This window comes from Kineococcus mangrovi (assembly GCF_041320705.1).
GTDB lineage: Bacteria > Actinomycetota > Actinomycetes > Actinomycetales > Kineococcaceae > Kineococcus > Kineococcus mangrovi.
In genome coordinates, this window is record NZ_JBGGTQ010000001.1 from 172,430 (window position 1) to 633,802 (window position 461,373).

The following is a 461,373-nucleotide window of genomic DNA, read 5'->3' on the forward strand; positions in this document are numbered from 1 at the left end:
CGAGCCGGACCCGAGCTCGGCACCCCCCGACACGAGCTGGTCGGACGGCACCTCCCCCCTGCCGGGAGAGGTGCCGTCCGCGCGTTCGGGGTCAGGTCCCACGCCCACCCCGTCGCGGCGGACGCACCGCGGCGCCCCCCTCGCGCTCCGCCGGAGGCGTGGTGAGAGGATCGCGACGGAGCAGTCACCAGCACAAGCCGACCTCAGGAGCATTTCGTGGCAGGTGCCGCCGGGCAGGAGTACGACGTCGTCATCCTCGGGGGAGGCAGTGGGGGCTACGCCGCCGCCCTGCGCGCCGCCGAGCTCGGGCTCTCCGTGGCCCTCGTGGAGAAGGACCTGCTGGGAGGGACCTGCCTGCACCGCGGCTGCATCCCCACCAAGGCCCTCCTGCACGCGGCCGAGGTCGCGGACACCGCTCGCGAGTCCGAGACGTTCGGCGTGCGCGCCAGCCTCGACTCCATCGACATGGCGGGCGTCAACAAGTACAAGGACGGGATCGTCTCCCGCCTCCACAAGGGCCTCCAGGGTCTGGTGAAGTCCCGCAAGGTCGAGCTCGTGGCCGGCACCGGCGAGCTGGTCGCCAAGAACACCGTCGAGGTCGACGGCACCCGTTACGTCGGCAAGCACGTCGTCCTGGCCTCCGGGTCGTACTCCCGCAGCCTGCCGGGCCTCGAGATCGGCGGCCGGGTCATGACGAGCGAGCAGGCGCTCGCCCTCGACACCGTGCCCGAGCGCGTCGTGGTCCTCGGCGGCGGCGTCATCGGCGTGGAGTTCGCCAGCGTGTGGCGCTCCTTCGGCGCCGAAGTCACCATCGTCGAGGCCCTGCCCCACCTCGTGCCCCTGGAGGACGAGGCCGCGAGCAAGGCGCTCGAACGGGCCTTCCGCAAGCGCGGCATCGCGTTCTCGCTGGGCGTCCGCTTCGCCGGTGTCGAGCAGTCCGACAGCGGTGTCGTCGTGAAGCTCGAGGACGGCAAGACCTTCGAGGCCGACCTCATGCTCGTCGCCGTCGGCCGCGGCCCGAACACCGCCGGCCTCGGCTACGAGGAGCAGGGCATCACGATGGACCGCGGGTTCGTCCTCACCGACGAACGGCTGCGGACCAACGTCGAGGGCGTCTACGCCGTCGGCGACATCGTCCCCGGCCTGCAGCTGGCGCACCGCGGCTTCGCCCAGGGCATCTTCGTCGCCGAGGACATCGCCGGGCTCGACCCGCAGCCGATCGACGAGCTGGGCATCCCCAAGGTCACCTACTGCGAACCGGAGGTGGCCTCGGTCGGCCTCACCGAGGCCAAGGCGCGGGAGAAGTACGGCGACGTCGACGTCCTGGAGTACAACCTCGGCGGCAACGGCAAGAGCCAGATCCTCGGCACCACGGGTTTCGTGAAGCTGGTGCGCCAGAAGGACGGTCCGGTCGTCGGCGTCCACATGGTGGGGTCGCGCATGAGCGAGCAGGTCGGCGAGGCCCAGCTCATCGTCAACTGGGAGGCCTACCCGCAGGACGTGGCGAACCTCGTCCACACGCACCCGACGCAGAACGAGGCCGTCGGCGAGGCCTTCCTCGCGCTGGCCGGCAAGCCCCTGCACTCGCACGCGTAGCCGACCGACCCCCTGAACCCGCGGCGTCCCCCAGGCGCCGGAGACCGTCCGTGAGGAGAACCGAACAGATGTCGAACTCGGTGCAGATGCCCGCTCTCGGTGAGAGCGTGACCGAGGGCACCGTCACGCGGTGGCTGAAGCAGGTCGGCGACACCGTCGCCGTGGACGAACCGCTGCTGGAGGTGTCCACCGACAAGGTCGACACCGAGATCCCCTCCCCCGTCGCCGGCACGCTGCTGGAGATCCTCGTCCCCGAGGACGAGACCGCCGAGGTGGGTGCCGACCTCGCCCGCATCGGTGAGGAGTCCGAGCAGGGCGGCGGTTCCGACGACGCGGCCCCGGCCCCCCAGCAGGAGGAGGAGCCGACCCCGCCCTCGACGCAGGACGCGCAGTCCGCGCCGGAGTCGGCGCAGGAGCCCGACCCCGAGCAGCCGCCCGCCGCGGCGACCGCACCGAGCTCGGGCGGGTCCGGGTCCGGTCAGGCCGTGCAGATGCCGGCGCTGGGCGAGTCCGTCACCGAGGGCACCGTCACGCGCTGGCTCAAGGCCGTCGGCGACAGCGTCGAGGTCGACGAGCCGCTGCTGGAGGTGTCCACCGACAAGGTCGACACCGAGATCCCCTCCCCCGTCGCCGGCACGCTGCTGGAGATCCTCGTGGGCGAGGACGAGACCGCCGACGTGGGTGCCGACCTGGCCCGCGTCGGTGACGCCTCGGCGCAGAGCGCGCCCGCCCCCCAGGACAGCCCCGCCCAGGACGCTCCCGCGCAGGACACCTCGGCCCAGGAGGGGACGCTGGCCGACGAGGTCCAGGAGCGCGCCTCCGCCGAGCAGCAGGCCGAGTCCTCCACCCAGCCGTCGTCCGGGTCCTCCGCCGAGCCCGCCGCAGCGCCGTCCCAGCCCTCGCAGCCCGCGCAGCAGTCCCCGTCGACCCCCGCCCCGCAGGCCTCGGCCGCGGCGGAGTCGACCGGCGGCAGCACCTACGTCACGCCGCTCGTGCGCAAGCTCGCCAAGGACCTCGGGGTCGACCTGTCCTCCCTGAAGGGGACCGGTGTCGGTGGCCGCATCCGCAAGCAGGACGTGCAGGAGGCCGCCGACCAGGCGGCCGAGGCCGCCAAGGCCTCGCAGCAGCAGGCCCCGGCACCCGCGCAGGAGCCGGCCGCGTCGTCCGGGTCCACCGCGAAGGCCCCGGCCGCGGAGGTCTCGCCCAAGCGCGGGACCACCGAGAAGATGTCGCGCCTGCGCAAGGTCATCGCCCAGCGCATGAAGGAGTCGCTGCAGAACTCCGCGCAGCTGACGACCGTCATCGAGGTCGACGTCACGAAGGTGGCGCGGCTGCGGGCACGGGCGAAGGACGGCTTCGCCGCGACCGAGGGCGCGAAGCTCACGTTCCTGCCGTTCTTCGTCAAGGCCGCGGTCGAGGCGCTCAAGCAGCACCCCTCGCTCAACGCCAGCATCGACGGCGAGAACATCGTCTACCACGGCAGCGAGAACATCTCGATGGCCGTGGACACCCCCAAGGGCCTCATCACCCCCGTCATCAAGGACGCGGGCGACCTGAACCTCGGTGGGCTGGCGCGCAAGATCTCGGACCTGGCCGCCCGCACGCGGGCCAGCAAGATCACCCCGGACGACCTGTCCGGCGGCACGTTCACCATCACCAACACCGGCAGCATCGGGGCCCTGTTCGACACCCCGATCCTCAACGCCCCGCAGGTCGCCATCCTCGGCACCGGCGCGATCGTCAAGCGTCCCGTCGTCCTCACCGACGCCGACGGCCAGGACACGATCGCGGTGCGCTCGATGATGTACCTCGCCCTGTCCTACGACCACCAGATCGTCGACGGGGCCGACGCGGCGCGCTTCCTGCAGACCGTCAAGAAGCGCATCGAGGCCGGCGAGTTCGAGGGTGAGCTCGGGCTCTGACCCGCTCGTCCTGACCCGCCCACCGACAGCCCCGTCCCCGCAGCAGGGGCGGGGCTGTCCCCGTTCCCGTCCCCACCACCTTGGAGTGTTCACGTGCGCATCGTCGTCAGCGGGGCCAGCGGTCTCATCGGTCAACACCTGGTGGCGCACCTGCGGGGGGCGGGCCACGAGGTCCTGACCCTCGTGCGCCGGCCGGCGCGCGAACCGCAGGAGGTGACGTGGGACCCGTCCCGCGGGGAGCTCGACCCCCGCGCGCTGGGCCGCGTCGACGGGGCCGTGAACCTCTCGGGGGCCGGTGTCGGGGACGAGCGCTGGACCGACGACTACAAGCGGACGATCCTGTCCTCGCGCCTGGACTCGACCTCCACGCTGGTCGGCGCCCTGCTCCGGCTCGACGAGGCGCCGCAGGTGCTCGTCAACGCCTCGGCGATCGGTGCGTACGGCGACGGCGGCTCGGCTGTGCTCACCGAGGACTCCCCGCGCGGGGAGGACTTCCTCGCCGACGTCGTGGCGCAGTGGGAGGGCGCCACGGAACCGGCCTCGGCGGCGGGGGTCCGGGTCGCGCTGGCCCGGACCGGGTTGCTCGCCAACCCCGTCGGCGGCGCCTTCGGCCAGCTCCTGACGCTCTTCCGGCTGGGGCTCGGCGGTCCGCTCGGCAACGGCCGGCAGTGGTGGAGCCCCATCACGATGCCGGACGAGCTCGCGGCGTTCGAGTTCCTCCTCACCCAGCCGGTCTCGGGCCCGGCCAACCTCACCTGCCCCGAACCGGCGACGAACACGGCCCTGACGACGGCGCTCGGGGCGGCGCTGCACCGCCCCTCGCTCGTGCCCGCCCCGGCGTTCGCGCTCAGGCTCGCCCTCGGCGAGTTCGCCGGGCAGGTCCTGGCCAGCCAGCGGGTCGTGCCGTCGGTCCTGCTGGAGCACGGTTTCACGTTCCGCCACCCCGACGTCACCGCCGTCACCGGCTGGCTCGCCCGGGCCTGACCCGGCGGCGGGTCACCCGACGGCGCTGACCCGCCACTCCCCCTCGACGCGCTCGAGGGTCAGGCGGGACGTGCGCGGGTCCCCGGCCGGGACGGTCGTGCGCGCTCCCGTGGAGGAGACGACGACGTGCTCGGCGGTCGTGACGTCGGCCTCCAGGACCCACCGGTCCGGGGTCCGCGCCGTCTCGCGGACCTGCCGGACGTCGAAGGCCAGCGCCTCGAAGGTCGTGCCGCTCGCGGTCAGGTCGGTGAGGACGGCCTCGTCGGCCGCCCGCGCCGCGGACCCGGGGACGTCGACGGCCTCCAGCGCCCCGGCCTCCCCCGAGGACAGGGCGACAGCGCGCCGGTCGGCGAGCGCCGTCACCACCGCGAGGGGATCGTCCCCCCGCAGCACCTCGTCCTCGCCCAGCCCCTCGCGCCCCACCGGCGCCCCCGGCTCGGACGGTGCCGCGGGGTCGGTGACCAGTGCCGGGGCCTGCGCCGAGCCGGCCGGTGGCGCGGCGGTGCCGGCCGGTGCGGCGGTGGTGGCCGGCGTCCGGGTCGTGGGGTCGTGCAGCGCCAGGACCAGGGCGGCGCCGGCGACCACGGGCAGCGCGCCGGCGACCAGCAGCGACCGCCGGCTCCGGACCCCGCGGACCCGGGTGGCGCCCCGTCCGGGCGCCGCACGGCGCCGCGCAGGTGCCGGGCCCCCACCCGGTGCCGCCGGGGAGCCCGGACCGGCCTGCCGCCGGCGACCGGTGCCGCCGTCCTCGGGGTCCTGCGCCGCACCGGCGACGTCCCCGGCCAACCGGTGGGTGACGCCCGGCGGCGGCGGCGGGGGGCCCTGCGGTGCGCGCGCCGCCGTCCCGGGGACGCCGAGACCGCGCACGGGTCGCGGCCGCGCGGCCGCGGTGACGACGGTGGCGAGCTCACCCGGAGTCGGTCGACGGGACGGCTTGCGGTGCAACCCCTCCCGCAGGGCCGACAGGACGGCGGCACCACCGGCCGGCAGCCCCGCCACGGCGCGCCGGTGCGCCTGCCGCGCCCCCAGGGCCCCGGCGGCCGGGGGCACCTCACCGGTCAGGGCCCACCACGCCAGCGCGGCCAGGCCGTAGACGTCGGAGGCCGCACCGACCCCCTCACCGGCCAGGGCTGCCGGATCGGCGAAACCGGGCGTGCCCAGGACGCTGCCGTGCCGGCGGCCCAGCGCGCGGGACACGCCGAGGTCGGCCAGCAGCGGTTCCCCGCGCGCGTCGAGCAGCACGTTGCCGGGGGCCACGTCACCGTGGACGACCCCGGCGGCGTGCAGGTCCTCCAGGGCCGGTCCGAGGACGTGCAGCAGCCCGCTGACCTCCCCCGCCGACAACCGCCGCCGCTGGGCCAGGACACCCGCGAGCGAGCCGCCCGCCGCGAGGTCCAGCACGAGCACCGGCCGCCCCTGCCCGTCGGTCGAGATGTCGTGCACCGCGACGACCCGCGGGTGCCGAACGCGGCGCAGGAGGGACAGCTCGGCGAGCAGGCCGGCCTCACCACCGCCCCCGTCCCCCGCCTCCCCCGCCGGCGTGGAGACCACCTTCAGCGCACGTTCGACCCCGTCGGTCCCGGTCCCGGCCCACACGACGCTGGACCCGCCGGCCCCCAGGAGCCGGCCGACGGCGTACCCGTCGACCACGGGCGGTCGGCGGCGCGGGTCGTCGCCGAGCGCGGACAACGCCTCCCGGCGCCACTGCCGCCCCGGCCCGGACGCGGGCGTGCGCGGCCCGAGGGGCCCGGTGAGGGGTTCGGAGAGGGTCACCCGGACAGGGTGGCGCACGCGCGGGGACTGCCGCGCTGGTTGTCCACAGGGTCGATACGCTCTGGTTCGTGACCGCTGGCACCTCCCTCGAGACCACCCACCCGCCCACCCCCGTGCGCACGTCCGCGGAGGTGGTCGTCGTGGGCGCGGGCCTGGCCGGCCTCGTCTGCGCGCGGCACCTGCACGCGGCCGGCGTCGACGTCCTGGTCGTGGAGGCGGCCGAGACGGTCGGGGGCCGCGTGCGGTCGGAGACGATCGGGAGCTTCCGCGTCGACCGCGGCTTCCAGCTGCTCAACCCGGCGTACCCGGAGGTCGGCAAGGTCCTCGACCTCGACGCCCTGGACCTGCAGCCGTTCGACGCGGGCGTGGCCGTGCACCGCGGCGGCCGGGTCGCCACCCTGCGCGACCCGCGCCGGCACCCCACGGCCGTCCTGCAGGCGCTGCGCTTCCCGCTCGGGTCGGCCCGGGAGAAGGCGGCCGTCGCCCGCTGGCTGCTGGCGGTGACCTCCGCGGGTGACCTCAAGGACCCGGACTCGGGCTGGTCGGACGGGCTGGACGCCGCCGAGGTCCACGGGGAGCTGCGCTGGGCGGTGCTCGAGCCGTTCCTGGCCGGGGTGCTCGGCGAGGTCGACGGGACCACCTCGCGCCGGTTCGTCGACCTGCTCGTGCGCACCTTCCTGCGCGGGACGCCGGGGCTGCCGGCGGCCGGCATGCAGGCCGTGCCCGACCAGCTCGCCGCCGGGCTGCCCGCGGGGTCGGTCGCCACGGGGGTCACGGTGCGGCACATCGGGTTGGCCCCCCGCTCCCTCGTCGTCGAGACGGCGGGCGGCGGCATCAACTGCGACGCCATCGTCGTGGCGACGGACGCCCACAGCGCCGGTCACCTCGTGCCCGCGCTGGACGTGCCGGGCAGCCGCGCGCTGTCGACGTTCTGGTTCGGTGCCCCGTCCTCGCCGGCGCCGCAGTCGCGGGCCAAGCTGCTGCACCTCGACGGCGACCGCCGCGGGCCGGTCGTCAACACCGCGGTCGTCTCCGCCGTCGCCCCGGGCTACCTGCAGCCGGGGTCGGAGCACCGCGCGCTCGTCAGCGCCCAGGTCCTGGGCGCCGACACCGGCTCCGACATGGAGCAGCGCGTGCGCGAGCAGCTGGCCCGCGTGTACGGCGCGCACACCGCCGAGTGGACGCGGGTCGCCGCGCACTCCATCCCGCACGCCCTGCCCGTCGTGGCGCCGCCGTTCGAGGGGTCGCGACCGGTCGACGTCGGTGACGGCGTGTTCGTGGCCGGCGACCACCGCGAGAACGCCTCGCTGCAGGGGGCGCTGGTCTCCGGACGGCGCGCGGCCGACGCCGTGCTGACGAAGACGTTCGCGCGCAGCAGGTCCGCCCGTGCCGGCTGAACGCCCGACGATCGTCGCCACGTCCGGCGGCTGGACCCGGCGGGAGCTCGGCGGGGTCGACTGGGCGGGCACGGCGCACCTGGCCGTGCAGCTGGCCCGGGTCCCGGCCGGGCGGGCGCCGCGGCTGACCTACCTCGGCACGGCCGGGGGCGACCAGCGCACGTGGGCCGCGGAGGTCCACGCGGCGGGCAGCCGGGCGGGGTTCCGGACCACCGTCCTGGACCTGTTCCCCCTGCCCAGCGTCGCCGACCCCGCGGCGCAGCTCCTCGCCTCCGACGTCGTCTGGGTCGGCGGTGGCTCGGTCGTGAACCTGCTGGCCGTGTGGCGGGTGCACGGCCTCGACGAGGCGTTCCGGGCGGCCTGGGAGGCCGGTGTCGTGCTCGGCGGCGTCAGCGCCGGCTCGATCTGCTGGTTCCGGGGCGGGACGACGGACTCCTTCGGGCCGGACCTGCGACCGGTGACGGACGGGCTGGGCCTGCTGCCGTACGGCAACGGCGTCCACCACGACTCCGAGGCCGCCCGCCGGCCGTTCGTCCACCACCTCGTCGGCCGCGGCGTGCTCGGGGAGACGCACTGCACCGACGACGGCGTCGGCCTCGTCTACGCGGGCACCGACCTCGTCGAGGCCGTCACCGAGGTGGCCGGCAAGGGTGCGTACGTCGTGCGCCGCGACGGGGACGGGGTCACCGAGACCCGGCTCGAGCCGCGCCTGCTCCCCCGCTAGGTCCCCCGTCCGGCACGGACCGCGCAGGTCCCCCGGGGGCGGCACGCGAGCAGGAGGCCCTCCCGGGGACGCACCGCACCCGTCGGGTCCACGGGCTCGCCCGGGGGTCGTGCGCGCGACGTAGGCTGCCGGGGTGACGCAGGCTCCCGCGCACCCGCACCGCCCGAGCGGTCCCGCAGGTCCCGCGCCCGGCGGCGGGGAGCTGCACGTCGAGCGGTACGGGCTCGGGCAGCGCCGGGTGCCGTACGCCGAGGCGTGGGAGGCCCAGCGCCGGCTGCACGCCGCGGTCGTCGCCGGTGAGGCGCCGGACACGGTGCTGCTCCTGGAGCACGAACCCGTCTACACGGCCGGGCGGCGCACGAACTCCTGGGAGCGTCCCGACGACGGGACCCCGGTCGTCGACGTCGACCGCGGGGGGCGGATCACCTGGCACGGACCGGGTCAGCTCGTGGGGTACCCCGTCGTCCGGCTGCGCGGTCCCCTCGACGTCGTCGGCTACGTCCGCCGGCTCGAGGAGCTGCTCATCGCGGTCGCGGCCCGGTTCGGGGTGCAGGGGTACCGGGTGCAGGACCGCACGGGCGTGTGGGCGGCCGACACCCCGCTCGCGCCGGGCTGGCGGGCCGAGAACAAGCTGGCCGCGATCGGCGTCCGCGTCGCCCGGGGCGTGACCACGCACGGGTTCGCGCTGAACTGCGACACCGACCTGCTGGGCTTCTCCCGCATCGTGCCGTGCGGGTTGCCCGACGCGGGCGCGACGTCGCTGAGCGCCCGCGCGGGGCGCCGGGTGGACGTCCTCGCGGCCGCCGACGTCGTCACCGAGCTGCTGCCGGCGGCCGACCTGCCCGGCTGACCGGCCCCCCGGGGGCAGGAGCTCCGGCGCGGACGCGTGGGCGGGGTCGCCCCCGGCGCGCGGCGACGAGCTCCAGGTGGTCCAGGTCGGACAGGTCCATGACCTGCAGGTACAGCCGCTCCACGCCGGCCTGCGCGTACCGGCCGATGGTCTCGACGACCTCGGGGACCGTCCCGGCGATGCCGTTCTCCCGCACCTCCGCCGGTTCCCGGCCGATGGCCCGCGCGCGCCGGGTGAACTCGGCCTCGTCGCGCCCGCAGACGAGCAGCAGCGCCGCCGAGAACGTCATCGTGCCCGGGTCCCGGCCGATCGCCGAGCACGCGGCCCGGACCCTCTCGAACCGCTGCGCGGTCTCGTCCGCCGAGGAGAAGGGGACGTTGAACTCGTGCGCGTACCGCGCCGCGATCGCCGCCCCCCGACGCTTCGCCGACCCGCCGACGACCACCGGCACCGGGTCCTGCGCGGGTTTGGGCAGCGCCGGGGAGTCGCTGAGCGCGTAGTGCCGCCCCTGGTGCGAGAACGTCTCGCCGGGCGGTGTGCCCCACAGGCCGGTGATCACGGCGAGCTGCTCCTCGAACCGGTCGAACCGCTCGGCCAGCGACGGGAAGGGGATGCCGTAGGCGCGGTGCTCCTCCTCGTACCAGCCCGAGCCCAGACCGAGTTCGACGCGGCCGCCGGACATCTCGTCGACCTGGGCGACCTGGATCGCGAGCACCCCGGGGGGACGGAAGGTGGCGGAGGAGACGAGCGTGCCCAGGCGGATGGTGCTCGTGTCGCGGGCCAGCCCGGCCAGCGTCGTCCAGGCGTCGGTCGGGCCGGGCAGCCCGTCGCCGCCCATCGTCAGGTAGTGGTCGGACCGGAAGAAGGCGGAGAAACCCGTCTCCTCGGCGGTGACGGCGACCCGGCGCAGGGTCTCGTAGGAAGCCCCCTGCTGGGGCTCGGTGAAGATGCGGAGGTCCACACCGCCATCCTGTCCCCCCGGGCCGGTCCGGCCTCTGGCAGGGTCGGGGCATGACCACGGCGCCCAGCTCCCCCGCCCCGCACCGCGTCTCGGGCGGGAACCCGCAGTCGCTGCTGCCGAGCACCCACCGCCGCCTCGACCACCTGCTCGCCGCCGAGCAGGTCGCGTCCCGGTTGCCCTCGGTCGCGGCCGGGCTCGTGCGCGACGGGGCGCTCGTGTGGAGCGGTGGGGCGGGGACGACGGGGCTGGACGGCGGGGCGGGCGGGGCGGGCCGGCCGGGCCCGGACACGCAGTACCGCATCGGGTCGATCACCAAGACGTTCGTGGCGGCCGCCGTCCTGCGCGCGGTCGAGGACGAGCTGGTCGGCCTCGAGGACCCCGTGCGGGCGCACCTGCCCGAGCTGGCCGACGGGGTGGGGCGCGTCACGGTCGGTCAGCTGCTGGGCCAGGCCGGCGGGGTGCAGGCCGAGACGGACGGGCCGTGGTGGGAGCGCACGAGCGGCGGGGACTGGGACGCCCTGGTGCCGCTGCTCGGCGAGAGCGCCGTGCGGCACCGCCCCGGGACGCGCTTCCACTACTCCAACGTCGGCTTCGGCGTGCTCGGCGAGCTGGTGGGCCGCGTGCGGCGGTCGACGTGGCGCGACGTCCTGCGCGCCCAGTTCCTCGAACCGCTGGGCATGGACCGCACGACGATGCGCCCCGTCTCCCCCGCCGCCCGCGGCCTGGCGGTGCACCCGTGGGCCGACGTCGTGCTGCCCGAGCCGGAGCACGACGCGGGCGCGATGGCCCCGGCGGGTCAGGTCTGGTCGACGGTCCTGGACCTGGCGCGCTGGGCCGGGGTCATCGGCGGGCGCTCGCAGGTGCTGCGCCGCAGCACGGTGGAGGAGATGTGGCGACCGCAGAGCGTCGACGACGCGCGGGCCGCGGGGTGGGCGGCCGGTTACGGCCTGGGTCTGCAGCTGTGGAACGTCGCCGGCCGCCGCTACGCGGGGCACTCGGGGTCCATGCCCGGGTTCGTCGCGATGCTGCGGGTCGACGTCGAGACGGGCGACGCCGTCGTGGCCCTGACGAACTCCACGACCGGGTTCGGCGACCTGGCCGGGCGGCTGCTGCAGACCCTCGCCGAGGCCGAACCGCACGCCCCGCAGGCGTGGGTGCCGCGCGACGTGCCCGCCGACGTCCTCGCGCTCGTGGGGCCCTGGTACTGGGGTCCGGCGCCGCTGACGCTGCGCGCCGCGCGGGTCGGTGCCCAGGACGGCCTGGAGCTGGCCGGCCTCGGCGGGCGCGGGCGCGGCTCCCGGTTCGTCCGCGCCGAGGGCGTGCCGGGCGCCTGGCGGGGGCTGGACGAGTACTACGCCGGGGAGCTCCTGCGCCCGGTCCCGGCGGCCGACGGGTCGGTCTCGCACCTGGACCTGGCGAGCTTCCGGCTGACCCGCACCCCCTACGACCCGACTGCCGACGTGCCCGGCGGGGTCGACGCGGCCGGCTGGACGGCGACCCCGTGACGTGCCCCCGCGGGGAGGTGGCGACCGCCCCGTCCCCCCCGCCCGCGGACCGCGACGTAGGCTGGCCCGGTGACGATCGCACCGGAAGGACGCCGGATGCTGCGCCTCGAGGCGCGCAACGCCGAGACGCCGATCGAGCGGAAGCCGTCGTGGATCCGCACGACGGCCCGCACCGGTCCGGAGTACAAGGACCTCAAGGGGCTGGTGAGGTCCGGTGGCCTGCACACGGTGTGCGAGGAGGCCGGCTGCCCCAACATCTACGAGTGCTGGGAGGACCGGGAGGCCACCTTCCTCATCGGTGGCTCCGAGTGCACCCGGCGCTGCGACTTCTGCCAGATCGACACGGGCAAGCCGTCCCCGCTGGACCGCGACGAGCCCCGCCGGGTCGCCGAGAGCATCCGCACGATGGGCCTGCGCTACGCCACGATCACCGGCGTCGCCCGCGACGACCTGGCCGACGGCGGGGCGTGGCTGTACGCCGAGACGATCCGGCAGACCCACGCGCTGAACTCCGACGGGGAGTTCCACACGGGGGTGGAGATCCTCGTCCCGGACTTCAACGCCCGCCCCGAGCTCCTGCAGCAGGTCTTCGACGCGGCGCCGGAGGTGTTCGCGCACAACGTCGAGACCGTCCCGCGCATCTTCAAGAGCATCCGCCCGGCGTTCCGCTACCAGCGCTCCCTCGACGTCATCACCGCCGGCCGCGAGGCGGGTCTGGTGACGAAGTCGAACCTCATCCTCGGCATGGGCGAGACCGACGAGGAGGTCCTGGCCGCGCTGCAGGACCTGCACGACGCCGGCTGCGACATCATCACGATCACCCAGTACCTGCGCCCGACGCCGCGGCACCACCCGGTCGAGCGCTGGGTGAAGCCGGAGGCGTTCGTGGAGTTCTCCCGCGCGGCCGAGGAGATGGGGTTCAGCGGGGTCATGGCCGGTCCGCTCGTGCGGTCCTCCTACCGCGCGGGACGGCTGTGGGCCGGGGCGATGCGCAAGCGCGGGGTTGCGATCCCCGAGCAGCTCGCACACCTGGACCGGGAGATCCCCGCCGCCCAGGAGGCCTCCAGCCTGCTCGCCCGGGGCTGACGGGAGGCCGGCCCGGGGTCCGTCGCGGGCACGTATCCTTGCCGCCATGGCACGACGAGGATCCAGCGACGGCGGTGCGGCCGCACCCGGGCCGAAGAAGAAGCGGTGGGCGCGGACCCGTCAGCTGAAGCAGGTCTACGACATGACCGTCCGGGTCGACCCGCCGACCCGGTGGTGGTTGCTGCTGGCCTTCGCGGGGCCGATCGTGCTCGGCCTGCTCGTCGGGCTGCTGGCCGGGCACCCGATCTACTTCACGATCCTCGGTCTGCTGCTGGGCGTGCTGGCCGCCACGTTCGTGCTCGGCCGCCGCGCCGAGCGCGCGGCGTACGTGAACCTCGAGGGCCAGAAGGGCGCGGCCGGGGCGGCGCTGTCGTCCATCCGCCGCGGCTGGACGATCGAGCAGGAGCCGGTGGCCGCCGAGGCCCGCACGCAGGACATGGTCTTCCGGGCCCTGGGCCGCGGTGGCGTCGTCCTCGTCGGCGACGGCCCGCCCTCGCGCGTGCGCAAGCTGCTCGAGGCCGAGCGCCGCAAGGTCGCCCGCGTCGTGCCGAACGTCCCCGTCCACCTCTTCACCGTCGGTGACGGCGGCGCGGAGGGCGAGGTCCCGCTGCGCAAGCTGGCCTCGCGCGTGCAGCGCCTCAAGCCCCAGCTGACCAAGCAGGAGGTCGCCGCCGTGCAGAAGCGCCTCAAGGCCCTCGGCGGCATCCGCCCGCCGGTCCCCCAGGGCATCGACCCCCTGCGCGCCCGGCCCGACCGCCGCGCGATGCGCGGGCGCTGACGGCGCACCGCAGGACGACGAGGGCCCGGTCCCGCCACCCGGCGGGCCGGGCCCTTCCTCGCGTCCCCGGGTCCCCCGGCGCCCCGCACCGGCTCGACTCGCCACGGGTTCGGGCACGAGGTCACCCCGCGCCGTCGACCGGGCCGCGCGGGCCGGGACGGGCGTCAGCGCCGGACGACGACCACGCCGGTCACCTTGTCGTGCAGGCCCCGCCGGTCGGCGTCGAACACGACGGCGGGGATCACGAGCGTCAGCAGCAGCGCCCGCAGCGCCCCCATCGCCGGGCCCACGGGCCGGCCGTCGAGGCGCCGCACCGCGATCCCGGTGACGGCGTGCCCGATGCTCATCCCGATCGTGGACACGAGCAGCAGGTGCATGACGAAGAAGACGAGCAGCGGCCCGAGGTCGCGACCGAGCCCGTCCAGGACGGTGCGGGCGACGAGGGTCGCGACGATCCAGTCCACGACGAGGCCGAGGACGCGCCGACCCCAGCCGGCGACCGAGCCAGAGCCGGTGGCGGGCAGCCCGAGCCGCACCCCCGGTGGCTGGACGGGCGGGTCCGCCGGGTCCGGGTCGGGACTCCTGCGCGTCGTCCGGTCGGCCACCACGCCAGCCTACGGGGCGCGTCGCAGGGCAGCCGGAGCCGGCTCCCCGGGGGCCCTGTCGTCGACTTCCGGACGTCGGTAAGGTTGCGGAAACGCCGACGTAACAGGTGCGAAACATCGCGCCTCTACGGTCGGCGCGTCCGCGGCGGCTCGACACCCGGGCCGGTTCCGTTCCTGGAGGTTGGATGTTCAGCAACGCCCAAGAGGTCATCGACTTCATCGCGCGCGAAGACGTGAAGTTCGTCGACATCCGGTTCTGCGACCTGCCCGGTGTCATGCAGCACTTCACCGTCCCCGCCGGCACGGTGGACGTCGAAGCGCTGTCCGAGGGCCAGATGTTCGACGGATCCTCGATCCGCGGCTTCCAGGCCATCCACGAATCGGACATGAAGCTCATCGCGGACCCGACGTCGGCCTTCCTCGACCCGTTCCGCAAGGAGAAGACGCTCGTCATCAACCACTCGATCGTGGACCCGTTCACGAACGAGGCGTACAGCCGCGACCCGCGCAACATCGCGGCCAAGGCCGAGGCGTACCTGAAGACGACCGGCATCGCCGACACCGTGTTCTTCGGTCCCGAGGCCGAGTTCTACATCTTCGACGACGTGCGGTTCGAGACGAACCAGCGCGAGTCCTATTACCACATCGACTCCATCGAGGCCGCGTGGAACACGGGCCGCAAGGAGGAGGGCGGGAACCTCGGGTACAAGACCCGCTACAAGGGCGGGTACTTCCCGGTCGCCCCGATCGACCACTTCTCCGACCTGCGCGACGAGATGGTCGTGGAGCTGGAGAAGGCCGGGCTGTCCGTCGAGCGGGCGCACCACGAGGTGGGTACCGCCGGCCAGGCCGAGATCAACTACAAGTTCGACACCCTGAAGAACGCCGGCGACCAGCTGCTGCTCTTCAAGTACATCATCAAGAACGTGGCGCTGCGCAACGGTCACACCGTGACCTTCATGCCCAAGCCGCTGTTCGGCGACAACGGTTCCGGCATGCACTGCCACCAGTCGCTGTGGAAGGACGGCGAGCCGCTCTTCTACGACGAGAAGGGCTACGGCGGCCTGTCCGACCTGGCCCGCTGGTACATCGGCGGCCTGCTGCACCACGCGCCGTCGCTGCTGGCGTTCACGAACCCGACGGTGAACTCCTTCCACCGCCTGGTCCCCGGGTTCGAGGCGCCGGTCAACCTGGTCTACTCGGCCCGCAACCGCTCGGCCTGCATCCGCATCCCGATCACCGGGAACTCCCCGAAGGCCAAGCGCATCGAGTTCCGCGTGCCGGACCCGTCGGCGAACCCGTACCTGGCGTTCGCGGCCCAGCTCATGGCCGGCCTGGACGGCATCAAGAACCGCATCGAGCCGGCCGACCCGGTCGACAAGGACCTCTACGAGCTCCCGCCCGAGGAGCACGCGAACATCAAGACGGTCCCGTACTCGCTGCCCGCCGTCCTGGACGCGCTCGAGGCCGACCACGAGTACCTCCTCGAGGGCGGCGTGTTCACGTCCGACCTCATCGAGACGTGGATCGACTACAAGCGCACCAACGAGGTCGACCCGATCCGGCTGCGCCCGCACCCGCACGAGTTCGAGCTCTACTACGACATCTGAGGTCCGCTAGGCCTCTGACCTGCGTAGACGCCCTGGGCCGTCGTCGCCAGTCCGCAACCAGTCCGCACGAGCGGACAACGCGGACGCGACGGCGGCCCTTGTCGTGTCATCGGAGTCCGGCCACAGGTGCGCGTAGGTGTCCAGCGTCGTCTTCGCTGAGGCGTGCCGGACCCGCCGCTGCACCACCTTCACGTCCAGGCCCTGCGAGATGAGCAGCGACGCGAAGTAGTGCCGCAGGTCGTGGAAGCGGAACTCCTCGGGCAGGCCGTCGACCCGGCCGCGCGCCCGGCGGACGAGACGGTCCAGCGTCCACGTCGGCAGCGGCTCCCCGCGGTCGTTCGTCAGCAGCGTCTGCCCCGGCCACCGCTCGACGTGCGGCGCCAGGAAGTCCTCGACGAGCTCGCGCGGGATCGGCACCGGCCACCTCGAGGACTCCGTCTTCAGCGGCAGCCCGCCGGCCTGCACCGCCGGCGTGACGACGCCGCGCAGGAAGTCGACATCCGAGACCCGCAGCCCCACCGCCTCCGCGGTGCGCAGCCCCACCATCCCCCCGAGCAGGACCGCGACGCGCTGACGCTCGGGGAACGCCTCGTACAGGGCCCAGACCTGCTCCGTGGTGGCGACGTAGGCCCGCTGCTCCCCCGCCTTCGGTGACGTCCGCCTCGAGCACGGCGACCGCGGCACGATCCCGTCGTGCACCGCGTCGGAGAAGACCTGCGCCAGCCGCCCGTGCAGCGCGTAGACGTAGCTGGCCGACAGCCCCTCGGCCTGCAGACGAGCCAGCCATGACCTGACGTGCGACGGCCGGACGTCCGCCAGGCGCATGGGTCCGAACTCGGCGACGATCCGGGCCAGGTGCACCTCGGCCTGACGGACGGTGCTGGCCCGGTTGCCGGCGTACCCGTTGCGCCACGTCGTGCACCACTCGGCCACGCTCACCCGTGCCGTCTTCGGGTCGACGTAGGTGCCGGTGACCACCGCGGCCGACACCTCATCGAGCCAGCGCTGCGCATCGACCTTCCGCTCGAAGTGCCGCGCGTGCTCCTTGCCTGCGACGTCCCGGTAGCGGGCACGCCAGACGCCGTCCGGCCGCCGCCTGACGCTGCTCATGCTCGCTCGCGGCGCCGCGCTCGGTTGTCCGCTGACTCCTGCTCAGCCCCGGGCCGCATGAGCTGGACCAGCGCCTCCCAGGTCTGCACCAGGTGTTCGAGGTGGTCCGTAGTTGTCGCGTCCGCCAGGCGGGGTCGAGCTTGTTCGTGGTCCAGGCAGCTCGCCAGCGCGTTCCGCCAGTTGTTCCCCTCGGGAACCGCTGCGCCACTGTCGGCCTGGTCGAGGACCCCCCGGTTCGCCTCGTACGCCTCGTCTACCGCTCGGCGTGCTTCGGCGATCGCGCCGGCTGCAGCGCGATTTGCCGACCGCGCTGCGAGCAGCCGTGTCTCGGGTCCCGCGAACAACTCCCCCACCGACACATCGAAGACCTCAGCAAGAGCAGCTACCTCCTCCGCGTCGATGCGGCGCCGAGGGGAACCGTTCTCGATCTTGTAGATCGCGGACTGGTTGATGGGGCACCCCACCGCGGTCATGTGCTGGGCCAGCGTTTCGTAGGACCACCCCCGCTGCTCTCGCTCCGCCTTCATCCAGGCGACGAGCCTGTCGTGCACACCAGCGGTTCGGGGTGCGTTCTGTCGCGGCATCTCAACTCCTTCCTAAGTAGAACAGTGACGCTAGTCGCGTTGGCTTGACGCAGCAAGCCACATCGGCCACTCTTCCAACCAGCACGTCGAGGACTTCACCGGAAGGAAGAGCCCATGCCGGCACCCGAACTCCCCCCGCCCACCCTTCACACTCTGCTGACCACTGCTGACGTCGCGCGCATCGCCCGGACCGGCGAGTCCACCGTTCGCTACTGGCGGCACCTCGGGACCGGCCCCCGCGGGTTCAAGGTGGGCCGCCGCGTGCTGTACCGCCCGGCCGACGTCGAGGCGTGGCTGCAGGCTCAAGAGGCCGCAGACGCGGGGGGTGCCGCCTGATGACCCACAACACGACGGCGGCGGCCCCCGCCACAGGGACCGCCGCCGAGAAGTCGAACCGCCACCAAGCCGCCGACGGGACCAGCATCGCACCGGGCACCGACTGCGTCGACCTGCTCGGCATCGTGTCCGGCGCCCTGGTCGTCGTCGTCAAGCTCGACGGCGACCACTACCGCCGCAGGACCTTCCTGACCCTCAAGGCCGCCGAACGCGCCGTCGAGCGCGCCCAGGCCCGCGGCCACCAGGCCGAGGTGGTCCTGTGCTCACTGCAGCCGGTCGAGGGAGGTTCCCTGTGAACCGCCGCGACCTGGACAAGCTCGCCCGCCGGCTCGACGTCGACGTGCACCTGCTCGAAGTCCACGAACCCTCCGGCGTCGTCCTCGTCCTGGACGACGGCACCGACCCTCACCGGGCCTACCGACTGCAGGTCGCTGCGGCGCAGCAGATCACGCTGCCCCGACACGTCGAGGCCGGATCGAAGAACCCGACGCGACAGGGAGGCGCGGCATGATCCCCGGCGACTGGATCAGGCCCACCTGCGGACGGCTGCCCCTGGGTCGGACCCCCGACGGTGACTGGATCGAAACCCTCGACATGGCCACTGCCACCCCGGCCGCTCAGGCGACCGTCGACCTGTACGCCTCCCTGGCCTACGAACTCGGGTTCCACGCCGGACGTCGCGCCCAGGTCGATGAGTTCTACGGCCCGATGGCACAGGCCGCGGCAGACACCATGCGGCGCACCGCATCCCAACCCAGCTACGCGGAACTGTGGGACCGGCGCGGACGTCCTGACGTCGCCGACCGCGTCCGCCGAGACCAGGCCCAGCGATACCGGGAGGCCAGCTGATGAACACCGAGGCCTACGACGGCCCCGTCCCCGACCCCTGGGGCAACCCCCCGGTCCACGACGCCGGCGGCCCCCTGATCCCGCTGAGCCAACCGCGCGCGACCAGGGAGTTCCCGGCGCACACGCTGCCGGACTGGGCCGCCCCCTTCGTTCAGTCCCTCACCGTCGCCACCCAGGTCCCGTCGGCCCTCGTCGGCGGCCTGGTCCTGGGCGCCCTGGCCGTCGTCGCCGGCGGCCGGGCCGAGCTGCAGATTCGCCCCGGCTGGCGCGAACCCCTCAACGTCTTCGTCGCCCCCGTCCTGCCCCCGGCCACCCGCAAGAGCCCCGTCTTCAAGGCCGTGCTCGCCCCGTTGTACGAGGTCGAGCGCGAGCTGGTCGCCCAGGCGCTGCCGGTCATCCTGGAGGCCCGCACCGCCAAGGAGGTCGCCGACGGGCAGGCCGAGGCCGCGCGCCGCAAGGCGTCCAAGGCCCACCCGGGCGACGCCGACGCCCTGGCCGACGCCCTGGCTGCTGCCGAGACGGCTGCCGGGCTCACCGTTCCGCCCGAGCCGCGGTACTTCGCCGACGACGCGACCCCCGAGGCCGTGGCCGCCCTGCTCGCCCGTCACGGCGGGCGGCTGAGCATCGCTTCGGCCGAGGGCGGGTTCTTCGAGCTGATCGGCGGCCGGTACTCCAACGGGGTCGCCAACCTCGACACCGTCCTGAAGGCCTACTCCGGTGACCCCATCCGCGTCGACCGCCGCGGCCGGGATCCCGAGTACGTCAACGACCCCGCACTCAACCTCGTCCTGACCGTCCAGCCCGACGTCCTGCGGGCCGTCGGGTCCAACCCCACCATGGGCGGCCGGGGCCTGCTGGCCCGGTTCTGGTTCCTCCTGCCCCCCTCCACCGTCGGACGCCGTCGCATCGCAGCCGACCCCGTCCCTGCCCAGGTGAGCACCGGCTACGCCGCCCAGCTGCGCCACCTCGCGCTGGACCTGGCCCGCTGGGAGTCCGACCGCTGCCTCCTGCAGCTGTCCGCTGACGCCGAGGCCGTCTTCCGGGCCGAGGAGGCTCGCGTCGAGCCGCAGCTGGCCCCCGGGGAAGCCCTGGCCACGTCCGCGAACCTGCAGGCCTGGGGCGGCAAGCTCATGGGCTCCACCGCCCGGCTCGTCGGTCTGCTGCACGTCGCCGAGCACGGCAGCGATCAGACCCTCGTGCAGGCCGAGACCGTCCAGCGGGCCATCGTCCTGGCGCGCTGGCTGACCGAGCACGCCCTGGAGGCCTATCGGGCGATGCGCGCCAACCCCGCCGACGCCAACGCCGAGCGCGTCCTGGTCAACCTCCGCCGGCGCCAGCTGCGGCAGTTCTCCGTGCGCGACCTGAAGGTGTCGGTGGCTGATGACCTGCGAGACGACGAGGTACTTCGTCCGGCCCTGGCCGTCCTGGTCGAGCACGGCCACATCTGGCGCCTGGAGGAGGACCAGCAGCGCACCGGCCGGCCCCGCTCCCCGCGGTACGCCGTCCATCCCGATGCGCTGTCCGACCCTGCCGAATCGCCCACAGAACACACCAAACCCCCGGCCGGGGCGCCTTCTGTGTGTTCTGTGGGCGATTCGCAGCCCTACGACAACGCCGCCGAGACGTGGGAGCCGGGGGAACCGCCCCCGCTGGAGGAGTGGCGCCCCGTCCTGGACCGAGACCGCAGGACGCCCACACAACCCACAGACCAGGGTGACGCCGCGTGAGCCGGGCCGTCCGCCTCAGCCAGCAGTACGCCGCGGCGTGGATCACCTACCCCGACGGCCGGCACCACCCCTGGCTCCTGGAGCTCGGGCCCAGCTTCGACGGCCTGCTCGTCGGCACGTCGTTCGAGGTCCCCGACGGCCCACCACCACCTACACCCCCGCGCCCTCCAGGAGACCGCCCGTGATCCCTGACCCCACCACCTGGACCCCCGACGACTGGGCCGTCTTCGACGACTGGGCCGGCGGCTGGTCCCGCTGCATCGGCCGCACCAGCGGCGGGCGCCGCTGCCTCACCCGCGTCGCCACCCCCGGCAGCTACTGCCACCGCCACGCCCACCAGGCCTACCAGTGACCGGAGACCCCGTGCTCGAGACCGATCCCCGTCCCGACCCCGCCGTCGTGCGCGAACTCGACGGCGACGAAGACCTCCACGAGCCCCACGACGACGTCCACGACGCACACCACCTCCCCGGGAGGACCGCGTGACCACCGACCTGCTCACCACCTGGCCTTGGCCGGCCACCCTCACCGTCACCGCCCTGCACGCCAGCGCCACCTGGCCCACCGACACCACCTACGGCACCCCCGATCACCACCACTGGCCCACCGACCACCCCCTGCTGCTCGTCCTGGACGTCGAGCACCGCGGCACCACCATCGACGTTCACCTCGGCCCCGGCCTCGACGACGGCCAGCCCGGCGGCCCCGTCCGTCTCGGCGGACACCGCCTGCCCACCATCGAGGCGGCCCTGCCCGCCGACCCCACCTGCGCCCCCGAGCGCGAACTGCTGCACCGCCTGCACGGGTTCATCGTCGGCGTCACCACCACCCCTGTCCGCGGCCGGCTGGCCCAGCTCACCGCCACGCTGCACGCCGGCGCCGCCGACCGCCTCGCCCACGAGCTGCAGCAGTGGGGACGGTGACCGGCAGGGGGAGGGCCATCGGATCTCTGCCGGGCAGGGCCGGCCACGACCCGCGCCGGGCGTTTGCACGCAAGCTCAACCCATCGAACCGATTCGGCGATCATGGTTTCGCCACCTGGAGGTGATCACGTGCCCGGACGACTGCCCCTGGAGCAGAAGCGGGCCCGGGGCCGGCGGCCCGGGACGGACTCGGGGGGCCGCCGGCTGCCCGCTCAGGGCGACCTGGTGGCCCTGCCGGGCGCTGAGGGCGTCCCTGCGGTGCCTCAGCAGCTCCTGGACGCCGGCAGGGCCCGCTGGAGGCAGGTGTGGGGCCACGCGTCGTGGCTGTCCCCGGCCGCGGACGTGCCGACGGTGACCCGGCTGTGCGAGCTGGAGGACCTGGTCGAGGCGCTGCGCTCCCAACTCGCCGGGGACGGGGCGATGGTCACCGGCTCAACCGGGCAGCTGCGGATGCACCCGGCGTGGGCGGAGATCCGCGCTGTGCTGGACCGGCTGCTGAAGCTGGAGTCGGCGTTGGGCCTGACGCCGGCGGCGCGCTCGGCGCTGGGGGTCGCGGAGGTGCAGCGTGCCCAGGAGGTTTCCCCGTTGGAGGCGATCTTGACCGAGCACCGGGCGCGTCAGGACGGCGGCGGAGCGCCCGGCGCGTAGAGTTCTGCGTGCCGAGTTCGTTCCGGCCGTCGCAGTGACCACTGCCGGTCGACCCCGCCGCCTCCGGGCCGCCGGGTCGTCCCGCCGCCGTCGTGACGCCCCGTTCGAGCAGCAGGCAGTAGTGGCACCGACGCCGCGTCGAGGGTTCGCAGGCCAGAACCCGGTTCCGCGGCCCGTCGTGCCCGTTCCCCTGTCCCGCAACGTCCCCGGAGGCTCCCATGCCCACCTACGAGCAGTTGATGACCAAGGCACGCAACCTCTCGCGCCAGATGGAGGACATGACCTCCAGCGCCACGGCCAAGTCGTGGACGCCGGCCCGCCAGGAGGAGTTCGCCCGCCTGGACGCCGACTTCAAGAGCACGATGGCTGACGCCGGCGCGGCTCAGGCCGCGAACCGGATCCAGGCCCTGATGGACCCCGACGACCGCGGCGGGCGGGGTAACTCCGCCTCGCGCATCGCCGGCAAGGGGCTCGGTTCGAGCTGGGGCCGCGACGTGGCCGACCAGCTGCGTCAGACCGCCGACGGAGTGGGCACCAAGGCCCTGACCAACGGCTCCATCGGCGTGCCGTCCCCGATCGTGCCCGACATCGTCCGGCAGGCCGAGGAGCCGCTGAGCCTGCTGAACCTGCTGGTGAACCGCACCGCCACCACGGCCAACGAGTTCTCCTACGTCCAGCAGAACGCCCGGACCAACAACGCCGCGATGGTCCCCGACGGGGCGGTCAAGCCCACCTCGGTGTTCACCGTGGAGGAGGTCACCGACCGGGTCCGGGTGCTGGCGCACCTGTCCGAGCCGATCACCGAGCGGCTGTTCGCCGACCACGTCGAGCTGGAGCGGTTCTTGACCGTGGAGCTGCAGGCCGGGCTGCTGGAGGCTCTGGAGGGGCAGATCGTCGCCGGCGACGGGACGGGGGAGAACCTGACCGGCCTGCTCGCGCTGCCCGGCACGACCCCCGTCACCGCCAGCGCGGACGTGTTCACCACGACCCGCAAGGCGCTGACGACGCTGCGCCGGGCCGGGGAACGTCCCACCGCGTGGGTGTTCAGCCCCGAGGACGACGAGGAGCTGGACCTGGCCCGCGAGGACGGCACCACGGGTCAGTTCATCCTCGGCGGCAACGCCCTGGAGGCCACGCAGCCCACCCTGTGGGGGCTGCCGCGGATCGTGAGCCCGAAGATGCCTGCCGGCACCGCGTTGCTGGCGGACTGGTCGCAGGTGCGGCTGGTCATCCGCGAGGACGCCCGCCTGGACGCGGACCGCTCCGGGGAGCTGTTCACCCACAACCAGGTCGTGCTGCGTGTGGAGGGCCGCTACGGGCTCGCCGCGTTGCGGCCCTCGGCGGTCGCGGTCGTGGACCTGGCGGCCTGATGAACTCCCCGGTGAGGGGTCCACGGGGCTCCTCACCGGGGCAGGGCCCAGCTGGTCACGGCCGAGACCGCTGAGGCTCCAGTCGAGGGGCCCGGGCGTGGAACCCCGGAGCTGCCCCCTCGACGCCCGCAGGACCCGCAGAGGCACCCTGTGTCTCTGCGGGTCCTGCCCACGTCCTACGAGCGCAGGAGAAGCCCATGTCCACGAGGAGAACCGCCACCGCGGAGAGCACGCCGGCCGGGCACGCGCAGGTCGTCGAGGTTGTCGGCGTGGACCTGGCCGCCGTCCCGGACCGCCCCGAGCGCGCCACCTCGGTGCTCGGCGGGTGGGTCGAGGACCTGCGCCGGCCGTCCTCGCTGGTCGCGGTCGTGGTGCGTCTGTCCCGGGCCCTGAGCCAGGACGAGGCCCGGGCCCTGCCCGCGGCGTGGCAGCAGACGCCGGTGGTCGAGCTGTTCGCCGGCGACCCGACCGGGCTGACGCGGGCGCTGACCCGCGGCCCGGTCCGGTGCGATCCGGCCCGGCGGGATCACGTCGTGGTGTGGGTGCCCACGACGCTGCCGGCGCGGGCGCTGGAGGCCGTCGAGCAGGTGCACCGCCGCACGCTCGACGTCGCCCTACGTGAACCCTGACATGCGTCGCGACTACGCCCGACGTGCCCACTCCTGGTACTGACGCAGCAGAGCGCGTGTGTACCCGGCCATGTCGAGTGCCTTGCCGCCTGATCCCCAGCCGTCGTCCAAGCGGAGAACCAGAACGACCTGATTGCCGTGACTGCTCACCTCTGCGGAGACAGCAGTTTCCGGGTCTGCCTCCAGGAGGGCTGGCAGGATGTGATCTTCGACGAAGCGGCTGCCGTCCGTAGGCAGGTCATCGGCATAGATGTCACTCATGGCAACCATGCTGTCACTCATCGACCCGCGGGGCACCGCGCGCTGCCGCAGCCCGCCGCGGGAACGCCGCAGCCTCGATCAGGGCTGTGCCGGAGGTGGCGGGCAGATCCGCGACGACGAACCGGGCGCCTCACCCCGCGGTCCTCGTGGTCACCTGCGCGGAAGGTTCCGCCAAGTTGGCGGAACCTTCCGCGTCGATCCGGTCCTCCAGGTCCTCCACGACCCGCTGCACCTCGGCGACGTAGTGCTCCAGGTCGGCGGCCACCCCGGCGTCGAGGCGGTCTTGTGCGGCCCATCGGACGACGTCGGACCGCAGGCGCTCCAGGACCCGCTCCGCCGCCCCGTAGGGCGCCTCCGTGGTCGTCGTGACCATCGGCTCGACCTGCATGACGGAGGTCGAAGGTGCCGGCGTGGTGGAGGCACCTCCGCAGGCGCCGGCAGCCGCGAGCAGACCCTGCAGTTGAGCCACCAGGTGCTCTGCCTCCTCCAGGCGCAGGAAAGCCTCGCCGGCCGTGCCGCTGCAGGCCAGGACCAGCACGACGGGACGGCCGGCCTTCTCTCGGTACAGCGAGGAAGAGACGGTGGGGAAGCGAGCCCCGTCGGGCTCGAGGTCCAGGGGCTCGGTGCCGGTGGCGGCCACGATCGCGGGCCGGGAGCTGAACTCCCCGATGCACGACGAGCCGTGCTCGTCGGCGTGCCAGGCCGGGACGACCTCGGCGGGGACGGGGTGCGCCACCCGGGTGGCGGTGGCTTCAGCCGTGGGCAGGGTGGGACGATCCATGACGGGTCACGCTCCTGTTGCTTCAGGGGTGGGATCAAGGGCCTCGTCGGTGTTCCACCACCGGCGGGGCCCGCTCGTCGTCTGCGACGAGTTCGTGTCTGGACCTTGACCCCTGGGCTGACGTCCGGTCAAGAGGTCACCACCCGGGCGGCGTAGCCGGTCCAGTCCGCAGAAAGTCCGCAGGACGACCGCAAACCACCAACCCGACCCAACGCCGACCAACGACGTTTCCGCAGGTCAAGGCGTCAGGTCGAGAGTTGTTGCAGCTCAGCGGATCCCGTGTTGAGTTCGAGCTCTACTACGACATCTGAGCCGACCGCTCAGCACGTCGTTCCGTGGAACCCCCGTCCCCGCTGGGACGGGGGTTCCGTCGTTCCGGGGCTCGGTGCGGTTCGACCCGGTCGCGGAGTAGGTTGTGCCCCTCCGGTGACAGGACGTCGCCGTTCCGCGACACGACCCGAGGACGGGGGCCCACGTGCCGACGACCACCACCTGCTCCACCTGCCGCGCCGCGATGCGCGAGGCGGACCGGTTCTGCTGGACGTGCGGCACCCCGCGAGAGGGCGCCGACCGCCTGGAGGTGACCGCACCGGTGAGCGCACCGGGACGACGGCGAGGGGTGGGCGGCCGGCTCGTCGCCGGTGCCGCAGCGCTCGTCGTGGTCGCCGCGGGGGTCGCGATCTGGTACCTCACCCGGTCCGACGAGGACTCGGTGCGGACGTCGGCCCCCGCGGCGGCGTCCCCCTCCCCCAGCACCGCGCCCAGCGCCACCGCGACACCGGCGGCCCCCACCTCCACCCCGACTCCGACGTTCCCCACGGGTCCCGTGGTCCCCGCCCGGGCGAGCGCACCGAGCACGGCGCCGGACAGCGCCGACGCGGGTGGCCGCAGGACGAGCTACGAGGTCTCCCACGTGCTCGACGGCAGGCCCTCCACGGCGTGGCGGACCGAGGGCGACGCGAGCGGCGACACCCTCGTCTTCACCTTCGACGGCACCGTCCGCATCACCGAGGTGGGCCTGGTCAACGGGTTCGCGAAGATCGACCCGCACGACGGGGCGGACCGCTACGAGCAGGGCAGGCGCATCACGGCCGTCACGTGGACGTTCCGCACCCAGGGCGGACCGGTGGCCGTCCAGCAGACCCTGCGCGACGGCGACCGCGAGGTGCAGACCACCGCCGTCGCGCCCGTCGAGGTCAGCGAGGTGGCCCTGACGGTCGACCGGACGACGCGGCCGGGGGCCGGTTGGCGGTTCGACCGCACGGCCATCAGCGACGTGCGGTTCGCGAACTCCTAGAGCTGGACGCCGCGGGTCAGCGCGCCGTCGACGACGAGGTTCGTCCCGGTGACGAAGCTCGCCGCGGGGCTGGCGAGGAACACCACGGGACGGGCGACCTCCTCGGGCGTGGCCATCCGGCCCGTCGGGTTCAGCGCGAGGGCCTCGGCGAAGAACTCGGGGTCGTTGCGCTCGGTGAGCTGCCAGACGCCGCCCTCGAAGTACGTGTTCCCCGGCGAGACGGTGTTGGCGCGGATCCCCTCGCCCGCGAGCTGGTGCGCGAGCCCCTGCGTGTAGGCGACGAGGGCGGCCTTGACGGTGCCGTAGGGGCCGGCGAACGCGTCGACCTCACGGCCCGAGACGCTGCCGATCGTCACGATCGAGCCCGCGCCGGCGCGCCGCAGGTGCGGCAGGGACGCGTCGACGAGGGCGACTGTGCCCATGAGGTCCACGTCGAGCGAGAGCCGCCAGGACTCCAGGTCGTCGGCGGCGGCGATGGCGCTGACGTTCGCGACGACGACGTCGATCCCGCCGAGTTCGGCGGCCACCTCCTCGACCCAGGCGGTCACGTCCTCGCGCCGGGCGACGTCGACGACGCTGCCCCGCAGCGTTCCCGGTCCCGTCGCACCGGCCACCAGGGCGTCGACGTCGGCGGCCGTCCGCGCGCAGGTGGCGACGTCGGCCCCCTCGCCGAGGAACTCCGCGACGATCGCGCGGCCGATGCCGCGGGTCCCCCCGGTCACGAGGACGCGCGCGCCGTCCAGCTGCAGGTCCACGGGGGTTCCTCTCGTCGGGGTTCTCGGGGCGGGGTTCAGCGCACGAGGGCGCGCAAGCGGCCGTGGACCCCGCCGTAGGCGGGACGGGCGGCGGGCACGAGGCGTTTGGGGACCTTCGTCGCCACGCTGTAGTTCACGTCGACGGCGTTGGCCAGCGGCACCTCGCTGACCTGCGAGAGCACCTGGTAGGCGTCCAGGGTGTCCAGGCCGGTGAGCCCGGCGAGCCAGCCCACGGCGTCGACCTGCCCGGCGCGCCAGGCGTCCTCGAGGGGACGGGCGGACCCGACGACCGTCCAGTGGGTGTCGCTCTCCAACCGCGGCCAGGCCGGACCGGGGGTCTTCAACAGGTCGACGAGGACCAGGGAGTTCATCGCCCCCTCGACGGCCGTGCCGCAGGACTCCCCCTCCCCCTGCCGGAAGTGCCCGTCCCCGAGGGAGAACAGCGCGCCCTCGACGTTGACGCGCAGGTACACCGTCGTCCCCGCGCGCAGTTCCGGGGTGTCCATGTTGCCGCCGAACACGTCCGGCACGAGCGCCGAGCGCACCTCGCCGGCCGCCGGTGCCACGCCGACGGTCCCCAGCATGGGTTCCAGCGGCAGGTCGAGGTGTACGTCGCCGAGGTCCAGCCCGACGGTGCCGCGCTCGGAGTCGAGGTGGTAGATCCACGTGCGCTCCGGCAACGGGGGTTGCAGCGTCGCCGTGCGGTCGGTGGAGGTCAGCCCGCCGAAGAACGGGATGAGCGCCGAGGCGCCCCAGTCGCGCGCCGGTTCGAAGTCGACGACGTGTAGGACGAGGGTGTCGCCGGGTTCGGCGCCCTCGACGAGGAACGGGCCCGTCTGCGGGTTGACGAACGGCATCTGCAACGCCGTGCCCGGCAGGTCGGTCACCGACCGCAGGCGGCCGCAGAACGCGTCGTCGCTCCACAGCCGCAGCGCCGTGCCGGGGCGGACCCGCGCGACGGGCGCCGCACCGCCGAACGTCCACGCGTACTGCTCCGGCGTCGGGGTGAACTCGACGACCTCGACGGCGGGGTCCAGGGATCGCACGGTGCTCCTCGGGGGCGGTGATCACGGCGTGTCCCGTCCTTCTACCCCAGGAACCGTCGGGCTGGGAAGCCCTCAGGCGCCCGGAGCACCGGTGGGCGGTTCGGGGTTCCGCGCCCGGGCCCGGCGCACGGCGGCGTCGAAGTCGGCGTCGACGCGGGCCTGCTCCTGCGCGACCCGCTCGTCGACCCGGCCCCGCTCGGCCCCGGCCCACCCGGTGGGGCGCTCGTGCTCGGGGAACCCCGGCGTGGCGGAGTACCAGACCTCCGGCCGCTGCGGGACGCGCGCGGGCCGGCCCGCGACGAGCCAGGCGACGCCCCCGACGACGGGCAGCACGACGATGAGCAGGATCCACGCGAGCTTGGGCAGGTTCCGGACCCGGTCGGCGGGGGTCTGCACGCAGTCGAGGAGGCAGAAGACGAGCAGGACCAGCTCGAGGACGACGGGCAGGTAGCGGATCACGTGGGTCCCCGGTGGCTCGGCGGTGCTCGGACGGTGAGCGCGTGGTGGGCGCGCGCCGGACGCTAGTCCGGCCCCGGCCGCGGCGGACCGTTTCGCCGGATCCGGTACCCGGTCCGGCCCGGGCGGGCCGGGACGGCCGGGCGCGGGGTGTGGACGTAGGTTGGGCGCTGAGCCCGTCGTGGGTCCCTCGAGGAAGGTGGAGTCGTGAGCGTCGACACGCACGGTCAGCCGCTGAAGCTGGGTTACAAGGCGTCCGCGGAGCAGTTCGCGCCGGCGCAGCTGGCCGACTTCGCCGTGCAGGCCGAGGAGCAGGGCCTGGACTCGGTGTGGATCTCCGACCACTTCCAGCCGTGGCGCCACGTCGACGGGCACGCCCCCTCGGCCCTCACCTGGCTGCCGTGGGTCGCGGCCAAGACGTCACGGGTCCAGCTCGGCACGTCGGTCCTGACGCCGACCCTGCGCTACAACCCTGCCGTCGTCGCCCAGGCCTTCGCCACCCTCGGGGTCCTGGCCCCGGGCCGGGCCATCCTGGGCGTGGGCACCGGTGAGGCGCTCAACGAGACCGCCGTCGGCGTCGACTTCCCCGAGACCCGCGAGCGGTTCGCCCGTCTGCGCGAGGCGGTGCGGCTCATCAAGCAGCTGTGGTCGCAGGAGCGCGTGACGTTCGAGGGCGACTACTACCGCCTGCACGACGCGACCGTCTACGACCGTCCCGAGCAGCCCGTCCCGATCTACGTCGCCGCGGGCGGGCCGGGGGTGACCAAGTACGCCGGTCGTGCCGGGGACGGGTACATCTGCACGTCGGGCAAGGGCATGGAGCTGTACTCCGAGACGCTGCTGCCGGCGCTGCGGGAGGGTCTGGAGGCCTCCGGGCGCACCGAGCAGCAGATCGACCGGACCATCGAGATCAAGCTGTCCTTCGACGAGGACCACGCGAAGGCGCTGGAGAACACCCGGTTCTGGGCGCCGCTGTCGCTGTCGGCCGAGCAGAAGTCGCAGGTCCACGACCCGGTCGAGATGGCGCGGCTGGCCGACGAGCTGCCGATCGAGCAGGTCGCCAAGCGGTGGATCGTCTCCTCCGACCCCGAGCAGGTCGCGAGAGCGGTGCAGGAGTACGTCGACGCGGGGTTCACCCACCTCGTCTTCCACGCGCCGGGCCACGACCAGTCGCGGTTCCTCACGCAGTTCACCGCCGACGTCGTGCCGCTGCTGCGAACCTGACCGGCGGACGGTCCTACTCCTCGGTGCGGCCGTAGAAGACGCGTTCGACGACGGCCCGGCAGCGTCGGGTGGTGCGCAGGTACAGCTCCTCGAACTCGCGCGAGCTGCCGGGGTCGAAGCCGAACATGCGCGCCACCCCGTCGAGGTCGCGCGCCTGGGTGGGCAGGGAGTCCCCGGACTTGCCCCGCCACAGCGCGACGGCGTTGCGGGCGCGGGAGGCGAGGTCCCACGCCGCGAGCAGCGTCTGGACGTCGTCGTCGCCGAGCAGCCCCGCCGCGCCCGCGGCGTGCAGCACCCCCGGGGTGGACAGCGACCGCAGGCCCTCGTGCTCGGCGGCGTGCTGCAGCTGCAGCAGCTGCGCCGTCCACTCCACGTCCGAGATCGCCCCGCGGCCCAGCTTGAGGTGGCGGGCGGGGTCGGCCCCGCGCGGCAGCCGCTCGGCCTCCACGCGGGCCTTGATGCGCCGCACCTCGCGCAGGTCGGTCTCGGCCAGCCCGCCCACGGGCCAGCGCAACGGGTCGACCAGGGCGAGGAACCGCTCACCGAGGACGCTGTCCCCCGCGACGGGGCGGGCCCGCAGCAGGGCCTGCGCCTCCCACGACAGCGACCACCGCTCGTAGTACGCGCGGTAGCTCGCGAGCGAGCGCACCAGCGGCCCGTTGCGACCCTCCGGGCGCAGGTCCGCGTCGACCTCCAGCGCCGGCTCCGACCCCGCCGCGCTCAGCTGGCGGCGCAGTTCGGACACGACCTCCGTCGCGGCCCTCTGGGCCTGCGTCTCGTCGGCGCCGGGCAGCGGGTCGTGCACGAACAGGACGTCGGCGTCGCTGCCGTAACCGGTCTCCCCCGCCCCCAGACGGCCCATGCCCACGACGAGCACCCGCGTCGGCAGGGGCGCACCGCTGCGGCGCTCGGCGTCGGCGACGACGCGGCGCAGCGTGACGTGCAGGACGGCCTGGTCGGCGTCGGCGAGCGCCCGGCCCACCCCCGCCAGGTCCCGCACGCCGACGAGGTCGGCCACGACGGTGCGAAACTGCTCGCGCCGGCGCACCCCGCGCGCGGCCAGGACCGCGGCGGCGAGGTCGTCGCGGCGGGCGGCGGCGGCCTCGGCGTCGGCGACGACCTCGGCGACGTCCTCCGGCGCCAGGCGCTCGTCGTCGGCGAAGACCGACACGGCCTCGGGCGAGCGCATCAGCAGTTCCGTCGGCATCCGCGCCGCGGACAGGACCGAGGCGAGCCGTTCGGCGGCGGCCCCCGCGTCGCGCAGCATCGTCAGGTACCACTGGGTGCCGGCCAGCGCCTCGGACACCCGGCGGAAGGCCAGCAGGCCCGCGTCGGGGTCGGCGCCGTCGGCGAACCAGCCGAGCATGACCGGCAGCAGGGTGCGCTGGATGCTCGCGCGCCGGCTGACCCCGCTCGTGAGGGCTTCGAGGTGGCGCAGGGCGCCGGCGGGGTCGCGGTAGCCGAGGGCGGCGAGCCGTTCGGCGGCGGCCTCGGCCGACAGCTGGGCGTCGATGCGCGCGTCGGCCGCGGGCAGCTTGGCCACGGCCGTCAGCAGCGGCCGGTAGAACAGCTTCTCGTGCAGGCGCCGCACGTCGCGCCGGGTGCCCCGCCACACCTCGTCGAGCGCGACCACGGGGTCCTGCCGCAGGCCGAGGGAGCGGCCGAGGCGGCGCAGGTCGTTCTCCGACGTCGGGACGACGTGGGTGCGGCGCATGCGGTGGACCTGGATGCGGTGCTCCAGGGACCGCAGCAACCGGTAGTCGCGGTCGAGCTCGCCGGCGTCGTGGCGGCCGACGTACCCGTACGCCGCGAGCGACTCCAGCGCCTCGAGGGTGTTCGCGCTGCGCCGCAGCCGCTCGTCGCTGCGGCCGTGGACCATCTGCAGCAGCTGGATGCTGAACTCGACGTCGCGCAGGCCGCCGACGCCGAGCTTGAGCTGGCGGTCGGCCTCCTTGGACGGGATGAGGGACTCCACGCGCCGGCGCATGGCCTGGACCTCGCCGACGAACCCCTCCCGGGCGCTGGCCTCCCACACCATCGGGGCGATCGAGGTGAGGTAGTCCCAGCCCAGCCGCGGGTCGCCCGCGACGGGCCGGGCCTTGAGCAGCGCCTGGAACTCCCACGTCCTGGCCCAGCGGCGGTAGTACTCCAGGTGGCTGTCGAGGGTCCGCACCAGCGGGCCCGCCTTGCCCTCCGGGCGCAGCGCCGCGTCGACCTCCCACAGGGCGCCCTCGCCCGTCGGGGTCGAGCAGATGCGTTGCAGCGCACCGGCCAGCTTCGCACCGACGGCCAGGGCGTCGTCCTCGGCCGCCCGGTCGGCGGGTTCGGCGACGTAGACGACGTCGACGTCGGACAGGTAGTTCAGCTCCCGCCCGCCCGTCTTGCCCATCCCGATGACCGCGAGCCGGCACGCGCGCCAGGACCCCGGACCGGTCCCGGGGTCGTGGTCGGGCAGCTCGGAGCGGGCGATCGCCAGCGCGGCCTCGAGCGCGGCGGCGGCGAGGTCGGCGAGCTCGGCGGAGGTCAGGTGCAGCACCGCGAGCGGGTCGGCGGCGGCGAGGTCGCGGCCGGCCAGACCCACCAGGCGGCGGCGGTAGGCGACGCGCAGCGCGTCGACCGGGGTGCGACCGGAGCGGCCCGCCGTGGCGACGGGGTCGGTGGCGCCGGGCTCGGCGCCGACGGCGCTCAGCAGCTCGGCACGCAGCTGGTCCGGGTCCGGCGGGACGGCCGAGACCAGGACGGTCCAGTGCCGCGGGTGGCGCACGAGGTGGTCGGCCAGCGCCATCGACCCGCCGAGGACGCCGAGCAGCCGGGCCAGGGTCCCGGCGGTCTCCGGGACGTCCTGACCGCGCAGCAGGTTCAACGCGGCGGCGACGCCCTCGACCTCACCCGGTGCGGACTCGCGGTCCACGCCGGCGGTGAGCGACTCGGCCCAGCGGACGAGACCGAGCAGGGCCTGGTCGGGGTCGCCGGTGCGTCCCAGGGCCCGGACGAGGTCGGCGGTGCCGTCGGCGAACGCGCCGTCCCCCTCGGCCCGGACCACCCCGTGCAGGGCGGGGTCGCGCAGCAGCTTCAGCGACCGGTCCGGGTCGGCGAACCCGGCGCGGACGAGCTGGGCGTTCGCGCTGGCCCGCCGCCCCTGCGTGCTCGCAGCCACCGCGACCCCGCGTCCCCGCCCGTCCGTGCCCGTCACAGCAGCGGCAGGTACCGCTGGAGCTCGAACGGCGTCACCTGGGAGCGGTAGTCCGCCCACTCCTGGCGCTTGTTGCGCAGGAAGTAGTCGAACACGCCCTCGCCGAGGGTCTCGGCGACGAGTTCGGACTTCTCCATGACGGCCGTGGCGTGCTCCAGGCTCTGCGGCAGCGGTTCGATGCCCATCGAGCGGCGTTCGGCGTCGGTGAGCGACCAGACGTCGTCCTCGGCGCCGTCGGGCAGGTCGTAGCCCTCCTCGATGCCCTTGAGCCCGGCGGACAGCAGCAGCGCGAACGCGAGGTACGGGTTGGCCGCGGAGTCCAGCGCGCGGTACTCGATGCGCACCGACTGGCCCTTGGACGGCTTGTACATCGGCACGCGGACGAGCGCGGAGCGGTTGTTGTGGCCCCAGCAGATGTAGCTGGGTGCCTCGCCGCCGGCCCACAGCCGCTTGTAGGAGTTCACGAACTGGTTGGTCACGGCGGTGATCTCCGCGGCGTGCCGCAGGATCCCGGCGATGAACTGCCGTCCGGTGCGGGACAGCTGGTACTCCGCGCCCGCCTCGTAGAACGCGTTCGCGTCCCCGTCGAAGAGCGAGAGGTGGGTGTGCATGCCCGACCCCGGCTCCCCCGCCAGGGGTTTGGGCATGAAGCTGGCGTAGACGCCCTGGTCGCGCGCGACCTCCTTGAGCACCGTGCGGAACGTCATGACGTTGTCCGCGGTCGTCAGCGCGTCGGCGTAGCGCAGGTCGATCTCGTTCTGCCCCGGCCCGCCCTCGTGGTGGCTGAACTCCACCGAGATGCCCATGCTCTCCAGCGTGGAGATGGCCGTGCGGCGGAAGTCCGTCGTGGTGCTGCCCGGGTGGTTGTCGAAGTAGCCGACGTAGTCGACCGGCTCGGGTGTCGCGCCCCGTTCCAGCGGGCCCTTGAACAGGTAGAACTCGATCTCGGGGTGCGTGTAGAACGTGTAGCCCGCCTGCGCGGCCTTGTCGAGGGCGCGCTTGAGGACGAACCGCGGGTCCGACCGCGCGGGCTGCCCGTCCGGGGTGAGGATGTCGCAGAAGATGCGCGCGGTGCCCTGGTGCTCGTCGGTGGTGCGCCACGGCAGCACCTGGAACGTCGACGGCTCGGGCTTGAGCAGCATGTCCGACTCCGACACGCGGGACAGGCCCTCGATGGCGGACCCGTCGAACCCGATGCCCTCCCCGAAGGCCCCCTCGAGCTCGGCCGGGGCGATCGCCACCGACTTCAACGTCCCGATGACGTCGGTGAACCAGAGCCGGACGAAGCGGATGTCCCGCTCCTCCAGCGTCCGCAGCACGAACTCCTGCTGGCGGTCCATGTCCACCCTTCCCGTCGATCCGTCCGCCGGGCCCGGCGGCCATCCCGGTCATCATCGCGCATCTCCGCCCCGGCCCGCCCCCACCCCCGCCCGGCTCCACGCGCGGACGGGACACCCACGGGGGCACCCATCGGTGTCACCACGGCTGGTAGCTGTGGGAGGAGGTGTGGGTGTTCCGGCGACGTCGCCGGGACGACCGGCAGCGGACACCCACACCTCACTCCACGCCCTCTCACACGAGCTGTCGCGCCCGGGCGACGACAGGCGGTCGCGGTCGCCCGCGCAGGCCCAGGTACGCACGCTCGACGGCAGCCAGGACCCGCGCCGAGCGGGTGCGCAGCGTCCGCGGGGAGAAGGCCATGAGCGGCACGCCCACGGCGCCCAGCGCGGTGTCCGTCCGAAGCGTGGACTCCCAGTCGTCCTCCAGCAGGTGGTGCCGGCGCGAGTGCACCTGCAAGGCGAGGCCGACCTCCTCGACGTAGCCGTCGGGACTGGGAAGCACCAGGCCGTCGAGGGTCGTCAGGACGGGGTTGAGCAGCACCTCGGGCAGGACTCGACTGCGGGCGAGGCAGTCGGCGAACTCGCTCTCGGGCAGCGACCACGCACCGCCGGACACCTCCAGGACCGCGGCCCGCACGGCCGCGCTGCCGCGGATGGCGCCCGCCTCGACCTCGGCGGCCAGCTGCTCCACCGTCACCATCCGTCGCTGCACCGCCTCGAAGACCACCGCGCGCACCGCGTCCCCGCGCAGCTGCCGGGCCGCGTCCACCACGGTGCGGGCGGGCGGGGTGAAGGAGAGCGGTCCCCGCGACCAGGGCCGCGGGTCGGGACGTCGCGTGCGGCGCACCGAGACGCCCGGGCGTTCGCGCGACTTCGCACCCCACGGCACGAACAAGCGCGCCACCCCGTCGTCCGGCACGGACGTGAGGCCGAAGTACCGAGCCGCGGTGGTCGACCCGATCTGCGCGCCGTCGCCCGCGAAGAGGGCTGCGGCCACGAGACGTTGCGCCGGGTCGATCCGGCCGGTTGCCAGGAGGAACACGTCCGGGTGCACGCCGCGCCAGTCCCGGCCGAGCGCCCAGCGGATCTGCGCGCTGCTCACCCCCGCGCCGTACAGCTGCGCCCGGGTCAGCAGGTTCTGCTGCTCACGGGCGGTCGCGAGGAGGTGCTCGGGCAGGTTCGGCATGGAGCGAGCCTCGACGCAGACCCGCAGGCGGCGCCACGCCCACGGCGGACCTGTGGACGACGCCGGCCGACCGGTCCAAGGATGTGGACAGCGAGCCCCCGCGGCCGCGGCGTGAGAGACCCGGTGGGTGTCCCCTGGCGGTCGTCCTGGCGACGTCGACGGGACACCCACAGCTCACTCCACGCCTCGCGGGCGTGGTGACACCGATGGGTGTCCCAATGGGTGTCCCCCCGGACGGCCGGCGGGACCCGCACCGCCCCGCCCACCCCCACCACCGCTCACTACGCTGACCCCATGCCCCAGCTGCGCGTGGCCATGGCCCAGATCGACACGACCGTCGGCGACCTCGACGGGAACGTCGCGGCGATCCGGGAGTGGACGGCGAGGGCGGCGGCCGACGGGGCGCACCTGGTGCTGTTCCCCGAGACCGCGGTGACGGGGTACCCGGTGGAGGACCTGGCGCTGCGCCGGTCGTTCGTGGCGGCCTCGCGGCAGGCGGTGGGGCGGCTCGCGGCGGAGGTCGCGGACGACGGCAACGGCGACGTCACGGTCGTCGTGGGGTACGTCGACCAGCACGAGGGCGTGGGGCGCCCGCAGAACTGCGCGGCGGTGCTGCACGGGGGCCGGGTCGTGGGGCGGTACGCCAAGCACCACCTGCCGAACTACGGCGTCTTCGACGAGTACCGCATCTTCACCCCGGGCGAGGACCTGCTCGTGGCGCGGGTTCGCGGGGTCGACGTGGCCGTCGCGATCTGCGAGGACCTGTGGCAGGACGGTGGGCCGGTCCAGACGGCCGACGAGGCCGGGGCCGGGCTGCTCGCGGTCATCAACGGTTCCCCCTACGAGCGCAACAAGGACGACGTCCGCCTCGAGCTCGTCGCCCGCCGCGCCGCGGAGGCCGGCTGCCCGATCGCCTACGTCAACGCCGTCGGCGGGCAGGACGAACTCGTCTTCGACGGTGACTCCCTCGTCGTCGGCCAGGACGGGACGGTCCTGTCCCGCGGGCCGCAGTTCCGCGAGGCCCTCGTCGTCACCGACCTCGACCTGCCCGCCGCGCGAACTCCCGGCTGGGAGGAGGGCGTGCAGCGGATCACCCTCGGCGAGGCACCCGTGCCGGCGTTCACCCCCCGCGTCAGCGAGGTCCACGACCCCCTGCCCGACGTGGCCGACGTCCACGCCGCCATCGTGCTGGGTCTGCGGGACTACGTGCGCAAGAACGGGTTCCGCTCCGTGGTCGTCGCCGTCTCCGGCGGCATCGACTCCGCGCTGGTCGCGAGCCTGGCCTGCGACGCGATCGGCGCCGAGAACGTCGTCGGCATCTCCCTGCCCTCGGGGTACTCCAGCCAGCACTCCCGGGACGACGCCGAGGACCTGGCGAACCGCTGCGGTTTCGAGTACCGGCAGTACGCCATCGCCCCGGTGGTCGACGCCTTCCTCGCCACCGTCCCGCTGCACGGCGTCGCGGAGGAGAACCTGCAGGCCCGGGTGCGCGGGACGACGATCATGGGCCTGGCCAACCAGGAGGGGCACCTCACCCTCGCGACGAGCAACAAGAGCGAGCTCGCGGTCGGGTACTCGACGTTGTACGGCGACTCGGTCGGCGGGTACGCGCCGCTGAAGGACGTGCCGAAGACGCTCGTGTGGGAGCTGTCCCGCTGGCGCAACGCCGAGGCCGTGCGGCGCGGGGAGCAGCCGCCGATCCCGGAGAACACCATCAGCAAACCCCCCTCGGCCGAGCTGCGCCCGGACCAGACCGACCAGGACTCCCTGCCGCCGTACGAGGTGCTCGACGCGATCCTGGAGGACTACGTCGAGGGCGACCGCGGCCGCGCGGACATGCTGGCGGCCGGTTTCGACGGCACCCTCGTCGACTCCGTCCTGACCCTCGTCGACCGCGCGGAGTGGAAGCGCCGGCAGTTCGCGCCGGGGCCGAAGATCTCCTTCAAGGCGTTCGGCCGGGACCGCCGCCTGCCCATCACGAACCGCTGGCGCGAACCGCAGGCCTCGGACTCCCTCACGCCGCCGGTCGACGTGAAGACCGACGCGCCGGTGACGGAGGGCTGAGGTGGCGTACGCGACCGAAGAGCCCACGCCCAGGCGGCGCACCCGCGTCCACCACCTGCAGCAGTGGAAGGACGCGGGCGAGCGGTGGGCGATGCTCACCAGCTACGACGCGATGACGGCGGCCGTGTTCGACGAGGCGGGCATCCCCGCGCTGCTCGTCGGGGACTCGGCCGCGAACACCGTCTACGGGATGCCGACGACGGTCCCGGTCACCCTCGAGGACATGGTGCCGCTGGTCCGGGCCGTCGTCGCCGGGGCGCCGCACGCGCTCGTCGTCGCCGACCTGGTGTTCGGGTCCTACGAGGCCTCCGACGAGCAGGCCGTGCACTCCGCGGTGCGGCTCATGAAGGAGGGGGGCGCGCACGCCGTGAAGCTCGAGGGCGGCCTCGTGCGGGCCTCCCGGATCCGGGCCGTCGTGGCGGCCGGGATCCCCGTCATGGGCCACGTCGGGTTCACCCCGCAGGCCGAGCACGCCCTGGGCGGTTACCGCGTCCAGGGGCGCGGGGACGCTGCGGCGCAGGTGCTCGCGGACGCGCAGGCCGTCGCCGAGGCGGGCGCGTTCGCCGTCGTGCTGGAGATGGTGCCCGCCGACGTCGCGCAGCGGGTGACGTCGACGCTGGCGATCCCCACCGTGGGCATCGGTGCGGGCGCCGGGTGCGACGCGCAGGTCCTCGTGTGGCAGGACTTCGCGGGCCTGTCCGAGCGCACGGGCCGGTTCGTGAAGAAGTTCGCCGACGTCCGCGCCACCTTGTCGGACGCCGCCCGCACGTACGCCGCCGAGGTCCGCGACGGCTCGTTCCCGGCGGACGAGCACTCGTTCTGAGGACCTCACCCGCGCCCGGGTGACAGGGCCAGCGCGTCGGCCCGCACCTCCTCCAGCGCCCGCCGCAGCGCGCCGAGCACGACGACGTCCCGGCCCAGCGTCGAGGCGACGACGGGCGGGTGCGGCGGGTCCAGGAACCGGGGCAACCCCGCGTCGACGCGGTCGACGAGCCCGGCGGCCCCGGCCACCCCACCGGCGACGACGACCCGGTCGGGGTCGAACACGCTGACGAGCGTCACGACGACGCGGGTGAGGCGGTCGGCGGCGGTCTCCAGCAACGTCCCGGCGAGCTCCTGCCCCGCGTCGGCCGCGGCGACCACGTCCTCGGCCGCGCCGCTCCCGCCGGCGGCGCGCACGAGGTCTCGCAGCACCTTCCCGAGGCCGTCCGGGGACCCGACCCCCTCGACGAGGTCGAGGTAACGCATCTCCCCGACCCCGCCGCGGGCCCCGCGCAGCAGCCGGCCGTCCTCGACGACACCGGCACCGATGCGCTCCCCGGCCAGCAGCGTCACCTGGTGGCGCACCCCGCGCCCGCTGCCGCGCCAGCCCTCGGCCAGCGCCGCGAGGTTGGCGTCGTTGTCGGCCAGCACCCGCCAGCCCCGGCGGCGGGCGAGGGCGCCGGCGAGGTCGGGGTTCACGAACTCCCAGTAGGGGTTCCCGCTGAACTCGGTGGTCCCGGACGGGCCGACCGGCGCGGGCACCCCCACGGTGACCCCGAGCACCCGCGGGCTCCCGGCGCGTTCCCACACCGCCTCCACGGTCCGCACGACGTCGGCGACGCGGTCGGCCACGGGTGTGCGGACGGGGTCGTGGTCGACCACCGCGGAGACGTCGGCGAGGGTCCGTCCACGCAGGTCCGCGACGCGCGCGGCGATGCGGTGCTGCCCGGCGTCCACGCCGACGACGGTCCCGGCGAGGGCGTCGAAGCCGTAGCGGCGCGCGGGGCGGCCCTTGACGTGGCCCTGTGCGCCGCGGCCGTTCGCCAGCTCCCGCAACCAGCCGCGGTCGATGAGCTCACCGCAGACGTCGTGCACCGTCGCCCGCGACAGGCCCGTCGCGGCCATGAGGTCGGTGCCCGTGACGCCCTCGTCCCGTGGGTCGCCGGACAGGTCCCAGACGTGGTGCAGCACGGCGAGGGCGTTGTCGTCCCGCAACCGGCGGGTCACGGAGGGGGTCGCCGAAGATCCCTGCGTCACCCCTTGACCCTCCCACGACCGCTCGACACACTTCCTTCAGGGCTCGAATCAAAGCCCGGCACACCCACGATCACCGGAGACCCCGTTGACCCAGCCCCAGGACTGGTGGCGCCAGGCCGTCGTCTACCAGGTCTACCCGCGCAGCTTCGCCGACTCGAACGGCGACGGGATCGGGGACCTGCCCGGGATCACGTCCCGCGTCCCGCACCTCGCGGCCCTCGGCGTCGACGCCGTCTGGCTCAGCCCCTTCTACCCCTCGGCCCTGGCCGACGGCGGCTACGACGTCGACGACCACCGCGACGTCGACCCGAGGATCGGCACCCTGGAGCAGTTCGACGAGATGGTCGCCGTGCTGCACGCCGCCGGCATCAAGCTCGTCGTCGACATCGTCCCCAACCACTCCTCGAACCGGCACGCGTGGTTCCAGCAGGCCCTGGCCGCCGGACCCGGCTCACCCGAGCGCGAGCGGTACGTGTTCCGCCGCGGCGCGGGAGCGGACGGCGAACTGCCCCCGAGCGACTGGACCGCGATGTTCGGCGGGTCGGCGTGGGAACCCGTCGGGGACGGCGAGTGGTACCTGCACCTGTTCGCCCCCGAGCAGCCGGACTGGAACTGGAACCACCCCGACGTGCGCGAGGACCACCTGCGCACGCTGCGGTTCTGGGCCGACCGCGGGGTCGACGGGTTCCGCATCGACGTCGCGAACTCCCTGGCCAAGGACCTGACCGAACCCCTGCCCACCGAGGCCGAGCTCGCCGACCTCGTCGACGGGGCGCACCGCTTCTTCGACCGCGATGAGGTGCACGACGTGTACGTCGAGTGGCGCAAGCTGTTCGACGAGTACGACCCGCCGCGCACCGCGGTCGCCGAGGCCTGGGTGCCCGCCCACCGCCGCGCCCGGTACGCCTCCCCCGAGGGGCTGGGCCAGGCGTTCAACTTCGACCTGCTGCAGGCCGACTTCGACGCCACCGCGTTCCGGCGGATCGTGACGGAGAACCTCGCCTTCGCCCGGGAGGCGGGCAGTTCCTCGACGTGGGTCCTGTCGAACCACGACGTCGTCCGGCACACCAGCCGCTACGCGCTGCCCGCCGGCGCCGACCAGAACGCCTGGCTGCTCTCGAACGGCGAGGACCCCGAACCGGACACGCCCGGTGGTCTGCGCCGGGCCCGCGCGGCGACGGCCTTCACCCTCGCGCTGCCCGGCAGCACCTACCTGTACCAGGGTGAGGAACTCGGGCTGGCCGAGGTCGCCGACATCCCCGCGGCCGACCTGCAGGACCCCACGTGGCTGCGTTCCGGCGGGGCCGAGAAGGGGCGCGACGGGTGCCGCGTCCCGTTGCCCTGGACCGCGGCCGGACCCTCCTTCGGGTTCGGCCCGGGCGGGGCGCACCTGCCGCAGCCGTCGTGGTTCGCCGACGTCGCGGCCGACCAGCAGGACGGCGTCGAGGGGTCCACGCTCGAGCTGTACCGGCAGGCCCTCGCCACCCGGCGCCGCCTGCAGGGCGCCGAGGAGCTGCAGTGGCTCCAGACACCCGCGGGCGTCGTGGCGTTCACCCGGCCCGGCGGTTGGACCTGCCTGACGAACTTCGGCGACGAGCCGGTGGACCTGCCCGCGGGTCGTCTGGTGCTGACCAGCGGTGACCTGGCCGACGGGCGGGTGCCGCGGGACACGACGGTGTGGGTCGTGGCTCCGCAGTGAGCTGAACCGTCACGAGGCCGGAGCTGTCAGGCCTCGCGGCGGGACAGCACCCACGCGGCCGCGGCGCAGATCCCCGCGGGGACGAGCGCGGCGGCCGCGGCGGCGTACGGGGTGGCGGGGGTGCCCGAGACCCAGGACGGGAACGGTCCGTCCGACCACGACGACACGGTCACCGGCGTGGCGCGCGCGTACGGGGTGGTCGGCGCCGCGGCCACCACGACGCCCGCGAGCGCCGCGGCCACGCCGACGAGGGCGCTCGCCAGCGCCAGCACCGCAGCGGTCCGGCGCACGCGACCGTCGACCCGCCAGTCCCGCGGAGCCCACCGGCAGGCGGCGAGCGCCGCGGACCCGAGCGCGGCGCAGGTCAGGGCGAGCGGCGCCCCGAGCCCGGTGCTCGCCCACGAGAGCCGGTCGAGGACGCCGGGCAGCGGGGACAGGCCCACCACGGCGACCTCCGGCGGGACGTAGGGGCCGCCCAGCCCGTGCCCGGTCCAGCCCCGCACGGCCGCGACCGCGAGGGCCAGGACCGGGACGGCGGTCCCGGCGGTGAGGGCCCAGGGGCGCCAGGGGCGCCAGGGGACCTCCGACCTCACGCCCGCTCCCGGCGGCGCACGAGGGCCAGTCCGGCGAGGGCGGCGAACACCGTCTCCGCCACGAGGGAACCCGTGGCCGGCGCGTCCCGGACCGCGACGGCCGGGGTGAGGACGAGCGTGCCCCCGGTGCCGTGGAGGGCACCGGACGCGACGACCACGGCCGTGACCGCGGCCAGGGCCACGACGAGGGCAGCCGTGACGACACCGGCGACCCGGACACCGCGCGGCACCGCGGTCCCGGCGACGGTCAGCGCCGCGAGGACCGCCAGGCCGAGGCAGGACGTCACCAGGGCGGGCGAGGTCGCCACCGCCGAGAGCACCTGGCCCCAGTCCGTCCCGGTCTGCGGCCAGTCGCCCCCGTCGCCGAGGTAGACGATCGTGGCAGTGGCAGTGGCCGCGGTCGCCTCACCCGGACCGGGCGAGAACACCGCCTCGTCGTCCGGGGCGGCGAAGGCCAGTGCGAGGGCGGCGCCGGCGAGGAGGAACGCGACGGGCAGCGCCGCGACGACCAGGGCCCCGCCGGCCAGGCGCGCCGAGGGCACGGGGAGGGCAGGCACTCCTCGACGGTAGGGCCGCGGGGGCCGGGGACCGGGCGACTCGCCGGTACGGTCACCCGATGAGCTCCCCCGAGGACCGCGACTGGGTGCACACCGCCGTGCGGGTCGTCGAGGCGGACGCCAACCGCAGCGCCGACACCCACCTGCGGGTCCTCGACCTCCCGACCGAGTGGGGCGTGCGGCTCTACCTCAAGGACGAGTCGACGCACCCCACCGGTTCGCTCAAGCACCGCCTCGCCCGCTCGCTGTTCCTCTTCGGGCTCAGCAACGGCGACATCGGCCCCGGCACGACGCTCGTGGAGGCCTCCAGCGGCTCGACGGCGGTCTCGGAGGCGTACTTCGCCCGGTTGCTCGGGCTGGACTTCGTCGCCGTCGTCCCGGCCGCGACGTCGACCGCGAAGCTGGACCTCATCCGCCGTCAGGACGGTCGCCTGCACCTCGTGGACGACCCCGGGCACGTCTACGCGGCCGCGGAGGAGCTCGGGGCGCGGCCGGGGTTCTTCTACCTCGACCAGTTCGCGATGGCCTCGACCGTCACCGACTGGCGCGGCAACAACAACATCGCCTGCTCGATCTTCGAGCAGCTCGCCCTGGAGCCCCACCCCGAGCCGGAGTGGATCGTCGTCGGCGCCGGCACCGGTGGCACGAGCGCGACGATCGGCCGCTACTGCCGGTACGCCCAGCACGGGACGAAGCTGGCCGTGGCCGACCCGGAGGGGTCGGCGTTCGCGCGGGCGTGGCGCACCGGGTCCCGCGACGTCACGGCACGCGGTTCGCGCATCGAGGGCATCGGCCGGCCCCGCGTCGAACCCTCGTTCGTGCCCTCGGTCATCGACGAGGTCGTCACCGTCCCCGACGACGAGTCGGTCGCGGCGATGCGGGTGCTGTTCGAGCGCACCGGCATCCGCGCCGGTGCCTCGACGGGGACGAACCTGTGCGTCGCGCTGCGGCTCGTGCACCGGATGCGTGGCGAGGACCGCGCGGGGTCGGTCGTGACGCTCGTCTGCGACGACGGGAACCGCTACCTCGACACGTACTGGTCGGACGAGTGGCTGGCCGCGAAGGGGTTCGACCTCGACGCGGGGCGCCGGGCGGTGGAACCCTTGTTCCCGTGACCTCCACGGGCGGCGTGCGGCGCACCGAGCTGGAACTCCCGGACGGGCGCGCCCTGGGGATCCACGACACCGGCCCGGACGCGGGCGCGTCGGTCGTCCTGTGGCACGGCGGCAGCCCGAACACGGGTGAACCGCCCGCCCCGTGGCGGGACGACGGCGAACGCTGGATCGGCGTGGACCGCCCCGGCTACGGGCGCTCCACCCGTCTGCCGGGGCGCCGCGTGGCGGACGTCACCACCGACGTGGGCGCCGTGCTGGACCACCTCGGGATCGCCACCTGCCGCACGGTCGGGCACTCCGGCGGCGCCTCGCACGCGCTGGCCTGCGCCGCCCTGCTGCCGGACCGGGTGACAGCGGCCCTGTGCCTGTCCGGCCTCAGCCCCGGGGACCCGCTGGAGGCGCCCGACACCGGGGACGAGATCCCGTTCACGCCCGAGGACCGGGCCGTGCTCGCCGGCCCGTGGGCGTGGTTCGAGACGGTCGTCGCCGAGGCGTCCGGGTCGCCCGGTTTCGACGACGACGAGCTCGCCCACGCCGGGGACTGGGGTTTCGACCCGGCGGTCACGACGGTGCCGGTGCGGATCGTCCACGGTGAGGCGGACCTCGTGGTGCCGATCGGGCACGCCTACCGCCTGGCCCGGCTCCTGCCCGCCGCGGAGCTCGTCGTCGTGCCCGGCGCGGGCCACCTGTCCGTCCTGGAGCACCTCGACGCCCGTGGAGGTCTGACGCGCGGCGCAGGGTGATCCGGCGTCGGGACGGCCGCCTCCCGCTCGCACCGGTCACGGTTCAGGGCCCGGTGGCCCGGGCCCGGCGCCGGAGGGCCGCCGGTTCCGCCCCCAGCCCCACGGCGGCGAGGGTGGGTTCTCGGCCGGCTTCGATGTGGGCGTAGGCGACCGAGCTCGCCAGCCGCTCCTTGCCAGAGGCGATGGCCTCGACGAGCTCGTGGTGCTCCTCGCACGCCTTGTCCGTGTCGCGCTGGCTGGTCAGGAAGAACAGCCACGTCATCCACTGGGTGATGGGACGCATCAGCGACACCATGAGCCGGTTGCCGGTGAACTCCACGACCTCCTCGTGGAACCGGGTGCTCGCCTCGGCCGTGCCCAGCGGGTCGCCGGTGTGCGCGACGTCGTCGGCGGCGGCGAGCGCGCGCAGGAGCCCGTCGGTGGGTCTGCCGTCCGCGGCGAGCCGGGCGGCCCCGGCGGCCGCCTCGACCTCCAGGCCGAGCCGGACGTCGAACAGCTCGACGACCCGCTGCCGGGTCCAGGTGCTGACGACCGCGCTGCGCCGCGGCTCGGTCTCGATGTACCCGTCGCGCTCGAGCAGCGGGAAGCACTCCCGCAGCGGGACCCGGGAGATCTGGAGCTGCTCGGTCAGCAGCTTCTCGTGCAACCGCATGCCCTGCGGGTAGTCCCCGAGGATGATGGACCGGCTGATGCGCCGGTAGGCCTGCAGGGACAGCGGTTCACCGTCGGTGGGCCACAGCGGGGCGCTCTCGCAGCTGCTCGGCACCGGTCCCCCTCGTCGTCGCACGTGAGTGCTCAGCATGCCGGTCGCCCGCCCCGGCCGGGACGGGCTGGTCGGGGTGCCGCCCGGACCCGGGCCGCCACCCCGTCCAGCCCTTGGCGGGGTCGGGGCCGGCGAAGGGACCCTTCTTGCTCGTCCGCTTGCCGAGGTGGACCAGGTCCTCGGCCAGCGCGACGCCGGAGGCGACCGAGTCGAAGACCGGCACCCCCAGGGCGGCTTCCATCCGGCGGTCCAGACCGGCGAAGCCGGCGCACCCCAGCACGAGGGAGTCGGCACCGGCGGCCAGGAGGTCGCGCCCCTGCTCGACGAGGAGCTCCACCGACGCCTCGGCGTCGTCGTGGATGGTCACCACCGGCACGGCGGTGGCGCGCACACCGGCGCACCGTTCCCACAGGCCGGCGCTCCGCAGGCTGTCCTCGATGCCCGCCAGGGTCGACGCCACGGTGGTGACGACGCCGAAACGGTGCGAGACCAGCACGGCCAGCAGGGCGGACGCCTCGGTGATGTCGACGACCGGCACGTCGAGGACCTGCCGCACGCCCTCGCGGCCGTGCTCGCCGTACCCGGCCATCACGACGGCGTCGAAGGTCTCGGAGGTCCCGAGCACGGTGTCCAGGACGGCCGTCGCCGTCACCAGGCTCTCGTAGTACCCCTCGGCCGAGGCCGGGCCCCAGCCGGGTTGGACCGCGATGATCTCGGTGCCCGGGGTCGCGGCGGCGCGGGCACCGGCCGCGATGACCTCGGTGATGACCGTCGAGGTGTTGCAGTTGACGACGAGGATGCGCATGGGACCTTCCTACCGGCCCCTGGGCCGGAGACGACCGCCGAGGGCCGGGTGGAACGGGTGGGCCGGCCGCCGTTCAGCGAGCGGTGGGCAGCAGGTTCGTCGGGCGGGAGTCGACGAACTCCTCGTAGGCGATCGGTTCGGTGACCAGGTGGCCCGCGGCGATCCCGGTCTGCCAGCGGTCGTAGCCGGCGCGGTCGATGACCGGGGTGGTCCACATGGAGTTCGTGCGGTACTCGTCGGCCACCCGCACGAGCAGGTCGGGGTCGAAGGCCGGGAACGTCCGGGCCAGGAAGTCCCGGTACTCCGCGGCGGGGTGCTCGTCGATCCAGTCCATCGCCCGCCCCAGACCCCGGACGAAGCGACCCTGCAGTTCGACGCGCGCCGCGTCCGAGGCGCCCTGCGCGTAGTAGACGCTCCACGGGACGTCGGGGGTCACGACGGCCAGCGGCGCCACGACGTGCAGGTCGGTGCGCGCGCACAGCGTGAGTGCGGAGGGGTGGTCGACGACGAGGTAGTCACCCATGCCGCCGGCCATCAGCGTGGACAGCATGGCGCCGTCGAGGTCCTGGACGTAGTTCACCGACCTCGGGTCGACACCCTGCTCGGCCAGGACGAGTTTGAGGTACAGACCGACGCTGGCGCCGTTGCTGCCCTTCATCGACACCGTCCGCCCGGACATCGCCGCCCAGGAGAAGTCCTCAGCGCGCTCCCGGCCGACCAGGGCCAGCGGGGCGCGGTTGGCGATCTGGGCGAAGGGGGTGTACTCCGTCGCCCGGCCGCGGTACATCGAGGGCACCCAGATCCCGCCCAGCGCGGCGTCGGCCGAACCGTCGGCGAGTTCGTCGAGCACGAGGTCCCAGGGTCTGGGCACGGTCGCGGTGACCGTGAGGTCCTCCTCGGCGAAGAACCCCCGCCAGGTGGCGACGTACTCGGGGAGGTAGTTCAGGCTGTGGCCGGTGGCGGTGACGTGGAACCGCGTCATGGTCGGGTAGCTCCTGGGGTTCTGGTGAGGGATCAGGCGAGGATGCGCTGGCGGGTGTCGCGGTCGAACCAGACGGCCGCGGACTCGTCGTAGTCGACGCCGCAGGCCTCGCCCACGCGGACGGCGGGCCGCCCCGGGACGCGGACGAAGCACAGGTCGTGGTCCACGAGAGCCGGGGGCTCCCCCGCCCTGGACAGCCGCACCCCGACCAGGGTCTCGCCGCCGAGCCGTTCGACCACCGCGACGTCACCCTCCAGGCGTCCCCGCCCCGCAGCGGTCAGCCGCAGCGACTCCGGCCGGAGCCCGAGCACGAGGGGGCCGGCGCCGGGCACCGCACCCTGGTGGGACCAGGCGTCACCGGAGGGCGACGTGAGCGTGCTCCCGGTCCGGACGACGTCCAGCAGGTTCATCGGCGGGGCACCGACGAAACGGGCGACGAACGTGTTCGCCGGTGTCGCGTAGACCTCCTCCGGGGTGCCGATCTGCTGCACCACGCCGCCGTCGAGCACGATGATGCGACTGGCCATCGTCATGGCCTCGACCTGGTCGTGGGTGACGTAGACGAACGTCTTCCCGACGGCCGCGTGCAGCTCGGAGATCTCCGCGCGCATCTGCGTCCGCAGCTTCGCGTCGAGGTTGGACAGCGGCTCGTCCAGCAGGTACAGCGCCGGGTCGCGCACCAACGAGCGCGCCAGGGCGACGCGCTGGCGCTGACCACCGGAGAGCTGTGCGGGTTTGCGGTCCAGCAGCGGCTCCAGTTCGAGCTGGCGGGCGATCTGCTCGGTCTTGCGCTGGATCGCCGGCGACCTGACCATCCGGCGCCGCACGATCGAGTTCACCAACGGCAGGTGGTGCCAGCCCTTGAACTCGTCCATGACCAGCGGGAAGGCGATGTTGCCGCGCACGGTCATGTGCGGGTAGAGGGCGTAGGACTGGAACACGAAGGCGACCTGCCGTTCGCGCACGCTCCAGCTGTTGGCGACCTCACCGTCGAAGGCCAGTTCCCCACTGGTGATGTCGGCGAGGCCCGCGATCATCCGCAGCAACGTCGACTTCCCGCAGCCGGACGGACCGAGCAGGACGAGGAACTCACCGTCCTCGACGTGGGCGTCGAGGGACGTGATGACCGAGGTGTCGCCGTAGCTCTTGGTGATCCCGGAGAAGGTCAGGGAAGGCACGTGACATCAACCCTTCACGGCACCGGCGGTCAGGCCGGAGACGATCTTGCGCTGGACGAGGAGGAAGAAGACGACCGCCGGCACGCTGAACACGAGCGCCGAACCCATGACCGAGGCGAGCGGGGTGTCGTACTGACCGATGAACGAGGCGAGGCCGACGCTGATCGGCCACTTCGACTGGTCGGACAGGAACGTGCTGGCGAAGAGGAACTCGTTCCAGCCGGCGAAGAAGGCGATGACGGCCGCGGCGGCGATGCTGGGGGCGATGAGCGGCAGCACGATCATCGTCAGGGACCCGAACCGGGGGCAGCCGTCGACCGTCGCCGACTCCTCGAGCTCCTTCGGGACGGAGTCCATGGCGCTCTTGAGGATGAACGTGGAGACCGGCAGCGCGAAACCCACGTTGGCCAGGACGATGCCCCACATGCTGTTGAGCAGACCGAGGGAGATGAACATCGCGTACAGCGGGACGACGAGCAGCGCCTCGGGCAGGACCTGCGTCATGAAGAGCAGGAAGTTGACCAGCCCCTTGCCGCGGAACCGGTAGCGGCTCAGCGCGTACCCGCCGATGGCGCCGAGCAGGAGGCTCAGCACGGTGGTGCCGACGGCGATGAACACGCTGTTGCCGATCCAGCGCAGGATCGGGATGTCGCCGATGGAGCCGATCAGACCACCGGTGTTCTGCACCTGCGGCCACAACGACTGGGTGCCGGAGAACAGGTCGGCGCTGGGCGACAGGGCCGTCGTGGCCATCCAGTAGACCGGGAAGCCGGCGGCGACGACCAGGACGGCGACCAGCACCAGCCACGGGACCTTGGTGAGCTTCACGCGTCGCTCCCCTTCTGCGCTCGACGTTCCAGGACCAGTTGGACGGCGGCGATCACCAGGGCCAGCACGAGACCGACGACGCCGTAGGCACCCGCACCACCCAGGTCACGGTCCTCGAAAGCGGTCTGCCGCAGGGACACCACCAGGGTGCTGGTGCTGTCGAGCGGACCACCGCCGGTCAGCAGGTAGATGATCTCGAACCTGCGGATCGTCCAGACCGCCATGAGGACCGAGACCAGCCGCAACGTCGGCATGATGTGCGGCAGCGTCACCACCCGGTAGACGCTCAGGGCGTCGGCGCCGTCGACCCGGGCGGCCTCCCGCACCTCCTCGGGCACCGACTGCAGCGCCGCGAGGAGGACGAGCATGACGAACGGTGCGACCTGCCAGACGGTGACGAGCAGGATCGAGACCGGCGCCCACGTCGTCGAGGTGAGCCACGGGACCGCGTCGACGCCGAACCAGGACAGGACGCGGTTCAGGATGCCGGAGTTCTCGTTGAACATCCACAGCCAGATCAACGAGGCCGCGACGTTCGGCACGGCCCAGCCGAAGAGCAGGACGCCCCGGACGACGGCTCGCCCGCGGAACGGGCGGGTGATCGCGAGGGCGGCCACCAGGCCGATGCCGACCCCGAAGACGACGGTGCCCGCCGTGTAGGAGACGGTGACCCACAGGGAGTGGATCAGCGCGTCCCCGGTGAAGAGCCGGACGTAGTTCTCCAGCCCGACGAACCGCCCACCGGTCGGGTTCAGCAGCCTGGTGTTCGTGAAGCTGATCCACACCTGCTGGACCAGCGGCCCGAACATGAAGACCGTGAGGAAGGCCAGTGGCGGGAAGATGAACAGGTACGGGACCGCCCCGCCCCCGCGGTGCCGGCGCCTGGGTGGGCGCCGGGTCGCGGGAGCCTGCGGGGGCGCCACGGTGGTGGTCATGCGAACCTCTCGAGGGCGAGCGGGTCAGGACAGGTTGAGGGCGTCCACCTCGGACTGCGCCACCGCGAGCTCGGTGGCCGGATCGGCTCCGGACACCAGCACCCGCTCCAGCGCCTCCATGACGGGGCGCATGATCTGGTCGGTGCTGGCCTCGTAGCCCGGGATGAGCGTGCTGCGCGAGTTCGCGGCGAGGTCGGCGAAGGTCGGCGCCCACGGGTTGGCGGCGGCGAAGTCGGGATCGACCGGCACGTCCGTGGCCAGCGCGTCGGGACCGGAGGCCAGCCGCAACGACTGCTGGCCCTCCTCCGACAGCAGCCAGGTGAGGAACGTGTTGGCCGCGGCGGCGTGCTCGCTGTGGGTGCTGATGCCCAGGTAGATCTGCTGGTGCGCTCCGGGGTTCTGGAACGGCAGTGGCGCCGAGTACAGCTCCGCGGCCTGCAGGGCACCGCCGTTGCCGATGTTGAGGGTCCCGCCGCTGTTGTCGATGCTGAAACCGACCTGCCCCTCCTTGAACCTGTTCCGCTGGGTCGGCATGTCGTCACCGATGGGCATGACGGCGGCGTCGTAGACGCTCTTGAACGCCGCGAACGCGGCGGCGGCCTCGGGGGTGTCGATGGTCAGCTCGCCGTCGGCGTCGACCCACTCCACCCCGTGGCCGTAGGCCCAGTTCTGGAAGTCCATCATCCAGCCGCTGAAGTCGGCGATGAGGTGGCGGCCGGTGAACCCCACCGCACCGGTCGCCGCCTGGACGCCCTGCGCGGAGGCGATGAGCTCCTCGACCGTGGTGGGCACCGCGGCACCGGCCCGGTCCACGAGCGTCTTGTCGTAGATCATCGCGTAGACGGCGCGCTGCCACGCGATGCCGTACCGCACGTCGTCCAGGACGCCGTTGTCGGCGGTCGTGTTGAGCTCGACCCCGTCGGTCACCTCGTCGTCCACCTCGACGAGGAGCCCGGCGTCGGCGAGCTGGTAGAACAGGGCCTCCTGGGCGATGACGATGTCGGGCCCCTGGCCTGCACCCATCTCCGTGGTGATCTTGCTGGTGTAGTCGGCCGACGCGATGGCCTCCTGCTCCAGGGTGATGTCGGGGTGGGAGTCCTCGAACTTCTTGACCGCGGCCCACAGCTTCTCCCCGCGCAGCGCGTCCAGCCACTGCGAGTTCGAGAGCACGAGGGTGACCGGTCCGTCCGCCGTCCCGCCGGAGGCGTCGGAGCCCGAACCGCAGGCACCGACGGTGCCGAGGACACCGGTTCCGAGGGCGACGGCACCGAAGGTCCGCAGGGCGTGGCGACGCGTGGTCATCAGTGGTTCCGTTCCTGTCGTGGGAGAGGGGGTCGTCAACGGCTCAACCGGCCTGCGGCCAGTTCCAGGCGTTCTCCGGGGCGAACCGGGAGGCGAAGTCGGTGGCGATGTCGTTGCGCTGGGCGATCCACACCCCGTCGTGACCGCGCACGTGCTCCAGGAAGCGTTGCAGGGAGCGGACCCGACCGGGGCGCATGATGCGGGCGTGCAGACCGATCGACATCATCCGGCCGGTCTCGGTGGACTCGGCGTAGAGCACGTCGAACGCGTCGCGCAGGTAGTCGAAGAAGTCGGTCGACCCGGTGAAACCGGGCCCGGACTGCCCGCCCCAGAAGCGGGCGTCGTTCGTGTCCACCGCGTACGGCAGGACGAGCATCGGACGACCCGAGACGTCCGCGTAGTAGGGCAGGTCGTCGTTCGCCGTGGCCGAGTCGTAGAGGAAACCCTCCTCGGCCAGGATCCGCCGGGTGCGTTCGGTGATCGGCGGGCGGGGGAACGCGCCGAAGATCTTCTTGCCGGTGAGTTCCAGCGTCTGGTCCACGGAGTGGCGCAGGTCGGCCCGCTCCGCTTCCTCGGTGCGGTCGAGCACCGAGATGGACCGGCTGCCGTGGGAGACGAAGTCGCAGTCCTCGTCGGCCAGGGCCTTGGCCAGGGCCGGGTGCACGTCCAGCGCCTCCGAGGACGCGAACACGGAGAAGGGCGCGTCGAACTCGCGGAAGATGCGCAGGAGCCGCCAGATGCCGGCACGGGCGCCGTACTCGTACTCCCCCTCCTGCATCAGGTCCCGCTCGGAGTCCGGCAGGGCGCTGCGGACCCAGGTCCGCGAGTCCCGGCCCCCGTCCCCCAGGAGCGGGCTGCGCTCGGTGCCCTCCTCGTAGTTGACGGCGAGGTTGACGGCGACCCGCGCCTGGTCCCGCCACTGGAAGCGGGGCAGGTCCTGGCCGTAGCCGAGGAAGTCGCGAGGGCGTTCGCCGGCGCGGGCGTTCCAGTCGAGTGTCACGGTGTCGGCCCCTCCGTGTGACGTTCTGTATGACGAGGCGGTCCAGATCGGTGCGCACGTGATTCTCAGCGCTTTCGTGTAATACAAGACTGCACCCGCCATGTTTCTGCGGGTCACATCGCGCGTAACGTCGGTGTTACGACAGCCGGCGCACCCCAGCAGGCCCGGACGGCTCACGCCCCGGCGCGGTGGCGGTGCGCGAGGTGGCAGGTCGACGGGCAGGGGTGCGCCCCGCGCACGAACCTCTGGCGCGCGGCTCCGGTCACCACCTCGACGTGGTCGCCCTGCCGGCGGTCCTCAGGCGGTGGTGTCGTCGCGGCCGTGGACGCGCCCACCCGCGTCGTGCCCGACGGCACCGGGACGGGGCCCACGAGGAGCGACGGCGTGGTCCAGCAGCCAGCGGGCGATCTCCTCCCCCGCCGCCGCCCCGACCGCCGTCGTCAGCTCGACCCCCGGGTGCTCCCACCCGGTCCGCAGGAGTTCCCCGTGGCGGGGACGACGGGCCGCGCGGGCCGCGACGAGCAGGTCCACGTCCAGCAGGGAGTCCCCGGCGGCGACGAAACCGTCCGCACCGCAGCGGGAGACGACCTCGGCGACGGCGGCGGACTTCGTCAGCGGGCGCGGGACGGCGTAGAGCTTGCGCCCCTGGAGGGACACGGTGAAACCCCAGCCGTCGAGCACCGCGGTGAGTTCGCCCAGGCGGGGACCTTCCAGTTCCACGCGCTGGCCCTCGCGCAGGACGACGTACCCGAACAACCCGGGCACCTCGCGCACCGCCGGTTCCTCCGACCCCGGGACGGCCGCGACGAGGTCACCGGCCAGGCGGCGCAGTTCCGCGACGACGTCGGCGACGGGCGCGCAGCCCGCGAGCCGTCCGCGGACCGCGGCGTCCCACCCGGCGTCGGGGGAACCGTCGACGAGGACGACTCCCCCGTTGGCGCACACCGCGTACCGCGGTGACCGGCCCGGCCAGCGGATCCGCTGGTACTGCTCGACGGTCCGCGTCGTCACGGGGACGAGACGTCCCGACGCGACGAGGTCGCCCAGGACCGCCCACGCCCCGGGCGTGACCCAGGAGATCGTGCCGCCGCGGTACTCCTCGACGGGGACGAGACCGGCGACGTCGGCCTGGGCCGACCGGGCGGAGAACACCAGGGTCTGGTCCAGGTCGCTCGCCGCCAGCAGTCCGGTCACGACACCGCCCGCCCGTCCGCGCCCGTGGCCCCGCGGGTGAACCGCGGGTGGATGAGCCCGATGGCCGAGTAGGACAACCCGGGCACCTCCTCCACGACGACACCGCGCTGGTCGGCGAGCAGCCGGACGTGGGCGAGGTCGTCGGGGTGGGCCAGTTCCGCCTCGGGCCGCACGAGGACGCGCCACGGCACGCGGCGCAGCAGGACGCGGGTCGTCTCCCCCACCCCGGGTTTGACGAGGTTCACGTCCCCGATGCCGTAGTGCTCGCTGACGCGTTCCACCTCGGCCCAGCCGGTGAACGACGCCTGCCGGTCCCCGGACCGGACGGCCGCGACCGCCCCGGGCACCTCGGGCGCCACGTCGTCGAAGCAGGCGGTGACCTCGTCGAGGAACCGCTGCGACAGGTCGGCCGGTGCGAGCTCGGCGTAGAACTTCGCACCGTGGAACTGCCCGGGCCCGATGAGGCGGTCGTTGAGGACGGTGCGCGAGACGAGGCCGGAGACGGTGGAGTTCAGGCACGCCGAGGGCACGAGGTAGTCCTCGCGGGTGCCGAAGGTCCGCACGCAGCGGCCCGGGTCCGCCAGCACGGCGAGGTCGTCGCTGAACCCCGCGTCCAGGGCGGCCAGGGCGGCCGACAGCTCGCGGACGATCGCCCCCTTCCCGGTCCACCCGTCGACGAAGACGATCTGCGCGGGGTCGTGCTGCCCGGCGGCCCAGCGCAGGGCCAGCTCGTCGATCCCCCTGCCGCGCACGATGGAGACGGCCACGTGCGGCCAGTGCAGCCCCTGCCGGGCCGCCCAGCGCCGCAGCAGGATCCCGACGGGCGTGCCGGCCCGCGCCAGGGAGGCGAGCATGAGGTCCGGCCCCCGCTCGGCGCGCAGCACCTCGGCCACGACCGCCACGCCGAGCGCGACGCGACGGGCGCCGCGGGCCAGGGCGTCCAGGAACAGCCGCTGGTACTCCTGGCTCGGCTGGTACTCCACGGGCAAGGACTCGGCGTAGTGCGCGCCACCGCTCTGGACGGCCTCCTCGCGCTCCTCGGCGGGGGCCTCGAGGTCGGCGCCGGACAGGTCGGTGAGCAACCAGCTCACCTCGTCCGGCCGGTAGCTGCCGAACCGGGGTCCGGACAGCGGGGTCGGGAGGTTCACGCGGGGTCTCTCCAGGTGTCGGCGGGCAGGGTGAGCAGCAGCAGGCGGCCGGTGTGCGGGGCGAGCGCGGCGAGCACGCCGTCGGGGGCGTGCAGCGCGGCCGGGTCGGAAGCGCCGTCCACGACGAGCAGCACCGCGTCCCAGCCGCCGGGCCGGGCCACGTTGTGCGCGTACCGGACACCCGGCCCGTCCTGCGCCGGGTCGTGGGAGCAGAACGCGACGGAGCTGCGGACCGCGTACCCGGGGTCGTCGACCGCCAGGACGGGCGAGCGGGTCGTGGAGGAGAACCGCACCCCGCCCGCACCGGCGGACCGGTCCGCGAGCGCCGCCGCGACGGCCAGGGGGGCGTGCAGCAGTTCCTCGGTCCCCAGGACGAGGACGTCTCCCCCTCGCGGCAACGCCTCCAGCAGCGCGTCGAGGGCACCGGGCCGGACGAGGGCCGCGTCGAGGGCGGCCTCGTGGCCCGGTGGTGTGCCGAAGCGGGCCGTCGTGGCCAGGCCGCCGGGCCACTCGAGCGCGACGGGGGTCACGTCCGGGACGGGCCGCGGGCGGGGGGTGACGGGCTCGACGCGGGCGGCCAGTCCCGCGCCGCGTTCCAGGACCCCGGCGGGCAGCGCGACGCTCCCGGTGGCGAGGGCGACGACGTCGACGCGGGCGCCGAGCTCGGCGACCAGGGCGGCCGCGCGGTCGCGGTCGGCGGCCGAGCGCAGGTCGACGAGACCGGCGACGACGTAGTGCGCGTGCGGGGCGAGGGCGTGGACGGCGCGCAGGGTGTTCGCGACGGTCCGGCCCGTGGACAGCTCGTCGTCGACGAGGACGACGGGTGCGGCGGGGTCGGCGAGCCGGGCGCGGACGACGGGGTCGGTCGGCAGCAGCCGGTGCCCGGTGGCGTGGGAGTGCTCCTCCTGGAAACCGGCCCAGTCGCGCGCACCGGGGACGTCGCGCCGGGTGGAGTGCAGTCCCGCCGCGCCGAGGGCCTGGGCGACGGCGTGCCCGAGGCCGGTGGCGGTCTCGGCGTACCCGAGGACGACGACGTCGGGCCGGGCGGGCGGGCGGTGCGCGGCGCTCAGGACGGCGTGCGCGGCGGCGCCGTCCCCGGCCAGCGCGGCGCGCCACGTCCCGGTCGGGGCACCGGGCGCGTCGGGCGCGCCGAGGGCGGCCGCGACCTGCGCCCCGAGCCGCAGCCCCGCGGCGCGCACGAGGCGCGGGTCGGTGGGTACGTGCTTGCCGAGGACGGTGCTGACGAGCAGGTGGGCGCGGCGGGGGTTGCGGCGCAGGGCCAGCCCGAGCAGGTCGTGGACGTCGAGGCCGTCGACGCCGGGGGGCCCCTCGACGCTCACGCCGAGCCGCCCACCCACCCAGTCGCGCGGGGTGACCGTCACGGGCGCCCGCCCGCCCGGACCCGTCGCCACGCCTCGTCCTGCTCCTGCAGCAGGTTCGCGTAGGAGACGTCCTCGCGGGCCACGCCGAAGGCGCGGGCGCGGGCCAGGACGCGCTCGGCCCACGCCCGGTGCGGGCCGGCCTCGTTCATCTTGTTCCGGTACGCCGAGGCCATCGCCCCGCCGCCGGACTGCGCGACCACGTCGGTGGCGTCGCAGAAGTCCTCGTGCGTGACGACGGACATCGCGTGCACGACGGCGACGTGCGAGGGGTGGATGACGGTCTTGCCCTGCAGCCCGTTCACCTGGTCCAGCACGAGCTCGCGGACGAGGCCGTCGAGGTCGTCGGCGATGAGCTGCTCGCGCAGCTCCTCCGCGCCCTCGGCGAAGGGGCTGGCCGCCAGCGAGGTGCGGAACACCCGCTCCCCGGAGCTGAAGTGCTCCCACACGGGCGCGGTGATGGGGTAGCCGCTGCCGTCGGCCCGGCCGAGGACGTTGATGACGTCCCCGAGGACGTCCGCGACGACCCGCACGTCCCAGACCGTCGACCCGCGCGGGCGGCGGAGCCCGTAGGCCGAGGACAGGTCGGTCGCGCCCGTGCGGACGGCGAGGACGACGTCGCGGTGGGCGTCGAGGACGTCGCGGACGGCGAACAGCGCCTCGTGGCGGGTGTCGAGGTGCGCGACGTCCCGGCTCTCCAGGACGGGCATCGCCCACAGCCGGCGGCCCGCGCGCTCGGAGGCCGTCGCGACGGCCTCGAGCCACTCCCGGGGGTCCGGTTGCCCGGCGCCGCCGAACTTGGGCACGACGAACCCGAGCAGGCAGTCCAGCCCGACCCCGGCCCGGTCGACGACGTCGAGGAGCTGGCGGGGCGTGCGGGCGCGCAGGAAGAGCATGAGCGGCTGCCCGTGGGACCACTCCGGGGTCCGGGCCAGCCCGGCGAGCTCGCGGACGAGGATCTCCTCGGCCTGCGCGACCCGGTCGTCCGGCACGGAGTCCTCCAGGCACGCCACCGCCGACAGCACGCCGCGGCGGGCGAGCCGCAGGAGGTCACCGGCGAGGCGCTCGCGGGTGGCCGGGCTGTACAGCGTCGCCCCGAGGGCCACGGCCAGCTCGTCCCGCCCGGCCGTGACGTCCACCGGCTGCGGCGGGTGCAGGAAGAGCCGTCGCTCCTGCTCCTCGTCGAAGGTGGCGAAGTGCCGCACCGCCGTGGCTCAGAGGTGGGCCGCGACGGCGTCGCGCAGGTCCCGGATGTGCCGGCCCTGCGCCGGGGCACCGATGGCGGTCATCGCCCACCCCGAGCCCTCGCGGGTCAGCTTGGCCATGACGAGCGCGGTGTGCGGGCCCGCCTCGGACAGCTCGTAGCGCGCGAGCTCCACCTGCTGGGCCCCGGCGGCGTCGACGAGGCGGCACACCGCGTTCTGCACCTGGCCGAAGTTCTGGCCGGTGAAGCTGGAGACGGTGAAGACGAGCGTCTGCACCGCGGCGGGCACGGCGGGCAGGTCCAGGTGGACCACCTCGTCGTCGCCGTCACCCTCACCGGTGAGGTTGTCGCCGCTGTGGGTGACGGACCCGTCCTTGCTGCGCAGCTGCTGGAACCACACCTCGTCGAGGAGCTTCCCGCCGCCGTCGAAGAGCAGGACGCTGGCGTCCAGGTCGATGTCCACGGCCTTCTTGCGGAACAGGCCCTTGGCGACGGCGTCCCAGCCCAGCCCCATGAAGACGCGGGTGAGCTCCCCGCCGCCGGACTTGCTCAGCGACAGCTTCTGGCCCTTGGTGAGGCTGACGGCCATGGTGTTCCTCCGGTGGGTCGGGTGCTCGGGTGGTCGGGTGGGGACGGGCGGGGCTCAGGACGGGCGGGGCACGGTGCCCTCGGCGTTCCAGTCGAGGTCGAAACCGTAGGCCAGCGCGACCTCGCGCGTCGTCCCCTCGAAGAACTCGTTCTCGCGGCGAACGACCAGGTCCCCCGCCACGTCGTGGATCGAGGCGAGGGCGCACGTCCGCGCGCCCGCCGGCGGGTCCTGGGCCCACATCTGCACGGTGCCGGCGCCGCGACGGGCGATCGTCAGGTGCGGCGCCAGCGCCGCGTAGTCCGGCGCCACCGGTCCGGTGGCGTAGACGTAGAAGACCATCCGCCGCAGCAGGTCCAGGTGGGCGGCGTCGGCGAGGACCTCCTCACCCGCCTGCTCGTGGCGCGCCCCCAGGCGCAGGACCTGCCGGGCGCCGAAGCCGGGGGCGGCGAGCAGCTCACCCAGGGACTGCAGCGCACCGCAGTGGCGGTCGCGCGTCTCCCAGAAGCACCCCAGGTGGACGTCGGAGGACCGGTGCAGCCCCGTGGAGGTCACCTGCTGCTCCCACTGCAGGGTGAAGCGCAGGCTGCCGGAGCCGCGCCCGGCCGCGGGGACCGTGAGGCTGGGACGCTCCGCGTCCAGGACGGTGCGCCGCTCGCTGGCCCGTGCCTGCCCCACGACCGCGGCCGGCGGCGGGCTCACGGGCCGGGACGGCGGGCGGGCCTCGGCGCGCGCGGCCGGGGCGGGGGCAGGACGGGGCGCGGGGGCCGATCGCCGGTCCGGTCGCCGGGCCGGTGGCGGGGCCGTCGCCGGGGTCGCCGCCGGGGCGGGCCGCGGGGACGGGTTCAGGTGGTCGGCGAGGGTGCGGGTGCTGCGCCGCGGCACGGGGTGCCCGAGGAAGTTGTGCACCGCCGCGTCCGGCCGCCTGTCCACCGCTCTCCTCCGTCCTGTCCGCCTCCGTCCCCGTCGAACCCCCGGCCCGGGTCAGCCGGCGTGCTGCGGCGTCCGGTCCAGGTGGGCGTCCTCGGGGTGCGCACGGTTGTGCGCGATCGAGGAGATGAGGGCCGCGACGATGAACGCCACCCCGATGAGGCCGGTGACGACCTCGGGCACCTCGACCTCGATGCTGATGAGCAGGATCGTGGCCAGCGCGCCGATGGCCCACAGGGCCCCGTTCTCCAGGAACACGTACTGCGAGAGCGTTCCCTCGCGGACCAGGTGCACGGTCATCGACCGGATGTACATGGCGCCCACGCCCAGCCCGATCGCGATGATGATCGCGTCGTTGGTGATCGCGAAGGCCCCGATGACACCGTCGAAGGAGAAGGACGCGTCCAGCACCTCGAGATAGAGGAACAGGAAGAACGCCGCCTTGCCGCCGACCTTGGCGGCCTCGGAGGGCCCGCGACGGCCCGCGGCGGGGGCGGCACCGGCGTCCTCGTCCGCGTTCTCCTCGACGGTCTCGACGTCGTCCTCGACGTTGAAGAGCTCACCGAGGCCGTTGACGAGCAGGTAGACGACCATGCCGAGGACCCCGGAGGCCAGGACCGTCTGCGCGTGGTCGGCCGCGAAGGTCTCGGCCACGACGAAGAGGATCGCCCCGCCGACGATGGTGGACATCGCCTCGACGCTGCCGACCTTCTCCAGGAGGCGCTCGACCGGCCCGAGCCAGTGGTGCTCCTTCTCGCCGAAGACGAAGTTGAGGAACAGCATCATGAGGAACATGCCGCCGAACGCCGCGATCGTGGGGTGCGCGGCGTTCAGCAGGTACCCGTAGGTGCCGGGTTCTTCCGGGTCGCCCTTCTCCAGCGCCAGCCGGACCGCCTCGACGGGGCTGAGCGAGGCGGTGATGCCGACCAGCAGCAGCGGGAAGACCAGGCGCATGCCGAAGACGGCGATGATGATGCCGACCGAGAGGAAGATCTTCTGCCAGAACTCGTTCATCCGCCGCAGCACCGTCGCGTTCACGACCGCGTTGTCGAAGGAGAGGCTGATCTCCAGGACGGCGAGGATCGCGACGAGACCGATGCCGGCCCAGCCGTCGTAGAGGACGGCCAGCACGAGGCCGAGGGCGGTCACACCGAAGGACCACCCGTAGGTCTTGAGGATCACCGGTCAGCTTCCTGTTCGGACGGGGCCCGTGCGGGCCGGACGGGTGAGCCTCTCACGAGGACCTCACCTCACGCGCAGCAGACGCACGGACGGTGCCGCCCGGCCGGGTGGCCGGGCGGCACCGTCAGGGGCGGCTCAGACGCTGACGCCGAAGTCCGTGGCGATCCCGCGCAGACCGTTGGCGTAGCCCTGCCCGACGGCGCGGAACTTCCAGTCGCTGCCGTTGCGGTACAGCTCACCGAAGACCATGGCGGTCTCGGTCGAGGCGTCCTCGGAGAGGTCGTAGCGGGCGACCTCGGTCGCGCCCTGGGCGTTCACGACGCGCACGTACGCGTTGCGGACCTGGCCGAAGGACTGCTTGCGGGTGTCGGCGTCGTAGATCGCGACCGTGAAGACGATCTTGTCGATCTCGGCCGGGACGGCCGCGAGGTCGACGTTGATGGCCTCGTCGTCGCCCTCACCCTCACCGGTGCGGTTGTCACCGGTGTGCTCGACCGAGCCCTCGGGGGACTTCAGCTGGTTGAAGAAGACGAAGAAGCCGTCGTTGGGGACCTTGCCGTTCGCGCCGACCATGATGGCCTGCGCGTCGAGGTCGAACTCCGAGCCCGTGAAGGAGTTCGCGTCCCAGCCGAGGCCGACGACCGCCTTGGTCATGCCCGGCGCTTCCTTGGACAGGGAGACGTTCCCGCCCTTGCTGAGGCTGACGCCCATGGTGTGTCGCTCCTTCTGCGAGTAGTGCTGACGGTGGGCCAACGATCACCGGCCCCGGGGAGTGCCCGTTCTAGTCGCGCGATCCGCCGAACAGGCCGCCGATCGCGCCGAGGCCCTGCTGGTCGGGCTTGGCGCTGGTCTTGACGAGGGCCTTGGCGAAGGCCTCGATGGTCACGGACTGCAGGATGACGCGCCCGTTGCCGCGCAGGGTGGCGAGGGTCAGGCCCTCACCGCCGAAGACGGCGCTCATGATGCCCTGCCGGTTGAGCCGGCCGACGGTCTCGACGCCGTAGGTGATCCGGTCGTCCCACGCGACGATGCAGCCGGTGTCGACCCGGAGGGTGCCGCCGTAGTCGGCGGGGTTGATGTCGATGAAGTCGCCGGCCCCGGCGATGAGCAGGGACCCGCGGCCGGTGAACTTCTCCAGGATGAAGCCCTCCCCGCCCATCAGTCCCTGGCCGAGGCCGGAGAAGGCGACGTCGAAGTGGACACCGGCCTCGGCGGCCACGAAGGCGTCCTTCTCGGCGAACCACGTCGTGGACCCGTCCAGCTCGAGGTGGCGCATCTCCCCGGGCAGGACGCCGGCGAGGCCGAGCAGGCCGTCCCCACCGGGGGTGTGGAAGTGCTGGAAGGCGAAGGACTCCCCCGCCAGCACCCGCTTGCCGGCGTTGGCGGCGCCGCGCAGCAGGCCGCCGAAACCGCCGCCCCCACCGGAGTCCCCGCCGCCGGGTCCGTGCGGGTCGGTCGGTGCCGACAGCTTCGTCTCCACGACGACGTCGCCGGAGGAGAAGAGGAACTTGCCGGCCTCGCAGTACACCGTCTGGCCGGGGCGCAGGGTCACCACGGCCATCTGGGTGGTGGTGCCGACGAGCTGGACGTCGAGCGTCATGGTGCCTTCCTACCGCACGCCGGGGTCCGCGGGGCGGGCGCGGTCACGGCAGGTCCAGGTCGCTGCCGCGGAACTTCGCCTCCAGGAAGCGGCTCTGCTGGCGCTGCCGGTCGACGTCGGCGGCCAGGACCGCCTCGCGCAGCCGGCGGCACCCCTCGACGAGCAGGTGCAGCTGGCTGCGCAGCTCGTCCGTCGGGGTCAGCCCGCCGCCGTCGCGGTGCCCGCGAGCGACGTCCTCGGGCAGCGCCAGGAAGTCCTCGACCGTGCGCGGCAGGTGCTCGGAGGCGAGCGTGTGCAGGTCGTGCCGCACCTGCGGGTCCGCACCGCGCTCCTGGACCCGGCGCAGCAACGGGCCCAGCAGGTCCGCGACCTCGTGGACCTGGGCCCGCTCGGACGTCGTGAGGCCGCCGGCGGCGTCGGCGCGGGCGACGGTGGCCGCGAGCGCCGCCTCCGCCGACCCGCTCCGGAGGGCCGGCTGCGGGGTGGGGGCGGCCGGGGCGCGGACCGCGGCGGGCACCGCGAGCACGACCTGCCCCGTCCGCAGCGCGCGACGGTGGTGCCGCCGCAGCCGACGCCGTCGCCGGGTCTCGTTCTCGTACGCCACGTTGAGGGCGATCCACGCCCACATGGCGAGGAACCCCGCGGGCCAGGCGACGGTGTAGAGGAGGATCCACCCGCCGAGGCCGACGTACCGCAGGAGCTGGAAGACCGGGTCGGGGACGAAGCCGAGGACCGGCAGGTCGGCACCGAGGCGGGGTTCGAGCTGGTCCGGGGTGACGGTGGCCGGCACCGGCGGCCGGACGTCGGGCGAGGGGCGCTCCCCGCTCCCGCCGGGCCCGACCGGTTCGACGCCCACCGCGCAGCTCACAGGTCCAGGTCGCTGCGCCGGAACTTGGCTTCGAGGAACCGGCTCTGCTGCTGCTGGCGGTCCACGTCGCGGGCCAGGACGGCGTCGCGCAGCTGCTCGCAGCCCGCGAGGAGGAGCAGCAGCTGGCTGCGGAGCTCGTCGGCGGGGGTCGTGCCCGCCGAGGTCCGGTGCTCGTGGGCGTAGTCGTCGGGCAGGACGAGGTAGTCGTCCACCGTGCGGGGCAGGTGCTCCCCCGCCAGGGTCTCCAGGTCGTGCCGGACCTGCGGGTCGGCCTCGCGGGTGCGCAGCTGCGCGAGCAGCGGGCGCAGCAGCCGGTCCACCTCGCGCACGAGCCCCACGGACTCGGCGTCCATCCGGCCACCGGCGGTCTCGGCCCGCACGACCGCCCCCGCCAGGGCGCGCTCGGCGGCCGAGACGGGGTCGGGCAGCGCGGGCACCGCGGGGGTCTCGACGGCGGGCGGGCGCCGCCGCGCGCGCAGCCGGTGCCGTTCCAGGCGGCGGGCGCGCCGGGCCTCGCGGTCGGCCCAGGGCAGTCCCTCCTTCTTCACGTAGCCGAAGACGGCGCCCTGCACGAGCAGCATGACCAGGCCGATGTACCAGAACGTGCCGGTGGAGAAGGCGACGATCCAGCCCGCCGTCCACACCGCCGTGAACAGCTTCATGGCGTGCGGGCTGAGGGCCCCGGAGTCCTCGCGCGGCTGCTCGGGCACCGACGGTTCGCGATCCTCGTGCAGGACGGGCGCTGACGCCTGCTCCGTGGCGGGCGAGCGCTCCGCACCCCCCTTGCCGAGTTCCACTCCCACCGTCTGCCTCCGATCCCTACAGGTCCAGGTCGCTGCGGCGGAACTTGGCGTCCAGGAAGCGTCCCTGCACGGCCAGCTTGCGGGCGTCCTGGTCGTGGACCGCGCGCTGCAGGTCCTTCGCGCCGTCCACCAGCAACCGCAGCTGCGTGACGAGCTCCTCGGCCGGCGTCGTCCCCGCGGGCCCGCGGTTGGTGAGGGCGTACTCCTCCGGCAGGTCCAGGTAGTGCTCCAGGGCACCGGGCAGGTACTCGGTGACGATGGCCTCGAGGTTGTGCATCTCCTCGACGTCCGCGCCGCGCTTGGCGACGTGGGCGAGCAGCGGCGTGAGCACGTCCTCGACCTCCCGCACGGCCGGGACGGCGCCGTCGGGCAGCCGGCCCCCGTTGCGGTTCGCCGTGCGGACGACGTCGCGCAGCCGTTCCTGCAGCGCGACCACCGGGTCGGCGGGCGGCGCCGGTTCGACCGGCGCCGGTGCCGGTGCGGGGGAGACCTCCTCCCCCGTGAAGGCCGCCTTGATCCGCAACCACGTCGAGTTCGCCATGACCGAGTGCACCAACCCCAGACCCCAGGTGCCGACGAGCAGCAGCGCGCCGAGCACGTTCAGCAGCAACGCGTCCCGCGACACGAGGGTGAGGGCCACCCCGTTCGAGAGGAAGTAGCCGAGCGCGGACAGGACCCAGACCGGCCGGCGGGCGCGCAGCCCCATGTAGAGGAACGCCAGCCACGGCAGGCCCACGGCCGGGATCGCCAGCCACCACGAGTGCGCCGCTCGCCAGGTGCGGCTGCGCAGGCGGCGAGAGACGACCTCGGGCGGGGCGGCGGCCCGCGACCGCGCACCGCGGCGCACGACCCGTCCTTCGACGACCGCGCGGCGCAGCGCACGGGACGGGCGCGCGTCCGCACCACCGCGCGGTGGGGCCACCGACCTCACCGGGGACCTTCCAGGGCCGGGCCGGCCCCCTCCTCGCCGTTGCGGGCCCGTTCCAGGTAGGACCGGGAACGGTGCACCTGGCCCTCGAGGGCGTCGACGGTGCTGGCCATGCTGACGACGGCCTGCTGCTTGAAGGTGTCGATGGCGTCCATCGTCGCGAAGACGTTGTCGAACGCCTTCTGCAGCGTCCCGACGTCGACCATCGCCGTCGAGGCCTGCTCGTGGATCTGCCCGGTCTGCTGCTGGAGCATCTCCGAGGTCGACAGGATCATCTGGTTCGTCGTCGTGTTGAGGGCGTTGATCTGGTCGAGGACGAGCTTCTGGTTCGCCAGCGCCTGGGCCACGATGACGGCGGTCCGCAGCGCGGCGACCGTCGTGGTCTGCGCCCGGTCGACGCCCTTGATGAGCTCGATGTTGTTCTTGCGCACCAGGTCCAGCGCCAGGTACCCCTGCACGCTGACGGCGAGCTGGGTCAGCAGGTCCTGGTGGCGCTGGCGGATCGGGAACAGCGCGTCGGAGGTGAGGGCGTCGGCGGCCTGCGGGTTGCCGGCGCGCACCTCGTCGATCTTGGCGACCGTGGCGGCGTCGAGCGCCTTGGCCAGCGTCGCGTACTCCGTCAGCTTGCCCATCGTCGTCCACAGGTTCTGCTTCTCGGACTCGATGGAGGCGTTGTCCTTGCGCAGCTCGTCCTGCCCGCTCGCCAGCGCCTTGATGATCGCGTCGAGCTGGGACTGGGCGTCCTGGTAGCGCTCGAAGTAGCGCTGGACCTTGCTCCCGAACGGGAGGATCCCCAGGAGCTTCTTGGTGCCCTTGAGGTCGGCGCGCGCGGGATCGAGGTCGGTGACCGTCTGCCGCAGCTCCAGCAGGGTGTTCGCGACCTTGACCTGCGCGTCGGCCCCCGGGCCGGAGGCCTTCTGCCCCTTCGCGCCGGCCAGGCTCGACTGCGGCCGTTCCAGCATCCGGTTCGACACCTGCGCGGAGGAGCGGACCTCCTGCTCGCCCATGCGCGTGATGTCGTCGACCTTCTTCTGGAAGGCCGGGCTGCGGGGGTCCTGGGCGGCCAGGTCGGCGACGAACGCCTGCGCCTTGCGGTTCAGCTCCACCTTCGTCGACTCGTCGAGCGGGATCATCCCCTCGGCGGTGTCGTCGGCGACCACGGGCACGGGCGTGGGAGGGGTGAGCTGCAGGTCCGAGGTCGCGGCGGGCGCGCTCGCCCCGGCCGGCGGGTTCAGCGACTTGCTCAGGTCCAGCGACTCCGACATCCGGCGGTTCCCCTCGTCATCGATCTGCGTCCCACCCGCGCCTACCCCGGGCGTGCACCGATCCTAGGTCGGTCCACTCCGGCGGCGCCGTGGGCGGTGGTCCGATCCTCGCCGACCGGGGGCTGGTGGGCATCCACCCCTCGGTGGACGGGGCGTGGCGCCCCGTACACCGGTCGTCGCGGTCCTCGGGGGAACGTGCGGGAAGCCCCCGAGGTGCCCTCGGGGGGTTCCCGGACCCGCGGCGCCCGAGCGCGGCTCACCAGTCGTCCTCCTCGCGGTCGCGCCGGTCGTTCTCCGCCGTGCGGGCCCGGGCCCGCTCGAGGGCGTGCTCGGCCTCCTCGCGCGTGGCGTAGGGACCCAGCAGGTCCTTCTGCTGCCCCTTGCGCTCCAGCTCCTGCACCCGACCGGTGCTCGTGTCGTAGAACCACTGCGTGCTCATGGACGCATCCTGACCCGTCCCCCGGCCGGTCGCGCCCCGGCCCGGGCCCGACCGGGGCGCCGCCGCGGGACCTAGACTCGCCCCCCATGAGCACCGGGACCTCCACCGCACCGCTGGGCACCCTGGAGCCCGGCACGATCTCCCCGCGCCGGCCGGTCCCGGCGAGCATCGCCCGCCCCGAGTACGTCGACCGCCCCGCGCCCGCGCCGTACACCGGCTCGAACGTCATCGACCCCGAGGGCGTCGAGCGGATCCGCCGGGCCTCCCGGCTGGCGGCGCAGGCCCTGGCCCTCGTCGGCGAGCACGTCGCGCCCGGCACGACCACCGACGAGCTGGACCGCATCGGGCACGAGTTCCTCTGCGACCACGGCGCCTACCCCTCGACGCTGGGCTACCGCGGGTTCCCGAAGGCCCTGTGCAGCAGCCTCAACGAGGTCATCTGCCACGGGATCCCCGACTCGACCGTGCTGGCCGACGGCGACATCGTCAACATCGACGTCACGGCCTACCTCGACGGCATGCACGGGGACAACAACGCGACGTTCCTGTGCGGCGACGTCGACGAGGAGTCGCGCCTGCTCGTCGAGCGCACCCGCGAGGCGACGCTGCGCGCCATCAAGGCCGTGGCCCCCGGGCGCGCGATCAACGTCGTGGGCCGGGTCATCGAGAAGTACGCGGCGCGCTTCGGCTACGGCGTCGTGCGCGACTTCACCGGGCACGGGGTCGGGCCGGCCTTCCACTCCGGCCTCGTCGTCCCGCACTACGACGCGGCGCCCCAGCACGCCACGGTCATGGAACCCGGCATGGTCTTCACGATCGAGCCGATGCTGACGCTCGGCACCCACGAGTGGGACATGTGGGAGGACGGCTGGACGGTCCTCACCCGGGACCGCCGACGGACGGCGCAGTTCGAGCACACCCTCGTCGTGACCGAGACGGGCGCGGAGATCCTGACGCTCCCGTAACGCCCGGGGGTGCGGGACACGGCGGGCTCCTCCAGCGTTGACCCCTCGTGCGGCACCCCGCCGCCACCCGACCCACGAGGAGGACCCGTGAGCACCCCCGTCCTGTCCCGCCCGGCCCGCGGCAAGCTCATCGCCGGCGTCTGCGCCGGTCTCGGCCGCCGCTTCGGCGTGTCCGCCAACGTGGTGCGGCTGCTGTTCGTCCTCTCGTGCCTGCTGCCGGGGCCGCAGTTCATCGTGTACGTCGTGCTGTGGATCGTGCTGCCGAAGGACACCGGGGGCTCCGCGGGCGGCTACGGCCGGTGAGCCGCGTGGCCGCGGAGTGCTGCTCCCCCTAGGCTCCGGGCTCGTGAGCCAGACCGAGCAGAGCAGCACCCCGCAGGCCCGTCCCGGCGCGGCCGTGGCCCGGGACTCCGGACGGACGACGGGGTTGGGCGTCGACATCGGGGGGTCCGGCATCAAGGCCGCCCCCGTCGACCTCGCCGGGGGCGCCTTCGCCGCCGACCGGGTCCGGCAGGAGACGCCCCAGCCGTCCACCCCGGCCGCCGTCGCCCCCGTGGTGGCCGACGTCATCGCCGGTTTCGACGTCCCGGCCGACACCCCGGTCGGCATCACGTTCCCCGCCGTCATCCAGCACGGGATCGCGCGCACGGCGGCCAACGTCGACAAGTCCTGGATCGGGACCGACGCCGGGACGCTGTTCGCCGAGACGCTGGGCCGCAAGGTCCTGGTCGTCAACGACGCCGACGCCGCCGGGTACGCCGAGATCGCGTTCGGGGCCGGGAAGGGGGTGCGCGGCGTCGTCCTGGTGACGACGCTGGGCACCGGGATCGGCAGCGCCCTGTTCGTGGACGGCAAGCTGGTGCCCAACACCGAGCTCGGTCACCTCGAGATCGACGGGCACGACGCCGAGAAGAAGGCCGCGGACTCGGCCCGCGAACGCCACGACCTGTCCTGGTCGCACTGGGCGAAGCGCTTGCAGCGCTACTACTCCCACGTCGAGGACCTGCTGTGGCCGGACCTCATCGTCGTCGGCGGGGGCGTGAGCAAGAAGCACGAGAAGTTCCTGCCGCACCTGGACCTGCGGACCCCGATCGTGCCGGCGCAGCTGCGCAACGACGCCGGCATCATCGGCGCGGCGATGCTGGCGGCCCAGCTCGAGGACTGACCGCGGCGGGTCCGTCCCCCGCCGGGGCGGGCGCTTCCGGTGGGGGCGGCTCCACCCGCGGGGACGGTCACGGCATGCTGGCCCCGTGGGTGGTCCGGAGGTCTGCGCGTTCTGCGGGGCGAGCGGTGAGGAGGCGCAGGTCGTCGTGAGCGAGCGCCTCGGCGTCGAGGTCGCCGTCTGCGCCGCCTGCCGCGAGAAGTTCGCCCCCCGCCCCGCCGTCCGTCCCGTGGCCGTCCCCGTCGAGGGCGGGGACCTCCCACCGACGTTGGGCCAGCAGACGTCGGCGGTCCTGGAGCACGTCCGGCGTCTGCAGCGGCGCGCGGAGCAGCGGCCGTACACCGAGGAGGACTGCCCCCGCTGCGGGCACCTCGTGCACCGCTACCCCGGAACCGGGGGTGACCCGGTCCGCCTGGCCCGCGAGCCCGTGCTCGCCGAGAGCGTGCCGGCCGCCGACCGCTGGCACGTGCGCGACGGTCGTGCCGTGCCCGCCGGGGACGGGGCGCAGGACGACGAGGACGCCCTGGGTGCCCGCGTCCTGCACGACGTCGTGTGCCCCGCGCACCCCGTGCCGGAGAACCCCCGGCTGGCCCGGCTCTGGCACGCCCACGCACGACCGCCCGCCGGCGACGGCTGACCCGCGCCGCCCGGTCCGGCGCGACCTCGCTCACGGGTGGGGACGAGCCGGCCTGTAAGCCGGATCCTGTACCGCCGTCGCCGGCGGTGGCGACCATCCCTCTAGGACGTGCGTCGCCGCACGCCTCCAGCGACCTACCCGGCAGCTCGGGCGGGCCGCCCTCGAACGCTGCCTGTCTGGTCTTGCTCCGGGTGGGGTTTGCCGAGCCGCGCTGGTCACCCAGCGCGCTGGTGGTCTCTTGCACCACCGTTTCACCCTTACCGCCCCGGTCTCCCGGGGAGGCGGTTTCCTTTCTGTGGCACTGTCCCGCGGCTCACGCCGGGTGGCTGTTAGCCACCACCCTGCCCTGTGGAGTCCGGACTTTCCTCGGCGACCGGGCGAACCCGGCCGACGCGGCCGCCCGGCCGACTCGTCCGGCGCCAGCCTAGGCCATCCGGAGGGGGCGGGACGCCGCGCAGGCCCTAGGCTCCCCCCTCGTGCTCGTGCTGCTCCCCCCGTCGGAGACCAAGTGGGCGGGGCCGCGACGCGGTGCCCCGGTCCGCCTCGACGCCCTGTCCCACCCCGAGCTGACGGCGGCGCGCGAGCAGGTGCTCGACGCGCTGGTGGAGGTCTCGGCGCGCCCCGACGCGACGGAGCTGCTGGGGGCCGGGGCGAGCCTGGCCGACGTCGTCGCCGCGAACACGACGCTGCGCACGCGCCCGGCGGCGCGGGCCGCGCAGGTCTACACCGGGGTCCTGCACGACGCGCTCGACCTGCCGTCGCTGCCCGCGAGCGCCGCGCGGCGCGTCCTGGTCGTCTCGGCGCTGTGGGGGGTCCTGCAGCCGCGCGACCGCGTCCCGGGGTACCGGTTGTCGATGGGCACCTCGCTGCCGGGGGTCGGCCCGCTGGCGGCGTTCTGGCGCCGGCACCTCACCGGGGTGCTGCACCCGGCGGGGGTCGTCGTGGACTGCCGGTCCGCGGCGTACGCGGCGGCGTGGGTCCCGGACGCGGCGACGGCGGGGCGCACGGTGACCGTCCGCGTCCTGGCCGGTGGGAAGGTGGTCTCGCACCACGCCAAGCACACCCGCGGTCTGGTCGCCCGCGCGCTCCTCGAACGCGGCGGCCGGCCGCCGAGGGACCCCGGCGCGCTGCTGGACGCGGTGTCGGGACGCTTCGAGGCGAAGCTGCTGGAACCCGCGCGGGTCGGTGCGTCGTGGACGCTCGAGGTCGAGGCGCCCTGAGGTGTGGTGGGCGTGCGGGGTCGCGGGCGCCCTCGTCGTCGTCACGGGCCTGCTGGGCCGCGACGACCTCGCCGAGGTCGCCGGGCGGGCGGGGCCGGTCCTGGCCTTCCTCCTGGCGGTGACGGTCGTCGCCGAGCTGGCCGACGCGGCCGGGGTGTTCGACGCGGCCGCGCGGCTGGCGGCGCGGGTCGGGCGGGGGCGGACGTGGCGGCTGTGGCTGCTCGTCGTCGTGCTCGGCACCCTGTCGACCGTCGTCCTGTCCCTGGACACGACGGCGGTCCTGCTGACCCCGGTCGTGCTGGCGCTGGCCGCGCAGCTGCGGCTGGACCCGTTGCCGTTCGCGGTGACGACGGTGTGGCTGGCGAACACCGCCTCCCTGCTGCTGCCGGTCTCGAACCTGACCAACCTCATCGCGCTGAACACCCTGGGCGACCTCGGGGTGCGCGGGACGGTGGGCTTCACGTCGCTGTCGTGGGCGCCGTTCCTGGCGGGTCTGCTGGGGGCCGTCCTCGTCCTGGGCCTGACCTACCGGCGGCGGCTGCGCGGGAGCTACGCGGCGCCCCCGGCCGCACCGGAACGGGACCCCGTGCTGTTCCGGACGTCGGCCGTCGTGTGCCTCCTGCTGGCGCCGGCCTTCGTCAGCGGCATCACGCCGGCGGTCCCGGCGGCCGTGGCCGCGCTCGTCCTGGTCGTGCTCTGCGCCGTCCGCCGGCGCGAGGCGCTGTCGCTCGCGCTCCTGCCGTGGCGGACGGTGGTCCTCGTCAGCGGGCTGTTCCTCGTCGTCGAGGCGGCCCGGGTCCACGGCCTGGAGGACCTGCTGCGCCCCGTGGCGGGGACCGGTGAGGGCTTCGCCGACCACCTGCAGCTGGCCGGGACGGCCGCGCTCACGGCGAACGTGGCGGACAACCTGCCCGCCTACCTGGCGGTGGAACCCCTGGCCGGCAGCGCGCACCGGCTGCTGGCCGTCCTCATCGGGGTCAACCTCGGGCCGCTCGTCACGCCGTGGGCCTCGCTGGCGACGCTGCTGTGGCTGGACCGGTGCCGGGCGCGCGGGGTGGCGATCTCGCTGCCGCGGTTCGCCCTCCTCGGGCTCGTCGGGGCGGGCGTCTGCGTCACGGGCGCGACCGCGGCCCTGCAGCTGACCCGCTGAGGAGCGCACCGCTCACAGCTCGCGGTGGTGCTCTTCGAAGGCCGTCCGCATCCCGGCGAGGAAGCGGCGGACGACGCCGAGCTCGGCGTCGTCGAAGTCGCCCATCACGACCCCGCTGCGACGGCCCAGGGGCCCGAAGAACGCCGTCGCCAGCTCCTGGCCGGGTTCGCCGTAGCGCAGGAACACCTTGCGGCGGTCGGTCTCGCCACGGTCCCGGCGCAGGTGCCCCTTCTTCTCCAGCCGGTCAACGACACCGGTGGCGGCCCCGGTCGTGACGTCCAGCAGACCGGCCAGCTCCCCGGCCGTCAGCGGGTCGTCGGCGACCTCGCGGCGCATGACGTGGATGAGCGCCTGCAGGTCGGTGGGGTGCAGGCCGTGCCGGTGGGCGAAGGCGTCGGCGATGCGCTGGGACGTGGCGGTCAGGTCCCGCAGCTCGTCGACGACGTCCTGCTCGAGACGGGCCCGGGGGGTGTCGCGCGGTCGGTACATGCTCATCGGTGTGCCATCCTACCTCTCGCCCGTCAGACTTCTCAGTGACTGAGAGATCAACCGAAAGAGGTTTTCGTGCGCTTCCTCACCGGCCGCACCACCGCCTGGCTCGTGCTGCTGGCCGCCGTCGCGTTCGCCGGCCTCGTCAACGGGGTGGCCGGTTCGGCCCCCGAAGGCACCTCGGCCGCGACCGGCAGACCCCCGGCCTCCGCCGAGTCCGTGCGGGCCGCCGAGCTCGCGGGCCGGCTGCCCGACGACGGGCAGGGCACCCTGCTCGTCGTCCACTCCCGCGACGGCGGGCTCACCGACGCCGACCTCGCCGCCGCCTCCCGCCTGGGCCGGCCGATCCCCAGCCGGGACGGCGAGGCCGCCCTCGTCACCGTGACCGTCCCCGTCGACGTCCCCCGCGAGGAGCTCGCCCGGACCGTCGCCGACGTGCGCGACCGGGCCCGCCAGGACCTGCCGCCCGGGCTCACGGTCGAGGTCACCGGCGGTCCCGCCTTCAGCGTCGACATCGCCGACTCCTTCTCCGGCGCCAACACCCGACTGCTGCTCGTCACGGCCGGTGTCGTCGCGCTGCTGCTGCTCGTCACCTACCGCTCCCCCGTCCTGTGGCTGGTCCCGCTGGCCGTCGTCGGCGCGGCCGACCAGGTGACGACCCGGTTGCTGGAACTGCTCGGGCGCCTCACCGACACCCCCGTCGACCCCTCGGCCACCGGCATCACCAGCGTCCTCGTCTTCGGCGCCGGCACCGACTACGCCCTGCTGCTCATCGCCCGCTACCGCGAGGAGCTGCGCCGCGAACCGGACCGGCGCGCCGCCATGCGCGCCGCCCTGCGCGGGGCCGGACCGGCCATCACCGCCAGCGCCACCACCGTCGTCCTCGCCCTGCTGACCCTGCAGGCCGCCGTGCTCCCCAGCGACCGGACGATCGGGCGGGACGCGGCCATCGGCATCGTCGTCGCCTTCGCGTTCGGCCTGGGCGTGCTGCCCAGCGCGCTCGTCGTCTGCGGCCGGAAGCTGTTCTGGCCGTTCGTGCCGACCGTCGGGTCCACCGACACCACGCGCACGGGCGTGTGGTTGCGCATCGCGAGCGCCGTCCTGGCCCGCCCGGTCCGGGTCGTCGTCGGCTCGGTCGTGCTGCTGGGGATCATGGGGGCCGGGCTGAGCGGGGCCTCGCTCGGGCTGTCGCAGACCGAGCAGTTCCGCGTCAGCGCCGAGTCGGTCGACGGCTCCCGCACGCTGTCCGAGCACTTCCCCGGCGCCGCCGCCGAACCCGCCCGGGTCCTCGTGCGCGGCGGGGACGCCGCGACCGTCCAGCGGGTCCGCACCGCCGCCGAGGGCGTACCGGGCGTCGAGGGGGTCACCGCGGGCCGCAGCGCCGGCGGGACGACCGAACTGCTCGCGCGCCTCACCGCCGACCCGGGCACGGCCGCCGGCCGGGAGACGGTGCGCGCCCTGCGCGAGGCCGTGCGCGCCGCCGACCCGGGCGCGCTCGTCGGCGGGACGGAGGCCGAGGCGCTCGACGTCCGGACGGCGAGCGTCCGCGACCTGCAGGTCGTGGCGCCGCTCGTCGTCCTCGTCGTGCTCGTCGTCCTCATCGTGCTGCTGCGCTCGCTCGTGGCGCCGCTGCTCCTCGTGGCGACGGTGCTCGCCACCTACGTCGCCGCGCTCGGCGCGGCCTACCTGGTGTTCACGCGGTTGGCCGGCATCCCGGCGCTGGACACCCAGGTCCCGCTGCTGTCGCTGCTGTTCCTCGTCGCGCTCGGGGTGGACTACAACATCTTCCTCGTCACCCGCGTCCGGGAGGAGACCCCGGCCCTGGGCACCCGCGAAGCCGTCCGGGTCGGCGTCGCCGTCACCGGCGGGGTCATCACGAGCGCCGGGATCCTGCTGGCGGCCGTCTTCGCCGTCCTCGGCGTGCTGCCGCTCATCGTGCTCACCCAGATCGGGGTCGTCGTCGGCATCGGCGTCCTGCTGGACACGTTGCTGGTGCGGACGGTGCTCGTCCCGGCGCTGTTCGCGCTGCTGGGCCACCGCGCGTGGTGGCCCAGCGAGCTGGACTCCCCCGGTGCGGGGGGCCGGCACCGCGCTCAGACGCGGTTGACGGCCAGCACCTCGCAGGACCCGTCGGCGCCGTAGCGCAGGATCGTCCGGGAGCCGGGGTCGACGTGGATGCGGCGCTGCACCTGCGGCCCGGCCCCGAGCACCGAGCGCAGCAGCACGCGCAACGGGTCGCCGTGCGTGACGAGGACGACCCGCTGCCCGGGCCACCGGCGCAGCACCTCCTCGCGCGCGGCGAGCACCCGCCGCTCCACCGCCCGCAGCGACTCCCCGCCGGGCGGGGCCGCGTCGCCGGAGTCGTTCCAGGCCGCGAACTCGCGCGGCCACCGCCGGACGACCTCCGCGGACGTCAGGCCGTCCCAGTCCCCGAAGTCCGTCTCGTCCCACTGCGGGTCGACGACGACGCGCACGCCGAGGCGCTCGGCGATCGCGTCGGCGGTCTGGCGCGAGCGGCGCATCGTCGAGGACACGACGACGTCGGCGCCGGCCACCTCCGGGCACGCCGCGGCCGCGGCCGCCTCGGCCAGGCCGCGCTCGGACAGCTCCGGGTCCGGCCCGTACCGGCCCGAGACGCGGCGCTGCTCGGTGAGCGGCGTCGAGCCGTGCCGGACGAGGACGATGGTCGTCGGCGGGCCGTCGGGCTCGACGGCCCGGGACGCCGCGGACGCAGCGGCGGGCTCGGGGGCCGTCGTCGTGCGCTGCCACTGCTTCCCGGCGGCGGCCGCGTCCATCGCCTCGTTCGCCAACCGGTCGGCGTGGGAGTTCTGGGCGCGCGGGATCCACCCGTAGTCCACGTGCGAGCCCGCGAGCGAACGCGCCTCCTGCGCCAGCACCCGCATGTCGGCGTGCTTGACCTGCCAGCGGCCCGACATCTGCTCGACGACGAGCTTGGAGTCCATCCGCACCTCGACCCGGGCGTCGGGGTCGATCGCCTGCGCCGCACGGAGCCCGGCGATGAGCCCGCGGTACTCCGCGACGTTGTTGGTCGCCTTCCCGATGGACTCGGCGACCTCGGCGAGGACCTCACCGCTCGCCGCGTCCTTGACGACCGCGCCGAACCCGGCGGGGCCGGGGTTGCCGCGCGACCCGCCGTCGGCCTCGATCCGCAGGACGCGGCTCACAGGCCGGATTCCTCCGTGCGCACCAGGACGCGCCCGCACTCCTCGCAGAACACGACGTCGTCGGAGGCCGCCCGGCGGATCTCGGAGAGGTCGGAGGCGTTGAGCTCGAGCTGGCAACCCCCGCAGCGCCGCGAGCGCAGCAGGGCGGCGCCGACACCGCCGCGAGGGGCCCGGACCTTCTCGTACAGGGCGACGAGCGCGTCGTCGATCCCCATGACGACGGCCTGCCGGCGGGCCAGCACGGCCGTCTCCTCCTGGGCGACCTCGGCCAGCGAGGCGTCGCGGCGGGCGGTGACGTCGGCGATCTGCTCGGTGAGCTCGGTGTCGGTCGTCGTCAGCTCAGCGGCCGCGAACTGCACCTGCTCCAGCCGCTCCATGACGACCAGCTCCTCGTCCTCCAGCACGCCCTGCCGGCGGGCGAGGGACTCCAGCTCGTGCTGCAGGCCCTGCAGGTCCTTGGCCGACCCCGTCCCGGACTCCAGGCGCCGGGTGTTGCGGGCCGCGCGGTCCCGGACCTGGGCGACGTCGGCCTCGGCCTTGGCCACCTGGCGCTCGACGTCGCCGACGAGGGTGCGCGCCGCCACGAGCATGTCCGCCGAGCGGCGGCGTTCCTTCTCCAGCCCGTCGAGCTCGGTCTGCTCGGGCAGCGTCGCGCGCCGGTGCGCGAGCTGCGCCAGACGCGTGTCGACGGCTTGCAGGTCCAGCAGACGCTGCTGGTCGATCGCGGGAGCCTTGGGCATCGCCCCGCTCACTCTCCTCGGCTGGGGACGCGCAACGTCCAGGGGTCGGTGCGCGTGGTGGACACGTGGGCCTCAACGGTACGGCCGCCGTCGGCCAGGGCGACGACCAGGCGGTCGGCGCAGCCGGCCAGCCAGGGCCACTCGCTGGCCCAGTGCGCGACGTCGACGAGGTGGGGGCGGCCGTCCTCGAAGGCGGCGCGCTCGCGGGCCTCCGAGGCCGGGTGGTGGCGCAGGTCGGCCGTGACGTAGACGTCGGCCCCGCTGGCGCGGACCTGCTCGAAGAGGCTGTCGCCGGACCCGCCGCAGACGGCGACGCGGCGGACGAGGGCGTCGGGGTCGCCCGCGACGCGGACCCCCTGCTCGGTCCCGGGCAGCGCGGCCGCGACGCGGTCGGCGAAGTCGCCGAGGCGCTCGGGGGCGGCCAGGGTGCCGACGCGCCCGATGCCGAGGTCGGGGTGCCCGGGCAGCGGGTCCAGCGGGACGAGGTCGTCGAGGTCCAGCACCCGGGCCAGGGCGTCGGACACGCCCGGGGCACCCGCGTCGGCGTTGGTGTGGGCGACGTAGAGCGCCAACCCCGCCGTGATCGCCCGGTGCACGACACCACCCTTGAACGTCGTCGCCGCGACCGAGTGCACCGGCCGCAGCAGCAGCGGGTGGTGGGTCACGAGCAGGTCGGCCCCGGCGGCGATCGCCTCCTCGACGACCGCGGCGACGGGGTCGACGGCGAAGTGGACGCGCCGCACCGGTGCGGCCGGGTCCCCGCAGACCAGCCCGACGGCGTCCCAGGACTGCGCCCGGTCGAGGGGGTGCATGACCTCCAGCGCGTCGGTCACCTGCTGGAGGGTGGGCGCGTCCGCGCCGGGCGAGGGGGCCGCAGGGATCACGGACGCGAACACTAACGCCTCACGGGCGGCTACCGTGGTGCCGCCGGACCCCGCGGGGGACGGCGTGGGGCCCGTAGCTCAGTTGGTAGAGCACCGCGTTTACACCGCGGCTGTCGTCGGTTCGAGCCCGGCCGGGCCCACCCCCTCACCCCTCGATCGCCGCCAGGTGCTCGCGCAGCGGCCGCGGCGCGCCGTGCTCCCCGCGCAGCAGCCACCGCACCCGGCCGTCCTCGACGAGCAGGGACGAGCGCCGGGCCACCCCGAGGTCCTCGTCGAAGGCCCCCAGGGCCCGGGCGACCTCCCCGTGCGGCCAGAAGTCGCTCAGCAGCGGGAAGGGGAGGACGCGGTCGTCCGCCCACGCCCGCAGCGCCGGCACGGGGTCGCACGACAAGGCGCACAGCTGCACCCCCGCCGCGTCGAAGCGCTCGACCTCGAAGGCCAGCGCCCCGAGCTCGGCGGTGCAGTGCGTGGAGAAGGCCGCGGGGACGCACACCAGCAGCGCGGGCCCGTTCTCCCACAGCTCGCGCAGTGCGAGCCGCTCGCCGTGCTGGTCGGGCAGGACCGCGTCGGGCACCGGGAAGGCGTCCCCGACCCGCAGGTTCAGCGGCGCCCGCTCTTCGGCGTCGTCATCCGCGTCCCCGCCCAGTTCGCGCACGCGCTCACGCTGGAGGTCGCGTGCAGACCGGCGGTGGGGGCCGCTTCGTCGATCTCGGCGGCGGGCACGTGCCCGGTCCGCCCGTTCTTCGGCGTCAGGAGCCAGACGATCCCGCCGTCGGCGAGGTTGGTGATGGCGTCCACCAAGGCGTCGACGAGGTCGCCGTCCCCCTCGCGGTACCAGCAGATCACCACGTCCGCGACGTCGTCGGCGTCCTCGTCGAGGAGCTCGGAGCCGACGATCTCCTCGACGGCCCCCCGGAAGTCCTCGTCGACCTGCTCGTCCCAGCCGAACTCCTGGACCAGTTGCCCGGACTTGAAGCCCAGCTTGGCCGCTGCAGCCACATCCGCCGCAGGGTCCGCGGTCGCACCCACTGATGACCTACCTTCCTCGAGGCCCCTGGAGGTGGGGCTCTTCGACAGTCCTGACCTCCTAGTGGAGCGGAGGAACGGTGTCCTGCGCAAGACGAACCGCGCCACGGTCCGGTCACGACCTCTCCACGGGGCGGCGCCGGACGTCCGCGGAGCCCTCACCGGTGAAGGGTGAGACGCTGGTGCCGTGGCCACCGCGTCGACCAGAACGCGCACGACCCGGCTCCACCTGGACGCCGGGACGGCGACGGAGCGCGCCGACACCCTGGCCGTCGAGGAACCCCTCCAGCTGGAGGTGGACGGCGAGCAGCTGACGGTCACCATGCGGACCCCCGGTCACGACGTGGAGCTCGCGCTGGGCTTCCTGCACGCCGAGGGCCTGCTGCGCGGGGCCGACGACGTCGTGGCGATGCGGCACTGCACCGACGTGGGGCCGGACGGGCAGCCCACCCACAACCTCCTGCAGATCGGTGCCCGCCCGGGCAGCCGCCTCGCCGGCGACCGCGTCGCACGCCCCTTCACGACGACGTCGGCCTGCGGCGTCTGCGGGTCGGTCAGCGTCGAGGAGGTCGTGGCGCGGGTGCCGGACCCGGTGCACGGGGACGACGTGCGGGTGCGGGCCGAGGTCCTCGCGGGCCTGCCCGACGCCCTGCGGGCCGCCCAGCCGACGTTCGACCGCACGGGGGGCCTGCACGCGGCGGGCCTCTTCTCCGCCGACGGCGAGCTGCTGTGCGTGCGCGAGGACGTCGGGCGGCACAACGCCGTGGACAAGGTGGTCGGCTGGGGCCTGCGGGAGGGGCGGCTGCCGCTGCGCGGCACCGTGCTCGTCGTCTCCGGCCGCGCCTCCTTCGAGCTCGTGCAGAAGGCGGCGGTGGCGGGGGTGCCGGTGCTCGTCGCCGTCTCCGCGCCGTCCTCCCTCGCGGTCTCCCTGGCCCGCGAGGCGGGCATGACGCTGCTCGGCTTCGTCCGGCCGCCGCGGGCGAACGTCTACGCGGGCGGGCACCGCGTCGACCTCGCGGCCGCGACGGGTCGCACCGGGACGGCGGGGACCGGGGTGGGTCCGTGTCCGACGTCCGTCCTAACCTGATCCCACCAGCTGGGTCCCCGCAGCCCACCGGTCCGACACCACGGACCGGGCGAGGGGACCCTCGACGAATGCGGGAGGACCACCACCGTGGCCAGACGCGATGAAGCGGGCGCGCCCGCCGGCAAGGGCCCCATCCTGAACGGCCTGCCGTCGCAGTTGCCGGACATCGACCCCGAGGAGACGGCCGAGTGGCTGGCCTCCCTGGACGGGATCGTCGACGAACGCGGGCAGAACCGCGCGCGCTACCTCATGCTGCAGCTGCTGCAGCGGGCCCGCGAGCGCCAGGTGGGCGTCCCCAGCCTCACCGCGACCGACTACATCAACACCATCGGCCCCGAGCAGGAACCGTGGTTCCCCGGGGACGAGGAGGTCGAGCGCCGCTACCGCGCGTGGATCCGCTGGAACGCCGCGGTCATGGTGCACCGCGCCCAGCAGCCGGGCATCGGGGTCGGGGGCCACATCTCCACGTACGCCTCCTCCGCGACGCTGTACGAGGTCGGCTTCAACCACTTCTTCCGCGGCAAGGACCACGCCGGCGGCGGGGACCAGGTCTTCATCCAGGGGCACGCCTCCCCCGGGGTGTACGCGCGCGCCTTCCTCGAGGGCCGGCTGAGCGCCGAGCAGCTCGACGGGTTCCGCCAGGAGGTCTCCAAGGCCCCGGACGGCCTGTCGTCCTACCCCCACCCCCGGCTCATGCCGGACTTCTGGGAGTTCCCGACGGTCTCGATGGGTCTGGGCCCGGCGAACGCGATCTACCAGGCGCAGTTCAACAAGTACCTGCACCACCGCGGGTTCAAGGACACCTCGCAGCAGCACGTGTGGGCCTTCCTCGGCGACGGCGAGATGGACGAGCCGGAGTCGCGCGGGTTCGCCCAGCTCGCGGCGTACGAGGAGCTGGACAACCTCACCTTCGTCGTGAACTGCAACCTGCAGCGCCTCGACGGCCCGGTGCGCGGCAACGGCAAGATCGTCCAGGAGCTCGAGGCGTTCTTCCGCGGCGCCGGCTGGAACGTCGTGAAGGTCCTGTGGGGCCGCGAGTGGGACTCCCTGCTGGCCGCCGACCACCAGGGCGCGCTGGTGAACCTCATGAACGCGACCCCCGACGGGGACTACCAGACGTTCAAGGCCGAGAACGGCGGGTTCGTCCGCGACAACTTCTTCGGCCGGGACCCGCGCACGAAGAAGCTCGTCGACGACATGTCCGACGACCAGATCTGGAACCTCAAGCGCGGCGGCCACGACTACCGCAAGGTGTTCGCGGCGTACCAGGCGGCGATGAACCACACCGGTCAGCCGACGGTCATCCTCGCCAAGACCATCAAGGGCTACGGCCTGGGCCCGCACTTCGCCGGGCGCAACGCCACCCACCAGATGAAGAAGCTGACGCTGGAGGACCTCAAGCTCCTGCGCGACTCGCTGCGCATCCCGGTCAGCGACGAGCAGCTGGAGAAGGACCCGTACCGCCCGCCGTACTACCACCCCGGTGACGGCGACGAGTCGATCCAGTACCTGCGCAAGCGCCGCGCCGACCTCGGCGGGCCGGTGCCGCAGCGCCGCGTCCAGCACGCGCCGATGCACCTGCCGGCCGACGACGCCTACAAGATCGCGGCCAAGGGCTCGGGCAAGCAGGAGATCGCCACCACCATGGCGTTCGTCCGGCTGCTCAAGGACCTCATGCGGGACAAGGAGTTCGGTCAGCGCGTCGTGCCCGTCATCCCCGACGAGGCCCGCACGTTCGGGATGGACTCGCTCTTCCCGACGATCAAGATCTACAACCCCCACGGGCAGAACTACACGTCCGTGGACCGCGAGCTGATGCTGGCCTACAAGGAGTCCGAGCAGGGCCAGATCCTGCACGTCGGCATCAACGAGGGCGGCTCCATCGCCGCCTTCACTGCGGCCGGGTCGTCGTACGCGACGCACGGCGAGCCGATGGTGCCGATCTACGTCTTCTACTCGATGTTCGGGTTCCAGCGCACGGGCGACAACATCTGGGCCGCGGCCGACACCATGGCCCGCGGGTTCATGATCGGGGCCACGGCCGGGCGGACGACGCTGACGGGCGAGGGCCTGCAGCACGCCGACGGGCACTCGCTGCTGCTGGCGGCGACCAACCCGGCGGTCGTGTCCTACGACCCGGCGTACGCCTACGAGATCGGGCACATCGTCAAGGACGGTCTGCGCCGGATGTACGGCGAGGACCCCGAGAACGTCATGTACTACCTGACGGTCTACAACGAGCCGATGGTCCAGCCGGCCGAGCCGGCGGGTGTGGACGTGGAGGGCATCCTGCGCGGGATGCACCGCGTCAGCGCCGGCGAGGGCGAGGGCCCGCGGACCCAGCTCCTCGCCTCCGGGGTCGGGGTGCCGTGGGCGCTGGAGGCCCAGCAGCTCCTGAAGGACGACTTCGGGGTCGTCGCCGACGTGTGGTCGGTGACCAGCTGGAACGAGCTGCGCCGCGACGGGCTGGCCTGCGACGAGCACGCCTTCCTCCACCCCGGCGAGGACGCGCGCACGCCGTTCGTGGCCCAGAAGCTGAAGGACGCCCCCGGCCCGGTCGTGGCCGTGAGCGACTGGATGCGCCAGGTCCCCGACCAGATCGCGCAGTGGGTGCCGGGCGAGTTCGCCTCCCTGGGCGCCGACGGGTTCGGCCTGTCCGACACCCGCGCAGCGGCCCGCCGGTACTTCCACATCGACGGTCCGTCGGTGGCGGTCCGCGCCCTGGAGATGCTCGCCCGCCGCGGTGAGGTCGACTGGCGCGCGCCGGGTCAGGCCATCGAGAAGTACCAGCTGCACGACGTGCGCGCGGGCCGCAGCGGCAACGCGGGCGGCGAGAGCTGACGTGAGCTCGCGGCAGCTGCTGCCCGAGGAGGTCGGGGTCACCGTCCTCGGGCGGCTGCTGCTCGTGGGTCTGGGCGCCGGCGGCCTCGTCGGCGGCACCACCGGGGCGGTCCTGGGCTCGGGCGGCACGCTCGGGTCGTGGGACGCCGTGTTCGTCTACCTCGGGGTGCTCACCGGCTTCCTGGCGGGACTGCTGACGCAGGCCGTCACGGCGCTGGTGGTGCACGTCGTCCACCGCCGGGTGCCGTGGGACTCCGTCCTGCGCACGGCCCTGCTCCCCCCGGTCCTGGGTTCGGGGGCGGTGGCCCTGGCGGTCAGCGACCCCCTGCCGCCCGACCTCGCCTTCGCGGGTGCCGTGGCGGCGGTGTCGCTCGCCGCCGCGGCCGCCCGCGCGACGGTACGCTGGTGCCTCGCGCCGTACCTGCTGCCCCTCTGGTGAGGACGGGGGTCACCGCGAGGCGCGGGCGATCCGGTGCTCCAGCTCGGCGCGCAGCCGGTCGGCCCCCGCGGAGTCGGGGTGCATCCCCAGCGCCTTGAGGTGCCGGCGCGCCTCGGACAACCGGCCCGCGTCGATCGCGGCGGCGACCAGGTGGCGCCCGGCCTCCAGGTCGTGCTCGCGCGGACGCCAGTGCCCCACGCCCAGCGAGAGCGCCTCGTCGTTCATGCCCGCGTCGCGCAGGATCCCCAGCGCCGCGGCCAGGCCCGCGCCGGACCCGTCGCGCTCGGCGGCGATGCCCAGGCGGCGCAGCGCGGCTTCGCGGTCGTCCGCGAGGGAGAGCCGGCCCAGGACCAGCAGCGGCCGCCAGGCCTGCGGGCTCTGCGCCATCTCCTCGGCCAGGGCCCACTCGGCGTTGTCGGCGGCGCGGCGCACCTCGTCGGGTTCGGGCGTCCCGCCGGCGTCCTCCTCGCGGGCCAGGACGGCCCGGGTGCGCACGAGCTCGGCGAGGGCGCCGAAGGCGGTGGCGTCGTTGGGGTCCTCGCGCAGGGCCTCGCGTAGCTGGGCCTCGTTGACGGCCGGTTCGGCGCGGCGCGCGCGGCGGCGGGACCGACGGCCCGGCGGACGGGTCCCGGGCCGGGACGCACCACCCCCCGGGGTCGGCTTGCGCCACCGGTCGAGCAGTCCCATGCGTCCCCTCCCGTGCGTCCCTCCGAGGCGACTCCTCGGGATCTTCGGCGGGTCCCTCGTCCGCGACCCTAGTGCAGACGGGCGAGGTCGGCCCTCCCGCGCCCGGTGGCGCCCACCGGGACGGTCACCACCCCCTACGCTTCCGGGGTGCCGAAGGACCCGACGGAGCTCTCACCCGCGACGGTCCACCGGCTGGAGCAGGCGCAGGGCTCCTTCGCCTCGGCGATCGCGGCCCGGATGGACTCGGCGCACCCCTGGTACGCGCAGCTGCCGGCCGACGAGCGGTCCTGGGTGGGCCTGGTCGCGCAGGCCGGGTTCGGCGACTTCCTGCGCTGGCTGTCCGAACCGGACCCCGACGTCCTCGCCGGGACGGCGGTCTTCGGGACGGCCCCGCGCGAGCTCATGCGCTCGGTGACCCTGCAGCAGACGGTCGAACTGGTGCGCACCGCGATCACGGTCGTCGAGGAGGGGCTGGACGCCGTCGTCGGCGACGGCGAACCGGGTGAGCAGGTCGCCGCCCGCGAGGCGCTGCTGCGGTACTCCCGGGAGGTCGCGTTCGCCGCGGCCGCCGTCTACGCCCGGGCGGCGGAGTCGCGCGGCGCGTGGGACGCCCGGCTGGAGGCCCTCGTCGTGGACGCCGTGCTGCGCGGGGACGGGGAGGACACCGTCGCCTCGCGCGCCGCGGCCCTGGGGTGGGCGCTCGACACGCCCACGACCGTCGTCATCGGCCCCTCGGGGGAGCAGGCCTCGGCGGGGGCGGTCTCCCGCGTCCGCTCCCTGGCCCGCCAGGCCGGTGGCGAGGCGCTCGTCGGGGTGCAGGGCGACCGCCTGGTGGTCGTGCTGACCGGCGCCCTCGACGTGGGGGCGACGGCGGACCGGCTCGCGCGCACCGAGTTCGGCCCGGGCCCGGTCGTGGTGGGGCCGACCGTCACCAGCCTGCCCGTGGCCGCCCGTTCGGCGCGGGCGGCTCAGGCCGGGGTCGTGGCCGCCCGCGCGTGGCCGGAGGCGCCGCGACCGGTGCTGGCCGACGACCTGCTGCCCGAGCGGGCCCTGTCGGGGGACGCGACGGCCCGTCGGGCCCTGGTCGACCGCGCCTACTCCCCCCTCGTCGACGCCGGTGGGGCGCTCCTGGAGACGCTCACGGCCTACCTGGCGCACGGGGGGTCCCTGGAGGCGTGCGCCCGGTCGCTGTTCGTCCACGCCAACACCGTCCGGTACCGGTTGCGGCGGGTGGCGGAGGTGTCGGGGTGGACCCCGTCGGCCCCCCGGGAGCGGTTCGTGCTCCAGACGGCCCTCGCGCTGGGCCGGTTGTCGCAGGTGGGGCCGGGGTCGCGTCCCGACCCGCCGGCAGGGGCGCGCTGACCGAGATCTACTCGGCGTGCTCAGATCGTCACCCGACGTATATCGGCCGCCGGGGCGCCGGTTGGAGGATCCCTACAAGACACGGGCGTGAAGTCGGTGAGCGTCGTGACCGTGATCCGCCGGTCCCGACCGGCAGGCTGACCCGGTGCTCGTCTTCGTCTTCCCCGGTCAGGGCTCACAGTCGCCCGGCTTCCTCGCCCCGTGGCTCGAACTGCCCGGCGTCGAGGACCGCCTGCGCTGGGCCTCGGCCGTCGTCGGGGACGACCTCGTCGCGCACGGCACCGTCTCCGACGCCAACACCCTGCGCGACACCGCCGTCGCCCAGCCGCTCATCGTCGCGGCCGGGCTGCTGGGTCTGCGCGAGCTGCTCACCTCCCCCGCCGAGCTCGCCGCCGCGGCCGGAGCGGTCGCCGGGCACTCCGTCGGCGAGCTGACCGCCGCCGCCGCCACCGGGGCCCTCACCCCCGAGCAGGCGCTCGTCCTGGTCCGCGAGCGCGGCCGGGGCATGGCCGCGGCCGCCGCGGCCCGGCCCACCGGCATGAGCGCCGTCCTCGGCGGGGACCCCGACGACGTCGCCGCCAGGCTCGCCGCGCTCGAGCTGACCCCGGCCAACGCCAACGGCGGCGGGCAGACCGTCGCGGCCGGCACGACCGAGGCGCTCGCCGCCCTGGCCGCCGACCCGCCCGCCAGGGCGCGCGTCGTCCCCCTGCAGGTCGCCGGCGCCTTCCACACCGAGCACATGACCCCCGCGGTCGGCGCCCTGCAGCGGCTGGCCGCCGGGATCGACCCCGGCACCGCGAGCGTGCCGATCGCGGCGAACGCCGACGGCGAGCTGGTCACCGACGGCGCGCGCTTCCTGCAGCGCCTGGTCGCCCAGGTCAGCCGTCCGGTGCGCTGGGACCTCGTGACGGAGGCGTTCGCCCGGCTCGGGGTGACCGCTCTGATCGAGGTGCCGCCCGCGGGGACGTTGACCAACCTGGCCAAGCGCACACTGAAGGGTGTGGACGTCCTGGCCCTGAAGACGCCGGACGACCTCGACAAGGCCCGGGCCGTGATCACCGAGCACGGTGGCGTGGCCGCGACGCTGACCACCACGGAGGCCGCCCTGTGACCGCGATCAAGACCGCCCCGACCCGTGCGGCGCGCCTGCTCGGCGTGGGCGCCCACCGCCCGCCGCGCGTCATCGACAACGAGGAGGTGTGCACCTGGATCGACTCCTCCGACGAGTGGATCCAGCAGCGCACCGGCATCCGGACCCGCCGCTGGGCGGCCGGTGACGTCTCGGTCGTGGACATGAGCGAGGACGCCGCCGCCAAGGCGCTCGCGCAGGCCGGGCTCACGGGCTCCGACGTCGACGCCGTGATCCTGGCGACCGTCTCCTACCCGTACCAGACCCCGGCCGCCGCCGCGGTGGTCGCGCACCGACTCGGCGCCACCCCCGCCGCCGCGTTCGACGTGTCCGCGGGCTGCGCGGGCTTCTGCCACGGCATCGCCCTCGCCGCCGACCTCGTGCGCGGCGGGACCGCCCGCAACGTGCTCGTCATCGGCGCCGAGAAGCTGTCGGACTTCACCGACCAGCACGACCGCTCCACCGCCTTCCTCTTCGCCGACGGCGCGGGCGCCGCGGTCGTCGGGATCGGCGAGGAGGCCGGCGTCGGCCCCACCGTGTGGGGGTCCGACGGGGGGCAGGCCGAGCTCATCCGGTCCAAGTTCTCCTGGCTGGAGCTGCGCTCGGCCCAGCAGACCGACGCCGCGCTCGTCGCCGAGGACCCGGCCGAGGTCGGCGACGTGGAGCGCTGGCCCTACCTGGAGCAGCAGGGCCAGTCGGTGTTCCGCTGGGCCGTCTGGCAGATGGCTCCCGTCGCGCAGGCGGCGCTGGACGCCGCCGGCGTGCGCGCGCAGGACATCGACGTCTTCGTCCCGCACCAGGCGAACGCGCGGATCATCGACGCGATGGTCAAGCAGCTCAAGCTGCCCGAGAGCGTGCACGTCGCCCGGGACATCGTCGACATGGGCAACACCTCGGCGGCGTCGATCCCGCTGGCGCTGGAGCGCGCGATGGCCGACGGGGACGCCCCGTCCGGTGGCCTGGCGCTGCTCATCGGGTACGGCGCGGGTCTGTCCTACGCCGCCCAGGTCGTCCGGCTCCCGTAGCCGGTCGCGTTCTCCTGGCCGCGGAACCCCGCGGTCAGGCCGTTCCGGTGGTCCAGGGGGCCACCGTCCACATGGAGGAGCCACGCATGGCCAGTGAGCAGGAGATCCTCAGCGGTCTCGCCGAGATCGTCAACGAGGAGACGGGCCTGCCCACCGACAGCGTCCTCGCGGACAAGTCGTTCACCGACGACCTCGACATCGACTCGCTGTCGATGATGACGATCGTCGTCAACGCCGAGGAGAAGTTCGGCGTCCGGATCCCGGACGAGGACGTGAAGAACCTGCGGACCGTGGGCGACGCCGTCGCCTACATCTCGCAGGCCCAGGGCTGACCGGCCCGACCGGCTGGACCGGCCGGCCCGCCTCGGCGGGCCGGCCACCCGCAGGACCCTCGCACCGCCGTCTGAGTTCCAGGAGGAGCTGACCGACCATGACCACGACCCCGTCGACCCCGTCGACCGCGACGAGCCCGTCGCGCCGAGTCGTCGTCACCGGGCTGGGCGCCACGACACCGCTCGGCGGCGACGTCCGCGCCAGCTGGGAGGCCGCGCTCGCCGGTCGCTCCGGAGCGCGCCCCATCACCGACGACTGGATCAACGAGTTCGAGCTCCCGGTGACCTTCGCCGCCACGGCCGCCGTGCGCGCCGACAGCGTGCTGGAGCGCCGCGAGATCAAGCGCCTGGACCCCTCCCAGCAGTTCGCCGTGATCGCCGCGCGCGAGGCGTGGGCCGACGCCGGCTCCCCCGACGTCGACCCGCTGCGCCTCGGCTCGGTCGTGGCCACGGGCATCGGCGGCATCTGGACGCTGCTGACGGCCTACGACACGCTCAAGGACAAGGGCGCCCGCCGCGTCCTGCCCCTCACCGTGCCGATGCTCATGGCCAACGGCCCGACGGCCGCCATCAGCATCGAGTTCACCGCCCGCGCCGGGGCGCACACCCCCGTCAGCGCGTGCGCCTCGGGCGCCGAGGCCATCGCCTACGGCGCGGAGATGATCCGTTCCGGGCGCGCCGACATCGTCATCTGCGGTGGCACCGAGGCGGCGATCCACCCGCTGCCCATCGCCTCCTTCACCTCGATGCACGCCATGTCCAAGCGCAACGAGGACCCCGAGCGCGCCTCGCGGCCCTTCGACACCGCCCGCGACGGCTTCGTCCTCGGCGAGGGTGCCGGGATCCTCGTCCTGGAGTCCGAGGAGCACGCCCTGGCCCGCGGGGCCCGGGTCTACGCCGACGTCCTCGGCACCGGCCTGTCGGCCGACGCCTACCACGTCGCGGCCCCCGAGCCGGAGGGTGCGGGCGTCAGCCGCGCCATCCTCGACGGGCTGCGCCAGGCGGGCGTGAGCGCCTCGGACATCCACCACGTCAACGCCCACGCCACGTCCACACCCGTCGGCGACGTGGCCGAGGACAAGGGGCTGCGGCTGGCCCTCGGCGACGCCGTGGACGGGATCGCCGTGTCCGCGACCAAGTCGATGACCGGTCACCTGCTCGGCGCGGCCGGGGCCGTGGAGAGCATCTTCACGATCCTCGCCCTGCGCGAGCGGATGGCCCCGCCGACGATCAACGTCGACGACATCGACCCCGAGGTGACGCTGGACGTCGTGCGCAAGGACCCGCGCCCGTTGCCGGCCACCGGCACGCTCGTCGGCCTGAACAACGCCTTCGGCTTCGGCGGGCACAACGTCAGCGCGGTGTTCGCCTCCCGCTGACGGGCGCTCCGCCGGGGAGGGCTCGCCGTCCGGCGCCCGGGCTCCGGCGCCCGGGTCGCCGGCGGGTCCGCTCGCCGTGAGCTGCTGCGGGACCCTCAGCCGACCTGGTGCAGCCAGCGCACGGGCGTGTCGTCCCCGGCGTGGCGGAACGCCTCCAGCTCGCAGTCCCAGGCCTCCCCGACGGCGAGCGCGAGGGCGCGCCGGGCCCCGCCGGCGTCGCCGGAGCTGAGCAGGTCCATCGCGGCGCGCACGCGGTCCTCGGCCACCTGCACGTTGCCGTGCACGTCCGTGGCGGCGTGGTAGATGCCCAGGGCCGGGGTGTGGCTCCACCGGCCGCCGTCGCAGCCCTGCGACGGTTCCTCGGTGACCTCGAAGCGCAGGTGGGCCCAGCCGCGCAGGGCCGACGCCAGCAACGCCCCGGTGCCCTGCGGCGCCTGCCAGGAGTACTCCGCCCGCAGGCAGCCCGCAGCGACCGGCTGACCCGTCCACTCGAAGGACGCGCGCACGCCGAGGACACCGCCGACCGCCCACTCGATGTGCGGGAGGAGCGCTCGCGGTGCGGAGTGCACGAAGAGCACGCCGCGGGTCGTCGCACCGGACATGCCGTTGTCTCCTTCTGCGTCGGTGTGAGGAACGTCTTCCCCTACGACCTCACGTCACGCAGAACGACTGGCAGTGGTGTCCCAACTACACGTCGTGTTGCTTCGTTCCGGGGTCATCATGCCTCACGGATCACGCCGGGGACCACAACGCCACGACACCTCCACGCTCAAGTTCTGCGCACCGCTGCCGATGGACCTCTGGCACCGCACCACCCGCAGCCGACGGAGGGACCCCGCGTGGACGACCAGCTCACCCAGCCCGCGGCGCGCCCGGCCGCGGGCGAGATCTCCGAGGTCATCCGGCCCGCGGCGATCGTGCCCGAGGAGGCCGCCCGCTCCGTCCTCGTCGAGCTCGCCCTGCGCGACGTGCAGAACGGCGGTGTCTGGCAGGCCGGCCCGTCGCTGTGGAGCCGCTACGACCGCCCGTGGCACGGTCCCGACAACGCGGCCGGGGCCGAGCTCATCGGCCGCGTCCACGTCGCCTACGGCACCCCCACCAAGTACGAGATCACGATCTACCGCGTGACCGTGACCCTCTTCGGCAGCCAGCTCGGCTGGAGCGTGGAGTCGCTGTGCGACGAGGCGCTCGGGCACGGCGGCCTGCGCCTGCAGGACTGCCCGCGGGCGACCATGGCGACGCCCCCGCCGCCGTTCCGGGGCTGAGCGCAGCGCGGGGACCGGTGGCACGATCTCCCCGTGCCAGATCCCGTCCCCCCACCCCGCCGGCACCACCGTCCCGCCCTGCCCGGTGACGAGGCCATCGTCGCCCTGTCCGGCGGCGTGGACCCCTCCGCGGTCCAGGAGGCCGCGCACGCCGCGGCCAGCGCCCTCGTCCACGGCGCGCGCAGCGCCCAGGACGCCGAGGTCACCCGCCGCGTGGTCCGGCTGGCCCAGGACGAGGGCCTGGAGGTCATCGCCGACCTGTGGGCCGACGCCCCCGCCGACTCCCTCGCCGGGGCCCTGTGGCGGCTCTACGTGCTGCGCACGTGGGTGCACCGCCAGCCCGTCGCGGTGTCCCGCCAGTACGCCGAGGGTCGCCGGCACGCCCCCGTCCTGGAGGTCGTCGCCGGTGTCGCCGACCCGCCCGGCCCGCAGGAGGTGGCGACGGTCGTCGACCAGGTCCTGCGCGGGGTCGCCGAGGGCGACTTCGCCGTGACCCTCGAGCGCGCCGCCGCGTTCTGCCGCATCCTCGCGATCGGGCGCGCCCACCACGCCGACTCCGGTTGGACCGCGGCGGAGGACGAGGCCGGGGCGGCCCTGACGCGTTCGGCCGCGCGGCTGGTGCGCACCGCCGAGCAGCTCGAGCACGTCGCCGTCCGGTGGCGCGCCGGCGAGCTCGGCTGACCCGCGGGCTGCGCCCGGGCCGGACCGCTCGTTACAATGGGAGCGCGCCGGGCCGTGGTAGCCCCGGGTCCCAAATTGAAGCCGCTACGAGCGGCCGTGCGCCGTGAGGCGCTTCCCGGTCCGGCGCACCCTCAGCTGAACAACCCCGCACCCCACGCACCGCCGGGCCGCACGCCGGGCGGGCAGGCGAAGATCCCCGACCCGGTGTGCTTGAGGTACTCCGTCAGCGCATCCTGCGACCCGAGCTTGCGCTGCACCGGCACGAACTGCTGGTGCGGGTCGTTGCCGAAGACGATGAAGAACAGCCCGGCGTCGAGCTGACCCGTCGCGAGGTCCAGCCCGTCGGTGTAGGAGTAGCCGCGCCGCAGCATCTTCACCCCGCCGTTGGTCTCCGGCGCCGCGAGCCGCACGTGCGCGGCGACGTCGATGGCCGGCTTCCCGCCGACGGTCCTGTCCAGGTCCAGGGCGTCGAACTCCCCCGTCCCCGACAGCGGGGCCCCGGACTCCTTGGCGCGCCCGATGACCCGCTCCTGCTCCCCGAGCGGGGCGCGGTCCCAGGACTCGACGAGCATGCGGATGCGGCGCGCCACGAGGTACGTCCCGCCGCGCATCCACTCCTGGTCCACCGCGGGCGCACCCCGGCCACCGACCCAGACGAACTCCTCGAGGTCGGCGGTGTCCTCGGCGCGCACGTTGGCGGTGCCGTCCTTGAACCCCATGAGGTTGCGCGGGGTGGACTGCGCGGTCGAGGTCGTCGACGTGCGCCCGAAACCGAGCTGCATCCACCGCACGCGCACCGTTCCGCGCCCGATGCGGACGAGGTTGCGCACGGCGTGGAAGGCGACCTGCGGGTCGTCCGCGCAGGCCTGCAGGCACAGGTCGCCGCCCACCTTCGTCGGGTCCAGCTGTTCCCCCGGCAGCGCCGGCAGTTCCTCCAGCGCCGCGGGCCTGCGGTCGGCGAGGCCGAACCGCTCGTCGAACAGCGACGGTCCGTACCCGAGGGTCACGGTGAGGTTGGCGGCGGGCAGTTCGTGCGCCTCGCCGGTGTCCTGGGGCGGCTCCTCGGCCGCCCCGCCGACCCCGCCCGGGCCCCCGACCGGGACGCCCGTCGTCATCGTCGCGGCGGCGGCGCTCCAGCGCTGCAGCACGTCGGCGAGGTCGCCCACCCGCCGCGTCGTGACGTCGAGGGCGGCGAAGACGAGCGAGTCCTGCGCCGGGGTGGTGATCCCGGCCTGCCGGTCCCCGTGGAAGGCGACGGTGCGCGCGGGTGCGGGCGAACCGGCGGCCGGGCGGGAGGCGAGGGCGCCGGCACCGGCCCCGATCCCGCCGGCCCCGAGGACCGCGGCCCCGGTGAGGACACCGCGCCGGCTGGGCCGGGTCGAGCTCACGGCCGGGCCCTCAGCGGTCCGCCGCGCCGACGACCTTGCCCGAGACCTGCGAGAGCGGTTCGGCGAGGGCGTCGACGGCCGTGGCGAGGTCCCTGACCTGCTCGGGCGTCAGCTCGGTGTAGAGGGCGTAGCCCGAGCCGCGCCGGTACGGTGCGAGGGCGTCCTCGACGTCCTCGAACCGGGCCTGGATGGTGGCGACGAGGTCGGCGTCGGTGACCTGCAGCGCGGGGGTCAGCAGGTCGAACGCCTTCCGGGAACCCTCGACGTTGGCCGCGAAGTCGAGCAGGTCGAGGTGGGAGTAGGCCTCCTCCTCCCCCGTGACCTTGGAGTTGGCGACCTCGTCGAGGAGACCGGAGGCGCCGTTGGCGAGGTCGGCCGGCTGGTAGGTCGTCGTCTGCACGAGCGTGTTCAGCTGCGCCACGTCGGCGACCAGCTGCCGGGCCACCGGGGCCGTGCCCTCGGTGGTCCCCTCCTCGAAGAGCGCCTGCTCGATGCGGTGGAACCCGGTCCAGGTCGCGGGGTCGGCCACGTCGGCGATGCGGGCGTCGATCCTCGGGTCGAGGTCGCCGAAGCTCTCCGCGACCGGCTCGATGCGCTCGTAGGGCGCGCGGGCCGGCCCGTAGAGCTCCTTGGCCCTGGCGACGTCACCGGCCTCGACCGCGGCGGCGAAGGCGTCCGTCGCGGCGACGAGGTCGGCGACCTGCTCCTTGACGTAGTCCTGGTAACCGCTGGTGGCCGCGGCGAACAGCGGGTCCTCGGTGCTGCTCGGGGCCGATCCCGTGACGGTGAACGTCGAGGTCTCGGTGGCGGCGTTGGGGCACTGGATCGTGTACTCACCGGCTTCGAGCTGCAGGGAGAACGTGCCCGTCAGCCCGGGGGTGAGGTTCTCCCGCTCCCCGATGATCCGACCGCCGGAGTTCACCAGCTCGGCCTCGGTGACGGCGCCGGCCCCGGAGTTCACGACCTCGAACGACGCGGGCCCGGCGGGCACGGAGTTCGGCTCGGCCGTGCAGCCGTCGTCGGTGAGGGTGACCTTGACGGTCCCGTCCGCCGCACCGCCGCCGGAGGGGTCGTCGGCGGCGGTGGACCCGCCGCTGCAGGCGACGAGCAGGAGCAGCGGGGCCGTGGCGAGCGCGAGCAGGGGACGGGACGTGCGGATCACGGGGACCTCTCCGGGTGCAGGGGGTTTCAGGCGGTGACGCGCTGCGGGGCGGCGCTGCGCGTCCGGGGCCGCAGGACGACGACGAGCATGGGGACGAGGTAGACGGCCCAGCCGACGAGTTCGGCGGCCGTGGGCCGGGGCTGCCAGCCGAGGACCCCGGTGAACAGCGCCGAGCGGACGGTGCCGGGGGTGACGACGGCGGTGAGGTCGAGGACCCGCTGCTGACCGGCGAGCAACCAGCCGGCCTCGTGGGCGGTGTGCGCGGCCGACATCACGAGCCCCGCGGCGACGAGGACGAGCACGACACCCGTGACGCGGAAGAGCCGGCCGAGGTCGATCCGGACCCCACCGCGGTAGATCAGGTACCCGAGCACGACCGCCAGCACGATCCCGAGGCTCGCCCCGAGCGCGCCCTGGGCGTTGCTGCCCGAGGCCTGGTAGGTGGCGAGCAGGAAGACCGACGTCTCCAGCCCTTCGCGCAGGACGGCGAGGAAGGCCATGGCGACGAGGGCCCACGACGACCCCCGAGCCAGCGCCGAGGACGCCGAGGCCTCCAGGTCGGCGCGGACCGTGCGGGCGTTGCGGGTCGTCCAGACGATCATCCAGGTGACCATCGCCACCGCGACGAGAGCCAGCACCGTCTCCAGCTGCTCCTGCTGACGCTGGGGCAGGGACTGCGTCACGGCCTGCAGCGCGGCGGCCGCGCCGACGCACAGCAGCACGGCGGCCAGCACCCCGGCCCACACGAACCGCAGGGCCCGTCGCTCCCCGCGCTGGACGAGGAAGGCCGAGACGATGCCGACGATGAGCGAGGCCTCCAGCCCCTCCCGCAGTCCGATGACGAACGTGGGGAGCACGGCGCGCACCTCCAGAGGAGTCCCAGGCCCGTTCCCGGTGAGGCGAGCCTCGCCGAAGATAGCGCCGCCTCACCTCACCTGAGCGGGACTGCCCGCGTGATGTGTCTCACTTCACACACACTGGAGGAACTCGGGACCGAGCCCCACGTTGAGACCTCCCTGTGCGCGACCCCTGGTGGTCAGCCGCCGGGCCCGCGAGGCAGGATCGACCCCATGTCGATCGACGCCGTGCCGTCCCCCTCGCCCGCGCGAGCACCGGAGCGGGGACCGATCGCCCTGCCCACCGCCGCCGACGTCGAGGCCGCCGCCGCACGCCTGGCCGAGGTCGTCGTCCGCACCCCGCTCGCCACCAACAGCCGCTGGTCCGCCGAGCTCGACGCCCACGTGCGCGTCAAGCGCGAGGACCTGCAGGCCGTCCGCTCCTACAAGCTGCGCGGCGCCTACAACCTCGTCGCCCAGCTCGACGCCGAGCAGCGCGGCCGCGGCGTCGTCACCGCCAGCGCCGGCAACCACGCGCAGGGCCTGGCGTACGCGTGCGCCGCCCTGCGGGTGCACGGGCGCATCTACGTCCCCCGCACCACCCCCCGCCAGAAGCGCGACCGCATCGCCGCCCTCGGCCAGGAGTTCGTCGAGACGATCGTGCTGGGCGACACCTACGACGACGCGGCCGCCGCGGCCGCGCAGGACGCCGTGCGGACCGGCGCCACGATGGTCCCCGCCTTCGACGACGCCCGCACCCTCACCGGCCAGGGCACCGTGGCCGTCGAGGTCGTCGAGCAGCTCGCCGCCCTCGGTGAGAACCCCCCCGACGTCCTCGTCGTGCCCGTCGGCGGCGGCGGCCTGCTCGCCGGGGTCCTGACGTGGGTGCGCGAGCGGCACCCGCACGTGCGCGTCGTCGGGGTGGAACCGCAGGGCGCGCCCTCCATGGCCGCCGCCCTCGCCGCCGGGCACCCGGTGCGCCTGGAGGACCTGGACACCTTCGTCGACGGCGCCTCGGTCCGCCGCGTCGGGGACGTCACGCACGCCGTCGTCGCCCAGCACCCCGTCGAGCTGGTCACCGTCCCCGAGGGGGCGATCTGCGTGGAGATGCTGGCGATGTACCAGACCGACGGCATCATCGCCGAACCCGCCGGGGCGCTCGCCACGGCGGCGCTCGCCGGCTACGTGCGCGTGGAACCGGGCCAGGAGGTCGTCGCCGTCGTCTCCGGCGGCAACAACGACGTCTCCCGGTACGCCGAGATCATCGAGCGGGCGCTCGTGCACGAGGGGCGCAAGCACTACTTCCTCGTGGAGTTCCCCCAGGAGCCCGGGGCGCTGCGGCGGTTCCTCGACGAGGTGCTCGGCCCGGACGACGACATCACGCTGTTCGAGTACGTCAAGCGCAGCAACCGCGAGTTCGGCCCGGCCCTGGTCGGCATCGAGATCCCGTCCCAGGACGCGCTGCCGGGGTTGCTGGCGCGGATGGACGCCGCTCCCCCGACGTTCGAGAGGATCTCCGCCGACGACCCGCTGTACCGCTACCTGCTCTGAACCGGAAGCCCCGGCCCCGCCCGGGCGTTGACGTCGTCGTGGTGGTCGAACTGTGGACGTCGGCGTTCTGCGCGCCGTGCCGGAGCGCGCGGCGGGTCGTGCAGCGCGCGGCCGAGCTCGTCCCCGAACTGCGCCCGGTCGAGGTCGACGTGGCCGCCGACGTCGAACGCGCTGCCGCCGAGGGGATCACGGGGACGCCGACCGTCGTGCTGCGAGACGGGGACGGGCGCGAGGTGTTCCGCGCGGCCGGGGTCCCGACCCTGCCGCAGCTGCTGTCCGCGGTCGCCTCGACCCTGCCGACCCGCACCTGAGGGGCGGCTGCGCCCGAACGGTCCCGGGCCGCGACGACGGTCTGACGCTCAACGGCCGGGCCGGGCGTCCAGCGCCTCGGCGAGCCTGCGCGCGTCGGCCACCGGCATCCCCGGGAGTTCGACGTCCCGGCCGCCCACGACGAGCACCGGCGCCCTCGCCCACCTCGTCCCTGTCGAGACCCGCTGGACGTCCTGCCACGCGACGAGGCGCCCGGTCCGGTTCCAGCGGCCGGTCCGCACCCCGTCGGGGTGCAGCACGACCCCGGGACGCCAGACCACCTCCAGCGCGTACGTGGCGAGGAGCAACCCCGACCAGACGACCGCGAGCACGACGTCCACGACGGTGTGTCGGTCCCGCAGCAGCACGCTCGCGGTCCCGCAGGCGGCCGAGACGGTGAGGAGGACCACCGCCTTGCGCTGGACGGGCCGCCGGTAGCTCCCCGGCAGACCCGTCAGATCAGGGGTCCACCGCCGGTGCGAGTCCACGGTGGCAGGGTGGCACGGGCGTGGGGCGGGTGGGGCTCGAACCCACGACCGAGGAATTATGAGTTCCCTGCTCTGACCGACTGAGCTACCGCCCCCTGCACCCTCGTGCACCGCCCGAAGAACCCCGGAACGAACGGAGGGCGCACCGGAACCGGTGCGCCCTCCGCGGGAAGCTCCCGCAGTTGGACTCGAACCAACAACCTGCCGGTTAACAGCCGGCTGCTCTGCCAATTGAGCTATGCGGGACCACTCCACGTCAGACGAGTGGACCCGCCGTGACGACTCTCCCACCGTACCAGCCCCTCAGGCGTCCTCGCGCACGCCCGACGGCCGTGGATCACACCCCGCCCTGGGCCCGCTCCTGCCAGGTCCGGCGGGCCTGCTCGAGGCGGAACAGCTCCGCCGAGGCCGCCTGGTACTCCTCGGCCTGGCTCGCGGGGTCGAGCCGCATGAGGGTGCGCCGGGCGTCGGCGACGGCGCGAGTCGCGGCCTGACCGGCGAGGGCGGCCACGAGGGACCGGCCCCAGCTCTCCAGCTGCTCCTCGCTGGAGACGGGCAGGTCCACGGCCGCGAGCTCGTCGACCAGGGCGGCGACGGGCCCGTCGGCGTAGTCCAGGACCCGCGTCAGCCAGGCCGGGCCCTGCGGCGCCTCGGCGGGCCCCCCGGCGGCGACGACGGCGTCGTGCACGGCACGGTGCCCGGGGGCGCCGAAGGCGTCGGCCTCCAGGGCGTCGAAGACCTCCGCGACCGACCACGGCGCCTGCAGCGCGCAGGACAGGACGCGCCGCTCCAGCTGCGCCACGGGGTCGTGGAGGTCGACCGCGGGGCGCGGGGGCGGCGGTGCGGCCTGCGGGCGCGTCCCTCCCGGGCCGGACCCGCCGGAGTGCCGCCGCACGCGGTCCAGGACGAACCGCTCGTCGAGGAACCCCGTCCAGCGGTCGAGGTTGATGGCGTACCGCTGCTGCAACCCGCGGTCCCGGATGGCCCCGATGATCGGCGCGGCGGCGTCCAGCGCGGCGAGCCGTCCGCTCTCGGAGTCGAGGTCGTAGCGTTTGATCGTCGAGCGGATCGCGAACTCGAACAGCGGCACCCTGCCCTCGACGAGCTGGCGCACCGCCTCGTCCCCGGCCGACAGCCGCAGCTCGCACGGGTCCTGACCACCCGGGGCGACCGCCACGTAGGTCTGCGCGCTGAAGCGCTGGTCGAGCTCGTACGCCTTCATGGCGGCCTTCTGCCCGGCCGCGTCCCCGTCGAAGGTGAAGACGACCTCGGCGGCGACGTCGGCCCCGCCGAGCATCCGCTGCACGATCCGGGCGTGCTCCTCCCCGAACGCCGTCCCGCACGTCGCCACCGCCGCACCGACACCGGCCAGGTGGCAGGCCATGACGTCGGTGTACCCCTCCACCACGACGACGCGCCGGGTGCGGGAGATCTCCCGCTTGGCCAGGTCGAGCCCGTACAGGGCCTGCGACTTCTTGTAGACGGGGGTCTCCGGGGAGTTCAGGTACTTCGCCTCGATGCGGTCGTCGTCGAACAGGCGGCGTGCCCCGAAGGCGACGGTGTGCCCGCTGACGTCGCGGATCGGCCAGACCAGGCGCCCGCGGAACCGGTCGTACAGCCCGCGCTGGCTCTGCCCGGCCAGGCCGGAGGCCACGAGGTCCTCCTCGCCGAACCCCTTGGCGCGCAGCTGGCGCAGCAGCGCGTCACCCGTGCTCGGGGCGAACCCGACGCCGAAGCGGGCGGCGTCCTCGCGGCTGAAACCCCGCTCGGCCAGGAACTGCCGGGCGGTCTCGGCGGGGCCGGGCGCCTCGAGCTGACGGGCGTAGAAGTCCTCGGCCACCTCGTGCATCCGCAGCAGGCGCTGGCGCTGGCCGGCGTTGCCCGCCGGGCGCTGGGCGCTGCGGCCGCCGTCGTCGACGTAGCGCAGCTGCACGCCCGCCCGCTGGGCCAGGCGCTCGACGGCGTCGGCGAAACCCAGGCCGTCGATCTTCATGACGAACTCGATGGCGTCGCCGGACTCCCCGCAGCCGAAGCAGCGCCAGCGGCCCGTCGCCGGGCGGACGGTGAAGCTCGGGGTGCGCTCGTCGTGGAAGGGGCACAGCCCCTTGAAGGAGCCGACGCCCCCGGAGCGCAGGGTCACCTGCTCACCCACGACCTCGTCGAGGCGGACGCGCTCCTTGACGGCCAGCAGGTCGTCTGGATGGATGCGCCCGGCCACGGGTGGAGTGTAGGCGCCGCCGCCGACGCCCCCGGCGGGTGGCGGGTGGCAGGATCGTCCCGTGAGCAGCGAGCAGAGCAGCGGCGACGACCGCACCTGGGGCTTCCGCACCCGCGCCGTGCACGCGGGCGCCGTCCCCGAGCCCACGACCGGGGCCCGCGCCGTCCCGATCTTCCAGACGACGAGCTTCGTCTTCGAGGACGCCGCCGACGCCGCGAACCTCTTCGCGCTGCAGAAGTACGGCAACATCTACTCGCGCATCTCCAACCCCACCGTCGCCGCGTTCGAGGAGCGCATCGCCTCCCTGGAGGGCGGCCTGGGGGCGTTGGCCTGCGCCAGCGGGCAGTCGGCGGAGTTCCTCACGTTCGCGGCCCTGGCCGGTGCCGGCGACCACGTCGTCGCCTCCAACAACCTCTACGGCGGCACGGTCACCCAGCTCGACGTGACGCTGCGGCGCTTCGGCGTCGACACCGTGTTCGTCGACCCGACCCCGGAGGCGGTGCGCGCCGCGATCACCGACACGACGCGGTTCGTCTTCACCGAGCTCGTCGCGAACCCCTCCACGGTGGTCGCCGACGTCCGCGGCCTGGCCGACGTCGCGCACGAGGCGGGTGTCCCCCTCGTCGTGGACGCCACGACCGCCACGCCGTACCTGTGCCGGCCGATCGAGCACGGCGCGGACATCGTCATCCACTCCGCGACGAAGTTCCTCGGCGGTCACGGCACGACCCTGGGCGGGGTCGTCGTCGACGCCGGCACGTTCCCGTGGGACAACGGGAAGTTCCCCGCGATGACCGAACCGGTCGCCTCCTACGGCGGGCTGTCGTGGTGGGGGAACTTCGCCGAGTACGGGTTCCTCACCAAGCTGCGCAGCGAGCAGCTGCGCGACATCGGGGCGACCCTGTCGCCGCACTCGGCGTTCCTGCTCCTCATGGGGGTCGAGACGCTGCCCCAGCGCATGCGTGAGCACGTCGCGAACGCCCAGCGCGTCGCGGCCTGGCTCGAGGCGGACGAGCGGGTGTCGTGGGTCCGCTACTCCGGGCTGCCCTCGCACACCCACCACGACCTCGCCCGGCGCTACCTGCCCGAAGGTCCCGGGGCGGTGTTCTCCTTCGGCGTCGTCGGTGGACGCGCTGCGGGGGAACGGTTCATCGACAGCGTGCAGCTGTGCTCGCACCTGGCGAACATCGGTGACGCGCGCACGCTCGTCCTGCACCCGGCGTCCACGACCCACCAGCAGCTGTCCACCGAGCAGCTCCGGGCGGCGGGGGTGCCCGCCGACCTCATCCGCATCAGCGTGGGTCTGGAGGACGTCGAGGACGTCCTGTGGGACCTCGACCAGGCCCTCGCCGCGGCCGTGAAGGGGAACTCGTGACCGACCCGCAGACCACGTCCTCGACGCCGGTGGACGGCGCCTCCGACGTCGGCACCGTCGCCGCCCCGCAGAACCTGCGGGAGCAGCCCGCCGCCACCGGTTCCCAGGACGCCCCGACCACGACGTGGTCGTCCCCCGCGGCCGGGGAGCGGCTGCGCATCCTGCGCCGCACGCGGACCGTCGCGATCCTGGGCGCCTCGAACAAACCGTCGCGGGCCTCGTACTTCGTGCAGACCTACCTGCTGGCCGACTCCGACTTCGAGCTCTGGTTCGTCAACCCGAACGAGACGGAGATCCTCGGTCACCGCGCCTACCCCTCGCTCGCCGAACTGCCCGGTGTGCCCGACCTCGTCGACGTGTTCCGCCGCCCCAGCGAACTGGACGCGGTCCTGGACGACGTCATCGCCGTCGGGTCCCCCGTGATGTGGATGCAGCTCGGGCTGGCCGACGAGGCCGTGGCCCGGCGCGGCGCCGAGCACGGCGTCACGGTCGTCATGAACCGGTGCCTGAAGATCGAGCACGCCCGGTTCCACGGCGGTCTGCACCTGGCCGGGTTCGACACCGGGGTCATCTCCTCGCGGCGCCGCTCGCGCTGAGGGGGGCTCACCGGGGTCCCGTGCCGCCCCGGTCTCCACAGGACCCCGCTGTCCACCACCGGCTCGCGGCCGCGCCCGGGAACGGCCGGGCCCGCCTAGCGTCCCGGGCATGACCAGACGACTCCCCTGGGTGGCCCTCGGTGCCGGTGGCGCCGTCGCCGTGCAGGTCGCCGCCGGGCTCGGCCTCGTGGCGTACGCCTTCGCCACCGACGGCGACGACCACGAGACGATCGTGAACCCACCCGTCGCCCGGGAGCTGGACTCCCCGCCGCCGTGGCCCGTGGGCACCTGCCTGGGCGAGGACGACCGGCCGGTGCCGTGCGCCGTCGCGCACGCCGCCGAGGTCGTCGCCGTTCCCGACCCCGGCGGCGTCCCCACCGCGGACGTGCGGCGCTGGGCGGCCGACGCGGTGTGCGCGCGCACCGTGGCCTCGCTCACCGGTGGCCTGCGCCCGGCGGTGTTCACGTACGCCTCGCTCTACCCCTCACCGGAGGTGGCGCGGCGGGACGATCGGGTGACCTGCCTCCTCGTCGCGCACCGGCGGACCCCGCTCGTGGGGTCGCTGACGGCCGGGGACCTGCGTCCCCCGGAACCGCCCCTGCCGTTCGAGTGACGATCAGTGCGACCCGGTGAGCTTGCCGTGCCAGGCCAGCGCGGACGCGTCGGTGAGCGAGGCGACCTGGTCGACGACGACGCGCAGCCGCGCGGCGTCGTCGACGGCCAGGGCGTGGTCCTCGCGGAAGGGTGGTTCCAGCACGTCCGGTCCGCCCGCGACGAGGGCCGCGAGCAGTTCGTGCAGGAGTTCGCGCTGACGAGCGTAGAACGGCTGACGTTCCTGCGCGCTCATGACGAACGTGGCCGCCACGCCCTTGAGCACCGCGACCTCGAGCACCGTCTCCGGTGGCACCACGACGTCGGCCGCGTACCGGGTGAGGCGGCCGTCGCCGTGCCGTTCGCGCGTCGCCCGCTCGGCGGCGTTCGCGAACCGACCGATGAGCTGGGAGGTCATGTCCTTGAGCGCAGCGAGGTGCCGCCGCCCGCCGAACACCTCACCGGGCCGTTCGGCGGCCCAGAAGCCGGAGGAGGAGAGTCGTCGCAGCGCAGCGTCCACCGCGTCGTCGGAGGCGTCGGGCAGGTACCAGTCCCGCACCTGCGCGGCCACCCGGGCACGGATCTCGGCCTGCTCCAGCCAGTCCAGCCGGACGTGACCGGCCACGACGGCGTCCTCGACGTCGTGCACCGAGTAGGCGACGTCGTCGGCGAAGTCCATGACCTGCGCCTCCACGCACGGACGGTTCTCCGGCGCCCCCGGCTCCCCGCCGCGCAGCCACGCGAACACCGCGGCGTCGTCGGCGTAGGCGCCGAACTTCGACGTGATCCGTGGGGCCTTCCCGTGCAGCCACGGGTACTTCGTCGCGGCGTCCAGGCTGGCCCGGGTGAGGTTCAACCCGACCGGGGACCCGTCCGCGGCGACCGACTTCGGTTCCAGCCGGGTGAGGATGCGCAGCGTCTGGGCGTTGCCCTCGAACCCGCCGATCCCGGCGGCGGCCTCGGCCAGCGCGCGCTCGCCGTTGTGGCCGAACGGCGGGTGGCCGAGGTCGTGGGCCAGGCAGGCGGTGTCGACGACGTCGGGGTCGCAGCCGAGGGCGGCGCCCAGCTCGCGACCGACCTGGGCGACCTCCAGGGAGTGCGTCAGCCGGTTGCGCACGAAGTCGTCGGTGCCGGGACCGACGACCTGCGTCTTGGCGGCCAGCCGGCGCAGCGCCGAGGAGTGCAGGACGCGGGCCCGGTCGCGCATGAAGGCGCTGCGGCCGTGCGTCTTCGGGGGCTCGGTGGCCCACCGTTCGACGTCGGCCGGACCGTATCCGCTCATCCGCCGGACACCGACAGCTCGGCCTGGCGGATCATCTCCGCGGCCGCGCCGGTGAGCTCCCGGGACTCCAGCCAGCCCTCGGGCAGCGCGACGCGCGCCTGCGGCGAGCCGGCCCGCCCGCGCGACCCCTCGGCGGCCGCCCCGGGGTACGGCTGGTCGAGGTCGAGGTCGGCGATGAGCTCGTCGAGCGCCTCCAGGGTGTCGACGAGACCGAGCCGGGCGCGCATGTCGCCACCGACGGCGTACCCCTTGAAGTACCAGGAGATGTGCTTGCGAATGTCGCGGCAGCCGCGCAGCTCGTCCTCGTAGAACTCGCACAGCAGCTCGGCGTGCCGGCGCAGCACCTGCGTGACCTGGCGCAGCCCGGGACGGACCCGCTCGGGACGGCCCGCGAACCCGGCCTCGAGGTCGGCGAACAGCCACGGTCGCCCGAGGCAGCCGCGGCCGACGACGACCCCGTCGACCCCGGTGCGCTGCACCATGTCGAGGGCGTCCTCGGCGCTCCAGATGTCGCCGTTGCCCAGGACGGGGATGGAGGTGACGGTCTCGCGCAGGCGCGCGATGGCGTCCCAGTCGGCGTGCCCGGAGTAGTGCTGGGAGGCGGTGCGCCCGTGCAGGGCGACGGCCGCGACGCCCTCCTGCTCGGCCGTGCGACCGGCCTGCAGGTACGTCAGGTGGTCGTCGTCGATGCCCTTGCGCATCTTCACCGTCACCGGGACGCCGCCCCTGGACGCCTCGGTCACCGCCCCGCGCACGATCTGGCGGAACAGGTCCGCCTTCCACGGCAGGGCGGACCCGCCGCCCTTGCGGGTCACCTTCGGCACCGGGCAGCCGAAGTTCAGGTCGACGTGGTCGGCGAGGTCCTCGGCCACGATCATCTCGACGGCCTTGGCGACGGTGAGCGGGTCGACGCCGTACAGCTGCAGGCTGCGCGGGCGTTCGGCGGGGGTGAAGGAGATGAGCCGCATCGTCTCCGGCGTCCGTTCCACGAGCGCGCGGGAGGTGATCATCTCGCTGACGTAGAAGCCCTCGCCCTGCTCGCGGCACAGCTGGCGGTAGGCGGTGTTGGTGATGCCCGCCATCGGCGCCAGGACGACGGGGGTCGCCGAGACGAGGGGCCCGATCCTCAGCGGCCGGACGGCGGTCGTCGTGGGTGCGCTCACGCACCCATTGTGGACCCCGCCGGTCGCCGGACGCCCCGCCTCCCGCCTCAGCTCCGGGCGCTCCGGTGACGTCCCGGCAGCGCCGGCGCCCGCAGCACCGCGAAGACCGCGAGCCCGGCCAGCAGCCCCCAGAACGCGCTGCCGATCCCGGCGAACGTCAGCCCGGAGGCCACGACGGCGAACGTCGCACCGGCCGTCACCCGGTGAGCCGCGTCGGCCAGGGCCGAGACGAGCCCGCCGACGAAGGAGTCCAGCAGTGCGAGCCCGGCGACGGCCTCCACGAGCACGGGGTCGGTGCTGCCGACGAGCCCGGCGATGGGGGCGGCCAGCAGCCCCAGGACGAGGTACCCCGCTCCCCCGGCGACGGCCGCGATCCAGCGCCGGGCGGGGTCCCGGTCCGCACCCGGCCCGGCGATGATGCCCGCCGCGAGCGCCGAGAGGTTCACGGTGTGCCCGCCGAAGAGCGCGGCGGCCCCGCTGCCGAGGCCCGCACCGACGAGGACCCGGCCGGTGGGGACGTCCCGGTAGCCGAGCTGCTCCAGGATCGTGAACCCCGGGATGTTCTGCCCCGCCATCGTCACGACGTACAGGGGCACGCCGAGGGAGACGAGCACGAACGGGTCGAGCTCGGGCAGGACGGGGGTGAGCCGGGGCACCCAGTCCAGCGCGACGCCCCCGGGCAGGTCCGCGACGGTGGCCGCGAGCGCGACGACCATCGCGGCGGGCACGGCCAGCGGCGGCCGGGACCGCCGCAGCACGAGCCAGACGAGGACGACGAGCAACGCCGGGGCGGGCACCCGGCCCACGGCGGTGACCGGCGCCAGGCACAGCGGGAACAGGACCCCGGCCAGCAGGGCCCCGGCGACGGGTGTCGGGACGCGGCGGACCAGCCGGGCCAGCGCGGGCCAGGCGCCGGTGACGACGACGAGCAGCGCGCACAGGCCGAACGCGCCGACGGCCGCGTCGAGGGAGCCGGTGCGTCCCTGGGCGGCGACGAGCAGCGCGGCGCCGGGGGTGGACCAGACGAACGACAGCGGCAGCCGGGTGCGCCAGGACAGCAGCGCGGCCAGGGCGAACTGCGCCAGGCACAGCGCGAGGAGACCGGACGCGGCCTGCGCCGGGCTCGCCCCGACGGCGGTGAGGCCGGCGAGGACGAGCACGAACGAGGACGCGAACCCGGTGAGCGCGGCGACCGCCCCGGCCGCGAGCGGTTGGCTCAGCGGACCGGGGACGGAGGTCTCCACCGGGGGGTCAGGCGCCGAGGAGGCGGGCCCCCAGCCACTGCGACACCTGGGACAGGCCGACGCGTTCCTGCGCCATGGTGTCGCGTTCGCGGATCGTCACGGCCTGGTCCTCGAGGGTGTCGAAGTCGACCGTGATGCAGTACGGCGTCCCGACCTCGTCGTGGCGGCGGTACCGGCGGCCGATGGCGCCGGCGTCGTCGAACTCCACGTTCCAGTGCGTGCGCAGCTCCGCGGCGAGGTCCTTGGCCTTGGGCGAGAGCTGCTCGTTGCGCGAGAGCGGGAACACGGCCGCCTTGACCGGGGCGAGCCGGTGGTCCAGGCGCAGCACGGTGCGCTTGTCGACGCCGCCCTTGGTGTTCGGGGCCTCGTCCTCGGTGTAGGCGTCGACGAGGAACGCCATGAGCGAACGGGTCAGCCCGGCTGCGGGTTCGATGACGTACGGGACCCAGCGCTCGCCCTTGGTCTGGTCGAAGTACGACAGGTCGACGCCGGACTCCTCGGCGTGGGTCTTGAGGTCGTAGTCGGTGCGGTTGGCGACGCCTTCCAGCTCGCCCCACTCCGAGCCCTGGAACCCGAACCGGTACTCGATGTCCACGGTCCGCTTGGAGTAGTGCGACAGCTTCTCGGCGGGGTGCTCGAAGAACCGCAGGTTCCCGGCGTCGATGCCCAGGCCGGTGTACCAGGACATGCGCTCGTCGAGCCAGTACTGGTGCCACTGCTCGTCGGTGCCGGGCTCGACGAAGAACTCCATCTCCATCTGCTCGAACTCGCGCGTGCGGAAGATGAAGTTCCCGGGGGTGATCTCGTTGCGGAAGCTCTTGCCGATCTGGCCGATGCCGAACGGCGGCTTCTTGCGGGCCGAGCCCATGACGTTGGCGAAGTTCACGAAGATGCCCTGGGCCGTCTCGGGCCGCAGGTAGTGCAGGCCCTCCTCGTTGTCGACGGCGCCGAGGTAGGTCTTCATGAGGCCGGAGAAGTCGCGCGGCTCGGTCCACTGCCCGCGCACCCCGGTGTCGGGGTCGGGGACGTCGGCCAGGCCGTTCTCCGGCGGGTGGCCGTGCTTGGCCTCGTAGGCCTCGAGGAGGTGGTCGGCGCGGTAGCGCTTGTGGGTCTGCAGGGACTCCACGAGCGGGTCGGTGAAGACGGCGACGTGGCCCGAGGCCTCCCACACGCGCCGCGGGAGGATGACCGAGGAGTCCAGGCCCACGACGTCCTCGCGGGTCGTGACCGTCCGGCGCCACCACTGGCGCTTGATGTTCTCCTTCAGCTCCACGCCCAGGGGCCCGTAGTCCCAGGCCGAGCGGGTACCGCCGTAGATCTCCCCCGACGGGAACACGAACCCCCGCCGCTTGGCGAGGTTGATGACGGCGTCGAGGCGGGATGCGGCCACGCTGGGGTCTCCTGTCCGGCTGGGTGTCGGCGGCGCCCGCGCGCTCGCGGCGCGGACCCCCGTGAGGTTACGCGCTGAGCGAGCACCGCCGACGACGGGTCGCGACCGTTCGGCCCGGACGGCCCGGCGGTCGTAGGCTGACTCGACCCGCCCGGGCCGCACCGGGCCCGACCTGAGGAGTGCGAGGAAGCGTGTCGGTCCCGGCCCGTCGGTCCACGAAGCAGCGGTCGGCCGTCTCGGCGGTCCTGGACGAGGCGGACGCCTTCCTGTCGGCCCAGGACCTGCACGCCCGGCTGCGCGCACGCGGGGAGAACGTCGGCCTGGCGACGGTCTACCGCGCGCTGCAGGTGCTGGCCGAGGACGGCGACGTCGACGTGCTGCGCACCGACGACGGCGGCGAGGCCGTGTACCGCCGGTGCAGCACCGGGCACCACCACCACCTCGTGTGCCGCCGCTGCGGGGCGACCGTCGAGGTCGAGGGCCCGCAGGTCGAGGCGTGGGCGAAGCGGGTCGGCGCCGAGCACGGTTTCACCGCCGTCCAGCACGTCGTCGAGGTCTTCGGCGTCTGCGCCGCCTGCAGCGCCCAGGACTGACACCGCCGCACCGCGCCGGGGGTCAGCGGTCCCCGAGCCAGGGCTCCAGGCCGTCCTCGGGGGCGGTCCAGGCGGCGCTCTCGGCGGGCGTGGCCAGGATGCGCTCGAAGGCCGCGCTGACGCGTTCGGCGTCCCCCTCGTCGACGCCGGTGACCACCAGGCGCGTGCGGGGGCGCTCGCCGCGACGGGCGTCCCAGGTGCCGATGGTCCCGATGCTCAGCTGCCCGCCCGCGCCGTCCCACGCGCACACGACCTCCGGTCGCGACGGCACCCAGAAGAACCCCCGGGCCCGCAACCGGCCCGCACCGACGGCCTCGATCTCCTCCAGGAGCCGGCCCGGGTGCAGCGGCGCGGGCGTGCGCAGGTCGAGGGTGAAGACCCCCAGGCGGTCGTCGGCCCCGCTCGGCCGGGCGGCGCGCAGGTCGCTGCGGCGCAACGGCTCCGCCACGGGGTCGGCGGTGGCGAGGCGGCGCGGGGCCAGCAGGTCGGACGCGTCCGCGGCGAGGAGGTCGGCGACGACGCAGCCGGGCGCGGTGACGTGGTCGAGCAGGACGGCCGAGCGGGCGGGCAGCTCGCCGTCGACCAGGACGAGGTCGGCCTCGTCGAGCTGGTGGGCCAGCACCTCCCCCACCGCGCGGTCGGTCTCCTCCCCCGCGGCGCCGACGACGAGCTCGTCGCCGAGCAGGTCCTCGAGCAGGCCGGGGCCGTGCGCGACGGCGACGACACCGGTGACCGTGACGAGGTCGGCGAGGTCGTCGGCGCCGTCGGTGCCGTGGGTCAGGGCCTGCAGGACGGCCAGCGGTTCGGCGGTGACCGGCAGCGCCAGCACGAGGCGCTCGGCCCGGCCGGCGCGGGCGATCGCGGCGACGGCGGGCAGGACGTCCTCGCGCAGGGCGCACCCGAGGCAGGCGTGCTCGAGCGGCACGTCCACGTCCTCGAGCACCCGGTCGAACTCGGCGGCCAGGCGGTGCAGCCGGTCCGGGGCGAGGTCGTAGCGCAGCAGCACGGTCCCGGGCCCGCCCCACAGGGCGGCGGCGGTGGCGCTGTCGCGCAGCACCGGGTCCATGGAGGTCAGCAGGGTCACGGGCAGGGTCACGGGCGGTCGCACGGGCGCTCCTTGATGAGACTCGTTCTCAAGAAAACCGACGGTAGCAGACACCCCGACGCGCCCCACGCCCTCCCACGTGCCGGGCACGGGCGGTGACCCCCGGTAACGTCGCCCTGCAACCACCGTCGTCGATCCCCCGGGAGTACCCGTGAACCGCTCCGAGCTCGTCACCGCCGTCGCCGAACGCGCCGGCCTGACGCAGTCCGAGACCGACTCCGTCATCAACGCGCTCGGCGACGTCCTCGTCGAGGCCGTCGGCAAGGGAGAGCCCGTCAAGCTGCCGGGCCTGCTCACCGTCGAGCGCGTCGAGCGGGCCGCCCGCACCGGCCGCAACCCGCGCACGGGCGAGACCATGGAGATCGCCGCCTCCTACGGCGCCAAGCTCACCGCCGGGTCCAAGCTGAAGGCCGCCGCCAGCGGCAGCTGACCCACCACGGCCGCCCCGCCTCCCTGCCGCGGGCACCCCCCTGCTTCCGCACCCGGGGGACGACACGGAAGACTGCCCCGCGAGAAGCAGTCAGCACGTGCACACGGAGTCAGCGTCGACCCCCGGGCACCCGGCAAGGGAGGCGAGGCGTCGCATGAGCGCACCGACGGACGAAGAGCTGCAGGCGGACCTGCAGACCCCGCCCGAGCAGACCGCGCAGGGGTCCACCCGGACCTCCAGCGACGTGCTCACGGTGGACGGGGTCTCCTCCGACGAGGGCCACGCCGCCCTGCGCGCCTCGGTCCGCAAGCTCGGGGAACTCCTCGGGGAGTCCCTGACCCGGCACGAGGGCCGCGAGCTGCTGGACCTCGTCGAGCAGGTCCGCCAGCTGGCCCGCCGCCCCGACGACGGGGCCGAGCTGGCCCGGCTGCTCTCCGGCGTCGACGACGCCACCGCCATCAACCTGGCCCGGGCCTTCACCGCCTACTTCCAGCTCGCCAACGCCTCCGAGCAGCTGCACCGCGGCCTGGAGCTCTCCCGCGCCTCCGCGGGCGGCCTGGACGGCACGCTCGAACGGCTGGGCCAGGCCCTGAGCTCCGGCGACCTCGACCGCGGCACGGCCCAGGAGATCCTCGGCCGGCTGCAGCTGCGTCCGGTGTTCACGGCCCACCCCACCGAGTCCAGCCGGCGCTCCGTCCTGGACCTGCTCCTGCGCATCACGACGATCGTGGAGGCCTCCGAGGACGCCGCCCAGCGCCCCCTGGACGCCCACCGCGGACAGCGCCGCCTGGCCGAGCTCGTCGACGAGCTGTGGCAGACCGACGAGCTGCGGGTCCTGCGCCCGCGACCGGCCGACGAGGCGCGCTCGGCCCTGCACCACCTGCGCAACCTCACCTCCACCGTCCTGCCGGACCTGCTGGAGGACCTCGCCGTCGGGCTCGACGAGCTCGGGCTGGCCCTGCCCGCCGACGCCCAGCCCCTGCGCTTCGGCAACTGGGTCGGCGGGGACCGCGACGGGAACCCGAACGTCACCCCCGAGGTGACGGCGGAGGTCCTGGGCATGCAGCACGACGCCGCGCTCGACGTCCTGACCGCCGCCACGCGCGACCTCATGACCGAGCTGGCCGCCTCCACCCAGATCGTCGGGTTCTCCGAGGACCTGCTGGCCTCCCTGGAGGCGGACGCGCAGGCGATGCCGGAGGTGCGGGCCGCCCGCGCCCACCTCAACGGCGAGGAGCCCTACCGGTTCAAGCTGTCGTACGTCCTGGCCCGCCTGGAAGGCACCCGCGCACGGCTGCACAGCGGCGCCGAGCACGTCCCGGGCCGTGACTACGCCGGGGTGCAGGAGTACACCGCCGAGATCCGGATGCTGCAGGACTCGTTGCGCGCCAACGACGGCGACCTGGTCGCCGACGGCGCCGTCGCCCGCCTGCTGCGCGTGGCCCGCGCCGTCGGGTTCGGGCTGGCCACGCTCGACGTGCGCGAGGACGCCGGCAAGCACCACACCGCCCTGGCCACGATCTACGACCGGCTCGGCGAGCTCATCACGCCCTACGCCGACCTGGACCGCACGGCGCGCACCAAGCTGCTGTCCAAGGAGCTCACGGGGCACCGGCCGCTCATCGGGTCGGCCGCGCGGACGCTGACGGACACCCCGGCCCGGGTGCTGCAGCTGTTCTCGACGATCGGCACCGCGCTGGACCGCTACGGCGACGACGTCATCGAGACGTACATCGTGTCCATGACCAAGGGCATCGACGACATCTTCGCCGTCGTCGTCCTGGCCCGGGAGGTCGGCCTCGTCGACCTGGCCGAGACGCCGGGCGCGAACGACGTGGCGCGCATCGGGTTCGCCCCGCTGTTCGAGACGGTCACCGAGCTGGAGAACGCCGAGGAACTCCTCGAGGGGCTGCTGTCCGACCCCTCCTACCGCCGCGTCGTCGCCGCCCGCGGGGACGTGCAGGAGATCATGCTCGGCTACTCCGACTCCTCCAAGGACGCCGGGATCGCCGCCTCCCGCTGGCAGATCCACCGCGCCCAGCGCGCGCTGCGCGACGTCGCCCTGCGCCACGGGGTGACCCTGCGGCTCTTCCACGGCCGCGGCGGGTCCGTCGGCCGCGGCGGCGGGCCCACCGGCGAGGCGATCCTGGCCCAGCCCTACGGCACGCTCGACGGGCCGATCAAGGTGACCGAGCAGGGCGAGGTCATCTCCGACAAGTACGTCCAGCCCCGGCTGGCCCGGCACAACCTCGAGGTCGCCCTGTCGGCCGCGCTCGAGGCGTCCACGCTGCACCGCACCCCGTTGCAGCCGCGGGAGGTGCTGGACGGCTGGGACGAGACGATGTCGGTCGTGGCCGCCGCGGGCCAGAACGCCTACCGGACCCTCGTCCGCGACCCCGGCCTCGTGCCGTTCTTCCTCACGGCCACGCCCGTGGAGGAACTGGGCAACCTCAACATCGGCTCGCGCCCCTCGCGCCGCCCCGGCGGCACCGGGGGCCTGGAGGACCTGCGGGCGATCCCGTGGGTGTTCGGGTGGACGCAGAGCCGCATCAACGTCCCCGGCTGGTTCGGCGTCGGGTCGGGCCTGCGCGCCGCCCGCGAGGCCGGCCACGAGGACGACCTGCGGGCGATGGTCACCGACTGGGCGTTCTTCCGCAGCTTCGTCTCCAACGTCCAGATGACGCTGGCCAAGACCGACCTGGGGATCGCGGCGCACTACGTCGAGGAACTCGTCGACCCCGACGCCCGCAGCGCCTTCGAGACGATCCGCGCCGAGCACGCCACGACCCTGGAGCAGGTGCTGTGGCTGACGGGGCAGGAGGAACTGCTGGAGTCCGCCCCGGTCCTGCGCCGCACCCTGGAGCTGCGCGACGCCTACCTGGCGCCGCTGCACGCGCTGCAGGTGTCCCTGCTCGCCCGCTCCCGGGCCAGCGGGGAGGACGTCGACCCCGCGCTGCGCCGCGCGCTCCTGCTGACGATCAACGGGATCGCGGCGGGGATGCGCAACACCGGCTGAGCCGCCCCCGGGGGAGGGGATCGTCGTCCGGCGTCGCGCGCTGGACGACGATCACTCCCCCGCGGGCTCGTCGGGGGTGTCGAGCGCCCCGCCGTAGCGGCGGTTGCGCGTCGCGTACGTCTCGATCGCGGCCCACAGGGCCCGCCGGTCCACGTCGGGCCACAGCACGTCGGAGAACACCATCTCCGCGTACGTCGACTGCCACGGCAGGAAACCGGACGTCCGCTGCTCCCCCGAGGAGCGCCAGAACAGGTCCACGTCCGGCATGTCGGGTTCGTCGAGGTAGCGGGCGAACGTCCGCTCGTCGATCCGGTCGGGGTTCACCACCCCGGCTGCGACGTCGCGGGCCAGGGCGCGGGCGGCGTCGGCGATCTCGGCGCGGCCGCCGTAGTTCACGCACATCGTCAGCGTGCAGACGGTGTTGTCCCGCGTCATCTCCTCGGCCGACTCCAGTTCGCTGATGACGCTGCGCCAGAGGCGGGGACGACGCCCGGCCCAGCGCACGCGGACGCCCCAGGAGTCCATGACGTCCCGGCGCCGCCGGATGACGTCGCGGTTGAACCCCATGAGGAACTTGATCTCCTCGGGGCTGCGCCGCCAGTTCTCCGTCGAGAACGCGTACGCCGAGACGTGCGTGACACCGACCTCCACGGCCCCGGCGACGACGTCCAGCAGGGACGCCTCCCCCATCTTGTGCCCCTCGATGCGCGACAACCCGCGCTGGTTCGCCCAGCGCCCGTTGCCGTCCATGACGATCGCGACGTGCCGGGGGACGAGGTCGGCCGGCAGCTGCGGCGGCCGGGCACCGGACGGGTGCGGCGGCGGCGCGACGACCGGGCGCCCCTCGCGCGCGGTGGTCCGGTCTGAGCGGCGTCGTCGGGGTCCGGTCACGGGCACGGGCACCAGGGTGCCAGGTGGGACCATGGCTCACGTGCCCGACCACACGAGCTCCCCCCGTTCCCCCCGCACCGCCCTCGTCCGCCACGGCGAGACGGACTGGAACCGCGACGGGCGGTTGCAGGGCCGGACGGACGTCCCCCTCAACGACACCGGCCGGGACCAGGCGCGGGCCCTGGCCGACCAGCTCGCCGCACCCCTCGGGGACGTCCCGTGGGCGGCGATCACGTCCTCCCCGCTCTCGCGTGCCCGCGAGACGGCGCAGATCATCGCCGACCGCCTCGGCCTGGAGCTGCTGGCACCGCACGAGGACCTCGTGGAGCGGTGCTTCGGCGAGGCCGAGGGCGCCACCGTGGACGAACTGGCGGTCCGGTACCCGCACGGCGAGCGACCGGGTCAGGAACCCTGGGAGGACCTCCGCGCGCGGGGCTCGGCGGCCCTGCGGCGCCTGCGCGCCGAGCACGGCGACACCCCGCTCGTCGTCGTCGCGCACGGGACGTTCCTGCGGGCGACGGTCGAGGGCCTGGCCGGGGTCGAGCTGGCGCGCATGGCGAACGCCACGTCCGTGGTGGTCGAGGGCGCGGACCGCGAGTGGCGGCTGGCCCGCGCCCCTCAGCGCGCCTGAGCGGCCTCGGGCCGTTCCACGTGCCGCAGCGAGCGGATGCCGCGTTCGAGGTGCCACTGCAGGAACGCGGCGACGAGCCCGCTGCCCTCGCGGCGGCAGCGCTCCTCGGCGTCCTCCGCGACGACCCACTCCCCGCTGAGCAGCGCCGCGAGCAGTTCGAGCGTCCGCGGGTCCGGTGCCGCCGACCCCGGTGGCCGGCAGGCCCCGCACACCGCGCCCCCGGCGGCGACGTTGAACGCGGTGTGCGGGCCGGGGTCCCCGCAGCGGGCGCAGTCGGCGAAGCTGGCCGCGTACCCGGCCACGGCGAGCGAGCGCAGCAGGAAGGCGTCCAGGACGAGGGGGGCGGCGTGCTCGCGGCGCGACAGCGCCCGCAGCGCCCCCACGAGCAGCAGGTACTGCTGGGTCGCGTTCTCCCGCTCCACCTCGGTGAACCGCTCGGCCGTCTCCACGAGCGCGTGCCCGACGGTGTAGAGGCCGTAGTCGCCGGCGAGCTCGCGCCCGTAGGGCGCCAGCACGTCGACCTGGGTGACGGTGTCGAGCGCGCGGCCGCGGTGCAGCTGCACGTCCACGCAGGTGAACGGTTCCAGCCGCGCCCCGAACCGGGACGAGGTGCGCCGCACGCCCTTGGCCACGGCGCGCACGCGACCGTGGTGCCGGGTCAGCAGGGTGACGATCCGGTCGGCCTCGCCGAGCTTGGTGGTGCGCAGGACGACGGCCTCGTCGCGGTAGCTCTTCGCCCCGCCGATGCTGGATCCCCTGCCGCTGGACCCCCTGCTCCCCGCCACGGCCCCCACTGTAGGTGCCGCCCCCGACACGGCCCCGGACCCGCGCTCACCCGGCGACGAGGCGGTCCCGTCCCGAGCGCTTGGCCTCCAGCACCGCGCGGTCGGCCGCCGCGACGGCCTCGGCCGCGGGGGCCGGGCCGGCCAGCCCCGCCGAGACGGTGACGCGCAGCCCCAGGGAGATCTCCAGCCACGGTTCCTTGCGGACGACCTCGAGCAGCCGCTCGGCCGTCCGCTGCGCCCCGTGCCCGCCGGGGACGAGCACGACGAACTCGTCGGCCCCGTAGCGGACGAGGACGTCGTCGTCACCGGCGTTGCGCTGCAGCAGGTCCGCGACGCGGCGCAGCACGGCGTCCCCGGCGGCGTGGCCGTGCTCGTCGTTGACGGCGCGGAACCGGTCGACGTCGAGCAGGACGGCGCTGAAGCGCTGGTCGGGGCGTTCGAGGACCTGCTGCAGGCGGCGGCGGTTGCCCAGACCGGTCATGGGGTCCACGAGCGAGGCGCGGCCCAGGCGCTCGTTCTGCTCGGCCATCTCCCGCTGGCGGATGCGGTCCTGCAGCGCCTCGAACCGGCTCTCGCGGTCCTCCCACAGCCGGGCCAGCGACACCTGCGCGAGCAGCTCCAGCGCGTCGGCGGCCTCGCTGCGCCCGTCGTGCCGGACGGCGTTGCGGGCCCGGACGGCGAGCGCCGTGAGCCCCCACACGTCGAGCTGGGTGGCCGAGGAGACGCGCTGGACGGCGGCGAGGAGCTCGGCCGCGGTCTCCCGGTCCCCGGCGTCGGAGGTGACCATGGCCAGGGCGATGCGGGCGATCTGGGTCTCGGCCAGTTCCTCGCGCAGCCGGAACGCGTCCATCGCCGGCCGCAGCCGCGCCTGGGCGAGCCCGGTGTCCCCGGTGCGCTGCAGGACGAAGGCCTCGACGGCCTCGGCCCGGGCGAGCATCTCCGGGTAGTCGGCCTCGGCGGCGAGCTGGCGCATCCGGGCCGCGCGGGCCAGGGCCTCGGTGTAGTGCGGCCAGGCCTCGCCCGCGCGGCCGGCGACCTCGAGCATCGAGGCCCAGGCGACCTGCAGGACGGCGGCCTCCTGGGCCACGTTGAGGCGCACCCGGGGCGGGGGGAAGGTCAGGGCCAGCATCTGGACCATGAGCTCGTCGGCTGGCTCGAACAGGGCGAGGGAGTTCAGGGCCAGCGCCACCGACATGGTCGCCGAGAGGTGGTCGTAGGTGCGGATGGGCTGCGCCGAGACGATGAGCTGGCCCTCGGCGAGGTGGTCCATCGCCAGGGCTGTCATCCCGAGGTCGACGCGGGACTCGGCGAGCAGGGCGAGGGCCTTGGCCCGCCAGACGGGGTCCGCGCCGACGCCGAGGCGGCGCAGCAGGTGCCCGGCCTCCTCGCTGGCCTCGGCGGCGCGGCCGAGCTGGTGCAGGGCGACGCCGCAGATGAACTGCAGGTAGCGGGCGGTGCGCTCGTCCCCGGCGGCCTCGCAGAAGGCCAGGCCCTGGCGGCTGACGAGGATCGCGCGCTCGCCGTAGCCGTCGAGGTACAGCTTGTGGGCCCACTCGGCCAGGGTGTCGAACGGTCCGAACGGGCTGACGGGTTCGAGCTCGGTGCTCACGCCGCCCCCTCCCGATGTCGCCACCGGTGACCGCATGTCACAGGTGGTGACTGATCCTAACCGTCCGCGCCGTCCGGGGGGAGTCGAACCCCGGACGGCGCGGACGCCGGTCGCGCGGGTGGGCGGGCTCAGCGCAGGGCGCGGTTGACCGCCGAGACGATCGCCTTGAGCGAGGCCGTCGTGATGTTGTGGTCGACGCCCACGCCCCACAGGACGCGGCCGTCGACGGCGCACTCGACGTAGGCCGCGGCGCGGGCGTCACCGCCGGCCGACAGCGCGTGCTCGGCGTAGTCGAGGACCCGCACGTCCACGCCCTGCTCGCCCAGAGCCGCGCAGAAGGCGGCGATGGGACCGTTGCCCGTGCCCCGCGCCGTGCTGACGGTGCCGGCGTCCCAGAGGTCGACCTCCAGGGTGTCGGCCCCGTCGACGACGCTGACGGACCGGGTGCCGCGCAGGGCGAACCGGCCCCACTCGGGCGTGTCCGTCGGGGAGGGCAGGTACTCGTCGGTGAAGACCTCGAAGATCTGCCGCGAGGAGACCTCCCCGCCCTGGGCGTCGGTGCGCTCCTGGATGACGCGGGAGAACTCGATCTGCAGGCGGCGCGGCAGGTCCAGCTGGTGCTCGGCCTTCAGCAGGTAGGCGACCCCGCCCTTGCCGGACTGGGAGTTGACGCGGATGACGGCCTCGTAGGACCGGCCGACGTCCTTGGGGTCGATCGGCAGGTACGGCACGGCCCACGGGATCTCGTCCACGGACTTCCCGGCGGCGGCCGCGTCGCGCTCCATCGCCTCCAGGCCCTTCTTGATGGCGTCCTGGTGGGAGCCGGAGAAGGCCGTGAAGACGAGGTCGCCGCCGTAGGGCACGCGCTCGCCGACGGGCAGCTGGTTGCAGTGCTCGACGGTGCGCCGGACGTGGTCGATGTCGGAGAAGTCGACCTGCGGGTCGATGCCCTGGCTGAACAGGTTCATGCCCAGGGTGACGAGGTCGACGTTGCCGGTGCGCTCGCCGTTGCCGAACAGGCAGCCCTCGATGCGGTCCGCCCCGGCCAGGTACCCCAGCTCGGCCGCGGCCACGCCCGTCCCGCGGTCGTTGTGCGGGTGCAGCGACAGGATGACGTTCTCGCGGGGGTGCAGGTGCCGCGACATCCACTCGATGGAGTCGGCGTAGACGTTGGGCGTGGCCATCTCCACCGTCGCGGGCAGGTTGACGATGACCTTGCGCTCCGGGGTCGGCTCGAAGACCTCCAGGACCGCGTTGCAGATGCGCGCCGCGAACTCCAGCTCGGTGCCGGTGTAGGACTCCGGGGAGTACTCGTAGTAGACGGTGGTGCCCGGGACGGTCTCCTCGAACTTGCGGCACAGCCGGGCCCCCTGCAGGGCCAGGTCGACGATGCCGTCCTCGTCGGAGCCGAACACGACGCGCCGCTGCAGCACCGAGGTCGAGTTGTAGAGGTGGACGATGGCCTGCTTCGCGCCGCGCAGCGACTCGTACGTCCGCTCGATGAGGTGCTCGCGCGCCTGCGTCAGCACCTGGATGCGCACGTCGTCGGGGATGAGGTCGTTCTCGACCAGCGTCCGCACGAAGTCGAAGTCGGTCTGGGAGGCCGAGGGGAACCCGACCTCGATGTCCTTGTAGCCCATGTCGACGAGCAGCTGGAACATGCGCAGCTTGCGCTCGGAGTCCATCGGGTCGATGAGCGCCTGGTTGCCGTCGCGCAGGTCGACCGCGCACCAGCGCGGGGCCTGCGTGATGCGCCTGGTCGGCCAGGTGCGGTCGGGCAGGTCCACGGTGATCTGCTCGTGGAACGGCACGTACTTGCCGAACGGCATCGGGCTGGGCGTCTGGGTGTTCTGCATCTCGTCATCTCCTGCGGGGCGGGCGGGGTGGCGGCCGGCGCGCACGACGAGGTCCCGCGACGGGGGGACCGGCCTAGCTGGCCCCGCCGCGGCGACGAAGGAGGAGGTTCTCCAGACGGGCCACGGGGCCACCGTACCCCCTCCGATCCGGAGCGCGCCCGGCCCAGGGGTGTCACCGCGACGGGTGGTCGCGGCTACCCGGCGGCGTCGTGCACCGCGACCCCGTCGGGACGTGTGGCACAGTGCCGACACCCCCTGCCGACGGCGAAGGACGGTCATGACCAGCCCGATCACGGACGTGACCATCACCCCGGTCGCCTTCCACGACCCCGCCCTGCTCAACAACGTGGGCGTGCACGAGCCGTTCGCGCTGCGCAGCGTCGTGGAGGTCCGCACCGCCGACGGCGTCGTGGGCCTGGGCGAGAGCTACGGCGACGCGGCGCACCTGGAGCGGCTGCACCGCGCCGTCCCGCACCTGCTCGGGACCGACGTCTTCGACCTGCACGCCCTGGCCCGCGCCGTCGCCACCTCCCTCGGGCACACCCCCGCGCGTGCGGGGGACCTGCTGGGCCAGGTGGTCCAGGACGCCGCCGACCGCGTGCTCAGCCCCTTCGAGGTCGCCTGCCTGGACGCGCAGGGCCGGCTCACCGGACGCCCCGTGAGCGACCTGCTCGGCGGGGCCGTCCGCGACGAGGTCGCCTTCAGCGCCTACGCGTTCTACAAGTGGGCCGCGCACCCCGGCGGCGAGGAGGACGGCTGGGGCCCGGCCCTGGACCCGGCGGGGATCGTGACCCAGGTGCGGCGGGTGGTCGACGAGTTCGGGTTCACCGCGGTCAAGCTCAAGGGCGGGGTGTTCCCGCCGCAGGAGGAGGTCGAGGCGGTCCGGGCCCTGCGCGCGGAGTTCCCCGACCTGCCCCTGCGCCTGGACCCCAACGGCGCGTGGACACCGGACACGTCGGTCCGGGTGGCGCAGGAGCTCGACGGGGTCCTGGAGTACCTGGAGGACCCGACCCCGGGCGTCCCGGGCATGGCGGAGGTGTCCCGCCGCCTGGAGGGGGCGATGCCGCTGGCCACCAACATGTGCGTCGTCGCGTTCGAGGACCTGCCGCCGGCCGTGGCGCAGGACGCCGTCCAGGTCGTCCTGTCCGACCACCACTACTGGGGCGGGTTGCGGCGCACGCAGGGCCTGGGGCGGATCTGCGAGGTGTTCGGGCTGGGCCTGTCGATGCACTCCAACTCCCACCTCGGGATCAGCCTCGCCGCCATGACCCACCTCGCCGCCGCGACCCCGAACCTCGACTACGCGTGCGACACGCACTGGCCGTGGAAGCGCGCCGACGAGGACGTCGTGGTCCCCGGCGCCCTGGGGTTCGCCGGTGGCGCCGTGCGCGTCCCGACCGGCCCCGGCCTCGGGGTCGACCTCGACCGCGACGCCCTGGCCCGACTGCACGAGCAGTACGAGCGCTGCGGGCTGCGCGCCCGCGACGACACGACGTACATGCGCACCGTCGACCCGGGGTTCACCCCGCACCGGGGTTCGTGGTGATCGCCGGACCCGGTGCCCCGCGGCCCGCACGTCGCCGTGCGGGCCGCGCCGGGGTCGGGCGCGAGCTGGTGGGGCCCGCCCTACGGGTCCACTGCCCACCCATGTCTGCATCCGTGGACACTGTCCGCTGACGTGGAACACTGGTACCTTGGGGCGCCGCCGACCCGAGGAGCACCCGTGTCCCGTCCCAGCGACGTCTCCCCCGACGACCTGCGCCGCACGCTCGGCGCCGGCCTGCTGTCCTTCCCCGTGACGCACACGCACCCGGACCTGTCCCTCGACGAGGACGGGTACCGCGAGCACGTCGCCCACCTGTCGGGGTTCGGGGCCAGCGGGTTGTTCGCCGCGGGCGGGACCGGGGAGTTCCCGGCGCTGACCCAGGCCGAGGTGTTCACCGTCGTCCGCGCCACGGTCGAGGCCAACGCCGGGCGCAGCCCCGTCGTCGGCCCCGTCGGGTACGGGACGGCGACCGCCGCGGCGATGGCGCGGGAGGTCGAGGCCGCGGGCGCGGACGGCGTCTTCGTGCTGCCGCCGTACCTCAACGAGGTGACCCAGGAGGGGCTCTACCAGCACGTCGCCGCCGTCTGCCGGGCCACCCGGCTCGGGGTGGTCGTCTACCACCGCGCGAACGCCCGGTTCACCGCCCGCACGGTCGACCGCCTCGTCGCCGAGTTCGACAACCTCGTGGGGTTCAAGGACGGCATCTGCGACATCGACCTGCTCGCGACGCTGAACGCCCGCCACGGCGAGCGCCTGCTGCTCGTGGGCGGACTGCCGACGGCCGAGACGTACGCGCTGCCCTACCTCGACCTCGGTGCGACGACGTACTCCAGCGCCATCTTCAACTTCGCACCACGCTGGGCGCGCGAGTTCTACGACCGGGTGCGCGCGGGCGACCGCACAGGAGTGCAGGTGCGACTGAGCGAGTTCGTCCTGCCCTACCTGCAGATCCGCGACCGCAGCGCAGGCTACGCCGTCTCGATCGTCAAGGCCGGGATGACGGCCGCGGGCCGCAGCGCCGGCTCGGTCCGGCCCCCGCTGACCGACCTCACCGACACCGAGCTGGCCGAACTCACCCCGCTCGTCCAGAAGGTCCTCTGACCCGTGGCTCCCCGCGTCGCCGGTCTGCGCGTCGTGCCCGTGGCCGGCCACGACTCGATGCTCTTGAACCTCTCCGGCGCCCACGCACCGTTCTTCACCCGCAACGTCGTCGTGCTCACCGACACCGACGGCCGCACGGGGGTCGGCGAGGTCCCCGGCGGTGAACCCGTCCGGGTCACGCTCGAGGCGGCCGGTGACCTGGTGCGCGGCAGGTCGGTCGCCGACCACCGGAACGTGCTGCGCGCGGTCGGGCGGGAGTTCGCCGGCCGCGACGTCGCCGGCCGCGGTCTGCAGACGTTCGACCTGCGCACGACCGTCCACGTCGTCACCGCGCTGGAGTCGGCGCTGCTGGACCTGCTCGGGCAGTTCCTCGGGCTGCCCGTGGCCGACCTGCTCGGGGAGGGCCGGCAGCGCGACCGGGTGCAGGCGCTGGGCTACCTGTTCCTCGTCGGTGACCGGAACGCCACCGACCTGCCGTACCGCAGCACGGCTCGGCCCCAGGACGACTGGGAGCGGCTGCGGGACGAACCGGCCCTCGACGCCGGTGCCGTCGTGGCGCTGGCCGAGGCCGCCCGGGCTCGGTACGGGTTCGCGGACTTCAAGCTCAAGGGCGGGGTGCTGCCCGGGGAGCAGGAGGCGGGGATCGTCACCGCCCTGGCCCGGCGGTTCCCGGACGCGCGGATCACGCTGGACCCCAACGGCGCCTGGTCGTTCAGCGAGGCGGTCGCGATCGGCCGGGAACTGCGCGACGTGCTCGCCTACGCCGAGGACCCGTGCGGCGCCGAGGGCGGGTACTCCGGCCGGGAGACGATGGCCGAGTTCCGACGGGCGACGGGACTGCCGACGGCGACGAACATGGTCGCCACCGACTGGCGGCAGCTCGCGCACGCGGTGCAGGCGCACGCCGTGGACATCCCGCTGGCCGACCCGCACTTCTGGACGATGGCGGGGTCGGTGCGCGTCGCGCAGCTGTGCGAGGCGTGGGGGCTGACGTGGGGGTCGCACTCCAACAACCACTTCGACGTCTCCCTCGCGATGACGACCCACGTCGCCGCGGCGGCCCCCGGGGACGTGACGGCGATCGACACGCACTGGATCTGGCAGGACGGGCAGCGGCTCACGCGGGAACCACTGCGGATCCGTGACGGGTTCCTCGACGTGCCGACCACCCCGGGTCTGGGCGTCGAACTGGACGAGGACCGGCTCGCGGAGGCGCACGAGCTGTACCTGGCGCACGGTCTCGGCGCCCGCGACGACGCGGCGGCCATGCGGTTCCTCGTGCCGGGCTGGACGTTCGACCCGAAGCGGCCCGCGCTGGACCGGCCGGGGACTCACCGGGTCCCGTCGTAGGGTCGGCGGCGTGACCTCGCCCACCTGGGACCCGGCGCAGTACGCCCGGTTCTCCTCCCCCCGGTCTCGCCCCTTCCACGACCTCGTGGCGGCGATCGGGGCGACCGCCCCGCGCACCGTCGTCGACGTCGGCTGCGGGCCGGGGAACCTCACGGTGCAGCTGGCTCGGCGCTGGCCGGGTGCGAGCGTGCGCGGCCTCGACTCCTCCGCGGAGATGGTGGCGGCAGCCCCGGCCGACGCCGGGGTGGGTTTCACCGTGGCGAACGCCGAGGAGTTCGACGCCACCGGGGTCGACGTCGTCGTGTCCAACGCGGTGCTGCAGTGGATCCCGACCCACCGGGACCTGCTGCGGCGGTGGGCCTCCCAGCTCTCCCCCGGCGCCTGGATGGCGTTCGGGGTGCCCGCGAACTTCGACGCCCCCTCGCACGTCCTCATGCGGGAACTGGCGGCCTCCCCGCCGTGGCGGCACCGCCTCGCGGGCGTCCTGCGCGGGACGGAGTCGGTCGCCGACCCCGGTGAGTACCTCGACCTGCTCGCGGGCGCCGGACTGCTGGCCGACGTGTGGCAGACGGAATACCTGCACGTGCTGACCGGTGCGGACCCGGTGCTGGAGTGGGTGCGCGGCACGGGGTTGCGGCCGGTGCTGCAAGCCCTCGACCCGGCGAGCGCCGCGGAGTTCGAGCGCGAGTACGCGGCGCTGCTGCGACAGGCGTACCCGGCGCGGGACTACGGCACGCCGTTCCCGTTCCGGCGGACGTTCGCGGTCTCGACGCTGCCCGGCTGACCTGCGGGATCGAGTTCCAGCAGTTCCAGCAGGTGCGGGGCCGGGGAGCTGCCCGCCGACGTCACGACGGACACCACCCACTGCGGGGCGTCGGCCGGCATCGCGAGGACGCTCAGCCGGGCCGCCTCGGGTTTGGCGGCGACGTGCCGGGGGACGATCGCGGTCCCCAGCCCCCGGTTCACGAGGTCGAGGAGGGCGTGCACGTCCCCGACGGAGAACCGCACGCGCCGGTGCACCCCGCGGGCGGCGCACGCCGCGTCGGTCAGCGGCCGCACCCCCCAGGAGGCGACGAAGTCGATGAACGGCGAGGCCGGCAGGTCCGACCAGTCGACGGCGGCGCGGCCGGCGAGGGGGTGGTCCGGCGGCACGAGCAGGACGAGGGGTTCACGGCCCAGTTCCGTCGCCGCGAGCACGCCGAGGTGCTCGGTGGTGGCGACGAAGGCGAGGTCGAGCTCGCCGTCGCGGACGCGACCGACGAGGTCGTGCGAGCCGGCCTGCTCGAAGTGGACCTCGACCTGCGGGAACCGGCGGTGGAACCGCTCCAGCAGCGTCGAGACGTCCACGACGCCGAGGCACTGCTCGGACCCCACCCGCAACGTGCCGGACAACCGGTGGGTGGCCTGGACGACGGCGTCGCGGGCCGCCGTCGCCTGGGCGATCATGCTGCGCGCGAAGGGCAGCAGCGCCTGCCCCGCGTCGGTGGGCTGGACCGAGCGCGGGCTGCGCTCGAACAGCGCCGTGCCCAGCTCGTCCTCGAGGGTGCGGATCGCCGCGGACAGCCCCGACTGCGAGACACCGCTGAGGGCGGCGGCGCGGGTGAACTGCCGCTCGTCGGCCAGCGCCACGACGTACTGCATCTGCCGGAGGTCCATGCAGAAATGCTACTCATGGATCGGATGAGCCTCAGTTGTTGGACTTGTGGGACGGGCGTTCCTAGGCTCGCCGCGTGAAGCAGCGCAGCCTCGGGCGTCCCGGCGCCCCCACCACCCGACAGGTCTCCGCCATCGGCCTCGGCGCCATGCCGCTGAGCATCGAGGGCCGCCCCGACACCGACCGCGCGATCGCCACCGTGCACGCCGCCCTCGACGCCGGCGTCACCCTCATCGACACGGCCGACGCCTACCACCGCGACGCGAACGAGGTCGGCCACAACGAGGAGCTCATCGCCCGCGCCCTGCGCGAGCACGGCTCCTCGACCGACGACGTCGTCGTCGCCACCAAGGGCGGGCACCTGCGCCCCGGCGACGGGTCCTGGACGAAGAACGGCGACCCCGCCTACCTCAAGGACGCCGCGAAGGCGTCCGCACGCCGCCTCGGCGTGGAGGCCATCGGCCTCTACCAGTTCCACCGCCCCGATCCGGACGTCCCGTACGCCGACTCCGTCGGCGCACTGGCCGAGCTGCTCGACGAGGGCGTCATCGTCCGCGCCGGCATCTCCAACGCCGACGTCGACCAGATCGAGGAGGCCGACCGCGTCCTCGGCGGCCGCCTCGTCTCGGTGCAGAACCAGTTCTCCCCCGCGTTCCGCAGCAGCCTGGGCGAGCTCGAGCACTGCGCCTCGCGCGGCATCTCGTTCCTGCCCTGGTCTCCGCTGGGCGGCATCTCCAACGCGGCCGAGCTCGGCAGCCGGCACGCGGTGTTCGCCGAGGTCGCGCAGGCCCACGGCGTCAGCCCGCAGCAGGTGACGCTGGCCTGGGAACTCTCCCTCGCCGACGTCGTGCTGCCCATCCCGGGTTCCTCGCGGCCCGCGAGCACCACCGACTCCCTCGCCGCCGCGGACCTGGAACTGTCCGCCGACGAGATCGCCCGCCTGTCCGCCGCGACCACCGGAGACGCCGCGTGAAGACCTTCGCCCTCGGCACCTCCGACCTGCAGGTGCCCAACGTCGTCCTCGGCCTCATGCGCATCGCGGAGATGCCCGACGAGGACATCCGCTCCCTCGTGGCCGCCGGCCGCGAGGTGGGCATCACGATGCTCGACCACGCCGACGTCTACGGCGGCTCGATGCACCGCTGCGAGGAACGCTTCGCGCAGGCCGTGCAGCTCAGCTCCTCCGAGCGCGAGCAGACGATCATCCAGTCCAAGGCCGGGATCGTCCCCGACGGCCCGTACTTCGACTTCTCCCACGAGCACATCGTCGCCTCGGTGGCCGGCTCGCTGCGCGCGTTGGGCACGGACTACCTCGACGTGCTGCTCCTGCACCGGCCCGACGCCCTCGTCGAACCCGAGGAGGTCGCCCAGGCGTTCGACGAGCTCCACGCCGCGGGCAAGGTCCGGCACTTCGGGGTCTCCAACCAGACCCCGGGCCAGATCGAGCTGCTGCGCAAGCACGTCCGCCAGCCGCTCGTGGCCAACCAGCTGCAGCTGTCCATCACGCACGCCCCGCTCGTCGCGCAGGGCGTGGCGGCGAACATGCAGGGCCTGGACCAGTCGATCTCCCGGGACTACGGGACGCTGGACTACTGCCGCCTGAACGACATCACCGTGCAGGCGTGGTCGCCGTTCCAGGCCGGGTTCTTCGACGGGGTGTTCCTCGACGACGACCGCTACCCCGAGCTGAACGTCGTGCTGGACCGCCTCGCGGCGCAGTACGACGTCCCCAAGCTCGCGATCGCGACGGCGTGGATCACCCGGCACCCGGCGAACGTCCAGGTCGTGCTCGGCACCACGAACCCCGAGCGCGTCCGGGCCGCGGCCCAGGGGTCCGAGCTGCCCCTGACCCGCGCGGAGTGGTACGAGCTGTACCGCGCCGCGGGCTACACGGTCCCGTAACCACCTCAGCACCCGGCCCGCCGCCCCCGGGGGCGGCGGGCCCCCGACCACCCCGAGGAGACACCGTGCACCACACCCACCTGGGTTCGACCGGTCTGACCGTGAGCCGGATCGTCCTCGGCTGCATGAGCTTCGGCGACGGCAACGAGAAGCAGACCTGGACCCTGGACGCCGAGGCGGCCGAGCCGATCTTCCGCGAGGCCGTCGAGCTGGGCATCACGTTCTGGGACACCGCCAACGTCTACGGCCGCGGCAGTTCCGAACGCGTCACCGGCGAGGCGATCAGGAAGTACACCCGCCGCGAGGACGTCGTCCTGGCGACCAAGCTGTTCGGGGAGATGGGCCCCGGTCCCGGGCAGTCCGGCCTCTCCCGGCGCGCGGTCCTGGAGCAGGTCGACGCGTCCCTGCAGCGCCTGGGCACCGACTGGATCGACCTCTACCAGATCCACCGCTTCGACCCCGCCACGCCGGTCGAGGAGACGATGGAGGCCCTGCACGACGTGGTGAAGGCGGGCAAGGTCCGCTACCTCGGCGCCTCCAGCATGTGGGCCTGGCAGTTCGCGAAGCTGCAGAGCGCCGCCGACCTGGGGGGCTGGACCCGCTTCGTGTCGATGCAGAACCAGTACAGCCTCGCCCAGCGCGAGGAGGAGCGGGAGATGTTCCCGCTCCTGGCCGACCAGGGCGTCGGCTCGATCCCCTGGGGCCCGTTGCAGGCCGGGAAGATGGCCCGGCCGTGGAGCGAGCAGGGCACGGCGCGCGCCGGGGACGAGCCGGAGACCGACCCCAAGGGCAACCCCGTCCGCCTCGACAGCGACAAGGGCATCGTCGACGCCATCGAGCGGATCGCGGGTGAGCGGGGCGTGTCGATGGCGCAGGTCGCCCTGGCCTGGGTGCTGCGCAACCCCGTCGTCGACGCCCCCATCGTCGGGGCGACGAAGGTGCACCACCTGCGCGACGCCGTCGCGGCCCTCGACGTCGAGCTGACCGACGAGGAGGTCGCGGCGCTGGAGGAGCACTACGTGTCGCGGCAGCCCACGTTCTTCTGACGCCCGCACCGCCGGTCACAGGGTCAGCGAACCCCCGACCGGCAGCTGCACCGCGCCGACGACCCCCCGGCTCGCCGCCTCGGCGACGAAGCGGCGGCCGGGCTCGACGAACCGGTCGCCCATCGTCCGGCCCAGCGCGACCGGGTGCAGCGTCCCCCAGTGCACCGGCACCGACACCCCCGGCCGGACCCGGGCGACCAGCTCGGCGGCCTGCCGGGGGTCCAGGTGGTGCGGGCCCAGGGTGTGGCCCCAGCCCCCGACGGGCACGAGGGCGACGTCCGGGGCCCGGCCGCCCGCCACCAGCACCTCGTCGGACCGCTCGAACTCGCCGGTGTCGCCGACCGCCCACAGCAGCAAGTCACCGGGGTCGCGCTCGGGGAACGCGCCCGGGACCCGCACGAGGTGCTGGACGGCGACCGCGTCGAGGGGGGCCCGGCTCAGCCCGCTGCCCGTGCGGTGACCGGCGTGGTGGGCCGGCAGCGCGGTGACCGCGACCGCGCGCCCGCGCACCGGCAGCTCGCGGGTCTGCCCCACCGCGACCTCGACGACGTGGGTCCCGGGCCGGCCCAGGCGCCACCGGACCCAGTCCGAGGACCCCGGCGGGGTGACCAGGACGGCGGGGCGCAGGCGGCGCAGCGACGGCAGGTCGAGGTGGTCGTGGTGCAGGTGCGAGACGAGCGCGAGGTCGCAGCCCGCCCACGCCGACGCCGCCGGGGTCCGCGGCCGCCGGCGCAGGTGCCCCAGCCCCGCTCGCAGCACCGGGTCGGTCACCACCCGCAACCGCCCCTGCGGGCCCCGCACGTCGACCGTCACCGTCGAGTGCCCCAACCACGTCACGTCGACACCCACCGGCGCCTCCTCCCCGCTCTCACGCCCGGATCCCGACCTGCTGCATCCAGCGCACGAGCTGGTCGTGCACGGTCGCGGCCCCCACGAGCGGGGCCTGGCCGGGCACGCTGCGGTCGCGCAGGTCCTCGTCGACCTTCCACTCCACGGGGTGCACGAGGACGGCCTCGGTCTGCCAGCCGCCCAGGCCGCCGTGCGAGCCGACCTGCTCCTCGAAGGCGTGCACCTCCCCCGTCACGGGGTCGACCGCGGAGTGCACGAACAACGCCGGGGCGGTGCCGAAGCGCATGACCCGCAGCAGGTCCACGGCCGCCCGCGGCCCCAGCGCGGCCAGCGGGTCCGTCCCCTCGACCCGCCCGGAGACCAGCTCGCGCCGCCCCGCCGGTCCGAGGACGACCACCTCGTGCGCACCGCCGGCCCGCTCGTGCCCGGCGACGAAACCGACCCCCGGCGTCGCCAGCAGCCCCGGCACGAGCGCGGGCCACCTCGTGCGCAGCGCGCCGAGGTCGAGCCGGCCCTGCGGGGCGTCGGGCACGGACAGCAGGGCCGTGCAGCCGGACGTTGCCACGACCACGGCGTCGTGGACGGCGGCGGGTTCGGCCTCGTGCCGGGTGCTGGCGCGTTCGGAGCGCCCCGGGGTGGCGAACTCCCGGACGAGGACGTCCACGCGCCCGCGCATCTCCTCACCGGCCGCCGTCGTGACGACGGGGTGGGTCCCGTGCGCGGGGTCCGCCGCGTCGAGGAGGTCGGTGACGAGGTCTTGCAGGTGCCGGCCGCTGACCTGGGCGAACGTCGGTCCCTGCGCCTGGCCGTGGTCGGAGACGACGACGACGCGGTACTGCCGCGGGGCGACGTCGGCCACGTCGGCCAGGGTCTGCAGGACGCGGTCGATCCCGGCCAGGGCGTCCAGGGACTCCGGGCGCGCGACCCCGGCGTGGTGGGCGACCTCGTCGTAGTCGAGGAAGTCGACGAACACGACGGGTCGGCCGTCGGTGAGCGCCTGCGCCACGAGGGAGACGTTGAGGTCGCGCAGCAACGCGTTCGTCAGGGCGCGCAGCAGGACGTACCACCCGCGCCGGGGGATGCGCGGTTCGACGCGGCGGACCCGCTGCTGCCACCCCTGGTACAGCTCCTTGACGATCTCGCCCAGGGTCAGGATGAGGCTGCGCAGCAGGACGAACGGGCGCGCGACGTAGCGCAGGTAGGGCCGGCCGGACCCCCCGGCGCGGGAGGTGGAGACGACGAGGTGCGCGTGCGCGGCCTCACCGGAGAAGAGGTTGCCGATGCTCGCCCCGTCCCCGGCGAGCAGGCCGGTGCGGCCGCTCGCGCGCGCCGCGTCGCGGACCCGGCCCTCGATGACCGCGGCGTCCGCGGGACGGTTCGCGACGAGCACGCGGCGCAGCTCGGGGTCCCACCAGCGGAACGCGGGGATCCCCTCGGTGCTGCCGTGCAGCAGACCGGCCTGGCTGGCGGGGGTCGTGGAGGGCAGCTGCGCGCGCCACCCCTCGGCGAGGTGGCTGCCCTGCCGCAGCCAGCGCGCGATCGTCGTCAGGGTGCCGGAGTGCAGGCCGAACTGCAGCAACGGCATCGACAGGCCGTCGACCTGCACCACGAGCAGCCCGGGGGGACGCCCGTCGCCCACGTGCCGGGTCCGGTGCCGCAGCAGGCCGGAGACCACCCAGCGGCTGTCGTTGGACCCCACGAGCCAGCGGACGACGACGCCGACCAGACCGGTCCAGAGGTAGACCTGCCACAGCGCGCCCAGGGAGTCCAGCTCCAGGCCGGGGACGGCCGTCAGCGCCGTGTGCAGGAGCAGCAGCTGGACCGCGACGCCGAGGACGACGGTGACCAACGGGCCGAGCAACCTCACCAGCGGCCCGAGCAGCGGGCGCACCAGGAGGTCGCCGACGGCCAGGACGCCCGCCGAGGCGAGCAGCCAGAACGGTGAGGACACCTGCACCCCGGTCACCAGGTGCGCGCTGATCCACAGCGCGAACGCCGTGGGCAGCAGCGACAGCAGCAGGTCCCGCGTGTCGCGGGCGGTGAAGGCGAACCAGGAACGCACGGACGGCGGGGTCGTGGAGGGTGCGACCGGTCAGAACCCGAGCCGCTGCAGCTGCTTGGGGTCGCGCTGCCAGTCCTTGGCGACCTTGACGCGCAGGTCGAGGTGGACGCGCGTGCCGAGCAGGGCCTCGATCTGGCGGCGGGCGCGGGTCCCGACGTCCTTGAGGCGGGCACCGCCGCGGCCGATGACGATGCCCTTCTGCGACTCGCGCTCGACGTAGAGCCAGACGAAGACGGTCAGGACACCGTTGTCCCCCTCGGCCATCTCCTCCACCACCACGGCCAGGGAGTGCGGCAGCTCGTCGCGCACGCCCTCCAGCGCCGCCTCGCGGACGAGCTCGGCGACCATGACGGTCTCGGGTTCGTCGGTGAGCTCCCCGTCGGGGTACAGCCGCGGGCCCTCCGGCAGGTGCGAGAGCAGGACGTCGGCGACGACGTCGACCTGCTCGCCGGTGACGGCGGAGGCGGGCACGACGTCGGCGAACCCGCCGAGGACCTCCTCGCCGAGGGCGGCGACCGCCATCAGCTGCTCGGCGACCTGCTGCCTGGACGCCTTGTCCGTCTTGGTGACGAGGGCGACCTTCGTGGAACGGGGCACCGCGCCGAGGGCGTCCGCGATGAACCGGTCCCCGGGGCCGATCCGCTCGTCCGCGGGGACCGTCAGGGCGACGACGTCGACCTCGGCGAGGGTCTCGTGGACGAGGTCGTTGAGCCGCTGGCCGAGCAGGGTGCGCGGGCGGTGCAGCCCGGGGGTGTCGACGAGGACGAGCTGGGCGTCCCGGCGGTGCACGATGCCGCGCACGGTGTGCCGGGTCGTCTGCGGCCGGGAGCTGGTGATGGCGACCTTCTGCCCCACGAGCGCGTTCGTCAGCGTCGACTTGCCCGCGTTGGGCCGCCCGACGAGGCAGGCGAAACCGGACCGGTGCGGCCGGGCCTGGGGTGCGGACGCGTTCTGCTCAGTCATCTTCTCGCCCTCCGGCGCGGTCGTCGACCAGTTCTGGCTCGAGTTCGGGCAGGCGGTGGACGAGGACCGTCCGCACCTGGTTGCGTCGGCCCTCGCGCCCGTCGGCCTCCAGCCGCAGGCCGTGGACCTCGGCGACGGCGCCGGGGACGAGGACCTCCCCGAGGGTCTTGGCGAGCAGCCCGCCGACGGTGTCGACGTCGTCGTCGGCGATCTCGCGCTCGAACAGCTCCCCGAGGTCCTCCACGTGCAGGCGCGAGGAGACGCGGAACCCCCCGTCGGGCAACGTCTCCACCTCGGGGCGGGCGCGGTCGTACTCGTCGGAGATCTCCCCGACGATCTCCTCGATGATGTCCTCGATCGTCACCAGGCCGGCCGTCCCGCCGTACTCGTCGACGACGACGGCGACGTGGACGTTGTCGCGCTGCATCTGCCGCATGAGGTCGTCGACGGGCAGGCTGTCCGGGACGAACACCGCCGGCCGGGCCACGTCCTCGACGCGCACGGCGCGCGCGCCCGTCGGGTCGGCGTGGAAGCGGCGGGCGATGTCCTTGAGGTAGACGACGCCGAGGACCTCGTCGGCGTCGTCCCCGACGACCGGCATGCGGGAGAAGCCCGAGCGCAGGAACAGCGCCTCGGCCTCGTGCAACCCGGTGCCGCGGCGCGTGGTGACGACGTCGGTGCGCGGCACCATGACCTCGCGGGCCAGCGTCTCGCCCAGCTCGAACACCGAGTGGATCATGCGGTGCTCACCGGCCTCGATGACCGACGTCTCCCCCGCCAGCTCGACGATCTCGCGCAGCTCGGCCTCGGAGCCGAACGGTCCGTGCCGCAGCCCGCGGCCGGGGGTGACGGCGTTGCCGACGGCGACCAGGCCCCGCGCCACCGGCCCGAGGACCGTCGTCAGCGGGGCCAGGACCGGGGCGGCCAGCAGGCCCACGAACTCGGCGTGCAACCGGCCCAGGGTGCGCGGGCCGACGCCCACGAGGACGAAGTCGAGCGCGGACATGCCCAGGCCGGCCAGGAGCACCACGAGGAACCACGAGTCGACCCAGCTCGCGACGACCACCGTGACGCAGACGGCCGCGAGCGTCTCGAGCACGACGCGCAGGAGGGTGCACACGGCGATGACCGGCGCGGCGGTCTCGAGCACGCGGGCCAGCGCCGGGGCGCCCCGCCGGCCGTCCTCGACGAGGTCGCGGGCCCGGCGCCGCGACGTGCCCGCGATCGCGGACTCGGCGGCGGCGATGAGCCCGGCGGCCACCACGAGGACGAGGGCCAGCACGAGCAGGGGCCCGGCGGGGGCGCCCACGCTCAGTCCCCAGAGGGCAGCGCGCGGTGCCCGACCGTGGGGGTCGGGTCGCCCGGACGACCGATGCGGGCCAGGAAGCCCAGCACGAGCCGGCGCTGCAGGGTGAACATCTCGCGTTCCTCGTCGGGTTCGGCGTGGTCGTAGCCGAGCAGGTGCAGGATGCCGTGGGTCACCAGGAGCAGGACCTCGTCGGCCGTCGCGTGACCGGACGCCCTGGCCTGGGAGGCGGCGACCTCCGGGCACACGACGACGTCGCCGAGCAGCCCCGGCTCGCTGGTGCCGCCCTCCCGGCCCGGCCGCAGCTGGTCCATCGGGAAGGACATGACGTCGGTCGCGCCCTCCTCGTCCATCCACTGCACGTGCAGCCGGGACATCGCCTCGACGTCGACCATGAGGACGGACAGCTCGGCGAGCGGGTGGACCCGCATCTCCTCCAGCACGTACCGGGCCAGGTGCGACACCTCGACGGTGTCCACCCCCCGGCCGGCCGCGAAGGAGCTCTCGTCGACGACCTCGATGCTCACGCGCTCACCGCTTCCGGGGGCCGTGGCCCGTGGCGGAGACCCGCGGGCGGGCCTCCTCCCAGCGCCCGTAGGCGTCGACGATCTCACCCACGAGGCGGTGGCGGACCACGTCGCTGGAGGTCAGCCGCGAGAAGTGCACGTCCTCGATGCCCTCGAGGATGTCCTGCACGACGCGCAGCCCCGAGTCGGTGCCCGAGGGCAGGTCGACCTGGGTGACGTCACCGGTGACGACGATCTTGGAGCCGAACCCGAGGCGGGTCAGGAACATCTTCATCTGCTCGGGCGAGGTGTTCTGGGCCTCGTCGAGGATGATGAAGGCGTCGTTCAGCGTGCGCCCGCGCATGTAGGCCAGCGGCGCGACCTCGATCGTCCCCGCCGCCATGAGGCGCGGGATCGAGTCGGGGTCGAGCATGTCGTGCAGGGCGTCGTACAGCGGCCGCAGGTACGGGTCGATCTTGTCGGTGAGGGTGCCGGGCAGGAAGCCGAGCCGTTCGCCCGCCTCGACCGCGGGACGGGTCAGGACGATGCGGTTGACCTGCTTGGCCTGCAGCGCCTGGACGGCCTTGGCCATGGCCAGGTACGTCTTGCCCGTCCCGGCCGGACCGATGCCGAAGACGACGGTGTGCTCGTCGATGGCCTCGACGTAGTGCTTCTGGTTCACCGTCTTGGGACGGATCGTCCGGCCGCGGCTGGACAGGATGTTCATCGTCAGCACGTCGGCGGGGCGGTCGTCGGCCGTGCCGGCGGCCTGCGCGCGCAGCATGGCGACGGACCGTTCGACGGCGTCGGGCGAGAGGGCCTGACCGCCGCGCAGGACGGCGGTCATCTGGTCCACGAGCCGTTCGAGGAGGGCGACCTCGCCGGCCGCGCCCGTGACGGTGATCTCGTTGCCGCGCACGAGGACGTCGGTGCGGGTGAAGGCTCGCTCCAGGACGCGCAGCAGCTCGTCGCGAGCGCCCAGGAGGCCCACCATCGGCACCTCGGGCGGCACCACGATGACGTGCCGCGCCTGCGCCGGGGGTTCGGGAGTGGTGTCGGTGCTGGCCATGATCGCCCCGGGGGGCCGTTCGCCTCCGTGCTGAGAGGGTGCGGTGGGTCCGCGCTGTCGGGTCGATCCTAACGAGGGGTCGGCGCGAGGGCTCGCGCGTCCACCGCCGGCGGGACCGGCGCGGTCCACCCGGGGCGCCGCCGCTAGGGGCGCGCCCCCCAGGGCGTCCCGGCCTGCTCCCACCCGGCCTCGGCGGCCCGGACGAGCTCGGCCAGCACGCCGTACCCGCCCTCCCCCGTGACGAGCAGGGTCTGCCCGTCCTCGGTGCGCGCCAGGCTGTAGCGCTCGCGGTCCGGCTGCAGGTACCGCTGCCAGACCTCGCCGTCGATCGTCTGCTCGCCCCGGGCGTCACCGCTCTGGGTCTGGGCCCGCAGCCAGGTCGGGGTCGTGTCCCGCGCCGTCTCCAGCGCCAGGTGGTCGCCCTCGTCGGTGCGGTAGCCGATGTGCCACGTCACGACGCCGTCGGTGGAGCGGTTGACGTTGGCCGACGTGGGCGTCCACCCCTCGGGCCCGTCCGGGACGACGGGGGCGAAGGCGAGCCGCGAGGTCGCGCCCCGCGCGGCGTTGTCCACGTCGACGGCGGGCTGCTCGATCGCGTTGGGCCTCGGGATGATCGCGATGAGGACGAAGACCATGCCGAGGATCACGGCCAGGGAGATGACCATCGACCGGACGTTGCCCCCGGAGCGCCGCTGCCGCGGGACACCGCGGGGGTCCTCCCCCGACGCGACGGACGGGCTCTCGGAGGGGCGACCGGTCGTGCTCACACCCCCATGGTGACGGATAGAGTCGGCAGCCGACGACGAGCGTCGCCGGCCGCCCGCCCGGGGGCACCGGATCCCGCAGCGCCGACCCGCAGCACCACGTCGCCCAGGAGGTCCCGCCCCATGCCCCAGAACGTGCCCCAGAACCCGCCCCAGCACGCCGGGCTGCCGCCCGCCCTCGCCGTCGCCGACGAGGCCCCCGACCGCAACCTGGCCATGGAACTGGTCCGGGTCACCGAGGCCGCCGCCATGGCCGGTGGACGCTGGGTCGGCCGGGGCGAGAAGAACAAGGCCGACGGCGCCGCCGTCAACGCCATGCGCACCCTCATCGGCACCGTCTCCATGAAGGGCACCGTCGTCATCGGCGAGGGCGAGAAGGACGACGCGCCCATGCTGTTCAACGGCGAGCAGGTCGGCGACGGCAGCGGCGCCGAGTGCGACGTGGCCGTCGACCCCATCGACGGGACCACCCTCACCGCGCGCGGGATGCCGAACGCCGTGGCGGTCCTGGCCGTGGCCGAGCGCGGCACGATGTACGACCCGAGCGCCGTCTTCTACATGGACAAGCTCGCCGTGGGCCCCGAGGCCGCCGACGTCGTCGACATCCGCCTGCCCGTGCGCGAGAACGTCCGCCGCCTGGCCCGGGCGAAGAAGCGCTGGGTCGAGGACGTCACCGTCTGCATCCTGGACCGGCCGCGGCACGCCCAGCTGGCCCAGGAGGTCCGCGACGCCGGCGCCCGCATCAAGTTCATCTCCGACGGCGACGTGGCCGGGGCGGTCATGGCCGCCCGCGAGGGCACCGGCGTCGACCTGCTCCTCGGGGTCGGCGGGACGCCGGAGGGCATCATCACGGCCTGCGCCATGCACTGCCTCGGCGGCGCGATCCAGGGCCGGTTGTGGCCCCGCGACGACGACGAGAAGCAGAAGGCGATCGACGCCGGGCACGACCTCGACGCCGTCCTGGACACCTCCGCCCTCGTGGCCAGCGACAACGTCTACTTCGTCGTCACCGGCATCACCGACGGCGAGCTCGTGGACGGGGTGCGCTACCGCGGGGACACGATCTCCACGTCGAGCATCGTCATGCGCAGCAAGTCCGGCACGATCCGCAAGGTCGAGAGCGAGCACCGGCTGTCCAAGCTGCAGGCGTACTCCGCGGTCGACTTCACCGGTCCGCGCTGATGGCGGGGCAGCCCCCAGCCCCCCGCGGCACGGCCGTCGTCGTCGGGGAGGCGCTCGTCGACGTCGTGCACCGCGCCGGGCAGGACGCCGGCGCCGAGCACCCCGGCGGGTCGCCGATGAACGTCGCCCACGGCCTGGGCCGCCTCGGGCACGACGTCGCCCTGCTGACCCGGCTCGGCGACGACGCGCACGGCCGGCTCCTCACCGACCACCTCGCCGCGGCCGGGGTGCGGCTGCTGCCGGGGGCGGTGGACGCCGACCGCACGTCGGTCGCGCGCGCCGAGGTGGACGCCGAGGGCAGGGCCTCCTACGACTTCGACCTCGTCTGGCGGGTGCCGGACACCCCGTTGCCGCCGGACCTGGCGCTGCTGCACACCGGGTCCATCGGCGCGGCCGTGGACCCGGGCGCGAGGACGGCCCTGGACCTGCTGCGCTCGGTGCGCGGACGGGCGACGACGAGCTACGACCCGAACGTGCGGCCGGCGTTCTTCGAGTCCCCCGCCGCGGCGCTGGCCCGCGTCGAGGAGTTCGTCGCGGCCGCGGACGTCGTCAAGGCCTCCGACGAGGACCTGGCCTGGCTGCTGCCCGGCCACGACCCGGAGGAGGTCGCCCACCGCTGGCAGGGCCACGGCCCCGCGCTCGTCGTCGTGACCCGCGGCAGCGCGGGCGCCACCGCCGTCTCGGGGGCGGGCACGCTGCACGTGCCGGCCCCCCGCGTGGAGGTCGCCGACACGGTCGGGGCGGGGGACGCGTTCATGTCGGGGCTGCTGCACGCCCTCGCCGAGCACGACCTGCTCGGCGGGGACGCGCTGCCGCGGCTGCGGCACCTCGGGCTCGGGACGTTGCAGGCGCTGGTCGCCACGGCGATCGCCTCGGCGTCGATCACCTGCTCGCGGGCCGGGGCGAACCCGCCCACCCGGGCCGAGCTCGCCGCGTTCGGGTAGTCCCGCCGCGCGGGGGTGCCGGTCGCCGTCACCGGTCCGGCCACCCCCTGGACGGGGACGACCGTGGTGTGGCGCGCCGCACCCTGCGGCCCGGCGTCACCGGCGACGGCGGACCCGCGGCAGGCGTGGGGCCGGCAGCGCGGCGCGACCACGCTGCACCTGCCGGCCCACCTGGTCGCGGGCCCGCTCCAGCGCACCGGCCAGCACCGTCCAGGACCGGTCCAGCCGCTCGGAGCGGCGGACCTCGTCGCGGTAGGTGCGGCGCAGCAGGGCGACGCGGTCGGCCAGGGCGGGCAGCACCTCCCGCCCCGGGGGGGTGAGGACGAGCCGGACGGTGCGGTGCGGGACCGGCCGGAACCGCCGCTTGTAGGCCTCGTCCCCGCGCAGCAGGTCCAGCTCGCGGTACCCCGTGAGCACCGCGCGCCGGCACAGCCGCAGCAGCAGCAGCGTGCCCGGGCCCGTGGGCGCGTACCGGGCACGGTAGCTCTGGACGTACCCGTGCAGCGCGACCGGCCCGGCCAGGCAGAAGGCGTAGGCGACGAGCTCGCCGTCGACGCGCAGACCGGACAGCTGGACCGTGCCGGGCGGGGAGGTCCACAGCACCTCGGTCAGCGTGCGACCGGAGGCCCCCCGCCACGGCCGGCGCCGGCGGTCGGCGTTCGGGTGCGCGTCGTCGACCTCGGCGAGCTCGGTCACCAGTTCCTCGAGCCGGTCCGCCGCGGCCTCCGGGTCGTGCCCGCGCAGCGCGGTGACGGTCTCGAGGAGGTCGTCGGCGACGACGAGCTCACCGAGCTCGGCCAGCCGCCGCCACTGCCGGCGCTCCTCGTGCCGGGCGTGCCGGCCCAGCGCCGCGTCGTGCTCGGCGACGGTCGCGGGGAGCGGGACGGTGTGCACGGTGGACTGCGGCAGCGTCCGGACGGCGTACCCGCGCAGGCGGGCCCAGGCCCGCACCAGTTCGGCCTGCCCCCCGCCGGCCGGCACCTGCTCCAGGTCGAGGACGGCCCCGGGCGCCTCCCGCAGCGCCCCGTCCAGGACGGCCGCCACGAGGCGGACGGCGGGCACCTGCGCGTCGGGGTCGGTGAGCACGGCCGCGTAGTCGCTGCCCCCGGCACCCAGGAACGTCAGCAGCGGCCGAGGCCCCCCCAGGAGGGCGAACGCGCCGAGGGCCAGCAGCCGGCCGTCGCGCCGGACGCTGACGAGCAGCGGCTCACCGCGCCCGAGGTGCGTGTGCACCGCTCGCAGCCAGTCCGGTCCGGTGAACGGCGAGTGCCCCGACTGCTGGACCAGGACGCGCCACTCCGGCACCGGTGCGCTGTCGAGGTGGCGGCGGACCGTCACGGACAGGCCGTGGGCGGGGTCGAGGACGAGCGCCAGGCCGGGGTCGGACGAGGCGGTGACGGCTCCTCGGGGGACGTCGGAGGCACCGACGGCGGGCACGGCGAGGTCCGTCACCGTCCACCACCTCCCGCTGCCCGAGACCGATCCGGGCCGACCGTGTGGAGGACCCGTGCGGGTACGTTAACCGGGCCGTGCGACAGTCCCGCGGAACCTCCCCCACTCGTCGCCGCGTCATCGACGCAGGGTCACCAGCGCTCTACGCAGCGCCGCTACGAGGGTGTTGCAGGCTGCCGACGCACCCGGCCCGCAGGTCGAGCCGGGTGCGTCGAGAGGCGGACGAGCCGCGCCCGTCGAACGCGGCGGGGGCCTCAGGAACCGGCGTGGGCGGGCAGGCGCCCCTCGGACGCCTGCGCCCGCTCCAGCGACCGCTGACGCAGCGCCTCGGACTGCTCGCCGATCTTCTGCGCCTTCGCCTCGTCGCGGGTGAGGTTGACCCCCGTCGTCGGGTCGAACACGTGCATCCGCTTCGGGTCGAACCACAGCGTCGCGGTGTCGCCGTCCCGCACCCCGCTCATGGCGTCCAGCGTCACGACGAGCTGGGAGCGCAGGCTCTCCCCGTCCAGTTCCCGGTCGAGCTCGGCGAGCTGCTGCTTGGTCTCCTCGGCGGCCTCGAAGGGGACGTAGGCGTAGAGCTCGTTGCCCAGCCACTCGGTGACGTCGACGTCGGCGCGGAAGGTCGCGGCCCCCTCGGGCGGATCGGTGACGTCGGCGTCGTCGAAGTGCTCGGGGCGCACGCCGACGATGAGCAGCTTGCCCTCGTAGGACCCGTCGACCTCCTCGGGGCGCGGCACCTCGCAGAACGGCAGCTGCATCGTCGTCCCGCTGACGCGCGCGGGCAGGAAGTTCATGGGCGGTGCGCCGATGAAGCCGGCGACGAAGAGGTTGACGGGCTGCTCGTACAGCTCGCGCGGGCTCGCGACCTGCTGCAGGACGCCCTTGCGCAGCACGGCGACGCGGTCGCCGAGGGTCATGGCCTCGGTCTGGTCGTGGGTGACGTAGACCGTCGTCGTGGCCAGCGAGCGCTGCATGCGAGCGATCTCGGTGCGCATCTGCCCGCGCAGCTTGGCGTCGAGGTTCGACAGCGGCTCGTCGAACAGGAACGCCTTCGCGTCGCGGACGATCGCGCGCCCCATCGCGACGCGCTGGCGCTGCCCACCGGAGAGGTTGGCGGGTTTGCGGTCGAGGTGCTCGTTGAGCTCGAGCATGTCGGCGGCGCGCTGGACCCGGTCGCGGACCTCGCTCTCGGGGACCTTGGAGTGGTTCAGGCGCAGCGGGAAGGCGATGTTCTCCCCCACGCTCAGGTGCGGGTAGAGGGCGTAGTTCTGGAACACCATCGCCAGGTCCCGGTCGCGGGGGGCGAGGTCGTTGACCCGCTCGCCGTCGATGAGGAGGTCCCCCTCGGTGATGTCCTCCAGCCCCACGATCATCCGCAGCAGCGTCGACTTCCCGCAGCCCGAGGGGCCGACGAGGATGACGAACTCGCCGTCGGCGATGTCGAGGCTGACGTCGTTGACGGCGGGGAAGCCGTCGCCGTACTTCTTGACGATGTTCTTGAGTTCGATGCGAGCCATGTCCGGTGAACCCTTCCTGCGTCAGCCCTTGACCGCGCCGTTGGTGAGACCCGCGACGATGCGGCGCTGGAACACCAGCGCCAGGACGACGACGGGGATGGTGACGATGACGGCGGCGGCCGAGATGGCCCCCGTCGGCTGGACGAAGTAGCTGGACCCGGTGAAGCTCGACAGCGCCGCCGGCACCGGTTGCGCCGCCGACGTCGAGGTCAGCGAGATGCCGAAGACGAAGTCGTTCCAGGCGATGAAGAACGCGATGATCGCCGTGGTGAACACGCCCGGGGCGGCCAGCGGCACGATGACCTTCCGGAACGCCTGCCAGCTCGTGGCGCCGTCGACCTGCGCGGCCTGCTCCATGTCCCACGGGATGCCGCGGAAGAACGCCGACATCGTCCAGATCGAGATCGGCAGCGTCAGGGCCAGGTACGGGATGATGAGCCCGGGGATGGTGTCGTACAGGCCGATCCGGCGCCACAGGTTGAACAGCGGCGTCACCATCGTGATGACGGGGAACACCGCCACGGCCAGGGCGCTGGTGAGGACGAGCCGCTTGCCCGGGAAGTTCAGCCGGGCGATCGCGTAGGCGGCGAACATCGAGAGCACGACGGCGATGAGCGTCGCCGCCAGGCAGGTGATGATCGAGTTCCGCAGGGCCGGCAGGAACAGGTCCGAGCCGTTGCCGCGGAAGATGCCGTCGTAGTTCGCCCACGTCACCTGCGACGGGAAGAACTGCCGGTCCGACAGGGCCGCCTCGGACTTGAAGCTCATCGAGACGATGTAGGCCACCGGCACCACCGCGTACAGCACGATGAGCAGGGCCCCCACGTACCAGCCGATCCTCTCCTTGACCGACATCGCACCCATCAGCCTTCACCCCTCGCTCGGGCCAGGTCGACCTTGAACACCTTGATCGCGACGAAGCAGATCACCAGGACGCAGACGAAGAGCAGGACCGACACGGCCGATCCCAGCCCGATCTCCAGCCGGCTGATCGTCTGGTTGTAGGCCAGCGACGAGACGGTCTCGGTGCCCGCCGCGCCGTTGGTCATGATGTAGACGTTGTCGAAGATGCGGAAGGCGTCCAGCGCGCGGAACAGCAGCGCCACCATGATCGACGCCTTCATGTTCGGCAGCGTCACCCGCCACAGCCGTTCCCACGCCGTGGCCCCGTCCACCTTGGCGGCCTCGGTCATGTCGGCCGGCACCTGGGCCAGCCCGGCCAGCAGGAGCAGGGAGATGAACGGGGTCGTCTTCCAGATCTCCGAGAGGCAGATGACGAACAACGCCGACCACTTGTTGGCGAACCAGTCGAAGTCGCCCAGACCGAGCAGGTCGTTCATGAACCCCGTCGTCAGCGCGAACGCGTACTGCCACGCGTAGGCCGAGACGACGGTGATGATGGCGTAGGGCACGAGGATCGCGGTGCGGACGATGGGCCGCAGCCACCCCAGCACCTTGTGCATGACCATGGCCAGGGCGAAACCGATGACCAGCTCGACGGCCACGGTGACGACGGTGATGAGGGCGGTGTTGACCAGGGCCGACCACCACAGGCCGTCGGTCAGGATGACGCCGTAGTTCTTCAGGCCCACGAACTCGCGGTCGCCCGGTGCGGTCAGCCGGAAGCTGAACAGGGACTCGTACAGGGCCTGCAGGATCGGGTACCCCGTGACCGCGATGAGGATCACGAACGCCGGCCCGGCCAGGTACCAGCCCAGGCGGGCCTCGGACCGGGCCTTGTCCGAACCCCGCGGCTTCCTCGCCGCCGACCGGGAGACGGACACGTCCCCGGCCGAGCGGGTCTGCATCTGCGAGCTCACAGCAGCCTCTCCCCTCGCAGGACCTCCAGGATGTACTCCTGGGAGGTGACCGGTGTCTGCTGCGTCACCGACGAGACCGGCTGCCACCGGTCGGCGATGCCCTGGCTGACCTCGTTGTAGTAGGCCGTCTGCGGACGCGGGGCCGCGGCCTTCAGGGACTCCCGGATCGTGTCGTACATGGGGTAGGCCTCCTGCACCGTCGGGTCGTCGTAGACCGACTCCAACGCCGCCGGGTTCCCGTCGGAGACCATGTAGGCCGCCTGGTTCTGCTCCGAGACGATGCAGGAGACCGCCTGGAAGGCGGCGTCCTGGTGCTCGCTGAAGGCGCTGACGCCGACGTCGATCCCGCCGAGCGGCGGTTTGGCCTCCTGCCCCTGGCTCATCGCCGGGTAGGTCGTCCAGCCGTAGTCGTCGAAGACCGCCTGGTCCATCGTGCCCTCCTCGGCCGCCGCCTTGCCCTGGGCGTAGACGAACGGCCAGTTCACCATGAACGCCGCACCGCCCTGCTGGAACAGGTTGGCCGTGGCGGCCTCGTCGCGGTTGTCGATGCCCGGGCCGCCGACACCGGCCGCGGTGATGTCCTGCATGACCTTCGCGGCGGCCCGGCCGGCCTCGGAGTCGATGCCCAGCCGCAGGTCCTCGCCCTTGGCGTCGGGGTTCTCGATGATCGTCCCGCCGGCCGAGGTGATCATGGCGTTGACCCACACCGTCATGGACTCCGCGCGCTGGCCCTGCACGCCGATCGCGGTGCCCTGCGCCTGCGCCGCCGCGACGAGCTGGTCCCAGGTCACCGGCTGGGAGGTGTCCAGCCCGGCGGCCTGCGCCACGGACTCGCGGAACCACAGCAGCTGGGTGTTGGCCCAGAACGGGGCGGCCACCAGCTGGTCCTTCCAGGTGGCCCCCTGGACGGCCCCGTCCACGACCCCGTCGGACCACTGCTGCTGCAGGTCCGCCGGGATCTGCGCGAGGAACCCCGCCTCGGAGGTCTCCGGCACGAAGACCGGGTCCAGGCTCATGAGGTCGATCGAGGTGTCGTTGCCCGCCAGGCGCCGCATGAGCTGCTCGCGCTGCTGCGCCGCGTCGCTGGGCAGGATGGAGACGTCGATCGCGTAGGCACCGTTCGAGGCGGCGGTGCAGTCGGCGGCGATCCTCTGCTGACCGCCGTTGTCCGGGTTGATGTACCAGTTCAGCGTCGGGGTCCCCGACGCGGTGCTCGATCCCCCGCACGCCGTGAGACCACCGGCGAGCACCGTCGCGGCGCTCAGGATCCCCAGCCGGGTCCGCCATCGGCCAGCCACAGCCCCTCCTTCGACTCCGTCGTCTCTAGCTGATGACCATGGCTACACCTGTGGTCCTCACAGCGCACTCCGAGGCGGGCCCCCGCCGGGCGATCGTGAACCGACCGTGATCCGCGCCACCGGGTGACCCGTCCCGCGGGGTTGTTGGCAGGATGGAGCCATGGCCAGTGAAGCCCCCTCCCCCCAGACCGGTGCGCCCGAGCAGGCGCAGTTCCGCATCGAGCACGACACGATGGGGGAGGTCAGGGTCCCGGCCGCCGCGAAGTACCGCGCGCAGACGCAGCGGGCCGTGGAGAACTTCCCGATCTCGGGCACGCCGCTGGAGCGCGCGCACATCGAGGCCCTGGCCCGCATCAAGAAGGCGGCCGCCCTGGCGAACGCCGAGCTCGGCGTCCTGGACCACGACCTGGCCCAGGCCGTCGCCGACGCCGCCGAGGAGGTCGCCACCGGCCGCTGGGACGGGGAGTTCCCCGTCGACATCTTCCAGACGGGCTCGGGCACCAGCTCGAACATGAACGCCAACGAGGTCGTCGCGACGCTGGCCACGGAGCGCCTCGGCTCCCCGGTCCACCCCAACGACCACGTCAACGCCTCGCAGTCCTCCAACGACGTCTTCCCGACCTCGGTGCACGTGGCCGCGACGTCGGCCGTCGTCAACGACCTCGTCCCGGCGCTGACCCACCTGCGGGACTCCCTGCAGCGCAAAGCGAGCGAGTGGGCCGACGTCGTGAAGTCCGGTCGCACCCACCTCATGGACGCGACCCCCGTGACCCTCGGCCAGGAGTTCGCCGGGTACGCCGCCCAGCTGACCCGCGGCATCGAGCGGGTCGAGGCGACCGTCGTGCGCGTGGCCGAGGTGCCGCTGGGCGGGACGGCCGTCGGCACCGGCATCAACACCCCGCCCGGGTTCCCCCAGCGCGTCATCGAGCTGCTGGCCGCCGACACGGGGCTGCCGCTGACGGAGGCGGCCGACCACTTCGAGGCCCAGGGCGCCCGCGACGCCCTCGTCGAGCTCTCCGGCGCCCTCAAGGTCGTGGCCGTGAGCCTGACGAAGGTCTGCAACGACCTGCGCTGGATGGGGTCCGGCCCGCGCACCGGGCTGGGCGAGCTGCGGCTGCCGGACCTGCAGCCGGGGTCCTCGATCATGCCGGGCAAGGTCAACCCCGTCGTCCCGGAGGCGACGCTCATGGTGTGCGCGCAGGTCGTCGGCAACGACGCGACCGTCGCGTGGGCCGGGGCCAGCGGGTCCTTCGAGCTGAACGTGCAGATCCCGGTCATGGCCCGCAACGTCCTGGAGTCGGCCCGGCTGCTGGGCAACGCCTCCACGCTCCTGGCCGACCGCACGATCGACGGCCTCGAGGCCGACGTCGAGGCCTGCCGCCGCTTCGCGGAGTCCTCCCCGTCCATCGTCACCCCGCTCAACCGCGTCATCGGCTACGAGGCCGCGGCCAAGGTGGCCAAGCACGCCGTCGCCACGGGGTCGACCGTGCGCGAGGCCGTCGTCGACCTCGGGTTCGTCGAGCGCGGCGAGGTGAGCGAGGAGCAGCTCGACACCGCCCTGGACGTGATGTCCATGACCCACCCCTGACACGCGCGCGGGCGGTTCGCCGTCGAGGCTGCGCCGGGTGCTCGCCCGTCTCCGTCGGCCCTCCTCGCGCAGCGCGGGTCCGCCCGCCTCCGGGGAGCGCCGGGAACGCCGCAGGGCGCCGGCCCCCTCGCGGGGACCGGCGCCCTGTGGTGCGCTCCGGGTGGAGCCGGTGGTGCTGCGCCGTGCGGCGGGCTCAGCGCGAGTAGTACTCGACGACGAGCTGCTCGTCGCAGGTCACGGGGATCTGCTCGCGGACCGGCAGGGCGTTCACCGTGGCGGTGAGGTCCTGGCGCTCCACGGACAGCCAGCCCGGGATCTCGTTGTCGCTCCAGCCGCCCTCGGCCGCCACGATGAACGGCGTCTTCGACTTCGACCGCGGGGCGACCTCGACGGTCTGGCCCGGGACGACGCGGAAGGAGGGGCGGTCGACGCGACGGCCGTCGACGACGATGTGGCGGTGCACGACCATCTGGCGGGCCTGGTAGATGGTCCGGGCGAAGCCCGCGCGCCACACGACGGCGTCCAGGCGCGTCTCGAGCAGCTGCACCAGGTTCTGACCCGTCTTGCCCGGCTTGCGCTTGGCGAGGTCGTAGGCACGACGCAGCTGGGTCTCGCTGACGTCGTACTGGTAGCGCAGGCGCTGCTTCTCCCGCAGCTGCGTCGCGTAGTCCGACGCCTTCTTCTGCTTGCGGCCGTGCATGCCCGGGGGGTACGGGCGACGGTCCATGAAGCGGGCGGCCTTCGGCGTGAGGGCCACCCCGAGCGCGCGGCTGATGCGCACCTTGGGTCGGGCGTTGTTCATTCCACTCTCCTGATCGTAAGGTGAGCCTAGCCAAAGTCGAGGAGCTCGAAGCTCCCCGCACCAGCTAGGACGATCGCGCTCCGAGGAGGCACTGTGAACCACCGGATCCAGGGGATCGACCGGGCCACGGCACCCGACCCCCGACGTTCGGGGGCTGCGGAGCGCACCGAGCCCAAGACTACGGCCTCCGAGGCCGTGCCTCCGACCACGCCCCCGGCACCCCGGCGGCCCACGCCCGCGCAGTGGGGCCGGACGCTCGCCGTCGGCACCGTCGCCGGGACGCTGCACCTGCCGCGCCTCGTCCGGCCCTGCGGTCACCCCCGCGACCCCCTCGGCCCGTCCCGCGAGGCCCGACCGCGCACGCAGCCCCACCCCGTCCAGCACCTCACCGACGCGTGGGGCGGTCTGCTCCTGCTCGTCGACGACGACTCGGCCCTGCACGGGCACCTGGAGGCGCTGACGGCCGACGCCCGCTGGAACGGCGTCCCCGTGGTCCTCGACGTCCTCGACGTGCCCCCGGGGCAGGCGGCCCTGCCGCGCGCCCGGCTCAGCGTCACCGGCTGGGTCGAGTCGATCCTGCCCGCGGACCAGCGCCGGGTCGCCCAGACCGCGGCGGCCGTCCGACCGCTGGGGGCGCTGCTCGACGTGGGCACCAGCCGCTCGGTGTGGCGCCTGGAGGTCGCCGACGTGCGCGTCACGACGGCCGAGGGCGTGCACCTCGTCCCCGACGAGGAGTTCACCACCGCCGCCCCCGACCCCCTCTACGACGACGAGGACGCCCTGGTCACCCGGCTGGAGACCGCGCACCGCGACGCGCTGGTCGGGTGGGTCCTCGACACGCTGCCCCCGCACGAGGCGCAGCAGACGCGCGAGGTCGCCGTGGTCGGCGTCGACCGGTACGGGCTCGACGTGCTCGTGACCGCGGGGTCGGGCACGAAGACCCTGCGCGCCTCCTTCACCGAGCCGGTGCACACCCCCCACGACGTCGTCCGGGCGCTCTGCGGGATCTTCGGGTGCCCTTGCCGCGCAACGGGTCTCGGGGAGCACACGCACGAGGGCGCGTGACCCCGGCGGGGTCACGCGCCCTGGTGGGTCAGCGGGGCGGGCTCAGTACCAGTTGTTCGCCCTCGAGTGCGACCAGGCGCTGCAGGGACTGCCGTAGCGGCTCTCGACGTAGTTCAGCCCCCAGGTGATCTGGGTGACGGGGTTCGTCTCCCAGTCCGGCCCGGCCGAGCTCATCTTGCTGCCGGGCAGGGCCTGCGGGATGCCGTAGGCGCTGGAGGTGGGGTTGTCGGCCGAGTAGTCCCAGCCGCTCTCCTTGGTCCACAGCGAGTCCAGGCAGGAGAACTGCGCGTCGTTCCAGCCGCGGTCGGCGACCATGACCCGGGCGATGCCCCTCGGGTCGCGCTGGGCGTTGCGGGTGGCCTCGGCCGCGGCCTGCTGCCGGGCCTCCTCGGCCAGCCGGGCGGCCTCGGCGGCGGCGGCCGCCTCCGCGGCGGCCTTCTCGGCGGCCACGCGCTCGTCGGCGGCGGCACGCAGGCCGACCTGGTCGAACCAGGCGGCGGAGGTGGTGACCTGCCGGTCGGCCCGGGCGGCCTGCAGGAGCCGGTCGGGCGCGGCGGCCTCGGCCTCGGGGGCCGGGCCGGAGGTCAGGGCGGCGCCGGCCAGGACGGAGGCCGAGACGGCGACGGCGGCCGGTGCGGCCAGCCGGGCGGCGATCCGGCCGCGGGTCCGCCGGGGGCGGGTGCGCTGCCGAGAGGTCTCAGGGGTGCTGGTCAGCTCGTCCGTGAGCGCGCTGGTGCGGTGGGGCGGCAAGCCGGGCCTTCCGACGTTCTCCCGGCCCACGCCCGGTCGAGCTCGACCACCCGTCGGCGGGGCCGCGGCGCTCCGGGGAGCGCCGCCGTGGGACCCGGACGACCCGTCGGCCGCGTCGCGCGGCCGGTCGGTCGACGTCACCGGAGCACTGGTTCCCGGTGACGACCTCGAGGTGCTGTCGGGAGAGCACGCTGCCTCGCCGCGGCACGCCTGGGCAAACGCCCAGAGGGCCGTTCGTCACGATGAGGTCACAGATCGGCGACGTTCTGTCGACTTTTGTGGAACATCTCACACGGAGACAGAGCCCTGGGAGCAGTTGGACGCGACGATCGCCGGTTCGGTTCCGGGTCCGAGTCGGGACCTGCGCCGACCCGGACCCGGGACCCTCGCGCCCCTCCCGTCCCGCTCGTCCCGTCCGCCTCAGGCGCCGAAGTCCGCCAGCAGCTCCGTGACGAGCGCGGCGACGGGCGAGCGCTCGGACCGGGTGAGCGTGACGTGCGCGAACAGCGGGTGCCCCTTGAGCGCCTCGACGACCGCGGCGACGCCGTCGTGCCGGCCCACGCGCAGGTTGTCGCGCTGGGCGACGTCGTGCGTCAGGACGACCTTGGACCCCTGGCCGATGCGGGACAGGACCGTCAGCAGGACGTTGCGCTCCAGCGACTGCGCCTCGTCGACCACGACGTAGGAGTCGTGCAGCGACCGCCCGCGGATGTGCGTCAGCGGCAGGACCTCGAGCATGCCGCGGGCGAAGACCTCCTCGACGACCTTCGGGTCCACGACGGCCTCGAGGGTGTCGAAGACGGCCTGGCCCCAGGGCCCCATCTTCTCGGCCTCCGTGCCCGGCAGGTACCCGAGCTCCTGGCCGCCGACGGCGTACAGCGGGCGGAAGACGACGATCTTGCGGTGCTCACGGCGCTCCATGACCGCTTCCAGACCGGCGGCGAGCGCGAGCGCCGACTTGCCCGTCCCGGCCCGGCCCCCGAGGGAGACGATGCTGACCGTGGAGTCCAGCAGGGCGTCGAGCGCGATGCGCTGCTCCGCGGACCGGCCCCGGACCCCGAACGCCTCCCGGTCGCCCTTGACCACGCGCAGCGTCTTGTCGGGGGTGGTGCGACCGAGCGCGTGCCCGCGCGGGGACGAGAGCACCACCCCGGTGTTGACGGGCAGGTCGCGCAGCTCGGCCGTCTCCAGCGTCCCGGTGTCGTACAGGGCCGCGACGTCCTCGGCCGTCGCCGTGAGCTCCACGACCCCCGTCCAGCCGGAGTCGGGAGCCAGCTCGGCGCGGTACTCGTCGGCCGTCAGCCCGATGGCCGACGCCTTGACGCGCAGCGGCACGTCCTTGGACACGACGGTGACGCGGTGCCCCTCCTCGGCCAGGTTCTTCGCCACGGCCAGGATCCGGGTGTCCCCCGCCGTGGCCAGCGGCCCCGAGCGCAGCGAGGACGGCAGAGCCGTCGTGTCGGAGTGGTTCAGCTCCACGCGCAGGGTGCCGCCGGTGTCGCCGATGGTCATGGGCGCGTCGAGGCGGCCGTGCTCGACGCGCAGGTCGTCCAGGCGGCGCAGGGCCTCCCGGGCGAAGTAGCCCAGCTCGGGGTGGTGCCGCTTGCCCTGGAGCTCGCTGACGACGACCAGCGGGAGGACGACGTCGTGCTCGGCGAAGCGGAACAGCGCACCGGGGTCGGACAGCAGGACGGAGGTGTCCAGCACGAAGGTCTGGCGGTCGGGATCGGGCTGCAGCGCGCCCGCGCGGGCGGGGGTCGGGGTGTTCGGCACGGAGCCGGACCCGCGGCTGGTCTCGGAGCTGGCGTTGTCGACCACGAACGTCTCCCGTTCTCGGGAGCCCGGGCGCGCCCGCGCCCGGACCCCCCTCAGCGGTGGACCGGGACCTCAGGTCGCCCTGCACGGGCGACCCGGGACCGGGCCTCCCCGCTGCGCTGGACAGCTCGCACGGCGACCTCCCGAGCGGGGAGCGGACGCTCCCCGTCTGCGCACGACGCTATCCGCCGCGAGGCTCCGGGACGGGACGAACACGCGCGTGCGTCTGACGAACGGGTGACATCGCGGTGACGGGTTCCCTCCGCTCACCCGGCTCGTGCGCGGAGCGGGTCACACGCCGTAGCGGCGCTCGCGGGCGGCGTAGGACCGCAGGGCCCGCAGGAAGTCGACCTTGCGGAAGGCGGGCCACAGGACCTCGGTGAAGAAGAACTCCGAGTGCGCGGTCTGCCACAGCAGGAACCCCGACAACCGCTGCTCCCCCGACGTGCGGATGACGAGGTCGGGGTCCGGCTGCCCCTTGGTGTAGAGGTGCGCCGCGATGTGCTCGACGTCGAGCACCTCCGCGAGGTCGGTCAACGACGTCCCGCGCTCGGCGTGCTCGAGCAGCAGCGACCGCACGGCCGCGGCGATCTCCTGCCGGCCGCCGTAGCCGATGGCGACGTTGACCACACCCGTCGTGATACCCGCCGTCCGCTCGGCCAGTTCGCGCAGGCGCCCGGCCGTGGGCTCGGGCAGCAGGTCCAGGGCCCCGACGGGGTGCACCTTCCAGCGGCCCGTCGCAGCCACCCGGGCGACGGCGTCCTGGACGATCCCGATGAGCGGCTCCAGCTCGTCGGCGGGGCGGCTGAGGTTGTCGGTCGAGAGCAGGTAGAGGGTGACGACCTCGATGCCCTCGTCGGCGCACCAGCCCATGACCTCCAGGACCTTGTCGGCGCCGGCGCGGTGCCCGTGCGAGCTGGAGGCCCCGAAGGCCTTGGCCCACCGGCGGTTGCCGTCGAGGATGATCCCCACGTGGCGGGGCAGCACGTCCGGGTCCAGCGACCGTTCCAGCCGCCGCCCGTACGCGCCGTAGAGGAGATCGCGGAGGCCCATCGGCGCTCACGCTATACCCGGGCCGCGCCCGTCCAGCGGGTACGTCCGACACGCTCGGGCGCACCGCCGCCGCGCATCCTTGACCCGGTGCCGAGCACTGCTTACGGTCAGGAGCACCGACGACGTCGTCGGTGGTCCCGGCACCGTCCGGGGCCCGCGTCGCCGCGACGGAGCGGCTCGTCCAGGAGGTCCCCGTGCCCGCCACCGCTTCACCGACTCGCCGTTCGCTGCTCGCCCTGGCCCTGTCGGCCCCCCTCGCCGGCACCGTCCTCGCGGCCTGCGGGGACTCCGGCCCGGCCGGCAGCTCCGGGAGCGCGGCCAGCATCTGGATCCTCACCGGCCAGCCCGGCGAAGGCATCCGCACCGACTCGGTCGACACCTTCAACGAGGCGAACAGCGACTCCGAGCTGGCGCTGTCGAGCTACCAGAACGACGCCTTCAAGGCCAAGATCCGCACCGCCATCGGCGCCGACCAGGGCCCGACCATCATCTGGACGTGGGGCGGCGGGGGTCTGCGGGACTACGTGAAGAACGACCAGGTCGAGGACCTGACGTCCTTCTTCTCGGAGAACTCGGCGTTGAAGGACAAGCTCTTCTCCAGCGCGTTCGGCGCCGCCACGGTCGACGACAAGATCTACGCGGTCCCCTGCGAGAACGTCTCCCCGATCGTCATGTTCTACGACAAGCGCGCCTTCGAGAAGGTCGGCGCGCAGCTGCCGCAGACCTGGGACGACGTCATGGCACTGGTCCCGACGTTCAACGCGGCCGGCATCGCGCCGTTCTCCCTGGGCGGGCAGTCGCGGTGGACGAACATGATGTGGCTGGAGTTCCTGTACGACCGCATCGGCGGGGCGGAGCTGTTCGACTCCATCTACGCCGGGACCCCCGACGCGTGGTCGCAACCGGACTCGATCGCCGCGCTGACGGCCGTCCAGGACCTGGTGCGCGCGAACGGCTTCGTCACCGGCTTCGCCTCCATCACCGCCGACTCCAACGCCGACCAGGCCCTGCTCTACACGGGCAGGGCGGCGATGATGCTGCACGGTGCGTGGACCTACGGGTCGATGAAGACCGACGGCGGCGACTTCGTCACCGGCGGGCACCTGGCGTGGTCCTCCTTCCCGACCGTCACCGGCGGCAAGGGCGACCCCAGCAACACCGTGGGGAACCCCTCGTCGTACTACGCGCTGTCGGCCACGGCGACGGACGAGGCCAAGACGGCCGCGAAGAAGTACTTCGCCGAGGGCCTGAACACCGACGCCACGACCCAGGCGTGGGTCGAGGCGGGCTCGGTGCCGATCGTCAACGGCTCGGACAGCGCGTTCGCCGGGTCGCAGGACGAGGAGTGGCTGCAGTTCGTCTACGACACCGCCTCGGGGGCGAAGAACTTCCAGCAGTCCTGGGACCAGGCCCTGTCCCCCACCCAGGCCGAGACCCTGCTGGACAACATCGCCAAGCTGTTCGGCCTGGCGATCACCCCGGAGGAGTTCGCCACGGCCATGAACGCCACCATCGCCCCGGCCTGACCCGCGCACCGGGCCACCGGGGGACCACGCGAGGTGGTCCCCCGGTAGCTCCCGGTCGGCCCGTCCCGGCGGTTACCGTCGGGGCATGACGGCCGACCTCCCCCACGACGCGTCCCGGTCCCTGACGCCCTCCCTGGACCAGGTGAAGCCGAAGCTGCGGGGGTGGCTGCACGCCGGCACGTTCCCCGCGGCGCTCGCCGCAGGGGCCGTGCTCGTCGCGCTCGCCCCCACGACGGCCTCCCGCGTCGCCGCCGTCGTCTTCGCCGTCACCGCGGCCGCGCTCTTCGGCACCAGCGCGCTGTACCACCGCGGCTCGTGGACGCCCCGGCAGGCCGCCGTCCTGCGGCGCCTGGACCACAGCAACATCTTCCTCATCATCGCCGGGACCTACACCCCGCTGGCGGTGACGACGCTGCCGGGCGACCAGGCGCGGTTCCTGCTCACCCTCGTCTGGGCCGGCGCGGTCGCGGGGGTCGCCTTCCGCGTCTTCTGGATCGGCGCGCCCCGCTGGCTGTACACCCCCGTCTACGTCGCCCTCGGCTGGGTCGCGGTCGGGTACCTGCCGGACTTCGCCGCCGGCGGCGGGACGGCCGTGGCGGTCCTCGTCGCGGCCGGCGGCCTGGCCTACTCCCTCGGCGCGCTCGCCTACGCGGTGAAGCGCCCCGACCCGAGCCCCCGCTGGTTCGGGTTCCACGAGGTCTTCCACGCCTTCACCGTGCTGGGCTTCGCGGCGCACGTCACCGCGATCCTCCTCGCCACCCTCCACCTGCGCTGACGGGTCACGTCCGGGCGCCGACCTGCCGGGCCAGCTCGGCCGGGTCCGTCGTCGGGGCCCGGCAGACCTGCCCCCGGCAGACGTAGGCCGCGGCGCGGCCCTCGACGAGACCGCGGTGGGCCAGCAGCGCCGGCTCCGTCGCGCCCGGGGTGCCGCGGGTGACGACGAGCCCGGGAGCGGTGCCCGCGAGCGCCGTCCGGTGCAGCTCGGCGGTGCCCGCGTCCCCGGCGGCCCCGACCACGGCCACCTCCCGCGGCCCGTCGGCCAGGGCCTCGGCGACCGCCAGGCCCCACCCCGCGAACCGCGGGGCGGCCGCGGCCACGGCCCCGCAGACCGACAGCGCACGCTCGGCCGCTGCGCGGAGCGCCGCGTCCCCGGTCAACGCGGCGAGTGAGAGCAGCGCCCCGGCCGCCGCGGACGTCCCGGACGGTGTGGCCCCGTCGGAGGGGTCCGACGGGGAGCCGGCGCCGGCGCGGGCCGCGGACAGCGCCGGGTCGACGTCGGCGACGTCGACGAGGCCCTCGGTCGTCGTGAAGCGGTCGAGGACCTCGGTGCCCAGCTCGGCCGCCACCTCGTACCAGCGCTCCTCCCCCGTCGCGGCGTGCAGGGCGAGCAGCCCCTCGGCGAGGTCGGCGAGGTCCTCCAGGACGGCTGCGGGCGCCCCCACGGCGCCGTCGCGCGAGACCCGCCGCCACGCCCCGTCCACCCGGTGCACGTCGAGCAGGAACGTCGCCGCCTCGCGCGCCGCGAGCAGCAGGTCGGGCCGGGCCAGCAGCGCCCCGGCCTCGGCGAGGGCCGCGACGGCGAGCCCGTTCCAGGCCAGGACCACCTTGTCGTCGCGCGCCGGTTGCGGCCGGTCGGCGCGCGCGGCGGCCAGGCGCTCACGGACCCGCTCCCACCGCTCGCGCTCCGGGCCGGGGTCGCGCGTCAGGCGCGCCGTCGACGTGCCGTGCTCGAAGGTCCCCGCCTCGGTGACGCCGAGCAGGTCCACCGCCCACGGGCCGTCGTCCAGACCGAGCACCTCGACGAGGTCGCCCGGCGTCCAGACGTACGTCGCCCCCTCGACCGCGCGGGGGTTGCCGTCCGCGTCGGGGACGGGGGTGTCGGCGTCGAGGGAGGCGGCGAAGGCGCCGTGGGGGGTCCGCAGGTCCCGCAGCAGGAACTCGCACGTCTGCTCGGCGACCCGGCGGTGCTCGGCGTTCCCGGTGGCGCGGAAGGAGTGCAGGTAGGTGCGGGCCAGCAACGCGTTGTCGTACAGCATCTTCTCGAAGTGCGGCACGACCCAGCCGGCGTCGATGGCGTACCGGGCGAACCCGCCGCCGACCTGGTCGGCCGTGCCGCTGCGGGCCATCGCGGTCAAGGTCCGCTCCACTAGGCCCGCGGCCCGCTGCGAGCCCGTGCGCGCGGCGTGCCGCAGCAGGAACTCGCACACCATCGACGGCGGGAACTTCGGCGCGCCGCCGAACCCGCCGTGGACGGTGTCCTCCTCGGCGGCGAGCGCCGCGACCGCCGCGGCCAGCTCCGCCTCCCCGGGCACCTCCCCGGCCGGTGGGGCCATCGCGCCCAGGGCCGCGGCGATGCGGCCGGAGCTGGCCAGCACCTCCTCGCGCCGCTCCCGCCACGCCTCGCCGACGGCGGCCAGCACCTGCCGGAACGAGGGCAGCTGCGGGTGCGGGCGGTCGGGGAAGTAGGTGCCGGCGAAGAACACCGCGCCGTCGGGGGTGCAGAACGTCGTCATGGGCCAGCCGCCCTGGCCGGTCATGGCCGTCGTGGCGGCCATGTGGACGGCGTCGACGTCGGGACGCTCCTCGCGGTCGACCTTGACGCACACGAACCCGGCGTTCATCTCCGCGGCGGTCTGCGGGTCCTCGAACGACTCGTGGGCCATGACGTGGCACCAGTGGCAGGCGGCGTACCCCGTCGAGACGAGGACGGGCACGTCCCGGTGCCGGGCCTGCTCGAACGCCTCCGGGCCCCACTCGAACCAGTCGACGGGGTTGTCGGCGTGCTGCAGCAGGTACGGGCTGGTGGAGCTCGTCAGGCGGTTCGCCATCGCGTCCTCCTCGGAAGGTCTCGTCCGATGTCGGGACCCCCACCCTCCAACAGCCCGGCGGATCCCGCCACGAGCGGGTACGGACGGGCGTGGTGCCGGCCACCGGCAGCAGGTCCGGCCTCCCGGCGGTGACGTGGCGCTCGGCCAGGTCCGGGCGCGGGGCCGGAGAGCCGGGACCACGGTGCGCGACGGTTCGCCGTCGCGAGGCGATCGTGCACCCCGACGTTCCTCGACGTGCCGGGTCTCGACGTCGCGGCGGTGCCGGGCGGGACGTCCGCGGCCATCGCCTGCTGGACCCGCCACGGGCTCCCGTCCGCGAAGCGGGGACGACCCTGCACGTCGGGTCACCGGTGGGCACTCGGAGTTTCCCTCTGGCCCTGCGCCGGACCGGACCCGCCCTGCTCCACCGCGTCCTGAACTCAGCTCTGCCCAGACGCCCCCCGATCCCGGTCGTCTCGACTACAGTGCCCGCGACCCCTGTGCTCCCGGGACCACCTGACGTTCCTCTCCGAAAGTGGCGACGACATGCCGGAAGACCTCACCGGGTTGCGTCCGGTCGTTCCCGACACGTGCTCCCTCGTACCTCTCGGCGAGGAACTGGAACGCGAGTGGGACGACCTCGCAGCGACCTGCGCGGCGTCACCCTTCCAACGACCGGGCTGGTTCCGCGCGTGGCTGCAGGCTTTCGGGGCCGAGCGGACCCTCGATCTCCTCGCCGTCCGGCGCGACGGCGCGCTGGTCGCCGTCCTCCCACTCGTGAACGGTGCGCTCGGGGCCAAGGCTCCGGTCAACGACGAGACTCCGCTCCTCGCCCCCGTCGCCCTGGACACCGCTGCCGCGAGCAGCTTGGGGAGGCGGCTCGCTGGAGCAGCGCACGCTGTCGACCTCCGGTTCTTGCCGGTGGGGGAGCACGAACGGGCGCTGGTCACCGCCGCTCGCGCCTCCACCGGCACGGTCGTGCGTGAACTCGTGCGTTCCTCCCCCTACGTCGCGGTGGACGGTTCGTGGGACGAGCACCTGCATCAGGCCGTCTCCCCGTCCCGGCGCCGGAACCTGCGCAGGGCGGAGCGCCGGCTGCGCGAGCGGGCCGACCTCCGCCTCGAGGTGCACGACGGTTCCCGGGACCTCGACCGGTTGCTCCACGAAGGTTTCGGCCTCGAGGCCCAGGGGTGGAAGGGGCGGGAGGGCACGGCCGTGGTGTCTCGTCCCCGCACCGCGGCGTTCTACTGGGCGCTCGCCCGGTGGGCGGCACAGCAAGGGGTGCTGCGCCTGCAGTTCCTTCGGCTGGACGATCGACCGATCGCGTTCTCCTTCACCCTGGAACAGGGCGGTTCCGCCTACGGCGTGAAAACGACCTACGCCGAGGATCTGCGGTCCTTCGGTCCCGGGGTGCTCCTGACGCACTGGCTGCTGGCTGACGCGTTCGAACGACCAGGGCTGCGGTCCTTCGAGATGCTGGGTGAGCCCGACCCCTACAAGCTGGAGTTCGCGAGCGGGGTCCGTGAACAGGTCCGCGTGCGGGTGTACGACGGGAGCGTCCGCAGCGTGGTGCAACGACGAGCCGAGAGCACCTTCAGCGCGGGACGGGCCGAGTTGCGGCGCAGGGTGCCCGCCGAGACCCGGGCCCGCCTCGCCGCCCGGCTGAGCACCGCCCGGGCCCGGCTCGCGCCGTGGGCCCTCCAGGCCCTCCCGACCGGGGGTCAGGCGGGGTCGTCGAGCCGGTACAACGCGACCTCGCCGTAGCTGCGGCTCGGCACCGAGAGCACCAGTCGCCCCTGAGCGACGAGGTCCTCGACGGTGGGCAACGTGACGTAGGTGTAGCCCTGGTAGACCTCGCGCCAGGGGACGACCAGGTAGCGGACACCGTGCTGGACACGTTGCTCGTCTCCCGTGTAGGGGCCGGCGTCGAAGCGGTCACCGAAGACGAACTCGGACGTCCCCTGGGTGATGATCACGCCCGTGCCGGCCGGGGCGTTCTCCAGCAGGTAGTCGCGGACCCGCGTGAAGCCGTCGTCGGGGACGGCGTGCCACCGGACGTAGGTCGCGCCGTCGAGGCCGATCAGCAACACCGTCAGGACGAGCAGGGGCCCACCGCTCAGCGGGAGTCGGTGGACGAGGTCGGCCAGGCCACGCGACACCCGAGCACGCCGGTCCTCACGGCGGTGGCGCCCCGCGGCCCACCGTGGCGGGGGCAGCTCCGTCACGACCGCGGCGTAGGCGAAGAGCACCCCCACCGAGGGGACGAGCAGGTAGTACAGGAAGTGCTCCTCCAGGGTGCCCGCGGTGGCGGAGTACGCGAGCATCGCGAAAGCCCCCAAGTGGGTCAGGGACAGCAGCGCGAGGTCGTCCGATCTCGACCGCAGCAGCAGCAGCACCGAGCAGACGAGCCCCACCGCGAGCAGGACGTACGTGGCGCCGAAGTCGGCCAGCTGACGCAGCACCTGCTGCAGCAGCGAGGGTGCTCCCGGGGCGGTGAACCCCGTGGTGACGTCGGCACCCACCGCTCGCAGCAGGCCCCCGAACTTCGCGTCCGCCCACAGCTCGACGTCACCCGTCGCCGTCACCACCACCAGGTAGGTGGCGTAGGGCGCGAAGCAGGCCCCCAGGGCGGTCGGGACCCACCTCCGCTGCCGGGGCCTGAGCCACCACAGGAGCAGCAGCGGGAGCACGGTGAGCATGACGCTCTTGTCCTTGGTCAACACCGCGAGCCCCAGCGCCAGCCCCCCGACCACCGGCCGCCACCCCCGTCGCGGGTCCTGGGCCAGCGGACGGAGGACGAGCAGGCCGACGAGGACCCAGAAGACCACTGCGGTGTCGAGCAGGACCCGGCCGTTCTGGCGCAGCGCGAACGGCTCGACCGCGAGGAGGAGACCTGCGGCGAACCCCCAGCGGGCGCCGTACCGGGCGACCAGGAGGGTGACCAGCACCGCGGTGCCCGCCCCGAGCACCGCGTTGAGCCCCCGGGCGGCGACCACGGCCTGCACGGGGTCACCGGCGAGCGGGACCCCGAGCAGGTCCTCCCACCCGGCGAGGAGGTAGAAGAACCCCGGGGGGTGCAGGAAGAAGACCCCGTCGGAGAGGCTGGGGAGCCCGCCGCCGCGGACGCTCCGCCCGAGTTGCTCGTAGACGAACTCGTCGACGAAGACGTCGAAGGAGCTGCCCCGGCGCCACCAGCGGGCGACGAGGGCGACGACCGCGACGGCCACCAGGGCGGCGAGCAGTCGCCGGGACCAGCGGACGGTCGGCTGCCCGTCCTCGAGGACGGGCAGCCGGGTGAGGGTCCCGCTCACGAACGGAGCTCGGGCGAGAACGGCAAGGTTCCTCCGTGGAGTCGGGGGGCCACGTCGCGCGGGCGTCGAACCGCTGACGACGACTGGCGGTGCCGACTCTAACCGAGCCTCCTCCCGGACGACGGCGTCCCGGAAGACTCCCCCGACCGCCCGACGTCACGGCCCCCGAGACGTAGCGACCTCAGGGATCAGGAGCGCCCGGAAACTTCACGGCATTCATTTACCGAGAGTCTTACCCGGAAACTGAAAGTAAGCGTTGAAACCGTTGGCGATCCAACGAACACGCTGAGTGACAAGAATCCAGATGTTTCACTGCCATTCCTCGTCGGAAGCTTCACCAACTGCGCCCCATGCGGCAACATCCGTTCCACACCCGAGACGGCGACGCGAACCAGTCACCTGACCGGGCGGCGCGCTACGCCTGAAAAACACCGGCCGTCGTCGCCAGTCACATGTAGGGGGGCCACAGTGCAGAACCGGCAACAAACACGTCCGTCCACCGTCGACACCGCCGCGTCGCCTCGTTCCACGTCCGGCGGGACGGGGGTTCGAGCACCGTCGGCCGCGAGGGGGTGTCCCTCACCGTCGGAACGAGCCACCGTCGACGTCGAACTGGTGATCCCGGCGCTGAACGAGGAGTTCCGCCTCCCGCGCACCCTGGAGAGGACCCTGGCCCACCTGGCCGTGCAGCCCTACAGCAGCGCGGTCGTCGTCGTCGACAACGGCAGTGTCGACCGCACCGCCGAAGTGGTCCGTTCCTTCACCGGAGGTTCGATTCCCGTCCACCTGATCGGCTGCGCGAGACGAGGTAAGGGTTCCGCCGTCCGTCGGGGTTTCCTGACCAGCCGATCCCGGTTCGTGGGGTTCATGGACGCCGACCTGGCCACACCGGTGGAAACGCTCGACGCCGTCGTGCCACTGCTCGAGGGGGGCGCGACCGCCGTCATCGCCTCCCGTCACCTGCGCACCGCTGCCCGAGCTGTTCCACAGGGCACGGTCCGTCGTCTCGGCGGTGGAGCCTTCCGCCTCGCCGCACGCAGCGTGCTGCCGTCGGTCAGCGACAGCCAGTGCGGTTTCAAGTTCTTCCGCACCCCCGAGGTCCAGGCGGTGCTGCCCGACTCGCTGGTGGACGGGTTCTCCTTCGACCTGGAGATCCTCAGCCGGCTGCACCGTTCCGGTCACCGGATCCTCGAGGTGCCGGTGGTGTGGACCGACGTCGGGGGTTCGACGTTCAACCCGGTGCGACACGGGTTGCGGTCGTTCTCCGACACGATCCGCATCCACCGCAGCACGCCCGGGCGGGCAGCGTGCCAGTCACCCCGCGTGGTCATCGAGCCCACCGCGCTCACCGCCGTGGGTGAAGCGCCTCCGCCAGACCCGACGATCACGACCATCCTGCCGGCAGAGCCCCTGCCGGCGCCCCTGGACCCGATGACCTTGACGGAAGCTCGATGATCCCCACCTCACGAGACGAGACCGACCCTCCCGGCGAGGCGGTCGGACGCACGAACGCCCTCGCCGGTCGCCGTGTCCTGCTGGTGAACTGGCGCGATTCCAGCCACCCCCGGGCCGGCGGTGCCGAGGTGTACTGCGAGGAGATCGGCACCCGCTTCGCCGAGGCGGGAGCGCAGGTCGCCCTCTTCACGGCACGCCCACCCGGGACCCCGGCGACCGAGCACCGGCGCGGCATCACGATCGTCCGCGAAGGCGGGGACCTGGGCGTGTACGCCCGAGCAGCGCGCTTCCTGCGCCGAACGGCCGGCGCCTACGACGTCGTGGTCGACTTCCAGAACGGCATCCCCTTCTTCGCCCCGCTCTTCGCCGGGAGGGGCACCGCCGTGGTGTGCGTGATCCACCACGTGCACCAGGAGCAGTTCGCCCTGCACTACCCGTGGCCGGCCAGTCGGATCGGGCAGGTGCTGGAAGGTCCCGCCAGCCGCTACGTCTACGGCCGGCGCCCCCTCGTCGTCGTCTCACCCTCGACACGCCGCGACGTGCGCCGGCGCCTCGGGCTGCGCGGCCCGATCCACGTCGTGCCCAACGGGATGTCCGCCCCCCTCCCCGGCGGCACCCGCGCACGGTCCCCACGACCAAGCATCGCCGTGGTGAGCCGGCTGGTCAGCCACAAGCGGTTCGACCTGCTGCTCGACGTGGTTCCCGAACTCGTGCAGCGGTGGCCGGGATTGCGGGTCGACATCGCCGGCGACGGTCCGGAACGCCCCCGGCTCGAAGCGCGCTCCCGGGCGCTCGGGCTCGGCGACCACGTCCGGTTCCACGGGTTCGTGGACACGCGCACCCGGCAGGACCTCATGGCCTCGGCGTGGCTGACCGTCAACCCCTCCCAGGCCGAGGGCTGGGGCCTCACGGTCGTCGAGGCGAACGCCGCGGGCGTTCCCGCCGTGGCCCACGACGTGCCCGGCCTGCGCGACTCGGTGCTCGACGGCCGGACCGGGTGGCTCATCCGCGAGGGGTCCACCCTCGCGGAGGTGACGGCCGATGCCCTGCACCGGTTGGAGGACCCGGAGTTCGCCGGCAGCGTCTCGCAGCAGTGCCGGGCGTGGGCGGCGCAGTTCTCGTGGGACCTCAGCGCTGAACGGCTCGCCAACGTCCTCGCCGGCGAGATCGACCGCGTCCGGCGGGGCGCCGCCCCGGAGAGGCGGCTCGCCTCGGACCTGTCGGTCCGGGTCGAAGCGGCCCTCGGTGCCGCGGGCAGGGCGGCGAGCGGCTCGAGCGGTCCGCGGCTGCGGCGCAGCGATCAGCTGGCCTCCGGAGCCGGCTCGTTGCAACTGCTGCTGCACGGCTGTGACGAGGCGGGAGCCGGGTCGGTGCTGCGACGCCTCGGCGCGGGGGAACTGCGCTCATCGACACCGGCCACCGGTACGGACCTACTCATCGGTGCTCGGTGAACGCTGCGGACACCGTCACCGCCACGCGCGAGCACGAACCTCCCCGTGAGCAGTTCGACGGGGCCAAGCTCGTGCGCGGTGCCCGCTGGCTGACCGCCGCGACGCTCGTCATCGGCCTGGTCAACTACGTCTACTCCCTCGGCCTCACGCACCTCCTGCCCATGGCCGCGTTCGCGGTGTTCGGGGCGGGGCAGGCGCTGCTGCTGAACGCCGGCACGGTCGCCAGCACCTCGATCTCGTGGATCCTCGCGCAAGGTCTGCTCAAGGCCAGGTCCGAGCACGAGCGTCGGCAGGCCGTGTGGTTCTCGATCCTGACCAACACCGCGCTCGGGCTGCTCGCCGGCCTCGCCGTGCTCGTCGTGGCCCTGCAGTTCAGCGACCTCCTCACCGCGACCGTCCTCGCGCTGGTGACCCTCCTCATCTTCAGCGCCGCCACGACCGCCGGTTACCTGCAGGGTGATGCACGGCTGGGGACCCTCGGCGGTCTGCGCGTGGGCGACGCCCTGGCGAAGCTCGCCGTGGGCTTCGGCCTCGTGGCCGCCGGCGCCGGCGCTCTGGGGGGGCTCGCCGGCTTCGGTGCCGGTGCCGTGCTGGTGGTCGTGGTGGGGGTGCTGGTCGCCCGTCGCGACATCCGCCCCGTCCGCGGGGTGCTGCGGCTGCGGCGGCTGTGGGCGCCCGCCGTCGGCGTAGCGGCCCTGCAGGGGCTCATGTCGTTGATGACCTCCCTCGACCTGGTCCTGGCGACCGTCCTCAGCAGCGACGCCGCAGCGGCCTCGAGCTACCAGGCCGCCATGATCCTCGCCCGGGTGCCGCTCTTCCTGGCCGGCGCGGTCGCCGCGTCGGCTTACCCCCTCCTCGTGGGGGACGAGGCCGCGGCGAGGACGACGATGCTGCGCGCGCTGCGCATGTACGCCGTGCTCGTGGTCCCCTACGCGGCCGCGCTCGCGACCGCTCCCGCCGCGCTCCTGTCCCTGGTCTTCCCCTCCGAGTACTCCGAGGAGCTCGGAACCCTGCTGCCGGCCACCGCCGCAGCCGGGGTCGGGATCGGGGCGGTGAGCCTGGTCGTCGCGTGGTTCCAGGCGCGCAGCGCCTACGGGCGCGGGGTGCGGGCCCAGGTGGTCGGCATGGTCCTGCACGTCACCTCGATGCTCGTCGGGTTCAGCTGGGGCGGCGTCCGTGGACTCGCGATCGGGACGGCGCTCGGTGCCGCGCTGGTGCTCGTCGCGCTGACGGTGGCCGCCGGACCGCTGCGCCCCGCGCTGCGCGCACCGGTCGGCGTGCTCGCGGCCAGCCTCCTCTTCGCGGCGGTGCTGTCGACGTTGCGCGCCAACCCCGTGCTGTGGCTGGCCCTGGCGCTCCCGGTGGGCATCGCGAGCGCCGTGCTCGGCTTCCGCCGCGGCGGGGAACCGGCGGCGGATCGTGCGGGCAGGAGCGACTACCGGGCCAGGCACTCGATGATCGCGCCCCGCAGGAGCGTCGAGGGTGCCTTCCCGACCTACCGGGGCAGGCACTCCCCTCCCGGAGCAGACACCGCGGAGGACCACGAGGAGAACCGACGAATGCGAATCCTGCACCTGGCCTTCGAGGACTGGCGCAAGCCGGGCAGCGGCGGCGGCGCGGTGCGCACCCGTGAGGTGGACGAACGGCTCGCTCTCCGGCACGACGTCACCGTCCTCGTGAGCAACTACCGAGGCGCCTGCGAACGGTACGAGAACGGAGTGCGCTGGATCCCGGTCGGACTCCCCCTGGGGTACTGGGGGGGCATCGTGACCTACTTCCTGGCACTCCCCCGGGCGCTGCGCCGTCTGGAGGCGGACCTCGTCGTCGAGGACTTCGGTGCGCCCATCGGCAGCATCGTGCCGCAGCTGTGGACCCGCCGACCGATCGTGGCCGTCGTCCAGTGGCTGAACGCGGAGGAGAAGGCGAAGCAGTACCACCTGCCCTTCCACTGGCTGCAGCGGGCGGGCGTCCACCGCCACGAGACGCTCGTCGCGATGTCCCACGACCTGGGGGAACGGATCTGCCGGGGGAACCCTCGCGCGCAGGTGGTCGTCATCCCCAACGGAGTCCCCCGAGAAGCCTTCGAGGTGAGCGCACCGCGCGGCGACGACGTCGTCTTCCTGGGCAGGTTGGAGACGGAGCAGAAGGGCCTGGACCTCCTCCTCGACGCCTTCGTCACCGCGGCCGACCGGCTGCCGGGACGGCTCCTCATCGCCGGGGAGGGCCCGAACCGCCATGCCCTGGAGAAGCACATCGCGCGCCTGGGGCTGCGCGACCGCATGGAGCTCGTCGGCCGGGTGGAGGGGGACGAGAAGCTGCGTCTCCTGGCCGGGGCCCGGCTGGTGGCGATGCCCTCGCGGTTCGAGACCTTCGGTCTCGTGGCCGCGGAGGCACAGGCGTGCGGCACCCCGGTGGTGGCGTTCGAGATCCCCTCGTTGCGGGAGGTCGTGGTGCCCGGCACCGGCGTCCTCGTCCCCGCTTTCGACACGGCCGCCTTCGCCGAGGCGATGGTGACGGTGGCCCACGACCCTGCGCGGCTGGAGGAGATGGGACGCAAGGGTCGAGACCACGCCCGCCGTTACGACTGGGACGACGTGGCCGCACGCCAGGAACTGGTCTACCGCGGTGTCCTCGAGGCGGGGGGAACACGTGTGCGGTGAGGAGAACACCGGCGTGGGTGGGGTGGACCTGCTGTCGACGGGGTCGGCCCTGACCGTGCGGCGCGGCCCGGTCGCGGAGCAGCTGCGGCTGACGGGCGTCCCCGCCGGACGCTGGATCTTCCTCTCGCCGCACCTGGACGACGCGGCGCTCTCCTGCGGGAACCTCCTGCTCGCCCTGACGGGAGCCGCGGAGACGATCGTGGCCACGGCGTTCACCGGGTCCGGCCCGGCGAGCACGCTGTCGGCGCGAGCCTTCGTCCGCCAGTGCGGGGCCGGGTCGGCCGAGCAGCTGTACGTGGCGCGTCGGGAGGAGGACGCGCTCGCGCTGGAGAGCGCCGGTTCGCAGTGGGTCCACGGCGGACTGCCCGAGGCCCTGTTCCGCCGGCGCGCCCCACGGCGGGGCACGGGACTGCTGCGGCGGCTGGTGCCGGAGCTGGGTCACGTCTACCCGACCTACCGGCTGCACGTCGCCTCCGGACAGGTCTCGCGGCGTGACGAGGCGACGGTGCGGGCGGTGGAGGAGTTCGTCGAGCGCGTGCGCTCGTCAGGACCCGCCGTTCTGGTGGCCCCCCTGGGGATCGGGTCCCACGTCGACCACGTCCTCGTCCGCGACGTGGCGGCGGGAACCGGTGCGGCCGTCGTGTACTACGCCGACGTCCCGTACGCCTTGCGCGCGGCGCCCGACGCGGCGTTCCTGCGCCGCCACCACCTGGTGCGCGTCGTGGTACCGGCAGGGGCCTTCCCCAAGCGCGATCTCGTCGAGCGCTACGGGACCCAGGCGCGGGCCCTGTTCCCGCAGGGCGTGCCCGACCTGCCGGACGAGCTGTACGTCCCGAGCGCCAGCCTGGTTACGGAGCCGTGAGGAGCGTGGACCCGATGGGAACGACCCCTGAGGAGGTGGAGGACACCCTCCCCCGCGCCGGGGAGGAACCCTTGTGCCGCACAGGGTCCCGCGAGCGGCGCTCGGTCGTCACCGCTCCGGCGACGCGCAGCGCGTGGCTGCGGGTCCTCGAAGGCGTCCGGCAGCCGCTGCTGACCCAGACCCCCCGGTGGCTGGACGGGCTGACGGCGATGGGTCACCGGGACGCGAGCCGGCTGTACTCCCTCCCGGGGGGCCGGGAGCTCCTGCTGCCCCTGGTCGCTCGGGGCCGTGGCCCGGTCGCCGTCGCCGCTTCGTGGCCCCACGGCCTCGGCTACGGCGGGATCCTCGCCTCGGACGGGCGCGTCACCCCCGAGGACTCGGCCCTCGTGGCGGCGGACGCCGCACGCCACCGCGGGCTGCGGTTGTCGGTGGCCCCGTCGCCGTGGGCCCCCTGCTGGACGGCTCCACCCACCGGGGCGCGGGCGCAGGACCACCACCTGACGCAGGTGCTCCCGCTGCCCGGCCCTCGCGGTGGCGCCTGGGCGGGCTACTCCACCAACGTGCGACGCAGCGTCCGGCGAGCCGAGCGAGCCGGGTTGGAGGTGCGCCGCGACGTCGGCGGGACGGTGCTGGCGGACTTCGACCGGCTCTACCGCCTCTCCGTCGACCGGTGGGCGCTGGCCGGCGGCAAGCCGCTGGCCCTGGCCCGGGTGCACGCCCGTTTCGCCGAACCGCCCCGGCACCTCGCCGCTCTGGCCCAGGTCCTCGGGGACGCCTTCGTGACGTGGAGCGCCTGGCGCGAGGGCGAACCGGTGGCCTCGATCGTGGTGCTGCACGGGTCGGACCACGCTTTCTACTGGCGCGGTGCGATGGACCGCGCCCTCGCCGCGCGGACGCACGCGAACGCGTTGCTGCACCACCTGGCCATCGAGGAGTCGCAGGCCGCCGGACACCGGTTCTACTCCTTCGGGGAGTCCGACGAGGGCAGCCCGCTGGCCGAGTACAAGGCGAAGTTCGGGGCGGCGCCGCTCCGGTGGTCGACCTACCACTTCGAGCGGTTCCCCGTGAGTGCCACCACCGCCTCCGCGCGACGGGTCGTCCTCGCTGCGGCGTCCAGCGCGGCGGGGGTGACCGGGAGGCGGCCGGATCGGCCGGTCGAACCCGCCCAGCACGGGGGTGCACGCCGATCGTGAACGCTCCACGTGTCGTGATCTCCATCTACGACGACTTCGACAACCCCCACTACGCCGGCGGCGGTCCGGCGGTGGTCCGCGCTGTCGCGGCCCGGCTCGCCCGGGACTGCGACGTCCTCGTGGTCACCGGTGGCCGGCGCTGGCGCCGCTTGGACCGCGGCGGCATCCACCACCTGCAGCTGCCCGTGGTGTGGGCGGGGCCGCGTCTCGGCCAGGCGATCTGGGCCCTGATGCTGCCGTTCGTCGCGGTGCTGCTGCGCTACGACGCGTGGATCGAGAGCTTCACCCCGCCGTTGTCGAGCAACCTGCTGCCCCTGGTGACCCGGCGGCCCGTCATCGGCTTGGCCCAGGCGCTGTCCGGACGCGAGATGGCACGCCGCTACGGCACCCGCGTGCCGTTGTTGCTGGAACGACGGTTGCTGCGCCGCTACCGGGACATCGTGGTGCTCAACGCGCGCGACCGCGACGCCGTGCAGGAGTTCAGCTCCGCCGTCCGCGTCCACCTCATCCCCAACGTCGTGCCGGCACCTCCCCGGACCCCCCCGGACGTGACGGAGGGGACCTACGCCCTCTTCCTCGGGCGCATCGACATCACCCAGAAGGGTCTGGATCTCCTCCTCGAGGCCTACTCGGGGCCCGGTGCGGAGCGGCTGCTGCCGCTGGTCGTCGCGGGCGCCGGCCGTCCTCAGGAGGAGGAGAAGCTGCGCGAGCTGGTCGTGGCCGCGGGCCCGCGGGTGCAGTGGATCGGTTCCGTGCACGGGCAGGAGAAGGAGGACCTGCTGGCGGGGTGCGCCTTCCTGGTCGTGTCCTCCCGGGAGGAGAGCTTCAGCCTCGCCGCCCTGGAGGCGATGGCCCGCGGGCGGCCGGTGGTGCGCTTCGACCTCCCCCAGCTGGACTGGATCGCCCCGGAGTGCGGTGAGGTGGTCGCCTCGTTCGAGGTGGACAGCCTTCGGGAGGCGATGGTGTCGATGTCGACCGACGTGGGCGCACGGTCTCTGGCGGGGGCGGCAGCGGCGGAGCACGCGCAGGAGCACGTCGGTCTGCACCGCCTCGACAAGTACCGTCGACTCGTGCGCGACACCTTGGACGCCGACGGCTCCTGCCGGCAGCCTCGCCACCGCGCCGGAGAACTGACTCTCGCGAGGGCGACGGCCCACCGGGGACGGCGCCCCGGGCGGCGCTGATGGGAGCGGGGAGGACGCCGCGGAGGCGGCGGGGGGTGCTGCTGGGTCTGCTCACCCTGCCACTGGCGACGGGGGTTGCAGTGCGTGAACGCCGTTCGCAGGGTCAGCTCGAGCCGGCCAGCGGAGCCGTGGGCGGCCGGGTGCACGTCCCGGAAGCGAGGACGGGCGCAGCCGTGCAGGCCGCGATCGAGGTGGCGCACGCCGGCGGGGGCGGGGTGGTGCGGTTGTCGCGCGGCACGTACCTGACCGAGGCCCCGATCAGGCTGCGGTCCGGCGTCGCCCTGCGCGGGGACGGCTCGGGCACCGTGCTGAAAGCGGGCCCCGACTTCCTCAGCCGCACAGGTCCTCACGGGGGTCACCCGCTCCTCACCACCGAGGGCGCCGACGACGTGACGATCGCGGCGTTGACCGCCGACCACAGCGGCGACGCGCTGGACGCCGACGTGCCCGGGCGCCTCGTCGAGTACCTCGTCGACGGCCGCCACAGCGAGAACCTCCTCCTCGAGGAGGTCACGACGTGCAACCCCTTCACCTACTCGATCGCGATCGTGGGCTCGAGCCGCTTCAGCGTGCGTGGTTGCCGAACCTCCGTGTCGACGTCGGGTCGCTACACCCAGCTGGACGGCATCCACGTGCTGGGATCGCGCTACGGCGAGGTGATCGGGAACGACGTGGACCAAGGTGGCGGCGACGACGGCGACGACGGCCTGGTCGCGCACACGATCACTCAGCCGTGCCACGACGTCGTCTTCCGCGACAACCGGGTGCGCGGCGGCCGACACGGTTCGGCGATGCAACTCGCGGTGGGCGGTGCGACGCTGCACGACGTGGTCGTCCGCAACAACTTCTTCTACGACTCCCCCCGCGGCCTGCGCTCAGGGCAGTGGTCAGCCGGCGGGATGCTTCGGCGGGTCATCGTGGGTGGCGACGCGGCCGGTGGGAACGCCTTCTGGAACAACGGTGGTGCGGCGGTGGACTTCGCGGAGGTCCCCACCGAGGACGTCGTCGTGAGCCACAACACGTCCGTCGCGAGCGGGGAGTTCCTGGGTCGGACGGGGACACTGCTGAGAGCGAACTCCGTCGCCGGGGTGTAGCACCGACCCTGCTTCGAGCCCCGCTCGGCCGGGAGAGACGATTGACGGGTGCTGGAGCGCTGCAGTGATCGTTCTGATCACCACCAGTCGAATCTCTGTCCTGTTCGATCACTCTCCGTCGCCATGATCGACAGTCGGCAGCACTTTCGGCTCAAGCGGACCCCCCGATCGGCCGATCGGCAGTGTGCAAGCCCCCCATTGCACTCAACGATCGGGTCTTCCCTTGTTCAAGCGCACCCTGTCCCCCTCCCTCCACGTCCTGCTCGCCGGTGGCCTGCTGGTCGCGGCCGCGGTCGGTACGGCCGGCTCGGCGAACGCCGCCACGTCGACGACCGCGGACTGCCGGCTCAGCGGCGCCACGGGCGCCACGAAGACCACCCCCTTCACCCCCACGGGGATCACCGCCGACGACGGGCGTGACGACACGGCGGGCCTGCAGTCCGCCATCGACCGCGCCGGCGCCGCTGGCGGCGGGGTCGTGAAGATCCCCCGCGGGACGTTCACCCTCAACGGCCACCTGGTGCTGCGCACCGGCGTGAAGCTGCAGGGCAGAGGTTCTGCCACCGTCCTCAAGGCCGGTCCCGGTTTCCTCAGCCACACCGGACCCCGCGGTGGTTATCCCGTCATCACCACCAACGGCGCGCGCGACGTCACCGTCACCAACCTCGTCGCCGACCAGAGCGGTGACGTGCTCAACGGGAACGTCGACGGTCGCCTCAGCGAGTACCTCGTCGACGTCCGCGGTTCGGTCAACGCCGTCGTGGACGGGGTGCGGACCCGCAACCCGTTCACGTACTCGATCGTGGCCGCCGACAGCAAGAACTTCTGCATCACCCGCAGCACCACCCGCAGCGCGACGAACGGCAGGTACGACCAGCTCGACGGGATCCACGTGCTGAACTCCTCCTTCGGTGACGTCACCGGCAACGACGTCGACCAGCGCCGGGGAACCGACGGCGATGACGGCCTCGTCGCTCACACGATGAACGGGTCCGTGCACGACGTGCGTTACGTGGGCAACAGAGTTCGTGGTGGCAACCACGGCTCGGCCATGCAGCTCGCCTACACCAGCAGCAACGACCGCATCTACAACCTCACGATCCAGCGCAACGAGTTCTGGGGCTCCCCCCTCAGCCTTCGCACCGGGATCTACGGAACCAGCGGCAGCGCCAGCAACATCATCGTCGGTGGCGCCCCCGGCCAGGGCAACGACTTCCACGACAACGGCGGTAACGCCATCGACTTCGCGGGGAACCTCAGCAGCATCAAGGTCACGCACAACCGACTCTGCAGGAGCGGCTCGGTCCGTGTCGGGGCCGGCTCGGGGAACCAGACGTTCAGCAACACCGGCTGCTGACTCGCCCCGGTCGAGGCCCGGGGCTGAGGGAGGCTTCCGGGCAACGCTCCCGAGAGACTGGTGTTCCACCGCGGTCGCACCCGGGGAACACGGTTCCCGGGACGCACGTGTGAGCTCGGACCGGCTGTTGCGGCGCCCCTGAGCAGCTGAGGCGCTGGACCGGGGTGCGGTCGGTGCGTTCGTCCAGGCCGCTGCGCCGCCGGCAGCACGGGGGGGCGTCGCGGCGGCGCCGTGGGCCCGGCACGGCGCCGGGCCCACGTCCGCCGTCGATGAGCAGGTGGCGTGGTCGGCGGTGCCCACCTCGAGATCGGCGGCCGCGCAGCCGATGCGGATCGCCGGGCTGCGGCGGACCGTGTCGCGGGCGACGCCGACGCCTCAGCCGACCTCCTCGATCGAGACGCCCTCGACGCGGCGCAGGCGTCGGGTCTCGCCCCGGCCCTCCACGGTGACCACGCTCCTCAGGGGTGCCGGACGCCCGGGCCAGAGGCGCGGCAGGACCCACCCGTCGTCGGCAGGGACAGGTACGGGCTGGTGGACGGGGCGAGGCGGTCCGGCATCGCACCCCGTCGTCCCCGCACCGCCCGCCCGCCCGCCCGCGCCGGGGCCGGTAGCGTCCGGGCGTGCCCTCCGACGCGACGCCCCGCCCGACCTCCACCCCCACCCGCTTCGCCGTGCTCGGCACGGGCCACTGGGCCCGCACGACGCACGGCCGTGCCCTGGCGGGCCACCCCGACGTGGAGTTCGCGGGGTTCTGGGGCCGCGACGCCGACCGCGCGAGAGCGGCCGCGGCGGAGTTCAGGGCCGGCTCCTGGAGCGGGGAGGAGGGCCTGACCGACCTCCTCGGGCGGGTCGACGCCGTGACCCTGGCCCTGCCGCCGGACGTGCAGGCCGACCTCGCCGTCCGCGCCGCCGACGCAGGTGTCCACGTGCTGCTCGACAAACCCGTCGCGACCGACCTCGCCGCCGCCGACCGCCTCGCCGAGGCGGTGCAGCGGGGCGGGGTCTCCAGCGTGGAGTTCCTGACCTACCTGTTCATGCCGGAGATCACCGACTGGCTGGCGCAGATGGCGGCGCTGGCCGCCGAGCACGGCCCCTGGGAGGGCGGGGTGTTCCGCTGGGCCGGGTCGATCGACACCCCCGGCAACCCGTACGCGGGATCGCGCTGGCGGCGCGAGCGCGGCGGGCTGTGGGACACCGGCCCGCACGCGCTGTCGATCGTGCGGTCCCTGTTCGGCGAGGTCGTCGCCGTGGCCGCCGCCCGCGGACCGCGCGACGCGGTGGGTGTCGCCCTGGAGCACCGCGACGGTGCCGGGACGACGCTGTCGCTGACGCTGACCGCCCCCGAGGGCACGGGCGGGTCGTTCGCGACGGTGTGGGGCCCGGGCGGGCGGCACGACCTGCCCCGGTTCACCGGCACCCCGCCGGAGGGTTTCGCGCGGGCCGTGGACCGGCTGCGCGCCGCGGCGGCCACCGGTGTCCCGGACGCCCTCGACGTGCGCAACGGCCGCGACGCCGTGGCGGTGCTGGCCGCCGTCGAGGCGCACCTGCGGCGCCCCGACGGGACGACACCCGTGCGCCCCGTTCAGCGCTGAGCCGGCGGCTCCTGCTCCGGGCCGGCCCCCTGGGCCTGTGCCGCCGCGCGCTCCTCCTGCTCCAGCCGGGCGCGGTGGTTCACCCGCTGGATGCGCCGGGCCATGCTGCGGCCGAGGAAGTAGACCGCGACCGCGAGGACGAACAGGGCGACGAAACCCCACAGGCCCGGGGTGACGAGGTCGGCGTCCACCTTCGGCGTCCCGGTGCCGCTCGGCGTGGGCGTCGCGGCGAGCACGAGCGCCGTGGTCACCGGTCCTCCCGCAGCCCGGCGAACAGGTCGTCCTCGGGCACCGTCGTCGGGACGTGGCTGATCGCGAGGTGGTAGTCCTCGGTCGGCCACAGCTCCCGCTGCAGGTCCAGCGGGACCCCGAAGAACCAGCCGTCGGGGTCGATCTGCGTGGCGTGCGCCAGCAGGGCGCGATCGCGCGTCTCGAAGAACTCCCCGCACTGCACGCGCGTGGTGATCTCCAGCTCCCTGCGCTTGCCCGGTTCCTCCTCGGCGATGCGCTTCATCCACTCCGCGAACGGGGACTCCTCGCCCCGCGCGATGAGCGCCTCGTGGAAGGTGCGCATCCGGTCCCGCGAGAAGCTCGCGTGGTAGTAGAGCTTGGAGGTCCGCCACGCGGGCCCGGCCTGCGGGAACCGGTCGGCGTCGGCCGCGGCGTGGAAGGCCGCGAAGGACACCGTGTGGGTCATGATGTGGTCCGGGTGGGGGTACCCGCCGGACTCGTCGTACGTCGTCATGACGTGCGGGCGGAACTCGCGCACGACGTGCACGAGCGCGTCGACGGTGAACTCCTCCGGCGTCAGCGCGAAGCACCCCGCCGGCAGCGGCGGCAGCGGGTCGCCCTCGGGCAGCCCGGAGTCGACGTACCCGAGCCAGCGGTGCTGGACCCCGAGGATGCGGGCCGCCTCGGCCATCTCGTGGCGCCGGTACTCCCCCATGTCGCGCAGCAGCTGCGCGTTCTCCTTCAGCCGCGGGTTGAGCACGTCCCCGCGCTCGCCGCCCGTGCACGACACGACGAGCACCTCGACGCCCTCGGCCACGTACCTGGCCATGGACGCCGCACCCTTGCTGGACTCGTCGTCCGGGTGGGCATGCACGGCCATGAGCCGCAACGTCTCCGCCACCGTGGCTCCTCTCACACTCTCCGGCGTCGCGACCTCCCGGCGTGGGGTGCGACCATCGAGGTCCATCTTCGCCGATCCGCGGTGCCGCACGAGCACCGCCCTCCACCTCGGGAGCCACCCTGTGAGCCCGTCCCGGTCCGACGTCCCGGCGGACGTGCTGGCGCAGCGGTACGGACGGCGCCCCCGCCCCGAGCAGCCGTGGTACCGGCGCCCGGCCCGGCTCGCGGCGGCCGTCGTCGGCGGCCTGCTCGTGCTGGCCTACGGCGGGTGGCTCGCGGTCGCGCAGTCCCAGGGCCCCTCCTTCACCGAGATCAGCCACCAGGTCGTCGACGACCGCACCGCGCAGATCCGCTTCAGCGTGACCCGGCCCGCCGGGACGCAGGTGCGCTGCCAGGTGCACGCCCTCGACTCCTCCTCCGCGGAGGTGGGTCTCGTCCAGGTCGACTTGCCCGCCTCGCAGGACACCGACGTCCAGGAGTCCGTGCAGGTCAGGACCACCTCGCGGGCCGTCACGGTGGGGGTCGAGTCCTGTTCAGCGGTGGAGCGCTGAGCGTTCCGGAGCTAGTCTGGGCGTTTCGAGTCGCTCGCTCCCGCGGTCGCGGGGCCGGGCGACTCGGTTTTTTGCGCCGGGGTGCAGGAGGCACCCCGACAGGTACGTGACAGGGAGCAGACCGTGAGCGAGACGACCACCGGCAGCACCACGTGGCTGACCCAGGACGCCTACGACCGGCTCAAGGGCGAGTACGAGCACCTCTCCGGTGAGGGCCGCACGGAGCTCGCCAAGCGCATCGAGCAGGCGCGCGAGGAGGGCGACCTGAAGGAGAACGCGGGCTACCACGCGGCCAAGGAGGAGCAGGGCAAGCAGGAGCTGCGCATCCGCCAGCTGCGGCACCTGCTCGAGACCGCTCAGGTCGGCGAGGCGCCGGCGTCGGCCGCCGGCGAGGTCGGGCTCGGCCACGTCGTGACGGTGGAGCTGGCCGGGGACGAGATGACGTTCCTGCTGGGCAGCCGCGAGATGGGCGACGCCGCCGGTCTGGACGTGTACTCGGAGAAGTCCCCGCTGGGTTCGGCGATCCTCGGGAAGAAGGCGGGCGACGAGGTCGCCTACACCGCCCCCAGCGGCAAGGAGTTCCCGGTCAAGGTCGTGGACACCAAGCCCTACACCGGCTGAGCGACGGACCCCGCGTCCGGACGCCGTCCGGGCGCACCGCCGCCCGGGGGGCGTCCGGACACCCGGCCCCCTCTCAGCGCTCCACCGGGTCGGCCTGCGTCCCGCCCTCGACGTCCTCGTGCTCGGTCCCGTCGTTCGGGGCCGGTTCGTCGGGAGCCAGGGGTGCGTCCGAGGCGGTGATCTCCTCGACCTCCTCGTCCGGCCGGCCGCCGCGGGCCAGGGTCGAGATCCCGGACTTCAGCACCGCCACCGTCGGGACGGCGAACAGCGCGCCCACGATCCCGAAGACCGACGCCCCGCCGGCCACCGCGAGGATGACGGCGAGCGGGTGCACCGCGACGGCGCGGCCCATGAGGAACGGTTGCAGCAGGTGGCTCTCGATCTGCTGCACGAGCAGCACCACGCCGAGCATGATGAGCGCGGTCACGAAGTCGTGCGCGACCAGCGCGACGAGGACGGCCACCGTCCCGGACAGCAGCGCCCCCACGATGGGGATGAACGCGCCGAGGAAGACGAGCAGACCCAGCGAGGTCGCCAGCGGCACCTGCAGGATCGCCGCCCCGATCGCGACGCCCACCCCGTCGGTGAAGGCGACGACGATCGTGGCGCGCATGTAGTGCGTCAGCGTCACCCAGGACTGCCGGGACGCGTCGTCGAGCGGATCACGGGCGGGGACCGGCAGCAGGTGCAGCAGCCAGGACCAGATGCGCCGGCCCTCCAGCAGGAAGAAGAACGCCGTGAACAGGCAGATGAAGAAACCGGCGATGACGTGCCCGGCCGTCGCGACGACACCGGTGGCGCCCGCGATGAGGGTCTCGCGGTTCTGCGAGATCGCGTCCTGCGCCTGCTGGACGTAGTCGGAGATCGCCGTCGACGTCAGGTGCAGCGGGCCGTCGGACAGCCAGCGCTCCACCTCCGAGACGCCCTGGGCGGCCTGCTGCTGCAGCTGCGGGAACTGCTCGGAGGCCTGCGAGCCGACGATGGTGACCAGGCCCGCGACGACACCGGCCGTGACGAGCATCGTCACCAGGACCGACAGCCCCCGCGGCACCCGCAGGCGGTGGTGCAGCCGGTTGACCACCGGCGCCAGCAGCGCCGTGACGAGCAGGGCGATGAGGACCGGGATGACGATCTCGGAGACGAAGCTCAGGCCGTAGGCCAGCAGCACGACGCCGGCGACGACGACGAGGAACCGCCAGGACCACTCCGCCGCCAGCCGCACCGCGGGGCTGACGTAGGGGCGCTGATCGGGGGACGACGGTCGCACGGGGTCATCCTGCCCCTGCGGCTCCTGCGCGGGCGCGCGGTGCGGAGCACGCGCACGAGTCCGTCACACCCGAGCACGCACGAGCACGCGGCAGCACGCGCGAGCGCGCGGTGGCCCCGGACCGGTCCCGGATCCACCGGGGACCGGTACCCGTGGCCGTTCGGCGCGCACGGACGTAGGTTCGCCCGTGTGAGCACCCGCGAGACGTCCACGCTCCCCCTGCAACCCCCCGCCGACCTGCCCCGCACGCTCGGCGCCCTGCGCGCCTCCGGCCACGAGCACCGCTCCGTCAAGGAGGAGCTGCGCGCCAACCTCGTCGAACGCCTGCGCGCCGGGCAGGACCGATTCCCCGGTGTCGTCGGCTACGAGGACACCGTCGCGCCCGAGCTCGAGCGGGCCCTGCTGGCCGGGCACGACGTCGTCCTGCTCGGTGAACGCGGCCAGGGCAAGACGCGCCTGCTGCGCTCCCTCGTGGGCCTGCTCGACGAGTGGACCCCCGTCATCGAGGGCTCCGAGCTCAACGAGCACCCCTACGCCCCGCTGACGCCGGCGTCCCGGCGGCGCGTGGTGGCCGAGGGCGACGACCTGCCGGTGCAGTGGCTGCACCGCTCGCTGCGCTACGGCGAGAAGCTCGCCACGCCCGACACCTCCGTCGGCGACCTCATCGGCGACGTCGACCCCGTCAAGGTGGCCGAGGGACGCACCCTCGGGGACCCCGAGACGATCCACTTCGGCCTCGTCCCCCGTACCAACCGCGGGGTCTTCGCCATCAACGAGCTGCCCGACCTCGCCGAGCGCATCCAGGTCGCGCTGCTCAACGTGCTGGAGGAGCGCGACATCCAGGTCCGCGGCTACCAGCTGCGGCTGCCGCTGGACCTGCTGCTCGTCGCCAGCGCCAACCCGGAGGACTACACCAACCGCGGGCGGATCATCACCCCGCTCAAGGACCGCTTCGGCGCCGAGGTCCGCACCCACTACCCCCTCGAGCTGTCCCTGGAGGTGGACCTCGTCCGGCAGGAGGCCGCCACGGTGGCCGAGGTGCCCGAGCACCTGCTGGAGGTCATCGCCCGCTTCACCCGCGGGGTCCGCGAGTCCCCCTCGGTCGACCCCGCCTCGGGCGTCTCGGCCCGCTTCTCCATCGCCGCGGCCGAGACCGTCTCGGCGGCCGCGCTGCGCCGGCACGCCCTGTCCGGGGAGGCGACCGAGCCGGTGGCGCGCGTCGGGGACCTGCACACCGTCGTCAGCGTGCTCGGCGGCAAGGTCGAGTTCGAGCAGGGCGAGGAGGGCCGGGAGGTCGAGGTCCTGGAGCACCTGCTGCGCACGGCCATCGCGGAGACGTACCGGTCGCTGCTGGGCGGGGCGGAGCTGTCGGGCTTCTCCGAGCTCGTCACCGAGGGCAAGACCATCGAGACGGGCGACCTGGTGCCCGCCGAGCGGCTGCTCGAGCAGGTCGGGACGGTCCCCGGTCTCGCGCAGGTCCTGGACCGGCTGGGACTGGCCGACGCCACCCCCGGCCGGGCGGCGTCGGGGGTGGAGTTCGTCCTGGAGTCCCTGCACCTGACCCGTCGCCTGGACAAGCTCGTCCTCGACGACGGGCGGACGGTCTACGGCAGCTGAGCAGGCCGCGCGGCCCCGCGGTGCACGAGCACCGCGAGGCCGAGCCCGGTGAGCAGCGCGACGACGTGCCCCAGGGCGGTGAAGTCGGGGGCGAGCACCAGCACCGTGACGAGCGTGGCCAGGGGCAGGACGGCGCAAGGGACCCGGGCCCACCGCGGCACCCGGGCGGTGAGCACCCCGACGACGCAGGCCAGGCCGTAGCTCACCCCGACGTCGGGGGCGCGGGCGACGGCCGGGTCGAGGCGGCCGTGCGTCAGGCCGGCGGCCAGGACGGTGGCGACGACGAGGGTCGCCCCCACGTGGCCGAACCCGAAGGCGACGAGGGTCGCCAGGCGGCCCAGCCACCGCTGGACCGCGATCAGACCCACCACGAGCGGGACGAGGACCAGCAGCCCGACCCAGTGCGGGACGACCACCGAGGACAGCACGATGACCCGGAACGGTGAGCGCCGGAGGTTGTCCAGGTTCGTGCTGGACTCCTGCACGAACCGGGCGCGGTCGGCGAGGGACCGGGTGTGCAGGCCGGCGAAGACGACCAGCACGACGAGGGCGTAGAGGACGGCGAGGTCGATCCCCCGGGGAACCCCGTGGGACCGGTCGCGCCACCGCGGGAGGGTGCGCACGCGGACAGTGTCGATCCACCACCGCGCGCGCACCTCCGCAACGACCGGGTGCCCGTCGCGCCAGAGGTCACCAGGGGTCAGTCGTTCTGGGGGAACCCCAGGTTCAGGCCCCCGTGGGAGGGGTCCAGCCACCGCTCGGTCACGACCTTGCCGCGGGTGAAGAAGTGCACGCCCTCGGTCCCGTGGGCGTGGGTGTCACCGAACAACGACTGCTTCCAGCCCCCGAAGGAGAAGTACCCCACCGGCACCGGGACCGGCACGTTGATGCCGACCATCCCGACCTGCACCTCGTTGCGGAACCGGCGCGCCGCACCCCCGTCGTTGGTGAAGATCGCCACCCCGTTGCCGTACCGGTTGGCGTTGATCAGGTCCAGACCCTCCTGGTAGCCGCCGACCCGCACCACCGACAGGACCGGCCCGAAGATCTCCTCGGTGTAGATCGACATGTCCGCACCGACCTTGTCGAACAACGTCGGCCCCAGCCAGAACCCCTCGGCCGCAGCGTCGTCGTCGGCCGCGTCCGGGACGACCTCGCGCCCGTCCACGACCAGTTCAGCACCCTCGGCCACCCCGGCCTCGACGTAGCCGGCGACCTTGTCCCGGTGCGCCCCCGTCACCAGCGGGCCCATGTCGCACCCGCGGCGGCCGTCCCCGGTGCGCAACGTCGCCACCCGCTCGGTGATCTTCTCGACCAGCGCGTCGGCGATCGAGTCCACCGCCACCAGCGCCGAGACGGCCATGCACCGCTCCCCGGCCGAACCGAACCCGCCGTTGACCGCGGCGTCGGCGGCCAGGTCCAGGTCCGCGTCGGGCAGGACCAGCATGTGGTTCTTCGCCCCGCCCAGGGCCTGCACGCGCTTGCCGTGCCGGGTGGCGCTCTCGTACACGTACCGGGCGATGGGGGTCGAGCCCACGAAGGAGACCGACGCCACGTCCGGGTGCTCCAGCAGGCCGTCGACGGCGACCTTGTCCCCGTGCAGCACGTTGAACACCCCGTCGGGCAGCCCGGCGTCCTTCCACAACTGCGCGATGAAGTTCGCCGCCGAGGGGTCTTTCTCGCTGGGCTTGAGCACGACGGTGTTCCCCGCGGCGATGGCCAGGGGGAAGAACCACATCGGCACCATCGCCGGGAAGTTGAACGGGGAGATGATCGAGACCACCCCCAGCGGCTGACGCAGCGAGTACACGTCGACCTTCGTGGAGGCGTTCTCGGCGAACGCGCCCTTGAGCAGGTGGTTCACCCCGCACGCCAGCTCCACGATCTCCTGCCCGCGCGAGACCTCCCCCAGCGCGTCGGAGACGACCTTGCCGTGCTCGGCGGTGATGATCTGCGCCAGTTCGCCCTTGCGCTGGTTCAGCAGCTCCCGGAAGGCGAACAGGATCGTGGTGCGCCGGGCCAGGGAGGTGTCCCGCCAGCCCTCGAACGCCTCCTTCGCGGCGGCCACCGCCGCCTGCACGTCGGCCTCGGCGGCCAGGGCGAGGGTCTTGGTGCGCCGGCCCGTGGCCGGGTCGTACACGTCCCCCACCCGCTGCCCGGACCCCGGCGTGCTCGCCCCGGCGATCCAGTGCCCGACGTGCGGCAACCCCCCGGTCGAGCCGGTGGCACCGGCGGTGCTGCTGGGGGTCTGGCCGGTCGTGGTGGTCACGGGATGCCCTCCTCGGACGTCGTTGGCGCGAGCTGGCCGGCGGGTCGTCGCCCACCGGGGTGGTCGGGGGCCATCATGCCATCCGGGCGACCCTCTTTGTCCAGACAAACTGTCATGGTTGCGGCGCTGCGGCCGACGCTCCGGCGGTCCCGGGGCACCGGCCGCACCCCCCGACCCGTGGCGGGCGTCGGACCCGCGACGTAGCGTGCCGACGTGGCTCGAGACGCGTGGAGCAGGCGACGGGGTGGCCGGTACCGGTACGGGGAGTGGGCGGGTGGCCCCGACCCGCTGGCTCCGCCCCACGACGTGCGCTCGGCGCTGGACCGCGTCGGGCGGGAGGTCCTGTCCGGCGGGTCGCTGCGGGACGCGCTGCGGGACATGCTCCGCCGCGGCCCGGACGGCCGCTCCGGACTGGACGAGCTGCGTGCCCGCGCCGCCCGGCTGCGCCGGGAGGCCGCCCGCCGCGGGGACCTCGACGGCGCGCTCACCCAGGCCCGCGCCCAGCTCGACCAGGCCCTCGCCGCCGAGCGCGAGGAGCTGGCCGGCCGCGACGGTGACGACGCGCGGTTCGCCGAGACGCGCCTGGACGCCCTCCCCCGCTCCACCGCCCAGGCCGTGCGAGACCTCGAGGACTACCGCTGGGCCAGCGAACGGGCCCGGCAGCAGTACCAGCAGATCCTCGACCGCCTGCGCGACGACGTCGTCGGCCAGCAGTTCCGCGGCATGAAGGACGCGCTGCGCAACGGCAGCCCCGAGACGATGCAGGCGCTCAAGGAGATGATGAGCGACCTCAACGAACTGCTCGCCAAGAAGGCCCGCGGCCAGGACACCCCCGAGGACTTCGCGGAGTTCATGGCCAAGCACGGCGACACCCTCGGCGAGGAGGGGATCGAGAACCTCGACGACCTCGTCGACGCGCTCGCCCGCCGGGCCGCGGCGGCCTCCCGGCTCATGCGCTCCCTGTCCCCGCAGCAGCGCGAGGAGCTGTCCTCGCTCATGCAGCAGGCCATGGGCGACGACCCCGACCTGGAGGCCCAGATGGCGCAGCTGGGCGACAACCTGCGCGCCCTGCGCCCCGACCTGGACTCCACCCGCGGCGAACGCGTCCGCGGGCAGGGCGAACCCCTGGGGTACGGCGAGGCCGCCGACGCGCTGCAGGACATCTCCGAGCTCGACGACCTCCTGGACCAGCTCGGCCAGGAGCACCCCGGCGCCACCCTCGACGACGTCGACGTGGACGCCCTGGAACGCCAGCTCGGCCGCGGTGCGGCCGACGAGCTGCAGCGGTTGCGCGACCTCGAACGCGAACTGCAGCGGCAGGGGTGGTTGTCCCGCTCGGCCGACGGGCTCACCCTGTCCCCCAAGGCGTTGCGCCGGCTCGGGCAGACGGCGCTGCGGGAGGTCCTGGGCCGGCTGGACGCCGGCGGCCGCGGCGACCACGACAACACCGACGCCGGTGCCGGCGGGGAACCCACCGGGGCGACGCGGCGCTGGCAGTTCGGCGACGAGCAGCCCCTCGACGTCGTGCGCACCGTGTCCAACGCCCTCCAACGGGGGGCTGCGACCGGCGCGGCGGGGGCCGTCCGGCTGTCCTGGGAGGACTTCGAGGTCGTCGAGACCGAACGGCGCGCCGGGGCCGCCGTCGCCCTGTGCGTCGACCTGTCGTTCTCGATGGCCGCCGAGGGCCGGTGGGGCCCGATGAAGGAGACGGCCCTGGCGCTGTCGCACCTCATCTCGACGAAGTTCGCCCACGACGAGCTGCAGATCGTCGGGTTCGGCCTGCACGCCCTGCCCATGACGGTCGGCGAGCTCGCCGAGGTCGAACCGGACTTCGTGCAGGGCACGAACCTGCAGCACGCGCTGAGCATCGCCCGCCGCCACCTGCGCCGGCACCCCGACCTCGAACCCGTCGTCCTCGTCATCACCGACGGCGAACCCACCGCCCACCTCGTCGAGGGCCGCGACGCGACGGAGTCGTTCTTCCAGTGGCCCCCCACGGCCGAGACGATCCGCGCGACCGTCCGCGAGGTCGACCTGCTCACCCGCTCCGGCGCGACGATCAACCTGTTCATGCTCGGCGAGGACCCGGGCCTGCGCCGGTTCGTCGAGGCCGTCGCCCGCCGCAACGGCGGCCGCGTCCTGTCCCCGAGCCCGGACCGCCTCGGGCAGTACGTCGTCGACGACTACCTGCGCTCGCGCGCCGGCCGCACCGCCCGCCGCGCCTCCTGACCCGCCCTCCCGACCCGGGGCCGCGGAAACGGCGTGGCCGGGCCGGACGGGGCTGTGGCAGCGTGCCCGGGTGAGCACCACCGCCCGGGTCGTCGAGGTCGTCCTCCCCCGGCGGCTGGGCACCGGGTTCCGCTGGCTCGTCGCCTCCAGCTGGGCGAGCAACCTCGGTGACGGTCTGGCGCTGGCCGCGGGACCGCTCCTCGTGGCCTCCCTGTCCCGCGACCCCCTGCCGGTCGCGCTCGCAGCCCTGGCGGCGTGGCTGCCGCCGCTGCTGTTCGGCCTCAGCGCCGGTGTCCTGTCCGACCGCGTCGACCGGCGGCTCGTCGTCCTCGTCGTCGACGTGGTGCGGGCGGTGCTGCTCACGGGCCTCGCCACGGTCGTCCTGACGGGGGCGGCCACCGTCCCGGTCGTCCTCGGTGCGCTGTTCCTCATCGCCACGGCCGAGGTGTTCGCCGACAACACGGCCTCGACGCTGACGCCGGTGCTCGTCGCCCGCGCCGACCTCGCGATCGCGAACGCCCGCGTCCAGACGGGGTTCGTCACGGTGAACCAGCTCGCCGGGCCCCCGCTGGGCGCGGCCCTGTTCACCGCGGGCGCGGCGTCCCCGTTCGCGGCGCAGGCGGGGCTGTGCGCCCTGGCGGCCCTCTTCGTCGGACGGCTGCGGTTGCCACCCGTCGCGGGCGGACGGCCCCCGGCGACGCCGTGGCACGACGTGCTGGAGGGCATCCGGTGGACCGCGCACCACCCGGCCGTGCGCGTGCTCGTCGCGACGATCTTCATCTTCAACATCACGTTCGGCGCGGCCTGGTCGGTCCTCGTCCTGTACGCGACGCAGCGGTTGGGGCTGGGCTCGGTCGGGTTCGGCCTCGTGACGACGACGGGTGCCCTCGGCGGGATCGTCGGCGTCCTGGCCTACGGGTGGATCACCCGGCACGTCCCGCTGGGCGACCTCATGAGGATCGGGCTCGTCGTGGAGACCCTGACCCACCTCGCCCTGGCCCTGGTGCGCTCGCCGTGGCTCGCGCTGCCGGTGTTCTTCGTCTTCGGGGCCCACGCCTTCGTGTGGGGGTCGACCTCGATCACGGTGCGCCAGCGTGCCGTGCCGCACGCGCTGCAGGGCCGGGTGGGGGCCGTCAACACGGTCGGGACGTTCGGCGGGCTGGCCGTCGGCAGCGGGGTCGGCGGGGTGCTCGCCCAGCACCACGGCGTGACGGCCCCGTTCTGGTTCGCCTTCGTCGGCTCGGCGGTGTTCGTCGTCCTCCTCTGGCGCTCGCTGCGCCACGTCGCGCACGCCGACGAGGCGGACGAGGCGCCCGCGGTCACGCCCTGAGCCGCCACGGGGGCCCTCGTCGCCTCCCCGGGGCCGATCACCGACCGCGGGGAGGCGACGAGGCGCAGACCCGACGCGTCAGCCGAGCGCCTGCGCGAGGTCCGCGACGAGGTCGTCGGCGTCCTCGATGCCGACGGACAGGCGCACGAGGTCGTCCGGGACCTCCAGCAGCGACCCGGCCACCGAGGCGTGCGTCATCCTGCCCGGGTGCTCCACGAGGGACTCCACCCCGCCGAGGGACTCCCCGAGGGTGAACAGCTCGGTGGCCCCGCACACGGCGAGCGCGTCGTCGACCGACGCGGTGCGGAACGAGATCATCCCGCCGAAGCGCGTCATCTGCTTCGCCGCGACGTCGTGGTTGCGGTGCTCGGGCAGCCCCGGGTAGAGGATCCCCGTCACCCGCGGGTGCGACTGCAGGAACTCCACGACGCGCTCGGCGTTGTCGCAGTGCCGTTCCATGCGCACCGCGAGCGTCTTCAGGCCGCGCTGGACGAGCCAGGAGTCGAACGGGCCCGGGACCGCGCCCATCGAGTTCTGGTGGAACCCGATCCGCTCGCCCAGGGAGTTCCCGCGCCCGTCGTCGCCGTCGCGCACGACGACCGCCCCCCCGACCACGTCGGAGTGCCCGCCGGCGTACTTCGTCGTGGAGTGCACGACGAGGTCGGCGCCCAGGGTCAGCGGCGTCTGCAGGTACGGGGTGGCGAAGGTGTTGTCGACGACGAGCAGCGCGCCGACGGAGTGGGCCAGCTCGGCGAGCGCCGCGATGTCGGCCACGGTCAGCAACGGGTTGGTCGGCGTCTCGACCCACACCATCCGGGTGTTCGGCCGCAGGGCGGCGCGGACGGCGTCGACGGAGGCGAGGTCGGCGGGGGTGTGCTCCACGCCCCACGGCTCGGCGACGCGCTTGACCAGGCGGTACGTCCCGCCGTAGGCGTCGTTGGGGATGACGACGTGGTCGCCGGGCCGCAGCAGCGCGCGCAGGATCGCGTCCTCGGCGGCCAGGCCGGAGGCGAACGCGAAGCCGGCCGCCCCCTGCTCCAGGGAGGCGAGCTGGGTCTCCAGCGCCGTGCGGGTCGGGTTGCCCGAGCGGGAGTACTCGTAGCCCGTGCCGAGGCCGGTCCGCAGCGCGCCGACGCCGTCCTGCTTGTACGTGGACACCTGGTAGATCGGGGTCACGACGGCGCCGGTGGCGGGGTCCGCCTCCTGACCGGCGTGCAGCGCGCGGGTGGAGAAGCCGTGGGGCTGGTCGGAAGTCACACGGGAAGGCTAAGGGGCCGCTCGTGGTTGACCTGACCGACACCGATGGAGGGAGCGACGGATGCTGTTCGGCAACCCGTACAAGACCACGATGGTCCCGGCCGAGGAGGCCCTGCGCGGCTCGGAGACGCGCCGCTTCGAGGTCCCGGCGACCCACACCGTCCTCGGGACGCCGCTGGAGGGCCCGTGGCCCGAGGGCACCGAGGTGATGTCCTTCGCGATGGGCTGCTACTGGGGCGCCGAGCGCATCCTCTGGCAGCAGCCGGGGGTCGTGACGACGGCGGTCGGCTTTCAGGGCGGGTTCACGAAGAACCCGACGTACGAGGAGTCCACGACCGGCCGCACCGGACACGCCGAGACCGTCCTCGTCGCCTACGACCCGACGGTGACGGGTCCCGAGCAGCTGCTGAAGGTGTTCTGGGAGAACCACGACCCGACGCAGGGCTACCGGCAGGGCAACGACCGCGGCACGGAGTACCGCTCGGCGGTCTACACCACGACCGACGAGCAGTTCGCGGCGGCGCAGCGCACGAAGGAGACCTTCCAGCGCGAGCTGACCGAGCACGGCCACGGCCGCATCACGACGGAGATCCGTCCGGTGAGCGAGGCGGGGCGGTTCTGGTACGCCGAGGACCACCACCAGCAGTACCTGGACAAGATCCCCAACGGGTACTGCAACCACGGCCCCAACGGTCTGACCTGCCAGATCGGGCTGGTCACCACGGACGACTGACCCCGAGGGGCTGGGAACGCGGAGAGGGGACGGTGCCCGTGGGCGCCGTCCCCTCTGTCCTGCCCACGCCCCCCGACGCACGCCGGGCCACCCGTCCCCCCGGCGGGGTGCCCACAGCGATCCTGGCAGACGCCCGTGGCCCCGGACACCGGATCGGCACCCCCCTTTCGGGGGTGCGGGCACGGCGGCCCGAGCCGCCGCAGGTCGCGGACCTCGCTACCCTCACCTCGGGGAAGGGGGTCCCGTGGGACTGACTGAGGGTCGACACGACGGCCCGGACGGAACGGACGGCGCGCTGCGCCCGCGGCTGCGCATCGCCGCCGTGGACGACCACCCCGCCCTCCTCGCCGGGTTGCGGCTCGAGCTCGCCCGGCTGGACGACGCCCTCGTCCTCGTCGCCACGGCCCCCACCGTCCCCGACCTGATGGTCCAGCTCGCCGGCGCCCCCGCCCCCGACGTCGTGCTCCTCGACCTGCGCCTGGGCGACGACTCGACCCCGGCGGGCAACGTCGCCGCCCTCCTCGAGGCCGGCTCGCGCGTGCTCGTCTACACCGAGGGCCGCCAGCACGCGGAGGCGCTGGAGGCGTTGCAGGCCGGGGCGCAGGGGGTCCTGCTCAAGGACCGTCCCGTGGCCACCGTGGCCGAGGCGCTGCGCTCGGTCGCCGACGGGGACACCGTCTCCTCGGCCGAGACGGCTGCGGCCCTGCAGGTCGACGACACCCTGACCTCGCACCTGTCGCCGCAGGAGCGGCGCGTCCTGGAGCTGTACGCCGGCGGGATGCCGGCGCGGTCGGTGGCGTTGCGGCTGGGGGTGACGCAGGAGACGGCCAAGAGCTACCTCAAGCGCATCCGGGCCAAGTACGCGGCCCTCGACCGGCCCGCCTACACGCGCATGGAGCTGTACCGGCGCGCGGTGGAGGACGGCGTCCTCGCCCCCCTGCCCGCTCCCGGCGCCCCGGCGCCCCCCGTGCGCCCCCGGCCCCGTGCCGACGACTGACCCCGTGCCGACGACCGACCGCGTGCCGGCCACCGGCCCGGGTCCGCGGTGACGCGGCGCGGGGTCCAGCGGGTGCTGGCCCTCGTGCTCGCCCTGGCCGTCGTCTCCGCCGCACCGACGGTGGTCGCCAACGTCGCGGGCGGGCGCGCGCACGCGCCGGCCGGGTGGACCGCGCCGGTGCTGGGCGGGTACGTCGTGGTGCTGTTCCTCCTGTTCGCGCAGGCGCTGCGGACCGGCGGGTCCACCTCCGGTGACGGGGGGCTGGCCGCACCGGTGTGGGCCCTCGTGGTGCTCGGCGACCTCGCCCTGGCCACCTTCCCGCTCGTCACCTCCGGCCCCGAGGACGACGTCCCCTGGGTGCTGTCGCTGTCCCCCGTCACGGTCGGGGCGGGCGCGGTGGCGGTGTCCTCACTGGGCGGTGCGCTGGCCCTGACGACGGTCCACCTGGCGCTGCGGCTGGCGCTGCAGGTCTCCGGCGTCTGGACCGTCCCGGCCGACGTGGCGGTGCTGGAGGCGATCGGGCTGGTCGTCATCGCGATCACCGCCTCCGTCGCGGTGCTGGCGGTCCGCGGGTCGGCGCGGCAGCTGGAGACGGCGCGCTCGGCGGCGGAGCGCGCCGCGGCCGGGGCCGCTGCGGCCGAGGCCGCCGAGCGGGAGAACTCGCGCTGGGACGGCATCGTCCACGACGACGTGCTGGCCTCGCTGTCCCTGACGGCGCACGCCCGCGACGGGGACGACCTCGCCCGGGCCCGGCTCGCCGCCGGCCGCGCGCTGACGAGCGTGGCGCGCGAGGCGGACCGCGAGCCCGGCACGGCCCGGCCGGTGCCCGTCACCGAGGCGGTCCAGCGCCTGGGGGACGCCGTCCTGGTCCAGCACCCGGCGACGGTCCTGGAGCTGGTCCCGGGGCGGGCCGGGGGCCGGCTGCCCGCCGAGGCCCTCGAGGCGCTGCAGGCCGCGGCCGTCGAGGCGGTCCGCAACGCCCTGCGGCACGGACCGCGCCAGGGCGTCGTGCCCACCGTGCGGGTCCGGGTCCGGGCGGGCGGCCCCGAGGGGGGTGGGCGGCTCAGCGTCGAGGTCCGTGACGACGGGGCCGGTTTCGACACCCGCCGTGCGAGCCCGCGGCTCGGGCTGGCCGTGTCGGTGCGCCGGCGGGCGGTGGTCGTCGGCGGCCGGGCGCTGGTCCGCTCGGCGCCGGGGGTGGGCACGGTGGTCCTGCTGAGCGTCCCGCTGGACGGTCCCGGGAGCCGGTCGTGACGCGGGTGCAGCGCGCCTGCCTGCTCGGCGCCGTCATCTGGCTGTTCTCGCACGGTCCGCTGGTGGCGCTGCTGTCCCTGCACCAGCACCAGCACCGGCGGCCGTGGCTGGCGGTGGCGGCCCTCCTCGTGGTGCTGGCCGTCAGCGCCGCGGCGGTCCGGCCGCTGCTCGGCGGGCCGATCGAGCTGTCCCGGCGGGCCGCGCTCGCGATGGCGGCCGTCGTCCCGCTGAGCGGTCTGGCCGTCACCCCGTTCCTCGACGAGGGTCTGTGGCGGACCTACGGCAACTGGTGGCCCGGGCTCACGCAGATCGTGGTGGCCGCCCTGGTGCTGCGGCGCCGGCCCCTGGTCGCGCTGGCCGCCGAGCTGGCCGCCGCGGGCGTGCTCGCCGCGTGCGTCTCCTCCTCGGACCTGCCGAACCGGGCGGTGACGTTCGCGGCGCTGAACCAACCCGCCCTGGTCTGGTTCACGGCCGGCGTGGGGGTGCGCCTGCTGTTCGACCGGACGGCCCGGGACGTGGCCCGGTACGCGGCCGACGAGGGCGCGTCCGTGGCCGAACGGGCGGCCACCGTGGCCCGCAGCCGCAGCGCGCGGCAGCGCCGCGAGGACCTGGAGCACAGCGTCGTGCCGCTGTTGCGGCGGGTGGCTCTCACCGACCCCGGCGAGCCGTCGTGGCCCACGCTGTCGCGGGCCGCGCTCACGCTGGAACGACGCCTGCGCGACGACCTGCGCGCCCGGGACCTGCTGGACGAGGACGTCCGCGTCGCCCTGCGCCGGGCCCGCGAGCGCGGGTGCGAGGTCGACGTCGTGGACGACCGGCGCCGCCCGGCGGGTGGCGACGACGACGCCGCCGGAACGGACTTCACGGCCGGGCTGCGCCGGCTCCTGGCGCCCGCGCTGGACGCGTGCGGCACCGCGCGGGTGACGTTGCGCCTGCCCCCGCAGGGCCGGTGGGCGACCGTGTCGGTCGACGGGACCGCGCAGGAGGCGGACGCCGTGGCCGCCGCGCTGCGGACGGGGCACCTGCGCGGGGCGGGGCTGGTCGTGGAGACCGACCTGCGGACCGGGGACGGGATCGGCTCCCTGTGGGCGGAGGTGCGCCCCGCGCCCGCGCACCGGCCGGTGCCCTGACGCGAGGCCCCGTCCCCGCCGGCTGCTCAGACCAGCCCGTGGACCGCCAGGTACTGCCGCATCCGCCCGGCCGCCCCCACCGGGTCGGTGAGGACACCGGCCTCGTCGGCGAGCACGAACGTCCGGGCCTGGTGCACGGCGCTGCGGGCCGCGTGCAGCCCGCCGACCATGGCGTAGCCGGGCTGACGGCCGTCGAGCCAGTTCAGGAAGGCGATGCCCGCCTTGTAGTGGGGCGTCGGCGCCCCGAACACGTGCCGGGCCAGCGGGAGGGTCGGGTCCAGCGCGGCGCGGAACCCCGCGGCGTCCCCGGCGTCGAGCCGGGTGAGCGCGGCGGCGGCGATCTGCGGGATCCCCGCGAAGATCCCCAGCAGCGCGTCGCTGTGGAACTGCCCGTCGCCGGCGATGAGGTCGGGGTAGTTGAAGTCGTCGCCGGTGTAGAGCCGGACACCGGCCGGCAACCGCCGCCGCAGCGCGCGCTCGTGGTCGGCGTCCAGGAGGGAGACCTTGACCCCGTCGACGCGGGACGCGTTCGCCTGCACCAGCTCGCAGAACGCGTCCGTGGCGGCGGCGACGTCGCGCGAACCCCAGTACCCGGCCAGGGCGGGGTCGAACACCTCGCCCAGCCAGTGCAGGACGGCGGGTCGGCGCACCTGCGCGAGCAGCCCGGAGTACAGCTCGAGGTAGTCCTGCGGACCGGCCGCGGCGGCCGCGAGGTGGCGCGAGGCCATGAGGATCGGCTGGGCACCGGCGTCCTCGACGAGGGCCAGCTGCTCCTCGTAGGCGGCGCGCACCGCGGCGAGGGGGTGCAGACCGGGTTCGAGCTGGTCGGTGCCGACGCCCGCGGCGATCCGGCCCCCGACCGAGGTGGCCTCGGCCGCGCTGCGCCGCACCAGCTCCGCGGTCGCGGCGAAGTCCAGGCCCATCCCCCGCTGCGCGGTGTCCATCGCCTCGGCGACGCCGAGGCCGAGGGACCACAGCCGGTGCCGGAAGGCGAGGGTGGCGTCCCAGTCGAGGACGGCGGGGGCACCCGGGACGTTCTCGGCGTCGACGCGGGGCACGACGTGGGCGGCCGCGAACACCGCGCGGGAGGCCGCCGGGCCGACCGGGACCTCCCAGGCGAGGGGTTCGGAGACGGCGTGGTCGACGAGCTCGACCGCGCCCGAGGTCGTGCGCTGAGGCAACCGCACGACCTCGCCCGCGAGGGCCCGCCCGGCCGTCGCCGCGCCGGCGTTCACCACGGTCACAGCACGATCTCCTCGAGCTCGACCCGGCGTCCCTGGGCCGAGGAGGCCAGGCCGGCCTCGGCCAGCCGGACACCGCGTGCGCCGGAGAGGAAGTCGTAGGGGTGGGGGGTGTCGGCGACGACGTGCCGGACGAACTGCTCCCACTGCGCCTTGAACCCGTTGTCGAACGTCGTGTTGTCCGGGACGGGCAGCCAGTCGTCGCGGTAGCGGTGCGCCTCGGGCAGGTCGGGGTTCCAGACGGCCTTGGGCGTGGCCGACCGCGGCTGCACCTTGCAGCCGAACAACCCGGCGACGGCGCTGCCCAGGGTCCCGTCCACCTGGAACTGGACCAGTTCGTCGCGGTCCACGCGGACCGCCCAGGAGGAGTTCAGCTGGGCAACGATCCCGCCCTCGAGCTCGAAGATGGCGTACGCGGCGTCGTCGGCGGTCGCCTTGTACGCCTCGCCCCTCTCGTCGTGGCGGACGGGGAGGTGGGTCACGGCGCGCGCGGTGACGGCCTCCACGGGGGCGATCGTCTGCTCCAGGACGTAGTTCCAGTGGCAGAACATGTCGGCGACGATGCCGCCGCCGTCCTCGGCGCGGTAGTTCCAGCTCGGCCGCTGCGCCGGCTGCCAGTCCCCCTCGAACACCCAGTACCCGAACTCCCCGCGCACCGAGAGGATGTCGCCGAAGAACCCCGACTCCACCAGGCGGCGCAGCTTGATGAGGCCGGGCAGGAAGACCTTGTCGTGGACGACGCCGTTCTTGACGCCGGCGCTCGTCGCGGCGCGGGCCAGGGCGATCGCCCCCTGCAGGGTCTCGGCCGTCGGCTTCTCGGTGTAGACGTGGCGACCGGCCGCGACGGCCTTGAGGATGGACCGCTCGCGCGCCGACGTCAGCTGGGCGTCGAAGTAGAGCGGGTAGTCGTCGTCGGCGAGGGCGCCGTCGACGTCGGTGGTGAAGTTCTCCAGGTCGTGGCGCCGGGCGATGTCGCGCAGCTTCTCCTCCGACCGGCCGACCAGCAGCGGTTCGAGCTGCACGCGGGAACCGTCGGGAAGCTCCACCCCGCCCTGTTCGCGGATCGCCAGGACCGACCGCAGCAGGTGCTGCCGGTACCCCATGCGTCCCGTCACGCCGTTCATGACCACACCGAGGCGTTGCGTCATCGCGGCCTCCTCCTGACTCGTTGGGAATGCGCTTTCCGAAGGCTAGGCCAGCGGACCGCGTCCGTGCAAGGATCGACCGCGTGCTGACCACGGGACTGTGCTCGGTGACCTTCCGGCAGCTCGAACCGCCCGCCCTGCTCGACCTCGCCGCCCAGGCCGGCCTGGCCGCGGTCGAGTGGGGCGCCGACGTCCACGTGCCGGCCGGCGACCTCGCGGCCGCGCGTGACGTCGCCGCCCGCACCGCCGACGCGGGGCTGCTCGTCGCCTCCTACGGCTCCTACTGGCGGGCCCGGCCCGGGGACGACGTCGCGGAGGTGCTGGCGACGGCGCACGCCCTCGGCGCCCCGCGCGTGCGGGTCTGGGCCGGGGAGGCCGGCTCGGCCGCGGCGCGCGAGCCCGCCGACCGCCGTCCCGTCGTCCGCGCCCTGGCCGAGGCCGTCCGCCGCGCCGACGACCTCGGCCTGCGGATCGGCACCGAGTCGCACGGCGGGACGCTGACGGACACCACGGCGTCGACCCTGCAGCTCCTGGCGGAGGTCGACGACCTCGTGGGCCGCCCGGCCCTCACGACGTACTGGCAGCCGACGGTCGACGCCTCCGACGAGGAGGCTCTGGGCGAGCTGGGGGCGCTCGTCGACCGGGTGAGCACCGTCCACGCGTTCTCCTGGGGACCCGGCACGCGCCGGAACCCCCTGCGCGCCCGGGAGGCGCTGTGGACGCGCGTCCTCACCGTCCTGCGGGGCTCCGGCCGCGACCACGACGTGCTGCTCGAGTTCGTGCCCGACGACGACCCGGGCGCGCTGGAGCGCGAGGCGCGGGCTCTGCGGGAGTGGTTGAACGCCGCACCGGCGACGCGCTGAGTTCCGGGGCGCGGTTCCTCCCCCACTGCGCTCACCGCCGCTGCTACGTTCCGGCCAGCCGCTCGGGGGGAACGGCGGAGGCACCGTGCACCAGCGACCCCCGGCTCTCGAGAGAGGTGTCGCCGTGGGCGTCGTCCGGACCGTCGTCTTCCCCGCGCTCAGGCTCGTCGTCTGGGCGCTCATCGCCGTCGCGCTCCTGTGGATCGCGTTCGTGCGCACGGGGAACCGCGACACCGACGCGGCCGCGAGCCCGTCGGCCGTGGTCCAGCCCCCCGCCACGGAGATCTCGCGGGGCGACGTGGTCAACACGGTCGACCTGCAGGGCACGATCCAGGCCGACCCGGCCACGACCGTCAAGGCGACGGCCGCGGGGCAGGTGGGCCGGGTGCGCGCCGAGGCCGGCCAGGCCGTCGAGAAGGGCACCCCGCTGTTCACGGTCGTCGTCACCGTCGAACCCCCCGCCACGAGCACGACCGGGGACCCTGCGGCGACCGGCGGCGCCGCGCCCGCGGCCACGACGAAGACCGTCACCGTGACGTCGACCGTCGCGGGCACGCTGGCCACCCTCGACGTCCTCGCCGGCCAGGACGTGGCGGTCGGGCAGGACGTGGCCACCGTGAGCCCCGGCACCCTGACGATCTCGGCCCCGCTCACCCAGGCCGAGCAGTACCGCCTCCTGACGCCCCCGACGAGCGCGCAGGTCACCGTGCCCGGCGGCCCGGGGGCCTTCGAGTGCACCGGCCTGCGCACCGGGACCCCGCCGGTCACCGGCGACGGCGGCTCGACCGGGGGTGCACCGAGCGGGTTCGACCCCTACACCGGCATGCCCGCCGACCCCTCGACCGCCATGACCGGCGCGAACGTCACGTGCGCCGTCCCGGACGGGGTCCAGGTCTTCGCGGGCCTGTCCGCCGCGGTCGAGGTCACCGCCGGTCAGGCCACCGGGGTGCTGCTCGCCCCCGTCACCGCCGTCCAGGGGACCGTCGGCACCGGGAAGGTCTGGACGGTCGCCGAGGACGGCAGCACCACCGAGACCCCCGTGACGCTGGGCCTGACCGACGGCCAGAACGTCGAGGTCACCGGCGGCGTCACCGAGGGCCAGCAGGTCCTGCAGTTCGTCCCGGGCACCGACACGCCGACGGACCCGAACGGCATGTACGGGATGGGCTTCTGATGGGGCTGCCCCCGAGGTCCCCGGACGGACCGGTCGTCTCGCTGACGCAGGTCTCGCGCAGCGTCCGGCTGCCCGACGGCACCGACCTGCGCATCCTCACCGGCGTCGACCTCCACGTCGCCCGCGGCGAGCACGTCGCCGTCGTCGGCCGCTCCGGGTCGGGCAAGTCGACGTTGCTGAACATCATCGGCCTGCTCGACGCCCCGACGAGCGGGCAGTACCTGCTCGACGGGGCTCCCGTCACCGGCCGCTCGGCCCGGCGCACGGCGAAGCTGCGCGGGCAGACGTTCGGGTTCGTCTTCCAGCAGTTCAACCTGCTGCCCGGGCGCACCGCGACCGAGAACGTCGCGAACCCCCTCCTCTACGGGACGGGCCGGGAGTTCCTGCGGCGGCGGCGGACCGCGCGCGAGATGCTCGACCGCGTCGGGCTCGGCCACCGGCTCGACACCATGCCCGAGAAGCTCTCCGGCGGGGAGCAGCAGCGCGTCGCCCTGGCCCGCAGCCTGGTCCGCCGCCCCCGCGTCCTGCTGGCCGACGAACCGACCGGCGCCCTCGACGTCGACACCGGCTCGGCCGTCATGGACGTGCTGGAGGAGCTCGTGCGCGACGACGGGACGACCCTGGTCACCATCACGCACGACCTGTCCGTCGCCGCCCGGGCCGACCGGCAGTTCCGGCTCGACCACGGCGTCCTGTCCGAGATCACGGCCGACGCCGTCGCGACCTCCACCGCGCACCGGGAGACGCTCTGATGGGGGCTCTGACCGGTCTGGTCGCGGCCGTCACCGAGGCGTGGAGCGAGATCCGCGTGCACCGCGTGCGCGTCGTGCTGTCCCTCGTCGGGGTGTTCCTCGCCGTGTTCGCGATGACGACCATCACGGCGGCGGGGAACATGGCGCGGCAGATGGTCGGTGAGGGCAACGAGCGCGCCGCGGGCCGTCCGGCGACGTTGAACGTCAACGTCTACCCGAACGGGCCGGTGTCGGCGGAGACGAACCGGACGGCCCAGACGGCGCTGCGCGAAGCCGCGGCGCGGCACGAGACGGCGTGGTGGGGGCTGACCTCCCAGGGCGGCGGTCAGCTGACCGTGCGGTTCCCCGCCGGCACGCAGCTCGTGCAGGCCTCCAGCGTCGACCCCAGCTTCGGCACGATGCACCGCGTCATCACCGACCGGGGCCGCTGGTTCACCGGTGCCGACACGCAGTCGTTCTCCCCGCGCCTCGTCGTCAACCAGGCGTTCGCCGACCAGCTCGGCGGGTTCGACCCGTCCACCCCGCCGACGGTCGTGCTGGGTGGTCAGACCCCCGTGACGGCGACCGTCGTGGGGATCTCGGCGGGAGCGAGCTACGACCCGCAGATGCCGGGTGCGTACGTCCTGAACGCCGACGTCGCCCGGTGGAACCTCACCGGCGACCCGGAGAACACGTCCCCGCCCACCCTGGAGATGTGGGTGCCGGACGGGGACGCGGAGGCGCTCGTCGCGGCCCTGCAGACCGAGGTCCAGGCGAGCCTGCCGGGGTTCTCGGTCTCGGTGTGGCGCCAGGACGCCGGTGCCGAGCTCGGGATCATCGACACCGTGCTGGCCTACGGCGTCCGCGGCGTCGGGGTGTTCGCGCTGCTGCTGGGCGGCATCGGCGTCCTCAACGTCGGGCTCGTCACGGTGCGCCAGCGGATCCGCGAGATCGGGGTGCGCCGCAGCTTCGGCGCGACGGGGGCCCGGGTGTTCTTCGCCGTGCTGCTGGAGTCGGTGGCGGCCACGTTCGTCGCGGGGTTCGCCGCCGTGATGCTCTCGATCATCCTGGTGTCGAACTTCCCGCTGGAGGCCGTCCTGCCCGCCGGGGTCACCCTGCAGGACGTCCCGCCGTTCCCCGTCTCGGCGGCCGTCGAGGGCCTGCTGGCGGCCACCGCCGTCGGGGCCCTCGCGGGGCTGGTCCCGGCGACGATGGCCGTCCGGGCGAAGGTCATCGACGCGATCCGCTACTGACCGCGGGACCGCCCGCACCGGCGGCGGGGCTGGGCGTGAGAGATGTCCGCACGACGACCGCTCGGGTGGCTCGAACCCGGCCCTGCGGGTGGCCGCGTGCGGACATCCCGTACGTATCGACCACCACGGGGTGGGGCGGCCAGCGCTGCGTCCACCCACCCGACGGTGGACACACCCCCGCTGTCGTCCGTGGCATCGCGATGAGGTGAGGCACTGTTCTCACCCAGAGAACGTTCCCCAGAGGTAGCGTTCCTGTGAGGCGCCCGCGGTCTGGCGACCATCGGAGGAAGCAGTAGGAGCAGCGATGAGCGACGAGCTCGGACTGGTCACCGACGGCGGTGGCTTCGCAGTGATCGGCTCGGCGAGCGACGTGGAACGTTTCTTCCTGTCGTCGGGTCTCGACAAGCTCCCGTCGAAGAAGCTCGACCTCCACCGGGTCCGGGCAGCGGCCGACATCGTCGGCGGAGCGGCGGAGGCGGGTGAGAACGCCGCGACGAATGTCGGGCGGTGGGTGAAGCTGACCGAGGAGTCAGCCAGGATGCTGAAGACGTCGCCCCTGATGAAGGGCGCCACCGAGGGATCCTCGCGGGCCATCGCGATGGACGGCAAGGGCGGCACCAAGCACATCCTGCAGATCGTCACGAGACGTGGAGCGCCTCTGGCCAACCCCGCGGGGCTGGCCGCGGTCGGAGCAGTCATGTCGCAGTACGCGATGCAGGCGCAGATGGACGAGATCCACGACTACCTCGAGCTCCTGGACGAACGAGTTGCCGACATCCTCCGCAGGCAGACGGATGCCGTGCTGGCCGACATGATCGGCGTGGACCTGACGATCGAAGACGCGCTCATCATCCGCGAGGAAGTCGGTCACGTCTCGCAGATCACCTGGTCGAAGGTGCAAGCGACGTCACAGACCCTCGCCCGGACTCAGGCCTTCGCGTTGCGTGAGCTTGACGCTACCGCCGAGACCTTTCGAAGGAAAACTGACATCGGTGACATCGCGAAGGCGACGCTGGAGGCCGAACCGAAGGTCCGGGAGTGGCTCGCCGTTCTTGCGCGCACGTTCCAGCTCCAGGAGGGCGTGTCCGTCCTCGAGCTCGACCACGTCCTCGACGTGTCGCCGGCGGAGCTGGACAGGCACCGAGCTGGGCTGCTGACGGCGCGCGAGAACCGCCTCGAACGGATCGGGCGTAGCACAACTGCTCTGCTGAAGCAGATGGACGAGACCGTGCGCACCGCCAACGCCAGGGTGCTCACCAACCCGTTCGACTCCCCCAGGGCCGTCGCGTCCAGCAACCGGCTCGCCACCGACGTCCGCAGCATGCGTGCACGACTGGGCATCGAGGGGGACGCAGACTTCGGAGAGGCGAAGCGTTGGGGGCAGGCGGCGGGCGAGGTGCTGGAGAGGGTCCGCACCGAGACGGCAGGGGGGGCCGTCGCCGCCCGTCGGTTCGGCAGCCGGACCTACGACCGGGCGACGAGAGTCTTCCGGTCACCCGTACAGGACGGAGACCGCGGCCGACCGCGGCCCGGAGCAGCTGCGAAGCCGACCGAAACGGTCATCAAGGGCGCTACCACCAGCGCAGTGGACACCGTCGGCACCTTCCTGCGGCGTCGACGCGCAGCCGGGGGGCGGGTCGACGAACCCGCAGCGGAGCCGTCGGACCACATCGAACCCTGATCGAGTGCTGACGACTGGAGCCTTCGAGCCGTCGGCACTTCGATCGAGTGTCGTGCCTGCTCGGGCCGACCCCGGTGTCGTCCAGGTGCCGACCCGGTGTCCGTGGGCGAGTTGGTCGACCCCCGTCACCGGCGACCGGCCGCTCCCCGTGGGCGGTTCACCAGTCGTGCAGGGTGCCGTCCAGGCGCCGCGCGACGGGCAGGTACCGCGGTTCGTAGGGGAACCGGGCCGCGGCCCGCTCGTCGAACCCGACCCCGAGGCCGGGGGCCTCGCCGGGGTGCATGTACCCGTCGGCGAAGGAGTACGACGAGGTGAACACCTCCCCCGCCGGGTCGCGGTGGCCCATGTGCTCCTGGATCCCGAAGTTCGGGATCGCCAGGTCCAGGTGCAGGGCCGCCGCGTGCGCGACCGGGGACAGGTCCCCCGCGCCGTGGGCGCCCGAGCGCACCCCGTACAGCTCGGCGAGGGCGTAGAGCTTGCGCAGGTGCGAGATGCCGCCGGTGTGCGAGACGGACGTGCGGACGTAGTCGACGAGCCGTTCGGTGAGGAGGGTCTGCACGTCCCAGACGGAGTTCAGCACCTCGCCCACGGCGAGCGGGGTCGTGGTGTGGGCCCGGATCGTCCGGAACGCCGTCTGGTCCTCGGCCGGGGTGGCGTCCTCGATCCAGAACGGCCGGTACGGCTCGAGGGACTTGCCCAGCCGGGCGGCCTCGATGGGGGTCAGCCGGTGGTGCACGTCGTGCAGCAGGTGCACCCCGAAGCCGAACCGGTCGCGGACGGCCTCGAACACCCGCGGGGCGAAGTCGAGGTAGGACGTGGTCTCCCACGTCGTCTCCTCCGGCCGCGCCCCGCTGGCCGGTTCGTAGATCCGCCCGTCGTGCTTCGAGACGCCGTAGGTCCCCACCACCCCGGGGACCGCGGCCTGGATGCGCACCGCCCGGTACCCCTGCTCCAGGTGCGCCTCGACGCGGTCCAGCAGCTCGGGGACGTCCCGGCCGTCGGCGTGCCCGTAGACGAGCACGCCGTCGCGGGAGGCACCCCCGAGCAACTGGTACACCGGCAGACCGGCGACCTTGCCCTTGACGTCCCACAACGCGACGTCGACGGCCGCGACGGCCGTCATCGTGACCGGCCCCCGCCGCCAGTAGGCGCCCTTGTAGAGGTACTGCCAGGTGTCCTCGATGCGGGCGGGGTCGCGGCCGAGCAGCAGCGGGCAGACGTGGTCGCGCAGGTAGGACGCGACGGCCAGCTCCCGGCCGTTGAGCGTCGCGTCCCCCACGCCGACGACGCCGTCGCTCGTCTCGACGACGAGCGTCACGTAGTTGCGCCCGGGTGAGCTGACGACCACCCGGGCGTCGGTGATCCGCGCGCTCAGAGCATCCCCTGCGACGTGGTGAGCGCACGCTGCGCGGCGTCGGCCGGGGTCGAGCGGCCGAACAGCTGCTCGGTGCCGATCGTGGTGAACTCGGTGTTCCAGGCCGAGGCACCGGACGGGGTCACCTGCGGCGGGTCCACGACCTCGGAGGCGATGTCCTCGGAGAACTGCAGCGCGATCTTGGACTGCTCGTCCAGGACCGGTTCGATGTCCTGACGGACCTCCGGGATGGCCGGGATGCCCCGCTCGGTGGTGAGGATCTTGGTGGCCGTGGGGTTGGTCAGCATGAACTGGACGAACTTCGCGGCGTTCTCGCTCTGGGCGGTGCGGGAGGCGATCGACCAGTACATCGAGGCCTTGTTGACCATCCGGGGCGACTGCCCGGCCTGCTGGGCGGGCAGGCGCAGCAGCCCCAGCTGGGTGCCGCTGGCCGCCGCGTAGGCCGAGATCTGCGTGTGGAACTGCAGGTGGAAGGCGGACTTGTTCGTGGCGAACAGCGAGGCGTCCAGCGCGGAGGTGCTGTTCTCGCTCTGCACCGAGGCCTGGGGGCAGGCCCCGGAGGCGACCAGGGAGTTGGCGAAGTCGAAGTAGCTCTGGAAGTTCTCGACGCTGGCCGGTTCCTCGTCCTCGCGGGGGAAGACCTCCTGGCCGAACTGGCGGACCCACGCCCCGACCTCGGCGGCACCGAACCCGAACATGTCGAAGCCGACGACGCCCTGGCCGCCCAGGGCCGCCGAGACCTGCGCGGCGATGTCCCGGAACTGCTCCCAGGTCCACGTGGTGTCGTCGGGCATCGCGACCCCGGCCTGCTCCAGCAGGACGGGGTTGACGCCGACGGAGAGGTTGCCGACGCCGATGGGGGCCCCGACGAGCGTGCCGTCGACGTTGCCGGTGTCCAGGACCGTCGTGTTCATGGCCGACAGGTCCAGCCCGTCCGCCTCGCCCAGGTCCAGCAGCGCCCCGCGGGTGCCGTAGGCGGCGATGTACGCCTCGTCCATCTGGATGACGTCGGGCGAGTCGTTGGCCGCCGTGCTCGTGGCCAGCTTGTCCCAGTACGACGTCCACTCGGAGTTCTCCACGGCGACCGTGACGCCGGGGTTCGCCTCCTGGAACGCGGCCGCGGCCTGCTGGGTCAGTTGCAGGCGCGAGTCGTTGCCCCACGTCGACACCCGCAGGGTGCCGTCCCCGGAGGAGGAGCCGCCGGAGCTGCCGGGGGCGCAGGCGGTCAGGGCGGTGAGGGAGCCCGCGGCGGCCAGGGCCGTGACGGCCTGGCGGCGGGTGGGGGTGAGGGTGGTCTGGTGCACGTCGGTCATGTCAGCGAGGCCGTTCTCGTCGAGGGTGAGCGGTGCGGTGGGTCGTGCAGGACCGGTGGGACTACTTCCCGCCGGTGGTGGCGATCCCCTTGACCAGGAACCGCTGGCCGAAGAGGAACACGAGGAACAGCGGGACCAGCGTCACGATGGACATCGCGAACATGGCACCCCAGTTGCTGCCGCTCGTGGCGTCCAGGAACTGCTTGAGGGCGACCGGGACGGTGTAGGCGTTGGGGTCGGTCAGGTAGATGAGGGGGGTGAAGAAGTCCGACCAGGTCCAGATGAAGGTGAAGATCGCCGTGGTGGCCAGCGCCGGCCCCATGAGCGGGATCATGACCCGCAGGAAGATGCGGCCGTGCCCGCACCCGTCGATGCGTGCCGCCTCGTCCAGCTCGCGCGGGATCCCCCGGATGAACTGGACCATGAGGAAGATGAAGAACGAGTCCGTCGCCAGGAACTTGGGCAGGATCAGCGGGACGAACGTGTTCACCCACCCGAGGTTGTTGAACAGGATGTACTGCGGCACCAGGACGACGTGGATCGGCACCATCACCGTGATGAGCATGATCGCGAACCACAACGTCTTGAAGCGGAACCGGCAGCGCGCGAAGGCGTACGCCGCCAGCGAGCACGCGAAGAGGTTCCCGGCCACGGCCCCGACGACGACGATCGCCGAGTTCACGATGTAGTGGCCGAAGGGCTGGGCCAGGGCGGTCCAGCCTCCCGTGTAGTTCTGGATCACCAGGTCGTTGATCCACAGACCCGGTGTCCTGAAGATGACGTCGGTCGGGCGGAAGCTGGAGACCAGCAGCCACAGCAGCGGGTAGATCATGACCAGGCTGACCGCGATGAGGATGAGGTGCTTCACGGTCGAGCGGGTCAGCGACGTGCCGGGGCGACGTCGCGGACGAGCCGGCTGAGGCACCGCCGCGAGGGGGGCGGGGCTCTCCTGGAGATCAGTCATCGTAGAACACCCAGAACCTCGAGAGCAGGAAGTTGACGGCGGTCAGCACCCCGACGATGAGGACGAGCAGCCACGCCATCGCGGCCGCGTACCCCATCTGGAACTGACCGAAACCCTTCTGGTACAGGTACAGCGAGTAGAACATGGTGGAGTCCGCCGGTCCACCCGTCCCGCCCGAGACGACGAACGCCTGGGTGAAGGACTGGAAGGCGTTGATGAGCTGCAGGACCAGGTTGAAGAAGATGATCGGCGACAGCAGCGGCAGCGTGATCCGGCGGAACCGCGTCCACCGCGTCGCCCCGTCCACGGCCGCCGCCTCGTGGTACATGACGGGGATCTGCCGCAGCCCGGCGAGGAAGATGACCATCGGGGAACCGAAGGTCCACACGTGCAGCAGGATGATGGTCCACAGCGCGTAGCTGGGGTCCGAGACCCAGCCGGTCGTGGATTGGATGCCCACCCAGCCGAGCACCTGGTTCACCAGACCGTCGGTGCCGAACATCTGCCGCCACAGCAGCGCGATCGCGACCGACCCGCCGAGCATGGACGGCAGGTAGAACACCGACCGGTACAGGGGCAGCCCGCGCATCCCCCGGTCCAGGACGACCGCCACCGCCAGGGCGAACGCCAGCTGCAACGGGACGCCGACGACGACGTAGGTGAGCGTGACCTGCAGGGAGTGGTGCAACCGGCTGTCGCCGAGCATGTCCAGGTAGTTCTGGACGCCGATCCACTCCGGCGGCTGCAGGAGGCTGTACCGGGTGAAGGACAGGTACAGGCTGGCCAGCAGCGGCCCGATGGTGATGACGATCAGGCCGAGGAACCACGGAGCGAGGAACAGGTAGGCGGCCTTGTTGTCGCGGTTGTTCTCCCGGCGCAGGGCCGCCTTCTCCTCCGGCGTGCGCGGCCGTCCCCCGCCGGAGCGCAGGGCGGACAGTTCGGAGATGGCGCTCATCGCGGGTCCTCCCCGCGGCGCAGGGGGGCGGACGGTCGTGCGGGCCGTCGCTGGGACATGGGGCACACCTCTCCGGTCGTCGTCGAGTCCAGGGGTGGTACGGGAGTGCTGGGAGGGCTGGCGCGGGTCCCGGGTGCGGTGGGTCAGACCCGGGTCATGCGGTCGGAGACCTGCTCCGCGGACAGCCCGCCGTCGAGGCTGCGGTAGAAGGGCAGGTCGGGGGTCAGGTCGCCGCGGTCGACGACCCGCCCCTGGAGGGCGGAGGCGTACAGGGCCGTGACGAACTCCATCGTCGGTCGCGTACTGGCCAGCGTCGTGGGGTGGGGCCGGCCCGCGAGCAGGTCGCCGACGAGGTCGTGGATCTGCGCCGCGTGGTTGGACGGCACGTCCTCACCGGCCGAGGCCCGCCAGACGTCCTGCTCGGCCCCCTCGGGCGCCCCGGGGGCCCGGGCGAGGCCGGGGTCCGCGCCGTTGGACGCCGCGGTGCCCGCGTCCGGCAGCGGGAACCACGACCAGTCCGCGTCGGCGTACCCGTAGAGGTGCTCGACCTCCAGGGTCCCGCCGGTGGTGTCGATCCGGATGCGGCTGACCTCGCGCGGGGACAGCAGACTGGTCGTCACCGAGGCGACCGCCCCGCCGGCGAACGTCACCGAGGCCGTCGCGACGTCCTCGAACTCGACCGGGCGGGCCACCCGGGAGGCTCGCGCGTCGACGGTCGTCCACTCCCCCAGCAGGTGCAGGAGCAGGTCGATCTGGTGGATGCCGTGCCCGAGGGTCGGGCCGCCGCCCTCCCCGGCCCAGTTCCCGCGCCACTCCGGGTCGAAGTAGCTCTCGGGCCGGTACCAGAGCGTCTCGCAGACGGCGACCTGCGGCGCACCCAGCGCACCGTCGGCCAGGAGGCGGTGGGCGCGCTTGGCGCCGGAACCGTGGCGGTGCTGGAACACGACGAACACCGCGCCGGGGTTGGCCTCCTCGGCCCGGGCGATCCGGTCCATGTCGGCCAGGTTCACCGTCGGCGGTTTCTCCAGCAGCACCGAGACGCCCAGTTCGAGCAGGGCGATCGTGGTGTCGGTGTGCGTCCCGGGCGGGGTGCACACCGAGACGAGCTGGACGTCCTGCGCGGCCAGGTCGGCGAGGGAGTCGCAGGCGGTCGCGCCGACCTCGTCCGCGAAGGACTGCGCAGCAGCGGAGGACACGTCGTGGACGGCCACGAGCTCGACGCGCGGGTCGGCGGCGTAGGCGCGGCCGTGCGAGCGGGCGATGCCGCCGCAGCCGACGATCCCGACGCGGAGGTTCCCGTCCCCGCTCATCGCGCCGCCCCCGCCATCCGCGCGTCGCGCTGGGCGGTCAGCGCGAGCCGCATCACCTCGAACGTGTGGGCCTGCGGGCAGGCCGTCTCGGTGCGGTGGCGCACGTCGTGCACGAGCGCGGGGTAGTACGGCAGTTCCACGTCGGAGCAGTCGATCCGCTGGGTCGTCTCGCCGTCGACGAGGAACAGGTGGTCCCCGCCGTCGCGACCGGCGAGGTCGACGTACTTGCGCAGTTCGATGAACCCCTCGGTGCCCAGGATCGTCATGCGCCCGTCACCCCACGTGGGCAGGCCCTGGGGCGTGTACCAGTCGACGCGCACGTACCCGTGGGCGCGGTCGGAGGCCAGGGTCACCTCGCCGAAGTCCTGCATCCCCGGGGAGTCGGGGTGGGTGTAGTTCGCGACCGCGCTGGCCACGACCTCACCGGTGGTGGAGCCGGTGTAGAAGAGGAACTGGTCGACCTGGTGGCTGGCGATGTCGGTGAGGATCCCGCCCGTGCGCTGCCGGTCGTAGAACCACTCCGGCCGCCCCTGGCCACCGGCGAGGTGGGCGCGGTCGCCCTCGCGGTGCGGACCCAGGCCGATCGTCTGCACGACCCGGCCGATGCGACCGGCCTGGACGAGTTCACCGGCCTTCACCGCGGCGCGGACCTCGAACCGCTCGGAGAACGTGACCGACCAGAACCGCCCCGACTCCGCGACGGCCTTCTCGACCTCCTCGAGCTGGTCCAGGCTCACGCAGCCGGGTTTGTCGGCCACGACGTCCTTGCCGTTCCGCAGCGCCTGGACGGCGATCGGACCGCGGCGGTCGGGGACGGCGGCGGTGACGACGAGGTCGATCGTCGGGTCGGTCAGCAGTCGGTCGGGGTCGTCGGACCAGGGGACGTCGGGCCAGCGCTGGGCCACGGCCCGGGCCACCGAGGCGCCGGGCTCGTCGGAGGCGAACCCGACGAGTTCGCAGCCCTGCGCCAGCAGGCCGGCGATCTGACCGAAGGCGTGGGAGTGGTCCAGTCCGACGGCGGCGAACCGCACGGGTCGTCCGGGGTCTGGTGTGCTCACTGGGAATCCCTCTCCAGAGGCGGGGGGCGACCACAGAGTGATCGATAATCTTCATTGACTGCCGGTACTGTAGTTATCGATCACTCGGGGTGTCAACGAACTTCGGGAAGCGGTTTCCAAGGAGGTGAGCCGTGACGGGCGAGACGGTGCGGACGGCGGGGGCGGCGCAGGCCAAGCGGGCGACGATCTACGAGGTCGCCACCCTGGCGGGGGTGTCCCACCAGACGGTGTCCCGGTACCTGCGCGGCAACGGCGGGTTGCGGCCGGACACCTCCGAGCGCGTCGAGGCCGCCATCGAGCAGCTGAACTACCGGCCCAACCTGGTGGCGCGGTCGATGCGCACCCGCCGCACCGGGCGCATCGCCCTGCTGGTCCCCTCCACGACGGGCCTGCCGCTGCGGCTCATCGCCGCCGCGATGTCGGTGGCGCACGACGCCGGGTACGCCGTGGACCTCATCGGCCGGGAGGGGGCGCGGGGCGGGGCCGACCACTGGCAGGAGGTCGCCGACTCCGGTGAGTTCGAGGGGGTGCTGGCCCTGGGGTCCGCGCCGCACACCCCCCAGGCCACCGGCGCGACGGCCGTCGTGGCCGTGTCCAACTACGACGAGGACCTGCACACCCGCGGGGCCCTGGCCGACGGCGCGGCCTGCGGGCAGATCGTGCGGTTCCTGGCCGACCTCGGCCACCGGCACTTCCTGCACGTCAGCGGCCCGGCCGACTACGCCTCGGCGCGCAACCGGCAGCAGACGTTCCTCGACACCACCGCCGAGCTCGGCCTGTCGGGCACGGTCGTGGCGGGCAACTGGAAGGGGCAGTCCGGCCACGACGCCGTGATGGCGCTGCCGGCGGACACCCCGATCACGGCCGTCGTCGCGGGCAACGACCACACGGCCCTGGGTGCCATGCGCGCGGCCGTGGAACGGGGGTGGCGCATCCCCCGGGACCTCAGCGTCTTCGGCTGGGACAACCACGACTGCGGCCGCTACAGCACGCCCAGCCTGTCGACCGTGGTCAACGACGTCGAGCGGCAGGGCCGGGAGGCGGCCACCCGCCTCATCGCCCTCATCCGCGGCGAGGCGCCCCCACCGCCGGACCCGCGGTCCCTGCACACCTTCCTGCCACGCGAGTCCGTCGGTCCCCCGCCGGCCCGGCGGCGCCGGCTGCGGCCCCCGCACGCCTGAGCGGGCCGGGCCGCAGCCGGACGGGTCAGTGCGACAGCGCGAGGTAGGACAGCAGGTCGTGGCGGGTGACGACCCCCACGGGCTTGCCGTCCTCGACGACGACGGCGGCGTCGGCGCGGGAGAACAGCGCCCGGGCGTCCGCGACGGACTGCCCCGTCCCCAGGAGGGGCAGTGCCGGCCCCATGTGGGCGCTGACGGCGTCCGACATCGTCGCCTTCCCGGTGAACAGCGCGTCGAGCAGGACCCGCTCGTCGACGGCGCCGGCGATCTCCCCCGCCATGACGGGCGGCTCGGCCCCGACGACGGGCAGCTGCGAGACCCCGTACTCGCGCATGATCTCGATGACGTCGTGGACGGTCTCGGTCGGGTGCGTGTGGACCAGGGCGGGCAGCCCGGTGCCCTTCTGCCCCAGCACGTCGGCGACCGTGCCGCCCTCGTCGGCGTCGAGGAAGCCGTAGGACGCCATCCAGTCGTCGTTGAAGATCTTGCCGAGGTACCCGCGGCCGGAGTCCGGCAGCAGCACGACGACGACGTCGTCCGGGCCGAGGTCCTGCGCCGCCCGCAGCGCCGCGACGACGGCCATGCCGCAGGACCCGCCGACGAGCAGCCCCTCCTCGCGGGCCAGGCGCCGCGTCATCTGGAAGGAGTCCGCGTCGGAGACGGCGATGATCTCGTCGGGGACGGACGGGTCGTACGCCGTGGGCCAGAAGTCCTCCCCCACCCCCTCGACGAGGTACGGGCGACCCGTGCCGCCGGAGTAGACCGACCCCTCCGGGTCGGCGCCGACGACGCGGACGGGCCCCTGCTCCTTGAGGTAGCGACCCGTGCCCGTGATCGTCCCGCCGGTGCCCACGCCGGTGACGAAGTGCGTGACCTTCCCCCCGGTGTCGGCCCAGATCTCCGGCCCGGTCGTCTCGTAGTGGCTGCGGGGGCCGTGGACGTTGGAGTACTGGTCGGGCTTCCAGGCACCCTCGATCTCGCGCACGAGGCGGTCGGAGACCGAGTAGTAGGACTGCGGGTCCTCCGGCGGCACCGCCGTCGGGCAGACGACGACCTCGGCGCCGTAGGCCTTGAGGACGTTGCGCTTGTCGAGGCTGACCTTGTCCGGGCAGACGAACACGCACTTGTACCCGCGCTGCTGGGCGACGAGGGCGAGGCCGACACCGGTGTTGCCGCTGGTCGGTTCGACGATCGTCCCGCCGGGCTTGAGCGACCCCTCGGCCTCGGCGGCCTCGATCATGCGGGTGGCGATGCGGTCCTTCACGGACCCGCCCGGGTTGAGGTACTCGACCTTGGCCAGGACGGTGCAGGCCAGGCCCTCGGTCACCTTGTTGAGCTTGACCAGCGGGGTTCCGCCCACGAGGTCGACGACGGTCTCGGCGTAGCGCATGGGGCCATCATCCCGCACCGGCCGGGTGTGGCCGACGGGCTACCGCCAGAGGGCGGGCACGTCGATCTCGCCGAGCTGGTCCCAGCCCGGGCGTCGTCGCGCAGGTTGCGCACCCAGTCCTTCGACGCGTTCGCGGGGGAGGTGACCTCCACGACGAGAGCGGGGGCCACCTCGGTCCAGTTCACCCGCGGGTCGGCCGGCGGGCGGTCGAGGACCACCACGTCCGGCTGGTACTCACGCTGCGTGCCCGGCGGAGGCCAGGCCCACTCCGTCACGGCGACGAGGCCTGCCCCCTCGAGCACGGCCCGGAGGTTGTCGGCGGCGTTCTGGTGCTCGAAGGTGCCCTGCGGGGGTCACGAGCAGGTGGCCGTCGACGTACTCGCCGTGGACGTCGTCGTCGAGCGCGCAGAAGTCCTCCCAGCTCACGGGGACCGCCCGGGGGGACTCGCTCACCTCAGCGGACACGCTGTGACAGTAGTCGCGACCCCACTGCCAGGACAGGGGAAGCCACCCGGGCGGTGGGCCTCACAGCGCCCGACGCACCCTCGTCAGCACCTCGTGGGCGGCGGCGAGCGCGGCGTCGTCGCCGTGCCGCAGGACGTCGGTCCCCAGGACGGCGAGCTGGTCGCCGAGGCCGTGGGTCGCGAGCACGGGCAGCGTGCGACGCGGCTGCCCCTCGGCGTCGGCGGCGAGGTCGGCGAGGTCCTGGGCGGCCGCACGGACGACGTCGGCGGCCGACGACTCCTCCCCCGGCCGCACGCGGTCCAGGCGGGTCAGGGGCAGTCCGCGGATGCGGTCGGTCTGCAGGGCCAGCAGACGCGAGAACTCGGTGCGCCGAGGGTCCGGCGCACCGAGCTCGTCGGTGGTGCTCACGCGGCTGGACGTCAGTCGTTGCCCCGCAGGATGGCGATGAGGCGCAGGATCTCCAGGTACAGCCAGACCAGCGTCACCATGAGGCCGAAGCCGGCGCGCCAGGACTCCTTGACCGGCAGGCCGTTCTTGATGCCCTGCTCGATGTAGTCGAAGTCCAGGACGAGGAACAGCGAGGCCAGCACGACGCCGAAGGCGCTCACGAGGATCGCCAGCGGTCCGCCGCCGGAGTAGATGCTCGCACCGGTGAAGGCCCACAGGCCGAGGTTGACCAGACCGAACACGAGGTACCCGGCACCGGCGATGAGCAGGATCTTCGTGAAGCGGGGGCTGTTGCGGATGATCCCCGTCTTGTAGGCCAGCAGCATCCCGGCGAACGCGGCGAGGGTGCCGAGGACGGCCTGCCCGACGATCCCGTCGTAGAGGGAGGCGTAGAACGTCGAGATGGCGCCGACGAAGACGCCTTCGAGGGCCGCGTAGGCGAACATCACGCCCGGGCGGACCTTCTTGGACACCTGCGCCCAGATGCCCAGGACCATCGCGACGAGAGCCGGGACGATGACGAGCTCGAAGCCCATGCCGCTGCGGACACCGAGGTACCCGGCGCCGGCGCCCACGAGCAGGACGGCGAAGAGCCCCGCCGTGCGCAGCACGACGTCGTCGAGGGTCATGCGGCGCGACTGCGCCGCGGTGGCGGACGGCTTCTGGTACCAGTCCTCCAGCGTGCGGGCCGAGGCGTCGGACGTGTCGGCGGGACGACGCTGCGCTGAGCCGGGCGCGTCGAACGTGGCGTAGCCGTTGCGCTTCCACTCGTTGCTGCGCGCGAAGACCGGGTTCTTGCTCTCCATGGCTCCCCTCCGGAGCGGGTGCTGTTGAGGCCTCCAACGCCCTGGCCCGGGGAACGGTTCCACGGCGGGGTCACGAGATCGTCACGATGGGGTACCCGGGACGGGGATCGAACCCGCACGCCGCGAACGGCCCGGGGGTTTAAGCCCCGTGCGCCTACCAGTTACGCCACCCGGGCTCGCGCCCACCACCGCGCGGACATCCTGCCAGCCGCGCAGCAGGCTCGGCGCCGGGCGGCCCGCTCGGACGCGGCGGCCGGGTCCGGCGCTACGCGCCGACCGCCGCGGCCCGGGCGAGCACCGCGTCGAGCATGGCCTCGGTGAGCCGGCCGGTGGAGGTGTTCTGCTGGCTGACGTGGTAGCTGCCGAGCAGCAGCACCGGCCCGTGCGGGCCCGCCAGCTCGGCCTCGGCGCCGTGGCCGAAGCGCGGCTGCGGGCGCGGGACCTCCCACCCGGCCCGGCGGACCGCCGCCAGCGCGCTGGCCCAGGCGAACCCCCCGAGGGCCAGGACGACCCGCAGGTCGGTGCCCACGAGGGCGAGCTCGGCGTCCAGCCAGCCCGCGCACGTGTCGCGCTCGACGGTCGTCGGCGCGTTGTCCGGCGGGGCGCAGCGGACGGGGGCGACGATCCGGGTGCGCCGCAGCCGCAGACCGTCGGCCGCGTGCACCGACGTCGGCTGGTTCGCCAGACCCGCCCGGAACAGGGCCCGGACGATCCAGTCCCCGGACCGGTCACCGGTGAAGACGCGACCCGTGCGGTTCCCCCCGTGCGCCGCCGGGGCCAGGCCCCACACGAGGACGCGCGGGTCCTGGACCCCCAGGCTCGGGACGGGACGGCCCCAGTACGGCTCGGACCGGAACGCGCGGCGCTTCTCCTGGGCCACGTCCTCGCGCCACGCGACGAGCCGGGGACAGGCCCGGCAGACGCAGGCGCGGGCGGACAACCCGGCCAGGTCCGTGCCCGCGAGGTCGCGGACCTCCTGGGCCGAGCGGGCCACCGGGGTCGCGGCGGACGACGGGTCCCCCGGCCACCCGGTGCCCGGCGGGACGGGTGAGTCGAAGTGCTCCCCCGTCCCGGGGTGCTCGGCGGGCGAGGTCACCGGGTGCTCACCGCGCGACGGCGTCCGCGAGGTTGTCCAGGAGCTCGCCGTAGATGCGGTCCAGCCCGCGGGGGGCGAAGGTGCGCTCGAAGAAGCCGCCGACGCCCGACGCCCCGTCCCACTCGCTCGTCACGACGACCTCGGAGGCGTCGGGTCCGTCGTCCTCGACGCGCCACGTCGTGACCAGCGAGGAGTTCGCGTCGCTCTCGACCAGGGCGTGCCGGTCGGTCGCGGTGACGACGGCGAGCACGTCGCGCACCCGCTTCTTCGTGGCGTGCAGCTTCCACCGGACCTCCGTGCCCGGCCCCTGGCCACCCTCGAGCACCTCGTAGTCGGTGAACTGCTCGGGCAGCAGGTGCGGCCGCGTCCCGCGGTAGTCGGCCAGAGCGGCGAGGACGCGGTCAGCGGGCGCGTCGATGCGTCGAGTGGTCGTGGCGGTCACGGTGCTCATGCTTCCCACCCTGCCAGAACCGCGGTCGGCTGCCGGGCGTGGTGACGAGCGGCACGCTGCGCGCCTGGGCGCTGGAACTCCCCGGGACCCACGAGGAGGAGACGTGGGGCGCGGCGACGTTCCGGGTGGGGCCGACGATCTTCGCGATCCTGCGGGAAGGGGGCGGTGCCGACGGCGGGACCGCCCCGGTGGAGGCGTCGGAGGCCGACCGGGCCGAGCTCGTCGCCGGTGGTCCCCAGACCTGCGGGATCGCCTCGCACGTCGGCCGGTCCGGGTGGGTGGAGGTGCGGCCGGCCCGCGCCGACCCCGGGGCTCCGGGCGGGCCGTCAGGCGGTGCGGGCGAGGGCGACGGCGATGCCGTCGAGGATGTCGTGCTCGCTCGTGAGGACCTCGGTGACGCCGGCCCGCTCGGCGACGTGCTCCAGCACGCTCGCCCAGACGAGGGCGCCGGCGCCGATGACGTCGACGCGGCCGGGGTGGACGAAGGGCATCGCGGCGCGCTCGGCGCGCGTCGCGCGCAGGATCCGGTCGCAGGCCGCGAGCACCTGCTCCAGCGGCAGCCGCACGCCGTGCAGGCAGCCGGGCGCGTACTCCGCGAGGTCCACGGCGGCGGCGGTGATCGTCGTGACCGAACCGGCGACCCCGACGAGCGTGCGGGCCCGCTCCACCGGCACGTCGCTGCCCGCGAGGACGGACCGCACGTCGGCGCGGGCCGCGGCGACCTCGTCGGGGGTCGGCGGGTCACCGTGGAGGTGGCGCTCGGTCATGCGGACCGAGCCCATGTCCAGGGAGCGGGCGGCACGCACGACGTCGTCGCCGAGGACGAGCTCGGTGGACCCCCCGCCGAGGTCGACCACGAGGTACGGGGACCCGTCGTCGGCCAGGTCGGCGGTGGCGCCGGCGAAGCTCAACGCCGCCTCCTCCTGCCCCGTGACGACGTGCGGGTCGACGCCGAGCCGGGCGCGGACACCCGCGGCGAACTCGTCGCGGTTGGCCACGTCGCGGGAGGCCGACGTGGCGACGAACCGGACGGCGCCCGGGGCGTGCCGGGCGAGGAGGGCGGCGGCGCGGTCGAGCGCGGCGAAGGTGCGGGTGAGGGCCTCGGGGGCGAAGGCGCCCGTGCGGTCGACGCCCTGGCCGAGCCGGACGACCTCCATCGTCCGCTCCAGCTCGTGCGCCGCTCCCGTGGCGGGGTCGACGTCGGCGACGAGCAGCCGCAGCGAGTTCGTGCCGCAGTCGATCGCCGCGACCCGGCGGGTGCTCACGCGTCGGCCGCGGTGTGCGGGCAGGTGGCGGGCCAGCCGCCGTCGGCGGCGAGGCGTTCCAGCGTCTCGTCGCCGATCGGGTTGACGCCCGCACCGGCCGCGAGGGCGTGGCCGACGAGGGCGTGCAGGCACTTCACGCGGGTGGGCATGCCGCCGCAGGAGATGCCGGCGATCTCGGGGACGTCGGCGTCACCCAGCGCCGCGCGGCGGCGCAGCAGGTCCTCGTGGGCGTGCCGGTGGGCGGCCGCCAGGTCGGGGTCGGCCGCGATGCGGTCGGTCATCTCGCGCATGAGACCGGAGGCCTCGAGGGTGCTGATCGCGCCGGCGGCGATCGGGTCGACGAGGTAGTACGTCGTGGGGAACGGGGTGCCGTCGGGCAGCCGGGGCGCGGTCTCGACGACGTCGGGCCGGCCGCAGGAGCAGCGGTGGGCGATGGCCACCACACCGCGCGGGACCCGGCCCAGCCGGCCGGCGATGCTGTCCAGGTCGGCCTGGGTGGCGGGGGTCGAGCTCACGGCCTGCCTTCTCGGGGGGTCGGGGCTAGCGGGTGGTGGTGCTGGAGGACCCCAGCCCGGGGGTGCCGGGGGGCGGCGCGTCGGCGGGGTTGCCGGCCAGGCGCAACGACTCCCAGACGTTCTCGTACCAGGCCGCCGACGGTTCGGGCACGGTCGTCGCCGCCTGCTGCGGGGACACCCGGTCGGCGTCGCTGGGGCCGTCGACGACGTAGGGGACCTCGCCGGGCATGACGTAGCGCAGCCGTTCCCGGGCCTGGATGACGACGAACGTGTCGTCGTCCCAGCGGGCCTGCTCGCCCCGGGCGGCGGCGAGGTCCTGCTGCTGCTGGGTGATCCGGGCGTTGAGCCGCCCGATCTCCGAGCGCTGCTCCAGCCACTTCTGCAGGCTGGGGAGCAGGAAGACGGCCAGGAGCAGGACGACGGCCGACAGGACGAGGACGCGGGGGCCGCGGGTGCGCCGGCGGTCGGCCGGGCTCATCGTCGCGGCGCTGCGGCCACGGGTCGCGGGGGCCGGGCGCGACCCGCCGCGGGTCGCGCCCGGGCCGCGGCTCGCGCCCGGACGTGCGCTCTGCCGGGGGGCGCCACCGCGCCCCGCAGCCCCCGCCGACCGGGAGGAGCTGCGGGGCGCAGTCGGACGTCGCGTCGCCATGGGGTCCAGCTTCTCCCGGAGGCGTCGATCGAGCGGTCAGGCGCGCCCGGTGAAACCGGCCGAGCGCGGGAACGCCTTGGCGCCGGCGTAGCGGGCCGCGTCGTCCAGCTCCTCCTCGATGCGCAGGAGCTGGTTGTACTTCGCGACGCGCTCGGAGCGGGCCGGGGCGCCGGTCTTGATCTGGCCGGACCCGACGGCGACGGCGAGGTCGGCGATCGTGGTGTCCTCGGTCTCGCCCGAGCGGTGGCTCATCATCGTGGTGAAGCCGCTGCGGTGGGCCAGGTCGACCGCGTCGAGGGTCTCGGTGAGCGAACCGATCTGGTTGACCTTCACGAGCATGGAGTTGCCCGCGCCGAGGTCGATGCCCTTCTGCAGGCGCTCGGGGTTGGTGACGAACAGGTCGTCGCCGACCAGCTGCAGCTTGGCGCCGAGCGCGTTGGTGATGTGCACCCAGCCGTCCCAGTCGTCCTCGGACAGCGGGTCCTCGATGGAGACCAGGGGGTACTCGGCGACGAGGCCCTCGTAGTAGCCGGTCATCCACTCCGCCGAGCGCTTCGAGCCCTCGAAGTCGTAGCCGCCCTCGCCGAGGAACTCGGTCGCGGCGACGTCCAGCGCCAGCGCGATGTCGCGGCCGGGGGTGAAGCCGGCCTTGCCGATCGCCTCGAGGATGAGGTCGAGGGCGTCCTTGTTGCTCGGCAGGTCGGGCGCGAACCCGCCCTCGTCCCCCAGGCCGGTGGCCAGGCCGCGGGACTTCAGGACCGACTTCAGCGCGTGGTACGTCTCCGCGCCCCAGCGCAGCGCCTCGCGGAAGGAGGCCGCGCCGACGGGGGCGATCATGAACTCCTGGATGGCCACACCGGTGTCGGCGTGGGCGCCGCCGTTGACGATGTTCATCATCGGCACGGGCAGGACGTGCGCGTTGGGGCCGCCGAGGTAGCGGAACAGCGGCAGGTCGGCGGCCGAGGCGGCGGCCTTGGCCACCGCGAGGGAGACGCCGAGGATCGCGTTGGCGCCGAGGCGGTTCTTGTTCGGCGTGCCGTCCAGGTCGAGCATGACCTGGTCGATGAGGCGCTGCTCGTGGGCGTCGTGGCCGACGAGGGCCGGTCCGACCTCCTCGATGACGGCCTCGACGGCCTGCTCCACGCCCTTGCCCAGGTAGCGGCCCTTGTCGCCGTCGCGGCGCTCGTTGGCCTCGTAGGCGCCGGTGGAGGCGCCGGACGGCACGGCCGCCCGCGAGAAAGTCCCGTCGTCGAGGAGGACCTCGACCTCGACGGTGGGGTTGCCGCGCGAGTCAAGGATCTCGCGAGCTCCGACGGCCTCGATGGTGGCCACGCGCACTCCTCGTGCTTCTCGATGTCGTCTCGTGGTGGTGCTGCTGGTGGTGCGGCCCGAGCCTAGTCGTCCCGCCCGCGGCGGGAACCACCGCCCGAGCCCGGACGTCCCCGTGGACAGGGACCGCAGGAGACGGAGGGGGCCGGACGTGAGCGAAGCCGACAACGCGTGGCGCATCGAGGTCGACGGCGCCGACCACGAGGTGGACGTCGACGTGAGCGCGATGACGGGCAAGATCGTCGTCCGGCTGGACGGCGAGGTCCTCGAGGAGGACCGGATCTGGTTCTCCGACAAGCAGATCCGCTTCACCCTCGGCAGCTGCGAGGTGCAGGTGGACGTCGACCTCGCGAACGCGGGCTTCTCGACCCGGTCGTCCCTGCGCCTCGACGGCCGGCACGTGGAGCCCCTGCGGCGCTGACCCGGACGACGACCCGGCGGCCGCGGGTCAGCCCGCGAGCGCCGTCCAGCCGAGCCGGCCCGCGCCCACGAGGCCCGACCCGCGCGGCAGCGCCGAGGGCGTGATCCGGACGTCGGCCAGGTGCGGGTAGACGGCGAGCTCGGCGTAGGCGCGGCGCAGCGGGTCCAGGAGGACGTCGCCGGCCGAGGCGACCCCGCCGCCCACGACGACGTCGGTGAGGTCGAGGAGCGCGGCCGTCGACAGGAAGGCCGAGGCCAGCGCGCGGGTGCCGGCCGCGATGACGGCGGTGGCGATGACGTCGCCGTCCCGCGCGTCCGCGGTGAGCGCCTTGGCGTCGGCGTGCTCCCCCACCCGCCAGCCCTGCGCGTGGGCCGCGCGGACCATGGCGGGGCCGCTGGCGTACGCCTCGACGACGCCGAAGGCGCCGGAGCCGGGCAGCAGCTCACCGTCGAGGACCACTCCGACGTGGCTGATGAACCCCGCGTTGCCGGTCTTGCCGGCGAGGATCCGCCCGTCCAGGACGATGCCGCCGCCGATGCCGGTGGACACGACGACACCCATCATCGAGGGCGACCCCGCGGCGGCGCCGATCCACTGCTCGGCGGCGGCGAAGCACTGCCCGTCCTGGGCGAGGGCCCCCCGCACGGGCCGGCCCAGCACCTGCGTGGCGGTCGCGGCGACGTGCTCGAGGAGGGGGAACCCGCGCAGGGAGACGATGTTGACGGGGTGCACGGTGCCCGTGGTGGTGTCGACCGGGCCGGCCGAGCCGATGCCGACCACGTCGGCCACCTCCAGGTCAGCGGCGCGGGCGTCGGCCAGGACGTCGGTGACCAGACCGGACAGCGCGGCCCCCACGGCGCCGGCGTCGTGGGCGTCGGTGGGCACCTCGCGGTCGTGGCGCACGGTGCCGTCGTCGGCGACGAGTCCTGCGGCGATCTTGGTGCCACCGATGTCGATGGCCAGCACGTGGGTCACGACCGGCGACCCTACCGAGCGGCGCCCTCGGCCCGACGCGCCTCGACCTCCAGCGCCCGCACGGCCCGGCGCAGGGCCGCCTCGGGGTCGACGCCGGCGGCGCGGGCCCGCCGCACGAGGGCGAGCAGCTCGGCCCCCACCTGCTCCTCGGTGAGCTCCTCCCCCGGCTCGGCGGGGTCGTCCAGGCCGGCGCGCTGCAACCGCCCCAGGACCTTCTCGGCGCGGGCGAGGGCGGGCAGCTGCAGCGGGATGCCGTCCAGGACGGACTCGCGCCGCTTCTCCGTCGCCTTGATCGCGTCCCAGCCGGCCTGCAGGTCCTCCGCGACGGCCTCCCCGGCGAACACGTGCGGGTGGCGCCGTTCCAGCTTCGCGACCAGGGTCGCGGCCACGTCGTCGATGTCGAACGGCTGCTGCGGGTCCTCCTGCGCGAGGCGGGCGTGGAAGACGACCTGGAGCAGCACGTCCCCGAGCTCCTCGCGCAGTTCCTCCCGGGTGCCGTTCTCGACCGCGTCGACGACCTCGTAGCTCTCCTCCACGAGGTACGGCAACAGCGAGGCGTGGGTCTGCTGCGCGTCCCACGGGCAGCCGCCGGGCGAGCGGAGGCGGTCCATGACGGCGACGAGGTCGAGCAGAGCGCTGCCAGGCACGGGGCGGGTCATGGGCGCCACGGTACGAGTGCCCCGCGGTGGGCCGGCGCTCTACCATCGGCTCAGGACGCAGGAGGAGGCGAGTGCCGTGACGGTGACCACACCGCTGACCGCTGGCGAGCCCATGACCTGGGACGAGTACGAGGCTCTGCCGGAGGACCCCCACCGTGAGTACATCGACGGAGTCGTCGTCGTGACCCCTGCGCCCGGCCTGCAGCACCAGAGGATCTCCGTGGCGCTCGTGACCCGACTGCGGGAGGTGCTCCCCCCGACGCACGACGCCACGGTGGCCTGGGGCTGGAGACCCGGGAAGGACGAGTTCATCCCCGACGTCCTCGTCTGGGCCCGCGCGGACGAGACGGACGACCGGCGGTTCACCGGCACCCCCGCCCTGGTGGTCGAGGTGCTGTCCACCAACCGTCGCGACGACCTGCTCCTGAAGATGGCGAAGTACGCCGCTGCGGGGCTGCCGAACTACTGGATCGTCGACCCCCGCGAGCGCACGCTGTCGGTCCACGTCCTCGACGACAGCGGGGTGTTCCGCGCCGACCGCGTCCTGCGGGACGGCGAGCCCGCCGTCCCGCTGACGTTCGGCCCGGCGAGCCTGGTCGTCGACCTCGGCGCGCTGCTGCCGTAGCGGCTACCGGGCAGCGGCGACGGCGGCGGGCTGCTCCAGCAGCACCGCGTTCACGAACTCCGTCGCCCACGCCAGGATCTCCGCGTCCCGCAACGGCTTCCCACCGATGCGCGCCGTCATGGGCGCCGGCACGAGCGCGACGTCGAGGGCAGGTTTGAGGATCGTCCCCGGGTACAGCCGCTTGAGGCGCAGCTCCCGGGACTCGGGCAGGTTCACCGGCGCGAACCGGACCTGCTTGCCCAGGAGGGCGACCTCGCGCAACCCGCCCTGGCGGGCGGCGATGCGGAACTTCGCCACCTCCAGCAGGTTGAGCACCGGCTGCGGCGGGGTCCCGTAGCGGTCGACGAGCTCGCCGTGCAGGTCGACGAGGTCCTGCGCGGAGTCGGCCGCCGCGAGGCGGCGGTAGGCCTCCAGGCGCAGCCGCTCGGACGGCACGTAGTCGTGCGGCAGGTGCGCGTCGACGGGCAGCTCGATCTTGACCTCGGTGGGTTCGGGTTCGGCGTCGTCGTTGGCCGCGCCGGGCACCTTGTTGCGCACGTCGGCGACGGCGTCGGCGACCATCCGCATGTAGAGGTCGAAACCCACCCCGGCGATGTGGCCGGACTGCTCCCCGCCGAGCATGTTCCCGGCCCCGCGGATCTCCAGGTCCTTCATCGCCACGGCCATGCCCGAGCCGAGGTCGGTGTGCTGGGCGATGGTGGCGAGCCGGTCGTGGGCGGTCTCGGTGAGGGGTTTCTCCGGCGGGAACAGGAAGTAGGCGTACGCCCGCTCCCGGCCGCGGCCCACGCGCCCGCGCAGCTGGTGCAGCTGCGACAGGCCCATGGTGTCGGCGCGCTCGACGACGAGGGTGTTGGCGTTGGAGATGTCCAGGCCCGTCTCGACGATGGTCGTGCAGACGAGGACGTCGAAGCGCTTCTCCCAGAAGTCGACGACGACCTGTTCCAGGCGGTGCTCCCCCATCTGCCCGTGGGCGGTGGCGATGCGCGCCTCGGGGACGAGTTCCTTCAACCGGGCTGCGGTGCGCTCGATGGAGGACACCCGGTTGTGGACGTAGAACACCTGCCCCTCGCGGAGCAGTTCGCGCCGGATCGCGGCGGTGACCTGCTTCTCCTCCTGGCCGCCGACGTACGTCAGGACGGGGTGGCGCTCCTCCGGCGGCGTCGCCAGCGTCGACATCTCCCGGATCCCGGTGACGGCCATCTCCAGGGTGCGCGGGATGGGCGTGGCGCTCATGGCGAGCACGTCGACGTTGGTGCGCAACGTCTTCAGCGCCTCCTTGTGCTCGACGCCGAACCGCTGCTCCTCGTCGACGACGACCAGACCGAGGTCCTTGAACGTCACCTCCCCCGACAGCAGGCGGTGGGTCCCGATGACGATGTCCACGGACCCGTCGGCGAGGCCGCCGACGGTCTCCTTGGCCTCGGCGCCGGGGGTGAACCGCGACAGCGGTTTCACCGACACCGGGAACTGCGCGTACCGCTCGGCGAACGTCTTGTAGTGCTGCTGCACGAGCAGCGTCGTCGGCACGAGCACGGCGACCTGCTTGCCGTCCTGAACGGCCTTGAACGCCGCCCGCAGGGCGATCTCCGTCTTGCCGTACCCGACGTCGCCGCAGATGAGCCGGTCCATCGGGACCGGTTTCATCATGTCGGCCTTGACCTCGTCGATGCTGACGAGCTGGTCGGGCGTCTCGACGTAGGCGAACGCGTCCTCGAGCTCGCGCTGCCACGGCGTGTCGGGGCCGAACTGGTGCCCCTTGGTCGCCATCCGCGCCGAGTACAGCCGGATGAGGTCCCCGGCGATCTCCTTGACCGCCTTGCGCGCCTTGCTCTTGGTCTTGGCCCAGTCCGAGCCGCCCATCTTCGACAGCGTCGGGGCCTCACCACCGGTGTACCGGGTGACCTGGTCCAGGGTGTCGGTCGGGACGAACAACCGGTCCCCCGGCTGCCCGCGCTTGCTGGAGGCGTACTCCAGGACGAGGTACTCGCGGGTGGCGCCCTGGATGGTGCGCTGGACCATCTCGACGAACCGGCCGATGCCGTGCTGCTCGTGGACGACGAAGTCGCCCGGGCGCAGCGAGAGCGGGTCGACGGCGTTGCGGCGCCGGCGCGGGGCCATGCGCCGCATGTCCTTCGTCGACTGACCGCCGACCCCGGTGATGTCGGACTCGGTGACGAGCGCGGTCTTGAGGGACTCGGCGACGAAGCCGTGCTCGACGCCGGCGGTCGTCACGGTGACGACCGCCGGTGCCGGTTCCTCGACGAGGTCGTCGACGAGGCGGGCCGGGACGTCCTCGCCGGAGAGCATCTCGACGAGCCGCTTGGCCGGGCCGTGGCCCTCGGTGGTGACGACGATGCGCCACCCCGCCGAGGCCAGGTCGCGCAGCTCGCGCAGCGCCTTCTCCGTCTCCCCCCGGTACCCCGCGAGGTCCCGTGCCCCGACGCGCAGGATCCGCACGTCCTCCAGGTCGCGCAGCTCCTCGTCCTCCACGAGGGACGTGATGGACCACCACGGGCGGCCCGTCGCCTCGGCGTGGGCGCGGACCTCGGCCAGGGACGCGAACGACGAGGCACCCAGGTCCACGGGCGTGGCCCCACCGGCGGCGGCGTTCACCCACGCGGCGTCGAGGAACTCCGCGCCCGTGGCGACGAGGTCGTGGGCGCGGGCGCGGACCTTCTCCGGGTCGGCCAGCACGACGTGGGTGCCGGCGGGCAGCACGTCGAGCAGCGGCTCCATGCCGTCGACGAGGGCGGGAGCCAGGGACTCCATGCCCTCCACGGCGATGCCCTCGGCGAGCTTGGCCAGCACGTCGGCCGCACCGGGCAGCGCGTCCTGCAGGGCGCGGGCGCGCTCGCGCACCGCGTCGGTGAGCAGCAGCTCCCGGCACGGCGGGGCCCACACGCCGTCGGGTTCGTCCTCCAGCGAGCGCTGGTCGGCCACGGAGAAGGACCGGACCCCCTCGACCTCGTCGCCGAAGAACTCCACGCGCAGCGGGTGCGGGCGGGTGGGCGGGAAGACGTCGAGGATGCCGCCGCGGACGGCGAACTCACCGCGGCGCTCGACCATGTCCACGCGCGCGTAGGCCGCGGCGGCGAGCGCCTCGACGGTGGCGTCGAGCCCCACCTCGTCCCCGGGGCGAAGGCGCACGGGTTCGAGGTCGGCCAGGCCCTTGACCAGCGGCTGCAGCACGGCCCGCACGGGCGCCACGACGACGCGCACCTCCCCGGCCGTCGGGTCGTCGGGCGAGGGGTGGGCCAGGCGCCGCAGGACGGACAGCCGCTGGGCGACGGTGTCGCTGCGCGGGGAGAGGCGTTCGTGCGGCAGCGTCTCCCACGCGGGGAACTCCGCCACCTGGTCCGGCGGCAGGTAGCAGCGCAACCAGGTGGCCGTGTCCTCGGACTCGCGCCCGGTCGCGGTGACGACGAGGAGGGGGCGCTCGGCGGCGAAGGCCGCGACGAGCGCGGGCCGCACCCCCACCGGGGCGACGACGTCGAGGGCGCTGCTGCCGCCCTCGCGGGCGGTCTGGACGGCCGCGCGGACGGCGGGTTCGGTGCGCAGGACGTCGAGCAGGCCGGTGAGGCTCACGAACACTCCGGGGTGAGGGTCGAACGGGTGGAACGAGGGGTCGAGCGCGGGGACGCTGGCGGTGGGCCCAGCCTACGACCGCCCTCCGACACGGGCCCGGTCGCGGCGCGGGCACCGGGGACGGCGGCCGCGCTCGCTACTGTCGCGGCGTGTCCGGCACCGCAGAGCAGCACGTCCCCGAACCCGCCCCCCGTCGCCGGCGCCCGCCGGTCCTGCGGATCGTGCTGGGCGTGGTGCTCCTGGTCCTGCTGGCCTGGGCCGCCGCCGTGGCCGTGGCCGGTGTCCAGGCCGGCCGGGCCCTGCAGCGCGTCGCCGACGAGGTGCCCCGGCTGGAGGCCCGGGTGCGCGCCGAGGACTGGGCGGGGGCCCGGCGGGGGGCGGCCCGCGTCGCCGAGGACGCCGCCGCGGCCGACCGGGCGACGTCGCAGCTGCCCTACCGGCTCGCCACCGGGGTGCCGTGGGTCGGTGACCAGCTGCGGGCGGTGGCCGGCGGGGCGCGCGCGGCGGCGCTGCTCACCGAACCGCTGCCGGAGGCCGTCGGCGTCGTCGACGGGGTCCTGGGCCGGGGACTCGTCTCGGCCGACCGCACCGTCGACGTCGCCGGCTTGCAGGAGCTGACGCCGATCGTCCTGGACTACCGCACGCGCATCGAGCAGGCCCGCACGGCGCTGCACGCCGGGGAGAGCCCGCAGGTGCTGCCGGTCATCAGCTCCCGCCTGGACCCGGTGACGGCCCAGCTGGACCAGGTGTCCGCTCCGCTGGGGACGGCGGCGCAGGTGCTGCCGCAGCTGCCGGCGCTGCTGGGCGCCGAGGGCCCGCGGACCTACCTCGTCGCCTTCACCAACCCCGCCGAGATCCGTCCCGTCCAGGGCATCGTGGGGGCCTACGCCTACCTGTCGGTCGACGGCGGGAGGATCACGCTCACGCGGACCGGCACCGACAACGACCTGTACGCCGCGCGCGCCGACGTCTCCCTCGTGGGGCAGGAGTTCCTCGACCTGTACGGGCAGGACGCCGCGCGCGTGCAGAACGTCACCCTGGGGGGCAGCGCCGACGAGGCGGGGGTCCTCACCTCCTCCCTCGTCGCGGCGGCGGGGTTGCCGGCACCGGACGTCGTCGTCTTCGTCGACCCCGTCGGGCTCGGGCAGCTGCTCGGCGCCGAGCACCCGCCGCTGCAGCTCGGCCCGTTCGGCGACGTGGCGACCGCGGACCTGGCCCGGACCCTCATGTACGACGCGTACGTGCGCTTCGGGACGGACCAGGACGCCCGCAAGGCGTTCCTGGCGGCGACCTCGGCCGCGGCCTTCGAAGCCGTCCTGTCCGACGGTCTGTCCACGGCCGCGCTGGACGGGGCGCGCCAGGCCGTGGACAGCGGGCACCTGGCCGTGTGGTCCAGCCGGCCGCCCGAGCAGGCCGCGCTCGTGGCGGCCGGGGTGGCCGGGGTGCTCGGGGCACCGCGCGACGGCGTCGTCCACGTCGGGCTGACCGGGGTGGTGCCCTCGAAGCTGGACTACTGGGTGACCCCCGCGTTCACCGTCTCCCCGCCGTGCGCGGCGACGGGGTCGAGCTCGTTGTCCCTGTCCCTGACGAACTCCGTACCGGCCGACGTGCCCGCGTACGTGTCCAACGCCGCCGCCCCCCGCGCCGCCGACCGGCGGACGGCCGTGGAGACGGTGTCGCTGTGGGTGGCCCCCTGGGTCGGTCTGGACGGGGTGAGCGTCGACGGTGCGCCGGTCGCGGCCGCCGTCGACGAGGAGGAGGGCTGGCGTCTCGTGCGCGTCACGGTGCCGGTGCCCCCCGGCACGTCGGTCACGGTCGACTGGCGCTTCTCGGGGTCCGCGGACGCCCTCCCGCGCACGGTCCAGGGCCCCACGACGGCGAGCGCACCGACGGTGACGACGGGCGGCTGCACTCCGTAGGCGTTCACCCGAACGTGTCGATGTCGTCACTCTCGTCACAACACGCCACCTCGACTGGGCCGATCGGCTGGACTCCGGGGTGACGTTCCGTCATCCTGGGGACCGCCTGGCGATCACAGGGTTCACCGGGCACTCGACGTGGGGGGAAACCACCGTGCGCAAGACCACCGCCCGCCTGGCTGCTGCCGGGGCTCTGACCGTCGCCGCTCTCGGCGCCACCTCCGGTGCGGCCCTGGCGGGCACCGCCTACGTGCCGTCCACCCCGACACCGACCGTCTCCGACAGCGTCACCCCGTCGGCCAGCCCGACCACCGGTGGGTCCACCCCGGGCGTGTCGGTCTCCCGCACCACCACCCCGGCCGCCGTCGGCGGCTCGAACGACGAGCTGGCCTACACCGGTGCCGACGTGCTGCCCTGGGCCGCTGCCGGCACCGTGCTGGTCCTCGGTGGGGCGGCGATGGTCGTCGCCGGGCGCCGGAAGCCGGGTCGCTCGCACTGAGCTGAGACCGCACCGCGCACGACGAAGGGCCGCCGGGGAACCGGCGGCCCTTCGTCGTGCACCCGCTCGTGCGGGACTCCCTCAGGCCGGCGCGTGGAACTTCTGCTGCGCCGCCTCGAGCCCGTCGAGCACGAGCTTCTCGACGGCGTCGGCGCCGTCCATCAGCAGGAAGGGCAGGTCCTTCTTCTCCGTGCTCGAGAACTCCTTGAGCACGAAGTCGGCCGGGTCCTGCCGGCCCGGCGGACGGCCGATGCCGAGGCGGACGCGGAAGTAGTCCTTGTCCCCCAGCGACTTCGAGATCGAGCGCAGCCCGTTGTGGCCGCCCTCACCGCCGCCGCGCTTGAGGCGGACGGCACCGAAGTCGACGTCGAGCTCGTCGTGCAGCACGACGACGCGCTCGGGCGGGACGTCGAAGTAGTTCGCGAGACCGGCGACGGGGCCGCCGGAGACGTTCATGTACGACGTGGGGGCCGCGAGCACGGCGCGCGGCCCGGGGGCACCGCCGGGCAGGACGCCGAGGCGGACCTCGGCGACCCTGGCCCCGGAGCGGTGCCGCTTGAAGGACCCGCCCGTGCGCGAGGCCAGCTCGTCGAGCACCATCTGCCCGACGTTGTGCCGGGTGCGTTCGTACTCGGCGCCGGGGTTGCCCAGGCCGACGACGAGCCAGGCCTCGCTCACGGGGTGCGGTCCTCCGGGTGGATCGGGGTCAGGACTCGTCGGACTCGGCCGGGGCGGCCGCCTCGTCCTCGGACTCCTCGCGCACGATGCCGGCCTCGGCCTCGGCGGCCTCCAGCTCGGCCTCGGCCTGCGCGGCGGTGGCGGCGGCGCTGACGACGACGACGAGCTGCTCGGCGTCACCGGCCAGGGCGACACCGGAGGGCAGCTGCACCTCGGAGGCGGCGACGTGCGAACCGGCCTCCAGACCCTCGACCGACACGGTGACCAAGGCGGGGATGTGCGTGGCCTCGGCCTCGAGGGACAGCGTGGTCAGCTCCTGCTGCACGACGGTCTCCGGGCCGGCCTCGCCCTCGACGTGGACGGGGACGTCGACGACGACCTTCTCGCCGCGACGCACGACGAGCAGGTCGACGTGCTCGATGAAGCCCTTGATCGGGTCGCGCTGGACGTCCTTGGGGATCGTCAGGTGCGACTGGCCGTCGACGGTGATGTCGAGCAGCGCGTTGGAGGCGCGCAGCGCCAGCAGCGTCTCGTGACCAAGCAGGGTGACGTGCAGCGGCGCCTCGCCGTGGCCGTAGACGACGGCGGGGATCTTGTCGGCGCGGCGGACGGCGCGGGCGGCGCCCTTGCCGAAGCTGGTGCGCTTCTCGGCGGTGAGCTTGGTCTCGGCCATGGTGGTGGTCTCCTCGATCTCGGGACGGACGTGCGAAGGCCCCGGGAGAGAACAGCGACTCATCCACCGCGTCGATCACGGTGACCGCTCGATCGGGACCGAGCGCCACCCTCGCCGAGGCAACCGGCGGAGAGTCTACCCGCTCCGCCGGTCACCTCCTCCGGTCGGTCGGGCGGTCAGCTGTGGCCGTCGAACAGCGAGGTGACCGAGCCGTCGTCGAAGACCTCTCGGACGGCGCGCGCCAAGAGCGGGGCGATCGAGAGGACCGTCAGCTGCGGGAACTGCTGCGAGGGCGCGATGGGCAGGGTGTTCGTCACGACGAGCTCGGAGATGGGCGAGTTCTTCAGCCGGTCCACGGCCGGGCCGGACAGCACGGCGTGCGTGGCGGTGGCGATGACGTCGGCGGCACCGTTGGCCTTGAGCGCCTCGGCGGCCTGCACGATCGTGCCGGCGGTGTCGATGAGGTCGTCGACGAGGACGCAGGTGCGGCCCTCGACGTCACCGACGACCTCGTGCACCTTCACCTGGTTCGGCACGTTCGGGTCGCGGCGCTTGTGGATGATCGCCAGCGGGGCGCCGAGGCGGTCGGACCACAGGTCGGCCACGCGCACGCGCCCGGCGTCCGGGGAGACGATCGTGATGTTGGAGCGGTCGACGCGCTTGCCGACGTGGTCGGCCAGGATCGGCAGCGCCCACAGGTGGTCGACGGGGCCGTCGAAGAACCCCTGGATCTGCGCGGTGTGCAGGTCGACCGACATGAGGCGGTCGGCACCGGCGGTCTTGAACATGTCCGCGATGAGGCGGGCGGAGATGGGCTCGCGGCCGCGGCCCTTCTTGTCCTGGCGGGCGTAGCCGTAGAACGGGGCGACGACGGTGATGCGCTTGGCGGACGCCCGCTTCAGGGCGTCGACCATGATCAGGTGCTCCATGATCCACTGGTTGACGTTCGCCGTGTGGCTCTGGATGACGAACGCGTCCGAGCCGCGCACGCTCTCCTCGAACCGCACGTAGATCTCGGAGTTCGCGAAGTCGTAGGCGCTCGTGGGCACCAGCTCGGCCCCCAGCGCCGCGGAGACCTCCTCCGCCAGCTCCGGGTGCGCTCGCCCGGAGATGAGGACCATCCGCTTCTCGCCCGTGGTGGTGATGCCGGTCATCGGTCGGTCTCCTGCCCTTCGGCCTCGCCCGCGGTGGGGCCTTCGCTCACGGCCCGCTGCGCCGCCTCGGCCGCGGGGGTTCCTGCGCGCTTGTCCAGGGTCCAGCCCTCGAGGTTGCGCTGGGGCGCCACGTTGATCGCGAGCGCCCCGGGGGGCACGTCCTTGCGGATCACTGTGCCGGCCCCCGAGTAGGCGCCGTCGCCGACGGTGACCGGTGCGACGTACATGTTGTCCGAGCCCATCCGGACGTGGTCGCCGACGGTGGTGTGCGACTTGCTCACGCCGTCGTAGTTCACGAAGACGGAGGCGGCCCCGATGTTGGAGTGCTCCCCGATCGTCGCGTCCCCCACGTAGGACAGGTGCGGCACCTTCGACCCACGCCCGATGCGGGCGTTCTTCGTCTCGACGAACGTGCCGATCTTGCCGTCCTCGCCGAGCCGGGTGCCCGGCCGCAGGAAGGCGAACGGTCCGACGTGGGCACCGGCGCCGAGGACGGCCGAGCTGCCGTGGGTGCGCTCGACGACCGCGCCCGCACCGACCTCGACGTCGGTGAGCGTGGTGTCGGGCCCGACGACGGCCCCGGTCGCGACGCGGGTGGTGCCGTGCAGCTGCACGCCGGGCCGCAGCGTGACGTCGGGTTCCAGCTCGACGTCGGCGTCGACCCACGTGGTGGCGGGGTCCACGACGGTGACCCCGGCGAGCATCCAGCGGCGCAGCGTGCGGCGGTTGGCCTCGGCGGCGAGCTCGGCGAGCTGGGCGCGGTCGTTGACGCCGCGGATCTCCCACTCGTCGTCCAGGGCGAGGGCCTCGACGCGGCCGCCGTCGGCGCGCAGCAGGGCCAGGACGTCGGTGAGGTAGACCTCGCCGGCGGCGTTGTCGCGCCCGACGCGGGCGAGGGCGCCGCGCAGGGCGGCGGCCTCGAAGGCGTAGATGCCGGAGTTCACCTCCCGCACCGCGCGCTGGTCCTGCGTGGCGTCCTTCTGCTCGACGATCGCGCTCACCCCGGCCTCGTCGCGCAGCACGCGGCCGTAGCCGGTGGGGTCGTCGAGCTCGGCGGTCAGGACGGTCATGGCGTTGCCGCCGGCGGTGTGGGCGGCGACGAGGCGGGCGAGGGTGGCCCCCGACAGCAGGGGGACGTCGCCGTAGGTGACCAGGACGGTGCCGGCCAGGTCGGCGGGCAGGGCGTCGAGCCCGCACTGCACCGCGCGTCCGGTCCCGGGGACGTCGTCCTGCAAGGCCACGGTCACGGCGGGCTCGGCCGCGTGGACCGCCGCCCCCACGACCTCGGCCTGGTGGCGCAGGACGACGACGAGGTGCTCGGGGCCGACCTCGCGGGCCGCGCGCAGCGCGTGCGCGACGAGGGGCCGGCCCCCCAGGGGGTGCAGCACCTTCGGCGTCGCGGACTTCATCCGGGTGCCCTCACCGGCCGCGAGCACGATGACGGCGGCGGGCCCGGGGGTTCGGACGGTGGCTGACGGTGCGGTGGTCACGCGGGGCGCGCTCCTCGCGGCTCGTCCGGTCGGCTCGTCCGGCTCCCTCGCGGGATCCCGGGCGTTGCCGGCCGGTGGCGTCGACGGACAGGGGCGAGGATATCCGCCCGCGCACCCCCGGCGGGACCACCGCTCCCGGGAGAGGATTCGAACCCCTACTGGACGGGACCAAAACCCGCCGTGCTGCCGTTACACCACCCGGGACCGCGTCGTGCCGCCCCATCCTGCCAGCTCCCCGCCCCGGACCACGTGCTCCCCCGACAGGGCCCGGGCACCCGTCCGGCAGGATGGGCCCGTGACCCCCGCCCGCCCCCGTTCCCGCATGACGGGCGGCGAGCGCCGTGAGCAGCTCATCGGCGTGGGACGTTCGCTCTTCGCGTCCAAGGGCGTGGAGGGGACGACGGTGGAGGAGATCGCGGCCGCCGCGGGGGTGTCCAAGCCCGTCGTGTACGAGCACTTCGGCGGCAAGGAGGGGCTGTACGCGGTCGTCGTCGACCGGGAGATCGCCGCCCTCCTCGGGGCCATCACGCGCGCCCTGTCCGGCCGCGGGTCCCCGCGCACGCTGCTGGAGCGGGCCACGATCGCGCTGCTGGACTACATCGAGTTCTCCACCGAGGGCTTCCGGATCCTCGTGCGCGACTCCCCCGTGGCCCAGACCACGGGCACCTTCGCCAGCCTCATCTCCGACATCGCCCGCCAGGTCGAGCACCTGCTGGTCGACGCCTTCGCCGCCCGCGGGTACGCCCCGGAACGCTCGGGCATGTACGCGCAGATGCTCGTGGGCATGGTGGCGATGACGGGGCAGTGGTGGCTGGACACCCGGGAACCGGCCAAGGAGGAGGTCGCCGCGCACCTGGTGAACCTGGCCTGGAACGGGCTCACGGGCCTGGAGCCCGAACCCCGCCTGTCCTCCCGGGCCCGCCCCGGACCGCCGGTGGGTCCCGCGCTGTGACCCCTCCCCACGACCCGCACGACTCCCGCGGCCCGGCCGGGGAGGCCCCCACCGACGAGGTCGACCTGATCGTCGCGGCCTGGCGCCGGGAGGCGCCGCAGCTGGACGTCGAGCCGCTGGAGGTCCTCTCCCGCGTCGCCCGGCTCGCCCGGCACCTGGACCGGCTGCGCCGCGGCGCCTTCAGCGCCCACGACCTGGAGACGTGGGAGTTCGACGTCCTGGCCGCGCTGCGTCGCGCGGGCGCACCGCACGAGCTGTCCCCCGGTCAGTTGCTCGTGGAGACGCTCGTGACCAGCGGGACGATGACCAACCGCGTCGACCGGCTCGTGACGCGGGGCCTGGTGGAGCGGCGGCCGGACCCGGCCGACCGGCGCAGCGTGCGCGTGCGGCTGACGGCCGCGGGCTCTGACGTCGTCGACGCGGCCCTGGCCGACCTCGTGGAGGCCGAGCACCGGATGCTGGACGTCCTGGGACGCGAAGAGCGCCGAGCACTCGCGACGCTGCTGCGTCGGGTGTCGGCGCCCTTCGAGGGGTAGTGCGTGCGGAGCCCTCAGTACGCTCCGCGGCCGCGCAGCACGGCCCCGGCGGTCTTCCAGAGGATCATGAAGTCGAACGTGAAGGACCAGTTCTCGACGTAGCGGACGTCGAGACGGACCGACTCGTCCCAGTCGAGGTCGCTGCGGCCGTTGATCTGCCACAGCCCCGTCAGGCCGGGCTTGACCAGGAGGCGGCGGCGCATGTCGTAGCCGTACTCGTCGACCTCCTTCTGCAGGGGCGGCCGCGGACCGACCAGCGACATCTCGCCGCGGACGACGTTGATGAGCTGGGGCAGCTCGTCGATCGAGTAGCGGCGCAGGACGCGGCCGATCCGCGTGATGCGCGGGTCGACCTTCATCTTGAACAGCACGCCGTTGCCGTCGGTGGACTCGCGCAGGTCGATGAGCAGCTTCTCCGCGTCGGTGACCATCGAGCGGAACTTCATCATCGGGAAGGTCTTGCCGTCCTTGCCGACGCGCTGCTGCTGGAAGAAGACCGGGCCCCGGCTGTCCAGCTTGATGGCGAGCGCCAGGGCGAGGAGCAGCGGGCTGAGGACCACCAGGGCCAGGCCGGCGCTGACGCGGTCGACGGTGGTCTTGGCCAGCCGGCGGACGCCTTCGAGCTCGGGCCGCTCGACGTGCAGCAGCGGCAGGCCGCAGACGGGGCGGATCGCCACGCGCGGGCCGATGACCTCGGTCAGGGCCGGGGCGACGACGAGGTCGGCACGGGTGGCCTCCAGCTCCCAGCCGAGCCGGCGCAGGCCGGGTCCGTCCAGCTCGGGGCAGGCGGTGACGGCCACGACGTCGGCGTCGACGCTGGTCACGGCGTGCCGGACGTCGTCGAGGCTGCCGATGACCGGGATGCCGAGGGCGCGCAGCTCGGCGTCGTCCTCGGTGCTGCCGCGGCCGCCGGGGACGCAGGCCCCCACGATGCGCATGCCGTGGTAGCTGGCGCGGTGCAGCTGGCGGGCCATGCCCGCGACGGCGGCGCGGTGGCCGACGGCGACGACGCTCTGACCGGCCTCGCCGCGGGTGCGGCGGGCGTGCAGCTGCTGGCGCAGCGCGTAGCGCCCGATGAGGGTCAGGAGGATGGCGATCGGGAAGGCGACCACGACGTAGCCGCGGGCGATCTCCAGGCCGAAGGCCCAGGAGCTGGTCCCGACGAGGGCCACCACCGCGAGCCCGGCGGTCAGGACGCGGTGGAACTCCTCCGAACCGACCCCCAGGAAGCGCGGCTCGTAGGTCCGCAGGGCCCCCATGGCCACGACCCAGAAGACGGGCAGCAGGACGGCGCAGGCGACGACGGCGCGCCCGGAGGTCAGCGACAGGTCGGCGGGCGAGTCGTTGAAGCGGGCGAAGAAACCCACGAAGGCCGCGAGCGCGGCGGACAGGGCGTCGGTGGCGACGATCTTCTGGACGTAGGTGCGCTGCCACGCCGGGGTGCGCTCGGCGAAGCGGAGGCTGCCGCGCTGGCGCGGGACGAGCAGACGTTCGCGACGGACGGCGTCCGCGGTCTCGTCCGCGGGTGAGGTGCCGAGCAACTGGTCGTCGATCTCCCCCGGAGCCGTCCTGGCCCCGGGCACGTCGCTGATGCTCAAAGTCCCCCCTGGACTGGTGCGTCGCCCACCGGTCACCGGCGGCGACACCGCGGTGTCTCCGCCCCCACGGGACCAGCGGTGCGTGGCACACAGTAGGGGAAGGCCACCCGAACGACGCAAGGGGTGACAGCGTCCGTGATGGTCGTCCTGCAGGAATGCCCCGGATGGAGTCACCCGTTCGACGCAATGCTCACCGAAGATCACATAGAGTGATCGGACCGTTCAAGCACCTAGGCTGGACGAGTGGCACACCTGCTCGGCGGCGAAGCGCTCCGTCTCGAACACCCCACCCGCGTCGTCTTCGACTCCCTCACCCTCGGCGTCGACGAGGGCGACCGCATCGGCGTCGTGGGCCGCAACGGCGACGGCAAGTCCAGCCTCCTCGGCCTGCTGTCGGGTCGCCAGACCCCTGACGCCGGACGGGTGACCCGCCGCGGCGGGGTCCGCGTGGGCGTCCTGGACCAGGCCGACGGGCTGGACCCGCGGGCCACCGTGGGCCACAGCGTCGTCGGGGACGTCGAGGAGCACGTCTGGGCCGGCGACCCGAAGGTCCGCGACGTCATCGCCGGCCTCGTCGCCGACATCGCCTGGGACGCCCGCGTGGGTGACCTCTCGGGCGGGCAGCGCCGCCGGGTGGCCCTGGCCTCCGTCCTCGTCGGCGACTGGGACGTGCTGCTCCTGGACGAGCCCACCAACCACCTCGACGTCGAGGGCATCGCCTGGCTGGCCGGGCACCTGAGGACCCGGTGGGCCCCGAACGACGGCGCCCTGCTCGTCGTCACCCACGACCGCTGGTTCCTCGACGAGGTGTGCACGACGACGTGGGAGGTCCACGACCGTCTCGTCGAACCGTTCGAGGGCGGGTACGCGGCCTACGTCCTGCAGCGCGTCGAACGCGACCGGCAGGCCGCCTCGGCCGAGGCCAAGCGGCAGAACCTCATGAAGAAGGAGCTGGCCTGGCTGCGCCGCGGCGCCCCCGCCCGCACCTCGAAGCCGAAGTTCCGCATCGACGCGGCCAACGAGCTGATCGCCGACGTCCCCCCGCCGCGCGACCGCGTCGAGCTGTCGCGGCTGGCCACGGCCCGCCTCGGCAAGGACGTCGTCGACCTGCTCGACGTGTCGGTCTCGTTCGGGGACCGTCAGGTCCTGCAGGACGTGGAGTGGCGCATCGCCCCGGGCGAGCGGACCGGGATCCTCGGCGCCAACGGCTCGGGGAAGTCCACGCTGCTGTCCCTGGTCGCGGGCCTGCGCCGGCCGACGACGGGGCGGGTCAAGACCGGCTCGACCGTGCGCGTCGGCATCCTGGACCAGCAGTTCCGCGAGCTCGCCGAGATCGCCGGCGACCGGGTCCGCGAGGTCCTCGCCCGGACGCGGACGACGTTCCACGTCGACGGCAAGGACATGACCCCGGCCCAGCTGCTGGAGCGGCTGGGGTTCGCCCGCGAGCACCTGTCCGCGCGCGTCGGGGAGCTGTCCGGTGGTCAGGCCCGCCGGCTGCACCTGCTGCTGGTGCTGCTGTCCGAGCCGAACGTCCTCGTCCTCGACGAGCCGACCAACGACCTGGACGTCGACATGCTCGCCGCGATGGAGGACGTCCTCGACACCTGGCCCGGGACGCTGATCGTGGTCTCCCACGACCGGTACTTCGTCGACCGCGTCACCGACCAGCAGTACGCCGTCCTCGGCGGCCGGCTGCGGCACCTGCCGGGCGGGTTCGAGGAGTACCTGCGGCTGCGCGAGGACGGGGTGGGCGCCGCGACGGCCGGTTCGCGCCCGGCCCCGGCTCCCGAGCCGCAGACCGGCCTCAGCGGCGCCGAGCTGCGGGCGGCGCAGAAGGAGATGACCTCCGCCGAGCGGCGCCTGGAGAAGCTGAGCGGCCAGATCGCCACGCTGCACGAGCAGATGGCCACCGCCGACCCCTCCGACTACGCCGGGACGATGGAGCTGGACGGCAGGCTCAAGGAGATGGAGGCCGAGGTGGTCACCCTGGAGGAGCGCTGGCTGGAGCTGTCCGAGCTCGTCGCCTGAGCGCCGACCGTCTGGACGGGGTCCTGCTCCCCCGTCGGGTCGGCCGCCGTGGCCCCCGAAAGGGGGTCATCAGAGGTGGAACGTTCCGGGTCGCCGCAGCGATGTCCGATCGTCCAAGATCACAGCTCGACCGCCTCGGGAGGCCGTCATGTCCGCGCAGTACCCCGCTCAGCCGCACACCCAGGTCCAGCAGGGAGCCAGCGGCCTCGCCACCGCCAGCGTCGTCCTGGGGGCGGTGGGTTTCCTCGTCGGGATCTGCGCGGTCGTCGGCCTGGTCCTGGGGCTGGTGGCCCGTGGTCAGGCCAAGCGCGGTCAGATCAGCCCGGCCCGCACCACGGCGGGCATCACGGTCTCCGCGATCGCGCTGGCCCTGAACGTCCTGGGCGGCATCGCCCTGGTCGCCCTGCTCCCCGACGGCGGCTCCATGACGGGGGCTCTGCCCGCGCCGTTCTGAGGTGACCGTCCCGCCCCGCGCCCTGCCCGGTGCCGCAACGACCTGGACCGGCGGCACCGGGCCGTGGCGCGACCTGCGCGGCCACCGCGGTGGAGCGGCTCCTGCACGCTGGGGGACGTCGTGCTCAAGGGTCCTGCCCGAGGGGTCGATGGAGTACCGGTGAGCCACTCCACCGCCCCCGTCACCGCCCGACGCCGTTTCACCGATCGTCCGGTGGCGGTCCGGATCGCTTCCTCGGTGCTGGTGGGGTTGGTCGCCACGGGCACCGTCGCCGGCATCGCAGTGCACGAGCTGGCCGCCGAACGCGATCACGCCGTGGCCCTGCACGCGGCGGGTGAGGCGTTGCAGAGCGCGGGGAAGTTCCAGCAGCTCAGCTCGCAGGCCCGTTTCGACGCCACGCTGATCGCGTGGGTGCCGGGTCTGGACCAGGACCCCACGTTCACCAAGGCCTACACCGATGACGTCGCCGCCGTCGACGCCCTGCTCCAGGCCGTGCAGGCGCAGGCCCCCCGGGCGCAGCAGCCTGAGCTGGCGACCTTGAGCGGGCGGTGGACGGCGTGGAAGTCCGCTCAGGACCAGCTCGTGCGACTGGCCACCAGCGGTGACACCCCCGGTGCCGGCGCCTACTACGTCTCGGACGTGGTCCCGGCGTGGGAGGCCGTGCAGGAGAGCCTGGCCGCGCTGCAGGACGCCAGCGCCGGCGGTGCCGACGCCGCCTTGACCGCGACGCAGGACGCCTACGCCCAGGGCCGGCTCCTGGTGCTGCTCATCGCCCTGGCCGGCGCCCTGGGCTCCCTGGGGGTGGGGATCCTGGTCGCTCGCGGCATCACCGGGTCGGTGCGGGAGGTCGGGCGCGTCCTGGGCGCGCTGCGCGAGGGTGACCTGACCCAGGACCCGGCGGTGAGCAGCCGTGACGAGGTCGGGCAGATGGCCTCGGCGCTGCACGATGCGCTGGCTGCGCTGCGCCAGACGCTGCGGGGGGTCGGGCAGAGCTCGCACGAGCTGTCCCGCGCCGCCGGCGAGCTGTCCTCGACGTCGGTGGCCATCTCGCGCTCCGCCGACGAGACCGCCGCGCAGGCGGCGGTGGTGACCACCGCCGCCAGCGACGTCGCCACGAGCGTGCAGACCGCCGCGGCCGGTGGGGGGGAGATGGAGCTCAGCATCCGGGAGATCGCCTCCAACGCCGCCGAGGCCGCTGCCGTCGCCGCCCAGGCCGTCGCCGAGGCGGAGTCGACGACCGCGACGATGACCCGGCTGGGGACCTCCAGCCGCGAGATCAGCGACGTGGTCAAGGCGATCACCTCGATCGCCGAGCAGACGAACCTGCTGGCGTTGAACGCCACCATCGAGGCCGCGCGGGCGGGCGAGTCGGGCAAGGGCTTCGCGGTGGTCGCCGGGGAGGTCAAGGAGCTGGCGCAGGAGACCGCTCGGGCCACCGACGACATCGCCCGGCGGGTGGAGGCCATCCAGGCCGACACGGCCGGGGCCGTGGCGGCGATCGGCAGCATCTCGCAGACGATCGCCCGGATCAGCGACTTCCAGACCACCATCGCCTCGGCGGTGGAGGAGCAGACCGCGACGACGAACGAGATGTCGCGTTCGGTGACCGAGGCGGCCGGCGGCGTGGGGGAGATCGCGTCGACCATCAGCGGCGTCGCGACCTCGGTGCGCACGACCACCGACGGGGTGGCGCAGTCCCGGCAGAACGCCGAGGAGCTGGCCCGGATGTCCGGTGAGCTGAAGACGCTGGTGGACCGCTTCCGCTACTGACCGCCCGGCGCGAGCGCTTCCAGGACGCGAGCGCCCGGCACGGGCCCGGAGGCGGTGCGCAGCCGCCCCTGCCCCACCACGGGGACCAGCTCGGCGACCACGTCCTGCGCGGAGGCGGCCGAGGCGGTCAGCAGCGCCACGGTCGGCCCGGACCCCGAGACGACGGCGGCCAGCGCCCCCGCCGCCCGGCCCGCGGCGAGCGTGCGCGTCAGCTGCGGGGCCAGGGCGCACGCGGCCTCGGCGAGGTCGTTGGACAGCGCCGCGGCCAGGGCTTCGGCGTCACCGCCGCGCAGGGCGGCCTCCACGGCCTCCAGCCGCACGTCGGCGGGCGGCGGGCCCCACCCCGGGCCGCGCCGGCGGTCGCACTCGGCGAAGACGCGGGGCGTGGACAGCCCGGCGGGGTCCAGGACGAACACCCAGTGGAAGGACCCTCGGGTCAGGACGGGCACGAGCTGCTCCCCGCGCCCGGTGCCCACGGCGGTGCGCCCGTGCAGGCCGAAGGGGACGTCGGAACCGAGCTCGGCGCCGAGGGTGGCCAGTCCGTCCAGACCGGTCCGCAGCTGCCAGAGCGCGTCGCAGGCCACGAGGGCCGCCGCGGCGTCCGCGGACCCACCGGCCATGCCCCCGGCGACGGGGACCTCCTTGCGCACGTGCAGGTGGACGGGCTCGTCCACCCCGGCCCGCTCGGCGAGCAGCCGGGCCGCCCGCAGGGCGAGGTTCGAGCCGTCCAGGGGGACGCCGGACACGTCGGCGCCACCGGCCGCCTCCACGGTCAGGCCCCAGTCCGCCGCGGGGGTGGCCGTGACGTCCTCGTGCACGGACACCGCCTGGAACACGGTCACGAGGTCGTGGAACCCGTCGTCGCGGACGGGGCCCACCTGCAGCAGCAGGTTGACCTTGGCGGGGGCTCGCGCGGTGACGGCGGGGCGGTGGTCGGACACGAGGACCGACCCTAGGCCGTCGGGTCAGGCGACGGCGCCCGCCTCGGCGATCCGGGCGAAGTCGGCGACGGTGAGCTGCTCCCCCCGCGCCTGCGGGTCGACGCCCGCGGCGCGCAGCAGCTCCTCGGACCGGGCCGGGGACCCGGCCCACGTGGCCAGGGCCGCCCGCAACGTCTTGCGCCGCTGCGCGAAGGCGGCGTCGACGACCGCGAAGACCTGCTCCCGCGTGGCGTCCGTGGGGGGTGTGGGACGGCGGGTGAAGACGACGAGGCCGGAGTCCACGCGCGGGACGGGCCAGAAGACCGGCGGCGGGACGGAGCCCGCGCGGCGGGCGTCGGCGTACCAGGCCGTCTTGACGCTGGGCACGCCGTAGGTGCGGCTGCCCGGTCCGGCCACGAGCCGGTCGGCCACCTCGGACTGCACCATGACGACGCCGTGCCGGAGCGAGTCGAACCGCTGCAGCACGGTCAGCAGGACGGGGACGGCGACGTTGTACGGCAGGTTGGCGACGAGCGCCGTGGGGGCGGGACCGGGCAGCTCCTGCACCTGCACCGCGTCGGCGAGCACGACGTCGAACGAGGTGCCCGGTCGCGCCCGGTCGCGGACGGTCGCCGGCAGCTCGGCGGCGAGCACCGGGTCGATCTCGACCGCGACGACCCGGTCGGCCACCTCCAGCAGCGCCAGGGTCAGCGAGCCGAGCCCGGGGCCGACCTCGACCACCACGTCGGTGGCGCTGAGGTCGGCGACCCGGACGATGCGGCGCACCGTGTTGGCGTCGACGACGAAGTTCTGGCCGAGGGTCTTCGTCGGCCGGACGCCGAGCCTGTCGGCCAGCTCCCGGACGTCGCGGGCCGACAGGAGGGAACTGGTCAGAGGTTCTTGCCGCACACGGGCCATTGTCCGGCACCGGAGCGCTGGTACAGCAGCTTGGCGCGGTAGGTCTGCTCGGAGGCCGACGCCTGGCTCGGCAGGCCGCTGCCGCCGACCGCGCGCCACGTCTGCACGGAGAACTGGTACAGGCCGTGGTACTTGCCGCTGGCCGAGACGACCGAGGGGTTCCCGCCGGACTCGCAGCGGGCCAGGGCGGCCCAGTCCAGGGAGTCGACGCCACCGCCGACGGACCCGCCGCCACCACCGCTGGACGCACGCGCGGGCGCGGGCGCCGGCGCGGGCTTGGCCTTCGTCCCGACCTGGACGACCTCCTCGACGGGCGCGCGGTCGACGACCTCGCCGGTGGCGGTGTGCTCGTCGCGGACGCCGTCGCGGAAGAGGTCGGCGTACGTGACGGTCTTGGACCCGTCGACGCCGGCCGTGAGGACCTTCTTCTCACCCGCGAAGAGCTGGTCGGTCCGCTCGGTGCGGCTGCCGTGCGGGATGGCCACGGTCTCGGTGCTGGTGGAGCGGTCCACGCGCACGACGGTGACGGTCGTGCCGGCGGTGAGCCGGTCCGCACCCGCGGCGGACATCTCGTCGCCCGGGCGCATCGTGACGCCGGCCTCGGTGAGCAGGGCGTCGACGTCGGCCGCGGTGCTCGTGAGCTGGCGCGTCCGGCCGTCGGCCACGAGGGTCACGGCCTTGGGCGTGGTGACGTCGAGCGCGAGGCCCTGCCGGCCGAGCGGTTCGGAGCGGGAGGCGGACAGCTTGGCGCCGTCGGCACGGACGTCGAGGTCGGCCAGGGCCGCGTCGACGGTCTGCGCCGTCGTCCAGTACGTCTTGGTCTCGCCGTCGACGGTGAGGGTGAGCTGGCGGCCGTAGCGGACGACGATCGTCTGCCCGTCCTCCAGCGCGGTCCCCGCGGCGGGGGCCACGATGTCGTGCTCACCGACGGTGATGCCCTCCTCGGCGAGGACGTCGCCGACGGTGCCGCCGAAGGCGCTGGCCTGGGTGCGCTGCCCGTCGGCGTCGATGACGACGTCCTTGTCGAGCGCGGTGAAGGCGACCGTCCCGCCGACCACGGCCGCGAGGCAGGTGCCGCCCGCGACGAGCCGGACCGTGCGGGACGTGGAGCGGGCGGCGGAGACGAGGGGGAACGGCACGAGAGGTCCTTCGACGATGTGCCCGGGCACGAGGTCTGGACGCGAGCGCACTCGGAGGGACCCCCGTCCCCGGGTGCGGCGTGTGGTCCGGGCACCTCGATCCGGCCGACTGGAGCGGACCGTAACCGCTCCGAGACCCCTTCGACAAACCACCGTGATCCCTGAACACCTCCGGGCACGGTGGGCGACGTACCACCCGGGTGGATCTGCACCCGTTGCACCGATCGGGTGACGACGACCCGCACGGGCCGTGACGAAGGTCACCCAGGCATCACCACGGACCGTAGACGCGCTCCGTCGTCGCAGCGATCGTCGCGCACAGCTCGTCCAGGTCGGCCCCGAGCACGTCCGCCATCGCGCGCACGGTGAGCGGCACGAGGTACCCGGCGTTGGGCCGACCGCGGTGGGGCACGGGGGTCAGGTACGGCGCGTCGGTCTCGACCATGACCCGGTCCCGCGGGGTGAGGCGCAGCGCCTCGCGCAGGTCCCCGGCGTTCTTGAACGTCACGGTGCCGGCGAAGGACAGGTGGTAGCCCGCGTCCGCGCAGACGCGGGCCATGGCGGCGTCACCGGAGAAGCAGTGGAAGACGGTCCGCTCCGGGGCCCCCTCCTCGGCCAGCACGCGCAGGACGTCCTCGTGGGCGTCCCGGTCGTGGATCTGCAGCGCGAGGTCCAGCTCCTTGGCCAGGGCGATGTGCGCGCGGAAGGACTCCTCCTGCAGGTGCCACTGCTCCGGCGGGGTGCGGAAGTGGTCCAGCCCGCTCTCGCCCACCACCCGCACGCGCGGGTGCCGGGCGAGCTGCGCGATCTCGGCCAGGGCGCCCTCGTACTCCCCCGCCGCCACGAGGTCCGGCACCTCGTTGGGGTGCAGCGCGACGCCGCCGAGCAGCTGCGGGTACCGGTCCAGGGCCGCGACCGTCCACCGCGCGGCGGGCAGGTCGCAGCCGATCTGCACGCTGCGCGGGACGCCCGCCGCCGCGGCCGCCGCCAGCAGCGCCTCGACGTCCTCCTCGGTCTCGGAGTCGAGGTGCGTGTGGTTGTCGACGACCGGGACGGCGAGCGGCTCCGGTGCGGGCGGCCGCTCACCACGGCGCCCACCGACCTGTCCCTGGGTCACTGCCGCAGACGCCCCAGTTCCTCCTCGACGACAGCGGCGACGTCGAGCTTGGTGAAGATCGGCGTCGGCGCCGCGACGGGCGTCCCCGGCACGACCGGGCTCGACCCCCACGCCGACAGGGTGGCACCGTCACCCCCACCGCGCCGGTAGTCCCCGGTGAGGATCGGGTACGGCCTGCCGTCGTCGAGGTCGGTGACCTCCCGCAACTCCGGCAGCGGCGACACCGTCCCCGTCCCGCCGAACGCCTCGTGGACCTTCTGCGCCGAGTGCGGCAGGTAGGGCGACAGCAGCGTCCGGCAGTCCGAGACGGCCTGCGCCGTCACGTGCAGCACGGTCCTCATGCGGTCGGGGTCGGAGTTCTTGATCTTCCAGGGTTCCTGCTCGGTGAGGTACCTGTTGACCTCGCCGACCACCCGCATCGCCTCGCCGAGCCCGGCGCGCTGCCGGTGGTGCTCGATGAGGTCCCCGACCGCACCGAACCCCGCGCGGGTCGTGTCGAGCAGCGCCCGGTCGGCATCGGTCAGCTCCCCTGCGGCCGGGATCTCGCCGACGTTCTTGGCGATGAGCGAGGCCGTCCGGTTCACCAGGTTCCCCCAGCCCGCGACCAGTTCGCTCGTGGCGCGGGTGGCGAACTCCTGCCAGGTGAAGTCGGAGTCGTTGTTCTCCGGGCCGGCCGCGGAGATGAAGTAGCGCAGAGCGTCCGGCTGGTAGCGCGCGAGGACGTCGCGCACGTAGATGACGACCCCGCGGCTGGAGGAGAACTGCTTGCCCTCCATCGTGAGGAACTCGCTCGCCACGACCTCGGTGGGCAGGTTGAGGTTCCCGAAGGTCCCGGGCGCGCCACCCCTGGCGCCCCGACCGTCGTAGGCGAGCAGCTCGGCGGGCCAGATCTGGGAGTGGAACGTGATGTTGTCCTTGCCCATGAAGTAGTACGACTCCGCGGACGGGTCGGTCCACCACGCGCGCCAGGCGTCGTCGTCGCCGGAGCGGCGGGCCCACTCGACCGAGGCCGACAGGTACCCGATGACGGCGTCGAACCACACGTACAGCCGCTTGGCCGGGTTCTCCTCCCAGCCCGCGAGCGGGACGGGGATGCCCCAGTCGATGTCGCGCGTCATGGCGCGCGGCTTCATGTCCTCCAGCAGGTTCTTCGAGAAGTTCAGGACGTTCGGCCGCCACCGCCCCGTCTCGCCCCGCGCCTGCAGCCAGGACCCGAGCGCGTCGGCCACGGCGGGCAGGTCGAGGTAGAAGTGCTCGGTCTCCACGAACACCGGCGTCTCGCCGTTGATGCGGGACCGGGGGTTCTTCAGCTCGATGGGGTCGAGCTGGTTGCCGCAGTTGTCGCACTGGTCGCCGCGGGCGCCGTCGTAGCCGCAGATCGGGCAGGTGCCCTCGACGTAGCGGTCGGGCAGGGTGCGTCCGGTGGACGGGGAGATGGCGCCCATCCCCTTGCGCGCGACCATGTACCCGTTGCGGTGGACGGTGCGGAACATCTCCTGCACGACGGCGTGGTGGTTCGCCGTGGTGGTCCGGGTGAACAGGTCGTAGGACAACCCCAGGCCCTGCAGGTCCTCGGCGATGACGCGGTTGTACCGGTCGGCCAGCCCCTGCGGGCTCAGCCCCTCCTGCTCGGCCTGGACGAGGATCGGCGTCCCGTGCTCGTCGGTGCCGGAGACCATGAGGACGTCGTGACCCGCCATCCGCATGTACCGGCTGAACACGTCGGAGGGGACGCCGAAGCCGGCGACGTGGCCGATGTGGCGGGGGCCGTTGGCGTAGGGCCAGGCCACCGCGGACAGGACGTGGGTCATGCCGGCGAGTCTAGGGGGCCGCTCGCACCCGGGACCGGCCCCCGCCGGGCAGGGCGAACAGCCAGCCGGCGCCGATCCGGCCGGCCAGGGTCTGCGCGGCCAGGCACGACCAGACGGTGCCCGCGGTGACGAGCAGCGGGTAGAGGACGACGACGACCGCGAGCGCCGGGTGCGGCAACCGGCCGACCAGCGGACCGGTCACCGCGGCCAGCGGCCGCTGCACCAGGAGCAGGACGACGCCGTGGAGCACGTAGACCGGCAGCGTGCGCCGGCCCAGTCGCAGCAGCGGCGCGCTGAGGCGGGGCAGCCGCCGGGTCAGCAGGACCGCGAGGCAGACACCGACGACGACCGCCGCGGCGCGGGTGGGCAGTTCGAGGAGGGCCGCGAGCACGACGTCGGGGTGGGCGAGGCGGGCGGCGACCAGGACGGCGACCAGCACGGCCCCCAGGCCCACGACGAGCAGCGGGCGTTCCCGGGAGGCCAGGGCGCGCACCGCTCGCGGGAAGCGGGCACCGGCGAGGAACCAGACCAGGTTCTCCACGACCGAGTGGGTGTCCCCGGCGCCCGGCAGGACGCCGCAGAACGAGACGACCGCCGCGGCGGCGGCCAGGGCGACCGGCAGCCCCGCGGGCCAGGTGCGCGTCAGCCGGGCGAGCAGGAAGTAGACGGCGAGCGCGTAGAGGTACCACAGGCCGGTGGAGGCGGTGGCCGTCGCCGCCGGCACCTCGCGCAGGGCCCGGGGGGCCATGAAGGTGGGGACGGCGACGGCCGCCGAGACGACGAACCCGACGAGCAGCCACAGCACGTGCAGGTACAGGTTCTGCCCCACGCGTGGACGCAGCGTGACCCGCCAGGGGCGGTCGAGGGCGGCGGCGGCGAACAGGCCGGAGATGGCGAAGAACAGCGGCATCCGCAGCGGGCGCAGGAACACGTCGAGGTCGTTCCAGACCGGTGGGGCGCCGGCGGCCCAGGGCACCTGCCCGAGGTCGAGCAGGAGGTAGGCGACGTGCCCCAGGACGACCAGCAGGATGCAGGCCGCCTTGGCGGCGTCCGGCCAGGCGGCGCGGGTCCCGACCCGCGTGGGCACCGCTGCGGCACCCGCCGGCGCCACCCGCGCCGCGACGACGTCGTCCGCCACGAAGCCCCCTCCCGAAAGTTGCTGGGGCACACCGTAGCGGTGCCCCGGCGCGCGCGGAAGCTCTCGCGGGCCGCTGGTGGTCCCCGTCGCCGCGCGCTCCGTTCGAACGAGCCGTACGGTCACCGGATGAGCGAGCAGCCGTCCGGCGAGGACCAGCAGGACCAGAGCACCGACCCCACGCAGAACGCGGAGAAGGACCCCGAGACCTGGGTCACCGGCGACGAGCCGATGACCGGCCCGCAGCGCAGCTACCTGCAGACGCTGGCCCGGGAGGCCGGCCGCGAGCTGCCCGAGGACCTCGACAAGGCGCGGGCCTCGGAGATGATCGACGAGCTGCAGCAGGAGACCGGCCGCGGGAACTCCTGAGCGCCGGTAGCGTCCCGCCGTGGACAGCCGCCCGGTGGACAGCCGACTGGTGAACGTCGTCGTCGACGCCGTCGACCCGGTCCCGCTGGCGCACTGGTGGCGGCGGGCGCTGCAGTGGCGGCTGGGGTACGCCGACGCGCACGAGACCGACGTCGTCCCGCCCGAGGGGGAGCCGGGGGTCGAACTCGTCTTCGTCCCGGGTGGAGCGCCCAAGCCGCCCGGGTCACCGCCCAACCGGGTGCACCTGGACCTGGACTCCTCCTCCCCCGCCGACCAGCGCGAGACGGTGGAGTTCCTGCTCGACGCGGGCGCGCGACGGGTCGACGTCGGCCAGGGCGACGCGCCGTGGGTGGTGCTCGCCGACCCGGAGGGCAACGAGTTCTGCGTCCTGGACCCGCGGCCGGAGTACGACGGGGCGGGACGGGTCGCGGCCCTGGTCTGCCTCGCGGCCGACCCTGCGGCGCTGGCGGGCTTCTGGGCCCCGGTGGCCGGGATGTCCTTGGTGCGCAGCACGTCCCGCGTGGCGCAGCTGCGGGGGGCGACCGGTCCGTTCCTGGAGTTCGTCGCCTCCCCGACCCCGCGCACGGCGAAGAACCGCTGGCACCTCGACGTGCGGGCGACGCGCTCGGGCCCCGGGCGGGGGCGGGTCCTGGCCCGTGCGCTGGAGCGGGGCGCCCGGCCCGCCGACGTCGGTCAGGGGGCCGGGGTCGCGTGGACGGTGCTGGCGGACCCGGAGGGCAACGAGTTCTGCCTCCTGTCCGGCGTCGTCGACTGACCCCGCAGGTGCCGACCCCGGGGGTCCGGGGCAGCGGCAGGAGCCTGCCCGTCGCGCCCCCTCCAGGTCAGCCGGCGGTGCTCTCCCGCACGACGAGGCGCCCGGTCACCGTCAGCAGGCGGGCGGGACCGTCGAACCCGGCGAGGCGGTCGGAGAGCAACCGCAGCGACATCTCGGCCATCTCGAACCGGTCGAGGGCGATCGACGTCAGCGTCGGGGCGGCGTAGCGGGCCTGCTCGACGTCGTCGACCCCCAGGACGGCGACGTCCTGCGGCACCCGCAGGCCGAGCCGCCGCAGGGCGTGCAGGGCGCCGAGGGCGACGAGGTCGTTGGCGGCGAAGATCGCGTCGACGTCGGGACGCGCCGCCAGGAGGGCGGTGGTCCCCGCGAACCCGTCCTGGCGCGTCCACTCCCCCAGGGACCACAGCAGCCCGGGGTCGAACCGGACGCGGGCGCGGCGCAGGGCGCGGCGGTACCCCTCGATGCGCTGGGCGACCACGGGCGGGCGGGCCTGGGACTGCGTCTTGTCGCCGAGGAAGGCGATGGTCCGGCGTCCCTGCTCCAGCAGGTGCCGCACCGCGGTGTCCCCGAGGTCGACGGAGTCGATGGTGACGCGGTCGTACCCCGCCCCCTCGCCGTACTCCCCCACGAGCACGGCCGGGGTCGTGTCGCGCCGCTGCTGGAACTCCTCGACCGGCAGGCTCTGGGGGGCGAAGACGAGCCCGTCGACCAGGCGGACGGGGAAACCGGTCGCCACCTCGCGCTCGCGGTCGAGGTCACCGTCGGTCTGCTCGACCAGCAGCGTGAGACCGCGCTCGCGCGCCGCGTTCACCAGGGTCGAGGCCAGCTCGCCGTAGTAGGGGCTCGTGACGTCGGGCAGCGCGAGGGCCACCAGCCCCGTCCGGCCCTGCCGCAGCTGGCGGCCGATCCCGTTGGGGCGGTAGTCGAGCTGGTCGATGAACGACTTGACCTTCTCGCGCATCTCCGGCCGCACGTGGGGGTGGTCGTTGACGACGTTGGACACGGTCTTGATGGACACGCCCGCGGCCTCGGCGACGTCCCGCAGGGTCGTGGGGCGCGGGGTGGCGCGCGACGGCACGGCGGGGGTGGGCACCGACGCATTGTGCCATCGGCGCCTTGACGCCGCCGATGCTTTCGCGTTGACTGGCTTCCAACGTTGCAAGAACCGCGACGCCGCACCGCACCGCCCGCACACCGACGTGACGCGACCCCAGGAGAGCCATCCGTGCGCACCGCCCGCCTCGCCCTCGACCCCGCCTTCACCGTGGGCCCGGTCCCCCGCCGGCTGTTCGGCTCGTTCGTCGAGCACATGGGCCGCTGCGTCTACACCGGGATCTTCGAACCGGACCACCCCAGCGCCGACGAGGACGGCCTGCGCACCGACGTCCTCGAACTCACGAAGGAACTCGGCCCGACCGTCGTGCGCTACCCCGGCGGGAACTTCGTGTCCGGGTTCGAGTGGGAGGACTCCGTCGGCCCGCGCGAGGAGCGTCCCCGCCGGATCGACCGCGCGTGGCGCTCGGTGGAGACCAACCAGTTCGGGCTCGCCGAGTTCGACGCGTGGGCCCGCAAGGTCGGCACCGAGCCGATGATGGCGGTCAACCTCGGGACCCGCGGCCTCCAGGAGGCCTGCGACCTCCTGGAGTACAGCAACCACGCCTCCGGCACGAAGTTCTCCGACCTGCGCATCCAGCACGGTTCCAAGGACCCGTTCGGCATCAAGCTCTGGTGCCTCGGCAACGAGCTCGACGGCCCCTGGCAGACGGGCCACAAGACCGCCGCCGAGTACGGCCGCCTCGCCGCCGAGACCGGCATGGCGATGCGCACGGTCGACCCGGACATCGAACTCGTCGCGGTCGGTTCCTCCAGCCGCGCGATGCCGACGTTCGGCGAGTGGGAGCAGACGGTCCTGGAACTGTCGTACCACGCCGTCGACTACGTCTCCCTGCACGCCTACTACCAGGAGCACGACGGGGACGCCGCGAGCTTCCTGGCCTCCGCGGTCGACATGGACCTGTTCATCGACCAGGTCGTCGCGACGGCGGACGCGGTGCGCGCCAAGGGCAAGCACACCAAGAAGATCAACCTCAGCTTCGACGAGTGGAACGTCTGGTACCAGTCCAAGCCGCACCACGGCCCCGGCGTGCAGCCGTGGGACGTCGCGCCCCGCGTCATCGAGGACGAGTACTCCATCACCGACGCGGTCGTCGTCGGCACCCTGCTGAACTCGCTGCTGCGCCACGCCGACCGCGTGCACATCGGCGCCCAGGCCCAGCTCGTCAACGTCATCGGCCTGCTGCGCAGCGAGCCGGGCGGCGAGGCGTGGAAGCAGACCATCGCCCACCCCTTCGAGCAGGTCCGCCGCCTCGCGACCGGGAACGTCCTGCAGGTCGTCACCACGTCGGAGAAGTACGAGACCGCGAAGTTCGACGCGGTCGACGTGGTCGACGCCTCGGCGACCTACGACGAGGAGTTCCTCACCGTGTTCCTCGCCAACCGCGACCAGGACCAGCCGGCCTCGGTCGAGGTCCCGCTGCGCGCCTTCGACGTCGACCGCGTCGCCACCGCGAAGGTGCTCGCCGCCACCGCGGGACAGGATCGGCACACGACGAACCTCGAGGGCGACCACTCCGCGGTCGGCCTGCAGACCCTGCAGGACGTCACCGTGACCGACGGGCTGGCGACGGTCGTCCTGCCGCCGCTGTCCTGGGCCGTCGTGCAGTTCCGCAAGGGCTGACGCTCAGGGCTGCGACACCCGGCGCCGCACCAGTTCGGCGAGTTCGACCGACTCGCCGTCGCGCGCGCCGCGACCGACCTGCAGGGGCGGTTCCGAGGGGTCCAGGTGGACCCCCCGGAACCGCGCCCGCAGGCCCGGCGCCACGTCCAGCACGTAGTACTCGGCCCCCTCGCCGACCCCGAGGGACCCGTCGGCGCGCAGGTACCACCCCACGACGTCCGTGCGGTACCGGGCGGACCCGGCCCGCGCGCGCAACGGTCCCGGCTGCTCACCGCGGCGCCGCAGCTCCACCACCAGCGCGCGCAGCAGCTCCCGCGCGCGCTCCGTCTCGGCCGCCCGCGCCCGCTCCCACCACTGCGCCGTCACGACCCCATGACAGCAGCAGGCCCGCGCGGGGAGGTCGCCCGCCCCGCAGGTCGACGACGAGACCCCCTCCCCCTTGACCCGAGTGATCACTCTGAGTAAACAAGGTGGAACAACCTGTCGAGAGGGCGGTCCCACGTGCGCGTGACCCGGGCGGTCGCCCTGCTCCCCGTGCTGCCCGGCGACCTGCCGCACCTCGAAGACAGCCTCGAACACCTCATCGAGGCGGCCGACGAGGCCTCGGCCGCGGGCATCGCGACGACGCTGCTGGTGACCACGTCCGCACCGGCGACGGCGACGGCCCCGGTCCTGGCGAGCTGGGAACCGCTGGTGGACCTGCTCGACGACGTCGACCTCGAGGTCGAGCACCACCCCGGCGCGGGCGGGGACCCCGCCACGGAGGTCGCCCGCCTGCTGACCCTGGCCGCGGCCGGCCTGCACCGCCGCCTCGAGGAGACCGCGAGGACCGTCGTCCTCACGAGCACACCGGACGTCGCCGTCGGCCCGGACTGGATCACCGAGCACGTCCGGCACCACCGCGCGGGCGCGACCGCCAGCACGGGCCCGGTCCGCCGGGCTGGCGGGCCCGGGCAGGACCACCGGCACGACACCGTCGCCAACCTCGCCGTGCGGGCCGACCTGCTGCCCGGCGGCGTCCTGGCCGCGCTCAGCGCCGCCCCGGGCGGGGACGGGCGCGTCGCCCTGGTCCACGCGCTGACCCCCGTCGTGGCCAGCCCGTCGGTCACGATCCCGTCGTCCCCCTGAGGTCCCGGGGGCTCCCGCGGCGAGGACGGCGGGGTGTCGTCGGGCCCCTCCCGCGGCCGGACCACCGGTGGTAGGTTCTCGGCAAGCGCTTACCCACTCCGACGACGGAGGTCCGGATGACCAGTGGTCTCATCGCCGAGACGCGCGGAGCGCACGGGTTCGACGTCGAACCCTGGCGGTTCCGGCACGAGGCCACCGAGGCGGAGCGCGCGGCGCAGGAGCGGTTCACCGGTGCGCACGCCTGGCGGCTCGGGACCGACGCCTTCGTCAGCCCCCTGGCCGCGGTCGAGACCGAGGACCTCGCCCTCGGCGACCGCAGCTACGTGGCCGCGCACGCCTACCTCAGCGGGTCGGTCCGGCTCGGGGCCGACAGCACCGTGAACTACGGGGCCGTCGTCCGCGGGACCGTCCGCGGGGGCCGCGGGGTCCGCATCGGGGCGCACACCTCGCTCCTGGCGTTCAACCACGGCATGGAGCCGGGCACCGAGGTGTTCCGGCAGCCGCTCACCTCGCGCGGGATCACCGTCGGGGACGACGTGTGGATCGGCTCCCACGTCGTGGTCCTGGACGGGGTGCACGTGGGCGACCACGCCGTCCTGGCCGCCGGGGCGGTCGTCACGAAGGACGTCCCGGCCGGGGCCGTGGTCGGCGGGAACCCGGCCCGCCTGATCCGCTGGCGGGTTCCCCCGGCCGCTGCGGGTGCGGACCCGCACGACGAGCTGGTCGGCGCGCTGCAGGAGTTCGAGCGGCGCGCCCGGGACCAGGCCGGGGACCTCCTCGCCCGGTGCTGGGACCCCGGGTTGCCCGGCGGGCAGTTCGTCGACCGCCCGGGGGCCGGGCCCACCGTGCGCGCCCAGTGCGACGCCCTCGAGATCGCCGCCCTGCTCCTCGACGACGCCCCCGGGCCGCTGCCCGCGGGAGAACAACTCGACCGGCTGCAGGCGTTGCAGGACAGCGGGAACGGGTTGGTGCGCCGGTTCGACACGAACGGTTCGCCCGTCCCGGGGACTCCCGACCCGACCGACGGTGACGTCCTGTACCACGTGCTCTGCGTCGGGTACGCCCTCGACCTGCACGGCCGCCGGTTCCACCACCCGGTGCACCACGCCGCGCGCACGTCACCGGCGGAACTCGTCGCCGCGCTGGACGGTCTGCCGTGGGCGACGCGGGCCTGGGGGGCCGGGGCGTGGGTCGACGCGTTCGGGACGGCGCTGCGCTGGAACCTCGACCTCGGCGAACCCGGTGCGCCCGGGACCGCGCAAGCCCTGTTCGGCTGGCTGACCCTGCGCACCGACCCCCGCACCGGGGTGTGGGGCACCCCGCCGGCCGGTGAGGGCGCGCTGCAGGTGGTGAACGGATTCTACCGCGCCTCCCGCGGGACGTTCGCGCAGTTCGACGTGCCGCTCCCCCGCCCCGAACGCCTCGTCGACACCGTCCTGGCCCACCTGCGCGACCAGCGGTTCTTCGCCCCCGACCGGCGCAACGCCTGCAACGTCCTCGACGTCGCGCACCCGCTGTGGCTGGCGGGCCGGCAGACCGGGCACCGGCGCGAGGAGGTCGTCGCCGCCGCCCGCGGGCTGCTGACCGAGGCCCTGCGCACCTGGCGGGACGGCCGGGGTTTCGCCTTCGCGGTCGGCCGGGAACCCGGCCTGCAGGGCACCGAGATGTGGCTCGCGGTCGTGTGGCTGCTCGCCGACCTGTGCGGCGTCGCCGACGTCCTGGGGTTCCGGCCCCGCGGCGTCCACCGCCCCGAACCCGCCCTCGCGCTGCACCCCTGAGGACCGGGGACCGGCTACGGGGCGCCCGCCCGGTGCCGCAGGGCGCGACCGGGGACGGCGCCGGTCCGGACGCCGTCGGTGACGACGGGGACGCCCCCCACGAGGACGTGCGGGATCCCGACCGCCTGGCGCCGGGGGTCCTCGAAGGTCGCGCCGGCGTCGACGGTGGCGGGGTCGAACAGGACGAGGTCTGCGACGGCGCCGGGGCGCAGGACGCCGCGGTCGGTCAGGCCCAGCCGGCGGGCGGGCCGGGAGGTCAGGTGCGCCACGCACTCCTCCAGACCGAGGACCCCCTCGCGGCGCACGTAGTGGCCGAGGTAGCGGGGGAAGGTGCCCCACGCCCGCGGGTGCGGTCGCGCGCCCACCAGGAGGCCGTCGCTGCCGCCGCAGTGCTGCGGGTGCCGCATGATCGCGCGCACGTTCTCCTCGTGCCCCACGTGCTGCAGGATCGTCGTGCCCAGGCGGTCCCGGCGCAGCACGTCGACGAAGACGTCGAACGCGTCGGCGCCGCGCGCGGCGGCGACCTGCTCGATCGTCGCGCCGACGAGGCCGGACAGCCCGGGGTCGCGCACCCCGGAGACCTGCAGCGTCGACCACTGCACGACGACCCCGTGACACCCGTCCGAGCCCGCCACCTCGAGCGCGTACCGGATGCGCCGCAACGCCTCCGGGTCCTGCAGCCGGTCCAGCACCGCGGCCGGCCCGCCGGCCGAGGCCCAGCTCGGCAGCACCGCGGCCAGCGTCGTCGACCCGGGCAGGTAGGGGTAGGTGTCGAGGGTGACGTCCACGCCGTCGGCGAGCGCGGCGTCGACCAGGGCCAGGAACTCCCCCGCGCGGCCGGCGTTGACGGCGAAGTTCATCGTCGCGTGCGTCAGGTGCAGCGCCACCCCGGAACGGCGGGCGACCTCGACGACCTCCGCGTACGCCTCCAGCGCACCGCGGCCGTAGGAGCGCTGGTGCGGGGCGTAGAAACCCCCCGCTCGCGCCACGACCTCGCACAGGGCGACGAGTTCGGCGGTGTCGGCGAACGCGCCGGGGACGTACGTCAGCCCGCTCGACATGCCGAAGGCCCCGTCGGCCATCCCGGCCGCCACGAGGTCCTGCATGCGCACCAGTTCGGCGGCGGTGGCGGGGCGGTCCCCGGTCCCCACGACCACCGCGCGGACCGTCCCCTGCGGCACGAGGTAGGCGACGTTGACGGCGGCGCCGCGGTCCACCCGGTCCAGGTACTCCCCGACGGTCCGCCAGTCCCACGCGAGGTCGGGCACGCCGTTCCAGCCGGCGAGCTGCTCGCGCAGCACGGCCAGGGCGTCGTCGTCGACGGGGGCGTAGCCGAGCCCGTCCTGCCCGAGCACCTCCGTCGTGACGCCCTGGGTCGTCTTGGCCAGGTGCTCGGGGTCGGTGAGGACGGCGAGGTCGGAGTGCGCGTGCAGGTCGACGAACCCCGGCGCGAGGACGAGGCCGGCCGCGTCGAGGACCCGCGCGCCGGCGGTGGTCCCGACCTCGCCCAGCTCGGCGATCCGGCCGTCGACCACGAGCGCGTCGCCGCGGCGCGCCGGCGTCCCGGTGCCGTCGACGAGCGTGGCGCCGCGGACGAGGAGGTTCACCGGGACGTCACCCGAACACCGTCCGCACCCAGTCGACGAGGACGGGCTGCGGCGCGAGCGCGTCGTCGAGCACGGGCAGCAGGCCCCACTTGTCGAAGGCCGTGCAGGGGTGGGAGATCCCCAGCCGCAGCACGTCCCCGACCCGCAGGTCGACGTCGTCGCCGAACCGGACGAACGCGTGCTGGTCGTTCAGGGCGCTGACCGTGCACCCGGCCAGGTCCTCGGTGGCGCCGTCCCCGCCGCGGCGGACGGCCTGCACGACGGGCAGCCCCTCGTCGAAGGGCAGGTCGCGCTTGCCCGCGTCGGCCAGGGCCAGCCCGGGCTCGGGGCGGGAGACGACGCGCGCCCACCCGTGCAGCGCCGAGCGCAACCCACCGGACCGCACCCGGTTCACGGGGGTGACCTCGCGGTAGAACCCGTCGTCGTGCCCGACGTAGGCCCCCGAGCGCAGGACGACCCGGACCCCGTCGGCGGGGGCGTGCAGCCCGCCCAGGCCGTCGACGACGACGTCGTAGTAGGCGCTGCCCCCCGCGGACACGACGAGACCGCCGGGGACGTCCGCGGGGTAGACCCCCTCCCCGGCCAGCCTCCGGTGCAGCGCGGCGAGGTCGGCGACCCAGGACCGCACGGTCCCCAGGCTCTCACCGGAGGCGTCGTGGGCGAAGGCGCCCTCGTACCCGGCGACCCCGGCCAGGCGCAGCCCGGGCGTCGCGCGGACCGCCCGCGCGACGTCGGCGGCGGCGTCGAGGGACCGGGCACCGGTCCGGCCGCCGGCCCCGCCGAGCTCGACGAGCACGTCGAGGGGCTGGGCGGCCTCGCGCACGTGCGGGGCCATCTGCTCGACGACGTCGACGCCGTCGGCCCAGACGAGGACCCGCCCGGACCGGGGCGCGGACAGCCACCGCAGCACCGCGGGGTCGAGCACGGGGTAGGCCGCCTGCACCCAGTCCACGCCCTCGCGCAGGGCGACGGACAGCTGCCAGGGCGTCGCGACGGTGAGGCCGATCGCCCCGGCCGCCAGCTGCTCGCGCCACAGCGCGGGGGCCATGGTCGTCTTGCCGTGCGGGGCGAGGTCGACGCCGACCTCGCCCGTCCACCGCGCCAGCGTGGCCACGTTGTCGGCGAGCGCCCCGGCGTCCAGGGTCAGCAGCGGGGTGGGCAGCTCCGCCAGCCGGGGCCGGCGGGCGGTGAACTCCGCGGCGTCCTGGCCCCACGCCGTGACGGGCACGGCCTTGAACCGGGGGTCGAGGGGTCCGAGGTGGTGCGCGTCGTAGGCCACGAGCCCTCCCGCTTGCGTTGCACTGGACGCAACGGACGTTGCGCCCGATCGTCACGCCGTTCTAGCATCGGCTCGTGCCCCGGTCAAAGGTCCCCGCCGCGGGTGCGGTCGTCTGCGTCGGCGAGGCGCTCGTCGTGCTGACCCCCGCCGAGGACGTCCCCCTCGCCGACGCCGGGACCTTCACCCGCACCGTCGGGGGTGCGGAGCTCAACGTCGCCCTGACCCTGGGCCGGCTCGGCGTCGACGTGGCGTGGGTCTCCCGCCTCGGGGACGACGGGTTCGCCGACCACGTCCGCGACCTGGCGTCCGCCGCGGGCATCGACGTCAGCGCCGTCGCGACCGACCCCGTCCGGCCCACCGGGCTGTACGTCAAGGCCCCCGGGACCGCGGCCGACGGGTCGCGCCGCTCACGCATGCACTACTACCGCAGCGGGTCGGCCGCCTCGGCGCTGCGTCCCGCCGACCTCGAGGACCCGGCCGTGGCCAGGGTCCTGGACCGGGCCGGCGTCGTGCACGTCAGCGGCATCACCGCCGGGCTGTCCGACTCCGCGGCGGCGTTCTGCACGGCGCTGGCGGCCCGCGCCCACGCGGCGGGGACGACGCTGTCGGTCGACCTGAACCACCGGCCGGTGCTGTGGCGCGACTGCGACGACACCCCGCTGCGGGCCCTGGCCGCCGCGGCCGACGAACTCCTGCTGGGCGCCGACGAGGCCCGCGCGGTGTTCGGCACCGACGACCCCGCACGGCTGCGGGAGCGGTTCCCCCGCGCGCGGCGGATCCTGCTCAAGCAGGAGGAGCACGGGGTCCTCGTCCTCGAACCCGGCGCCCCCGACCGCCACGTCCCCGCGCTGCCCGTGGAGGTGGTCGAGCCCGTCGGCGCGGGCGACGCCTTCGCCGCCGGCTACCTCGCCGCACGGCAGCGCGACCTGCCCGTCGACGACGCCGTCGCCTTCGGGCACCGTTGCGCCGCGGCGGCTCTCGTCGTCCGCGCGGACCGCCCGCTGGATGTGCCGGCCCTGTGAGCCAGAGCCTCCTGCGGGCCCTGCACGTGCTCGACCTCCTCGCCGCCGGCACCGGCACCCTCGGCGGTCTGGCCGCGGCGACGGGCACCCACAAGAGCACCGTGCTGCGCCTGCTGCGCGACCTGGAGGAGACCGGGTTCGTCCACCGCGGCCCCGGGCACCGCTACGTCCTCGGAGCGCACCTGTACCGGCTGGCCGACGTCGCGCTGGAGCACCTCGACGTCCTGCGGGCCGCGGCGCCGCGGCTGCGGGCGCTGCGCGACGAGGTCGGGCAGACCGTCCACGTCGCCGTCCTGGACGGTCACGGCGGGCGCTCCCGGGCCACCTACGTCGACAAGCTGGAACCGCGGGACGCCCCGGTCCGGATGGCCTCGCGCATCGGTTCGGCCGCTCCCCTGCACTGCACCGCGGTGGGCAAGGTGCTGCTCGCGGGACTGTCGGCCCTCGACCGCGCCGAGGTCGTCGCCGCGCTGGACCTGGTGCGCCGCACGGACAACACGCTGGTCGACCCCGGGCGGTTCCTCGCCGAGCTGCAGGACGTGGCCGACCGCGGCTGGGCGCAGGACCACGCCGAGAACGAGACGTTCGTGAACTGCGTCGCGGCCCCGGTCACCGGACCGCGCGGCGAGGTGCTCGCCGCGGTGTCGTTGTCGGTGCCCGACGTCCTGCTGCCGCACGAGGCCGTCCTGGGCCTCGTGCCCCCGCTGCTGTCCGCGACCGCGGACATCGCCCGCGACTGCGGGTTCGGCACCACCCCAGCACCCCACGGAGGAGTTCCCCGGTGAACCAGCTCAAGACCGCCGTCAGCACGACCGACGCGCCCGCACCCGCGCACACGTTCTCCCAGGGCGTGCGCAAGGGCCCGCTCCTGCAGGTCTCCGGCCAGGGCCCGGTGGACCCCGCGACCGGGGAGTACCTGCACCCGGGCGACGTGGGGGCGCAGACCCTGCGGACCCTGCGCAACGTCGAGGCCGTCCTGCGCGCCGGCGGGGCGAGCCTGGAGGACGTCGTCGCGCTGCGCGTCCACCTGACGACCCGCGACGACTTCGCGGCGATGAACGAGGCCTACGGCGAGTTCGTGACCCGGAACTGCCCGTCCGGGGTGCTGCCGGCCCGCACCACCGTCGTGACGGGGCTGCCGCGCGAGGAGATGCTCGTCGAGATCGACGCCCTCGCCGTCCTGGGCTGAGGAACCGCCGGGGAACCGCCGGGAACCTCAGCCCAGTTCCACGACCGCCTCGGCCAGGCCCTCGGCACGGGCCCAGGCCACGGCCTGCTCCGCGGGCAGGGGCCGGGCGAAGAAGAACCCCTGCAGCTCGTCGCAGCCCAGCGCGCACAGGCGGTCCGCGGCCGCCACGGTCTCCACGCCCTCGGCGACGACGGCCAGGCCGAGCCGGTGCGCGAGCGCGATGACCGAGGAGACGATCACGTCGTCCTCGGGGTGGGCGACGAGCTCGCTGACGAACTGGCGGTCGATCTTCAGCTCGTGCACCGCGAGCCCGCGCAGGTGCACCAGGCTCGTCGAGCCGGCGCCGAAGTCGTCGACCGCGACGCGCACACCGCGCTCGCGCAGCCGGGCGACGGTGGCACGCGCCCCGGCCGGGTCGTGGATGATCGCCGTCTCGGTGATCTCCAGGACCAGGTCGGCGGGCTCCCAGCGGGTCAGGGCGAGCGCCTCCTCGACGATGCCGAGCAGACCGGTGTCCAGGCTCACCGCGGAGACGTTCACCGCCATCGAGGTCCGCACCCCCTGCGCCCGCCACGTGGCGGCCTGCCGCAGCGCGGTGATGAGCACCCAGCGGGTCAGGGCGTGGATCAGGTGCGTGCGTTCGACGTACGGCAGGAAGTCGGCGGGCAGCAGCAGCCCGCGCGTGGGGTGGTCCCACCGGACGAGGGCCTCGAAACCCAGCAGCCGGCTGCCGTCGCCGGACACCTTGGGCTGGTAGTGCAGGGTCAGCTGGTCGGAGTCCATGGCCCCGCGCAACTGGCCGAGCAGTTCCAGCGCGCCGGTGGAGCGGGGGTCGCTGGCGGCGTCGTAGCGCAGCACCCCGGCGCGGGCGCGCTTGGCCGCGTACATGGCGATGTCCGCGCGCTGCAGCAGTTCCCCCAGGGAGCGGCCGTCGGGTCCGGACTGCGCCAGGCCGATGCTGCCCTGCAGGTCGATCGGCACGACACCGGCGTGCAGGTCCCCCACCGCGAGCGCCGCGAGCAGCCGCTTGGCGAGGACCTCCAGCTCGCCGTCGCGCGGGTCCGGGACGAGGACGGCGAACTCGTCCCCGCCGAGCCGGGTGATCGTGCCGCGGTCGGCGAGCGTGGCCGACAGGACGCGGGCGACCTGGACGAGGACCTCGTCCCCGGCGGCGTGGCCGAGGGTGTCGTTGACGTCCTTGAACCCGTCGAGGTCCAGCAGCAGCAGGCCGAGGCTGCCCTCGCGGGCCAGGAGGGGGTCGGCGGTCTCGTGCAGGGCGCGGCGGTTGCCCAGCCCGGTGAGGGGGTCGGTGCGGGCGAGGTCGGCGCGGACGCGGTCGCGCTGGCGCACCAGGACGGTCAGCACCACCGCCGAGACCACCGAGACCAGGACGGCGACGACCCAGGCGGCGGAGGCGGCACTCACGCCCGCCCATCGGCAGGTCCGGCGCCCGACCTGAGCAGCTGAACCCGTTCGGGCCTCAGGCGGTCGGGGGGACGCTCCAGCGGTCCAGCACGGGGCGGCCGTGCTCGTGCCCCAGTTGGCCCCACGTCCCGGCCTCGAGCGCGAAGAGGGCACCGGCCGTGGGCGACAGGCCCAGCCAGGTGGCCAGGAGGATCCGCAGGAAGTGCCCGTGCGCCACCAGCACCACGTCCGGCCCGTCCCCGCCGTCGCTCCCGTCGCCGGTGAGGGCCTCGGCGCGGCGCAGGACGCTGCGGGCCCGGCCGGCGACCTGGTGGACGGTCTCGCCCGGGGTGTCCCCGGGGACGACGCCGTCGTGCCAGACGGAGAAGGAGCGGCCCAGCTCGGCGGAGATCTCGCTGGTCGTGCGCCCCTCGTAGGCGCCGTAGTCCCACTCGACGAGGTCCTCGTCGACCCGCAGGCCGCCGGGGGCCGCGGCCAGGCCGGCCAGCTCCGCGGTGCGCCGGGCCCGCTGGCGGGGGCTGACGAGGACGGCGGCGAGGTCGCGACCGGCGAACACGGGGGCCAGGCGGCGGGCCTGGTCCTCCCCCACCTCCGTCAGGGGCACGTCCGTGGTGCCGGTGTGCTGGCCGGACAGGCTCCAGGCGGTCTGACCGTGGCGGACGACGAGGATCGGCACGCCAGGAGGCTAGCGTTCGGCCGGTGACGCAGGCGACGGCAGGCCCGGTGGACGGCCCGGTGGCGCGGCGCGAGCGCATCGCGGCGCTCGTCGCCGCCCGCGGCACGGCCCGGGTGGCCGACCTGGCGGCCGAGCTGGGCGCGGCCCCGGTGACGGTGCGCCGGGACGTGGAGGCGCTCGCGGCGGCCGGGCGGCTGCACCGGCGGCACGGCGTGGTCAGCGCCGCGCGGCCGGACGCCCCGGCGCTGGGGCGCGTCGTGGCCGTCGGCGAACCGAACGGCTACCTCGGGGTCATCCTGCGCGGGGCCGACGCCGCCGTCGCCGCGCACGGCGGCCGGTACGTCCTGGAGGTCGCCCGCGACGGGGCGGCGGCCGCGGCGGCGGTGCGCCGGGCGCTGCGGGCCCCGGACCTGGCCGGGATCCTCTACGCCCCGCGCTGGCGCTCGGTCGAGGAGGTCGCGGCGGACCCGCTGGCCGGGGTGTGCCCGCCGGAGGTGCCGCTCGTGCTCGTCGAGCGGTTCGCCCCGCGCGGGTCGGCGCTGGCCGGCCGGGACGCGGTGCGCAGCGACCACGCCACGGGGGTGCACCTGGCGCTGTCGCACCTGCGGGCCCACGGGCACCGGCGGATCGTCGCCTTCTGCCGGGACGACTCCCCCTCCGCGCGCACCGTGCGGGGCTGCTTCCGCGACGCGCTGCGCTCCCTCGGGCTGCCCGTCCTGTCCGCCCCGCTGCTGAGCTGCGACGGCGCCGACGCGGCGCACGGCGCGCAGGCGCCGGACCCGGCCGAGGCCGTGCGGCGGCTGCGGGCGACGGCCGTCCTCGTGCACTCCGACGCCGACGCGCTGTCCCTGGTCCCCCGGCTCGCCGGGGCCGGGCTGCGGGTGCCCGACGACGTCAGCCTCGTCGCCTACGACGACGTGGTGGCCGGGCTCGGCGACGTGCGGCTGACGGCCGTGGCCCCGCCGAAGCGGGAGGTGGGCCGGGCGGCGGTGGACCTGCTGGCGTGGCGGCGGGCGTCCCCCGACGCGCCCTGCCGGCACCTGGAGATCGCCCCGCACCTGGTCGAGCGGCACAGCGTCTCCTCGATCGATCGATCGCGGACGAGCGATCGATCTTGACTGCTCCGGTGGCCCGCCGGGACAGTCCGCCCATGATGCGCGCCGCCCTGGCGATGAGCCCGCCCACCTACGACCGGATCGTCGACGGCCCGTTCCTGGACCGGTTGCACCGGTGCGTGGACCTGCGGCCGGGTGTGCTGACGGAGTTCTCCAGCCCCGCCGCGCTCGCCGCGCTGTCCGAGGTCGACGTCCTCGTCACCGGCTGGGGCTGCCCCGTCCTGGACCCCGCCGTGGTGAGCTCGGCCCCGCGGTTGCGGGCCGTGGTCCACGCCGCCGGGTCGGTGCGCGCGCACGTCACCCCGGCCGTCTGGGAACGCGGGATCGTCGTCTCCTCGGCGGCGGCGCAGAACGCGGTGCCGGTGGCGGAGTTCACGCTGGCCGTCGTGCTGCTGGCCGGCAAGGACGTCCTCGCCGCCGCGCACGGGTACCGCGCGCGGCGGTCGCGCCCGGCGACGCTGCCCGAGGGGCGCGGGAACTTCGGGTCCACCGTCGGGGTGCTGTCCGCCTCCCTGGTGGGCCGCCGCGTGCTGGAACTCCTGCGCCCCTTCGACGTCGAACCGCTCGTCCACGACCCCTACGTTCCGGACGCCGAACTGCGCGCCCTGGGTGCCGAACCCGTGGGTCTGCTGGAACTGGCCGCCCGCAGCGACGTGTTCAGCGTCCACACCCCCCTGCTGCCCGAGACGCGCGGTCTCGTCGACGCCCGGGTCCTGGCGGCGCTGCCCGACGGGGCGACCGTCGTCAACACCGCGCGCGGCGCCGTCGTGGACGCCGCGGCGCTGGAGGCCGAACTCCTGCGCGGCCGGCTCACCGCCGTCCTCGACGTCACCGACCCCGAACCCCTCCCGGCCGACTCCCCCCTGTGGGACCTGCCGAACGTCCTGCTGACCCCCCACGTGGCGGGGTCGCAGGGCAACGAGCTGCGCCGGTTGACGTCCGCGGCGGCGGCCGAGGTGGAACGGCTCGCCGCGGGGCTGCCGCTGCGCCACCCCGTGGCCCACCCCTCCCTGTCCCGCACCGCCTAGGGAGAACCCGTGCCCCTGCTGACCCAGGTCCCCGAGGACCGCGCCCTGTCCCCCGTCACCGGGTGGACCCGGGCGCACTGGCTGGCCGCGGCCGACGACCTGCTGCTGGCCGTGCGCCCCTGGGCGACACCGGGTTTCGGCCGCCTCGACCTGCCCGGGGAACCCGCGCGCGCCGGCTGGGTCTGCGACGGCCTGGAGGGTTTCGCCCGCACGTTCCTGACCGCCGCGCTCCGCGTCGCGGGCACCGGCGGTCAGGACCCGCACGGGCACCTGGACCACTACCGGCGCGGTCTGCTCGCGGGGACCCGGACCCCGGGCGCCGACGACGCCGAGTCGTGGCCGCCGGTGCGGTCCGCGCGCGACGGCGGACAGCCGATGGTCGAGTCCGCCTCGATCGCCCTGGCCCTGGACCTCACCCGGGAGTGGTTGTGGGACGGGTTGTCCGGGGCCGAGCAGGACCGGGTCGAGGACTGGTTGCGGGGCAGCCTGCGCCACGAACCCGCACCGAACAACTGGTACCTGTTCCCCCTGGCCGTGGCCTCGTTCCTCACCGGCGCCGGCCGCGGCGACGCCGAGACGGAACGCGCGGTGGACAGGGGCCTGGAACTCCTGGAGGGCTGGTACCGCGGGCAGGGGTGGTACTCCGACGGCGACGGGCGGGTGTTCGACCACTACGTCGGCTGGGCCCTGCACCTCTACCCGGTGCTGCACGCCCACCTGCGCGCCGACACCGACCTCGCGCAGCGCGTCGGCGGCCGGCTGCGGGAGTTCCTGGAGGTCTTCGCCCGCACGTTCGACGCGAACGGCGCCCCGCTGCACCAGGGGCGGTCCCTCACCTACCGGTTCGCCGCGGCCGGGTCCGTCGCCGCGGGGGCCCTCACCGGCGCCACGCCGTGGTCGCCGGGCGTCAGCCGGTCCCTGCTGTCGGGGGCCGTGCGCCACTTCCTCGACCGCGGGGCGAGGCGGGAGGGGTTGTTCGTCCGCGGCTGGTACGGACCGCACGCCGCGACGGTGCAGGACTACTCCGGCCCGGGGTCGCCGTACTGGCTGTCGAAGGCGTTCGTCGCGCTGCTGGCCCCCGCCGACCACCCGCTCTGGACGGCCGTGGAGGAACCGGTCCCGGCCGCGGGCCCGGCGCGCACGACCCCCGTGGCCCCCGCGGGCTGGCTCGTGCAGAACACCCCCGACGGCCTGGTCCGCGTGCACAACCACGGCTCGGACCACTCCCGGCCCGGGCAGCCGACCGGCGCCGACCCGCTGTACGCGCGCCTGGCGTACTCCACGCGCACCGGCCCGACGTCGGCCGCGAACGTCGCCGACAACACCGTCGTGGTGCACCGGGAGGACGGGAGCGGCGGTCCGCGCGACGGCGTCCGGGCCGGGTTCGACCCCGTGGGCACGGGGGCGGGGTGGGCGGCCAGCCGGCACCGGCCGCTCTTCCCCGGCGGGCACCTGCCCCAGGCGCGGGTGCTGAGCGTCCTCGTCGCGCGCGGGGCGTGGGAGGTGCGGGTCTTCGCCTGGGAGGCGGTCCCGGCCGGCACCGCGGTCAGCGCGACCGGCTGGGCCCTGGCCGCCGCGCGGCCGGAGGACCTCGTCGCCGACGTGGGCGCCAGGACCGTCCAGGTGGCCGGCGCCGGGCTGCGCTCGGTGTTCACCGCGGTCGCCGGGTTCGACGTCGCCGACGTCGTGCGCGCCCCCGCCGGGACCGCCTTCGGCGCCTGGGCCCTGGTGCCGCGGCTGCGGGGTGCGGCCGGCGGTTCCCCGGCCGTGGTGAGCGCGGCGCTGTCCGCGCAGGACCCGGGCCCGGCACCGGACGTGGTGGTCACCGGCCGCGAGGTCTCGGCCGCGTTCGCCGACGGAGCCCGGTGCCGCATCACCCTGGCCTCCGCCGCGGGCGACGACCCGGTGGTGGAGTGGTAAGAACTGTCGCCGTGGAACCCTTCGCCGACGTGCTGACCGCCAACGCCGAGTACGCCAGGACCTTCGTCGACGACGGGCGGCCCGGGGTCGCCGGCGTCGGCCTCGCCGTCATCACCTGCATGGACTCGCGCATCTCGCCGCTGGAGATGCTCGGCCTGTCCAAGGGCGACGCGAAGATCCTGCGCAACGCCGGCGCCCGCGTCACCGACGACACCCTGCGCACCCTCGTCCTGGCCCACTACCTGCTCGGGGTCGAGCGCGTGCTGCTGCTGGCGCACACCGACTGCGGGATGACGAAGAACACCGACACCGACGTGCACGCCAAGGTGCTCGCCCAGGGCGTGGACTCGCGCAGCATCGACTTCCGCACCATCGCCGACCAGCGCGCCACCCTCGTCCACGACGTGCAGCGCATCCGGTCCTGGCCCTTCCTGCCCCCGCTGATGCCCGTCTGCGGCGGCGTCTACGACGTCCGCAGCGGGGCGATCGAGGTGGTCGTGCCCGCGGACGCCGCGGCCGAGGACCTGCCCCGGGCCTGAGGACGCCGCCTCGTGCCCGGTCCCATCCAGTCCATCGAGCGGGCGGTCGCCGTGCTGCGCCTGCTCGCCGGGGCCGGGCAGGGCCTGGGCGTCGTCGACATCGGCAACGCCCTCGGGCTGGCCAAGACGACGGCGCACGGCATCGTCCGCACGCTCGTCGACGCCGGGCTCGTCGTCCAGGACGAGGACGGCGACTACCGCGCGGCGCCCGCGCTGTCCGACCTGGGCCGCCCGCGCATCGACGCCAACGACCTGCGCGCCCGCGCGGTGAACTGGGCCGACTCCCTCGCCAGCCGGACCGGGGAGTCGGTCCTGCTCGCGACGCTGTCCGAGGGGCGGGCCCTCGTCGTGCACCACGTGTTCCGCCCCGACGACAGCGCCCAGCAGCTGCGCACCGGGACCTCGCTCCCGGCGCACGCGTGCGCCCTGGGCAAGGTCCTGCTGGCCTGGGCCCCCGTGCGCCCCGACCGCCGTCGCCTCATCGCCATGACCGGGCGCACGGTCACCGACCCGGCCGCCCTGCGGCGCACGCTGGCCGCCGTGCGCGAGCAGGGCTGGGCCCTGGAGGTGGAGGAGGCCGCCCCCGGGGTCGCGGGCATCGCCGCCCCCGTGCGCGACCTCGGCGGGATCGTCGTCGGGGCGCTCGGCGTCGACGGCGACGTCGACCGCGTCGTCGACGTGCGCGGGCGCCCGCGGGCCGGGCTCGTGCCAGCGGTGCGGCAGGCCGCCCGGTCGATCTCCCGCGGCCTCGGCGCGCGCGAGCGGTGAGGACCCGTCGGGCGGGACCCGTCGGGCAGGATGACGCCGTGAGCGACCACCGACCCGAGCACCAGGGGTACGTCGTCGCCGTCGACCAGGGCACCACCTCGACCCGGTGCATCCTGTTCGACCACGCGGGCCGGCTCGTCGCGGTCGCCCAGCGCGAGCACCGCCAGCACTACCCCCGCCCCGGCTGGGTCGAGCACGACGCCGCGGAGATCTGGCGCAACGTGGCCCGGCTCGTCCCGCAGGCCATGGCCCAGGTCGAGGCCACCCCCGCCGACGTCGTCGCCGTCGGCATCACCAACCAGCGCGAGACCGTCGTCGCGTGGGACCGGCGCACGGGCGATCCCGTCGGTCCCGCGGTCGTGTGGCAGGACACCCGCACGGCCGACCTCGTCGAGGAGCTGTCGGACGCGGCGGGCGGGGCCGACCGGTTCACCGACGTGTGCGGGCTGCCCCTGACGACGTACTTCTCCGGTCCGCGGCTGGGGTGGATGCTGCGGGCCGACGCGGGGTTGCGGCGGCGGGCGGAGGCCGGCGAGGTCCTGTTCGGCACGATGGACTCCTGGCTGGTGTGGAACCTCACCGGGGGCCCCGACGGCGGCCGGCACGTCACCGACGTGACGAACGCGAGCCGCACGATGCTCATGGACCTCACGACGCTGGACTACTCCCCGCAGATGCTCGAGGTGTTCGGCGTGCCGCGGCGCTGCCTGCCGCGGATCGTCCCGAGCTCGCAGGTCTACGGCCGGGCCCGCGCCGTCGTCCCGGGGGCCGTCATCGGCGCGGCCCTGGGCGACCAGCAGGCGGCGCTGTTCGGCCAGACGTGCTTCTCCCCCGGCGACGCCAAGTGCACCTACGGCACCGGCAGCTTCCTGCTGATGAACACCGGTGCGGAGATCACCCGGTCCTCGCACGGCCTGCTGACGACGGTGGCCCACCAGGTCGCGGGCGAACCCCCGGTGTACGCGCTGGAGGGTTCCATCGCGGTGACCGGAGCGCTCGTGCAGTGGCTGCGCGACAACCTCGGCCTCATCTCCACCGCACCGGAGGTGGAGACCCTGGCCCGCACCGTCCCCGACAACGGCGGCTGCTACTTCGTGCCCGCGTTCTCGGGGTTGTTCGCCCCGCACTGGCGCGCCGAGGCCCGCGGCCTGCTCATCGGGTTGACGGGCTACGTGACGAAGGGGCACATCGCCCGCGCCGCCCTGGAGTCCACGGCGTGGCAGACGCGCGAGGTCGTGGAGGCGATGGACGCCGACTCGGGGTTGCGGCTGAGCTCGCTGCGCGTGGACGGCGGCATGACGTCGAACAACCTGCTCATGCAGACCGTCGCGGACGTCCTCGACGCGCCCGTGGTGCGGCCCATGGTCAGCGAGACCGTCTCCCTCGGGGCGGCCTACTCCGCCGGCCTCGCGGTGGGTTTCTGGCCCGACCGGGAGGCGCTGCGCCGGCGCTGGCACCGGGCCGGGCAGTGGACGCCCGCGATGGGGCCGGAGAGCCGCGACCGCGGGTGGGAGGACTGGCAGGAGGCCGTGCGGCGCACGTTCGGGTGGATCCGGCACTGACGGCGCCGGCCCGGTGCCCGGGGGCCGGCACCGCTGCTGACGTGGACGGGGCCGCCGGGGTCGCGGTGCTTCCCGCAGCACCGTGATGCCGTCGAGCGCGGGGTCGTGGACGCGGTCGGTGTCGACGAGCGCGCCACCCGCTGCCCGGCGGACGCGGCGTGTCCAGTCCCCGGCACGAGCGGCCGCCTCCCCGCCTCCCCGCCGGTCCACCCGTCCGGGCGGGCGGCGGTGAGGTCACGGCTGGGCCCGCAGACCGGTGCAGGAACGCAGCGCGTCCTTCGCGGTGGTCGCGGTGGTCGCCGCGCTACCGGTCAGCGGCACCGGCACCCCGGCGTCGATCTCGGCGGGCGTCCACGTCGGGCGAGGCGGCCGGCCCGCGCCCAGCGTGAGGGTGAGGACCCCCGTGCGGGCAGCGGCCCCCCCGCGCGCGTAGAAGACGAAGTTGCCCAGGCCGTAGTCGACGTAACCGGTGCGCGACCCGGCGCGGGTGAACCCGGCCCCCAGGAGCCGGTGGGCGTGGGACCCGACCACCGCGTCCGCACCGGCGGCGACCAGGGCAGCGGCCAGCCCCTCCTGGTCGTCGGTCGGGCACTGCTCCCGTTCCCGGCCCCAGTGCAGCAGGACCACCACGGAGTCGGCGTCCCCCCGGGCCGACCGGACGGCGGCGACGAGGCGGTCGCGGCCTCCTCGGGTCTTGACCGAGGCCGTGCCGGCGTGGTCCGGACCGGCCGTCCAGGCGTCGGCGAGGGAGGAGTCCAGGACCTGGGTGGCGTCGAACACCACGAGCCGGTGACCGCGGATCGTCGTGCGCCACGGGGCGAACGCCGCCTCGACGTCCCGGCCCACGCCGATGACGGGTAGACCACTGCTCCGCGACGCGGCCAGGGTGTCGTCCAAACCCTCTGTCCCGTAGTCGAGACCGTGGTTGTTGGCCATGCCCACCACGTCGACGCCGGCGGTGCGCAACACGCTCAGGGCCCGCGCCGGAGCCTTGAAGGTGTACTGCTTGGCCGCCGGGGTGCCGCCGTCGGTGACGGCGGTCTCCAGGTTGACCAGGCTGACGTCGGCGGCCGACAGGACCGGGGTGATGGCCGCCAGCCCACCCGGGTCGAGGGCCGTGGCGCTGGACCCGGCGAAGTGCACGTCGCCGGCCACGGCCACGGTGATCTCCCCGGCCGGTGCGGTGCGGACCGCGGCTGCACCCACCCCACCGTGCACCGGGTCGGTCACGTGGGTGCACGCGGTCGACAGCCCCAGGAGCAGCACCCCCGGCAGCAACCTCGAGAGCAGGACGGAGGCGCGCGGGGTCACCGGAGCACCACGACCGTTCCCCGCGGCACGAGGTCGCGGTCCCCGGTCACGTCGACCGCGGCCGCCGTCACCGGGGCGGCGGTCGCCGGGACCGTGGTGCGCACCGCCGGCGGTGCGCCGCCGGTCGCGGGGGTGCGGGCACGGCGCCGGGCAGCGGGGCGCCGGAGGGGTCGGTGGCGGGGTGTCGTCATGGTCGGCGAGGGCTCTCTCGGGTGTCGTCCGGGTGGTGGGGTTCTCGGCTCGTGACCAGGACGCGCACCGGACCCTCGTCGTTGCACGCGGTCCGGGGCCGGGCGGTCCGGGTCCGGGCGGTCTGGACCGGGCGCCGGTGCGGGCACACCTCCACGGCGGTCGGTTCCGACGCCGGCCCCCTTCGCAGGCGGTTGCCGGGTCGTGGGACCCGGCGGGTTCACGACGTCGCCCTGGCCCGTTCGAGGACCGCCACGGTGACCGCCAGCAGCACCGCGCAGGCGAGGACCGGTCGCGGTGTCAACGCACCCGCCGAGGTGGCCACCGACAGGACGAGGACGACAGCACCGCGGGCCGCGGACAGTTCGTGCCGCAGGACCAAGCACCAGACGGCGACGAGGAAGACGGTGACGGGAAGCGTGATGACCGCTGCGGTCGCCGTCGACGACAGCTCGCCGTCCCCGCCCCGGTGGTCGATCACCACCTCGACCCCGGCCGACAGCGCTCCAGCCGCACCGAAGACGAAGTAGTGGCCGTACCCGTAGACGATCCCGGAGCGGACGCCGTCCAGCCTGCGGTGGTGTTCCCCGAAGAAGTAGACCCACCACAACCCGGCGGCGACCACGAAGGACGAGATGGCCAGCACCAGCAGATCACCGGGGTCGTGGCTGTCGTGGACGGCCTCGACGAGTGCGTTGACCGAGGCCAGGATGGACTCGCCCAGGACGATGAGGGTGAACAGACCGTACCGCTCGGCGATGTGGTGGGGGTGCCACGGAGTGCGCTGGGCCCGCTCGGCCCAGGCCGGGACCAGGAGTTCGACCGCGGCCAGCACCAGGAAGGTCCACCACCCTCCCTGGTCGGTCAGGTGGAGCCGAACGGTCCACCCCACCTGCACCACGGTGGTGCCGACGGCGTACCGCGAGGCCGCCGAGCGCAACGCCTCGTTCCCGCCGGCCGCGCGCAACCACTGCACGACCACCGCCAACCGCATGACGACGTAGCCGAGGGTGATCAGCGTGAGGTCGTGGTCCGCGAAGGCGTCCGGCACCCCGGCGGCCAGGAGGAGGACACCGGCCATCTGCACGAAGGTCAGCAGCCGGTACAGCCAGTCGTCCGTGTCGAAGGCCGAGGCGAACCAGGTGAAGTTCACCCAGGCCCACCAGACGGCGAAGAAGACCGCGGCGTAGACGACCAGTCCGTCCGCCACGTGTCCGCTCGACAGGGCGTGGTGCAACTCGGCCGACGCCAGGGAGATCGCCACCACGAAGACCAGGTCGAAGAAGAGTTCCAGCGGACTGGCCGTGCGGTGCTGTTCCCGGCGGTCTCGGGCCGAGGCCACCGGCAGCGGCCACCGTCGAGGGGTCGAGGCCCGGCCGTCGTGAGCGCCCGGTCGCAGGGGTGCCGTCATGGTGCGGTCCTCCTCCAGGGATCTGCAGGTCCGGTGGACCGGGGGTGGGACGAGGCAGGACCCAGCACCGCGAGGCGCTGGTGGAGCCGTCCCCGGGCCGCGGGGTCCTGGGGACCCGGTGTTCCGGCGCGTCACGGGGGTGCGAGTGGTGCTGACCGTTCCCCACCACCGGCAGCACCCTCACCCCCGTCGGCCCGGGCCGGGGGCGTCACGCCCCCGACGTCCCACCCCCGACCCGACCCCGGTCCCCTCCCCGCCGGCCCGCAGCGGGCCCGTGACGGGTCGACCGGTGCGCCTCCCCCGGACGCGCACCGGTGCCCGGGTCAGTCGTGCAGCGCACCACGCAGCACGGTCACGGCCTGGGCGACGGCGGCCTTCGCGGCGTTGGTCTCGTGCAACGAGTTCACCATGACGAAGTCGTGGACGATGCCCTGGTACCGGACCTGGGTGACGGGGACCCCGGCCTGCCGCAGCTTCGCCGCGAACGCCTCCCCCTCGTCGCGCAGGACGTCGGCCTGGGCGGTGACGACCAGCGCCGGGGGCAGGCCCTCGAGCTGTTCGGTGGTGGCTCGCAAGGGTGAAGCGGTGATCTGCGCCCGGTCGGACTCGCTGGTCGTGTACTGGTCCCAGAACCACTTCATGCCCTCGCGGGCCAGGAAGTACCCCTCGGCGAACTCGTGGTAGGAGGGGGTGTCGAAGGATGCGTCCGTCACCGGGTAGAACAGCACCTGCTGGCGGAACGTGACGTCACCGCGTTCCTTGGCCATCAGCGTCAGGGCGATGGCCATGTTGCCGCCGACGGAGTCACCGGCCACCGCGATCCGCGAGGCGTCCAGGCCCTTGTCGGCCCCCGATCCCACGACCCACTGCACCACGGCGTAGGACTGCTCGTTGGCCACGGGGTAGTGCACCTCGGGAGACCGGTCGTACTCGGGGAACACCACTGCCGCCCCGACGCCGACCGCGAGGTCTCGCACCAGCCGGTCGTGGGTGTGGGCGTCACCGAAGACCCAACCGGCGCCGTGGGTGTAGACGATCACCGGCAACGACCCGGTGGAACCGGCGGGTTTGACGATGCGCACCGCCACCGTGCCCGTGGGTCCACCGTCGACCGTGATCCACTCCTCGTCGACCTCGGGTTTGAAGATCGGGTCGTCCTGGACGCCGTCGACGGCCTTGCGACCGTCCTCGGGGGCCAGCTGGTACAGGAACGGTGGTTCGCTCGTGGCGTCCACGAACGCCTGCGCGGCCGGTTCCAGAGAGATGTTGTGCGGGTTGCCGGACATGCGATCCTCCATGAATTGCGGTGTGGGGTCTGATTCTGGTGAGAACCAGAACTACTCGGGGTTCGAGAGTGCGGTGAGATCCACGGTGCCGTGCCGTTCATCGCCCGATGGTGGCGGTGATCCAGGGCCGCAGGCGGTGGACGTTGGCGTACGCGGCGGTGTCGGTCCGGTCGGAGGCGGCCAGGATGCCCGCCAGCAGCGGTCCGCACGGACCGTCGATGGTCGCCGGCCCGCCGGAGTCTCCCCCGACGGGCAGACCGGTTCCACGACTGACGCAGTAGTCCTCGGTCCCGGCCAGGTAGTCGCAGCGGGTCTCGGTGCCGGCGATGATGCGGACCGATGCCGTGCGCAGGCGGTCGGACTGGCAGGTGGCTTCGTCCGGTTCGCAGGTGGCACCCCACCCGAAGACGGACAGGCGCGTTCGGACGGGGAGGTCGCGGTCCTGGCGCGAGCCGACGGCGGGCAACCGGATCGGTCTCGTCGTCACCTCCGGGATCTGGACCAGGGCGACGTCGGCGTTCGCCGCGAAGAACGTCCGGCCCGGTAGTCGGGGGACGACCTCGCCCTCGCGCTGGTCGAGGTTCCCGACCCGGAAGGTGATGTCGGAGTTGTCGAAACGGACGCAGTGCCCGGCGGTCAGGACCCATCGGCGGTCGACGAGGACACCGGTGCAGATGGGTTCGTCGTCCTCGTAGACGCGGACGCTCCAGGTGCCGGTGGAGGCCGTGGACCCACCGACGACGGCCTGCGCCGGCCCGGCACCGACGACGGCGCTCACAAAGGCGGCCACCAGCGCGAGGGTGGCGACGACCGGGGTCCAGCCTCCGCCCGGTCGCGGCCCGCGCTGCGCGGACCCGGCGGCGAGGTGCCCGGTCACGAGGTGCTCACCGGGGTGGCGTGTCCACCGACGGCGGCGAGGACGGTCGTGGCGACCGCTCCCGGGTGCGAGACCGCGATGGCGTGCGACCCCCCGGCGACGACGGTGGTCTCGCGGGACCCGGCTCGCTCGGCCATGAAGTCCTGCGCCTCGGCGGGGATGTTCCGGTCCGCGTCGCCGTAGATCGACCACGTGGGCAGCGTCTCCCAGGCGGGTGCGACCGAGAGCGCACCGGCCAGTGCGGCCTCGGTCACCGGCCGCTGCGTACGGGCCAGCACGGCCGCGACCGCCGCGGGTGCGTCCCCGGCGAACTGGCCGGGGAACTTCGCCGGGTCGATGCGGAACTCGACACCCCCCTCGGCCAGCGGGTAGCTCAGCAGGGTGTGACCCAAGGTGCTGCCGGAGTAGCGCCCGGACAGCTCCAGGGCCGTCTCACCCGTCATGGGGACGAACGCCGCGACGTAGACCAGGGCAGTCACGCGGTCCAGGGCCGCGGCGGCCTCGGTGATGACCATCCCGCCGTAGGAGTGCCCGACCAGGACGACCGGACGGTCGAGCCCCCGCACCACGTCGATCAGGTAGGCCGCGTCGGCAGGCACCGACCGCAGGGGATTGGCGACCGCGACCACGTCGACCCCGCGCTCCTGGAGGATCTCGATGACGCCCGACCAGCTCGAGGACTCGGCGAAGGCCCCGTGGACGAGGACGACGGTCGGGTGCGGCGCGGCAGGGGCGGTTTCCGGCGTGCTGGACAAGGGTTCTCCAAGTGGCGTGGTGGTGCTGGGCGGGCAGGGAGGGGACGGGTCAGCCGTTCAGCGCAGTGAGGATGAGGTCCACGACGACGTCGGGGTGGGACAACATGACCAGGTGCGAGGAGTCGACCTCGACGGCCGCGATCCCGGCCCGCCGGTACCCGTGGCGTTCGACGTCGGGGTTGATGGTGCGGTCGGAACTGCTGACGAGCGCCCACGCGGGCTTCGTCCTCCAGGCCGCCACCGGCGCCTGCTCCTCGAAGGCGGCCGCAGCCAGGGGCCGTTGCGAGGCGGCCAGGACGCCCATGAGCTGGGGGTCGACGTCGTGGCCGAGGACGTCGGCGAAACGCGCAGGAGCCACGGAGACGTCGGTTCCGGATTCGCCGCCGGGGAAGGGCAGCGGCGTGTAGACCAGGGCAGCCGGGAGGTCGGAGTCGGGGAACCCGCCCTGCAGTTCACCGAGGCTCTCACCCTCCACCAGGGCGTAGCCGGACAGGTACACCAGACCGGTGACGTTGTCCTGAGCGCCGGCGACGGTGATGACGGCCCCGCCGTAGGAGTGGCCGACCAGGAGGACGGGGCCGGGGATGGAACGCACGATGGAGGCGACGTAGTCGCTGTCGCCGAGCAGGCTGCGGTTGGGGACCGCCGGGACGACGACCGGGACTTCCCGTTCCAGGAGGCGCCCGGTGACCGGGGCGTAGCTCGAGGCGTCGGCGAAGGCGCCGTGGACCAGGACGACGGTGGTGCCGGTCATGGGAGGACTCCGTGGGTGAGATCGGTCGGGCGGGACGGGGGCGGTGCGGACCCGAGGGGTCTGGAAGGTGCGGTCCTGGACTCCGAGGCCCGCGGTCTCGTACGTCCGCAGTCCTGGTCCCCGGCCAGCGCGCGCGTGGGAGCCGACGCCGCAGGCAGACCGGGGCCGGGAACGTGGGCCGGTCGCGGTGGGTCCGTCGCCGCGGTCTCGTCCCGTCCACGAACCCGCGGGCGCCCCGGTGCGGGCGTCCCCCGCGGCGTGCCGTCGCGAGGCGCCGCCCCGGGGTGGGTCGACGAGGTGGTTCCACGGGGTGGTTCCACGGGATACCTCCGCAGTTTCGTGGACGGTGACGCCGCCGCCGCGGAGGGGCTGCCGCTCCCCGCCCCGGTGTTTCGGGCGTCTCGGTGTGCGAGTCACAGCCAACACGGTGGACGGCGCCGCCCGCCTCGCACGAACGTGCGATGTTTTCGGCTCGCGTGGACCTGGTCGGCGCCACAGCTCACCGCAGGGACCGTCCGGCCGGGGCGCGACCGCCACGCCCGCCACGTCCTCCTCGTCTTCCTCGTCGGCCACGACCGCATAACGGTCGGGAACCACCGCTGGCCGTCCGGTCCGGGTCCGGTCACGACGCGCCCCGCACGGTGATGATTGGACGGGTGCAATCCTCCGCGGATAACGTGCCGCGCACGTGGGGCCCGGGACTGCGTGGTGGTCGTCGACAATCTCCACGCGCACCAGGACACTTCAAGACCACTGATGTCGGTGGCGGCGATCCCGGGCCCCTCGCCGGGTGTCGGCCGCTGGTTCGGGCACCGCTGTCCGCACCGGCCGGGAGGACCGCGACGTCGAAAGGACGGGGACATGGGTCCGATCTTCGGTCGCGACGCGGAACTGCTGCGCGCCTCGGCCGTGCTGGCGCGCACCCGCCAGTCGGGCAGCTCGAGCCTGCTGGCGATCACCGGAGCTCCGGGGATCGGCAAGAGCGCCCTGCTGGACGCCGTCGCGACGCTGGCGCGTCAGCAGGGGTACCGGTCCAGTCGTGGGCGCGCTGAGGAGTCCACCCAGATCGTGCCGCTGGCGGCGTTGCTGTCGGTGCTGCGTTCTGGTCCAGATCCCCTCCTCGACGACCACGCCTTCGCCGAACTCGGTGAGTTGTACGACCGGCAGCCCTGGTTGGTGGAACGGTTGGCGGACGCCTTGGCCGGTCCAGCGGCCCACCAACCCCTGGTGGTCCTCATGGACGACGTCCAGTGGAGCGATCAGCTGAGTTCCTTCGCGCTCCGGGTGGTGACCGGCCGTCTGGCCACCCACCCGGTGTGCTGGGTCCTGGCCGCACGCACTGATCCGGGTGGCCCCCTGGAGCAGGTCCTCCACGCCGCCGGGCACACGTCGAACGTCTCCCGGATCGACCTCGAGCCGCTCGACGAACACGCGGTCCACGAACTCGTGCACCACGCGGTGGGCAGGGACGTCGACAGTTCTCTCGCGCGGCTCGTCCGGCGCGCGGAAGGACACCCGCTCTTCATCCACACCCTCCTGTCGAACTGGCGGGAGGAGACGACGGGTGGCGCAGGGTCCTCCGCCGGTGGCCTCGAACCGGCGGACGGGACCGTGCACGACCCGCACCCGAGCCCGCCAGACCCCACGAGGGCCGACGAAGTGCCGGGAGAACTCGTCTCGCTCGTGTCGCGCCAGCTCGAGTCCCTGTCCGGAGAGGCCGCAGACCTGGTGAGGACGGGTGCCGTTCTCGGCCGGCGGTTCTCCCTCGACGACGTCGCGACCCTCAGCGGCAGGACGGCGGCGCAGCTCAGCGGACCGCTGGAGGAAGCGGCGCGGGGGGGCCTGCTGGGCAGCGAGGACAGCGCGGTCGCCTTCCACCACGACCTGGTCAGGCAAGCCGTCTACGCCGGCTTGCCCGCCCCCCTGCGCTCGGCGCTGCACCGCGATGTCGTCGAGATGATGACGCTGCAGTTGAGGCCGGCGGCGCACATCGCCCCGCACGTCCTGGGGCAGCGGGTGCTCCAGGAACCAGGTTCGACCGGTCTGCGCGAACGCCAGGTGTCGGCCAACCTGCTGCGGGCTGCAGCAGCCGAGGTGTCACGTTCCACGCCTGCGGCTGCTGCCCAGCTCCTGCACGAGACGCTGCTGCTGCTGCCTGCTGACGACGAGGGACGCTTCGACATCGGTCTGGAGGCGTTGGACGCGACCATCGCGGGCCTGCAGATCGAGATGGCCGTCGACCTCGGTCGCAGGTTGCTGGAGGAGGCCGTCACGGCTCACGAGGCAGGACGCGTGTGGTTGCGGTTGGCGGGCCCCCTGACCACGCTGTCCCAGGACGGCGAACTGCGGACCGGCACCGCTGACACGCTCGCGAACTTCCCCCCCGACGACCGCAGTTCGATCCGGCTGCAGCTGCGAGCCGTCCACGCACGTGCAGGCAGCAGGACGGCCGAGGGTTCCGCCGCCGAGGAGGAAGCACGCGACGTCCTGCGCATCGCGACGCGCGACAGCGACACCGGGGCGGCCGAGTCGGCCTTGCTCGCCCTGGCCGAGGCTGCTGCCTGGCGCGGGTGCCACCAGGAGGCCCTCGCTCCTGCACGGAAAGCCCGGCAACGTCACGGCGGCCCGCCCCGATCGTGCGAGATCGCGGCCCTGACCGGTCTGGAGCAGTACGACCAGGCGCGACTCCTCCTGGCCGAAGCCGCCGAGGTGCACCGGTCGGACACGTGGGAGACCCTCCCCGAACACGCCTGGCGTCGCGCCCTGCTGGAGCTGTTCGCAGGGCGGATCCCCCTCGCACGCGCCGAAGCGGAACACCTCCTGCACCTGGGGCAGGACTTCGAGGAGTTCGCCGTCTACCGCGCGGAGGCGCACGGCATCCTGGCGCGAGCCGCCGGCACCCGCGGTGACCCGCTCACCGGGCGACGTCACGTCGAAGCCGCACGCCGCCTGCTCGTGCCGGGGAACCACTTCCAACGCTTGACGCTGCACGTCGTGGACGGGCGCCTGGCCGAAGCCGCCGGGAACGACGACACCGCGGCGAGCGCTTTCGCGCGTGCGCTGCGCCTGCGGCGCGAGCACTGCCTCAGCGGCGCCGGACCCGACTACGACTCCGCCCCCCAGATCGTGCGGGTGGCTCTGCGGGCGGGAGACCGGGCCCTGGCCGAGGACGCGGCGGCAGGCGCTGAGGGGTACGCGTCCCGCAACCCGGGGATCCCGGGCATCCAGGGGATCGCCCTGCACGCCCGCGCCCTCGTCGAGCGCGACGTCGCCACCTTGCGTCGAGCGACCGAGGTCCTCGCCACCTCCCCCCGTGTACCGGTCTACTCCGTCGCCGCCGGGGACCTCGCCGCCCTGCTCTCCGTCACCGGCGAGCTGAAGGAAGCCCGGAGGGTGTGGTCCCTCGCCAGCCGAGCCCTGTCGGCCTGGGGGGCGAGCGATCTCATCACCGATCCACGAGCCGTCGCGCTGAGGTCCGGTCAGGGACGTCGTCGTCGGGCCGCCGGGACGACGACGGGCTGGGACTCCCTCACCGCCGCCGAAGCGCGGGTCGCCGACATCGTCGGGCGAGGAGGCACCAACCGCTCGGTCGCCACCGAACTCAGCGTCTCACCGCACACGGTGAGCACCCACCTGCGCTCGGTCTTCGTCAAACTCGGTTTGAACTCGCGGGTCCAGCTGGCCCACGTGGTGGCCGAACGCGGCCGCACGCCACCGGTGGCGCCCCACTGACGAGGCGGCACCACCGGCTCGTCCACACCCCCTCGCACCTCCTCGAACGGGCCGCCGGTGAGCGGCGCTCTGGAGAGCACCGGGCACGCAGCGGCGGGCGCCTTCCCGACGTCCCCGCGTCCGGACCCCCATAGGCTGCGCGGGTGCTCGTCGTCCACGGCCTCTGGACCGCCGGGCAGCGGTTGGCGCTGTGGGTCGAGGCGCCCCGCCGCCGGCCGGGCCCGGCCCAGCCCGCCGATCTCGCCGTCCTCGCGAGGCACGCGCGGTCCTGGACCGGGTTGGCGCGGGCCCTGGCCTCCCCGGTCACCGGCACGCTGCAGGTCGCGCTGCCCTGCACCCCCTCGGGCCGGCCCGCCGCCTCCACGGGACGGGCGCGGGCGGACCTGCGCCTGCTGCCCGTCGACCTCGACGTCGTCGAACTCACCGGCGAGCCGGCCGTCGCGCTGCTCGCCGAACTGGGCGGCGCGTCGGGTGCGGAGGACGGGGTCCGGGTCTCCGACGGGCTGCGCTGGCTCGGGCACGTCGCGGCGGGCGCGCGCCGGGCCGTGGAGGCCGGGCACGTCCTGCCGGACCTGCAGCCCACGGCCGACGGGGGGTTCACCGCCCGCTGGGTCCCCGCCCCCGACCGCGCCCTCGGCCGGTGGCGGACCGCCGTGGCCCGGTCCTGCCCGCCCGTGCTGCGCGCCGAGCGCCCCCGCAGTGGCCCGCCGCAGGGTCCCCCGCAGGCCCTGGACCTGCTCGACGACGTCTGCGCCCTCGTCGTCGACGTCCTCGTGGCGGCCCGCACGGCGGCGGTCGTGCCGCACGACCTGCCCGACGGCGCCGGCCCCCGCGCGTGGATCGCCGCCCTGCGCACGGGCTCCACCCTGCACGGGGAGGGCTGGCCGGCCCTGGCCCGGCGCGTGCGGGAGTGGCAGCGCAGCGGTGAGGACACCGGGTACGACGTCCTGCTGCGCGTCGTCGAACCCGCGCCCCAGGAGGACGTGCCGGACGGGCTGTCCGACGGCCACCTGGACGCGGCCGCGCAGGAGCAGGCCCCCGACCAGCGCTGGCGGTTGCAGGTGCGGCTGCGTCCCCTGGACGACCCGAGCCTGGTCCTGACGCTGCAGGAGGCGCGCGCCGAGACCCGCGCGGGGAGCTCGGCGGGGGGTGCGCACGAGGGCGAGGACCCCCTGCTCGTCCTGCTCACCGGCGCCGCCCGCGCCGGCGCCGCCCACCCGCCGCTCAAGCGCCTGCTCGGCGGGCGGACCGACGCGGCCGCCCAGGACGGCGTCGAGCTCACCATCGACGAGCTCCTCGACCTCGTCGAGCGCGGCGGCCCGCGCCTGGGCGCGGCCGGCGTCGGGCTGCAGCTGCCGCGGCACTGGACGAGGAAGGCCCTGACGTTCTCGCTGTCGGCCTCGGCGGCGCAGCCGGGAGCCGTCACCGACCCGCAGGTGCGCAAGGACGACCTGCTCGACTTCCGCTGGCAGGCGGCGCTGGGCGACTCCCCCGTCACCGAGGCCGAGCTGCTGGCCCTGGCCGCGTCCAAGTCGTCCCTCGTGCGGTTCCGCGGCGAGTGGGTGCAGGTGGACCCCGACGCGCTGGCGCGCAGCGCGAGGTTCCTGCGCACCCGCGGCGACGGCCGGGCCTCGGTGCTCGACGTGCTGGCCGCCGTCGGCAGCGGCAAGGACCTCCCCGGCCCCGTCACGTCGCTCGACGCGCACGGCGTCCTGGGTGACGTCCTGTCCGGGCGAGCGGCCGAGCGGCTGCCGGAGCTGCCGGACCCGCCGGGCCTGCACGCCGTCCTGCGGCCCTACCAGCGGCGCGGGCTGACGTGGCTGGCCACGATGTCCCGGCTCGGCCTCGGCGCCGTCCTCGCCGACGACATGGGGCTGGGCAAGACGCTGCAGCTGCTGGCCCTGCTGGCGCACGAGCGCGGGCGCGACGGGGACACCGGACCCGGCCCGACGCTGCTGGTGTGCCCGATGTCGGTGGTGGGCAACTGGGCCGCCGAGGCCGCGCGGTTCACCCCCGGTCTGCGCGTCCACGTCCACCACGGCCCCGGCCGGCCCCGCGGTGCGGAGTTCACCGCGCTGGCCGCCGAGCACGACCTCGTCGTCACCACGTACGGCCTGCTCGTGCGCGACGTCACCGACCTCGCCGCCGCCGACTGGCACCGCCTCGCCCTCGATGAGGCCCAGCACGTCAAGAACGCGAACACCCGGCAGGCCCGGGCCGTGCGGGCCGTCGGGTCCCGGCACCGCGTCGCGCTCACGGGGACGCCGGTGGAGAACCGCCTGGAGGACCTGCGCGCCGTCCTCGACGCGACGAACCCCGGGCTGCTCGGCAGCCCCGCGACGTTCCGCGACCGGTTCGCCGTCCCCATCGAGAAGCTCGGTCACGCCGAACCCGCCGAACGCCTCGCCCTCGTGACGCGACCGTTCGTCCTGCGCCGGGTCAAGACGGACCCGGCCGTCGCGGGTGACCTGCCCGAGAAGATCGAGATGACGGTGCGGGCCAACCTCACCACCGAGCAGGCCGCCCTGTACCGGCGGGCCGTCGACGACCTGACCGAACGGTTGCAGGACAGGGACTCCGACCCGGGCGGACTGTCCCGCCGGGGTTTGATCCTCGCCGCGCTGACCCGGCTGAAGCAGATCTGCAACCACCCCGCGCACTACCTGGGGGACTCCTCGCCCGTGCTGCACCGGGGCCGGCACCGCTCGGGCAAGCTGCACCTGCTGGACGACATCGTCACGTCCGCGCGCGCCGAGGGCGAGAAAGTCCTGTGCTTCACGCAGTTCGCCGAGTTCGGCCACCTGCTCACCCCGCACCTGAGCGGCCTCACGGGCGAACCGGTGCCGTTCCTGCACGGAGGGGTGAGCCGGCGCGGTCGCGACGCGATGGTCGCGCAGTTCGCCGAGCCCGACGGCCCGGGCGTCATGCTGCTGTCCCTCAAGGCCGGTGGGACCGGGCTGAACCTGACGGCCGCCAACCACGTCGTGCACGTGGACCGCTGGTGGAACCCCGCCGTGGAGGACCAGGCGACCGACCGGGCGTTCCGGATCGGGCAGCACCGGCAGGTGCAGGTCCGCAAGCTCGTCAGCGTGGGCACCGTGGAGGAACGCGTGGACGCCGTCATCAGCCGCAAGCGCGACCTCGCCGACCGGGTCGTCGGCAGCGGCGAGGGCTGGATCACCGACCTCGACACCGACGCGCTGCGCGAACTGCTCCGGCTCGGTGACGACGCGGTGGGTGAGTGATGACCCCCTCGCGGTCGTTCGAGGAGTACGGGAAGCGGCGTCCCGGGGGCGGGGCGAAACTGCGCTCCCGGCGCGGGCGCATCGCCCAGAACTGGTGGTCGCAACGCTTCGTCGACGCGATCGAGCGCGGCGGTGACCGCGGCCGGTTGCAGCGCGGGCGCACCTACGCCCGCGCCGGGCAGGTCGTGGAGCTGCACCCCCGCCCCGGGGCCGTGGGGGCCCGCGTCCAGGGCTCGCGCCCCCGGCCCTACCTCGTCGAGGTGACCGTGCGCCGCTGGACGCCGGCCGAGGTCGACGCCGTCGTCGCGACGGTCGTGGAGAACCCGCTGCTGCTGGCCCCGCTGTTCTCCGGCGACGTCCCGCCCGGTCTGGTCGACCTGCTCGCCGGGATCGGCGTCGACCTGCTGCCGGCCGACGCGGAGGTGACGTACGACTGCAGCTGCCCCGACGACGGCGAACCCTGCAAGCACGCGGCCGCCGTCGTGTACGCCCTGGCCGAGCAGCTCGACGCCACCCCCGCGACGGCGCTCACGCTGCGCGGGGTCGAACTGCCGGACCTGCTGCGCCGCATCACCGACGCCGCCTCCGGCCCCTCGGACCCGGTCGAGGACCTCGCGGTGCACCTCACCTCGTTCCACCGGCTCGCCGGTGACCTGCCGGACCTGGGGCTGCGCGACCGGCTGCCGGGGCGGACCGTCGCCGACGACCTCGACGACGTCGTCCTCGGTCCGGGTGCGGCCGGCACCGCGGACGCGCTGCGACCCTGGTACGTCGCCCTCGGCCGGGGTGCCGCGAGCCGGCCGCGCCCGGGCCGGGGACGGGGTCAGTCGCGGGCGTAGCGGGCCACGAAGCGCCGCCAGACCTGCGGCGCGAACGGCGCCGAGGTCGTGCGCAGGCGCACGGCGAGGGCGTCGAACTCCGACGGTTCGAAGTACCCCTCGTCCCGGTACACCCCGCACCGCTCGACGAAACCCTCGGCGTCCAGCTCGGGGTGGAACTGGGTGGCGTACACGTTGCGGCCCACCCGGAACGCCTGGACGGGGCACGGAGCCGACGTCGCGAGCAGCACCGCCCCCGGGGGCGTGGCCCGCAGCGCCTCCTTGTGACCCACGTAGGCGTCGAACACGTCCGGCAGCCCGCCGAACACCGGGTCCTCGCGCCCGGCGGCCGTCAGTTCGACGGGCACCGTGCCGACGGGTTCGGCGTGCTCGCGGTCGACGGTCCCGCCCCGGTGGACGCCGAGCGTCCCGATCCCGAAGCAGGCGCCGAGGAACGGGACGTCGCGCGCGACGACCTCGTCGAGCAGGGCCGACAGTTCCGCCTCGACCCGGTGCTGGGCGGGGGTCTTCACCTCGTCGGGGTCGGACGCGCAGTACGGGCTCCCGCCGAGGACGAGACCGGACCAGGCGTCGAGGTCGAGATCGGGCAGCGGTTCCCGCTCGAGCCGGACCCGTTGCAGCTCACCGGGTCCCAGGCCGCCCTCGCGGACGAACGCGGCGACCTCGGACGCGGCCACCGCGTCGTCCTCGCGGGTGGCCAGCAGCAGGAACGGCTTCACCCGCGCACCCTAACGAGCCGCGGGTGGCACCGCCCGGCTCAGGGCTGGACGTCGAGGTCGACGTCGACGGGGGTGCTCACCGAGGCCAGCTGGCGGCTCGGTCCGGTGGTCGTCGCGGTGTACCGCGTCGTGCGGACCGAGGACGCGGCGAACCGCGTGAACTGCGGCGTCGACCCCGCGGCGCAGGCGAACGGCAGACCCCCCTGGTAGGCGTAGAGCACCTGGGAGAAGCTGACCCCCGTACGCACCCGCGTCGCCCCCGCCGGCACGGACGCGAGGCCGCTCGTCCACTTGGTGCTCGCGAAGGAGTCGTTGCCCACCGTCCACGTCCCCAGGAGGCGTTCGCTCCCGTCGGCGAGGACGCCGTCGGTGGACAGGCAACCCGCGAAGAGGTCCCCGGTCACCGAGGTGGCCGTCAGGGACGGGGCGGGCAGGGGCGCCAAGGAGGCCACGACGCTCTGCCCCTGCACGCGGTGCGCGATGCCCGTCGCCACGGTGAACGTGGTGTCCAGGGTGTTGTTCCGCTCGTTCGACTCCCGGATGCGGGCGGCGTCGTCCACGAACGCCCGCAACGCGTGCCGGCCGGCGGTCGCGGTCCACGTCGGCGAACCGGCCGGGCCGCCGACGGCCTCCAGCGTCACCTGCTGCCCGGGCTGCAGGGCCGCCGTGTGCTGGTCGGACCAGGTGACGAGCCGGCCGTCCACCTGGAACCCGATGCCGCTGATCGTGCCCGCCGGGGTGGGCGCGTTCCCCCGGTTGGCGATGGTGACGCCGAAGCGGACCTGCTGCCCGGCCACGGTCCCCGGCGGCAGGGCCACCGCCGTCACCACGAGGTCCGGGGCCGGTGGGGCCGCGCTGACGGCACCCGCCCCGGCGACCGACCCCACCACGACCGCACCCGCCGCCAGCACGCGGACAGCCTTCGACCAGCTCATGTGATCCCCCCGGACCTCTCGTTCCCCCGCGCGACCCCTGTCGCGCGAGGCTCACCGTAGACCCGCGACTGGGCCGAACGGGTGAGTTCGGAGAGATCCGGGGAGATCCGTGCGGGACGTCAGACGGGGACGATCTCCGGGGCCTGCAACCGCACCGCGTCGGCGGAGGCGTCGTCGGGCTGCTCCTGGGAGGCGCGCTCGGCGGCGACCCGCTCGAGGTACGTCCTGACCTCCGTCGCGCGTTCCTCCTCGCTCCAGCCCAGCGGCCCGGCCATGAGGCCCGCGGCCAGTTCGGCCGACTCCGTGCCCCGGTCGTAGGTCTCGATGGAGATGCGGGTCCGGCGGGCGAGGACGTCGTCGAGGTGGCGGGCCCCCTCGTGCGTGACCGCGTAGACGACCTCGGCCTTCAGGTAGTCGTCGGCGTGCGGCAGCACCTCCCCCAGGGACGGGTCCTGCGCGATGAGGGCGAGCAGCTCGTCGACCGCCGAGCCGTACCGGTTGAGCAGGTGCTCGACGTGGTCGACGTGGATCCCGGCGCGCGCGGCGAGGGTGTTCCGCTGGTTCCACATCGCGTGGTACCCCTCGGCCCCGACCATCGGCACGTTCTCCGTGGTCGAGGGCGGAACCCTGCCGTCCAGACCCTCGACGGCGACGTCGACGGCGTCCTTGGCCATGACGCGGTAGGTCGTGTACTTCCCGCCCGCCACGACGACCAGGCCCGGGACCGGGTGCCCGACGACGTGCTCGCGGGACAACTTCGAGGTCGACTCCGACTCCCCCGACAACAGCGGCCGGAGCCCGGCGTAGACGCCCTCGACGTCCTCGCGGGTCAGCGGGGACTTCAGGACGGAGTTCGCGTGCTCGAGGACGTAGTCGATGTCGGCGCTCGTGGCGGCCGGGTGCGCCTTGTCCATCGTCCAGTCGGTGTCCGTCGTCCCGATGATCCAGTGCCGGCCCCACGGGATGATGAACAGGACGGACTTCTCGGTGCGCAGGATCAGCCCCGTCTTGGACTGGATCCGGTCGCGCGGCACGACGAGGTGGATCCCCTTGGAGGCGCGCACCTTGAACTGCCCGCGGGCGTTCACGAGTTCCTGGGTCTCGTCGGTCCACACACCGGTCGCGTTGATGACCTGCTTGGTGCGGACGCGGATCTCCCGGCCGGACTCCAGGTCCACGAGCACCGCCCCGACGACGCGCTCGCCCTCGCGCACGAACTCCTTCACGCGCGTTCGGTTGGCGATGAGCGCGCCGTACGTGGCCGCCGTGCGGGCGATCGTCATGGTGTGCCGGGCGTCGTCGACCTGGCCGTCGTAGTACTGGATCGCGCCCACCATGGCGTCCTTGCGGATGCCGGGGGCCTCCTTCTGCACGCCCTTGCGGGTCAGGTGCCGGTGCAGCGGGAAACCCTTGTTGTTCCCGCTGGAGAGGGCCATCCCGTCGTACAGCGCGATGCCGGACCCCACGTAGGGGCGCTCGGCGAACCGCTTGGACAGCGGGTAGAGGAACGGCACCGGCTTGACCAGGTGCGGCGCGAGCTTGTTGCGCAGCAGGCCGCGCTCGGACAGCGCCTCGTGCACGAGGGCGAAGTCGAGCATCTCCAGGTAGCGCAGCCCGCCGTGGACGAGCTTGCTCGACCGGCTCGACGTGCCGGAGGCCCAGTCCCTGGCCTCGACCATCGCGGTCCGCAGACCGCGCGTCACCGCGTCGAGCGCGGCCCCCGTCCCGACGACCCCGCCACCGATGACGAGGACGTCGAGCTCACCTTCAGCCATCTCGCGCAGCGCGTCGTCCCGTGCCTGCGGTGACAGTGCCTTGATCTCCACGTCCTGCTCCTCAGCCTCTCCCGTGCCGGTCGTGCTCCATGGTGGGCGCCGGGCGCGCCTCGCGCGCGCCCGGCGCCGTCCTGGGCGGTGACGTCAGTCGACGTCCACCCAGTTCAACGTCCGCTCGACGGCCTTCTTCCAGCCGCCGTAGCCGTCGGCGCGCTGCTGCTCGTCCCAGGTGGGTTCCCAGCGGGCACCCTCGTTCCAGTTCTCGCGCAGCTCGTCGAGGTTCTTCCAGAACCCCACGGCCAGACCCGCGGCGTAGGCCGCACCGAGGGCCGTCGTCTCGGCGACGACGGGCTTGGAGACGGGGACACCGAGGATGTCGGCCTGCAGCTGCATGCACAGCTGGTTGGCGGTGATGCCGCCGTCGACCTTGAGGACCTCCACGGCCACGCCGGAGTCGGACGACATGGCCTCGGTGACGTCGCGGCTCTGGTAGCAGATCGACTCCAGGGTCGCCCGGGCGATGTGCGCGTTGGTGTTGTAGCGCGACAGCCCGACGATCGCGCCGCGGGCGTCCGAGCGCCAGTAGGGGGCGAACAGGCCCGAGAACGCCGGCACGAAGTAGCACCCGCCGGAGTCCTGCACCTGGCGGGCCAGGGACTCCGACTCCCCCGCACCGGAGATGATGCCGAGCTGGTCGCGCAGCCACTGCACGGCCGAGCCGGTGACGGCGATCGAGCCCTCCAGGGCGTACACCGGCTTCTCGTCGTTGAACTGGTAGCAGACCGTGGTCAGCAGGCCCGCCGCGGAGCGGACCAGTTCCTCGCCGGTGTTCAGCAGCATGAAGTTGCCGGTGCCGTAGGTGTTCTTGGCCATGCCGGGGTCGAAGCAGACCTGGCCGACCATGGCGGCCTGCTGGTCGCCGACGATCCCCGTCAGCTTGACCTCGCCGCCGAGCGGGCCGGTCTCCAGCGTCGTGCCGTACCCCTCGGTGTACGAGGAGGGCTTGATCTCGGGGAGCATCGACCGCGGGATGCCGAAGATCTCCAGCAGCTCGTCGTCCCACTGCAGGGTCTCGAGGTCCATGAGCATCGTGCGGCTGGCGTTGGTGACGTCGGTGACGTGGACGCCGCCGCGGGTGCCGCCGGTGAGGTTCCAGATGAGCCAGGAGTCGGTGTTGCCGAAGATCGCGTCACCGGCCTCGGCGGCCTCGCGCACGCCGTCGACGTTCTCCAGGATCCACTGGACCTTGCCGCCGGAGAAGTAGGTGGCCGGGGGCAGACCGGCCTTCTGCCGGATCTTCTGGCCGCGCTCGTCGCGGTCGAGCGCCGAGGCGATGCGGTCGGTGCGGGTGTCCTGCCAGACGATCGCGTTGTAGTACGGGCGGCCGGTCTTCCTGTTCCACACCACGGCCGTCTCGCGCTGGTTGGTGATGCCCAGCGCGGCGAGGTCCTTGGCCGTCAGGTTCGCCTGGCGCAGCCCGCTCTGGATGACCGAGCTGGTGCGTTCCCAGATCTCGATCGGGTCGTGCTCCACCCAGCCCGGCTTGGGCATGATCTGGGTGTGCTCGAGCTGGTACTTGGCGACCTCGTTGCCACCGTGGTCGAAGACCATGAAGCGGCTGGACGTGGTGCCCTGGTCGACCGCGCCGACGTACTGGGGTCCGGTGGTCTCTGCCATGTCTGTCGTCCGTCTCTCTTCGTCGAGTTCTCGGTCAGTCGTCTCGTCGGTCAGTCGTCGATGTGGGTGCGACCCTCGGGTTCGGGGGCGGCCTCGTCGGGCAGGTGCCGTTCGACCAGCACCTTGTAGAGGCCACCGCCGATCAGACCGCCGATGACGGGCGCCACGATGGGCACCCAGAAGTAGAAGGCCCCACCGGGTTCGCGCATCGCGGTGGAGTACCCCGTGACGAACGATGCCAGGCGCGGGCCGAAGTCGCGCGCGGGGTTGATGGCGTAACCGGCGTTGCTGCCCCAGGCGAAGCCGATGCCGACGACGATGAGGCCGATGATGAACGGGGCGAGGTTGGCGCCGGGGGGCGTGGCCTTGACCTGCGTCACCGCGAAGATGAGGAAGACCAGGATGGCGGTGCCGACGACCTGGTCGAGGAACGCCCCCCCGACGGTGACGTTCGCCCCGGGCAGCGTCGAGAAGATGCCCTGCGAGTCGTAGGTGTGGCCGGGGTCGAGGGCGTCGATGGGACCGGCGTAGACCCAGCGGACGACGAGCGCCGCCACGAAGGCGCCGAGGAACTGCGCGACGCTGTAGGGGAGCACCTTCTTCCAGGAGAACCCCTGGAAGGCCGCGAGCGCGATGGTGACCGCGGGGTTGAGGTGGGCACCGCTGGTGCGTCCGGCGACGTAGACGCCGAACGTCACCCCCAGGCCCCAGGCCCAGTGGATCGAGTCGTCGCCGCCGTTCTGGCCCGCCACGACCTGGGCGACCACGCCCACGCCGAAGAGGATGAGGATGGCCGTGCCGGCGAACTCGGCGAGCAGCTCGCCGGTGAGCGTCGGTGTCTTGGGCACGGCGCGGCCGGGAACTGCCTCGGCCGAGGAACTGCTGTGGGACATGTGAACTCCACGTTGAGTCGAGCGGTGCGGTCGTCGTTCTGATTCCTTGCCGTGGTCGTGAAGGTAGGCAGGGGCCCCGGTCGCGTCAACGTCGCCGGTTCGACCATGTCGAACGATCTCCCGCTCGCCGCACGTCACTGAGCGTGATGGCTCACCCGGACGGCTCAAGGTGGGCCCCCGACGTGCCGATGACGCGACCATGACGACGCTGGACTCCCGGCCGGACCTGCGCGTGGACCCCCTCGAGGACCCCCTCGAGCACGTCCTGCGCCACGGCCTGCTGCGCGCCGCGCTGCAACCGGTCCACGACGTCGTCACCGGACGGCCCGTGGCGGTGGAGGCCCTCCTGCGCGGTCCGGCCGGTGCCGCGCTCACCTCCCCCGCCCACCTGTTCCGGGCCGCCGCGGCGGCCGGGCGGACCGGCGAGCTCGACCGCGCGGCGGCGGACACCGCCCTGGCGGCGGTCGCGGGCGCGGCGCGCACGCTCTTCCTCAACACCTCGCTGGAGGGCTTCACCTCCCGCCCGGACCTGCCCGAGGGCCTGGAGGTCGTCGTCGACGTGTCGGCCCGCACGCTGCTGGACGCCCCGGGGGCCGGTGCCCGGCTGCTGCGCCGGGTGCGCGACCTCGGGCTGCGGGTGGCCCTGGACGACCTCGGTGCCGAGCCCGGCGCGAGCGCGCTGCTGCCCCTCGTCCGTCCCGAGATCGTCAAGCTCGACCTGCGCCTGCTGGCCCGCCGCCCCGCCGAGGAGGTCGCGGCGCTGACCGGCGCGGTCGGCGCGTACGCGGCGCGCACCGGGGCCCTCGTCCTGGCCGAGTCGGTCGAGGACGCCGAGGACCACCGGACCGCCCTCGCCCTGGGCGCCGACCTCGTGCAGGGGTGGGGGGTCGCGCACCCCGCCCGTCCCGAGGACCTCCCGGCGCCCCCCGGCCCTCTCCCCCTGCCGGCGCCCGCCCCGGGAGCACCGACCGCGCTCGCGTGGCGCGCGGCCCCCACCCGGGCGGTGCCGGCCGAGGTGGCCGAGGCGGCCCTGACGCACCTGCGGCTGCGGGTCCGCCGCCGTCAGGGCCCCGTCGCGCTGGTCTCGCTGGGCGGGCAGAGCGCCCGGCGCGCGGCCGCCGACCTCGGCCGGGTCGCCGTCCGGGGCCACCTCGACCTCGACGGCCACGGGCTGGCCGTCCTGGGCCCCGACACGGCCTGCGTCGTGCTCGCCCGTCCCGGCCGCGCGCCCGGCGAGCGCGAGCTGCTCCTCGCGCACGACCCCGACCTCGTCGCCGACCTCGTCACCGACGTGCTGGCCACCGAGCGGACGCCGGCCCCGCAGGTCGCCGCCCCGTCGCCGCAGCGCTCCACGCTGACCGACGTCGTCGGGCAGGCGCTGGAGGCCGACCGCGCGACGGGCACCGGGACGGGACTGCTCCTGGTCGGCGTCGACGGGATCTGCCGCGCCGGGGGCCGGGAGGCCGTCGTGCGGCGCATGCGCCGCGCGGTGCGCTCGGTCGACCGCTGGATCCCGCTGGGGCCGGACCTCTTCGCGGTCCTGCTGACCGGCCTGCCCCGGGCCGGCAGCGAGGGGGTGGTCGAGCGCGTGGCCGACGCCCTGCTGCTGGCCGTCGAGCTGGCCGTCAACGACCACCCGGCCGTGTCGGTGAGCATCGGGGCGAGCCTGGCCCCGGCCCGGGCCGTGACCGCGGCCGAGGCGCACCGGCAGGCCGCGGCCGCCCTGGAATCGGCACGCGGTGCCGGAGGTCACTGCGCACGCATCTGGCCCGTCTGACAAGCTCCTCCCACGGGTCGCACGGACCCGGCAGGCCGCGCCGCAGCGGCCGCTGACGAGAATGCCGGTGGGGATGTCGGGGTACGTCGCGCTGCTGCGCGAACCGTTGGTGGCACGACCGTTCGTCGCGTCGGTGGTGGCGCGCATCCCCATCGCGACGGCCCCGCTGGGGCTCGTCCTGCTCGTGCGCACGGCACGGGACAACTACACGCTGGCCGGGATCGTCACGGGCCTGTTCGCCGTCGGCCTCGCCATCGGATCCCCCCTGTGGGGGCGGGCCATGGACCGGGTCGGCCAACCGCGCGTGCTCGTCCCCGCGGCGAGCGTGTCCGGGCTGTTCCTCCTGCTGCTCACCGCTGCGACGGTCTGGACGGCCGTCCCCGTCCTCGTCCTGCCCCCCCTGGCCCTGCTCGCCGGGGGCTTCTTCCCCCCGCTCAGCCCGGCGATGCGCTCGACGTGGCGCGTCGTCGTCACGAACGAGCGCGCCCGCCGGCGCGGGTACGCCCTCGACGCCGCCGCCGTCGAGACGATCTTCGTCGGCGGTCCGCTGCTGCTCAGCGTGCTGCTGCTGCTGGGGATCACCCCGCTGCCGCTGGTCGTCACGGTGGTCCTGCTCGTGGGCGGCACCCTCGTGTACGCGCGCTCCCCCGGGGCCCGCCGCGTCCTGCCGCAACCGCCGGGGGCGCACGGGCACGGCGCCGGGACGGCCCTGCTGCACAGCCCCGGTTTCGCGCTGCTGCTGGTCGTCATCGCGGTGATGAGCGTGGGCTTCGGGATCCTGGACGTCTCGATGGCCGGGCTCGCCGAGCACCTGCTGGGCTCGGCGGACCGGCTCGGCGTCCTGTTCGCCCCCATCGCCGGCGGCTCGGCCGTGGGCGGGTTGCTGTACGGCAGCCGCGACTGGCGCAGCCACGACCGCCGGCGGCTGCTCGTCACGCTGACCGTGTTCGGGAGCCTGCTGTTCACGGTGGCCTTCGCCGCGGGCGAGGGGATCCCGTTCCCGGTGCTGCTCGTGGTGCTCTTCCTCACCGGGCTGTTCATCTCGCCCAACCTCATCGCGGCGCAGGGCCTCGTCGACGCGCTCGCCCCCGGCCACCGCCTCGGGGAGGCCCAGGCGTGGCTGTCGACGGCCATCACCGCCGGGGCCGCGGTCGGCAACGCCGTCGCCGGCGTCCTGCTCGACGTCGCGGGGGCGCGCACGTCCCTCGGCGTGGCCGCCGCGGCCGTGCTCACCGCCGCCGCCGTCTGCCTGCTGGCGCAGCGGACCTGGTCGGCCCACCAGCGCGACCCCGTGGCCGTTCACTAGGCTCGCCCCCCGTGAGCAGCAGCCCGTCGCCCCGTCCCACCGCCCTCGTCACGGGCGCCACCGCCGGCCTCGGGGCGGCCTACGCGCGTTCCCTGGCCCGCCGCGGGCACGACCTCGTCGTCGTCGCCCGGGACGTCGACCGGCTGGAGGCGACGGCGGGCGACCTGCGGGCCGCGTTCGGGGTCGAGGTCGAGGTGCTGGCCGCGGACCTGTCCGACCGCGCGGCGCTGCAGCGCGTCGCCGACCGCGTCGGCTCCACCGAGGCGCCCGTGGACGTCCTCGTCAACAACGCGGGCTTCGGTCTGCGGCAGCGGTTCGTCGACGGGGTGCCGGCCGACCACGAGCGCATGTTCGACGTGCTGTGCCGGGCCGTCATGGTGCTGTCGCGGGCGGCGACGGGGGCGATGGTGCCGCGCGGTCGCGGTCGGGTCCTCAACGTGGGTTCGGTCGCCGGGCTGGTCCCGGGGGGCGGGCACTACTCGGCGGCGAAGGCGTACGTCATCGTCTTGACCGAGACGTTGGCCGGGGAGCTGCGCGGCACGGGCGTGAGCGCGACGGTCGTCGAGCCGGGGTACGTGCGCACCGAGTTCCACGCCCGGTCGGGCATGTCCTCGGGCGGGTCCTCCTCGCTGTCGAGCCGGATCTGGCTGGACATCGACGACGTGGTGGACGCCTCGCTGGACGACCTGTTCGCCGGGCGGCCGGTGAGCGTGCCGACGAAGCGGTGGAAGGCCGTCTCGGCCGTGCTCGATGTGGTCCCGCGGCGCGTGGTGAGCTCGGTCTGGAACCGGGTCCCGTCGGGGGCCAAGCGCCGGCACCCCTCGACGCAGCCCTGATGCTTCTAGAACTTTCAGCACTCAGCGTAGTCGGGGCGTAACGTACAGGTGTGAACGCCGCTGTCCCCGCCCCCGACCCCGCGGTGGTCCCCGACGTCCTGGGCGACGAGACGGACCGCCTCGCCGCTCTGCGGGACTACGTCGACGTCTCCGCCGACCCGCCCGCCGAGCTGCAGGCCGTCGTCCGCCTCGCCACCCGCCTCACGGGCCTGCCCAACGCCGTCGTCAACATCGTCGACGAGCGCTACCAGCGCCAGCTCGCCGCCGAGGGCTTCGACCGCGGCGTCTGCGCGCGCGAGGACTCCATGTGCTACTACGCGCTCGGCACGGGGGGCCTCGTGCACACGACCGACGCCCGGCAGGACGCCCGCTGGGCCGCCCACCCGTGGGTCGACGGCACCCTGGGGCGCATCCGCACCTACGCCGCCGCCCCGCTGCTGACCCCCGACCACCAGGCCCTCGGCACCCTGTGCGTCTTCGACGACACCCGGCCCCGGCCGCTGACCGCGACGCAGCGGGCCGACCTCGCCGACCTCGCCACGCTCGTCGTCTCCCTGTTCGACCGCGAGCGCCGCGCGCGCCTCGTGGCCCAGCACGCCGAGGAGCTCCGCCTGGCCCGCGCCGCGGCCGAGACGGCCCGGGCCCTGCAGGAGGCGCTGCTGCCGCACGCGCTGCCGGCCGGGGAGCGCGTGCGCGTGACCTCGCGCTACCTGCCCGGCACCGACGGGGCGGAGGTCGGCGGGGACTTCTTCGACGCCATCCGCACCGACACGTCCTTCGTCCTGGTCATGGGCGACGTGCAGGGCCACAACTCGGCCGCGGCCGCGCTCATGGGGCGCGTGCGGACCGCCGTGCGGGCCTACGTCAGCGAGGGCCACGACCCGTCGGCCGTCCTGGAGCGCACCAACCGCCTCATGCAGTCCTTCGACGGGGACCTGTTCGCCACGTGCTGCCTGCTCGCCCTGGACGAGCGCACCGGTGACGTCTCGGTCGCCAGCGCGGGGCACCCCGCACCCGTCGCGTTCGCCCCGGGTGCCGTCCGCAGCCTGGACGTGGACCCCGGTCCCCCGCTGGGGGTGCAACCGGAGGCGGCGTACCCGCAGACCCGGCACCGCCTGGAGACGGCCGGCCGCCTCCTGCTGCACACCGACGGGGTCGTGGAGTGGCCCGGTGCGGGCGGGCCGAGCACCCGCGCGGCGACGGCCGCGGGCGAGGAGGCCCTGCACCGCGCCCTGGCCGACGGCGCCGGGGACGACGCGGGGACGCTCGCCGACCGGCTGCTGGCCCCCGTGCGCGGGAGCGGGCACGACGACGCCGCCCTGCTGGTGGTCGACTACGACGGGCCCGCTCCCGGGACGCGGGAGAACCGGCTGCTGCTGCCGGCCGACACGCGGGCGGTGGGGGCCGCGCGGGACTGGCTGCGTTCGACCCTGGACGCGTGGGAGCTGACCTCGGCCGCCGACGAGGCCGAGCTCGTGATCAGCGAACTCGTGACGAACGCGGTGCTGCACACCGGGTCCCCGACCGCCGTGACGCTGCGGCACGAGGTGTCCGACCGGTTGCTGAGCGTGGGGGTGGAGGACTCCTCGACCCAGCACCCGCAGCCGCGCGAGAGCGACGACGACGCCACGGGGGGCCGCGGCATGCACATCGTGCAGCTGCTGGCCCAGCGCTGGTGGGTGGCGCCGCGCGGGGACGGCAAGACCGTGTGGGCGGACCTGCTGGTCGCCTGAGGCCCGGACCTCAGCCGCGGCTGCGGTCGAGGCCGGGCGCGGGCTCGTGGACCGTGGTGAACCCGACCAGCACGGCACCCTCGGGCCCGACCGAGACCCGGCGCCCGGTGCTGGTGCGCCACAGCCACTCCCCCAGCGGCGACCGGCCCCGGTAGGTCACCCGGAACGCCGTCCCGGCGGCGGCGGCGCGCTCGAAGACCCGTTCGACGTTCGCGCGGTCGACGGGGTGGACGTCCAGCATGAGCCGTTCGCCCCCCACCGCCTCCCGGCCCACGCCCAGGACGCGGCTGCCCTCCTCGTCGAGGAGGACCCGGCCGCTGGCGGTGTCGAACTGCCAGGCGCCGGTGTGCTCCTCGGCGAACCGGGGAGCACCGAGCCAGTCGGCCAGCGACGACAGCGCGACGCCGTCACCGTGCACCACGAGGCCGTCCTCGCGGCCGTGGGCGTCGTCGACCGCCAGGGCGTCCACGAGCCAGGCCAGCTCCGGGTCCGGCCCCGGCGGCGGTTCGTCGCCCCACAGGTCCCGCAGGACCGCGAGCACCCGCCGGGCGCGCAGGGAGCGTCCCCCCTGGTCGGAAGATCCCGTCACGTCGCCCCCTGCCTCCGGTGGCAGAACACTACCGGTGATGGGCCGATCACGGAGATGGATCGACCCGTCCCGGCCGGCCTCAGTCGACGACGGCGCCCGGGTTGAGGTTGCGCCCGGGGTCGACCCCCGCGAACAGCGACCCGACGATCTTCGCGCCCGCCGGGGACAGGTCGTCCTCGACCCAGCGCTTGTGCTCACGCCCCACGGCGTGGTGGTGCGACAGCGTCCCGCCGTTGTCGATGAACGCCTGCTGGATGGCGCCCTTGACGATGTCGTACGCCTCGAGGCCGTCGCGGTCGGTCGGCGGCTGGAACGCGAACGTGAAGTACTGGCACGCCCCGGAGTGGTAGCTGTGCGAGAGGTGGCAGAAGACGAACCCCTTGATGCCGACCTCGGCGAACGCCTTGTTCGCGGCCGCGACCACGTTGTCGTGCACCGTCTTCAGCGTCGCCCACGAGGAGGAGGTCTCCGAGACGTCGCCGTAGGCGCCGCGGTCGAGGATGAAGTCGCGGATGTAGGGGGTGTCGAACTTCTTCTGGTCGTACAGCGTCCCGGGGCCGGAGCCGACGCCGAACCCGCCGTGCTTCTTCACGATCTCCCCCACGAGCGCCTTCGTCCGGCGCACGTGCAGGGCCGAACCCTCGTACCCGATGAACGACAGGCACATCTGCGACAGGTCGAAGCCCTTGCGCTTGCTGGCGTACAGCTGCACGCCCTTGTTGAGCAGCTGCCCCAGGGTGCTGCCCTGCTTGGAGGTCGCGAGCGTGAACTGGGTCTCCATGGCGTCCGAGACGCGGGTGATGCTCGGGGACGCGTCGGAGGCGGCGATGTCGTGCATGGCCTTCAGCCCGCTGGCGTAGTCGGGGAAGAAGTAGGCCTGGATGACGCGCTCCTCGGCCTGGCGGTGCACCTGCACCGTGGCCTCGGTGACGATCCCGAGCCGGCCCTCGCTGCCCAGGACCATCTCGCGCACGCTGGGGCCGGCGGACTGCACCGGGACCTCGGCCGTGGCCACCACGCCGTGGGGCGTGACGACGCGCACCGCGCGGGTGATGTCGGCGATGTCGCCGAAGCGGTCGGACTGCATGCCCGAGGACCGCGTCGCGATCCAGCCGCCGAGCGTGGAGTGCTTGAAGCTGTCCGGGAAGTGCCCGATGGTCCAGCCGCGGGCGTTGAGCTGGTCCTCGAGGTCCGGGCCCAGCGCGCCGGCCTGGATGCGTGCCGTCTGCGACGTCTCGTCGAGGGAGAGCAGCAGCCGCATGCGGCCCGTGTCGAGGGAGACGACCGGGCGGGTCTCCTCGCGCGGGGCCTCGAGGGCACCGACGATGTTCGAGCCGCCGCCGAAGGGGATGAGGACGGCGTCGGCCTCGAGCGCCACGCGCAGGGCCGCCTCGGTCTCGGCCTCGGTGCCCGGGTAGACGACGAGGTCGGGCAGGCGGCCGAAGTCGCCGCGACGGATGCGCACGAGGTCGCGCATGGACTTGCCGTAGGCGTGCACGACGCGGTCGAGGTCGTCGTCGTGGACGTGCTCGTCCCCGACGGCCTCGGCGAAGGCCTTGCGCAGCGTGTCCGGCGCCTGCGACGGCGGCACCGTCAGCTCCGACAGCTCCGGCACGCGCACCGGCGGGGCGTTGAAGTCGATGCCGGCCATCCGCAGCGCGAACGGCGCCAGGTTCGGCTTGTCCTCGTGGTGGAAGGCGACGCCCTCCTGGCCCCAGCCCCACCACTTCATGTGCTCGACCACGGAAACTCCCCACCACTCGACGCCCTTGCTGGGCGGAGCCTACGCGCCGGGGGCGACGCCCCCGACGCCCCCGACGCTCCCGGCCCGCCCCGCCAGGAACCGCACGGCGAGCTCGTACCCCTGCACCCCCAGACCGGCCACGACCCCCGTCGCGACGGGAGTGATGTAGGAGTGGCGGCGGAAGTCCTCGCGGGCGTGGACGTTGGAGACGTGCAGCTCCACCAGGCCCGCGCTCAGCTCGACGCAGGCGTCGCGCAGGGCCACGGACGTGTGCGTCCACCCGCCCGGGTTGAGCACGACGGGCCACCCGGCGTCGGCGGCCGCGTGGACCCACCCGATCATCTCGTGCTCGGCGTCGGTCTGGCGCAGCTCGACGACGACGCCCAGCTCGGCGGCCAGCCGCTGCAGCCGGGCCTCGACGTCGGCCAGGGTCGTGGACCCGTACACCTCCGGCTGCCGCCTGCCCAGGCGGCCCAGGTTCGGTCCGTTGAGGACGAGGATCGTCGTCGCGCCGTCGGCGGCAGCGTGGTCGCTCACACGCGGACGGTACCGGCCTGTGGACGGCGGCGGTCGGGTGTCGGCGGTCGGTGCCACAGTGCCGGTCGTGCCCAGCACCGAACCCCGCCCCGCCCCGCCCCCCGGTGGCGCGCCCGCCCGCTGCTTCGGCACCGGCGACGCGCTCTACGAGGCCTACCACGACACCGAGTGGGGCCACCCCGTCCGCGACGACCGCGGGCTGTTCGAGCGGATCAGCCTGGAGGCGTTCCAGTCCGGGTTGAGCTGGATCACCGTCCTGCGCCGGCGCGAGACGTTCCGCGCGGCCTTCGACGACTTCGACCCGGCCCGCGTCGCGGCCTACGACGACGCCGACGTCGCCCGGCTGATGGCCGACCCCGGCATCATCCGCAACCGCGCCAAGGTGGGGGCGACGATCGCCAACGCCCGCGCGCTGCTGGAGCTGCGGGCCGCCGGCGGCAGCCTGGCCGCGCTGTTCCGGTCCGCCGCCCCCGAGACCGACACACCGGCACCGGTGGTGCCCGCCGACGTCCCCTCGACGACACCGGGGTCGGTGGCGCTGGCGAAGTCGCTGAAGGCGGCCGGCTTCCGGTTCGTCGGCCCGACGACGGCGTACGCGGCGATGCAGGCCTGTGGCGTCGTCGACGACCACCTGCGAGAGTGCCCGGCACGGGCCGCCGCGGAGCGCGCCCGGGCCGCGAGCGAGAGGGTCCACCCGTGAGCAGCACGGTCCCGTGCCTGTGGTTCGACGACGACGGCCTGGCCGCCGCGCAGCGCTACGTCTCCCTCTTCCCCGGTTCCCGCATCGTGTCCACGTCCCCGGGCGGACCGGGCGGGGCCCCGCTGACGGTCTCGTTCGTCCTGGACGGCCGGGACTGGACGATCATCAACGGCGGCCCGCAGTTCCCGCAGACCGAGGCGTTCTCCGTGCAGGTCTCCTGCACCGACCAGGCCGAGGTCGACCGGTACTGGGAGGGACTGCTCGCCGACGGCGGCGTCGAGGGGCGGTGCGGGTGGCTGAAGGACCGCTGGGGCCTGTCGTGGCAGATCGTCCCGACGCGGTTGCCCGAGCTGCTGTCCGACCCCGATCCCGAACGCGCGCAACGGGCCGTGACCGCGATGCTCGGCATGCGGCGCCTGGTGGTCGCCGAGCTCGAGGCCGCGGCCGGCGGGGGTGCGTGAACGGTCCCGGCCGCGAGTGACAGAATCGTGGAGAAGCGGGAACCCCGTCCCGGCGAGCCACAGACAAGAGGTGCCACACATGGTCGATCGACAGCGAGTCGTCATCGTCGGAGGTGGCTTCACCGGCCTGTACGCCGGCAAGAAGCTCGAGAAGCTCCTCCCGGCCTCCGCGGCAGAGCTGGTGATCGTCAGCCCGACTGACCACCTCACCTACAGCCCCCTGCTGCCGGACGTCACCGCGTCCGTCATCGAGCCCCGCCACGTCGCCGTGTCGCTGCGGCAGGCGCTGCCGCGCCACAAGCTCGTCATCGGTCACACCACCTCGGTCGACCCCGAGGCCAAGACCATCACCATCTCCAAGAGCGAGCGCGGCGTCGTCGGGGACGAGACCCAGGTCCTGTCCTACGACAAGCTGCTGCTGTCCCCGGGCGCGGTCACCCGCCGCTTCCCGATCCCCGGGGTCTCCGAGAGCGCCCGCGGGGTCAAGACCATCACCGAGGCCGCCTTCGTCCGCGACCACCTGCTGTCCCAGCTCGACGCGGCCGACAGCCTGCCCGACGACCCGCGCTTCGACGCCGAGCGCGCCGAGCGCATGACCGTGGTCGCGGTCGGCGCCGGCTACACCGGCACCGAGATCGTCGCGCAGACCCACCGCTGGCTCTCCCGCGTGGCCGACCGCTGGTCGTCCATCGACGTCCGCGACGTGAAGTGGCTGCTGATCGACGTGGCCCCGGCCGTCCTGCCCGAGCTGGGCCCCCGCCTGGGCCAGTACGCGCTGTCCGCCCTCAAGGGCCGCGGCATCGACGTGCGCCTGGGGGTCTCCGTGGCCAACGTCGAGGGCAACGTCATCAACCTCACCGACGGCACCCCGGTCCCCTCGCGCACCCTCATCTGGGGCGCGGGCATCATGGCGAACCCGCTCATGGGCACCCTGGGCCTGCCGCTGGACCGCGGCCGCCTCGTCGTGGACGCCAAGATGAAGGTCTCCGGCGCCGACGACGTCTGGGCCGCCGGTGACGCCGCCGCCGTGCCGGACCTGGCCAAGCCGAAGCCGGCCGACGGCCCGCAGCCGATCACCCCGCCCACCGCGCAGCACGCCCAGCGCCAGGGCACCGCGGTCGGCAAGAACATCGCCGCCTCCTTCGGGATCGGCCAGGCCGCCGACTACGTCCACAAGGACCTGGGCCTGGTCGCCGACCTCGGTGGCGGCACCGCGGTGGCCAAGCCGCTGGGTGTCGAGATGACCGGCCTGCCGGCCAAGATCGTCGCCCGCGGGTACCACCTGTACGCCCTGCCGGCCATGAGCAACCGCATCCGCGTGCTCACCGACTGGGCCCTGCACGCGATCCTGCCGCCGCAGGCCGTCGCGCTGAACCAGACCCGTCCGGAGGACGCGCTCATCACCCCGGCGCAGAACACGGACATCTACCCCAAGGCCGAGGAGAAGCCGAAGGTCGGCTGACCCCTGCCGTGGTCCCCGAGGACGTGGTGGCCCGCGTGGCCACCACCCTGGGGACCAGCACGAACCGAGCCCGCCGGCTGGTGCGCACCGCACTGCCGGCGGGCTTCGTGCTGCAGGTGAGCGGTCAGGCGCGGGTCGTGCTCGTCGAGGGGGTGACCGACGCCGCCGTCCTCACCGCGCTGCTCCAGGGCCACCCGCCCGTCGTGGCCGTGGGCGGCAAGCACCTCCTGCCGCTGGCCGCGGCCCTCGCCGGTGCCCTCGGCGCGGCCGTGGACGTCGTCCTCGACGGCGACGACGGCCCCGCCGCCGGGCACCGCGCGCGCGAGGACAGCCGGCGCGTGCGGGAGGCCCTGGCCGGCACGCCCGTGCACGTCCTGCCCGGTGACCTCGAGGCGTGCCTGGCCCGCTGGCCCGCGTTCCTGGCCGCGCTGCCGGCGGGGCTGAGGAAGGACCCCGTCGCCTACGCCCGCGCGGCCGCGACCGCCCGGGGCACCGCCGCGCCCCCGGAGCTGGCCGCGCTGCTCACCGCCCTCCTCAGCCCCTGAGCCGATCGGCGAGCCCCGTCGCGCGGGCCAGCGGCCGCTCGACCGCGGCCGCCACCGCACGGGCCGACCCCACCACCCGCACCCGGCTGCGGGCCCGGGTCAGCGCCGTGTAGAACATCTCCCGCGTGGCCAGCGGGGACCGCTCGGGGGCCGCGAGCACGGTGACCGTCTCGAACTGCGACCCCTGGCTGCGGTGCACCGTCATCGCGTGCACCGGCTCGACGGCCGCGAGCCGGGCCAGCGGCACCCGCAGCGGCCCGGCGCCGCGCCCGAGGGCGGCCACGAGCACACCGTCCTCCTCCAGCACCACGCCGGTGTCACCGTTGAAGACGCCGACGGCGGGGTCGTTGGCGGTGACGATGACGGGCAGGCCGACGTAGCGGCCGTCCGGCCGGGGCAGGACACCGAGCTCCTCCACCGCCCAGCGCTGGGCGAGCCCGCCCCAGTGGGAGACCCCGCGCGTCCCGCGACGGTGCGCGCACAGCAGCCGGTGGGTGTCCAGCGCGGCCAGGGCCGCCTCGGCGTCCCCCGCCCGGGCGGCCTCGACCACCGCCCGGGAGCGGGCGACCACGTCGGTGCGCACGACGTCCAGGGCGGCGCCGGTGACGAGCTCCTCGTCGGGCACCTCGAGGAACTCCACGTCCGGGCCGCCCGCGCGCAGGAGCTCGACGACGTCGGCGGGACGTTCCTCGCGCACCGCCTGCGCGATGGCCGCGATCGTGCCGCCGTAGCGGTGCGTCCGGCGCAGCTGCGCGACCCCGTGCGGGGAGGAGGCCGCGGGCGCGACGAGGTCGGCCAGGACGGCGCCGACCTCGACGGAGGCGAGCTGCTGCGGGTCGCCCACCAGGACCAGGCGCGCGCCGGGGCGCAGCGCGGACAGCAGCCGCGCCATGACGCCCAACCCGACCATCGAGGCCTCGTCGACGATGACGACGTCGTGCGGGAGGCGGTGCTCGGCGTCGAAACGGGCCCGGACCGACCCCGGCCGGATGCCCAGCAGCCGGTGCAGCGTGGACGCGGTGGCTCCGCGCAGGAAGGACCGCTCGGCGGTGGTGAACGCCCCCTGCCCGGCCGCGGAGACGACGGCCTCGGTCAGGCGGGCGGCGGCCTTGCCCGTGGGCGCGGCCAGCGCCACGCGCGGCGCCCCGCCCGAGAGGGCGTGCACGGCCGCCAGGAGCCGGGCCACCGTCGTCGTCTTGCCCGTGCCCGGGCCACCGGCCAGCACCGAGACCCCGTGCGAGAGGCACACCGCCGCCGCCGCGCGCTGGTCGTCGGCGCGATCGCCCGGCCACAGCCGGTCGAGGACGGCCTCGACCAGCGCGGGCTCGAACGGCGCCACCGCCCGGCTGCGCTCGCGCAGGTCCCGGGCCACGGCGAGCTCCTGGCGCCAGTACCGGTCCAGCCAGAGGCCGTCGCCCACGAGGTGCAGGGGCGCGGTCGGTCTCGGCGCGTCCGGGTCCTCCCCCGGCCGGTGCTCGACCGTCAGGGGGCTGCGCCGCAGGGCCTCCAGCCAGCCGTCGCGCTCCGGCCAGGGGACGGTCACCGGCTCGACGGTCCCGGAGTCGTCGGCGTCCTCGGGGACGAGGTCGCCCACGCCCGACAGGCGCAGGGCGACCGACCCGTGCCGCACGGCCCGGACCGCGAGCGCGACGGCGAGCAGGACGCGCTCGTCGTCCTCCCCGGTCACGGCCCCCAGCCGGCGGGCGACGTGGACGTCGGCGGCGTGCAGCAGGCCGAGCTCGTTGACCTCGCGCAGCAGGCCCGTGGCGGTGCGGGCGAGGGACGCCGAGCGGTCGGGCTCGGCGCCGGTGGCCGGGCTGGCCGGGCTGGGCTGGCCGGTGGGGCTCGTCGGGGTGGTGGTCACGGGATCCTCCCGGCGAGCAGGTCGGAGGCGGCCACGACGAGGGCGGCGGGGGGCTGCCAGGACCAGACCCCGGGGGGCACCCCGTCCGGGCCGGGCGCGACGTCCGGCCCGCACATGCCGCGCAGGAAGAGGTAGAGCGACCCGCCGAGGTGCTCGGCCGGGTCGTACCCGGGCAGCCGCCAGCGCAGGAACCGGTGCAGCGCGACGCTGTAGAGCAGCGCCTGCAGCGGGTAGTGGGCCGCGAGCACGGTCTCGTCGAGGGCCTGGCGCCGGTAGTGCCAGGCGGTCAGCTCCTCCCCCGGGCCGGCGAGCCGGTTCGTCTTGTAGTCCACGACGAGGAACCGGGACCCGCACCGCAGGACGGCGTCGATGGAACCGGTGAGGTAGCCGCGCAGCACCTCGGCGGCCAGGACGGGGTCGGCGAGCAGCCCGGCGTAGGCGTGCACCGGGTCGCCCGGGCGCAGGTGCTCGCGCAGGAGGCCGGCGAGGTCGCCGAGCCGACCTCCCGCCGCCGGGCCGGCCGCGTCACCTCCCGCCAGCGGCAGCTCGAAGTCCAGCTCGGCGAGCCGGTCGGCCACCGCGAAGTCCGCCAGCGCGCGCCCGTCGGCCAGCGGGCCCAGCCCGGTGCGCACGACGGGCCCGAGAGCCGCGGCGAGCGGTTCGGCCAGCGGGGCCGCGAACTGCTCGCGGGCCAGCGCCGCCAGGTGGGCGGGCCGGTCGGGCACGGCCGGGTCGAACCCCTCCAGGACGGCGTGCACGAGCGTGCCGAACCCCGTGCCCGCCGGCAGGCCGGCCAGGGGTGAGGGCACGTCCCGCCACCCCTGCGGGTCCTCCTGCGCGCCCGCCTCGAGCGCGACCTCCTGGACGGCGACCTCGTCGAGCGTGACGTCCAGCTCCGGTTCGGACAGCACGGCCCGCCCCGGCGGGTGCGCCTCGTGGACCCCGCGGGTCAGGCCCGAGTAGGACGTGCGCCGCCAGCCGAGGTCGACCTCGGCGGTGAACCGCGCCGCCCGCAGCTGCGCCGGGGCCGGCGCGGGGGCGGCCCAGCGCGACGGCGCGGACCGGGCAGGCACGTCCTCGAGCGCGACCGGGGAACCGGGCGGGAACAGCGCCCCCAGCCGCGCCCGCAGGGCCTCGTCGTCCGGCAGCGGCAGCTTCTCCGGCAGCGCCCGGACGTCCTCGGCGAACAGCAACCGGTGCAGCGCACCGCGCTGGGTGTTCGTGGCGGGCGCCCACCACACGAGCAGCCGGGAGACCGCGCGCGTCAGGGCGACGTAGAGCAGGCGCAGCTCCTCGGCGAGGTCCTCGGTGTCGGCGGCCCGGCAGAACGCGTCGTACGCGGGGGCCGCCGGGCCCCCGACGTGCAGCGCGCGCCGGCCGTCGGGGGCGTGCGCCACCGGCAGCCGGTCCTTGGAGCCGCCACCGGGGCCGTCCCAGCCGAAGGGGACGCAGACGACCTCGTGCTCCAGGCCCTTGCTCGTGTGGACGGTGGCGATCTGGACGGCCTCGCGGTCGGTGTCCAACCGCCGCGAACGCTCCTGGTCGACGTCGCCGGCCGCGTCCTCGACCCGCCCGCGCAGCCACGACAGCAGGCCGGCGACCCCGTCGCCCGGTCCCTGGACGGCCTCGGCGTGCAGCACCTCGGCGATGTGGCGCAGGTCGGTCAGCCGCCGCTCACCGCCCTCGACGCCGAGCAGCCGGCGCGGCAGGTGCTGCTCGGCGTCGACGGCGGCGAACATCGCGGACACCCCGCGCTCGGTGAGCAGGCTGCCCCACCGGCGCAGCGCGACCGAGAGCTCGTCGGTGGCCCGGTCCCCCGCCGCGTCGAGCTCGGCGGCGCTGCGGCCGACGAACGAGGACAGCGCCGCGCGCCGCACGCGGGCGGCCCGGTGCGGTTGCTCGACCGCCTCCAGCAGCCACACCCACTCCCGGGCCGCGGGGGTGCTGAAGACCGACGGCCCGCGGGACAGCACGCACGGCACGCCCCGCCCGCGCAGCTCCTCCTGCACGAGCCGGGCCTGGGCCTGGGTGCGGACCAGCACGGCGACGTCCCCGGCGGCCAGGGCGCGCTCGGAGCCACCGGCGTCCCGCTCCGGGCGCACCCGCAGCCCCTCGGACAGGACGGCGACGACCTCCTCGGCGGTGTCGCGCGCCACCGCGGCCCGCACGTCGGCCACGGCCGGGACACCCGTGCGCGCGGTGAGCGGCAGCCCGTCGCGGGGCACCAGGCGCAGCCGCACCGGCGAGGGGTCCGGACCGTCCGGGCCGGTGAGCGCCGCCGTGCGGTGGTGGGCCTGCACGGGGTGCACGACGATCCGCTCGTCGCCGAGGGCCGCACCCCGCAGCAGCGCGGCCGTCCCGGCCAGGACGGCGGGGTCGCTGCGGTAGTTCGTGCCGAGCGTGGCGGTGGTGCCGGCGACCCCGACGGCGTCGAGGTAGCTGTTCACGTCGGCGCCGCGGAAGGCGTAGATCGCCTGCTTGGGGTCGCCGATGAGCACGAGCGGGCAGCGACCGTGGAACGCGGTCCGCAGCACGTCCCACTGCACGGCGTCGGTGTCCTGGAACTCGTCGACGAGCACGACGGAGTACCTGCGTCCCAGCCGTCCGCACGCCGTCGGTCCGGCGACGTCGTCGGTCAGGGCGTCCCGCAACCGGGCCAGGAGGTCGTCGAACCCCAGGAGGCGGCGGGAGCGCTTGCGGGCGGCGACCTCCCGGCGGACGCCCTCGGCGAACCGGACGCGCAGGTCCTCGGGGGTGTCCGGGACGCTGCCGCGCGGTTCGACGCGCGCGTCCGGGCGGCCCACCGCCTCGCGGGCGATCCGCAGCGCGTCGGCCCGGGAGAACGGGGGCGGGCCCGCGCCGGGGCGCACCGCGAAGCGCACGTAGAGGTCGTCGCAGACCTCCTCGACGAGGTCGTCCACGTCCTCCACGAGGGTCGCGGTCGGGTCGACGTCGGCGGCGGTGCCCAGGCTCGTGAGGACCTGCCGGCAGAACTCGTGGATGGTCGCGACGGTGGCGGCGTCGAACCCGGCCAGGGCCGCGGACAACCGGGCGCACCGGGCCTCGACCTCGCCCTGGTCGGCCGCGGCGAGGTGGCGGACGACGGCGTCGGCGGAGGCGGCCGCCGCGACCGGGTCGGCCAGCGCGGCGCGGACGCCGACGAGGCGCTCGCGGACCCGGTCGCGCAGCTCGGCCGTCGCGGCCCGCCCGAAGGTCACGACGAGCAGCTGATCGACCGTGGCGACGCCCTCGGCCACGTACCGCGTGACGAGACCGGCGATCGTCCACGTCTTGCCGGTCCCGGCGCTGGCCTCCAGGACGGTCGTGCCGGTCGGCAGCGGACCGGTCACCTCGAAGTGCTCGTGGGGCACGTGGGGGTTCACCGCTCGTCCATCCGGTGGGCGCCGAGGAGGGGTTCGAAGAACCGTTGCACGGCGGCGTCGAACGACGTGGGCGCCCCCGGGGGCCAGCCGGTGGGCGGGGCCCAGTCCAGGAGCACGTCGACGCCGGCGCGGGCCCCCCAGACGCTGACGTTCTCCTCGTCGGCGTCCTCCTTCGGGTACGACCACCCCGAGGTCCAGGCCCCCGCCGCGGCGCGGCGGCACGCGGCGGGCGGACGGCCGGCCCACGCCGCTTGCGCGTAGGCCATCGCCGTCTCCACGGGCAGCGGCAGCGGCGCGCACAACCCCGCGGCGCGCAGTTCGAGCAGGTCCACGAGCAGCCCCCGGGCGAGGGCGGCGGGCACGGGCCCCAGCGTCAGGAGGGCCACGCCGCCCCGGGCGCCGCGGCCGACGACGACGGCGCGGTGCTCGGTGCCGGGGTGGGCGGCCGAGAGGGCCAGCAGTTCCAGCCAGGCCCGGACGGTCTGCTTGGCCTTGACCCGGGAGTACGTGGTCGTGACCGCCACGTCGCCCGTGGCGCGGCCCCCGGGGCGGACCGGCCGGACCCCGCGGACGCTGCCCGTGAGCCGGACCGGGCCCGTCCCGGGCACGTCGAGGTCGAGCTCGACGTCGACGCTGCGGGGTGCCCCGCCGCCCGGGGCGGCGTCGAACTCGGCGGCGACCCCGGCGATCCGGTCGACCACCGGCCCGACCTCGCGCAGCACGGCGGCGCCCAGCGGCCCGGGCGGGAGCGCGCCGCGCGCGGCTTCGAGCCGGACGACGTCGCTCGCGCCGGCCCCGCGCAGCCGTGCGGTCAGGGCCCGGTCGCCGACGGACCACGTGGCGAGGGCGTCGAGCTCGACGGGCAGCGCGTCGGCCGGTTCCTCCTCCCGGGTGGTGGTGGCGACGTCCAGGCGCTGGCGCCAGAACCCCTTGGCGGGGTGCTGGAAGAACTGCACGAGCTGGTCCAGGTCGAGGTCGGCGGCGGGGGCGGGCGGCAGCCCGGAGGTCAGGAGCGGTGGTGGCGCCGCCGGTTCGGCGGTGGCCGTGGTCGCGCCGGCGAGGGCGCTGCGGTCGTGGCTGAACGCACCGGGCCGGCCGAGGGCGCCGTCGGCGAAGTTGCGCGGGTCGGTCGGCTGCAGCGGGTGCTGGACGACCAGGCGCCCGCGCACCCCGGGGTGGGCGGCGTCGAGGGCGTCGAGCAGCTCCCCCACGGGCACGGCGGGCGGCAGCGGCGCGCCGGTCCGCACGTCGCGGCCGGAGTAGGTGACGACGAGCGCGTCGCGCGCGGAGCAGACGGCGTCGAGCAGCACCTGCCGGTCCTCGCTGCGGGGGTCGCGGTCGCCGAGGTGCGCCTCGCGCGAGAGCACGTCGTCGGCGTCGGGGTTGCTCACGCGGGGGAAGGCGCCGTCGTCCATGCCCAGCAGGCAGACCACGCGGTGCGGCACCGACCGCATGGGGGTCAGGGTGCAGACCGTGAGCGCGCCGGTGCGGAAGTTCGCGCGCTGGGGCCGGCCGGCGAAGCGCTCGGCGACGAGGGCGGCCACGTCGGCCAGTCCCACCTCGGCCGTCCCGGCGCGGGCGGCGTCCTGGGCGACGGCTCCCAGCTCGCGGCGCAGCTGCGCCAGCTGCCAGGCCCCGTCGGCGGGGACGTCGGCGAGGTCGAGGACGGCGTCGAGCAGCGCCTCGCACCACGCGGCGACGCCGCGGCGGCCGGACAACCGGGTGACCGCGGCGTCGAGGCGGTCGAGCAGTTCGGCGAGCCGGCCGGCGAGGTCGACGCGGGAGGACTCGACGTCGGCGAGCGGGACCACCCCGGCGGCAGCCTCCCCCCCGAGGTCCCCGACGAGCTCGTCCTCACCGCCGCCGACGGCGACACCGACGAGCAGCCGGTCCAGCCCGGCCCGCCAGGACCCCTGGGCCACCTCCCCGAGGGACCAGGTGGCGCGGTGGGCGGCGGACAGGCCCCAGTGCACGCCGGCGTCGACGGTCCACTCCCGGACCTGCTCGAGGTCCTCGTCGTCGAGGTCGAAGCGGCGGCGGACCGCGGCGGTGCCGGCCAGGTCGAGGACCTCGCTGGCCGTCAGGCGGCTCTGGGCGAGCACGAGCAGCCGGGCCGCGAGCCCGAGCAGCGGGTTGGTCTGCAGCGCGGAGCGGTCGGCGACCTGGACGCGCAACCCGCCGCCGGGGTGGGGGTCGGTGGAGAAGACGGCCTGCACGAGCGGGGCGTAGGCCTCGACGTCGGGGCACATGACGAGGACGTCGCGCGGCTGCAGCGTGGGGTCGTCGTCGAGCAGGCCGAGGACGACCTCGCGCAGCACCTCGACCTGGCGGGCCCGGCCGTGGCAGCTGTGGACCTGCACGGAGCGGTCGGCCGGGTCCGGGTCCGGCGCCGGGGCCGGCACCTCGTCGGCCGCGAGCGCCGCCTGCAACCGCCCGAGCAGCGTGTCCCGGGGCGCGGGGGCGCGGTGGTGGACGTCGCGCAGGTCCGGGGCCACCTGCAGCAGCCGGGCCTGCAGCTCGCGCACGTCCCGCGCGAGGGAGCGCAGCAGCGGGTGCCGAGCGGGGTCCTCCCCCTGGTCGGCGCGGCGCGGGCTCGTCGGCGGCCGCGTCGCCGACCACAGCGCGGGGCTGGGGTGCTGCACGAACAGGTGCACCTCGCGGTGCTCGGCGAGCGCGGCCAGGACCCGCAGGCGGGACTCGGCCAGCCGCGTCACGACGAAGACGGCGAACCGCCCGCCCAGCCCGGTGCGGGCCGGGTCGGTGCGCAGCGCGGCGCACACGTCCTCGAGCAGCTCGGCCGGGGCGGGGACGCCGACGCGCTCGCGCACGGCGCGGAACACCTCCGGCTGCCAGCGCAGGTCCTCGGGGACGGCGCAGCCGCCGGCGGCCCACTCGGCGAGCAGGCCGGGACGGGCGGCGCCGTAGCGGGCGAACAGGCCCGCCAGCCGGGCCGCCGCGGCGGTCCGGCGGACCCGGGGCACGTCCTCGCCCGGGACGGCGCGCAGGTGGTGGCGCAGGAGCGCGAACTCCGGCCGCGGGTCCGGGGCGGGACGGCCGTCGGCGGGGGCGATCCGGTCCAGGACCTCCAGCACGTCCCACGTGAGGGCGTCCGGGGCCCACCGCTCGACGGCGTCGGCCGCGGCGGGCCGCAGCCGGCCGAGGACGTCGGCGACGACGCCGTCGAGCAGGCGGGCCGGGGAGGAGAAGTCGACGCGGGCGCAGATGCCGTCCTCGCCGCCGGGGCCGGCGCCGAGGTGGTGCGAGAGGCGCTGGGCGATCCAGCGCTCGGTGCCGCGGGCGCCGACGGCCAGGACGTCGGGGGCGAAGGGGTCGGCGCCGGCGGCGGGGGTCCGCAGGACGTCGGCCAGGCCCGCGACGAGGGCCGTCGCGCTCTCGGAGCGGTGGACGTGGAGCACGGTCCCCTGTCTACCCGACCGCCCGGACACGGCGTCCCGGCGGTCCCCGTGGTGTGCTGGCCCGGTGCCGACCGCTCCCGCGCTGTCGATCCTGGACCGTTCGCGCACCCGCTCGAGCGGGTCCGACGCCGACGCCGTGCGCGCCACGGTGCGGCGCGCGCAGCGGGTCGAGGCCCTGGGGGTGGACGGGTTCTGGGTCGCCGAGCACCACGGGGTGCCGGGGGTCGTCGGGTCGGCGCCGACCGTCCTGCTGGCGGCCGTCGCCGCGGCCACGACCCGGCTGCGGGTGGGCACGGCCGGGGTGATGCTGCCCAACCACCGCCCGTTCGTCGTCGCCGAGCAGGTGGCCACGCTCGCCGCGCTGCACCCCGGGCGCGTCGAGGTCGGGGTGGGCCGGTCCCCGGGGTTCACCGCCCCCGTCCGCCGCGCGCTCGGCGCGCCCGCGAGCGCCGACGCGGACGAGCGGCTGGCCGAGCTGCTGGACTGGCTGCGCGGCCGGGGCCCGGTGACCCTGCGCCCGCAAGTGCCGGCGCCGCCGGTGTGGCTGCTGGCCACGGGTGAGGGGTTGCGGACGGCGGCGCGCCTCGGTCTGCCCGCCGTCGTGGGCGGGCGCCTGCTGCGGGACGTGGAGCCGTTGCGGCGCTACCGCCGCGAGCACCCCGGCGGTCGCGTCGGCCTCCTGATCGACGTGGTGGTCGCCGACGACGCGGAGGCCGCGCGCCGGGAGCTGCTGCCCCAGGCCGTGGCGCTGGCGCGGGCCCGCAGCCGCGGGGAGTTCGGGCCGTTGCCCACCCCGGGGGAGGCGGCCGCCGCGGTGGGGTCGGCGGGGCTGACGGGCCGCGAGCGCGCCGACGTCGAGCGGTACCTCGCCGACGCCGTCGCCGGCACCCCCGGGCAGGTGCGGCAGCGGTTGCAGGAGGTGCTGGACCGCACGGGCGCCGACGAGCTGCTCGTGGCGTCCACCCCGTACGACGAGGACGTGGAGGCGGCGAACGACGCCCGGCTGGCGGCCCTGGTGCCGGAGCTGGTGGGCGGCCTCAGAACCGCCGGTTGAGGGAGCGTCGCCGGACGCGCTGCTCGATCCGGTCGAACTCCCGGCGCAGGGGCTGGGAGCAGAACTCCCCCAGCGTGACCCCCGCCGCGAGCGCGAGGGCCGTGCCGAAGGCCGTGACGAGCTGGGCCAGGCCCGCCGAGGTCCCCCCGCCGACGATGTTGAAGATCGCCCGGTAGATCGCCAGGCCGGGCAGCAGCGGGACGATCCCGCACACGGAGACGACCAGACCGGGCACGCCCCAGCGCCAGGCCGTGCCCTCGGCCAGGAGGCCGACCAGCAGCGCCGCCAGACCCGCGGCGGCGACCGGGCCGGCCCCCAGGAGCGCGGCGACGCCCGCGGTGGCGGTGGCGGTGGCGCCGGCGAGGGCGGCCAGCAGGACCGCGCGCATCCCGGCGTACCCGGACACGGCCCAGGTGAAGGCGGCGACGGCACCGGCCACGACCTGGACGGGCAGCGGGTAGGGGGTCCCGGGCGAGAACGAGAGGCTGAGCGTGATGCCGGCGCGCTGGCCGAGGTCGAGGACGGCGGCGATGCCGAGGACCAGACCGATCGTCAGCAGGACCGTCTCGAAGGCCCGCGCCCCCGCCGTCACGTAGAAGCCCGAGATCGCGTCCTCGGCCGACCCCACCAGGGACAGCCCGGCCAGCAGCACGACGATCCCCGACCCCACGACCAGGGACGGCGGGAGGCTGCCCACCCAGTCGGGCAGGTGGGGGCCGACGACGAGCAGGAGGAGCGCGAACGCGGTCGCGATGCCGGCCCCGGCGAACTGCTGGAAGAACGACGGCAGGCCCCGGCGGTTCAACGCGGCCAGCACGACCTGCAGGACGCACGTGACGAGGGCGGCGCCCACGGCGACGGCCCAGGTGCCGCCGATGGCCACCGCGACGGCGGCGGCCAGCCCCACGGACCCACCGGCCGAGATCCACGGCCGGTAGGGGCGGCGCTGGGACAGCAGCCGCTTGAGGCGGGTGTTGATCTCCTCGGCCGGCAGGCCGTCCCCGGCCTCGTGGGCCAGCTCGTACAGCGCCCCGAGCCGGGAGTAGTCGCTGGCCCGCACCTTCACCACGCGCGCCGAGGTCAGCGGCACGCGGTCGGCACCGGCCGTCGAGACGATGACGGCGGTGTAGTTGATGTCGACCTGCGTGCGCCGCAGCCCGGCGCCGGCGGCGGCCCGCAGGGCGAGGGCGGTGACGTCGGCCGCGGACGCCCCCGCCGACAGCAGGGCCTCGGCCATGCGGACGACGGCGTCGAGCGCTTCCAGCGCCTCGGGCCGGGTGAGCCCGCCGTCGTCGAACGGTTCGGGGGAAGGGCTGTCACCGGCCACGATCTCGGCCAGCCGGCTCCGCCATCGAGCCGTCGTGAATCCAGTGCGCAGCGCCACGCGGTGACGCTATCGAAGCGCTGCGTCAGCAGTTCAGGGCGAGGGTGTCCCGGTCCGGGACGGGCACGACGTCGCAGCCGACACCGGCGGTGCCGAGGTCGACCACGACCCACCCGGTGGCCGGGTCGTACCGCAGGACGGCCGTGGCCGGGTCGAGGGCCGCGGGGTCGGTGGGCTCGAGGTCGGCCGCGGCCCACGGCCCGGCGACGCGGACGTCGGTGACCGCGAAGGACCCCGCGGGGACCGCGGACGTGGCCGGGCTCGTGGTCACGGCGCGGGTCACCTCGCCGGTCACCGTGCCGGGCGCTGTGCCGGTCGCCGGGTCGGGGGTGCTCGCCGCGGAGCTCGAGGCCGCCAGGGCGAGGGCGAGCGCGGGGGCGGCGAGAGCGGTCAGGGTGAGCGTGGTGCGGCGGTTCACGGTGTCGGCCTCCGTGGTCTGGCTGGTCCGGCTGGTCCGGCTGTCCGGGGAGTGGACGCGGCGCGGCCCTCGCCGGTTGCACGGGAGCCGGGTCTGCACGACCCGTTCACCTCAGCCCGGGTCGACGACCAGGTCGGCCCGGTGCGCGCCGGCGGCGACGACGGCCGCGTTGGCCCCGTCGCTGCCGAGGGCCCAGGCCCGCGCCTGCTCGGGCGTCCTGCCGAAGGCCTCGTGCCGGGCGACGAGCCGGTCCAGGCGGAGCCGCTCGTCGGGGGCGACGTACCAGGTCTCGTCGAGCAGGCCCTCCAGCGCGGCCCACGGCCCCTCGCGCAGCAGCAGGTAGTTCCCCTCGGTGACGACGAGCGGCACCTCCCGCGGGACGGGCAGCGCGGAACCGACGGGCTCGTCCAGGTCGCGGCGGAACTCCGGGGCGTGCACGACGTCCTCGGCCCCCGAGCGCAGGCGCCGCAGCAGCGCGACGTACCCGCCCGCGTCGAAGGTGTCCGGTGCCCCCTTGCGCTCGCGCCGGCCGAGGGCGTCCAGGACGCGGTCGGCGTAGTGGAACCCGTCCATGGGGACCAGGGCGGCCAGTTCCGGGCCGAGGTCGCCCACGAGCCGCGCGGCCAGGGTCGACTTGCCCGCCCCGGGCGGGCCGACGAGCCCCAGGACGCGGCGGGGCCCGGTCGTCAGGGTCCGCGCCCGGTCCAGGAGGACGTCGTAGGAGGGGTCGGTCACCTCAGAACACCGGGCCCGGCTCGGCGGCGGCACCGGCCCCGGTCGCCTCGGCCTGCTCGGGGGCCAGGACGGCCCCGGCCCAGCGCTCGCAGGTCCACCCCTGCTCGGGGGAGCCGACGAGCTCGACGACGCCGGTGTTGCCCAGCCCGGTGGCGATGACGAACTCGGGCGTCACGTTCTGCACCCGCGCACCGGCCCAGGTGCGGATGGCGGCGCCGTGGCTGACGAGCACCAGGGTCTCGACCCCGGCGGCGCGGGCGGCCGCGAGGGCGGCGGAGACGGCGGCGTCGTACCGGGCGAAGAAGGCGTGCCCGTCCTCGGCACCGGGTTCGGCGACGGACAGGTCCCCGCGCAGCCAGGCGGCGAGGACGTCCAGGTAGCGGCGCACGGACGCCTCGTCGCCGCGCATCTCCGCCGCGCCGGCCTCGATCTCGCGCAACCCGTCGGCGACGCGGACGTCGAGGCCGAGGTGGGCGGCCAGCGGGGCCGCCGTCTGCTGCGTGCGCACGAGGGTCGAGGCCGTGACCGCCCCGATGCCGAGCCCGCCGAGCTCGGGCACGAGGGCGGCGGCCTGCTCGCGCCCGAGGTCGCTCAGGCCGGCGCCGGGGACGGCGGTGTCGAGCAGGTGCTCGACGTTGGAGCGGGTCTGGCCGTGACGGACGAGGAGGAGTCGCACGCCGCCACGATCCCAGAGACCGCTCAGAGCACGACGTCCAGGCGGCCGTGCGTGGAGCCGTTGAGCATCGTCATCAGCCGCAGCTGCACCTCGACCGGCACCGGCTCCTTGGCCGTGAAGGTCAGCCGGCCGATCATGCGGCGCAGGTCCTCGGCCGTGAGGTCGCGGTCGTCGGAGACCATGCCGCTGGCGCGCTCGCGGTTGATCTCGCGGGCCAGGGAGGCCACGGGTGCGGCGCTGACGTCGAGGCGGCCGTCCTCGTCGGTCCCGTAGAGGTGCCCGAGCAGGGCCCGGTCGGACTGGGTCAGCTCGTCGAGCGGGTCCTCGTCGATCCACTCCGGCGTGATGCGGCGCACCGGGGTCACCGACTCCGTGCCGCTCAGGCCGTTCAGCTGGGAGGCGGTCCGCACCGCCGGGGCCGAGGTCACCGTTCCGAGTCGCATCGTCGTCTCCTGTTCCGCGTCCGAGGTGATCGCCCAGAGTGTTCTCTGCGTGACTCCCAGTGTCCGGCAGGATCGACCATGATCTGAGGACAGGTCACCCGGACGGCCCAACGGCCGTCCGGGTGAACTGCGTCGTCGCAGGTCAAAGGCGTACGACAGCGAGACCGGGGAGGCTCACTCCACGGGGTCGAGGACGAAGACGGGGATCTCGCGGTCGGTCTTGCGCTGGTAGTCGGCGTAGTTCGGGAAGGCGGCCACGGCGCGCTCCCACCACCGCGCCTTCTCCTCGCCCCCGACCTCGCGCGCGGTGTAGTCGCGCTTGACCGGGCCGTCCTGCAGCTCGGCCAGCGGGTGGGCCTTGAGGTTGTGGTACCAGACGGGGTTCTTGGGGGCGCCGCCGAGCGAGGCCACCGCCGCGTAGCTGCCGTCGTGCTCGACGCGCATCAGGGCCTGCTTGCGCAGCTTGCCCGACTTCGCGCCGAGCGTGGTCAGGACGACCACCGGCATGCCGCGCAGCTCGGTGGCCTCGGTCCCGCCGCTGGCCTCGTACTGCTCCACCTGCTCGCGGACCCACGCCTCGGGGCTGGGCTCGTACTCTCCGGTCAAGGGCATGCCCCGCAGGCTAGTTCGCGCCCTCGAACTCCGCCGCCCGGGTGACCCCCAGGTCGCGCACGGCCGTCTCGACGACGGTGGCGAGGTCGAGGGAGAACCGCGGCGTCACCAGCGGGCTGCTCGTCAGGCCCGCCGCCAGGCACTCGTGGACGTGCTCGAGCATGAAGCGGTGCCCGTGCGCGACGGAGTGGTCGTGCTCGCTGACGTGCTCGGTCCCGTCCGGGCCCGTGCGGTGCACCGTGAACCCGGGTGCGGCCGGCAGCGGCGAGCCGACCTCGACCCACCCCTCGCTCGCCTCGATCCACGCCCGCGAGGGGGTGCGCGCGACCATCGTCGTGGACAGCGCCGCCACCGCGCCCGAGTCCCAGCCCAGGGCCAGGGCGACCTGGCGGTCCACCCCCGAGGGGGCCAGGGAGCCGGCCACCCGCACGGTCGAGGGCGTGCCGAACAGCGTCAGCGCCAGCCCCACCGGGTAGGGGCCGAGGTCGAACAGCGAGCCACCGCCGATCGCGGGGTCGTGGAACCGCGCGAGGGAGTCCGGCGCTGGGAAGCCGAAGTCGGCGTGCAGGCCGTGCACCTCGCCCACCTCACCGCGCCCCAGGAGGTCCAGCAGGGCCACCGTGCCCGGCAGGAAGCGCGTCCAGTACGCCTCCATGAGGAACACCCCGCGCTCGCGGGCGGTCTCGAGCAGGTCCCGGGTCGCGGCCAGGCTCACGGTCATCGGCTTCTCCACCAGGACCGCCTTGCCCGCCAGCAGCGCGGCCTTCGCCGGCGCGTGGTGCTGCGGGTGCGTCGTCGCGACGTAGACCGCGTCGACCCCGGGGTCGGCCAGCATGTCCTCCACCGACCCGTAGGCGGCCACGTCCTCCCGCCCGTCGGGCACGAAGCGGCGCGCGCGGTCGGCGTCGCGCGAGGCGACCGCCGCCAGCCGCCCACCCGGCGCGAGGTCCAGCGCCCCGGCCACGTCCCGGGCGATGCCGCCCGTGCCCACGAAACCCCAGCCCACACCCGGTCCGACGCTCACTGCGACACCTCCTCCTTGCGGGGCAGGGACTGCGAGGCCCCGGCCCGGCTGACGGTGACCGCCGCGACGCGGGCGGCCCACTGCGCGGCCTCGACCAGACCGAGCCCGTCCAGGAGCCCGTCGGCCAGCGCCGCCACGTAGCTGTCCCCGGCGGCGGTGGCGTCGACGAGGTCCGCCGGCGCGGCCGCCACCTCGGCGTGCCCGCCGGGGGTGACGACGAGGGACCCGCGCTCGCCGCGCGTGACGATCGTGGTGCCCGAGGGCCGCACGGCCCGCGCCTGCGCGACCAGCCCCTCGACGTCGGCCGCGACCTCCTGACCGGCCAGGACCGCCAGTTCCCCCGCGTTGGGCACGAGCAGGTCGGCCCGCGCCAGCAGCTGCGGCGGCAACGGCCGGGCCGGGGCCGGGTTCAGGACCAGCAGGCCCGTGCACAGCTCGGCCGCGGCGAGCAGCGCCTCGTCGGGCACCTCGCACTGCAGCAGGACGACCCGGGCCGAGCTGACCGTCGCGGCGGCGGCCCGGACGCGGGCGTCGTCGACGCGGTCGTTGGCCCCCGGGCTCAGCACGATGGTCGACTCCCCCGCGTGCACGAGGACGACGGCCACGCCCGTGGGGACGTCGAGGGCGGCGACGTGCTCGACGTCGACCCCCTCGGCCGCCAGCCGGCCGCGCAGCCCGCGGCCCTCGTCGTCGTCCCCGACGGCACCGACCATGGCGACGCGCCGGCCGAGCCGCGCCGCGGCGACGGCCTGGTTGGCCCCCTTGCCGCCCAGGCCCCGCTCGGCGTCGGCCCCGCGGACGGTCTGCCCCGCCGGGGGCAGGTCGGGCAGCCGGATGGCGAGGTCGGCGTTGACGCTGCCGACGACCGTGACGTCCCGGGTCTTCTCGGCGTGCGGCTTGCCGTGGCTGTCGTAGGTGATGCTCACGCGCCCGACCCCGCCTCGCCGCGCACGGGCAGGACCCAGATCGCCGCCACCGCCGGGTCCCCGAGGTCGACGGTGCGCCCGGCCCCCAGCCGCACGACGGTGGTTCCGGCGAACTCCCTGCGCTGCAGCACTTCCAGTCGCAGGTCCAGCCCGATGCCGAGGTCGGCGAAGTAGCGCAGGACGTCGGGGTCGGCGTCGGAGATGCGCGCCACGACCCCGACGCCGCCCTCGGGCACGTCGGAGAGGTTGTGCGCGCCCGGCTGCGGCACGGTGCCGTCGGCGCGCGGGATCGGGTCGCCGTGCGGGTCGCGCTCGGGGCGCCCCAGGCGCGCGTCGAGGCGGTCGAGCATCCGGTCGGAGACGACGTGCTCGAGCACCTCGGCCTCCTCGTGCACCTCGTCCCAGGAGTAGCCGAGGTCGGCGACGAGGAACGTCTCCAGGAGCCGGTGCCGGCGCACGACCGCGAGCGCCCGCGTCCGCCCGGTGTCGGTCAACTCCACCCCGCCGTACCGCTCGTGCCGCAGCAGCCCGGCGTCGGTGAGCTTGCGGACCGCCTCGGAGGCCGTGGAGGCGGACACCCCCATGCTCTGGGCGAGCATCGAGAGCGTGATCTTGGCGTCGGACCACTCCCCCGCGGCGTAGACGGTCTTCAGGCAGTCCTCGGCGGCCGGCGTGGCGGCCGTCGTCGAGGTCGTCGAGGCGCGGGGCACGCCCACAGCTTGCCACCTCGCCCCCGCGCCGACCGGGCCGCGGGCCGCCGCCGGGTTTCGGTGCGCCGAACTCCGGGTTACCGTGGACCGCACAGCGGTTGTCGAGCGACCAGCGGGAGGTCGGCGTGCGGGGGAACGGGCGGGACGCGGTGGTCTCGGGGGCCGACGTCCTCGTGGGCCTGGCCCTGCTGGTCGTGGCCGGTGCCGGCGCGGGGCAGGCCCGGTGGGGCACGGCCGCCCTCGCCGCGGCCGTCGCCCTCCTGTGGTGGGCGGCGGCGGGGTGGCGCCTGGGCCGCGGGCGCGCGAGCCGTCCCGCGCGCCGGGCCCGCACCTCGGGCTGAGCCCGGGACCGGGCGGGTGCCAGGATCGCCGCGTGACCGACCTGGCCCCGGACCTCGCCCCCACCTGGCGCCGCACCCGCCCGCCGCGCGCCCTGCGCCACCTCGACTCCGCCGCCGCGGGCCGCAGCAGCTGGGCCGTGCTCGACGCGGTCGCGGCGCACCTGCGCGCCGAGGCCACCCGCGGCGCGTACGTGGCCGCGGTGGAGGCGGCCCCCGCCCTGGACGGCGCCCGGGAGCACGTGCGGGCGCTGCTCGGGTGGCAGCCCGGTGAGGGGGTCGTCGCGTTCGTCCACAGCGCCGAGGACGCGCTGCGCCAGCTGCTGCTGCGCTGGCCCGGCGGGCGGCCCGCCGCGGTGGCCCACCCCCGCGGGGAGTACGGGCCGAACCTGGCGGTCCTGTCGGCCCTGGGGATCGGCACGCTGGTGCTCGACGGCCCCCACCGGTGGGACCCCGACGCGTTCGCCCGCGCGCTGGCCGCCGCGCACCGCCCCGACCTCGTCCACCTGACCTGGCTGGGGTCGCACATCGGGACGGTGCAGCCCGTGGCCGACGTCGTCGCGGTCTGCCGGGCCGCCGGGCTGCCGGTCGTCGTCGACGCCGCCCAGGCGTTCGGGCACGTGGACACGACGGGCGCGCGCGAGGCCGACGTCGTCTACGGCACGTCCCGCAAGTGGCTCGCCGGTCCGCGGGGCGTCGGGTTCGTCGCGGTCCGGGGCCCGCTCGCCGGGCGGTGCGGACCGCTGGAGCAGGCCGAGGCGACCGTGGCCGGACGGGTGGGGTTCGCCGCGGCCCTGGCCGAGCACGTCGACCTCGGGCCGGCCGCCGTGCACGCCGGGCTCGCCGCCGTCGGCGCGACCACCCGCCGCCGCCTCGCCGACGGGCTGGCGGGCTCGTGGGAGGTCTGCGAACCCCCGGGCGAACCCAGCGCGACCGTCACCCTGCGACCGCTGCAGGCTCTCGACGTGGCCGGTCTGCGGGCCGACCTCGTCGCCACCGACGGGATCGTCACCACCGCGCTCGGGCTCGAACGGGCCCCGCTGGAGATGACGTCGCCGGGGTTGCGGGTCAGCGGCCACCTCGACACCACGGCCGGTGACGTCGACGCGCTCGTCGCCGCGCTCCTGGCGCGTTCCTGAGGTCTTCCTGGGCTTCCGGCGGGCGGGTCGTGCCCGGCGCTGCCACAGTTGGGGCCCGAGACCGACCGACGGTTCTGCGCAGAGGAGGAAGTTCATGGTGGGCAAGGTTCTGCTGCTGGCGGCGGCCGGGGCCGGGTACGTGCTCGGAGCGCGCGCCGGCCGCGAGCGCTACGAGCAGATCAGCGGCACGGTGGGCCGCCTGTGGGGCAACCCCAAGGTGCAGTCCCGCGTGGAGGACCTGGAGGACAAGGCCGGCGACCTGGCCCGGCAGGCTGGCGCCGCCGCCCAGGAGAAGGTCGGCGCCGCCGCGGGTTCGGTGGCCGGCACGGTCAAGGACAAGGTCTCCGGCGGGTCCGGCGGTTCGAGCAGCGGTGACGCCCCGCTCGGCGACCAGCACCACACCCGGATGCCCACGGACTGACCGGGGCTCCTGCGCGCACCTGCGGGTGCGCACCGGCGACGTGGCACCGAAGGTGGGCGCATGAGTTCTCCCACCGTCGGTGACCACGTCGTCTCGCGTCTGGGCCTGTGGGGCGCCCACCGGTTCTACGGCTACCCCGGCGACGGCATCGGTGGTGTCGTCTCGGCGATCGGCCGGGCGGTCGAGGCCGGTGACGCCGAGTTCGTCCAGGTGCGCCACGAGGAGACCGCGGGTTTCGCCGCCACCGCGGACGTGAAGTACGGGGGCTCACCCCTCGGGGTCGCCGTCGTCACCTCCGGGCCCGGTGCGGTGCACGTCCTCAACGGCCTGTACGACGCCAAGCTCGACCACGTCCCCGTGGTCGCCCTCGTGGGCCAGACCGCGACGAACGCGCTGGGCACGAGCTACTACCAGGAACTCGACCTCGTCCGGCTCTACAGCGACGTGGCCGGGGAGTTCGTGTTCCAGGTGAGCAGCCCCAGCCAGGTGCAGCACGTCGTGGACCGCGCCGCGCGGACCGCGCTGGAACGCCGGACGGTCACGGCGGTCGTCCTGCCCAGCGACGTCCAGGACGCCGACGCCGTGGTCGAGGTCCCCGAGGGCCACGGGTTCACCCACACCTCCGCGGTCCCCGGGTCGCTGCCGGGGACGCCCCGCACCGAGGCCCTCGCCCAGGCCGCCGAGGTCCTGCGGTCGGGGCGCAAGGTGGCGATCCTCGCCGGGGCCGGTGCGCTCGGCGCCACGGCCGAGCTGACCGCGGTGGCCGACCGGCTCGGCGCCGGGGTCGCCAAGGCGCTGCTCGGCAAGACCGTCCTCGACGACCGCCTCGACTGGGTGACCGGGGCGATCGGGTTGCTCGGCACCCGGCCGAGCTACGACCTCATGCGCCAGTGCGACGTGCTGCTCATGGTCGGCACGACCATGCCGTACTCGGAGTACTACCCCGCCCCCGGTCAGGCCCGGGCCGTCCAGATCGACGTGGACGGCACCCGCTGCGGGTTGCGCTACCCGACCGAGGTGAACCTCGTCGGGGACGCCCGCGAGACCCTCGCCGCCCTGCTGCCGCTGCTCGAGGGCGCCGACCCCGACCCGTCGTGGCGCGCGGACGTCGCGCGCTGGAACCACGCCTGGGACGCGTGGAGCGCCGAGCGCGCGCAGGCCGAGGCGAACCCGCTGAACCCCGAGCTCCTCGTGCGGGGGTTGTCCGACCGGCTCGCCGACGACCACCAGGTGGCCGTGGACTGCGGGACCGCGACGAGCTGGTTCGCCCGCGACCTCGACCTGCGGCCGGGGATGACCGCGTCCCTGTCCGGGACGCTGCTGTCGATGGGCGGCGGTCTGCCGTACGCGCTGGCGGCCAAGCAGGCCCACCCCGACCGTCCGGTGCTGGCGCTGCTCGGCGACGGGGCCATGCAGATGAACGGCCTGTCCGAGCTCGTCACCGTCGCCCAGCGCTGGCGGACGTGGACCGACCCGCGGTTCGTCGTCGTCGTGCTCAACAACCGGCAGTTGTCGTTCGTGGCCTGGGAGGCGCGGGCGATGCAGGGCGAGGTCCCGTTCGACGCGGCGATGGACGTCCCGGACGTGCCCTACGCCGGGTGGGCCGAACTCCTCGGCCTGGCGGGGCGGCGCGTCGAGGGGCCCGAGGGCCTCGAGGACGTGCTGACGGCGGCGATGGCGGCCGATCGCCCCTTCGTCCTGGACGCGGTCGTGGACCCGAACGTGCCGATGATCCCGCCGCACGTCAGCCTCGACCAGCTCGTCTCGACCGCCCGGGCCACGGTGCGGTCCGGGCTGCAGGGGGACCCCGCGGCGCGGGAGATCGTCGTCGAGGGGGTGCGCGAGACCGTGGGGGCCGCGGCGCGCGCCGTCCGCGACCGCGTGCGCCGTCCGGACTGAGGTCGAGCGGCCCCGCGGTCGACCCGGTGGTCAGGTGAGGCTAAGCTCACCGCGTGCCGACGATCACTCGCCGCCAGCTCCTGTCCGCCTCCGCCCTGGGGGCCGGTGGTCTGGCCGGGCTCACCGCGTGCGGAGCGGACGGGTCGACGGGATCGCCCGCCCCGCAGGCGCCGAGCACGGCACCGGGGTTCCCGGTGCGCTACGAGCACGTCTTCGGCGAGACCGTCCTGGACGCTCCCGCCGAACGGGTGGCCGTCCTGGGCGTCACCGACGCCGACCCGCTGCTGGCCCTGGGCGTCCAGCCGCTGACGAACACCGGGTACAGCTTCTACCCCGCGCAGGGGCTGGGTCCCTGGGCCACCGACCTGCTCACCGGGGACGTGCTCAAGCTGGCCTCGGACACGCAGGCGAACGTCGAGCAGGTCGCGAGCGTGCGCCCCGACGTGGTCCTGGCCCTGGTCTCCGGGATCGACGAGGCCCGCTACGACCAGCTGTCCCAGGTCGCCCCCGTGCTGGCCCGCCCGAGCGGGTCGGCGCCCTACGCGGCGGACCGGACGGCGACCACGCTCACGATCGCGCGGGCCGTGGGCCGGGAGGCGCAGGGGGAACGGCTGACCGCGGCGGCGGACGCCGCGTTCACCGACGCCGTCGCCGCGCACCCGGAGTTCTCGGGGCGCACCGGGGTCGTCGCCCTGCCCTACGACGGCAGGTACGGCGTGTTCTCGCCGCAGGACGCCCGCGGCGCCTTCCTGCGCGACCTCGGGTTCTCGCTGCCACCTGCCCTGGCCGCCCTGGACACCGGCGACAGCTTCTTCATCGACGTCTCGGCCGAACGGCTCGACCTGCTCGAGGCCGACGTCCTCGTCGTGCTCACCGACGACACCACGCGCGCCGGCGTGCAGGCGGACCGCGTGCTGGCCGACCTGCCCGTCGTGCGGCGCGGTGGTCTCGTCCTGCCCGACCTCGACGTGCGCGGCGCCATGACGTACAACAGCGTCCTGTCCGTGCCCTACGGCGTCTCCCGGCTCGTGCCGGACCTGGCGGGCGCGCTGTCCTGAGCGTCCTCGCGCTCGCGCACCGCCGACGCCAGCGCCCTGCGCGGCAACGCGTACCAGCACAGCAGGACGAGAGCGGCCACCCCGCCCCCGGCGATCCAGCCGGCGACCCGGCCACCGATGACGTCCACCACGAGCGAGACCCCGCCGGAGACGACCAGCCCCACGGTCGCGAGCCCGGCCTTCGCGAACGCGGACCCGGCCCGCACCAGCCGGGCCTTCGACCGCTGCTGGAACAACGCCCGGTGGTACCCCACCGGGGCGATGAACAGCACGACGGCGGTCACCGCGAGCAGCAGGACCACGACGTAGACGGACTCCTGGTACCGGTCGAGCTCCTCGAAGCGGGACTGGAACGGCAGCGTCAGCAGGAAACCCGTCAGCAGCTGCACCCCCGTCTGCACGACGCGCAGTTCCTGGAGGAGCTCGACCCAGTTGCGGTCGAGCCGTTCCGTCGGGGTCTCCCGGCGCAGTCCGCGGTAGAGGTCCTCCGGGTCCTGGGCTCCCGCCACGTCAGGTCCCGCCCGCGACGGCGAGCAGCTTGCCGAGCGTGCGCAGGTTCCGCGTCGTGACGTGCGGCTTCCACCGCGCCGCGCCCGAGAGGCGGGCGAACGGGGTGCCGGTGCTCGCCCCCTTCGGGCAGCGCCAGTACAGGACGTCCCCGGCGAGGGCCACCGACTCCACGTCCGACTCCACGTCGTCCTCCGCGTGCTGGGCGGCGAGCGCCGCGAGGCGCCCGGGGTCGGAGGTGAACACCACGTACGGGTGCGAGCGCTCGTCCTCGCGCGCGAACGGGTACGCCGCGACGACGTCGGCCAGCCGCTGCGGGGTGAGGACCACGACCCACGCCTCGTAGCCGAACGTCGCCCGCAACGCCGCCTCGACCCGGGCGCGCACGTCCTGCGCGCTCGTCCCGTCCTCCGCCTCGAGCGCCACGTTCCCGCTGGCGAGCACCGAGCGCACCCCCGTGAAACCCGCCTCCTGCAGGCAGGCCGAGAGCGCGGCCGAGCGCACGGTCACCCCGTTCACGTTCACCCCGCGCAGGAGCACGACCCACCTCACGCCCCCACCCTGGCGTCCCGCTCCAGCTGCAGCAACCGGCTCTTGGCCCCGGTCCCGCCGGCGTACTGCCCGGTGCTGCCGTCGGAGCGCACGACGCGGTGGCAGGGCACGACCAGCGGCACGGGGTTGCGCGCGCAGGCCGTCCCCACGGCGCGGACCGCGCGGGGGCTGCCGACCTCACCGGCCAGGGCGGCGTAGCTGAGCCGGTCGCCGAACCCGGTGCGCCGCAGGGCCAGGAGCACGGACCGGCGGAAGGTGCCCGTGGCCAGGACGAGGTCGACCGGGACGTCGAACTCGCGCCGCGCGCCGGCGAAGTACTCCTCCAGCTCGCGGGCCAGCGCGTCGAGCCGGGCGGGGGCCCGCAGGACCCGGGGGCTCACGCGCCGGGCCAGCTCCTCCAGCGCCGCGTCGTGGCCCTGCTGCTCGAACGCGACCCGGACGACACCGGCCGTCGTCGCCGCGAGCAGCAGCGGCCCCAGGGGGGAGTCGACCGTCCGGTAGGCGACGTCGAGCACTCCCCCCTCGGCCGCCCGCACCGCCAGCCGCTCGCGCAGCCGCTGCACGAGGAACTCCTCCTCCACGCTCATCAGCACTCCTCGCTCGTCCACGTGCGCCGCAGCGCGGCGATGCCGTCGGCCGCCGCCCGCCGCGCGGCCGCCGGGGTGCCACCCACGAGGGCGGCCACCTCCTCGTACGGCAGGCCGCCCGCGTGGTGGTAGGCCACGCACTGGCGCTGCTTGCGCGGCAGCGCCGCCACGGCGTGCCAGACGTCACCCCGCCCGTCCCCCGGGTGCTCCCCCGTCGACGGCGGCTCGGGCGGCTCGGCCACCGGCACCGCCGCGCGGGCGCGCACCCGCAGCACGTCGACGGCCTTGCGGTGCGCGATCGTCACCAGCCAGGCCCGGACGTCGCTGCCCGGCCGCAGCCGGGGGTAGGCGGTGAGGGCGGCCAGGAACGTCTCCGACCAGGCGTCCTCGGCCGCGTGCTCACCCACCACGGCGCGGCAGACCCGCAGGACCGTCGCCCCGTGCTGCTCGACGACCCGTTCGAAGGGTTCCACCGCTGCTCCCACACCCCACCAACGCTCCACGCGCCCCGGGTGTGAGGTTCCCCCGGGAAGGGCGTGGACAGCCTGCCACGCGGCGGGCCAGGCTCGGGCCATGAGCTCCGTGCGCCTCGGCACCATCGCCCTCGACACCCCCGACCCCCGCGGGCTGGCCGCCTTCTACGGGACGTTGCTGGGGTGGGAGGTCGAGGACTCCTCCGACGAGGAGTGGGTCACCATCAGCGGCGGGTCCGGCGGGGCGCGGTTGTCGTTCCAGCTCGCCGCCGACCACGTGCCCCCGACCTGGCCCGCCGGTCCCGTCCCGCAGCAGGCCCACGTCGACCTGCACGTCAGCGACTACGCCGGCACCGAACCGCAGGTGCTCGCCCTCGGCGGCCGGCTGCTGGAGGACGAGACCGACCACCCGTCGTGGCGGGTCTACGCCGACCCGTCCGGGCACCCGTTCTGCCTGTGCCTGGAGGGGTGAGCACCGGCGGTCACCGCCCGGTGCGCGGGTTCGTGCCCCGGTCGGGGACGGTGCTCGACCCCGAGACGTGGCCCGACCGCGTACCCGCGATCCGGCAGCTGCTGACCTCCGGGCTGGACCTCCCCGGGGGCGTCACCTTCCTCGTCGGCGCCAACGGGGCGGGGAAGTCGACGGTCGTGGAGGCGCTCGCCGGAGCGCTCGGAGCCCACGTCGAAGGAGGTACGGGCGACCACCACGGCGGTCCCGATCGCGGCCGACGCACGGACGGGTCCTCACTGGCCGACCGTCTGCAGGTCGTCCGCGGGCCCGGCGGGCGCCGGGAGACGTTCTTCCTGCGCGCCGAGACGATGCACCGTTTCTACGACTACCTCGAGCAGTCGGACGTCGAAGCGACGGTGAAGGTCGGCTACCAGTACCACTACCGCAGCCACGGTGAGGGGTTCCTGGACCTGCTGGCGAGCCGTTACGTGGCCCGGGCGGGCGTCGTCCTGCTCGACGAACCCGAGTCCGCACTCTCCTTCGAGAACTGCCTCGTGGCAGCGCGTTCCCTGGCCGACCTGGCACGGCGGGGCAAGCAGGTCGTGTGCGCCACCCACTCCCCTGTCCTGACGGCCGTGCCCGGAGCCCGGGTCCTCGAGGTCGACGAGCGGGGGATGACCTCGACGACGTGGGAGGACTTGCGGCTCGTCCACGACTGGCGCTTCTTCCTCGACGCCCCCGAGCGGTACCTGCGGGACGGCAGGTGACCTCGTCCGGAGTCTTCCCCCGCCTTCTCGTCGTCACTGATCGGACGTCTGAGCCCGGACGCGCAGGAGGGCCCCCGCGCGCTGCGCGGGGGCCCTCCTGGACGAGCGGTCAGGCGGTGAGGTCGACCGGCTCGCCGATCGCCTCGGGACGCTCGCACGTCGTGGTCAGCGTCACGGACGTGTGCCCGTCCGCCGCGGCCTGCACCGCCTCCATGATCTCCAGGACGTGCAGCGCGACCTCGTCGCTGGCGCGGTGCGCCCGGCCCGCCTCGACGGCGAGCGCGAGGTCGGCCAGGCCGTAGCCGCGCCCGGAGTCCACGTACCCGGCGGTGGCGCCGGCGTCGACCCAGTTCGCGGCCGGGTCCACGTCGGGACCCGGGGCGGGCGCGGTGGAGGCGGCGAACAACTCCACCGGACCGGAGAACATGTTCGGGTCCGGCACCGAGATCGAGCCGCCGGTGCCGTGCACCTCGATGCGCGGCAGCCGCGCCGCCCACGTGTCGAAGCTCATGACGAGCGTCGACAGGGCCCCGGAGGCGTGCTCCAGGATGCCCGTGATGTGGGTGTCGATGGTGACGCCGAACGACTCCCCGGCCCGCGGGCCGGAGCCGATGGTGCGTTCCTGGGAGGGCCGTGCGGACGCCCCGACGACGCGGACGACCGGGCCGAGCAGGTGCACGAGGGAGGTCAGGTAGTACGGCCCCATGTCGAGCAGGGGGCCGCCGCCGGGCTGGTAGTAGAAGTCCGGCTGCGGGTGCCAGCGCTCGTGACCGGGGGTGGTCATGAACGCGGTGGCCGAGTGCGGCGTGCCGATCTCCCCCGCGTCCACGAGGGCGCGGGCGGTCTGGATGCCGGTGCCCAGCACGGTGTCGGGGGCGCAGCCGACGCGGACACCGGCGGCGGCGGCGGCCTCGACCACCTCGCGCCCCTCGGCGACGGTCATCGCCAGCGGCTTCTCGCCGTAGACGTGCTTGCCGGCCGCGATGGCCTGCAGCGCGACCTCGGCGTGGGTGCGCGGCAGCGTCAGGTTGAGCACCACGTCCACGTCCGAGGAGGCGAGCAGCTCCTCCAGCGACAGCACCTGGGCGCCGTGCTCGTCGGCCAGCGCCTGCGCCCGCTCGGGGACGAAGTCGCTCACCGCGGTGATCTGCAGCTGCGGCAGTCGCTTCAGCGACGCCGAGTACTGCGCGGAGATGACACCGGCGCCGACGACGCCGACCTTCAGCGGGCTGCCCACAACAGGCCCCTCTCGATGATCGTCTTGACGTTCTCGTCCTGCAGGGTGGCCGGGTCGTGGCCGGGGGTGGCCACGAAGACGCGGCCCTTGCCCCACTGCCGGGTCCAGACGGCCGGGGACGTGATCGGGCGCGTCCACGGGTCCCACTCCCGGACCGCCTGCGTCGTCGTGGCGAGCACGTCCACGTAGTCGTCGGACAGGACCCAGTACTGCTCGGTCACGAGGTCGAAGTCCTCGATGCCCTCGGTGATCGGGTGCGAGGCCGCCGCGGGCAGCATGTTGACGCGGTAGGGCACGTAGTTGTCCTGCGGACCACCCTCCCGCTCGTCGGGGTGCTTGCCCGGGTGGCACCCGAACTGCCCCCCGACGAGGGTGAGGTAGTCCGAGTTCGCCCGGTAGGAGTCGGCGATGCCGCCGTGCCAGCCGGCGAACCCGGTGCCGTTCTCGACGGCCGTGCGCAGGCCCTCGAACTCGGCTGCCTCGATGGTGTTCATGGTGTTGCACTGCAGGACGAGGTCCACCGTCGCCATGTACTCGGCGTCGGTGTAGACGGTCGGCGTGGCCTTCGAGCCGGGCCCGAAGTCGGTGCCGAGGTCCTCGACGCGGACGGTGAACCCGTTCGCCTCCAGGTGCGGGATGAACAGGTCGGTGGCCTCGACGGGCGAGTGCCCGTCCCAGCCGCCGCGGACGACGAGCGCCTGGCGAGTCACGGGTGGAACCTTCCGATCACTTGGAGAAGCCGGCGGTGAGGCCGGAGAGGAGCTGACGGCGGCCGACGACGTACAGGACGAGGATCGGCAGCGTGGTGAGGACGACCGAGGCGAGCACGGCCGGGATGTTGACCGAGTACTGACCCTGGAAGGTCCACAGGGCCAACGGCAGGACGCGCATCTCGGCCCGGTCGGTGAGGATCAGGGGCAGCAGGAAGCCGTTCCAGATCTGCAGACCCTGGTAGATCGTCACCGTCACCAGGGCCGGGCGGGTCAGCGGGAACGCCAGGCGCCACATGGTGCCCCACTCGCTGGACCCGTCCATGCGCATCGCCTCGAACAGCTCGTTCGGGACGTCGCGCACGAAGTTGGACAGGATGAGCACCGTCAGCGGGATGGCGAAGGCGATCGAGGGCAGGATCAGGGCCCCGAACGAGTTGTACATCCCGAGCCTGATCATGATCAGGTAGATCGGGATGATCGTGGCCTGCAGCGGGATGGCGAGCCCCATGAGGAACAGGGAGTTCACCAGCTTCAGCCAGCGCCCGGCGCCGCGGACGATGGCGAAGGCGGCCATGAAGGACACCAGCACGGCCGGGACGGTCGCCCCCACGGTCACGATGACCGAGTTGGCGAAGTACCGGATGAAGTCGTTCTCCAGCACGAGCTGGTAGTTGGCCAGCGTCGGCGACGCCGGCGGTGCCATCGGGTTGCTGCCGAAGTAGTTCGCCGACGTCTTGAAGCTCGTGATGACGATCCAGTACACGGGCACCAGGACGATGAGCAGCCACAGCCACCCGAAGGCGCCCCCGAGCCAGTTCTTGCGGTGGGTGGTGCCGTTCTTGGGCGCTCCCGCGGAGCGGCCGCTGGTGCGCACGGGCGCGGTCTGGGTCGCCATCTCAGGCACCTTCCAGTTGCGAGTTGCGCTCACGGCCACCGAGGCGCTGCAGGAGCTGGGCGAGGACGAGACCGACGACGACGAGGATCACCGCGATGGCCGACGCCGGGCCCATGAGGTTGGCGCGGAAACCGGTGAGGTACATGTCCAGGGCCAGGACGCGGGTCGCGTCGTTCGGCCCCCCGGCGGTCAGGACGAAGATCAGGTCGAAGGTCGTGAGCGACCCGACGACCATGAGCGTCGAGGACGTGATCATCGTGTTCTTCAGCTGGGGCAGCGTGATGGAGAAGAACTGCCGCACCCGGCCGGCCCCGTCGATCTGGGCCGCCTCGTACATCGACCCGGGGATCTGCCGGATCGCGCCTTGGTAGATGAGGGAGTGGAACGGGATCCACTGCCAGGCGATGATGAAGATCACGACGCCCATCGCGAGGGTGCCGTCACCCAGCCAGTCCTGCGTGAGGATGCCGAGGTTCAGCCCCGGGCCGAGCCCGAAGTTCGGGTCCAGCAGGGCCTTGTAGGCGATGGACACGGCCGCGGCCGACAGCAGCAGCGGCAGGAAGAACAGGACCGCCAGCACGGCGCGGTAGCGCTGGCTGCCGGAGATGAACACCCCGAGCAGGATCGACAGCGGCGTCTGGGCGATCCACGACAGCACGATGACCAGGAACGTCACCCAGAGGGCGTGCGGGAGACCGGGGTCCGTGAGCACGGCCCGCCAGCTGTCGAACCCGGCGAAGCTGATCGCGCCGATGCCGTCCCACGAGGAGAAGCTCAGGGCGAACACCCCGAACAGCGGCAGGACCGCGAAGGCGACGAAGATCGCCAGCGCGGGCAGCACGAGCCACCCGAGCCTGCCCGTCGACGTGCGCTTGGACGAGGTGACCTTGCCCGAGGCGTAGGTGGGAGCCGTGCTCACGGACGCGCTCACGAGGCGGTCGCCGCGTTCATGGCGGTGGCGAACTCCTGCGGCGTGATGGCCAGGCCGAAGAGCTTCTCGATGTTGTCCAGCAGCGTCTCGGCCTGCGTCGGCGAGAGCGCCTGGTCCCAGGACTGCGCGAACGACGGGGCGTTGGTGGCCAGGTCGTAGACGAACGTCAGCCACTCCTCGTCGTCCAGACCGGCGAACTTGGCGTCGATGCCCTTGACGATCGGGACCTCGCCGCCTTCGGTGATGTACGCCTCGGCCTCCTTCTCCTGGAGCAGGCCGTCCGCGAAGTAGGCCAGGGCGATGTCCTTCTGCTCCTGGCTGGCCTGGGAGGACACCGACACGTACTGGGCCGGGTTGCCGAAGGCGTTCATCGGGTCACCCTTGCCGCCGGCCACCTCGGGGAAGTTCATGTACCCCAGGTTGCCCGCGGAGACGAAGTCGCCGCCGTCGGTCTTCATGCCGCCGTAGGTCCACGTGCCCTGCAGCATCATGGCGGCCCGGTCGGTGTACAGCAGCGCCTGGTCGGCGTTGGAGTCGGCCGTGACCGAGGCGAAACCCGTGATGAAGCCGTCGGCCCGGACGAGGTCCTGCACCTTGGTGAGGGCGTCGATGGCGGCCGGGTCGGTCCAGTTCGGCTGGCCCTCGTAGATGGACTCGAACAGCTCGGGGCCGCCGATGCGGTCGAACAACAGCTCCAGCCACATCATGTTCGTCCAGCGCGACTGCCCGGCCAGCGAGATCGGGGCGATCCCCGCCGCGTTGAACGTCGGGACCAGAGCCATGAGCTCGTCCCACGTCGTCGGCGGCTGCGCACCGACCTGGTCGAAGAGCTTCTTGTTGTAGAACAGCACGATCGGCTGCACCGTCTCGGTCGGCAGCGCGTAGATCTTGTCGTCGACCGTGCCGGCGGCGAACGCGGCGTCGAAGAGGCGGTCCTTGACGGCGGCGTTCTCCTGCAACCACGAGGTGAGGTCGTCGACCTGGTCGGCCTCGACGTAGCTGCGCAGCGTGCCGCCGCCCCAGCCGAAGATGATCGTCGGCGCCTGGCCGGCACCGATGGCCGTCTTGATCTTGGCCTTGTAGGCGTCGTTCTGGAAGGCGCTGGTCTGGATCTGCTGGTCCTCGTGGGCCTCGTTCCAGTCGTCCACCGCCGTCTGGCGGATGCCCTCCTTCGGCTGCCCCGACAGGATCCAGTCGGTCGCCGCACCCGAACCCGCGCCCCCCGGGCCCGAGTCGCCGCAGGAGGCCAGGACGGTGGCGACGAGCGGGGTCGCCGTCGCCAGGGCGAGGAAGGACCGACGCGATGCGCGGTTGTGATCCACAGTGATCTCCGTTGTGCCGAGCCGCAGCCCTGCGGCTGCTCCACCCCGCGGTCCCGGGCGGGACCGCGTCGAACGTGGTCGAAAAGCTTTCGACCACGCTGTCTGGCGATGACCATAAGAGGGCCCCGGTACCGCGGTCAAGCGCTCACCCTCCGGTGGTGGTGCTGCTCGTGCATGTCGTTGCGGGACAACGACAGGTTGGTCTCGAACGCATCTCGAAAACTTTCGAAAGGGGCTGGCGCCCAGGACCGTGCGGGTCGTATGGTCGACGCACTTCGAGTCGAGGAGGACCCGTGCTGGACCGTCCGCACACCCCCGCCCGGTCCAGGGACAAGGCGACCCTGGCCACCATCGCCGCGAGCGCCGGCGTCTCCGTGGCGACCGTCTCCAAGGTCGTCAACGGCCGGGAGGACGTGTCCGCGCAGACCCGCGCCCTGGTGGAGGACCTGCTCGTCCAGCACGAGTACGCGCCGCCGTCGACGCGCCGGGCGGTGGCCGGTCACGCGCTCGTGGAGTTCCTCATCGACGGCGACTTCTCCTCCTACGCCACGGCCGTCGTCGACGGGGTCGTGGAGGCCGCCGCCGGGGCCGACGCCTCGGTCGTCGTCGGCGTCCTGCGCGACCAGCGGGGCGGCCGCTACCCCTCGCCGCCGCGGTCGTGGGCCCGCGGGCTGGCCGCCGCCGGCCGCACCGGCATCATCGTCGTCACCGGTGAGCTGACGGGGGCGCACGTCGACGCCCTCGCCGCGGTGAACCTGCCCCTCGTGGTCATCGACCCGCTGAACCTGCCGCGCCGGGAGGTCACGAGCGTCGGGTCCACGAACTTCACCGGCGGTCTGACGGCGACCAACCACCTGATCGCCCAGGGCCACCGCACCATCGCCTGGGTGGGTGGCCCACCCGGGTCGCAGTGCAACCAGGCCCGCCTGCACGGGTACCGCGCGGCCATGGAGAGCGCCGGGCTCGTCCCCCTCGCCGAGCACGTCCTGAACTCCGACTTCCAGTACGAGGCGGGGCGGCAGCTCGGCGCCCGGCTGCTCACCGGTCCGGACCACCCCACGGCCGTCGTGGGTGGCTGCGACTCGATCGCCCTGGGCGTCATGGAGGCCGCGCGCGCCCTCGGTCTGCGCGTGCCGGAGGACCTGTCCGTCACCGGTTTCGACGACACCGAGCTGGCCGCCATGGCCGCTCCCCCGTTGACGACGATCCGCCAGCCGCTGCGGGAGATGGGCCGGGTGGCCCTGCGGACGGTGCTGCGGATGGCCGGCGGGGACCGCCTGGACTCCCACCACGTCGAGCTCGCCACCGAACTGGTGGTGCGGGGGTCCACGGCTCCGCGGTGAGTTCCGGACCCGTCCGCGGGTCGTGGAGCCGCAGGACCGCGCCGACGGCGTCGTCGAGCTCGTCTAGGACGCCGTGCGCCGAGCCTGCGCCAGCGTGCGCAGGAACTCCTCGACCGCGGCCCGGTCGGCGCTCGTCGCGAAGGGCACCTCGCGGCCGGACAGGACGAGCCGCAGCTCCGGGCCGCCACCGAGCCGCCGCTCGCGGACGGTGCCCGCACCGACGTCGCCGAGGGGCACCGCGGCCACGGAGGCGCCGCCGACGAGCTGGGGACGGGCCAGCCAGAGCTGGACGGTCCCCACGCCGAGCGCTCCCTCGCCGCCCACCAGGCCGCCGCGCAGCGGCAGGGCCGCGAGCAGGTCCTCCCCCGCGCCGACGACGTGGCCCAGGAGCAGCGCGTGCGCCCCGGACGTCACGAGCCCACCACCGCGCGGGCCAGGTCCCGGCGCAGCGCCGGGCGGACGAGCACGTCGACGGCGCCCACCCACTGCTCCACGGCGCCCACCCCCAGCGGTCCCCGTCCCCCGCCCGGCGGCGCGACGGCGCCGGGCAGCGTCTCGACGACCCCGGCGAACGGTCGGTCGTGGAAGGGAGCCGTCGCCGGGCCCGGCGCGGGCACCCCGACCTCCGCCTGCCGGGCGAGCAGCCCCTCCAGCGCCGCGCACAGCCCGGCCTCGCGCTCGCGCCAGTCCCCCGCCGCCAGGGCGCGCGCGAGGTGGGGGGCGACGCGGCCGCTGGGCGAGGACGCGAACACGGTGCCGACCCACTTGGCGTAGGGCGCCCAGACCCGGTCCAGCAGCAACCCCAGCCGGACCGCGGTCTCGGCCAGCCGCGCGGCGATCAGCCGAGACCCCAGGTCGTCCCCGCGCGACCCCGTCCGGCCGACGAGGGGCAGTTCCTGCTCCAGCTGCTGCCAGGCGCCGGCCACCAGGTGCCGCCACACGTCGTCGGGGTACCAGGTCAGCCTGCGCCGCAGCCGTTCCCAGCGCCCCTCGTCGTCGGCGAACACCGGCCCGGCGAGGAGTTCCAGGACGGCCTGCCCCGTGAAGGACAGCCAGTCGGCGGTCGTGGGCTCCTCCTGCGCGCCGATCCCCAGCCGCGCCCGGACGAAGCCGTCCACCGTGGCGACCTCGACGCGGTGCCGGTCGGCGGGGTCCCAGGTGGTCGCGAAGCGGACGGGACGTCCCGCGTGCGTGGCGGGCAGGTCCCGCTCCAGGACGGCGTCCACCGGCCCGACGGACCCGTCCGGGACGAGCACGACGAGACGCAGCCCCCAGTCGTGGTCGCGCGAGACGTCGTCGTCGAGGCCCAGGACGTCCGAGCCGGCCCGCGACGAGCCGGAGGCCCGGGAACTCCCGCCGCAGCAGCGGTCCGACGACCTCGTCGTGGAACCGGCGGGCCAGCTCGGCGCCGCGCGGTTCAGGCACCGGCGCGCACCAGCGGCGCCAGCCAGGCGCGGTAGGCGGCGAAGGTCGCCAGCGCGGCCGCCGTCATCCCCGGCAGGGCGTCGGCCCCGGCCGCCTCGACCGCGGCGGTCGTCTCGCGCCAGCGCCGTCCGGTGCCCTCCCGACCGGTCAGCGACGTGGTCGCCGCCGCCGGGACCCCGGCCGCGACGACGGTCCGCGCGATGAGGCGCCCGCCGAGCGTCGACCCGTCGAGGACGTAGCGGACTCCCAGCGCCGCGGCCCGGTCCGGCACCGCGGGCACGTCGGGGCACTCGGGCAGCCGGGCGAGCTCGGCCTCCGGGACGCCCAGGGCGCGCAGGTCGTCCAGGGCGAGGTCGGCGCGCACCCGCCCCGCCACCTCGAGCGCCGCCGGGTCAGCCTGGGCCTGCTCGCCCAGCGCCCGCTCCAGCGGCGCGAGCAGCCCCCACGTGAGTTCCAGCCACCGGCGGTGCAGCGCGGCGTCCCACGGGCGTTCGAGGACGTCCAGCGCGGAGTCGAGGTCCTCGTGGGCCGCCGCGGTCGCGGACCGCAACCGCGTCAACGACCCTCGCGCCACGCCCACCACCGCTGCCTCCACCCTCGCCACGCCGTGGCGTTCCCGCCGGTTCCCCCCGAAGCTACTGGACCGCACCGCGCCCGGGTTGCCCCCGCCTCGCGCGGGGGGTCCAATGGACGGTGAGCCGTGGTCCAGAGGTGTGCCGCGGAGGGTCCGGAGACGACGGGGTTCCGATGACGACGACCACGACAGCGACCGTTCACGACACCACACCCACCACGACCGGCACGACCGGCGCACCGGCCGGCCCGGTGCTGGACCTGCGCGGGCGGCCCCTGGACGCGCTGCGCCGGGCCTACGACGAGCGCTGGCACCTGGTGGCCGACGACGCGCCGGAGCACCCGACGGGCGAGGACCTGGCGCACAACGCCTTCGAGATCGCCGACCTGGAGGCCCGCTGCCGTCCTGCCGGACGGGGCCTGCCCCGGCGCACGGGGCCGGACCCATCCACCTTCCTCGGCTGAGGTCGCCCCCGACCCGCCACCCGGCCCCGGCCCTTCAGCGGCGTGTCCAGTTCCGCTGGACGAGCCGGTCGACCTCGCGCTGGTCCCCGCCGTCCTGGGCCGCCGTGCCGCTCCGGCGCAGGTCGCCCAGCAGCGCGCTCGCCAGGTCGTACAACTTGACGTTGTGCGTCTGGGAAACCTCGGACAGCTGCCGGAACGCGGCGTCCTCGTCGCAGCGGGTGAGGGCCATGATCGCGCCCTTGGCCATGTCGATGACCGGTCGGCGGGTCAGCGCCGTGCGCAGCTGCGCCAGCTCGGCGCGCAGCGCGCCGACGTCCGTGTCGGTGGAGCGCTCACGCCCGGTGTCGAGGGTGCCCAGCTCCGCGACCCGCCCGTCCTCGTCGTGCATCCTCGTCGCGTCCTCCGGTGCAGGCGGCCCCCCGACCGGTCGGCGGGAGGCGGTTCGCGCAGCGAGGTCTGGGCGGAGCGGAACCGACGAGGATCCTACGACGAACCGGGCTGCTGCACGTGCGGCCCCAGCAGGCTCAGGTCGGCCGGGGACAACCGCTCGGCCGCGGTCGCGGCCTGGTGCCAGTGCGGGTAGCGCAGCGGGACGGCGCTCACGTCGTCGAGGCGGCGGCGCTCGTCCTCGGTCAGCACGAGGTCGGCCGCCGCGAGGTTGTCGCGCAGCTGCTCGTCGGTGCGGGCGCCGACGACGAGGGACGTCACCCCGGGTCGGCCCAGGAGCCAGGCGAGCGCGACCTGCGCCGCCGAGACCCCGTGCGCCTCCCCCGTCCGCACCAGCTCCTCGACGATGTCGAACAGCGCGTCCTCGTCGTGGACGGGTGGTTCGGACCACTCCCCCAGGTGCCGCGAGCCCTCGGGCGCGGACGCGTCGCGGCGGTACTTGCCCGAGAGCAGACCGCCGGCCAGCGGGCTCCACACGAGGATCCCGAGGTCCTGGTCCAGGCTCAGCGGCACGAGTTCGGACTCGGCGTCCCGGGCCTGCAGCGTGTAGTGGATCTGCTGGGAGACGTACCGCTGGTACCCGTGGGCGTCGGAGGTGGCCAGGGCCTTCATCAACTGCCAGCCGCAGTGGTTCGACACCCCGACGTAGCGGACCTTGCCCGAGCGGACGAGGGTGTCGAGCGCCTCGAGGGTCTCCTCCAGCGGGGTCTGCCCGTCCCACTCGTGGATCTGGTACAGGTCGACGTGGTCGGTCCGCAGGCGGCGCAGGCTGCGCTCGACCGACCGGACCAGGTGGTGGCGCGAGGCGCCCCCGTCGTTGGGTCCGGGACCGACGACCATCCGTGCCTTCGTGGCGACGAGGACGTCGTCGCGGCGGGACCCCACCCCCTCGAGCACCTCGCCGGTGATCTCCTCGCTGAGCCCGTCCGAGTAGGCGTCGGCGGTGTCGAGGAGGTTCACGCCGGCGTCGAGCGCGATCTCGACCTGTCGGCGCGCCTGCGCCACGTCGGTGTTCCCCACGGCGGCGAAGACGCCCTTGCCGCCGAACGTCATCGTCCCCAGGGTGATCGTCGAGACGCGCAGCCCCGACCGTCCGAGTCGTCGGTACTCCATCCCCGGAGGCTAGCGCGCGCGCCGGGTCCGTTCCACGGAGAGGGTGCGGACCTGCGCGGTCCCGCTGCGGACGCTGACCTGCCCGCCCTGGAAGTCCTGCACCAGCGCGCCACCGCTGACGCGGACGTCGGAGACGGGGTAGCCGAGGGTCCCGCCCTCCCAGCCGCGCGCGGCCCACGCGTCGCGGACCGCGGCCGGGACGGCGTGCGTGCCCGCGGCCGGGGAGGAGTACACCGAGCCGCCGGTGAAGTGCTGCCCGCCGCCACCCCCGACGAGCCCGCCGAACCACCCCGAGCTCGGGTAGCCCAGGCCCCCGCCCTCCCAGCCCTGCGCGGCCCAGGCGTCCCGGACGGCGCCGGCGACGACGTGCGTGCCGGCGGGGCCGGCGTACACCGAGCCGTTCTGGAAGTGCGCGAAGGAGCCCGCGGGCAGCGCGGCCGACGTGGTCGTGGGGAAGCCGAGCGCCCCGGTCTCCCAGCCGGTCGCGCCGTACCCGGCGAGCACCGCGCCGCCGAGGGCCTGCGCCCCGGTGGCCGCCGACCAGTAGACGGTCCCGCCCTGGAACCGCTGCGCGACCCCGCCCCGGACGCCGAACTCGGCGCCCGTGGGGTACCCCAGCCAGCCGTTCTCCCAGCCGAGGGCGGCCCAGCGCTCACGGATGGCGCCGCGCACCGCGGCCGCTCCCGACGCCGCGCTCCAGTACACCGACCCGCCGGCGAAGTGCTGGCCGTAACCGCCGCCGCGCAGCGGGCCGAGCTCGCGTCCCACCGGCAGGCCGAGGTAGCCGCCGTTCGCGCCCGCCGCGGTGTAGGTCTGCAGGATCGCGCCCTTGACGGGGACACCGGCGTAGCTGCGCGAGCCGTCGGGGTTCTGCGCCACCAGCGGCGTGCGGCGCGGGGAGCCGAAGTCGGCCACCCAGTAGGAGCGCCAGACGGTCCGGCCGCGGGAGAACAGCGTCGTGTAGACGAGCCCGATGCCGACGGCGGTGTACTGCGGGTCCTGCAGCACGGCGCGGTGCGGGTCGGACTTCATCCAGGTGTCGACGGCGAGGTCGCCGTTCTCCAGGCCGCGGGTGTCGGCGTTGCCCATGTCGGCGGTCGCGACGATCTCGCCCCACCGGGGGAAGTCGGACAGCAGCCTGCCGAGGTCCGGGTTGTGCTTCATGCCGTCGCCCTGGCCGAGCACGTCGGCCCAGTCCTGGGCGACGGTCGCCAGCGTGGGGTCCAGCGTCAGCGCCGGGGCCCCGACGGCCGCGCGCTCGCGGTTGAGGCCGTCGAAGATCTGCTGCTGCTGGGTCGGCGCCGGGACGACCGGCTGCAGCACCTGGACGGGTCCGGCCGCGGCGGCGGGCGCGGCGGTCGCCACGTCGACGGCCACGCCTGCGCACGGCAGCGCCACGAGGGCGGCGAGCACGGGCGCCAGCACGGGGGCGAGCCGGGAGCGGCGCGGGGTCAGCCTGGTCACCCAGGAGGTGTCGTCCCCGCACCGCGGTCACGACAGAGCCCGCCCGGGGTGCCTCCTCCCGGGCGAGCCGCCGTCACCCCCCGTGACCACCTGCGCTACGCCTGCGCGGGTCCCTCGATCGCCGCGCGTCGCTGCTGGGCCGCCCGGACGCGGTCGACGTCGAGCTTGGTGGACCGGTCGAAGGAGTAGATCCCGTTCTGCTCCTGGAAGACGTCGGTCAGCTGCGTGTAGCAGTAGCCGAACACCAGCGGGTCGTCCAGCAGGACCCCGGTCAGCCCCTCGAAGCGGTGGTGGAACTCCTCCTCGGTGCGCGGCGGCTCGCCGTAGCCCCACGAGGACGCGGCACCGCGGTCGACGTCGGGGTCGCTCGCCGCCACGTCGGGCCGCCACCAGATCCCGCCGAACTCGCTGCAGAACCACGGCTGCCCCTGGTAGGGCAGGGACCAGGGTTCGCCGTGGGCGCCGTGGTTGGTGTCGGGCTGCCCCACGGCCAGGCCCGACACCTCGCGGGCGAACCGGGCCGGGTCCTGCGTGTAGTTGTGCGAGTCCCACACGTCGGACTCCAGGACGCGGTGGGAGTAGCCGGAGGCGTCCAGCACCGGGCGGGAGGTGTCCATGGCCTTCGCGGCGAGGAACATCGCCCGGGTCACGTCGTCCAGCACCTGCCCGCGGTCGGTGAGCGGCTGGCGCGTCTCGTTGAGCCCGCACCACCCCACGATCGAGGGGTGGGAGTGGTCGCGTTCGAGGGCCTCCAGCCACTGGCTGACGAAGTTCGGCGTCGGGCGCTGGTGCTCGCCGCGCTCGGAGGTGCCCTCCTCGACCGCGCCCCAGTCGCCGAACTCCCCCCACACGAGGTACCCGAGCCGGTCGGCGTGGAACAGGAACCGCTCCTCGAACACCTTCTGGTGCAACCGGGCGCCGTTGAACCCCGCCGCCAGGGCCAGTTCGACGTCGCGGCGCAGCGCCTCGTCGCTCGGGGCGGTCATGATCCCGTCGGGGTAGTACCCCTGGTCGAGCACGAGGCGCTGGAACACCGGCCGGCCGTTGAGCAGGACGGCCTCGCCGTCGATGCTCACCGACCGCAGGCCCGCGTACGTCTCGACGGTGTCCACCACCTCCCCGGCCGCGTCGGTCAGGGTGATCGTGACGTCGTACAGGTGCGGGTCGCCCGGTCCCCACAGCCGCACGCGGTCGGCGGGCACCGGCAGGGTCAGGCGGGGTGAGAGGTCCAGGTCGGCGCGCACGCTCGCCTCGGCCACGACGCCCGCACCGTCGCGGACCTGCGCGTGCAGCGTCCAGCCCGCGCGGTCCCCCACCGTCCCCGTCCCGCTGCGGCGCAGCGGCTGCTCGAGGTGGAACGTCGAGCCGGCCACGTCCGGGGTGATGCGGGGCCGGGCCAGGGACACGTCGGGCACGGGTTCGGCCCAGACGGTCTGCCAGATCCCGGTCGTCCGGGTGTAGAGGCACTCGTGGTTCTCGTAGCGGGTGGACTGCTTGCCGCGGGCCTGCGGCCCGTGCCGGTCGTCGCGGGCCCGCACGACGATGCCCACCTCGCCGCTGCGGTGGCCGAGGTCGGCGGTGAAGGGCGTGAAACCGCCGCGGTGCCGGACGACCTCCACCCCGTCCACCCACACCGTCGCGTCGTGGTCGACGGCACCGAAGTGCAGCAGCGTGCGGCGCCCGGCCCACCCGGGCGGGACGGTGAACGTGCGCCGGTACCAGACGGCCGACAGGAAGTCGGTGGCGCCGACGCCGGACAGCTCCGACTCCGGGGCGAACGGGACGGTGATGGTGCCGGCCAGCGGCCGGTCGCGCAGGCCGCGCTCGAGCCCGGAGTCCCCCGCGTCCACCTCGAACTCCCAGGGACCGTTGAGGGTCGACCAGTCGGCGCGGACCACCGAGGGCCGGGGGTGCTCGGGGCGCGGGGTGTCGGGCACGGACGTCTCCTCGTCGATGACGGTGTCGCTGCCCGGCCAGTCTCACCGACGTCCGTACATCGTTGCAAGCGTGAGGTCGCACGAAGCTATGCAGCGTTGCAAACGCGTGCTAAGTTCCGCAGCACTGATCGGGACAGAGCGGTTCTCGGTTCTCGACCAGCCGGTGCCGCCACCCGGTGACCACCGACCGCCAACGACGGCAGGGACGGACACGCGTGAACAGTCATCCCCCGACACCGGGGCCCAGCAGCCCCCTCAGCCGACGCTCCCTCCTGCGCGGCGGGCTCGCCGCCGGGGGCCTCGGCCTGGTCGCCGGCACCGCGGGCTGCGGTTCCCCGCTGGCCGCCGGCCTGGCCGGCACGCAGCTGAACCCCGGGACCGTCACCTTCTGGAACCTCTTCGGGGGCGGCGACGGCGCCCGGCTGCAGACCATGCTGGACGAGTACCGCCGCCAGCAGGGCAGCGCGGACTCCCTCGTCGCCGCCACCTTCGCCTGGGGCAACCCCTACTACACGAAGGTGTCGCTGGCCACGTTGGGGAACAAGCCGCCGGACGTCGCGGTCTCCCACCTGACCCGGGCCTCGAACCTCGCGGCGGCGGGCCTGCTGGAACCGATCACCGACGAGGTGCTGGCCCTCGCCGGCCTGTCGGCCGACGACTTCAGCCAGACGGCGTGGGAGGCCTCGCAGTACGAGGGCACGGTCTACGCCATCCCGATGGACACCCACCCCTGGGTCCTCTTCTACAACACCGACGTGTGCCGTGCCGCCGGTCTCCTCGGCCCGGACGGGCTCCTGGCCCCGATCCAGGGGGTGCAGGGCTGGGAGGACGCGCTGACGGCGGGCAAGGAGGCCTCCGGCGGGTTCGGGGCGACGACGGCCACGGTGGCCGACGACTCGAACAACTGGCGCTTCTTCAGCACCCTCTACCACCAGCGGGACGGCAGCACACCCCTCATCGACGACGACGGGTTGTCGGTGACCATGGACGACGCCCTGGCGACCGACACCCTGGCGACGATGCGCAGCTGGGTGGAGAAGGGGCTCATGCCGGCGACCGTCGACACGCCCGGCGCCGAGACCCTCATGTTCACCGGCCGGTCCGCGTTCTTCATGAACGGGGAGTGGGAGGTGACGACCGCCCAGAGCATCGAGGGCCTGGACTTCGGCATGACGGCCTTCCCCACGCTCTACGACACCCCGGCCGTGCAGGCGGACTCGCACGCCTTCATCCTCCCGCGCATGGAGCGCTCGACCGAGCAGCTCCAGCGCGCCATGGGGTTCGTCAAGTCGATGCTCGACCAGGGGATCACCTGGGCCGAGGGCGGGCACGTCCCCACGTACCTGCCGATCTACGACAGTCCCGGGTACCGGGCCATCGAGCCCCAGTCGAGCTACGCCGACACGGTCGACTACGCCGTCTACGACCCGGCCGCCTGGTACTCCGGCTCGGGGTCGAACTTCGAGACCGTGGTGGGTTCGACCGTCGGGTTGGTGCAGCAGGGGCTCACGACCCCGCAGGCCGCGGTCGCCAGCATCCGCTCGACGCTGGAGACCTACGCGAACACCCCGAACCCGCTGTGACGACCCCGCCCGCCCCCGCCCCTGGAGACGACCACCGATGAGTGCACACACCGTCGGCGCACAGCCGGCTGTCCCGACCACCCCGAGCCGTGACGCGGGTGCGGCCGGAGGCCGGCAACGCTCGGCCTGGCTGTTCATCGCCCCGTTCGCGTTCTTCTACCTCTGCTTCCTGTTCGGCCCGGCGCTCTACATGTTCGTCGCGAGCTTCTTCGACGCCTCCATCGTCAAGAGCGGCCTGGGCAACTTCATCGGCCTGGAGAACTACGCCTCGCTCGTGCAGTCGAGCGCCTTCTGGTCCTCGATGTGGCACACCCTGCAGTTCACGCTGTACACGGTGCCCCCGCTGGTGGTCCTGTCGTTCGTCTTCGCCGTCCTGGCCAACCGGATGCCGCGCGGGCAGACGTTCTGGCGGCTCGCCTTCTTCACCCCCTACATCCTCCCCTCGGCCGCGATCTCCCTGATCTGGGTGTTCATCTACACCGCGGACACCGGGCTGTGGGCGACGGTGCAGAAGTGGTTCGGCGACGACACGCCGACGCCCGTCCTGGGGACACCGAGCATCGCCATGGTCGGCATCGCGGTCGCGACCGTGTGGTGGACGATCGGCTTCAACTTCATCCTCTACCTGGCCGGTCTGCAGGACATCCCCCGCGAGCTGTACGAAGCCGCCGCGATCGACGGCGCGACCCCGTGGCAGCAGATCCGGCACCTCACGATCCCGCTGCTGAGCCGCACGACGACGCTCGTCCTGCTGCTGCAGATCATCGCCAGCCTGAAGATCTTCGACCAGGTCTACCTCATGACCAACGGGGGCCCGGGCACCAGCACCCGCACCGCCCTGCTCTTCATCACCGACACCGGTTTCACCGACTACCGCATCGGCGCGGCGGCCGCGGCCTCGTTCCTGCTCTTCCTGGTCATCGTGACCATCGCCGTGATCCGCCAGCTCGTCGAGCGCGCTCAGCAGAAGGGAGCCTGACATGGCGACCACGGACGTCCCCGGCAGCCGCCGTTCCGGCATCTCGGCCGCAGCGCCGCCACGTCGAGCGGGCCGGGTCGGCACCAACGGCGGCAAGAACTTCAACCGCGTGGCCGGGGTCCTCCTCGCGGTCTGCGCCGTCATCTGGCTGATCCCCAGCCTGTGGGCGATCAAGACCTCCTTCACCGCCAACGCGGTGTCCGCCCTGGGCACCCAGGCGATCCTGCGCGACCTCAACCCGACGTTGGCGTCCTACTCGTCCCTGCTGGGCGGCGGTGACCTGTGGAACTGGTACCTGGCCAGCTTCATCACCTCGACCCTGTCCGCGGCGCTCGTCGTGACCTTCGCCTCGATGGCGGCGTTCGCGATCTCCCGGATGCGCTTCCGCGGCCGCAACGTCGTCTTCGTGCTGCTACTGGCCGGGATCATGGTCCCGGCCGACGTGCTGATCATCCCGATCTTCCAGCTGCTGAACTCGGTGGGCCTGCTCAACACCTACTGGGCGGTCATCTTCCCGCAGGTCTCCAGCGTCATCGCGCTGTTCGTCTTCAAGCAGTTCTTCGACGGGCTCCCCAAGGAGCTGGAGGAGGCCGCCCGGCTGGACGGCGCGTCGAACTGGCGCATCTACCGCTCGGTCATCATGCCCCTGTCGCGTCCGGTCCTGTCCGCGATGGCGATCGTCACGTTCGTGGGCGTCTGGAACAACCTCATCCTGCCGCTGTTCGTCCTGTCCAACCCCGACCTCATGACCATCCCCGTGGGCCTGGCCACCGTCCAGGGCTCCTTCGGGCAGCGGTTCTCCGACATCCAGGCCAGCACCATCCTGGGCGCGTTGCCGCTGGTCGTCCTGTTCGTCATCTTCCAGCGCCGCATCGTCGAAGGTGTGGCCGGAACCGGTCTGAAGGGCTGAACCACCCGTGACAACACTCGATGGAGTCGTCGACCTCGACGTCTCCGGAGCCACCATCAACCGCCACCTCTACGGGCACTTCGCCGAGCACCTCGGCCGCTGCATCTACGAGGGGTTCTGGGTCGGGGAGGACTCCGAGATCCAGAACTCCGGAGGCATCCGCGACGACGTCGTGCAGGCCCTGAAGGACATCGCCGTCCCGAACCTGCGCTGGCCGGGCGGCTGCTTCGCCGACGAGTACCACTGGATGAACGGCGTCGGCCCGCGCGAGGAGCGCCCCTCGATGGTCAACACCCACTGGGGTGACGTCGTCGAGGACAACTCCTTCGGCACGCACGAGTTCATGCGGCTGTGCGAGCTGCTCGGCGCCGACCCGTACGTGTCGGGCAACGTCGGCTCCGGCACGGTCGCCGAGATGAGCGACTGGATCGAGTACCTCACCCGGTCCGGGGACGCCCCGATGTCCCGGCTGCGCCGGGAGCACGGCCGGTCCGAGCCGTGGAAGGTGCCCTTCTGGGGCATCGGCAACGAGAACTGGGGCTGCGGCGGCAACATGACCGCCGAGCAGTACACCCAGCTCGCGGCGCAGTTCGCGACGTACTGCCGCAACCACGACGGCAACGAGCTGTACCGCATCGCGGCCGGACCGAACCGGGACGACTACCACTGGACCGAGACGCTGATGAAGTCGATCAGCAGCCTGGGCGGCCCGGCCCGCACGCCCAAGCACAACGGCTGGCAGGCCCTGTCGTTCCACTACTACACGCACGCCAGCGACGACTGGCAGCACAAGGGCTCGGCGACGGAGTTCACCGCCGCCGAGTACCACGAGACCATGGTCCGGGCCTGGCGCATCGACGAGATCGTCCGCGGCCACGTGCGGGTCATGGACGCCTACGACCCCGAGGCCGCCGTGGGGCTCGTCTGCGACGAGTGGGGCACCTGGTGGGACGTCGAGCCCGGCACCAACCCCGGGTTCCTGTTCCAGCAGAACACCCTGCGGGACGCCCTCGTGGCCGGTCTGCACTTCGACGTGTTCCACGAGAACGCCCGCCGGCTGGTCATGGCCAACATCGCGCAGACGGTGAACGTGCTGCAGGCCATGGTCCTCACCGACGGTGCGCGGATGGTCCTCACGCCCACGTACCACGTGTTCGCCATGAACGCGGGGCACCAGGACGCCACGTCCCACCCCGTCCAGGTGAGGTCGGCGGACGCGGCGTACGAGGGCGAGCAGGGGTCCTACCGGACGCTGACCACGACGGTCAGCTCCAAGGACGGTTCGGCCCTGGTCTCCCTCACCAACCTCGACGTCGACGGCCCGGCCACGGTGCGGCTGGCCCTGCGCGGCAAGGTCTGGGAGGTCGCCCGCGCCCGGGTGCTCGCGGCCCCCTCGGTCCAGGCGCACAACACGGTGGAGGCACCGGACGCCGTCGCCCCCGCGCAGTTCGACGGCGCCCGGCGCGAGGGCGACACCCTCGTCGTCGACCTGCCGCCGCACTCGTTCGCGACGGTCGAGCTCACGCTCTCGTGAGCCTCAGACCGTCGTGAGCTCACGGGTCCGCAGGACCCCGGCCAGCGCCCCGGACGGCAGCCCCCTGCCGTCCGGGCGCGGCCAGTGCACGCACACCTCGTCGTAGCCGGCCTCGGCGAGCGCCGTCGCGAACCGCGGCCAGTCCGCGTACGCGCCGCGCTCGTCGAGGCCGAGCAGCGCCACCCGGCGCACGTCCCCCGCTCCACCCAGCGCGGCGAACCGCGCGATCGGCGCCGTGAACCGGTCGATCGCCTCCTGCGCCCCGTCCCCGGGCGCGGGTTCGCCCTCCCCGTAGGTGACCCACCCCTGACCGAGCCCGGCGGCGAAGCGCATCCCGCGGGGTCCGGCGGCCGCCACCGTCAGCGGCACCCCGGCGACCGGACCGGGGACGTTCCGCGCGTCGTGCGCGGTGTAGCGCTCCCCCCGCACGTCGGTGACCCGCTGCGACAGCAGCGTGCGCAGCAGCAGCGTCCACTCCTCGAAACGGTCCTGCCGCTCGCGCGGCGTCAACGGCGGCACCCCGAGGACCGACGCGTCGTGCGCGGACGTCCCCGCCCCCACCCCCAGCTCGACGCGGCCGCCCGAGAGCTGGTCCAGCGTCATGACCTCGGCGGCGAACGTCACCGGGTGGCGGTAGTTCGGCGACGCCACGAGCGTGCCCAGGCGGACCCGGTCCGTCGCGGTCGCGGCGGCCGCCAGCAGGGGCACGGCGGCGTACCAGGGGCCGTCGCGCAGGTCCCGCCAGGAGAGGTGGTCGTAGCTGAAGACGGTCCGGACCCCGCCGTCCTCGGCGGTCCGGGCGGTGTCGGCGAAGGCGTGCGGGTGCAGGTCGTTGAGCACGACGCAGGAGAGGTCCACCCCCCGCACGCTAGCCCCGGCGCCGCCACCACCGGCGGGTCCACCGGCGGGGCCGGGGTTCCGGTGCCGCCACGGGCTCGGGCGGGGCCGGCCGGGCCGCGAGCCACTGCCCCACGAGGACGTCCGGGTCCAGCAGCCCCACGACCACGAGCGGCCCGTCCGCCGGTCGCCGGTACAGCTCGCGGACGCGGTCGTTGAAGTCGCCGGCGACGGCGCGCACCGCGGCCTCGGAGACGAGCTGGTGGACGTCGCGCAGCAGGACCTCGCGCTCGCGGCGCAGCGCCAGCGGGGGCGGCAGCATGGCGCTGACGTCGAACCCCTCGCGGCGGGCCTTGTCCGCGGCCCACTGCTCGGCGGAGAACTCCCGGTCCAGCCCGGCCAGGGGTTTGCCGGCACCGGGCAGGTTCGAGAAGTCACCGCGCTCGTGCGCCTCCCTCACCTGCCGCTCGACCCAGTCCTCGAAGGAGGTGCCGAACGGTTTGCGTCCGCCCGTGCTCACGCCTGCGACGCTAACCCGCACCGGCGCCCGCCGCGTTCTCGGCACCGCGCCCGGCGCGGACCGCGGCGACGACCGACCGGGCGCGGCAGCGGCCGCCCGGGCCCGGCCCTACCCCTGCCCGTCCTCCGGCCGGAAGAACCCCTCCACGACGTCGAGCACGGCCCCCGCGGTGCCCGGCCGGGCGGCCCACGGCTCCACCGGGGACAGCACGCCGAGGTCGACCAGGCGCCGGACGACCGCCAGCGCCGCGGGCAGTTCGGACTCCTCCCCCGTCTCCTCCAGGGAGGAGCGGACCTCCCCGGCCGTCATGGGCTGCAGGACGGCGCTCGTGACGACCGACAGCGCCGCGACGATCGCCGCCGGCGACGGGCACGCGGCCAGCACGCCGGTGACGAGCGAGGCCAGGAAGAACGTGGCGACCCGGTAGCGGCGGTCGGGGTCGGTGGCCTCCGGCACGACGGCGCGGCCACCCTCGACGACGAGCACCCCGTCGGCGAACAGGTCCAGCAGCAGGGCGACCGGGTCGACCTCGGGGACGTCGGTGAGGCGGGAGCGCAGCACCTCGGCGGCCGGGCCGTCGGGCAGCTCGGCCCCGGCCAGGTCCACCCCGCCGGCGAGCTCGTCGAGCCCGGCGAGGAAGGCGGCGACGACGTCGAGGGCCTGCAGGTCCGCCAGCCGGTCGGCCGGGAGCACGGCGGCCTCGGCGGCCTGCAGCGCGTCCAGGACGCTGCCCCGCCCCGCGAGCGCACCGCCCACCCCGCCGGAGGCGACGTCGAGGCAGTCGGCCAGCTGCTCCGGTTCGGCGGACCACTGCTCGGTCTCCCCGAGGAACATCAGGTACGACGTCCACGCGAGCCGCGTCTCGTCGACGAGCTCCTGCGGGTCCAGGCCGTTGTGCTCGGCGACGGCGGGCACGATCCCGGTGAACAGCTCGGCGAGGTCCGCGGGGTCGAACTCGCGCGCGGCGGCCGGGCCGAGGTCGGCCTCCAGGCTCAGGACGAGCCAGCCGAGCGATTCCATGAGCCGGGCCTCGACGTCCTCCACCGGCACCTCCCCGGGCAGCTCGCCGGGGTCCTGCTCGCCGTCCTCGGCGCGCTCGGCCTCGAGGAACCGCCGGAACGGCACCTGCAGGTCGCCCAGGACGCGACCGCCGGCCCGCAGGGGCGAGAGCTGGTTCCCGGCGGCGGGCTGACGGGCCGGGTGGCCGCGCGGCTTCTTCTTCTTGGGCACCGTCCTGAGCGTAGACGGCGGGCAGGATGGGTTCGTGCGCACGACGTGGCCGGCCGTGGCCCTGCTGCTCCTCACCTCCTGCACGAGCACCGCACCCCCCGGCCCGTCGTCCGGTCCCGCCCCGACCAGCTCACCGAGCGCGAGCACGAGCGCGACCCCGAGCGCGAGCACGAGCCCACGGGTGACCCCGCCCCCGCCGGGCGTCGTCGCCGACTACCAGCTCGGCGGTCCCTACCCCCCGGCGGACGACGTGCGCCTCGTCGTGCGCGACCGCACGGCCGAACCGGCCGCCGGGCTGTACTCGGTCTGCTACGTCAACGCCTTCCAGACCCAGCCGGACGAGACGGACGACTGGCTGCGCGAGCACCCGGACCTGCTGCTGCGCGTGGACGGCAGCCCCGTCGAGGACCCCGGCTGGCCCGGGGAGCTCCTCCTGGACACCTCCACGGCCGGCAAGCGCGCCGCGCTCGCCGACGTCGTCGGGGCGTGGATCGACGGCTGCGCGGACGCCGGGTTCGAGGCCGTCGAGGCGGACAACCTGGACTCGGCGACCCGCAGCGACGGCGCCCTGACGATGGCGGACGCCTACGCGTACTCGGCGCTGCTGTCGGCGCGGGCGCACGCGCGGGGGCTGGCCTACGCGCAGAAGAACACCGCCGAGACGACGGCCGAGCAGGCCCGCGCGGCGGGGTTCGACTTCGCCGTGGCCGAGAGCTGCGAGCTGTACGCCGAGTGCGACGACTACACGGCCGTCCACGGCGACCGCGTCATCGAGGTCGAGTACTCCGACGACGGCCGAGAACCGTTCGAGGCGGCCTGCGCCGCGCGCGGGGGCGAGGTGTCGGTCGTCTACCGCGACCGGGAACTGCTGCCCCGCGGGGTCCCCGGGTACGAGTTCGACCACTGCTGAGCCGCGTCCTGCCCCGGGGCCCGTCCACGCCGCCCGGAGCCGGGGAGGTTTGCCCGTCAGCGGCCGCGAAGGTAGCGTCCGACGACGGCCTGGACCGAGCAGGAGCGGTGGCGCGATGGATCCGCACGGCGAGCACGGCCACGGCGCGGTGGGTCTGGACGACCTGGCCACCCGGGCCAGGGCCGAGGGCGTGGTCCGGTTCGTGGTCGACGGCACGCCCCTGGTCTGCCTCACCGAGGAGACGTTCGACCGCCTCACCCGCCTGCACCCCGGTGTCCCCGACGTCGTGGACGCTTCCCGCGCGGTGCGCCTGACCCCGCGGGAGGAGCAGGCGCTGCGACTGGTGGGGACGGGCCTGACGGCGGCGGAGACCGCCGCGGTGCTCGGGGTGGCCGTCAACACGGTGAGCCAGCACCTCGTGGGAGCACGACGGAAGTTCGGGGTCTCGAGCACCCGGGCGGCCGTGGAACGTGCCCGGCAGGACGGTCTGCTGTGAGGACGGCACCCGTCGGCGGGACCACCGCGCGCGCCTCCCCGTGATCCTCCCCGGGCGCTCGGGACACGGACCGTCCAGGCACGCCGGAAGACCGCCGCGGCCGGCGACGGCACGGGACCCGGGGTCCGGCACCCCGGGTGCCGCGTGGCGCGGGGTCAGACGAGCCGGCGCTCCGAGTGGTTCAGACGGGCCAGCAGGACCGTCGAGACCACGTCCCGCGAGGCGATCCCCCGTCGCACCCGGCGACCGTCCTCGGTCACCACCACCTCCGGGGACACGACCCCGATCTCGTGCAGCGCCCGCGCCGCCTCCCGCGGCAGGACCTGCCCCGGGCGCAGGCCCGCCAGCTCCACCCGCGTCGCCTCCGGCAGCGCCTGCCACCAGCGCACCACCACCGGGTCCGGTTCCCTGCGCACGTACCCGGTGCCACCCCAGGCACCCGCCTCCTCGTGCTCGGCTTCCGCGTTCCTCTGCTCGTGCTCACTCACCCCGGAAGCGTGCTGGACCGGGCCCGATCCCGCACCCCGACCCGTTCGGGCGATCACGAGGACCCGCCGGTCTGCCGAGGACCGGACGAGAGCTGCCCCACCCCCCGGAAGGAGCGTCGCGTGCTGCACCTGCTGTCCGTGCTCATCGTGCTGCGCACGCTCGCCATCGCCGGCGCCCTCGTGCTGCTCGTGCGCCGGATGCGCCGGGAGACCGTCGCGCGCCCCGTGTGGCGGCACTACGTCACCGCCTTCGCCCTGCTGACCGGCGCGAGCGTCCTGGAGTCGGTCGTCGTGGTGGGCGGCAGCCGCGTCGGGTCCAGCGGTCTGTGGCTGGTCCTGCCCCTGCGGCTCACGAGCACGCTGGCCAGCTTCCACCTGTACCGGGGCGTGGCCACCTGGATGCAGCTGCGGGAGAAGTCCCGGCCGGCCGGCCGGGTGGACTGGCTCGTGGGCCTCAGCTGCATCCTCGGCCTCGCGGGGGTCCTCAACCTCGCCGTCGAGGTCCCCCACGGGCTCGCCGGGCTGATCGTCCAGCTGCGCTGGCTGCACGTGTCCTCCTGCGTGCTCCTCCTCGGTGCGCTGGTCCTCGCCGCGTGGCGGATGCCGCGGGAGGTCCGCGGCCGGGCCCGGGCCGTCGCCCTGACCGTGCTCTACGTGCTCCTCACCCAGGTGCTGTTCGTCGTCCTCGGCCCCCGCACCGGCGTGATCCTCGCCGCCTGGGCCGGGTGGGTCCTGCTCGCCGCGGCCTTCGGCGGCCTGTCGCTGCTGCGCCCCAAGCAGGTCGTCCGCGAGCACCCGACGAGCGTGGCGGTGCCCGCCGCGAGCTCGGTGGGCCTCGTGCTCGGCCTCGTCGCCGTCGCCGGGGCCGGTCTGCACGTGGCCCCGACCCACTGGGCGCTGGGCCTGGGCACCGCCGCGATCGCCGGCTCCTCCGTGCGGCTCGTGCGTCTGGTCCGCGACCTCGCCGACCACGACCGGGCCCGCCGGCAGGCCGGCACCGACGACCTGACGGGGCTGGCCAACCGCCGCGAGTTCCTGCTCCGCCTCGGTCAGCAGTCGCACAGCGGTGCGGGTTTCGGCGTGCTGCTCCTCGACCTCGACCGGTTCAAGGAGGTCAACGACCAGCACGGGCACGCCGTGGGGGACGAACTGCTCGCCGCGACCGCCGTCCGGCTGGAGGGGGCGCTGCCCCCCGGCGCGCTGCTCGCCCGTCTCGGCGGTGACGAGTTCGCCGCCATCGTGCCCGGCTGCGGCGCTGAGGAGGCCGTGGCCGTCGCGAGCTCCCTGCTCACCGCGATCGAGGTCGGTGCCAGCGTGGGCGTGGCGACCTCCACGGGCGCCGACCCGTTGTCCGGCACCGAGCTCCTGCGCCGGGCCGACGCCGCGATGTACGCGGCGAAGTCGACGGGGCAGGGCGTGGCCCTCCACGACGACGCCGCCGACCGCGCGTGGCGGCAGCGGTTGGCCCTGTCCGACGACCTGCACCTGGCCCTCGGCCCGGACGCCCCGGCCGAGGCCGCCGGGCAGTTCGAGGTCCACTACCAACCGCAGGTGTCGGCGACCGGCGCCGGCGACGTCGTCGGCGTGGAGGCCCTCGTGCGCTGGCAGCACCCCCGCCTGGGTCTGCTCGCGCCGGGCGCGTTCCTCGACGTGCTGGAGGAGCGGCGGCTCATGCCCGCCCTCACCGCCCTCGTGGCCCGCCGCGCCGTCGCCGACCTCGCCCGGTGGCGGGCCACCGGCCACGACCTGCGGCTGTCGTTCAACCTCTCGAGCACGCACCTGTCCGACCCCGGGCTGCTGACGCTGCTCGACGAGCTCGTGGCCGGCGGCGCCGACCCCGAGCGCGTCGTCGTCGAGGTGACCGAGACGTCCCTCATGAACGACCCCGACCGCGCGCTCACGACCTGCCAGGAGATCACCGCGCGCGGGTTCTGCCTCAGCATCGACGACTTCGGGACGGGGTACTCCTCCCTCGCCTACCTCGCGAACCTGCCCGCCGACGAGCTGAAGATCGACCGCACGTTCACCTCGCGCGCCCTGGCCGACGAGCGCATCGCCGCCATCGTGGCGGGGACCGTCGAACTGGCCCACCACCTCGGGCTGCGCGTGGTCGCCGAGGGCGTGGAGGACCCGGCGACGCTGGACCTGCTGCGCGAGCTCGGCTGCGACGAGTCCCAGGGGTACCTGCACAGCCGCCCCGTGCCCGCGGCGGAGTTCCTGCGCTGGCTGCAGGCCCGGCAGGGGGTCCCCGCCGCCGTCCTGCGCGACCAGGGTGTCGAGGACGCCCGGCCGGCTCCGACCCCGGGGTGCGCGGCGGCCACCGGGTCGCCGGCGGGGCTCGACGAGGGAGACCGCAGGTGGCCGAGCACCTGCTGCTCGAGCACTACCGCGGCGCACCGCAGGGCGTGAACGACGTCCCGGTGGACCGCTGGACGCCGGAGGAGGTCAGCGCCCACCTTGCGGTACGTGGACGAGTTCGCCGAGCGCCTGCGGGCGAGCGGGGAGCACGTCGACGGGCAGGCCCTGGCCCCGACCGGGGCGTGGGTGCGCTACGACGGCGAGGGCCGGCCACCGGCGGAGCAAGACCACAGCCGGTGGGACGCGGCGCTGCACGCCGACGCCAGCCGGGCGAAGGAGACCGACCGGGTGCAGATCGTCGAGTGTTGCGACGAGCTCCTACGCCTGGACGACTCCCCGGTATGCCGCCGTCACCGCGCACCTGCACGAGAAGTGCGGGGACACCCGCACCGCTGCCCGCCGGTACGCCGAGGCGGTACGCCGGGCGACGAACGCGCGCGAGCGCGACCACCTCGTCCGGCAGACGGGGCGCCTGAACCGAACGCCCGGCCCCGGGACGTGAACCCCGGCGTCAGGGCGTCGGCATGCCCCCGTTGACGTTGAGCACCTCGCCGACGACGTAGCTCGACTCGCCGGAGGAGAGGAACACGAACGGGGGCGCGAGCTCGGCCGGCTGCCCGGCCCGGCCCAGCGGGGTCGAGGTCCCGAACTCCGGCATCGCGTCGTCCGGCTGCCCGCCGGCGACCTGCAGCGGCGTCCAGACCGGCCCGGGGGCGACGACGTTCACGCGGATCCCCTTCGGCGCGAGCTGCTGGGCCAGCGCCTGGGACATGGCGATGATCGCGGACTTCGTGGTGGCGTAGTCGACGAGGTTCGGCGAGGGCTGGTACCCCTGGATCGAGGACGTCGTGACGATCGTCGAGCCCGGCGGCAGGTGCGGCACGGCTTCCTGGACGATCCAGAACAGCGAGTGGACGTTGGTGCGCATCGTCTCGTCGAACTGCTGCGACGTGATGTCGGCGACGTCCTCGGCGTGCTGCTGCTTGCCGGCGACGACGGCGAGGGCGTCCAGCCCCCCGAGCTCGCGCACGGCGGTGGCGACGAGACCGCGGGCGTACTGCTCGTCGGTCAGGTCCCCCGGGGCCAGCACGGCCTTGCGGCCGGCCTGCTCGACGAGGTCGGCGACCTCGCGGGCGTCGGACTCCTCCGAGGGCAGGAACGAGAGGACGACGTCGGCGCCCTCGCGGGCGAACGCGATCGCCGTCGCACGGCCGATCCCGGAGTCCGCACCGGTCACGAGGGCCTTGCGGCCCTCCAGGCGCCCGGTGCCGCGGTAGGTCGCCTCCCCGTGGTCGGGGCGGGGTGAGAGCTCCGAGGCCAGGCCGGGGCCGTCCTGCGGCTGCGGCTCGAAACCCCCCTGGTGGTAGCGGGTGACGGGGTTGCCGAAGGTGTACTGGTCGGTCACGGGGTTCACCGTAAGCAGCGTCTGCGCCGACCGCGCGCGGGAGGCAGGATGGTTGCGTGCCGGACCCCGCGCCAGTGCCCGAGAAGAAGACGCCGGACCTCGTCGACGTCACGCGCATCTACTACGAGCCGGCCGCCGCGGAACTCCCCCGCGGCCGTCAGGTGCTGGAGCGCTGGCCCGAGGCCACCCGCGTCCCCGTCGAGAGCCACTGGCGGATCCCGGAACTGCACGGCGACGAGGCCAACGTCGACCGGTGGGTGCGGATCAAGCGGGAGGCGCTCGTCCTGGGGATCAAGAAGTCCCTGCAGGCCAGGCCGAACGGCCGTTCCGCCGACTTCATCGCCCCCTCGACCGCGAACGGTTGCGCGATGGCGTGCGCGTACTGCTACGTCCCCCGCCGCAAGGGGTACAGCAACCCGATCACCGTGTTCGCCAACATCGAGCAGATCACCGGGTACCTCGCCCGGCACGTGGCCCGCCAGGGGACGAAACCCGAGCCGAACCAGTGCGACCCCGTCAGCTGGGTCTACGACCTGGGCGAGAACAGCGACTGCTCCGTCGACGCGGAGATCTCCGACAACGTGGACGACCTCGTGACCCTGTTCCGCGGGCTGCCCACGGCGAAGGCGTCCTTCGCCACCAAGCACGTGAACCCCCGGCTGCTGACGCTGGACCCGCGGGGCCGGACCCGGGTGCGGTTCTCGCTCATGCCGGCCCGCGTCGCCAAGCTGCTGGACATCCGCACGTCCCCCGTCGCCGAGCGGCTCGCGGCCCTCGACGACTTCGCCGCCGCCGGGTACGAGGTGCACGTCAACCTCTCCCCCGTCGTCGTGCACGAGGGCTGGCTGCCGCTGTGGGCCGAGCTGCTCGACCAGCTCGGCGACGCCACGAACGCGGCGACGAAGGCGCAGCTGCAGGCGGAGGTGATCTTCCTGACGCACGAGGAGAACCTGCACCGGGTGAACCTCGGCTGGCACCCGAAGGCCGAGGACCTGCTGTGGCGCCCGGCGCTGCAGGAGACCAAGCGGTCGCAGTCCGGGGGCCTGAACGTCCGCTACCGCGCAAGGGACAAGGCCCGCTACCTCGACCAGCTGCTCGGCCTGATCTCCGAGCGCGCCCCCTACCTGCGGGTGCGGTACGCCTTCTGAACCAGCAGGCTCGGCCCATGGCGCAGAGCGAGGACAGCACGATGAGCGACGAGGACAGGAAGGACGCCGAGGAGCGGTTCGGCGACGCCGTGAACATGACGCCCAAGGAGCTCGAGGACTGGCTGGAGACCGACGAGTCGAAGTCCGTCGGCGTCGGGGACGGGGAATCGGTGGGGCACCGCTCCGGCCGGCGCATCGTCGAGATCCTGCGGACGAAGAAGGCCGACCGCACCGACGACGACTACGAGCACATGCGCAAGGTCGCCGGCTACGTGGCGCGGCACGCGAAGCAGCGACCGGAGGGCGACGTCACCGACACCAAGTGGCGGTACTCCCTCATGAACTGGGGGAACGACCCCGAGAAGGGCTGAGCGGGGCGGAGGCGGCGGCCGCCGCGGTCCTGACCACCTCCGCCACGACCTCCTCGGCCACCACGCGCAGTTTGCGGTTCCCGTGCTGCGACTGCGTCGCGAGCATCGTGAACGCCTCGTCGGCGTCCACACCGTGCCGGCCCATGAGCACGCCCTTGGCCTGTTCGATGACCGCCCGGGACTGCAGGGCGATCTGCAGGTTGTCGGCCCGCTCCCCCACCTCGGCGAGCGCAGCGGCGTTGCCGAGAGCGACGGAGGCGAACGCGGCGAACTGTTCCAGCGCGAGCTGCGCCTCGACCGTGATCGAGGGGTGTTCCGGGCGACCGAAGCAGTACGCGTTGATGGAGCCCTGTCGCCGGTCGGGGTCGGGCAACCCGACGCTGACGACGCTGCGGACACCCCGCCGGGCGGCTGTCGCCGAGAAGTCGGGGAAGGCGTCGTCGCGGGCCGTGTCGTCGATGCGCAGCGTCGCTCCCGCCTGGGCCGCGGCGACGCACGGGCCGTACCCCAGGGAGTACTGGCGCTCGTCCAGGTCGGCGGCGAGATCCCCGTGGAAGGCCACCGTGGAGGGTTTTCCCCCTCGCAGCAGCGTCACCGAGACGTCGTCGGCACCGGGAACAGCCTGGACGGCCAGGTCGGCCACCCGACGCAGCACGGCGGTCAGGGGCTGATCGGCGACGATGCGACCCAGTTCCACCACAGCGGCCTCGAGCCCCAACGGCATCGAACGTTCCTCCCAGCCCGAGGTCCGCCTCTCCGGCGGGCCGGGGTGGAGCGGACGAGATGCAGGGCTGGCGGTTCAACCGGTGATCAGAACCTACACGACGTGACCGGCCTGGATCACTCCGGGGCCGAGGCGCCCCGGGCGTCCCCCGCGCTCTCCTCGTCCTCGGCGTCCTCGGCGAAGCCGGTGTCGTTGCCGTAGCCGTCCAGGGCCGGCGACTCCGCCGCCTCCTGCGTGCCGGGGTTCTCCTGGCCGGGGTTCTCCTCGGGGGTGTGCTCGCTCATGCCCTCGACCGTAGGTGCGGTTCCCGACCGGCGCGCGCCGGGTCCGGTCCGCGGACGGCACGCGCGCGTCACCGGTCCAGGGACCCCGTGCGCGTCAGCTCGGCCGCCAGGACGTGCAGCTTGACGTTGCGGTCCTGGCTCACGCGCGTCAGCAGGGCGAACGCCTGGTCGGCGTCGACCTTGAAGCGCTCCATGAGGATGCCCTTCGCCTGGCCGATGACGTCGCGGTTGAGCAGAGCCGTCCGCAGGTGGTCGAACCGCTGCGCCCCCGCCAGCGCCACGGCGGCGTGCGTGGCGACCATCGCGCCCACCGCCTCGGACTCCTCGTCGAAGGCCGCGGGTTTGGAGGCGAGCAGGTTCAGCGCCCCGAGGGTGTTCTCGTGGACGAAGAGCTGGAAGCACAGCATGCTCCGCACCCCCAGCTCGTCGGAGCGGGCGCCCAGCCGGGGCCAGCGGGTGTCCTCGGCCAGGTCGTCGGTGCGCACGACGAGTTCGGTGTACATCGCCGTCAGGCAGGGCCCCTCACCGAACTCGCCCTGCGAGGCGTCGAACTGGCGGGCGACGTCGCTCGTGGCGGCCGCCGACAGAACGTGACGCCGCGCGCGCACCAGGCTGATCGACGCGTCCTCGGCCCCGGGGACGAGACCGACGGCGCTCGCCGCGCTCTGCGCCATGACGTCACCGGGGACCTGTTCGCGCTGCAGGTCCCGCGCCAGGTCGGCGAGGGCGCCCGCCAGGGACTGCTCCGGTCCGGACGCATCCGGCAGGGGTGTCGACATGGTTCCTCACAGACCGCGCAGGAGGTGGCCGGCTGTTCGACCTCGTGCCCTCCACCAGACCCTATCCCCGGACCAGCCCCGGACCAGCCCCGGACCAGCCCCGGACCAGCCCCCGACCAGCCCCCGCGGTTCCCGGTTGCCGGGGCCGCCGACCGGTGCTGCAGTGAGGCGCGTCGGGTGCAGCAGCGACCGCCCGGGCACCCCGCAGAGGAACGCTCGGAGGCACCCGATGCCCGGGACACGTCACGACCTCGTCGAGGGCCACCTGGGCCTGGCCCGGGGGCTCGCCGCCCGCTACCGCCACCGCGGCGTCCCGACGGAGGACCTGGAGCAGATCGCCTACCTCGGTCTCGTCAAGGCCGCCGAGCGGTTCCGCGAGGACGGCGGCCACGACTTCGGGGCCTACGCCACCCCCACCGTCACCGGTGAGATCCGGCGCTACTTCCGCGACCACGGGTGGGCCGTGCGCCCGCCCCGCCGGCTGCAGGAACTGCGCACGCGGCTCGTCCACGAGGACACGACGGGCCTGACGGACGTGCAGGTCGCGGAGAAGCTGGGCGCGACCCTCGACGAGCTGCGCGAGGTGCACCGCGCCACGAACGCCTACTCCGCCCTGTCCCTCGACGTCCCCCGGCACGACGTGGCCGCCGACCACGACGCCACGACCACCGTCGACGACCTCGTCTCGCTCAAGGGGGCCGTGGCCGGGCTGGACGACCGCGAACGGCGGATCCTCGAGCTCCGGTTCTCCGAGGAGGCCACGCAGTCGGAGATCGCCGCCGACCTCGGCATCAGCCAGATGCAGGTCTCCCGCCTGCTGGCCTCGATCATCGGCCGGCTGCGCGGCGACCTCGGGGTTCACGTCCCCGTGCGGGAGGTGACCAGGCCCGTCCGGCGGCGCAGCGCCCCGGACGGTGCGCCCGCGTGGTCGCGGACGCCGTCGAGCAGCTCCACCAGGACGTCCCGGGCCGCGTGAGCCGGGCGCCAGCCGAGCTCTCGCCGCGCCCTGGTGGTGTCCATGACGGGGACGCCGAACCCCAGGTCCAGCCACCCCGGCTGGACGGGGTGCACGCGCGCCCGGTAGGTGACGTCCGCCGACGCCCGCACCAGCCGTCGGGAGACCGGCACGAACCGGGGGGCGTTCAGGGACAGCGCCAGGTCCCGGGCCCGCAGGACGGGTTCGTCCGCCACGTTGAACGCACCCCCCGGTGTCCGTTCGAGGATGCGCGCGAGCGCGTCGGCGAGGTCGTCGGCGTGCACGACCTGGAACCGCAGGCCCTCGGGCAGCGGCAGGACGGGCAGCCGGACGCGGCGCAGCAGCCGGGTCGGCACGAACGGCCCGAGGAAGTACCGGGCGATCTCGCTGCCCGCGTCGCGCTGGAACACCAGGGCGGGCCGGACCCGCGTGACGAGGAGTTCGGGGTGGTCGCGCTCCACGCCGTCCAGGTGCGACTCGACCGCCGCCTTCTCGCGCGAGTACTGCGACGGGGTGATCCCGTCCGCCGGCCACGACTCGTCCACCCGGCCGTCGTCCGCGGGGTGGGTGGCGTACGCGCCGACCGAGGACAGGTGGACGAGGTGCGGCACCCCCGCGGCGAGCGCCGCGCGGACGACGTTCGCGCTGCCCGTGAGGTTCACCCGCTCCATCTCCTGCGGGTCTCGCGCGGGCTGGATGAGCCACGCGGTGTGCACGACGGCGTCCACGCCCGCGAAGGCGTCGGTGAGGCGCTGGACGGCGTCGGGCCCGGCGACGTCCTGCTGGACCCAGCGCACGCCCGCCCACGGACCGGTGGGTTCGGGCAGCCGCCGGCAGATCCCCACCACCTCGGTCCCCACCACCTCGGTCCCCGCCACCTCGGTGCCCGCCGCCCCGCCCAGGAGGCGGCGCAGCAGCGCGGTCCCCACGTTCCCCGTCGCACCGGTGACGGCGACCCTCATGCCGAACTCCCCCGCTCGTCCTGCCGCTCTGGCGTTCGGGGGTTCATACCCCGGGGGCAGCTCGGCAAACCGGCGCGGTTCACCGCGCGCGGCGGGGCGTCAGGGCGTAGCACGGACCCGTGCCCCTCCTCAGTTCACTCTTCGACGCCCCCTCGCGGTGGACCGCCCTGGACCCGGTCGCGGCGCGGGCCAAGGACACCGCCGACCGCCTGCTGCCCGGTGGGGCGGTGCGCGGGCTGCTGCACGGCCGCCCGGCCGGGCACCCCGCCCACCCGGCGCTGGCCATGGTGCCGGTCGGCACCTCGGTCTCGGCCCTGCTGCTCGACGTCGCGTCCGTGCTGCCGGGTGGCCGCCTCCTGGACGTCCCCGCCCGCGGGCTGGCCGCCGTCAGCGTGGCCACCGTGGCCCCGACGGCGCTCGCGGGCTGGGCCGACTACGTCGACCTGCACCCCGACCAGCAGCGCACGGCGATCGTCCACGCGGCCGGGAACGCCGTGGCCGCCACCTTCTGGACCGCCTCGCTGCTCTCCCGCCGGCACGCCCGGCTGCTGCGCACGGCGGGGACGGTCGTGGCGGGAGCGGCCGGGGCCCTCGGCGGCCACCTCGCCTACCGGTGGGCCGCCGGCCCGAACCACGCCGAGCACCTCCTCCACCTCGCCGGTGACGGGCAGGAGTTCGCCGACGTCGGGGCCCTGGCCGACCTGCCCGAGAACCGGCCGGTCCAGCGCTGGATCGGCGACGCCCCGCTGTGCGTCCTGCGCCGCGGGGACGACGTGCTGGCCCTCACCGACACGTGCACCCACCTCGGGGCGGCCCTGCACGAGGGCGAGGTCTCCGGCGAGGGCGGGGCGACGGCGGTCACCTGCCCGTGGCACGGCAGCCGGTTCCGGTTCGCCGACGGCGACGTCCTCGACGGCCCGGCGACCGCACCGCAGCCGACGGTCGCCACGCGCGTGGCCGACGGCCGCGTCCAGGCCCGCGTCGTCGGTCCGCCGCTGTGAGGGGTTTGCGAGGCGCCCCGGCGGGCAGGTCCCCGTCGTGAGAGCGCTGACGTGGCAGGGGAAGCGGTCGGTGCGCGTCGAGGACGTGCCCGACCCCGAGGTCGTCGACCCGACCGACGCGGTCGTGCGGATCACCTCGACGGCGATCTGCGGGTCCGACCTGCACCTGTACGAGGTCCTGGCCCCCTACCTGGCCCGGGGCGACGTCCTCGGCCACGAACCCATGGGGGTCGTCGAGGCCGTCGGCCCGGAGGTGGCGAACCTCGCCCCCGGCGACCGGGTGGTGGTCCCGTTCACGATCTCCTGCGGCCGGTGCTGGATGTGCGAGCGGGGCCTGACGACCCAGTGCGAGACGACGCAGGTGCGGGAGAAGGGCAGCGGCGCGGCCCTGTACGGGTACACCTCGCTGTACGGCTCGGTCCCCGGCGGGCAGGCCCAGTACCTGCGGGTGCGGCACGCCGACTACAACCCGATCAAGGTCGGGGACGAGCTGCCCGACGACCGGTACCTGTTCCTGTCCGACATCCTGCCCACCGCCTGGCAGGGCGTCCGCTACGCCGGCGTGCCCGAGGGCGGGACCCTGGCCGTGCTCGGTCTGGGGCCGGTCGGGCAGTTCGCCGCCCGCATCGGCCGGCACCTCGGCTACGACGTCGTCGCCGTCGACCCGGTCCCGGAGCGGCGTGCGATGGCGGCGCGGCACGGCGTGACGGCGATCGACCTCACCGACTCCTCCGGCGCCGACGTCCCCGCCCAGCTGCGCGAGCGCACCGACGGCCGCGGACCCGACGCCGTCCTGGACGCCGTCGGGATGGAGGCCCACGGCGGAGCCGAGGGGGCCATCGCCAAGGCCGCGCAGACCGCGGTCGGGCTGCTGCCGGACGCGGTGGCGCAGAAGGTGATGGAGACCGGCGGGATCGACCGGCTGTGGGCCGTGCGGACCGCCGTCGACGCGGTCCGCCGCGGCGGGACGATCTCCCTGTCCGGGGTCTACGGCGGTGAGGCGGACCCGATGCCGATGATGACGATGTTCGACAAGCAGTTGCAGCTGCGGATGGGCCAGTGCAACGTCAAGGCGTGGATCGACGACCTCCTCCCGCTCGTGGAGGACCCGGCCGACCCGCTCGGCGTGATGGACCTGACGACGCACCGCCTCCCCCTGGAGGACGCGGCCGACGCCTACGCGACGTTCCAGGCGAAGGACGACGGGTGCGTCAAGGTCGTGCTCGAGCCCTGACGTTCCTCGCACGCCGGCCCCGGGTGGGGCTGGCGCTGCGGACGGCGCTCGCGGCCACCCTCGCCTGGATCATCGCTCTCGCACTGCCCGGGGCGATCCCGGGCACCTACCCGTACTTCGCCCCGCTCGGCGCCGTCGTCGGCTCCTACTCGACGGTGCGCAGTTCGGTGCGCAACTCCGCGCGGGCGGTCGCGGCCATCGTGTGCGGGGCCCTGCTGGCGGTGGCCACCGCGGAACTCCTCGGCCGCGACCTGGTGGTCATCCCGGTCGTGGTGTTCCTCGCGACGCTGCTCGCGGGGTGGCGCCTGTTCGCCGACCAGGGCAGCTGGGTCCTCACCGTGGGGTTGTTCGTCCTCGTCGTGGGCGTGGAGCACCCCGTGCAGTACGCCGTCGGGTACACGACCCTGACGCTGCTCGGCGGGTGCGTGGCCGTCGCGGTGAACACGCTGCTCCCCTCGTTCCCGCTGGCGCAGTCCCGCGACGCCCTGAGCGCGCTGTCGACCACCCTGGCCGACCAGCTCGACGACCTCGCCGAAGGGCTGCGGCGCGACGAACCACCCGGCCCGCACGAGTGGGCCGAGCGGCTGAGCTCCGTCGCCCCCGTGCGGGAGTCGCTGCGCCGCAGCCGCGAGGAGACCGAGGAATCCCTGGCCGGGAACCTGCGGGCGCGGCGGTACGTGGAGAGCGTCCGGGAGCAGCACGTCCGCGGGGTCGCGCTGGGCAACGTGGCGGTCCGGGTGGAGGAACTCACCGAACTGCTCGTCGAGGCCCTCACCCCGCGCGAGGACGAGGTCGCCCTCCCGACCGGTCTGCGGGGACCGACGGCCGAGACGCTCACCGCGCTGGCCGGTCTGCTGCGCGAGGAGGACGGGACGGACGCGGACCGGGTTGCGCTGCGGGAGGCGCTGCGGCGGTTGTCGGGCGCGGAGGCGGCCGCGCGGTTCACCACCGACCGCGACCGCCAGGCGGCCGGTGCCGTGGTGACGGCACTGCGCCGCTGCCTCGGCGCCCTCGACGTGCGCGACCCCGAGGTCGACGCCCCCGACGAGGAGGCGTTCGTGCCCACGCCGTGGGTGCGGCCGGACACCGGTGGCCCCCGGCCGAGCGGTTCGCGCCCCGGGGTCCTGGGTAGGTGGCGGGCACGACTCCGACGCCCCCGACGCTGAGAGGTGCCCCGTGTACCGGCACACCCGAGAACTCCAGTTCACCACCAAGCCCGAGAAGCCCGACGCCCTGTTCGCCATGAAGTTCCAGGAGATCCTGGGCGGGCAGTTCGGTGAGATGACCGTCATGATGCAGTACCTGTTCCAGGGCTGGAACTGCCGCGTCCCCGGCAAGTACAAGGACATGATCATGGACATCGGGGCCGAGGAGATCTCGCACGTCGAGATGCTCACCGTCATGCTCGCCCGGCTCCTGGAGGGCGCACCCGGTGAGGCGACGGACGAGGCCGCAGCGGCCAACCCCGCCCTCGCGGCCGTCCTGGGCGGGCAGAACCCGCAGCACGCCATCGTCTCCGGCGGCGGTGCACGCCCGACCGACTCGCTCGGCAACCCCTGGAACGCCGGGTACGTCGCCGCGAGCGGGAACCTCCTGACCGACTTCCGCTCCAACGTCGCCGCCGAGGCGCAGAGCCGGCTCATGACCAGCCGCATCGCGAACATGACCGACGACCGCGGCGTCAAGGAGATGCTCGCGTTCAACCTGGCCCGGGACACCTACCACCAGCAGCAGTGGCTGCTGGGCATCCAGATGCTCGTCGAGGACGGGTTCACCGAGACCGAGGTCGAGCAGTCCAACGGGGACTGGGAGGACGCGGACGCCGCCCACGTGTTCTACACCTCGACCGACGGCAGCGCCGCCGGGGAGGGCCTGTGGGCGACGGGCAACAGCCTCGTCGACGGTGAACCGTTCCGCACCGAGGAGCTGCGCCCGCTGACAGACGACGACGGCACGCTGCCCGCCCCGGACCCGCTGCAGTTCGTCACGTACGACGGCAACGCCGGCCCGGGCAAGCCGGGAACGGGCGCCGGGGCCCACGCGCAGGGGGCGCAGAACGTCGTGACGAAGGTGAAGGACGCGATCACCGGCGACGACCGCTGACCCCGGCCCTGCCGGACGACCGCCGGGGGGCGGCCACCGCTCTCGCGACCTCCCCACCGGTCCCGGTGACGACCACGCCGCCCACCGGCTCCGGCGACCACCCCGGGGCCGGGGCGCAGGACCCCGGCTGCGCCGCGGTCCGCTCCGGTCGCCCGCCGGGGACGGCCCGGCCGGTGACCGGCTCTGGACCGCACCCGCCGCCGGGCGCTCTCGGCGGCGGGTGACCGACCTGACGTTTGGTCAGGGGCGTGGCGGGAGGAGCAGCGCCCGGTGCCGCACCTGACCGGCGCCCCGTGGACCACCGCGTCGAGTCCACGCAGGGCCCCGCCGTGCCCGGGCGGAGCTCACGCGCAGTGCCGGACCCCCGCCAGGTCCTGCGCCACCCCCGCGGGGGCCCGGCCCAGCGTCCGGTCGCTCGTGAGGACCGGGTACGCCCGGGTGTGCGCGACGCGGGCACCCGGCACCGCGCGCACCCGCTCGGCCAGCAACCGGTCCTCGTGCGCCGGCACGGGCGGGAATCCCCCGGCCGCCCGGTAGGTCGAGGCGCGGACCCCGAGGTTCGCCCCGTGCACGTGCTCTCGCTGCGCGGCGTACCGCTCGCGCCAGAGCGCGTGCCGCGTGGCGGGGCCGGTCAGCCGGACGGTCCCGAGCAGCAGGTCCGTGCCCGCGGTGGCCGTGCGTTCGTGGTGGGCCAGCCAACCGCGGGGCACGACGGAGTCGGCGTCCGTGCAGGCGATCCACCAGTGCGCCCAGGCCACCGGTTCGACCTCCGCCAGGGCCGCGGCGACGCCGGCCGCGCGGGTGGCCCCGACGCTGCCGAGGGAGACCGGCAGGACCCGGGCCCCGGCCCCGCGAGCGAGGTCGGCGGTCGAGTCGGTGCACCGGTCCGCGACGAGGAGCACCTCGACGTCCACGGCGACCCGGCGGGCCGCGGCCCGCACCGACGCCACGCACGCCGAGACCGTGGCGGCCTCGTCGCGGGCAGGCACCACGACGACGATCCGGTCGAGCCTCACGCCAGTCCCCCGGCCCGGGCGACCGAGACCGCGGGGGCGGGGACGAGGACGTCGAGCAGGAAGTCCTCCTCCTCGTGGCGCACGAGGACGTCCAGACCCGGCACCCCGCGCAGGGCGCGGTGCACCTCGTCCCCCGTCAGCGGGTACCCCTGGACGAGGTGCCGCCAGTGGCAGGCCACCAGGACACCGTCGGGGGTCAGGCACCCGCGCAACCGCGCCAGCAGCACGCGCAGGTCGTCCGGGTCGCAGTAGTAGGCGACCTCGGAGAGCACGACGAGGTCGAACGTGCCGTCGGGGAACTCCTGCGGGACCCGCGCCACCCGGGTGCTGACCCCCTCGCCCACCCCGGCCCCGAGCAGGCGCTCCCGGGCCCGCTCCAGCGCCTGCGCCGCGACGTCCACGGCGAGCAGACGTTCGGTGCGGCGCGCCAGCTCCACCGTGAGGACCCCTGTGCTGCAGCCGATCTCCAGGCCGTCGCGGAACTGCTGCCGGGGCAGGACGGCGAGGGTCAGGGCCCGTTTGCGCGCCTCGTACCAGCGGTCCTCGAAACCCCACGGGTCCGCGCCGTGGGCCGCGTAGAAGTCGTCGAAGAAACCGGCTCCCAGGCTGCCGGTCGACGCGGCCGCACCGGGGCGCAGGAAGAACTCCACCGCGCGCTCGAAGTGCGCCAGCACCCCGGCCGGCAGCAGCACCTCGTCACCCGGTCGCGCGGACAGGGGCGTCGTCTGCGAGGCGTGCCGGGCCATGGCCACGCCCTTGCGCCTGCGCGCGCTCCCGTCCAGCTCGAGCCGCGTCCCGCGCTGCCACGGGACGCGGACGTCACCGGGGTGGGCCCAGTGCCACAGCCACACCGGGTAGAGCAGACAGGTGGCCCCGGTCTCGCCGGCCACCTGGACGGCCACCGCCCCGGCCGCGTCGTGGTCGGGGTGGCCGTCCGCCGTCCAGGGCGCGACCAGCAGCGTGGTCGCACCGGCCAGGGCGCGCACCGTCGCGGCGAGCGTCCCCACCGCGGCGGTGACGCCGCCGTCGGGCAGCGCGAGGCGGTGCACGCGCGCGTCGGGGGCCAGGGCGCGGACCGCGTCGTGCACCTCCCGGGCCCGGACCTCGGCCAGCGCCTGCGGGGTCGTCGTGGGCGAGCGGGGGTGCGACCCCTCCCCGTCGGTGGCCACGACGACGTCGACCGCGAGCCCCCGGGCGGCGGCGGTGGCGATCAACCCGCCCGCGCCCAGGGTCTCGTCGTCGGGGTGGGCCGCCACGACGAGCACGTGCCCGGTCCCGGACCAGTCCAGCTCCGCGACGTCGCGCAGCCCCGGCCAGCGCTGCCACTGGGTCTCGGCGGTGCCGGGCCCGTCGTGGGTGAACGCCGGGTCCTCGCCGGGGGTCGTGCCGGGGGTCGTGCCGGGGGTCACTGCGCGGCCAGCTCGGCGAGGGCGACCAGGTCGTGGTCGGCGTGGTGCTGGCGGACGTAGACGGTGAGGTCGGCGACGCGGGCCGCGTGCGCCGCGTCCGCGGTCAGGGGGCGCGGACCGAGCGCGTGGCCGACCTCGCTGAGCACGACCTCGGCGGTCTCGGCGAGCAGGGCGCGCACCCGCGCGGCGAGCAGCTCGCCCTCGACGCCGGTGGCGCGTCCGGCGTCGACCGTCGCGGCGGCCGCGTCGAGCGCGGTCCGCGCCGACCACAGCCGCAGGTCGACGAGCCCGCGGGAGCGCTGGGTCAGGGGGTCGGTGCGGCCGGTCTCCCGCAGCGCCCGGGCGACGCCGACGGCGCCGCCGTACCAGCAGGCCGCGACGCCGATCCCGCCGTGGGCGAACCCGGGCCGGCGCAGGTACCAGCCGGCGTCGCCGACGGGCCGGGCCGGGACGTCGCGCAGGACGACGGGCCCGCTGGGGACGTCGACGAGCCCGCGGCTGTGCCAGCGGTCCGGCAGCACCTCCAGCCGGCCGGCGGCGCGGGCCGCCTCGAGGTCGACGGCGAACAGCCGGCGGCCGGCCCCGGTGCGGGCGGTGACGAGGGCGTGCGTGAGCACCCCGGCCAGGGAGCACCAGGGTTTGGTGCCCTCCAGCGACCACTGCCCGCCGGGGGTCTCGCGGGCCTCGAGCCGGGCGTCGGGGGCCTCGGCGGCGAACACGCCCCACGTGCTGCCCGGTGGCGGTTCCCGCCCCGCCTCGGCGAGCACCGCGACGGCGTCCAGGTGCGCCTCGACGACGCGGGCGAGCGTGAGGTCCTGCTCGGCCAGGGTCGCCAGGACGTCCCACCGGCGACGGGTGTCGCCGGCACCGGGCAGGGGGACCTCGCGGGTCAGCCGCCGGCACAGGGCGAGGGCGGCGTCGACGAGGGGTGTGGGCACGGTGGCTCTCCAGCGGCGAGGTCGCGACGGTGACCGCGAAGGGGACGGAGTGGCGCCCGCGCCGGTCTGCACGGAGTGGTCCCCCGCACGCTAGGCGGGGTGGGCGGTCCCGGCACCTCGGACCGGCACCCGTCAGACGACGAGCCGGCTCCAGACGGTCTTGCCCCCGGGGCGGGTGCGCACGCCCCACTCGTCGCTGAGCACCTCGACGAGGTTCGTCGTGTGCGCCTCGTCGGGCCCCACGGCCTGGAACCGGGGCCCGTTGGGGTCGCGGTCGCTGACCTCGATGACGACGCCGTCGGGTCCCTCGCAGGCGACCCGCAGCACCACGGGCGGCGTCCCGCGGGACACGGCCTCGGTGACGAGCTCGCTGACGACGAGGTCGGCGTGACCGCGCAGGAGCGCGGCGTGCTCGACGCACCAGTGGTCGTCGAGGAAGCGCCGCGCGTGGCGGGCCGCGGACCGGTCCACCACGACGGCGGACTCGGCGCTCGGAGACCACTCGCACATGGAGACCGATCGTGGCCGACGATCGCCCGGCGCGCTCGTCAAGACCCCTGCACGTCCACGACGTCGGCCAACCGGGTCACCTCGAGCAGGAACCCGACGGGTTCGCTGGGCCGCACCGCGATGCGCGCGGGCCGCACGGCGACGGCGAGCCTGGCCAGGAACGCGGCGCCCGCGGAGTCCATGAAGGTGACGGCGGTGGCGTCGACGACGACGGGCCGGACGGCGGCGCGGACCTCCCGGTCGACCTCGGCGACGACGGCGTCGAGACCGGGGCGGAGCTCGTCGTCGACCTCCCCCGTGAGGCGCACGGTGAGGACGTCGTCGAGGCCCAGCAGCTGCACGTCACCGGGGGGACCGTCGCCGGCCGGCGAGGGGTCGGGGAAGGGTTCGGGGAAGGGTGTGGCCACGCTGGTCCTCCCTGCTCGGCCGCCGACGTGCGCTCTCCCGCCCTGTGCTCGAGCCGGACCCCCGACGTTACCCCCCGCTCCCCCCGGGCGGACCCGTCAGCTCCTCGCACCGCAGGTCGGCGAGGGCCGCGGCACCGGCCGGGACGTCGTCGGAGGGGGCTGTGGACACAACACGCCCCCTCCCACCGGGCTCTGGCGGGTGCTGCGGCCGTCCCCGCGACCGGCGTCGACGGCAGGTCCGCCCACGCAGCCGGTCCAGCCCGTGCTTGACTGACGGTGCTCGAAGCGACGGGCAGAGCTCGACGACGTGCGTGGTGATCGCGTGTTCCCACCCGACGACCTGACCGACCGGCTGCGGGCCGAGCTCGACGGGCCCGGCCGGCTCGACGGGCCCGTGCCCCGGGTGCTGCGCGAGCTGGGCTGGACCCCACCGCCCCGGCCCCGCACCCGCCTCCCCGAGGCCGGTGACCTGCTGGACCTGCTCGCCGGCGGTTGCAGCGTCCACGAGGCCGCCGCCCGGCTCCGGACCCCCGTCGCCGTGCTGTGCGACGAGCTCGTGGCGCTGCGCCGCGACCACGCCTGCACGAGCACGGCCGAGGTCGTCCGCCGGACCCGTGCCGGTCACTAGGGTGAGCGCCGTGACCACCCGTGACGTCGTCCTCGTGGGCGCCAGCGCGGGCGGGGTCGAGGCGCTCCGCGCCCTCGTCGCCGGGTTGCCCGCCGACCTGCCCGCCGCGGTGCTCGTCGTCCTGCACGTGCCACCGACCGGCACGAACGCGCTCGCGGCCATCCTCGACCGCTCCGGCCCGCTGCCGGCCCGCGCCGCCGAGCACGGCGTCCCGCTGCGGCGCGGGGAGGTCGTCGTCGCCGTGCCGGACCGGCACCTCCTGCTCACCGACGACCACGTCGCCCTCAGCAGCGGGCCGCGCGAGAACGGGCACCGGCCCGCCGTCGACACCCTCTTCCGGTCCGCGGCGCGCGCGGTGGGCCCGCGGGCGGTCGGCGTCGTCCTCACCGGCGCGCTCGACGACGGCGCCGCCGGTCTCGTCGCCCTGCGCGCCCGGGGTGGGGTGGGGGTCGTGCAGGACCCCGACGACGCCCTGTACGACGGCATGCCGCGGGCGGCGCTGGAGGCGGCCCGCCCCGAGCACGTCGTCCCCCTGGCCGACCTGCCGGACCTGCTGGTGCGGCTCACCGGCGAGGAGGCACCAGCCTGGCCCCTCGAGGCGGCCGGGAACGGACGGATGCGCCAGGAGGTCGCGATGGCGGAGTTCGACCTGCGCCCCCTGGAGGGCGACGACCACCCCGGGGAGCCGTCGGGCTACTCCTGCCCCGACTGCTCGGGGGTGCTGTGGCGGATCGAGGACCACGGGCTGCTGCGGTTCCGCTGCCGGGTGGGCCACGCCTGGAGCCCGGAGAGCCTGCAGGACCAGCAGACCGCCGAACTCGACGGCGCCCTGTGGATCGCCCTGCGCAGCCTGGAGGAGCGCGCCGCGCTGTCCCGCGAGATGGCCGACCGCGCGCGCGAGGCCGGGCACGCGCTGACGGCGGACCGGTTCGCCGACCGGGCCGTCGAGACCGGTGACGCGGCGCGCACGATCCGCCGGCTGCTCACCTCGCGCACGCTGCGCGGGCCGGCGGGACCCCGGACGACGGGGCAGGCGCAGGACGAGACGGACGGCTGAGGGATGGACGAGGAAGACGGCGGGGCAGTGCGCGAGGCGGCGGAACCGGGGACGGGGTACGGGACGGCGGAGGAGTTCGAGGGCCTGCTCGAGCACCTCAAGGAGGCCCGGGGGTTCGACTTCACCGGGTACAAGCGGGCGAGCCTGCTGCGGCGCGTGCACCGGCGGATGGACGACGTCGGCGTCGGGCGGTACGAGGAGTACCACGACCGGCTCGAGGTCGACGCCGACGAGTTCACGGCGCTGTTCAACACGATCCTCATCAACGTCACGTCGTTCTTCCGCGACCTCGAGGCGTGGGACCGGTTGCGCTCGGACCTGCTGCCGCAGGTGCTCTCGCACCGACCGTCCGGCCCGATCCGCGCGTGGAGCGCCGGGTGCGCCTCGGGGCAGGAGGCGTACACGGTCGCGATCTGCCTCGCCGAGGCGCTGGGCCCCGAGGAGTTCCGCGAGCGGGTGAAGATCTACGCCACCGACGCCGACGAGGACGCGCTGGCGCAGGCCCGGACCGCGACGTACACCGACCGCGAGGTCCGCAGCCTGCCGCCGGAACTGCTGGAGAAGTACTTCGAGCAGCACGGCACCCGCTACACGTTCCGGCAGGACCTGCGCCGGTCGGTCATCTTCGGCCGGGCCGACCTCGTCCAGGACGCCCCCATCTCCCACGTCGACCTGCTGACGTGCCGGAACACCCTCATGTACCTGACGGCCGAGACGCAGGCGCGGATCGCGGAGCGGCTGCACTACTCCCTCAAACCCGAGGGGCTGCTGTTCCTGGGCAAGGCGGAGATGCTGCTCAGCCAGTCGTCGCTGTTCTCCCCCGTCGACCTGAAGAACCGGTTCTTCCGGCGCGTGGGCGGCGCGCGGACGCCCTCGCGGATCACCGCGACCGTGGCCCCGGCCGTGTACCCGCCGGCCGGGGACGACGCGACGACGTTGCGGGCCGAGGCGCTCGCCGCGAGCCCGGTCGCGCAGATCGTGCTCAACCAGGCCGGTGAGGTGGTGCTGTCCAACCACCGCGCGGACACCCTGTTCGGCCTGTCGGCCTCCGACACCGGCCGGCCGTTCCAGGACCTCGAGGTCAGCTACCGGCCCGTCGAACTGCGCTCGGCCGTCGAGCAGGCCCACACCCAGCGGCGCACCGTGTGGATCCGGGACGTGGAGTTCACCCGGCCCCGGGCCGACCGCACGTTCTTCGACGTCCAGGTCGTGCCGCTGCGCAACCCCCAGGGGCACACCCTCGGCACGGCCGTCGTCTTCATCGACGTCAGCCGGTCGCGGCAGCTGCAGGACGAGCTCGAGGACGCCCACCGCCAGCTGGAGACCGCGTACGAGGAGCTGCAGTCCACGAACGAGGAGCTGGAGACCACGAACGAGGAGCTGCAGTCCACGGTCGAGGAGCTGGAGACCACGAACGAGGAGCTGCACTCCACGAACGAGGAGCTCGAGACGATGAACGAGGAGCTGCAGTCGATGAACGACGAGCTGCAGAACTCCAACCACGAGCTGCGGCTGCGCACCGACGAGGTCAGCGCCCTCAACGGGTACATGGAGGGCGTCTTCGCCAGCCTGCGCGTCGGCGTCGCCGTCGTGGACGCCGACATGCGCGTCACGGTGTGGAACGCCTGGGCCGCCGACCTGTGGGGCGTGCGCGCCGACGAGGCGGCCGGTGAGCACCTGCTCAACCTCGACATCGGGTTGCCCCTGCACGAGGTCGGGCCCGTCGTGCGGACCGTCCTCGCCGGCGAGGTGCTCGCCGGGGAGGACGCCGTGTTCGAGCTCGCCGCGGTGAACCGGCGGGGCCGGTCCATCCGGGTCCAGGTGACGGTCAGCTCACTGGCGGGCACCCCGGGCAGCTCCGGGGCCCTCGTCGTCATGGATCAGCTCGACGACGACGCGCCCTGAACCCGCTCCCGGGCCCGTTCCTGAGCCCGGCGTTCGAGGAGCCGGTCGTGCGCGTGCACCAGGACGGGGCGCAGGTCGTGCCGTGAGGGGTCGGCGACCGCGAGGGCGGCCAGCTCGCGCAGCTTGACGTTGCGGTCCTGGCTCAGCCGGGTCAGCACCTCGAAGGCCTCCTCGACGCTGCACCCCACCCAGCCGGCGACGAGACCCTTGGCCTGCTCGATCGTCGCGCGCGAGCGCATCGCCACCGTGAGGTTCTCCGCGGTGGCGCGCAGCTCGGCGATGCGGTCCAGGTCGTGCAGCAGGGCCGAGGCCGCCTCGGCGAAGACGAGGGCGCGGTCGAGGTGCTCGTCGCCCGCGAAGGCGCCCGGTTCCGGTCCGTACACGGTGAGCACCCCGCGCACGGCAGCCGCCGCGGACACGTCGCGCGCGCGGACGGGCAGCGCGAGCGCGCTGCGCACCCGGGTCCGCCCGGCCGGTACCGCGAGCGCCGGCCACCGCTCGTCCTGGCGCAGGTCGGCGCTGCGGACCGGGACCCCGTCGCGGTGGGCCGTCACCGCGGGTCCCTGCCCCACGCGGAACTGGGCGCCGTCGATGCGCTGGGCCTCCTCGGAGTCGGCGGCCAGCTCGGACGGTTCGGCCGGGTCGCCGAGGACGACGCTCGCCCACGACGCGCCCGTCACGGCCCGCGTCGCCAGGCCCGCCACCTCGGTGAGGAGCTCGTGCTGCGACAGGTCCCCCACGGGCAGGGCCGTCAAGGCGGCGACGGCCTGCAGGACCGCGGGGTCCGCCGCGACCTGCGCAGGGGTGACGTCCCCCAGGACCCACGTCAGGACGGACCGGTCCTCGCCGCGGTGGACCCCGCCGGTGATGAGGACCCGCACGGTGCGCTCGGGACCGTTGCGCGGGCTCACCGCGACGGTGGCGCCCACCGTGCGGGCCCCGGCGGCGGCCGTGACCAGGTCGCGGACGGCCGGGCGGACCTGCGGCGGCACGAGGGCCTGCACCGGTTTGCGCGCGAGCCGGGCGGCGGGCACCCCGAACAGGGCGGAGGCGGCGACGTTGGCCTCGACGATCCCGCCGGTGGCGTCGGTCACGAGGACCGGGACGGGGACGCTGCGGATCACGGCGCTCGCCGTCCGGCGGGCGTCGACCTCGCGCGCGAGGAGCTCGTCGATCTGCCGCTGCTGGGCGGCCAGCTCGTCGTCGGCGACGGCCAGCTCCTCGGTGACGACCTGCAGCTGCAGCGACAGGTCGTCGTCGGCGACCGCGTGCTCGCGGGGCAGGGCCCGGTCGGCGCGCATCTCGGCTCCCTCCGACGACGGACACCGGCTGTTCGATGTAGCCCCGCATCCTGTCACGTTCTAGAGCGTCCGGGCGACCGGTCCCGCGCCAGGGCCCGCAGACCGGTGGCGACGTCCGCCGGCACACCCCGGCCGCTGCCCACGTGGGCGGCGAGGGCCTCGGCCACGACGCGGACCTTGACGTTGGTGTGCTGGGACAGCCCGCTCAGCAGCTCCCACGCGACGGTCTCGTCGCAGCCGACGAGCTGCATGACGATGCCGACGGCGTGCTCGATGCGGGGGCGGTTGTCCAGGGCGGCCCGCAGCCGGGCGACCTCCTGCTCGAGCGCGGCCACCCGGGCGTCCTCCTCCCCCACCCGCACCTCCCGGCGCAGCTCGCCCGCGCGGGCCAGCGCGGCGTCGGTGCGCCGTCGCAGGTCACGGCTGCGCTCGGCCGCGGTGCGGGCCCGGGTGCGGGCGACGGCGAGGTCCTCGGCGAAGGAGCGCACGGCCTGCTCCCGCCCCAGCCGGGCCTCGACGCGGTCCGGCTCGACCCAGCCGAGGTCGAGCAGGACGCGCAGGGCCGCGACCGCCTCCTCCCCGTGCGGGTCGGGATCGGCCAGCACCGTGCGCAGCTGGTCGGCCAGCGTGTCCTGCGTCTCCTGCACGTCGTCTCCCGTCCGGCGGTGGCCGCCGGGTGGCACCCCGACGACACGTGCTGCCACCCGGTGGTTGGAGCGGCGGTCGGCCCGGGGTCCGGGGGCCGTCCCACCACCGTACCCACGTCGGGACCGCTGCCCACCGCCTGGACCGGGGCGTCGGGAAGGACCCCGACCTCCGGCGGGTGGCGTTCCCCCCGCCACCCCGGCAGACTCGACCCGACGGTCCACGAGCAGCGCCGTCCCGCCCCCGCGACGAGGAAGAAGGAGGAGCCCGTGGACACCGGTCCCACCCCTGTCCCCCCGGCCCGGCCCCCCGTCCTGCCCCACGTGCTGCGGCTCGACCTGCTGGGCGAGGACGAACCCCTGCGCCAGGCCCGCCGGTTCGTGCGCCTGCAGGCCGAGCAGCTGGGCCTGGCCGACGCCGCCGACGACGCCGTCCAGGTCACCGCCGAACTGCTCGGCGGCCTGGGCGCCGGGTCCAGCCCGACCGCCCTGCGGGTCGGGGAGGACGCCGGCTGCCTCGTCGTGGGGGTGGACGTCCGGTTCGCCGACGGCCGGACCCGCCCGGTCCTGTCCGGCCACACCCGCGACCTCCTGGCGCAGCTGTCCGCCGCCACCGGGTGGTCCCCCACCGACGACGGCGCGCAGCTGTGGTGCCGCGTGCCCTGACCGGGGGTGTGACCTCAAGCAACGGGTCCGGTCGGCCGACGTGGAACGGGTGGACCGGAACGACTGGATCGCCCTCGCGCAGGCGGACCGGGTCGACGACGCCGTGCTCGTCGCCCCCGCCGCCGTCCCGTCCGTGCCCGCGCCGTCCCCGCGGGAGGCGGCGCGGCTGGCCGTGCTGCACGGGTACCGCCTGCTCGACGCACCCGCCGACGACGAGCTGTCCGCGGTCGTGCGCGCCGCGGCGGTCGTCGCGGACGTGCCGCACGCGACCTTGAACCTCATCGCCGAGGACCGCCAGTGCCAGCTGACGACCGTCGGCTTCGAGGGCACCGACTCGGCGCGGGCCGACTCCATGTGCGCGCTGCACTTCGAGGAGGGGTTGCTCGTCCACGTCCCGGACGCCTCGCAGGACCCGCGCTTCGCGCGCAACCCGTGGGTCGACGGCCGGCTGGGCCGGGTGCGCTCCTACGCCTCGGCCCCCCTCGTCAGCCCCGAGGGCCACGCCCTCGGCTCGCTGTGCGTCTTCGACACCGTGCCCGGCCACGTCGTGCCGGAGCGGCTGTCCGTCCTGCAGGACCTCGCCGGGGTGCTCGTGGCCCTCTTCGAACGCCGCCGGCAGGCCCGCGAGGCCGCCGAGCAGGGCCGGCGCGCCGGGGAGGCGCGCGAGCTGGCCGTCCTGGCGATGGCCGAGGCCGAGGCCCGCTGGGAGCAGAGCGAGGCCGTCGCCGAGACCGTCGACGTCGGCCTGGTCGTCGTCGACGCCGCCGGGCACGTGACCTCCCTGAACCGGACCGCCCGGCAGTGGCACGGGGAGTCCCCCGCCCACCTCGCCGCCGACGGCCGCGCACCGCTCGCCCCCGGGGACCTGCCGTGGTCGCGCGCGCTGCGGGACGGCTCGGTCGAGGACGTCGAGCTCGTCCTGACCACGCCCGGGCAGGCCCCGCGCACCCTGGTCTGCTCCGGCCGGTCGATGCGCAGCGGCGACGGGACCCCGCTGGGCGCGGTCGTGGCCCTGCACGACGTGACGGAGGCCCGGCAGCGGGAGAAGGCGCTCGCCCGGGCGCACGCGACCCTCGCCGAGCACACCGCCCGGGTCCAGGCCCTGGCCGACGCCTCGCGCACGCTGGCCGCGGCGCGGGACCCGCAGCAGGCCGTCTGCCACCTCGTGCGCGAGCTGACCGGGGCCGACGCGGCGTACCTGCTGCGTCCCGCCCCGGCGGACGACGGCGCCGAGCTGCGCGCCGTGGCCACGGTGGGGTTCCCGTCGCTGGAGATCACCTACCCCCTCGACGAACCCTCGCTGGCCGGTCTGACCTTCACCTCCGCCGAACCCGTCTTCGTCGGTGACGTCGCGACCCACCCCCGCGCCTCCCAGCGGTGGGTGGACCTGACGGGGGTGGTCTCCGGCGCCTGGCACCCCGTCGTGCTCTCCGGGCAGCGCACCGTGGGGGTCCTCGGCGTCTTCTGGCGCCAGACCCGCCAGGAGCTGGGCGAGCACGTGCTGCCCGTCCTGCAGACCCTCACCGGCGAGGTCGCCCACGCCGCCGAACGCACCGAACTGCTGCAGCGCCTGGCGGAGGCGGCCGAGCGGGACACGCTGACGGGGCTGGCCAACCGCCGCCGCTGGGACGAGGTCATCGCCACCGAGGTGGCCCGCGCCGCGCGCACCGGGGAGCCCCTGAGCGTCGCCGTCATCGACCTCGACCACTTCAAGCGGTACAACGACACCCACGGCCACCTCGGCGGGGACGTCCTGCTGCGCGAGTTCGCCGACGCCGCCCTGGCGTGCCTGCGCGAGGTCGACGTCATCGCCCGGTGGGGCGGGGAGGAGTTCGTCGTGGCCCTGCCCGGGTGCGCGGCCGAGGACGCCGTCACCGTCGCCGACCGGATCCGCGCCGTGGTGCCCCGCGGTCAGAGCTGCACGATCGGCGTCGCCCGGTGGCGGCCCGGCCTGCTCGCGCAGGACGTCGTGCGGCTGGCCGACGCGGCCCTGTACGCCGGCAAGGAGCAGGGCCGCGACCGCACGGTGGTCCACCCGTGAGCGGGGTGGCCGTGCTGCGCAGCACCGCCTTCGCGGCCGTCTTCAGCGTCGCGGTCCTGCTGGGCCGGGCGACCGTCATGGACGGCACGAGCCTGAGCCTGGTCTGGCCCGCGGCCGGGGTGGCCGTCGTCTGGTTCGCCGCCCAGCGGGCGGCCGGGACCCGGTGGCTGGACCTGGCCCTGCTGTCCGCGGCCACGTTCGCCCTCAACGCCGTCACCGGCGCCTCCCCGGCGCTCGCCGCCTCCTTCGTCGTGGCGAACGTGCTGCAGGTCCTCCTCTTCGGCCTGCTCTTCGCCCGCTGGTGCCCCACGGCCTGGGGTGCGGGCGGACGCGAACCGCTCACCGGTGTCGCCCAGCTCATGCGGCTGCTCGCGGCGGCCGCCCTGGCCACGGGGGCCGGTGCCGTGCTCGGCCCGGCGGCCGTGTGGGCGCTGACCGGCCACTGGTCGTGGGTGACGACGCTGGTCTGGCTGACCCGCAACACCGCGAGCATCCTGCTCATCGCCTCGGTGGCCTTCCGCGTGGGCTGCCTGCTGGGCGCCCGGCGCCCCGCTGCGGACGGGACAGTCGTCGTGGTCCCCGTGCGACCGCTGCGCGGCTGGCAACGGGTGGAACTGGTGGCGGTGCTGGCCTGCGCGGTCGCGGCGTACGCGCTCGTCTTCGGCGTCTACGACGGCCTGCCCGTCGCGTTCCCGCTCATCGCGCTGGCGGCCTGGGCCGCGCTGCGCTTCGACACGACCGTCGTCCTCGTCCTCGACCTGGCCCTGGGGGTCTCGGCGGTGCTGCTCACCCTCGGTGGGCACGGCCCGTTCGCGCTCATCCCCGACGACTCGACCCGCGCGATCGTCGTCCAGCTCTACGTGGCGATGCTCGCGGTCCTGGGTCTGGCGCTGGCGATGAGCCGCGACGAGCGCGACGTCCTGCTCGCCTCGATGGCGCGCTCGACGGCCGCGAGCGAACGCCTGGCCGCCGCGGCCGCGGCGCACCGGGCCGAGGCGGAGGCCCGCGGCGAGCTGACCGCCGCGGTGCTGGAGTCCGTGGACGTCGGCATCGTCGTGGCCGACGAGCGGGGGCGGCTGACGATGTTCAACCGGACCGCGCAGCACTGGCACGGGCTCGACGCCGACTCCGGGCTCGACCCCGCCCAGCACGCCGGCCGCTACGACCTGTTCGCCGCGGACGGGCGCACCCCCCTGGACGCCGGAGAGGTGCCGCTGCACCGCGTGCTGCGCGAGGGGTCCGTCGCCGACACCGAGATCGTCCTGGCCCCGGCCGGGCGGGCGGCCCTGACGGTCGTGTGCTCGGGCCGGCGGATGACCCGCGCGGACGGCAGCGCGCTCGGCGCCGTCGTCGTCATGGCCGACGTGAGCGCCGACCGCGCGCTGCGCCGGGACCTGGAGGAGGCCCGGGCGCGGGCCCGCGAGCAGGCCGACCGGTTGCAGGCCGCGTTCGACGCCTCCCTCGTCGGCAACGTCGACCTGGGCCTGGACGGCACGGTGCTGCGGGCGAACCCCGCCGCCGCATCGATGCTCGGGCGCACCCCGGCGGACCTGGTGGGGCAGCGCTGGACCGCGCACGTGCACCCCGACGACCGGGCCGCGGGAGGCGAGGTCGTGACCCGCTCCCTCGAGGGTGGGCCCGCCGGGTCCGGGCGGGACGGGGGCGTGGACCTGCGCCACCTGCACCGCGACGGGCACGTCGTGCACACCCACGTCTCCGCGGCCGTCGTCCGCGACGGCGAGGGCCGCCCCGCGCACCTGACCTGCCAGTTGCTGGACGTCAGCAGCCGGGTCGCCGCCGAGGAGGGGGTGCGCCGGCAGCGCGACGTCTCCGCCCGTCTCCTGCAGGCCCTCAGCGACCTCGGCGAGGGGGTCCTCGTCGAGCACGACGAGCAGATCACCTACGCCAACGACGCCCTCGCCCGCCTGACCGGGCGGCGCACGACGAGCCTGCTCACGCTGTCGACCTCGCTCCTGCTGGTGCCCGAGCCGGAGCAGGCCGCCTGGGTGGCCCGGCGCACGTTCGTGCCCGGGCAGGTCCGCGCCGACCAGAGCTCGGTGACGGCGCTGCGCCACGCCGACGGGTCGACCGTGCCGGTGGAGGTCACGTGCGTGCCCCTGCCCGACGCCGGTGGACGCGCCACCCTCACCCTCGTGCGCGACCTGTCGGAGCAGCGCCGCGCCCAGGACGCGCTGGCGCGGTCCAACGAGCGGCTGCGCGAGGCCAACCGGCTCAAGGACGACCTCGTGGCCACCCTCAGCCACGACCTGCGCCAGCCGCTGTCGACGACGACCGGGTTCGCCGAACTGCTGCTCGACGACTGGGACGGGCTGAGCGAGCAGGACCGGCACGAGCACCTCACCCGCATCCGGAAGGCCGGCCGCTGGGCCAACGACCTGCTCGAGGACATCCTCGCGATGGCCCAGCTCGACGCCGGCCCGCCGGTCCCGCGGACCACCCGCGTGCACGTGCCGGCGCTCGTCGCCGACGTCCTGGACCGCACCGGGGCGCCGCGCGGGCTCGTCGACACCACGGGTGTCCAGGACGTGACCGTCCTGGCCGACCGCGGGCACGTGGAGCAGGTCCTGGCCAACCTCGTGGGCAACGCGTTCAAGTACGGCCGCCCCCCGGTGCGGGTGAGCGCCCGGCGCCGCGGGGACGACGTGCTCCTCGAGGTGGTCGACGCCGGCGAGGGCGTGCCGCCGGAGTTCGTGCCGCACCTGTTCGACCGCTTCGCGCGCGCCACCACCGGTGCCGCGGCCGGGCAGAAGGGGACGGGGCTGGGGTTGTTCATCGCCCGGGCCCTCGTCAACGCCAACGGCGGCGACCTGACCTACCGGCCCGCGGGAGGGGGCGGGTCGCGGTTCACGCTGAGCCTCAACGCGCTGGCGGCCCCCGCGGGGGCCCGGGACGGGCTCGGCGAGGCCGTCGACCTGCCGTGACGGGACGCGCCGCGGTGCCGCCGAGCGCCGGGCACCGGGCAGCGGGGCGGCGTGGTGGTGCGGGACGCGGCGCCGGCGGTTAGAACGGGGACGTGACCCCGGGCGACCCCCAGCACGAGACGTACCTGCGCGCCGCGCAGGCCGTCGCCGCCGAGGACGCGGAACGGGCGGGCGTCGCCACGTACCTGCGCGTCGACCCCGGCGGGCCGGCCCCCGACCCCGCCGCGGGCGAGCCGGAGCTGGCCGCCCGCGTGCGCGCGGTGTGGGACGTGCTGAGCGGGGCCGACGCCGACGTCACCGTCCAGGACGTGCTCGCCGTCCTGGGCGACCTGGAGCTGCGCCCGGAAACGGCCCGGACGCCGTCCGAGCCACCCCCGCGCCTGGCCGCCTGGCGACCGCCGGGCACCCCCCTGCCACCGCGGGCCGTGCGGGCGGGGGAGGTGGGGCAGGTCGCCGACGCCTTCGTCGCCGGCCGGCTCCTGCGCGTCGTCAACCACCACGACACCCCCGCGTCGCGGGCCGAGGAGTTCCGCCGCGACCTGCACTGGTACGCCGAGCGCTTCGCCCCGGTGACGGCCGAGGACGTGCACGCCTTCTGCCGCACCGGGCGCTGGCCCGACGCCTCCCGGCCCGGGATCGTGCCCGCGTTCTACGACGGGTTCGCGAGCGCCGTGCAGGTCGCGGTGCCCGCGCTGGAGGAGGTGGGGCTGGTCGGCTGGTTCTACCCGCCGACGGACTTCCTCGACGTCCCGCCGCCGCACCAGCGGGAGTTCGCCCGGGCCCACGAGTACGGCGTGCTGGAGCACCCCTCGGGCCGGCTGGCGATGACGTGGGAGGAGCTGACGGCACTGGCCGGCCGCCACGAGGTGTGCGCGCACACCGCCACGCACGCGGCGTCGGAGGACGTGACCTCCCCCGCGCGGGTGCTCGCCGAGGTGCTGGAACCCGTCCGCCGCCTGAGCGCGGCGATCGGCCGTCCGCCCGCGTCGTGGGCGTGGCTGGGCGGGACGGACCACGACCCGGCCCGTCCGGGTGACGCGGCGCTGGCCGCGACGGGGGTCCGGCTGTGGACGTCGAACACGGGGTTGCGACGCCTGCACCCCTGACCGTCTGGGATGCTCGACCCGCTCGAACCACGGGCGAGCAGGAACAGGCACCGACCCGGGGGGACGAGTGGACGCGCACGACGGCCCGCAGCACCCCCACGAGCCCCTGGCCCCCGACGCGGCCGCGCTCTTCGACTCCCTGCTGGCCGGGGCGCCGCTGGGGATCGGCGTCTTCGACCTCGACCTGCGCCACGTGCGGGTCAACGCCGTCCTCGCCGAGATGAACGGCCGACCCGTCGAGGAACTCGTCGGCCGGACCCCCGGCGAGGTCAACGGCGAGACCGGGGCGCGCGCCGAGGAGCTGTACCGGCGCGTCATCGCCGACGGCGTGCCCGTGCGGGACGTGCGCCTGACCGGTGAGGTCAGCGCCCGCCCCGGGCGGCGGCGGCACTGGTCGCTGACGTTCCACCCGGTCCACCGCCCGGGGTCGGCGGAGGTCACGGGCCTGTGCGTCATCGTCGACGACGTCACCGCCGAGGAGGAGCTGACCCGGTCGCTGGTGGACAGCCGGCGCCGCGTCGAGCAGATCACCGAGACGATGGCCGCCGGGTACCTCGTCATGGACACCTCCGTGGACTCCTGGCCGATCACGTACGCCAACCGGCAGGCCGAGGTCGCGCTGGGTCTGCCGCGCGAGCAGCTCGTGGGCGGGTCGTTGTGGGGCCTGTTCCCGGCCACCGTCGGCACCGCGTTCGAGGCCGGGTACCGCCGGGCGCTGGCGACGGGGTCCCCGTACGTCTTCGACGCCTACTACCCCCCGCCCCTGGACGCCTGGTACGAGGTGCGGGCGATCCCGGACGGGACGACCCTGACGCTGTACTTCTTGGACGTCAGCGAGCGGGTCGAGGCGCAGCGCGCGGCCGAGACGGCCGCCGAGCGGGCCGAGCTGCTGGCCCGGGTGAGCGAGCAGCTGAGCGCGCACCGCGACCCGGCCGCGGCGCTGGGGCTGGTCCCGGGGCTGCTGGTGCCCGCCGTGGCCGACTGGTGCGTGGTCACGGTGCTGGAGGAGTCCGACCGCGCCGACGCCGCGGTGGACGCCCTCGCCGGCGCAGCCAGCGGGGGCACCCTGGAGGACGCGGACGCGGGTGCGGTGACCCTGGTGCTGGAACACCTCCGCGACGTCGCGGCCCGGCACGCCGACCCGGTGCTCGACGAGGCCGTGCAGGCGTACTCCGGCGCCCGGCTCGACGCCTACCGCGACCACGCGCGGGCGGGGGCGCAGCACGGCGGCCGGGTCGCTCCCCCGTTCCTGGTCCGGGCCCTGGTCTCCGGCCGGGCCCAGGTGGTCGAGACCGACCCCACCGGCAGCGTGCAGCGGACGATGGCGCCCGGTGGCGCCGCGACCGCCCTGCAGCGGTTGCGCCCGCGCACGGCGGTGGCCGTGGCGGTCCGGGCCCGCGGCCGGGCCCTGGGGGTGCTGTCCCTGTGCTGGGACGCCTCGGGCCCGGCGGACCCGCCGGCCGCCCACCCCGTCGACGCGGCCACCCCCGTCGACGAGCTGGGTGCGGACCCCCGGGCGACCGCCACGGCCCGGCGCCGTCCCGGGCCGGGGGCCGACGTCCTCACGTTCGTCCAGACGCTGGCCGACCGCATCGGGGCCGCGGTCGACGAGGCCCGGCTGGTGCGGGCGCAGCTGCAGATCGCCGAGACCCTGCAACGGGCCCTGCTGACCGAGCCGCCGCAGCCGGACCACGCCCACGTCGTCGCCCGGTACCTGCCCGCCGCGGAGGCCGCGCAGGTCGGCGGCGACTGGTACGACGCGTTCCTGCAGGAGGACGGCGCCAGCGTGCTCGTCATCGGGGACGTCCTCGGGCACGACCGGCGGGCCGCCGCAGCGATGGGCCAGGTCCGCACCCTCGTCCGCGCCGCCGCCGTCATGACCGGCCGGGGCCCGGCCGGCGTCCTCGCCGCGACGGACGCGGCCATGACCACGTTGCAGGTCGGGACGATCGCCACCTGCGTGATCGCCCGGCTGGAGCAGGACGAGGACCTGACCCGGCGCGGGCTGACCCGGGTGCGGTGGTCGGCGGCGGGTCACCCGCCGCCGGTCCTCGTCCCGCGGGAGGGTCCCCCCCGGCTGCTGGACGAGCCCGGTCAGCGCGACCTGCTGCTCGGCGTGGCCCCGGGCACGGCGCGGCACGAGCACGTGGTGGAGGTCGAGCGCGGCAGCACCGTGCTGCTCTACACCGACGGGCTCGTCGAGCGGCGGGGTGAGTCCCTGCAGGTGGGCCTGGAGCGCCTCCTGGCGGCCGTCGCGGACGCGGTCGCCCGCGAACCGCGCGACGAGGACGGGTACCCCCAGGACGTCGACGCGACCTGCGACGAGGTGCTGCGCCGCCTGCTGCCCGACCAGCCCGGCGACGACGTCGCCCTCGTGGCGATCCGGCTGCACCGCCAGGACCGGCCGCGGCCGGCGAGCGCCGGTCCGCGCCGGGTGCCGCCGGTGGTGCCGGACGAGCCCGCCGTGCTGCCGGGCGCGGGGACCGGGGGGTGAGCAGGCGCGTCGTCCTCGAGGCGGGGCTGGTGCTGCTGGCCGTCGTCGACGCCCTCATCGGTCTGCCGTACGCCTCGACGGGTGCCCTGGTCTCCGCGCTGGTGGCCGCCGCCGTCCTGCCCCTGCGCCGCCGCTTCCCGTGGCCGACGGCGCTCGTGGTCGCGGTCGGCCTGTTCTACGGGTACGCCCTCGTGGCGGCGATGGTCGCGGTCTTCACGCTCGCCGTGGCCACGCGGGCCAGGCGGCGCGTGGGGGTGGTCGCCGCGGTCGTCGTCCTCGTCGGGAACCTCGTGGCCCTGGGGCTGCCCTCGGGGGTCGACGCGTGGGTCAGCGCCGTCCTGTACGGCCTGCTGTTCGCGGTCGCCCCGTGGGCGCTGGGGGAACTGGTGGTCACCCGCCGGGAGCTGTCGCGCCGGCTCGCCGAGATCGACGAGCGCGCCGCCCGCGAGGCGCTGGAACGCGAACGGGCCGTGCTGGCCCGGGAGATGCACGACGTCGTCTCCCACCAGGTGAGCCTCATCGCCGTGCAGGCCGGGGCGTTGCAGGTGACGTCGTCGGACGAGGCGACGCGGTCGGCGGCGCGGACCATCCGCCGGCTGAGCGTGACGACGCTGGAGGAGTTGCGGGCGATGGTGCAGGTGCTGCGCGCGGCCGGCGGTTCCGCGCGCGACGACGCCCCGCAGCCGGGGGTCCAGGACCTCCCGGCGCTGACCGAGGGGTGCGGTCTGGACGTGCGCAGCACGGTCGGCGTCCCCGTGGACCTGCCGGCGCCGGTGCAGCGGGCGGTGTTCCGCGTCGTGCAGGAGGGCCTGACCAACGTCCGCAAGCACGCTCCGGGGGCGGCGGTGTCCGTCGCGGTGACCCACGACGGTGCCCGGACGCGCGTGGAGGTCCGCAACGGCCCGGCGACCGGTCCCGTGCACGCGCTGCCCAGCGCGCGGCACGGGCTGCTCGGCCTGCGCGAGCGGGCCGCGCTCCTCGACGGGCAGGTGGACGCCGACCCGACGCAGGACGGCGGCTTCCGCCTCGTGGTGACGATCCCGGACCCCTGAGCCCCGGGCACCACGTCGCGGGGCGCCGGAGCACCGCTGGAGCGGTGCGTCACGTCCCACCCCCGTTCCTCGTGCTACCGCCCCAGCCGCTGCGGGGCGTGCCGGACGGGTTCGCGGTAGAGCGGGTACAGCTCCCCCACCGTGGCGTCGGCGGCCTCGGTGTCGAACCACGCCGGGCCGCCGACCCGTTCGCGCGCCGCGGCGGTCAGCAGGACGGGTCGGCGCGGTCCCGCCGGCTCCCCGAGGCCGACGAGGGGTGAGCCGCGCTCCAGCAGCCGCCGCAGCACGCGCTCGCCGATGCGGTGGTAGGACAGCGTCTCGACCTCCAACCCCGGCACGGCCACCTTGGCGACGTGCACCGGGCCCCGGGAGGTCTGCACGGCGACGGCGTGGACGAGGACGTCGAACGCCGCGAGCCGCGCCAGCAGCTCGGTGAGCTCCTCGCCCGGTTCCCGCTCCGGCGCGGTGGGCAGCCCGTGCAGCCCGACGTGCGACGCGACGCGCAGCATCGGCTCCACCAGCCGGGCCAGCTCGGTCCCGGAGCGGTGCGTCCAGTCCGCCGTCGCCGCCAGCGCGCGGGGTTCGGACTCCGGCAGCGGGGCGCGCTCCTCGGCGGCCCAGTACGGCCCCAGCCGGGTCCGCACCGGGTCCAGGGGGCCGAACGCGAACGCGCGCCGGGCCCGGGAACTGGCCAGTTCCAGCAGCGCCTTGCGGGCCGCGCTCGCCGCGTCCAGGGCGGCGGCCTCCCCCACGGCGGTGACGGCCATCGGCGTCCGCTCGGGTGCGGTGTCGCGGGCGACCGCGTGCACGACGACGGCGAACTCGGTGCTGTCGAGCTTGACCTGCGGTTCCAGGCCCGCGGCCACGAGCGCGGCCCACACGTCGGCGGTCGCCGGGTGCTCGGCCACCCCGTCCACGAGGACGCCCTGTTCCAGGGCGCGGAAGGAGACGGTGTCGCCGTCGCGCTGCAACAGTTCACCGATGCCGTGGGCCACGGCGCGCTCCAGGGTGTCCCCGGCCCCCATGCCGTTGGTGATGGGGGTCGTGAGGAAACCCCCGCCCGGGGGCCCGCCGCGGACCCCGCCCGCGTGCGGGGCGACGAACTCGGCGGGCACGAGCACCTCCTCCCCCGTGCGCCAGCGCCGCATCGGCAGCCAGCGCAGGGGCAGGTCCGGGGAGTACCGGCTGCCCGCGGGCAGGACGAGTTCGACGGGGTCGACGACGCCGCCGGGACCGCGGGCGGCGAGCAGGTCGGCGAACGTGGCCTCGACGGGGGCGAGGGTGCGCAGGTGCCGGTCCAGCAGCACCTGCTCGGCCAGTTCGCCGTGGGCGCCGCGACGGGCGGCGGCGGGGTCGGCGCCGTAGCCGACGCCGTGCCCCGACGTCGCCGCGCCGGGGTGGGGGCGCCACACGGTGCCGGTGACGGGCAGGCCGGTGCGGTCGAACCCCGTGAGGTCGAACTCGAGGAGCTCGGCGCCCGCCCCCACCCCCAGGGCCTCGGCGTAGCGGTCCGCCGTCGCGTGCGCGCCCGCTGCCGTCCCGCTCACCTCAGCCCGCTGCGGGCGATGCCGGCGACGAACTGCCGCTGGGCGATGCCGAACAGGACGAGGACGGGCAGCACCGAGACCAGCGCTCCCGCCATGAGCGCCGGGTAGTCCGTCGTGTACTGGGTCTGCAGGAACGACAACCCGACGGGCAGGGTGTAGAGGCCGGGGTCGCGCAGCGCGACCAGCGGCCAGGCGAACTCGTTCCACCGGTACATGAACGTCATGACCACGAGCACGGCGACCAGCGGGCGCGACAACGGCAGCACGATCGACCACAGGGTCCGCAGCTGCCCGGCCCCGTCGAGCTGGGCGGCCTCCAGGAGCTCGTCGGGCAGCGACAGGAAGTACTGCCGCGCCAGGAACACCCCGAACGCCTCCGCCGACCGCGGGACGATCACCGCCCAGTAGGAGTTGATCCACCCGAGGGAGTTCACCAGGTCGAACTGCGGGATGAGCAGCACCTGCACGGGGATCATCAGCGTGGCGATGATGAGGAAGAACACCACCGCCCGGCCCGGGAACCGGTGCTTGGCCAGGACGTACCCGGCGGTGACGTCGACGGCCACCGTGATGACCACGGCGACGACCGCGATGGCCAGGGAGTTCTGCGCCCACTGCAGCACGGGGAACTGCGTCAGCGCGCGGGAGAAACCCCCCGGGTCCAGCGTCGTGGGGAACAGGCCGATCCGGCCCGAGGCGAGGTCGTCGCGCGGGGACACGGCGGTGACGAGCATCCAGTACAGCGGGAACAGCCACAGGAGGCTGAGCACGACGAGGACGAGGACCTTGCCGCGCCGGGCACCCCGCCGCTGCCGCGGTCCGCGGCTCACCTCGACGTCGGGACGCGAGCGCGGCGCGGTCCGCACGCCGGTCACTGCTCGTCCTCGCTGGAGCGCTGGGCCCGCCACCACAGGACGGTGGCGGCGAGCACCACGACGAACACGACGACACCGATCGCCGATCCGTAGCCTTCGCGGCGGGCGGCGAAACCCTGGCCGTAGGCGTAGGTGACGAGCAGTTCGGTCGACCCGGCGGGCCCGCCCTTGGTCATGACCCACACGATGTCGAACACCTGGAACGTCTCGATGACCAGCATCACGGTGAGGAAGAACGTCGTGGGCCGCACGAGCGGCCACACGACGTCCTTGAGCCGCTGCCACGACGACGCCCCGTCCAGCTCGGCGGCCTCCAGGACGTCCCGGTCGATGCCCTGCAGGGCGCTGAGGTAGAGGATCACGGCCAGGCCGGTGCGGGCCCACAGCAGCACCAGGACGACGGAGACGGCGGCCGCCGTCCCGTCGGACTGCCAGTCCGGTTGCGGCAGACCGACTCCCGCCAGGACGCGGTCGACGATGCCGACGTTCTGGTCGAAGACCCAGCGGCCCGCCATCGCGACGACGACGCCGGAGATGACGTACGGGGCCAGGAACACGGCCCGGAACAACCCCCCGCCGGGGACGCGGTCGCGCAGCAGGAGCGCGAGACCGAGACCGAGACCGAGACTGACCGGCACGGACACCACGGCCAGCAGCGCCGTGTTGCCGGCTGCCTGCCAGAACGTGGGGTCCGACAGCATGGCCCGGTAGTTGGCCAGCCCGACGAACTGCGCCTGCCCGATGCCGGTCGAGTTCGTCAGCGAGATCCGCACCGCCCCCACGAGCGGGTACAGCACGAAGACCCCGAACAGCAGCAGGGCCGGGGCGAGCATGAGGTACGACGTCGCCCAGCGGCGCACCGCGGGCCGGTGGGACGTCGTGGTCCCGGGGTGCGCAGCGGCGGTGCTCACGACGTCTGCAGCACCGACGCGACGCCGTCGGTGATCCGCTCCAGCGCCGCGGCGTCGTCCTCGGAGCCGAGGAACACCTCGTCCAGCCGGTCGCGCAGCTGGGCGTTGATCGCGCTGAAGCTCGGCACGACGACCTGCTGCACGAGCGGTTCGCGGATGGCCTTGGCCTGCTCGACGTACAGGGCCATGAGGTCGGGCCGCACGGGGTACTGCAACGTGGTGGCGTCGATGTCGCTGCGGGTGGGCAGCACGGACGCCTCGGTGCAGAACGCGGACATCTGCTCGGCCTGGGCGCAGTAGGTGAGGAAGGCCAGGGCCTTGTCCTTGTTCGCGCTCGCCTCGACGGCGACGAGGGCGTTGCCGCCGAGGTCGGCCGACGCGTTGACGTCGCGCGGCAGGAAGGTCGCGGAGTACTCGAACCCGCCGCCTTCGATCTCGCTGAGCAGGAAGTCCCCCGCGAACGCCGTGGCGACGGTCTGGTTGAGGAACAGGTCGCTGGCCGCCTGCCCGCGGGCGGAGGCGTTCTGCGGGGTGAGCTGGTTGCGGAACAGGTCGCGGGTGAAGGTGACCGCCTTCAGCGCCCCCGCGTCCCCGGTGGCCACGGACTGCAGGTCCTCGGTGAGCAACCGCCCGCCGGCCTGGTCCACGAAGTTCAGCCAGCGGTAGGCGCCGGCGTTCTGCCAGTTCGCCGCGAAGGCGTACGTGTCGGCCCGGGAGGGCTGGATGCGTCCGAGGGCGTCGGCGAACTGCTCCCACGTCCAGGCGTCCTGCAGCGTGGTGGGCAGCGTCCCGAGGCCGGCGGAGGCGACCGCCGCGGTGTTCAGCAGCACCATCGACGTGTCGGTGTGGTGCGGGATCCCGAACGTGCCGTCGTCGTCGGTGACGGCCGCCCAGAAGGCGGGCAGGAAGGACGGCTCCAGCGTGCTCGCGTCGGTGAGGTCGGCCAGCACCTGTTGGCGCCGGTAGGCGGCGACGTCGGTGTAGCTGACGCGGAACAGGTCCGGCGGGGAGTCGGTGCGCAGCCCGGTGTCGACGGCCGTGAGGACCTCCGAGTACGGCACGACCTGCAGGTTCACCGTCGTGCCGGTCTGGGCCGCGAAACCGTCCGCGAGCTTCCTGAACGCGCTCGCCTCGGCGTCCGAGGCCCAGGTGATCATCGTGAGCGCGTCACCGCCGGAGGATTCCCCGGACCCGCCGGAGCCGGGGGTGGAGAAGCCGCTGCAGGCGGACAGGGCACCGGTCGCGGCGGCGGCGCCGGCGGCGCCGAGGACCCGCCGGCGGCTGGGGGTGTTCTGGGCAGGGGTGACCATGGGAACTCCGAATGTCCACGCAGGCGGCTGTCTGCACCTGCTGGTTCTCGCGCGGGACGGGCACCTCTGGGAAAGGTGTGCCCAACGTAGCCACGTCGGTCCGGGTCAGCCCGTCGGAGTTCTCCCCACGAGGCGGGACCACACGGTCTTGCCGTCGGCGGCGGGGTCGACCCCCCACTGCGCGCTCAGCACGTCGACGAGGGCGATGCCGCGGCCGCCGAGGGCCCCGGGGTCGACGTGCCGCAGCTGGGGGGCGTGCGGGTCGGCGTCGTGGACCCGGACCACGACCCCGGCCTCCCCCTCGCACTCCAGGCGCAGGGCCGCCGGCGGTGCGCCGTGCCGGACGGCGTTGGTGACCAGCTCGGTCACCACCAGGTCGCCCTGGGGTCGCAGCGCGGAGGCGTGGGGACGGCACCAGTGCTCGTCGAGGAACCGCCGGGCGAGACGGCCCGCCGTCTCGTCCATGACGAGGACGATCTCGGCGGGTGGGGTGAGCTGGCACATCACCTGAACCTTCCCCCGGAAACCCGCGCCCGGCGACCGGAGGGCCGGGACCTCAGAGCCGGACGGCGAGCAGGGCGATGTCGTCGTGGCTGTCGCCGAGCTCGGCGAGCAGGTGCTCGCACAGCGCCTCGGGCTCGTGCGGTGCCGCGGCGGCCACGCGCGCGAGCCGGTCCATCCCCACGCTGAGCACCTCACCGCGCCGCTCGACGAGCCCGTCGGTGTAGCACAGCAGCAACGACCCCGCCGGCAACCGCTCGGTGAGCGTGGCCCGCGGGAGGGTGGGTTCGACGCCCAGCGGGATGCCCGAGGCGTCGGGGAGGTACCGCACCGTCCCGTCGGCGTGGCGCACGAGCAGGGGCGGGTGCCCGGCCGAGGAGTGCTCCACCGACCAGTGGTCCGGACCGTCGGGCGTGAGCCGGGCGTAGCTGACGGTCGCCATGGTCGTCATGCCGAGGGCGGCGATCAGCTCGTCGACGCGGGTGAGCACGGCGGCCGGGGTCGCCAGCGTCCGGTCCCACGCGCACGCGCGCAGCAGGCCCTTGAGGTGCCCCATGGCCGCGGCCGCGTACACGTCGTGCCCGGCGACGTCACCGATGACGACGGCGGTCCCGTCCCCCGGCACGTCGATGAGCTCGTAGAAGTCGCCGCCGACGTCGTTGCCGTCCTGGCCGGCGTGGTAGCGCGCCGCCACCTGCAGACCGGCCACCGTCGGCAGATCCGGCAGCAGGCTGCGCTGCAGCTCGGTGGCGATGTGGTGCTGCTCCTCGTACAGCCGGGCGTTGTCCAGGAGCAGGCCCGCGCGGCGGCCGAGGTCGACGGCGATGCCCAGGTCGTCGTCGGTGTGCGCGGGCGCACCCGTGACCCGGACGAGGACCATGAGGTCGTTGTCGGAGCGCCGGCCGGGCAGCGGGACGACGAGCACGGAGGAGACGCCCAGCTCGTCGGACAGGTCCAGGACGTGCTGGTCCTCCACCCAGCCGCGGCGCAGCTCCCGCACCTGCGGGGAGCCGTAGTCGCCGATGCGGCGGGCGGGGGCCCCCTGCAGCAGGAGCTCGTGCAGCGGCCCGCGCAGGGTGGTGCGGCGCAGGGCGTCGAGGTAGGCCTCGAACCGGCCGGCGTCCGCCGGGCGCGCGTGCAGCGCGGTGACCTGACCGATCTGGCCCTTCTCGTCCGGGCTGACGACGACGGCCCAGTCCGCGAGCTGCGGCACGACCAGCTGCAGCAGGCGACGTCGGCACTCGGCGACGTCCAGGGTGCCGGACAGCCGGTGGGTCGCCTCGGCGAGCAGGTCGAGCCGGGCCCGGTGCTCCTCGGCCCGGTGCCGCGCCTGCTCGGCCTCGGCGCGGGCGGCCCGCTCGGCGGCCAGCGCCTCGTCGCGGGCGCGGTCGGCCGCGACGCGGCCGCTGACGTCGGTCTGGATGCCGACGTAGTGCGTGAGCGTCCCGTCGGGTCCAAAGATCGGGCTCATGGCGACCTGGTTCCAGAAGCCCAGACCGTCCTTGCGGTAGTTCAGCAGCGTCACGGTGACGGGCTCGCCGGCCTCCAGCGCGTCGCGCATCTGCTGGCGCACCGCGGGGTCGCTGCCGGGCCCCTGCAGGAACCGGCAGTTGCGGCCCACCACCTCCTCGATCGAGTAGCCCGTGGTGGCGGTGAAGGCGGGGTTGACCCAGACCAGCGGCAGGTCGGGGTCGCGGGCGTCCGCGACGGTGAAGGACAGTCCCGTGGCGAGCACCGCGCGGTCGCGCAGCACCGCCTGCTCCGTCGCCGCGTCCATGGCCGCCCGGGCGGCGCGCTGGTCGCGCAGGGGCAGGAAGACGACGAGGGCGTGGTCCTCGAGCATCGGGGCCCCGGCCATCGGCAGCGCCACGACCCACAGGGGTTCGCGCCGGCCACCGAGGTCGCTGCCGGCGGCCGCCGAGACCGCCTGCCCCACCACGGGTTCGGACCGCGCGACCCGGGACAGCGGGTGCTCGGTCTCCGACAGCTCCGCCCCGTCGAGGTCGACCAGCCCCGCCGCGTCCGACCAGTCGTCGACCGTGAGCGGGAGGTCCGCCGCGGGTGCGAGCTGGCGGGCGACGGGGTTGACGTGGACCACCGTCCGCTCGGCCAGGTGCACGAGCAGGACCGCGGCGGGGGCGTCACCGGTGATGGCGGACACGTCGGCGACGGCGACGTCGTCGCGCGCGGTTCCCTGCACTGCGTTCCCCCTCCGGCCGAACACCTCCCGGCCCCGGTCCGGGGCACAACCCACTGCGGCGCCTGGTCCCGACACCGATCACGACCCTAGGTGAGCGCGGCGGGCGGGGCGAGCCGGACCAGGACGAGGGTGGTGTCGTCCTCGGCGCGGCCGGGGACGGCCCCCAGCAGGCGGTCGGCCACGTCGGGCGGGCTCAGCCCCTCGGCCACCGCGCGGACGGCCTCGTGACCGAGCTGCTCGGTCGTCGTGGACAGGCTGGCGCCGCGGCGCTCGACGAGGCCGTCGGTGAAGAAGAGCAGCGAGGCCTCGACCGGCACCTGCGCGCTCACCACCTCCCCGGCCGTGCCGCTGGTCGGGCCGAAGCCGAGGCCGAGCATCGGCCGGGTGGGGACCACGAGCGGGTCCGCGCCCGCCGCCGTGACGAGCAGCGGGGCCGGGTGGCCGGCGCTGGCGAGCTCCACCGCGGCCGGGGCGCCCGGGCGGGCGGGGTCGGGGCGGCCGACGACGCCCACCACCGCGGTCGCGGTGTGGTTGCCGTTCAGGGTGGTCACGAGCGCGTCGAGCCGGTCGAGCGCGGCCGCGGGGCTGTGCCCCTCGAGCAGGTAGGCGCGCAGGGCCGTGCGCAGCTGCGCCATGGCCGCGGCCGCGTGCACGCCGTGGCCGGCCACGTCGCCGACGACCACCGCCACGCGGTCCCCCGGCAGCGGCAGCAGGTCCCACCAGTCCCCGCCGAGCTGGCCCCCGGCGGCGGGGCGGTACCGCGCGTGCACGTCGAAACCGGGCACCTCCGGCGCCTCGTCGAGGACGACGGCGCGCTGCAGGGACTCCGCGATCGCGATCTGCCCCCGGGAGCGGCCGAGCATGATCGCGGTGAGCTGGCTCCGCAGCCGTTCGGCCGTCGAGGCGTGCCAGGGCCGCCAGGGCAGGCTGCGGCCCCGCACGACCTCCTGCCACTTCTCGAAGCTCTTGCGAGGGCTGATCCGCACCTCCGGACCCTCGCCCTCGACGGTCGCGGCCTTCTCGGGGTCCCCGCCCCAGGAGACCGTCTCGGGCTGTTCGGGGCGGAACCACAGCAGCCAGCCGTCGCCGTCCAGCCCGATGCGCAGCGCCCCCGCGGCCGCCTCGGCGACCTCGCGCAGGCGCGGGTCGAGGGTGGAGAGGCGGTCGGTGAACGTGACCGCGCCGTCGGCCCGCCCGAGCAACCGCGCCGTGCGCTGGACCTGCGCCCACGGCGGCACCCGCCCGGACGTCAGCAGCCGGTGCCCGTCCCAGACCGCGACACCACCGGCACCGAGCAGGTCGACCACGCGCCCGTCCTCCACGAGGGCCGTCAGCGGGTCGCGGCTCTGCGCCGAGACCCCGGCCAGCACGTCGGACATCAGTTCCTGGGCGGCCAGGGCCTCGTCGCGCTCGCGCGAGCGCGAGCGCTCCCCGACGAGCTGGGACGTCGTCTGCCCCAGGAACTCCGCCGCGGACCGGGCGTCGTACCCGGGCCGGTGCGGGCCGGAGTAGTGGTGGCAGGCGACCAGGCCCCACAGCCGCCCGTCGACCAGCAGCGAGATCGACATGGACGAGGTGACGCCCATGTTGTGCAGGTACTCCAGGTGGATCGGCGAGACGCTGCGCAGCACCGACCCGGACAGGTCCAGGGGGGCGCCCGTGCCCGGGTCGACCAGGGGTTCGAGGCGGACCGGGCGGTAGTCGACGTCCGCGATGAGCCGCGTCCAGTTCAGGGTGTACAGCCGGCGGGCCTGGGCGGGGATGTCGCTGGCGGGGTAGCGCAGGCCGTGGAAGGGCTCGAGGTCGTCCCGGCGGTCCTCGGCGGCGACCTCCCCGTTCCACTGCGCGTCGAACCGGTAGACCATGACGCGGTCGAACCCCAGGACGGCGCGGACCTCCCGGGCCAGCCGGCGGCACAGCGCGTCGACGTCCGTCGTCCCCGCCAGGCGCGCCACCGCGCCGCGGGTGGCGCGGTAGGAGACCGGCTCGACGCCGTGGCCGACGGGTTCGACCTCCACGACCGTCCGGTCGCCGCTGACGTGCACGACGACGTCGACGTCGACCTCCGCACCGCCCAGGACCAGGCGCGCGTGCAGGGCCTCGTCCCGGGCGTCGTCGTCCTCGCGCGCCCCGCGCACCCGCGCGGCCACGTCCTGGCCCAGCAGGTCGGCCAGGTCCGCGCCCAGCACCGACCCCGGCGCCCGGCCGAGCAGCTCGGCGGTGTTCTCCGAGGCGACGACGACGCGGTGGGACGGCTCCTCGAGGGCGAGCAGGAGGCCGTGGGGCTGGATGGCCCCCGGCACGTGGATGGGTTCGCTCTCGCAGGTCGTCAGGTCGACCTCGCCGTAGGCGGGGACGTGCTCCTGCGGCTGGGACACCGGGCTCCTCGGGCGACGTGGCGGCGGTCCTGGCCAGACCGTCGTCCTCCCCCACCCTACGTGCGGCTCCCCCCACCCCGGCGGACGTCGGTGTCGGCGCGCTGCGCACGGCGCACGACGTGGACCCGGGGCCCGGCCCGCTCGATGGCGCGCAGGTCGGCCTCGGCGGCACCGTCGTCGGTCACCACGTCGTCGACCGCCGCGAGGTCCGCGACCGGTGCCAGCGTGACCCGCCCGATCTTGGAGGAGTCGACGACGACGACGGACCGCTGGGCCCCGGCGACCATCGCGGCGTTCGTGCGGGCCTCCACCTCGTCGTGGGTGGTGACGCCGCCAGCGGCGCTCACCCCGTCGGCCCCGAGGAAGGCGATCCCGGTGTTGAGGGCCGAGAACGAGCTCTCGGCGAGGGCGCCGACGATCTCGAGGGAGCTGGGCCGGACCGTGCCGCCCGTCACCAGGACCCGCAGGTTCTGCCGCCCCCCGATCTCGGCGGCGGTGGTGAGGGAGTTCGTGAGGATCGTCAGGTCGGCGCGGAACACCAGGGACCGCGCCACCTCGGCCGCGGTCGTCCCCCCGCCGATGGCCACCGCGAACGGACCCGGCGGCAGGAACGTCGCGGCCCGGCGGGCGATCAGCCGCTTCACCTCCGGGGAGGTGCCCGTGCGCAACCGCACGGGGATCTCGACGGCCGCGGCGGTGGTCCGGGCCCCGCCGTGGGTCCGCACGACGAGGCCCTGCGCCTCCAGGTCGGCGAGGTCGCGGCGCACGGTGGCGACCGAGACGGACAGCTCCTCCACGAGCCGGTGGAGGCTGACCGGCGCCTGCGCGGCGCCGAGCTCGGCCAGCAACCGCAGTTCGGCGCGGAGCCGGTGGGCGCGCTTGCCGGGACCCAGCGGGTGGTCCGCCTCCGGCGTCGTGGGGGTCATCGGGAATCCGATCAGAAGTTCTGAGCGCTTCGCGCAGATCGTTGCACGGGACTGCGCGACCCGCTCACCATCGGGCCATGACACGAGTGACCTTCGTCGGGGCGGGCAGCGTGGTCTTCACCCGGCAGCTCGTCGCCGACCTCGTCCGGTTCGACGACCTGGGCCCCCTCGACCTCGTCCTCCTCGACGTCGACGAGCGGCGGCTGCGGGTGGCCGACGGCACCGCGCGCCAGGTCGTCGAACGCCTCGGCGGGAACCGCCGCACCGGGGTGTCCATCACGTCCACCACCGAGCGCCGGCGAGCGCTCGCGGACGCCGACGTCGTCGTCGACATGGTGCAGGTCGGCGGGATCGAGGCGACCCGCCGCGACCTGGAGATCCCGGCCCGGTACGGCCTGCGGCAGACGATCGGCGACACGACGGGGGTCGGCGGGGTGTTCCGGGCCCTGCGCACCTTCCCGTTCCTGTCCGCCCTGGCCGCCGACGTGCGCGACGTCGCCCCCGGCGCGGTCCTGCTGAACTACACGAACCCGATGGCGATGAACGTCTGGTGGCTGGACGTCGTCGCCCCCGAGCTGACCACCCTGGGCCTGTGCCACAGCGTGTACTGGACCGCGCACGACCTCGCTGAACTCGTCGGCGTCCCCGTCGAGCGGACCCGCTTCCGCGCCGCCGGCGTGAACCACCAGTCGTGGCTGCTGGAGTGGACGCACGAGGGCCGCGACCTGTACCCGGTGCTGCGCGAGCGGATCGCCGCCGACCCCGGGCTCGGGCGTCGCGTCCGCGTCGAGGTGTTCCGCCGGATCGGGTACTACCCGACCGAGACGAGCGAGCACTCCTCGGAGTACCTGCCGTGGTTCCTGCGCTCGGACGAGCAGGTGGAGCGGTTCCGCCTGCAACCCCTGGAGTACCTCGGCGTCTCCGAGGCCAACGTCCAGGAGTTCCTCACCGCCGAGCGGGTCCTGGCCGCGGGTGGCGCCCTGGAGCTGGAGGACGGGGCCACGGAGTACGCGCCGCAGGTCATCCACTCCCTGGTCACGGGGACCTCGCGGGAGATCCACGCCAACGTCGTCAACCGCGGGCTGGTCGACAACCTGCCGGCGGGGTGCGTCGTGGAGGTCCCGACGCTCGTCGGCGCCGACGGCGTCCGGCCGGTCCCGATGGGGTCCCTGCCGGTGCAGGCCGCCGCGGTGAACCGCCCGTACGTGTCGGTCGCCGAGCTGACCGTCGAGGCGGCCCGGACCGGGGACCCGCGCCTGCTGCGCCAGGCGGTGCTCGTCGACCCCAACGCCTCCTCGACGCTCACCCCCGAGCAGATCTGGTCGATGTGCGACGAGCTCGTCCTCGCCCACGGCGACCTCCTGCCCGAAGCCCTGCGCGAGACGCTGCCGGCGGACGCGCTGTGACCGGACCGAGTGGAGGAGCCCGCCGTGCGCGCCACCCGTAGGACCGTCCTGTCCGTTGCCGCCGCGCTCGGCGTCTCGTCCCTGCTCGGTGGATGCGGCCGGGAGGAGATCACCGTCCTGGACACCGACGCCGAGGTGCAGCTGGTGTTCTGGTCCGGGCAGAGCGACGAGGCGCAGGACCTCCTGCAGGGTCTCGTCGAGGAGTTCCAGCAGCTGCACCCCAACGTCCGGATCGACCTGTCCCCCGGGGCCTCCTCCACGGAGGAACTGCTGCAGAAGCTGGCCGCGTCCTTCGCCGCCGACCAGGCCCCGGACATCTCGTACACGTTCGGGTCCTGGGCCAGCCAGCTCGAGCGCTCGAACCGCACCCTGGACATCACGAGCACCGCCCAGGACCCCGACGTGCGGTGGGAGGAGTTCCCCCGGGCCGCCCGGGACACCGCCCGGCCCACCGGGCGGCGCACCATCGGCTTCCCGGCGGTGGTCGACAACATCTCGCTGTTCTACAACACCACCGTCTTCGACCGGGCCGGCGTCGACCACCCCACGCCGGAGTGGACCTGGGAGGACTTCCGCACCGCGGCGAAGGTCCTCACCGACCCGGCGACGAACACCTTCGGCTACGCCTACTCCGTCTCCGGCAGCGAGGAGACGACCTGGCAGTTGTGGCCGCACCTGTGGCAGAACGGCGGGGCCGTCCTGGAGGAGAGCACCGGCCGGTCGGCCTTCCAGTCGCAGGCCGGTGTCGACGCGCTGGAGTTCCTGCGGTCGATGGCGGTCGAGGACCGCAGCGTCTACCTGGACCAGACCGACACGAAGTTCGCCCAGCTGTTCGCGAGCGACCGGGTCGCCATGATGACCTCCGGCCCGTGGGAGTTGTCGGCCCTCAGGACCGCCGGGACCTCCTACGGGGTCGTCCAGCTCCCCGGGACCGACGGGGACCACCAGACGGTCTCCGGACCGGACCTGTGGACGTTGTTCGACAACCGCGACGTGAACCGCGCGCACTGGGCCACGGAGTTCACCCGGTGGCTGACGTCGGCCGAGCAGGACGAGCGGTTCAACGTCGCCGTCGGGAACCTGCCGCTGCGGCTCAGCGAGGCGACCAGCCCGGCCTTCCTCGCCCAGGCCCGGGAACTGCCCGGCCTGGACGTCATCGAGGCCAACGCGGCCAACGCCCGGCAGACGCGCCCCACCGTCCCCGGGTACAACGGGCTGTCCGAGGCCGTCGGGAACGCCGTGGCCCACGTCCTGCAGGGTCGAGGCGACCCGCGGACCGCCCTCCAGGACGCCGCCGAGGTGGCCGACCGTGCTCTGCGACGAGGTTGACGAGAAGGAGAGGAGTCGACGGTGACGACGTACCCGAGTCCCGTCCGCCCACCCACCCCACGCCCCGTCCGCCGTCGGCGGGTGCCGGGCGAGGCCCTCGCGGGCTGGGGGTTCGTGGCCCCCGCGCTCGTCGTGGTCGGCGGGCTCACGCTGTTCCCCGCCGTCTGGGCGCTGGTCCTGTCGTTCCGGAGGTGGGACGGCTTCAGCCCGCAGGTCGGGGTCGGGACGCAGAACTACCGCGACCTGTTCAGCGACCCCTCGCTGCTGGGCGCCGCGCTCCACACGGTCCTCTACACCGCCATGTTCGTACCGGCCTCCCTGCTGCTGGGGCTGACGCTGGCGACGGCGCTGAACCGGCGCATCCGCTTCATCGGTTTCTACCGGACGGCGGTGTTCGTGCCCTTCGTCGTCTCCGCGGCGGCCACCGGCATCCTCACGACCTACCTGTTCAGCCCGCAGTTCGGCCTCGTCAACAACGTCCTGCGCGTCCTGCACCTGCCCCAGCAGGGCTGGCTGGAGGACAGCGGCCAGGCGATGGTCGTCATCACGATCATGTCGTTGTGGGGGCAGGCGGCGTTCACCACCGTCATCTACCTCGCGGCCCTGCAGGACGTCCCGCACGAGACGGTCGAGGCGGCCCGCATCGACGGCGCGAACTCGTTCCAGGTCACCTGGCGGGTGGTCTGGCCGCAGCTGCGGCCCGTGACGGTCTTCGTGGGCGTCTACCAGACCCTGCAGGCGCTGCAGCTGTTCGACCTCGTCTACGCCACCACGCGCGGCGGGCCGCTCGAGGCCACCCAGACGATCGTGTACCTCATCTGGACCACGGCCTTCCAGCAGCTGCAGTTCGGCTACGGCTCGGCGATCGCCTACGCCCTGTTCGTCGTCACCCTGGCGGTGACCGTCGCCGTGACCGTGACCCAACGACGCGCCGCCCGGAGGACCCGATGACGGACCCGACGAGGACCCCCACCTCCCCCACCGCCCGCCGGGTAGGTGCCCCGGCGGTCGAGGGACCGCCCCGGCCCCCCGCCCGCCGCCGCCTGCCCTTCAGCCCCTGGCACCTGCTGCTGCTGCCCGTGGCCGTGGTGTTCCTGCTGCCCTTCGCCGAGATGTTCCTGACCTCCTTCTCCCCGGCCTCCGACATCACCCGGATCCCGCCGGGGTTCTGGCCCTCGCGGTTCACCCTCGACGGGTACGAGCGCCTGTTCGCCGAGTCGGGGATCCTGCGCTGGCTGGGCAACACGGTCGTCGTCTCGGTCGTGTCCATCGCCTCGCACCTCGTGCTGTGCTCCCTGGCGGGCTACGGGTTCGCGCGACTGCGCTTCCCGGGGCGGGAACTGGGGTTCCTCGGCATCCTCGCCACCATCATGATCCCCTCGCAGCTGCTGATGGTCCCCACGTACGTCGTGTTCGCGAAGCTGGGTCTGGTCAACGACCTGGGCGCCGCCATCGTCCCGTGGCTCGCGTCGGCGTTCGGGATCTTCCTCATGCGCCAGTTCTTCCTGTCCCTGCCGGCGGAGCTGGAGGAGGCGGGGCGGGTCGACGGGTGCTCGCGGTTGCAGGTGTTCCTGCTCGTCGTGCTGCCGCTGGCCCGCCCGGCGATGGCGACCCTGGCGATCTTCACGCTGCTGGGCTCGTGGAACGACCTGGTCTGGCCGCTGGTCGCGATCAACGACGAGCAGAACTTCACCCTGCAGCTGGGGCTGACCACGTTCCAGGGGACCCGGCGGACCGACTGGTCGCTGCTCATGGCCGGCAACGTCGTGGCCACCGTCCCCCTCATCGTCCTCTTCCTCCTGGCCCAGAAGCAGTTCGTCGCCACCATGGCGTCGGCCGGCCTCAAGGGCTGACGCCACCACCCCTCTGGAGAACCGTGACCACCGACGCGACCACACCCACCGACGACCTCACCAGCGCGACCCACGACGAGGTCCGGCAGCAGCCGCAAGCCTGGCGCGACCTGCACCGGGTCCTGCAGGGGCGCGGCCCGGCCCTGCGGGCGTTCCTCGACCCGCTGCTGGCCCGGCCGGACCTGCGCGTCGTGTTCACCGGCGCGGGCACGTCGGCGTTCGTGGGTGACATCGCGGCGGCCACGCTGCGCCGCCCGCTGCGGCGGCGCCTGGAGAGCATCGCGACGACCGACCTGGTGTCCGACCCCCGCACCGCCTTCGCCGAACCCCGGCCGGTCCTGCTGGTGTCCTTCGCCCGTTCCGGCAACAGCCCCGAGAGCGTGGCCGCCGTCCAGCTCGCCGACGAGCTCGCCCCCGAGGCGCACCACCTCGTCATCACCTGCAACGCAAGGGGCCGGCTGGCCCTCGACCGCGACGGGTCCGGCCGCTCCTTCGTCCTGCTCCTGCCCGAGCAGACCCACGACACCGGTTTCGCCATGACCTCCAGCTTCTCCACGATGCTGCTCGCGGCGCTGTGCGCCTTCCAGGAGGACCACCTCGGCGCGGTGGAGCAGCTGGCCGCGGCCGCGGAGTCGGTCCTGGAGCGCACGGACGCCGTCGGGGAACTGCTCGACCCGCTGCCGCACCGGGTCGTCCACCTCGGCAGCGGCCCCCTGAAGGGGCTGGCCCAGGAGGGCGCGCTGAAGGTCCTCGAGCTGACCGCGGGCCGCACCGCGTCCTTCCACGACAGCCCGCTGGGGTTCCGCCACGGACCGAAGTCCGTCGTCGACGACCGCACCCTCGTCGTCGTCCTCGGCTCGGCCGACCCGCACACGGCGCGCTACGACGCGGACATGGCCGCCGAGCTGCGGGCGGACGGCACGGCCCGCGTCGTCCACGTCGGAGCGGACGGGGGTTTCGCGGTCCCCCACCTGGACGGCCTGCCGGACGGCCTGCGCGCCGTCGCGCTCGCGGTGTTCGTGCAGCTGCTCGCCCTGAGCGCCTCCGTGCGCCACGGGTGCACGCCCGACGACCCGTTCCCGGCGGGCACGGTGAACCGCGTCGTCCAGGGCGTGCGCATCCACGCCCTGACCGGCGGTGGGGACGCGTGAGGTACCACCTGGGGATGGACGGGGGCGGGACGAAGACCGCCTTCGTCCTCCTCGACCCCGACGGCGGTGTCGTCGCCCGCAGCACCCAGCCGTCCTGCTACTACTTCGGCAGCGCCGGAGGGCTCGCCGGGGTGGAACGCGTCGTCGCCGACGGCGTCCGCGAGGTCACCGCGCAGATCGCACCGCAGGACGTGGAGTTCGCGTTCTTCGCCTTCCCCGGCTACGGGGAGGTGAGCGGGGACGTCGCCGCGCTCGACGAGCTGCCCGCCCGGGTGCTGGGCCACCGCCGCTACCTGTGCGGCAACGACATGGTCTCGGGCTGGGCCGGTGCGCTCGGGGGCCGCGACGGCGTCAACGTCGTCGCCGGGACGGGGTCGATCGCCTACGGCGAGCACGAGGGCCGCACCCGGCGCACGGGGGGCTGGGGGGAGCTGTTCGGCGACGAGGGTTCGGCGCACTGGGTGGCCGTCGAGGGCCTGCGCGCGTTCTCCCGGATGGCCGACGGCCGCGCCCCCCGGACGCCCCTGCACGACGCGGTCCTGGCGGCCGCCGGCGTCCGGCACGCGCACGACGTCATCGGGGTCGTCCTGGACGACTGGGGCAGCCGGCGCGCCGACGTCGCCCGGCTGGCCCCGCTGGTCACCGAGGCCGCTGCGGCCGGGGACGACACGGCGCGCCGGATCGTCGGGGCGGCGGCCGCCGAACTGGCCGGCCTCGTCGAGAGCACCGCCCTGGCCCTGGGTCACCGGCCCGGGGAGGAGGTCCTCGTGTCCGGCACCGGCGGGTTGTTCCAGGCCCCCGTCGTGCGGACCGCGTTCCTCGAGGCGCTGCACCGCAGCCGCTTCGCCCTGGAACCGGTGGAACCCCGCTACGACCCGGGGGTCGGCAGCGCGCTGTACGCCCGCAGGCGCTCGCCGCGGCGGGCGCCTGCGGGAACCCCGTCGGGAACCCCGTCGTGAACCCCGTCGCGAACGTGGTCGCGGTGCTCACCCCCAACCCCGCCGTGGACGTCACCTACCGGGTGGCGCAGCAGCGGGTCGGCCACACCCAGCGAGTCCTGGACGTCACCCGCCGCCCGGGCGGGAAGGGCGTGAACGTGGCCCGCGTCCTGGGGTCGGTGGGGGCCCGGTCCCGGTGCCTGCTGCCGCTCGGGGGTCCGGCCGGGCGGTGGCTGGCCGCCGAGCTCGCCGGGCTCGACGTGCCCGCGACCGTCGTCCCCCTGGCCGGCCCGACCCGGACCACGGTGACCGTGGTGGACGGCGTGCAGCACCCGACGATGTTCGGCGAACCCGGGCCCGCCGTCTCGGCGGCCGAGTGGGCGGCGGTGACGCGCGCGGTCCCGGCGGACGCGGACGCCTTCGTCGTCGCCGGGTCCCTGCCCCCGGGGACCGACCCCGAGCTCGTCGGCGCCTGGATCCGCGCCGCCGCGGTCCCGGCCGTCGCCGACGTCACCGGTCCGGCGCTGCTGGTGGCCGCCGCGGCCGGAGCGGTCTGCGCGCCGAACGCGCAGGAACTGCTCGAGGCCACGGGGTGCGCCTCGGAGCAGGCCGGGGCGGGCGTCCTGCTGGAACGCGGCGCGCCGCTCGTCGTCGTCTCGCGCGGGGCCGCGGGCCTGAGCGCGCACACCCCCGGCGGGCAGGTGCACGTCCCGGCCGTGGCGGGGGTCTCGGGGAACCCCACCGGCGCCGGTGACGCCGCCACCGCCGGGTTCGTCCTCGCCACGACGCGCGGTCTGCCCACGGCCACCGCGCTGCGCTGGGCGGCCGCGTTCGGTGCGGCGGCCGTCCTGCGTCCGGTCGCCGGCGAGGTCGACCTGGCCGCCCTCGCCCGCCACCTCCCCGAACTCCAGCTCGAACTCCAGCTCGAACCCCAGCTCGAACCCCGACCCGAACCCGACGGGAGCCCCGCATGAGCTCGACCCCCTTCTCGAGGCTGCTCACCGACGCCCGGTCCGCCGGCCGCGGGGTCGGCGCCTTCAACGTCGTCCTGCTCGAGCACGCCGAGGCGATCGTGGCCGGGGCCTGCCGCGCCGGTCTGCCCGTCGTCCTGCAGATCAGCGAGAACTGCGTCCGCTACCACGGCGACCTCACCCCGATCACCGTCGCGGCGCAGGCCGTGGCGCGCGCCGCCGACGTCCCCGTCCTGGTCCACCTCGACCACGTCACCGACGTCGACCTCGTCGAGCACGGCCTCGAGCTCGGGGTGTCCTCGGTGATGTTCGACGCGTCCGCGCTGCCGTTCGAGCAGAACGTCGAACTCACCGGCCGGGTCGCGGACCGCTGCCGCGCAGCGGGTGCGGGGTGCGAGGCCGAGCTCGGGGTGGTGGGCGGGAAGGACGGGGTGCACGCCCCCGGTGCCCGCACCGACCCCGCCGAGGCCGCGCGGTTCGTGGCGATGACGGGGGTGGACGCCCTGGCGGTGGCCGTCGGGACGTCGCACGCCATGCGGACCCGGGACGCGGACGTCGACCTGGACCTGATCGCCGAGCTGGCCGCCGCCGTGCCCGTCCCCCTCGTCCTGCACGGGTCCTCGGGCGTGCCCGACGACCGGCTGCGCGCGGCGACCGCGGCGGGCGTGACGAAGGTGAACATCTCCACCCACCTCAACGGGCTGTTCACCGCCGCCGTGCGGGAGGTGCTGACGCAGCAGCCCTCGCTGACCGACCCGCGCACCTACGTCAGGGCCGGTCGCACCGCGGTGCGGGACGAGACGGCCCGTCTGCTGGAACTGCTCGCGGGCCGCTGAGGTCCCTCACGCGCCCCCGTTGACCGCCGTGGTGCGCAGGGCGCCGTCGCTCACGCCGTACTTCTCCAGGATCGCGTCGTAGGTCCCGTCCGCGATGGCGTCCTGCAGCGCGCGCTGCACGGCGTCGCGCAGCTCGGTGCGGTCCTTGGCGAACCCGTAGCCCCAGGGCTGGGCCTGCCAGGGGTCGCCGAGGGCCTGCACGGTCCCGCCGGAGTCGGCGATCAGCTTGGCCGCGGCGGGCAGCGCCTCGACGCCGAGGTCGGCGCGACCGTCCGCGATCGCCGACACGCTCTCGAGGTAGGGCACGTCGACGAGGGCCACGGCGGGTTCGCCCGCCGCGGTGCACAGCTGCGACTGCCCGGTGACGATGTCGGCCTCGGTCGTGCCGGCGGCGGCGGCCATGCGCAGGCCGCACCAGGACCCCGGCTCGGCCCGGGCGCTGTGGTCCCCCGGCCCGGACAGGACCTGCTCACCGGCGTAGAACACGTCGACGAAGTCGACGTCCTGCTGCCGGGCCGCGTTGTCGGTCATCGAGGCCCCGACGAGGTCGACCGTGTGGGCGGTGGCGGCCGGGCGCAGGTCGGCGAAGGCGACCGTCTGGAACTGCGGGCGCAGACCCAGCCGGCGCGCGACGTCGGTGAGGATCTCGACGTTGACCCCGGTCAGCTTCCCGCCCTCCTCGTACTCCATGGGCGGGTACGTGGGGTCGGTGCCGATCGTCAGCACGCCGTCGGCGACCAGCGGCAGGCCGGCCGAGCCCGCACCGGGCGAGGTGGTGCCCGTGGTGGTGGTCGGGTTCCCGCAGGCGGTGGTGAGGGCGGCGAGGACGAGCAGGGCGGTGGTGGCGCGGGTCAGGGCGCGGCGACGGGGCACGGCGGCTCTCCTGGGGGTCGGGGGCTCAGACGGTGAACTTGCGCAGTTCCTGCTCGAGGGCACCGGCGGCGGCCGCGACGCGACCGGCCGTGCCCGACGTCTGCTCCGCGACCTCGGTGGTCAGGGTGACGTCGTGGGCCATCGAGGAGATGGAGCGCGTGACGTCGGCCGACCCCGTGGCGATCTCGTCGACGTTGCGCACCATCTCCCGCGTGGTGGCCGTCTGCTCCTCCACCGCGCTGGCGACGGTGGCCTGCAGGTCGCTGATGCGTTCCACGACCCCGCGGATGGTGCGGATGGCGGTGTCGGCGGCCGCGGCGTCCCGCTGCGCGGCGGCGACCTTGGCGATGATGCCCTCGGACGTGCGGGCCGACTCCGAGGCGAGTTCCTTGACCTCGCTGGCCACGACGGCGAAACCCTTGCCGAACTCCCCGGCGCGGGCGGCCTCGATGGTGGCGTTGAGCGCCAGCAGGTTCGTCTGCTCGGCGATGGAGGTGATGACCTTGACGATGTCGCCGATCTCGGCCGAGGACTGGGCGAGCCCGCGCACGGTCCCGACGGCTTCCTCGACGGCGGCCACGGCGTCGGCGGCGACCTGGCTCGCCTCGGTGGTCGCCGAGGCGATCTGCTCGATCGCGCTGGACATCTCACCGCTGGAGTCGGCGACGCTGCGGATCGTCACGGAGATCTCCTCCGCGGCCGCGGACCCGGCGGTGGCCTGCGCCGCCGACCCCGCCGCGCGTTCGTGCAGCGAGCCGGACACCGAGGTGAGGTCGGCGGCGGAGACGGTCATCTCACGGCTCACGCGGCCCACCTCGGCGAACATCTGCGCCAGCTTGTCCAGCGCGGTGTTCAGGGCCACGACCATCTGGCCGATCTCGTCGGCCCGGCCCACGTCCCCGCGCCGGTCCAGACGGCCGAGCGCCACCTCCTGGAGGATGTCCACGGTGCTGCGCAGGCGGCGGCGCACGGCCCGGGTGACGGCGGCGGCGACCAGCGCCAGCACCGCGGTCACGGCCAGGCTCGCGGACACGGTCAGCCACGTGCCCTGCGTGCGGGCGTCGGAGGCGTCGGCGACGGCGGCCCGCTGCGCGGCGGTGGCCGCCTCCACCATGCCCGGCACGGCGGCCGACAGGACGTCGGCCTCCGTCGTGAAGGCGGGGACCGCGGCGCGGGCCGCCGACTGAGCCGGGTCGGTGATCTCGTAGTTCGACAGCGAGACGACCCGTTGCCCGAGCGTGACGACGGTCTCGGTCTGCGGGAGCAGCTGCGTGGCCTGCGTGCGCAGGTCGCCGGTGGAGGTCGCGGCCAGGTCGCGCAGGGCCGCGCGCAGGGCGGTGGCGTCGGCGCCGAGGTCGGTGATGGCCGCGCGTCGCTGGGCGGTGTCCGTCGTGACCAGCGACGTGGTGACGTCACCCCGCAGACGGGCCTGGGCCGCGTCGACCCGTTCGGCGAGCGCCGAGGCGCGGTCGGCGGCGACGAGCGCGCTCTGGGCCGCGTCCTGGCGGTGGGAGCTGACGATGCCGATGCCGCCGACGGTGACGACGCCGAGGACGCCGACCGTGGACAGCAGGACGAGGCGGGCGGCGATGCTGGACGTGCGGCGCGGGGTGGGCGCGTCGTCGGCGGAGCGGTGGTGCGTGCGCGTCATCGCTGTCGTCCCGGGGTCGCGGTGGCGGGGGCGTGGTGCGGGCGGTGCGGACGGTGCTTCGTGCACGTCTCATCGGACGGGGGCGGTGCGACCTGAGGCCACGGCCGCACCGAGCCGTGCGAGCAGCGGTGGGACGTCGTGCGCGTCGAGCACGGCGTGCACGACGGCCGGGCGGTGCGGTGCGGCCGCGATCCGGGTGAGCGCGTCCTGCAGCTCGGCGCGGCTGCCCGCGCGGGCGGTGAGGACGTCCCGGCCGGGGGCGAACAGGGCGGGCACCGCGAGCCAGTCCCACGACGTGACGTCCTGGTAGACGGCCTTCGGGCTCTGCAGGACGCGTTCGATCGTGTAGCCGGAGTTGTCGACGACCACGACGACGGGTGCGGGCTGCCCCGGGGCGGGGTCGCGCTGCAGGACGGTGGCGAGTTCCTGGACGGTGAGCTGGGCGGCGCCGTCACCGACGAAGAGGATCGAGCGGCGGTGCGGGGCGGCCAGGACGGTGCCCAGCACGGCGGGCACCGTGAACCCGATGGAGGACCAGATGGGCTGCACGAGCAGTTCCGCGCCGGGCGGCAGCCGCAGTTCCAGGCTGCCGTAGAGGGAGGTGCCGGCGTCGGCGACGACGATCGCGTCCTGCGGCAGCCAGCCCTGCACGGTGCGCCACAGGGCGTGCTGGGTCAGGGGGGCGTCCTCGGCGCCGGTGTCCCGGTGCTCCCCGGTGGGTGCGCTGACGTGCGGCCACACCCCCTCGACGGGCGGCAGGGCGGTGAACGCCCGCTCGCGGGCGACCTCGGCGAGCAGCGGCAGGGTGTCCTCCAGCCGCACGTCGTGGAACGTGACGCCGTCGACGACGGCCTCGGCGATGCCGAGCCAGATGGCGCGGGCGGGGTCGAAGCCGTGGCTGAACAACCCCGTCATGACGTCGGACAGGACGGCGCCGGCCAGGACGAGGAGCTCGGCCTCGTCGACGGCGCGCCGGACGTCCGGGGAGATCGTCATGGCGCCCTGGTAGGTGCCCAGGCTCGCGGGGTGCTGCTCGGCCAGCATCGCCTTGGCCCCCACGAGGGTCGCCACCCGCACCCCGTCCTGCCCGGCGAGCGCCGCGAGCCCGCCCTCGGCGCGGCGGCGGTGCACCTGGGTGCCGGCCAGCACCGTGAGGGCGGGCACGTCGGCGAGGACCTCGGCGAGGGCGGTGCGCAGGTCCTCCAGGGCGACGGGGTCGCTGGGGGCCGGGCGCAGGGGGCGGCGCAGCGGGGCGCTGGAGACGTGCGCGAGGGCGACGTCGGCGGGCACGCCGAGGTAGACGGGCTTGGAGCGTTCGAGCGCGACGCGCAGGACGCGGTCGATCTCCAGGGCGGCGTCGGCGGCGCGCAGCACGGCCCCGGTGGCGGTGACCTCGCGGTAGGCGCGGACGAAGTGCTCGTGGTCGCCGTCGGCGAGGGAGTGGTGCAGCAGGGCGCCGCGCTGGCAGGCACCGGTCTCGGGCATCCCGGTGACCTGGACGACGGGGACGTCCTCGGCGAAGCTGCCGGCGATGCCGTTGACCGCGGACAGCTCCCCCACCCCGTAGGTCGTGACGAGGGCCGCGACCCCGCGCGTGGTGCGGGCGTGGGCGTCGGCCGCGTAGGCGGCGTTGAGCTCGTTGGTGTTCCCCACCCACTCGATCCCCGGCACCTCGAGCATCTCGTCGAGGAGGCCGAGGTTGAAGTCGCCGGGGAGGCCGAACAGGTGCGCTCCCCCGAGTTCGACGAGGCGGCGGGCGAGGTACTCACCAACGGTCACCGTGGGCGTGGCGTGGGGCGTCATGACCCCATGACGCCGGACCGGGGGCAGGCTGTCCAGAGGAGCTGCTCGAACTAGGCACTTTGCCTATTTTTGAGTCCATGAACTGGTCAGACTGCGGAAATCTGCTCAGCGCGGCGGGTCGCTCGCGCCCTCCAGCTCGGCACGGACGCCGTCCAGGTGCGCCTCGGCGGCGGCGGCCGCCGCCGCCGGGTCGTGATCGGCGACGGCGCGGAAGGTCGCGTCGTGACCGGTGTCGACCTGGTCGAGGCACCGGGGGCGACGGGCTAAGCTCGCAACCGCGCGCGAGCGCGCCCCTGTAGCTCAGTGGCCAGAGCAACCGCCTTGTAAGCGGTAGGTCGTCGGCTCGATTCCGACCAGGGGCTCCACCCGGCTGGGCGGGCACCAGTCGCCGGCATCAGCCGCGCAGGGCCCGGCCGATGCCCGCGGCGGCCACCGAGAGGGCGGCCACGAGCCGCTGCCGGTCCCGGCCGAGCGCGGTGACCACCAGGCCCAGCGCGGCGACGACCTCCTCGCCGGGCCCGCGGACGGGCACCGCGACGGAGGCGTTGCCCACGTCCATCTCCCCGCTCGTGCTGGCGAACCCCTCCCGCCGCACCTGGGCCAGCTGACGCTGCAGCAGCCCGGGCGAGGTGATGCTGTAGGGCGTCACGCGCTCCAGGCCGGCCAGCACGTGCGCCACGACGTCGGCGGGGGCGTGGGCCAGCAGGACCTTGCCCACCCCGGTCGTGTGCAGGGGCAGCCGCCCGCCGACGCGGCTGACGACCGGCACCGACGCCGACCCCTGCAACCGGTCCAGGTACAGGACCCGGTCCCCGTCGCGCTCGGCGAGGTGGACCGTCGCGCGCGTCGCGGCCTGCAGGTCCTGCAGGAAGGGCGCCGCCACGTCGCGCAGGTCGGTCTGGACGGGGGCCAGCAACCCCAGGTCCCACGTCCGCCGGCCCACGACGTACCCCCCGTCGGGACGGCGGGCGAGGAACCCACCGGCCTGCAGGCGGCGGGCGATGCGCAGCGTCGTCGAGGGGGTCAGACCGCTGCGCGCGGCGAGGTCGGCCAGGCGCAGGACCCGGTGCTCGGGGTCGAAGGCGCCCAGCACGTCCAGGGTGCGGTCCACGAGGGAGGCCCCGGGAGCGGAACGACCGGCCACACCCGTCAGCCTACGTTGCACTCAGTGGCACGAGACCCTGGTCCCTCGCGGGGGGCCGCCCTAGCCTGCGGACATGACGACGCCGTCCAGCTCCCCCGCCGCGACCCACCGCACGCGGGTCGCGGTCGTCGGGGGCGGGCCCGCCGGCCTCATGGCCTCGCACCTGCTGCACCGCGCCGGGATCGACACCGTGGTCGTCGACCACCGGACCGTGCACGAGATCGAGACGACGCACCGCGCGGGCATCCTGGAGACCGACAGCGTGCGCCTGCTCACGCAGACGGGTGTCTACGGCGACGGTCCCCAGCGGGTCCTCACCGAGGGCGACCGCCACGGCGGGATCCACCTGCGCTTCGACGGCGCGTCCCACCACCTCGACTTCGAGCGCCTCGTCGGGAACTCCGTCTGGCTCTACCCGCAGACCGAGGTGTTCACCGACCTGCACCGCGCCCGGACCCGGGACGGCGGGGACCTGCACTACGGGGTGAGCGAGGTCGGCGTCCACGACGTGACCGGCTCACCGCGCGTGACCTTCACGGCCGCGGACGGGTCCCGCCACGAGGTGCGGGCCGAGGTCGTCGTCGGCGCCGACGGGTCGCGCAGCGTCTGCCGCGACCTCGTGGCCGGGCACCGGCGCTGGTTCCGGGAGTACCCCTTCGCCTGGTTCGGCATCCTGTGCGAGGCCCCCAAGAGTTCCCCCGAACTCGTCTACAACCGTTCCGAGACGGGTTTCGCGCTCGTCAGCCAGCGCACCGAGTCGGTGCAGCGCATGTACTTCCAGTGCGACCCGGCCGAGAACCCCGACGACTGGTCCGACGCGCGGATCTGGGACGAGCTGCAGGGCCGCCTCGCCGGCCGCGACGGTTTCGAACTGATCGAGGGTCCCGTCATCAGCCGGTCGGTCCTGCCGTTCCGCAGCTTCGTCCAGACCCCGATGCGGCACGGCCGCCTCGTCCTGGCCGGCGACGCCGCGCACACGGTCCCCCCGACCGGGGCCAAGGGCCTGAACCTCGCCCTGGCCGACGTGCGGGTGCTCGCCGAGGTCCTGGTGGACGCGCTGGCCAAGGACGACCTCGACCTGCTCGACGAGTACACCGACCGCGCCCTGGCCCGGGTCTGGAAGGCCCAGCACTTCAGCTACTGGATGACGACGATGCTGCACCGCAGCCCCGGCACCGAGGGTTTCGACGACCTGCGCCAGCTCGGCGAACTGCACTCCCTGGTCTCCTCCGAGGCCGGGTCCACCTACCTCGCGGAGGGTTACACCGGATGGCCGACACGATGACCGCTCTGGAGAGCCAGGCGGACCTGTCCGCCGAGATCGAGGACACCGCCGCGACGTGGGCGACGGCCCGCGAACCGGAGTTCCAGCCGCGGCGGGACTACCCGCCCTACCGCTCGACGCTGCTGCGCCACCCCACCAAGGACCTGTTCCAGGTCGACCCCGAGGGCGTGGAGCTGTTCGCCCCCGCGTTCGGCCAGCGCGACGTCGCTCCCCTGGAGGCGGACCTGACGATCCAGCGCGGCGGGGAACCGCTGGGCGAGCGGATGGTCGTGACCGGCCGCGTCGTCGACGGCGACGGCCGGCCCGTGCGCCACCAGCTCGTGGAGGTCTGGCAGGCGAACGCGGGCGGTCGCTACGTCCACCAGCGCGACCAGCACCCGGCCCCGCTGGACCCGAACTTCACCGGGATGGGCCGGACGCTGACCGACGCCGACGGGGTCTACCGGTTCACGACGGTCAAACCCGGCCCGTACCCGTGGAAGAACCACCACAACGCCTGGCGCCCGGCGCACATCCACTTCTCGTTGTTCGGCACCGACTTCACCCAGCGGCTCGTGACCCAGATGTACTTCCCCGGCGACCCGCTGTTCGCGCTCGACCCGATCTACCAGTCGATCGTGGACCCGGCCGCCCGCGAGCGCCTCGTCGCGACCTACGACCACGACGTCACCACCCACGAGTGGGCGACGGGGTACCGGTGGGACATCGTCCTCACCGGCGCCCACCGCACGCCCGTCGAGACCGGGGAGGACCCCGCGTGACCCGCCTCGCCCCGACCCCGGGCCAGACCGTGGGCCCGTTCTTCCACGACGCCCTGCCCTACCCCGGGGACGCCGACCTGGTGCCCCGCGGGACCCCGGGGGCGGTCCGCCTGCACGGCACGGTGTTCGACGGCGGCGGCGCCCCCGTGGTCGACGCGCTGCTGGAGGTCTGGCAGGCCGACCCGGACGGCGCCGTCGTGCAGCGCCCCGGGTCGCTGCACCGCGACGGCTGGACGTTCACGGGGTTCGGCCGCTGCGCCACCGACGGTGCGGGTCACTACTCCTTCACCACGCTCACGCCCGGCGCCGTGGACGGCGGGCTGCCGTTCTTCGCCGTCACGGTCTTCGCGCGCGGGGTGCTGCACCGGCTGAGCACCCGCGCGTACCTGCCACCCGCCGACGGCGCGAGGGACGCGCTGCTCACCGCCGCGGGTCCGCGCTCGCGCACCCTCGTGGCCGTGGCCGAGCCCGACGGCTACCGTTTCGACGTGCACCTGCAGGGTCCGGAGGAGACCGTCTTCCTCCGCGCGCCCGGGGAGTCCCCCGCGTGAGCAGGCCGTGAGCGAACTCTTCCGGCCCGGTGACCACCGGGCCGGTGCGGTGTTCTCCGACGGGGCCTTCACCGCGGCGATGGTCGCGGTGGAGTCGGCGTGGGCCGGGGCGGAGCTGACCGCCCCCGACGATCCGCTGGACGTCGAGCCCGGCGGGAACCCCCTCATCCCCCTCGTGGCGGCTCTGCGGCGGGCCAACCCGGGTGTGGAGGTCCACACCGGCCTGACGAGCCAGGACGTCGTGGACACCGCGCTCGTGCTGATGCTGCGCGAGGCGGTCGCGCAGGTCCGCACCCACCTCGCGGCCGCCCTCGCGGCCCTGGACCGCCTCGACGCCGCGCACGGCCACCTCGAGGTCACGGCGCGCACCCTCACGCAGTGGGCGCTGCCCGTCCCGCTGGCCCACCGCTTCGGGGCCTGGCGCACGGGGCTGCGGGAGGCCGACGCCGACCTGGCCGCCCTGGCGTTCCCGGTGCAGGCCGGTGGGCCCGTGGGAGTCCTCGCCGACCGCCGCGACCTGGCCGCCCGGCTGGGCCTGGCCGACGCGCCGTCGTGGCACACGACCCGGCGTCCCGTGACGCGCGCCGGGGACGCCCTCGTCGCCACGACCGACGCCTGCGGGCACGTCGCCCGGGACGTCCTGACCCTGTCCCGGCCCGAGGTCGGGGAACTGTCCGAGGGCACCGGCGGCGGGTCGTCCTCGATGCCGCACAAGGCGAACCCCGTGCTGTCGGTGCTCGTCCGGTCCGCCGCGATCGTCGCCCCGTCCCTGGCCGCCACGCTGCACGCGGCGGCGGCCGACCAGGTCGACGAGCGCGCCGACGGGGCCTGGCACGCCGAGTGGGACACGTTGCGCCTGCTCGCCCGCCGCACGGTCGTCGCCACGGCGCAGACCGCGGACCTGCTGGCGGGTCTGACCGTCCACCCCGACCGCGCCGCGGCGAACCTCGCCGCGGCGGAACGACTGCGCGGAGGAACCCCGTGAACCCCGACAGACCCGTCCTGGTGCTCGGCCCGTCGCTGGGCACGACCGCCGCCGCGTGCTGGGGTCCCGTCGTCGACCTGCTGGGCGAGGAGTTCGACGTCGTCGCCCGGGAACTGCCCGGGCACGGTGCCGACCGGGGGCCCGTCCCGGCGGACCTCACGATCGCCGACCTCGCCCGGCAGGTCGTGGACGCCGTCGCCGAACGCCACGACGGGCCGTTCCTCTACGCGGGCGACTCGGTCGGCGGGCAGGTCGGGTTGCAGCTCCTGCTGGACCACCCCGACCGCGTCCTGGGGGCCGTGCTGTGCTGCACGGGCGCCCGCATCGGGACGCCGGAGTCGTGGGCCGAGCGCACCGCGCAGGTGCGGGCCTCGGGCACCGCCTCCCTCGTGGGCGCCACGGCCGCGCGCTGGTTCGCCCCCGGGTTCCTCGAACGCCGCCCGGCGGTGGGGGCCGCGCTGCTGCACGCCCTGCGGGACACCGGGACCGACGGCTACACCGCGGTGTGCGGGGCGCTGGGCGCCTTCGACGTCCGCGATCGCCTCGGCGAGGTCGACCGGCCCGTGGTCGCGGTCGCGGGCGCCCACGACGCCGTGTGCCCGCCGGACTCGCTGCGCGAGATCGCCGACGGGGTGCGGGACGGGCGGCTCGTGGTCCTGGACGACGTGGCGCACCAGGCGCCCGCCGAGGCGCCCGGGGAGATCGCCCGGATCGTCCGGGACCTGGCGGCGCGGGTGGGGACGGAGGTGGCGCGGTGACCGACGAGTACGACGCGGGGATGGTCGTCCGGCGCGAGGTGCTGGGCGACGAGCACGTCGACCGCGCGGTGGCCGCGACGACGGGGTTCACCGCCGACTTCCAGCGCTACATCACCGAGAACGCCTGGGGGGCGGTGTGGACGCGGCCCGGGCTGGACCGGCGCACCCGTTCCCTCATCACCCTCACGGCCCTCATCGCGCGCGGGCACCACGAGGAGTTCGCGATGCACGTGCGGGCTGCGCGCCGCAACGGCGTCACGGTCGCCGAGATCGGCGAGACGATCCTGGCCTCCGCGGTGTACTGCGGGGTGCCGGACGCGAACAACGCCTTCCGCATCGCCTCCCAGGTCCTGGCCGAACTCGGTGAGAACCTGGACGCGTGAGCGACGCGGGAGTGCGCAGGATCGGGATCGTCCTGTTCGACGGGGTGGAGGAGCTCGACGCCGTCGGGCCCTGGGACGTGCTGGCCTGCTGGACCCAGCAGTTCCCCGAGGACGGCTGGGCGGTGACGACGCTGTCCCGCGACGGCGGCCTCGTGACCGCCGCCAAGGGCCTGCAGCTCACCGCGGCCCACTCCTTCGCCGACGCCCCCGCGTTCGACGTCCTGCTGCACCCCGGCGGGAACGGGACGCGGCCGCAGCTGCGCGACGAGGCGCACCTGGAGTGGGTCCGCGCCCAGCGCCGGTCGGTGCCGCTCATGACGAGCGTGTGCACCGGCGCCCTCGTGTACGCCGCCGCCGGGTTGCTGGCCGGGCGGCCGGCGACGACGCACTGGGGGGCGCTGGACCTGCTCGCCGAGCTGGACGGGAGCATCGAGGTCCGCCCCGACGACCGCTTCGTCGACGACGGCGACGTCGTGACCTCCTCGGGGGTGTCCGCCGGCATCGACATGGCCCTGCACCTGGTGGCCCGGCTCTCTTCGGTGGACCGGGCCCGCCAGGTGCGCCGTCAGGTCCAGTACGACCCCGAACCGCCCGTCTGAGCCGCGAGCTCGGAGGCCACCGGTGGGAACACCGGCCGGTCCAGCCCCTGGAACGAGCGGGCGACGCGCAGGACCTGTTCGCAGTAGCCGCGCTCGTTGTCGTACCAGACGTAGAGGACCACGGTGTCCCCCGCCGCGATCGTCGCGAGGGCGTCCACGACGCCCGTCTTGCGGGTGCCGATGAAGTCGGTGGAGACGACCTCCGGGGAGTCGGTGTAGTCGATCTGGTCCTGCCACGGGGAGTCCAGCGACACCCGGCGCAGGAACTCGTTGAGGTCGGTCTTCTCGACGGGTTCACGCAGCGTCAGGTGCAGCACCGCGAGGGACACGTCGGGGGTGGGTACGCGGATGGAGTTCCCCGTCAGCTTCCCTTCGAGCTCGGGCAGCGCCTTCGCGACGGCCTTCGCGGCGCCGGTCTCGGTGAGCACCATGTTGAGGACCGCGGAGCGACCGCGGCGGTCGCCCTGGTGGAAGTTGTCGATGAGGTTCTGGTCGTTGGTGAAGGAGTGCACGGTCTCCACGTGCCCGCGGACGATCCCGTAGCGGTCGTTCACGACCTTCAGCACGGGGGCGATCGCGTTCGTCGTGCACGACGCCGCCGAGGCGATGCGGTCCGTCCCCGTCAGCGCGTCCTGGTTCAGGCCGTGGACGACGTTCTTCACCGACCCCTTGCCCGGAGCGGTGAGCAGCACCCGCCCGACGCCCTGGCTGCGCAGGTGTTGCGACAACCCCTCGGCGTCGCGCCACCGCCCGGTGTTGTCGATGACGAGGGCGTCGTGGATGCCGTGCGCGGCGTAGTCCACGGTCGCCGGGTCGTCGGCGTAGAGGACCTGGATCGTCGTGCCGTTGGCGTGGATCCGGTCGTTCTCCTCGTCCACGGTGATGGTTCCGGCGAAGGCGCCGTGGACGGAGTCGCGGCGCAGCAGGCCGGCGCGCTTGACGAGGTCGTTGGCCCCGCCGCGGCGCACGACGACGGCCCGCAGCCGCAGGCCCCACGGGTCCTGACCCTGCTCGAGGAGGATGCGGGCCAGGAGCCGGCCGATGCGCCCGAACCCGTAGAGGACGACGTCGCGCCGGCCGCCGGGCCGGACGCCGGCGAGGGGGGCGAGCAGTTCGCGCACGGCGGTCTCGTCCGCCCCGGACCCGGCGAGACGGGCCAGGTCGACGACGGCCGGGGACAGCGGCAACCGGACGAGGACCTGCAGCAGGTCCAGGCTGCCCTCCAGGGGCAGTTCCGCGGCGTCGACGCGCCGGGCGAACCGGTGCGCCTTGACGAGGTCCACGACGGACTTGCCGACCAGGCTGCGGCCGTGGACGGTCACCGTCACCCCGTGGTCGCGGTGCAGGCGGCCGATGAGCGGCACCATCGCCTCGGCCAGGCCGAGCTTGAGGGACCAGCCGAGGTCGTCGGCGGGCCGGTTCTGGTCGGACATGCGGGGATCTCCTCGTCACGGCGGGTCGCGGTGAGGCCCACGATCGGGGAACTCCACGCGCCGGACGAGGGGGGAACCCCGGAAAGATCGACCGGTCTTCACAGGTGGTGCATCCACCCCCACCCGGTCAGCGGGGCTGCACCTCACCCATCGGTCCGAACCCCGCCACGTCCGGGGCGTGGACGTGGACGATCTGCGGTTGCGCGGCGACGTGGTCGGGCATCTCGGAGATCGCCTTCTGGAAGTGCTCCGACGCGACGTGGGTCCTGCCCGCCTCCTCGTCGGCGAACCCCTCGACGAGGGTCCACAGGTCGGGGTCCTCGACACCGCGGGACCAGTCGAAGAACAGGTTCCCCGGCTCGGCCCGGACGGCCTCGGTGAACTCGCGGACGAGTTCGGGCCAGCGGTCGGACAGCTCGGGCTTCACGGGCCACTTCACCACGATGAGGATCACGCGTCGAGGGTAGTGCGGCCTCGTGCCGGCGCGCGTCCTGCCGAGGTCGGAGCCGGGGTCGGAGCCGAGGTCAGAGGTGGTACAGCCGGCTCAGGCTCACCGCCTCGGCGGGCTGGGAGGTCACCGGTTCGCCGTCCATCGTCACCAGCCCGGTGGGCGCGACCCGGACCTGCGCCAGCCGGGAGTTGCGGACCATCGAGCCCAGCCCGATCCCGCGGGTGCCGCGCACGCCGACCCGGCGCCGGCGCGTCGTCATGCTGTCGTTGCCCTCCGCCGCGGCGGCCCGGGACGTGAAGGCCACCGACAGGTCGGCCGCGGTGGCGCCGTGCCCACCGAACTGCGGCCCGTACACGAGGGGCTGGGCCCGGTCGATGGCCGCGTTCGGGTCCCCCGTCACGCCCCACGCCGGGAAACCCGCCTTGAGCACGAGGTCGGGTTTGGCCCCGAACCACTCCGGGCGCCACAGCACGACGTCGGCGAGCTTGCCGACCTCCAGGGTCCCCACCTCGTGCGAGAGCCCGTGCGCGATGGCCGGGTTCACCGTGAGCTTGGCGACGTACCGCAGCGCCCTGTCGTTGTCGTGCGCCGGGTCCTCGGCACCCAGCTCGGCCTTCATCTTCCCGGCCACGGCGAACGTGCGGCGGACGGTCTCCCCCGCCCGGCCCATGCCCTGCGCGTCGGAGGAGGTGATGGGGATGACCCCGAGGTCGTGCAGGACGTCCTCGGCGCCCATCGTCCCGGCGCGGATCCGGTCCCGGGCCAGCACCGCGTCCCCGGGCAGGTCCTCCTTGAGCCCGTGCGCGGCGATGATCATGTGGTAGTGCTCGGCGACCGCGTCGCGCCCGAACGGCAGGGTCGGGTTCGTCGAGGACCCGATGACGTTCGGTTCTCCCGCCATCCGCAGGACGTTCGGCACGTGCCCGCCGCCGCAGCCCTCGATGTGGAACGCGTGGATCGTCCGGCCCTGGAGCACGGCGAGGGTGTCCTCCACGGACAGGGCCTCATTGATGCCGTCGGTGTGCAGGGCCACCTGGACGTCGTGCTCCTCGGCCACGGTGAGCGCGGTGTCCAGCGCCCGGCCGTGGGCCCCCATGTCCTCGTGGACCTTGAACCCGCACGCGCCGCCCTCGACGAGGGCCTCGACGGAGGAACCGGGGTCGCTGGCCGACCCGCGGCCGAGGAAACCGATGTTCACGGGCCAGGCGTCGAACGCGTTGAACGCGTGCCGCAACGCCCACGGGGAGTTCACGCCGACACCCCAGACCGGGCCGAACTCCTGACCGATGATCGTCGTGACCCCGGAGGCGAGCGAGGCCTCCATGACCCGGGGGGACAGCAGGTGCACGTGGGTGTCGATGGCGCCGGCGGTGGCGATGAGCCCCTCACCGGAGACGATCGTCGTCCCGGTGCCGACCACGACGTCGACGTCGTGCAGCGTGTCGGGGTTCCCGGCCCGGCCGATCCCGCTGATCCGTCCCTCGCGGATGCCGATGGACACCTTGCGGATCCCCTGCACGGCGTCGAGGACGACGACGTTGGAGATCACCACGTCGCAGGTGTCGCGGACGCGGGCGGCCTTGAGGTGCAGGCCGTCGCGCGCGGTCTTGCCGAAACCGGCGAGGAACTCCTCCCCCGGCGCCTGCGCGTCGTGCTCGACCTGGATCACCAACCCGGTGTCGCCCAACCGGATCCGGTCCCCCGCCCGGGGTCCGTAGGTGGCGGCGTAGTCCCGGCCGGACAGGCTCACGAGTTCTCCCCCGCGTCGTCGGTGGCGTCGAGGTACCCGCACGCGCGGGCCCGTTCCAGCGCCTGCTCGAACGCCCCCGGCGCGTCCAGCGGGCCGTCCACGAGCCCGGCGAACCCGATGGCGACGCGGTCGCCGCCGATCGGGGTGAGGTCCACGTCGTGCGTCTGACCCGGGTCCCAGCGCACCGTGGCGCCGGCGTCGACCGCGGCCCGCCGGCCGTAGGCGGCCGCGCGGTCGAAGGCGAGCCGGGGGTTGACCTCGAAGAAGTGGAAGTGCGACGTGACGCTGATCGGCACGGTCGAGGTGTTCGTCACCGCCACCGTCACGACGTCGTCGAACCGCGACGGCGCCTGCGGCCCGGGCAGCACGGCGCCGGGGGCGTCCTCCCCGAGGGAACCACCGCCGAAGGGGTCGGTGACGACGACGAGGCGGGTGCCGTCGTCGAACACCGCCTCGACCTCGACCTGGCCGACGACGTCGGGCACCCCGGGCAGCACGTCGGCGGCGCCGAGGACGGTCCGGCCGACGGCCATCGCCTCGGCCAGCCGCTTGCCGTCGCGCGCGGCCTCGCAGACCGCGTCGGCGATCAGGGCCGTCGCCTCGGGCACGTTGAGCCGCAGCCCGCGCGCCCGGCGGGCGCGGGCCAGTTCGGCCACGGTGAAGACCAGCAGCCGGTCCCGTTCGGTCGGCGTCAGGCGCATGGCGCGGAGAGTAGCCCGCCGCTGCGGGCCGGGAGGACGTCACACGGGCGAAACACCGCGGGAACGCGACCGACATCCACGACCCGCACCATAACCGACACGGTTTCGGTTACGCTCTGCCCGTGCGACGGAGCACCTCACCCAGGAGGACCTCGTGATGGACCCCGCGATCAACCCCGGTACGACGACCCGCCCGGCAGGGACCGCCGGGACGCCACCGGGGGTTCCCGACGACCAGCTCAAGGGCTCCCTCGGGGCCACCGGCATCACCGCGATGGTGGTCGCCGCCGCCGCCCCCCTGACGGTCATGACCGGCATCGCCCCCCTGGCCATCGCCATCGGCGGCATCGGCGCCCCCGCCGGCTACCTCGCCGCCTTGGTGGTCCTGGCGATCTTCGCCGTCGGGTTCACGACGATGACCCGCGTCACCGGTGGCGCCGGGGCGTTCTACTCGTACATCACCCTGGGCCTGGGCCGCAGCGTCGGTGCCGCGGCCGGCCTGGTCGCGGTGATGTCCTACAACGCGCTCCAGGTCGGGCTCTACGGCCTGCTCGGCCTGCAGTTCCAGGCCACCGTCGCCCGCCTCACCGGCCTGACCCTGCCCTGGTGGCTCTACGCCTTCGGCGCCATCGCCGTCGTGTGGGCCCTGGGCCGGCGGGGCATCGACGTGGGCGCCAGGCTCCTCGGGGTCCTGCTGGCGGCCGAGACCCTCGTCCTCGCCGTCCTCGTCGTCGCGATCGTCGTCCGCGGCGGCGCGAACGGCCTGAGCCTGACCACCTTCAGCCCCGAGGCGCTGCGCGACCCCGGCCTCATCGGCATCCTCGGGTTCTGCTTCGCGGCCTTCGCCGGGTTCGAGTCGACCGCCCTGTACCGCCGCGAGGCGCGCCACCCCGAGCGCTCCATCCCCCGCGCCACCTTCGGGGCCGTCGCGTTCCTGGGGCTCTTCTACGCCCTCGTCGTGTGGGCCGTCGTCCAGGCCCTGGGTGACACCGAGGCCCGCGCCGCCGCGGGCGCCGACCCCGTCACGCTCTTCACCTCGGTCATGGACCGCTACGCGGGCGCCTGGGCCACCGACGTCATGGCCGTGCTCGTCCTCACCAGCGTCCTGGCCGCCCAGATCGCGTTCCACAACGCCATCAACCGCTACTCCTTCACCCTCGCCCGGGACGGTCTGCTGCCCGCGGCGCTCGCGCACGCGCACCCCCGGTTCGCCTCGCCGGCCCGCGCCGGGGCCGCGCAGAGCGTGCTCGCCCTCGTCGTCGTGGCCGGTGCGGCGCTCATCGGCGCCGACCCGTACCTGCAGCTCGTCATCTACGTGAACACCCCGGGCGCGATCGGGATCATGGCGCTGCAGACCCTCACGTCCGTCGCGGTCGTCGTCCACCTGCGGCGCCGCCCCGACGTGAGCGCCCTCGTGAAGTGGATCTCGGTCCTGGCCGCCGTCCTGCTCACCGCGGCCACCGGCCTGATGGTGCGCCACGTGGGCGTGCTGACGGGGGCGCCCACGGGCACCAACGCGGTCCTCGTGGCCATCGTCCCGGCGGCCCTGCTGCTCGGGGTCGTCCTGGCGCAACTGCTGCGCGCCCGGCGCCCGGACCTGTACGCCCGCATCGGAGGCGAGTCGTGAACCCCCAGTTGATCGTCGTCGCGGACACCGTCCACACGCTGGATCCCGCCCGCCCGCGGGCCCAGGCCGTCGCGGTCACCGACGGCACCGTCACCGCCGTCGGTGACCGGGCCGACGTCGCCGGCTGGCGCGGGAAGGGCACCGAGGTCGTCGACCTCGGTGGCGCCACGCTCACCCCCGGGCTCGTCGACGGGCACGTGCACCCCGTCATGGGACTGGTGCTCACCGCGGGCATCGACCTGACGGCCGTGCGCAGCCGCGCCGACCTCGTCGAGGCCCTGCGCGCGGGGGCCGGTGACGTGCGTGCCGGGGAGTGGGTGCGCGGCTGGGGCCTGGACCCGAACGCGTTCGAGGGTGCGCCGGTGACGTCCGAACCCCTCGTGACCGCCCTCGGCCCCGACGCGCTGGTGTACATCACCCTCTTCGACGCCCACTCCGCGCTCGTCTCCCCCCGCGCCCTGGAGCGCGCGGGCGTCACCGGCCCCCGTGAGTTCCGCTCCGGGGCCCACGTGGTGGTCGCCGGCGGCCGCCCGACCGGCCACCTCCTGGAACTGGAGGCCATGGACCTCGTCTCGGACCTGCTGCCGGCGGAAGCGCCCGCCGACCGGCGCCGCCGGTTCCGCGACCTGCTGGTCTCGATGGCGGCCACCGGCCTGGTCGGGGCGAACGCCATGGACTTCGAGGGCGACTCGGCCGAGCTCGTGCGCGCGGTCGCGCAGGAGGAGGGCGGGCTGCCGATCCGCCTGCGGTTCGCGCCGTTCGTCATGCCGCACCACGGCCGCGAGCACCTCGACCACGTCGTGGACCTGCAGCGCAGCGCCGGTCGCCGGTGGGCCGTCGACGGCGCGAAGTTCATGATCGACGGGACGATCGACGGCGGCACGGCCTGGCTGGAGGAGGCCGACACGCACGGCGAGTCCACCGCCCCGTTCTGGCCCGACCCCGCCGAGTACTCCGAAGCCGTGCGGTTCCTCGCCGCGCACGACGTCCCGACGGTGACCCACGCCATCGGGGACGCCGGCGTCCGGCACGTGCTGCGCACGGTCGCGGGCCTGCCGTCGGGGCCTGGGACCGGACCCCGCGTGCCGCACCGCGTCGAGCACGTCGAGACCCTGCCCGACGACCTCGTCGGGGAGTTCGCCCGCCTCGACGTGACCGCCAGCATGCAGCCCACGCACTGCACGCACTTCACGAAGGCGGACCACAGCGACAACTGGTCGCGCCGCCTGGGGGAGGTGCGGGCCGACCGCGCGTTCCGCACGCGGGACCTGCGCGAGGCCGGCGCGCGCCTGGCCCTCGGCTCGGACTGGCCCATCGCCCCGTTCGACCCCCGCCCGATCATGGCCGACGCCCGGTTGCGCCGCACCGCCGGCCGCCCCGAGGAGGAACCCGTCCTGCCCGGGCAGGCCCTCACCGCGCTCATGGCGCTGGAGGGGTACACGACGCACGCGGCCCGCGCCGCCGGCCTGGGCGAACGGGCGGGTACGGTGCGGGCGGGCGCCCGCGCCGACCTCGTCGCCTTCGGCCTGGACCCCCTGCGGGCCGACCCCGACGAGTTCGCGCAGTCCCCCGTCCACCTCACCGTGGTCGACGGTTCCGTCGTGCACCGCGCCTGACCGGAGGTTCACCGAATGACCACTGCCGACACCGCGACCCGTGCGATGCCCGCCGAGTGGGCACCGCACCAGCGCACCTGGATGGCGTTCCCCACCCCGAACCCGACGTTCGGGGAGGACGGGGGACCCGACCTGGCCCGGGCCCGCCGGGCCTGGGCCGCCGTGGCGAACACCGTCGCGGCCCACGAACCCGTGACGGTCCTGGTGAACCCCCCGGACGCCCGCGCCGCGCGTGAACTCCTGGACGCGCGCGTCGAGCTCGCCGAGGTCCGGATCGACGACGCGTGGTTGCGCGACTCCGGCCCCACGTTCGCCGTCGAGGGCGGTTCACCGGTCGCGGTGGACTGGCGCTTCAACGGCTGGGGCGCGCAGTCGTGGGCGCGGTGGGAGGACGACGCGCAGGTCGCCCGGGCCGTGGCCGGGCTCACCGGGACCCCCGTCAGCTCCTCGGACCTCACGCAGGAGGGCGGCGCGTTCCACGTCGACGGCCGGGGCACGGTCCTGCTCACCGAGACCGTCCAGCTCGACCCGTCCCGCAACCCCGGCTGGACGCGCGAGCGCGTCGAGGCCGAGGTGCACCGCCAGCTCGGCACGAGCACCGCGATCTGGTTGCCGCGCGGGCTGACCGCGGACTACGGCGAGTTCGGCACCCGCGGGCACGTCGACATCGTCGCCGCGTTCACGAGTTCGGGGCGGGTCGTCGTGCACACCCAGCCCGACCCCGGCCACCCCGACCACGAGGTGAGTCGCGAGGTGCTCGACGTCCTGCGCTCGGCCACCGACGCGCGCGGCGAACGCCTCGACGTCCTCGAACTGCTCGCACCCGAGACGGCCGAGGTCGACTCCGAGCTCGTCGACTTCTCCTACGTCAACCACTACGCGGCGAACTCGGTGGTCGTGGCCTGCGCCTTCGACGACCCGCGCGACGCCGCGGCCCGCGCCGTCCTGGAACGGGCCTACCCCGGACGCACCGTCGTCGCGGTCGACGCCCGGGACGTCTTCGCGTTCGGCGGCGGGATCCACTGCATCACCCAGCAGCAGCCGGCCTGACCCACCTGGAACACCCCTGGAACACCGGAGAGACCCATGGCCCGCCCCAGCACCCCGCTCCTGTCCCGGGAGCAGATCCTGCGCGCCGCCCTCGACCTGCTCGACCGGACCGGGGAACTGGGGTTGCCCAGGCTCGCACGGCAGCTCGACGTCGGGACCTCCTCGCTCTACCACCACTTCAAGGGCGGTCGGGAGGAACTCGTCGAGGGGTTGCGCGGGCTGCTCACCGAGGGGTCGATGCCGACCGGCCCCGGGCAGGGCGAGGGCTGGCAGGACTTCACCCGGCGCTGGGCCAGGGGTTACCGCGCCGCCTTCGTCGCCCACCCCGCCGCCGTGCCCCTCATGACGGCGCAGACGGTGACCCACCCCTCGACCCTGGCCAGCTACGAGACCCTCGCGCAGGTCCTGCACGACGCCGGGTTCGACGACGAGGAACTCCTGCACGCCGTCACGGTCCTGGACAACTTCGTCCTCGGGTCGGCCCTGGACGCCTGCGCCCCGGTGGAGGTGTGGGCCGACTCCGGCCGCCCCGGTTCCCCGCTCTCCCGGGCGATCCGCGCGACGAAGGCGCAACCGGGCGACCGGTCCGAACGCGCGTTCCACCTCGGTCTGGAGTCCCTGCTGACCGGCCTGGAGCGCCTGCGCGACGACCGTTGATCAGCGCACGGGCGGCAGACCGGGCGGGACGCGCTCGGGACCGGCGTCGGTCGGCCGGTCCCCGTCCCGGGGGTGCAGGCGGAACGCCAGGAGCGCGACGTCGTCCTCGTGCTCACCGGGCGCCGGCCGACCCAGCACCGCGACGTGGTCGGTGCGCGCGGTCGCGGGGTCGATGCCGAGGAGGAGTTCGGGCGCCCCCGGGTCCACGGCGCGGACCTCGCCGTCGGGGGTCACGACGAGGGGGTCCAGGTGCCCGGCACTGGACCAGCGCACGCGGGTCCGGTCCCCCACCAGCTCCAGGCGCGCCTCGACGGCCGTCGCGGTCGTCCCCACGTCCAGGCCCTGCACCGCCGCGTCCAGCCCGGACAGCACGTGCGCGGTGCGGGCGTCCTCGTCGCGGACGGCGGTCGCGTCGTGGGCCGCGCCCAGGACGCGCACGGCCCGGCCGCTCTCGCCGGCCAGGGTCTGCCCGCGGGCGCGGAACCAGCGCGTCGTGCCGTCGGGGCGCACGACGCGGTCCTCGGCCTCGCAGGGACCGACCCGGTCGATCGACTCCCGCAGCGCCCGGCCCACGCGGGCCCGGTCGTCGGCGGCGTACCCGGACAGCTCCAGCAGGTCCTCGTCCCAGGTGAGGTTGCCGGTGCTCAGGTCCCCGTCGAACGCGCCGACCCCGCCGGCGCCGACAGCTCCAGCTCGGCGGCCGCGGAGCCGGCGAGAGCGGCGAGCAGGCAGACGTCGGCCCCGGTCCACTCGCGCGCGTCGGGGCCGAAGACGCACAGCGCCCCCGAGACGTGGCCGTCCTGACCACGCAGGGGCACCCGAGGTGGGCCCCGACGGCGCCGCCGGTGGCGCTCGACAGGGCCTGGACGCGGGCGTCGGAGCAGGCGTCCCGAGCAGGCGGGCGGTCCATCGTGGGGCTCCTCGGGCGACCGGAGGGGAACGTGGTCGGGACGGTCGCCGGGCTCCCCAGCGTCCCCGACGCGTGCCACGCGCGGCACCGCGACGACGGCCCGAACCCCGCGTGCGGCAGCATCGAGGACGTGCCGACCGTCCGGGGCCGTCCGCGCCCGCCAGCCCTGCCGCTCGTGCTGCTGCTCGTCTCGCTGCTCGTGGTGGGCGCGGTGGTGGCCGTCGTCGTGCTCGCCGGCACCGACCGCACCGGTCCCGGCGCTCCCGGGCCGGGGGCCGCGGGGCCGGGGCAGACGGCGCTGGCGCAGCTGGCCACGCTGGTGGTCGCCGGGCCCGACCCGCGGGCGGGGTACGCGCGGGAACGGTTCGGGGACGGCTGGGTCGACACGGACCGCAACGGGTGCGGCACCCGCGACGACGTCCTGGCCCGGGACCTGCGGGACGTGACCCGCCGCACCGGGAGCTGCGTCGTGCTCAGCGGTGAGCTCGTGGACCCCTACGGCGGGGAGCGCATCGAGTTCATCCGCGGTCGCGGCACCAGCGAGGAGGTGCAGATCGACCACGTGGTCGCGCTGTCGAACGCGTGGCGGACGGGGGCGCAGGAGTGGGACGCGGCGCGCCGGACGCGGTTCGCCAACGACCCGCTGGAACTGCTCGCCGTCGACGGTCCCCTCAACGCCGCCAAGGGCGACGGGGACGCGGCCACGTGGCTGCCGCCGCAGACCGGGTTCCACTGCCGCTACGTGGCGCGGCAGGTGGCGGTGAAAGCCGTCTACGGGTTGCGGGTGACACCGGCCGAGCAGGAGGCGATGGCCCGCGTGCTCTCGACCTGCCCCGGCGAGCTGTCCCCCGCGCCCACGCTGGGCCGGTGACCCCCGGCGCCGGGGCGCGTCAGTTCGGTTCCCCCAGCGGCGTGCGGTGGAAGTCACCGCCGACGAGGTCGTCGTCCTCCTCCGGGCGCGCGGTGGCCAGCACCTCGGCCGCGAACCGCTCGGAGTCGTCCTGCGGGTGGTAGCCGATCGCCTCGCCCTCGGCGAGGGACCACCAGCGGCGGGTGTTCGCCGAAACCCCCCAGACGCAGTGCCAGCCCGTGACCTGCGGTGCCACGGCGGCGGTCACGAGCCGGGCGCAGTCGTCGTACGACATCCACGTCGCCAGTCCCCGCACGCCGCCGGGGTGCGGGAAGCAGGACCCGATCCGCAGCACGACGACGTCGAGCCCGGCCCGGTCGACGAACAACCGGCACAGCGACTCCCCCGCCGTCTTGCTCCACCCGTAGAAGCTGTCGGGGCGGAACGGGGTGTCGGCGGCCAGCGGGTCCCCGTCCGGGCGCCCGGTCAGCCCGACCGCGTGGTTGCTGGAGGCGAACACCACCTTGCCGATCCCGGCGCGCACGCACGCCTCGAGCAGCACCCAGGTGCCGTGGACGTTGGCCTGCAGCACCTCCGGCCAGGCGCGCTCCTTGCTCATCCCGGCCAGGTGCACGACGGCGTCCACCCCGGCCACCGCCCGGTCCACGACGGCGGGGTCGGTCACCGAACCCGTCAGGACCTCCTCGGCGCCCCCCTGCGCGGCGGTGAGGTCGAGGGCCCGGACGCGGAAACCCCCCGACCGCAGCCGGGAGACGAGTTCACGACCCAGGCCGCCGTCGGCGCCGGTCACGAGCAGGAGGGGTCGATCGGTCACGCTCTGGTCTTAGCATGGCCCGGTGGCTGAGGGAACCGGGCGCCCCGGCGCGTACCGCAAGGGGATCGCGCGCCGCCGGCAGATCCTCGACCACGCGATCGACCTGTTCGCCGAACGCGGCGTCGACGGGGCGTCCCTGCGGTCGGTCGCCGACGTCATCGGGGTTTCGCACGCCGCTCTGCGGCACTACTTCAGCTCCCGCGACGAACTCCTCGTCGAGGCCTACCGCGAGCACGAGCGCCGCCACTCCCGCTCCGAGGACCCCGCCGAGGGTGGACCGGTGGCGCAGATGGTGCGTTCGGCCGACAGCAACCGCGTCGTGCCCGGCCTCGTGCAGCTGTACGCCACGCTGACCGCCGACGCCCTGCAGGAGCGGCACCCGCTGACGCGGGAGTTCGTGCAGGCGCGGTTCGCCCGGGTCCGCGCCGAACTCGCCGAGGCCGTCGCCCTCGGGCAGCGCGAGGGCCGCATCGCCGCCGACCTCGACCCGGCCGACGCGGCCGCGCTCGTCGTCGCCGCCTCCGACGGGCTGCAGGTGCAGTGGCTGCTCGACCCCGGCGGTGTCGACGTGCGGCGCTCGCTGGAACTGCTGGAACGCCTGCTGCCCAGCCGTGCGGGACGGACCGGCGGGGACGGCTGAGCTCAGCAGCCGCAGCTGCGCCGCACGACGAGTTCGGCCGGCAGGACCCGCCGTTCGTGCTCGCCGTCGGGGGCGGGGTCGAGGGCGCGGGCGACGGCGGCCCGGGCCATCTCGGCCACCGGCTGCCGCACGGTCGTCAGCGGGGGCAGGGTGAACTCCGTCTCCTCGGTCCCGTCGAAGCTGACGACCGCGACGTCCTCGGGCACCCGCAGACCGCGCTCGTGCAGGGCCCGCAGCACGCCGACGGCCTGCAGGTCCGAACTGACGAACACCGCGCGCGGGTGGTCGTCCGGGCCGAACAGGCGGGTTCCGGCGTCGTACCCGCCGCGCCGGGAGAACTCCCCCCGGGCGATGGGACCGACACGGGCACCCGCCTCGCGCGCCGCGGCGCGCCAGCCCTCCTCGCGCAGTTCCCCCGCCTCGCCGCCGATGACGAGCCCCACCGGCCCGCGCCCGTGACCGATCAGGTGGGCGGTCCCGGCACGGGCGCCCTGGAACGCGTCGACGCCCAGGCTCGGGAAACCCGGCACCTCGAAGAACGTGTTGAGCTGCACGAGCGGGACGCCGAGCCCGGAACGGGCCACGAGGTCGGGCCGGGCCATGACGCTGGTGACGACGATGGCGTCCACGCCCCGGGCGCTGAGGGCCTCGATCCGCCGGTGCTCGGCCTCCGCGCCGCCGTCGGTGCTGGCCAGCAGGACGTCGTACCCGCGCGTCGCGGCGACCTCGTCGACGGCCAGCGCGAAGGCCGCCCACAGCGGGTTCCCCAGGTCCGGCACGAGGTGCCCCAGGAGCCGGGAGGACCCGCGCCGCAACGCCTGCGCGGTCGTGTTGGGGCGGTACCCCAGCGCCTCGATCGCCTCCCGGACCCGCGCCGCGGTCGCCGCGGCGACCGGGCGCGGGCCGTCGTTCACGACGTAGCTCACGACCGCCGGGCTGACCCCCGCGCAGCGGGCGACGTCGGCGCGGGTGACGTTCCGGCTCACCCCGGGAGGGTACTGGCCCCCGCGGCCGCGGGGACGCCGCCGACGTCGTGGATCGGCGGCCGCTCCTCCGGCCCACCATGCGCGTCGGCCCCGCCTCGTGGGCGGGGCCGGCGCGCGGGTGTTCACAGGGTGGAGGCGCTCGGGTCCCAGTCCTGCGGGAGCGGGGTCACCGGGGCCACGGTCGAGGCGATCTCGACGGCCGACCCGCTCGCCGCCGCGTCCCGCACGGCGAGCAGCACGTCCAGGACGTGCGCGGCCACCACGCCCGAGGCGCGCTCGGTGCCGCCCGTGCGGATCGCCCGCGCCAGGTCCAGGACGCCGGACCCGCGCCCGAACGTCGAACCGGCGGCGGCCAGCGTCGTGGGCTCGGCCTGCCCGAGGCGCCACAGCGTCGAGTCGCCCTCGAAGGTGTTCGGGTCCGGCAGGACGATGGTTCCCTCGGTGCCGTTGATCTCGACGAACCCGTTGCGCGGCAGCGCGTGCTGGAACGAGAACGTCGACTGAGCGGACTGGCCGCCGTCGAACTCGATGAGCGCGGCGTGGTGCGTGGGCACCTGGACGGGGAAGGTTTCCCCCGCCCGCGGACCGGACGCGATGGTGCGCGTGGCGACCGACCGCGACGCGACGGCCTGCACGCGGCTCGCGGACCCGAACGCGTGGACGAGGGTCGTGACGTAGTACGGCCCCATGTCGAACAGCGGACCGGCGCCGTGGGCGAAGAGGAAGTCCGGGTTCGGGTGCCAGGCCTCCGGGCCCGGCACGTGGAACATCGTCGTCGCGCTCAGCGGCTGCCCGATGTCGCCGCGGGCGATGGCCCGCAGGGCGCTCTGGATGCCCGCCCCCAGGACGGTGTCGGGGGCACAGGCGACCCGCAGACCCAGCCGCTCGGCGTCGGCGAGCAGCGCCCGCCCGGACTCCGCGTCGAGGGCGAGGGGTTTCTCGCTCCACACGTGCTTGCCGGCCGCCAGCACCTGCCGGCCGACCTCGGCGTGCACGGCCGGGATCGTGAGGTTCACGACGATCTCGACGTCCTCGCGGGCGAGCAGCTCCTCGACGGTCCCCGACGCCTGGACGCCGAACGCCTCGGCCTGGGCCGCCGCGCGGTCCAGGGCGATGTCCGCCACGAACCGCACCTCGACGTCGGCGAACTTCGTGAGGTTGTCGAGGTACTGGGTGGAGATGTTCCCGGCGCCGATGACGCCGATCCCGACGCGGCTCACGCGTCGTTCTCCGTCAGCCACGCGAGGGAGTCGGCGATGCCCTCGAAGACGTCACCGGAGTAGGCGTCGAACTCGATGACGCGCAGGGCCTGCGGGGCGGCGGCGAGGATCGCCCGGACGTCGATCTCCCCCCGGCCCGCGGGCTGCTGCAACGAGGTGTCGGTGCTGCGGGCACCGTCCTTGACGTGCAGGAACCTCACGCGGTCACCGAGCGAACGCAGCAGCGCCGGGGTGTCGGCACCGCCCACGGTGGCCCAGAACGTGTCGACCTCCAGGACGACACCGGGGTCGAGCTGCTCGGCGAACAGCTCGAAGACCGACCGGCCCTCGACGGTGTTCTGCAGCTCCCAGTGGTGGTTGTGGTACCCGAAGTCGAGCACGTACTCGTGCGCGATCGCGCTCAGCTCGTTGACGCGCTCGGCGATCCGCTGCACGTCGTCGGCGCTCTGCCAGCGCTCGGCCGGGACGAACGGGTCGATGACCGTCGTGATGCCGAGGGTGTTCGCGGCCTCGAAGACCTCGCGGGGGTTCTCCGCGTCGATGACCGGGGCGTGACCGGAGGGGGCGGTGACGCCCGCGGCCGCGAACGCGGTCTTGAACTCGGCGGCGCGGGTGTGGAACCCGTACGGCTCCACCTGGGTCAGGCCGATCTCGGCCAGGCGGGCCACCGCGGCGGACAGGTCCTGCTGCACGGCCTCGCGCACCGAGTACAGCTGCACGGAGGGTTTCCGGGACACCTCGAGACTCCTTCGTTCCGTGGACGGGTGGGCCGGCGACCGGCCGTGGCCGATCCTACACGCGAACCTTCCACTGGAAGGTATTCGCTCGCCGCGCTCCGGACCCGCTTCCGCGCTAGCGTGCACCCGTCCAACCAGGGCGTTGGACCCGTGCCGACGGGAGGGTCCGTGGACCACACCCAGCAGAACCGTCACGACGAGGGACTGCTCGCCGCCATCGCCGGGGTCGCCGACGCGGCCGCCGCCGACGTCTCCGCCGACGACCTGCTGCACCGCCTGGTCGAGGCCACCGTCGCCCACCTCGACGTGGACGGCGCCGGGGTGGTGGCCGGCGTCGCCGGCGACCTCCGGCTGGTCCACGTGAGCGACGACGGGACGGGCGCGGCGGAGACCCTGCAGGAGCGCCTGGCCGAGGGCCCCTGCCACGACGCCGCCCTGTTCGACGTCGAGGTGGTCGTCGACGACCTGCACGACCCCGTCCAGACGGCCTGGCCGTCCTACGTCGACGCCGCCCTGGCCGCCGGGTGGGCCTCCGTCGTGGCGGTCCCCCTGCAGTGCGCCGGCCGGTCGTGGGGGGTGCTCGACGTCTACCGGCGCGCCACCGGGACGTGGCAGCAGCACGAGCTGCACTGGCTGCGGGTGCTGGGGCACCTCGCGGCCTCCTACCTGGCGCTGGCCGCCGACCGGGACGACGCCCGTCGGGCGCGGCAGGCCCTGCAGCACGCCAGCACGCACGACGCCCTGACGGGGCTGCCCAACCGGGTGCTCATCTTCGACCGCCTCGAGCACGCCCTGTCCCAGGCCCGCCGCCGCGGCCGTTGCGTCACCGTGCTGTTCGTCGACCTCGACCGGTTCAAGGCCGTCAACGACACGTTCGGCCACGCGGCCGGGGACCGGGTCCTGGCGACGGTGGCGGCGCAGCTGGGCGCCCAGCTGCGCGAGGGCGACACCCTCGGCCGGCTCTCCGGCGACGAGTTCGTCGTCGTCTGCGACGACCTGCCCGCCGACGCCCGGGAACGGCAGCGGGACGTCGACGCGCTGCTGGCCCGGTTGCGCGACGCGCTCGGGCGCCCCGTGCGGCTCGACGACGTCGACGTGGTCGTCTCGGCCAGCACGGGGGTCGCGCACAGCTCGGCGGACAGCACCGCCGAGGACCTCCTCGCCGCGGCCGACGCCGCCATGTACCGCGCGAAGCACCCCCAGCGGAACCAGCCGACGCCGGGAGCGTCCCTGCGCGACCTCGAACGGCACCTGGCCCGAGCCCTGCCCGAGCACCGGCTGCGGCTGCACCACCAGCCGATCACCGACGCCACCGGCGCCGTCCGCGCCGTCGAGGCCCTGCTGCGCTGGGAGCACCCCACGCGCGGCCTGCTGCCCGCCGGGGAGTTCATCGACCTCGCCGAGCACTCGGGGATGGTCGTCGCCTTCGGGCGCTGGGTCGCGCACGAGGCCTGCGCGCAGCTGGCCCGGTGGCGGGCCCGGTGCGGGGCCGGCGCCCCGGACACCGTCTACGTCAACGTCAGCGCCCGCGAACTGGCCGACCCCGACCTCGGCCGGTCCCTGGAGGCCGCCGCGCACCGGCACGGCCTGACGCCCGCCGACCTCGGCGTGGAGGTCCTGGAGGAGAGCTTCACCGACCCGATGGTCCTGCCGGGGCTGCACGACCTGCAGCGGCGGGGGCACCCGCTGTCGATCGACGACTTCGGGACCGGCTACTCCTCGCTGGCGCGGCTGGTGGACCTGCCCGTGCGGACGGTCAAGGTCGACAAGGCCATCGTCCGCGGGATCACCGCCGCGCCCGGCGGCGACTCCCGCAGCCGCGCACTGCTGGACGCGGTGCTGACGGTCGCGGCGGGGCTCGACGTCGAGGTCGTCGCCGAAGGGGTCGAGAGCGCCGCCCAGGCCGAGGTCCTGCTGACCGCCGGGTGCCACCACCTGCAGGGGTTCCACTGCGGCCGACCGGTTCCCGCCGACGAGCTCGAGCACCGCCTGGGGGTGGCGGTCACGGCCGGGCGCACCGGCGCCCACCCCGTTCGTCCCGGCTGAGGTCCCGGGCCCGCCGCCGGCGCGGGGACCTCAGTCCAGTCCCCGGGCGGCCAGCGCCTCCCCCACCTGCTCGGCGTGGGCCACGGCGCGCACGACGGTCGGCACCAGCAGGGCACGGGGGCTGGCGCCCAGCCCCCGGGCGGCGGCCGCCTCGCGCGACTCGGCCAGCAGCCGGCCGACCACGGGGACGCTCGTCAGCGTCAGCGAGAACGCCAGCCCGGCCCGTTCGGGGTCCACACCGAAGCGGCGCAGGGGCCGCAGCGCCCGGACGACGGTGTCGAGGAGGTCCGGGACGGGGGTGGTCGCGGTGACGAGGGTGGCCGACCACAGGCAGGTGAGGAGACCGCCCACGACGACCGCCGCCTCCCAGGGCCCCTGCAGCCAGGTCTGCACGACGACGAGCGCGACGAGCACCCACGCGGCCCGGCGCACCTGACCGCGCAGCAGGCCGCGGCGCAGCCGGCAGCCGCGCGCCAGGACGACGCAGCCGGCCAGCAGGACCGCCAGCCAAACCGCGGCGGTCGGGGGTGCGCCCAGCGTGCGGACGAGACCGACGAGCGTGCCCACGGCGACGAGGGCGAGCAGCTTCGCGCCCGGGCCGGCCCGGTGCAGCACGGACGTGCCCGGTTCGGCGGTGCCCAGCAGCGGGGGCGGCCCGGTGAGCCCGCGCCTCACGCCCACGCCCGGTACGCGGCGACGACCTCGGGCGCCGGTCCGTCGGCGTGCACGCGCCCGGCGGCGATCCACAGCGCCCGGTCGGCCCGGACCGCGAGGTCCAGGTCGTGGGTGGCGACGACGACCTGCCCCACGTGGCCGGGCGGGTCCCGCAGGACGTCGCCGACGCGGCGCGCCGTCCGCAGGTCGAGCAGGGTGGTGGGTTCGTCGGCCAGCACGACGCGCGGGCGGGTCGCCAGGACGGTCGTCAGCGCCAGCAGCTGACGCTGCCCGGAGGAGACGTCGCGCACGGACCGGTCGGCGAGCTCACCGAGCCCGGCCTCGGCGAGCAGCCCCCGCGCGTGCGCGTCGCGGTCGCGGACGTCCGTGCGGCGCAGCGACAGCGCGACGTCCTCGACGGCCGTCGGCATCACGAGCTGGGCGTCGGGGTCGGTGAAGACGAAACCCACCCGCCGGCGCAGCGCCCGCAGGTCGCGGTCGGGGTCCAGGCCGTCGACGAGCACCCGGCCGGCGGAGGGCAGGACGAGCCCGTCGAGCAACCGCAGGAGCGTGGACTTGCCGGACCCGTTGGGGCCCACGAGGACCGTGAACGGTTCGGTGACCTCCAGGTCCAGCGGGTGCAGGACCGTGCGGTCCGGCGCGTCGACCCGGACGCCCTCGAGGCGGATCACCTCACCCCGCCGGTCACCCCCGGAATGTAGCGTGCGCGGGGTGCGCACCGGAGTCGTCCTGCCCCGCGACCTGCCCGCCGCCGACGTCCTCCCCTTCGCCCGGCGCGCCGACGCGCTCGGCGCCGGGAGCCTGTGGGTCATCGAGGACCTCGGGTTCCGCGGGGGTTTCGCGCAGGCCGCGGCCGTGCTGGCCGTCACCGGGCACGTCCACGTCGGGCTGGGCATCGCCCCCGCGGCGGCGCGCAACCCCGTCTTCACCGCCATGGAGGCCGCGACGCTGGCCGAGCAGTTCCCCGGCCGGTTCACCCTCGGGCTCGGCCACGGGGTGCCGGCGTGGATGCGGCAGGCCGGCGCCTGGGCCCGCAGCCCGCTGACCTCCTTCGCCGAGCACGTCGACGCCGTCCGCCGCCTCCTGCACGGGGAGACCGTGACACTGCACGGCGACCACGTCCACCTCGACGGCGTCCGCCTCGACACCCCGCCCGCGACTCCCCCGCCCGTGGTGGCCGGTGTGCGCGGGCCGAAGTCGCTGGCGCTGGCCGGCCGCCTCGCCGACGGCACGCTGCTGGCCGAACCCGTGACCGCCGAGTACGCGCGGACGGCCCGCGAGCAGACCGGCGCCGGCCCCGCGCACCGCCTGATCGGCTACGAACTCGCGGCGGTGGACGCCGACGCGGACCGCGCCCGGGACGCGGTGCGCCCCGGGCTCGCCTGGGTCGGCACCCCCGACGCCGCCGCGCACACGGCCGCCTCGCCCTACGCCGCCGAGCTGCGGGCGCTGCGCGACCGGACGCCGGAGGCCGGGGAGTTCGTCCGGCTGCTGCCCGGGGAGTGGGTGGACGACCTGGCGCTCGCCGGCCCGGCCGACCACGTCCGCACCCGGATCGCCGCGCTGGGCGGGGCGGGGCTGGACGAGGTCGCGCTCCTGCCGACCGGGGACGACCGGCTGGCCGCCCTCGGCACCCTGGCCGACGTGTTCACCACCTGAGTCACCACCTGAGTCACCACCTGGGTCACCGCCGGAGGAACACCTCGACCACGGGCACGAGGACGTCCGGTCGCACCACCGGCAGCTCGAAGGTGGTGGTGCCCGCGGGCAACCTGCCCATCCCCGTGCCGTAGGCCCGCACCGAGGGGTCCGCCTCGGTGAACCGCACCTCCGACGCGTCGTCGAGGAGCTGGGCGTGCTCGACCCGGCCGGCCAGCCCGGTGACGTGCAGGTGCCGCAGCGGCCAGGCGAACAGGTGGACGTAGAGCCGGTCACCGCGCTGGGTGAGGCGGGCGTCCGCCGACGTGGCGATCCCCGCCTGCGCGGGCCCGGTTCCGTGCACGGACCGGGCGTGCAGCTCCATCCAGCCCGCGATCGCGTCGAGCGTGCGGGCCGCCGACGGGGAGAACCGGCCACGGGCGTTCGGGCCCACGTTCAGCAGCAGGTTGCCGCCCTTGGACACCCCGTCGACGAGCATCCGCACGAGCAGGTCCGCCGGCTTCTCCCGCAGCTCGTCCCGGTCGTTGACGACGATCGCGGGTTGCAGCTCGCGCACCGTCGCGAGCAGTTCCTCGCTGCCCCAGTCCTGCGCGCCCTTGCCGTTCCACGCGCCGGGCTCGTGGTCGTCGTCGGCGTAGGAGAAGTCGAAGAACAGGTGGGAGATGCGCCCGTACCGGGTCAGCAGTTCCCGCACCTGCCCGTGCAGGTGGTCGCGGTACCGGGCCATGTCGCGGCCGGCGTTGAGCGTCGCGACGTCCGGGGCGCCGTGCTGCCGGGCCTGTTGTTCCACGACGGTCCGGCCTCGCGCGCGGACCTGGCTCGCACGACCGGGCTGACACGCGTGACCGTCTCCGAGATCGTCGGGGACCTCCTCTCCGAGGGCCTGGTCGCCGAGCTGGGCCCTCGCTCCGAGGGCCGGGTGGGCAAACCGGCGATGATGGTGGGGCTGCGCGCGAGCGAGCACTTCGTCCTCGCGGTCGAGCTGCAGTCCCAGCCGACGGCGCGGGCGGCGGTGCTCGACCTCGGCGGGACCGTGGTGCACGAGGAGACGACCGACCTCGGGGGCCGTGGGAGCGGGGGTGGCCTCCCCGGGATGGTGGACGCCCACGGCGTCGTGCCCGAGTCCGCGAACCTGGGCTGGCGCGAGGTCCACCTCGCCGACCACCTCGGCGCGCGGCTCGGCACGGGCGTCCACGTCGCCAACGACGCCGACGCCGCCGCCCTGGCGGAGTTCACCTACGCCGACGCCTCCACCTCGGGTTTCCTGCTCGTCGCGATCGGCCGGGGCGTCGGGGCCGGCCTCGTGCTGGAGGGGAACCTCGTGCGAGGGCACGGCCTGGCCGCCGGTGAGATCGGCCACCTGACGGTGAACCCGCGTGGGCCGCAGTGCAGCTGCGGTCGTCGCGGTTGCCTGGAGACCTGCCTGGGGACGGCGCACCTGCTCGAGGCGGTCGCCGGTCGGACGGCCTCGGGCCGGCGGACCGCGCTGCGGGAGGCGGGACGCCGGCTCGGGGCGGTGCTCGCCCCCGTCGTCGCCGCCCTGAACCTCGAGGAGGTCCTGCTCACCGGGCCGGCAGAACTCCTCGACGGCCCGCTGCTCGACGCCGCGCGGGAGTTCGTGGCGGGCGCCTGCCTGCCGGCCACGAGCGGCGCGGTCGACCTGCGGATGGCCCGCCTCGGCGGGGACGGTGTCCTCACGGGTGCCGCCGCGCTCGTCCTGTCCGGTGAGTTCGGTTTCGGCTGAGGGTTCCTCTGCGACGCAGAACTCCCTAGACTCGCGCAAACCCCTCGAACCAGGAGAACTCCTCGTGCCCGTCACCCCGTTCCCCCGCCCGCGGTCGATGACGAGCACGACGGGGGCCGGACCCGCGGCGGACGCCCCCCTGCGCGTCGTGCTGGACCCCTCGACCCCCGCGCAGGGCTACCGTCTGCAGACCTCGACCGAGGGCACGACGGTGACCCACGCCGACGCCGCGGGGCTGCGCTACGCCCTGGCCACGCTGGACCAGCTGCGCGCCGACCCGGGGTTCTCGACGACCTCCTACGACATCGGCGACCACCCCGACTTCCCCGTGCGCGGTTTCATGCTCGACGTCAGCCGTGACCGGGTCCCCACCCGGCGCACGCTGGCCCGCTGGGTCGACGTGCTGGACCTGGCCCGCGTCAACGCCTTCGAGCTGTACACCGAGCACACGTACGCGTTCCGCGGCGAGCAGGAGGTGTGGCAGGACGCCTCGCCGCTGACGGCCGGGGACCTGCGCTGGCTCGACGCGCTGTGCGCCTCCCGCGGGATCGAGCTGGTGTGCAACCAGAACACGCTCGGCCACATGGAACGATTCCTGAAGCACCCGCGGCACGCCCGGCGCGCGGAGAACGAGGACGGTTCCACGATGCGCGGTGTGCACCGCCCGCCGAGCACCCTGGAACCCACCGCCGAGAACGCGGAGTTCGTGACGGGTCTGCTGGAGGACGTGACCCCGAACTTCCGCACGCGCCGCCTCAACGTCGGCGCCGACGAACCCTTCGAGCTGGGCACGGGCAAGAGCGCCCGGCGCGCGGAGGAGGCCGGCCTGGGGACGGTCTACTGGGAGTACGTGACGAGCGTCCTGCGGCCCTGGCTGGACCGCGGGTACACCGTCGAGTTCTGGGCCGACGTCTTCGGGGACCACCCCGAGCTCATGGACAAGGTCCCCGCCGGGGCGGTCCCGGTCGTGTGGCAGTACGACTCCCCCCAGCTCCTGGCCGAGGTCCTGGACGCCGCCTCGCCGGGTCAGGTCCAGGAGTGGGAGTCCCTCGGCGTCGACGTCACCGCCCTGCGCGACGGTTTCCGCGACCGCGCCAAGCTGCTGCTCGAAGCGGGCGTGCCGTTCTGGGTCGCCCCGGGGGCGAGCAACTGGAACTCGCTGCTGGGACGGTGGGACAACGCCGTCGGGAACATGGTCGACGCCGCCGAGGTGGGTCTGGCCAACGGCGCGCAGGGGTACCTCAACACCTCCTGGGGCGACCACGGGCACTGGGACCCGCCGTCGGTCGCCTTCGGCCCGGTCCTGTTCGGCGGGGCGGTGTCCTGGTCGCTGGAGGCCAACCGCGACGTCGACGTGGCCGCCGTCCTGTCCGACGCGCTGCTGCTCGACCCGCACCGCGTCGTCGGGGACGTCCTGGTGCGCGCCGGTGGGGTCTGCGCCCGGCTCGGCGCTCCGCTGCTCAACGCCTCCCCCCTGTGCCTGGTCCTGCGCGAGCCGGATCGCTTGAAGTCGTGGGCCGTCCCGGCCCCGGGGGCCCTGGACGCGGCGCAGGCCGAGCTGCTGTCGTGCCTGCACGACCTGCGGGCGGGCGACCCGGCGTGCTCCGACGGCGACGTCGTCGTGCGCGAGCTGACGCAGGCCCTGCACCTGGCGGAGTTCGCGGTCCGGGTGTTCCGGGCGCGGGGGCAGGACGGGTCCTTCGACGCGGGGCTCGCCCCCCGGCTGCTCACCGAGCTCGACGACCTGCTCGAGGAGCACCGCGCCTGCTGGGCCCTGCGGTCCCGTCCCGGCGGCCTGGCCGACAGCCTGGCCGCCTTCGACCCCGTGCGGCACGCGCTGCTGCGGGCCGCGACCTGACGGCGCCGCCGTGCGCATCGGGGCCCGAACGACGAACGGCCTGCCGGTCCTGCACGCCGTGGGGCGTGCGCTGGACCGGCAGGCCGCCGGGTCTGCCCGCGGACCGTCCCGTCGCGGCGATCGGTGCCGCGACGGTGACGGTCGCACCGTCGGTCAGGACGGCGGCATCAGCACCGAGTCGATGAGGTAGACCGTGGCGTTGGAGGTCTGCACGTTGCCGCAGATCACGTTGGCCCCGTTGACGGTGAGGTTGTCGGCGGCGCCGTCGACCATCACGTCCTGGCCCTGGACCGTGGACACGGAGCCCGCGTCGAGCAGCTCCTGCGGGGTCATCTTCCCCTCGACCACGTGGTAGGTCAGGACGTCGGTCAGCGTCTGCGCGCCCTCGGGGGTCTGCAGCGTGCTGACGGTGTCGGCCGGCAGCGCCTGGAAGGCGGAGTCGACGGGCGCGAAGACCGTGAACTCGCCGCTGTTGAGCGTGTCGACGAGGTTCACCTGCGGGTTCAGCTGCCCGGAGACGGCGGCGGTCAGCTGGGTGAGCAGCGGGTTGTTCGAGGCGGCCGTCGTGACGTTCGCCGTCGACATGCCCTCGACGGACCCGGCGCCGCTCGGCACCTGGGCGGCGTAGTCGGCGCACCCGGGACCGACGGGCATCATGTCCGCCTCACCGGAGGAGGTCATGCTGTCGGACGGGCTGGCCATCGAGCTGGACGAGCTCGAGGAGGTCGTCATCTCCGGGGTGGAACCCGTCGTGGTGTCGTCGGAACCACCGCAACCGGCCACGGCCAGGGTGAGGGCACCGGCGAGGGCCACGAGGGAGAACGCGCGCTTGCCGTTGGAGGTCGTGTTCAGAGTGGACATGGTGTTTCTCCTCAGTTTCTCTTGCGGTACTTCGATGGTCGGTGGTTCCCGGGCGTCCCGCACCCCGAGAACCGGGTTCCGTCCCGGCCGTTGCCGAAACGTCACCTGAGTCCTAGACGATCGTGAACAGTTTGCTGGGCCAGCCCGAGGAACCGTCCGGGATGGGTTTGGCGACGGTCTCCGTCTGGACCTGGCCGGTCCCGTCGGTGGCCCGCGCCCGCAGCGTGTGGTTCCCGGGCTCCAGGTCGTCGAGACCGACGGTCCACTGAACCCAGGTGTTCTCCCCCACCGACGGCAGGAGTTCCGCCGTCCGCCACGGGCCGGAGTCGACGGAAACCTCGACCTGCGAGATCCCCCGGGTCTGCGCCCAGGCGACCCCGGCCACCGGAACCGTTGCGCCGGAACGGACCTTGGCGAACGGCGCCGGGACGTCGATCCGCACGGCCGTCTTGATCGGGGCCTGTTCGGCCCACCCCCGGTCCGTCCAGTAGGCGGTCTGCCGGTCGAACCGGGTCACCTCGATCTCGGTGATCCACTTGCAGGCCGAGACGTAACCGTACAACCCCGGGACGATCATCCGGGCCGGGAAGCCGTGCACGTCCGTCAGGGGTTCGGAGTTCATGCCGACGGCGATCATCGAGGCGCGCCCGTCGGTCGCGTCGGCGACCGGGGTCGAGACGGTGAACCCGTCGACCGACCGCGACAACAGCATGTCCGCGTCCGGCTGGACCCCGGCCCGTTCGAGCAGCCGGGTCAGCGGAACCCCCAGCCAGCGGGCGTTCCCCACGAGGTTTCCCCCGACCTCGTTCGAGACGCAGGTCATCGTCATCCAGCGTTCGACGAGGTCCTCTCCGAGCAGGTCGTCGAACGTGACCGTCACCTCCCGCTCGACCATGCCGTGGATCCGCAACGACCACGTGGAGACGTCCACCTGGGGGACGGACAGCGCCGTGTCGACCCGGTAGAAGTCCTTGGCGCTCGTCACGTACGGCGTGACCCCGTCGACGGTGTCGATCCCCGCCGGGAGCGGCGCGGCCGGCGAGGCCGGCGCCGGCAGGTCGATGCGGGACCGGGCCTGCGCCACGGACCGGGAGGCGGTCACCGCCGCACCCGCCCCCGCGCTCCCGGCCGCCACGGCGGCGACGCCACCGAGGACGACCGAGCGGCGCGACAACGGCCCCGACGCCGCGGCGCTCGCGCGCCGACGTGAGACGCGCGTGCAGAGCACGAGCGCCGCCGCACCGGCCACCGTTCCGACCACCGAGGGCAGCCAGCTCAGGGCCGTCGCGTCCGGCCGGTTCAGCGTCGCCCCCACCGCGGCCGCCCCCAGGACGGCCACCCCCACCAGGGCGAGGCGGAGGTGCTGGCGGGCGAGCAGACCCAGGACGACGAAGAGCAGGGCCAGGGTCGCGTACAGGCTCCCGAGCAGGACGGCCTTGTCGGACTGGCCGAACTGCCGGATGGCCCACTCCTTGAGCCACTCCGGCGTGCGGGCGATGAACTCCTGCCCGACCCCGAGGACGGGGTCGGAGGAGCGGACGAGGAACGCGGCGAGCAGGGACCCGACCCCCAGGGTCAGCCCCCCGGACAGCACCCCGGACAGCACCCCGGACAGGGCGGCCCACGGCCACGCGGCCGCGCCGGACCGGTCCTGCGTCGTTCGTCGGTGCACGTCGTCACCTCCTCTCCCCCTCTCTTCGGACCCGGGGGGCCCGGTGGATGCGTGGTCCAGGTCACAGTTCGGTCGCTCTCCGGTGGCGGGCCCGCGCGGTCCGCGGTCAGATGCAGGAGTCACCCGTCGACCACCGCACGACCCGAGGAGAAACCGTGATCAAGTCGCTGCACGAAGCCGGGATCAAGTCCGAGTGGGCCTACACGGCCGGTTTCGCGAGCATCGGGCTGTCCTTCCTCGCCTGGACGATCTCGCGCAAGGCCGAGGACGCGGGCGTCGACCGCGCCGACCGCTGGGGCATCTTCGTCGGCCACTGGGCGCCCACCTTCTTCGGCGTGGGCAACGCGCTGCGCAGTTACGAGAAGTGAGGGCGGCGCAGGGCTGAACACCTCCGGCCGGGTCCGCGCCCGCTTCCGGCGCCGCGTCTCGGGTGACCCGACCGGGGCGCCGGAGTGGGTGCGGTCCATCGCCACCGTCGGCGCGGGCCCGGGGTGGTTCGACCCGGACGGCGTCGTCTGGCGCGTGCACGGCGACCTGTCCACCCTCGTCGGGGGTGTGGCCGCCCTCCTGGGGCAGGGGGCCCACCCCCTGGCCCTGGCCGGGGTGCAACGGCACTCCACCTACCGCACCGACCCCTGGGCGCGGCTGGCCGGGACCGCCCGCTGGCTCGTCGTGACGACCTTCGGCTCCGACGAGCTGGCGCAGCGCGAGGCGGTGCGGGTCCGCGACATGCACCTGCGCGTGCGCGGACACGCTCACGACGGCCGTCCGTACGCCGCCTCCGACCCCGCCCTGCTGCGCTGGGTCCACCTCGCCTTCACCGACACGCCTTCTTCGCCGCCCAGGACGCCTGCGGGCACGACCTGGCCCCGCGGTTCGGGCCGCGGTGGGCGGACGCGTACGTCGCCGACTGGGCGCGCAGCGCGCAGGCGCTCGGGGCGCAGGACCTGCCCACCTCCCGGGCCGGGCTCGCCGAGGCCCTGCGCGAGCACCGCTCGCAGCTGGTCCCGGTCCCGGACGACCTGCGCACCTTCATCACGGGCCCGACGGGACTGGGGCGCGCCGAACGCCTGGTCTACCGGCCGATCGCCCGCGCCGGTGCGCTCGTCCTGTCCCCCGCGCTCGCCGACCTGGCCGGCGTCCCGGGCCGGGACGGGGTGGCCGCCTCCCCCCTGCACCGCCTCGAACTGCGCGCGGCGCGCCTGTCGCTGCGGGGCCTGCAGCTCACCCTCGGCCCGTACAGCCCCTCCGAGCAGGCCGCGCGCTACCGGCTCGGCTGGACTCCCCGACCGGACTGGCTCGACGAGAGCACGACCGACAGCCGGCCCGGGGACGTCGACAGGCCCTCGTGACGCGGGGTCGTCGGCGGGGGCAACCCCGCCGAGGGGTCGGCACCGTCGGCTGGCGAGTTTTCCTGAGATCGTTCCCAGGGGCGCCCTACAGTGGCTCCGTGGACGCGAGGGTGGACGAACTGCTGCCGACGACGCTGGTGGACGACCTGACGGAGCAGGTGACCCGTCGCGCCGGGGAACGGGTGGGGGCGATCTTCGCCCGGGCCCTGCGCGAGACGGTGGAGCGGACGCCGACGGTGCGCCCCGACGGGTCCGTCTTCGTCGTGACGGGCGACATCCCGGCCATGTGGCTGCGCGACTCCACCGCGCAGTGGCAGACGTACCTGCTGCTGCTGGACGAGGCGCCGGGTCTGACCGACGTCATCGCCGGGGTCCTGCGGACGCAGTTCGCCGCCATCCGCCACGACCCCTACGCCAACGCGTTCAACGACGGCCCCACCGGCCGGTGCCACGAACCGGGGGACAACAGCGACGACCCCTGGCTGTGGGAGCGCAAGTACGAGGTCGACTCCCTCGCCTTCCCCGTGCTGCTGGCCCACCGGCTGCGCCGCGCGACCGGGCGCGACGACCTGCTGGGCCCCGACGCGCACCCGGCCATGCGGCGCGTCGTCGAGGTGTGGCGGGTCGAGCAGGACCACGAGGAGCGCTCCCCCTACCGGTTCGTCCGGCCCACCGACCTGCGCAGCGAGACGCTCGAGCGCGACGGGCTCGGGACCCCCGTGGCCCGCACCGGCATGACGTGGTCGGGTTTCCGGCCCAGCGACGACGCGTGCGAGCACGGCTACAACGTCCCCGCGAACCTCTTCGCCGCCCGGGCGCTGGACCACGTCGCCACCTTCGCGCGCGAGGTGTTCGACGACGCCGGTCTCGCGCACGACGCCGCGACCCTGGCCGCCGAGCTGCGCGAGGCCGTCGCCGCCCACGGCGTCGTGCAGCACCCCGGGCACGGCCGCGTCTGGGCCTACGAGGTCGACGGCCTCGGTGGCGCGCTGCTGGCCGACGACGCGAACGTGCCGAGCCTGCTCTCGCTGCCCCTGCTCGGCGCCTGCCGCGCCGACGACCCGCTGTACGTCGCGACCCGCGGGCTCGTGCTGTCCGAGACCAACCCCTGGTTCCACCGCGGGAGCGCCGCGACGGGCATCGGCAGCCCCCACACGCCCGACCGCCACGTCTGGCCCATCGCCCTGTGCGTGCAGGCCCTGACCAGCGGGGACGAGGAGGAGGCGGTGCGGACCCTGCGCCTCGTCGCCGACTGCGACGACGGCACCGGGCACGTGCACGAGGGTTTCCACGTCGACGACCCCTCGCGGTGGACGCGCGAGTGGTTCTCCTGGGCGGACTCGACGTTCTGCGAGCTGGCGCTGTCCCTGCTGGGCCGGCGCGTCACCGACCTCGACTGACGTCGGCGGCCGTCGCGGCGTCGATGACGCGCGTGAGCCCGTCACGCAGACGCTCCAGCTCGCCCACGTCCACGCCGAGGCGCTCGACGACCTGCCCGGGCACCCGCAACGCCTCCTGCCGCAGCTCCCGTCCCGGCGCGGTGAGGGTGACGGCGAGGCTGCGCCGGTCTTCGGGCAGCCGTCGCCGCTCCAGCAGGCCCTGGGCCTCCAGCCGCTTCAGCAGCGGGGAGAGCGTGGGCGGGTCCAGCTGCAGGGTCTCGGACAACTCCTTGACCGACAGCGGTTCGCTCCCCCACAGCGCCAGCATCACCAGGTACTGCGGGTGCGTCAGGCCCAGGGGTTCCAGCACGGGCCGGTACACCGACAGCACCGTGCGGGCGGCGACCACGAGGGCGAAGCAGACCTGCCGTTCCAGCGTCAGCGGGTCCTCGGTCCTCACGCGGGCAGGGTACCCCTTCGTGCGCTAACCGTTGGCCCCCTGGGATCCGCGGATCTCCTCCTCGGGGTCGTTCTCCCGCAGCAGCAGCGACAACCCCGCGTAGGGCTTGAGCCAGACCCCGAAGCTCTTGAGGTCGTCGACCCAGCCGATCTCACCACCGTTGGACAGGTCCGTGACGGGAACGCGCGGGGTGAAGTGCTCCGAGCGCACCGACCCCTCGACGGTCTCGGCACCGAAGTTCAGCACCGTGACCTGCAGGGCGGTCCGGCCACCGTGGTCGGCCGGGTCCAGCTCGTGGACCATGACGAGCATGCTGGGGTGCGCGACCGGCGGGATGTCGATCTGCCGGGAGGTGGCGATGCGGTTCGTGCGCCGCACCTCGAGCACCTGGGCCAGCTTGTTCGCGAAGGAGTTCTCGTCCTGCAGCTGCTGCGGGATCGTCCCGTAGAGGGAACGGCCGACGGGGATGCCCGAGGCCGACATCGTCGCCTCGGGGGCGACGCCCATGAGGTCGTGCCCGGCGCGCTCGATCCAGCGCGTGTCCCCCGAGGTCAGGAGGGGTTTGACGCTCTCGACGGGCAGCGGGAGCATGCCGAGCAGGTCCCAGCCCGACAGGGCGAAGACGCCGGGCTGCCAGGCGTTGAACATCGCCATCAGCAGGTGCGCGCGCTTGATCTGCTCGACGTCGTCCTCGGTGAGGGCGTCGAGCTCGCGGTGACCACGGCTGGCCGCGATGACGCTGGCGCTGGTGCAGGCAATGCCGTTCGTCGTGAAGACGAGGTTGTAGGGGCCGTTCTCCCCCGTCAGCCGCTCGACCAGGTCGGCGCGCACCGTCTCGGCCAGCACCCCACCGGTGACCGTCGCACCGCGGAACTCGTACTCGTCCTCGGAGTGCCTCGTCGCCCAGTGGACGAGTTCGTAGGTGAGCTCGTCGTGGTTCTGCAGGGCGTGCACGAGGGAGGCCGGGTCCACCCCCAGCTCCAGGGCCTGGCGCAGACACAGGCGCAGGAACTCGGTGTCCCCGGTGGCGACGGCGTGCTGGCACCCGGGCCGGGTGATGAAGTCGTATGACAGGTCCGCGCCGACCTCGGAGGTGTCGCGGATGTCCTCGATCGTGAGGTTGAGCTCCTGGAAGGTGAAACCCCCGACCTTGCGGACCATGCCCGCGATGAGGTGGTTCGCGGCCTCGGACAACGGGTGGCCCTCGGACCAGGCCGGTCCCTCGACGCTCTTCTCCACGCCGAGGAACCCGTTGGCGTCCAGGCGGAGCGCGCTCGTGCCGAGGTCACCCAGGGAGTGCAGGGCGTCGCCGATGACGAGCTTCATCCCGGCGAAGGACGGGTCGAGCCAGTTCACCGAGGGCTGGCCCTGCTTGAAGTAGTGCAGGTACACCCAGCGCCGCGTGACACCGTCGACGCCGACCACCTCGCGCGTGGCCGACCAGTTCGTCTCCTTGATGCCGGGCGCGTAGAAGATGACGCGCTGCAGCTGGCCGATGATGAACCCGAGCTCGGACAGCGCAGCCTCGGCGGCGGCGTCGAGGTTCGCCGCGTCGTGGCCGGGCGCCACGTCGGGCAGCAGGTCCCAGTGCTCGGCGGGGATCTCGACCATGTGGTAGATGCCCGGGTAGTCCTCGTGGGCCATCTCGGCGAGGCGGAAGTCCGCCCCCTTGCCGGTGTGCCCGGGGACGATGTCGTCGATGACGCTGCCGTCGTGGTCGGCCGCCACCTCGCACAGGTGGCGGAACTCCCCCTCGGTCCCGAACATCGGGTCGATCTCCGTGGAGATGCGGTCGAAGTGACCGTCGACGCTGGGGGTCTGCCGCCACCCGTCGAGCCCGCCGGCCGACTTCACCGGGCCGGTGTGCACGGCGTCGATCCCGATGCGCTGGAACGCCTGCCACAGGTCCGGGTCGCCCAGGGAGCCCAGGAACGACCGTCCCGGCCGGGTGACGAGCGAGATGGGGTAGGCGGTGAACCAGACGGCGGCGGTGTCGACGGCGCGGCGCGGGTCGGGTTTGGCGTACGGGTTCTGCCACATGCTGGCCTTGCCGGAGAACTGCCGGCTGATCTTCTCCGCGTCCGCGAGCATCGACTGGACGAGCAGCCACTGCACGTACTCGGGGTTGGACCCGTCGGCGGCGCCCTCCCCGGCCTCGGGCCGCGGCGGCGCGTCCGTGCCGCGCAGGCGCGCCTGCGGCCGGGGGCGGCGCAGCGACCGCGGTCGGGCGGGGTAGCGCTGCTCGTCGTACGTGATCTCGCTCGGCTCGTGCTCGACCAGCTCGACCAGCTCGACCTCGGCGATCTCGGTGTCGTCGTCCACGGACCTCACCCCACCACAGACCGGCCCTCTTCTCGACCGGAGATCGCCGACCGCCTGTCGATAACGGTTCTCAGTCGTGCTACGGTTCCGCCGTTCACAGCTCCCGACCAGGTTGGACGACCACCGTGCGCCGCAGCCCCCTGCTCACCCTGACCGCCCTCCCACTCTCGCTGTCCCTGCTGGCCGCCTGCGGCGGCAGCAGCACCGACACCCCGGCCGCACCGCCGAACACCACCGGGTCCACGGCCTCCTCGACCCCGGAACCCACCGAGGCCGGAGCCGCCAAGACCCGGGTGGCCGTGACCTACGACGGTGGCGTGCAGGTCCTCGACGGCTCCACGTTCGAGGTCCTCGCCGACCTGCCCTTCGACGGCTTCGCCCGCCTGAACCCCGCCGGGGACGGCCGGCACGTGATGGTCTCGGCCGACGGCGGTTTCCACGTCGTGGACTCCGGGGCCTGGAGCGAGCCGCACGGCGACCACTCGCACTACTACACGGCCGAACCCCGGGACACCGACGTGGTCTACGACGCCGAGAAGCCCGGTCACGTCGTCCGGCACGCCGGCAAGACCACCCTCTTCGACGACGGCACCGGCGACGTCGTGTCCTTCGACTCCGAGCACGTGGCGCACGACGCCGTGGCGGAGGGCGAAGCGCGCGAGTACACCACCCCCTCCGCCCACCACGGGGTCGCCGTCGAGCGCAGCGACGGGACGATGGTCGTCACCGAGGGCACCGAGGAGGCCCGGACGGGCATCCGGGTCCTCGACGCGCAGAACGCCGAGATCGCCGCGAACGACCAGTGCCCGGGCACCCACGGCGAGACGGTCGCCGCCGACGAGACCGTCGTCATCGGCTGCAGCGACGGCGTCCTCGTCGTCAAGGGCACCGAGATCACCAAGGTCACCAGCCCCGACGCCTACGGCCGCATCGGCAACCAGTGGGGCACCGAGGAGTCCCCGATCGTGCTCGGCGACTACAAGTCCGACCCCGACGCGGAGATCGACCTCACCACCCGCGTCTCCCTCGTCGACACCACCGACGCCACCCTGCGCCTGGTCGAGCTGCCCGGCGGCACCTCCTACTGGTACCGCTCGCTCGGACGCGGCGAGAACGGCGAGGGCGTCGTGCTCGGCACCGACGGTCAGCTGCACCTCATCGACACCGCCGCCGGGACCGTCACGCGGTCCACGCCGGTCGTCGACCCCTGGGAGGTCCAGGAGGACTGGCAGGCCCCGCAGCCGCAGGTCTTCACCCTCGACGGCACCGCCTACGTCACCGAACCGGCCACGAAGGAGATCCACGCGGTCGACATCGAGACCGGCGAGGTCTACGCGAGCGGCACGCTGGACGTCACCCCCAACGAGCTGACCGCCGTCCCCGGTGAGGTCACCGAGTGAGGTCGGCCCCCCTCCTCGGCGGCCTCGTCGCCGTCGCCCTCCTCGCCGCCTGCGGGTCCCCGGACCCGCGGGCCGGCGGGGCGGACGGGACGACCGTGGTGACCACGTCGCACCCCCTGCAGTACGCCGCCGAGGCCGTGGCCGGCGACCGCGCGAGCGTGTCGAGCATCCTGGCGGCCGGGGACGACAGCCACGGCACGGAGATCTCGACGCGTCAGGTGGCCGAGGTGGTCGACGCGGACGTGGTCGTCCACCTCAGCGGCCTGCAGCCCGCGATCGACACCGCGCTGAGCGCCCGGCCGCCGCAGCACCTCGTCGACGCCGAGCGCTACGCCGACGACGAGCGGGACCCGCACTTCTGGCTCGACCCGGTCCGGATGGCCTCCCTCGGGCACGACGTGGCCGCCGAGCTCAGCGAGGTCGACCCCGACGGCGCCGCGGACTACGAGGCCGGTGCCGCCGCCTTCGCCACCGAGATGGGCCGGCTGGACGCCGACTACGCCACGGCGCTCGCCGGGTGCCGGGACGCCGCGCTCGTCACCTCGCACGAGGCGTTCGCCTACCTCGCGCAGCGGTACGGGTTGCGGCAGATCGGGATCGCCGGGGTGGACCCGGAGGTGGAACCCTCCCCCGCGCGCGTCCGCGACGTCATGGAGGTGGCCCGGGAGAACGACGTCACCACCATCTTCTTCGAGGAGACCGCCAACCCCGCGGTGGCGGCCAAGCTCGCCGGCGACCTCGGCCTGCGCACCGCGGTGCTGCACCCCGTCGAGCGCGTCGACGAGGGCCAGGACTACCTCTCGCTCATGCGCGAGAACCTCCAGGCGCTGCGGACCGGGCTGAACTGCTGAGGGCCGCGGGGTCAGGTACCCGCCGCGGCGATGCCGAGGAGGTCCCGGGCCGGCCCGGGAGCCATCCGGGCGGCACCCGTCCACACCGCCCGCAGGGCACGGCTCAGGTCCAGCCCCCGCACCTCGACGGCACGCAGCCGCCCGGCGTCGACGTCGTCGGCGACGGCGAGCCGGCTGAGGACGGCGACACCGGCCCCCGCCCGGACCGCCTCGCGCACACCGGTCGCCGTCGTCAGCTCGACCGCGGGCGGCACCGGCTCCAGGCCGACCGCGGTGAGCGCCCGGTCCAGCACCTCGCGCGTCCCCGACCCGCGCTCGCGCGAGACGAGCGCGGTCCTGGCCAGCTCGGCGGCCTCGACCGGCCGACGCCGGCGCGTCCAGGGGTGGCCGGGGGCGACGACCACGACGAGGTGGTCGCGCACGAGTTCGCGGCTGCGCAACCCCCGCGGGACGCCCGGTCCCTCGACGAACCCGAGGTCGGCCTCCCCGTCCGCGACGGCGGCCAGCACCCGCACCGAGTTCGTCGCGAGCAGCTCCACCGCCTGCGACGCCGCTCCCCCCGTCCCGGAGCGCTGGCGCAGCACGAGCAGCCACCGGGGCAGGAGGTGCTCGGCGATCGTCATGCTGGCGGCCACCCGCAGGGGCGCCGTCCGGTCGGCGCGCAACGTCCCGATGCCCTCGGCGACCTCCTCGGCCACCTCGAGCAGGCGGGTGGCCCACCCCGTCAGCAGGGTGCCGGCCTCGGTGGGTCGCGACCCCTGACGGCTGCGGTGCAGGAGGGCGACGCCCACCTGGGACTCCACGGCCCGCAACCGGTCCGAGGCGGCCTGCTGGGTCATCCCCACCCGTCGCGCCCCCCGCCCGATCGACCCCGTCTCCACGACCGCGACGAGCAGGCGCAGCGCGGTGAGGTCGGGCACGCGGTCCAGGGGCACGTCGGGCAGGGTAGGCGGGTGAGTCCCGCACCGGCCGACCCGACCCTGCTCACCCGCCTCCTCACGCGCGCCGTCGACGCCGCCGCCCGGGCCGACGCGGACGGCTTCGGCGCGGCGACGGCCGACCTCGCCGCGTTCGACGCCGAGCAGGCGCGGGTGGTGCTCGGCTGGGTCCTGCGCCGGTCGCTGGAGGAGCAGCACCCCGACGGCCTCGACGCCGACGACCTGCGCGCCGCGGTGACGGCGACGGCCGGCCGGGCCGGGTGGTTCGCGGAGCTGGACCCGCGGGTCCTCGTCGTCGTGCTCGTGGCCGCCCTCGGGGAGCACCCCGACCCCGAGGAGGTGCCCCGGCTCGGTCACACCCTGGTGCTGGCGCACGCGCTGCTGCTCGTGCACGACCTGGCGACCGGGCCGGGACGCCCCCTGCGGCGGGCCCTGGACCCGGCGTTGGCGGAGGTCCGCCGGGCCGAGACGATGGAGATGCCCTGATCGGACCGCCGTGTCGAGCGGGTGGGACGACGTCCGGCTGCGCTCGCGCAGGACCGCGGGGCGGCCGTCCTCGGCGGCGTCCCGGACCTGAGCCGCGCGGGCCCGCCTATCGTCCGGCGACGAGGTCGATCTCGACGAGGGCCCCGACGGCGAGCCCCGTCACGCCGACCGTCGTGCGGGCGGGCAGCGGACCGTCGAACCACGTGCGGTAGCGCTCGTTGAAGGCGGCGAAGTCGCCCTCGAAGTCGCGCAGGTGGACGCGGACGTGGAGGGCGTCGTCGAGGGTGAGGTCGAGCTGGGCCAGGACGGCCACGAGGTTCGCGCGCACCTGCTCGGCCTGCTCCTGGACCCCGCCCCCCACGAGCAGACCGGTCGCGGGATCGGTGGGCATCTGCCCGGTGACGAAGACGAGGTCGCCCAGGCGCGTGGCGTGGGCGAACGGGCCCACCCGGGGCGGGACCCCGTCCTCGGGGCGGAACACGAACGTCTCCTTGCGGCTGCTCACGGCCTCAGCCTGGCAGGCGTTCCACGTGCAGGGGCAGCCCCCCGCGCGGGCGCAGGGTCACGAGCGCGTCGACGGGCCGCGGCGGCCCGGCGGGGCGGACGGTGTGGGTGCGCAGGAGGGAGGCGAGGACGAGGACCTCCTCGACGAGGGCGAGGTCGCGGCCGATGCACAGGCGGGGGCCGGCACCGAAGGGGACGTAGTGCTCGCGCCGCTCGGGTCCGGCGAACCGCTCCGGCCGGAAGGCGGCCGGGTCCTCCCACAGCGCGGGGTCGCGGTGCAGCGCCCAGGTGCTGACGATGACGAGGGTCCCGACGGGGACCGCGACCCCGGCCACCACGTCGTCGGCGAGCGCCTGGCGGGTGATCACCCACGCCGGCGGGTACAGCCGCAGCGCCTCGTCGACCGCGGCGCGCAGGTACGGCAGCCGCGGCAGGTCGTCCCAGCCGGGCTCCGCGTCGAGGGCGGCGACCTCGGCGTGCACGCGGGCGAGGGCGGTCCGCTCGCGCGAGAGCAGGTCCAGCGTCCAGGTGAGGGAGCTGGCGACGGTCTCGTGGCCGGCCACGACGAAGGTCACGAGCTCGTCGCGGACCTGCCGGTGGTCCATCCCGGCGGCGAGCATGAGCCCGACGAGGTCGCGCGGGTCCTCCAGCGTCCGCCGCGCCCGGTCGGCGAGGATGCGTGCGCAGACGTCGTCGATGGCGGCGACCTCGCGGGCGAGGCGGGCGCGGGAGGGCGTGGGCCAGGCACCGGGGACGGGGCTGGCCGCGCGCCGGACGACGAGTTCCAGGGCCCGGCCGACGGCGTCGACGAGCAGGGGCGCGTCGCGGGAGAGGTCGGCGGCGGCGAGGGTGTGCCCGACGACCTCGAGCCCGGCGCGGGACGTCGCGTCCAGGACCTCCATCGGCTGCCCGGGGGTCAGCGCGTCCGCCTCGGCGGCCAGCCGCCGCCCCGCCTGGACCGCGTGCGCGGCGACGTCGCGCAGACCGGCGTGGTGGAAGGCGGGTTGCACGACGCGGCGGTGGGTGCGCCAGCGCTGCCCGTCCCCGGCCAGCAGACCGGGCCCGGTGACGGTGGCCAGGGCGTTGTACTGGATCGTCGCCTTGCCGTACGCGCGGGCGTTCTCCACGAGCACGCGGCGGACCCCGGCCGGGTCGGCGAGGACGAGGACCGGCGTGCGGGGCAGCGGGATCGCGGCCACCGCCCCGTGCCGGGCGGTGACCTCGGCCAGGAACAGGTGGGGAGCCCGCATGATCCGGGGGACCGCGCGGACCATGTCGAGCGGGGACGGGCCGCCGACGTCGAGCGGGGAGTACCGGTTCAGCGGTCCGGGCCTACAGGTAGAGGCCGGTCCGGCCGCCGTCCTCGCCGGGGGCGGCGACGGCGTGCAGGTCGCGTTCGCGCAGCAGGGTGTACCCCTTGCCGTGCAGCTCGACCTCGGCCTTGTCCTCGGGGTCGAACAGGACCTTGTCCCCCGTCGCGACCTGCCGCACGTGCGGCCCCACGGCCACCACCGCGGCCCACGTCAGCCGCTTGCCGACGGCGGCCGTGGCCGGGATGAGGATGCCCGCGGAGGACTTGCGCTCGGCGGCGTCGTCGGGCTGCACGAGGACGCGGTCGTGCAGCATCCGCACGGGCAGCTGGTCAGGGGTGCTCACGGGGCTCAGCGGCGCTTGCGCACCGCGCGGACGACGACGAACGTCGTCACGCCGAGGACCGCGACACCGACGGCGGCGACGCGTTCGACGCGCAGGCCCCCGCGGTGGTCGAAGGTGAAGGAGTGGACCCGGCCGCGGACGTCCGCGAACGAGCGCCGGGCGATCGTCTTGGGCGCGAGCCGGTCGGTCAGCTCGTCGATCGTGCCCGCGAGCGCGGCTCGGCGAACCTCCACCTCGCGCTCGAGAGCGCGCGGGTCGCTGGTCGTGATCTCGGCCTTGCCGTCGCTGGCCGCCACGGCCACCTCCTGTGTTCCTCTGGACGTCCCGCGAACCGTACCGGAGACGGGGCCGGGTCTCCCGCGGGGGCTCGCGGGCGGGGACGTAGGGTCGCCGTCCATGACGCGCCTGGCACCCGGTGAGCACGCCCCCGACTTCACGCTGACCGCGCACGACGGCCGGGCGGTGTCGCTGAGTGACCTGCTGGCCACCGGCCGGCACGTCGTCGCCTACTTCTACCCGGCCGCGATGACACCGGGCTGCACCACGCAGGCCTGCGACTTCCGCGACTCCCTCGACGCGCTGAACGCCTCCGGGTTCACCGTGGTGGGGATCTCCAAGGACGGTGTGGCGAAGCTGACCTCGTTCGCCGAGCGGGACGGGATCACGTTCCCGCTGCTGTCCGACCCCGACCACGCGGTGCACGAGGCGTACGGGGCGTGGGGCGAGAAGACGAACTACGGCCGGACGTCGGTCGGGACCATCCGCTCGACGGTCGTGGTGGACCCGCAGGGGGTGGTGGAACTGGCGCAGTACAACGTGCGCGCCACGGGCCACGTCGCCAAGCTCCGGAAGGATCTCGGGCTCGACCAGTAGTCTGGCGCGCGAGCGGGAGTGGTGTAACTGGCAGCCACGCAGGATTTAGGTTCCTGTGCCTCCGGGCGTGAGGGTTCGAGTCCCTTCTCCCGCACCTCACCCCACCAGGTCGGTGAACACGACCGGGTCCGTCGTGGGCTGCCGGGAACCACCGTCCGGTTCCACCGAGATCCCGACCCCCGTCGCCGCGGCGGCCGGCACCACGACCGCCGAACCCCCCGAGGACGTCACGTGCAGCATCCCGGCCGACGTCAGGTCCTCCCCCTCGGCGAGCCACAACTGGTACCCCCGCCCCGGGCCCGCGTCGGGCAACCCGGACGTCAGCACGCCGACCTCACCCCCGGCCTGCACGAGGGTGGCCGTCCCGCCCCCGCTCGCCCCCACGGTCGAGACGCGCACCCCGGGACGGGTGAGCAGGTCGGTGATCCGGTCCCTGGCCTCCTGCTGGGCGCTGACGTCGGACCCGCCGGAGCGGTTCACGACCCCCACCCCGAGACCGACCGCGCCCAGGAGGATGCCCGCGGCCGCCACGAGGGCGCTCCAGCGCGAGGGTCCGCGCCGGCGGGCCCGGTGCGCGGGCAGGTCCACGACGTTCGCCGGCGCCGGTTCCTGGGGGGTGTCCGCGACGGCGGCGAGCACCGCCGCGCGCAGGTGCGGGGGCGCGGGCGTGCCGACGGACAGGCGGGAGGCGGTCTCGCGCAACGAGTCCGCGTCGGCACGCTCGTCCCGGTGGGACCGCAGGCGCTCCTCGTAGGCGGCGCGTTCGTCGTCGTCGAGGGCGTCCAGCGCCCAGGCCGCCGCGAGCAGCGGGTCGTCACGGGTCTCGTGGCGGGTCTCGTGGCGCTTCACCGGTCCCCCACCCCCAGCGCGTCGCGCAACCGGGTCAGCCCGTCCCGCAGGCGCGTCTTGACCGTGCCCAGGGGCAGCTGGAGGTCCTCGGCGATCTGGCGGTGGGTGCGACCGCCGTAGTAGGCGAGGTCGATGGCCTGCTTCTGCACGGGGGTGAGCGACGTCAGCGCCCGGCGCACCTCGTCGGCGTCCAGCACGTCCTGCACCTCCTCGCTCACGCTGTCGTAGGGGGGCACCTCGCGCAGCCCCACCCGTTCGTCCCGCAGGGTGCTGGCCTGGGCCGCCCGCACCCGGTCCACGGCCCTGCGGTGAGCCATGGTGACGACCCACCCGCGGGCGGTGCCGCGGGCCGGGTCGAAGCGGGCGGCCGTGCGCCACGCCTCGAGGAAGACCTCCTGGACGACCTCCTCGGACTGCGCCGGGTCGCGCAGGACCCGCAGGACGGTGCCGTGCACCGCCCCGGCGGTGGCGTCGTAGAACGCCGCGAACGCGTGCTGGTCGCCGCGCGCGGCGGCCACCAGGTCGTCCTCGGTCGTGGTGGTCACCGTGGTCACGATGGCACACCCCCCGGTTCGAGCTGTCAGCAGGACTTCGGAGCGGGTGCGGTCCCGGATGGTGTGACGGGCCTCACCCCCAGCTGACGGCCCCCGTTCACCGCACCGTGACGCTGACGGAGGGGTACCCGCTGGCCCCGTCCGGGATCGGGGCCGCCACGACGTCGGTCTGAGGTGTCCCCGTCCCGTCGGTCGCGCGCGCCTGGAGGGTGTGGGTCCCGGTCTCCTGCGCGTCCCAGTCGAACACCCACTGGCACCAGGTGTCCGCCGACGCCGCGGGCAGCACGCGGGCCTGCTGCCACGGCCCCTCGTCGACGCGCACCTCCACGCGGGAGATCCCGCGGTGCTGCGCCCAGGCCACTCCCGCCACGGGGACGCGCCCGCGCCGGACGGTGGCCGAACCGCGCGGCACGTCGATGCGCGAGGCCGTCTTCACGGGTCCGCGCTCGGCCCACCCGCGGTCGGTCCAGTACGCGGTCCTCGCGGCGAACGTCGTCAGCTCCAGGTCGGTGACCCACTTGCAGGCCGAGACGTAGCCGTACAGGCCCGGGACGACGAGGCGGACCGGGAAGCCGTGCTCGCGCGGCAGGGGTTCGCCGTTCATGCCGACGGCCAGCAGGGCGTCCCGGCCGTCGGTGAGCTCGGCCAGCGGCGCGGACAGCGTGAACCCGTCGGTGCTCGTGGCGAACACCATGTCGGCCCCGTCCTGGACGCCGACCTCGGCCAGCAGGTCCGCGAGGGGGTAGCCGAGCCAGCGCGCGTTGCCGACGTAGTCGCCGCCGACCTCGTTGCTGACGCACGTGAGGGTCACCCACCGCTCCCGCAACGGCTTGGCCAGCAACGTCGCGAAGTCCAGCACGAGCTCGCGCTCGACCATCCCGTGCACGCGCAGCGACCAGTCCTCGGCGCGCAGGTCGGGGACCACGAGGGCGGTGTCGATCCGGTAGAAGTCGGCGGTGCGGGTGGCGTACCGCGCCAGCCCGTCGGCGACCTGCGCGGCCGGGTCGATCCCGGTGGGCAGGGCGCGGGCGGGGTCGGCCGGCGCCGGGAGCACGACGCGGTCGCGGGAGATCTGCGCGCTGCGGGCGCCGACGAGCAGCTGACCGCCGCCGCCGGTGAGGGCGGCGGCCGCGCCGGTCCCGCCCAGCAGGAGGGCCCGCCGGGCGGGGTCGGCGGTGCCGGGGACGCGGCGCACCAGCAGGACCAGCGCGTACGCGCCGGCGAGGGTGCCCAGCAGCGAGGGCAGCGGGGTCAGGGCGGTGGCGTCGGGGCGGGTCGCGGCCGCGACGACCCCGACGGCGCCCAGGGCGGCCACGACCGCCACGCCGGCGCGCACCCGGCGCCGCGCGAGCAGGCCCGCCCCGGCCGCGAGCAGGGCCAGCAGCACCGCGGTGGTGACGAGCAGCACCGCCTTGTCGGAGGTGCCGAAGGAACGCACGGCCCACTCCTTGACCGGCGCGGGCACGAGGTCGACGACGGCGTCGCCGACGACGACGAGGGGCGCGGCCGACGGGGAGACGATCCCCGCGGCCAGCTGCCCCACGCCGAGCGTGAGAGCTGCGGCGAGCACCCCGGACCAGGCGGCCAGCAGCCGCCCGGCCCGGCGGTTCCCCTCCGGCCCGTCCGCGCGCGGTGTCCCGTCCACCCCCACGTCAGACTTCTTCGGAGCCGGGCCCGCCCTGGATGGGTCGACCGGCCAGCGCCTCGACCACGACCGGGGCGAGGGCGCGGAACGCGGCGCCGCGGTGGCTGATCGCGTTCTTCTCCCGCGCGGTGTGCTCGGCGAGCGTGCGGTCGGCCCCCGCCGGGACGAAGCAGGGGTCGTACCCGAACCCGCCGGCCCCGCTCGCGCTCGTCGCGACGGTGCCGCGCAGCTCGCCGTGACGGACCGCGCTCGTCCCGTCGGGCAGGGCGAGGGCGGCCGCGCACACGAAGGCGCCACCGCGGTGGTCCGCGGGGACGTCGGCGATCTGGGCCAGCAGCAGCTCCAGGTTGGCCGCGTCGTCGCCGTGCCGACCGGCCCAGCGGGCCGAGAAGATCCCCGGCGCTCCACCGAGGACGTCGACGGCGATGCCGGAGTCGTCGGCGACGGCGGGCAGACCGGTGGCGGCCGCGACGGCGCGCGCCTTGAGCAGCGCGTTGCCCGCGAACGTCACCTCGGTCTCGGCGACCTCGGGCACCGCCTCGAAGGCGTCGACGGTCAGCACCTCGACGTCGGGCAGCAGGGGCGCGAGGACGGCCCGCAGCTCCCCGACCTTGTGCGCGTTGCGGGTGGCGAGGACGACCCGCGTCGCCGGTCCCGTCATCGGGCGAGCGCCTCCGCCTGCAGCGCGGCGAGCCTGCTCGTGCCGGCCAGGGCGAGGTCGAGCAGCGCGTCGAGCTCGGCGCGGTCGAACGGCGCCCCCTCGGCCGTGCCCTGCACCTCGACGAACCTCCCGTCGCCGGTGACGACGACGTTCATGTCGGTCTCGGCGCGCACGTCCTCGACGTAGGGCAGGTCCAGGACGGGCACCCCGTCGACGACGCCGACGCTGATGGCCGAGACGGACCCGGTGAGCGGCTGCTTCGAGGCCTTGACGAGGCCCTGGCCGCGGGCCCAGGTGATCGCGTCCGCGAGCGCCACGTAGGCCCCGGTGATCGCGGCGGTGCGGGTGCCGCCGTCGGCCTGCAGGACGTCGCAGTCCAGGACGACGGTGTTCTCGCCCAGCTGGGCGGTGTCGACCACGGCGCGCAGGGAGCGGCCGACGAGGCGGGAGATCTCGTGGGTGCGGCCGCCGATCCTGCCCTTGACGGACTCGCGGTCGCTGCGGGTGTTCGTCGAGCGCGGCAGCATCGCGTACTCCGCGGTGACCCAGCCCTGCCCCGACCCCTTGCGCCAGCGCGGGACGCCCTCGGTGAAGGAGGCCGCGCACAGCACCCGGGTGCGGCCGAACTCCACGAGGACGCTGCCCTCGGCGTGGTCGAGCCAGTTGCGGGTGATGGTCACGGGGCGCAGCTCGTCGGCGGCGCGACCGTCGGCGCGGGTGGGGGTCTGATCGCTCACCCCTCCAGTGTGACCGATCACGTCCCGTCGCGCTCGTAATACACTGCGTCGCAATGCATGGTCGTTCGGTGAACGTGCCTCCACCGGGGCCCGCCGGGGTCCATGCTGACCCCATGTCTCGACGTTCGACGGCGGCCCTGGTGCCCGGTGACCGCGTCGTCACCGGCCTGGCCGACCACGAGGGTGTGGTGCTGCGCCCGCTGCGGTGGAGCCCGCGGCCCCTGACCGGCACGACGGTGCGCGAGGTCGCCGCGGTCCGCCGCACCGGCCCGTGGCGCCGCCGCGTCGTCCTGGAGTTCACCGACGGCGCCCGCAGCCAGGCCGTGGCGGCCGCGGCGCGCTGGACGCTCGCCCCGGCTCCGGCCGGGCGGACCCCGGGGCTCAGAGCGCGCCGAGGTAGAGCGGACCGGTCTCGTCGACGTCGACCAGCTGCGGTCCCAGCTGGGGCCCCAGGAAGCGCTGCGCCAGGAGGCGGAACGCGCGGGCGTCGCCGGTCGAGGTGAACCGGTGCCGCGGCTGCGGCAGGTCGTCCGGGCCGAACCCGCTCCCACGCCATGGCCAGCCGAACGACAGCATGCAGTCACAGCAGCATGTAGACCGAGAAGCCATTCTTTGTACCTACTGCTCCGCCAAGGACTCCGCTACGCTAAGTGAATGCCAGGTACCGAGGTTGCCGGAGACACGGGTCGAGACTTCGAACAGCGAGCCCTAGCCCTGGCTAGGGCCATCTATGACCCATCAGGCAATCAGGGTTCAGTTATGTTTCGCGGGCGAGAGCATGACGCCGTCTTCATCAGCGATCGAAACGTGGTCGCTTTGGAGTTCACCACACTGGGCAAGAAGGACAAGGCAAAATATGACGGAGAAAAACTTCGAGATATTCTCAAAGATTTCTCCATCTCCCCAGAACACAGATACAAATCACTGCAAGGCTTCTTCGTAACTGAACAAGAACCGAATGTTGATCAGAGGGCGGTCATCGAACAGATCGCAAAAGCGAGCAATCTACAGATCCAAGCCATCAGTCTAACAACTCTACGCAAGCTACTCATCGACACAGAAGCTTATATTGCCCTACGAAGGCAAGCACCCTTCGGCAGCACCGACTATCGTCTCGGCGATCCAATCAAGCCCTCCGCGCAATCAATGCCCTACGTCGAACCGAAACTACAAGAAGGGGACTCGACCCTTAGCCTGTCGGATGTACTAGCTCGGGCCGCACAGGGGGGGCGTCTTGTACTAACGGCAGATTACGGAGCAGGCAAAAGCGAGGCCCTTCGTCAAGGTTTCGAGCGATATCGAAAAGAGCACTTTCGCCATCCAGCCAATCGTCCATTTCCGCTACATATTAACCTTAGAGACTGCTACGGATTGCGCAGCTCTCGAGAAGTGATCAGACGTCACGCCGAGGAAATTGACTTCCCCGCCGAGGGCGGACTGCTAGCAGCATGGCGAGCTGGGGCATGCACTCTACTGCTCGACGGCTTTGACGAGCTTGTGCCAACTCGATGGGTCGGCGGCGCTCGAGATCTACGTCAGGTGCGGCGCCAGGCGCTAGAACCTGTTCGCAGGCTCATCGAGGAGACCCCCACCGGGAGTGGAATCATCGTCGCCGGTCGCGCGCAGTACTTCACTTCGGACCCGGAAATTCTAGAGACTCTTGGTTTGCAAGCAGAATCAGCTTCTTTGGTGCGTCTACTGGACCTAACAGCTGACCAGGTTCCAGAACTACTCGGGGATGACACTGCTCGCCTGCCTCATTGGCTTCCGACTAGACCACTTCTGCTTCGATTTTTAGCAGCCGCTAATCTGCTGCCTCTTCTGTCGGAGCTGCCACAAGACGCCGGCGAAGCATGGCGTCAGATATTAGGCATGATCGCGAGACGTGAAGCAGACCGGGTCAGCGCCATCACTCCATCGACATTCCAGGCTCTCCTGGCAAGGGTGGCCACGGCATCAAAGAGTTCAGCGGATAGTGACGGCGCACTCTCAATGAAAGACCTCAGGACCGCTTTTCGAGCCGTATGCGGTTATGAGGCAGATGAGGAAGGACTGCAGGTTCTACAACGCCTTCCTGGACTTGCAAGCGCGTCCACAACAGACATGAACGATGAGTCTCGTCGATTCGTCGATATAAGTCTGGCCGATGCGGCTTATGGGTATGACCTGAGCGAACATGCGCAGGCGCCTTACGCCGATCACCCCCTAGCCCAGCAGGCCGGCTGGGCGACGGCATCTCGCGATCTTTCAATCGCGGTTGCTGGCGCGTCCCTCGTTGGCAAATCTTTCGGCGCGGGCACTGTGACCTCAGCCTATGCCAGGCGCATAGACTTGAATGTCAGCGACAGCATCCTGTTCGACTTGGCCAGACTAAGTGACTCCCTTGAGAGTGACGGAAAAAACGCAAAGCTACCTGCTCCATTCTTTGCGGAATTACTTATTCCTAATCTTTCCCTCTCCGGAGAGGCGGCCTCACTAGTCTCTCGCGGAACTTTTCGGGACTGCCTTATCGACGAAGTCGACGTGCAGGATATCGACCCCGAAATGGGTGGTCTCCCAACATTCATCAGTTGCGTGATCGGTCATATTTCAGGCTGGTCCGATGTTCCGCCTGCACTGCAGAACAACTTCTCTGATTGCACACTAGAGGCCTTCACATCTGCCGCTCAAACGACTGCCGGACTGTTCGGCCTTGACCTACCGCAGACAGAGCGGATTGCATTAGTGATTCTTCAGAAAGTTTATGCCCAGGCTGGCGCCGGCAGGCGCGAGTCCGCCCTTTCGCGTGGTCTTCCACTGAAGGACAGAGAAAGCGTAGCAGAGGTGACGGCGCGTCTCGTGAATTCCGGACTTTTAATCAAGTCGCCAGGAAAGAACGAACCACGACTTCTTCCATCAAGGGCTGCGAGAGGGGCAGTTCTGCACGTTCTGGCTCGTCCCAGCGCGTTTCAACTCGGACGCCTGGAAGCCGAAATCTAAGAAGGAGGCCGATGCTCAGAGCGCGCCGAGGTAGAGCGGACCGGTCTCGTCGACGTCGACCAGCTGCGGTCCCAGCTGGGGCCCCAGGAAGCGCTGCGCCAGGAGGCGGAACGCGCGGGCGTCGCCGGTCGAGGTGAACCGGTGCCGCGGCTGCGGCAGGTCGTCCGGGCGCAGCAGCTCGCGCGCCGCGAGCTCGCGGTAGACGTCGAACGCCGTCTCCTCCGCGCTCGAGACGAGGGTCACGTCGTCCCCGACGACGCTGCGCAGCACCGCCATCAGCAACGGGTAGTGCGTGCAGCCCAGGACGAGGGTGTCGACGTCGGCCGCGACCGCCGGGGCCAGGTACTCGCGCGCGGCCGTCAGCAGTTCCGGCCCGCTCGTCACCCCGCGCTCGACGAACTCCACGAACGCCGGGCACGCCGCCGTCGTCAGCGCCAGGTGCGGCGCGGCCGCGAAGGCGTCCTCGTAGGCCCGCGAGGAGATTGTCGCCCGGGTGCCGATGACACCGACACGGCCGTTGCGGGTGGCGCGCACGGCGCGGCGCACGGCCGGCTGGATGACCTCCACGACGGGCACGTCGTAGCGCTCGCGGGCGTCGCGCAGCATGGCCGCCGAGGCGGAATTGCAGGCGATGACGAGCATCTTCACGCCCGACTCCACGAGCCGGTCGAGCACGTCGAGCGCGAGGCGGCGGACCTCGGCGATCGGCCGGGGGCCGTAGGGGGCGTGCGCGGTGTCCCCCACGTAGTGCACCGGCTCGTGCGGCAGCTGGTCCAGCACCGCGCGGGCGACGGTGAGCCCGCCGACCCCCGAGTCGAACACGCCGATCGGGAGCCCCGCGTCGGCGCTCGTCACGGGAGGGACCTCACGAGCGTCTCCTGGAGGTGGGTGGTGAAGTCGTACACGGCCCACGCCCAGCGGGCGGGGTCGTCCTCGGCGAGGTCCTCGTAGGCGTCGTGGTCGTCGCTGACGCCCAGCCGGGTACCCAGGGCGAGCCGGATGTCGTTGAGCGCCACGAGCCAGGTGCGGGCACCGTCGGCGTCGAGCTGCACACGCCCGCCCTGCCCCACGACGGGGTCCAGCGTGGCGAGCAGCGCGCGCGCCGCGGCGGCCTTGCGCTCGCGCAGCCCCCGCTCGGTGAACCGGCGGAAGTCCGCCGAGGCCTGCGGGTCGTCGTCGGCGTAGGCGTTGGGCAGCAACCGCTGCAGGACCTCGTCCTCCGGCACCGTCGTCGGGCCGTCGGCGCCGAGGTCGGGGACGTCCTCGAACCGGGGCAGGTCCTGCAACCCCAGCTCGGCGGCCAGCGGGTCCACCGGCCGCGCCGGGGGTTCGGGCACGTCCAGCAGCTCGACGACCTCGCGCGCCAGGGAGGCCAGGAGATCGGCCTCGGAGACGTGCAGGGTGAGGGAGAACAGACCGTGCCGGGAGCGTCGGAAGGTGGCCACTCACTCGTCCTTCTGCAAGGTCGCCCACAGCCCGTAGCCGTGCATCGCCTCGACGTCGCGTTCCATGGACTCCCGGGTCCCCGAGCTCACCACGGCCCGGCCCTTGGAGTGCACGTCCATCATGAGGGCCTCCGCCTTGGCCTCGGAGTAGCCGAAGTGGGTGCGGAAGACGTACGTCACGTAGGACATGAGGTTCACCGGGTCGTTCCAGACGAGGGTGACCCAGGGGACGTCCGGGCTGGTGGTGAGGTCGGCTTCCGGACGCTCGAGCTCGGTGGGAGCGGTCAGGACGGCGGACACCCGTGCAGTCTAGGCAACCGGACGTGGCTAGATTCGCTGCATGGTGAGCACCGCCCTGCTGACGGACCACTACGAGCTGACGATGCTGCAGGCCGCGCTGTCCGACGGGACCGGCGACCGCGCCTGCACGTTCGAGGTCTTCGGGCGACGGCTGCCCGAGGGGCGCCGCTACGGCGTGGTGGCCGGCACCGCCCGCGTCCTGGACGCGGTGCGCGACTTCACCTTCGACCCCGACGTGCTGTCCGGGCTGCGCGGCGTCCTGGACGACCGCACGCTCGACTGGCTCGCCCGGTACCGGTTCTCCGGGTCGATCGAGGGGTACGCCGAGGGCGAGCTGTGGTTCCCCGGCTCCCCGGTCCTGACCGTCACGGGCACCTTCGCGCAGGCCGTCGTGCTCGAGACGGTCGTGCTGTCGATCCTCAACCACGACTGCGCGATCGCCGCCGCCGCGTCCCGGATGGCGCAGGCCGCCGGGGACCGCCCGCTCATCGAGATGGGCTCGCGCCGCACCCACGAGCAGGCCGCCGTCGCCGCCTCCCGCGCCGCCCACCTCGCCGGGTTCACCTCCACCTCGAACCTGCAGGCCGGGGCGTCCTACGGCATCCCCACCTCGGGGACGTCCGCGCACGCCTTCACGCTGCTGCACGACACCGAGGCCGAGGCCTTCCGCGCCCAGGTCGCGGCCCTCGGCGCCGGGACGACGCTGCTCGTCGACACGTACGACATCACCGCCGGGATCGCCACGGCCGTCGAGGTCGCCGGCCCGCAGCTGGGCGCCGTGCGCATCGACTCCGGCGACCTGGAGGTGCTCGCCGTGCAGGCCCGGGCGCAGCTGGACTCCCTGGGCGCCACCGGGACCCGCATCGTCGTCTCCGGCGACCTCGACGAGTACGCCCTCGCCGCCCTGCGCGCCGCGCCCGTCGACGGGTACGGCGTCGGCACCTCGCTCGTGACCGGGTCCGGGGCGCCGACCGCCGGGCTGGTCTACAAGCTCGTCGAGGTGGACGGGCGCCCCGTCGCCAAGCGGTCCACGTCCAAGGTCACCCAGGGCGGCCGCAAGACCGCCGTGCGGCGGCACCGGCAGACCGGCACCGCGACCGACGAGGTCCTCGGCGTCGGCTTCACCCCACCGCGCGAACCCAACGACCGGCCGCTGCAGGTGCCGCTGGTCACCGACGGCGAACGCGTCGCGGACCTGCCGGACCTGGCGGCCTCCCGCGAGCACCTGCGCCGGGCCCTCGTGACCCTGCCCTGGGACGGGCTGGCCCTGTCGAAGGGCGAACCGGCCATCCCCACGACCGTCCTGGCCTCCGAGCGGGAGGTGGCCCGGTGACCCGCGCGCTCGTCGTCGTCGACGTCCAGAACGACTTCTGCCCCGGCGGGGCGCTCGCCGTCGCCGGCGGGGACGAGGTCGCCCGGGCGATCAGCCAGCTGCTGTCCCGCGACACCGGCGACGGCCGGGGCATCGCCTACGACCACGTCGTGGCGACGCAGGACTTCCACCTCGACCCCGGCGCCCACTTCTCCGACACCCCGGACTTCGTCGACTCCTGGCCCCCGCACTGCCGGGCCGGGTCCACCGGGGCGCTGCTGCACGACGACCTCGACACCTCCCGCGTGGAGGCCGTGTTCCGCAAGGGTCAGTACGCGGCGGCGTACTCGGGGTTCGAGGGGGTGTCCACCACCGTCACCGCCGAGGGCGGCGAACTCGACACCGGTCTGGCGGACTGGTTGCGCGGCAAGGGGGTCGACCAGGTCCACGTCGTCGGCCTGGCGACCGACCACTGCGTGCGCGCCACCGCCGTGGACGCGGCCCGCGCGGGGTTCCGCACGACGGTGCTGCTCGGGCTCACCGCCGGGATCTCGGCCGCGACGGTCCAGGCGGCGCTGGTGGAGCTGCGCGAGCACGGGGTCACCCTGATCGGGGACCCCGTGCTGCAGGGCTGATCAGCGCTTGACCACGACGGTGCGGGCCAGCTTGTCGTGCAGGGCCTGCTTGCGCTGGTCCCAGCAGGGCCAGAGGAAGTCCAGCAGCAGGTACAGCGGGATGATCTGGCCCAGCATGTCGCACCCGACCCAGCGCGAGATGCACTGCAGCCAGCCGGGGTGGCCCGAGCGGTTCCAGTCCCGCACCCGCAGCCGGAACAGCGCCTTGCCCGGCGTCGCGCCGTAGAACCGCAGGGTGAGGATCGTGTAGACCGCGCTGACCGCCAGGACGATGAAGGTCAGGCTGCGCGCCGCACTGCCCTGGGTCGCGACGACGAGCTGGTCCAGGTACGTCTGCGTGTCACCGGCGACCAGGGCCGCCGTCGCGGAGTCCACCTGCGCCGTCAGCGTCCGCAGCGAGGACCAGCCGGCGAGGGTGGCGATGACCGAGACGAGCACCCAGTCGACGATCCGGGCCAGCAGCCGGAACCCCAGGCCGCCGAGCGCCTGCCCGTCCGGGGTCGCGATCGCCTTCACCCCCGGGGCGGGGTACTGCGACGGGGGGTACTGCGGGTGGGGCTGGTGCGGGCCGGCGTAGGGGTTGACCGGCGCCTTCGTCAGCGACGGCGGTCGTGCGGACGGCTGCTGGGCGTGGACGTGCTCGGTCCACCGCGCCCCGTCCCACCAGCGCAGGTCGGTGCTGCGCGGGTCGGACGGGTCGGGGTACCACCCGGGGGGCGTGCTCATGGGTCCGAAGCCTGCCAGGTCCTCAGGCCACGCCGGACGCGGCCGGGTCGGTGCCGCCGACCGCGGCGAGGGCGCACGTGAGCGTGCCGGCCTCGGCGAGGTCCTCGCCGGTGAGGTCGTCCAGGAATTCCATACCGGCGCAACGGGCACCGGGCGCCGGGGGTTCCGTCAGCTGAAGCGACGGACGATCTCGGAGTTCCGGTCGGCCAGCAGCTGGCGCAGCGTCCGCCGCACGAACACGGCGTCGGCCACCCGGCCGAGCGCCCCCAGCGGCGAGCGCCACGACATCCGGTCGGTCATGATCGTCATGCCCGGGCCCTCGACCTCGAAGGTGTGCTCGTGCCGGAACCGCGCGAACGCCCCGGCCGCCATCTCGTCGACGAAGCGCCGGGGCCGCTCGAGCTCGGTGATGTGCGAGGTGTGGGTGAGGGGGAACCCGAGGATCCGCAACCGCCATTGGACCTTCTCCCCCCGCCCGATCCGGCCGCTGGTCCGGCCCGCGCCCTCGACGGCGCGGACCTTGAAGCGGCGGCCCGCCACCCGTTCGACGTCGAGGTCCAGCGACATCTCGAAGACCTCGTCGAGGGGTGCGCGGACCATGGTCCGCTGGACGATCTCGGGCACCTCAGCAACCTAGACCATGGACAGCAGGTGGTCCCGGCGCCGGCGCAGGACGTCGACGGAGGCCGACGCCGACGGCGGTCCGGGCACGGCGGTGCGCAGCCGGGAGTACACCGACGCGTGCGGCATCGCCCGGCCCGCGGCCACCCGGCCGACCAGGCCGTGGATCTCCTTGCGCAGCAGCGCGGCCGTGTGCCAGGTGGCGTCCTCGATCTCGGGTTCGGCCGGTGCGGTGTCCCCGACCGGCTCGGCCTCCTCCGCAGGACGCGCCGTGCGCTTGCGGATCTCGGCGTCGCGCTGGGCCAGCAGCGCGGCCGTCTGCTCCGGCGACAGCAACCCGGGCAACCCGAGGAAGTCCTCCTCCTCGACGCTGACCGGCGGGAGGTCCCCGCCCGTCAGGGCCTTGCCGCCGTGCAGGACGTGGGCGAACTCGGCCTGCGCCTCGAGGGCCTCGTACTCCTTCTTCTCCCCGGCGTCGCGCTCGGGCGGGGGCAGCAGGTCCAGACCCCCCTCGTCGACCTCCTCGGAGGACACCGACGCGGGCGGGGGGATGACGTGGTTGCGGTCGCTCTCCATCTCGGCGGCCAGGGCCAGGAGGGGTCGGACGGCCGGCAGGAACACCGTCGCGGACTCCCCCGGTGCGCGGGAGCGCACGACGCGGCCGACGGCCTGGGCGAAGAACAGCGGCGTGCGGTACGAGGTCATCCACGCCAGGCACGCGGCCCGCGGCACGTCGACGCCCTCGGAGATCATCCGGACGCAGACGACGAAGCGCTGGTCGGACTCGGCGAACTCGGAGATCTTCTGCGACGCCTTGGGGTCGTCGGACAGGACGAGCGCCGGCTTCTCCCCGGTGACGCGCTGGACGATCTTGGCGTAGGCGCGCGCGTCGTCCTGGTCCGAGGCCAGCACCAGGCCCGCGGCGTCGTGCATGCCGTGCTCACGCAGGTGGTTCAGTCGCTCGTCCATCGCCGCGATGACGTGCGGCACCCAGTCCCCGCGCGGGTCCAGCGCCGTCTTCCAGGCCAGCGACTCCACCGACTTCGTCGTGGCGTCGGTCAGGGAGGCGGCGACGACCTCGCCGGCGGAGTTCCGCCAGCGCGAGACGCCGGTGTAGGCCGCGAAGACGACCGGCCGCACGACGCCGTCGGCCAGGGCGTCCTTGTAGCCGTAGGTGAAGTCGGCGACGCTCCTCAGCCCGCCCTCGGACTCCACCGAGTCGTCCTCGACGTAGGCGACGAACGGGATCCGCTCGTCGACCTTGGTGCGGAACGGGGTCCCGGTCAGGGACAGCCGGCGCCGCGCGTCGCCGAAGGCCTCGAAGACGGCCTCGCCCCAGGACAACCCGTCCCCGGCGTGGTGGATCTCGTCCATGACGACGAGGGACCGCTTGGCGGTGGCGCGGGCCCGGTGCAGCATCGGGTGCCCGGCGACCTGGGCGTACGTGGTGACGTAGCCCTTCATGTCCGGCCGCACCGGCCCGACGGCGTTCGTCATCGTCGGGTCGAGCTCGATGCCCGCGCGGTGCGCGGCCTCGGCCCACTGGGTCCGCAGGTGGTCGGTCGGGGCGACGACGACGACCCGGTCCACGCGCCGGGTGTCGAGCAGCCGGCGGGCCAGGGCCAGGGCGAAGGTCGTCTTCCCCGCGCCCGGCGTCGCCGTGACGAGGTAGTCGGCGGGTTCGTCCCGGTCGGGGTCGAAGTACTTCTCCAGCGCGGCGTTCTGCCAGGCCCGCAGGGGGCGGGCCGCCGGGACGCCGGGGGCGTCGACGACGGGGCCGGGGACGGTGCCGGAGAGGGCGAGCTGGGGTTCGTGGTCGGTCGTGCTCACGTCAGGACTTGTCGTCGCCGCCCTTGCCACCACTGGTCAGGGACTCGTAGATCTCCTTGCAGGTGGGGCACACGGGGAACCGCTTCGGGTCGCGGCCGGGCACCCAGACCTTGCCGCACAACGCGATCACGGGGTCGCCCGAGAGGGCGGACTCCATGATCTTCTCCTTCTTGACGTAGTGCGCGAAGCGCTCGTGGTCGCCCGGGGACGCCTGTTCCTCGACCTGCTCCTCGCGGTCCAGCACCGCGGTGCGCGAGGGGGCGGCGGGTGCCTCGGGCTGGGTGCGGAACGGGTCGTCGGTCGGCGAGCTCATGCCCGCAAGCCTACTTCGCCCCGGTTCGTGGATCAGTTCATGGACACGTCGCGCGGGAAGCTCGCGACGAGGGCCAGGTCGCCGCCCTGACGGCGCAGGACGTCCCCCCACAACGCCTCCGGTGCGTCGCAGAAGGCGTCGCGGGCCTCGGCGGGCAGCACGAACCAGGCGCCCTCGGCGATCTCGTCCTCGAGCTGGGCCGCGCTCCAGCCGGCGTACCCGGCGAAGATCCGCAGCCCGGCCAGCTCGTCGACGACCGTCTCCGGCGGCGTGTCGAGGTCGACCAGGCCGACCGACCCCAGGCCGACCGAGCCGAAGACGCGCCGGACCCCGGCGGGATCGGGACGGTCACCGGGCACGGCGACCAGGCCGAGGGCGGAGTCCAGGGCGACGGGCCCACCCTGGAAGAGCTTGCCGGGGGCGGTGGCGAAGGGCTGCCAGCCCGGCAGGACGGCGGCGACGTCGACGTCGAGGGGGTGGTTGACGACGACCCCGAGGGCGCCGTCCTCGTCGTGGTTGAGGACCAGCACCACCGAGCGGGAGAAGTTGGGGTCGCTCAGCGAGGGGGTCGCCAGCAGCAGGCGCCCCGTCAGGCTCGCGGTCTCGCTCACCCGCTCATCATGGCACCGCCGTGCGACCGCACTTGGCGTAGTGATAATCGTTCTCTACAGTCGGGTGCGTGAACACCTGGCTGCTCGTCCCCGCCGAAGAGGTCGGCCTGCTGGCACGCCTGCGGCCCGCCGTCCGCGCCACCCCCCACGGCGTCCTCGTGGCGCTGGACGGCGCGCCACCGGTGGCCGGCGCCCAGCTCGGGCTGTCCACCGACGGCACGCTGGTCTGGTACGGCGGCGGGTTCACCGCCGCCGAGGTGCAGACGCTCGTCGAGCACGTCCGGCTCGGCCGGCTGCACGAGCTCCCCCTCGTGCTCGGGCACCGGCGACTGCGCCTCACCCGTCGCGGTGGCGCCGCTTCTCCTCGTACATGAGGCGGTCCGCGCTCGCGAGGACCTCGGCCCTCGAGCGCGCGAGGTCGTCCTGGACGAGCCCGACGCTGCAGCGCACGTGGACCTCGCGGTGGTCGGGCAGCCCGACCGGGACGTCGGTGACGGCCTCGCGCAACCGCCCGCCCAGGGCCTGCGGGTCCACGTCACCGGCCTCCACGAGGACGACGAACTCGTCACCGCCGAAGCGCGCCACCGTGTCCCCCGCGCGGGACGTGCTCGCCAGCCGCTCGGCGATGCGGGCCAGGGCCTGGTCGCCCACGAGGTGACCGTGCTCGTCGTTGAGCTGCTTGAGGTCGTCGACGTCGCAGAAGGCCACGACGGGCACGTCCCCGCTGCGCCGGGCGCGCGAGCGCGCGAGCTCCCAGCGGTCCTCGAACAGCTCGCGCGTCGGCAGACCGGTGAGCCGGTCGTGGGTGGCCCGGTGGGCCAGGTCGCGCGTCCGCTCGACGTGCTGCGTGACGTCCCAGCACGACAGGCTGAGGACCTCACCGTCGGCTCCGGCACCGCCGACGAGCACCTCGACGGTGACGTCGCGCCCGGCCGGGCCCCGCCACCGCCACTCGTGGGCCGTCCGGTCCGCCCGGGCCCCCCGCTCCAGCGTCGCGACGACGTCGTCGAGGTCCTCGGGGTGGACCACCTCGGCCAGCGGCCGTTCGAGGACACCGTCGAAGAGGTCGACCGCAGCGCGGTTCGCCCACGCCGTGCGCCACCCCGACGGTCCGCGGTCGACGAGGACCGTCGCCAGCGGTGAGTCCTCCACGAGGCGCCGGTAGTCGGCGTCCTGCACTGCGCCCCCCTTGCGTCCCCGGCACCGACGGCCGGTTTCCTGAGACCGTACGGGGCGCGAGCACGGAGCACGAAACCTGTGCCGCACCATCGCTGACACGGCGGACACGTTGCGACGCAGCGTGTTCGATAGTGACTCACCGAGAGGCCCACCCCACGACCGGGGGCGGCGAGCACGGGCGGCGTGCGGGACGGTGACGTCCGTGCCGGCCGGGTGCAGCACGCGGTGGCGACCCCGGGGGCCGGCACCCGGGGGGCCTGCGCGGGGACCGTGGACACGGCCACCGGCGCGGTGGAGACGGCGAGCACGGCCCACGGCCGGCGGGGCGAGAGTGCTCGCGCGCGGCCGGGCAGCTCCCCGGCGGCTCGGTCACGGCGGCTCGGTCACTCACGGCGGTGGCCGAGCACCGCGCGAGGACCCCGGGGACCGCCTCGCAGCGCGCCGGGGGACGAAACACGTCCGCCCGGGGGCGTACGCCCCCGGGCGGGTGGAGTGGTGGAGATGGCGGGAATCGAACCCGCGTCCGTCAGCGTGGTACCAGGGCTTCTCCGGGTGCAGCCTGTTCAGCGGTCTGCTCGGCCCCGATGCTCACACAGGCATGTCACCGCCGGGCCCAGCCGCGTTGGATGTCCCTCTCACGTACGCGACCTCCGTGAGAGGTGAGCCCCCTAGCTGATGCCAGGACCCGGGGCGGGAGCACACCCGGGCTGACAGAGTCGCACTCGCTCAGGCGGCGAGGGCGAACTCGGTGCGCTTGGAATCGGCACCTATTGGTTTGCATGGATCGTTGACGAGATGACCATGCATCCTCGACCCGCTTCCCCTGGCTCGACGACCAACGTCGAAACCTGTCATCCCCTTGTTGAGTTGTGCGTCCAGCTTACCGTGCAACGGCGCGGACGTCGCACGTGTTCCCGTGACGCCCCGTCAGCGGTTCTGGCGGTACGACATGGCGCGTTCGGCCTCGCGCCGGTCCTGGCGCTCGCGCAGCGCGTGCCGCTTGTCGTAGTTCTTCTTGCCGCGCGCCAACCCGATCTCGACCTTGACCCGGCCGTCGACGAAGTACAGCGCCAACGGCACGATCGTCAGCCCCGACTCGCGGACCTTGCCGGCCCACTTGTCGATCTCGGCGCGGTGCAGCAGCAGCTTGCGCTTGCGGCGCGGCGTGTGGTTCGTCCACGTCCCCTGCACGTACTCGGGGATGTGCACGCCCTCGAGCCACATCTCCCCGCGGTCGATGTGGGCGAACCCGTCGACCAGGGAGGCCCGGCCCATCCGCAGGGCCTTGACCTCGGTGCCCATGAGGCTGACACCGGCCTCGTAGACGTCGTCGATGAAGTAGTCGTGGCGCGCCTTGCGGTTGCTGGCGATGACCTTGCGCCCCGTTTCGCGCGGCACGTCGTCCCTCCTGGGTCCTGGCTCGGTGGTGAGCCCTCCAGTCTAGACCTTGAGCCAGCGGCGCAGGCTGAACAGGGAGGCGATGATCGCGAAGACGACCCCGACGACGATGATGACCGGTCCCGTCTGCGTGAGCACGTCGGAGGTGTCGATGAGCCGCGTGGTGAACCCGGGCCGGTTCTGCAGGCGCGAGACCCCGAAGTTCACCATCGCCCACAGCGCCCCGGAGGCGAGGAGCCCCCCGATGAGGCTGGCCACCACGCCCTCGAGGACGAACGGCAGCTGGATGAGCGCGCGCGAGGCCCCGACGAGCCGCATGATCGTCGTCTCGCGGCGACGGCTGAACGCCGTGAGCCGGATGGTCGTGGAGACGAGCATCATCGAGCACAGCAGCATGAGCGCGGCGAGGCCGAGCGCGATGTTCGTCGCGACGTCCAGGACGGTGAACAGGGGCTGCAGGATGGCGCGCTGGTCGGGCACCTCCTCCACCCCGGCCGCGGTCTCGTAGTCCGCGCTGAGCTCCCGGTACTGCTGGGGGTCGATGAGGCGGATGCGGAAGGACTCCGGCAGCTGGTCGGCCGTGAGGTTGTCCGTGACCGCCGGGGTGGACTGCTCCCTGAAGTTCTCCAGCGCCTGCTGCTGGGACTCGTAGTAGACGCGCTCCACGCGCGGGTCGGCCTGCAGCTGCTCGCGCAGGGCGTCGCGCTGGGCGTCGGTGATCGCCCCGCCCGGGCAGCGCTCGGACAGCGAGGTGTCCCCGCAGAGGAAGATCGAGACCTGGACGCGGTCGTACCACTCGCCCTTGAGGATGCCGACCTGCTTCTGCACGAGCAGCCCGGTCCCGAAGAAGAAGAGCGAGACCATGGTCACCAGCACGACGGCGACCGACATCGTGAAGTTGCGGCGCAGGCCCGTGGCCATCTCGCCGAGCACGAACCCCAGGCGCATCAGCGGCCCGACCCGTAGACGCCGCGGTCCTCGTCGCGCACGACGCGGCCGTCGCGCAGCTCGACGACGCGCTTGCGCATCTGGTCGACGATGTCGTCGTCGTGCGTGGCCATGAGAATGGTGGTCCCCGTGCGGTTGATGCGGTCCAGCAGCTTCATGATCCCGACGCTCGTCTCGGGGTCGAGGTTCCCGGTGGGTTCGTCGGCCAGCAGGATCGCGGGCCGGTTCACGAACGCGCGCGCGATCGCCACGCGCTGCTGCTCACCCCCGGACAGCTCGTGCGGGCGACGCTTCTCCTTGCCGCCCAGGCCGACCAGGCCCAGCGTCTCGGGGACGGTCTGGGCGATGACGTGGCGCGGCTTGCCCAGCACCTGCAGGGCGAAGGCGACGTTCTCGTAGACCGACTTGTCGGCCAGGAGCCGGAAGTCCTGGAAGACGACGCCGATCTGGCGCCGCAGCTGCGGCACCTTCCACGACCGCATCCGGCCGACGTCGCGGCCGTTCACCTGGACCGCCCCCGAGCTCGCCTTCTCCTCCTTCAGCACCAGCCGCAGGAACGTGGACTTGCCCGAACCCGACGGCCCGACGAGGAAGACGAAGTCGCCCTTGTCGATCTGGAGGGTCACCTCGGCGAGCGCAGGGCGGTGCCCCTGGCCGTAGACCTTGCTGACGTGCTCGAAGGTGATCATCACTCCCACCCTACGGTCTGTTGCTCAGCGTGAGCGTCGGGCTCAGGCCTCGCGCTGGCGCCGCCAGCGGATGCCCGCGTCGAGGAAGCTGTCGATCTCCCCGTCGAACACGCCGTCGGTGTTGCCCACCTCGAAGCTCGTGCGCAGGTCCTTGACCATCTTGTACGGCTGCAGGACGTACGAGCGCATCTGGTTGCCCCACGAGCCGGAGTCCTCGCCTTTGAGAGCGTCGAGCTCGGCCTGGCGGTCCTGGCGGGCCTTCTCCAGCAGCTTGGCCTGCAGGACGCGCATCGCGGCGGCCTTGTTCTGCAGCTGCGACTTCTCGTTCTGGCAGGTCACGACGATGCCGGTCGGCAGGTGCGTGAGGCGGACCGCGGAGTCGGTCGTGTTGACCGACTGCCCGCCCGGCCCCGAGGAGCGGTAGACGTCGACGCGGACGTCGTTCTCGGGGATCTCGATGTGGTCGGTCTCGGCCACCACGGGCAGGACCTCCACACCGGCGAACGACGTCTGGCGCCGGCCCTGGTTGTCGAAGGGCGAGATCCGCACGAGGCGGTGGGTGCCCTGCTCGACGCTGAGGGTGCCGTACGCGTAGGGCGCGGCGACCTTGAACGTCGCCGACTTGATGCCGGCCTCCTCGGCGTAGGAGGTGTCGTAGACCTCGCTCTTGTAGCCGTGGCGCTCGGCCCAGCGCAGGTACATGCGCATGAGCATCTGCGCGAAGTCGGCGGCGTCGACACCCCCGGCCTCGGCGCGGATCGTCACGAGCGCCTCGCGCGGGTCGTACTCCCCCGACAGCAGGGTGCGGACCTCGAGCTCCTCCAGGGACCTGCGGATCCCGGCGAGCTCCTCCTCGGCCTCGGCCAGGGAGTCGGCGTCGTGCTCGGACTCGGCCAGCTCGACGAGCACCTCGAGGTCGTCGATGCGCCCGCCCATCCTCTCGATGCGCTCCAGCTCGGCCTGCACGGCCGACAGGCGGCTCGTCACGCCCTGGGCGGTCTCGGGGTCGTCCCACAGGTCCGGCGCCGCGGCCTGGTCGTTGAGGTCGGCCAGCTCCTTGCGCAGGCCCTCGAGGTCCGACACCTCCCGGATGGACGCGTACGTCGTGCGGAGGGCGGAGATCTCGGCGGGGAAGTCGATGGCCACGACCGACGAGTCTACGACTGCCGCGACGACGCGAAGGCCCCCGACGGCAGCTCCCGCTCACCCTCGGTGATCGCCCGCAGGACGCGGTCGGCCACGGCCCGCGGGTCCAGGCCCGCCGGCAGCTTCGGCGCCGAGCCCGCGAGGGGCCGGGTGGCCAGGCCCGTCTCGGTGTGCGGCGGGCGCACGTCGATGACCCGCACCTTCGAGCGCTCCTCCCTCGCCAGGGCCGTCACGAACGCCGACAGCGCCGCCTTGGCCGCCGAGTACGGGGCCATCCCGGCCTGCGGGCGCTCGGCCACCACGGCGGTGACGACGGCGGCGAACGCGTCGTCCCCCTCGCGCAGGTGCGGCACCGCGGCGCGCAGCAGCCGGACCGGGCCGATGGCGTCGGCGAGGAACAGCTCGTCGAGCAGGTCGTCGTCGGCCTCGACGGCGGGACCGAAGGCGACGACGCCGGCCGCGTGCACGAGGCCGTCGAGCCGGCCGAGGTGGGCCACGGCCTCGGCGACGAGACGCTCGGGCTCACCGGGCAACCGCAGGTCGGCCGCCACGGCGTGCGTGCCCTCGATCTGCGGGGCGCTCCGGCCGCTCACCACGACCCGGGCACCGGCGGCCAGCAGACCCTCCACCAGGGGCCGGCCCAGTCCGCCGCCCGCACCCGTGACCAGGACTCCCGCGCCCGCAAGCTCCACGGCGCCCACGGTGGCACGCTCACCGCAGGTCGGCCACCGCGGTGGACCGGGCCACCAGGCGGACGCGGGCCAGGCCCGCGGGGACGAACGCGGCGAAGGGCGGGGTCGTCACCCGGACGAGCTCGACGCGCGCCGTCCGGCCGTCCGCGGTGCCGGTGCCCGCCCCGACCTCGACCCCCGGCCCGTGCGCGGCGACGTACGCGGCGACGCTGTCGCGGACCGACGCGCGGGTCAGGAGCACGGTGCCGTCGTCGCCGTCGTCGTGGTCACCGGCGTAGTAGCGCTCCTCGTCGAGGGCGTCGGCGGCGTCGCGGGCCGCCGCGTCGGACAGGGCGTACAGCTCCTTGCGCTGCAGGTGCACCGCGGAGGCGGACGTCACGACGAGGACGAAGACGGTCGCGAGCAGACCGAAGGCGAGGGCCAGCAGCGTGATCCGGCCCTCGTCACCGCCGGGTGGCCCGGGGGTACCGGCGGTCACGGCGCGAACCGGTCGGCGACGGCGACGCGGCGGACGCTCACGGGGACCCGCAGCGGGACGACGTCGCGCGCGAACGCCGGCACGAGCGGCAGCGGCACGTCGACCCGGACGGTCGCGGCGACCTCCGCCTCCGGGGTCCGGCACGGGTCGGCGGTGCAGGTGACGGCGAGGTCGGCTGCGGCGGCGGGCAGGGCCTGGTCGGTGACCGCGAGCGCCACCGCGGCCTGCGCGTCGGCCGGGGGTGCACCGGCCGCGACGAGGCGGGCGGCCTCGCCGGCGCCCGAGCCGGCCGCGAAGGTCGCGGCCTGCACCCGGCCCAGCGTCAGGACGAGGTAGACGAGGGGGACGAGCAGCAGGACCCCGACGGCCAGAAACTCCACGGTGGCGCTGCCCTCGTCCTTCACGGCCCCACCGCCGGTCCCTGCGCGGGGGCCTCCACCAGCGCGTGGCCGTGGACGGTCAGGGCGCCCCCCGGTCCGAGCAGCCCGAGCACCGGCAGCGGGGCCACGACCCGCACCTCGACGACGGGCGCCGTCCCGACCCGCACCACGCGGGCCGTGACGTCGCGGGCGAAGCGGGGCGAGAGGGAGGCGGCGAGGAGGTCACGGGTCCGCTGCGCGCCGTCGGCCGGGGCGTTGCCCCGCAGGGCGCCGAACCGCGCTCCCTCCCCCGCGCCGTCGGCGACCGTGGCCCGCACGTGCTGGACGACGGCGAGCTGCACGACGGCGGCGAACAGCAGCGAGAGCAGCCCGGCGACGGCGGCGAACTCGGCCACCGCCGACCCCTCGTCGCGGGCCTGCGCGGGCTGCGGCCTCACAACTGGGTCACGACCGCGTCCATCGCGGTGGTGAACAGAGCGGCCAGCCGCGGACCGGCGACGGCCCACAACCCGACCACGAGGCCGGCGGTCATGATCGTGACGAGCACCCAGCCGGGCACGTCGCCCCGGTCGTCCCTCAGGTCCAGCCGGGTGGTCGCGGTCTTCAGGTCCTGCAACACGGTGTTCTTCTCCTGTCGGTGT

General features: G+C 74.3%; 432 protein-coding genes, 7 tRNA genes, 2 other RNA genes and 4 pseudogenes. 201 read left to right on the forward strand and 244 right to left on the reverse strand.

What is annotated here, in order from left to right; all coding sequences use genetic code 11:
- Positions 1-216: 216 nt before the first annotated feature.
- The 3 genes from lpdA (at position 217) to AB2L28_RS00790 (ending at position 4,502) form a co-directional block, all read left to right on the forward strand.
- Positions 217-1,596, forward strand: a complete 1,380-nt coding sequence (gene lpdA / locus AB2L28_RS00780) for a dihydrolipoyl dehydrogenase (protein ID WP_370716816.1) — start codon at positions 217-219, stop codon at positions 1,594-1,596.
- A gap of 68 nt (positions 1,597-1,664) precedes the next feature.
- On the forward strand, positions 1,665-3,518 hold the full coding sequence (gene sucB / locus AB2L28_RS00785; protein WP_370716817.1) for a 2-oxoglutarate dehydrogenase, E2 component, dihydrolipoamide succinyltransferase: 1,854 nt from the start codon (positions 1,665-1,667) through the stop codon (positions 3,516-3,518).
- A 93-nt stretch (positions 3,519-3,611) separates the two neighbouring features.
- Positions 3,612-4,502: a TIGR01777 family oxidoreductase gene (locus AB2L28_RS00790; protein WP_370716818.1), complete on the forward strand. Its 891-nt coding sequence runs from the start codon at positions 3,612-3,614 to the stop codon at positions 4,500-4,502.
- Positions 4,503-4,514: 12 nt separating this feature from the next.
- On the opposite strand, the gene AB2L28_RS00795 is transcribed toward AB2L28_RS00790, so the two are convergent.
- On the reverse strand, positions 4,515-6,275 hold the full coding sequence (locus AB2L28_RS00795; protein WP_370716819.1) for a protein kinase domain-containing protein: 1,761 nt from the start codon (positions 6,273-6,275) through the stop codon (positions 4,515-4,517).
- A gap of 68 nt (positions 6,276-6,343) precedes the next feature.
- On the opposite strand from AB2L28_RS00795, the gene AB2L28_RS00800 reads away from it, so the two are divergent.
- The 3 genes from AB2L28_RS00800 to lipB all read left to right on the forward strand — a co-directional run bounded on the left by AB2L28_RS00800 (position 6,344) and on the right by lipB (position 9,246).
- On the forward strand, positions 6,344-7,672 hold the full coding sequence (locus AB2L28_RS00800; protein ID WP_370716820.1) for an NAD(P)/FAD-dependent oxidoreductase: 1,329 nt from the start codon (positions 6,344-6,346) through the stop codon (positions 7,670-7,672).
- A complete protein-coding gene (locus AB2L28_RS00805; RefSeq protein ID WP_370716821.1) occupies positions 7,662-8,396 on the forward strand; it encodes a Type 1 glutamine amidotransferase-like domain-containing protein in 735 nt (244 codons plus the stop codon). Before AB2L28_RS00800 ends, AB2L28_RS00805 begins: the two co-directional genes overlap by 11 nt.
- Before the next feature lie 202 nt (positions 8,397-8,598).
- Positions 8,599-9,246 carry a lipoyl(octanoyl) transferase LipB gene (gene lipB, locus AB2L28_RS00810; RefSeq protein WP_370717253.1) on the forward strand — a complete coding sequence of 216 codons (648 nt, stop codon included), beginning with the start codon at positions 8,599-8,601 and terminating at the stop codon, positions 9,244-9,246.
- Here lipB and AB2L28_RS00815 read toward each other — a convergent pair.
- A complete protein-coding gene (locus tag AB2L28_RS00815; protein WP_370716822.1) occupies positions 9,209-10,207 on the reverse strand; it encodes an LLM class F420-dependent oxidoreductase in 999 nt (332 codons plus the stop codon). The genes lipB and AB2L28_RS00815 overlap by 38 nt on opposite strands.
- Positions 10,208-10,257: 50 nt before the next feature.
- Between AB2L28_RS00815 and AB2L28_RS00820 the strand changes: the two genes are divergently transcribed.
- The 3 genes from AB2L28_RS00820 to AB2L28_RS00830 all read left to right on the forward strand — a co-directional run bounded on the left by AB2L28_RS00820 (position 10,258) and on the right by AB2L28_RS00830 (position 13,576).
- Entirely contained in the window at positions 10,258-11,712 is a 1,455-nt protein-coding gene (locus AB2L28_RS00820; protein ID WP_370716823.1) for a serine hydrolase domain-containing protein, read from the forward strand.
- A 69-nt stretch (positions 11,713-11,781) separates the two neighbouring features.
- Positions 11,782-12,798 (forward strand): lipoyl synthase, encoded by a 1,017-nt coding sequence (gene lipA / locus AB2L28_RS00825; RefSeq protein WP_370716824.1) that lies wholly within the window; start codon positions 11,782-11,784, stop codon positions 12,796-12,798.
- Positions 12,799-12,844: 46 nt separating this feature from the next.
- Positions 12,845-13,576: a DUF4191 domain-containing protein gene (locus AB2L28_RS00830; protein WP_370716825.1), complete on the forward strand. Its 732-nt coding sequence runs from the start codon at positions 12,845-12,847 to the stop codon at positions 13,574-13,576.
- A gap of 164 nt (positions 13,577-13,740) precedes the next feature.
- On the opposite strand, the gene AB2L28_RS00835 is transcribed toward AB2L28_RS00830, so the two are convergent.
- A complete protein-coding gene (locus AB2L28_RS00835) occupies positions 13,741-14,181 on the reverse strand; it encodes an RDD family protein (protein WP_370716826.1) in 441 nt (146 codons plus the stop codon).
- Positions 14,182-14,366: 185 nt separating this feature from the next.
- On the opposite strand from AB2L28_RS00835, the gene glnA reads away from it, so the two are divergent.
- Positions 14,367-15,791, forward strand: coding sequence for a type I glutamate--ammonia ligase (glnA, locus tag AB2L28_RS00840; protein ID WP_370716827.1), 1,425 nt, complete (start codon positions 14,367-14,369; stop codon positions 15,789-15,791).
- A gap of 6 nt (positions 15,792-15,797) precedes the next feature.
- Here the strand turns inward: glnA and AB2L28_RS00845 are convergent, their stop codons facing one another.
- Complete coding sequence (locus tag AB2L28_RS00845) at positions 15,798-16,901, reverse strand: tyrosine-type recombinase/integrase (protein WP_370716828.1); 1,104 nt, start codon at positions 16,899-16,901, stop codon at positions 15,798-15,800.
- Entirely contained in the window at positions 16,898-17,485 is a 588-nt protein-coding gene (locus AB2L28_RS00850) for a helix-turn-helix domain-containing protein (RefSeq protein ID WP_370716829.1), read from the reverse strand. The genes AB2L28_RS00845 and AB2L28_RS00850 overlap by 4 nt, the downstream gene beginning before the upstream one ends.
- Positions 17,486-17,599: 114 nt before the next feature.
- Between AB2L28_RS00850 and AB2L28_RS00855 the strand changes: the two genes are divergently transcribed.
- From AB2L28_RS00855 to AB2L28_RS00905, 11 genes are all read left to right on the forward strand, one after another.
- Positions 17,600-17,821 carry a helix-turn-helix transcriptional regulator gene (locus tag AB2L28_RS00855; RefSeq protein WP_370716830.1) on the forward strand — a complete coding sequence of 74 codons (222 nt, stop codon included), beginning with the start codon at positions 17,600-17,602 and terminating at the stop codon, positions 17,819-17,821.
- Positions 17,821-18,117, forward strand: a complete 297-nt coding sequence (locus AB2L28_RS00860) for a hypothetical protein (RefSeq protein ID WP_370716831.1) — start codon at positions 17,821-17,823, stop codon at positions 18,115-18,117. Before AB2L28_RS00855 ends, AB2L28_RS00860 begins: the two co-directional genes overlap by 1 nt.
- Complete coding sequence (locus AB2L28_RS00865; protein ID WP_370716832.1) at positions 18,114-18,332, forward strand: hypothetical protein; 219 nt, start codon at positions 18,114-18,116, stop codon at positions 18,330-18,332. The genes AB2L28_RS00860 and AB2L28_RS00865 overlap by 4 nt, the downstream gene beginning before the upstream one ends.
- An 83-nt stretch (positions 18,333-18,415) precedes the next feature.
- The gene (locus AB2L28_RS00870) at positions 18,416-18,670 is read left to right on the forward strand and encodes a hypothetical protein (RefSeq protein ID WP_370716833.1); all 255 of its coding nucleotides are present in this window, start codon (positions 18,416-18,418) and stop codon (positions 18,668-18,670) included.
- Entirely contained in the window at positions 18,670-20,397 is a 1,728-nt protein-coding gene (locus tag AB2L28_RS00875; RefSeq protein ID WP_370716834.1) for a YfjI family protein, read from the forward strand. The genes AB2L28_RS00870 and AB2L28_RS00875 overlap by 1 nt, the downstream gene beginning before the upstream one ends.
- Positions 20,394-20,582 (forward strand): hypothetical protein, encoded by a 189-nt coding sequence (locus AB2L28_RS00880; RefSeq protein ID WP_370716835.1) that lies wholly within the window; start codon positions 20,394-20,396, stop codon positions 20,580-20,582. The genes AB2L28_RS00875 and AB2L28_RS00880 overlap by 4 nt, the downstream gene beginning before the upstream one ends.
- A complete protein-coding gene (locus AB2L28_RS00885) occupies positions 20,579-20,749 on the forward strand; it encodes a hypothetical protein (RefSeq protein WP_370716836.1) in 171 nt (56 codons plus the stop codon). The genes AB2L28_RS00880 and AB2L28_RS00885 overlap by 4 nt, the downstream gene beginning before the upstream one ends.
- Positions 20,750-20,879: 130 nt before the next feature.
- The gene (locus tag AB2L28_RS00890) at positions 20,880-21,320 is read left to right on the forward strand and encodes a hypothetical protein (RefSeq protein WP_370716837.1); all 441 of its coding nucleotides are present in this window, start codon (positions 20,880-20,882) and stop codon (positions 21,318-21,320) included.
- Positions 21,321-21,449: 129 nt separating this feature from the next.
- Complete coding sequence (locus AB2L28_RS00895) at positions 21,450-21,968, forward strand: phage terminase small subunit P27 family (RefSeq protein ID WP_370716838.1); 519 nt, start codon at positions 21,450-21,452, stop codon at positions 21,966-21,968.
- A gap of 239 nt (positions 21,969-22,207) precedes the next feature.
- On the forward strand, positions 22,208-23,338 hold the full coding sequence (locus AB2L28_RS00900) for a phage major capsid protein (RefSeq protein WP_370716839.1): 1,131 nt from the start codon (positions 22,208-22,210) through the stop codon (positions 23,336-23,338).
- Positions 23,339-23,535: 197 nt separating this feature from the next.
- Complete coding sequence (locus AB2L28_RS00905; RefSeq protein ID WP_370716840.1) at positions 23,536-23,967, forward strand: hypothetical protein; 432 nt, start codon at positions 23,536-23,538, stop codon at positions 23,965-23,967.
- Positions 23,968-23,979: 12 nt separating this feature from the next.
- Here the strand turns inward: AB2L28_RS00905 and AB2L28_RS00910 are convergent, their stop codons facing one another.
- Together AB2L28_RS00910 and AB2L28_RS00915 are read right to left on the reverse strand one after the other, a co-directional pair.
- A complete protein-coding gene (locus AB2L28_RS00910; protein ID WP_370716841.1) occupies positions 23,980-24,228 on the reverse strand; it encodes a hypothetical protein in 249 nt (82 codons plus the stop codon).
- Positions 24,229-24,358: 130 nt separating this feature from the next.
- Complete coding sequence (locus AB2L28_RS00915; protein WP_370716842.1) at positions 24,359-25,009, reverse strand: hypothetical protein; 651 nt, start codon at positions 25,007-25,009, stop codon at positions 24,359-24,361.
- A 475-nt stretch (positions 25,010-25,484) separates the two neighbouring features.
- Here AB2L28_RS00915 and AB2L28_RS00920 point away from each other — a divergent pair, with 475 nt between their 5' ends.
- Positions 25,485-26,306 (forward strand): NADase-type glycan-binding domain-containing protein, encoded by an 822-nt coding sequence (locus AB2L28_RS00920; protein ID WP_370716843.1) that lies wholly within the window; start codon positions 25,485-25,487, stop codon positions 26,304-26,306.
- Here the strand turns inward: AB2L28_RS00920 and AB2L28_RS00925 are convergent.
- The 3 genes from AB2L28_RS00925 to AB2L28_RS00935 form a co-directional block, all read right to left on the reverse strand.
- Positions 26,303-27,061: an SDR family NAD(P)-dependent oxidoreductase gene (locus AB2L28_RS00925; RefSeq protein WP_370716844.1), complete on the reverse strand. Its 759-nt coding sequence runs from the start codon at positions 27,059-27,061 to the stop codon at positions 26,303-26,305. The genes AB2L28_RS00920 and AB2L28_RS00925 overlap by 4 nt on opposite strands.
- 35 nt (positions 27,062-27,096) lie before the next feature.
- Positions 27,097-28,107, reverse strand: a complete 1,011-nt coding sequence (locus tag AB2L28_RS00930) for an acetamidase/formamidase family protein (protein WP_370716845.1) — start codon at positions 28,105-28,107, stop codon at positions 27,097-27,099.
- 72 nt (positions 28,108-28,179) lie between these two features.
- On the reverse strand, positions 28,180-28,566 hold the full coding sequence (locus AB2L28_RS00935) for a PLD nuclease N-terminal domain-containing protein (RefSeq protein ID WP_370716846.1): 387 nt from the start codon (positions 28,564-28,566) through the stop codon (positions 28,180-28,182).
- A 204-nt stretch (positions 28,567-28,770) separates the two neighbouring features.
- Here AB2L28_RS00935 and fgd point away from each other — a divergent pair, with 204 nt between their 5' ends.
- Positions 28,771-29,787 (forward strand): glucose-6-phosphate dehydrogenase (coenzyme-F420), encoded by a 1,017-nt coding sequence (fgd, locus tag AB2L28_RS00940; protein ID WP_370716847.1) that lies wholly within the window; start codon positions 28,771-28,773, stop codon positions 29,785-29,787.
- Positions 29,788-29,800: 13 nt separating this feature from the next.
- Here fgd and AB2L28_RS00945 read toward each other — a convergent pair whose 3' ends face one another.
- From AB2L28_RS00945 to AB2L28_RS00955, 3 genes are all read right to left on the reverse strand, one after another.
- Positions 29,801-32,944 carry a bifunctional [glutamine synthetase] adenylyltransferase/[glutamine synthetase]-adenylyl-L-tyrosine phosphorylase gene (locus tag AB2L28_RS00945; RefSeq protein WP_370716848.1) on the reverse strand — a complete coding sequence of 1,048 codons (3,144 nt, stop codon included), beginning with the start codon at positions 32,942-32,944 and terminating at the stop codon, positions 29,801-29,803.
- A 32-nt stretch (positions 32,945-32,976) separates the two neighbouring features.
- A complete protein-coding gene (locus AB2L28_RS00950; protein ID WP_370716849.1) occupies positions 32,977-34,320 on the reverse strand; it encodes a glutamine synthetase family protein in 1,344 nt (447 codons plus the stop codon).
- 232 nt (positions 34,321-34,552) lie between these two features.
- Entirely contained in the window at positions 34,553-35,506 is a 954-nt protein-coding gene (locus AB2L28_RS00955; protein WP_370716850.1) for a hypothetical protein, read from the reverse strand.
- 294 nt (positions 35,507-35,800) lie between these two features.
- Here AB2L28_RS00955 and AB2L28_RS00960 point away from each other — a divergent pair, with 294 nt between their 5' ends.
- Together AB2L28_RS00960 and panB are read left to right on the forward strand one after the other, a co-directional pair.
- Positions 35,801-37,570, forward strand: coding sequence for an NAD+ synthase (locus tag AB2L28_RS00960; RefSeq protein WP_370716851.1), 1,770 nt, complete (start codon positions 35,801-35,803; stop codon positions 37,568-37,570).
- 1 nt (position 37,571) lies between these two features.
- Positions 37,572-38,393 (forward strand): 3-methyl-2-oxobutanoate hydroxymethyltransferase, encoded by an 822-nt coding sequence (gene panB / locus AB2L28_RS00965; RefSeq protein ID WP_370716852.1) that lies wholly within the window; start codon positions 37,572-37,574, stop codon positions 38,391-38,393.
- 5 nt (positions 38,394-38,398) lie between these two features.
- Here the strand turns inward: panB and AB2L28_RS00970 are convergent, their stop codons facing one another.
- Positions 38,399-39,589, reverse strand: a complete 1,191-nt coding sequence (locus AB2L28_RS00970) for an ROK family protein (protein WP_370716853.1) — start codon at positions 39,587-39,589, stop codon at positions 38,399-38,401.
- Positions 39,590-39,674: 85 nt separating this feature from the next.
- Between AB2L28_RS00970 and AB2L28_RS00975 the strand changes: the two genes are divergently transcribed.
- Positions 39,675-41,288, forward strand: coding sequence for a glycoside hydrolase family 13 protein (locus tag AB2L28_RS00975; protein ID WP_370716854.1), 1,614 nt, complete (start codon positions 39,675-39,677; stop codon positions 41,286-41,288).
- Between the two features lie 26 nt (positions 41,289-41,314).
- Here the strand turns inward: AB2L28_RS00975 and AB2L28_RS00980 are convergent, their stop codons facing one another.
- Both AB2L28_RS00980 and AB2L28_RS00985 read right to left on the reverse strand, forming a co-directional pair.
- The gene (locus tag AB2L28_RS00980) at positions 41,315-41,881 is read right to left on the reverse strand and encodes a hypothetical protein (protein WP_370716855.1); all 567 of its coding nucleotides are present in this window, start codon (positions 41,879-41,881) and stop codon (positions 41,315-41,317) included.
- Positions 41,878-42,438, reverse strand: a complete 561-nt coding sequence (locus AB2L28_RS00985; RefSeq protein WP_370716856.1) for a hypothetical protein — start codon at positions 42,436-42,438, stop codon at positions 41,878-41,880. Before AB2L28_RS00985 ends, AB2L28_RS00980 begins: the two co-directional genes overlap by 4 nt.
- 59 nt (positions 42,439-42,497) lie before the next feature.
- Between AB2L28_RS00985 and AB2L28_RS00990 the strand changes: the two genes are divergently transcribed.
- Both AB2L28_RS00990 and AB2L28_RS00995 read left to right on the forward strand, forming a co-directional pair.
- Positions 42,498-43,553 carry a PLP-dependent cysteine synthase family protein gene (locus AB2L28_RS00990; protein ID WP_370716857.1) on the forward strand — a complete coding sequence of 352 codons (1,056 nt, stop codon included), beginning with the start codon at positions 42,498-42,500 and terminating at the stop codon, positions 43,551-43,553.
- Entirely contained in the window at positions 43,550-44,296 is a 747-nt protein-coding gene (locus AB2L28_RS00995; RefSeq protein ID WP_370716858.1) for an alpha/beta fold hydrolase, read from the forward strand. The genes AB2L28_RS00990 and AB2L28_RS00995 overlap by 4 nt, the downstream gene beginning before the upstream one ends.
- Before the next feature lie 43 nt (positions 44,297-44,339).
- On the opposite strand, the gene AB2L28_RS01000 is transcribed toward AB2L28_RS00995, so the two are convergent.
- From AB2L28_RS01000 to AB2L28_RS01105, 22 genes are all read right to left on the reverse strand, one after another.
- The gene (locus tag AB2L28_RS01000; protein WP_370716859.1) at positions 44,340-45,062 is read right to left on the reverse strand and encodes a GntR family transcriptional regulator; all 723 of its coding nucleotides are present in this window, start codon (positions 45,060-45,062) and stop codon (positions 44,340-44,342) included.
- The gene (locus tag AB2L28_RS01005) at positions 45,016-45,864 is read right to left on the reverse strand and encodes an aspartate/glutamate racemase family protein (protein WP_370716860.1); all 849 of its coding nucleotides are present in this window, start codon (positions 45,862-45,864) and stop codon (positions 45,016-45,018) included. Before AB2L28_RS01005 ends, AB2L28_RS01000 begins: the two co-directional genes overlap by 47 nt.
- Before the next feature lie 73 nt (positions 45,865-45,937).
- Complete coding sequence (locus AB2L28_RS01010; protein ID WP_370716861.1) at positions 45,938-46,846, reverse strand: ABC transporter substrate-binding protein; 909 nt, start codon at positions 46,844-46,846, stop codon at positions 45,938-45,940.
- Positions 46,847-46,878: 32 nt separating this feature from the next.
- Positions 46,879-48,024, reverse strand: coding sequence for an ABC transporter ATP-binding protein (locus tag AB2L28_RS01015; RefSeq protein ID WP_370716862.1), 1,146 nt, complete (start codon positions 48,022-48,024; stop codon positions 46,879-46,881).
- A 6-nt stretch (positions 48,025-48,030) separates the two neighbouring features.
- Positions 48,031-48,852: a carbohydrate ABC transporter permease gene (locus AB2L28_RS01020; protein ID WP_370716863.1), complete on the reverse strand. Its 822-nt coding sequence runs from the start codon at positions 48,850-48,852 to the stop codon at positions 48,031-48,033.
- Positions 48,849-49,787 (reverse strand): carbohydrate ABC transporter permease, encoded by a 939-nt coding sequence (locus AB2L28_RS01025; protein ID WP_370716864.1) that lies wholly within the window; start codon positions 49,785-49,787, stop codon positions 48,849-48,851. The genes AB2L28_RS01020 and AB2L28_RS01025 overlap by 4 nt, the downstream gene beginning before the upstream one ends.
- A 24-nt stretch (positions 49,788-49,811) precedes the next feature.
- A complete protein-coding gene (locus AB2L28_RS01030) occupies positions 49,812-51,089 on the reverse strand; it encodes an ABC transporter substrate-binding protein (protein WP_370716865.1) in 1,278 nt (425 codons plus the stop codon).
- Between the two features lie 43 nt (positions 51,090-51,132).
- Positions 51,133-52,089 carry a polysaccharide deacetylase family protein gene (locus AB2L28_RS01035; RefSeq protein ID WP_370716866.1) on the reverse strand — a complete coding sequence of 319 codons (957 nt, stop codon included), beginning with the start codon at positions 52,087-52,089 and terminating at the stop codon, positions 51,133-51,135.
- 297 nt (positions 52,090-52,386) lie between these two features.
- Entirely contained in the window at positions 52,387-53,283 is an 897-nt protein-coding gene (locus AB2L28_RS01040) for an HAD family hydrolase (protein ID WP_370716867.1), read from the reverse strand.
- Positions 53,280-54,431 (reverse strand): cysteine protease StiP family protein, encoded by a 1,152-nt coding sequence (locus AB2L28_RS01045; RefSeq protein ID WP_370716868.1) that lies wholly within the window; start codon positions 54,429-54,431, stop codon positions 53,280-53,282. The genes AB2L28_RS01040 and AB2L28_RS01045 overlap by 4 nt, the downstream gene beginning before the upstream one ends.
- Positions 54,428-55,843: a phosphoribosyltransferase domain-containing protein gene (locus AB2L28_RS01050; RefSeq protein WP_370716869.1), complete on the reverse strand. Its 1,416-nt coding sequence runs from the start codon at positions 55,841-55,843 to the stop codon at positions 54,428-54,430. The genes AB2L28_RS01045 and AB2L28_RS01050 overlap by 4 nt, the downstream gene beginning before the upstream one ends.
- The gene (locus tag AB2L28_RS01055) at positions 55,810-57,015 is read right to left on the reverse strand and encodes an HpcH/HpaI aldolase/citrate lyase family protein (RefSeq protein WP_370716870.1); all 1,206 of its coding nucleotides are present in this window, start codon (positions 57,013-57,015) and stop codon (positions 55,810-55,812) included. The genes AB2L28_RS01050 and AB2L28_RS01055 overlap by 34 nt, the downstream gene beginning before the upstream one ends.
- Before the next feature lie 9 nt (positions 57,016-57,024).
- Positions 57,025-57,603, reverse strand: a complete 579-nt coding sequence (locus tag AB2L28_RS01060; protein ID WP_370716871.1) for a TerD family protein — start codon at positions 57,601-57,603, stop codon at positions 57,025-57,027.
- Positions 57,604-57,657: 54 nt separating this feature from the next.
- A complete protein-coding gene (locus AB2L28_RS01065) occupies positions 57,658-58,533 on the reverse strand; it encodes a hypothetical protein (RefSeq protein ID WP_370716872.1) in 876 nt (291 codons plus the stop codon).
- A gap of 51 nt (positions 58,534-58,584) precedes the next feature.
- The gene (locus AB2L28_RS01070) at positions 58,585-59,712 is read right to left on the reverse strand and encodes a DUF475 domain-containing protein (RefSeq protein WP_370716873.1); all 1,128 of its coding nucleotides are present in this window, start codon (positions 59,710-59,712) and stop codon (positions 58,585-58,587) included.
- Between the two features lie 135 nt (positions 59,713-59,847).
- A complete protein-coding gene (locus AB2L28_RS01075; protein WP_370716874.1) occupies positions 59,848-60,423 on the reverse strand; it encodes a TerD family protein in 576 nt (191 codons plus the stop codon).
- A gap of 70 nt (positions 60,424-60,493) precedes the next feature.
- Positions 60,494-61,312, reverse strand: a complete 819-nt coding sequence (locus AB2L28_RS01080) for an AIM24 family protein (RefSeq protein WP_370716875.1) — start codon at positions 61,310-61,312, stop codon at positions 60,494-60,496.
- 43 nt (positions 61,313-61,355) lie between these two features.
- On the reverse strand, positions 61,356-62,168 hold the full coding sequence (locus tag AB2L28_RS01085) for a hypothetical protein (protein ID WP_370716876.1): 813 nt from the start codon (positions 62,166-62,168) through the stop codon (positions 61,356-61,358).
- An 8-nt stretch (positions 62,169-62,176) separates the two neighbouring features.
- Positions 62,177-62,890, reverse strand: a complete 714-nt coding sequence (locus tag AB2L28_RS01090; protein ID WP_370716877.1) for a hypothetical protein — start codon at positions 62,888-62,890, stop codon at positions 62,177-62,179.
- Between the two features lie 109 nt (positions 62,891-62,999).
- Positions 63,000-63,914 carry a hypothetical protein gene (locus AB2L28_RS01095; protein ID WP_370716878.1) on the reverse strand — a complete coding sequence of 305 codons (915 nt, stop codon included), beginning with the start codon at positions 63,912-63,914 and terminating at the stop codon, positions 63,000-63,002.
- On the reverse strand, positions 63,911-65,176 hold the full coding sequence (locus tag AB2L28_RS01100) for a toxic anion resistance protein (RefSeq protein ID WP_370716879.1): 1,266 nt from the start codon (positions 65,174-65,176) through the stop codon (positions 63,911-63,913). The genes AB2L28_RS01095 and AB2L28_RS01100 overlap by 4 nt, the downstream gene beginning before the upstream one ends.
- A gap of 256 nt (positions 65,177-65,432) precedes the next feature.
- On the reverse strand, positions 65,433-65,615 hold the full coding sequence (locus AB2L28_RS01105) for a hypothetical protein (protein WP_370716880.1): 183 nt from the start codon (positions 65,613-65,615) through the stop codon (positions 65,433-65,435).
- An 86-nt stretch (positions 65,616-65,701) separates the two neighbouring features.
- On the opposite strand from AB2L28_RS01105, the gene map reads away from it, so the two are divergent.
- The 4 genes from map (at position 65,702) to AB2L28_RS01125 (ending at position 68,379) form a co-directional block, all read left to right on the forward strand.
- Positions 65,702-66,580 carry a type I methionyl aminopeptidase gene (map, locus tag AB2L28_RS01110; protein ID WP_370716881.1) on the forward strand — a complete coding sequence of 293 codons (879 nt, stop codon included), beginning with the start codon at positions 65,702-65,704 and terminating at the stop codon, positions 66,578-66,580.
- Positions 66,581-66,667: 87 nt separating this feature from the next.
- Positions 66,668-66,883 carry a PspC domain-containing protein gene (locus tag AB2L28_RS01115; protein WP_370716882.1) on the forward strand — a complete coding sequence of 72 codons (216 nt, stop codon included), beginning with the start codon at positions 66,668-66,670 and terminating at the stop codon, positions 66,881-66,883.
- A 94-nt stretch (positions 66,884-66,977) separates the two neighbouring features.
- On the forward strand, positions 66,978-67,745 hold the full coding sequence (ppgK, locus tag AB2L28_RS01120) for a polyphosphate--glucose phosphotransferase (protein WP_370717254.1): 768 nt from the start codon (positions 66,978-66,980) through the stop codon (positions 67,743-67,745).
- Positions 67,746-67,830: 85 nt separating this feature from the next.
- Entirely contained in the window at positions 67,831-68,379 is a 549-nt protein-coding gene (locus tag AB2L28_RS01125) for a DUF6083 domain-containing protein (protein ID WP_370716883.1), read from the forward strand.
- Positions 68,380-68,418: 39 nt separating this feature from the next.
- On the opposite strand, the gene rnpB is transcribed toward AB2L28_RS01125, so the two are convergent.
- Positions 68,419-68,791: RNase P RNA component class A (gene rnpB / locus AB2L28_RS01130), an RNA gene on the reverse strand.
- A gap of 64 nt (positions 68,792-68,855) precedes the next feature.
- On the opposite strand from rnpB, the gene AB2L28_RS01135 reads away from it, so the two are divergent.
- The gene (locus AB2L28_RS01135; RefSeq protein WP_370716884.1) at positions 68,856-69,599 is read left to right on the forward strand and encodes a YaaA family protein; all 744 of its coding nucleotides are present in this window, start codon (positions 68,856-68,858) and stop codon (positions 69,597-69,599) included.
- A gap of 1 nt (position 69,600) precedes the next feature.
- A complete protein-coding gene (locus AB2L28_RS01140) occupies positions 69,601-70,749 on the forward strand; it encodes an SLC13 family permease (protein ID WP_370716885.1) in 1,149 nt (382 codons plus the stop codon).
- A 12-nt stretch (positions 70,750-70,761) separates the two neighbouring features.
- Here AB2L28_RS01140 and AB2L28_RS01145 read toward each other — a convergent pair whose 3' ends face one another.
- Positions 70,762-71,244, reverse strand: coding sequence for a MarR family winged helix-turn-helix transcriptional regulator (locus AB2L28_RS01145; RefSeq protein WP_370716886.1), 483 nt, complete (start codon positions 71,242-71,244; stop codon positions 70,762-70,764).
- 69 nt (positions 71,245-71,313) lie between these two features.
- Between AB2L28_RS01145 and AB2L28_RS01150 the strand changes: the two genes are divergently transcribed.
- On the forward strand, positions 71,314-73,380 hold the full coding sequence (locus AB2L28_RS01150; protein WP_370716887.1) for an MMPL family transporter: 2,067 nt from the start codon (positions 71,314-71,316) through the stop codon (positions 73,378-73,380).
- On the opposite strand, the gene AB2L28_RS01155 is transcribed toward AB2L28_RS01150, so the two are convergent.
- From AB2L28_RS01155 to AB2L28_RS01165, 3 genes are read right to left on the reverse strand one after another with little or no spacing between them, the layout of a single operon-like run.
- Positions 73,332-74,423 carry a bifunctional RNase H/acid phosphatase gene (locus tag AB2L28_RS01155; protein WP_370716888.1) on the reverse strand — a complete coding sequence of 364 codons (1,092 nt, stop codon included), beginning with the start codon at positions 74,421-74,423 and terminating at the stop codon, positions 73,332-73,334. The genes AB2L28_RS01150 and AB2L28_RS01155 overlap by 49 nt on opposite strands.
- Positions 74,420-75,163, reverse strand: coding sequence for a zinc ribbon domain-containing protein (locus AB2L28_RS01160; protein WP_370716889.1), 744 nt, complete (start codon positions 75,161-75,163; stop codon positions 74,420-74,422). The genes AB2L28_RS01155 and AB2L28_RS01160 overlap by 4 nt, the downstream gene beginning before the upstream one ends.
- Positions 75,164-75,171: 8 nt before the next feature.
- Positions 75,172-75,996, reverse strand: coding sequence for a Nif3-like dinuclear metal center hexameric protein (locus tag AB2L28_RS01165; RefSeq protein ID WP_370716890.1), 825 nt, complete (start codon positions 75,994-75,996; stop codon positions 75,172-75,174).
- 118 nt (positions 75,997-76,114) lie between these two features.
- Between AB2L28_RS01165 and AB2L28_RS01170 the strand changes: the two genes are divergently transcribed.
- Positions 76,115-76,187: transfer RNA gene (locus AB2L28_RS01170), tRNA-Val, on the forward strand.
- Between the two features lie 5 nt (positions 76,188-76,192).
- On the opposite strand, the gene AB2L28_RS01175 is transcribed toward AB2L28_RS01170, so the two are convergent.
- Both AB2L28_RS01175 and AB2L28_RS01180 read right to left on the reverse strand, forming a co-directional pair.
- Positions 76,193-76,702: a redoxin domain-containing protein gene (locus tag AB2L28_RS01175; protein ID WP_370716891.1), complete on the reverse strand. Its 510-nt coding sequence runs from the start codon at positions 76,700-76,702 to the stop codon at positions 76,193-76,195.
- Positions 76,648-77,076 carry a DUF3052 domain-containing protein gene (locus AB2L28_RS01180; protein WP_370716892.1) on the reverse strand — a complete coding sequence of 143 codons (429 nt, stop codon included), beginning with the start codon at positions 77,074-77,076 and terminating at the stop codon, positions 76,648-76,650. Before AB2L28_RS01180 ends, AB2L28_RS01175 begins: the two co-directional genes overlap by 55 nt.
- Positions 77,077-77,260: 184 nt before the next feature.
- Between AB2L28_RS01180 and fdhD the strand changes: the two genes are divergently transcribed.
- From fdhD to AB2L28_RS01195, 3 genes are all read left to right on the forward strand, one after another.
- Positions 77,261-78,160, forward strand: coding sequence for a formate dehydrogenase accessory sulfurtransferase FdhD (fdhD, locus tag AB2L28_RS01185; RefSeq protein WP_370716893.1), 900 nt, complete (start codon positions 77,261-77,263; stop codon positions 78,158-78,160).
- 87 nt (positions 78,161-78,247) lie between these two features.
- Positions 78,248-81,001 carry a pyruvate dehydrogenase (acetyl-transferring), homodimeric type gene (aceE, locus tag AB2L28_RS01190; protein ID WP_370716894.1) on the forward strand — a complete coding sequence of 918 codons (2,754 nt, stop codon included), beginning with the start codon at positions 78,248-78,250 and terminating at the stop codon, positions 80,999-81,001.
- Between the two features lies 1 nt (position 81,002).
- A complete protein-coding gene (locus AB2L28_RS01195; RefSeq protein ID WP_370716895.1) occupies positions 81,003-81,440 on the forward strand; it encodes a hypothetical protein in 438 nt (145 codons plus the stop codon).
- Between the two features lie 9 nt (positions 81,441-81,449).
- Here the strand turns inward: AB2L28_RS01195 and AB2L28_RS01200 are convergent, their stop codons facing one another.
- The gene (locus tag AB2L28_RS01200; RefSeq protein ID WP_370716896.1) at positions 81,450-82,127 is read right to left on the reverse strand and encodes a hypothetical protein; all 678 of its coding nucleotides are present in this window, start codon (positions 82,125-82,127) and stop codon (positions 81,450-81,452) included.
- A gap of 147 nt (positions 82,128-82,274) precedes the next feature.
- Here AB2L28_RS01200 and AB2L28_RS01205 point away from each other — a divergent pair, with 147 nt between their 5' ends.
- From AB2L28_RS01205 to AB2L28_RS01225, 5 genes are all read left to right on the forward strand, one after another.
- Positions 82,275-83,489, forward strand: a complete 1,215-nt coding sequence (locus AB2L28_RS01205; RefSeq protein WP_370716897.1) for a PucR family transcriptional regulator — start codon at positions 82,275-82,277, stop codon at positions 83,487-83,489.
- Positions 83,490-83,634: 145 nt separating this feature from the next.
- The gene (locus AB2L28_RS01210) at positions 83,635-84,600 is read left to right on the forward strand and encodes an ACP S-malonyltransferase (protein WP_370716898.1); all 966 of its coding nucleotides are present in this window, start codon (positions 83,635-83,637) and stop codon (positions 84,598-84,600) included.
- On the forward strand, positions 84,597-85,643 hold the full coding sequence (locus tag AB2L28_RS01215) for a beta-ketoacyl-ACP synthase III (RefSeq protein WP_370716899.1): 1,047 nt from the start codon (positions 84,597-84,599) through the stop codon (positions 85,641-85,643). Before AB2L28_RS01210 ends, AB2L28_RS01215 begins: the two co-directional genes overlap by 4 nt.
- A gap of 86 nt (positions 85,644-85,729) precedes the next feature.
- Positions 85,730-85,975: an acyl carrier protein gene (locus AB2L28_RS01220; RefSeq protein WP_366172058.1), complete on the forward strand. Its 246-nt coding sequence runs from the start codon at positions 85,730-85,732 to the stop codon at positions 85,973-85,975.
- A 98-nt stretch (positions 85,976-86,073) separates the two neighbouring features.
- Positions 86,074-87,354, forward strand: a complete 1,281-nt coding sequence (locus tag AB2L28_RS01225) for a beta-ketoacyl-[acyl-carrier-protein] synthase family protein (RefSeq protein WP_370716900.1) — start codon at positions 86,074-86,076, stop codon at positions 87,352-87,354.
- Positions 87,355-87,449: 95 nt separating this feature from the next.
- On the opposite strand, the gene AB2L28_RS01230 is transcribed toward AB2L28_RS01225, so the two are convergent.
- Entirely contained in the window at positions 87,450-87,956 is a 507-nt protein-coding gene (locus AB2L28_RS01230; protein ID WP_370716901.1) for a DUF3145 domain-containing protein, read from the reverse strand.
- Between the two features lie 237 nt (positions 87,957-88,193).
- Here AB2L28_RS01230 and AB2L28_RS01235 point away from each other — a divergent pair, with 237 nt between their 5' ends.
- The gene (locus AB2L28_RS01235; RefSeq protein WP_370716902.1) at positions 88,194-88,619 is read left to right on the forward strand and encodes a hypothetical protein; all 426 of its coding nucleotides are present in this window, start codon (positions 88,194-88,196) and stop codon (positions 88,617-88,619) included.
- 33 nt (positions 88,620-88,652) lie between these two features.
- Entirely contained in the window at positions 88,653-89,300 is a 648-nt protein-coding gene (locus AB2L28_RS01240; RefSeq protein WP_370716903.1) for a hypothetical protein, read from the forward strand.
- Between the two features lie 131 nt (positions 89,301-89,431).
- On the opposite strand, the gene efeB is transcribed toward AB2L28_RS01240, so the two are convergent.
- The 3 genes from efeB to efeU are packed head-to-tail and all read right to left on the reverse strand — an operon-like array spanning position 89,432 to position 92,707.
- A complete protein-coding gene (efeB, locus tag AB2L28_RS01245; protein ID WP_370716904.1) occupies positions 89,432-90,688 on the reverse strand; it encodes an iron uptake transporter deferrochelatase/peroxidase subunit in 1,257 nt (418 codons plus the stop codon).
- A gap of 10 nt (positions 90,689-90,698) precedes the next feature.
- Entirely contained in the window at positions 90,699-91,850 is a 1,152-nt protein-coding gene (gene efeO, locus AB2L28_RS01250; RefSeq protein ID WP_370716905.1) for an iron uptake system protein EfeO, read from the reverse strand.
- A gap of 26 nt (positions 91,851-91,876) precedes the next feature.
- Positions 91,877-92,707: an iron uptake transporter permease EfeU gene (efeU, locus tag AB2L28_RS01255; protein WP_370716906.1), complete on the reverse strand. Its 831-nt coding sequence runs from the start codon at positions 92,705-92,707 to the stop codon at positions 91,877-91,879.
- Between the two features lie 213 nt (positions 92,708-92,920).
- On the opposite strand from efeU, the gene ilvA reads away from it, so the two are divergent.
- Positions 92,921-94,237 carry a threonine ammonia-lyase IlvA gene (gene ilvA / locus AB2L28_RS01260; RefSeq protein WP_370716907.1) on the forward strand — a complete coding sequence of 439 codons (1,317 nt, stop codon included), beginning with the start codon at positions 92,921-92,923 and terminating at the stop codon, positions 94,235-94,237.
- A gap of 38 nt (positions 94,238-94,275) precedes the next feature.
- Complete coding sequence (locus tag AB2L28_RS01265) at positions 94,276-94,548, forward strand: thioredoxin family protein (protein WP_370716908.1); 273 nt, start codon at positions 94,276-94,278, stop codon at positions 94,546-94,548.
- 48 nt (positions 94,549-94,596) lie between these two features.
- Here the strand turns inward: AB2L28_RS01265 and AB2L28_RS01270 are convergent, their stop codons facing one another.
- From AB2L28_RS01270 to dnaG, 4 genes are all read right to left on the reverse strand, one after another.
- Positions 94,597-95,034, reverse strand: a complete 438-nt coding sequence (locus tag AB2L28_RS01270; protein WP_370716909.1) for a hypothetical protein — start codon at positions 95,032-95,034, stop codon at positions 94,597-94,599.
- Between the two features lie 21 nt (positions 95,035-95,055).
- A tRNA-Ile gene (locus AB2L28_RS01275) sits at positions 95,056-95,129 on the reverse strand.
- Between the two features lie 78 nt (positions 95,130-95,207).
- Positions 95,208-95,280: transfer RNA gene (locus tag AB2L28_RS01280), tRNA-Asn, on the reverse strand.
- Between the two features lie 91 nt (positions 95,281-95,371).
- Entirely contained in the window at positions 95,372-97,252 is a 1,881-nt protein-coding gene (gene dnaG / locus AB2L28_RS01285; protein ID WP_370716910.1) for a DNA primase, read from the reverse strand.
- Between the two features lie 61 nt (positions 97,253-97,313).
- Here dnaG and AB2L28_RS01290 point away from each other — a divergent pair, with 61 nt between their 5' ends.
- The 3 genes from AB2L28_RS01290 (at position 97,314) to AB2L28_RS01300 (ending at position 99,836) form a co-directional block, all read left to right on the forward strand.
- Complete coding sequence (locus AB2L28_RS01290; protein ID WP_370716911.1) at positions 97,314-98,627, forward strand: O-acetylhomoserine aminocarboxypropyltransferase/cysteine synthase family protein; 1,314 nt, start codon at positions 97,314-97,316, stop codon at positions 98,625-98,627.
- Positions 98,624-99,223, forward strand: coding sequence for a CoA-binding protein (locus AB2L28_RS01295; RefSeq protein ID WP_370716912.1), 600 nt, complete (start codon positions 98,624-98,626; stop codon positions 99,221-99,223). Before AB2L28_RS01290 ends, AB2L28_RS01295 begins: the two co-directional genes overlap by 4 nt.
- Positions 99,224-99,332: 109 nt before the next feature.
- Positions 99,333-99,836 (forward strand): hypothetical protein, encoded by a 504-nt coding sequence (locus AB2L28_RS01300; RefSeq protein ID WP_370716913.1) that lies wholly within the window; start codon positions 99,333-99,335, stop codon positions 99,834-99,836.
- Between the two features lie 3 nt (positions 99,837-99,839).
- Here the strand turns inward: AB2L28_RS01300 and AB2L28_RS01305 are convergent, their stop codons facing one another.
- Genes AB2L28_RS01305 through AB2L28_RS01320 form a run of 4 tightly spaced genes read right to left on the reverse strand, consistent with a single transcriptional unit; the run spans position 99,840 to position 104,893 of the window.
- Entirely contained in the window at positions 99,840-101,096 is a 1,257-nt protein-coding gene (locus AB2L28_RS01305) for a deoxyguanosinetriphosphate triphosphohydrolase (RefSeq protein ID WP_370716914.1), read from the reverse strand.
- Positions 101,093-102,259 (reverse strand): tRNA dihydrouridine synthase DusB, encoded by a 1,167-nt coding sequence (dusB, locus tag AB2L28_RS01310; RefSeq protein WP_370716915.1) that lies wholly within the window; start codon positions 102,257-102,259, stop codon positions 101,093-101,095. The genes AB2L28_RS01305 and dusB overlap by 4 nt, the downstream gene beginning before the upstream one ends.
- A gap of 47 nt (positions 102,260-102,306) precedes the next feature.
- A complete protein-coding gene (locus AB2L28_RS01315; protein ID WP_370716916.1) occupies positions 102,307-103,503 on the reverse strand; it encodes a benzoate/H(+) symporter BenE family transporter in 1,197 nt (398 codons plus the stop codon).
- 7 nt (positions 103,504-103,510) lie between these two features.
- Positions 103,511-104,893: a glycine--tRNA ligase gene (locus AB2L28_RS01320; protein WP_370716917.1), complete on the reverse strand. Its 1,383-nt coding sequence runs from the start codon at positions 104,891-104,893 to the stop codon at positions 103,511-103,513.
- Positions 104,894-105,084: 191 nt separating this feature from the next.
- Here AB2L28_RS01320 and AB2L28_RS01325 point away from each other — a divergent pair, with 191 nt between their 5' ends.
- The gene (locus tag AB2L28_RS01325) at positions 105,085-105,486 is read left to right on the forward strand and encodes a Fur family transcriptional regulator (protein ID WP_370716918.1); all 402 of its coding nucleotides are present in this window, start codon (positions 105,085-105,087) and stop codon (positions 105,484-105,486) included.
- A gap of 22 nt (positions 105,487-105,508) precedes the next feature.
- Here AB2L28_RS01325 and AB2L28_RS01330 read toward each other — a convergent pair whose 3' ends face one another.
- Positions 105,509-106,594, reverse strand: a complete 1,086-nt coding sequence (locus AB2L28_RS01330) for a GTP-binding protein (protein WP_370716919.1) — start codon at positions 106,592-106,594, stop codon at positions 105,509-105,511.
- Between the two features lie 148 nt (positions 106,595-106,742).
- Here AB2L28_RS01330 and AB2L28_RS01335 point away from each other — a divergent pair, with 148 nt between their 5' ends.
- Positions 106,743-107,021, forward strand: a complete 279-nt coding sequence (locus AB2L28_RS01335; protein WP_370716920.1) for an HU family DNA-binding protein — start codon at positions 106,743-106,745, stop codon at positions 107,019-107,021.
- Positions 107,022-107,175: 154 nt separating this feature from the next.
- Positions 107,176-110,037, forward strand: coding sequence for a phosphoenolpyruvate carboxylase (gene ppc, locus AB2L28_RS01340; RefSeq protein ID WP_370716921.1), 2,862 nt, complete (start codon positions 107,176-107,178; stop codon positions 110,035-110,037).
- A gap of 51 nt (positions 110,038-110,088) precedes the next feature.
- Here the strand turns inward: ppc and AB2L28_RS01345 are convergent, their stop codons facing one another.
- Entirely contained in the window at positions 110,089-110,928 is an 840-nt protein-coding gene (locus AB2L28_RS01345; protein ID WP_370717255.1) for an isoprenyl transferase, read from the reverse strand.
- 40 nt (positions 110,929-110,968) lie between these two features.
- On the opposite strand from AB2L28_RS01345, the gene AB2L28_RS01350 reads away from it, so the two are divergent.
- Positions 110,969-111,559 (forward strand): histidine phosphatase family protein, encoded by a 591-nt coding sequence (locus AB2L28_RS01350; RefSeq protein ID WP_370716922.1) that lies wholly within the window; start codon positions 110,969-110,971, stop codon positions 111,557-111,559.
- On the opposite strand, the gene recO is transcribed toward AB2L28_RS01350, so the two are convergent.
- The 3 genes from recO to leuA all read right to left on the reverse strand — a co-directional run bounded on the left by recO (position 111,547) and on the right by leuA (position 115,809).
- A complete protein-coding gene (recO, locus tag AB2L28_RS01355) occupies positions 111,547-112,344 on the reverse strand; it encodes a DNA repair protein RecO (RefSeq protein WP_370716923.1) in 798 nt (265 codons plus the stop codon). The genes AB2L28_RS01350 and recO overlap by 13 nt on opposite strands.
- Positions 112,345-112,390: 46 nt before the next feature.
- Positions 112,391-113,953 (reverse strand): diguanylate cyclase, encoded by a 1,563-nt coding sequence (locus tag AB2L28_RS01360; RefSeq protein ID WP_370716924.1) that lies wholly within the window; start codon positions 113,951-113,953, stop codon positions 112,391-112,393.
- A 128-nt stretch (positions 113,954-114,081) separates the two neighbouring features.
- On the reverse strand, positions 114,082-115,809 hold the full coding sequence (leuA, locus tag AB2L28_RS01365; protein ID WP_370716925.1) for a 2-isopropylmalate synthase: 1,728 nt from the start codon (positions 115,807-115,809) through the stop codon (positions 114,082-114,084).
- Between the two features lie 277 nt (positions 115,810-116,086).
- Between leuA and AB2L28_RS01370 the strand changes: the two genes are divergently transcribed.
- From AB2L28_RS01370 to AB2L28_RS01385, 4 genes are all read left to right on the forward strand, one after another.
- Entirely contained in the window at positions 116,087-117,355 is a 1,269-nt protein-coding gene (locus AB2L28_RS01370) for a glucarate dehydratase family protein (RefSeq protein ID WP_370716926.1), read from the forward strand.
- Positions 117,356-117,532: 177 nt separating this feature from the next.
- The gene (locus tag AB2L28_RS01375) at positions 117,533-118,456 is read left to right on the forward strand and encodes a 5-dehydro-4-deoxyglucarate dehydratase (RefSeq protein ID WP_370716927.1); all 924 of its coding nucleotides are present in this window, start codon (positions 117,533-117,535) and stop codon (positions 118,454-118,456) included.
- A 57-nt stretch (positions 118,457-118,513) separates the two neighbouring features.
- Positions 118,514-119,806, forward strand: coding sequence for an enolase C-terminal domain-like protein (locus AB2L28_RS01380; RefSeq protein WP_370717256.1), 1,293 nt, complete (start codon positions 118,514-118,516; stop codon positions 119,804-119,806).
- A 10-nt stretch (positions 119,807-119,816) separates the two neighbouring features.
- Complete coding sequence (locus tag AB2L28_RS01385) at positions 119,817-120,590, forward strand: trans-aconitate 2-methyltransferase (protein WP_370716928.1); 774 nt, start codon at positions 119,817-119,819, stop codon at positions 120,588-120,590.
- Here the strand turns inward: AB2L28_RS01385 and AB2L28_RS01390 are convergent.
- A complete protein-coding gene (locus AB2L28_RS01390; RefSeq protein WP_370716929.1) occupies positions 120,533-121,462 on the reverse strand; it encodes a LysR family transcriptional regulator in 930 nt (309 codons plus the stop codon). The two genes, AB2L28_RS01385 and AB2L28_RS01390, sit on opposite strands and share 58 nt — an antisense overlap.
- 74 nt (positions 121,463-121,536) lie before the next feature.
- On the opposite strand from AB2L28_RS01390, the gene AB2L28_RS01395 reads away from it, so the two are divergent.
- From AB2L28_RS01395 to AB2L28_RS01405, 3 genes are all read left to right on the forward strand, one after another.
- Positions 121,537-122,433: an aldo/keto reductase gene (locus AB2L28_RS01395; RefSeq protein ID WP_370716930.1), complete on the forward strand. Its 897-nt coding sequence runs from the start codon at positions 121,537-121,539 to the stop codon at positions 122,431-122,433.
- A complete protein-coding gene (locus AB2L28_RS01400) occupies positions 122,430-123,362 on the forward strand; it encodes an aldo/keto reductase (protein ID WP_370716931.1) in 933 nt (310 codons plus the stop codon). Before AB2L28_RS01395 ends, AB2L28_RS01400 begins: the two co-directional genes overlap by 4 nt.
- 65 nt (positions 123,363-123,427) lie before the next feature.
- Positions 123,428-124,408: an aldo/keto reductase gene (locus AB2L28_RS01405; protein WP_370716932.1), complete on the forward strand. Its 981-nt coding sequence runs from the start codon at positions 123,428-123,430 to the stop codon at positions 124,406-124,408.
- 15 nt (positions 124,409-124,423) lie between these two features.
- On the opposite strand, the gene AB2L28_RS01410 is transcribed toward AB2L28_RS01405, so the two are convergent.
- The 7 genes from AB2L28_RS01410 to AB2L28_RS01440 all read right to left on the reverse strand — a co-directional run bounded on the left by AB2L28_RS01410 (position 124,424) and on the right by AB2L28_RS01440 (position 131,930).
- Positions 124,424-125,257, reverse strand: a complete 834-nt coding sequence (locus tag AB2L28_RS01410) for an MBL fold metallo-hydrolase (RefSeq protein WP_370716933.1) — start codon at positions 125,255-125,257, stop codon at positions 124,424-124,426.
- A 19-nt stretch (positions 125,258-125,276) separates the two neighbouring features.
- A complete protein-coding gene (locus tag AB2L28_RS01415) occupies positions 125,277-127,319 on the reverse strand; it encodes an alkaline phosphatase family protein (RefSeq protein ID WP_370716934.1) in 2,043 nt (680 codons plus the stop codon).
- A gap of 30 nt (positions 127,320-127,349) precedes the next feature.
- Positions 127,350-128,282: a GTPase Era gene (gene era / locus AB2L28_RS01420; protein ID WP_370716935.1), complete on the reverse strand. Its 933-nt coding sequence runs from the start codon at positions 128,280-128,282 to the stop codon at positions 127,350-127,352.
- Entirely contained in the window at positions 128,275-129,591 is a 1,317-nt protein-coding gene (locus AB2L28_RS01425) for a hemolysin family protein (protein ID WP_370716936.1), read from the reverse strand. Before AB2L28_RS01425 ends, era begins: the two co-directional genes overlap by 8 nt.
- Positions 129,592-129,593: 2 nt before the next feature.
- Positions 129,594-130,115 carry an rRNA maturation RNase YbeY gene (gene ybeY, locus AB2L28_RS01430; protein WP_370716937.1) on the reverse strand — a complete coding sequence of 174 codons (522 nt, stop codon included), beginning with the start codon at positions 130,113-130,115 and terminating at the stop codon, positions 129,594-129,596.
- A 4-nt stretch (positions 130,116-130,119) separates the two neighbouring features.
- Positions 130,120-131,163, reverse strand: coding sequence for a PhoH family protein (locus AB2L28_RS01435; protein ID WP_370716938.1), 1,044 nt, complete (start codon positions 131,161-131,163; stop codon positions 130,120-130,122).
- Between the two features lie 143 nt (positions 131,164-131,306).
- Entirely contained in the window at positions 131,307-131,930 is a 624-nt protein-coding gene (locus tag AB2L28_RS01440) for a DUF4245 domain-containing protein (protein WP_370716939.1), read from the reverse strand.
- A 120-nt stretch (positions 131,931-132,050) separates the two neighbouring features.
- On the opposite strand from AB2L28_RS01440, the gene glpX reads away from it, so the two are divergent.
- Both glpX and AB2L28_RS01450 read left to right on the forward strand, forming a co-directional pair.
- Complete coding sequence (gene glpX, locus AB2L28_RS01445; protein WP_370716940.1) at positions 132,051-133,109, forward strand: class II fructose-bisphosphatase; 1,059 nt, start codon at positions 132,051-132,053, stop codon at positions 133,107-133,109.
- Positions 133,109-134,053, forward strand: coding sequence for a carbohydrate kinase family protein (locus AB2L28_RS01450; protein ID WP_370716941.1), 945 nt, complete (start codon positions 133,109-133,111; stop codon positions 134,051-134,053). The genes glpX and AB2L28_RS01450 overlap by 1 nt, the downstream gene beginning before the upstream one ends.
- 96 nt (positions 134,054-134,149) lie before the next feature.
- Here AB2L28_RS01450 and AB2L28_RS01455 read toward each other — a convergent pair whose 3' ends face one another.
- From AB2L28_RS01455 to AB2L28_RS01475, 5 genes are all read right to left on the reverse strand, one after another.
- Positions 134,150-135,505, reverse strand: coding sequence for a GNAT family N-acetyltransferase (locus tag AB2L28_RS01455; RefSeq protein WP_370716942.1), 1,356 nt, complete (start codon positions 135,503-135,505; stop codon positions 134,150-134,152).
- Between the two features lie 254 nt (positions 135,506-135,759).
- Positions 135,760-137,022, reverse strand: a complete 1,263-nt coding sequence (locus tag AB2L28_RS01460; protein ID WP_370716943.1) for an ABC transporter ATP-binding protein — start codon at positions 137,020-137,022, stop codon at positions 135,760-135,762.
- A gap of 21 nt (positions 137,023-137,043) precedes the next feature.
- Positions 137,044-137,877: a carbohydrate ABC transporter permease gene (locus tag AB2L28_RS01465; RefSeq protein WP_370717257.1), complete on the reverse strand. Its 834-nt coding sequence runs from the start codon at positions 137,875-137,877 to the stop codon at positions 137,044-137,046.
- Positions 137,878-137,885: 8 nt separating this feature from the next.
- A complete protein-coding gene (locus tag AB2L28_RS01470) occupies positions 137,886-138,830 on the reverse strand; it encodes a carbohydrate ABC transporter permease (protein ID WP_370717258.1) in 945 nt (314 codons plus the stop codon).
- Between the two features lie 8 nt (positions 138,831-138,838).
- A complete protein-coding gene (locus AB2L28_RS01475) occupies positions 138,839-140,140 on the reverse strand; it encodes an extracellular solute-binding protein (protein WP_370716944.1) in 1,302 nt (433 codons plus the stop codon).
- A 160-nt stretch (positions 140,141-140,300) separates the two neighbouring features.
- On the opposite strand from AB2L28_RS01475, the gene AB2L28_RS01480 reads away from it, so the two are divergent.
- A complete protein-coding gene (locus tag AB2L28_RS01480; protein ID WP_370716945.1) occupies positions 140,301-141,728 on the forward strand; it encodes a class II fumarate hydratase in 1,428 nt (475 codons plus the stop codon).
- Positions 141,729-141,921: 193 nt separating this feature from the next.
- Here AB2L28_RS01480 and rpsD read toward each other — a convergent pair whose 3' ends face one another.
- Positions 141,922-142,530 carry a 30S ribosomal protein S4 gene (gene rpsD / locus AB2L28_RS01485; RefSeq protein WP_370440873.1) on the reverse strand — a complete coding sequence of 203 codons (609 nt, stop codon included), beginning with the start codon at positions 142,528-142,530 and terminating at the stop codon, positions 141,922-141,924.
- A 195-nt stretch (positions 142,531-142,725) separates the two neighbouring features.
- Between rpsD and AB2L28_RS01490 the strand changes: the two genes are divergently transcribed.
- Positions 142,726-143,595: a DUF2470 domain-containing protein gene (locus AB2L28_RS01490; RefSeq protein ID WP_370716946.1), complete on the forward strand. Its 870-nt coding sequence runs from the start codon at positions 142,726-142,728 to the stop codon at positions 143,593-143,595.
- Between the two features lie 42 nt (positions 143,596-143,637).
- On the opposite strand, the gene AB2L28_RS01495 is transcribed toward AB2L28_RS01490, so the two are convergent.
- From AB2L28_RS01495 to AB2L28_RS01505, 3 genes are all read right to left on the reverse strand, one after another.
- Positions 143,638-144,345 (reverse strand): aggregation-promoting factor C-terminal-like domain-containing protein, encoded by a 708-nt coding sequence (locus tag AB2L28_RS01495; protein WP_370716947.1) that lies wholly within the window; start codon positions 144,343-144,345, stop codon positions 143,638-143,640.
- Between the two features lie 420 nt (positions 144,346-144,765).
- Positions 144,766-146,118, reverse strand: coding sequence for an RNA 5'-3' helicase PhoH2 (phoH2, locus tag AB2L28_RS01500; RefSeq protein ID WP_370717259.1), 1,353 nt, complete (start codon positions 146,116-146,118; stop codon positions 144,766-144,768).
- A 333-nt stretch (positions 146,119-146,451) separates the two neighbouring features.
- Complete coding sequence (locus tag AB2L28_RS01505; protein ID WP_370716948.1) at positions 146,452-147,213, reverse strand: isoprenyl transferase; 762 nt, start codon at positions 147,211-147,213, stop codon at positions 146,452-146,454.
- Between the two features lie 194 nt (positions 147,214-147,407).
- On the opposite strand from AB2L28_RS01505, the gene AB2L28_RS01510 reads away from it, so the two are divergent.
- Complete coding sequence (locus AB2L28_RS01510; protein ID WP_370717260.1) at positions 147,408-148,739, forward strand: extracellular solute-binding protein; 1,332 nt, start codon at positions 147,408-147,410, stop codon at positions 148,737-148,739.
- Between the two features lie 85 nt (positions 148,740-148,824).
- Entirely contained in the window at positions 148,825-149,514 is a 690-nt protein-coding gene (trhA, locus tag AB2L28_RS01515; RefSeq protein ID WP_370716949.1) for a PAQR family membrane homeostasis protein TrhA, read from the forward strand.
- Positions 149,515-149,518: 4 nt separating this feature from the next.
- Here the strand turns inward: trhA and AB2L28_RS01520 are convergent, their stop codons facing one another.
- The gene (locus AB2L28_RS01520; RefSeq protein WP_370716950.1) at positions 149,519-151,567 is read right to left on the reverse strand and encodes a thioredoxin domain-containing protein; all 2,049 of its coding nucleotides are present in this window, start codon (positions 151,565-151,567) and stop codon (positions 149,519-149,521) included.
- A gap of 525 nt (positions 151,568-152,092) precedes the next feature.
- Between AB2L28_RS01520 and AB2L28_RS01525 the strand changes: the two genes are divergently transcribed.
- Positions 152,093-153,310, forward strand: coding sequence for a GNAT family N-acetyltransferase (locus AB2L28_RS01525; protein ID WP_370716951.1), 1,218 nt, complete (start codon positions 152,093-152,095; stop codon positions 153,308-153,310).
- Here the strand turns inward: AB2L28_RS01525 and AB2L28_RS01530 are convergent.
- Positions 153,268-154,857 carry a phospholipid carrier-dependent glycosyltransferase gene (locus AB2L28_RS01530; RefSeq protein ID WP_370716952.1) on the reverse strand — a complete coding sequence of 530 codons (1,590 nt, stop codon included), beginning with the start codon at positions 154,855-154,857 and terminating at the stop codon, positions 153,268-153,270. The genes AB2L28_RS01525 and AB2L28_RS01530 overlap by 43 nt on opposite strands.
- A 615-nt stretch (positions 154,858-155,472) precedes the next feature.
- Here AB2L28_RS01530 and AB2L28_RS01535 point away from each other — a divergent pair.
- From AB2L28_RS01535 to AB2L28_RS01575, 9 genes are all read left to right on the forward strand, one after another.
- A complete protein-coding gene (locus AB2L28_RS01535) occupies positions 155,473-156,312 on the forward strand; it encodes a glycosyltransferase (protein WP_370716953.1) in 840 nt (279 codons plus the stop codon).
- Positions 156,309-157,763, forward strand: coding sequence for a glycosyltransferase family 4 protein (locus AB2L28_RS01540; protein ID WP_370716954.1), 1,455 nt, complete (start codon positions 156,309-156,311; stop codon positions 157,761-157,763). The genes AB2L28_RS01535 and AB2L28_RS01540 overlap by 4 nt, the downstream gene beginning before the upstream one ends.
- Positions 157,760-160,423, forward strand: a complete 2,664-nt coding sequence (locus AB2L28_RS01545; protein WP_370716955.1) for a glycosyltransferase — start codon at positions 157,760-157,762, stop codon at positions 160,421-160,423. The genes AB2L28_RS01540 and AB2L28_RS01545 overlap by 4 nt, the downstream gene beginning before the upstream one ends.
- Positions 160,424-160,436: 13 nt before the next feature.
- Positions 160,437-161,285, forward strand: a complete 849-nt coding sequence (locus AB2L28_RS01550; RefSeq protein ID WP_370716956.1) for a PIG-L family deacetylase — start codon at positions 160,437-160,439, stop codon at positions 161,283-161,285.
- 14 nt (positions 161,286-161,299) lie between these two features.
- Positions 161,300-162,478, forward strand: a complete 1,179-nt coding sequence (locus AB2L28_RS01555; protein WP_370716957.1) for a GNAT family N-acetyltransferase — start codon at positions 161,300-161,302, stop codon at positions 162,476-162,478.
- The gene (locus AB2L28_RS01560) at positions 162,475-163,662 is read left to right on the forward strand and encodes a glycosyltransferase family 4 protein (RefSeq protein WP_370716958.1); all 1,188 of its coding nucleotides are present in this window, start codon (positions 162,475-162,477) and stop codon (positions 163,660-163,662) included. The genes AB2L28_RS01555 and AB2L28_RS01560 overlap by 4 nt, the downstream gene beginning before the upstream one ends.
- A gap of 173 nt (positions 163,663-163,835) precedes the next feature.
- Positions 163,836-164,756 (forward strand): right-handed parallel beta-helix repeat-containing protein, encoded by a 921-nt coding sequence (locus tag AB2L28_RS01565; RefSeq protein ID WP_370716959.1) that lies wholly within the window; start codon positions 163,836-163,838, stop codon positions 164,754-164,756.
- 223 nt (positions 164,757-164,979) lie between these two features.
- Positions 164,980-166,113 (forward strand): right-handed parallel beta-helix repeat-containing protein, encoded by a 1,134-nt coding sequence (locus tag AB2L28_RS01570; RefSeq protein ID WP_370716960.1) that lies wholly within the window; start codon positions 164,980-164,982, stop codon positions 166,111-166,113.
- A 620-nt stretch (positions 166,114-166,733) separates the two neighbouring features.
- Entirely contained in the window at positions 166,734-167,705 is a 972-nt protein-coding gene (locus tag AB2L28_RS01575; RefSeq protein ID WP_370716961.1) for a Gfo/Idh/MocA family protein, read from the forward strand.
- On the opposite strand, the gene AB2L28_RS01580 is transcribed toward AB2L28_RS01575, so the two are convergent.
- Positions 167,696-167,956: a hypothetical protein gene (locus tag AB2L28_RS01580; protein ID WP_370716962.1), complete on the reverse strand. Its 261-nt coding sequence runs from the start codon at positions 167,954-167,956 to the stop codon at positions 167,696-167,698. The two genes, AB2L28_RS01575 and AB2L28_RS01580, sit on opposite strands and share 10 nt — an antisense overlap.
- Positions 167,953-168,837 carry a mycothiol conjugate amidase Mca gene (gene mca / locus AB2L28_RS01585; RefSeq protein ID WP_370716963.1) on the reverse strand — a complete coding sequence of 295 codons (885 nt, stop codon included), beginning with the start codon at positions 168,835-168,837 and terminating at the stop codon, positions 167,953-167,955. Before mca ends, AB2L28_RS01580 begins: the two co-directional genes overlap by 4 nt.
- 121 nt (positions 168,838-168,958) lie before the next feature.
- Here mca and AB2L28_RS01590 point away from each other — a divergent pair, with 121 nt between their 5' ends.
- Both AB2L28_RS01590 and greA read left to right on the forward strand, forming a co-directional pair.
- Positions 168,959-169,387, forward strand: a complete 429-nt coding sequence (locus tag AB2L28_RS01590) for a DUF4307 domain-containing protein (RefSeq protein ID WP_370716964.1) — start codon at positions 168,959-168,961, stop codon at positions 169,385-169,387.
- A gap of 123 nt (positions 169,388-169,510) precedes the next feature.
- A complete protein-coding gene (gene greA / locus AB2L28_RS01595) occupies positions 169,511-170,008 on the forward strand; it encodes a transcription elongation factor GreA (protein WP_370716965.1) in 498 nt (165 codons plus the stop codon).
- 73 nt (positions 170,009-170,081) lie between these two features.
- Here greA and AB2L28_RS01600 read toward each other — a convergent pair whose 3' ends face one another.
- A complete protein-coding gene (locus AB2L28_RS01600; protein WP_370716966.1) occupies positions 170,082-171,275 on the reverse strand; it encodes an AI-2E family transporter in 1,194 nt (397 codons plus the stop codon).
- Positions 171,276-171,464: 189 nt separating this feature from the next.
- On the opposite strand from AB2L28_RS01600, the gene AB2L28_RS01605 reads away from it, so the two are divergent.
- Entirely contained in the window at positions 171,465-172,892 is a 1,428-nt protein-coding gene (locus tag AB2L28_RS01605; RefSeq protein ID WP_370716967.1) for a sigma 54-interacting transcriptional regulator, read from the forward strand.
- On the opposite strand, the gene AB2L28_RS01610 is transcribed toward AB2L28_RS01605, so the two are convergent.
- Positions 172,880-173,515, reverse strand: coding sequence for a rhomboid-like protein (locus AB2L28_RS01610; protein WP_370716968.1), 636 nt, complete (start codon positions 173,513-173,515; stop codon positions 172,880-172,882). The two genes, AB2L28_RS01605 and AB2L28_RS01610, sit on opposite strands and share 13 nt — an antisense overlap.
- A 77-nt stretch (positions 173,516-173,592) precedes the next feature.
- On the reverse strand, positions 173,593-175,077 hold the full coding sequence (locus tag AB2L28_RS01615; protein WP_370717261.1) for a CoA-acylating methylmalonate-semialdehyde dehydrogenase: 1,485 nt from the start codon (positions 175,075-175,077) through the stop codon (positions 173,593-173,595).
- Positions 175,078-175,374: 297 nt separating this feature from the next.
- Here AB2L28_RS01615 and AB2L28_RS01620 point away from each other — a divergent pair, with 297 nt between their 5' ends.
- Together AB2L28_RS01620 and AB2L28_RS01625 are read left to right on the forward strand one after the other, a co-directional pair.
- On the forward strand, positions 175,375-177,390 hold the full coding sequence (locus AB2L28_RS01620) for a vWA domain-containing protein (RefSeq protein ID WP_370716969.1): 2,016 nt from the start codon (positions 175,375-175,377) through the stop codon (positions 177,388-177,390).
- Between the two features lie 70 nt (positions 177,391-177,460).
- Positions 177,461-178,720: an MFS transporter gene (locus tag AB2L28_RS01625; protein ID WP_370716970.1), complete on the forward strand. Its 1,260-nt coding sequence runs from the start codon at positions 177,461-177,463 to the stop codon at positions 178,718-178,720.
- Positions 178,721-178,798: 78 nt separating this feature from the next.
- Here AB2L28_RS01625 and AB2L28_RS01630 read toward each other — a convergent pair whose 3' ends face one another.
- Positions 178,799-179,977: a cystathionine gamma-synthase gene (locus tag AB2L28_RS01630; RefSeq protein ID WP_370716971.1), complete on the reverse strand. Its 1,179-nt coding sequence runs from the start codon at positions 179,975-179,977 to the stop codon at positions 178,799-178,801.
- A gap of 61 nt (positions 179,978-180,038) precedes the next feature.
- Between AB2L28_RS01630 and msrA the strand changes: the two genes are divergently transcribed.
- From msrA to AB2L28_RS01650, 4 genes are all read left to right on the forward strand, one after another.
- Positions 180,039-180,710: a peptide-methionine (S)-S-oxide reductase MsrA gene (gene msrA / locus AB2L28_RS01635; protein WP_370716972.1), complete on the forward strand. Its 672-nt coding sequence runs from the start codon at positions 180,039-180,041 to the stop codon at positions 180,708-180,710.
- 244 nt (positions 180,711-180,954) lie between these two features.
- Positions 180,955-181,707 carry a sigma factor-like helix-turn-helix DNA-binding protein gene (locus AB2L28_RS01640; protein WP_370716973.1) on the forward strand — a complete coding sequence of 251 codons (753 nt, stop codon included), beginning with the start codon at positions 180,955-180,957 and terminating at the stop codon, positions 181,705-181,707.
- A 48-nt stretch (positions 181,708-181,755) separates the two neighbouring features.
- A complete protein-coding gene (locus AB2L28_RS01645; protein ID WP_370716974.1) occupies positions 181,756-182,961 on the forward strand; it encodes an ATP-binding protein in 1,206 nt (401 codons plus the stop codon).
- On the forward strand, positions 182,958-184,091 hold the full coding sequence (locus tag AB2L28_RS01650; RefSeq protein WP_370716975.1) for a hypothetical protein: 1,134 nt from the start codon (positions 182,958-182,960) through the stop codon (positions 184,089-184,091). The genes AB2L28_RS01645 and AB2L28_RS01650 overlap by 4 nt, the downstream gene beginning before the upstream one ends.
- Before the next feature lie 26 nt (positions 184,092-184,117).
- On the opposite strand, the gene AB2L28_RS01655 is transcribed toward AB2L28_RS01650, so the two are convergent.
- Positions 184,118-185,278 carry a dihydrodipicolinate synthase family protein gene (locus AB2L28_RS01655; protein WP_370717262.1) on the reverse strand — a complete coding sequence of 387 codons (1,161 nt, stop codon included), beginning with the start codon at positions 185,276-185,278 and terminating at the stop codon, positions 184,118-184,120.
- Between the two features lie 53 nt (positions 185,279-185,331).
- Positions 185,332-186,480, reverse strand: a complete 1,149-nt coding sequence (locus tag AB2L28_RS01660) for a Gfo/Idh/MocA family protein (RefSeq protein WP_370716976.1) — start codon at positions 186,478-186,480, stop codon at positions 185,332-185,334.
- A gap of 80 nt (positions 186,481-186,560) precedes the next feature.
- Here AB2L28_RS01660 and AB2L28_RS01665 point away from each other — a divergent pair, with 80 nt between their 5' ends.
- The 5 genes from AB2L28_RS01665 to AB2L28_RS01685 all read left to right on the forward strand — a co-directional run bounded on the left by AB2L28_RS01665 (position 186,561) and on the right by AB2L28_RS01685 (position 192,179).
- Positions 186,561-187,340 (forward strand): sugar phosphate isomerase/epimerase family protein, encoded by a 780-nt coding sequence (locus AB2L28_RS01665; protein ID WP_370716977.1) that lies wholly within the window; start codon positions 186,561-186,563, stop codon positions 187,338-187,340.
- 124 nt (positions 187,341-187,464) lie between these two features.
- Positions 187,465-188,514, forward strand: a complete 1,050-nt coding sequence (locus tag AB2L28_RS01670; protein ID WP_370716978.1) for a permuted SH3 domain-containing protein — start codon at positions 187,465-187,467, stop codon at positions 188,512-188,514.
- On the forward strand, positions 188,514-189,266 hold the full coding sequence (locus AB2L28_RS01675) for an ABC transporter ATP-binding protein (protein WP_370716979.1): 753 nt from the start codon (positions 188,514-188,516) through the stop codon (positions 189,264-189,266). The genes AB2L28_RS01670 and AB2L28_RS01675 overlap by 1 nt, the downstream gene beginning before the upstream one ends.
- Complete coding sequence (locus AB2L28_RS01680) at positions 189,266-190,498, forward strand: ABC transporter permease (RefSeq protein ID WP_370716980.1); 1,233 nt, start codon at positions 189,266-189,268, stop codon at positions 190,496-190,498. Before AB2L28_RS01675 ends, AB2L28_RS01680 begins: the two co-directional genes overlap by 1 nt.
- A gap of 304 nt (positions 190,499-190,802) precedes the next feature.
- Positions 190,803-192,179 (forward strand): hypothetical protein, encoded by a 1,377-nt coding sequence (locus AB2L28_RS01685; protein WP_370716981.1) that lies wholly within the window; start codon positions 190,803-190,805, stop codon positions 192,177-192,179.
- A 157-nt stretch (positions 192,180-192,336) separates the two neighbouring features.
- On the opposite strand, the gene manD is transcribed toward AB2L28_RS01685, so the two are convergent.
- From manD to AB2L28_RS01715, 6 genes are all read right to left on the reverse strand, one after another.
- Positions 192,337-193,554: a D-mannonate dehydratase ManD gene (manD, locus tag AB2L28_RS01690; RefSeq protein ID WP_370717263.1), complete on the reverse strand. Its 1,218-nt coding sequence runs from the start codon at positions 193,552-193,554 to the stop codon at positions 192,337-192,339.
- A complete protein-coding gene (locus tag AB2L28_RS01695) occupies positions 193,551-194,867 on the reverse strand; it encodes an ABC transporter substrate-binding protein (RefSeq protein ID WP_370716982.1) in 1,317 nt (438 codons plus the stop codon). The genes manD and AB2L28_RS01695 overlap by 4 nt, the downstream gene beginning before the upstream one ends.
- A gap of 61 nt (positions 194,868-194,928) precedes the next feature.
- Positions 194,929-195,831 carry a carbohydrate ABC transporter permease gene (locus AB2L28_RS01700; protein WP_370716983.1) on the reverse strand — a complete coding sequence of 301 codons (903 nt, stop codon included), beginning with the start codon at positions 195,829-195,831 and terminating at the stop codon, positions 194,929-194,931.
- Positions 195,824-196,786, reverse strand: coding sequence for a carbohydrate ABC transporter permease (locus AB2L28_RS01705; protein ID WP_370716984.1), 963 nt, complete (start codon positions 196,784-196,786; stop codon positions 195,824-195,826). The genes AB2L28_RS01700 and AB2L28_RS01705 overlap by 8 nt, the downstream gene beginning before the upstream one ends.
- A gap of 143 nt (positions 196,787-196,929) precedes the next feature.
- The gene (locus AB2L28_RS01710) at positions 196,930-198,096 is read right to left on the reverse strand and encodes a Gfo/Idh/MocA family protein (protein ID WP_370716985.1); all 1,167 of its coding nucleotides are present in this window, start codon (positions 198,094-198,096) and stop codon (positions 196,930-196,932) included.
- Complete coding sequence (locus AB2L28_RS01715) at positions 198,093-199,154, reverse strand: Gfo/Idh/MocA family protein (RefSeq protein WP_370716986.1); 1,062 nt, start codon at positions 199,152-199,154, stop codon at positions 198,093-198,095. Before AB2L28_RS01715 ends, AB2L28_RS01710 begins: the two co-directional genes overlap by 4 nt.
- Before the next feature lie 131 nt (positions 199,155-199,285).
- Between AB2L28_RS01715 and AB2L28_RS01720 the strand changes: the two genes are divergently transcribed.
- Positions 199,286-200,335: a LacI family DNA-binding transcriptional regulator gene (locus AB2L28_RS01720; protein WP_370716987.1), complete on the forward strand. Its 1,050-nt coding sequence runs from the start codon at positions 199,286-199,288 to the stop codon at positions 200,333-200,335.
- A gap of 25 nt (positions 200,336-200,360) precedes the next feature.
- Here the strand turns inward: AB2L28_RS01720 and AB2L28_RS01725 are convergent, their stop codons facing one another.
- The 7 genes and pseudogenes from AB2L28_RS01725 to AB2L28_RS01755 all read right to left on the reverse strand — a co-directional run bounded on the left by AB2L28_RS01725 (position 200,361) and on the right by AB2L28_RS01755 (position 204,990).
- Positions 200,361-201,725, reverse strand: coding sequence for a cystathionine beta-synthase (locus AB2L28_RS01725; RefSeq protein WP_370716988.1), 1,365 nt, complete (start codon positions 201,723-201,725; stop codon positions 200,361-200,363).
- Positions 201,659-202,066: pseudogene (locus tag AB2L28_RS01730) on the reverse strand (Uma2 family endonuclease); the annotation flags it as partial. The gene AB2L28_RS01725 and the pseudogene AB2L28_RS01730, both read right to left, overlap by 67 nt.
- 184 nt (positions 202,067-202,250) lie before the next feature.
- Complete coding sequence (locus AB2L28_RS01735; protein WP_370716989.1) at positions 202,251-202,598, reverse strand: hypothetical protein; 348 nt, start codon at positions 202,596-202,598, stop codon at positions 202,251-202,253.
- A gap of 11 nt (positions 202,599-202,609) precedes the next feature.
- Complete coding sequence (locus AB2L28_RS01740; protein WP_370716990.1) at positions 202,610-203,443, reverse strand: Bax inhibitor-1/YccA family protein; 834 nt, start codon at positions 203,441-203,443, stop codon at positions 202,610-202,612.
- A gap of 92 nt (positions 203,444-203,535) precedes the next feature.
- Positions 203,536-203,619: transfer RNA gene (locus AB2L28_RS01745), tRNA-Leu, on the reverse strand.
- Between the two features lie 89 nt (positions 203,620-203,708).
- Complete coding sequence (locus AB2L28_RS01750; RefSeq protein WP_370716991.1) at positions 203,709-204,539, reverse strand: uracil-DNA glycosylase; 831 nt, start codon at positions 204,537-204,539, stop codon at positions 203,709-203,711.
- 7 nt (positions 204,540-204,546) lie between these two features.
- Positions 204,547-204,990, reverse strand: a complete 444-nt coding sequence (locus AB2L28_RS01755) for an SRPBCC family protein (RefSeq protein WP_370716992.1) — start codon at positions 204,988-204,990, stop codon at positions 204,547-204,549.
- A 41-nt stretch (positions 204,991-205,031) separates the two neighbouring features.
- On the opposite strand from AB2L28_RS01755, the pseudogene AB2L28_RS20760 reads away from it, so the two are divergent.
- Positions 205,032-205,268: pseudogene (locus AB2L28_RS20760) on the forward strand (MmcQ/YjbR family DNA-binding protein); the annotation flags it as partial.
- 48 nt (positions 205,269-205,316) lie between these two features.
- Here AB2L28_RS20760 and AB2L28_RS01760 read toward each other — a convergent pair.
- From AB2L28_RS01760 to eno, 4 genes are all read right to left on the reverse strand, one after another.
- Positions 205,317-206,255 (reverse strand): Ppx/GppA phosphatase family protein, encoded by a 939-nt coding sequence (locus tag AB2L28_RS01760; RefSeq protein WP_370716993.1) that lies wholly within the window; start codon positions 206,253-206,255, stop codon positions 205,317-205,319.
- On the reverse strand, positions 206,252-206,770 hold the full coding sequence (locus AB2L28_RS01765; protein WP_370716994.1) for a DUF501 domain-containing protein: 519 nt from the start codon (positions 206,768-206,770) through the stop codon (positions 206,252-206,254). Before AB2L28_RS01765 ends, AB2L28_RS01760 begins: the two co-directional genes overlap by 4 nt.
- A 25-nt stretch (positions 206,771-206,795) precedes the next feature.
- Positions 206,796-207,248 (reverse strand): FtsB family cell division protein, encoded by a 453-nt coding sequence (locus AB2L28_RS01770; RefSeq protein WP_370716995.1) that lies wholly within the window; start codon positions 207,246-207,248, stop codon positions 206,796-206,798.
- A gap of 207 nt (positions 207,249-207,455) precedes the next feature.
- Positions 207,456-208,751 (reverse strand): phosphopyruvate hydratase, encoded by a 1,296-nt coding sequence (gene eno / locus AB2L28_RS01775; RefSeq protein ID WP_370716996.1) that lies wholly within the window; start codon positions 208,749-208,751, stop codon positions 207,456-207,458.
- Positions 208,752-208,899: 148 nt separating this feature from the next.
- On the opposite strand from eno, the gene AB2L28_RS01780 reads away from it, so the two are divergent.
- Entirely contained in the window at positions 208,900-209,169 is a 270-nt protein-coding gene (locus AB2L28_RS01780; protein WP_370716997.1) for a PepSY domain-containing protein, read from the forward strand.
- Between the two features lie 27 nt (positions 209,170-209,196).
- Here AB2L28_RS01780 and AB2L28_RS01785 read toward each other — a convergent pair whose 3' ends face one another.
- Together AB2L28_RS01785 and AB2L28_RS01790 are read right to left on the reverse strand one after the other, a co-directional pair.
- Positions 209,197-210,144, reverse strand: coding sequence for an ROK family protein (locus AB2L28_RS01785; protein ID WP_370716998.1), 948 nt, complete (start codon positions 210,142-210,144; stop codon positions 209,197-209,199).
- Positions 210,145-210,155: 11 nt separating this feature from the next.
- Positions 210,156-210,803, reverse strand: coding sequence for a nucleoside triphosphate pyrophosphohydrolase (locus AB2L28_RS01790; RefSeq protein ID WP_370716999.1), 648 nt, complete (start codon positions 210,801-210,803; stop codon positions 210,156-210,158).
- A 76-nt stretch (positions 210,804-210,879) separates the two neighbouring features.
- Here AB2L28_RS01790 and AB2L28_RS01795 point away from each other — a divergent pair, with 76 nt between their 5' ends.
- A complete protein-coding gene (locus AB2L28_RS01795; RefSeq protein ID WP_370717000.1) occupies positions 210,880-211,428 on the forward strand; it encodes a Uma2 family endonuclease in 549 nt (182 codons plus the stop codon).
- Between the two features lie 3 nt (positions 211,429-211,431).
- Here the strand turns inward: AB2L28_RS01795 and mfd are convergent, their stop codons facing one another.
- The gene (gene mfd / locus AB2L28_RS01800; RefSeq protein WP_370717001.1) at positions 211,432-215,013 is read right to left on the reverse strand and encodes a transcription-repair coupling factor; all 3,582 of its coding nucleotides are present in this window, start codon (positions 215,011-215,013) and stop codon (positions 211,432-211,434) included.
- A 149-nt stretch (positions 215,014-215,162) separates the two neighbouring features.
- On the opposite strand from mfd, the gene AB2L28_RS01805 reads away from it, so the two are divergent.
- A complete protein-coding gene (locus AB2L28_RS01805; RefSeq protein WP_370717002.1) occupies positions 215,163-216,932 on the forward strand; it encodes a DUF4012 domain-containing protein in 1,770 nt (589 codons plus the stop codon).
- 154 nt (positions 216,933-217,086) lie between these two features.
- On the forward strand, positions 217,087-217,431 hold the full coding sequence (locus tag AB2L28_RS01810) for an LAVTG motif-containing sortase-dependent surface protein (RefSeq protein ID WP_370717003.1): 345 nt from the start codon (positions 217,087-217,089) through the stop codon (positions 217,429-217,431).
- A gap of 81 nt (positions 217,432-217,512) precedes the next feature.
- Here the strand turns inward: AB2L28_RS01810 and pth are convergent, their stop codons facing one another.
- The 5 genes from pth to AB2L28_RS01835 form a co-directional block, all read right to left on the reverse strand.
- Positions 217,513-218,109, reverse strand: coding sequence for an aminoacyl-tRNA hydrolase (gene pth / locus AB2L28_RS01815; protein WP_370717004.1), 597 nt, complete (start codon positions 218,107-218,109; stop codon positions 217,513-217,515).
- A gap of 28 nt (positions 218,110-218,137) precedes the next feature.
- Complete coding sequence (locus AB2L28_RS01820) at positions 218,138-218,782, reverse strand: 50S ribosomal protein L25/general stress protein Ctc (RefSeq protein WP_370717005.1); 645 nt, start codon at positions 218,780-218,782, stop codon at positions 218,138-218,140.
- 176 nt (positions 218,783-218,958) lie between these two features.
- Positions 218,959-219,936 carry a ribose-phosphate diphosphokinase gene (locus AB2L28_RS01825; RefSeq protein WP_370717006.1) on the reverse strand — a complete coding sequence of 326 codons (978 nt, stop codon included), beginning with the start codon at positions 219,934-219,936 and terminating at the stop codon, positions 218,959-218,961.
- Positions 219,933-221,426, reverse strand: coding sequence for a bifunctional UDP-N-acetylglucosamine diphosphorylase/glucosamine-1-phosphate N-acetyltransferase GlmU (gene glmU, locus AB2L28_RS01830; protein WP_370717007.1), 1,494 nt, complete (start codon positions 221,424-221,426; stop codon positions 219,933-219,935). The genes AB2L28_RS01825 and glmU overlap by 4 nt, the downstream gene beginning before the upstream one ends.
- Positions 221,427-221,558: 132 nt before the next feature.
- Positions 221,559-221,630, reverse strand: a tRNA-Gln gene (locus AB2L28_RS01835).
- 118 nt (positions 221,631-221,748) lie between these two features.
- Here AB2L28_RS01835 and AB2L28_RS01840 point away from each other — a divergent pair.
- Complete coding sequence (locus AB2L28_RS01840; RefSeq protein ID WP_370717264.1) at positions 221,749-222,378, forward strand: TetR family transcriptional regulator; 630 nt, start codon at positions 221,749-221,751, stop codon at positions 222,376-222,378.
- Positions 222,375-222,914: a MarR family winged helix-turn-helix transcriptional regulator gene (locus AB2L28_RS01845; RefSeq protein ID WP_370717008.1), complete on the forward strand. Its 540-nt coding sequence runs from the start codon at positions 222,375-222,377 to the stop codon at positions 222,912-222,914. The genes AB2L28_RS01840 and AB2L28_RS01845 overlap by 4 nt, the downstream gene beginning before the upstream one ends.
- A gap of 14 nt (positions 222,915-222,928) precedes the next feature.
- Here AB2L28_RS01845 and AB2L28_RS01850 read toward each other — a convergent pair whose 3' ends face one another.
- Entirely contained in the window at positions 222,929-224,401 is a 1,473-nt protein-coding gene (locus AB2L28_RS01850; RefSeq protein WP_370717265.1) for a sugar transferase, read from the reverse strand.
- Between the two features lie 354 nt (positions 224,402-224,755).
- Between AB2L28_RS01850 and AB2L28_RS01855 the strand changes: the two genes are divergently transcribed.
- From AB2L28_RS01855 to AB2L28_RS01865, 3 genes are all read left to right on the forward strand, one after another.
- Entirely contained in the window at positions 224,756-226,540 is a 1,785-nt protein-coding gene (locus tag AB2L28_RS01855; protein WP_370717009.1) for an ABC-F family ATP-binding cassette domain-containing protein, read from the forward strand.
- 148 nt (positions 226,541-226,688) lie between these two features.
- Complete coding sequence (locus AB2L28_RS01860) at positions 226,689-226,994, forward strand: hypothetical protein (RefSeq protein ID WP_370717010.1); 306 nt, start codon at positions 226,689-226,691, stop codon at positions 226,992-226,994.
- A gap of 159 nt (positions 226,995-227,153) precedes the next feature.
- Positions 227,154-228,764 carry a methyl-accepting chemotaxis protein gene (locus tag AB2L28_RS01865; RefSeq protein ID WP_370717011.1) on the forward strand — a complete coding sequence of 537 codons (1,611 nt, stop codon included), beginning with the start codon at positions 227,154-227,156 and terminating at the stop codon, positions 228,762-228,764.
- Here AB2L28_RS01865 and AB2L28_RS01870 read toward each other — a convergent pair.
- From AB2L28_RS01870 to AB2L28_RS01895, 6 genes are all read right to left on the reverse strand, one after another.
- Entirely contained in the window at positions 228,758-229,705 is a 948-nt protein-coding gene (locus AB2L28_RS01870; RefSeq protein WP_370717012.1) for a 4-(cytidine 5'-diphospho)-2-C-methyl-D-erythritol kinase, read from the reverse strand. The genes AB2L28_RS01865 and AB2L28_RS01870 overlap by 7 nt on opposite strands.
- Before the next feature lie 24 nt (positions 229,706-229,729).
- Positions 229,730-230,602: a 16S rRNA (adenine(1518)-N(6)/adenine(1519)-N(6))-dimethyltransferase RsmA gene (rsmA, locus tag AB2L28_RS01875; protein ID WP_370717013.1), complete on the reverse strand. Its 873-nt coding sequence runs from the start codon at positions 230,600-230,602 to the stop codon at positions 229,730-229,732.
- The gene (locus AB2L28_RS01880; protein ID WP_370717014.1) at positions 230,575-231,741 is read right to left on the reverse strand and encodes a resuscitation-promoting factor; all 1,167 of its coding nucleotides are present in this window, start codon (positions 231,739-231,741) and stop codon (positions 230,575-230,577) included. Before AB2L28_RS01880 ends, rsmA begins: the two co-directional genes overlap by 28 nt.
- Before the next feature lie 271 nt (positions 231,742-232,012).
- On the reverse strand, positions 232,013-232,858 hold the full coding sequence (locus tag AB2L28_RS01885; RefSeq protein WP_370717015.1) for a TatD family hydrolase: 846 nt from the start codon (positions 232,856-232,858) through the stop codon (positions 232,013-232,015).
- Positions 232,855-234,669 carry a methionine--tRNA ligase gene (gene metG / locus AB2L28_RS01890; RefSeq protein WP_370717016.1) on the reverse strand — a complete coding sequence of 605 codons (1,815 nt, stop codon included), beginning with the start codon at positions 234,667-234,669 and terminating at the stop codon, positions 232,855-232,857. The genes AB2L28_RS01885 and metG overlap by 4 nt, the downstream gene beginning before the upstream one ends.
- 10 nt (positions 234,670-234,679) lie before the next feature.
- Positions 234,680-235,807 (reverse strand): acyltransferase family protein, encoded by a 1,128-nt coding sequence (locus AB2L28_RS01895; protein WP_370717017.1) that lies wholly within the window; start codon positions 235,805-235,807, stop codon positions 234,680-234,682.
- 126 nt (positions 235,808-235,933) lie between these two features.
- Between AB2L28_RS01895 and AB2L28_RS01900 the strand changes: the two genes are divergently transcribed.
- Complete coding sequence (locus tag AB2L28_RS01900; RefSeq protein ID WP_370717018.1) at positions 235,934-236,173, forward strand: DUF3072 domain-containing protein; 240 nt, start codon at positions 235,934-235,936, stop codon at positions 236,171-236,173.
- Between the two features lie 19 nt (positions 236,174-236,192).
- Positions 236,193-236,948 (forward strand): VOC family protein, encoded by a 756-nt coding sequence (locus AB2L28_RS01905; protein WP_370717019.1) that lies wholly within the window; start codon positions 236,193-236,195, stop codon positions 236,946-236,948.
- Positions 236,949-237,015: 67 nt separating this feature from the next.
- On the opposite strand, the gene AB2L28_RS01910 is transcribed toward AB2L28_RS01905, so the two are convergent.
- Positions 237,016-238,062: a LacI family DNA-binding transcriptional regulator gene (locus AB2L28_RS01910; RefSeq protein WP_370717020.1), complete on the reverse strand. Its 1,047-nt coding sequence runs from the start codon at positions 238,060-238,062 to the stop codon at positions 237,016-237,018.
- A 132-nt stretch (positions 238,063-238,194) separates the two neighbouring features.
- Here AB2L28_RS01910 and arfA point away from each other — a divergent pair, with 132 nt between their 5' ends.
- Positions 238,195-239,706, forward strand: a complete 1,512-nt coding sequence (gene arfA / locus AB2L28_RS01915; protein ID WP_370717021.1) for an arabinosylfuranosidase ArfA — start codon at positions 238,195-238,197, stop codon at positions 239,704-239,706.
- Positions 239,707-239,709: 3 nt separating this feature from the next.
- Here the strand turns inward: arfA and AB2L28_RS01920 are convergent, their stop codons facing one another.
- The gene (locus AB2L28_RS01920; RefSeq protein ID WP_370717022.1) at positions 239,710-240,072 is read right to left on the reverse strand and encodes a hypothetical protein; all 363 of its coding nucleotides are present in this window, start codon (positions 240,070-240,072) and stop codon (positions 239,710-239,712) included.
- Between the two features lie 135 nt (positions 240,073-240,207).
- On the opposite strand from AB2L28_RS01920, the gene AB2L28_RS01925 reads away from it, so the two are divergent.
- Both AB2L28_RS01925 and AB2L28_RS01930 read left to right on the forward strand, forming a co-directional pair.
- Positions 240,208-240,834: a hypothetical protein gene (locus AB2L28_RS01925; protein WP_370717023.1), complete on the forward strand. Its 627-nt coding sequence runs from the start codon at positions 240,208-240,210 to the stop codon at positions 240,832-240,834.
- 116 nt (positions 240,835-240,950) lie between these two features.
- Entirely contained in the window at positions 240,951-242,612 is a 1,662-nt protein-coding gene (locus tag AB2L28_RS01930; RefSeq protein ID WP_370717024.1) for an acyltransferase, read from the forward strand.
- Positions 242,613-242,626: 14 nt separating this feature from the next.
- Here AB2L28_RS01930 and AB2L28_RS01935 read toward each other — a convergent pair whose 3' ends face one another.
- Together AB2L28_RS01935 and AB2L28_RS01940 are read right to left on the reverse strand one after the other, a co-directional pair.
- Positions 242,627-244,219, reverse strand: a complete 1,593-nt coding sequence (locus tag AB2L28_RS01935) for an N-acyl-D-amino-acid deacylase family protein (protein ID WP_370717025.1) — start codon at positions 244,217-244,219, stop codon at positions 242,627-242,629.
- A gap of 7 nt (positions 244,220-244,226) precedes the next feature.
- Positions 244,227-245,498: a type III PLP-dependent enzyme domain-containing protein gene (locus tag AB2L28_RS01940; RefSeq protein WP_370717026.1), complete on the reverse strand. Its 1,272-nt coding sequence runs from the start codon at positions 245,496-245,498 to the stop codon at positions 244,227-244,229.
- Between the two features lie 74 nt (positions 245,499-245,572).
- Between AB2L28_RS01940 and AB2L28_RS01945 the strand changes: the two genes are divergently transcribed.
- From AB2L28_RS01945 to AB2L28_RS01955, 3 genes are read left to right on the forward strand one after another with little or no spacing between them, the layout of a single operon-like run.
- A complete protein-coding gene (locus AB2L28_RS01945; protein ID WP_370717027.1) occupies positions 245,573-246,520 on the forward strand; it encodes a sugar kinase in 948 nt (315 codons plus the stop codon).
- Positions 246,517-247,305 carry an IclR family transcriptional regulator gene (locus AB2L28_RS01950; RefSeq protein WP_370717028.1) on the forward strand — a complete coding sequence of 263 codons (789 nt, stop codon included), beginning with the start codon at positions 246,517-246,519 and terminating at the stop codon, positions 247,303-247,305. Before AB2L28_RS01945 ends, AB2L28_RS01950 begins: the two co-directional genes overlap by 4 nt.
- A complete protein-coding gene (locus AB2L28_RS01955) occupies positions 247,302-247,709 on the forward strand; it encodes a RidA family protein (RefSeq protein ID WP_370717029.1) in 408 nt (135 codons plus the stop codon). The genes AB2L28_RS01950 and AB2L28_RS01955 overlap by 4 nt, the downstream gene beginning before the upstream one ends.
- A 27-nt stretch (positions 247,710-247,736) precedes the next feature.
- On the opposite strand, the gene AB2L28_RS01960 is transcribed toward AB2L28_RS01955, so the two are convergent.
- Both AB2L28_RS01960 and AB2L28_RS01965 read right to left on the reverse strand, forming a co-directional pair.
- Entirely contained in the window at positions 247,737-249,134 is a 1,398-nt protein-coding gene (locus tag AB2L28_RS01960) for a putative bifunctional diguanylate cyclase/phosphodiesterase (RefSeq protein WP_370717030.1), read from the reverse strand.
- Between the two features lie 55 nt (positions 249,135-249,189).
- Positions 249,190-249,810, reverse strand: coding sequence for a histidine phosphatase family protein (locus tag AB2L28_RS01965; RefSeq protein ID WP_370717031.1), 621 nt, complete (start codon positions 249,808-249,810; stop codon positions 249,190-249,192).
- A gap of 23 nt (positions 249,811-249,833) precedes the next feature.
- On the opposite strand from AB2L28_RS01965, the gene AB2L28_RS01970 reads away from it, so the two are divergent.
- Genes AB2L28_RS01970 through glpK (AB2L28_RS01995) form a run of 6 tightly spaced genes read left to right on the forward strand, consistent with a single transcriptional unit; the run spans position 249,834 to position 256,742 of the window.
- Positions 249,834-250,928 (forward strand): substrate-binding domain-containing protein, encoded by a 1,095-nt coding sequence (locus AB2L28_RS01970; RefSeq protein WP_370717032.1) that lies wholly within the window; start codon positions 249,834-249,836, stop codon positions 250,926-250,928.
- Positions 250,929-250,960: 32 nt separating this feature from the next.
- On the forward strand, positions 250,961-251,953 hold the full coding sequence (locus AB2L28_RS01975) for a hydroxyacid dehydrogenase (protein ID WP_370717033.1): 993 nt from the start codon (positions 250,961-250,963) through the stop codon (positions 251,951-251,953).
- A 9-nt stretch (positions 251,954-251,962) separates the two neighbouring features.
- Positions 251,963-253,873 (forward strand): DUF2264 domain-containing protein, encoded by a 1,911-nt coding sequence (locus AB2L28_RS01980; RefSeq protein ID WP_370717034.1) that lies wholly within the window; start codon positions 251,963-251,965, stop codon positions 253,871-253,873.
- 11 nt (positions 253,874-253,884) lie between these two features.
- Positions 253,885-254,412 (forward strand): beta-class carbonic anhydrase, encoded by a 528-nt coding sequence (locus AB2L28_RS01985; protein WP_370717035.1) that lies wholly within the window; start codon positions 253,885-253,887, stop codon positions 254,410-254,412.
- Positions 254,413-254,424: 12 nt separating this feature from the next.
- On the forward strand, positions 254,425-255,180 hold the full coding sequence (locus tag AB2L28_RS01990; protein ID WP_370717036.1) for an IclR family transcriptional regulator: 756 nt from the start codon (positions 254,425-254,427) through the stop codon (positions 255,178-255,180).
- 38 nt (positions 255,181-255,218) lie between these two features.
- Complete coding sequence (gene glpK / locus AB2L28_RS01995; protein ID WP_370717037.1) at positions 255,219-256,742, forward strand: glycerol kinase GlpK; 1,524 nt, start codon at positions 255,219-255,221, stop codon at positions 256,740-256,742.
- Between the two features lie 234 nt (positions 256,743-256,976).
- Here glpK (AB2L28_RS01995) and AB2L28_RS02000 read toward each other — a convergent pair whose 3' ends face one another.
- From AB2L28_RS02000 to AB2L28_RS02025, 6 genes are all read right to left on the reverse strand, one after another.
- On the reverse strand, positions 256,977-258,053 hold the full coding sequence (locus AB2L28_RS02000; protein WP_370717038.1) for a CapA family protein: 1,077 nt from the start codon (positions 258,051-258,053) through the stop codon (positions 256,977-256,979).
- A 409-nt stretch (positions 258,054-258,462) separates the two neighbouring features.
- A complete protein-coding gene (locus AB2L28_RS02005) occupies positions 258,463-259,653 on the reverse strand; it encodes a low temperature requirement protein A (protein ID WP_370717039.1) in 1,191 nt (396 codons plus the stop codon).
- Between the two features lie 323 nt (positions 259,654-259,976).
- Positions 259,977-260,939, reverse strand: coding sequence for an alpha/beta hydrolase (locus AB2L28_RS02010; protein ID WP_370717040.1), 963 nt, complete (start codon positions 260,937-260,939; stop codon positions 259,977-259,979).
- A 97-nt stretch (positions 260,940-261,036) separates the two neighbouring features.
- The gene (locus tag AB2L28_RS02015) at positions 261,037-261,816 is read right to left on the reverse strand and encodes a S1 family peptidase (protein WP_370717041.1); all 780 of its coding nucleotides are present in this window, start codon (positions 261,814-261,816) and stop codon (positions 261,037-261,039) included.
- Complete coding sequence (locus AB2L28_RS02020) at positions 261,813-262,571, reverse strand: alpha/beta fold hydrolase (protein ID WP_370717042.1); 759 nt, start codon at positions 262,569-262,571, stop codon at positions 261,813-261,815. The genes AB2L28_RS02015 and AB2L28_RS02020 overlap by 4 nt, the downstream gene beginning before the upstream one ends.
- Positions 262,572-262,620: 49 nt before the next feature.
- Positions 262,621-263,325, reverse strand: a complete 705-nt coding sequence (locus AB2L28_RS02025; RefSeq protein ID WP_370717043.1) for an alpha/beta fold hydrolase — start codon at positions 263,323-263,325, stop codon at positions 262,621-262,623.
- Between the two features lie 861 nt (positions 263,326-264,186).
- Between AB2L28_RS02025 and AB2L28_RS02030 the strand changes: the two genes are divergently transcribed.
- The 3 genes from AB2L28_RS02030 (at position 264,187) to AB2L28_RS02040 (ending at position 271,141) form a co-directional block, all read left to right on the forward strand.
- Entirely contained in the window at positions 264,187-267,057 is a 2,871-nt protein-coding gene (locus AB2L28_RS02030; protein ID WP_370717044.1) for a helix-turn-helix transcriptional regulator, read from the forward strand.
- 143 nt (positions 267,058-267,200) lie between these two features.
- Positions 267,201-270,302 (forward strand): DEAD/DEAH box helicase, encoded by a 3,102-nt coding sequence (locus tag AB2L28_RS02035; protein WP_370717045.1) that lies wholly within the window; start codon positions 267,201-267,203, stop codon positions 270,300-270,302.
- Positions 270,302-271,141 carry an SWIM zinc finger family protein gene (locus AB2L28_RS02040; RefSeq protein WP_370717046.1) on the forward strand — a complete coding sequence of 280 codons (840 nt, stop codon included), beginning with the start codon at positions 270,302-270,304 and terminating at the stop codon, positions 271,139-271,141. Before AB2L28_RS02035 ends, AB2L28_RS02040 begins: the two co-directional genes overlap by 1 nt.
- Here the strand turns inward: AB2L28_RS02040 and AB2L28_RS02045 are convergent.
- From AB2L28_RS02045 to AB2L28_RS02065, 5 genes are all read right to left on the reverse strand, one after another.
- Positions 271,126-271,860, reverse strand: coding sequence for a glutamine amidotransferase (locus tag AB2L28_RS02045; protein ID WP_370717047.1), 735 nt, complete (start codon positions 271,858-271,860; stop codon positions 271,126-271,128). The two genes, AB2L28_RS02040 and AB2L28_RS02045, sit on opposite strands and share 16 nt — an antisense overlap.
- 38 nt (positions 271,861-271,898) lie before the next feature.
- On the reverse strand, positions 271,899-272,795 hold the full coding sequence (locus AB2L28_RS02050) for a CARDB domain-containing protein (protein WP_370717048.1): 897 nt from the start codon (positions 272,793-272,795) through the stop codon (positions 271,899-271,901).
- 119 nt (positions 272,796-272,914) lie between these two features.
- Entirely contained in the window at positions 272,915-274,570 is a 1,656-nt protein-coding gene (locus tag AB2L28_RS02055) for a glycerol-3-phosphate dehydrogenase/oxidase (protein ID WP_370717266.1), read from the reverse strand.
- 144 nt (positions 274,571-274,714) lie between these two features.
- Positions 274,715-276,247 carry a glycerol kinase GlpK gene (gene glpK, locus AB2L28_RS02060; protein WP_370717049.1) on the reverse strand — a complete coding sequence of 511 codons (1,533 nt, stop codon included), beginning with the start codon at positions 276,245-276,247 and terminating at the stop codon, positions 274,715-274,717.
- Positions 276,248-276,297: 50 nt separating this feature from the next.
- On the reverse strand, positions 276,298-277,140 hold the full coding sequence (locus AB2L28_RS02065) for an MIP/aquaporin family protein (RefSeq protein WP_370717050.1): 843 nt from the start codon (positions 277,138-277,140) through the stop codon (positions 276,298-276,300).
- A gap of 199 nt (positions 277,141-277,339) precedes the next feature.
- On the opposite strand from AB2L28_RS02065, the gene AB2L28_RS02070 reads away from it, so the two are divergent.
- The 4 genes from AB2L28_RS02070 (at position 277,340) to AB2L28_RS02085 (ending at position 282,792) form a co-directional block, all read left to right on the forward strand.
- Positions 277,340-278,917: an EAL domain-containing protein gene (locus AB2L28_RS02070; RefSeq protein ID WP_370717051.1), complete on the forward strand. Its 1,578-nt coding sequence runs from the start codon at positions 277,340-277,342 to the stop codon at positions 278,915-278,917.
- 73 nt (positions 278,918-278,990) lie between these two features.
- On the forward strand, positions 278,991-280,223 hold the full coding sequence (locus tag AB2L28_RS02075) for an MFS transporter (protein WP_370717052.1): 1,233 nt from the start codon (positions 278,991-278,993) through the stop codon (positions 280,221-280,223).
- An 11-nt stretch (positions 280,224-280,234) separates the two neighbouring features.
- Positions 280,235-281,059 carry an SDR family NAD(P)-dependent oxidoreductase gene (locus AB2L28_RS02080; protein ID WP_370717053.1) on the forward strand — a complete coding sequence of 275 codons (825 nt, stop codon included), beginning with the start codon at positions 280,235-280,237 and terminating at the stop codon, positions 281,057-281,059.
- A gap of 50 nt (positions 281,060-281,109) precedes the next feature.
- On the forward strand, positions 281,110-282,792 hold the full coding sequence (locus AB2L28_RS02085) for an ATP-binding SpoIIE family protein phosphatase (protein ID WP_370717054.1): 1,683 nt from the start codon (positions 281,110-281,112) through the stop codon (positions 282,790-282,792).
- A 10-nt stretch (positions 282,793-282,802) separates the two neighbouring features.
- On the opposite strand, the gene AB2L28_RS02090 is transcribed toward AB2L28_RS02085, so the two are convergent.
- The 3 genes from AB2L28_RS02090 to aroQ all read right to left on the reverse strand — a co-directional run bounded on the left by AB2L28_RS02090 (position 282,803) and on the right by aroQ (position 285,662).
- Positions 282,803-283,381, reverse strand: a complete 579-nt coding sequence (locus AB2L28_RS02090; RefSeq protein WP_370717055.1) for a PAS domain-containing protein — start codon at positions 283,379-283,381, stop codon at positions 282,803-282,805.
- 79 nt (positions 283,382-283,460) lie between these two features.
- Positions 283,461-285,125, reverse strand: coding sequence for an FAD-binding oxidoreductase (locus AB2L28_RS02095; protein WP_370717056.1), 1,665 nt, complete (start codon positions 285,123-285,125; stop codon positions 283,461-283,463).
- A 39-nt stretch (positions 285,126-285,164) separates the two neighbouring features.
- Entirely contained in the window at positions 285,165-285,662 is a 498-nt protein-coding gene (aroQ, locus tag AB2L28_RS02100; protein WP_370717057.1) for a type II 3-dehydroquinate dehydratase, read from the reverse strand.
- Between the two features lie 67 nt (positions 285,663-285,729).
- On the opposite strand from aroQ, the gene AB2L28_RS02105 reads away from it, so the two are divergent.
- From AB2L28_RS02105 to AB2L28_RS02120, 4 genes are all read left to right on the forward strand, one after another.
- Positions 285,730-286,362, forward strand: a complete 633-nt coding sequence (locus tag AB2L28_RS02105) for a DNA-3-methyladenine glycosylase I (RefSeq protein ID WP_370717058.1) — start codon at positions 285,730-285,732, stop codon at positions 286,360-286,362.
- A complete protein-coding gene (locus AB2L28_RS02110) occupies positions 286,359-286,823 on the forward strand; it encodes a VOC family protein (protein ID WP_370717059.1) in 465 nt (154 codons plus the stop codon). The genes AB2L28_RS02105 and AB2L28_RS02110 overlap by 4 nt, the downstream gene beginning before the upstream one ends.
- 79 nt (positions 286,824-286,902) lie before the next feature.
- The gene (locus AB2L28_RS02115) at positions 286,903-288,285 is read left to right on the forward strand and encodes an NAD(P)/FAD-dependent oxidoreductase (protein ID WP_370717060.1); all 1,383 of its coding nucleotides are present in this window, start codon (positions 286,903-286,905) and stop codon (positions 288,283-288,285) included.
- Between the two features lie 35 nt (positions 288,286-288,320).
- A complete protein-coding gene (locus AB2L28_RS02120) occupies positions 288,321-288,830 on the forward strand; it encodes a hypothetical protein (RefSeq protein ID WP_370717061.1) in 510 nt (169 codons plus the stop codon).
- On the opposite strand, the gene recD is transcribed toward AB2L28_RS02120, so the two are convergent.
- The 3 genes from recD to recC are packed head-to-tail and all read right to left on the reverse strand — an operon-like array spanning position 288,820 to position 297,493.
- Positions 288,820-290,694, reverse strand: coding sequence for an exodeoxyribonuclease V subunit alpha (gene recD, locus AB2L28_RS02125; RefSeq protein ID WP_370717062.1), 1,875 nt, complete (start codon positions 290,692-290,694; stop codon positions 288,820-288,822). The genes AB2L28_RS02120 and recD overlap by 11 nt on opposite strands.
- The gene (locus tag AB2L28_RS02130) at positions 290,691-294,077 is read right to left on the reverse strand and encodes a UvrD-helicase domain-containing protein (protein ID WP_370717063.1); all 3,387 of its coding nucleotides are present in this window, start codon (positions 294,075-294,077) and stop codon (positions 290,691-290,693) included. The genes recD and AB2L28_RS02130 overlap by 4 nt, the downstream gene beginning before the upstream one ends.
- Positions 294,074-297,493, reverse strand: a complete 3,420-nt coding sequence (gene recC, locus AB2L28_RS02135) for an exodeoxyribonuclease V subunit gamma (protein WP_370717064.1) — start codon at positions 297,491-297,493, stop codon at positions 294,074-294,076. The genes AB2L28_RS02130 and recC overlap by 4 nt, the downstream gene beginning before the upstream one ends.
- Positions 297,494-297,557: 64 nt before the next feature.
- On the opposite strand from recC, the gene AB2L28_RS02140 reads away from it, so the two are divergent.
- Complete coding sequence (locus AB2L28_RS02140) at positions 297,558-298,547, forward strand: MsnO8 family LLM class oxidoreductase (RefSeq protein ID WP_370717065.1); 990 nt, start codon at positions 297,558-297,560, stop codon at positions 298,545-298,547.
- On the opposite strand, the gene AB2L28_RS02145 is transcribed toward AB2L28_RS02140, so the two are convergent.
- The 9 genes from AB2L28_RS02145 to AB2L28_RS02185 form a co-directional block, all read right to left on the reverse strand.
- Positions 298,531-299,931, reverse strand: a complete 1,401-nt coding sequence (locus AB2L28_RS02145; RefSeq protein ID WP_370717066.1) for a threonine/serine exporter family protein — start codon at positions 299,929-299,931, stop codon at positions 298,531-298,533. The two genes, AB2L28_RS02140 and AB2L28_RS02145, sit on opposite strands and share 17 nt — an antisense overlap.
- A 25-nt stretch (positions 299,932-299,956) precedes the next feature.
- Positions 299,957-300,349 (reverse strand): hypothetical protein, encoded by a 393-nt coding sequence (locus AB2L28_RS02150; RefSeq protein ID WP_370717067.1) that lies wholly within the window; start codon positions 300,347-300,349, stop codon positions 299,957-299,959.
- Positions 300,350-300,460: 111 nt separating this feature from the next.
- Positions 300,461-301,084, reverse strand: a complete 624-nt coding sequence (locus AB2L28_RS02155; protein WP_370717068.1) for a nucleoside/nucleotide kinase family protein — start codon at positions 301,082-301,084, stop codon at positions 300,461-300,463.
- Position 301,085: 1 nt separating this feature from the next.
- On the reverse strand, positions 301,086-301,760 hold the full coding sequence (locus tag AB2L28_RS02160; protein WP_370717069.1) for a histidine phosphatase family protein: 675 nt from the start codon (positions 301,758-301,760) through the stop codon (positions 301,086-301,088).
- A gap of 23 nt (positions 301,761-301,783) precedes the next feature.
- Entirely contained in the window at positions 301,784-302,203 is a 420-nt protein-coding gene (locus AB2L28_RS02165; RefSeq protein WP_370717070.1) for a hypothetical protein, read from the reverse strand.
- Between the two features lie 174 nt (positions 302,204-302,377).
- On the reverse strand, positions 302,378-302,815 hold the full coding sequence (locus AB2L28_RS02170; protein WP_370717071.1) for a nitroreductase family deazaflavin-dependent oxidoreductase: 438 nt from the start codon (positions 302,813-302,815) through the stop codon (positions 302,378-302,380).
- 10 nt (positions 302,816-302,825) lie between these two features.
- Positions 302,826-303,839 carry a Gfo/Idh/MocA family protein gene (locus AB2L28_RS02175; protein WP_370717072.1) on the reverse strand — a complete coding sequence of 338 codons (1,014 nt, stop codon included), beginning with the start codon at positions 303,837-303,839 and terminating at the stop codon, positions 302,826-302,828.
- Positions 303,836-304,765: a ribokinase gene (locus AB2L28_RS02180; protein WP_370717073.1), complete on the reverse strand. Its 930-nt coding sequence runs from the start codon at positions 304,763-304,765 to the stop codon at positions 303,836-303,838. Before AB2L28_RS02180 ends, AB2L28_RS02175 begins: the two co-directional genes overlap by 4 nt.
- Entirely contained in the window at positions 304,762-305,475 is a 714-nt protein-coding gene (locus AB2L28_RS02185) for a metal-dependent transcriptional regulator (protein ID WP_370717074.1), read from the reverse strand. Before AB2L28_RS02185 ends, AB2L28_RS02180 begins: the two co-directional genes overlap by 4 nt.
- Before the next feature lie 98 nt (positions 305,476-305,573).
- On the opposite strand from AB2L28_RS02185, the gene AB2L28_RS02190 reads away from it, so the two are divergent.
- The 5 genes from AB2L28_RS02190 (at position 305,574) to AB2L28_RS02210 (ending at position 310,330) form a co-directional block, all read left to right on the forward strand.
- Positions 305,574-305,816, forward strand: coding sequence for a hypothetical protein (locus AB2L28_RS02190; RefSeq protein ID WP_370717075.1), 243 nt, complete (start codon positions 305,574-305,576; stop codon positions 305,814-305,816).
- 32 nt (positions 305,817-305,848) lie between these two features.
- Positions 305,849-306,952, forward strand: coding sequence for an aminotransferase class V-fold PLP-dependent enzyme (locus AB2L28_RS02195; protein WP_370717076.1), 1,104 nt, complete (start codon positions 305,849-305,851; stop codon positions 306,950-306,952).
- Between the two features lie 94 nt (positions 306,953-307,046).
- Complete coding sequence (locus tag AB2L28_RS02200; RefSeq protein WP_370717077.1) at positions 307,047-307,373, forward strand: YtxH domain-containing protein; 327 nt, start codon at positions 307,047-307,049, stop codon at positions 307,371-307,373.
- A 60-nt stretch (positions 307,374-307,433) separates the two neighbouring features.
- Positions 307,434-309,272, forward strand: a complete 1,839-nt coding sequence (locus AB2L28_RS02205; RefSeq protein WP_370717078.1) for a thiamine pyrophosphate-requiring protein — start codon at positions 307,434-307,436, stop codon at positions 309,270-309,272.
- Between the two features lie 53 nt (positions 309,273-309,325).
- Positions 309,326-310,330 carry an ABC transporter substrate-binding protein gene (locus AB2L28_RS02210; protein ID WP_370717079.1) on the forward strand — a complete coding sequence of 335 codons (1,005 nt, stop codon included), beginning with the start codon at positions 309,326-309,328 and terminating at the stop codon, positions 310,328-310,330.
- On the opposite strand, the gene AB2L28_RS02215 is transcribed toward AB2L28_RS02210, so the two are convergent.
- The 4 genes from AB2L28_RS02215 to AB2L28_RS02230 are packed head-to-tail and all read right to left on the reverse strand — an operon-like array spanning position 310,282 to position 312,449.
- Positions 310,282-310,839, reverse strand: a complete 558-nt coding sequence (locus AB2L28_RS02215) for a DUF6328 family protein (protein ID WP_370717080.1) — start codon at positions 310,837-310,839, stop codon at positions 310,282-310,284. The two genes, AB2L28_RS02210 and AB2L28_RS02215, sit on opposite strands and share 49 nt — an antisense overlap.
- Before the next feature lies 1 nt (position 310,840).
- Positions 310,841-311,389, reverse strand: a complete 549-nt coding sequence (locus AB2L28_RS02220; protein WP_370717081.1) for a DUF1697 domain-containing protein — start codon at positions 311,387-311,389, stop codon at positions 310,841-310,843.
- Positions 311,386-311,976 carry a methylated-DNA--[protein]-cysteine S-methyltransferase gene (locus AB2L28_RS02225; protein ID WP_370717082.1) on the reverse strand — a complete coding sequence of 197 codons (591 nt, stop codon included), beginning with the start codon at positions 311,974-311,976 and terminating at the stop codon, positions 311,386-311,388. The genes AB2L28_RS02220 and AB2L28_RS02225 overlap by 4 nt, the downstream gene beginning before the upstream one ends.
- Positions 311,976-312,449, reverse strand: a complete 474-nt coding sequence (locus AB2L28_RS02230) for an RNA polymerase sigma factor (RefSeq protein ID WP_370717083.1) — start codon at positions 312,447-312,449, stop codon at positions 311,976-311,978. The genes AB2L28_RS02225 and AB2L28_RS02230 overlap by 1 nt, the downstream gene beginning before the upstream one ends.
- 100 nt (positions 312,450-312,549) lie before the next feature.
- Between AB2L28_RS02230 and AB2L28_RS02235 the strand changes: the two genes are divergently transcribed.
- Positions 312,550-312,921 carry a VOC family protein gene (locus AB2L28_RS02235; RefSeq protein ID WP_370717084.1) on the forward strand — a complete coding sequence of 124 codons (372 nt, stop codon included), beginning with the start codon at positions 312,550-312,552 and terminating at the stop codon, positions 312,919-312,921.
- A complete protein-coding gene (locus AB2L28_RS02240) occupies positions 312,918-313,667 on the forward strand; it encodes an AAA family ATPase (protein WP_370717085.1) in 750 nt (249 codons plus the stop codon). Before AB2L28_RS02235 ends, AB2L28_RS02240 begins: the two co-directional genes overlap by 4 nt.
- A gap of 109 nt (positions 313,668-313,776) precedes the next feature.
- Here the strand turns inward: AB2L28_RS02240 and AB2L28_RS02245 are convergent, their stop codons facing one another.
- Genes AB2L28_RS02245 through AB2L28_RS02265 form a run of 5 tightly spaced genes read right to left on the reverse strand, consistent with a single transcriptional unit; the run spans position 313,777 to position 318,765 of the window.
- Positions 313,777-314,904: a Gfo/Idh/MocA family protein gene (locus tag AB2L28_RS02245; protein ID WP_370717086.1), complete on the reverse strand. Its 1,128-nt coding sequence runs from the start codon at positions 314,902-314,904 to the stop codon at positions 313,777-313,779.
- Complete coding sequence (locus AB2L28_RS02250; protein ID WP_370717087.1) at positions 314,889-315,614, reverse strand: ThuA domain-containing protein; 726 nt, start codon at positions 315,612-315,614, stop codon at positions 314,889-314,891. The genes AB2L28_RS02245 and AB2L28_RS02250 overlap by 16 nt, the downstream gene beginning before the upstream one ends.
- A 16-nt stretch (positions 315,615-315,630) precedes the next feature.
- Positions 315,631-316,512: a carbohydrate ABC transporter permease gene (locus AB2L28_RS02255; RefSeq protein ID WP_370717088.1), complete on the reverse strand. Its 882-nt coding sequence runs from the start codon at positions 316,510-316,512 to the stop codon at positions 315,631-315,633.
- Between the two features lies 1 nt (position 316,513).
- A complete protein-coding gene (locus AB2L28_RS02260; RefSeq protein ID WP_370717089.1) occupies positions 316,514-317,431 on the reverse strand; it encodes a carbohydrate ABC transporter permease in 918 nt (305 codons plus the stop codon).
- An 8-nt stretch (positions 317,432-317,439) separates the two neighbouring features.
- Positions 317,440-318,765: an extracellular solute-binding protein gene (locus AB2L28_RS02265; protein WP_370717090.1), complete on the reverse strand. Its 1,326-nt coding sequence runs from the start codon at positions 318,763-318,765 to the stop codon at positions 317,440-317,442.
- Positions 318,766-319,058: 293 nt separating this feature from the next.
- On the opposite strand from AB2L28_RS02265, the gene AB2L28_RS02270 reads away from it, so the two are divergent.
- Complete coding sequence (locus AB2L28_RS02270; RefSeq protein WP_370717091.1) at positions 319,059-320,108, forward strand: LacI family DNA-binding transcriptional regulator; 1,050 nt, start codon at positions 319,059-319,061, stop codon at positions 320,106-320,108.
- A 63-nt stretch (positions 320,109-320,171) separates the two neighbouring features.
- Here the strand turns inward: AB2L28_RS02270 and AB2L28_RS02275 are convergent, their stop codons facing one another.
- From AB2L28_RS02275 to AB2L28_RS02285, 3 genes are all read right to left on the reverse strand, one after another.
- Complete coding sequence (locus AB2L28_RS02275) at positions 320,172-320,522, reverse strand: hypothetical protein (protein ID WP_370717092.1); 351 nt, start codon at positions 320,520-320,522, stop codon at positions 320,172-320,174.
- Entirely contained in the window at positions 320,519-321,364 is an 846-nt protein-coding gene (locus AB2L28_RS02280) for a DUF4037 domain-containing protein (RefSeq protein ID WP_370717093.1), read from the reverse strand. Before AB2L28_RS02280 ends, AB2L28_RS02275 begins: the two co-directional genes overlap by 4 nt.
- A gap of 161 nt (positions 321,365-321,525) precedes the next feature.
- A complete protein-coding gene (locus AB2L28_RS02285) occupies positions 321,526-322,113 on the reverse strand; it encodes a heme oxygenase (protein ID WP_370717094.1) in 588 nt (195 codons plus the stop codon).
- Between the two features lie 167 nt (positions 322,114-322,280).
- Between AB2L28_RS02285 and AB2L28_RS02290 the strand changes: the two genes are divergently transcribed.
- Positions 322,281-322,571 (forward strand): hypothetical protein, encoded by a 291-nt coding sequence (locus AB2L28_RS02290; protein ID WP_370717095.1) that lies wholly within the window; start codon positions 322,281-322,283, stop codon positions 322,569-322,571.
- Between the two features lie 34 nt (positions 322,572-322,605).
- Here the strand turns inward: AB2L28_RS02290 and AB2L28_RS02295 are convergent, their stop codons facing one another.
- From AB2L28_RS02295 to AB2L28_RS02310, 4 genes are all read right to left on the reverse strand, one after another.
- Complete coding sequence (locus tag AB2L28_RS02295; RefSeq protein WP_370717096.1) at positions 322,606-322,959, reverse strand: ANTAR domain-containing protein; 354 nt, start codon at positions 322,957-322,959, stop codon at positions 322,606-322,608.
- 95 nt (positions 322,960-323,054) lie between these two features.
- Positions 323,055-324,131: an aldo/keto reductase gene (locus tag AB2L28_RS02300; RefSeq protein ID WP_370717097.1), complete on the reverse strand. Its 1,077-nt coding sequence runs from the start codon at positions 324,129-324,131 to the stop codon at positions 323,055-323,057.
- 9 nt (positions 324,132-324,140) lie between these two features.
- On the reverse strand, positions 324,141-325,595 hold the full coding sequence (locus AB2L28_RS02305; RefSeq protein ID WP_370717098.1) for a CAP domain-containing protein: 1,455 nt from the start codon (positions 325,593-325,595) through the stop codon (positions 324,141-324,143).
- A gap of 95 nt (positions 325,596-325,690) precedes the next feature.
- Positions 325,691-327,532 (reverse strand): glycoside hydrolase family 2 protein, encoded by a 1,842-nt coding sequence (locus AB2L28_RS02310; protein WP_370717099.1) that lies wholly within the window; start codon positions 327,530-327,532, stop codon positions 325,691-325,693.
- 215 nt (positions 327,533-327,747) lie between these two features.
- Between AB2L28_RS02310 and AB2L28_RS02315 the strand changes: the two genes are divergently transcribed.
- Genes AB2L28_RS02315 through AB2L28_RS02330 form a run of 4 tightly spaced genes read left to right on the forward strand, consistent with a single transcriptional unit; the run spans position 327,748 to position 332,538 of the window.
- Positions 327,748-329,115, forward strand: a complete 1,368-nt coding sequence (locus AB2L28_RS02315) for an extracellular solute-binding protein (RefSeq protein ID WP_370717100.1) — start codon at positions 327,748-327,750, stop codon at positions 329,113-329,115.
- A 37-nt stretch (positions 329,116-329,152) separates the two neighbouring features.
- Positions 329,153-330,094: a carbohydrate ABC transporter permease gene (locus AB2L28_RS02320; RefSeq protein ID WP_370717101.1), complete on the forward strand. Its 942-nt coding sequence runs from the start codon at positions 329,153-329,155 to the stop codon at positions 330,092-330,094.
- A gap of 1 nt (position 330,095) precedes the next feature.
- Positions 330,096-331,004 carry a carbohydrate ABC transporter permease gene (locus tag AB2L28_RS02325; protein ID WP_370717102.1) on the forward strand — a complete coding sequence of 303 codons (909 nt, stop codon included), beginning with the start codon at positions 330,096-330,098 and terminating at the stop codon, positions 331,002-331,004.
- A 7-nt stretch (positions 331,005-331,011) separates the two neighbouring features.
- Positions 331,012-332,538 (forward strand): alpha-N-arabinofuranosidase, encoded by a 1,527-nt coding sequence (locus AB2L28_RS02330; RefSeq protein WP_370717103.1) that lies wholly within the window; start codon positions 331,012-331,014, stop codon positions 332,536-332,538.
- A 3-nt stretch (positions 332,539-332,541) separates the two neighbouring features.
- Here AB2L28_RS02330 and AB2L28_RS02335 read toward each other — a convergent pair whose 3' ends face one another.
- The 3 genes from AB2L28_RS02335 to AB2L28_RS02345 form a co-directional block, all read right to left on the reverse strand.
- Positions 332,542-333,396 carry an LLM class flavin-dependent oxidoreductase gene (locus tag AB2L28_RS02335; RefSeq protein ID WP_370717104.1) on the reverse strand — a complete coding sequence of 285 codons (855 nt, stop codon included), beginning with the start codon at positions 333,394-333,396 and terminating at the stop codon, positions 332,542-332,544.
- A gap of 10 nt (positions 333,397-333,406) precedes the next feature.
- Positions 333,407-333,895, reverse strand: coding sequence for a DnaJ family domain-containing protein (locus tag AB2L28_RS02340; RefSeq protein ID WP_370717105.1), 489 nt, complete (start codon positions 333,893-333,895; stop codon positions 333,407-333,409).
- Between the two features lie 108 nt (positions 333,896-334,003).
- Positions 334,004-335,125, reverse strand: coding sequence for a hypothetical protein (locus AB2L28_RS02345; protein ID WP_370717106.1), 1,122 nt, complete (start codon positions 335,123-335,125; stop codon positions 334,004-334,006).
- Positions 335,126-335,159: 34 nt separating this feature from the next.
- Here AB2L28_RS02345 and AB2L28_RS02350 point away from each other — a divergent pair, with 34 nt between their 5' ends.
- Positions 335,160-336,035, forward strand: a complete 876-nt coding sequence (locus tag AB2L28_RS02350) for an endo alpha-1,4 polygalactosaminidase (RefSeq protein WP_370717107.1) — start codon at positions 335,160-335,162, stop codon at positions 336,033-336,035.
- Between the two features lie 115 nt (positions 336,036-336,150).
- Positions 336,151-336,531 (forward strand): response regulator transcription factor, encoded by a 381-nt coding sequence (locus AB2L28_RS02355; protein WP_370717108.1) that lies wholly within the window; start codon positions 336,151-336,153, stop codon positions 336,529-336,531.
- 155 nt (positions 336,532-336,686) lie between these two features.
- Here AB2L28_RS02355 and AB2L28_RS02360 read toward each other — a convergent pair whose 3' ends face one another.
- The gene (locus AB2L28_RS02360; RefSeq protein WP_370717109.1) at positions 336,687-337,019 is read right to left on the reverse strand and encodes a hypothetical protein; all 333 of its coding nucleotides are present in this window, start codon (positions 337,017-337,019) and stop codon (positions 336,687-336,689) included.
- A 120-nt stretch (positions 337,020-337,139) separates the two neighbouring features.
- Here AB2L28_RS02360 and AB2L28_RS02365 point away from each other — a divergent pair, with 120 nt between their 5' ends.
- Together AB2L28_RS02365 and AB2L28_RS02370 are read left to right on the forward strand one after the other, a co-directional pair.
- Positions 337,140-339,428 (forward strand): putative bifunctional diguanylate cyclase/phosphodiesterase, encoded by a 2,289-nt coding sequence (locus AB2L28_RS02365; RefSeq protein ID WP_370717110.1) that lies wholly within the window; start codon positions 337,140-337,142, stop codon positions 339,426-339,428.
- Positions 339,377-339,593 (forward strand): annotated as a pseudogene (locus tag AB2L28_RS02370) (YciI family protein); the annotation flags it as partial. The gene AB2L28_RS02365 and the pseudogene AB2L28_RS02370, both read left to right, overlap by 52 nt.
- Positions 339,594-339,888: 295 nt before the next feature.
- Here the strand turns inward: AB2L28_RS02370 and AB2L28_RS02375 are convergent.
- Positions 339,889-340,782 carry an SDR family oxidoreductase gene (locus tag AB2L28_RS02375; protein WP_370717111.1) on the reverse strand — a complete coding sequence of 298 codons (894 nt, stop codon included), beginning with the start codon at positions 340,780-340,782 and terminating at the stop codon, positions 339,889-339,891.
- 56 nt (positions 340,783-340,838) lie between these two features.
- Between AB2L28_RS02375 and AB2L28_RS02380 the strand changes: the two genes are divergently transcribed.
- Together AB2L28_RS02380 and AB2L28_RS02385 are read left to right on the forward strand one after the other, a co-directional pair.
- Positions 340,839-341,930, forward strand: a complete 1,092-nt coding sequence (locus AB2L28_RS02380) for a spore photoproduct lyase family protein (protein WP_370717112.1) — start codon at positions 340,839-340,841, stop codon at positions 341,928-341,930.
- Between the two features lie 41 nt (positions 341,931-341,971).
- On the forward strand, positions 341,972-342,301 hold the full coding sequence (locus AB2L28_RS02385; RefSeq protein WP_370717267.1) for a DUF3140 domain-containing protein: 330 nt from the start codon (positions 341,972-341,974) through the stop codon (positions 342,299-342,301).
- Here the strand turns inward: AB2L28_RS02385 and AB2L28_RS02390 are convergent.
- From AB2L28_RS02390 to AB2L28_RS02400, 3 genes are all read right to left on the reverse strand, one after another.
- The gene (locus AB2L28_RS02390) at positions 342,267-343,025 is read right to left on the reverse strand and encodes a GAF and ANTAR domain-containing protein (protein ID WP_370717113.1); all 759 of its coding nucleotides are present in this window, start codon (positions 343,023-343,025) and stop codon (positions 342,267-342,269) included. The genes AB2L28_RS02385 and AB2L28_RS02390 overlap by 35 nt on opposite strands.
- A gap of 116 nt (positions 343,026-343,141) precedes the next feature.
- Positions 343,142-343,309 carry a hypothetical protein gene (locus AB2L28_RS02395; protein WP_370717114.1) on the reverse strand — a complete coding sequence of 56 codons (168 nt, stop codon included), beginning with the start codon at positions 343,307-343,309 and terminating at the stop codon, positions 343,142-343,144.
- A gap of 68 nt (positions 343,310-343,377) precedes the next feature.
- Positions 343,378-344,088: a GAF and ANTAR domain-containing protein gene (locus tag AB2L28_RS02400; protein WP_370717115.1), complete on the reverse strand. Its 711-nt coding sequence runs from the start codon at positions 344,086-344,088 to the stop codon at positions 343,378-343,380.
- 229 nt (positions 344,089-344,317) lie between these two features.
- Here AB2L28_RS02400 and AB2L28_RS02405 point away from each other — a divergent pair, with 229 nt between their 5' ends.
- The gene (locus AB2L28_RS02405; RefSeq protein ID WP_370717116.1) at positions 344,318-345,064 is read left to right on the forward strand and encodes a sigma-70 family RNA polymerase sigma factor; all 747 of its coding nucleotides are present in this window, start codon (positions 344,318-344,320) and stop codon (positions 345,062-345,064) included.
- Here AB2L28_RS02405 and AB2L28_RS02410 read toward each other — a convergent pair.
- On the reverse strand, positions 344,947-346,026 hold the full coding sequence (locus tag AB2L28_RS02410) for an NAD-dependent epimerase/dehydratase family protein (protein ID WP_370717117.1): 1,080 nt from the start codon (positions 346,024-346,026) through the stop codon (positions 344,947-344,949). The two genes, AB2L28_RS02405 and AB2L28_RS02410, sit on opposite strands and share 118 nt — an antisense overlap.
- Positions 346,027-346,145: 119 nt before the next feature.
- Between AB2L28_RS02410 and AB2L28_RS02415 the strand changes: the two genes are divergently transcribed.
- The 4 genes from AB2L28_RS02415 to AB2L28_RS02430 are packed head-to-tail and all read left to right on the forward strand — an operon-like array spanning position 346,146 to position 350,364.
- Positions 346,146-347,027: a Rieske (2Fe-2S) protein gene (locus AB2L28_RS02415; RefSeq protein WP_370717118.1), complete on the forward strand. Its 882-nt coding sequence runs from the start codon at positions 346,146-346,148 to the stop codon at positions 347,025-347,027.
- A 37-nt stretch (positions 347,028-347,064) separates the two neighbouring features.
- Entirely contained in the window at positions 347,065-348,261 is a 1,197-nt protein-coding gene (locus AB2L28_RS02420; protein WP_370717119.1) for a zinc-dependent alcohol dehydrogenase, read from the forward strand.
- Positions 348,234-349,427: an FUSC family protein gene (locus tag AB2L28_RS02425; protein WP_370717120.1), complete on the forward strand. Its 1,194-nt coding sequence runs from the start codon at positions 348,234-348,236 to the stop codon at positions 349,425-349,427. The genes AB2L28_RS02420 and AB2L28_RS02425 overlap by 28 nt, the downstream gene beginning before the upstream one ends.
- 10 nt (positions 349,428-349,437) lie before the next feature.
- Entirely contained in the window at positions 349,438-350,364 is a 927-nt protein-coding gene (locus AB2L28_RS02430) for a manganese catalase (protein ID WP_370717121.1), read from the forward strand.
- 344 nt (positions 350,365-350,708) lie between these two features.
- Here the strand turns inward: AB2L28_RS02430 and AB2L28_RS02435 are convergent, their stop codons facing one another.
- The 5 genes from AB2L28_RS02435 to AB2L28_RS02455 all read right to left on the reverse strand — a co-directional run bounded on the left by AB2L28_RS02435 (position 350,709) and on the right by AB2L28_RS02455 (position 354,644).
- Positions 350,709-351,380 (reverse strand): glycosyltransferase family 2 protein, encoded by a 672-nt coding sequence (locus tag AB2L28_RS02435; RefSeq protein ID WP_370717122.1) that lies wholly within the window; start codon positions 351,378-351,380, stop codon positions 350,709-350,711.
- Positions 351,377-352,789 (reverse strand): PIG-L family deacetylase, encoded by a 1,413-nt coding sequence (locus AB2L28_RS02440; RefSeq protein ID WP_370717123.1) that lies wholly within the window; start codon positions 352,787-352,789, stop codon positions 351,377-351,379. The genes AB2L28_RS02435 and AB2L28_RS02440 overlap by 4 nt, the downstream gene beginning before the upstream one ends.
- The gene (locus AB2L28_RS02445) at positions 352,786-353,727 is read right to left on the reverse strand and encodes an acyl-CoA dehydrogenase family protein (RefSeq protein WP_370717124.1); all 942 of its coding nucleotides are present in this window, start codon (positions 353,725-353,727) and stop codon (positions 352,786-352,788) included. Before AB2L28_RS02445 ends, AB2L28_RS02440 begins: the two co-directional genes overlap by 4 nt.
- 132 nt (positions 353,728-353,859) lie before the next feature.
- Positions 353,860-354,237: an ATP-binding protein gene (locus AB2L28_RS02450; protein WP_370717125.1), complete on the reverse strand. Its 378-nt coding sequence runs from the start codon at positions 354,235-354,237 to the stop codon at positions 353,860-353,862.
- A gap of 38 nt (positions 354,238-354,275) precedes the next feature.
- Positions 354,276-354,644 carry an STAS domain-containing protein gene (locus AB2L28_RS02455; RefSeq protein WP_370717126.1) on the reverse strand — a complete coding sequence of 123 codons (369 nt, stop codon included), beginning with the start codon at positions 354,642-354,644 and terminating at the stop codon, positions 354,276-354,278.
- A 322-nt stretch (positions 354,645-354,966) separates the two neighbouring features.
- On the opposite strand from AB2L28_RS02455, the gene AB2L28_RS02460 reads away from it, so the two are divergent.
- The 3 genes from AB2L28_RS02460 to AB2L28_RS02470 are packed head-to-tail and all read left to right on the forward strand — an operon-like array spanning position 354,967 to position 358,234.
- Entirely contained in the window at positions 354,967-355,272 is a 306-nt protein-coding gene (locus AB2L28_RS02460) for a hypothetical protein (RefSeq protein ID WP_370717127.1), read from the forward strand.
- A gap of 10 nt (positions 355,273-355,282) precedes the next feature.
- A complete protein-coding gene (locus tag AB2L28_RS02465) occupies positions 355,283-356,329 on the forward strand; it encodes a chemotaxis protein CheB (RefSeq protein WP_370717128.1) in 1,047 nt (348 codons plus the stop codon).
- A gap of 3 nt (positions 356,330-356,332) precedes the next feature.
- A complete protein-coding gene (locus tag AB2L28_RS02470) occupies positions 356,333-358,234 on the forward strand; it encodes a CheR family methyltransferase (protein ID WP_370717129.1) in 1,902 nt (633 codons plus the stop codon).
- On the opposite strand, the gene AB2L28_RS02475 is transcribed toward AB2L28_RS02470, so the two are convergent.
- Both AB2L28_RS02475 and AB2L28_RS02480 read right to left on the reverse strand, forming a co-directional pair.
- Positions 358,210-359,535, reverse strand: a complete 1,326-nt coding sequence (locus AB2L28_RS02475; RefSeq protein ID WP_370717130.1) for an ANTAR domain-containing protein — start codon at positions 359,533-359,535, stop codon at positions 358,210-358,212. The two genes, AB2L28_RS02470 and AB2L28_RS02475, sit on opposite strands and share 25 nt — an antisense overlap.
- A 53-nt stretch (positions 359,536-359,588) precedes the next feature.
- A complete protein-coding gene (locus AB2L28_RS02480) occupies positions 359,589-360,182 on the reverse strand; it encodes an ANTAR domain-containing protein (protein ID WP_370717131.1) in 594 nt (197 codons plus the stop codon).
- 267 nt (positions 360,183-360,449) lie between these two features.
- Between AB2L28_RS02480 and AB2L28_RS02485 the strand changes: the two genes are divergently transcribed.
- The 6 genes from AB2L28_RS02485 to AB2L28_RS02510 all read left to right on the forward strand — a co-directional run bounded on the left by AB2L28_RS02485 (position 360,450) and on the right by AB2L28_RS02510 (position 370,480).
- Positions 360,450-360,845, forward strand: coding sequence for a hypothetical protein (locus tag AB2L28_RS02485; protein WP_370717132.1), 396 nt, complete (start codon positions 360,450-360,452; stop codon positions 360,843-360,845).
- Between the two features lie 49 nt (positions 360,846-360,894).
- Complete coding sequence (locus AB2L28_RS02490; RefSeq protein WP_370717133.1) at positions 360,895-362,886, forward strand: sensor domain-containing diguanylate cyclase; 1,992 nt, start codon at positions 360,895-360,897, stop codon at positions 362,884-362,886.
- Entirely contained in the window at positions 362,883-365,828 is a 2,946-nt protein-coding gene (locus AB2L28_RS02495; RefSeq protein ID WP_370717134.1) for a PAS domain S-box protein, read from the forward strand. The genes AB2L28_RS02490 and AB2L28_RS02495 overlap by 4 nt, the downstream gene beginning before the upstream one ends.
- 92 nt (positions 365,829-365,920) lie before the next feature.
- Positions 365,921-366,934: a polysaccharide deacetylase family protein gene (locus AB2L28_RS02500; RefSeq protein WP_370717135.1), complete on the forward strand. Its 1,014-nt coding sequence runs from the start codon at positions 365,921-365,923 to the stop codon at positions 366,932-366,934.
- A gap of 67 nt (positions 366,935-367,001) precedes the next feature.
- Positions 367,002-369,428: a SpoIIE family protein phosphatase gene (locus AB2L28_RS02505; protein WP_370717136.1), complete on the forward strand. Its 2,427-nt coding sequence runs from the start codon at positions 367,002-367,004 to the stop codon at positions 369,426-369,428.
- Positions 369,425-370,480, forward strand: a complete 1,056-nt coding sequence (locus AB2L28_RS02510) for a sensor histidine kinase (RefSeq protein ID WP_370717137.1) — start codon at positions 369,425-369,427, stop codon at positions 370,478-370,480. The genes AB2L28_RS02505 and AB2L28_RS02510 overlap by 4 nt, the downstream gene beginning before the upstream one ends.
- 74 nt (positions 370,481-370,554) lie before the next feature.
- Here AB2L28_RS02510 and AB2L28_RS02515 read toward each other — a convergent pair whose 3' ends face one another.
- The 8 genes from AB2L28_RS02515 to AB2L28_RS02550 form a co-directional block, all read right to left on the reverse strand.
- Positions 370,555-372,027, reverse strand: coding sequence for a YcaO-like family protein (locus AB2L28_RS02515; protein ID WP_370717138.1), 1,473 nt, complete (start codon positions 372,025-372,027; stop codon positions 370,555-370,557).
- The gene (locus AB2L28_RS02520; protein WP_370717139.1) at positions 372,024-372,902 is read right to left on the reverse strand and encodes a carbohydrate ABC transporter permease; all 879 of its coding nucleotides are present in this window, start codon (positions 372,900-372,902) and stop codon (positions 372,024-372,026) included. The genes AB2L28_RS02515 and AB2L28_RS02520 overlap by 4 nt, the downstream gene beginning before the upstream one ends.
- A complete protein-coding gene (locus AB2L28_RS02525) occupies positions 372,899-373,813 on the reverse strand; it encodes a carbohydrate ABC transporter permease (protein WP_370717140.1) in 915 nt (304 codons plus the stop codon). Before AB2L28_RS02525 ends, AB2L28_RS02520 begins: the two co-directional genes overlap by 4 nt.
- The gene (locus tag AB2L28_RS02530) at positions 373,810-375,123 is read right to left on the reverse strand and encodes an ABC transporter substrate-binding protein (protein WP_370717141.1); all 1,314 of its coding nucleotides are present in this window, start codon (positions 375,121-375,123) and stop codon (positions 373,810-373,812) included. The genes AB2L28_RS02525 and AB2L28_RS02530 overlap by 4 nt, the downstream gene beginning before the upstream one ends.
- 105 nt (positions 375,124-375,228) lie before the next feature.
- Positions 375,229-375,627: an ATP-binding protein gene (locus AB2L28_RS02535; RefSeq protein ID WP_370717142.1), complete on the reverse strand. Its 399-nt coding sequence runs from the start codon at positions 375,625-375,627 to the stop codon at positions 375,229-375,231.
- A gap of 52 nt (positions 375,628-375,679) precedes the next feature.
- Entirely contained in the window at positions 375,680-377,824 is a 2,145-nt protein-coding gene (locus AB2L28_RS02540) for a SpoIIE family protein phosphatase (protein ID WP_370717143.1), read from the reverse strand.
- An 86-nt stretch (positions 377,825-377,910) separates the two neighbouring features.
- Entirely contained in the window at positions 377,911-380,202 is a 2,292-nt protein-coding gene (locus AB2L28_RS02545) for a SpoIIE family protein phosphatase (protein WP_370717144.1), read from the reverse strand.
- A 56-nt stretch (positions 380,203-380,258) separates the two neighbouring features.
- Positions 380,259-381,128, reverse strand: a complete 870-nt coding sequence (locus AB2L28_RS02550; RefSeq protein ID WP_370717145.1) for a DeoR/GlpR family DNA-binding transcription regulator — start codon at positions 381,126-381,128, stop codon at positions 380,259-380,261.
- A gap of 77 nt (positions 381,129-381,205) precedes the next feature.
- Between AB2L28_RS02550 and melA the strand changes: the two genes are divergently transcribed.
- From melA to AB2L28_RS02590, 8 genes are read left to right on the forward strand one after another with little or no spacing between them, the layout of a single operon-like run.
- Positions 381,206-382,534 (forward strand): alpha-galactosidase, encoded by a 1,329-nt coding sequence (melA, locus tag AB2L28_RS02555; protein ID WP_370717146.1) that lies wholly within the window; start codon positions 381,206-381,208, stop codon positions 382,532-382,534.
- 24 nt (positions 382,535-382,558) lie between these two features.
- The gene (locus AB2L28_RS02560; protein ID WP_370717147.1) at positions 382,559-383,863 is read left to right on the forward strand and encodes an extracellular solute-binding protein; all 1,305 of its coding nucleotides are present in this window, start codon (positions 382,559-382,561) and stop codon (positions 383,861-383,863) included.
- A 21-nt stretch (positions 383,864-383,884) separates the two neighbouring features.
- Positions 383,885-384,814 (forward strand): carbohydrate ABC transporter permease, encoded by a 930-nt coding sequence (locus AB2L28_RS02565; RefSeq protein ID WP_370717148.1) that lies wholly within the window; start codon positions 383,885-383,887, stop codon positions 384,812-384,814.
- Positions 384,811-385,716 carry a carbohydrate ABC transporter permease gene (locus tag AB2L28_RS02570; protein ID WP_370717149.1) on the forward strand — a complete coding sequence of 302 codons (906 nt, stop codon included), beginning with the start codon at positions 384,811-384,813 and terminating at the stop codon, positions 385,714-385,716. The genes AB2L28_RS02565 and AB2L28_RS02570 overlap by 4 nt, the downstream gene beginning before the upstream one ends.
- A 23-nt stretch (positions 385,717-385,739) precedes the next feature.
- Positions 385,740-386,867: an SIS domain-containing protein gene (locus tag AB2L28_RS02575; protein WP_370717150.1), complete on the forward strand. Its 1,128-nt coding sequence runs from the start codon at positions 385,740-385,742 to the stop codon at positions 386,865-386,867.
- A complete protein-coding gene (locus tag AB2L28_RS02580) occupies positions 386,864-387,826 on the forward strand; it encodes an N-acetylglucosamine kinase (protein WP_370717151.1) in 963 nt (320 codons plus the stop codon). Before AB2L28_RS02575 ends, AB2L28_RS02580 begins: the two co-directional genes overlap by 4 nt.
- Entirely contained in the window at positions 387,823-388,779 is a 957-nt protein-coding gene (locus AB2L28_RS02585; protein ID WP_370717152.1) for a 1-phosphofructokinase family hexose kinase, read from the forward strand. Before AB2L28_RS02580 ends, AB2L28_RS02585 begins: the two co-directional genes overlap by 4 nt.
- On the forward strand, positions 388,776-389,612 hold the full coding sequence (locus AB2L28_RS02590) for a class II fructose-bisphosphate aldolase (RefSeq protein ID WP_370717153.1): 837 nt from the start codon (positions 388,776-388,778) through the stop codon (positions 389,610-389,612). Before AB2L28_RS02585 ends, AB2L28_RS02590 begins: the two co-directional genes overlap by 4 nt.
- A gap of 6 nt (positions 389,613-389,618) precedes the next feature.
- Here the strand turns inward: AB2L28_RS02590 and AB2L28_RS02595 are convergent, their stop codons facing one another.
- From AB2L28_RS02595 to AB2L28_RS02605, 3 genes are all read right to left on the reverse strand, one after another.
- A complete protein-coding gene (locus AB2L28_RS02595) occupies positions 389,619-390,485 on the reverse strand; it encodes a transporter substrate-binding domain-containing protein (RefSeq protein WP_370717154.1) in 867 nt (288 codons plus the stop codon).
- A gap of 25 nt (positions 390,486-390,510) precedes the next feature.
- Positions 390,511-392,136 carry a methyl-accepting chemotaxis protein gene (locus AB2L28_RS02600; RefSeq protein WP_370717155.1) on the reverse strand — a complete coding sequence of 542 codons (1,626 nt, stop codon included), beginning with the start codon at positions 392,134-392,136 and terminating at the stop codon, positions 390,511-390,513.
- Positions 392,137-392,205: 69 nt separating this feature from the next.
- Complete coding sequence (locus tag AB2L28_RS02605; protein ID WP_370717156.1) at positions 392,206-393,939, reverse strand: alpha-keto acid decarboxylase family protein; 1,734 nt, start codon at positions 393,937-393,939, stop codon at positions 392,206-392,208.
- Positions 393,940-394,228: 289 nt separating this feature from the next.
- Between AB2L28_RS02605 and AB2L28_RS02610 the strand changes: the two genes are divergently transcribed.
- Positions 394,229-394,304 (forward strand) — tRNA-Thr (locus AB2L28_RS02610).
- 29 nt (positions 394,305-394,333) lie between these two features.
- Here the strand turns inward: AB2L28_RS02610 and AB2L28_RS02615 are convergent.
- A complete protein-coding gene (locus AB2L28_RS02615; RefSeq protein ID WP_370717157.1) occupies positions 394,334-395,083 on the reverse strand; it encodes an IclR family transcriptional regulator in 750 nt (249 codons plus the stop codon).
- Positions 395,084-395,156: 73 nt separating this feature from the next.
- Between AB2L28_RS02615 and AB2L28_RS02620 the strand changes: the two genes are divergently transcribed.
- Genes AB2L28_RS02620 through AB2L28_RS02650 form a run of 7 tightly spaced genes read left to right on the forward strand, consistent with a single transcriptional unit; the run spans position 395,157 to position 400,405 of the window.
- The gene (locus AB2L28_RS02620; RefSeq protein WP_370717158.1) at positions 395,157-396,368 is read left to right on the forward strand and encodes a 4-hydroxybenzoate 3-monooxygenase; all 1,212 of its coding nucleotides are present in this window, start codon (positions 395,157-395,159) and stop codon (positions 396,366-396,368) included.
- Positions 396,353-397,129, forward strand: a complete 777-nt coding sequence (pcaH, locus tag AB2L28_RS02625; RefSeq protein WP_370717159.1) for a protocatechuate 3,4-dioxygenase subunit beta — start codon at positions 396,353-396,355, stop codon at positions 397,127-397,129. The genes AB2L28_RS02620 and pcaH overlap by 16 nt, the downstream gene beginning before the upstream one ends.
- Positions 397,126-397,680 carry a protocatechuate 3,4-dioxygenase subunit alpha gene (pcaG, locus tag AB2L28_RS02630; RefSeq protein WP_370717160.1) on the forward strand — a complete coding sequence of 185 codons (555 nt, stop codon included), beginning with the start codon at positions 397,126-397,128 and terminating at the stop codon, positions 397,678-397,680. The genes pcaH and pcaG overlap by 4 nt, the downstream gene beginning before the upstream one ends.
- A gap of 7 nt (positions 397,681-397,687) precedes the next feature.
- Positions 397,688-398,665: a lyase family protein gene (locus AB2L28_RS02635; RefSeq protein ID WP_370717161.1), complete on the forward strand. Its 978-nt coding sequence runs from the start codon at positions 397,688-397,690 to the stop codon at positions 398,663-398,665.
- Entirely contained in the window at positions 398,662-399,423 is a 762-nt protein-coding gene (locus AB2L28_RS02640; protein WP_370717162.1) for an alpha/beta fold hydrolase, read from the forward strand. Before AB2L28_RS02635 ends, AB2L28_RS02640 begins: the two co-directional genes overlap by 4 nt.
- 20 nt (positions 399,424-399,443) lie before the next feature.
- The gene (pcaC, locus tag AB2L28_RS02645) at positions 399,444-399,806 is read left to right on the forward strand and encodes a 4-carboxymuconolactone decarboxylase (protein ID WP_370717268.1); all 363 of its coding nucleotides are present in this window, start codon (positions 399,444-399,446) and stop codon (positions 399,804-399,806) included.
- Entirely contained in the window at positions 399,803-400,405 is a 603-nt protein-coding gene (locus AB2L28_RS02650) for a DJ-1/PfpI family protein (RefSeq protein WP_370717163.1), read from the forward strand. Before pcaC ends, AB2L28_RS02650 begins: the two co-directional genes overlap by 4 nt.
- Here the strand turns inward: AB2L28_RS02650 and AB2L28_RS02655 are convergent.
- The 4 genes from AB2L28_RS02655 to ureA form a co-directional block, all read right to left on the reverse strand.
- Complete coding sequence (locus AB2L28_RS02655) at positions 400,372-401,838, reverse strand: glyceraldehyde-3-phosphate dehydrogenase (protein ID WP_370717164.1); 1,467 nt, start codon at positions 401,836-401,838, stop codon at positions 400,372-400,374. The two genes, AB2L28_RS02650 and AB2L28_RS02655, sit on opposite strands and share 34 nt — an antisense overlap.
- 127 nt (positions 401,839-401,965) lie before the next feature.
- Entirely contained in the window at positions 401,966-402,292 is a 327-nt protein-coding gene (locus tag AB2L28_RS02660) for a putative quinol monooxygenase (protein ID WP_370717165.1), read from the reverse strand.
- A 70-nt stretch (positions 402,293-402,362) separates the two neighbouring features.
- The gene (locus tag AB2L28_RS02665; protein WP_370717269.1) at positions 402,363-404,033 is read right to left on the reverse strand and encodes an urease subunit alpha; all 1,671 of its coding nucleotides are present in this window, start codon (positions 404,031-404,033) and stop codon (positions 402,363-402,365) included.
- Positions 404,034-404,035: 2 nt separating this feature from the next.
- Positions 404,036-404,740 carry an urease subunit gamma gene (ureA, locus tag AB2L28_RS02670; protein ID WP_370717166.1) on the reverse strand — a complete coding sequence of 235 codons (705 nt, stop codon included), beginning with the start codon at positions 404,738-404,740 and terminating at the stop codon, positions 404,036-404,038.
- Between the two features lie 157 nt (positions 404,741-404,897).
- On the opposite strand from ureA, the gene AB2L28_RS02675 reads away from it, so the two are divergent.
- From AB2L28_RS02675 to AB2L28_RS02690, 4 genes are read left to right on the forward strand one after another with little or no spacing between them, the layout of a single operon-like run.
- Complete coding sequence (locus AB2L28_RS02675; protein WP_370717167.1) at positions 404,898-406,367, forward strand: APC family permease; 1,470 nt, start codon at positions 404,898-404,900, stop codon at positions 406,365-406,367.
- Entirely contained in the window at positions 406,364-407,983 is a 1,620-nt protein-coding gene (locus AB2L28_RS02680; RefSeq protein ID WP_370717168.1) for an amidohydrolase, read from the forward strand. The genes AB2L28_RS02675 and AB2L28_RS02680 overlap by 4 nt, the downstream gene beginning before the upstream one ends.
- A 15-nt stretch (positions 407,984-407,998) precedes the next feature.
- The gene (locus AB2L28_RS02685) at positions 407,999-409,033 is read left to right on the forward strand and encodes an agmatine deiminase family protein (RefSeq protein WP_370717169.1); all 1,035 of its coding nucleotides are present in this window, start codon (positions 407,999-408,001) and stop codon (positions 409,031-409,033) included.
- A 36-nt stretch (positions 409,034-409,069) separates the two neighbouring features.
- Positions 409,070-409,690, forward strand: coding sequence for a TetR/AcrR family transcriptional regulator C-terminal domain-containing protein (locus AB2L28_RS02690; RefSeq protein WP_370717170.1), 621 nt, complete (start codon positions 409,070-409,072; stop codon positions 409,688-409,690).
- Here AB2L28_RS02690 and AB2L28_RS02695 read toward each other — a convergent pair whose 3' ends face one another.
- Entirely contained in the window at positions 409,691-410,440 is a 750-nt protein-coding gene (locus AB2L28_RS02695) for a PAS domain-containing protein (protein ID WP_370717171.1), read from the reverse strand. It abuts the gene before it with no gap.
- A 191-nt stretch (positions 410,441-410,631) separates the two neighbouring features.
- Here AB2L28_RS02695 and AB2L28_RS02700 point away from each other — a divergent pair, with 191 nt between their 5' ends.
- Positions 410,632-411,471: an HNH endonuclease family protein gene (locus tag AB2L28_RS02700; RefSeq protein WP_370717172.1), complete on the forward strand. Its 840-nt coding sequence runs from the start codon at positions 410,632-410,634 to the stop codon at positions 411,469-411,471.
- A 19-nt stretch (positions 411,472-411,490) separates the two neighbouring features.
- On the opposite strand, the gene AB2L28_RS02705 is transcribed toward AB2L28_RS02700, so the two are convergent.
- Positions 411,491-412,285: an NAD-dependent epimerase/dehydratase family protein gene (locus AB2L28_RS02705; protein ID WP_370717173.1), complete on the reverse strand. Its 795-nt coding sequence runs from the start codon at positions 412,283-412,285 to the stop codon at positions 411,491-411,493.
- A 22-nt stretch (positions 412,286-412,307) separates the two neighbouring features.
- On the opposite strand from AB2L28_RS02705, the gene AB2L28_RS02710 reads away from it, so the two are divergent.
- On the forward strand, positions 412,308-412,925 hold the full coding sequence (locus AB2L28_RS02710) for a TetR/AcrR family transcriptional regulator (RefSeq protein ID WP_370717174.1): 618 nt from the start codon (positions 412,308-412,310) through the stop codon (positions 412,923-412,925).
- Between the two features lie 2 nt (positions 412,926-412,927).
- Here AB2L28_RS02710 and AB2L28_RS02715 read toward each other — a convergent pair whose 3' ends face one another.
- The 3 genes from AB2L28_RS02715 to AB2L28_RS02725 form a co-directional block, all read right to left on the reverse strand.
- Positions 412,928-413,911, reverse strand: coding sequence for a LacI family DNA-binding transcriptional regulator (locus AB2L28_RS02715; protein ID WP_370717175.1), 984 nt, complete (start codon positions 413,909-413,911; stop codon positions 412,928-412,930).
- A gap of 122 nt (positions 413,912-414,033) precedes the next feature.
- Positions 414,034-415,131, reverse strand: a complete 1,098-nt coding sequence (locus tag AB2L28_RS02720; protein WP_370717176.1) for a Gfo/Idh/MocA family protein — start codon at positions 415,129-415,131, stop codon at positions 414,034-414,036.
- The gene (locus AB2L28_RS02725) at positions 415,128-415,868 is read right to left on the reverse strand and encodes a sugar phosphate isomerase/epimerase family protein (RefSeq protein ID WP_370717177.1); all 741 of its coding nucleotides are present in this window, start codon (positions 415,866-415,868) and stop codon (positions 415,128-415,130) included. The genes AB2L28_RS02720 and AB2L28_RS02725 overlap by 4 nt, the downstream gene beginning before the upstream one ends.
- Positions 415,869-416,036: 168 nt before the next feature.
- Here AB2L28_RS02725 and AB2L28_RS02730 point away from each other — a divergent pair, with 168 nt between their 5' ends.
- The gene (locus tag AB2L28_RS02730; protein WP_370717178.1) at positions 416,037-417,914 is read left to right on the forward strand and encodes a putative bifunctional diguanylate cyclase/phosphodiesterase; all 1,878 of its coding nucleotides are present in this window, start codon (positions 416,037-416,039) and stop codon (positions 417,912-417,914) included.
- A 30-nt stretch (positions 417,915-417,944) separates the two neighbouring features.
- On the opposite strand, the gene AB2L28_RS02735 is transcribed toward AB2L28_RS02730, so the two are convergent.
- A complete protein-coding gene (locus tag AB2L28_RS02735) occupies positions 417,945-418,589 on the reverse strand; it encodes a CbiQ family ECF transporter T component (protein ID WP_370717179.1) in 645 nt (214 codons plus the stop codon).
- Positions 418,586-419,308 carry an energy-coupling factor ABC transporter ATP-binding protein gene (locus AB2L28_RS02740; RefSeq protein ID WP_370717180.1) on the reverse strand — a complete coding sequence of 241 codons (723 nt, stop codon included), beginning with the start codon at positions 419,306-419,308 and terminating at the stop codon, positions 418,586-418,588. The genes AB2L28_RS02735 and AB2L28_RS02740 overlap by 4 nt, the downstream gene beginning before the upstream one ends.
- Between AB2L28_RS02740 and AB2L28_RS02745 the strand changes: the two genes are divergently transcribed.
- On the forward strand, positions 419,301-420,248 hold the full coding sequence (locus tag AB2L28_RS02745; RefSeq protein WP_370717181.1) for an LLM class flavin-dependent oxidoreductase: 948 nt from the start codon (positions 419,301-419,303) through the stop codon (positions 420,246-420,248). The two genes, AB2L28_RS02740 and AB2L28_RS02745, sit on opposite strands and share 8 nt — an antisense overlap.
- A 25-nt stretch (positions 420,249-420,273) precedes the next feature.
- On the opposite strand, the gene AB2L28_RS02750 is transcribed toward AB2L28_RS02745, so the two are convergent.
- Positions 420,274-421,038: an alpha-L-fucosidase gene (locus AB2L28_RS02750; RefSeq protein WP_370717182.1), complete on the reverse strand. Its 765-nt coding sequence runs from the start codon at positions 421,036-421,038 to the stop codon at positions 420,274-420,276.
- 51 nt (positions 421,039-421,089) lie between these two features.
- On the opposite strand from AB2L28_RS02750, the gene AB2L28_RS02755 reads away from it, so the two are divergent.
- Both AB2L28_RS02755 and AB2L28_RS02760 read left to right on the forward strand, forming a co-directional pair.
- Positions 421,090-421,992: an ROK family protein gene (locus AB2L28_RS02755; RefSeq protein ID WP_370717183.1), complete on the forward strand. Its 903-nt coding sequence runs from the start codon at positions 421,090-421,092 to the stop codon at positions 421,990-421,992.
- 64 nt (positions 421,993-422,056) lie between these two features.
- On the forward strand, positions 422,057-423,850 hold the full coding sequence (locus AB2L28_RS02760; protein WP_370717184.1) for a family 20 glycosylhydrolase: 1,794 nt from the start codon (positions 422,057-422,059) through the stop codon (positions 423,848-423,850).
- 153 nt (positions 423,851-424,003) lie between these two features.
- Here the strand turns inward: AB2L28_RS02760 and AB2L28_RS02765 are convergent, their stop codons facing one another.
- A complete protein-coding gene (locus tag AB2L28_RS02765) occupies positions 424,004-424,711 on the reverse strand; it encodes a fasciclin domain-containing protein (RefSeq protein WP_370717185.1) in 708 nt (235 codons plus the stop codon).
- 112 nt (positions 424,712-424,823) lie between these two features.
- Positions 424,824-426,383 carry a molybdopterin-dependent oxidoreductase gene (locus AB2L28_RS02770; RefSeq protein WP_370717186.1) on the reverse strand — a complete coding sequence of 520 codons (1,560 nt, stop codon included), beginning with the start codon at positions 426,381-426,383 and terminating at the stop codon, positions 424,824-424,826.
- Positions 426,384-426,538: 155 nt separating this feature from the next.
- On the opposite strand from AB2L28_RS02770, the gene AB2L28_RS02775 reads away from it, so the two are divergent.
- The 4 genes and pseudogenes from AB2L28_RS02775 (at position 426,539) to AB2L28_RS02790 (ending at position 429,135) form a co-directional block, all read left to right on the forward strand.
- Positions 426,539-426,751: a hypothetical protein gene (locus AB2L28_RS02775; protein ID WP_366172588.1), complete on the forward strand. Its 213-nt coding sequence runs from the start codon at positions 426,539-426,541 to the stop codon at positions 426,749-426,751.
- Between the two features lie 187 nt (positions 426,752-426,938).
- Positions 426,939-427,151, forward strand: a pseudogene (locus tag AB2L28_RS02780) (oxygenase MpaB family protein); the annotation flags it as partial.
- 389 nt (positions 427,152-427,540) lie between these two features.
- Complete coding sequence (locus AB2L28_RS02785) at positions 427,541-427,735, forward strand: hypothetical protein (RefSeq protein WP_370717187.1); 195 nt, start codon at positions 427,541-427,543, stop codon at positions 427,733-427,735.
- Positions 427,736-427,833: 98 nt separating this feature from the next.
- Positions 427,834-429,135, forward strand: coding sequence for a glycoside hydrolase family 125 protein (locus AB2L28_RS02790; protein WP_370717188.1), 1,302 nt, complete (start codon positions 427,834-427,836; stop codon positions 429,133-429,135).
- On the opposite strand, the gene AB2L28_RS02795 is transcribed toward AB2L28_RS02790, so the two are convergent.
- Together AB2L28_RS02795 and treS are read right to left on the reverse strand one after the other, a co-directional pair.
- Positions 429,119-429,574 (reverse strand): MarR family winged helix-turn-helix transcriptional regulator, encoded by a 456-nt coding sequence (locus tag AB2L28_RS02795; RefSeq protein ID WP_370717189.1) that lies wholly within the window; start codon positions 429,572-429,574, stop codon positions 429,119-429,121. The two genes, AB2L28_RS02790 and AB2L28_RS02795, sit on opposite strands and share 17 nt — an antisense overlap.
- A gap of 24 nt (positions 429,575-429,598) precedes the next feature.
- Positions 429,599-431,896, reverse strand: coding sequence for a maltose alpha-D-glucosyltransferase (treS, locus tag AB2L28_RS02800; RefSeq protein ID WP_370717190.1), 2,298 nt, complete (start codon positions 431,894-431,896; stop codon positions 429,599-429,601).
- Between the two features lie 125 nt (positions 431,897-432,021).
- On the opposite strand from treS, the gene aztD reads away from it, so the two are divergent.
- Both aztD and AB2L28_RS02810 read left to right on the forward strand, forming a co-directional pair.
- A complete protein-coding gene (gene aztD / locus AB2L28_RS02805; RefSeq protein ID WP_370717191.1) occupies positions 432,022-433,296 on the forward strand; it encodes a zinc metallochaperone AztD in 1,275 nt (424 codons plus the stop codon).
- A complete protein-coding gene (locus AB2L28_RS02810) occupies positions 433,293-434,147 on the forward strand; it encodes a metal ABC transporter substrate-binding protein (RefSeq protein WP_370717192.1) in 855 nt (284 codons plus the stop codon). The genes aztD and AB2L28_RS02810 overlap by 4 nt, the downstream gene beginning before the upstream one ends.
- 11 nt (positions 434,148-434,158) lie before the next feature.
- On the opposite strand, the gene AB2L28_RS02815 is transcribed toward AB2L28_RS02810, so the two are convergent.
- Positions 434,159-435,082, reverse strand: coding sequence for a LysR family transcriptional regulator (locus AB2L28_RS02815; RefSeq protein WP_370717193.1), 924 nt, complete (start codon positions 435,080-435,082; stop codon positions 434,159-434,161).
- Positions 435,083-435,100: 18 nt separating this feature from the next.
- Here AB2L28_RS02815 and AB2L28_RS02820 point away from each other — a divergent pair, with 18 nt between their 5' ends.
- A complete protein-coding gene (locus tag AB2L28_RS02820) occupies positions 435,101-435,571 on the forward strand; it encodes a hypothetical protein (RefSeq protein WP_370717194.1) in 471 nt (156 codons plus the stop codon).
- Positions 435,572-435,677: 106 nt separating this feature from the next.
- Here AB2L28_RS02820 and AB2L28_RS02825 read toward each other — a convergent pair whose 3' ends face one another.
- Genes AB2L28_RS02825 through AB2L28_RS02840 form a run of 4 tightly spaced genes read right to left on the reverse strand, consistent with a single transcriptional unit; the run spans position 435,678 to position 438,027 of the window.
- Positions 435,678-436,076, reverse strand: coding sequence for a RidA family protein (locus tag AB2L28_RS02825; RefSeq protein ID WP_370717195.1), 399 nt, complete (start codon positions 436,074-436,076; stop codon positions 435,678-435,680).
- A 4-nt stretch (positions 436,077-436,080) separates the two neighbouring features.
- Positions 436,081-437,397 (reverse strand): cytochrome P450, encoded by a 1,317-nt coding sequence (locus tag AB2L28_RS02830; protein ID WP_370717270.1) that lies wholly within the window; start codon positions 437,395-437,397, stop codon positions 436,081-436,083.
- Between the two features lie 10 nt (positions 437,398-437,407).
- Positions 437,408-437,701 (reverse strand): GroES family chaperonin, encoded by a 294-nt coding sequence (locus AB2L28_RS02835; RefSeq protein ID WP_370717271.1) that lies wholly within the window; start codon positions 437,699-437,701, stop codon positions 437,408-437,410.
- Positions 437,702-437,736: 35 nt separating this feature from the next.
- Positions 437,737-438,027, reverse strand: coding sequence for a DUF3618 domain-containing protein (locus tag AB2L28_RS02840; protein ID WP_370717196.1), 291 nt, complete (start codon positions 438,025-438,027; stop codon positions 437,737-437,739).
- A gap of 100 nt (positions 438,028-438,127) precedes the next feature.
- Here AB2L28_RS02840 and bcp point away from each other — a divergent pair, with 100 nt between their 5' ends.
- Positions 438,128-438,604: a thioredoxin-dependent thiol peroxidase gene (bcp, locus tag AB2L28_RS02845; RefSeq protein ID WP_370717197.1), complete on the forward strand. Its 477-nt coding sequence runs from the start codon at positions 438,128-438,130 to the stop codon at positions 438,602-438,604.
- A gap of 12 nt (positions 438,605-438,616) precedes the next feature.
- Positions 438,617-438,698 (forward strand) — tRNA-Leu (locus tag AB2L28_RS02850).
- Between the two features lie 2 nt (positions 438,699-438,700).
- Here AB2L28_RS02850 and AB2L28_RS02855 read toward each other — a convergent pair.
- From AB2L28_RS02855 to AB2L28_RS02880, 6 genes are all read right to left on the reverse strand, one after another.
- A complete protein-coding gene (locus AB2L28_RS02855) occupies positions 438,701-439,453 on the reverse strand; it encodes an anti-sigma factor (RefSeq protein WP_370717198.1) in 753 nt (250 codons plus the stop codon).
- Positions 439,450-439,998, reverse strand: a complete 549-nt coding sequence (gene sigK, locus AB2L28_RS02860; protein ID WP_370717199.1) for an ECF RNA polymerase sigma factor SigK — start codon at positions 439,996-439,998, stop codon at positions 439,450-439,452. Before sigK ends, AB2L28_RS02855 begins: the two co-directional genes overlap by 4 nt.
- Positions 439,999-440,104: 106 nt before the next feature.
- On the reverse strand, positions 440,105-441,652 hold the full coding sequence (locus AB2L28_RS02865) for a molybdopterin-dependent oxidoreductase (RefSeq protein ID WP_370717200.1): 1,548 nt from the start codon (positions 441,650-441,652) through the stop codon (positions 440,105-440,107).
- Between the two features lie 7 nt (positions 441,653-441,659).
- The gene (rdgB, locus tag AB2L28_RS02870) at positions 441,660-442,313 is read right to left on the reverse strand and encodes an RdgB/HAM1 family non-canonical purine NTP pyrophosphatase (RefSeq protein WP_370717201.1); all 654 of its coding nucleotides are present in this window, start codon (positions 442,311-442,313) and stop codon (positions 441,660-441,662) included.
- On the reverse strand, positions 442,310-443,050 hold the full coding sequence (rph, locus tag AB2L28_RS02875; RefSeq protein WP_370717202.1) for a ribonuclease PH: 741 nt from the start codon (positions 443,048-443,050) through the stop codon (positions 442,310-442,312). The genes rdgB and rph overlap by 4 nt, the downstream gene beginning before the upstream one ends.
- 381 nt (positions 443,051-443,431) lie before the next feature.
- Positions 443,432-443,626 carry a hypothetical protein gene (locus tag AB2L28_RS02880; RefSeq protein ID WP_370717203.1) on the reverse strand — a complete coding sequence of 65 codons (195 nt, stop codon included), beginning with the start codon at positions 443,624-443,626 and terminating at the stop codon, positions 443,432-443,434.
- 78 nt (positions 443,627-443,704) lie between these two features.
- On the opposite strand from AB2L28_RS02880, the gene AB2L28_RS02885 reads away from it, so the two are divergent.
- Positions 443,705-446,029 carry an NACHT domain-containing protein gene (locus AB2L28_RS02885; protein ID WP_370717204.1) on the forward strand — a complete coding sequence of 775 codons (2,325 nt, stop codon included), beginning with the start codon at positions 443,705-443,707 and terminating at the stop codon, positions 446,027-446,029.
- A 15-nt stretch (positions 446,030-446,044) separates the two neighbouring features.
- Here the strand turns inward: AB2L28_RS02885 and murI are convergent, their stop codons facing one another.
- From murI to clpS, 3 genes are read right to left on the reverse strand one after another with little or no spacing between them, the layout of a single operon-like run.
- The gene (gene murI / locus AB2L28_RS02890) at positions 446,045-446,884 is read right to left on the reverse strand and encodes a glutamate racemase (RefSeq protein ID WP_370717205.1); all 840 of its coding nucleotides are present in this window, start codon (positions 446,882-446,884) and stop codon (positions 446,045-446,047) included.
- Positions 446,881-447,474: a DUF2017 domain-containing protein gene (locus tag AB2L28_RS02895; RefSeq protein ID WP_370717206.1), complete on the reverse strand. Its 594-nt coding sequence runs from the start codon at positions 447,472-447,474 to the stop codon at positions 446,881-446,883. The genes murI and AB2L28_RS02895 overlap by 4 nt, the downstream gene beginning before the upstream one ends.
- Positions 447,475-447,774 (reverse strand): ATP-dependent Clp protease adapter ClpS, encoded by a 300-nt coding sequence (clpS, locus tag AB2L28_RS02900; RefSeq protein WP_370717207.1) that lies wholly within the window; start codon positions 447,772-447,774, stop codon positions 447,475-447,477.
- Between the two features lie 40 nt (positions 447,775-447,814).
- On the opposite strand from clpS, the gene AB2L28_RS02905 reads away from it, so the two are divergent.
- Together AB2L28_RS02905 and AB2L28_RS02910 are read left to right on the forward strand one after the other, a co-directional pair.
- Positions 447,815-449,107, forward strand: coding sequence for a nicotinate phosphoribosyltransferase (locus tag AB2L28_RS02905; protein WP_370717208.1), 1,293 nt, complete (start codon positions 447,815-447,817; stop codon positions 449,105-449,107).
- Positions 449,104-449,721, forward strand: coding sequence for a nicotinamidase (locus AB2L28_RS02910; protein WP_370717209.1), 618 nt, complete (start codon positions 449,104-449,106; stop codon positions 449,719-449,721). The genes AB2L28_RS02905 and AB2L28_RS02910 overlap by 4 nt, the downstream gene beginning before the upstream one ends.
- On the opposite strand, the gene AB2L28_RS02915 is transcribed toward AB2L28_RS02910, so the two are convergent.
- The 5 genes from AB2L28_RS02915 to AB2L28_RS02935 all read right to left on the reverse strand — a co-directional run bounded on the left by AB2L28_RS02915 (position 449,722) and on the right by AB2L28_RS02935 (position 453,822).
- On the reverse strand, positions 449,722-450,447 hold the full coding sequence (locus AB2L28_RS02915) for an RDD family protein (protein WP_370717210.1): 726 nt from the start codon (positions 450,445-450,447) through the stop codon (positions 449,722-449,724). It lies immediately after the preceding gene.
- Positions 450,448-450,615: 168 nt separating this feature from the next.
- A complete protein-coding gene (locus AB2L28_RS02920; RefSeq protein WP_370717211.1) occupies positions 450,616-451,071 on the reverse strand; it encodes an SRPBCC family protein in 456 nt (151 codons plus the stop codon).
- 9 nt (positions 451,072-451,080) lie between these two features.
- Positions 451,081-452,898, reverse strand: coding sequence for a DEAD/DEAH box helicase (locus AB2L28_RS02925; protein WP_370717212.1), 1,818 nt, complete (start codon positions 452,896-452,898; stop codon positions 451,081-451,083).
- A gap of 1 nt (position 452,899) precedes the next feature.
- The gene (locus tag AB2L28_RS02930; RefSeq protein WP_370717213.1) at positions 452,900-453,211 is read right to left on the reverse strand and encodes a DUF3039 domain-containing protein; all 312 of its coding nucleotides are present in this window, start codon (positions 453,209-453,211) and stop codon (positions 452,900-452,902) included.
- Between the two features lie 32 nt (positions 453,212-453,243).
- Entirely contained in the window at positions 453,244-453,822 is a 579-nt protein-coding gene (locus AB2L28_RS02935) for a YqgE/AlgH family protein (RefSeq protein WP_370717214.1), read from the reverse strand.
- Positions 453,823-453,890: 68 nt separating this feature from the next.
- On the opposite strand from AB2L28_RS02935, the gene AB2L28_RS02940 reads away from it, so the two are divergent.
- Positions 453,891-454,196, forward strand: a complete 306-nt coding sequence (locus tag AB2L28_RS02940) for a hypothetical protein (RefSeq protein ID WP_370717215.1) — start codon at positions 453,891-453,893, stop codon at positions 454,194-454,196.
- Here the strand turns inward: AB2L28_RS02940 and AB2L28_RS02945 are convergent.
- The 11 genes from AB2L28_RS02945 to AB2L28_RS02995 form a co-directional block, all read right to left on the reverse strand.
- A complete protein-coding gene (locus tag AB2L28_RS02945; protein ID WP_370717216.1) occupies positions 454,159-455,001 on the reverse strand; it encodes a GGDEF domain-containing protein in 843 nt (280 codons plus the stop codon). The two genes, AB2L28_RS02940 and AB2L28_RS02945, sit on opposite strands and share 38 nt — an antisense overlap.
- A gap of 493 nt (positions 455,002-455,494) precedes the next feature.
- Positions 455,495-455,860: a transfer-messenger RNA gene (gene ssrA / locus AB2L28_RS02950) on the reverse strand.
- 68 nt (positions 455,861-455,928) lie between these two features.
- Entirely contained in the window at positions 455,929-456,399 is a 471-nt protein-coding gene (gene smpB, locus AB2L28_RS02955; RefSeq protein WP_367639161.1) for an SsrA-binding protein SmpB, read from the reverse strand.
- Positions 456,400-456,441: 42 nt separating this feature from the next.
- On the reverse strand, positions 456,442-457,347 hold the full coding sequence (gene ftsX, locus AB2L28_RS02960) for a permease-like cell division protein FtsX (RefSeq protein ID WP_370717217.1): 906 nt from the start codon (positions 457,345-457,347) through the stop codon (positions 456,442-456,444).
- Entirely contained in the window at positions 457,347-458,036 is a 690-nt protein-coding gene (gene ftsE / locus AB2L28_RS02965; protein WP_370717218.1) for a cell division ATP-binding protein FtsE, read from the reverse strand. The genes ftsX and ftsE overlap by 1 nt, the downstream gene beginning before the upstream one ends.
- A 42-nt stretch (positions 458,037-458,078) precedes the next feature.
- The gene (prfB, locus tag AB2L28_RS02970; RefSeq protein WP_370717219.1) at positions 458,079-459,182 is read right to left on the reverse strand and encodes a peptide chain release factor 2; all 1,104 of its coding nucleotides are present in this window, start codon (positions 459,180-459,182) and stop codon (positions 458,079-458,081) included.
- An 11-nt stretch (positions 459,183-459,193) separates the two neighbouring features.
- Positions 459,194-459,874: an SDR family NAD(P)-dependent oxidoreductase gene (locus AB2L28_RS02975; protein WP_370717220.1), complete on the reverse strand. Its 681-nt coding sequence runs from the start codon at positions 459,872-459,874 to the stop codon at positions 459,194-459,196.
- Positions 459,875-459,893: 19 nt separating this feature from the next.
- Positions 459,894-460,352, reverse strand: a complete 459-nt coding sequence (locus tag AB2L28_RS02980; RefSeq protein WP_370717221.1) for a pilus assembly protein TadG-related protein — start codon at positions 460,350-460,352, stop codon at positions 459,894-459,896.
- Positions 460,349-460,756, reverse strand: a complete 408-nt coding sequence (locus AB2L28_RS02985) for a pilus assembly protein (RefSeq protein ID WP_370717222.1) — start codon at positions 460,754-460,756, stop codon at positions 460,349-460,351. Before AB2L28_RS02985 ends, AB2L28_RS02980 begins: the two co-directional genes overlap by 4 nt.
- Entirely contained in the window at positions 460,753-461,169 is a 417-nt protein-coding gene (locus AB2L28_RS02990) for a TadE family protein (protein WP_370717223.1), read from the reverse strand. Before AB2L28_RS02990 ends, AB2L28_RS02985 begins: the two co-directional genes overlap by 4 nt.
- A complete protein-coding gene (locus AB2L28_RS02995) occupies positions 461,166-461,351 on the reverse strand; it encodes a hypothetical protein (RefSeq protein WP_370717224.1) in 186 nt (61 codons plus the stop codon). The genes AB2L28_RS02990 and AB2L28_RS02995 overlap by 4 nt, the downstream gene beginning before the upstream one ends.
- Between the last annotated feature and the right edge of the window lie 22 nt (positions 461,352-461,373).

What these genes read in the sequence shown, in the direction of transcription:
- sucB (WP_370716817.1), top strand. Translation starts at nt 1,665, where the DNA reads ATGTCGAACTCGGTGCAGATGCCCGCTCTCGGTGAGAGCGTGACCGAG.
- AB2L28_RS00820 (WP_370716823.1), top strand. Translation starts at nt 10,258, where the DNA reads ATGACCACGGCGCCCAGCTCCCCCGCCCCGCACCGCGTCTCGGGCGGG.
- AB2L28_RS00830 (WP_370716825.1), top strand. Translation starts at nt 12,845, where the DNA reads ATGGCACGACGAGGATCCAGCGACGGCGGTGCGGCCGCACCCGGGCCG.
- glnA (WP_370716827.1), top strand. Translation starts at nt 14,367, where the DNA reads ATGTTCAGCAACGCCCAAGAGGTCATCGACTTCATCGCGCGCGAAGAC.
- AB2L28_RS00845 (WP_370716828.1), bottom strand. Translation starts at nt 16,901, where the DNA reads ATGAGCAGCGTCAGGCGGCGGCCGGACGGCGTCTGGCGTGCCCGCTAC.
- AB2L28_RS00850 (WP_370716829.1), bottom strand. Translation starts at nt 17,485, where the DNA reads ATGCCGCGACAGAACGCACCCCGAACCGCTGGTGTGCACGACAGGCTC.
- AB2L28_RS00855 (WP_370716830.1), top strand. Translation starts at nt 17,600, where the DNA reads ATGCCGGCACCCGAACTCCCCCCGCCCACCCTTCACACTCTGCTGACC.
- AB2L28_RS00860 (WP_370716831.1), top strand. Translation starts at nt 17,821, where the DNA reads ATGACCCACAACACGACGGCGGCGGCCCCCGCCACAGGGACCGCCGCC.
- AB2L28_RS00870 (WP_370716833.1), top strand. Translation starts at nt 18,416, where the DNA reads ATGGCCACTGCCACCCCGGCCGCTCAGGCGACCGTCGACCTGTACGCC.
- AB2L28_RS00875 (WP_370716834.1), top strand. Translation starts at nt 18,670, where the DNA reads ATGAACACCGAGGCCTACGACGGCCCCGTCCCCGACCCCTGGGGCAAC.
- AB2L28_RS00900 (WP_370716839.1), top strand. Translation starts at nt 22,208, where the DNA reads ATGACCAAGGCACGCAACCTCTCGCGCCAGATGGAGGACATGACCTCC.
- AB2L28_RS00905 (WP_370716840.1), top strand. Translation starts at nt 23,536, where the DNA reads ATGTCCACGAGGAGAACCGCCACCGCGGAGAGCACGCCGGCCGGGCAC.
- AB2L28_RS00910 (WP_370716841.1), bottom strand. Translation starts at nt 24,228, where the DNA reads ATGAGTGACATCTATGCCGATGACCTGCCTACGGACGGCAGCCGCTTC.
- AB2L28_RS00915 (WP_370716842.1), bottom strand. Translation starts at nt 25,009, where the DNA reads ATGGATCGTCCCACCCTGCCCACGGCTGAAGCCACCGCCACCCGGGTG.
- AB2L28_RS00950 (WP_370716849.1), bottom strand. Translation starts at nt 34,320, where the DNA reads ATGGACCGCCAGCAGGAGTTCGTGCTGCGGACGCTGGAGGAGCGGGAC.
- AB2L28_RS00955 (WP_370716850.1), bottom strand. Translation starts at nt 35,506, where the DNA reads ATGCCGAACCTGCCCGAGCACCTCCTCGCGACCGCCCGTGAGCAGCAG.
- AB2L28_RS00960 (WP_370716851.1), top strand. Translation starts at nt 35,801, where the DNA reads ATGCCCCAGCTGCGCGTGGCCATGGCCCAGATCGACACGACCGTCGGC.
- AB2L28_RS00990 (WP_370716857.1), top strand. Translation starts at nt 42,498, where the DNA reads ATGAGCTCCCCCGAGGACCGCGACTGGGTGCACACCGCCGTGCGGGTC.
- AB2L28_RS01005 (WP_370716860.1), bottom strand. Translation starts at nt 45,864, where the DNA reads ATGCGCATCCTCGTCGTCAACTGCAACACCTCGACGGTCATCACCGAG.
- AB2L28_RS01010 (WP_370716861.1), bottom strand. Translation starts at nt 46,846, where the DNA reads ATGACGCGGTTCCACGTCACCGCCACCGGCCACAGCCTGAACTACCTC.
- AB2L28_RS01025 (WP_370716864.1), bottom strand. Translation starts at nt 49,787, where the DNA reads ATGACCACCACCGTGGCGCCCCCGCAGGCTCCCGCGACCCGGCGCCCA.
- AB2L28_RS01030 (WP_370716865.1), bottom strand. Translation starts at nt 51,089, where the DNA reads ATGACCACGCGTCGCCACGCCCTGCGGACCTTCGGTGCCGTCGCCCTC.
- AB2L28_RS01060 (WP_370716871.1), bottom strand. Translation starts at nt 57,603, where the DNA reads ATGGCCGTCAGCCTCACCAAGGGCCAGAAGCTGTCGCTGAGCAAGTCC.
- AB2L28_RS01075 (WP_370716874.1), bottom strand. Translation starts at nt 60,423, where the DNA reads ATGGGCGTCAGCCTCAGCAAGGGCGGGAACGTCTCCCTGTCCAAGGAA.
- AB2L28_RS01080 (WP_370716875.1), bottom strand. Translation starts at nt 61,312, where the DNA reads ATGACGCTCGACGTCCAGCTCGTCGGCACCACCACCCAGATGGCCGTG.
- AB2L28_RS01100 (WP_370716879.1), bottom strand. Translation starts at nt 65,176, where the DNA reads ATGTCGGAGTCGCTGGACCTGAGCAAGTCGCTGAACCCGCCGGCCGGG.
- AB2L28_RS01105 (WP_370716880.1), bottom strand. Translation starts at nt 65,615, where the DNA reads ATGAGCACGCAGTGGTTCTACGACACGAGCACCGGTCGGGTGCAGGAG.
- map (WP_370716881.1), top strand. Translation starts at nt 65,702, where the DNA reads ATGAGCACCGGGACCTCCACCGCACCGCTGGGCACCCTGGAGCCCGGC.
- AB2L28_RS01145 (WP_370716886.1), bottom strand. Translation starts at nt 71,244, where the DNA reads ATGAGCATGTACCGACCGCGCGACACCCCCCGGGCCCGTCTCGAGCAG.
- AB2L28_RS01160 (WP_370716889.1), bottom strand. Translation starts at nt 75,163, where the DNA reads ATGCCCAAGGCTCCCGCGATCGACCAGCAGCGTCTGCTGGACCTGCAA.
- AB2L28_RS01200 (WP_370716896.1), bottom strand. Translation starts at nt 82,127, where the DNA reads ATGGGACTGCTCGACCGGTGGCGCAAGCCGACCCCGGGGGGTGGTGCG.
- AB2L28_RS01220 (WP_366172058.1), top strand. Translation starts at nt 85,730, where the DNA reads ATGGCCAGTGAGCAGGAGATCCTCAGCGGTCTCGCCGAGATCGTCAAC.
- AB2L28_RS01225 (WP_370716900.1), top strand. Translation starts at nt 86,074, where the DNA reads ATGACCACGACCCCGTCGACCCCGTCGACCGCGACGAGCCCGTCGCGC.
- AB2L28_RS01230 (WP_370716901.1), bottom strand. Translation starts at nt 87,956, where the DNA reads ATGTCCGGTGCGACGACCCGCGGCGTGCTCTTCGTGCACTCCGCACCG.
- ilvA (WP_370716907.1), top strand. Translation starts at nt 92,921, where the DNA reads ATGTCGATCGACGCCGTGCCGTCCCCCTCGCCCGCGCGAGCACCGGAG.
- AB2L28_RS01300 (WP_370716913.1), top strand. Translation starts at nt 99,333, where the DNA reads ATGACCAGACGACTCCCCTGGGTGGCCCTCGGTGCCGGTGGCGCCGTC.
- AB2L28_RS01305 (WP_370716914.1), bottom strand. Translation starts at nt 101,096, where the DNA reads ATGAGCGGATACGGTCCGGCCGACGTCGAACGGTGGGCCACCGAGCCC.
- ppc (WP_370716921.1), top strand. Translation starts at nt 107,176, where the DNA reads ATGAGCGCACCGACGGACGAAGAGCTGCAGGCGGACCTGCAGACCCCG.
- leuA (WP_370716925.1), bottom strand. Translation starts at nt 115,809, where the DNA reads ATGCAGAACACCCAGACGCCCAGCCCGATGCCGTTCGGCAAGTACGTG.
- AB2L28_RS01370 (WP_370716926.1), top strand. Translation starts at nt 116,087, where the DNA reads ATGACCAGCCCGATCACGGACGTGACCATCACCCCGGTCGCCTTCCAC.
- AB2L28_RS01380 (WP_370717256.1), top strand. Translation starts at nt 118,514, where the DNA reads ATGCTCTTGAACCTCTCCGGCGCCCACGCACCGTTCTTCACCCGCAAC.
- AB2L28_RS01390 (WP_370716929.1), bottom strand. Translation starts at nt 121,462, where the DNA reads ATGGACCTCCGGCAGATGCAGTACGTCGTGGCGCTGGCCGACGAGCGG.
- era (WP_370716935.1), bottom strand. Translation starts at nt 128,282, where the DNA reads ATGACTGAGCAGAACGCGTCCGCACCCCAGGCCCGGCCGCACCGGTCC.
- AB2L28_RS01435 (WP_370716938.1), bottom strand. Translation starts at nt 131,163, where the DNA reads ATGGCCAGCACCGACACCACTCCCGAACCCCCGGCGCAGGCGCGGCAC.
- glpX (WP_370716940.1), top strand. Translation starts at nt 132,051, where the DNA reads ATGCCCCAGAACGTGCCCCAGAACCCGCCCCAGCACGCCGGGCTGCCG.
- AB2L28_RS01450 (WP_370716941.1), top strand. Translation starts at nt 133,109, where the DNA reads ATGGCGGGGCAGCCCCCAGCCCCCCGCGGCACGGCCGTCGTCGTCGGG.
- AB2L28_RS01460 (WP_370716943.1), bottom strand. Translation starts at nt 137,022, where the DNA reads ATGGCTCGCATCGAACTCAAGAACATCGTCAAGAAGTACGGCGACGGC.
- AB2L28_RS01465 (WP_370717257.1), bottom strand. Translation starts at nt 137,877, where the DNA reads ATGTCGGTCAAGGAGAGGATCGGCTGGTACGTGGGGGCCCTGCTCATC.
- AB2L28_RS01470 (WP_370717258.1), bottom strand. Translation starts at nt 138,830, where the DNA reads ATGCAGACCCGCTCGGCCGGGGACGTGTCCGTCTCCCGGTCGGCGGCG.
- AB2L28_RS01480 (WP_370716945.1), top strand. Translation starts at nt 140,301, where the DNA reads ATGGCCAGTGAAGCCCCCTCCCCCCAGACCGGTGCGCCCGAGCAGGCG.
- rpsD (WP_370440873.1), bottom strand. Translation starts at nt 142,530, where the DNA reads ATGAACAACGCCCGACCCAAGGTGCGCATCAGCCGCGCGCTCGGGGTG.
- AB2L28_RS01505 (WP_370716948.1), bottom strand. Translation starts at nt 147,213, where the DNA reads ATGGGCCTCCGCGATCTCCTCTACGGCGCGTACGGGCGGCGGCTGGAA.
- trhA (WP_370716949.1), top strand. Translation starts at nt 148,825, where the DNA reads ATGACGGCCGACCTCCCCCACGACGCGTCCCGGTCCCTGACGCCCTCC.
- AB2L28_RS01520 (WP_370716950.1), bottom strand. Translation starts at nt 151,567, where the DNA reads ATGGCGAACCGCCTGACGAGCTCCACCAGCCCGTACCTGCTGCAGCAC.
- AB2L28_RS01525 (WP_370716951.1), top strand. Translation starts at nt 152,093, where the DNA reads ATGCCGGAAGACCTCACCGGGTTGCGTCCGGTCGTTCCCGACACGTGC.
- AB2L28_RS01540 (WP_370716954.1), top strand. Translation starts at nt 156,309, where the DNA reads ATGATCCCCACCTCACGAGACGAGACCGACCCTCCCGGCGAGGCGGTC.
- AB2L28_RS01555 (WP_370716957.1), top strand. Translation starts at nt 161,300, where the DNA reads ATGGGAACGACCCCTGAGGAGGTGGAGGACACCCTCCCCCGCGCCGGG.
- msrA (WP_370716972.1), top strand. Translation starts at nt 180,039, where the DNA reads ATGCTGTTCGGCAACCCGTACAAGACCACGATGGTCCCGGCCGAGGAG.
- AB2L28_RS01660 (WP_370716976.1), bottom strand. Translation starts at nt 186,480, where the DNA reads ATGACGCAACGCCTCGGTGTGGTCATGAACGGCGTGACGGGACGCATG.
- AB2L28_RS01675 (WP_370716979.1), top strand. Translation starts at nt 188,514, where the DNA reads ATGGGGCTGCCCCCGAGGTCCCCGGACGGACCGGTCGTCTCGCTGACG.
- AB2L28_RS01680 (WP_370716980.1), top strand. Translation starts at nt 189,266, where the DNA reads ATGGGGGCTCTGACCGGTCTGGTCGCGGCCGTCACCGAGGCGTGGAGC.
- AB2L28_RS01685 (WP_370716981.1), top strand. Translation starts at nt 190,803, where the DNA reads ATGAGCGACGAGCTCGGACTGGTCACCGACGGCGGTGGCTTCGCAGTG.
- AB2L28_RS01695 (WP_370716982.1), bottom strand. Translation starts at nt 194,867, where the DNA reads ATGACCGACGTGCACCAGACCACCCTCACCCCCACCCGCCGCCAGGCC.
- AB2L28_RS01700 (WP_370716983.1), bottom strand. Translation starts at nt 195,831, where the DNA reads ATGACTGATCTCCAGGAGAGCCCCGCCCCCCTCGCGGCGGTGCCTCAG.
- AB2L28_RS01705 (WP_370716984.1), bottom strand. Translation starts at nt 196,786, where the DNA reads ATGAGCGCCATCTCCGAACTGTCCGCCCTGCGCTCCGGCGGGGGACGG.
- AB2L28_RS01710 (WP_370716985.1), bottom strand. Translation starts at nt 198,096, where the DNA reads ATGAGCGGGGACGGGAACCTCCGCGTCGGGATCGTCGGCTGCGGCGGC.
- AB2L28_RS01725 (WP_370716988.1), bottom strand. Translation starts at nt 201,725, where the DNA reads ATGCGCTACGCCGAGACCGTCGTCGACCTCGTGGGCGGAACCCCGCTG.
- AB2L28_RS01740 (WP_370716990.1), bottom strand. Translation starts at nt 203,443, where the DNA reads ATGGAGAGCAAGAACCCGGTCTTCGCGCGCAGCAACGAGTGGAAGCGC.
- AB2L28_RS01755 (WP_370716992.1), bottom strand. Translation starts at nt 204,990, where the DNA reads ATGAGCACCGTGACCGCCACGACCACTCGACGCATCGACGCGCCCGCT.
- AB2L28_RS01770 (WP_370716995.1), bottom strand. Translation starts at nt 207,248, where the DNA reads ATGAGCCCGGCCGACCGCCGGCGCACCCGCGGCCCCCGCGTCCTCGTC.
- AB2L28_RS01790 (WP_370716999.1), bottom strand. Translation starts at nt 210,803, where the DNA reads ATGACCCGCCCCGTGCCTGGCAGCGCTCTGCTCGACCTCGTCGCCGTC.
- AB2L28_RS01820 (WP_370717005.1), bottom strand. Translation starts at nt 218,782, where the DNA reads ATGGCCGAGACCAAGCTCACCGCCGAGAAGCGCACCAGCTTCGGCAAG.
- AB2L28_RS01825 (WP_370717006.1), bottom strand. Translation starts at nt 219,936, where the DNA reads ATGACCGGCATCACCACCACGGGCGAGAAGCGGATGGTCCTCATCTCC.
- AB2L28_RS01840 (WP_370717264.1), top strand. Translation starts at nt 221,749, where the DNA reads ATGACGGGCGGCGAGCGCCGTGAGCAGCTCATCGGCGTGGGACGTTCG.
- AB2L28_RS01860 (WP_370717010.1), top strand. Translation starts at nt 226,689, where the DNA reads ATGTCCGCGCAGTACCCCGCTCAGCCGCACACCCAGGTCCAGCAGGGA.
- rsmA (WP_370717013.1), bottom strand. Translation starts at nt 230,602, where the DNA reads ATGGCCCGTGTGCGGCAAGAACCTCTGACCAGTTCCCTCCTGTCGGCC.
- metG (WP_370717016.1), bottom strand. Translation starts at nt 234,669, where the DNA reads ATGACCCACGTCCTGTCCGCGGTGGCCTGGCCCTACGCCAACGGCCCC.
- AB2L28_RS01900 (WP_370717018.1), top strand. Translation starts at nt 235,934, where the DNA reads ATGAGCGAGCAGCCGTCCGGCGAGGACCAGCAGGACCAGAGCACCGAC.
- AB2L28_RS01930 (WP_370717024.1), top strand. Translation starts at nt 240,951, where the DNA reads ATGACCAGTGGTCTCATCGCCGAGACGCGCGGAGCGCACGGGTTCGAC.
- AB2L28_RS01975 (WP_370717033.1), top strand. Translation starts at nt 250,961, where the DNA reads ATGATGCGCGCCGCCCTGGCGATGAGCCCGCCCACCTACGACCGGATC.
- AB2L28_RS02005 (WP_370717039.1), bottom strand. Translation starts at nt 259,653, where the DNA reads ATGACGGCACCCCTGCGACCGGGCGCTCACGACGGCCGGGCCTCGACC.
- AB2L28_RS02010 (WP_370717040.1), bottom strand. Translation starts at nt 260,939, where the DNA reads ATGTCCGGCAACCCGCACAACATCTCTCTGGAACCGGCCGCGCAGGCG.
- AB2L28_RS02025 (WP_370717043.1), bottom strand. Translation starts at nt 263,325, where the DNA reads ATGACCGGCACCACCGTCGTCCTGGTCCACGGCGCCTTCGCCGACGCC.
- AB2L28_RS02030 (WP_370717044.1), top strand. Translation starts at nt 264,187, where the DNA reads ATGGGTCCGATCTTCGGTCGCGACGCGGAACTGCTGCGCGCCTCGGCC.
- AB2L28_RS02040 (WP_370717046.1), top strand. Translation starts at nt 270,302, where the DNA reads ATGACCCCCTCGCGGTCGTTCGAGGAGTACGGGAAGCGGCGTCCCGGG.
- AB2L28_RS02050 (WP_370717048.1), bottom strand. Translation starts at nt 272,795, where the DNA reads ATGAGCTGGTCGAAGGCTGTCCGCGTGCTGGCGGCGGGTGCGGTCGTG.
- AB2L28_RS02055 (WP_370717266.1), bottom strand. Translation starts at nt 274,570, where the DNA reads ATGGCTGAAGGTGAGCTCGACGTCCTCGTCATCGGTGGCGGGGTCGTC.
- glpK (WP_370717049.1), bottom strand. Translation starts at nt 276,247, where the DNA reads ATGGCAGAGACCACCGGACCCCAGTACGTCGGCGCGGTCGACCAGGGC.
- AB2L28_RS02065 (WP_370717050.1), bottom strand. Translation starts at nt 277,140, where the DNA reads ATGTCCCACAGCAGTTCCTCGGCCGAGGCAGTTCCCGGCCGCGCCGTG.
- AB2L28_RS02070 (WP_370717051.1), top strand. Translation starts at nt 277,340, where the DNA reads ATGACGACGCTGGACTCCCGGCCGGACCTGCGCGTGGACCCCCTCGAG.
- AB2L28_RS02075 (WP_370717052.1), top strand. Translation starts at nt 278,991, where the DNA reads ATGTCGGGGTACGTCGCGCTGCTGCGCGAACCGTTGGTGGCACGACCG.
- AB2L28_RS02115 (WP_370717060.1), top strand. Translation starts at nt 286,903, where the DNA reads ATGGTCGATCGACAGCGAGTCGTCATCGTCGGAGGTGGCTTCACCGGC.
- AB2L28_RS02165 (WP_370717070.1), bottom strand. Translation starts at nt 302,203, where the DNA reads ATGCGACTCGGAACGGTGACCTCGGCCCCGGCGGTGCGGACCGCCTCC.
- AB2L28_RS02170 (WP_370717071.1), bottom strand. Translation starts at nt 302,815, where the DNA reads ATGCCCTTGACCGGAGAGTACGAGCCCAGCCCCGAGGCGTGGGTCCGC.
- AB2L28_RS02200 (WP_370717077.1), top strand. Translation starts at nt 307,047, where the DNA reads ATGGTGGGCAAGGTTCTGCTGCTGGCGGCGGCCGGGGCCGGGTACGTG.
- AB2L28_RS02205 (WP_370717078.1), top strand. Translation starts at nt 307,434, where the DNA reads ATGAGTTCTCCCACCGTCGGTGACCACGTCGTCTCGCGTCTGGGCCTG.
- AB2L28_RS02225 (WP_370717082.1), bottom strand. Translation starts at nt 311,976, where the DNA reads ATGAGCGTGGAGGAGGAGTTCCTCGTGCAGCGGCTGCGCGAGCGGCTG.
- AB2L28_RS02235 (WP_370717084.1), top strand. Translation starts at nt 312,550, where the DNA reads ATGAGCTCCGTGCGCCTCGGCACCATCGCCCTCGACACCCCCGACCCC.
- AB2L28_RS02255 (WP_370717088.1), bottom strand. Translation starts at nt 316,512, where the DNA reads ATGGCGACCCAGACCGCGCCCGTGCGCACCAGCGGCCGCTCCGCGGGA.
- AB2L28_RS02290 (WP_370717095.1), top strand. Translation starts at nt 322,281, where the DNA reads ATGACGACGACCACGACAGCGACCGTTCACGACACCACACCCACCACG.
- AB2L28_RS02295 (WP_370717096.1), bottom strand. Translation starts at nt 322,959, where the DNA reads ATGCACGACGAGGACGGGCGGGTCGCGGAGCTGGGCACCCTCGACACC.
- AB2L28_RS02300 (WP_370717097.1), bottom strand. Translation starts at nt 324,131, where the DNA reads ATGGAGTACCGACGACTCGGACGGTCGGGGCTGCGCGTCTCGACGATC.
- AB2L28_RS02320 (WP_370717101.1), top strand. Translation starts at nt 329,153, where the DNA reads ATGAGTGCACACACCGTCGGCGCACAGCCGGCTGTCCCGACCACCCCG.
- AB2L28_RS02325 (WP_370717102.1), top strand. Translation starts at nt 330,096, where the DNA reads ATGGCGACCACGGACGTCCCCGGCAGCCGCCGTTCCGGCATCTCGGCC.
- AB2L28_RS02355 (WP_370717108.1), top strand. Translation starts at nt 336,151, where the DNA reads ATGGATCCGCACGGCGAGCACGGCCACGGCGCGGTGGGTCTGGACGAC.
- AB2L28_RS02385 (WP_370717267.1), top strand. Translation starts at nt 341,972, where the DNA reads ATGAGCGACGAGGACAGGAAGGACGCCGAGGAGCGGTTCGGCGACGCC.
- AB2L28_RS02390 (WP_370717113.1), bottom strand. Translation starts at nt 343,025, where the DNA reads ATGCCGTTGGGGCTCGAGGCCGCTGTGGTGGAACTGGGTCGCATCGTC.
- AB2L28_RS02395 (WP_370717114.1), bottom strand. Translation starts at nt 343,309, where the DNA reads ATGAGCGAGCACACCCCCGAGGAGAACCCCGGCCAGGAGAACCCCGGC.
- AB2L28_RS02400 (WP_370717115.1), bottom strand. Translation starts at nt 344,088, where the DNA reads ATGTCGACACCCCTGCCGGATGCGTCCGGACCGGAGCAGTCCCTGGCG.
- AB2L28_RS02405 (WP_370717116.1), top strand. Translation starts at nt 344,318, where the DNA reads ATGCCCGGGACACGTCACGACCTCGTCGAGGGCCACCTGGGCCTGGCC.
- AB2L28_RS02410 (WP_370717117.1), bottom strand. Translation starts at nt 346,026, where the DNA reads ATGAGGGTCGCCGTCACCGGTGCGACGGGGAACGTGGGGACCGCGCTG.
- AB2L28_RS02450 (WP_370717125.1), bottom strand. Translation starts at nt 354,237, where the DNA reads ATGTGCGAGTGGTCTCCGAGCGCCGAGTCCGCCGTCGTGGTGGACCGG.
- AB2L28_RS02470 (WP_370717129.1), top strand. Translation starts at nt 356,333, where the DNA reads ATGGACGAGGAAGACGGCGGGGCAGTGCGCGAGGCGGCGGAACCGGGG.
- AB2L28_RS02475 (WP_370717130.1), bottom strand. Translation starts at nt 359,535, where the DNA reads ATGCGCGCCGACCGGGCCCTGCCCCGCGAGCACGCGGTCGCCGACGAC.
- AB2L28_RS02530 (WP_370717141.1), bottom strand. Translation starts at nt 375,123, where the DNA reads ATGGTCACCCCTGCCCAGAACACCCCCAGCCGCCGGCGGGTCCTCGGC.
- AB2L28_RS02535 (WP_370717142.1), bottom strand. Translation starts at nt 375,627, where the DNA reads ATGTGCCAGCTCACCCCACCCGCCGAGATCGTCCTCGTCATGGACGAG.
- AB2L28_RS02550 (WP_370717145.1), bottom strand. Translation starts at nt 381,128, where the DNA reads ATGACCCCCACGACGCCGGAGGCGGACCACCCGCTGGGTCCCGGCAAG.
- melA (WP_370717146.1), top strand. Translation starts at nt 381,206, where the DNA reads ATGACACGAGTGACCTTCGTCGGGGCGGGCAGCGTGGTCTTCACCCGG.
- AB2L28_RS02570 (WP_370717149.1), top strand. Translation starts at nt 384,811, where the DNA reads ATGACGGACCCGACGAGGACCCCCACCTCCCCCACCGCCCGCCGGGTA.
- AB2L28_RS02590 (WP_370717153.1), top strand. Translation starts at nt 388,776, where the DNA reads ATGAGCTCGACCCCCTTCTCGAGGCTGCTCACCGACGCCCGGTCCGCC.
- AB2L28_RS02600 (WP_370717155.1), bottom strand. Translation starts at nt 392,136, where the DNA reads ATGACGCGCACGCACCACCGCTCCGCCGACGACGCGCCCACCCCGCGC.
- AB2L28_RS02605 (WP_370717156.1), bottom strand. Translation starts at nt 393,939, where the DNA reads ATGACGCCCCACGCCACGCCCACGGTGACCGTTGGTGAGTACCTCGCC.
- AB2L28_RS02620 (WP_370717158.1), top strand. Translation starts at nt 395,157, where the DNA reads ATGACGACGCCGTCCAGCTCCCCCGCCGCGACCCACCGCACGCGGGTC.
- pcaH (WP_370717159.1), top strand. Translation starts at nt 396,353, where the DNA reads ATGGCCGACACGATGACCGCTCTGGAGAGCCAGGCGGACCTGTCCGCC.
- pcaC (WP_370717268.1), top strand. Translation starts at nt 399,444, where the DNA reads ATGGTCGTCCGGCGCGAGGTGCTGGGCGACGAGCACGTCGACCGCGCG.
- AB2L28_RS02655 (WP_370717164.1), bottom strand. Translation starts at nt 401,838, where the DNA reads ATGTCCGACCAGAACCGGCCCGCCGACGACCTCGGCTGGTCCCTCAAG.
- ureA (WP_370717166.1), bottom strand. Translation starts at nt 404,740, where the DNA reads ATGCGCCTGACGCCGACCGAACGGGACCGGCTGCTGGTCTTCACCGTG.
- AB2L28_RS02675 (WP_370717167.1), top strand. Translation starts at nt 404,898, where the DNA reads ATGGACCCCGCGATCAACCCCGGTACGACGACCCGCCCGGCAGGGACC.
- AB2L28_RS02685 (WP_370717169.1), top strand. Translation starts at nt 407,999, where the DNA reads ATGACCACTGCCGACACCGCGACCCGTGCGATGCCCGCCGAGTGGGCA.
- AB2L28_RS02690 (WP_370717170.1), top strand. Translation starts at nt 409,070, where the DNA reads ATGGCCCGCCCCAGCACCCCGCTCCTGTCCCGGGAGCAGATCCTGCGC.
- AB2L28_RS02765 (WP_370717185.1), bottom strand. Translation starts at nt 424,711, where the DNA reads ATGTCCACTCTGAACACGACCTCCAACGGCAAGCGCGCGTTCTCCCTC.
- AB2L28_RS02835 (WP_370717271.1), bottom strand. Translation starts at nt 437,701, where the DNA reads ATGCTGCACGACCGCGTCCTCGTGCAGCCCGACGACGCCGCCGAGCGC.
- bcp (WP_370717197.1), top strand. Translation starts at nt 438,128, where the DNA reads ATGACGCGCCTGGCACCCGGTGAGCACGCCCCCGACTTCACGCTGACC.
- rdgB (WP_370717201.1), bottom strand. Translation starts at nt 442,313, where the DNA reads ATGACGGGACCGGCGACGCGGGTCGTCCTCGCCACCCGCAACGCGCAC.
- AB2L28_RS02880 (WP_370717203.1), bottom strand. Translation starts at nt 443,626, where the DNA reads ATGCTGTCGTTCGGCTGGCCATGGCGTGGGAGCGGGTTCGGCCCGGAC.
- AB2L28_RS02885 (WP_370717204.1), top strand. Translation starts at nt 443,705, where the DNA reads ATGCCAGGTACCGAGGTTGCCGGAGACACGGGTCGAGACTTCGAACAG.
- AB2L28_RS02905 (WP_370717208.1), top strand. Translation starts at nt 447,815, where the DNA reads ATGGTGAGCACCGCCCTGCTGACGGACCACTACGAGCTGACGATGCTG.
- AB2L28_RS02915 (WP_370717210.1), bottom strand. Translation starts at nt 450,447, where the DNA reads ATGAGCACGCCCCCCGGGTGGTACCCCGACCCGTCCGACCCGCGCAGC.
- AB2L28_RS02930 (WP_370717213.1), bottom strand. Translation starts at nt 453,211, where the DNA reads ATGAGCTCGCCGACCGACGACCCGTTCCGCACCCAGCCCGAGGCACCC.
- ftsX (WP_370717217.1), bottom strand. Translation starts at nt 457,347, where the DNA reads ATGCGCCTGGGGTTCGTGCTCGGCGAGATGGCCACGGGCCTGCGCCGC.
- ftsE (WP_370717218.1), bottom strand. Translation starts at nt 458,036, where the DNA reads ATGATCACCTTCGAGCACGTCAGCAAGGTCTACGGCCAGGGGCACCGC.